Below are 459,678 nucleotides of genomic sequence, written 5' to 3'. Positions count from 1 at the left end.
TCGAGTCCCACGTCGCCGAGCAGCGGAGGTTCGCCGCGAACGCCTCCCACGAACTGCGTACCCCGCTGGCGATCTCGCGGACGCTCCTCGACGTCGCGCGCAAGGACCCCACGCGGGACCGGGGCGAACTCATCGAGCGCCTGTACGCGGTCAACACGCGGGCGATCGACCTCACCGAGGCCCTTCTGGTGCTCAGCCGAGGCGACCGCGGACACTTCGCCCGCGCCGGCGTCGACCTCTCCCTCCTCGCCGAGGAAGCCGCCGAAACGCTGCTTCCCTTCGCCGAACGGCGCCGGATCACCATCGACGTCACCGGCGGGGCGGCCGGGACCAGCGGCTCCGCGGAGCTTCTGCTGCGGATGGTGACGAACCTGGTCCAGAACGCCGTCGTCCACAACCTCCCCGACGGCGGCACCGTGACGGTCCACACCGAAGCGCGGCACGACGCGAGCGTGCTGCGGGTCGAGAACACGGGCCATCCGGTACCACCGGAACTGGTGCCGACGCTCACCGAGCCCTTCCAGCGCGGATCGGAACGCGTACGCACCGACGAGCACGCCGGCGTCGGCCTCGGCCTGGCCATCGTGCACAGCATCGTCCGCGCCCACGACGGAACCCTCGACCTCGTCCCCCGCGCCGCCGGCGGTCTCCTCGTCACGGTCAGGCTTCCCGGCACGCCGTAGGCATCGTCACCGAGCGGGGCACACCGGGTCGTTCGACTCGAGAGGCTCGCCCTCGCGGTGCGCCCCGGTGCTTCAGCCCAGCCGCCGTACGACCTTGAACCGCTCCGCGACCGCCGTCGTCGCGTCGGTCACCGTGAAGTCCGGGTCCCCGAGGAACTCCCGCATCTCGGCGCCGTGCCAGAACCTGTCATGGGAGGCCCGCCACTCGGCGACCGTCGTGTACCCCTCGCCCTCGTCGATCGCGAACGGCAGGTCGATCTCCCCGACGGGCAGCACCCGTACCTCCGTGGTCTCCACCACGGCCACCGGCCGCTCCTCCGAGTCGAGGAGGGCCCAGCGCTCGCCCACGCGCGGCAGTTCCTCGCCCTCCACCTCGAACTCCACCATGAGACCGGTCGTCGAGGTCTTCTCACCCGACAGGACCGCGGCCACCAGCTGGTCGCGCAGCGGCCCGGGGAAGGCCAGCGCCAAGGGCTTGAGGGACTCGGGGTTCTCCACCACCGGCTCGGCGTTCTCCGCCTGTTCGGCGCTCTCGGTCTGCTCCATGCCCCGAAGTGTGGCACGCGGCGTTACGCACGAGACCGGGCCGGGACGCCTGGGCGGCGTCCGGACCCGGCCCATGTGCGGGGGGAGTCGGGGGCCGCGGCTACAACACCAGCGACAGCAGCAGGACGAAGCCGATGCCGACGACCGAGATGATCGTCTCCATCACCGACCAGGTCTTGATCGTCTGGCCGACGTTCATCCCGAAGTACTCCTTCACCAGCCAGAAACCGGCGTCGTTGACGTGGCTGAAGAAGAGCGAACCGGCACCGATCGCCAGCACCAGGAGCGCCGTCTCGCTCGTGCCCATGCCCTCGGCGAGCGGGGCCACCAGGCCGGCCGCCGAGATCGTCGCCACGGTCGCCGAGCCGGTCGCGAGCCGGATCGCCACGGCGATCAGCCAGGCGAGCAGCAGGGCCGGGATCGACCAGTTCTTGGAGAAGTCCAGGATCATCTGGCCCACGCCGACGTCGATCAGCGTCTGCTTGAAGCCGCCGCCCGCGCCGACGATCAGCAGCACGCCCGCGATCGGGGCGAGGGACTTCTCGACGGTCGTGGAGAGCCGCTGCTTGGTGAAGCCGGCCGCGCGGCCCAGCGTGAACATGCCGACGATGACGGCCGCGAGCAGCGCGATCAGCGGCGAGCCGATGACGTCGGTGACCTTCTGCAGACCGTTGTCCGGGTTGTCCACGACGATGTCGACCAGTGCCTTGGCCAGCATCAGGACGACGGGCAGCAGGACGGTCGCGACGGTGGCGCCGAAGCCGGGGCGCTTCTCCAGGTCCTCCGAGGGACGCGTCGGAATCATGTTCTCGGGGGCCGGGATGTCCACCCAGCGGGCGGCGTACTTGGAGAACAGCGGACCGGCGATGATCACGGTCGGGATGGCGACCAGGACACCCAGGGCGAGCGTGACACCGAGGTTGGCGCCCAGCGCGTCGATGGCGACCAGCGGGCCGGGGTGCGGCGGGATCAGTCCGTGCATGACCGACAGACCGGCCAGGGCCGGGATGCCGATCCGCATCAGCGAGTAGTTGCCGCGCTTGGCGACGAGCAGCACCACCGGGATCAGCAGCACGATGCCGACCTCGAAGAAGAGCGGCAGACCGATCACGGAGGCGATGAGAACCATCGCCCAGGGCATGGACCGGCCGCTCGCCTTGGCGAGGATCGTGTCGACGATCTGGTCAGCGCCCCCGGAGTCGGCGAGCAGCTTGCCCAGGATCGCGCCGAGCGCGATCAGCACACCCACTCCCGCGACGGTCTTGCCGAGGCCGGAGGTGAAGGAGTCGATGGTCGCCGCGAGCGGGGCTCCGGCGAACGCGCCGAGGGCCAGCGACCCGATGGTCAGCGCCAGGAAGGCGTGCAGCTTGAACTTGGTGATGAGCAGGACGATGACGGCTATGCCGGCGAGCACGGCGATGCCGAGCTGGGCGTTGCCGGCCGAGGTGATCGGCTCGACGGCATCCGCTGCCAGCATCTCGACGCTGAGACTGGTCACGCTGATTCCTTAGGGGACGGGTGGGGGCAGGAGGGCGACGGGGGTACGGCGGCGGTCGTACGACCGGGGTGCGGCCGGCGTTCGGAGATCAGCCGGCGAGCCGGCGCAGCGCGGCGACCGCCCGGGCGGCGATCTCCTCGGGGGAGCCGGAGACGTCGACGGCGACACCCGCCTCGTCCTGCAGCGGCTGCAGGGCGGCGAACTGGGAATCGAGCAGCGCGGTCGGCATGAAGTGCCCCTTGCGCTCGCTCATCCGCTTCTCGATCAGCTCGCGGTCGCCGGTGAGATGGAGGAAGACCACGCCCGGGGCGGCTGCCCGCAGCCGGTCCCGGTAGATCCGCTTCAGGGCGGAACTGCTCACCACCCCGCCGTGGCCTTCACGGCCGTGCGCCCACTCGCCGATCGCGTCGAGCCAAGGGCCACGGTCCGCGTCGTCCAGCGGGATGCCGGCCGACATCTTGGCGACGTTCGCCGCCGGGTGGAAGTCGTCGCCCTCGGCATAGGGGACTCCAAGGGCGTCCGCGACCAGCGGACCGATGGTCGTCTTGCCGGTGCCGGCGACGCCCATCACGACGACGACCTGAGGGACCGTCGGGGAGGTGGTGCTCATGGGGTGGTGCCTCGCTGTCTTCTGCGACATCGATTCCGTCGCGCTCATGAAACCCATTGGGTACGACGTATTCAAGAGTCTGTGACTTTAAAGTCATACTTTTTGTTCCCGATCTTGGTGCCCGCGTAGGCTGACCCCCATGACGACACCGGCCCAGGGGCTCCATCCGCACGTCCTCGCCACCCTGGGTCTCGCGATCACCGCGGGGGAGTACCCGCCCGGCAGCGTGCTGCGCACCGACGAACTCGCCCAGCGCTTCGACGTCTCCCGCACGGTCGTGCGCGAGGTCGTCCGCGTCCTGGAATCCATGCACCTGGTCGAGTCCCGCCGCCGCGTCGGCGTGATCGTCCTCCCGACGGCGCAGTGGAACGTGTACGACCCCCAGGTCATCCGCTGGCGCCTGGCCGGCGCCGACCGGCCCCGGCAGCTGCGCTCGCTCACCGTGCTGCGCTCCGCCGTCGAACCGGTCGCCGCCGGGCTCGCCGCCGTCCACGCCACCCCCGAGCAGTGCCGCGAGCTGACCGAGCAGGCGCTCGGCATGGTCGCCACCTCGCGCGGCCGGCAGCTGGAGGCGTACCTCGTCCACGACATCGCCTTCCACCGGGTCGTCCTCAACGCCTCCGGCAACGAGATGTTCGCCCGCCTCGGCGACGTGGTCGCCGAAGTGCTCACCGGCCGCACCCACCACCAGGTGATGTTCGAGGACCCCGACCCGGCCGCCGTCACCCTCCACGTCCAGGTCGCCGAGGCGGTACGGGAGAGGGACGCGGCCCGCGCCGAGGAGCTGACCCGGCAGATCGCGGTCGGCGCGCTCAAGGAACTGGACGTTCTCGCGCCGTAAAACCTTCCGATCCAAGGTGTTCACCTTGGAGGAACCTCAGAAGTAGCTCAAATAAGGGCGTTCAGTGACATTGGCCACTGCTGAAACGGCCGCCTTGCCGTGACGATGTGCGCTGGCCGTGAGAGCCGTGGACGACCTCCACGCGCGCGGCCGGGTACCGCACAGACCCTCCCCCTCACGAAGGCGAACAACTCCATGAGTGACCGCACCCTCCCTGCGGCCGACACGCTGTCCGCCACGCCACCGGCGACGGCATCCGGAGCGTCCCCCCACGTCGACGCCGGTGACGCCGGGTACCGCAAGGACCTGAAGTCCCGGCACATCAACATGATCGCCATCGGCGGCGCGATCGGAACCGGCCTCTTCCTCGGTGCCGGTGGCCGCATGGCCAACGCCGGACCGTCCCTCTTCATCGCGTACGCGGTCTGCGGCGTCTTCGCCTTCTTCGTGGTGCGGGCCCTCGGCGAGCTGGTCCTCTACCGCCCCTCCTCCGGAGCCTTCGTCTCCTACGCCCGTGAGTTCATGGGCGAGAAGGGCGCCTACACGGCCGGCTGGCTCTACTTTCTCAACTGGTCGACCACCGCCATCGCGGACATCACCGCGGCCGCGACCTACGCCCACTTCTGGGCCATGTTCAGCGACGTCCCGCAGTGGATCCTCGCCCTGATCGCCCTCGCGGTCGTCCTCGCCGCCAACCTCATCTCGGTGAAGTACTTCGGCGAGATGGAGTTCTGGTTCGCGATCATCAAGGTCGGCGCGCTCGTCGCCTTCATGCTGATCGGCATCTTCCTGATCGTGACCTCGCACGACGTCGGCGGCCACACCCCGGGCTTCTCCACCATCACCGACAACGGCGGCATCTTCCCCAGCGGTGTCATGCCGATGCTGCTGCTGATCCAGGGTGTCGTCTTCGCGTACGCCTCCGTCGAGCTGTGCGGCGTCGCCGCCGGTGAGACCGAGAACCCCGAGAAGATCATGCCCAAGGCGATCAACTCGATCATGTGGCGCGTGGGCCTCTTCTACGTCGGCTCCGTCGTGCTCCTCGCCCTGCTCCTGCCGTACACCGCGTACTCCGGAGACCAGAGCCCCTTCGTCACGGTCTTCGACAAGCTGGGCATCCCCGGCGCCGCCGGCGTGATGAACCTGGTCGTCCTCACCGCCGCGCTCTCCAGCCTGAACTCGGGTCTCTACTCCACCGGCCGCATCCTGCGCTCCATGTCGCTCGCGGGCTCCGCGCCCAAGTTCACCGGCGTCATGAACAAGGGCGGCGTGCCCTACGGCGGCATCCTGCTGACCGCCGCCTTCGGTGTCCTCGGTGTCGGCCTGAACTACCTCATGCCCGGCGAGGCCTTCGAGCTCGTCCTGAACTTCGCCTCCATCGGCATCATCGGCACCTGGGCCATGATCATGGTCTGCTCGCTGCTCTTCGTGAACCGCTCCAAGGAAGGCCGGGTCACCCGCCCCGGCTACCGGCTGCCCTGGGCCCCGTACACCCAGATCGTCACGCTGGTCTTCCTCGGCTCGGTCCTCGTCCTGATGTGGATGGACGGTGGGATCAGCCGCACCACCGTGAACTGTCTCCCGCTGATCGGGCTCCTGCTCGTCGGCGGCTGGTTCCTGGTGCGCAAGCGGGTCCGCGCGACCGCCGCCACGTACAAGGACTGACGGCTCCCACCGCGTACACCCCCCACGACACCCCCCACGGGTGAAGAGACCCCCGCAGGCAGAACCTGCGGGGGTCTCGCCCTTTGTCAGGAGATAGTGGTACCCAAGAGCCTTACCGAGGAAGGGAAGTACCCGATGGCGCAGCAGGTCCAGGGGGTCGTCGCCCCCGGCAGGAACGAACCCGTGCGGGTGGAGACGATCGTGATTCCCGACCCCGGCCCGGGCGAGGCCGTGGTGAAGATCCAGGCGTGCGGGGTCTGCCATACCGACCTCCACTACAAGCAGGGTGCCATCAACGACGAGTTCCCCTTCCTCCTCGGCCACGAGGCGGCGGGCATCGTCGAGTCGGTCGGCGCGGGCGTCACCGACGTGGCCCCCGGGGACTTCGTCATCCTCAACTGGCGTGCCGTGTGCGGTGCCTGCCGGGCCTGTCTGCGCGGTCGCCCCCAGTACTGCTTCGCCACCCACAACGCCAAGCAGAAGATGACGCTGGCCTCCACCGGCCAGGAACTCTCCCCGGCCTTGGGGATCGGCGCGTTCGCCGAGAAGACCCTGGTCGCCGCCGGCCAGTGCACCAAGGTCGACCCGTCCGTCGCCCCCGAGGTCGCCGGGCTCCTCGGCTGCGGCGTCATGGCCGGCATCGGCGCCGCCATCAACACCGGCAACGTCGGCCGCGGCGACACCGTCGCCGTCATCGGCTGCGGTGGGGTCGGCGACGCGGCGGTCGTCGGCTCCCGCCTCGCCGGCGCGGCGAGGATCATCGCCGTCGACATCGACGACCGCAAGCTGGAGACCGCGCGGGCGATGGGCGCCACCCACACCGTCAACTCCCGCTCCACCGACCCCGTCGAAGCGATCCGCGAGCTCACCAGCGGCTTCGGCGCCGACGTCGTCATCGAGGCCGTCGGCCGCCCCGAGACGTACAAGCAGGCGTTCTACGCCCGCGACCTCGCCGGAACCGTCGTCCTCGTCGGCGTCCCCACCCCCGAGATGCGGCTCGAACTCCCGCTCCTGGACGTCTTCGGCCGCGGCGGCGCGCTCAAGTCCTCCTGGTACGGCGACTGTCTGCCCTCCCGCGACTTCCCGATGCTCGTCGACCTGCACCAGCAGGGCCGCATCGACCTCGCCGCCTTCGTCACCGAGACCATCGGCCTCGGCGACATCGAGAAGGCCTTCGCCCGGATGCACGAGGGTGACGTCCTGCGCTCGGTGGTGGTCCTCTGATGGCGGCACGCATCGACCACCTGGTCACCTCCGGCACCTTCAGCCTCGACGGCGGCACCTGGGACGTCGACAACAACGTCTGGATCGTGGGTGACGACACGGAGGCGATCGTCATCGACGCCGCTCACGACGCCGCCGCCATCCTCGCCGCGCTCGACGGCCGCACCCTGCGCGCGATCGTCTGCACCCATGCCCACAACGACCACATCGACGCGGCCCCGGCCCTGGCCGCCGCCACCGGCGCCCGGATCCTGCTCCACCCCGACGACCAGCCGCTCTGGAAGCAGACCCACCCCGACCACACCCCCGACGGCGAACTCGCCGACGGCCAGACCCTCACCATCGCCGGCACGGACCTCAAGGTCCTGCACACGCCCGGTCACGCCCCCGGAGCGGTCTGCCTCCACGCCCCCGACCTGGGCACCGTCTTCACCGGCGACACGCTGTTCCAGGGCGGCCCCGGTGCGACGGGCCGCTCCTTCTCCCACTTCCCCACGATCGTCGACTCGATCCGCGACCGGCTGCTGACCCTCCCGCCGGAGACGGTCGTCCGCACCGGCCACGGCGACACCACCACGATCGGCGCCGAGGCGCCGCATCTGGAGGAGTGGATCAGCCGAGGCCACTGAGCCGCAGCCGGCTCTCGAACCTCAACGGCGTGCCCGAGAACGGGTCGGTGAACTCCAGCGTCCGCGCGAGCAGTTGCAGCGGACGCCCGAAGTCCTCCGGCCCGTCCTCGCGCACCACGGGATAGACCGGATCGTGCAGGATCGGCAGCCCCAGCGCGTTCATGTGCACCCGCAGCTGATGGGTGCGCCCGGTCGTCGGCAGCAGTCGGTAGCGCCCGAGCCCCTCCCGATGCTCGACCAGTTCGATCCGGCTCTCGGCGTTCGGCTCGCCCGGCTCCTCCCGGGCGGCCATCACCCCGCGCTCCTTCACGATCCGGCTCCGCACCGTCACGGGCAGCGCGACCGCCGGGTCGTACGGCGCCACCGCCTCGTACTCTTTGCCGACCGACCGGTCCCGGAACAGCGTCTGGTACGCCCCCCGGTCCCCGGGCCGCACCACGAACAGCACCAGACCGGCCGTCAGCCGGTCGAGCCGGTGCGCGGGCTGCAACGTGGGCAGCCCCAGCTCCCTCCGCAGCCGGGCGAGCGCCGTCTCGGTCACATGCCGCCCGCGCGGCATCGTCGCCAGGAAGTGCGGCTTGTCGACGACCAGGATCCGCTCGTCCCGATGCACGATCCCGATCTCGAAGGGCACCCGCTGCTCCGCCGGAAAGTCCCGGTGGAACCAGAGACGCAGCCCGGCGGTGTACGGCTCCTCCCCGTCCAAGGGCCCGTCCGTGGTCACGAATCGCCCGCCCGCGAGCATCTCCTCGACCCGCGCGATCCCGACGGCACCCCCGAAGCGTTCCCGCAGATGATCCCCGACGGTCGCCCAGGCGCCGTCGGGATCCTCCGGCAGCCGTACGCGTGCCGGATCGATGCCGTCGCGCTGGGGGAGCGGCGCCGCCGGAGCCTTCGTTCTGCGTCTCACCGCACCACGGTAACCACCCCTCTACGCCTCTCTACGCCCACAGCCGCGCACCCACCTCGGCCGAACTGCGTAGAGCGAGCACGCCTTCACGCCGCGTAGCGGCCTCCACGCGGGGGAAGGAGCACACTGCCGCTGACACCTAGGGGGCCCCGCATGGAACCGCTCGCCGTGGGCGCAGTCGTCACACTGATCGCCCGCTACGCCGATCACCTCGCCGGCGCCACGGTCGACTCCGCCGTCAACGACCGGCTCAGCCGCCTCTGGGACACCGTCACGGCCCGCTTCAGCGGCGACCCGGTCGCCGAGGGCGCCCTGCGCCGCCTCCAGGACCAGCCCGACAACACCAACCGGCGCGGCGCGGTGGAGGACCACCTCCAGGAACTGGCGGAGAACGACCCCGAGTTCGCCCGCTCTCTCGACGCACTCCTGCGCGAGGCGGCCGAGGCGGACGGCGACTCCGGCACCGTACGGAGTGACAACGCGGGCGCTGTCACCGTGGACGCCTCCGTCGTCGAGATCCGCGGCGGCTCCCTCACGGCGGGCCGGGACGTGAAGGTCGACGGACCGCTCATCCCGGCGGCCCGACCCTCCATCGAGAACGGCTGACCGAGGCCGGCCGGGAACGCCGAAGCCCCGTCGAGAAGATCTCGACGGGGCTTCGTGTGGTGTCCGAGGGGGGACTTGAACCCCCACGCCCGATAAAGGGCACTAGCACCTCAAGCTAGCGCGTCTGCCATTCCGCCACCCGGACAAGGTGTCTGTCTTTCCGGCCGCTCGGCCGTTCCGACGTGGAAAACCATAGCAAACATTCGGAGTGGCCGATCACCACCCCTGTTCCGGCCGGAACCGTGTGACAGCCGCATGTCGGTCGAGGGCCGCCCTTGGGTCCCGGGCCGCCGCGCGGGAGGATGGGGGCGACCACCAGCAAGCACGTGGGGCACGTAGTGGGAGGAAGCAGCGTGAGCGAGTCGAACACGGCCCGGAGCGTCACCGGCGAGGATGAGGTCGTCGACCTCTGTCGCGACCTCATCCGCATCGACACCAGCAACTACGGCGACCACTCCGGCCCCGGCGAGCGGGCGGCGGCGGAGTACGTCGCCGAGAAGCTCGCGGAGGTCGGTCTCGAGCCCAAGATCATCGAGTCGCACAAGGGGCGGGCCTCCACCGTCGCCCGTATCGAGGGCGAGGACCCCTCCCGGCCCGCCCTGCTCATCCACGGCCACACCGATGTCGTACCGGCCAACGCCGAGGACTGGACGCACCACCCCTTCTCCGGCGAGGTCGCCGACGGCTGCGTCTGGGGCCGGGGTGCGGTCGACATGAAGGACATGGACGCGATGACCCTCGCGGTCGTCCGCGACCGGATGCGCAGTGGCCGCAAGCCCCCGCGCGACATCGTCCTCGCCTTCCTCGCCGACGAGGAGGCGGGCGGCACCTACGGCGCCCGGCACCTCGTCGACCACCACCGGGACCTCTTCGACGGGGTGACGGAGGCGATCGGTGAGGTCGGCGGTTTCTCCTTCACCGTCAACGAGAACCTGCGCCTCTACCTGGTCGAGACGGCCCAGAAGGGCATGCACTGGATGCGGCTGACCGTCGAGGGCACCGCCGGCCACGGCTCGATGACCAACAACGACAACGCGATCACCGAGCTCTGCGAGGCCGTCGGCCGGCTCGGGCGCCACCAGTGGCCGGTCAGGGTCACGAAGACCGTTCGGTCCTTCCTCGACGAGCTCTCGGACGCCCTGGGCACCCCGCTCGACCCCGAGGACATGGAGGCCACGCTCGCCAAGCTCGGCGGCATCGCCAAGATGGTCGGCGCGACGCTGCGCAACTCCGCCGCCCCGACCATGCTCGGCGCCGGCTACAAGGTCAACGTCATCCCGGGCCAGGCCACGGCACACGTCGACGGACGGTTCCTGCCGGGTTACGAGGAGGAGTTCCTGGCCGATCTCGACCGGATCCTCGGGCCGCGGGTCAAGCGCGAGGACGTGCACGGCGACAAGGCCCTGGAGACCAGCTTCGACGGCGACCTCGTCGACGCGATGCAGCTGGCCCTCAAGGCGGAGGACCCGATCGCCCGTGCCGTGCCGTACATGCTCTCCGGTGGCACCGACGCCAAGTCCTTCGACGACCTCGGTATCCGCTGCTTCGGATTCGCGCCGCTCAAGCTGCCGCCGGAGCTGGACTTCGCCGGCATGTTCCACGGCGTGGACGAGCGCGTTCCGGTCGACGGACTGAAGTTCGGCGTCCGCGTCCTCGACCGGTTCATCGACGCCTCCTGAGTCGCCCGGCAGGCTTTCCGCGGCGCCTTCCGATATTCGGCCGCGCGTACGCCTGTGACCGGAAAGAGTGAATGCGCTCATACGCTCGTAGCCCCAATACCTCCTCCTCGTTACAGGTGGTGCGGCCCGCGGCATGGGGCCGCATTGCCAACAAGGAGGAATAATGATCAAGAAGGTCGTCGCTGCTGCGGCTGCCACCGGCGGTCTCGTTCTCGCGGGTGCGGGCATGGCCGTTGCCGACTCGGGTGCCCAGGGTGCCGCCATCGGTTCCCCCGGCGTGCTCTCGGGCAATGTTGTCCAGGTGCCGGTTCACGTCCCGGTGAACGTGTGCGGCAACACGATCTCCGTGATCGGGCTGCTGAACCCCACCTTCGGCAACACCTGCATCAACGCCTGACGTTGTGTCTCGACCCGTGAGGGTCTGAGCCGGTCCGGCCCCGGAGTGCGTGCCATGCACTCCGGGGCCGGTGGGCATTTCCGCCCCGGGCGCCGTGCCCGGTGGCCCTCTTCTTTCACAACTCGGCGGCTCCGAAGCTCGGAAGGCAGAAGCCGAGAAGGCAGGGAACAACTATGCGACAGGTCACACGCAAAGGCCTGATCACCATTGCGGCCGCGGGCGGCGTCATCGCCCTCGGCGGTGGTTATGCGAATGCCGATTCGGGTGCGAACGGCAAGGCCTCGAATTCCCCGGGCGTCGCGTCCGGAAACAACGTCCAGGTGCCGGTTCACGTTCCGGTGAACGCCTGCGGAAACACCATCAGTGTCATCGGGTTGATCAACCCGGCCTTCGGCAACACGTGCGCCAACGTCTCGAAGCCGGGACGTGGCGGCTCCTCGGCCGAGGGGGGCACCAGCAACTCGCCGGGTGTCGGTTCCGGCAACACCGTGCAGGTGCCGATCGACGTCCCGGTCAATGCCTGCGGCAACAGCGTCACGGTCATCGGCGGCCTCAACCCGACGTTCGGCAACGGGTGCGGCAACGGCGTCGAGCCCACGCACCCGGGCCACCCCGGCAACCCGGGGAACCCTGGCAACCCCGGGAACCCGGGCAACCCTGGAAACCCGGGCAACCCTGGGAATCCCGGAAACCCTGGTAACCCGGGTACGCCCGGCAACCCCGGGACCCCTGGCAACCCCGGTGACTCGGGCGAGTCCGGCACGCCGAACGGGCCGAACACGCCGGGTGCGCACACCATCACGCAGCCTCAGGCCACCGAGGAGCTCGCAGAGACCGGTTCGGGTCCGCTCGGGATGATCGTCCCGGCCGGCGCCGGTCTGCTGCTCGCCGGCTCGCTGCTCTACCGCCGCGCCCGCCGCTCCGCCTAGGGCGCCCGCGCGACGCAAACAGGGGCCCCGCACGGCGGGGCCCCTTCTCATGTCACCAGGTGGCGCGGACCTGACGGATGATGCGCCGGCGCAGCCGCACCCTGCGGCTGCCGTCCCGGTGCAGGCTCAGTCGGTCCAACTCCCAGTGCCCGTACTCGGCATGGTCGGTCAGAAGCCGCGTCGCCTCCTTGCGGGAGACGCCGCGGGGCACATACACGTCGACAAATTCGTATTCCGGCATCGCATCTATTGTGCGGGCACGGGCCCGGTACGGATAGCGTGCGTCTCATGTCTGATGCTGCGCAGCCCACCGCTGCCGAGGTACGTGCCGCCGCCGAGGCGGTCAAAGCCGCACTGGACCGTCACCTCGAGGCGGTCGAGCGCCGCTCCGGAGACGACGACCCGGCCGTCTACGAAGCCTTCAACGCCCTCGCCGCGGCGGCCGAGGCGTACGACGAGCGGCTCTACGACCGGTACGACGAGGTCACCCCCTTCGAGATCCCGGGCGCCGAGGACTCGCTGCCGCCGTACGCGGGTCCCGAGGAGCCGCACGCCCTCAGCGTGCTGATCCGTCGCGACTACGCGGTGGTGGAGCCGAAGCGTCTGCTCGCCCAGGCCCAGCGCATCGCCGATCTGGAGAGCGACGAGGAGGGGGCCGACGCCGCCCCCGTCGTCGGCGTCAGCACGCACGCCGCCCTCGGCGTGCTCTTCGGGGAGTACGAACCGGACGAAATCGCATCACGGCACAAGGAGTTCGGCCTGGAGGAGGGCGACTCCACCCTCTGGGTCTCGGCCGCGGAGGAGCTGCCGGATCCGGGGGAGTGGCTGAACGCCCCCTTCGAGCACGCCGATCCCGAGCAGATCGTCTGCCGCTTCGACGTCAGCGCGGTCTTCGACGACGACCCCGACGACGGCATGGAGCAGCAGGACGCCTGAGGCCCGACAGCCGCGCGCATGAGTACGGCGGAGGGCGGGACACCCACAGGGTGTCCCGCCCTCCGCCGTACTGCGGCCGCTCGCCGGGTCATTCCTCCCCGACGGCCAGCAGAGCCTCCAGGAGCGGCCGCAGCCGGGTCGTACGGTCCTGGGCCACCCCCTCGGCCACGGCGCGGGGCAGTGCCTGGTCCACGCCGTGGACGACCGACAGATGGCGCTCGCCGCGGCCGAAGGCCGTGTAGACCCAGGGCCGGTCCAGGCTGTGGGCGGCGTCGCCGGGCAGCACCACGACGGCGGCCGGCCAGCGCATCCCGGCAGCCTGGTGCGCGGTGAGCGCCCAGCCGTGCCGCAGCGCCGAATCCACCCGCTCCTTCGGTACGACGAGCTTCTCGCCCTCGCACTCCAGCCGCAGGCCGTCGGCGTCGGCCGAGACGACCGTCCCGGTCACCGTGTGCCCCGGGGCCGTGACATACGCCACCCGGTCGCCCGGGTCGAAGCCGCCGAAGCGCCCCGGACCGGGGTTGAGCCGCTGCTTCAACGCGGCGTTCAGCGCGCGGGTGCCGGCCGATCCGCCGTGGCCGACCGTGATCACCTGCGTCTGTTCGGCCGGCACGCCGATCGCCCGTGGAACGGAGTCGGCGACCAGCTGCACCGTCCGGTGGACAGCCTCGCCCGCATCCCGGACCGGGACGATCACGACCTCCTTGCCGGGGGCCTCCACCTGGTTCAGCTCGCCGATGCCGATGCCCGAGACGAGCTCGCCGATCGGGCCGGGATCCGGGACACGGGACGCGACCTGCGGGCAGACCCGGGCCGCCAGCACATCGCCGAACACCCTGCCGGCACCCGCCGAACCGAGGACACCGGGGTCACCGCTCAACACCAGACGGCAGCCGTCCGGCAGGGACTCCACGAGCATCGCCGCCGTCTCGACGTCCAACTGCGGCGCGTCGAGCACGACCAGCAGGTCCAGGGCGAGAGCGCCCTCCTCGTCCCGGCCGGGTCCGGCCGCGCCCGACAGCAGGGCTGCGACAGTCATCACCACGTCCGCGCCGGGGTGCCCCCCGGCCGATCCGGCCGCAGCCGCAGTCCCCGACGCCTCCGACGGATCTGTGGCGGCCGCGGGTACCGCCCCCGGTCCGGCCGGAGCGAGAGACCTCAGGCGGCGGACCCCGTTCTCGCTGTGTGCCGCCACCGCGACGCGCAGACCGCGCGCCCGGGCGGCCTCGGCGAGCGCGACCGGCTCGCCGCGGGCCGCCTCGCCGCCGGTGTGCGCCACGAGCCCGTGCGCCCCGGTGGCGCGGACCAGCTCCGGCCCCTCCCAGTCGTCGGCGGTGACGGTCTTGGCCAGCCGGGCGAGACCGTCGGCGAGGCTCTCCTCGGCAAGGGCGTACCGGTCGAGCCCGAGCAGGACGGGGATGTCCGCTTCTTCCGGCGCGGCTTCCTCGTCGTCCTCGGAGTCCTCCTCGGCGACCTGGACTTCCTCCTCCTGGAACACCAGCACCGCGCCCTCGGAGATCGCCTGCTGGACGGCCTCCTCCGGGTCCGGCACCGACAGCTTGGCAAGACCGGCCCGCACGTCCGTGTCCTCCAGGGCCGTATGCCCCTTCAGCGCGGCCCGTTCGAGCAGCCAGGCCACCAGGGCGACGGCGCGGCGGGGGTCGCCGGGACCGCACTCCGCGCCGAGCAGGGTCCGCGCGAAGCCGTCCGCGTGCTCGGGCTGGACCCCGGGCACCGAGAGCAGCTGCCAGGGGTCCTCGCGCAGCGTCTCGGCGGCGCCCTCGCCGAGCACCGTGGCGACCTGGCCGGTCAGCGACTCCGGCGCCCCACCGCGCGCCAGCACCTCCCGCACGGCCGCCAGCGTCTCCGCGGAGGCCACCGCCCTCTCGACCGGGGCGGGGCGCACGGTCGTGGCCGGAGCCGCCGCGGGGGCAGGGCGCCGGGATTCGGGCTCCGGCGTGTCCAGGAGCGCGCCGACCGACTTCGTACCGCTCTCCACGGCCCGTACCGCGGCGAGCAGATCGGCCGCCTTGCCACTGAGCTTGGTGCCCGCGGCCACGGGCCCTTCCTTCTCCGCCTTGCGTCGCTCGATCCGGGCCCGCAACTCCCGCTGCGCGGCGAGCTCGGCCTGAGCCTCCGAGAGCTCGGCGGCCTTCGCCTCCCCGCCCTCGGCGGCGGCCTCACCATCGGCGCCGGAGCCGGCATCGGCCGGCTCGTCCTGCGTCGACGCCGCGCCCATGGCCGACGCGGCGTCGTCGGCGTCGGCCTCCGTCGGCGCGTCGACGGCACCCGCACGGGCCTCGCCGCCGGCGCCCTCCACGGGGCGCTCGGTCGTGGCCTCGTCCTCGCCCGGCACGGGCTCGGCTGCCTCGGGAGGGGTCTCCCGGGAAGGCTCGGTCACAGGGTGCTCCAGTCCTGGTCCGGATAGCGGTGCACGGGCGCAGACACGTCGTCGAGCGCCCGGCAGATCTCGTCAGGAAGACTAAGGCTCTCCACTGACAACGCGGCCGTGAGCTGCCGCGCGTTGCGCGCGCCGACGATCGGGGCGGTCACCCCGGGGCGGTCGCGCACCCAGGCGAGCGCCACCTGGAGCGGCGTCGTGGCGAGGCCGTCCGCCGCCGTCGCGACGGCGTCCACGATCCGGCTCGCCGCGTCGTCCAGGTACGGCTCCACGAACGGCGCCATGGTCTCCGAGCCGCCCCGGGAGTCCGTCGGGGTGCCCTGCCGGTACTTGCCCGTCAGCACCCCACGCCCCAGCGGCGAGGACGGCAGCAGACCTATCCCCAGGTCGAGGGCGGCCGGCAGCACCTCCCGCTCCACGCCCCGCTGCAGCAGTGAGTACTCCATCTGCGTCGCCGCCAGCCGTGTCCGCGCCGCGCCCGTGGCGCCGAGCTGCCAGGTCCCGGCCTTCGCCAGCTGCCACCCGCAGAAGTTCGACACCCCCACATACCGCGCCCGTCCACTGCTCACGGCGATGTCCAGCGCCTGGAGGGACTCCTCGAGCGGGGTGTACGGATCGAAGGCGTGGAGCTGCCACAGATCCACATGGTCGGTGCCGAGGCGGGCCAGGGAGGCGTCGAGCGCGGCCAGGAGATGCCCGCGCGAACCGTCCGTCCGGCGGTCGGGATCCGGCACGCTGCCCGCCTTCGTGGAGATGACGAGATCCCGCCGGGGCACCAGCCGCTCCATGAGCTGCCCGAGCGTGTACTCCGCCTCGCCGCCGCCGTACACGTCCGCGGTGTCGACCAGCGTGCCGCCCGCGTCCCAGAACGCCTTCAACTGGTCGGCGGCGTCGTGCTCGTCGGTGTCCCGGCCCCAGGTGAGGGTGCCGAGTCCGATCCGGGACACGCGCAGGCCGGTACGTCCGAGATGCCTCTGCTCCATGGGCGCGAGATTACTGGCCAAGACCCCACGCGGAGAGAGGCTGTGGACAACCTCCCCCTGACGGATCCCGTACCCGCGCGCTAGAGTCCGGGCCAAGAGACGTTACTGATCAGTAAAGAGGGTGTGGTCATGAGGCTCGGCATCAACCTCGGCTACTGGGGCGCCGGAATGGACGGCGACAATCTCGCCGTCGCGCAGGAGGCGGACCGCCTCGGCTACGACGTGTGCTGGGCCGCCGAGGCGTACGGCTCCGACGCGCCGACCGTGCTCTCCTGGGTGGCCGCCAAGACCGAGCGGATCGACATCGGCTCCGCGATCATGCAGATCCCGGCGCGCCAGCCCGCGATGACGGCGATGACCGCCGCCACCCTCGACTCGCTCTCCGGCGGCCGGTTCCGTCTCGGCCTCGGCGTCTCGGGACCGCAGGTCTCCGAGGGCTGGTACGGCGTCAAGTTCGACAAGCCGCTGGCCCGCACGCGCGAGTACGTCGAGATCGTCCGCAAGGCCATGTCGCGCGAGCGGCTCACGTACGAGGGCGAGCACTGGACGCTCCCGCTGCCGGACGGCCCGGGCAAGCCCATCAAGCTCACCGTCCACCCGCAGCGCGAGCACATCCCGCTCTACATCGCCGCGATCGGCCCGAAGAACCTGGAGCAGACCGGCGAGATCGCCGACGGCGCGCTGCTGATCTTCCCCTCCGCCGAGCACCTGGAGGAGACCGCGCTGCGTCACCTCCGCGCGGGCCGCGAGAAGGCCGGGCTGACCATGGACGGCTTCGACGTCCACCCCACGCTGCCTCTCGCCCTCGGCGACGACATCGACGCCCTCGCCGACATCTTCCGCCCCTACACCGCCCTGTACGTGGGCGGCATGGGCAGCCGCAAGCAGAACTTCTACAACCAGCTCGCGCAGCGCATGGGCTACGAGAAGCAGGCCGCCGAGATCCAGGACAAGTACTTGGCGGGTGACAAGACCGGCGCGGCCGCCGCCGTACCGCGGCAGCTGATCGACCAGACCACCCTGCTCGGTTCCGTCGAGCGGATCGCCGACCGGATGAAGGCCTACGCGGAGGCCGGTGTCACCACCCTCACCCTCGCCCCGGCCGGCTTCACCCTCGACGAGCGGGTGGCGGCGCTGCGGGCGGGCACCGAGGCCCTGGAACTGGCGGGCCTCGCCTAGCGGGAAAGTCTGCGGCCGTGGTGGGGGCTCGGGGGGTCTTCCCCGCCACGGCCGTCATGCAGCACAACGCGCCACAGAGCTCCTGGTTACGAGCGCGGCGTTCCTTCTTTCGGCCGAGTCCCCCGCCGCTCGTGTTGCCCACTCGCCGGTACCGCATTTGACTCGTTCTCTGCGGACGTGCGGCGTGCGGACGCCCGCATGGGAGGTGGCAGCAATGCTCACGGCCAAGGGCCTGTTCCAGGAAATCATCGACGACGACGAGTCCTTCCGGCTCTTCTGCTCCATCGCCGCCAGCGGCGAGTCCCAGGGCGGCTGGGAGAACGCCCGGATCGCGGCCCTGGTCGCGCCGGGGATGCGGGATCTCGCCCCCAAGATCACCCGGCACGGGGCCGACGAGGACAAGCACGGCCGGATCTTCAGCGCCCTGCTGAAGAAGCGCGGCCTCGAGCCCGTGCCGGTGCCGCCCGAGACCGACTACACGATGCTCCTCGAACAGCGCGGCATCGGCCTCGCCCACGACAAGCTCCGCCGCGACGAGCCGCTGACCGAGCAGGACATCGTCGTCTACCTCGCGCACAGCCGGGTCACCGAGCAACGGGCCGCGGACCAGATGGACATGCTGGTCAAGTACTTCGGGGACCACCCCGAGCTGGGCAAGGCCATCCACATGATCGACAACGACGAGGCGAACCACCTCGCCTACTGCCACGAGGAGCTGCTGCGCCTCGCCCACGCGGGGCACGGCCGGCTCATCCAGCACACCCTGCGGGAGTCCGCGCTCGCCGAGATCAAGGTCTACCGTGACGTGAGCCTCGCCGTGATGAGCCACATGGGCCGCATCCTGGCCTGGCCCAGGGCCAAGTCGGCCGCCCTCGCCGCCGGGATCCACGGCATGTACGCGTGGGAACGGGCCGCCGGCTGGCACAAGATGGTCGGCCTCGAGATGCCCGAACGGCGCAACGCGCTGGGAGGCCCCATGACCCCCGCTCCGGCGTTCTGAACCACCGGGCCCGTGGCGCCGTGGCTACATCCAGCCGCGGCGCTTGAACAGCCGGTAGAGACCGATCTCGATGGCGACCATCACAAGGATCACGGCCGGATACGCCCAGGTCCATGTGAGCTCCGGCATGTGCTCGAAGTTCATGCCGTAGATCCCCGCGACCATCGTGGGGACGGCGGCCATGGCCGCCCACGCCGAGATCTTCCGCACGTCGTCGTTCTGCCGCACGCCCATCTGCGCCAGATGTGCCGCCAACACGTCCGAGAGCAGCTGGTTCAGGCCCTCCACCTGCTCGTTGACGCGGAGAAGATGGTCGCTGACATCCCGGAAGAAGGGCTTCGCGTGCTGGTTCACGAACGGCACGGCCCCGGTCGCGAGCTTCTCCACCGGCGCCGCCAGCGGGCCCGCGGCCCGGCGGAACTCGAGGACCTGGCGCTTGGCGGTGTAGATCCGCTCCGCCGTGCTCCCCGGGTTCCCGCCGGTCGGCGCGAACACATCGGCCTCCAGCTCCTCCAGGTCCACCTGGAGCTCGCCGACCACCTCGATGTAGTGGTCGACGACCGCGTCGCTGATCGCGTACAGGACGGCCGTCGGGCCGTGCCGAAGCACCTCGGGGTCGGCCTCCAGACGTCGGCGTACGGCGGCCAGGGGCGCGCCCTCGCCGTGCCGGACCGTCACCACGAACGAGTCGCCGACGAAGACCATCAGCTCGCCCGTGGAAACCCGGTCGCTCTCCGGCTCGTACAGCACCGGCTTGAGGACCATGAAGAGCGAGTCGTCGTAGACCTCCAGCTTGGGCCGCTGATGGGCCTTCAATGCGTCCTCGACGGCCAGCGGATGGAGCGCGAACTCGGCCGAGACGTGATCGAACTCGGCTTCCGTCGGCTCGTACAGCCCCACCCACAGGAACGCGTCGCCGGTCGCCCTCGCCTCCTCCAGGGCGTCGGACAGGTCGGCGGGGCCGTCCTTGCGGCGCCCGTCGCGATAAATGGCGGAGTCCACGATCACGCGCCGTATTCTTCCCCGCCCGCCCCCGTCCCGCACACGCGCGTGCACCCGGATCGTCCACAGGCTCGCCCACGCGCGCGTGGGCGAGCCTGTCGGGGGTGTCCTGCGGGTCGGGCGGTCGCACACTCCGGACGCCGCTCCCTGTTCCGACCCCACCCGCACGACACCCCCTACCCTTGCCGCCATGGCCACGCTGATCCTCGTCCGCCACGGACGCTCCACCGCCAACACCTCAGGGGTCCTCGCCGGACGGCTGCCCGGGGTCGCCCTCGACGAGCGGGGGGCCGCGCAGGCCGCCGCGCTGCCCGGGCGACTCGCCGGCGTGCCGCTGGCCGCCGTCGTCTCCAGCCCGCTGCAGCGCTGCCGCGAGACAGTGCGACCGCTCCTCGACGCCCGCCCGGCGCTGCCGTTCCACACCGACGAGCGCATCAACGAGTGCGACTACGGCGACTGGTCCGGTCGCAAGCTCGCCGAACTGGGCGACGAGCCGCTGATGGAGGTCGTCCAGGCCCATGCCTCCGCCGCGACCTTCCCCGGCGGCGAGTCGATGCGCGCCATGCAGGCGCGCGCCGTCGACGCCGTACGGGACTGGAACGCCCGGATCGAGGCCGAGCACGGCGAGGACGCCGTCTACGCGATGTGCTCGCACGGAGACGTCATCAAGTCGATCGTCGCCGATGCCCTCGGGATACACCTCGACCTCTTCCAGCGCATCCATGTCGACCCCTGTTCCGTCACCGCCATCCGCTACACGCGGCTGCGCCCGTTCCTCGTACGCCTCGGCGACACCGGCGACTTCACCGCGCTCGCCCCACGCGAGAGCGGCGACACGGGCGGGGCCGCGGAGGTCGGGGGCGGTGCGGGCGCACCGTGATCCATCCGCGCAGTAGGGTGGACGGGCCGCTGTAGCGCGGGCCTCCACCACTGTCGAGACTCAAGGGAGTCAGGGACGTGTCCCGTCAGGTGTTCCTCTACGACCCACCGGAGCGTTTCGTGGCCGGCACGGTCGGGCTGCCTGGCCGCCGTACGTTCTTCCTGCAGGCGTCCGCGGCGGGCCGGGTCACCAGCGTGGCCCTGGAGAAGACCCAGGTCGCCGCGCTCGCCGAACGCATCGACGAACTCCTCGACGAGGTCGTGCGGCGCACCGGCGGCAACGCCCCGGTCCCGGCCGTCGCCCCCGCCGACATCGCCGACACCGCCCCCCTCGACATCCCCGTCGAGGAGGAGTTCCGGGTCGGCACGATGGCGCTCGCCTGGGACGGCGAGGAGCAGCGCATGATCGTCGAGGCCCAGGCGTTGGTCGAACTCGACGCCGAGACCGACGAGGACCTCGCCGAGGCCGAGGAGCGGATGCTCCAGGACGAGGAGAACGGCCCGCCGATGCTGCGCGTCCGTCTCACCGGCGCCCAGGCGAGGGCCTTCGCCAAGCGCGCCCTCGATGTGGTCAACGCCGGCCGGCCGCCGTGCCCCCTGTGCAGCCTCCCGCTCGACCCCGAGGGTCATGTGTGCCCGCGCCAGAACGGATACCGACGCGGCGCATGAGCGGCCCCGACAACCGGGCGGTCATCGACCTGCTCACCAAGGGGGAGCTGACCGTCCGCGGCCAGGTCCGCGAGGCCTCCAACGCGGTGCTCTTCTGCTCCGTCGCCCTCGCCGGCGAGGAGGCCTCCTGCGTCTACAAGCCCGTGGCGGGCGAACGCCCGCTCTGGGACTTCCCCGACGGCACCCTTGCCCAGCGCGAGGTCGCCGCCTACGAGCTCTCCGAGGCCACCGGCTGGGGACTCGTACCGCCCACCGTGCTGCGCGACGGCCCGTACGGCGAGGGCATGGTCCAGCTGTGGATCGAGGCCGACCCCGCCGCGAGCCTGCTCGCGCTCACCGAGGACGAGCAGGCGGGGGAGGGCTGGAAGGCCGTCGGCCCCGCCCAGGTCGGCGAGGACCGCACCGCGCTCCTCGTCCATGCCGACCGCCCCGAACTGCGCCGACTCGCCGTCCTGGACGCGGTCATCAACAACGGCGACCGTAAGGGCGGGCATCTGCTGCCCGCCCCGGACGGGCGTCTGTACGCCATCGACCACGGTGTGACCTTCAACGTGGACGACAAGCTGCGCACCCTGCTGTGGGGCTGGGCGGGCGAGGAGCTGCCCGCCGACGCCACCGAGGTGCTCGAGCGACTGGGCGACTCCCTGGCCCCCGGCACGCCGCTCACCACCCGGCTGGCGGAGCTGCTCACCGCGGCCGAGGTGGACGCCCTGCGCGGCCGGGTGAGCGCTCTGCGCGCCACCGGTCGGCACCCCGAGCCGTCCGGGCAGTGGCCGGCGATCCCCTGGCCACCGGTCTGACCGATCGGATCAGGCCAACTCCACGACGTATGGCCCGTACCCCTGGGGGGTATGCATGAACGGCTGCGAGCTGCAAGAGCGTCTTGTCGGCCAAGATCCCGGATCCGGTTCGTATCCGGAACAGGTGTCCGGTTACGCTCAGGTCATGCATGCCTGGCCCGCCTCTGAGGTCCCCGCCCTGCCCGGCAAGGGCCGCGACCTCCGGATCCACGACACCGCGACCGGCGGGCGAGTGACCCTCGCCCCCGGCCCCGTCGCCCGTATCTACGTCTGCGGCATCACGCCGTACGACGCGACCCACATGGGTCACGCGGCGACCTACAACGCGTTCGACCTCGTTCAGCGCGTGTGGCTCGACACCAAGCGGCAGGTCCACTACGTCCAGAACGTCACCGACGTGGACGATCCGCTCCTGGAGCGGGCGCTGCGCGACGGCATCGACTGGGTCGGCCTGGCCGAGCGCGAGACCGCCCTGTTCCGCGAGGACATGACCGCCCTGCGGATGCTGCCGCCGCAGCACTACATCGGCGCCGTCGAGGCCATACCGGGCATCGTGCCGCTCGTGGAGCGGCTGCGGGACTCCGGTGCCGCGTACGAGCTCGAGGGCGACATCTACTTCTCCGTGGAGGCCGACCCGCACTTCGGTCAGGTGTCGAACTACGACACCGAGCTGATGCGCCACCTCTCCGCCGAACGCGGCGGCGACCCGGACCGCCCGGGCAAGAAGAACCCGCTCGACCCGATGCTGTGGATGGCCGCCCGCGAGGGTGAGCCGAGCTGGGACGGCGGCAGCCTCGGCCCCGGCCGCCCCGGCTGGCACATCGAGTGCGTCGCCATCGCCCTCGACCACCTGGGCATGGGCTTCGACGTACAGGGCGGCGGATCGGACCTGATCTTCCCGCACCACGAGATGGGCGCCTCCCACGCGCAGTCGCTGACCGGCGAGTTCCCCATGGCCAAGGCGTACGTGCACGCCGGCATGGTCGCCCTGCACGGCGAGAAGATGTCCAAGTCCAAGGGCAACCTCGTCTTCGTCTCCACGCTCCGCCGTGACGGCGTCGACCCGGCCGCCATCCGCCTCGCGCTGCTCTCGCACCACTACCGCGCCGACTGGGAGTGGACCGACCAGGTCCTCCAGGACGCGGTGGACCGGCTCGACCGCTGGCGCGCCGCCGTCTCACGCCCGGACGGCCCGTCCGCCGACGCGCTCGTGGAGGAGCTCCGCGAGGCCCTCGCCGACGACCTCGACACGCCTACCGCGCTCGCGGCCGTCGACCGCTGGGCGGAGCGTCAGAGCGCCGAGGGCGGTACGGACGAGTCCGCGCCCGGCCTCGCCTCCCGCGCCGTCGACGCTCTGCTCGGTGTCGCCCTGTAGAAAGCGCTCCCGTGCAACTCTCTTCCAGGCAACCGCCCTTGGACTTCTCACGAAGTCCAAGGGCGGTTCCGTTTTGTCCTGGCTCCATGCTCGTTTCTGCGCTAAATACGCTCCATGCAATCAATATTGCGCATGAAAGCTGCACTCTCCGGTGCCGTGCTCGGGCTCCTCGCCGTACTCGCGGGGCCGGGCAGCGCCCAGTCCGCCGAGCCGTCGCCCACCACCGTCGGCGACGTCACCGGCTTCGCCGCCGACGGAGCCGTCTACCGACTGACCGCCGGTCAGGCACAGGCCCGCGTCAGCTTCGTCACCGCCGAGACCTTCCGCATCGAACTGGCCCCCGACGGACAGTTCGCCGACCCCACCGGACAGGACATCGTCCTGCCCCAGGGCCCACCGCCGGCCACCCGCTGGTACGACCGGGGCGACCGATACGAACTCACCTCAGCGAAGGTGACCCTGCGCGCCTACAAGGCACCGCTCCGCTTCGCGGCCTTCCGCGCCGACGGCACGCCCCTGTGGTCCGAGACCACGGGCCTGACCTGGAGCCAGGACCGCACCACCCAGTCCCTGACCCGGGGCGCCGACGAGCAGTTCTACGGTGCAGGGATGCAGAACGGCCGCGGCAACACCTCGCACCGCGGCAAGACCGTCGAAGTCGGCGTCGACTACAACTGGAACGACGGCGGACACCCCAACTCCGTCCCGTTCTACCTCTCCTCGGCCGGCTACGGCGTCTACCGCAACACCTACGCCCCCAACACGTACGCGTTCGGTGAGCCCGTCACCACCACCGCCCGCGAACAGCGCTTCGACGCCTACTACTTCGCCGGCTCCGGCTCCGACGCCCTCAAGGACGTCATCGGCCAGTACACGAACCTCACCGGCAAGCCCTTCCTGCCGCCCGTCTACGGCCTGGAGATCGGCGACGCCGACTGCTACCTCCACAACGTCAACCGCGGCGAGCGCCACACCCTCGACGCGCTGAAGGTCGCCGACGGCTACGTCGCCAACGACATGCCCAACGGCTGGATGCTCGTCAACGACGGCTACGGCTGCGGCTACGAGAACCTCGCCGAGACCGCGACCGGCCTCCAGCAGCGCAAGATGCAGCTCGGCCTGTGGACCGAGGACGGCATCGACAAGCTCGGCGAGCAGGTGAAGGCCGGCCAGCGGGTCGCCAAGCTCGACGTCGCCTGGGTCGGCGAGGGCTACAAGTTCGCCCTCGACGGCTGCAAGGACGCCTACGCCGGCATCGAGGCCCACAGCGACGCCCGCGGCTTCACCTGGGCCCCCGAGAGCTGGTCCGGCGCACAGCGCTGCGGCGTCCAGTGGTCCGGCGACCAGTCCGGCACCTGGGAGTACATCCGCTGGCAGATCCCCACCTACGCCGGCGCCTCCATGTCCGGCCTGGCCTACACCACCGGCGACGTCGACGGCATCTTCGGCGGCAGCGCCAAGACGTACACCCGCGACCTCCAGTGGAAGATGTTCCTCCCGGTCACCATGACCATGGACGGCTGGGCCGCCAACGACAAGCAGCCCTTCCGCTACGGGGAGCCGTACACCTCGATCAACCGCGACTACCTCAAGCTCCATGAGTCGCTGCTGCCGTACATCTACTCGCACGCCCACCGGGCCACCACGACCGGCGTCGGCCTGGCCCGGCCCCTCATCCTCGAGTACCCCGACGACCCGAAGGCCGCGAGCGAGACGGCGAAGTACGAGTTCCTGAGCGGCGAGGACTTCCTCGTCGCCCCCGTCTACCAGGACGCCGTCGAGCGCGACGGCATCTACCTCCCCAAGGGCACCTGGATCGACTACTGGAGCGGGCGCACCTACGAGGGCCCCGTCACCGTCGACGACTACAGCGCCCCGCTCGACACCCTGCCCCTGTTCGTACGGGCCGGGGCCACCGTCCCGATGTGGCCCGGCGGCATCCGCTCGTACGCCGACCGCACCGCCGGCTCCCCGCTCGCCTGGGACATCTACCCGCAGGGCAACTCCTCCTTCGAGCTGTACGAGGACGACGGAGTCACCCGCGCCCACCGCACCGGCGAGTACGCCACCCAGACCGCCGAGGTCCGCGCGCCGAAGCGCGGCGCGGGTGACGTGACCGTACGGATCGGCGCGAGCAAGGGCTCCTTCGCCGGTAAGTCGGCTTCCCGGCCGTACCAGTTCACCGTCCACACCGGCGACGCGCCGAGCGAGGTCACGCTCGGTGGACGCGAGCTGCCGCGCCTCACCTCCAAGGCCGCCTACGAGGCAGCGGGGCAGGGCTGGTGGTACGACCGCGACGACCGCGGGGGAGTGGTGAAGGTCAAGACGGCGGTCCAGCGCACCGACCGGGCCTTCACCCTGGAACTGGAGGACACCAGCGCGGTCGGCGGAGCCGTACCGGGCGCCGCCGCCACCGTCGCCGTTCCCGCCGGGCAGGAGCTGGGCGCCGGCGCCCCCGGCACCGTGGCCGTCGACGTCACGGCGGGCACGAAGGACGCCACCGGGGTCGAGGTCTCTCTGACCGCCCCCGCGGGCTGGCAGGTCACCCCGGCCGCGCCGATCACGCGCGTCCCGGCGGGCACCACGCAGCGGGTCCAGGTCTCCGTGACCCCGGCCAAGGACGCCAAGCCGGGAGAGGCCACGCTCACCGCGACCGCCCGCCACCGCTCCGCCGGCCAGGACCGCACCGCCGTCCAGCGCTTCGCCGTCGGAGTGATGCCCGAGCCGCCGTCCACCGGCGCCTGGGCGAGCGATCTGGTCTGGCTGAAGGCCACCAACGGCTGGGGCCCGCCCGAACGCGACCGCTCCAACGGCGAGTCGGGCGCGAGCGACGGCCGGCCTCTCACGCTGGCCGGCAAGACCTACGAGAAGGGCATCGGCGCCCACGCCGACTCCGACATCGAGGTCTACCTCGGCGGCCGGTGCACGGCCTTCACCGCCGAGGTCGGCATCGACGACGAGATCAACGGCTACGGGGAGGTCGCGTTCTCGGTCGAGGCCGACGGCAAGGTGCTGTGGACCTCACCGAAGCTGACCGGCGCCTCGGCGACCGTGCCGTCCGACGTCGATGTCACCGGCGCCCGCCATGTCCGTCTCCGGATCACCGACACCAACGGCTCCAAGAGCGGTGACCACGGGGACTGGGCGGCCGCGCGCTTCGCCTGTGCCTGAGTGAGGGAGGGGGCCGCACCGGAATCGGCGCGGCCCCCTCGTACAGCTCACTCCTCGGCGTCGCCTTCGGACCCTTCGGGGCTCTCGCCCCGGGAACCTTCGGAGTCCTCGGAGGGCGTCTCCGGCCCGGAGCTCTCCGGCGCCGCTTCCGGCGCCGCTTCCGGACCCGGCCGCTCCGGCTTCGGTGGCCGTGTCCGGCCGCTGCCGGGGTCCCTCAGATACGAGGTGTCGCCGCCGTCCGTCGCGAGTCCAGGGCCCGGTCCGGGACCGCCGTCCCGCCGTCGCAGATACCGCTCGAACTCCCGGGCGATCGCCTCGCCCGACGCCTCCGGGAGCTCCGCGGTGTCCCGCGCCTCCTCCAGCGTCTGGACGTACTCCGCCACTTCGCTGTCCTCGGAGGCCAGTTGGTCCACGCCCAGCTGCCAGGCCCGCGCGTCCTCGGCCAGCTCGCCCAGCGGGATCCGCAGGTCGATCAGATCCTCGAGACGGTTCAGGAGCGCCAGCGTCGCCTTGGGGTTGGGCGGCTGCGACACATAGTGCGGTACCGCTGCCCACAGGCTCACCGCGGGCACGCCCGCGTGCGTGCACGCCTCCTGGAGGATGCCGACGATGCCCGTGGGGCCTTCGTAGCGGGTCTCCTCCAGATCCATCGTGCGCGCCAGATCCGGGTCCGAGGTGACCCCGCTGACCGGCACGGGCCGGGTGTGCGGGGTGTCGCCGAGCAGCGCGCCCAGGATCACCACCATCTCCACGCCCAGCTCATGGGCGAAGCCCAGGATCTCGTTGCAGAACGAGCGCCAGCGCATCGACGGCTCGATCCCGCGCACCAGGACCAGGTCGCGCGGCTTGTCGCCGCCGACCCGGACCACGGAGAGCCGCGTCGTCGGCCAGGTGATCTTCCGGACGCCGCCGTCCAGCCACACCGTGGGCCGGTTGACCTGGAAGTCGTAGTAGTCCTCGGCGTCGAGCGCCGCGAACACCTCGCCCTTCCATTCCCGGTCCAGATGGGCGACCGCGGTGGAGGCGGCGTCGCCGGCGTCGTTCCAGCCCTCGAACGCGGCCACCATGACCGGGTCGATCAGCTCGGGAACCCCCTCGAGCTCGATCACCCAGTGCCTCCTTTTCGAAGTTCCTGTCGTACGGACCAACCTTACGGCTTTCCCACGGCCCGTCCGCAGCCCTCGTGCACCACCGGGAGCCGAAGCGGCCTTGATCGACTACCCAGGAACCCCGCCCCGCACACGGCCCGGCTCAGGCCTCCCAGAGGGTGCTCGGCGCCTCCCGCCGTACGACCGGCGCGATCTCCTCGGCGAAACGACGCAGCGTCTCGATCTGCTCGGCGGTCGAAAGGCCGAAGCCGTCGACCGTGACCGACTGCAGGTCGTGGCCGTAGACCCGGTGCCAGCCGAGGATCTTGTCGATGATCTGCCGCGGCGATCCGATCAGCTGCGGGCCGTCGGCGATCGCGTCCTCGATCGCCCGGAACGGGGTGTTGTAGCCGGCCTTCCCCTCCAGATGTGGCTTGAAGTTCTGCCGCACCCGCGCCTCGTACAGCTCCTTGTACCGCGCAACGGCCTGCTCGGCCGTGTCGGCGATCAGCAGGCCGCCCGAACCCGCCGCCACGCGCGCGTGGGCCGGGTCGTGGCCGTACTCCTCGAACTTCTCGCGGTAGTGGGCGATGAGCTTCGCGTACGCCTCACGCGGCTGGATCGCGTTGGCCGTGAAGAGCGGATCGCCGTGCCTGGCGGCGAGTTCGGGGGAGGTGAGGCTGGTGGCCGAGCCGTGCCAGACACGAGGGACTCCGGCGTACGGCCGCGGGACCGTGGTCACGTCCTTCAGCGGAGACCGGAACTCGCCCTCCCAGTCCACGCCTTCCTCGCTCCACAGCCGGCGCAGCAGCTCGTACTTCTCCCTCTGCAGATCCCACTGCCGCTCCTCGTCCAGGCCGAAGAGGTCGAAATGGCCGGCCTCCGCGCCCTTGCCGATGACCAACTCGACCCGGCCCCGGGAGATCTGGTCGAGCGTGGCGTAGTCCTCGGCGACCCTGACCGGGTCGAGGATCGCGACGACGGTGACGCCGGTCAGCAGCCTGATACGGGAGGTACGGGCGGCCAGCGCGCCCAGCAGCACCGTGGGGGCGGAGGAGAGGAACGCCCCCGCGTGCCGTTCGCCCAGCGCGTAGGCGTCGAAGCCGAGCCGCTCGGCGGCCTCGCCGACCGCGAGGACCTCCTCCAGCCGGTCGGCGGCGGACAGGAGTTCGCCGGTGAGAGGGTGCGGGGCGTGGCCGATGATGGAGAGCACCTGAAACTTCATGCCGGCAACTCTTCCCGCCCAGTATTGCGGCGGTATGGCGGCCGTATGGCACGGTTCCGGGCATGCGTAAGGGGCGGCCTCCCCTGGAGACCGCCCCTTACAAGGCGCTACTCGCCGAGCATGTCCTCGACCTTGCCGCGGATCTCGTCCGTCGCCAGACCGCGGATCGTCAGCGTCGTACGGCGGCGCAGCACGTCGTCCGCCGTCTCGGCCCACTCGTGGTCACGGGCGTAGGCGACCTGCGCCCAGATCTCCGGCGCGTCCGGGTGGATGCGCTCACCGAGCTCGGGGTTCTCGTTCGCCATCCGGGCGATGTCGAAGGAGAGCGAACCGTAGTGCGTCGCCAGGTGCTTGGCGGTGTCGGCGGCCATCCGGGGGCCGGGGGCCGGACCGTCGACGAGCAGCCGGTGCGCGACCGCGTTCGGATTGGCGATACCGGGCAGCGGGAGCCGCTTCGGCAGCGTCGACACCGACTCGTAGTCCTCGCCCAGGGGGTGGCCCGGCAGGGACTCCAGCTTCTTCATCACCGTACGGCCGATGTGGCGGAAGGTCGTCCACTTGCCGCCGGCCACCGACAGCATCCCGCCGCGGCCCTCGGTGACGACCGTCTCGCGCTTGGCCTTGGAGGTGTCGCCGGGACCGCCCGGGAGCACCCGCAGACCCGCGAAGGCGTAGGTGATCAGATCACGCGACAGCTGCTGGTCGCGGATGGAGAAGGCGGCCTCGTCCAGGATCTGGGCGGTGTCCTTCTCGGTGACCTCGACCTTGCCGGGGTCACCCTCGTACTCCTCGTCGGTCGTGCCGAGCAGCAGCATGTCCTCCCAGGGGAGGGCGAAGGTGATGCGGTACTTGTCTATCGGGGTCGCCAGCGCGGCCTTCCACGGCGAGGTCCGCTTCAGGACCAGGTGCGCGCCCTTGGAGAGACGGATGGAGGGGGCCGCGTTCGGGTCCTCCATCTTGCGCAGGTGGTCGACCCAGGGGCCGGTCGCGTTCAGCACCAGACGGGCCGAGACCCCGAACTCGTCGCCGCTGGTGCGGTCCTTCAGCTCCGCGCCCGTGACCCGGCCGCGGGTGAACCGCAGCCCGGTGACCTCGGCGTGGTTGAGCACCGTGGCACCGGCGTCGACGGCCGCGCGGACCGTCATCAGCGCCATGCGGGCGTCGTTCATCTGGTCGTCGCCGTACACGGCCACGGCCTTCAGGTTGTCCGTGCGCAGCTCCGGCACGTCCTGCGCGGCCTTCGCCGGGCCGAGCAGGTGCCCGACACCGTCGCCGAACGCCGACAGGGCGGAGTACGCGAAGACACCGGCGCCGAGCTTGGCCGCGCCGTGCGGGCCGCCCTTGTAGACGGGCAGGTAGAAGGTGAGGGGGTTGGCGAGGTGCGGTGCCACCTGACGCGAGACCGCACGCCGCTCGAAGTGGTTCTCCGCCACCAGCTTCACCGCGCCGGTCTGCAGGTACCGCAGACCGCCGTGGAGAAGCTTGGAGGAGGCGGAGGAGGTGGCGCCGGCGAAGTCGCCGGCGTCCACCAGGGCCACCCGCAGGCCCGACTGCGCGGCGTGCCAGGCGGTGGAGATGCCCAGGATGCCGCCGCCGATGACCAGGAGGTCGTACGTCGCCTTGGAAAGCTGCTCCCGGGTCTCGGCGCGGCTCGGCAGGGAACCGGCAGCCGGTCGCGTCCCAAGGGCAGGGACGCTCTGCAGGGTGGTCATGTCGATCTACTCCTCGTCCTCGATCCAGCCCATGGTCCGCTCGACGGCCTTGAGCCAGCTCTTGTACTCGCTGTCACGCCTGTCGGCGTCCATGCGAGGGGTCCATTCCGCCGCGCGGCGCCAGTTGGCGCGCAGGGCGTCGGTGTCCGGCCAGAAGCCGACGGCCAGGCCGGCGGCGTAGGCGGCACCGAGGCAGGTGGTCTCGGCGACCATCGGGCGCACGACCGGCGCGTCGAGGAAGTCCGAGAGGGTTTGCATCAGCAGGTTGTTGGAGGTCATGCCGCCGTCGACCTTGAGCGCGGTCAGCTCGACGCCGGAGTCCTTCGTCATGGCGTCGGTGATCTCGCGGGTCTGCCAGGCGGTGGCCTCCAGGACGGCGCGGGCGATGTGCGCCTTGGTGACGTACCGGGTGAGGCCGGCGATCACACCGCGGGCGTCGGAGCGCCAGTACGGGGCGAACAGGCCGGAGAAGGCCGGTACGAAGTAGGCGCCGCCGTTGTCCTCGACCGAGGACGCGAGGGTCTCGATCTCGGCGGCGGACTTGATCAGGCCCATCTGGTCGCGCATCCACTGCACCAGCGAACCGGTGACGGCGATCGAGCCCTCCAGGGCGTAGACCGGCTTCTCGTCGCCGATCTGGTAGCCGACCGTGGTCAGCAGGCCGCTGTAGGAGTTGATGATCTTGTCACCGGTGTTCATCAGCATGAAGGTGCCGGTGCCGTACGTGGACTTGGCCTCGCCCTCGGCGAAACACGTCTGGCCGAACAGGGCGGCCTGCTGGTCGCCGAGCGCGGAGGCGACCGGGACGCCGTCCAGAACACCGCCCTTGACGGTGCCGTACACCTCGGCGGAGGAGCGGATCTCCGGCAGCACCTCCGCCGGGATCTCCATGGACTGCAGGATCTTGTCGTCCCAGGCCATGGTGTGCAGGTTCATCAGCATGGTGCGCGAGGCGTTGGTGACGTCGGTGACGTGGTGACCGCCCTCGACACCGCCGGTGAGGTTCCAGATGACCCAGGAGTCCATCGTGCCGAAGAGGATGTCGCCGCGCTCGGCGCGCTCACGCAGGCCCTCGACGTTGTCGAGCAGCCAGCGGACCTTCGGGCCGGAGAAGTACGAGGCCAGGGGCAGACCGGTCTCTCGGCGGAAGCGGTCCTGGCCGACGTTGCGGCCGAGCTCCTTGCAGAGGGCGTCGGTGCGGGTGTCCTGCCAGACGAGGGCGTTGTGGACGGGCTCACCGGTGTTCTTGTCCCAGAGCAGCGTGGTCTCGCGCTGGTTGGTGATGCCGATGGCCTTGACGTCGGCGGAGGTGATGCCGGCCTTGTCGATGGCGCCCGCCACGACTTCCTGGACGTTGGTCCAGATCTCGGCGGCGTCGTGCTCGACCCAGCCCGGCTTCGGGAAGATCTGCTCGTGCTCCTTCTGGTCGACCGCGACGATCCGGCCGTCCTTGTCGAAGACGATGCAGCGGGAGGAGGTGGTGCCCTGGTCGATGGCGGCGATGAACGGGCCGGCGGTGTGTGCGTCGGTCACGGTGTGCTCCAAGGAAGTCTGGATGGAAGGACGTCTCAGGCGAACGCGATGTTGTAGATACCCGCGGCGATGGCGCCACCCACCAGGGGGCCGACGACCGGGATCCATGCGTAGCCCCAGTCGGAGCCGCCCTTGTTCGGCAGCGGCAGAAGCGCGTGCACGATGCGCGGACCGAGGTCACGGGCCGGGTTGATGGCGTAACCGGTCGGGCCGCCCAGCGAGAGGCCGATGGAGACCACGACGAACGCGGTGATCAGGGCGCCGATGACGCCGAGGCCCTTGCCGCTGTCGTTGAGGCCCTGGGTCAGCACCGCGAGGACCAGCACGACCGTGCCGATGATCTCGGTGGCCAGGTTCTGCCACACCACGCGGACCTCGGGCCCGGTGGAGAAGACACCGAGCACCGGACCGGCGTTCGGGGCGGCCTTCTGGTCGACCATGCCCTCCTCGTGCGGAGGCGCGGAGACGATCTCCGGGTCCGTGAGGTGGGCCTGGAACTGTCCGTAGTAAGCGACCCACACCAGGAACGCGCCGAGCATGGCGCCGAGCATCTGGCCCGCGAAGTAGACCGGAACGTTGCTCCAGTCCCCGTCCTTGAGGGCGATGCCGACGGTGACGGCCGGGTTCAGGTGGGCGCCCGAGAGGGTACCCGTCATGTACACGGCGGTCATGACCGCGAAGCCCCATCCGAACGTGATGGCGAGCCATCCGGCGTTCTGAGCCTTCGAGCGCTTGAGCACCACGGCGGCGACGACGCCGCCGCCGAGCAGAATGAGTACGGCGGTACCAATGATCTCGCCGATGAAGATGTCGGAGCTGGACACCCGCGACTCCTTTGTCCTTCGTCCAGGGGAAGGCGAACCCCGGGTCCCTCCGGTGGTCCGCGCCCTCGTATGAGGGCGTTGCCGGCCCTTGGCACTGCCACACTCTAGCGCGTATTGCCGGTAGGTGTTCGGCAATGCCGACCGATGAACGGAAGTTTTGCCCCCTCGTGAAGAGCCCGTCAAGGGTTCGGTGGTCGATTGCTTCCCGCATGACCCGATCGTTACCGACGGGTTGCCGGGGTGCGAAGGCGGACACGCGAAGGCCCGGCCGCCACCAGGCGCCGGGCCGGTCGTCGTGTGCGGGGCAAGCTCCGTGTGCGGACCGGGTGCGGCCCTGGGGGTGCCCCGCGCCGGGCGCTAGAAGCGCCCCGCGCCGAGGTCGCGGGAGACCGCGCGGGCGCAGTCCCGCACCGCCGCGATCAGCTCCGAGCGCAGCTCGCCGTCGTCGCAGACCCGCTCCACGGCGCCGGTGATCGCCACCGCGCCCACCGGCATCCGGCGCCGGTCGTGGATCGGGGCGGCGACCGAGGCCACGCCCTCCCACGTCTCCTCCACGTCGGCGGCCCAGCCCTTCGCGCGGGTCATGTCGAGCAGGGACTCGAACTCCTTGAGGTCCGTGACCGTGCGGGGCGTGAAGCCCTCGCGCGGCACCTCCAGGACCTCGCTGTGTGCCACCGGGTCGTAGGCCGACAGCACCTTGCCCAGGGCCGTGGAGTGCAGCGGCTGCATCGCCCCCACCTCCAGGACCTGCCGGCTGTCGTCCGGCCGGAAGACGTGGTGCACGATCAGCACGCCCTGCTGGTGCAGGACGCCCAGATGGACGCTCTCGCCGCTGGAGCGTGCCAGGTCGTCCGTCCAGACCAGCGCCCGCGCCCGCAGCTCGTGCACGTCCAGATAGCTGTTGCCCAGGCGCAGCAGCTCGGCGCCGAGCTGATAGCGGCCCGAGGGGGCGTCCTGTTCCACGAAGCCCTCGGCCTGCAGCGTGCGCAGAATGCCGTGCGCCGTGCCCTTGGCCAGACCGAGTGACGAGGCGATGTCGGACAGGCCGAGCCGGCGCTCGCCGCCCGCGAGCAGTCGCAGCATCGCCGCCGCTCGTTCAAGCGACTGGATGTTCTTCGCCATCGCCCCGGCCCTTCTCCCTGTCCACATCCCGGCGGTCCCACGATCCCGGCGGTCCCGTGGATCTTACGGACAGGATTCCGTGGATCATGCTGTTCGGCAATGCTGAACACTATCGGTCGATGTCGACCAGTAGTTACTCAGACAGTGTCGTTCACGAACGGGTGTGACCGGGAGTCCCCGGACATAAGGATGCCGTCCGGCACGTGGGACACAATGTCCACCCCGGCGTGCGCACGGTTAGTCTGGCCCCGTGCACCCTCCACCGAGAGTGCAAAGCCGACAGCCGTCGCACCCCAGGGAGCTCATCCATGGCCTCGTCGCCAACCCCTTCCGCCGACAGCCGGACCCGCGCCGCAACCCTCCGCGAGGCACTCGCGACCCGAGTGGTGGTGGCCGACGGAGCCATGGGCACCATGCTCCAGGCACAGGACCCCACCCTCGAGGACTTCGAGAACCTCGAAGGCTGCAACGAGATCCTGAACGTGACCCGGCCGGACATCGTCCGCTCCGTGCACCAGGAGTACTTCTCCGCGGGCGTCGACTGCGTCGAGACCAACACCTTCGGCGCGAACCTCGCCGCGCTCGGCGAGTACGACATCCCCGAGCGGGTGTACGAGCTCTCCGAATCCGGCGCCCGGATCGCCCGCGAGGTCGCCGACGAGTTCACCGCCTCCACCGGACAGCAGCGCTGGGTCCTCGGCTCCATGGGCCCCGGCACCAAGCTGCCGACCCTCGGCCACGCCCCGTACACCGCCCTGCGCGACGCCTACCAGCAGAACGCCGAGGGCCTGATCGCCGGCGGCTCCGACGCGCTCCTCGTGGAGACCACCCAGGACCTGCTCCAGACCAAGGCGTCCGTCATCGGCGCCCGCCGCGCCCTGGACTCCCTCGGCATCGACGTGCCGCTGATCGTCTCCGTCACCGTCGAGACCACCGGCACCATGCTGCTCGGCTCCGAGATCGGCGCCGCGCTGACCGCGCTCGAGCCCCTCGGCATCGACATGATCGGCCTGAACTGCGCCACCGGCCCCGCCGAGATGAGCGAGCACCTGCGCTACCTCGCCCGGCACTCCCGTATCCCGCTGTCCTGCATGCCCAATGCCGGACTCCCCGTCCTCGGCAAGAACGGCGCGCACTACCCGCTGACCCCGGTCGAGCTGGCCGACGCGCAGGAGACCTTCGTCCGCGAGTACGGCCTCTCCCTGATCGGCGGCTGCTGCGGTACGACCCCGGAGCACCTGCGCCAGGTCGTCGAGCGCGTCCGCGACCTCACCCCCACCGTGCGCGAACCGCGGCCCGAGCCCGGCGCCGCCTCGCTCTACCAGACGGTCCCGTTCCGCCAGGACACCTCGTACATGGCGATCGGCGAGCGCACCAACGCCAACGGCTCCAAGAAGTTCCGCGAGGCCATGCTGGACGGCCGCTGGGACGACTGCGTGGAGATGGCGCGCGACCAGATCCGCGAGGGCGCGCACATGCTCGACCTCTGTGTCGACTACGTCGGCCGCGACGGCGTCGCCGACATGGAGGAGCTGGCCGGCCGCTTCGCCACCGCCTCCACCCTGCCGATCGTCCTCGACTCCACCGAGGTCGACGTCATCCAGGCCGGTCTGGAGAAGCTCGGCGGCCGCGCCGTCATCAACTCCGTCAACTACGAGGACGGCGACGGACCCGAGTCCCGCTTCGCCAAGGTCACCCGTCTGGCCCAGGAGCACGGCGCCGCGCTCATCGCGCTCACCATCGACGAGGAGGGCCAGGCCCGCACCGTCGAGAACAAGGTCGCCATCGCCGAGCGGCTCATCGACGACCTGACCGGCAACTGGGGCATCCACGAGTCGGACATCCTCATCGACACCCTCACCTTCACCATCTGCACCGGGCAGGAGGAGTCCCGCAAGGACGGCATCGCCACGATCGAGGCCATCCGCGAGCTCAAGCGGCGCCACCCGGACGTCCAGACCACACTGGGCCTGTCCAACATCTCCTTCGGCCTCAACCCGGCCGCCCGCATCCTGCTCAACTCCGTCTTCCTCGACGAGTGCGTCAAGGCAGGCCTGGACTCCGCCATCGTGCACGCGTCCAAGATCCTGCCGATCGCTCGCTTCGACGACGAGCAGGTCACCACCGCCCTCGACCTGATCTACGACCGGCGACGCCCCCAGCAGGGGGACGAACCGGCCTACGACCCGCTGCAGAAGCTGATGGCCCTCTTCGAGGGCGCCACGACCAAGTCCATGAAGGCCGGCAAGACCGAGGAACTCCTCGCCCTGCCGCTGGAGGAGCGCCTCAAGCGCCGCATCATCGACGGCGAGAAGAACGGCCTGGAGGCCGACCTCGCCGAGGCCCTGCAGGAGCGCCCCGCCCTCGACATCGTCAACGAGACGCTGCTCGACGGGATGAAGGTCGTCGGCGAGCTCTTCGGCTCGGGTCAGATGCAGCTGCCGTTCGTGCTCCAGTCCGCCGAGGTCATGAAGACGGCCGTCGCCTACCTCGAACCGCACATGGAGAAGTCGGACGCCGAGGGCAAGGGCACGATCGTGCTGGCCACCGTGCGCGGAGACGTCCACGACATCGGCAAGAACCTCGTCGACATCATCCTGTCGAACAACGGCTACAACGTGGTGAATCTCGGCATCAAGCAGCCGGTCTCCGCGATCCTGGACGCCGCCGAGGAGCACCGCGCCGACGTCATCGGCATGTCCGGCCTGCTGGTCAAGTCGACCGTGATCATGAAGGAGAACCTGGAGGAGCTGAACCAGCGCGGCCTGGCCGCTGACTTCCCGGTCATCCTGGGCGGCGCCGCCCTCACCCGGGCGTACGTCGAGCAGGACCTCCACGAGATCTACCAGGGCGAAGTCCGTTACGCCCGCGACGCCTTCGAGGGCCTGCGCCTCATGGACGCCCTCATCGCCGTCAAGCGGGGCGTGCCCGGAGCGGCCCTGCCCGAGCTCAAGCAGCGCCGCGTCGCCCAGCGCGCCACGGCGCTCGAGGTCAACGAGCCCGAGGAGGGCGGCCGTTCGGACGTCGCCGTCGACAACCCGGTTCCGACACCGCCGTTCTGGGGCACCCGAGTCGTCAAGGGCATCCAGCTCAAGGAGTACGCGAGCTGGCTCGACGAAGGCGCCCTGTTCAAGGGCCAGTGGGGCCTCAAGCAGAACCGGGCCGGTGACGGACCGTCGTACGAGGAGCTGGTGGAGACCGAGGGCCGTCCCCGGCTGCGCGGCTGGCTGGAGCGCCTCCACACGGAGAACCTCCTGGAGGCGGCCGTCGTCCACGGCTACTTCCCGTGCGTCTCCAAGGGCGACGACCTGATCATCCTCGACGAGCAGGGCAACGAGCGGACCCGCTTCACCTTCCCGCGCCAGCGGCGCGGCCGCCGGCTGTGCCTCGCGGACTTCTTCCGCCCGGAGGAGTCCGGCGAGACCGATGTCGTCGGCCTCCAGGTCGTCACCGTCGGTTCCCGGATCGGCGAGGCCACCGCCAAGCTCTTCGAGTCCGACTCCTACCGCGACTACCTGGAGCTGCACGGCCTCTCCGTCCAGCTGGCCGAGGCCCTCGCCGAGTACTGGCACGCCCGGGTCCGCGCCGAGCTCGGCTTCGCGGGCGAGGACCCGGCCGAGGTCGAGGACATGTTCGCGCTCAAGTACCGCGGCGCGCGGTTCTCGCTCGGCTACGGGGCCTGCCCCGACCTGGAGGACCGGGCGAAGATCGCCGAGCTGCTGCGGCCCGAGCGGATCGGCGTCCAGCTCTCGGAGGAGTTCCAGCTCCACCCCGAGCAGTCCACCGACGCGATCGTCATCCACCACCCCGAGGCGAAGTACTTCAACGCGCGCTGACACCGTTCGGCGCACGTCAGGGCGTATATACCTGCGTTCTCGGTGATCGAGACGTACACTGGTCGGTCCAGTGCAGGCCGGTCACCCTCCCCGTACCGGGGAGGGAGGCCGGCCTTCTCGTCCCTCCATGGAGGTGTGCCGGATGACCAGTACGGTCCCCGCGTCCTTGTCCCGTGCCAACGGAAGTTCCGCCCTGCAGGCGGTCTTCCTCGACATGGACGGCACCCTCGTCGACACCGAGGGGTTCTGGTGGGACGCGGAGGTGGAGGTCTTCGCCGACCTCGGCCATCGGCTGGACCGGGCATGGCGCGACATCGTCGTCGGCGGCCCCATGACCCGCAGCGCGGGCTATCTGATCGAGGCCACCGGCGCCGACATCACGATCGCCGAGCTCACCGTCCTGCTCAACCAGAAGTTCGAGCAGCGCATCGACCGGGGTGTACCGATGATGCCGGGCGCCGAACGGCTCCTGGCCGAGCTGGCCCAGCACAACATCCCGACCGCCCTGGTCTCCGCCTCGCACCGGCGCATCATCGACCGGATCCTCACCTCCCTGGGCCGCGACCGCTTCACCCTCACCGTCGCCGGTGACGAGGTGCTGCGCACCAAGCCGCACCCCGAGCCGTATCTGACCGCCGCGAGCGGGGTCGGCGCCGAACCGGCGCTCTGTGCCGTCATCGAGGACACGGCGACCGGTGTGGCGGCCGCCGAGGCCGCCGGCTGCCGGGTGGTCGCCGTGCCGTCCGTCGCCCCCATCGCGCCCTCCGTCGGCCGGGTCGTGGTCCGCTCTCTCGAGGACGTGAACGTCCCCTTCCTGCGTACGCTCATCGCGAGCCGGTGAAGGCTTTGAGCTTTTCCTGAGCTTGCCGCGGCATTTCTCGTCGAAAGCCCTTCGCGGAAACAGAGGGCGTCCGGTCGTGCATTTTCCGTGACCGCGCTCTCGAAATGAATCGGCCACCCGCCGAAAAGGAACGCACGTGACCTTGGTCACTCAGCGTGCCGGTCGACGGGTGGCCGCCCTGCGTCAGGTGTCCGGAACGCGGTGATTCCGCCATTCCCCTGTGTCCCGATTCGCGCACTCCCAGGCGAATCATGCCTCCGCATGACTATCGAGCTTGTCGTATTCATGATCACTATCCGCATCCGTTGCCGACCGCCCGCGGTCCTGGCAATAGGGCCTCGCCCACTAATCTTTCGCGAGTACTTCGCCGCACTTCCGCGTGCGTCGGCGACCCACCCAAGTCGCCGCGAGCACAGGACCGATCGCACACCAATCCCGGCCCGATCCCCGCCCCGACCGGGCGCAGCGGCGGAGTGTCCGTACCCGCTGTACCCCAGTGCCGGATGAGGAGAACGTCCAGGATGAACCGCAAGACCTTGGCACTGCCGGCCATCGCCGGCCTGCTCGCCCCGCTGCTCGTCGCCTGCGGCGGATCGGACGAGTCCGGAGCCATCGTCGTCGGCACCACGGACCAGTTCCTCGCCACCGCCGAAGCCCCCGCGCCCCTCGACCCGGCCTTCGCCTACGACACCGGCGCCTGGAACATCCTGCGGCAGACCGTACAGACCCTGATGCACGTGCCCCGCGGAGGCGGCGAGCCGGTCCCCGAGGCCGCCGAGAGCTGCCGCTTCAGTGACCGCCTCAGCGAGAGCTACCGGTGCAAGCTGCGCGAGGGGCTGACCTTCGCCGACGGCACCCCCGTCACCGCCGCGGACGTGAAGTTCTCCGTCGAACGCGTGCTGGCGATCAAGTCCGACAACGGCACGGCCGCCCTCCTCGCCAACATCGACACCGTCGAGACCAACGGTGACCGCGAGATCGCCTTCCACCTGAAGACCCCCGACGCCACGTTCCCGTACAAGCTCTCCACCCCGGTCGCCGGCATCCTCAGCAAGGACAAGTACAGCGCCAAGGAGCTCCGCCCGGGCTTCGAGGTCGACGGCTCCGGCCCGTACACCATGAAGACCGAACTCCAGGGCGAGAAGATCGTCAAGGCCGTCTTCACCAAGAACCCGAACTACAAGGGCGACATCACCCTGCGCAACGACAAGGTCGAACTGCGCTCCTTCGCCGACGCGGACGCCATGGGCAAGGCCCTCGAGAACCGCGACATCGACATGATGACCCGCTCCATGTCGCTCGACCAGGTCAAGGAACTCACCGAGAAGCCCCAGGAGGGCATCGACCTCACCGAGGTCCCCGGCCTGGAGATCCGCTACCTCGCCTTCAACACCGCCGACCCCTCCGTCAAGGACAAGGCCGTCCGGCAGGCCATGGCCGCCGTCGTCGACCGCGGCGCGCTCATCAACACGGTCTACGGCACCACCGCCCAGCCGCTCTACTCGCTGATCCCCTCCAGCGTCACGGGCCACTCCACCGCCTTCTTCGACAGCTACGGGGAGCCCAGCACCAAGAAGGCCGCGGGCATCCTGAGCAAGGCCGGCATCAAGAAGCCGGTCAAGGTCACCCTCCACTACACGACCGACCACTACGGCACCGGCACCCAGAAGGAGTTCGAGGCGCTGCGCGACCAGCTCAACGCCACCGGCCTCTTCGACGCCACCGTCCAGGGCGCCGAGTGGTCCACCTTCCGGCCCGCGCAGAAGCGCGGCGACTACGCCGTCTACGGTCTCGGCTGGTTCCCCGACTTCCCCGACCCGGACAACTACGTCGCCCCCTTCCTCGACGCCGACAACTTCCTCAACACCCCCTACGTCAACGCGTCCGTCCGCGACCAGTTGATCCCGCAGTCGCGCCGCTCGGCCGACCGCACCGCCGCAAGCTCCGTCTTCGGTCAGATCCAGAAGATCGTCGCCAAGGACGTTCCCGTCCTGCCGCTCTGGCAGGGCAAGCAGTACGTCGCCGCGCGCGACGATCTGACCGGCGTCGAATGGGCGCTGAACACCTCCTCGGACCTGCTCCTCTGGGAGCTCGGCCGTGGCAACGCCTGACCCCGCAACCAGCTCGGTAACACCGGCCGCGCACGGGCGCGCGCCGGTCTGGCAAGAGATCAAGAGGCACGTTCTGTGAAGCACAACAAGTGGCTGACGGCTCCCCTCGCCGCGGGGCTGTCCGCCGCCCTGCTCAGCGGCTGCGGCACCGAGCAGGGCGACGGCGCCGCGAGCTCCGGTGACAACGTCCGCGTCGGCATGTCCGACGAGGTCCTGGCCACCGACCCCGCCGCCGGCTACGACCCCGGCTCATGGCTGCTGTTCAACAACGTCTTCCAGTCCCTGCTGAGCTTCCCCAAGGGCAACACCGAGCCCGAGCCGGAAGCCGCCGAGAAGTGCAACTTCGAAGGGGGCAGCAAGGTCTACCGCTGCACCCTCCGCGAAGGCCTGAAGTTCTCCAACGGCAACCCGCTGACCTCGAAGGACGTCAAGTTCTCCTTCGACCGCGCGCTGAAGATCGACGACCCCGCCGGCCCGGCGCCGCTGCTGTCCTCGATCGACTCCATCGAGACCCCGGACGACCTGACCGTCGTCTTCCGGCTCAAGACCCCCGACGCCACCTTCCCGAGCAAGATCGCCTCCGGCGCCGGCTCGATCGTCGACCACCGGGAGTACAGCGAGGACGCGCTGCGCACCGACGGGAAGGCCGTCGGCTCCGGCCCGTACAAGCTGGACTCGATCAGCGACACCGAGGCCGTCTTCTCCGTCAACGGCGAGTACCGGGGCAACGCCAAGCCGCAGAACGGCGGAGTCACCCTCAAGCTCTACGGCGGCGACCGCGCCGGCCTCTCCAAGGCCCTCACGGACAACGACATCGACGTCGCCTACCGTGGCCTCTCCGCCGACGACATCGCCGCCCTCGAAGCGTCCGCCACCACGGCCGACCAGAGCGTCGAGGTCGTCCAGGGCTCCAGCGCCGAGGTCCAGCACCTGGTCTTCAACGTCAAGGACCCGGTCGCCGGCAAGCTCGGCGTCCGCCAGGCCATCGCCCACCTCGTCGACCGCGAGGCGCTCGTCCAGAACGTCTACAAGTCGACCGCCACACCGCTGTACTCGATCGTCCCGGCCGGAATCGCGGGCCACAACACGGCCTTCTTCGACACCTACGGCAGCCCCGACAAGGCCAAGGCCAAGAAGGCGCTGCGCAAGGCGGGCATCACCGGCAAGGTGAAGCTCACCCTCTGGTCCACGCCGAGCCGCTACGGCCCCTCCACCGACCAGGAGCTCAAGGCGATAGCCGAACAGCTCAACAGCAGCGGTCTGTTCGACGCCGACATGAAGTCCGTCGAGTTCGAGCAGTACGAGAAGGACATCGCCGACGGCAAGTACGGCGTCTACGTCAAGGGCTGGGTCCCCGACTACCCCGACGCCGACAACTTCACCGCCCCCTTCTTCGGCCCGGGCAACGTCCTCGGCAACAACTACGACAACGGCACCATCACCGGCAGCCTCCTCCCCAAGACCTCCGCCGCCGCCGACCGCTCCGGCACGACCGGGGACTTCGGGAAGCTCCAGGACCTGGTCGCCGAGGAACTGCCCCTGCTCCCGCTCTGGCAGGGCAAGCAGTACGCGGTCGCCCGCGACGGCATCAACGGCCTCGAGTGGACCCTGGACGCCTCGACCGTCTTCCGCTTCTGGGAGATCAAGAAGGGCTGACCGGCCACCCGGCGGAGCCCGGCGCCACGGTGCACCGTCCCGTGGCGCCGCGCGAAGGGGCCCGGCACGCGTCTCGCGTGCCGGGCCCCTCTCCGTAGGTCTCGTGCCGTCCGCTACTGCGCGCCCGGCCGCACCAGGCCGCTCTCGTACGCGTACACGGCCGCCTGCACACGGTCTCGCAGCCCCAGCTTGGTCAGCACATGGCCCACATGCGTCTTCACCGTCGTCTCGCTGACGAACAGATCCGCCGCGATCTCCGCGTTCGACAGACCGCGCGCCACCAGCTTCAACACCTCGACCTCACGCTCGGTCAACGTGTTCAGCGTGTCCGGCACCTGCTCGTCGCCCGACGGCAGATGCGCCGAGTACTTGTCGAGCAGACGCCGCGTGATCGACGGGGCCAGCATCGCCTCACCCGCCGCGACCACCCGGATCGCCTGCACCAGCTCATTGGCCGGCGCGTCCTTCAGCAGGAAGCCACTGGCCCCCGCCCGCAACGCCTCGACGACGTACTCGTCCAGATCGAAGGTCGTCAGAACCAGCACCTTCGCCGGCCCGTCCCGGCCAGGACCCGTGATCTGACGGGTCGCCTCCACCCCGTCCATCCGCGGCATCCGGATGTCCATCAGCACCACATCCGGCTGCAGCGCCCGCACCTGGTCCAGAGCCTGAAGACCGTCCCCGGCCTCGCCGACGACCGCGATGTCCTGCTCCGCCTCCAGAATCATCCGGAAACCGGTACGCAGCAGCGGCTGGTCGTCGACCAACAGGACGCGGATAGCCACAGGAACTCCTTCACGGCGCGGGCGGGACAGGCCCCATTCTGCCCTGCCCCGAATCGTCCGACTCCGGCGGGCGCGCGGAAACGATCTCCCGCCGGATCTCCAGCGGATACACCGGGGGAGTGCCCCCGAACTCGGGGCACACCGCCTGGTGGTCGCACCAACCGCACAGCTTCGTCGGACGCGGACGCCACTCACCCGTCTCCGTCGCCAGCCGGATCGCCTCCCACAGGGCGAGCAGCTTCCGCTCCACCCGCAGCAGATCCGCCTCGACCGGGTCGTACGTCAGCACATCACCACTGCCCAGATACACCAGCTGCAGCCGACGCGGGACGACCAGCTTCAGCCGCCAGATCACCAACGCGTAGAACTTCATCTGGAACAGCGCGCCCTCGCTGTACTCCGGCCGCGGCGCCTTGCCCGTCTTGTAGTCGACGATCCGCACCTCGCCCGTCGGCGCCACGTCGATCCGGTCGATCACCCCACGCAGCCGCAGCCCCGACTCCAGCTCCGTCTCCACGAACAGCTCACGCTCCGCCGGCTCCAGCCGCGTCGGATCCTCCAGCGTGAACCACCGCTCCACCAGCCGCTCCGCCTCGCCCAGCCAGCGCGCCAGACGCTCGCCCTCCGAGTCCTCCGCGAACAGCTCGCCCAGCTCCGGCTTCGACTCCAGCAGCCGGTCCCACTGCCCCGGAATCAGCGCCTTCGCCCGCGGCGCCGTCCGGTCCACCGCCGGAGCGTCGAAGAGCCGCTCGAGCACCGCGTGCACCAGCGTGCCCCGCGTCGCCGCCTCGCTCGGCTTCTCCGGCAGCCTGTCGATCACCCGGAACCGGTACAGCAGGGGACACTGCATGAAGTCGCTCGCCCGCGAGGGCGACAACGACATGGGTGTCCTGGCCCCCACGGGCGGCTGCTCGCTCGTACTCATGACTCAGACCCTACGACCCGCCACTGACAGCGAGCCGAATACCATCGACGACAGACCCCGTCACGCTGCATGATCGAAGAGTGACGCACGACGGGGGTCGCGCGGAAGGCTACGAGAGGAACCCGTGAACCAGGACGACCAGCGCGGCGAGAACGAGCGGCCGCGGTCCGGCGACGCGGAACCGCCGTCCACCGGGGACTCCCGGAACCGGCGCAGCGAGGAACCCGGCGGAGGGATCCTCATGGGCCGTCCCTTCGGTGTGCCCGTGTACGTCGCCCCCAGCTGGTTCCTCGTCGCCGCCCTCATCACCTGGGTCTTCGGCGACCAGATCGAACGCGTCCTGCCCGAGCTGGGCGCCGCCCGCTATCTTGTCTCCCTCTTCTTCGCCATTGCCTTCTACGCCTCGGTCCTCGTCCACGAACTGGCCCACACCATCGCCGCGCTCCGCTTCAAGCTCCCGGTGCGCCGCATCCAGCTCCAGTTCTTCGGCGGTGTGTCCGAGATCGAGAAGGAGAGCGAGACCCCCGGCCGCGAGTTCGTCCTCGCCTTCGTCGGCCCCCTGCTCTCCCTGGTCCTCGCCGGCGTCTTCTACCTCACGCTGTACGCCGTCGAGCCCGGCACCGTCCCCGGCGTCCTGCTCGCCGGACTCATGATCTCCAACCTGATCGTCGCGATCTTCAACCTCCTGCCCGGCCTCCCGCTCGACGGCGGCCGGATGCTCCGCGCCGTCGTCTGGAAGATCACCGGCAAGCCCATGGCAGGCACCGTCGCCGCCGCCTGGGTCGGCCGCGTCCTCGCCGTCGCCGTCCTCATCGGCCTCCCCCTCCTCACCCGCACCGGCGCCCTCGGCAACTCCACCGAGGACATCAGCGGTATGGACACCGTCACCGACGCCCTGCTCGCCGCGATCCTCGCCGCCATCATCTGGACCGGCGCCGGCAACAGCCTCCGCATGGCCCGGCTCCGCGAGCACCTCCCCGAACTCCGCGCCCGCACCCTCACCCGGCGCGCCATCCCCGTCGAACCCACCACCCCGCTCTCCGAGGCCCTGCGCCGCGCCAACGAGGCCGGAGCCCGCGCCCTGGTCGTCGTCGACGGACAGGGCAGCCCCACCGGCCTGGTCCGCGAGAGCGCCATCGCCGGCGTCCCCCAGCACCGCCGCCCCTGGGTCGCCGTCAGCACCCTCGCCCAGGACCTCACCGACGGCATGAAGGTCCCCGCCGAACTCACCGGCCAGCCCCTCCTCGACCACCTCCGCACCAGCCCGGCCACCGAGTACCTGGTCGTCGAGGAGACCGGAGAGATCTACGGAGTGCTCTCCACCAACGACGTGGAACGCGCCTTCGTCAAGGCCATGGCACGACCCTCCGCGTAACCCCGGTACTCTGGTCACATGTCCGAACCGACCGGTGCCGCCCGCCGTCGCGGGCCCTTCAAGGTCGGGGACCAGGTCCAGCTCACCGACCCCAAGGGACGCCACTACACGTTCACGCTCGAGGCCGGGAAGAATTTCCACACCCACAAGGGTTCCTTCCCCCACGACGAGCTGATCGGTGCTCCCGAGGGCAGTGTTGTCCGTACCACGGGAAACGTCGCCTACCTCGCGCTGCGCCCCCTGCTCCCCGACTACGTCCTGTCCATGCCCCGCGGCGCCGCCGTGGTCTACCCCAAGGACGCGGGGCAGATCCTGGCCTTCGCCGACATCTTCCCCGGCGCCCGCGTCGTGGAAGCCGGGGTGGGCTCGGGCTCGCTCAGCAGCTTCCTCCTGCGCGCCATCGGCGACAGCGGAATGCTGCACTCCTACGAGCGCCGCGAGGACTTCGCCGAGATCGCCAAGGGGAACGTCGAGCGCTACTTCGGCGGCCCGCACCCCGCCTGGCAGCTCACCGTCGGCGACCTCCAGGACAACCTGTCCGACACCGACGTGGACCGCGTCATCCTGGACATGCTCGCTCCCTGGGAATGCCTGGAGGCCGTCTCCAAGGCCCTCGTCCCCGGTGGCATCCTCTGCTGCTACGTGGCGACCACCACCCAGCTCGCCCGCACCGTGGAGTCCATCCGTGAGTTCGGCTGCTACGCCGAGCCGCAGCCCTGGGAATCCATGATCCGGAACTGGCACGTGGAGGGCCTGGCCGTCCGCCCGGACCACCGCATGATCGGCCACACCGGCTTCCTGGTCACCGCCCGCCGCCTCGCGGACGGCGTCGAGCCGCCCATGCGCCGCCGCCGCCCCGCCAAGGGCGCGTACGGCGAGGACTACGAAGGCCCCAACAAGGGCTGACGCCCCGACAACGAAGGCGCGCCGCCGCCGAGTTCCCGCCCCAGAGCAGGGAACTCGACGGCGGCACCTTCACGTTCGGCATCTTTGCGGACAGCCCGCACCCCACCTGTTCCACCCGCCTGTGACGTGTGGCACGATGCCCGCAACTCCTTCCGCACCACCGTCACAGGAGACATCCCGCGTGCAGCCCCCCGCCGTCCCGGACCTCGCGCACACCCACGCCCGGCCGGTGCACTGGCTGGCCACCGCGACCGCGATGGCCGCCGTCGTAGCCGCCGCCGGCCTGCTGCAGCCCGGCGCCGCCACCGCCACCACGACCACCGAGGGCAGCGGGACGACCGCCCCACGGCCCGCCCCCGACGCCGCGACGGCCGACTACCCCCTGCAGTGCGGCGGAGCCCCCGTCAAGATCGCCCAGCGGGCCACAGGGGACCTCGACGGAGACGGAAGCCCGGAAACCGTCGCAGTCGTACATTGCGAAGCCGGATCGGGAACGCCTCCCCACGCCGTCTACGTCCTGACCCACGCCAAGACCGGCCCCGACGCGCGCGTGGTCGCCACCCTCGTCGAATCCTCGGAGCAGAAGAGCGTCTCAGGACTCGCCGTACGCGACCGGGCGGTCACCGCCACCCTGCTCGGCTACTCGTCCCCGGACGTACCCAGTTGCTGCCCCGACGAGCAGGAACGCGTCAGCTGGCGCTGGCGGGGCGGAAGCTTCGTCCGCGCCGCTCAGGCCGACGCGAGGAGTGTGTGACGAGTCACTCCGCGTCAGGGCCGTAGACCTCGACCCTGTCCGAAACCCGGCGTACATGGATGCAGTCGCCCGGGCACTCCTTCGCGGAGTCCACGACGTCCTGGAGCAGCGGCAACGGCACGGGCGTCGTCGCCCCGGCATCCTGCAGCAGCTCGTCGTCCGCGCTCTTCACATAGGCGAGCCCGTCGATGTCCAGCTCGAAGACCTCGGGAGCGTACTGCACGCAGATCCCGTCCCCGGTGCAGAGATCCTGGTCGATCCAGACCTCCAGCGCCTCGCCGGCGCCCGTCGTCGGGGCCTCGTGCTGCACGGTCATGTCTCCTGCCGTTCCTGAGCGTCGAAAGAGATCGTTCTTCTAAGTCCGGCCAAGCCTGACGGGTGTTGACCACTCACGACGATACAACCGCCCGCTTTCCGATGTTGATGGGTGGGTATTCCACTGGCGTGAGGGGAAGCGCAAGGGTGAAGATCGGACACGCCTCGACAGTCTTTGTGATCTAGGGGTTTCAATCACCACCCACGCAGGTAGGGTCAGGAAGCGTCCAGCTCCCCTTGGAGGAGGTGAGGACCGTGGCAGCCCACGACGACGACATCAACCGCGGCATCCGGCCGGGGCGGGGGTCTGAAGACCCCGCCGGCCAGGTTGCCTATCTCGAGCAGGAAATCGCCGTCCTGCGCCGCAAGCTCGCCGACTCTCCGCGTCATACGAGGATTCTCGAAGAGCGGATCGTCGAGCTGCAGACAAACCTGGCCGGCGTGTCCGCGCAGAACGAGCGGCTCGCCAACACACTCCGTGAGGCCCGCGACCAGATCGTGGCCCTCAAGGAGGAGGTCGACCGGCTCGCACAGCCACCGGCAGGCTTCGGTGTCTTCCTGCAGGCCAACGAGGACGGCACCTGCGACATCTTCACCGGAGGCCGAAAGCTCCGCGTGAACGTCAGCCCCAGCGTCGAGCTCGACGAGCTCCGGCGCGGCCAGGAAGTCATGCTCAACGAAGCGCTCAACGTGGTCGAGGCCATGGAATTCGAGCGCGCCGGGGACATCGTCACCCTCAAGGAGATCCTCGAGGACGGCGAGCGCGCCCTGGTGATCGGGCACACGGACGAGGAACGGGTGGTCAGGCTCGCCGAGCCGCTGCTGGACATCACCATCCGCCCCGGCGACGCCCTCCTGCTCGAACCCAGGTCCGGCTACGTCTACGAAGTGGTCCCCAAGAGCGAGGTCGAAGAACTCGTCCTCGAAGAGGTCCCCGACGTCGACTACACCAAGATCGGCGGCCTCGGCGGCCAGATCGAAATGATCCGGGACGCGGTCGAGCTTCCGTACCTCTACCCGGACCTCTTCAAGGAACACGAACTGCGGCCCCCGAAGGGCATCCTGCTCTACGGCCCGCCCGGCTGCGGCAAGACGCTGATCGCGAAAGCCGTCGCCAACTCCCTTGCCAAGAAGGTCGCCGAGGTCACCGGCCAGCCCGCCGGAAAGTCCTACTTCCTCAACATCAAGGGCCCGGAACTCCTCAACAAGTACGTCGGCGAGACCGAGCGGCACATCCGCCTCGTCTTCCAGCGTGCCCGCGAGAAGGCGAGCGAAGGCACCCCCGTCATCGTCTTCTTCGACGAGATGGAGTCCCTCTTCCGCACCCGCGGATCCGGAGTCAGCTCGGACGTCGAGAACACGATCGTTCCTCAGCTGCTCGCCGAGATCGACGGCGTGGAAGGCCTGGAGAACGTCATCGTCATCGGCGCCTCCAACCGCGAGGACATGATCGACCCCGCGATCCTGCGGCCCGGCCGGCTCGACGTCAAGATCAAGATCGAGCGTCCGGACGCGGAAGCCGCGAAGGACATCTTCGCGAAGTACCTCACGTCCTCGCTGCCCCTGCACGCCGACGACCTCTCCGAGCACCAGGGCTCCAAGGAGGCCGCCGCCCACGGAATGATCCAGTCCGTGGTCGAGCAGATGTACGCGGAATCCGAGGAGAACCGCTTCCTCGAGGTCACCTACGCCAACGGCGACAAGGAAGTCCTCTACTTCAAGGACTTCAACTCCGGAGCGATGATCCAGAACATCGTGGACCGGGCCAAGAAGATGGCCATCAAGGCCTTCCTCGACCACAACCAGAAGGGCATCCGCGTCTCCCACCTCCTCCAGGCCTGCGTGGACGAGTTCAAGGAGAACGAGGACCTGCCCAACACCACCAACCCCGACGACTGGGCCCGAATCTCCGGAAAGAAGGGCGAGCGGATCGTCTTCATCCGCACCCTTGTCACCGGAAAGCAGGGCGCGGACACCGGACGCTCCATCGACACGGTGGCCAACACCGGTCAGTACCTGTAGTTCGCACACCGGCTGCGGATGTCCGGAACCTCGGACATCCGCAGCCGTCGTATTCCACCTCAGCAAAACAGTGAATCGATCTCCCCACCGGCGCGGAGTCGCTCTAGGCTCGTCGGTACTTGTTGCGCCGCACCCGAAGGGGAGCGCCGCCGGGCAAGGAGGGCCGCATGACCGTACGGCGAGTAATGGGCATCGAAACGGAGTACGGGATCTCCGTTCCGGGCCACCCGAACGCCAATGCCATGCTCACCTCGTCCCAGATCGTCAACGCCTACGCGGCGGCGATGCACCGGGCGCGCCGCGCCCGCTGGGATTTCGAGGAGGAGAATCCGCTGCGGGACGCCCGCGGCTTCGACCTCGCCCGCGAGGCCGCCGACTCCAGCCAGCTCACCGACGAGGACATCGGCCTGGCCAACGTGATCCTCACCAACGGAGCCCGGCTCTACGTGGACCACGCCCACCCGGAATACAGCGCCCCCGAAGTCACCAACCCCCGCGACGCCGTCCTCTGGGACAAGGCCGGCGAACGGATCATGGGAGAGGCCGCCGAACGAGCCGCCCAGCTCCCCGGCGCCCAGCCCATCCACCTCTACAAGAACAACACCGACAACAAGGGCGCCTCCTACGGCACGCACGAGAACTACCTCATGAAGCGGGAAACCCCCTTCTCGGACATCGTGCGCCACCTCACGCCCTTCTTCGTCTCCCGCCAGGTCGTCACCGGCGCAGGCCGCGTCGGCATCGGGCAGGACGGCCGCGAGCACGGCTTCCAGATCAGCCAGCGCGCCGACTACTTCGAGGTCGAGGTAGGCCTGGAGACCACCCTCAAGCGCCCCATCATCAACACGCGCGACGAGCCGCACGCGGACGCCGAGAAGTACCGCCGACTCCACGTGATCATCGGCGACGCGAACCTCTCGGAGATCTCCACCTACCTCAAGCTGGGCACCACGGCCCTGGTCCTCTCCATGATCGAGGACTCCTTCATCAACGTGGACCTCGCCGTCGACCAGCCCGTACGCACCCTCCACCAGGTCTCCCACGACCCGACGCTCCAGCACCTGATCACACTGCGCAGCGGCCGGACACTCACCGCGGTCCAGCTCCAGATGGAGTACTTCGAGCTGGCCAGGAAGTACGTCGAGGAGCGGTTCGGCGCCGACGCCGACGAACAGACCAAGGACGTCCTGATCCGCTGGGAGGACACGCTCAACCGGCTCGAGCACGATCCGATGAGCCTGGCCGGCGAACTGGACTGGATCGCCAAGCGGGAGCTCATGGAGGGCTACCGGCGCCGCGACAACCTGGAGTGGGACGCCGCCCGGCTGCACCTCGTCGACCTGCAGTACGCCGACGTACGCCCCGAGAAGGGCCTGTACAACCGCCTGGTGGCCCGTGGGCGCATGAAGCGGCTCCTGGACGAGACCGAGGTCGAAAGGGCCGAGACGAAGCCTCCGGAGGACACCAGGGCCTACTTCCGCGGTCGCTGCCTGGAGCAGTACGCGGACGATGTCGCGGCCGCCTCCTGGGATTCGGTGATCTTCGACCTCCCGGGCCGCGACTCGCTCCAGCGGGTGCCGACCCTGGAACCCCTACGGGGTACGAGGAACCACGTGAAGGAGCTGCTGGACCGGTGCAGGACCGCGGAGGAACTGGTCCGCGTCCTCTCGGGCGGCTGAGAGCGTGGCGCCCGGCGCGGCTGAAATGGCCGACCGCTGGGAATCATGGGACTAGTGCCCGGACGTTGTACCAAAACTGCGGGGCCGAAGTCAGACCTGGCTTGTAGGGTCTGATCTTGAGAGACCCAACCGAGCGGGCCGATTCGAGCGGGGTGAGGGATATGGCGACCAAGGACACCGGCGGCGGACAGCAGAAGGCGACGCGTTCCACGGAGGAGGTCGAGGAGACGACCGCGGAGGAGACCTCCGACCTCAAGGAGCGCCAGGAGAAGCTGAGCGACGACGTGGACTCCGTTCTGGACGAAATTGATGATGTCCTGGAGGAGAACGCGGAGGATTTCGTGCGCTCCTTCGTTCAGAAAGGCGGCCAGTGAGGTCGCTTTGCCTTTGAATCGAAGGTAGAGGTGGGGGCGGGTGGCTGAACGGGTGGAGCTGAAGAGTTGCGTGCGGTGCGGTGAGAGCAAACCGCGCGCAGCCTTCGCCATCAGGCGATCGAATCTTGACGGCCTGCAGCGACACTGCAGGGATTGTGCCTCGGACTACCACCGCGAGGCGCAAATAGCGGCAGGCAAGAAGGTTCGTCCCCGCGTCGAAGTGCCCGAAGGGCACAAACTGTGCCAGCGTTGCGGGGAGGTCAAGCCGCATTCGGACTGGCATCGAAACGCGACCGCGTCAGATGGTCTCTCCACCCGTTGCAAGGCGTGCCGCAAAGCGGAGGGGCGGGCTGGGCATCTGAAGCGGTCATACGGCATCACCGAAGCCCAACGCGACGAGATGATCGCCTCCCAGATGGGTATCTGCACGATCTGCCTGGCTGCCCCGGCAGTCCACGTTGATCATTGTCACGAGACGGGTAGGGTCCGTGGCGTACTGTGCTTCAACTGCAATTCGGCCATCGGCAAGTTGGGAGACGATCCCGACACTCTGCGGCGGGCCGTCTCATACTTGGAGGGACACGCGTGGAAGCCAACACTCGTAGCACCGGGCGTCTACCAGCTGCCTTCCTGACGCCGGGGTCGTCCTCGTTCATGGACTTCCTGTCCGACCACTCGCCGGAGATGCTGCCGGGCAACCGGAAGCTGCCCGACGGGGTCGTCGAGGCGCCGCACGGCACCACGATCGTCGCCGCGACCTTCCCCGGTGGCGTGGTGCTCGCCGGTGACCGGCGGGCGACCATGGGCAACATGATCGCGCAGCGCGACATCGAGAAGGTGTTCCCGGCCGACGAGTTCTCGGCCGTGGGCATCGCCGGCACCGCCGGTCTCGCCGTGGAGATGGTCAAGTTGTTCCAGCTGGAACTGGAGCACTTCGAGAAGGTGGAGGGGGCGACTCTCTCCCTGGAGGGCAAGGCGAACCGCCTGTCCACCATGATCCGCGGGAATCTGGGGATGGCCATGCAGGGCCTCGCCGTCGTGCCGCTCTTCGCCGGCTGGGACGAGGGCAAGGAGAAGGGCCGGATCTTCTCCTACGACGTGACCGGCGGCCGATCCGAGGAGCACGGCTTCGCCGCCACCGGTTCCGGTTCGATCTTCGCCCGCGGCTCGATGAAGAAGCTCTACCGTCCCGACCTGACGGAGGAGCAGGCCACCACGCTGGTCGTGCAGGCCCTGTACGACGCCGCCGACGACGACTCGGCGACCGGTGGCCCGGACCTGTACCGCCACATCTACCCCATCGTCACCGTCATCACCGACGAGGGATTCCGCAGGCTCAGCGAGGAAGAGTCCCAGGAGCTGGCTCGCTCGGTCACCGATCGGCGCCTGGAGCAGCCCGACGGTCCTCGCGCGGCCCTGCTCTGATCACTCGTCGTCCGTTGAACCCAGAAGAAAGGGACGGGTAGCCGGTGTCGACTCCGTTCTACGTCTCACCCCAGCAGGCCATGGCCGACCGGGCGGAGTACGCCCGCAAGGGCATCGCCCGTGGCCGCAGTCTGGTCGTCCTTCAGTACACCGACGGCATCGTGTTCGTCGGCGAGAACCCTTCCCGTGCGCTGCACAAGTTCAGCGAGATCTACGACCGGATCGGGTTCGCCGCGGCGGGCAAGTACAACGAGTACGAGAACCTGCGGATCGGCGGTGTCCGTTACGCCGATCTGCGGGGTTACACCTACGACCGGGACGATGTGACGGCCCGGGGCCTGGCGAACGTATACGCCCAGACGCTGGGCACGATCTTCTCGAGCGCGGGGGAGAAGCCGTACGAGGTGGAGCTGGTCGTCGCCGAGGTCGGTGCGGAGCCCGAGGGTGACCAGATCTACCGGCTGCCGCACGACGGGTCGATCGTGGACGAGCACGGTTCGGTCGCTGTGGGCGGCAATGCGGAGCAGATCAGCAGCTTCCTCGACCAGCGGCACCGCGACGGGATGTCGCTCGCCGAGGCGCTGAAGCTGGCTGTGCAGGCGTTGTCGCGGGACACCAACGGCAGTGAGCGGGAGATTCCCGCGGAGCGGCTCGAGGTGGCGGTTCTGGACCGTACGCGCCCGCAGCAGCGTAAGTTCAAGCGGATCCTCGGGCGTCAGCTGGTGCGTCTGCTGGAGGCGGACAACGCGGCGATCGCGAAGACGGACGAGCCGTCGGACGACATTCTGGATGATTTGGACGACATGGAGGACTAGGGCCCTCCTCGCTCGTTCGTCGGCCCCGGTCCGCTTCGGCGGGCCGGGGCTTCGTCGTGTTCAGGACGGAGGGGGTCCGGAGGAGCCGCGGGGCATCAGGGTGACCGGGAGTTGGCCGGGTTCGGGGGTTTCGCCCGCGAGGACGGCGAGGAGGGCGGCCATGCCGCGTTCGCCGACGTGTTCGGCGGGGAGTCGGATGGTGGTGAGTTCCGGTTCGACGGCGGTGGCGAGTGCCAGGTCGTCGAAGCCGGTGACGGAGACGTCTTCGGGGACGCGCAGGCCGAGTCGGCGGACGGCTTTGCAGGCGCCGGCGGCGAGGATGTCGTCGTCGCAGATGAGGGCGGTGGGTCGTGGGCCGGGGCTGGTGAGGGCGTGTTCGGCGGCGATGCGGGCGCCGTCCACGTCGAGGGGTGCGTGCACGGTGCGTACCGAGGTGTCGCGCAGTGCGTCGGCGAGGGCGGCTGCCCGTACGTCGAAGGTCCAGGACGGTACGGCCGAGGCGAGATGGACGAAGCGGCGGTGGCCGAGGGTCAGGAGGTGTCTGGTGACCTGGCGCATTCCGTCGGCGATGTCGAGGTTGACGTGGGCGGCGGCGCCGGTGTCGGAGGGGTCGCTGTCGAGCATGACCAGCGGCAGGTCGGTGCCGTGGAAGGCTTTGAGGGCGTCGGCGGCCATGGAGGAGGCGATGACGCCGTCGAGTGCGGCGCGGGCGGAGGCGAAGGGGTCCTTGGCCGGGCCGACGCCGTCGGGGGAGGGGTAGAGGACGACGCCGAAGCCGTGGCGGGCGGCGACGGTGGCTGCGCCGGTGTAGACGCGGGCGAAGAATTCGTTGGTGAGTGCGGGGACGACGAGGAGTGCGGTCCTGGTGTGTCCGAGGCGGAGGTTGCGGGCGGCGAGGTTGGGTCGGTAGCCGAGGCCTCGGGCGGCTTCCCGTACGGCCTGTGCGGTGCGTTCGGAGACGCGGCCGCGCCATTTGTCGCCGAGTACGAGTGAGACGGTGGCCTGGGACACTCCGGCGGCCCTGGCGACGTCCCGGCTGGTGGGCCGTGCTGCGCTGGGGGGTTCCGGGGTCTGCACTCGTTGCCTCCGCGGGGGTGGTTGCCGTGCGCGGGTGGACCCGCGGGATGTCGCCATGGTACGTATGATCCAGGCAGTTATACGTAAAACCTCAGGGCGGGGCGCTGGGGGAGAGGAGACGGACATGGCCGGCGAGGCCAAGGAGAGCAGCGGCTATCTCGACATCCTCGGGGCGCCGCACGCCCTGAGGCTGCTCACCGGCACCCTGGTCGGCCGGCTCCCGAACGGCACGGGGCCCATCGCCATCGTGCTCTTCACCCGGGCGGAGGGCGGCAGCTACAGCCTGGCCGGCGGGCTCACCGCGGCGTACGGCGTCGCCACGGCCGTGGGCCAGCCCCTGCTCGGCCGGGCCGTCGACCTGAGGGGCCAGCCGCGCGTCCAGCTGCCCGCCGCGATCGTCTCCGCGCTCGGCATGATCGTCCTGGCCGTGGCCGGAATCAGCCCCCTCGTCCTCGCCTACGCGGCCGTCGTCGTCGCCGGGCTCTTCACGCCGCCCCTCGAAGGCGGACTGCGTGCCCTGTGGCCGAGCGTGCTCGGGCGGGAGGACCGGGTCCACCGGGCCTACGCCATGGACGCCGTGGCCCAGGAAGTCATGTTCACCGTCGGACCGTTGCTGGTGACCCTGCTGGTCGCCCTCTGGTCGCCGGCCGCCGCGCTTCTCGTCATCAACGTCCTCGGCATCCTCGGCGCGCTCTCCGTCGTCCTGTCCGAGCCCTCGCGCGCGTGGCGCTCTGAGCCCCGCGAGGCCCACTGGCTGGGCGCCCTGCGCTCGCCCGGTCTGCTGGCCCTCCTCGGTTCGTTCTTCTTCGTCGGGCTCGCCCTCGGCTCCATCACCGTCGCGGGCCTCGCCTACGCCGACGACCAGGGCAACGAATCGGCCTACGGCTGGCTGATGGCCGCTCTCGGCCTTGGCGCGCTGATCGGCGGAGTCCTCTACGGGGCACGGCGCTGGGCAGGCGCCCCCGAGCGGCGGCTGCGGGTCATCATCGGACTGCTCGCCCTCGGCTATCTGCCCCTCATGCTGACGCCCGGTGTGGTGCCGATGACGGCCCTCGCCGCGCTCTCCGGCGTCTTTCTCGCCCCTGCCCTGGCGTGTGGCTTCATCGTCGTCGACCGGCACGCGCCCAGCGGCACGGTCACCGAGGCCTTCTCCTGGCTCGTCACCACCTTCGGTGTGGGGGCGGCCCTCGGCTCGGCGGTCGCCGGGCCCGCCGTCGAACTCGCCGGAACCACTGCGGGCTTCGGTGTCGCCGGAGCCGGTGGCTTCGTGGCTCTCCTTGTCCTTCTGGCCACCGGGCGGGTGCTCGCCGCCCCCGGCCGCAGTGTGCGACACGCCGTCAGCGGGGGTGCCGGGAGCAGCGGACACGCCGATAAGAACGCGCACTCATCGGAAAATGATCGAAACGGGGCTGTCGAACCCGGTTTCAGCTCAGGCCATCAGGCGTAATGTTCAGACATGGACCGCCGCATTTTCGGGCTGGAGAACGAGTACGGCGTCACGTGCACGTTCAGGGGACAGCGCCGACTGTCTCCTGACGAAGTGGCGCGCTACCTCTTCCGCCGTGTTGTGTCATGGGGCCGCAGCAGCAATGTCTTCCTGCGGAACGGCGCCCGCCTGTACCTCGACGTGGGTTCGCATCCGGAATACGCAACACCCGAATGCGACAACGTGACCGAACTGGTCACGCACGACAAGGCGGGCGAACGCATTCTCGAAGGCCTGCTCGTCGACGCCGAACGCCGCCTGCACGAGGAGGGAATCGCCGGCGACGTCTATCTTTTCAAGAACAACACCGACTCGGCGGGAAACTCCTACGGCTGCCACGAGAACTATCTCGTCGCCCGCCACGGAGAGTTCTCCCGGCTCGCGGACATCCTCATTCCCTTCCTCGTCACCCGACAGCTCATCTGCGGCGCCGGAAAGGTGCTTCAGACCCCGCGTGGCGCGGTCTACTGCGTCTCCCAGCGGGCCGAGCACATCTGGGAGGGCGTCAGTTCCGCGACGACCCGTTCCCGACCCATCATCAACACCCGTGACGAGCCGCACGCGGACGCCGAGCGCTACCGCCGGCTGCACGTCATCGTCGGCGACTCGAACATGTCCGAGACGACCATGCTGCTCAAGGTCGGCGCCACCGACCTCGTGCTCCGCATGATCGAGGCGGGCACCGTGATGCGCGACCTGACCCTGGAGAACCCGATCCGGGCCATCCGTGAGGTCAGCCACGACATCACAGGCCAGCGCAAGGTCCGCCTCGCCAGCGGCCGCGAGGCCTCCGCCCTGGAGGTCCAGCGGGAGTACTACGAGAAGGCCGCGGACTTCGTCGACCGCCGGGGCATCCGTACGGGCACGGTCGCCCAGGTCCTGGAGCTGTGGGGCCGTACGCTGGACGCCATCGAGGCCGAGGACCTCGACCGCATCGGGACCGAGATCGACTGGGTCATGAAGTACAAGCTCATCGAGCGGTACCGGGCGAAGAACAACATGACCATGTCGCACCCCCGGGTCGCGCAGATAGACCTCGCGTACCACGACATCCACCGCCGCCGTGGGCTCTACTACCTCCTGGAGAGGAAGGGCCAGGCGGCCCGGATCTGCAATGACCTGAAGATCTTCGAGGGCAAGTCGGTGCCCCCGCAGACCACCAGGGCGCGGCTGCGCGGCGATTTCATCCGCCGTGCGCAGGAGCAGCGGCGGGACTTCACCGTCGACTGGGTCCACCTCAAGCTCAACGATCAGGCGCAGCGCACCGTGTTGTGCAAGGACCCCTTCCGGTCGGTCGACGACCGGGTGGAAAAGCTGATCGCCGGAATGTAGGACAGCGCTGTACGAAGTGCCAGGGCCCCGTGCGTTTCGCGTGCGGGGCCCTTGGCCTGCCCGGAGGGTCCCCTAGAGTGTCGGACAACTACTGTGCCGTCTGAGATCTGAGGAACACGTGCGCCGACTTGCCGGCCTACTGGTCGTCCCGCTGCTGCTGCTCTCGACAGCGGCCTGCGGCAGCGACGACAAGGGCTCCGATAACGCCTCGATGAAGAACGGGCTGCCCGCCATCACCGCGGGTGAGAAGTTCGGGGAGAAGCCCACGCTCGCGAAGGGGGAGGGCGAGCCGCCGAAGGAGCTCAAGGTCAATGTGATCAGCGAGGGTGACGGCGCGGTCACGAAGAAGGGTGACGCGCTCCAGGTGAACTACCTGGGGCAGGCCTGGGACTCCACCACGCCCTTCGACAACAGCTTCGACCGCGGTCAGCCGTTCGAGCTGACCCTGGGCGCCGGTCAGGTCATCAAGGGCTGGGACCAGGGCCTGGAGGGCCAGAAGGTCGGCAGCCGTGTCGAGATCGGCATCCCGCCGGAGCTCGGTTACGGTGCGCAGGGGCAGGGCGACATCAAGCCCAACGCCACTCTCGTCTTCGTCGTGGACATCCTGAAGGCCACCACGGTCCCCAAGTCCGCCGAGGGCACCGAGGTCGCCCAGGAGAACAAGGACCTGCCGAAGGTCGGTACGAACACCGACGGCAAGGCGCCCTCGCTGACCGTCCCGAAGGTCGACCCGCCGACCGAGCTCGTCTCCAACTATGTGCTGGAGTCCAAGGGCGAGGTCGTCAAGGCCACCGACACGGTCGTCGTGAACTACGTCGCGGCGCTGTGGAAGGACGGCAAGGTCTTCGACTCGACGTACGCGACGGGCAAGACCGCGAACTTCCCGCTCGAGCAGCTGACCCTCAAGGGCCTGAAGAACGGCATCGTCGGCAAGAAGGTCGGCAGCCGCATCCTGATCGTCGCCCCGCCGGCGGAGGCCTTCGGGGACCAGGAGCAGCAGGGGATCCCGAAGGGCTCCACGCTGGTGTTCGCACTCGACATCCTGGCCAAGATGTAAGACTGTCCCGGTCGCGTAGTTCATCGTTTGCGCGGTTCATCAGTTTGAGGAGCACACTGCAGTGAGCATCGAGAAGCCCGAGGTCGACTTCCCGGGCGGCGAGCCGCCGGCCGACCTGGAGATCAAGGACATCTGGGAGGGCGACGGCCCCGAGGCCAAGGCAGGCGCCATGGTCTCCGTCCACTACGTGGGCGTCTCCTTCTCCACCGGCGAGGAGTTCGATTCCTCGTGGAACCGTGGCACCCCGCTGCAGTTCCAGCTCGGTGCCGGCCAGGTCATCGCCGGTTGGGACCAGGGCGTGCAGGGCATGAAGGTCGGCGGCCGCCGCCAGCTGATCATCCCCGCCCACCTCGCCTACGGCGACCGCGGCGCCGGCGGCAAGATCGCCCCGGGCGAGACCCTGATCTTCGTCTGCGACCTGGTCGCCGTCTGATCGGTCACGTCACGACCTGAAACGGTCACTCGAGGGTCCCCGTCGTACGGCGGGGACCCTCGGCTTTTGCCACGACACCCCGGGGCGGTACGGTCGGATGTCCGAGAAGTCAATCCGGCAGAAGAGGTGCAGGGCGTCGATGGCGATTGCCAAGGCCGAGCGGCTGATGAATCTGGCCCTCTGTCTGCTCGGGACACGCCGGCCGCTCTCCAAGCGTGAGCTGCGGGACTCAATCGAGGCATATGTCGAAGCCGTCAGGCCGGGCAACGGCGGTGCCGGTGGCGACGACGCCTTCAACCGGATGTTCGAGCGCGACAAGGACGATCTGCGCGAGCTCGGTCTGGTCATCGAGACCGTCGAGAACCTCGAGGGCGAGATCGGTTATCTGGCCCGCCGCGACTCCAACCGGCTCCCGCCGATCACGCTCGACGCCGAGGAGGCCGCTGCGCTCGGTCTCGCCGCCAAGGTGTGGCAGCAGGCCCGCCTCGCCGGAGCGGCCAGCGGGGCCCTGCAGAAGCTGCGTGCCGCCGGGATGCCCGAGGCCGAGGACTCGTACGACGCGCAGCACAGCGCGCTCGAGCCCCGCATCCCCGTCCACGAGACCGCGTTCGAGCCCCTGATGCTGGCGTGCCGCGACCGGCGCCCGGTCGTCTTCGACTACCGCAAGGCGACGGCCGCGCGCCCCGAGACCCGCCAGGTCGAGCCGTGGACCCTGGAGTGCTGGCGAGGCCACTGGTACCTGGCCGGCTGGGACCGCGACCGCGGCGCCGAGCGCGTCTTCCGCCTCTCGCGTATCACCGGCAGGGTCCGTTCGCGGGCCGGCGCCTTCACCGCGCCGGTGCCCGACGTCGTCACCGTCCGTGAGACCGTCGAGAGCTGGGCGGGCGAAATCGCGACCCGCTCCGCCCGGATCCGGCTGCGCACCGGCTGTGGCTATCCGCTGCGGGCCCGGGCCCAGTCCGTGCAGGAAGGTACGGACGGCTGGGACGAGCTGGAGATCCCGTACGGACACGGTCTGGACGCCTGGCTGGTGGAGTTCGGTCCCGATGTCGTCGTGCTCGAGCCCGCGGACCTGCGGGCCGATGTGGTGGACCGGCTGCGTGCCGTGGCCAAGGGCTGAAGGGGGAGACGTACAGCATGGCTGCGAACGCGATCGACCAGACGAGGCGGATGCTCTCCCTCGTGACCTACCTCCGGGAACGGCCCGGCGCGCATGTCGCCGATGTCGCCCGTGCCTTCGGGATCACCGAGGACGAGCTGATCTCCGACCTCGATGTGCTGCCCATGTGCGGCACGAGCTTCCGTGGCGGCGATCTCCTGGACATCGACACCGACGGCGACCGTATCTGGTGGCACAACCCGGACGATGTCGCCGAGCCGTTGCGGCTCGCCGCCGACGAGGCGACGGCCCTGCTGGTCGCGGCGCGTGCCGTGGCCACGCTGCCCGGTCTGCGCGAGAGCGACCGCGAGGCGCTGCTGCGTGCCACCGCCAAGCTGGAGACGGCGGCCGGTGAGGCGGCGGGGGCCAGTTCCCGGCTCTCGGTCACCTTCGAGTCCGAGGGTGGTGTCTTCGCCGAGGTGGACCGGGCGATCTCGGAGCGCCGTCGGCTCTGGGTGCGGTACTACTCGCCGGCCCGCGACGAGCTGACCGAGCGCGAGGTGGATCCGATCCGGCTGTTCGCCGTCGGCCACACCTATATGGAGGCGTGGTGCCGGCTCTCCGAGGCGCGCCGCACCTTCCGGCTCGACCGGGTCGCCGAGATCCGGATCCTCGACGAGCAGTCGGCGCCGCCCGAGATCGAGCTGCGGGATCTGTCGGAGGGGCTGGTCCAGCCGTCCGCCGAGGACCCGGAGGTCGTGGTCGAGGTGGGCCCCGGCGGCCGCTGGGTCGCCGAGTACTACCCGCACGACCGGGCCGACGAGCTGCCCGACGGGGGACTGCGCATCACCCTGCGGACGCCCGCCCCCGCCTCGCTGCGGCGCCTCGCGCTGCGGCTCGGCAGCGACGGACGGATCGTCTCGCCCCAGGACCTCGCCGACAGTGCCCGGGAGGCCGCCACGGCCGCCCTCGCCGCGTACGACGGCCGGGAGTGACTCGGCGGGGCGGGCGCGACTCAAGGGGAAGGTGACATTCCCCGCCGAGTCGACGCTGTTGCCTGTGGAGCCGATGGATTCGCGCGAGCGCGGGAACCGAAAGGGATGAGGGAAATGTCCGTGATGCACGGAATGACGGCGTCAATCGCACCGGTCCTCTTCAAGGCGGCCTGCCCCGACTGCCGCGCCCGTTGCGAACTCTCCGCGAGCGCGCTGCGCCTCGCGATCGGCGCCAGCCGCCGCACCACCTTCTACTCCTTCACCTGCCCCGAGTGCGGCAGCTCCGTCCGCAAGCCCGCCGGTGAACGGATCATCGAACTCCTCACCGGCGGCGGCGTCCGCACCCTGCGCCTGCACTCCACCGTCTGACGCCCCGTCCGGCGATCCCTCCGCCCCGCAACGTCTAGGCTCGGCACATGTTCTGGCCCATGCTCGCCATCGCACTCGGATTCCTCGGCATCGCCGTCCTCGGCATCCTCGGTATCAAGGTCTTCCTCGAGGCCCAGCGGCTCGGCCGTCAAGTGGCCCGGACCACCGAACGCATCACCCGTGCCGCCGAAGACCTCGAAAGCGCCGCGGGACAGCTGGCCCGAACCGGCGAGTCGCTGCGCTGAGCCCGTGCCGTACGCTGCTCAGGACGGCCCGGAAGGGGATGCGCGGGCCGCAATCGCGAGTATGCACAGGCATTGCCCTGCGTTTACTCCTGCGGGTTACGATCGCAGACAGCGCGGTGGCCGGACGCATGTCCGACCCGCCGGGCATGCACACCCTGTCGCCTCGGTGAAGAAGGTAAACAGCTATGGGTAGGCTCGGCCCCACCGAGATCATTCTCATCCTCGTCGTCATCATCCTGCTGTTCGGCGCCAAGAAGCTCCCCGACATGGCCCGTTCGCTGGGCAAGTCCGCCCGCATCCTCAAGAGCGAGGCCAAGGCGATGAAGTCGGACGACCAGCAGAGCGCCCCTGCCGACCCGCCGACCCCCGGCACCCCGGACCAGGCCGCCCCGCGTACCATCCAGGCCGCGCCCGGCGACGTGACCAGCTCGCGTCCCGTCACCGAGCCCTCGGACACCACCAAGCGCTGACCCGGTCCGCCGCGGCCGCCGCACCGAGCGGCGGCCTGCCGCACGAGATGAGGACGTGGGTTGCTCAAGTCTGCCCGCAAGCAGGAGAAGGACCCCGAGGGCCGGATGCCCCTCGTGGAGCACCTGCGTGAACTTCGCAACCGCATGGCGAAGGGCCTCCTGGCCATCGCCGCGGTCACCGTCGTGGCCCTCGTGTACAGCGAGGAGCTCATGCAGTTCCTGACGAAGTCCGTGCCCAAGTGCCCGCAGGGCACGATGGGCGACGGCGGTAACTGTGCGGTCGTCTCCTTCAACACGCTGATCGCCCCCTTCAGCACGACGATCCAGGTCAGTCTCGTGACCGGTCTCGTCGTCGCGAGCCCGGTGTGGCTGTACCAGCTCTGGGCCTTCATCGCGCCCGGCCTGCACAAGACCGAGAAGAAGTACACCTACGCCTTCGTCGGCGCCGCGGTCCCGCTGTTCGCCGCCGGCGCCTACCTCGCGTACCTCATCCTGCCCATCAGCGTGAAGGTCCTCATCAGCCTCACGCCCGGCGGTTCTGCGAACATCCTCTCCCTCGGTGACGTCCTCGACTTCACCCTGCGCATGGTGCTCGTCTTCGGCCTCGCCTTCGAGCTCCCGCTCGTCCTCGTGATGCTGAACCTCACCGGAGTCCTCACCGGTCGCCGCATGGCCGGCTGGTGGCGTGGCGTGATCATGGGCGTCTTCGTCTTCGGCGCCGTCATCACCCCCACCACCGACCCCGTCGGAATGATCGCGCTGGCCGGACCGATCACCGTCCTGTACTTCGGGGCCGTCGGCTTCTCGCTCATCAACGACCGACGCCGGGCCCGCAACAACCCCGACGCCGAACTCGACGACGACGAGGCATCCAGCCTCGACCTCACCCCGGCGGGCGTCGAAGCCGTCGAGCCCGTCGGCGCGGCCCGTGCCCTGCCCGAGCAGTCCAGTGGCGAGGCCGACGGCGGCAGATCGTCCCGGCCGGGTAGTTACGACGACATCACCTGATCTTGTAGGGTCCTCCCCCCAGACTCCGTCCGGGGGGACACCCATGACCAGCGAGATCACCCTTCTCGTCAATCCCACCGCGGGACACGGCCGGGGCGCGCACGCCGCGCAGCCGGCCGCCGGCGCGCTCAGGGACGCCGGATTCGCCGTCCGTACCGTCGTCGGCGCCGACGCCGACGACGCCCTGCGGCGCGCCCGCGACGCCGTCGCCGACGGAACCGGCGCACTCGTCGCCGTCGGCGGCGACGGCATGATCTCGCTCGCCCTCCAGGCCCTCGCCGGCACGCGGACCCCGCTCGGCGTGGTCGCGGTCGGCACCGGAAACGACTTCGCCCGCAGCCTCGGCCTGCCCGTACGCCACCCCGAGGCCGCCGGACGGCTCGTCGCCGAGCTGCTCAAGGGCGGAAGCGGACGCGACATCGACCTCGGCAGGGTCGGCGACCGCTGGTTCGGCACCGTCCTCGCCTCCGGCTTCGACTCCCGCGTCAACGATCGCGGCAACCGTATGAAACTGCCGCTCGGCCGCTTCAAGTACGACCTCGCCATCCTCGCCGAGCTCGCCTCGTTCCGGCCCGTCCCGTACCGGCTCACCTTCGACGACGGCACCGAGCGGCAGGTCGACGCCACCCTCGTCGCCGTCGGGAACGGCACCTCGTACGGCGGGGGGATGCGGATCTGCGCCGACGCACGCATGGACGACGGCCTCTTCGACGTCACGGTTGTCGGCGACTGCTCCCGTACGACCCTGATCAAGGTCTTCCCGCGGGTCTACCGCGGCACCCACCTCGACCACCCCAAGGTCACCGTCCACCGAGTCCGCGCCGTCACCCTGGACGCCCCCGACGTCACCGGCTACGCGGACGGCGAGCCGCTCGGACCACTGCCGCTGACCGCCGAATGCGTCCCCGGAGCGCTGCGCGTCCTGGCGCTCCAGGGGGTGTCCGGCGGACCCGATCGGCCGGCGCCGGACGATGCGCCGGGGCGGTGAATCGGTCCGTCATTAAAGATCGCGTCAGTGTCAGGGGTGACGGGTAGGCTCGACAGCAAGATGACAGAGGACCTCACACCAGCCGAAGCGTACGCAGCTGCCCGGGCCCGCAATGCCGAGCAGGCCACGGCGCTGGCCCCCTTCCGCGAGATGTACGAGTTCGGTCTGGACCCCTTCCAGATCGAGGCCTGCCAGGCCCTCGAGGCGGGCAAGGGCGTGCTCGTCGCCGCCCCCACGGGCTCGGGCAAGACCATCGTCGGCGAATTCGCCGTCCACCTCGCCCTGCTCCAAGGGCGCAAGTGCTTCTACACGACACCCATCAAGGCGCTGTCGAACCAGAAGTACGCCGACCTCGTCAAGCGGTACGGACCCGACAAGGTCGGCCTGCTCACCGGCGACAACAGTGTCAACGGCGACGCCCCGATCATCGTCATGACCACCGAGGTCCTCCGCAACATGCTGTACGCGGGATCCCAGGCCCTCAGCGGCCTCGGCTACGTGGTCATGGACGAGGTGCACTACCTCTCCGACCGCTTCCGCGGCGCCGTCTGGGAGGAAGTGATCATCCACCTCCCCGAGTCGGTGACCCTGGTCTCACTCTCCGCGACCGTCTCCAACGCGGAGGAGTTCGGCGACTGGCTCGACACCGTCCGCGGCGACACCGAGGTCATCGTCTCCGAGAGCCGCCCCGTGCCGCTCTGGCAGCACGTGCTCGCCGGACGGCGGATGTACGACCTCTTCGAGGAGGAGACCGACCACGGCGGCCGCGGCGCGTCCCGTCGCGAGGTCAACCCCGATCTGCTGCGCCTGGCCCGGACCGAGAACTCCCGCACGTACAACCCGCGCGAGCGCCGCCGCGGCAAGATGATCCGCGAGGCCGACCGGGAGCGCGAGCGTCGTCAGCGCTCCCGCATCTGGACGCCCGGCCGCCCCGAGGTCATCGAACGGCTCGACGCCGAAGGGCTCCTGCCCGCCATCACCTTCATCTTCAGCCGGGCGGGCTGCGAGGCCGCCGTCCAGCAGTGCCTGTACGCGGGCCTCCGGCTCAACGACGACGATGCCCGCCAGCGGGTCCGCGAGATCGTCGAGGCGCGCACCGCCTCCATCCCGTCCGAAGACCTCCACGTCCTCGGGTACTACGAGTGGCTGGAAGGCCTGGAGCGCGGCATCGCCGCCCACCACGCCGGAATGCTCCCCACCTTCAAGGAAGTCGTCGAGGAACTCTTCGTGCGCGGCCTGGTCAAGGCCGTCTTCGCCACCGAGACCCTCGCGCTGGGCATCAACATGCCCGCCCGTTCGGTGGTCCTGGAGAAGCTCGTCAAGTGGAACGGCGAGCAGCACGCGGACATCACCCCCGGCGAGTACACGCAGCTCACCGGACGTGCCGGGCGCCGTGGCATCGACGTCGAGGGCCACGCCGTCGTCCTGTGGCAGCGCGGCCTCGACCCCGGCCACCTCGCCGGACTCGCCGGCACGCGTACGTACCCGCTGCGCTCCAGCTTCAAGCCGTCGTACAACATGGCCGTCAACCTGGTCGACCAGTTCGGGCGCCACCGCTCCCGCGAGCTGCTCGAGACCTCCTTCGCGCAGTTCCAGGCGGACCGGTCCGTCGTCGGCATCTCCCGCCAGGTCCAGAAGAACGAAGAGGGCCTGGAAGGCTACCGGGAGGGCATGACCTGCCACCTCGGAGACTTCGAGGAGTACGCGCGGCTGCGCCGCGACCTCAAGGACCGCGAGACGGAACTGGCCAAGCAGGGCGCGGCACAGCGCCGTGCGCAGGCCGCCGCCTCCCTGGAGAAGCTCAAGCCCGGCGACATCATCCACGTTCCCACGGGCAAGTTCGCCGGTCTCGCCCTCGTCCTCGACCCCGGGGTTCCCGCCGGGCGGACCAACGGTCACCGCGGCTTCGAGCACCACGACGGGCCCCGCCCGCTCGTCCTCACCGCCGAACGGCAGGTCAAGCGGCTCGCCTCGATCGACTTCCCGATCCCGGTCGAGGCCATGGAGCGCATGAGGATCCCCAAGTCCTTCAACCCGCGCTCCCCGCAGTCCCGGCGGGACCTCGCCTCCGCGCTGCGCACCAAGGCCGGGCACCTCAACCCGGAGCGGCACCGCAGGGAGCGCTCGGCGGCTGCCGACGACCGCGAGATCAACCGGCTGCGCACCGAGCTGCGCGCCCACCCCTGCCACGGCTGCGACGAGCGCGAGGACCACGCCCGCTGGGCCGAGCGCTACCACCGGCTCCAGCGCGACACCCGGCAGCTGGAGCGGCGCATCGAGGGCCGCACCAACACCATCGCCCGCACCTTCGACCGGATCGTCGCGCTCCTCACCGAGCTCGACTACCTCCGTGGCGACGATGTCACCGACAACGGCAAGCGGCTCGCCCGGCTCTACGGCGAACTCGACCTGCTGGCCAGCGAATGCCTGCGCGACGGCGTCTGGGAGGGCCTGACACCGCCCGAACTGGCCGCCTGTGTCTCCGCGTTGGTCTACGAGGCGCGGCAGGCAGACGACGCCGTGCCGCCGAAGGTCCCCGCGGGGAAGGCGAAGGCCGCCCTCGGCGAGATGGTGCGGATCTGGGGGCGGCTCGACGCCCTGGAGGAAGAGTTCAAGATCAACCAGGCGGAAGGGGTCGGTCAGCGCGAACCCGACCTCGGCTTCGCCTGGGCCGCCTACCAGTGGGCCTCTGACAAGGGGCTCGACGAGGTCCTGCGCGAGGCCGAGATGCCCGCGGGCGACTTCGTCCGCTGGTGCAAGCAGGTCATCGACGTCCTCGGACAGATCGCCGCGGCAGCGCCCAAGGAGAACAGCACCGTCTCCAAGAACGCGCGCAAGGCGGTGGAGTCGCTGCTGAGGGGCGTCGTCGCCTACAGCTCGGTGGGCTGACCCTCGTCCGAAGTTGCTTGTAGGGGCCCGTGGTTGATGCCACGGGCCCTTGGCGTTCGCGGACTTCTTCCTCGATGTCGCGGTGTTTCGTCCGGCAGGGGCCGGGTTGTCCACAGGGCGTCCCGAGGGCGTTGTCCACAGGGGTGGCGGAGTGTCAGGCCTCTCCGATTCCATGGACTCACACACCGGGCAACATCGCTGGGAGGGGACCCACGTGACCACGCAAGCCGGTTCGGCCGCCGTCGAGGAGACGGCCGGCGGACAGAAGATCGTGCCGGGGCCACGGGGCGTGCCGCTGCTCGGAAACCTGCCGGAGTTCGGCAAGGATCCGCTCGCCTTCTTCGAGCGGCTGCGCGAGCGCGGAGACTTCGTCAGCTGGCGCTTCGGGCCGGGCCCCGCCCTCTTCATCGCCCACCCCGACACCATCGGCGAACTCCTCACCGAAGTCGAGCGGACCTTCGACCAGCCCGACCTCGGCATCGCCTTCCGCACCCTGCTCGGCAACGGAGTGGTCGTCGCCAAGGGCGCCGACTGGCGCCGCAAGCGCTCCCTCGTTCAGCCCTCCGTCCGGCCCAAACAGGTGCGGTCCTACGCCGCCACCATGGCCGAGTGCGCGATCGCCCTCGCCGACCGGTGGAGCGACGGACAGCGCATCGACATCAAGAAGGAGATGGCCGCCCTCACCCAACTCATCGCCGTCCGCACCATCTTCGGCGTCGACACCGCCGCCGACGCCGAAGCCATCGGCCGCGCCATGGACGTCGCACAGAAGGAGATAGGCGCCGAGTTCAGCGGCCTCGGCGCCCTGCTGCCCGACTGGGTACCCACCCCGGGACGCGCACGCATCAAACGCGCCACCGCCGTCATCGACGCCGAGGTCTCCCGCGTCGTCGCCCGCCATCGCGACGGCGACACCGAACGGCCCGATCTGCTCAGCCGGCTCCTCGCCGCCCAGGACGAGACCGGCGCACACCTCTCCGACCAGGAGATCCGCGACGAGACCGTCACGCTCTACATCGGCGGACACGAGACCACCAGCTCGACCCTCGTCTGGGCCTGGCATCTGCTCTCCCACAACCCCCGCGTGCGCGAGGCGCTCGCCGAGGAACTCGACCGGGTCCTCGGCGATCACGAGCCCGGCTTCGACGACTACGCCCGGCTGACCTACACCCAGGCTGTCGTGAAGGAGACCCTGCGGCTCTACCCGACCATCTGGCTCCTCACCGGCATCGCCAAGGAGGGCGCGACCCTCGGCGGAATGGCGATACCTCCCGGGACGCGGGTATGGAGCAGCCAATGGGCCACGCACCGGGACGTCCGCTGGTACGGCGACCCCGAGGAGTTCCGCCCCGAGCGATGGGGAGCGGTGGAGGGCGCTCCCGCCGAGGAGATACCCGAGTACGCCTGGTTCCCGTTCGGCGGCGGGCCGCGCGTCTGCCTCGGAACGCGGTTCGCGATGGTCGAGGCCGTGCTCGTCCTCGCCGTCCTCGCCCGGCGGTTCCGTATCGACCTCGATCCCGGGGCGATACGCCCCGTGCCGAGCCTGACGCTCCAGCCGGACCGGGAGGTCCTCGTCACGGTCCGCGCCCGCGGCTGAGGAATGATTCCGGTATGAAGATCACGGCTCGGGGACTCAACCGATCTACTTTGGCACGGCAGTTGCTGCTGCGGCGCGAGAGGCTCGGCGCGGCCGAAGCGGTGCGACGGGTGGTCGCCCTCCAGGCCCAGCAGCCGGCGTCGCCGTATGTCGCGCTGTGGAACAGGACCGCCGCGTTCGACCCGTCCGACCTCGACGGCGCCTTCGCCGACGGGACGGTCGTCAAGTCGACACTCATGCGGATCACCCTTCACGCGGTGCACACCGACGACTACCGGCCCTTCCGGGAGGCGGTGCATCCGCTGCTGAGGTCCGGGAGGCTCGGCGACCGCTTCACGGCGTCGGGTCTGAGCCCGGCGGACGCAGACGCGCTCGTTCCGGAACTGCTGGCCTTCGCCGACCGGCCCCGGTCCAACGCGGAGTACGAGGCGTGGCTCGAACAACGGGTGGGGGCCGCGCCGAAGTCGGGGGCCTGGTGGGGGCTGCGGCACTACACACCGCTGCTGCACGCGCCCACGACGGCACCGTGGTCGTTCGGGGAGCGCCCCGCGTATGTCGCTCCCCCCGACCCGCCGGCGCCGCCGGAGCCGGAGGTGTCGGACGCGGCACTGCGGACCTTGGTCCTGCGCTATCTCGAAGGGTTCGGGCCGGCGTCGGTGGCGGACGTGGCGCAGTTCGGGCTGGTTCAGCGGGCCAGGGTCAGGAAGGCGATGGGCGTGCTGTCCGACGAGCTCGAGCGCTGCCAAGGGCCGGACGGCGAGGAACTGTTCGACGTGCCGGGCGCATGCCGCCCGGACGAGGACACGCCCGCGCCGGCGCGGCTGATGGCCATGTGGGACAGCACCCTGCTGGCCTACGCCGACCGTGGGCGGGTCATCCCGCCCGAGTACCGCACGGAGGTGATCCGCAGAAACGGGGACGTGCTGCCGACCCTGCTGGTCGACGGATACGTGGCCGGGGTGTGGCGCCCGATGGAGGGAGGGATCGAGGCGACCGCGTTCCAGGACCTGCCGGACCAGGTCTGGGAGGAACTGGCGGAGGAGGCCCGCTCGCTGGTGGCCTTCCTCTCCGACCGCGAGCCGGAGGTGTACCGCCGCTACGGCCACTGGTGGAGCAAGCTGCCGCATGCGGAGACCCGGCTGCTGCCTGGGCAGTGAAGTGTGGGGGAGTCGGTCAGCTCCGGGGCGTGGGGCGGTGCGGGGTGCTCAGGCGGATTGCCAGGGCCCGCAGCTCCTCGGCGCGTAGGACCCGGTTGTCGAAGCCGGGGAGGGGGACGTGGAGGGGGGAAGTCCAGCGGGCGGGGATGGCCGAGGGGCCGTACACCGCGCCGGCGAGGGTGCCCGTGACGGCTGCCACGGTGTCCGTGTCGCCGCCCAGGTCGATCGCCGCGGCGACGGCCGCCTCGAACGAGTCCGTCGTCCGCAGGGCCCAGACCGCGGAGCCCAGGCAGGGCCAGACTGCGCCGTTGAACTCGGTGGCGTCGTCCGGGTGCCAGTCGGGGGCGAGGACCGTCGACCAGCGGTCCCGGTGCGGCGCGGCGACGGAGGCGAGCGTGGCGGGCAGGGCCGCGAGCGGGTCCTCGCCGTCGAGGGCGACGCGGACGAGGTCGTGGAGGATCGCCGTACCCTCCCAGGCGGCGCCGTCGCCGTGGGTGAGGGCCGTGATGCGGCGGGCGGCGTCCATGGTGGCCTCGTGACCCGCCGCCGCGAAGTGGACCGCCGACGTCGACGCGCGCATCAAGGAACCGTTGCCCGCCGCGCGGCCGTTGACCTGGAAGTGAAGCGCGGCGGCGGTGTCCCACGGGTCGCCGCCGGTGAGGACGGACTCGGTCTGGAGGCCGATGTCCTTCGGTTCGGCGGCCGCCCAGCGGCGGAACCGGTCGAAGACGTCCGGCAGGTCGAGCCCGCCCCGGTCGAGGAGCGACTCCCCGACCAGGACGGCCATCTGCGTGTCGTCGGTGGCCTCGCCCGGGTCCCAGCCGCCGCCCCCGCACATCTCCCCGACGCCGTCGGGGAAGTGTTCCCGGAAGATGCCCGGCAGTCTGAACTCGAAGGGGGCGCCCAGCGCGTCCCCCACCACGGAGCCGAGTACGGCGCCGACGGCGCGTTCAGTCGTTCGCATCCCGGCAGCCTAGGCGGCATCTCGCGCGGGACGTGGGCTCTTTCGCTGCCGGAGTGCCAGGAAGAGCAGCAGCCCGAAGGGGGACAGCAGGATCGTCAGGATCAGCAACGGGCCCATCAGCAGGGGAGAGAGACCCAGCCTGCGAGCCTCGCGGTACATCCACTGGCCGAGCAGCAGGTCCCAGGCGATGACCTGTGCCCAGATCGCTCCGGCACCGTTCGCCAGCGCTGTGAGGTCCCGGAAGGTGTCGAGGTCGGGGCTGCTGACGGCCGCCCACAGTTCCGGGAGGACCGGGAGCGCCAGAGCAAGGTAGACCGCCAGGATCGGCACGACAGTCAGCGGCGAGGCCGCGAGCCGGTCCGTGCCACGCCACGCCGGCGCGAAGATCATCAGCAGCCAGACGGGCGCCGCGAGGAGGAAGGAGAGCTCGAAGAGGAAGCCGGTCATGACGTGAACTCCTTGGCGGTGAGCGCGGTTTCGGCGCGGGCCGGGGTCCGCAGAGCGGCCCCTGTCGCCACGGCGCCGACGAGCGCCAGAGCGCCGGTCGCGGCGAGCGTCGTGCCGTCGGGATCCAGCAGCGCCTGACCGCGCAGCGCCTGCCAGGTGGCGAGGGCGAACACCGCCGCGTACGTCCCCGACACGACCAGCGTCAGACGCAGCCGCACCCGTTCGTCGCGCAGCCGGGCGAACCGCGGGGCAAGCGCGACAAGGGCGAGCAGCAGGAGCGGGATCACCTGCAGGGCGTGCATCCCGAAGAAGTGGGCGATACGCAGATCGCCGCCGGTCGTGGACCAGCCGGTCACGGGCATGGAGGGCCCGCCGTCCGGGACGCCGACGCTGTGCGCGCCGACGATCGCCGCGTCGTCCCCGGCCGCGAGCTGTTCCGGGGTCGGTTGCACCATCAGGAAGCCGACCGCGGCTCCCAGGAGGGCGATCAGGGAGCCGAGGCGTACGGCCCAGGCGGTGGCGCGGTCCAGGATCCGGGCGCGCAACAGCAGGATCGCGATGACCAGGGCGGCCAGCCACAGGACGACGACCGTGAGGCCCATCGCCTGGAAGACCGCGGAGTCGAAGGCGGTCTCCTGGTTGAAGTGGCTCTGCTTGCCGCGGACGACCTGCGTCGTGATCAGCACCATCTCGCCGGCGCTGGCGACGGCCAGGACGGTGCCGGCCCACCAGCCGACGCGTCGGCCGCGGGGGAGCAGGGTGAGCATCCAGGCGAGCGTCATGCAGTACGCGACGAACGAGACCGCGAACTTGAACGGCTTGGTCCAGATCGGTACGCCGACCAGGATCCGGTCGTCGAGGACCAGGCCGCCGACCGAGACCAGGGCGAGTAATGCCATGGAGGCGGAGAACCAGACAAGTGGGCGATGCAGGTCGCGGACCTGCGGCAACGATGAGGACATGGGTACCCCCGTGAGCTATGGATAGTGGCACTTGCCGCTATCTGATAGCGCCACTATCTATGATGGGGGGATCGGCTGGCAAGGCCGGGGCAGGATCGGGAAGGTGAACGCAGAGTGCGCATCGGAGAGTTGAGCCGAAGGACCGGGGTGTCCGTGCCGACGATCAAGTACTACGTACGGGAAGGGCTGTTGCCGGCCGGGCAGTTGACGAGCCCGAACCAGGCCTCGTACGACGAGACGCACGAGCGGCGCCTTCGGCTGGTCCGGGCGCTGCTGGACGTCGGGGGGCTCTCGGTCGCGGCGATCCGCGACGTGATCGCGGCGGTCGAGGACCCGGATCGTTCGGTGCACAAGCTGCTCGGCGCGGCCGCGGACCGGGTGGTGCCGCGCTACACGGAGGAGCCGGGAGAGGGCGTCGTCGATGCCCGGAAGGCGGTGGCGGAGCTGATCGCGAGGCGCGGCTGGCGTGTGCACGCGGGCAACCCGGCGGCGGACGCGCTGGCGGTGGCCCTGGCAGCGCTGGACGCGGTGGGGCACGCGGACTTCGCGGAGGTGCTCGAGGCGTACGCGGAGGCGGCGGAGCAGGTGGCGCGGGCTGACCTGGAGTACGTGGCGCGGAACGTGGAGCGCGAGGACCTGGTGGAGAGCGTGGTGGTGGGGACGGTACTGGGGGACGCGGTGTTCGGGGCGATGCGTCGGCTGGCGCATGTGGACGCGTCGGTGCGGGTCTTCGGCGACGGGGAGTGACCGGGGGCCTGTGGTGCGCGCGCCTCGGGGTGGCCCTGGCCCCGGCCGTGCGCGCCCCTCGGGGGTGGCGCTGGCCCTGGCGTGCGCGCCCCTCGGGGTGGCCCTGGCCCCGGCGTGCCCGGGCCCTTGCGGGTGCGGGCCGCCGGCCCATGGGCTGAACGGCCCTTGAACGGGTGCCGCCCCCCGTGGGTTGTGCCCACCCGTCCCGCCCTGCGGGACGATTGGCCACAACGGTGGGTGCGAGTGGGTGGCGCCCTGCGGGACGATTGCCCACAACGGTGGGTTCGAGTGGGAGGCGCCCTGCGGGACGGCTGCCCGCAACGGTGGGTGGGGGTGGGTGGCGCCCTGCGGGACGGCTGCCCGCAACGGTGGGTGGGGGTGGGAGGCGCCCGGTGGGCCCCGGGTCAGTTCTCCTGTTCGCGTTCCACCTGGTCGTTCCAGTCGCGCTTGATCGCGCGCCAGGCCTCGTCCGTCTTGCCCAGGCGCCAGTAACCGGAGATCGACAGGCGTTCGCGCGGCACCTCGCGCTCCAGGCGCAGGTGGCGGCGGAGGTCCTTCACGAAGCCCGCTTCGCCGTGGACGAACGCGTGCACGTCGCCCGCCGGGAATTCCAGGCCCTTCACGGCCTCCAGCAGGGCCTCGCCCGTCGGGCGGTCGCCCCGGTGGAGCCAGGTCACCTCGACACCCGCGGCCGTCGCGAACTTCTGCTCCTCCGTCGCGTCCGCGACCTCCAGGAACGCGTGCACCGTCGAACCCTCCGGCAGCCGCTCCAGAGCCACCGCGATCGCCGGCAGCGCGCTCTCGTCGCCCACCAGCAGGTGCCAGTCCGCCGCCGGGTCCGGCGCGTAACCGCCACCGGGACCCAGGAAGCGCATCGTCTCGCCCGCCTGCGCCCGCGCCGCCCACGGCCCCGCCAGGCCCTCGTCGCCATGGACCACGAAGTCGACGGTCAGCTCGCGGTGGTCCGGGTCCCAGCTCCGTACCGTGTACGTCCGCGTGGTGGGCCACTGCTCGCGCGGGAACTCCTCGCGGATCCGCTCCATGTCGAACGGCTCCGGATAGCTCACGCCCTCCGGCGCGAACAGCAGCTTCACGTAGTGATCGGTGTGCTCACCCAGCTCGAACGCGTCGAGGCCGTTCCCACCGAGCACCACCCGCACCATGTGCGGCGTGATCCGCTCCGTGTGCAACACCTCTGCCTCGTGGGCCTTCGGTGCCCTGCGCGCCGGCTGCTCTGCCACGACGGTCTCCCCTGATTCTGCGAACTTAGGTATGCCTAAGCTAGCATCCCGGCGATCCGGGGCCTAGAAGGCCTCAGCGCTCCAGCACCGGCAGCAGCCTGCCGACGGCCCCGCCCAGACCCCACCGCGTCACCAGCGCCGCCAGTGCCTCCGGGTCCCTCGGCACGCCCGGCAGGGCCGGGTCGAAGTCCGGCAGGGGTACGTCGCCAGCCACCTCGACGACCTTCGGGGCCACGTCCAGATACGAGGCCGCCTCCACGATCCCGCGCCGCTTGGCCGGGGTCAGCTTCGACGTGCGGTCCACGGCCGCCGCGCGAACGCCCGCCAGATCGCCGTACTCCGTGATCAGCTGCGCGGCCGTCTTCTCGCCGATGCCCTTCACCCCGGGCAGCCCGTCGCTGGCGTCACCGCGCAGCGCCGCGAAGTCGGCGTACTGGTCGGCCCGCACCCCGTACTTCGTACGGATGAGTTCGCCGTCGACCAGGTCGCAGTCGCCGACGCCCTTGCGCGGGTACAGCACCCGCACGCCGCGCTCGTCGTCCACCAGCTGGAAGAGGTCCCGGTCGCCCGTGACGATGTCCACCGGCCCCTTGGCCTGCCCGGCCAGCGTTCCGATGACGTCGTCCGCCTCGTAGCCCGCCACTCCGACCCGTGCGATGCCGAGGGCGTCCAGGACGGCCTCGATCACCGGCACCTGCGGGGCGAGCGTGTCCGGGACCTCCTCCTCGTCCGGCCCCGTCTCGGTCTCCACGGCGACACGGTGGGCCTTGTACGAGGGGATCAGGTCCACCCGCCACTGGGGCCGCCAGTCGGCGTCCATGCAGGCGACGAGGTCGTCGGGGTGATGGTCCTGGACGAGCCGGGTGATGAAGTCGAGGAGGCCGCGCACGGCGTTGACCGGCGTGCCGTCCGGGGCCCGGACCGAGTCCGGCACACCGAAGTACGCACGGAAGTAGAGAGAGGCGGTGTCGAGGAGCATCAGGCGTCGCGTCACACCCCGATCATGCCGCACCCCACCGACACCGACCCCGAATGACCTCAACCGGCCGTCACCGGCACCGGCCCGGGCGACAGTCACCGGCCCCACCGACACCGGCCCCGAGCGACCTCAGCCGGCCGTCACCGGCACCGGCCCGGAGCACGGTCACCGGCCTTCACCGACACCGATCCCGAGCCACCGCCAGCACTGTCACCGGCCCCACCGACACCGGCCCGGGCGACAGTCACCGGCCCCACCGACACCGGCCCCGAGCGACCTCAGCCGGCCGTCACCGGCACCGGCCCGAAGCACCGTCACCGGCCGTCACCGGCACCGGCCCGAAGCACCGTCACCGGCCTTCGCCGACACCGATCCCGAGCGACCGCCACCGGCCCCCCTAACGACCCCGCCCTATGCGCCGAACCCCCCGGTTCCAGTGACCCCCGTCACCTTTGCGTTTGCCCCGTGGGGGCCAGGGCAGGCGCGGGCCCGGAGCGGACCCGGTACGGGATTCAACAACGGATCTTCGTACGTCACGGGAGGCGCGGGCCGAAACCGCCCCGCTCCACGGCCCGGCTGCGGGGTGGGGTCTCCCCAGGACGGAGTCCTGGGGGAGGGCCGTTTTCGTTTCAACGCGTGAGGTATATGTGTCCAGGCTCCAGGCCGATCACCTGTACAAGGTGTTCGGCAGACGACCCGACGAAGCCGTCAAGAAACTCAGCGGAGGCGCCGACCGCGACGAACTCCGCGCCGACGGTACGACCGCAGCCGTGATCGACGCGTCCTTCGTCGTCGAGCCCGGCCAGATCTTCGTCGTGATGGGTCTGTCGGGATCCGGCAAGTCCACCCTGCTGCGGATGCTCAACGGCCTGCTGGAGCCCACCGCAGGCCGCGTGCTCCACGACGGCAAGGACCTCACCGCGCTCAGCCCCCGCGATCTGCGCACCGTGCGGTCCACGAAGATCAGCATGGTCTTCCAGCACTTCGCCCTCTTCCCGCACCGCAGCGTCCTCGAGAACGCCGCGTACGGCCTGGAGGTCCAGGGCGTCCCGCGCGCCGAGCGCGAGACCCGGGCCACCGAGGCCCTGGAGATGTGCGGCCTCGCCGGCTGGGAGAAGTCCTGGCCCGACGAGCTCTCCGGCGGAATGCAGCAGCGCGTGGGCCTCGCCCGTGCGCTGGCCACCGACGCCGACCTGCTGCTCATGGACGAGTCGTTCAGCGCGCTCGACCCGCTGATCCGCCGCGACATGCAGGACCAGCTCCTCGAACTGCAGAAGCGACTGAAGAAGACCATCGTCTTCATCACCCACGACCTCAACGAGGCCATGCGTCTCGGTGACCGCATCGCGGTGATGCGCGACGGCCGGATCGTCCAGCTCGGCGACGCCGAGGACATCCTGGTCCGCCCCGCCAACGACTACGTCGCCTCCTTCATCCAGGACGTCGACCGCTCCCGCGTCCTCACGGCCTCCGCCGTGATGACCGAACCCGAGCACCCCACGCCGGACGGCTGCGACTGCGAGACCGTCGGCCCCGACACCCTGGTCGCCGACCTGTGTGCCGTCAGCGCCCGCGTCCCGCACGCGGTGGCCGTCAAGGACACCGACGGCACCGTCCTCGGAGTCGTCCCGCAGTCCCGTCTGATCGGCTTCATCGGAGACGAGCAGCGCCCGCCCCTTGCCTGCACCACCGGCGAGAAGGAGGTGGCCACCCATGCCTAGGCTCCCTCTCGGCCAGTGGGTCGACAGCTCCGTCGACTGGCTCCAGGCACAACTGTCCTGGCTCTTCGACGCCATCACCGCCGCCGTCACCGGTCTCTACGACGGCATCGACGCGGTCCTCTCCGCACCCGAGCCCCTGCTCTTCGCGGGCATCCTCGCCGTCGTCGCCTGGTGGCTGCGCGGGCTGACCGCCGGTGTGCTCGCCTTCGCGGGCTTCGCGCTCGTCGACTCCATCGAGCTGTGGGACGACGCCATGTCGACCCTCTCGCTGGTGCTCGTGGCGACCCTCGTCACCCTGGTGATCGCGGTCCCGCTCGGTATCTGGGCGGCCCGCTCCAAGACCGTCAGCGCCGTGCTGCGCCCGGTCCTGGACTTCATGCAGACCATGCCCGCCATGGTCTACCTGATCCCCGGCATCATCTTCTTCGGCGTCGGCGTGGTGCCCGGCATCATCGCCACCATCGTCTTCGCCCTGCCGCCCGGCGTGCGGATGACCGAGCTCGGCATCCGCCAGGTCGACGGCGAGCTGGTCGAGGCGGCCGAGGCGTTCGGCACCACCCCGCGCAACACCCTGCTGCGCGTCCAGCTGCCGCTCGCCCTGCCCACGATCATGGCCGGCATCAACCAGGTCATCATGCTGGGCCTGTCCATGGTCGTCATCGCCGGCATGGTCGGTGGCGGCGGGCTCGGCGGCGCCGTCTACCGCGCCATCGGCAACGTCGACATCGGCCTCGGCTTCGAGGCCGGCATCTCCATCGTCATCCTCGCCATGTACCTGGACCGGATGACCGGCGCGCTCGGCCGTCAGGTCTCGCCGCTCGGCCGCCGGGCCCTCGCCAAGGCGCGGGCCGCGAGCGCGGCGCGCGCCGGGGCGAAGCTCTGGAACCACCGCCCGCAGCCCGTCACCGCCCTCGTCGGCGTCGTGATCCTCGCGCTCGTCGCGGGAGGCATGGGCTTCCTCGGCGGCGGCGCGGCCTCGACGACCGCCGGCGGCAAGGACATCGGCCACGGCAAGAAGATCAACCTCGGCTACATCCCCTGGGACGAGGGCATCGCCTCCACCTTCCTCTGGAAGGAACTGCTCGAACGGCGCGGCTACGAGGTCGACGCCAAGCAGCTGGAGGCCGGCGCGCTCTACACCGGTCTCGCCGGTGGCCAGATCGACTTCCAGACCGACTCCTGGCTGCCGGTCACCCACGCCCAGTACTGGGAGAAGTACCAGAACAAGCTGGAGGACCTCGGCTCCTGGTACGGCCCGACCTCGCTCGAGCTGTCCGTGCCCTCCTACATGAAGGGCATCGACTCGCTCGAGGACCTCAAGGGCAAGGGCGACCAGTTCAAGGGCCGGATCATCGGCATCGAGCCGAGCGCCGGAATGATGGGCATCCTCAAGGACAAGGTCCTGAACGACTACGGCCTGAAGGGCGAGTACAAGGTCGTCGACGGCTCCACGCCCGGCATGCTCGCCGAGCTGAAGCGCGCCTACGACAAGAAGGAACCGGTCGTCGTCACACTCTGGTCGCCGCACTGGGCCTACTCCAGCTACGACCTGAAGAAGCTCAAGGACCCCAAGGGCACGTGGGGCAAGGGCGACGGCGTTCACACCCTCGCCCGCAAGGGCTTCACCGCCGACAACCCCGAGGTCGGGTCCTGGCTGAAGAACTTCGAGCTGACCGAGAAGCAGCTCACGGATCTCGAAGCCGCCATCCAGGAGACCGGCAAGGGCAAGGAGCAGGAGGCGGTCCGCGGCTGGCTGGAGAAGAACCCCGGCCTCGCCGAGAAGCTGGCTCCGCAGTAGGTCCGAGGACGGATTCCCGACTCCTGTCCGAATAAGGGTGGTCGCCGAGCGTGTTCGGCGGCCACCCCTTTTCGTCACGACGCGAAACCCTGCCCGAAAGCTGCGTAAGGTTCAGGTAACCGACCAGTACGCAGGCGCGAGGGAAGAGGGAGGGAGCCGTCATGGACGAGAAGGAATCACTGCGCGTGGGCGCGGCCGTCAAGAGGCGCCGCCGGGCTCTCAAGCTCACGCTGGCCGTCGTCGCCTCGCGCAGCGGCCTGTCCGTGCCCTTCCTCAGCCAGATCGAGAACGAGCGGGCCCGCCCCAGCACGCGATCCCTCCAGCTGGTCGCCGGAGCCCTGGAGACCACGGCCGCCGAGCTGCTGGCCGCCGCGGAGTCCGCCCGTACGGTCGATGTCGTACGCGCCGCCGAGCAGGCCCGCCACGACCTGCCCGAGGGGGTACGGTCCCTGGTCCGCGGCCGGCACCAGCTCCACGCGCTCGAGTTCACCGGCGAGCGGGACGCGGGACGCGAATTCCAGCACCGCAACGACGAGTTGCTGTTCGTCGCCGACGGCGCCGCCGAAGTGGAGGCCGAGGGGCGGGCGTACCGGCTGGAACGCGGGGACACGCTGTATCTCTCCGGAGGCGTGCGGCACCGCTGGCGCGCCACGGAGTCCGGCACCCGCCTGCTCGTCGTGGCCGTCGCCGAGCACATCGAGGTCGACGACGCGTCATGAGGGCCCGTGTCGTGTCCCTCGTCCCCTCGCTGACCGAGGCGGTCGCCGTGACCGCGCCCGGCCTGCTCGTCGGTGCCACCGACTGGTGCAGCCACCCGGCCGATCTCGACGTCGTACGGATCGGGGGCACGAAGAACCCCGACGTCGCGGCGATCACCGCTCTCGCACCCGACCTGGTGATCGCCAACGAGGAGGAGAACCGCGCCCCCGACCTGGCCGCGCTGCGCGCCGCCGGGGTCGACGTCCTGGTCACCGAGGTGCGCACGCTCGACCAGGCGTTCCGTGAGCTGGAGCGGACGTTGCGGGCCTGTGGCGTCCCCGGCCGGCCGCGCTGGCTGGACGAGGCGGAGGAGGCATGGGCCGCGGTGGACCTGCCGGGCGAGCAGCTGACCGCTGTAGCGACGGGCGGGCCCCTGACCGCCCTAGCCCCGCCGGGCGAGCCCCTGACCGCCTTCGTCCCGATCTGGCGCCGGCCCTGGATGGTCCTCGGCCGCGACACCTTCGCCGGTGACCTGCTGGCCCGCCTCGGTATCCGGCAGCTGTACGCCGATCACGCCGAGCGCTATCCGCGCGTCCCCCTCGACGAACTCCGGGCCACCGGCGCCGACCTGGTCGTCCTGCCCGACGAGCCGTACCGCTTCACGGCCGACGACGGCCCCGAGGCGTTCCCCGGGACCGCCGCCGCACTCGTCAGCGGGCGTCATCTCACCTGGTACGGGCCGTCGCTGACCGAGGCCCCGCAGGTGCTGTCCCGGGCCCTGCGAGCAGCGCTCCGCTGAACAGCCCGCGCAGGGTGTGGAATCCGGCCACCAGCCAGGCCGCGACGAGGAACACGTACAGCGCGATCGCGAGCCAGCGGAAGACGGCGAGACCCGTGTGGTGGGCGAGCCCCTCCGCGCCCGTCACGCAGGTGCCGACCGGGAAGGTGAAGGCCCACCAGGTCATGGCGAACCCCATGCCCCGACGGCGGGCCCGCACCACCATCGCCCCGGCCAGCGCCAGCCACAGCAGGGCGAAGCCCATCACCGGCACGCCGTAGAGGACGGCGAAGGCGGCGAATCCGTGCGCGTACGGGGCGGGCAGCACGCCGTTCGCGACGTCGGCGAACTTGTTCGCGGCGGTGGTCGACTGGCCCAGCGGCCCGAGGACCAGGAAGAGGGTGGGGGTGAGCGCGAGGGGCAGCGGTCCGCCGGTGACGAGGCGGCCGAAGACCAGCGGCAGCATCACGAGGGTGGCGAGCAGGCTGATGCCGAACATCGCGTAACAGGCGATCAGCAGCGTCTGCTGGGCCTGCCCGGCCGGCAGATGGGGCAGGAGCAGGGGGCCGAGGGCGGCGGAGACCATCGGGGCGACGACCGGGAGGAGCCACACCGGGGACGCGCTCTCGATCTTGTGGTGCACCACCATCAGATACGGGACGGCGACCGCGGCGGCCAGGCCGATGGCCGATCCGGCGGTGAACAGGACGGTGTCGATCGCGACGGCGGCCGGGAGCCCGATCCAGTCCTGGCCGACGATCAGGGTGCCGCCGCCGACCGCGAGAAGGGCCATCGACAGACAGCCGTAGAACGGGGCCATGGCCGGGTCCATGAGGTGCTCCCTGGCCCGGTCGCGGTGGTGGATCCAGTGCGCGGAGCGAGCGGCGACCAGGGCGAGGAGCATCCCGAACGAGAGGGCCCAGACGGCGGTGCACGCGGTGCGCAGACCGGGCACATGCACCGGGAGGGCCGCTCCCGCGTTGGCGACGATGGCGGTGCCCATCACCGAGGCGTACCAGTTGGGACCGAGGTGACGGACTGAGGTCGCCCGCGCGCCGGGGGTGGTGGCGCGGGGGACCGGACGGGAAGCTGCGAGGGTTGCCATGGCTTCACCCTCGCGCGGCCGCGCGGGACCGACCAGGGATCTTGGCGCTATGACGTCATAAGCTGACTTTATGAGCAGCGAGCCTATCGAGACCGCACCCCTGTCCCACCGGGTCCCCGACCTCGGCGCGCTCGAACTGCTCCTGGCCGTCGCCCGGCACGGCAGCCTGGGGCGGGCCGCCCGCGAGGTGGGCATCACGCAGCCCGCCGCGAGCAGTCGGATCCGGTCCATGGAGAGGCAGCTCGGCGTTGCCCTGGTGGACCGTTCGCCGCGCGGCTCGCGGCTCACGGACGCGGGGGCGCTCGTGACCGACTGGGCGCGGCGGATCGTGGAGGCGGCGGAGGCGTTCGACGCCGGGGCGCAGGCGCTGCGCGGGCGCCGGGACTCGCGGCTGCGGGTGGCCGCGTCGATGACGATCGCCGAGTATCTGCTGCCGGGCTGGCTGATCGCGCTGCGCGCGGAGCGACCGGACACGGCCGTCTCGCTGATGGCGGGGAACTCCGCGGCGGTCGCGGAGCGGCTGCTCGCGGACGAGGCGGACCTGGGGTTCGTGGAGGGGCTCGCCGTGCCCGACGGCCTGGACGGGGCCGTCGTCGCCCGCGACCGGCTCGTCGTGGTCGCCGCGCCGTCCCATGCGTGGACCCGCCGTCGCAAGCCGCTGGACCCCGGGGAACTGGCCGCGACCCCGCTGATTCTGCGGGAGCGCGGCTCGGGGACCCGGCAGGTCCTCGACTCCGCGCTCTCCGCGCATGGCGGTCTGGCCCAGCCGCTGCTCGAACTCGCCTCCACCACGGCGGTGAAGGCGGCGGCGGTCAGCTCCGCGGGGCCTGCCGTTCTGAGCGAGCTCGCGGTCGCGGAGGAGCTGACCTCGCGGCGCCTGGTCGAGATCCCGGTCGCGGGCGTGCTGCTCCGCCGCGACCTCCGCGCGGTCTGGCCGACCGGCCACCGGCCGACGGGACCGGCGCGCGACCTGCTGTCGCTGACCAGGGCGAGGCCGACGGGGTGAGGGCGGGGTGCCGGTGCCGGTGCCGTGACCGTTGCCGTTTGCGGGTGCGTGGTGGCTGTTCGCGCGGTTCCCCGCGCCCCTGGGGTCCGGCGGCACCGGTGCCTTGGCCGGTGCCGTCTGTGGGTGCGTGGTGGTTGTGCGCGTAGTTCCCCGCGCGCCTGGGGTCCGGCGGCACCGGTGGCGTGGGGTGTCTGCGGGTGCGTCGTGGTTGTAAGGCGGTTCCCCGCGCCCCTGGGGTATGCGGTGTCGGTGCCGTGGGGTGTCTGCGGGTGCGTGGTGGCTGTTCGCGCGGTTCCCGGCGCCCGTGAGGTGGGCGCGGCATGGCCGGCCGTGCCCACCTCAAGGGTCCGTCAGCTCGCCGCCTTGATCAGGCCCCGCATCACCCGTAGGTCCTCGCCCATTTCCGGGTGCCATTGGACGCCCAGGGCCCAGGCCGGGGTGGCCAGTTCGATGGCCTCGGGTGTGCTGTCCTCCGCGTACGCCGAGGGCGCCAGGCCCTCGCCCAGGCGGTCCACGGCCTGGTGGTGGTAGGTCGGCACCGAGGTCAGCTCCGGGACCAGGGAGGCGTACAGCGTGCCGGGGACCGGCTTCACCGCGTGGCGGCCGATCACGCCGACCGCCTCCACATGCCCCTCCAGGTGCTGGACCAGGGTGCCGCCGAGCGCCACATTGAGCAGCTGCATGCCCCGGCAGATGCCGAGCACCGGAGTGCCCGAGGCCAGCGCCGCCTCGACCAGGGCCAGCTCCCACGCGTCCCTGGCCCGGGCGGGCGGGCCGGTACGGGGATCGGGCTCCGCCCCGTACCGCACCGGCTCGACGTCCGCGCCGCCCGCGACGACCAGACCGTCGAGCCGGGCCACCATCGCCGCCGCGGCCGACGGGTCGTCCGGCGGGAGCATCGTCGCGAGGCCACCGCTCGCCTGGACCAGCCGTGGGTACTGCGCGGGCAGCAGGGCCGCGGGCATGTCCCACACCCCCCAGCGGGCCTGGTCCAGATAGGTCGTCACGCCGATGAGCGGCTTGGACACGGAAGACTCCTCCGTCGGTCGGTGGTGGTCAGTCGCGTTCGAGTTCGGCCTCGGCCGCCGCCAGCGCCGCGAACTCCTCCTCCGGCGCCTTGGCCACCAGATGCTTCCGACTGTAGAACGCGAAGTAGGCGAGGGCGATCACATAGACCCCGAGCGCGATGAACGCCGCGTCCTTGTCGACCAGGAAGGTCGCCACCAGCGCCGACAGGGCGAGGACGAAGGCCACGGACGAGGTCACCACCCCGCCCGGCGTCCGGTACGGGCGGTGCAGCTCCGGCTCGCGGCGGCGCAGCACGATGTGGGAGAGCGCCATCAGCGCGTACGAGATGGTCGCGCCGAACACCGCGATGTTCAGCATCCGCGCGCCGTTCCCGGTCCCCGCGGCGAGCGCGAAGCCGATCGCGCCCGGGATGAGCAGCCCCAGGTACGGCGACTTGCGGCGGCTGGTGAGGGAGAGGAACCGGGGCAGGTACCCGGCCCTGGACAGGGCGAAGAGCTGGCGCGAACCGGCGTAGATGAGGGAGAAGAACGAGGCCACGAGGCCGGCGAGGCCCGCGTAGTTCACGAACCGGCTGAGCAGTGTCGGGTCCCCGTCGCCCTGCAGCGCCACGACCAGCGGGTTGCCCGCCTCCTGGATGGCGGCCGAGCCGCGCGCCCCGGTGGAGGCGAAGAAGGTCATCACGGCGAGCAGCACGAGGATGCCCATCGAGATCGCGAGCGCCTTCGGCATCGAGCGGACCGGATCCTTCGCCTCCTCGGCCGCGAGCGGCACACCCTCGACCCCGAGGAAGAACCACATGCCGAAGGGGAACGCGGCCCAGATGCCGAGGAGGCCGTACGGGAGCCAGGAGTTGGAGCCGAGCGCGTCGGTGTCGACGGGGATGTCGTTCAGCCCGTCGACGTGGAAGTCGCTGAGCGCGCCGAGCGCGAAGATGACCAGGGCCGCGACCGCGATCGCCGTCACGATCAGGCTGAAACGCAGCGCCTCGCCCACGCCCCACAGATGGATCCCGATGAAGATCACGAAGCAGGCGAGATAGACGGGCCAGCCGGACTCGAGGCCGAACAGGCCGAGCGATTCGACGTAGTCGCCGATGAAGATGGAGATCGCGGCGGGGGCGAGGATGTACTCGATGAGGATCGCGGTGCCGGTGAGGAAGCCGCCCCAGGTGCCCAGCGCCCGGCGCGCGAAGCCGTAGCCGCCGCCCGCGGTGGGCAGGATCGCGGACAGCTCGGCGAGCGCGAAGACGAGACAGGCGTACATCGCGCCCATCAGCACGGTGGCGACGGCGAGTCCGCCGAACCCGCCCTTCGACAGGCCGATGTTCCAGCCGGAGAAGTCGCCGGAGACGACGTAGGCGACGCCGAGTCCGGTGAGCAGCAGCCAGCCGGCGCTGCCGCGGCGCAGGGCGCGGCGTTCGAGGTAGTCGTCAGGTGCTGTCTTGTCCCCGGAGGTGTCTTCGAGCGTCATGGCAGCGTCAGCTCCCGCGTCGGGCCCAATGGAATGGGACCATACCTTTGCGCCGGGTCGGCTGGAACGCAACCCCCGTGCGTTACTTTCGCGTTACGGCGAATCCGGCGGTGTCACGTCAGGAAGCCCCGCAGCAGCGCCGCCGTGCCCCCGCAGTGCTCGCGCATGACCTCGCGGGCCGCGTCGGCGTCGCCGTCGAGGACGGCCTCGATCAGCGCCGTGTGCTGGTGCTGGGAGTGCTCCAGGTTGCGTACGAGCAGGGGGATGCAGTCCAGGAGGTCGTTGACCGTGGCCCGGACGGCCGCGTACTGGGCGGTGAGCGTCGGGGAGCCCGAGAGTTCGGCCAGCGTGAGATGGAGCAGTGTGTCCTGGCGCCGGTAGTCCGCCAGCGGGGCGTCGTGCGTGGCCGTCAGGGCCGCCCGCAGCCGCTCCGTGCCCTCGCTCGTCAGTCCGTGCGTCGCGCAGAGCCCCGCCGCGCCGACCTCCAGGACCTCGCGGAAGCGCAGGGTGTCCTCGACGTCGATCGAGGCGATCCGGCGCCGCAGCTCGTCCTCGTCGGCCGTCTGCGGCCGGCGCAGCACGAACGTTCCGCCGTACCGTCCGCGTCGGCTCTCCACGAGCCCCTGCTCCTGGAGGACCTTCAGGACCTCGCGCAGGGTGACCCGGCTGATCCCCATCCGGTCGGCCAGCTCACGCTCGGCGGGCAGCCGCTCCCCGCCCGGCACCAGGCCGAGCCGTACGACCTGAAGGATCTGCTCCAGCGCCTCCTCGAAGCCGTTGCCCGCCCGCACCGGCCGCAGCACGGGCGTCAGCCGGTCCGGCATGCCCGCTGCGCCGGCCGTCGCCGCGTCCGTCTCCCCACCGATCTTCGCCACGTTGCGGTTTCCCCTTCCCAAGCAATGGTCTTCAGCAATACCTTATGACTCCCGGCTGGCCGAAGGAGGAGTAATCCCGTGGCAGACCGTAAAGCCCCGCTCTCCGTCGAGGAGCTCCGTGCCCTCGTCGCGAGCGGTGAGATCGACACAGTCGTCCTGGCCTTCCCTGACATGCAGGGACGGCTTCAGGGCAAGCGGTTCGCCGCACCGTTCTTCCTCGACGACGTCCTCGACCACGGCACCGAGGGCTGCAACTATCTCCTGGCCGTCGACACCGAGATGAACACGGTCGACGGATACGAGATGTCCTCCTGGGACCGCGGCTACGGCGACTTCGCCATGCACCCCGACCTCTCCACCCTGCGCCGCGTCCCGTGGAACGAGGGTACGGCGATGCTGATCGCCGACCTCGCCTGGAACGACGGCTCACCCGTCGTCGCCGCACCCCGCCAGATCCTCCGCCGCCAGCTGGAACGGCTCGCCGAACACGGCTACACCGCCCACGTCGGCACGGAGCTGGAGTTCATCGTCTTCAAGGACACCTACGAGCAGGCCTGGGACGCGAACTACCGGAACCTGACCCCCGTCAATCAGTACAACATCGACTACTCCGTCCTCGGCACCGGCCGCATCGAGCCCCTCCTGCGGCGGATCCGCAACGAGATGGCCGGCGCGGGACTGACCGTCGAGTCCGCCAAGGGCGAGTGCAACCCGGGCCAGCACGAGATCGCCTTCAAGTACGACGAGGCCCTCGTCACCTGCGACCAGCACGCCGTCTACAAGACGGGCGCCAAGGAGATCGCCGCCCAGGAAGGCGTCTCGCTCACCTTCATGGCGAAGTACAACGAGCGTGAGGGCAACTCCTGCCACATCCACCTCTCGCTCCAGGACGCCGACGGCACCAACGTCATGGCCGGCGACGGACCCGGGGGAATGTCGGACGTCATGCGGCACTTCCTCGCCGGACAGCTCGCCGCGCTGCGCGACTTCTCCCTCCTCTACGCCCCCAACATCAACTCCTACAAGCGCTTCCAGCCCGGCTCCTTCGCCCCCACCGCCGTCGCCTGGGGCGTCGACAACCGGACCTGTTCCCTGCGCGTCGTCGGCCACGGCCGCTCGATGCGCTTCGAGAACCGTCTGCCGGGCGGAGACGTCAACCCCCACCTCGCCGTCGCGGGCCTGGTCGCCGCCGGTCTGTACGGCATCGAGCAGCGGCTCGAACTGCCCGCGGCCTGTGACGGAAACGCCTACACCGGCGAGTACGCCCACGTCCCCACCACCCTGCGCGAGGCCGCCGAACTCTGGGAGACCAGCCCGATCGCCAAGGCCGCCTTCGGGGACGAGGTCGTCGCGCACTACCGCAACATGGCCCGCGTCGAGCTCGACGCGTACGACGCCGCGGTGACCGACTGGGAGCTGCGCCGCTCCTTCGAACGCATGTGAGGAAAGAGTTGCTCCAGGAACTCCAGGTACTCAACCCGGCGACCGAAGAGGTCGTCGCGACCGTCCCCGCCGCCACACCGGCCGACGTCGACGCCGCGGTCGTACGGGCGACCCGAGCGCAGCGCGGCTGGGCCGCCGCCGCCCCCGCCGACCGGGCCCGGCTGCTACGCCGCTTCGCCGCCGTCGTCGACGCCCACACCGAGGAGCTGGCCCTCCTCGAAGTGCGCGAGGCCGGCCACACCCTCGGCAACGCCCGCTGGGAGGCGGGCAACGTCCGGGACCTGCTCGACTACGCGGCCGGGGGAGTGGAGCGGCTCAACGGCCGCCAGATCCCCGTCGCCGGCGGTCTCGACGTCACGATCCTCGAACCCCTCGGCGTCGTCGGCGTGATCGCGCCCTGGAACTTCCCCATGCCGATCGCCGCCTGGGCCACCGCCCCGGCCCTCGCCGCCGGCAACGCAGTGATCCTCAAGCCCGCCGAGACCACCCCGCTCACCGCGCTCCGACTCGCCGAACTCGCCCTGGAGGCGGGACTTCCCGAGGACCTCTTCCAGGTCCTCCCGGGCGAGGGAGCCGTCGCGGGCAACGCGCTGGTCGAACACCCCGGCATCGCCAAGATCGTCTTCACCGGCTCGACGCGGGTGGGGAAGAGCATCATGGCCAAGTGCGCCGACCAGGTGAAACGGGTGACGCTCGAACTCGGCGGCAAGAGCCCGAACATCGTCTTCGCCGACGCGGACATCGAGGCCGCGGCCGCCGCGGCGCCGATGTCGTTCCTCGACAACAGCGGCCAGGACTGCTGCGCCCGCACCCGCATCCTGGTCCAGCGCTCCGTCCACGACCGCTTCCTGGAACTGCTCACCGCCGCCGTCGAGGGGATCGTCGTCGGCGACCCGGCCGACGAGAACACTCAGATGGGCCCGCTCATCTCCCGGGCCCAGCTGGAGCGTGTACGGGCGTACGTCCCCGACTCGCTCCCCGGCATCCGGGGCAAGGCCCCCGAGGGCCCCGGCTTCTGGTTCCCGCCGACCGTCCTCACCGGCCTCGCCGAGGACGCGCCCTGCGCCGTCGAGGAGGTCTTCGGACCGGTCGCCGTCGTCCTGCCCTTCGAGGACGAGGCCGACGCCGTCCGCCTCGCCAACGCCACCGAGTACGGCCTGGCCGGCTCGATCTGGACCCGCGACGTGGGCCGCGCGCTGCGCGTCTCGCGCGCCGTCCGGGCGGGCAACCTCTCCGTCAACTCCCACTCCAGCGTCCGCTACTGGACCCCGTTCGGCGGCTATCAGCAGTCCGGCCTCGGCCGGGAGCTCGGCCCCGACGCCCTCACCGCCTTCACCGAGACCAAGAACGTCTTCATCAGCACGGAAAGCACGGAGGCCTGAACCGCATGAGCACCGAAGAGATCGTCTGCCGCCGTCTGGTCGGCCGTACCGCCGTCATCACCGGGGCCGGCAGCGGCATCGGCCTCGCCACCGCCCGCCGCCTCGCCTCCGAAGGCGCGAACGTCGTCTGCGGCGACATCGACGAGACCGCCGGCAAGGCAGCCGCGGAGGAGGTCGGCGGCACGTTCGTCAAGGTGAACGTCACCGACCCCGAAGAGGTCGAGAACCTCTTCAAGGTCGCCTTCGACACCTACGGCTCCGTGGACATCGCCTTCAACAACGCGGGCATCTCCCCGCCCGACGACGACTCCATCCTCACCACCGGCCTGGAGGCCTGGAAGCGCGTCCAGGACGTCAACCTCACCTCGGTCTACCTGTGCTGCAAGGCCGCCCTGCCCTACATGCAGCGACAGGGCCGCGGCTCCATCATCAACACCGCCTCCTTCGTCGCCATCATGGGCGCGGCCACCAGCCAGATCTCGTACACCGCCTCCAAGGGCGGCGTGCTCGCCATGTCCCGCGAACTGGGCGTCCAGTTCGCCCGCGAGGGCATCCGCGTCAACGCCCTCTGCCCCGGGCCGGTCAACACCCCGCTCCTCCAGGAGCTGTTCGCCAAGGACCCGGAGCGGGCCGCCCGCCGACTCGTGCACATCCCCCTCGGACGCTTCGCCGAGGCCGAGGAGATCGCCGCCGCCGTCGCCTTCCTCGCCAGCGACGACTCCTCCTTCATCAACGCCACCGACTTCCTCGTCGACGGCGGCATCTCGGGCGCGTACGTGACTCCGCTCTAGACCCTCCACCCTCCCTCCACCCCCCACCCGGCAGCCGGGCGTCGCAAGGCGCCCGGCTGTCGTGCATCCGGACACCACGACAGGAGCGCGCCCATGAACCCCCGATTCCGCCGGATCACCGCCACGGCCGCCACGGTTCTCGCCCTCGCCGGCATGGTCACCGCCGCACCCGCCCACGCGAAGCCCGGGAAGTGCCCCACGCTGAAGGTCTCCGAGGGCTGGTACGGCGACAACCGCGAGAGACTGCAGGAGCTCATCGACGCGCACTGCGCGGACAGCGGCTCCGACCGGCCCGTCGCCGTCTTCGACTGGGACAACACTGTCATCAGGAACGACGTCGGCGACGCCACGATGTACTGGCTCCTTCGCAACAGCCGCATCCGCCCGCCCGTGAACGACGACTGGACCACGACCAGCCGCTATCTGACCCCCGACGCGGCCGCCGCCCTGCGCGACGCCTGCCCCACCGGTGTCCGCACCCTGCCCACGGCCACCGACACCGGCTGCGCCGACGAGATCCTCTCCGTCTACGCGGTGGGCGCCACGACCACCGGCAGCGAGGCCTTCGCGGGCTTCGACCACCGTCGGATGGAACCGCAGTACGCCTGGCTCGCCCAGCTCCTGCGCGGCTGGACCACCCGTCAGGTCGAGTCCTTCGCCGCGGCCGCCCGCGCCGAGAGCCTCGCCGCCCCGATCGGCGCCACCCAGCAGGTCGGCACCGGCGACGTCACCGCCTGGGTCCGCTACTACGAGCAGCAGCGCGACCTCGTCCGCACCCTCCGCACGGCGGGCTTCGACGTCTGGATCGTCTCGGCCTCGCCGGAACCGGTCGTCGACGTCTGGGCCCGGGGCGTCGGCATCGCTCCCTCGCACGCCATAGGCATCCGCAACACCGTCGAGCACGGCCGGCTCGGCGCCCGGCTGAAGGGCTGCGGCGGCGTACGCGACGGCGAGGACTCGATGATCACGTACATCGACGGCAAGCGCTGCTGGATCAACCAGGAGATCTTCGGCGTGCGCGGCCCCGCCGCCGAGCGGGTCCAACCGGCCTCCCGGCGCCAGGTGTTCGCCGCCGGCGACTCCGACACCGACATCTCCTTCCTGCGCGATGCGACCGGACTGCGCCTGGTCCTCAACCGCAACAAGAACGAGCTGATGTGCCGCGCGTACGACAACAGCGACGGCCGCTGGATCGTGAACCCGATGTTCATCGAGCCGAAGAAGGAGAAGACGAGCCCCTATCCCTGCGCCACCACCGCCTACACCGCCGCCGACGGCACGGCAGAGCCCGTGCGGCGCGCCGACGGCAGTGTCGTGCCCGACCAGTGGGACTCCGTGTTCGGTTCCTGAACCCGCCCTCTAGGCTTGCGGGATGAGCATGACGACCCCTCCCGGCTGGTACCCGGACCCGGCCACGCCCACCGTCGAACGCTGGTGGGACGGTACGACCTGGACCGCGCACACCCGACAGGCGACGGCGCCCACGACGGCCGTCGCCGCTCTGCCCGCGCCCGGCCGCGGGCGGGGCCGTGCCGTCGCGCTCGGTGCCGGCGCGGTGGTCGTCGTCGCTGCGGTCGTCGCCGGTGTCGTCGTCCTCGTCGGCGGTGACGAGGAGAAGGACCCGGGCACCGCGGGTCCCACCTCGGCGACCACGACCACCTCGGCACCGACCTCCAGCTCCTCCAGCAGCCCTCCCGACGAGGACCCCACGAAGGTCTTCGACCAGATCAACGGGATCACGCTCCCGGTCATCAAGGGCTGGGAGAAGCCGGAGTTCACCTCGGGCGGCGCGCCGACGATGACGACCGTCGGCGAGTACCCCTGCCCCGGCGCCACCAACAAGCAGTGCCGGCATGGCACCGTGTCCTCCCTTTCGGCGTCGGGCACCGACGCCGCCACCCCCGAGGCCATGGCCAAGGAGGACATCGCCCTGGCCGCCGACGCCTTCTTCGGGGACGACGTCTTCGGGAACTGGCTGTACGGCGACATCCAGTCCCACAAGCAGGTCGCCGCCCGCCCGGCCGTCGTCGCCGGACGTACCGGCTATCTGGTCCGGTGGCAGGTCACGACCGGCAAGGGCCCCGGCGGCTACGTCCAGTCGCTGGTCTTCCCGTCCCCCACGGGCAGCGAGTCGCCGGTCGTCGTGCGCTTCGCCTTCGACGCGGGGGCCGACGGACCGCCGCTCGCCGCGATGGACGAGATCACCAAGGGGATCCTGCCCATCGGCAGCGCGACGGGCGGAGGAGTGGGCAGCTCGATCACCCCGGGCTCCTGACCGCCGGTCAGAGGAAGGTGCGGCCCTCGCCCCGGTACGTGGGGACGGTCGCCGTGATCCGGTCGCCCTCGATCAGCTGGAGGCTGTCGAACCGCTCGCACAGCTCCCCGGCCTTCGCGTGCCGGAACCACACCTTGTCCCCGATGAGGAGATCGTCGGCGGGGGACCCGAGCAGCGGCGTCTGCACCTCGCCGGGACCCTCCTGGGGGTCGTAACGCAGCCCCTCCGGGAGGTACGGGACGGGCAGCCGGTCCACGCCCGCCGCACCGGACGCGGGGTAGCCGCCGCCCAGCACGGTCACCACGCCGACGCCGGGACGGCGCACGACCGGCTGCGCGAACAGAGCCGCCGGCCGGCCGGTGAAGGACGTGTAGTTGTCGAAGAGACGCGGCACATAGAGACCCGAACCGGCGGCGATCTCGGTCACCGCTTCCTCGGCCGCCGTGTGCTGCACGCTGCCCGTGCCGCCGCCGTTGACGAACTCCAGGTCCGGCGCCACCGCGCGCACCGCACGGACCACGGCCGCGCGCCGGGACGCCAGCTCCTTGCGGGCGGCCGACTGCATGAGACGGATCGCCCGGGAGCGCAGCGGCCGTCCGGCGACCGCGTCCCCCACGCCCGCGACATGCCCCTCGTACGCCATGATCCCGACGAGCCGGAAGCCCGGCCGACGGGCGACGGAACGGGCCAGTTCGGCGAGCTGGGCGGGCTCGCGCAGCGGGGAGCGCAGCGCGCCGACCCGCACCCGGCCCCCGAGCAGCCGGAGCGAGGTGTCCAGCTCCAGACAGACCCGGATCTCCTCGCCGCCACCCGCGCGTGCCGCGTCGATCAGGTCCAGCTGGGCCGGGTCGTCGACCATCACGGTCACGGCGGCGGCCAGCTTGGGGTCGTCCGCCAGTTCGCCGAACGCGGTGCGGTCGGCGGACGGATAGGCGAGCAGGACGTCCTCGAACCCGGCCCGGGCCAGCCACAGCGACTCGTCGAGTGTGAACGACATGATCCCCGCGAAGCCCTCACGTGCCAGCACCCGCTCCAGGAGCGCGCGGCATCGCACGGACTTGCTCGCCACCCGGATCGGCTTGCCGCCGGCGCGCCGCACGAGGTCGTCGGCGTTGGCGTCGAACGCCTCCAGATCGACGATGGCGACAGGCGCGTCGAGATGGGCGGTGGCCCGGTCGTACCGGGCCCGGTCGGCGGCGCGGGGAGTCATGGCCTGAGCTTGCCAGACCGGTTTACGGGTGGGTAGCCCCCGGGGTTCCCGTGCCGCGGGGAACAGCCCGTAGAGTGGCGGGCATTGCCGGGGCAGGCATCACAACGGGACGACCAGGGGGACGGGGATGAGCACCGACGCGCACCACCCCACGTCGTCCCGCATCACCGACGCCCTGCTCCCACCCACGACGACCGGCCCGAGCCCCGACGCCGGAAGCACCCCCGTGACGCCCGGCATCCCGGGCCGGCCCGCCGCCGCGCCGGCCGCGAGCGCACCCCACCCGCACACCGCCCCGCCGCGGCCGGACCGGCCGCCGACCGCCCCGACCGCCCCGGCCGCCCCGGCCGGCTCGGCCGGCTCGGCTCCGGTGGCGCCCGGCGCCGGGCGGTCCACCCCGGCCCCGCCGACGGGTGCCTCCGCCGTGCCTCCGCGTACCGCGCCCGTGGCGGCTGCCACGGCTCCGGCGACGCCGGGCGCCGGACACGCAGCCCGTACCGTCCCGCCGCGGCCGGCGACGGCCCCGCCAGCGGTCCCGGTGGGCCCGAGCACGCCGATGGACGGCTCCGGCGCGCCTCGGCGTACGTCGTCCATGCCGGCCGCCCCGGGCGCTGGACACACCGCCGCTGCCCCGCCGCGGCCGGCGGCCGCCCCGCCTGCGGTCCCGGTGGGCCCGAGTACGCCGATGGACGGCTCCGGCGCGCCTCGGCGTACGTCGTCCATGCCGGCCGCCCCGGGCGCCGGACACGCAGCCCGTACCGTCCCGCCGCGGCCGGCGGCCGCCCCGCCTGCGGTCCCGGTGGGCCCGAGCACGCCGATGGACGGCTCCGGCGCGTCTCGGCGTACGTCGTCCATGCCGGCCGCCCCGGGCGCTGGACACACCGCCGCTGCCCCGCCGCGGCCGGCGGCCGCCCCGCCCATAGCGCCCGTGGGCCGTCCCACCCCCGCCGGCGGCGCCCCCGGTGTGCCTCCGCAGCAGCCCATGGCCGTTCCGCGTACCGCGCCCACCGCCGGTAGCGGCCACCGACCGCCCGGCGCCGTCCCCTCCCCGCGCCCCGTGGGCCCCGCGCCCGCCTCCGATCTGCCCGCGGTCGAGACGACCACCCGCCTCCGGCCCATCCGCGCCACCGAGCCCTCACGCCCCGTGCCTCCCCGGTCCGCGTCCGCGCACCCCGTGCCTCCCCGGTCCGCGTCCGCGCACCCCGTGCCTCCCCGGTCCGCGTCCGCGCACGCCGTGCCTTCCAGGCCCGAGCCCCTGCGCTCAGAGCCCCCGCGCCACCACCACGCCGCGTACCGCCCCTTCACGGTGCCGCCCGAGACGCCCGTCGAGACCACCACCCGGCTGCGGCCCATCCGTGAGCGGCGGACCGGGCCGGTCGTCGCCGCCGGGGTCTGTCTCGTCCTCGGGGTCGGGCTCATCGGCGGGGCCGTCGCCGGAGCCGTGCTCGCCGCCACCGACGCCGGAACAGCCGCCGAACCCGCGGGGTACGAGCAGGCCAAGGGCCTGTGGCACGACGTCCCCGTCGACACCCTCTTCCCCCGTACCCTCGCCGGCCCCGGCGCCGGCCCCGGCGCCGCCGACCGCACCTGGACACGGGTCGTCGTCGCGGCCGACGCGCCCTGCTCGGCCGCCGTCCTGCAGAAGAGCCTGCTCACGGCCGTGCAGGCGGTCGGCTGCGACCGCGTCCTGCGGGCCACCTACACCGACGCCACCGCCAGCAGCGTCGTCACCGTCGGACTCGTCTTCACCCAGGCCGAGCCCGAAGCCACCCGTTCCCTCGCCGACGAGGGAGCCGCGCGGATCGCCGCCGACGTCCCCCCGGCGCTCGCCGCCCCCGGTACCGTCGCCGCCCGCTTCGGCGCCGCGCAGCGCGCCAGTTGGTTCACGCGCCCCCTCGCCGACCTCCCCGTCGTCGTCACCGCCGTCTCCGGCTTCGCCGACGGCCGCCCCGTCGCCGCCCCCGAGCCCGCCGGACGCGCCATGGCCGCCGAACAGAGCAGCGCCCCCGCCCAGGCCGGCCTCGGCCACGAGGCCAAGGGCGTCGCCGACCGCGTCGAACGCGGACTGCGCGCCGCACTCGCCGCGGCAGCGAAGAAGGACGACGACCAGTGAACCGTCGCCGTGCCCTCGCGGCCGTCCTCGCCACCGCCTTCGCCGTCCTCCCCGCCACCACCACCCCCGCGTACGCCGACACCATCCGCGCGCGCCAGTGGGGCCTCGAAGCCATGCACACCACCGAGGCGTGGCGAACCACCAAGGGCGAGGGCATCACCGTCGCCGTCCTCGACACCGGTGTCGACGCCGACCACCCCGACCTCGCCGGCTCGGTCCTCGACGGCAAGGACCTCGTCGGTTTCGGCGCCGAGCGGGGCGAGAGCACCTGGGCCGTTCACGGCACAGCCATGGCCGGCATCATCGCCGGACACGGCCACGGCCCGGGCCGCCAGGACGGCGTCCTCGGCATCGCGCCGAAGGTCGAGATCCTGCCCGTCCGGGTCATCCTCGAAGGCACCGACAAGGCGCGTGACAAGGCGCGCAAGACCCGGGGCACCGCACTCGCCGAAGGCATCCGCTGGGCCACGGACCACGGCGCCGACGTCATCAACCTCTCCCTCGGCGACGACTCCAAGTCCGCCCATGCCGACGCCGGCGAGGACGCGGCCGTCCAGTACGCCCTCTCCAAGGGCGTCTCCGTGGTCGCCTCGGCCGGCAACGGGGGCGAGAAGGGCGACCACATCTCGTACCCGGCCGCCTACCCCGGCGTCATCGCCGTCACCGCCGTCGACCGCTTCGGCACTCGCGCATCCTTCTCCACCCGCCGGTGGTACGCCACCGTCAGCGCCCCCGGCGTCGACATCGTCATGGCCAACCCCGACCGCCGCTACTACGAGGGCTGGGGCACCAGCGCCGCCGCCGCCTTCGTCTCCGGCGCCGTGGCGCTGGTCCGCGCAGCCCACCCGGAGCTGACCCCCGCCCAGGTCAAGCAGCTCCTCATCGACACCGCCCGCAACCGGCCCAAGGACGGCCGCAGCGACGCCAAGGGGTACGGCACCGTCGACCCGGCAGCCGCGATCGAGGCCGGTCTCAAGCTCAAGGGCGGCGACCCCAAGAGCGCCACCTCCGGCTACGCCGGCCGGTACTTCGGCCCCGGACCGCAGGCCGCCCCCGACGACGGCAGGCCGATCGGCCTGCTCGCCCCCACCGCCGGCGGCCTCGGCGCGCTGCTGCTCGCCGCCGCGGTCGTCCTCTGGCGCGGAAGCCGCGCTACAGGACCGCGCCCACCGCGCTGACCGCCGCACGGGCCGCGTCCTCCACGAGCCCGATCCCGGCCTCCTTCGTGGAGTGCCCGTCGGACACCACCGCCACCAGGTAGACCCGTCCGTCGGCCGTCACCCGTCCCACGCTGTTGATGTCCCACCTGCCGGTCGTCTCCCGCGGCAGCCACCCGTTCTTCAGCGCCGGCCCGTCGCCTGCCGCGGACACTCCCCAGTCCTGCCCGGCGACCACGGACTCCATCAGCTCCGTGGCGTACGCGCGGGACTCCGCTTCCAGCGGCGAATCCGTTCCGAACACGGCAGCCAGCAGGGTCAGTCGGTCGGCCGCCGTGGTCTGGGTCAGCCCCCATGCCGCGGCCCCGGTCGTCTCCGAGAGCCCGAGCCGCGCGTTCGCCGCGTCGAGCCCCTCGGCCCCGCCGATGGTCTGCCAGAGAGTGGTCGCCGACGCGTTGTCACTGCGCCCGATCATCGCGGCGGCGGCCGTCCGCTCCGCCGCGGTCGGCTCCCGTCCCTCGTCCTGCGCGCGAAGCAGCAGGGCCGCGAGGATGTCGAGCTTCACGACGCTGGCGGTGTCGTACGTCCGTCCCGCACCGCCGTACGCGGCCGAGCGCCCGGTCTCGAGATCGAGCACCCCGACCGACAAGGACGCGTCGCTCGTGGCGACGACGGGGCCGACCGCCTCCATGAGGACGGCGTCGAGATCCACTTCCACGGTCACGGTGGCCTTCTCCTCCATGGTGGGCCGCGAGGCGGTCGGAACGGGATCGGCCGGGCGCACGGCGGGCGCGCACAGGGCGGCCGCCGCGAGCACGACGGCCGGCAGGGCGAGACGTGGACGGGGCATGGGCGGGACGCTGGGAACGCCGCCTGGGTGTGGCCTGTGCGTGAGCCGTCGACCCGCTGGGAAAGCGGCCCGGGAGCGGCGGTTAGGCTCGGTACGTGGCGCTCAAGAACATCCCTGACCCAGGTTTCTCCGACGACGACGGTACCGCCGACCCGCGGCTCGCCGCGGCCCTCGCGGCCTGGGCGGAGGACAGAACCGCCCACGGCCCCGTCCTGGAGGCCCTGCGGGACGCGCGCCTGCTCGTCCCCATCGTGGCCGTCCTCGGCGAGGTCGAGGAAGACCCCGAGACGGGTCTTCGCCGCGAGAAGACCAGCGACATGGCCGTGCCCACGCTCACCGCGGGCGACCGGCGGGCGCTGCCCGCGTTCACCTCGATCGCCTCGCTCGCGCTGTGGGACCCGGCCGCCCGGCCCGTCGCCGTTCCCCTGCACCAGGCGCTGCAGGCCGCCGCGCACGAGAAGGCCGACACCGTCGTCCTCGACCTGGCGGGACCCGTTCCGTACCAGCTGAGCGGCCCCGTGCTGCTGGCCCTCGCGGAGGGCCGCACCAGCGCGGACCCGCTGGACGACCCGGCGGTACGGGAGGCGGTGCGGAACGCGGTCGCCGCCGAGCCCGCGGTCCTGCGCGCCCATCTCGGCCCCGGCAGCGCGGACGGCACCCTCGCGCTCGTCCTGGCCGACGCCGCCGCCCCCGCGGAGGCCGCGCAGCGGGTTGCCCGTTCCCTGGCCGCCGACGAAACACTGAGGGCCCGCCTGGTGCGCGGCCTCGACCTGGCACTCCTGCCGGCCACGGCCACGCCTCCGGGCGAGCCCTTCTACGTACGAGAGAACGCGTCGTAGCGTCGTCCCGGTGCCACGGTCTCGACGGCCTGGCCGTACACCGGCCCGGTGGCTGCGTTCGTCCGGGGGGCGACCCCCGTACCCCCGCGGGCCGGTCGTCCCGGCGCCGTCTCGACGTTCTAGCCGTACACCGGCCCCGTGTACTTCTCGCCCGGTCCCTGGCCCGGCTCGTCCGGGATGAGGGAGGCCTCGCGGAAGGCCAGCTGCAGGGACTTCAGGCCGTCCCGCAGCGGCGCCGCGTGGAAGGAGCTGATCTCCGTCGCGCCGGCGTCGAGGAGGCCCGCCAGGGCGTGGACCAGCTTCCGCGCCTCGTCGAGGTCCTTGTGCTTCTCGCCGTCCTCGGTGAGGCCCAGCTTCACCGCGGCGGCGCTCATCAGGTTCACCGCGACGGTCACGATGACCTCGACCGCGGGGACCTCCGCGATGTCACGGGTCATGTCGTCGAAGTCGGGGGACTCGGGGGAGTGGGGCGTCTCGCTCATGCCCACACGATAAGCCGGGCGGCCCTTCCTCCCACCCGTCGGCCTCGGTTAGCGAACCCGGGCAGTCGGTGCTAACCTTGTGTAACGACCGGCCGGACACGTGTGTGCCCGGCCCACAAGTGGAGGCTCCGATCTCCCACCTGGCCGCCCTCGCGGGCGGCGGGTCACCGGTCAGGTGGCGCCCATCGTTCCGTACGGACGATGGAGCCACCCGATGTGCGCCCCGCGGTTCACCGCGGCGGTGCTCCGGTATTTCCGTGGAGCCCCGCCTGTGTCCCGTCCGGGGCGTTTTTCATATCCCGGCGCGGTTGGTCTCACTGAAACAGACATACGCGTCCGTCCGCCAGGCGGTCGCGTGGTGCTACCGAGGAGGATCCATCAGCGCCGAGCCCCGCATCAACGACCGGATTCGCGTTCCCGAGGTGCGACTTGTCGGTCCCAGCGGCGAGCAGGTCGGGATTGTTCCGCTTGCCAAGGCCCTGGAGCTCGCACAGGAGTACGACCTCGACCTGGTCGAGGTCGCGGCGAACGCCCGTCCGCCCGTGTGCAAGCTCATGGACTACGGGAAGTTCAAGTACGAGTCGGCCATGAAGGCCCGTGAGGCGCGCAAGAACCAGGCGCACACGGTCATCAAGGAGATGAAGCTCCGGCCGAAGATCGACCCGCACGACTACGACACCAAGAAGGGTCACGTCGTCCGGTTCCTCAAGCAGGGCGACAAGGTCAAGATCACGATCATGTTCCGTGGTCGTGAGCAGTCCCGCCCCGAGCTTGGTTTCCGGCTGCTGCAGCGGCTGGCTTCGGACGTCGAGGAGCTTGGCTTCATCGAGTCCAACCCGAAGCAGGACGGCCGGAACATGATCATGGTTCTTGGCCCGCACAAGAAGAAGACCGAGGCCATGGCCGAGGCGCGTGAGGCCCAGGCCGCGCGCAAGGCGGAGCGTCAGGGCGTTTCGTCCGACGAGACCGCCGAGGCTCCGGTCGAGGAGGCTTCGGCCGAGGCTTCCGCCGAGGCCGAGAACCCCGAGGCGTGACCCGAGGGGCTGTCACCCAGACAGCCCCGGGCCTCGCCCGGAACCACCAAACGAAGAACTGACGCTCCCGTATGTCCGGTGTTCGCACCGGGAGGGAGCGCCACTGACGAGGAGAGAACGGCGCGATGCCGAAGAACAAGACGCACTCCGGTGCCAAGAAGCGCTTCAAGATCACCGGCTCCGGCAAGGTGCTGCGCGAGCGCGCCGGCAAGCGCCACCTGCTCGAGCACAAGTCGTCCAAGCTGACGCGTCGCCTCACCGGCAACGCCGAGATGGCCCCGGGCGACGCGGCCAAGATCAAGAAGATGCTGGGCATCTGAGCTTGATCTCCCGCCCTCGGCGACGAGGGCATCCGGCCAAGTCCGGGACCCATCCGTTTTCCGGGTCGTGTGAGTACCACCGCGACCCCGCTACAAGGAGTTAAGAAGTGGCACGCGTCAAGCGGGCAGTCAACGCCCACAAGAAGCGCCGGGCGATCCTCGAGGCGGCCTCCGGCTACCGCGGTCAGCGTTCGCGCCTGTACCGCAAGGCCAAGGAGCAGGTCACCCACTCCCTGGTCTACAACTACAACGACCGCAAGAAGCGCAAGGGCGACTTCCGTCAGCTGTGGATCCAGCGCATCAACGCCGCTGCCCGCCAGAACGGCATGACGTACAACCGCCTCATCCAGGGTCTGAAGGCCGCCAACATCGAGGTGGACCGCAAGATCCTCGCCGAGCTGGCCGTCAACGACTCCAACGCGTTCGCCGCGCTGGTCGAGGTCGCGCAGAAGGCCCTTCCGGCCGACGTCAACGCCCCGAAGGCCGCTGCCTGATCTCCAGGCCGCAGATCTTCTGCACCGGACCCGCAGGCCTTCGGGCCTGCGGGTCCGGTCGTGTTCGGAGCACACCAGCCCCTTCACCCGCCCGGACCCCCGAAAAGAGCCACCGACCCCATGGGTACCCCCGAGCTGATCTCCCCGCGTTCCCCGCGCGTCGTCGCCGCCAGGCGGCTCGCCAAGCGCAACTTCCGGGGCAAGGACCGCCTCTTCATCGCCGAGGGCCCGCAGGCCGTCCGCGAGGCCGTCGAGCACCGCAGCGGCACGGGTGAGCCCACCCTCGTCGAGCTCTTCACCACCGTCGAGGCCGCCGAGCGGTACGCCACGATCGTCGACGCCGCCCGCGCGGCCGGGGCCCGGGTCCACTTCGCCCCCGACGCCGTCCTCGCCGAGGTCTCCCAGACCGTCACCCCGCAGGGCCTCGTCGGCGTCTGCCGCTTCCTCGACTCGCCCTTCGAGGAGATCCTCGCCGCCAAGCCCAAGCTGGTCGCCGTCCTCGCGCACGTACGCGACCCGGGGAACGCCGGCACCGTGCTGCGCTGCGCCGACGCGGCCGGCGCCGACGCCGTCGTCCTCACCGACGCCTCCGTCGACCTGTACAACCCCAAGTCCGTCCGCGCCTCCGTAGGTTCCCTCTTCCATCTCCCGGTCGTCGTCGGCGTCCCGGTCGAGCAGGCCGTCGCCGGCCTGAAGAGCGCGGGCGTACGGATCCTCGCCGCCGACGGGGCCGGGGAGGACGACCTCGACGACGAGCTGGACGCCGGCACCATGGGCGGGCCCACCGCCTGGGTCTTCGGCAACGAGGCCTGGGGGCTCCCGGAGGAGACCCGCGCGCTCGCCGACGCGGTGGTGCGCGTACCGATCCACGGCAAGGCCGAGAGCCTCAACCTCGCGACGGCCGCCGCCGTGTGCCTGTACGCCTCCGCGCGTGCCCAGCGCCCCCGAACCTCCGCCTGAGGGGGTCCACTCGGCCACGTCCACCTAGTAGGGTGACGGGCTCGGGGGCCCACTGCGCTACACGGAGGGGTGGGGAACGGGGATGACGGTCGGCACGGACAGTCCCACACACGCACGGAGTGCCGAGCCGCCTGCCCCGGAGGACCCGGACGGGTCCTCCGGAACGGCACCCGACAGCCCCGGCATCGACCCCGACGACCTGCCCGACGGGCTCGTCGTCGCCGACGCCACGGGCCGGGTCGTCTGCTTCAACGCCGCCGCCAGCCGCATCACCTCCGTTCCCGGCGGTCAGGCCCTCGGCCTCCCGCTGGAGCAGGCGCTGCCCTTGGAGGACCTCAAGGGCCGCCGCTGGTGGAGCCTCACCGACCCGTACGGCGGGCTCGCCACCCGCCGCGGCCAGCCCGAGCGCAATCTGCTGCTGCCCGGCGGCCGTGAGGTCCTGGTCTCCGCCCGCTACATCCGCGAGCACCCCACCGGACCCGTCCGCCGCGTCGTCGTCTCGCTGCGCGGCACCGAGGCCCGGCGCCGTACGGAACGCAGCCACGCCGAGCTCATCGCCACCGTCGCCCACGAGCTGCGCTCGCCCCTGACCTCCGTCAAGGGCTTCACGGCGACCCTGCTCGCCAAGTGGGAGCGGTTCACCGACGACCAGAAGCGGCTGATGCTGGAGACCGTCGACGCCGACGCCAACCGCGTCACCCGGCTCATCGCCGAGCTCCTCGACATCTCCCGGATCGACTCCGGACGGCTCGAGGTCCGCCGCCAGCCCGTCGACATCGCCGCCGCCGTCGGCCGTCACATCCAGGCCCACACCACCGGCGGCCAGTCCCCGGACCGCTTCTTCGTACGGGTCCAGCCGCAGCTGCCCGATCTGTGGGCCGACCCCGACAAGGTCGACCAGGTCCTCGGCAACCTGCTGGAAAATGCGGTGCGCCACGGCGAGGGAACCGTCACCATCGAGGTGGCACCCACCTGCGCCACCACCGACGGAGAGAAGGGAACGGCGGTCACCGTGAGCGACGAAGGCCCCGGCATCCCCGAGGAGTCGATGGGCCGTGTCTTCACCCGTTTCTGGCGGGGGAGCAAGCGCGGTGGCACCGGACTCGGCCTCTACATCGTCAAGGGCATCGTCGAGGCCCACGGCGGCACGATCACCGTCGGCCGCGGTCCCCGCGGCGGCGCCGAGTTCCGATTTATCCTGCCCGTCGGCGCCCCGGCCTATCTCGCCTGACGAGATCACCAGCCGCCCCGGCCGCCCACGGGCTCATTCGCGTCCTCGCACCCCGTTAGACTCGACCTTTGGCACGTTTGCGCCCTTGTCGTCGAGCGGGGCCGCCCAGCCAGCCAAACGGAAGCACGGGAAGAGATGTCCGCACCCAATAAGTCGTACGACCCGGTCGAGGTCGAGGCCTTGAAACCGGAAGAGATCGAGCGCATGCGGGACGAGGCGCTCGCCGCCTTCGCCGCCGCGGGTGACCTCGACGCGCTCGCGCACGCGAAGGTCGCGCACACCGGTGGCACCTCGCCGCTCGCGCTGGCCAACCGCGAGATCGGCGCGCTGCCGCCGCAGGCCAAGGCCGCCGCCGGCAAGCTCGTGGGCCAGGCCCGCGGCGCCGTCTCCAAGGCCCTCGCCGCCCGCCAGGTCGAGCTCGAGGCCGAGCGCGACGCCCGCGTCCTGGTCGAGGAGGCGGTGGACGTCACCCTGCCGTACGACCGCGTACCGGCCGGCGCCCGCCACCCGCTGACCACGCTCATGGAGCGGGTCGCCGACGTCTTCGTCTCCATGGGGTACGAGGTCGCCGAGGGTCCCGAGGTCGAGGCGGAGTGGTTCAACTTCGACGCCCTCAACTTCGTCCCGGACCACCCGGCGCGCCAGATGCAGGACACCTTCTTCGTCCAGGGCCCCGAGGGCACCACCGGCGACGAGTCCGGTGTCGTGCTCCGGACGCACACCTCCCCGGTGCAGGCCCGCACGCTCATCGACCGGGAGCCCCCGGTCTACGTGGTGTGCCCCGGCCGCGTCTACCGGACCGACGAGCTCGACGCCACGCACACCCCGGTCTTCCACCAGATCGAGCTGCTCGCCGTCGACGAGGGCCTGACCATGGCGGACCTCAAGGGCACGCTGGACCACATGGTCCAGGCGCTCTTCGGGCCCGACATGAAGACCCGTCTCCGCCCGAACTTCTTCCCGTTCACCGAGCCGTCCGCCGAGATGGACATGCTCTGCTACGTCTGCCGCGGCGAGTCCGTCGGCAACCCGGACCGTCCCTGCCGCACCTGCGGCAGCGAGGGCTGGATCGAGCTCGGCGGCTGCGGCATGGTCAACCCCAAGGTGCTCGTCGCCTGCGGCGTCGACCCGGAGAAGTACAGCGGATTCGCCTTCGGGTTCGGCATCGAGCGGATGCTGATGTTCCGCCACAACGTCGAAGACATGCGAGACATGGTCGAGGGTGACGTCCGATTCACCCGGCCGTTCGGGATGGAGATCTGATGCGGGTCCCGCTTTCTTGGCTGCGGGAGTACGTCGACCTGCCGGCGACGGAGACCGGACGCGACGTCCAGGCCAAGCTCATTCCGGCAGGACTCGAGGTCGAGACCGTCGAGCAGCTCGGCGCCGGCCTGACCGGCCCGCTGGTCGTCGGCAAGGTCCTCACCATCGAGGAGCTGACGGAGTTCAAGAAGCCCATCCGCTTCTGCACCGTCGACGTCGGCCAGGCCAACGGCACCGGTGAGCCCCAGGAGATCATCTGCGGCGCCCGGAACTTCGCCGAGGGCGACAAGGTCGTCGTGGCGCTGCCCGGCGCCGTGCTCCCCGGTGACTTCCGGATCGCCGAGCGCAAGACGTACGGCCGGGTCTCCCGCGGCATGATCTGCTCCGGCGACGAGCTGGGCATGGGCGACGACGGCTCGCACGGCATCATCGTGCTGCCGCCCGAGCTCGAGATCGGTATCGACGCCACGAAGCTCCTGGAGCTGTACGACGAGGTCCTCGACATCGCCGTCACGCCCGACCGTGGCTACTGCCTCTCGATGCGCGGCATCGCCCGTGAGACCGCCATCGCGTACGGCCTGCCGCTGCGCGACCCGGCGCTCCTCGACGTGCCCGTGCCGAACTCCTACGGCTACCCGATCCAGGTCGCCGACCCGATCGGCTGCGACCGCTTCACGGCCCGTACGGTCGTCGGGGTCACCCCCGAGGCGCGCACCCCCATCTGGATGCAGCGCAGGCTCCAGAAGGCCGGCATGCGCACGGTCTCGCTCGCCGTGGACATCACCAACTACGTGATGCTGGAGCTCGGTCAGCCGCTGCACGCCTACGACCGCACCCGGCTCGACGGCCCCATCGGGGTCCGCCGTGCCGCCGCCGGAGAGACGATCACCACGCTCGACGGTGTCAAGCGCGTCCTCGACTCCGGGGACCTGCTGATCACCGACAACAGCGGCCCCATCGGCCTTGCCGGTGTGATGGGCGGCGCCCACACGGAGATCGCCGACCCGGTGATCGACCCCGAGACGGGCATCGTCACGGGCACCACCGAGGTCGTCATCGAGGCCGCGCACTTCGACGCGATCTCGATCGCCCGCACGGCCCGCCGGCACAGGCTGGCCTCCGAGGCGTCCAAGCGCTTCGAGCGCGGGGTCGACCCGCAGGCCGCGGCCGCCGCCGCGCAGCGCTGCGTCGACCTGCTCGTGCTGCTCGCGGGCGGCACGGCCGAGGCCGGTGTCACCGAGATCGTCGCCCCGTCCGCGCCCCGCACGGTCACCATGCCGGCGAACCACCCGGACAAGGTCGCGGGCGTCCACTACGGACGCGAGACCGTCGTCCGCCGCCTCCAGGAGATCGGCTGCGACGTCTACGGGCAGGACGAGCTCGTCGTCACCGTTCCGTCGTGGCGCCCCGACCTGTTCGTGCCGAACGACCTGGCCGAAGAGGTCATCCGCCTGGAGGGCTACGAGAACCTGCCCTCGACGCTGCCCAAGCCGCCCGCCGGGCGTGGCCTCACCGAGCGCCAGCGCACCCACCGCCGGGTCGGCCGCGCGCTGGCCGGCGCCGGTTACGTGGAGGCGCTGAACTACCCGTTCATCGGGGCTCAGGTCTTCGACCAGCTCGGCCTGGACGCGGACGACGCCCGCCGCCGCGTGGTCACGCTCGTCAACCCGCTCTCCGACGAGGAGCCCGCGCTCCGTACGACGCTGCTGCCGGGCCTGCTCGGCGCGCTGCGCCGCAACGACGGACGCGGCAGCCACGACCTGGCGCTCTTCGAGACCGGTCTGGTCTTCCGTCCGGGCGACCAGCCGGGTGTCGCGGTGCGACTGCCCGTCGACCGTCGCCCCACCGACGAGGAGATCGCCACGGTCAACGCCGCGCTGCCCGCGCAGCCGCGTCGTGTCGCCGTCGTCCTCGCCGGCGCCCGCGAGCAGGCCGGCTGGTGGGGCAAGGGCCGCCCGTCCGACTGGGCCGACGCCATCCAGGCGGCGCGCACGGTGGCCGCCGAGGCCGGTGTCGAGCTGATCGTCGGCGCCGACCAGCACGCCCCGTGGCACCCCGGCCGCTGCGCCGCGTTCCACGTGGTCGTGGACGGCGAGCAGGTCCTCGTCGGCCACGGCGGCGAGCTGCACCCGCGCGTCGTGAAGGCGCTCGGCCTGCCGGACCGCACCTGCGCGATGGAGCTGGACCTGGACCTGGTGGAGAAGGCGAGCGAGGGACCGCTGAAGGCCCCGAGCATCTCCTCCTTCCCGGTGGCCACCCAGGACGTCGCCCTGGTCGTCGACGCGGCGGTCCCCACCGCCACGGTCGAGGCCGCGCTGCGCGACGGCGCCGGTGAACTCCTCGAGTCCATCCGGCTGTTCGACGTGTACACGAGCGACCAGCTCGGCGAGGGCAAGAAGTCCCTGGCCTATGCGCTGAAGTTCCGTGCCACGGACCGCACCCTCACGGTCGACGAGGCCAGCGCCGCGCGCGACGCGGCCGTGGCCCTCGCGGCCGACCGCACGGGCGCGGTGCTGCGCGGCGCCTGAACGCGCTGACCCCAGGAGGGGGCCGGACCGGTGACCACCGGGCCGGCCCCCTTCGGCGTTCGCCCTCGATGCCCTTGCGCGTTCCCCCGGGTGCCTCGGCCTGACAAGCCCGCGCTCGGATCAAGCGGGCCGACCTCTCCCGCGCCGGCGTCGAGATGGTCCCGGAACGGACCCTCGGTGTGCGCGACGGGCTGCCGGTCCTCGACGGGGGCCGTGTGCTCGACGTCGCCAACGTCGTCTGGTGCACCGGCTTCCGGCAGGACCTCTCCTGGATCGACATCCCGGTCACGGACGACGACGGCCGGCCGCTCGAGGAACGCGGCGTGGTGTCCTCGTCGCCCGGGCTGTACTTCGTCGGCCTGGCCTTCCAGTACGCCTTCGCGTCGATGCTCATCGGTGGCGCCGGCAGGGACGCGGAGTACGTCGTCCGGCACCTCGCGGGAAACGCCGTGCACCACAGGCCGAAGGCGAAGGTCCTTGCGTAGGGGTGCTTCGTGGACACGACGACGGACACGACGGCACCCCGGCGCCGGGTGCGCGAGCACCTGGCGCGGGCGCGGTGGCACCGGGCCGGGGGCCGCTACGCGGAGGCCGTGCGCCGTACGACGACCTGAGGCCGAGGGGGCGCACCCGTGCGGGACTGCGCCTTCTGTGCGGGTGGCGGACGGGTGGCGCGCCACGGCGCGCCGGGGCGCTCACTCCTTCGGGTGAGATGTCCGGTCGCTGTTCCCCCGCCCCCCGTGCGGTCGGCAGAATCGACGCGGCCACAGGGGCGGGCCTGTGTGCCGCAGGGCCTTCGGGCGCTGCAGGGCCTCAGGAAGGGCCGTGCATGATCCGTACCAGGACGTTGCTCTCCTACGACTCCCGGCTGCGCCGGCTGCGACCACTCGCCCTTCCCACCCTCTGGGGTGCCGTGGCCGTGACCTGGAAACTCGGCTGTCCACTGGCCCAGCAACCGGGCCTGCCCATGCGCATCGCGACCAGCGTGGTCTTCTTCACCGTCGGCACCGGGCTGATCCTCGGCATCCGCCGCGGACTCTCGCGCGAACTGGAGCGGATGCGGGCCATCGCCCATGCCACCCAGCGTGTGCTGCTGCGCCCTCCGGCGCCCCGGCTCGACGGTCTGTCCGTCGCCGCCGGCCAGCTCTCCGCCTCACGGGGCGCGACCGTCGGCGGGGATCTGTACGAGGCGGTGGCCACCCCCTACGGCGTACGGGTCGTCATCGGGGACGTCCGGGGCCATGGGCTCGCCGCCCTCGGCGCCGTGGTCGCCGTGCTCGGCAGCTTCCGCGAGGCCGCCCACGACGAGCCCGAACTCGGAGGCGTGCTGCGCCGACTCGACCGGGCACTCGGCAGACATCTGCGCGAGCGGGCCCGCGACGAGCACCCAGCGTCCTGTGCCGGACGTGAGCCGGAGCATCCCGCGTCCGAGGAGTTCGTCACCGTGCTGCTCCTGGAGATCCGTCCGGACGGGGAGGTGTACGCGCTCAACTGCGGGCACCCCGGCCCGTACCGCATCGGACACCGGGTGGAGCCCGTCCCCGTCGCCGACCCGCTCCCGCCGCTCGGCGCCTTCCCGTTGCCCGCCGATCTCTCCCCCTACCCCTGCACCCGGCTCCTGCCGGGCGAGGCGTTGTTCCTGCACACCGACGGTGCCGAGGACGCCCGTGACGGGGCCGGCCGCTTCTTCGCCCTCGAAGCGGTCCTGGCCGAGGCCGCCCGTGACGCGTCCGTCTCGCCCGCCGCGCTCGTCCACCGGGTGCACACCGCCCTCCTGCGGCACACCCGCGGCCGGCTCGCCGACGACGTCGCCCTGTTGGTCGTCCGCAACGACCGGATGCGGGTCCCGGCGCAGCCCGCCGAACCCGGGCTGCGCCGTACCCGACCTGCGCCCTCCCCTCACTAGTGAGCGATGGGACATGAGGCCGGCGCCACCCGCACTGCCACGGAGTGTCGGGCAGATCGGCAGGGCGGGTGGCGCGGAGGGGCCGCCGCACTGTACGAGGGGGAGCCGGCGGCCCGGTCGCCTTGCGGCGAGGCGCTCAGTCAACCGGTCCGGACGGAACGGCGGCAGAGTGCACGGACCAGGAAAACAAGTACTTCGTTCACACCCCGTGTGAAACCACCCGCGGCTACGCTGGGCGTGCCCGCGGACCGAGCTACTCGGAGGGGCCCATGCAGCCCAACACCCTGCTCGACGCCCTGCTCGACGAGGCGGGCATCTCCCACGCGGGACTGGCCGCCCATGTGAACCAGGCGGGCCGCTCGCGGGGCCTCGCCCTGCGGTACGAACACACGGCCGTCGCCCGCTGGTTGAAGGGGCAGCGGCCGCGCGGACAGGTCCCCGACCTGATCTGCGAGGTGCTGGCCACGCGGCTGCACCGGGCGGTCACCCTCGACGACATCGGCCTGGGCGTGCCGGGCGGCGGCGCCTTCGCGCACGGTTCGCCGCTGTCGGGGTTCGTCGAGCGGGCCACCGCGCTCTGGCGCTCCGACGAGCAGCAGCGGCCGCACATACTCGGCGCGCAGGCCGTCACGGGCACTCCGGCCGTGATGCCGGTCTGGGAGTGGGAGAACCCGCCGGAGGACGCCGATGTGTCCCGTGACGGCCGGACCCGGGTGTCGATGGCCGACATCACGATGCTCAGCGCCGCCCGGGCGCACTACGAGCAGATGTACCGCAAGGCCGGCGGCATCGCGACCCGCATGCGGATCGTGGGTTTCCTCAACGCCGAGACCGCGCCGCTGCTTCGGGGCGCGTACAGCGACGGTCTGGGCCGCCGGCTGCACCGCGCCACGGGCGGTCTTGTGGCGGTGGCCGGCATCTGCGCGTACGACTCCGACGCGCACGGACTCGCGCAGCGCTACTTCCACCAGGCGCTGCGGCTGGCGAAGGCGAGCGGGGACCGCGGCCTCGGCGCCTATGTGATCGCGCTGCTCGTCAACCAGTCGCTGTTCATGGGGGAGTACCGGCAGGCGGTGGCGTTCGCCGAGGCGGCGCTGCGGGCGGCCGGGCGGCAGATCACCCCCGCACTCGCCGCGGATCTCTCCGCGATGCAGGCGAAGGCGTACGCCCATCTCGGCGACGGTGCGGCCGCGTTGACCTGCATCAGACGGGCGGAGGCGGAGGCCGAGCGGATCTCCTTCGGGCACGAGCCGGCGGAGACGGGCTATGTGCAGCCGGGGCTCGTCAATGTGCAGGTCGCCGAGGCGCTGCTCAGTCTGGGTGATCTTCCGGGGGCGCGGGAGCACGCGCGGGCGGCGGTGGAGACGCCGGCGCACGACCGGGGCAGGGTGCACCGGTTGGCGATGTTGTGCCAGATCGAGCTGCGGCAGGGCGAGGCCGACGAGGCGGCGCGGACGGCCGTGGAGATGACCGAGCGGGCGCGCGGGATGGAGTCGCAGCGGCTGCGTGACCGGCTGCGGCTCGTACGGGAACACCTGCTGGCGAGCGACTGCGGGGACGCGCGTGAGGCGGCCGAACTCATCGACGGAGCGCTGCGCGTTCCCCTGTGAGCCCAGGACTGCTGCCATATTGCCACCGACCAATCGGAAGGTGGCAGAAACGTGCAGTGGACGAAACTGAGCGAACAACCTGTCTATGAGAACCGCTGGTTCCGGGTGAACCTCGCGGACGTCGAACTCCCGGACGGCCGCCACCTCGACCACTATCTGATCCGGCTACGCCCGGTCGCCGTCGCGACCGCCGTCAACGAGGCCAACGAAGTCCTCATGCTCTGGCGGCACCGCTTCATCACGGACAGCTGGGGCTGGGAGCTGGCCGCCGGTGTCGTGGAGGACGGCGAGGACCTGGTGACGGCCGCGGCCCGCGAGATGGAGGAGGAGACGGGCTGGCGCCCGGGGCCCCTCCGTCATCTCCTCACCGTCGAGCCGTCCAACGGCCTCACCGATGCCCGGCACCACCTCTACTGGACCGAGGAGGCCACATACATCGGCCCGCCCGAGGACGACTTCGAGTCCTCCCGACGTGAGTGGATACCGCTCAAACTGGTCCCCGACATGATCGGACGGGGCGAGATCCCGGCCGCCAACATGGCCGCGGGGCTGCTGATGCTGCACCATCTGCGGCTCGGCTGACCACGCAGGCCCGGTCGACGGTGGTGTGGAACGCCGAACGGCCCGTACCTGTGCGGGTGTACGGGCCGAACGGTGATCGTGGGGCTCAGGGGTACGGGTAGAAGCCCGAGCCGCTCTTGCGGCCGAGCCGGCCCGCGTCCACCATCCGCTGGAGCAGCGGGGGAGCGGCGTACAGCGGCTCCTTGTACTCGGTGTACATGGAATCGGCGATCGACACGATGGTGTCCAGGCCGATCAGGTCGGCGAGCTTCAGCGGGCCCATCGGGTGGGCGCAGCCGAACTCCATGCCGTTGTCGATGTCCTCGCGGCTCGCGATGCCCGACTCGAACATCCGGATCGCCGAGAGCAGGTACGGGACGAGCAGCGCGTTGACCACGAACCCGGACCGGTCCTGGGCGCGGATGGCGTGCTTGCCGAGCACCTTCTCGGCGAAGACCTGCGCACGGCTGATCGTGCCCTCGGAGGTGGTGAGGGCCGGGATCAGCTCGACGAGCTTCTGCACCGGGGCCGGGTTGAAGAAGTGGATGCCGATGACCTGGTCGGGGCGCGAGGTCGCCACGGCGAGCTTCACCAGGGGGATCGAGGAGGTGTTGGAGGCGAGGATCGCGTCCTGCCGGGTCACCACCTGGTCGAGCACCTGGAAGATCTCGGTCTTGACCTGCTCGTTCTCGACGACGGCCTCGATGACGAGGTCGCGGTCGGCGAATTCGCCCAGGTCGGTGGTGAAGCTGAGTCGCGCCAGCGTCGCGTCGCGCTCCTCCTCGCTGATCTTGCCGCGTTCGGCGGCCTTCGCGAGTGAGTTGTAGAGCCGCGTGCGACCGATCTCCAGCGCTTCGCCGGTGGTCTCGGCGACCTTCACCTCGAGGCCGCTGCGGGCACACACCTCCGCGATGCCTGCGCCCATCTGGCCGCAGCCCACCACTCCGACGCGCTCAATGTCGGCCATGGAGTCCGTCACCTCGTGCCTTTCGCTCTTCTCTGGCGGCGGGCCCGTGTGATTCCGGTGCGTCCGCCTCGACCCCACGACGTTACCGCTCATTAACCGATGATCGATCGTCCGGGGCGGGCATGATCTGCTCGTGCGTGTGACGTATCCAACACCTGAGGGGTGACAAATGGGACCCATCGGCAGAAGAGGGTTTGTGGCGGGCACGGCTCTGGCGGCAATTTCCGCCGCCGGTGGCGTGGGTGCGCCGGGTGCCGCCGGCCAGGAGCGTGCCGACATGACCGCATCGGTACGAAAAAAGCGGAAAGCGGCGAGTGAGTTTCGCGGCATGTGGCTGGCGACGATCGCCAACGTCGACTGGCCGTCCAGCCCGGGCCTCACTCCCGACCGGCAACGGGCCGAACTCCGCGCCCATCTGGACATGGCCGTCGAGCGCAGGCTGAACTCCGTCATCCTCCAGGTGCGGCCGAGCGCGGACGCCCTGTGGCCCTCGCCGCACGAGCCATGGGCGGAGTGCCTCACCGGGGTGCAGGGCCGCGATCCGGGCTGGGACCCTCTGGGGACGGCCGTCGACGAGGCCCACAAGCGGGGCCTCGAGCTGCACGCCTGGTTCAACCCGTACCGCGTGGCGAATCACACGGATCTCAGCCGGCTGACCACCACCCACCCGGCCCGGCGCAACCCGCGGTGGATCGTGACGTACGGCGGGAAGCTCTACTACAACCCCGGCCTGCCCGAGGTGCGTCGCTTCGTCCAGGACGCGATGCTCGACGCCGTCCGCCGGTACGACATCGACGCCGTGCACTGGGACGACTACTTCTATCCGTACCCGGTCGCCGGCGAGACCTTCGACGACGACGAGGCCTACGAGCAGCACGGAGGGGGTTTCGCGAGCCGGGCGGCCTGGCGGCGGAACAACGTCGACCTCCTGGTCTCCGAGACGGCCGCCCGGATCAAGGGGATCGACGCGAAGCAGATCTTCGGGATCAGCCCCTTCGGGATCTGGCGCAACCTCTCCAACGACCCGGCGGGTTCGGACACCCCGATGGGGTTCCAGAGCTACGACGACCTGTACGCGGACTCGAGGAAGTGGATCAGGGAGCGGTGGATCGACTACGTGATCCCGCAGCTGTACTGGAACATCGGCTTCGCCACCGCCGACTACGCCACGCTCGTGCCCTGGTGGGACGCGGTGGTCCGGGGCACCGGCGTCGACCTCTACATCGGCGAGGCCCTGTACAAGTGCGGCGACCTCACCCAGACGACCGCCTGGCAGGACCCCCGGGAACTCTCCCGCCACCTGACGCTCGCCGACGACTACGCGGGGGTGGGCGGGCACTGCTTCTTCTCGGCGTCGCAGGTCACGTCGGACCGGATCGGGGCGATGGCCGCCGTGGTGGCCGATCACTACCCGACCGCGGTCCTCCCGCCGCGCTAGGCGCCTCGCCTCACGTCTTCTCGTGGTGACGCACGACGGTGTCGGGGCCCGGTGCCATCAGGGCCTCGTGGCCGTCGTCGTCGAAACGCACCCGGTACGGAGGGGTGCCGTTCTCTCCCAGTACCTGAAGGACCTCGGCCGTACGGTCGTGCTGACCGACGGTCCGGCCGTGCACCAGCAGTTTGTCGCCCACTGTCGCTTGCATCGGGGTGACCTCCTCGCGGCCGTGCCTGCCCTATTTCGGAGTCTACGTCCGCCATTGTGACCCGCATCACCCCCATGCGCGCGTTCAGCTCTTCGCGCGCTGGGTCACCGCGATACAGACCAGGACCGCGACGGCGGCGAGCGGCGCGGCGAGGGGCAGGGACTCGCCGAGCAGCGAGACCGACCAGACCAGGGTCAGCAGTGGCTGCGCGAGCTGGAGCTGGCTCGCCCTGGGGATGCCGATCGCCGCCATGCCCCCGTACCAGACGTACATGCCGAAGAAGGTGGAGCCGGCCGCGACCCAGACCAGCCCGATGACGCCGTGGGCGCTCAGTCGGACGGGCTCGAGGGAGATCCCGACGACCGAGCCGACGACCATCAGCGGCAGGCAGAGGATCAGCGCCCAGCCGATGACCTGCCAGCCCGGCATGAGCCGGGCGAGCCTGCCGCCCTCGGTGTATCCGGCCGCGCAGACCAGAAGCGCGCCGAAGAGGTACAGATCGCCCGTGGACAGGGCGCCACCGCTCTGCTGGACCGTGAAGGCGATGACCACCGCCGCGCCGGCGAGGGCCGCGATCCAGAACGTGCGCGACGGGCGGCGGCCCGTACGGATCGCGGCGAAGGTCGCCGTGGTGAGCGGCAGCAGACCGACGACCACGGCGGCGTGCGAGGTCGTGGAGGTCTGCAGCGCGAGCGTCGTCAGGAGCGGGAAGCCCACCACGACACCTCCGGCGACGACGGCCAGCCCCGCCCAGTGGCGCCGCTCGGGCAGCGGGACCCTCATCGCGAGCAGGAACGCGCCCGCGACGATCGCGGCGAGCGTCGAGCGCAGGGCCACCAGGGACCAGGGACCGAAGCTCTCCAGGCCCCAGGCGGTGGAGGGGAAGGTGAGGGAGAACGAGACCACTCCCAGCGCGGCGAGGAGCGTGCCGCGGGTCTGCGGAGAGGCGGTGGTGGTGCTGCCGACCGCTATCGCCGTAGTGGGAGTAGCGCTATTCTGTGCTGTCATGCATGAGCGTAGCAGTGTGGGTGACCTGGCCAACTCCCTGAGGGCGGAACTGGACCGCTACTCACCCGGAGGAAAGCTGCCATCGAGTCGTGCCCTCGTCGAGCGCTTCCGCGTCTCCCCGGTGACGGTCACCAGGGCCCTCGCCCAGCTCGCCGCCGAGGGCCTCGTCGTCACCCGGCCGGGAGCCGGGGCGTTCCGGGCCGAGCCCCGCACGCGGACGCCCGTCGTGGGGGACACCTCCTGGCAGGAGGTGGCGCTGAGCGCCGACACGGCGACCGAGCTGGTCCCCCGGGCCGTCGACGCGTCCGGCGTGCTCGTGACGTTGTCGGCGCCGCCGCCGGGCGTCGTCGAGTTCAACGGCGGCTATCTGCACCCCTCGCTGCAGCCCGAACGGGCCATGGCCGCCGCACTGGCCCGCGCGGGCCGCCGCCCCGGCGCCTGGGGCCGGCCGCCCACCGACGGCCTGCCCGAGCTGCGCGAGTGGTTCGCCCGCGAGATCGGCGGCACCGTCACCGCCGCCGACGTCCTCATCACCGCGGGTGGCCAGTCCGCCATCACCACCGCGCTGAGGGCCCTCGCCCCACCCGGCACGCACGTCCTCGTCGAGTCGCCGACCTACCCCGGGATGCTCGCCATCGCCCGCGCGGCCGGCCTGCGTCCCGTCCCCGTCCCGGCCGACACCGCCGGCGTCCGCCCCGACCTGCTGGAAGCCGCCTTCCGCGCGACCGGAGCCCGGGTCTTCGTCGGCCAGCCGCTCTTCCAGAACCCGACCGGCGCCGTCCTCGGCGCCGAGCGCCGGCGCGAGGTCGTCCGGATCGCCCGCGCGGCCGGCGCCTTCGTCGTCGAGGACGACTTCGCCCGCCGACTGGTCCACGAGGACGCCGCCCCGCTGCCCGCGCCCCTCGCCGCCGAGGACCCGGACGGCGTCGTCGTCCATGTCTGCTCCCTGACCAAGCCCACCTCGCCGAGCCTGCGCGTCGGCGCGCTCGCCGCCCGCGGCCCCGTACTGGAACGGCTGCGCGCCATCCAGGTCGTCGACAGCTTCTTCGTCGCCCGCCCGCTCCAGGAGGCCGCCCTCGAACTGGTCGGCTCGCCCGCCTGGAGCCGCCATCTGCGCGCCGTCTCCCAGGAGCTGAGGAACCGTCGCGACACCATGACCGCGGCCCTCACCCTCCACCTCCCGGAGCTGGCACTCCCGCACATTCCCTCCGGCGGTTACCAGCTCTGGCTCCGGCTGCCCGACACGCTCCCCGAAACCGCCCTGGTCGCAGGCGCCCTCCGCGCGGGTGTCGCCGTCGCCCCCGGCCGCCCCTACTTCTGCGCCGAACCCCCCGCCGGCCACATCCGCCTGAGCTTCGCGGGCGTGGCGGGACGCGCCGAGATCGCCGAGGGCGTGCGGCGGCTCCGGACGGCGGTCGACGAGCTCACGCCGTGAGACACACGGGCGGTCGATGCGTTCACGCCGTGAGACACACACGGGCGGTAGCGGTGTTCACGTCGTGAGACGGGCGCCCGAAATCGAGTGACAGTCGCCGCGACGGACTGGAAGCCTTCCGTCCATGACCAATCCGACCACCCCACCGGCCCTCACGCACGGCGCGTACGAGATCTCCACCCACCCCGGGCGGCTCGACCGGGCCCGGATCCACCACTGGCTCTCCACCGACGCCTACTGGGCGCTCGACCGCCCCCGCGACACCCAGGACCGGGCCATCGACGGCTCCCTCAACTTCGCCGCGTACCACCGCGGGACGGGCGAGATCGCCGCCTACGCCCGAGTCGTCACCGACCACGCCACCTTCGCCTGGCTCTGCGACGTCTACGTCGACCGGCCCGCCCGCGGTACGGGGCTCGGCACCGCTCTGGTCACGGCGGTCCGGGACCACCTGGAGCCGTACGGGCTGCGCCGCATCATGCTCGCCACTGCCGACGCGCACGGTGTGTACGAGAAGGTCGGCTTCGAGTCCCTGGGCAACCCGGACAAGTGGATGGTTCTCGGAGCCCACTGACCGCCCGGCCCACGGCCCCGGTCGGAGTCCGCGCATATGCCCTCTTGACCTGCCGGGCTTCCGGCCTCACGATCGCGGCCATGGGTCTTCGGGTCACGCTCGTCGCAGCGGCGCGCAGCTCCTCGCTGCTCGCCGAGCGGTTCGACGACGACCGGCCGCTCGACGAGGCCGGCTGGTACGAGGTGCAGCTCGCCGCGCACACACTGGTCCCGCTCGGCGCGGCCGAGCTGCGCTACTGCTCCCCGACGCCCCGCAGCCGCGCCACCGGCACGGCCCTCGGTTTCGCCCCGCTGGCCCAGCCCGCGCTGCGCGACTGCGACATGGGCCGCTGGCGCGGACTGACCCTCGCCGAGGTCGCCGCCCTCGAACCGGCCGCCGTCGATGCCTGGCTGGCCGACCCGTGGACCGCCCCGCACGGGGGCGAGACCCTCCTCGCCTTCATCTCGCGCATAGGGGGCTGGCTCGACACCAGGCCGACCGACGACGGCTCCATCGTGGCCGTCGCCGAACCCGCCGTCGTACGGGCGGCGCTGGTGTACGCGCTCAAGGCGCCGCCCGCCACGTTCTGGAACGTCGACGTCCGCCCGCTGTCCACGGTCACCCTCACCGGCCGCCCGGGTCTGTGGCACCTCCACCTCCAGGCGACCGTCGGACAGTAGCGGGCCGTCGGTGCCTACGATCCCGGCATGACCGAGAACCCCGCGCCGGCCTGCACCGATACCGCGTCCGCCCGCACCGCCGCCAGGGACGCCTTTACCGCCGCCTGGGAAGCCCTGGATCCCGCACCCCGGCGCTCCCTCGAACTCGCCCACCGGGCACTGCGCTCCGGGGGCCTCGCCGTGGGCTCCGTCCTCACCGACGCCGACGGCACGATCGTCGCCGAGGGCCGCAACCGCGCGTACGACGCCGAGGCGGAGGGAGCGGAGATCCTTCGGGGCACCCCGCTCGCGCACGCCGAGATGAACGCCCTCGCCCGGGCCCGTACGGGATGGGATCTCGCCGGCCACACCCTCTGGTCCACCCAGGAGCCCTGTTCCATGTGCGCGGCGGCCGCCGAGTTCACCGGCGTCGGCACCGTGCGCTTCCTGGCCGCCGATCCCTGGGCCACCGCCACCGGGCGCCCCGCCGCCTCGGCCCGTGCCCGGCTCACCGCCGAGCCCGTGTGGCGGACGGCGGCCACCGTCCTGTTCCTGCGCAGCGTCGTCGAGGCGGCCGGGCCCGAGGCGGAGACCGTGCGCAGGATGGCCGAGATCGACCCCGTCACGACCGCGATCGCCACAGACGACGGCTTTCCCGGCGCCCCGACGCCCGAGCTCCTCCTCGGCGCGCTGTGGGGCAGCATCGCCGAGGCGGCCGACCGGCTAGCCTGAGACCACGATGAACCGTTTGACCACGTCATGGGGCGAGTTTCCGCTCACCCGCTTCCCCGAGGACCCGCGCGACTCCCTGCGAGCCTGGGACGCGTCCGACGAGTACCTGCTGCGGCACCTGGCCGAGACGGACACCGATCTGTCCGGCGCGGTCGCCGTCGTCGGTGACCGCTGGGGCGCGCTGACCACCGCCCTCGCCGCACGGCGCCCCGCGGCCCTCACGCAGATCTCCGACTCCTACCTCGGCCGCAGGGCCACCGAGGAGAACCTGGCCCGCTCAGGAGCCGTGCCGGCCGGGATCGCGCTGCTCACCACCCAGGACCCGCCACCCGAGCGCGTCGACGTCCTGCTGGTGCGCGTCCCCAAGAATCTCGCGCTCCTGGAGGACCAGCTCCACCGGCTCGCGCCCGCCGTGCACGAGGGGACCGTGATCGTCGGGACCGGCATGGTCAAGGACATCCACACCTCCACGCTCCAGCTCTTCGAGAAGATCCTCGGCCCCACCCGCACCTCGCTCGCCGCGAAGAAGGCCCGGCTGATCTTCTGCACTCCGGATCCGGGACTCGAGCGGGCGGCCAACCCCTGGCCGTACCGGTACGAACTCCCCGCCGACGCCGCGATCGTCGCCGGCCGTACCGTCACCAACCAGGCCGGGATCTTCTGCGCCGACCGCCTCGACATCGGCACCCGCTTCTTCCTCCAGCACCTGCCGAAGGGCCTCGGCCGCGCCCGGGTCGCCGACCTGGGGTGCGGGAACGGGGTCGTCGGCCTGGCCGTCGCGCTCACCGAGCCCGAGGCCGAGCTGGTCTTCGCCGACGAGTCCTACCAGGCCGTCGCCTCCGCCGAGGAGAACTTCCGTTCCCACGTCGAGCCCGGCCGCCCGGCCGAGTTCGTGGTCGGGGACGGGCTGACGGACCTCGCGCCCGGCTCGGTCGACGTCGTGCTCAACAACCCGCCGTTCCACAGTCACCAGGCCACCACCGACCGCACCGCGCGCCGGATGTTCACCGACGCGCGGCGCGCGCTGCGGCCGGGCGGCGAACTGTGGGTCGTCGGCAACCGCCACCTCGGCTACCACGTCACACTGCGCCGCATCTTCGGCTCCTGCGAACTGGTCGCGAGCGACCCGAAGTTCGTGGTGCTGCGGGCCGTCAAGCAGACAGGAGGGCGGCCCGGCCGGAAGGCAGCCGGGGGAGCGGCTGCCACCGCACCGGCACATCACGCATGACGAGCACCGAGTCCAGCGCGGTGCTCCCCTGCGGGAAGCGGTCCGGGTCCTCGAAGTAGCTGGACCGGGCGGAGGTGATCCGGCCGGGCTCGATGCGCCAGGCGTCCGTGTCCAGCCGCATCCCGTCGAGCTGTGGTCCGGCACCGGTGGGTGAGTAGCCCTTGCTGCCGCCGCGGAAGAACGCCGACGCCTCGTCGAGGCCGGCGAACAGCTCGCTGCCCTCCAGGCTCTCGGCGATCTCGGCGGTGACATCCACCCGGGTGTCCCCGTCGTGGGTCGTGAAGGCCACCCTTACGGTGTCCTCGCTCTCGCACACCTCGAACTCCGCGTGGCCGTGCTCCCCAGGGAAGACCCGGCCACCGGCCCAGCGGTTGATACGGGAGGCGGTGTCGCGGCGCGGGATGTACACCCCGGTCTCGGTGCCGTCCGGGCCGTCCCACTCGACGGCGAACCGGTGCGCCGCGTTCTCGCTGCGCAGGCCCACCGCGGCAGGTGCCCAGACGGGGCGCACCGAGCCGAGCCGCAGCAGGCAGATGCCGGCGACGGCGTGCCCCCGGATCAGCTGCGGGCGCAGTCCGTCGGGGAGGTGCCGGGCCGCGACCTCGGGCTCGACGCGGTAGTTGACGAGCAGCCGTCGCTCGATGACGCTGGCGAGCCGGGGCGGTCTCATGAAGCGGCTCCCTTGTCACGCCACTTGGTGTGGCGCAGAACGATCTGCTCAGGACAGACGGCACTCAGGAACCGCCCCACACACGCGGCGAGCCGTTCCTCCACGAGCGAGTACAGGATCCGATTGCCGTCACGCCGCTCGGTGACGAGTCCCGCCCCCTTGAGTACCCCCAGATGCCGGGAGATGGAGGGCGCGCTGATCGCGAACCGCGCCGCGATCTCCCCGGCGGCGAGCTCGCCGCCCCGTAGATCCTCCAGGATCTGACGCCGCGTCGGATCGGCGAGCGCGCGAAAGACGCTCGCGTCGTCGTACGTGCCTTCTTCGGTCACGCGCAATATTTAGCACATGAGCTAATTAGCTAACAATGAAGGCTTGTCCGCGCGTGAACGCCGGTGACTCCACGGGGCCGAGCGTTGGCGATCACACCGTGCGTCCGGCGGAGCGCCGGACGCACGGCGCTCCGCCGGAAGGAGCTACGCCAGGGCCACCAGTTCCCGGTACTCCTCGTTCCAGAGGTCGTCGTCCGCGTCCGGCAGCAGCAGCACCCGCTCAGGGCGCAGCGCGTCGATCGCTCCCTCGTCGTGCGTGACCATCACGATCGCGCCCGGGTACGTGCCCACGGCGGCCAGGACCTCGTCGCGCGAGGCCGGGTCCAGGTTGTTCGTGGGCTCGTCCAGGAGCAGCACGTTCGCGCCCGAGTGGACGAGGCCGGCCAGTGCGAGCCGGGTCTTCTCCCCGCCCGACAGAACCCCGGCCGGCTTCTCGGCGTCGTCGCCCCGGAACAGGAACGCCCCGAGGACCCCTCGTACCTCCGTGTCCGTCAGCTGCGGTGCCGCGACGGCGAGGTTCTCCCGGACCGAGCGACCCGGGTCGAGGGTCTCGTGCTCCTGGGCGAAGTACCCGACACGCAGGCCGGGACCGCGCACCACGCGCCCCGAGTCGGGCGACTCCCGCCCGGCGAGCAGCCGCAGCAGCGTCGTCTTGCCCGCCCCGTTGAGGCCGAGCACCACGAGCCGACTGCCCCGGTCCACGGCGAGGTCGACGCCCTCCAGGACCGGGCGGCCGGTCCCGTACGCCTTGGTCAGGGAGACCGCGCCCAGCGGCATCCGGCCGCAGGGCGCGGGCTCCGGAAGCCGGATACGGGCCACCCGGTCCGCCCGGCGTGCCGGTTCGAGTCCCGACAGCAGCCGGTCGGCGCGGCGGGCCATGCTCCTGGCCGTCGTCGCGGTCGCGACCCGGGACTTCATCCGCTCCGCCTGCGCGTGCAGTGACGCCGCCTTGCGCTCGGCGTTGGCCCGCTCGCGGGTCCGGCGGCGCTCGTCGGCGTCCCGCTGGGCCAGGTACGCGGCCCAGCCGGTGTTGTGGATGTCGATCGTGGCGCGCTGCGGATCGAGGTGGAACACCCGGTTGACCGTGTCGGCCAGGAGGGCGACGTCATGGCTGATCAACACCAGACCGCCCTGGTGCGCGGAGAGGAACCCGCGCAGCCAGCCGATCGAGTCGGCGTCGAGGTGGTTGGTCGGCTCGTCGAGCAGCAGCGTGCCCTCGCGGCCGTGTCCCGCGAACAGAATCCTGGCCAGCTCGACCCTGCGCTTCTGGCCGCCGGAGAGCGTGCCGACGGCCCGCCCCAGCACCTCGGCGGGCAGCCCGAGGCCGGCGGCGACCCGCGCCGCCTCGGCCTCGGCGGCGTATCCGCCGCGTGCCTCGAACTCCGCCTCCGCACGGGCGTACGCGGCCATCGACCGCGCGCCGTCGGCCTCGGTGCCGGCTTCGCCGAGGGCGACCGCCGCCGCCTGCAGGGTATGCGCGGCCCGGTCGAGTCCGCGCGCGGAGAGGATCCGGTCCGAGACGGTGACGGTCGGATCGGCGGCGCGGGAGTCCTGCGGGAGGTGAGCGATCTCGCCGCTACGGGTGACGGACCCCGCGCCCGGGCGACGCAGCCCGGCCAGGGTGTCGAGGAGGGTGGTCTTCCCGGCGCCGTTACGGCCGACCAGGCCGATCCGGTCACCGGGGCCGATGTGGAAGGAGATGTCGGACAGGAGCAGACGGGCGCCGACGCGCACGTCGGCACCGCGAACGGTGATCATGGGGTAACGCTCCGAGTAAGCAGAAGGACACACGGGTGGCGTGGAAGCGGGTCCTTGAGCTAGGAGATTCGGGGCGTAGACATGCCGTCGAGGCTAACGGAGGGCGCGCGGACGCGCATCGGAGTTTCGCCCGGGTGGTGGGGCGCACCCGCTCGCCACCACCCGGAAGGCCGGGTCGGGCCGGAGATTCGCCCGGGTGCCGCCCCACCGCACGCGCGGAGGCACCCACTCACCACCCCGGGAGGACCAGATCGAGCCTCCGCAACCGCTCCTCGTCCGTCGTGATGTCGAGGGCCGTGATCCGCTCGCCCCGGATCGTGAACGCCACCGCGCGGACCGGGCGTCCTTCGCTGAACGCGACGACCCCCGGCGCCCCGTTCACCAGCGCCGGTCTCGCCACCGCGGCGAGTGGGGCGAACGCGGCGGCTCCCTCGGCGACGGCGGGCGCGCCGTGGACCGGGCCGTTCTCGGAGTACGCCACGACATCGGGGTCCAGGACGGCGGCGAGGGCACGCGCGTCCCGCGCGTGGGCGGCGGCGAGGAACACCTCGACGACCGTGTGCCGCGGGCCCGGCTCGGCCTCCGGCTCCGCCCCGCCCGAGCCCCGTACCCGGAGCCGCGCCCGTCCGGCGAGCCGCCCCGCCTCCTCGTGGGTACGGCCTGTGATCCGCGCGACCTCGCGCAGCGGCAGCCCGAACAGGTCGTGCAGGGCGTACGCGAGCCGCTCTTCCGGTGCCAGCGAGTCCAGTACGACGAGCAGCGCCAGCCACACGGAGTCGACACCGTCCTCCGGCCCCGGGAGCGCCTCGCCCCGCCCGTACCCGTCCGCCATCCGTGTCCGGAGCCTGCCTACGCATACCCGCCCGACGGCGACCTCCAGCCAGCGTTCCACTTCGCCTGGCCGAACCCGCGCCTCGCGCAGTGCCTCCTCCGCCTCGCCGTGCGATCCGAGCATCCGGAGGGCAATGGCCCGCAGCCGGTCCTGGTGGGCGTCGAACCGCCGGGCGAGAAACTCGTGGTCGTCCATGGTCGTCATCACTCCTCGTCGCTTCCGTCAGTGCGATGACGTGCGCGAGAGGCGGCGTGTGACACACGGCAGCCCGCCATGAACGACGGACCGTCAGGCTCCGGAGCCCTTCCGGTTCGTGAGCGGGTTGGGCACGGGGACGTAGCGGGGCTCGGTACCGTCCGCGTCGATCCAGCGGGAGAGCAGATTGGCCTTGCCGGGGACGGTCGGCGAGTCGAGGAGGCCGTGGATGTCGGGGAGATCCCGCTGCCGCCCACCTCGCCCGAACTCGTCGCGGGCCACGGCCCACAGAGCGGTGGCGGATCCCGGGAAGCGGTGGGCGAGGGCGCCGGCGATCTCGGAGAGGTTGTTGACGACGAGGCAGTACACGAGCCTCCGCCAGGCCGCCGCGCGGGGCATCCGCGGGATCGTCTTGGCCCCTTCCGCGTCGCGGAAGACGGCCTGGACGGGGGTGCCCTGGGCGTCCACCGCGATCAGTGTGTTCTGCAGGTGACACTCCACGACGACGTCGAAGCGGGCGAACGCTTCGAGGACGGGCGGTACGACACACCGCAGATACGCCGACCACCAGGGCAGGGGGTCGTCGATCCGGTCGAGGGGGTTGCCGCGGAAGCCCTCGGCGAGCGCGGCGGCCAGCACGGCGGTCGAACCGGGGACCAGGTGCCGGTCCAGGCCGTCCCGTACGAGGACGGCACACGTCTCGACGAGGCCGTCCACCGTGCGATGGCCGCGGTCGCTGAGCCAGGCCGCCGGGCCGTCCATGGCGGCGAAGGCGGTTGCGACCAGCGGGTCGGTGCGGCGCACATGGAGCAGCTCGTGACGCCGCATCCGGCGGATGTCGTTGGTGATCCGGACGTCGAGGCTGAACTTCAGGAACAGGTCCCCGCCGCCCCAGGGGCCGTCCCCGGGGATGTGCAGCGTGCGCACCGAAGCCGTCGGTCGTGCCGACCCGGGCGTGATGCCCAGCCGGACGAGGCGGCCCTCGGCGAAGGCGGCGCGTATCCGCGGTGTCCGTCCGGAGAGTTCGAGCTGCCAGGGATGGGCGGGAAGCAGACGGTAGCCGGGGGGTGCCTCGCCGAGGGCGTCCAGGGCCCTCGTGTCTCCGCCCTCGACCACCGCGTCCTCGCGAACGCCCAACAACACCAGGGGAAACCGGGCGTACGCCTCGGGCGCGTATCGCAGCCAGGCGGTGGGGGAGCCGTCACAGGTACGTGCCTTGGGGGCCGGGTGGTAGGGGTGCCCCATCACCAGCGACTGCTCGGACCGTAGCCAGAGGTTCTCGGGTGGTACGGCACGGGCGCGAGCCGCGAGCGCGGCCTTCACCGCGGTGCGGCTGGCGGCCATCTCGGCGGCCAGAGCGGGGTTGGACCGGCCGGTGGAGGCGTGCATCTCCCGGACGGCGAGGTCGACGAGCCCGGCGTGGCGCAGGATCCGCCACGTACGACCGTTCCACAGCTCCGGCGCGGAGGGGCGGTGGCCGGGGCGCACCCGCAGGAGCCGCCCGCTGACCCGAAGCCGGTGGACGGCGTATCCGTCGGTCGCCGTTCCGGCCCGGTCCCCGGTCGGCCCGCCGATCGGCTCCGCGGCCTCGCGGAGCAGGCAGTTGAGCAGAGGCGTCACGGCCAGTGCGTCAGCGGCCCGGCTGAGTCTCTTCATCGACATCAGTATGTGTGGATTGAGCGACCCTGCGATAGAACATCCGCATGTGTCGAACGGTCGCGGAACGCACCCTCCTGTCCGAGCTGGACGCAGTCCGCCCCACGTCGACGGCCGCGTACGCCATGGCGCTTCCGGACGCCCGGGCGGCGGTACTGACCCGACTCTGGCGCGGGTTGGTCCACGAGCCGCTTCCTTGGATCGCGGCGCGTACGACCGACCGCGAAGGCGTCACCCTGCGCCTGGCCGACGGGCGGTCTCTGCGCGGCCCGCTCTCGGATCCGTGGGCGACGGCGTCGTCGGTCACCGGGCTCGGCCTGGACGGAGCACTGTTCGATCACCCGGCTGAACTGATGGCGGCCCTGACCGTGCCGCAGGGCGGACGGTTCGCTGCCGAGCTCGACCACAGCGTCGCTTCCCTGGCGCTCTCCCGCACGGCGCCCCGGCCACCGATTCCGCCCGCGAGCCGCCCGTGGGAGTGGGAGCAGGGGGTGACCGACGGGCACCCGTACCACCCCGGCTGCCGCTCCCGGCCCGGCTTCTCCGCGGCGGAGCAGCTGGCGTACGCGCCGGAGCACCGGCCCGTGGTCTCCCTGCGGCTGGCCGTCGTCGAGGGCGCGGCGGTGTCGGGCACCTGGCCCCGCGAACTCCGCGACGGCCGCTCGGTACTGATTCCCGTCCACCCCTGGCAGGCCCAGCACGTCCTGTCCGGTCTCCCCCTCCGCCCCGGTCCGGCCGCGCACCCCCTGCTGTCGCTGCGTACGCTCGACTTCGGCGGGGACACGCACGTCAAGACGGCCTTGAGTACGCGACTCACCTCGACCGTGCGGGACATCTCCGCGTACAGCGTCACCCACGCCGTCGCCACGTCCGACTTCGTCGAGCGCCTCGCCCGCCGGCTCGACGGCCGTCTGCACATCGCCCGTACACGGGCGGCGGCGGGAGCGGGAACCGCCGACCTGGCGGCCATCCTGCGCGAGTCACCGCACATCCACGCCGACTCGGCAGCCGGGGAGCAGGTCGTTCCGGTGGCGGCTCTGCCGGCGGTCCTCGACTCCCGCGCACCGGGTGAACGGTTCGACCGGGTCGTCGAGTTCGCGCGACTGGCCCTCGGCGTCTGCCTGGACCTGCTCGACCTCGGGGTGGCCCTCGAGGCGCACGGCCAGAACCTTCTCGTCGTCATCGACGCCGAGGGCCGGGCCCTGCGCCTCGTCTACCGGGATCTCGCCGACATCCGCATCAGCCCCGCCCGTCTGGCCCGACACGGCATCCCGCCCCCGCCCGTGAGCGGCCGGCTTCTGAACGACGACCCGGCCACCCTCCGCCGCAAGGTCCTCGGCAGCCTGGTCACCGGCGCGCTCGGCCCGCCGGCAGGCGACGCGGCGACGCTCGGCGCGATTTTGCAAGCAGCGACCCGGGACCTCGCACCGACCCCCGCCCTTCACGTCCTGCGGACGGAACCGCTCCCCGCGAAGGCGCTCACCCTGATGCGGCTGGATCCGAAGGGTGGCAGGGACCTCTGGACGCGGCTCCCCAACCCCCTGAAGGACGGGTAGAGCCCGTCGGCGCGTGGCTCTCGCGGCCGGGCAGCGGCCCGAAGAACGAAGCGGCACCAGCCTCGCGTTCGTCCGCGACGCCCGGCACGCCGGACCGCCGCTCGCCGAGATCCGTTCCGTCCTCGCGCTCCGCGACAGCGGCGAAGCCCTCCGCGACCACGTCACCGACCCCGTCCGTCGGCACCTCGAAGAGACCGACCGACGCTTCTCCGGGCTCCACCGGGCCGGCATCCCTCTCGGCGACCTCGCCCGGCACGCCGCCGGCACCGATCCGGCCACCCGCGCCGAGAACGACATCTGCACCGTCCTCTCGGCCCGGTGGCCGGCGGCGAGGCGAGGGCGCACCGAGGGGGATGCCAAGGGGCCACATCCCCCTGCTCAACCGGTCGCGGGGCCGAACCACTCGGGCAGCCGCCCTTGCAGTTCCTTCTGATCCTCGCCGACCCATGCCACGTGACCGTCGGGCCGCAGCAGTACCGCGGGCACGTCGAGTTCGTCGCTGACGTCGACGACGTGGTCGATCCGGTCCTCCCAGCCGGCCGCCGAGAGCCGGCCGGTCTGGTCGAGCAGAAGACCGCGGCCGGTGTGCATCCGCTCGTAGAGGCGGCCGTGCTTCAGCCGCACGTCGCGCATCCGCCGGCCGAGCAGGTCATGGCCCTCGCCGAAGTCGTAGCGGACCGAGATCGCGGTGATCTTCTCGATCAGATACCGGTTCACCTCCTCGATCTCCACCAGCTCGGTCAGCAGGCGGCGCACCGACTGCGGACCGGGCTCGGTCGACATCAGCTGGATCTGCGCGCGGGTGTTGTCCAGCACGTCGGCGGCCACCGGGTGCCGTTCGGCGTGGTAGCTGTCGAGCAGCCCCTCCGGTGCCCAGCCGGCGACCGCGGCGGCCAGCTTCCAGCCGAGGTTGAACGCGTCCTGGATGCCCAGGTTGAGCCCCTGCCCGCCGGTCGGCGGGTGGATGTGCGCCGCGTCACCGGCCAGGAACACCCGGTCGACGCGGTAGCGCTCGGCCTGCCGGGTGGCATCGCCGAAGCGTGAGAGCCAGCGCGGCGAATGCGCGCCGAAGTCGGTGCCGGCGAACGCCCGCAGCTGCACCTTGAACTCGTCCAGGGTCGGCGCGGTCGTACGGTCCTCGGCCACCCCCTCGGCGGGCACCACGACCCGGTACACCCCGTCCCCCAGCGGCATGGTGCCGAACCGCTGCTGGGTCTTGCGGATCTCGGCCACCACGGCGGCCATCTCCTCCTGCGGTGTGGTCAGCTCCATCTCGCCCAGCAGCGTCTCCACCCTGGAGGGCTCACCGGGGAAGCCGACACCGAGCAGCTTGCGCACCGTGCTGCGGCCACCGTCGCACCCGACGACGAAGCGCGAACGCAGCTCCGTCCCTCCCTCGCCGGTTACGCCCCCACCGGCCAGCTCGACGGTCACCCCCTGGTCGTCCTGGCGCAGTCCGACCACCTCGCAGCCACGCCGGATCTCGACGCCGACCTCGGTGGCGTGCTCGGCCAACAGGCCCTCGGTGACCTGCTGCGGGATGGCGAGGACGTACGAATGGGCCGTGTCCAGGTGCGCCGGCCACGTCTTGCTGAGACCGGCGAAGAAACCGCCGGCCGTGATCTGCTGCCCGAGCGAGAGGAAGCGCTCCAGCAGACCGCGCTGGTCCATGACCTCGATGCTGCGCACATGCAGACCCTGCGCGCGGGACTGCCGGGTCGGCTCCGTCTCCTTGTCCAGCACGAGCACCTGCACCCCGTGCAGCCGCAGCTCGGCGGCCAGCATCAAGCCGGTCGGTCCGCCGCCGACCACGATCACGTCCATCATGAGAACCGCCCCGTTCGAAGAAAGCTCACGTACGCCGCGAACACCGCGTTCCCGCAGGTCCCGGCGTTGACTCGGAGAGTCTGCGCCACGAGGGGGGCCTTGCCGCAAGGCCCCCCTCGTGCTATATGTTGAGAGTGGCAAGGAGTGGGTGAACCTCCTTGCCTTTGTCATTTCTCCGTCATGTGTCGTCCGCTGTGGACGGACGGGCTCCTCCCGAAGCGGTGCCGCGCAGCGTGCGGCGATGCCGGTGGTCCGGGAGGTTTCCCATGGGCCTGCGGATGCGGCCACGAATCGGATTCTTCGCTTCCGCAGATCAGCGGATCTTGCTTTGCATAAAACTGCGGGTCTGCGTATAGTCATGCCATCCAGGAGGAGGGTTTCGATGACGGTACGAGCAGCAGTGGCAGGCGCGAGCGGATACGCGGGTGGAGAACTCCTGCGTCTCCTCCTCACCCACCCCCAGGTGGAGATCGGTACCCTGACCGGCCACTCCAACGCCGGGCAGAAGCTCGGGGCCCTCCAGCCCCACCTCCTCCCGCTCGCCGACCGCGTCCTCGCGCCGACCATCGCCGAGGAGCTGGCCGGGCACGATGTCGTCTTCCTCGCCCTGCCGCACGGCCAATCCGCCGCCGTCGCCGAGCAGCTCGGCCCCGACGTCCTCGTCGTCGACATGGGCGCCGACTTCCGGCTGAACGACGCCGCCGACTGGGAGAAGTTCTACGGGTCCCCGCACGCCGGGACCTGGCCCTACGGCCTTCCCGAACTGCCGGGTGCCCGTGCCGCGCTGGAGGGGTCCAAGCGCATCGCGGTCCCCGGCTGCTTCCCCACCGCCGTCTCGCTCGCGCTCTTCCCCGCGTACGAGAACGGTCTCGCCGAACCCGACGCCGTGATCGTGGCCGCCAGCGGCACCTCCGGTGCGGGCAAGGCCCTCAAGCCGCACCTGCTCGGCAGCGAGGTCATGGGCTCCGTGACCCCCTACGGCGTCGGCGGTGGCCACCGGCACACCCCCGAGATGAGCCAGAACCTCAGCCCCCTGGCCGGCGAGCGGGTCACCGTCTCCTTCACGCCGACGCTCGTCCCGATGCCGCGCGGCATCCTCGCCACCTGCTCCGCGCCGGCGAAGCCCGGGGCGACGGCAGAGACGGTACGGGCCGCGTACGAGAAGGCCTTCGCGGACGAGCCGTTCGTCCACCTGCTCCCCGAGGGCCGGTGGCCGTCGACGGCGTCCGTGCAGGGTTCCAACGCCGTTCAGATCCAGGTCACGTACGACGAGACCGCGAACCGCATCATCGCGATCAGCGCCATCGACAACCTCACCAAGGGCACCGCCGGCGGCGCGGTGCAGAGCATGAACATCGCCCTCGGGCTCCCTGAGGACACCGGACTTTCCACGATTGGAGTCGCTCCATGAGCGTCACCGCAGCGAAGGGATTCACGGCAGCGGGCATCGCCGCCGGGATCAAGGAGAACGGCAACCCGGACCTGGCCCTCGTGGTCAACAACGGGCCCCGCCGCGCCGCCGCCGGCGTCTTCACCTCCAACCGCGTCAAGGCCGCGCCCGTCCTGTGGTCCCAGCAGGTGCTGACCACCGGCGAGCTGGCGGCCGTCGTCCTCAACTCCGGTGGCGCCAACGCCTGTACGGGCCCGCAGGGCTTCCAGGACACCCACGCCACCGCCGAGAAGGTGGCCGAGCTCCTCGAGGTCGGCGCCGGCGAGGTCGCCGTCGCCTCCACCGGCCTCATCGGCCTGCTGCTCCCCATGGACAAGGTCCTGAGCGGCGTCGAGAAGGCCGTCGGCGAGCTCTCCGAGCACGGCGGCGAGAAGGCCGCCATCGCCATCAAGACCACCGACACCGTCCACAAGACCTCCGTGGTCACCAAGGAGGGCTGGACCGTCGGCGGCATGGCCAAGGGCGCGGGCATGCTCGCCCCCGGCCTCGCCACCATGCTCGTCGTGCTCACGACCGACGCCGACGTCGCCGCCAAGGACCTCGACACGGCCCTGCGGCAGTCCACCAAGGTCACCTTCGACCGGGTCGACTCCGACGGCTGCATGTCCACGAACGACACCGTCCTCCTCCTCGCCTCCGGCGCCTCCGGCATCACCCCGGCGCACGAGGAGTTCGCCGAGGCCGTGACGACCGTCTGCCAGGACCTCGCGCGTCAGCTCATCGGCGACGCCGAGGGCGCCAGCAAGGACATCCGTATCGAGGTGATCAACGCCGCGACCGAGGACGACGCCGTCGAGGTGGGCCGCTCCATCGCCCGTAACAACCTCCTCAAGTGCGCCATCCACGGCGAGGACCCCAACTGGGGCCGGGTGCTCTCCGCCATCGGCACCACGCAGGCCGCCTTCGACCCCGACCAGCTCAATGTCGCCATCAACGGCGTGTGGGTCTGCAAGAACGGCTCGGTCGGCGAGGACCGCGACCTCGTCGACATGCGCTTCCGGGAGGTCACCATCACCGCCGACCTCGCCGCCGGTGCCGAGTCCGCCGTCATCTGGGCCAACGACCTCACCGCCGACTACGTCCACGAGAACAGCGCGTACTCGTCATGAGCGATTCCACGAACCCCACCCGTAAGCACACGGCGCTCCCGAAGGCCCAGATCCTCATCGAAGCGCTGCCCTGGCTGACCCGCCACAACGGCAAGACGGTCGTCATCAAGTTCGGCGGCAACGCCATGATCGACGAGGAACTCAAGGCCGCCTTCGCCCAGGACGTCGTCTTCCTGCGGCACGCCGGGCTCAAGCCGGTCGTCGTGCACGGCGGCGGGCCCCAGATCAGCGCCGCGCTCGACCGGCACGGCATCGTCAGCGAGTTCAAGGCCGGCCTGCGCGTCACCACCGAGGACGCCATGGACGTCGTACGGATGGTCCTCGCCGGCCAGGTCCAGCGCGAACTCGTCGGCCTGCTCAACCAGCACGGTCCCTTCGCCATCGGCATGACCGGCGAGGACGCGCACACCATCACCGCCACCAAGCACCAGCCGGTCATCGCGGGCGAACAGGTCGACATCGGCCGGGTCGGCGAGATCACCGGCATCGACACCGGCGCCATCGAGGCGCTCCTGGAGGACGGCCGGATCCCGGTCATCTCCTCCATCGCCCGCTCCGAGGACGACGGACATGTCTACAACGTCAATGCTGATACGGCGGCTGCGGCTCTCGCTGCGGCGCTGGGCGCCGAGACCCTGATGGTCCTGACCGACGTCGAGGGCCTCTACGAGGACTGGCCGCACAGCGACGAGGTCATCAGCAGGCTCACCGCGAGCCAGCTGGAGAAGCTGCTGCCCGACCTCTCCAGCGGCATGGTCCCCAAGATGGAGGGCTGCCTGCACGCCGTACGCAACGGGGTCACCACGGCCCGCGTGATCGACGGCCGCGTCCAGCACTCGATCCTGCTGGAGATCTTCACCGATTCGGGCATCGGCACGATGGTCGTGCCCGACGAGACGACGGGGGACGGGGAATGAGCAACGCGGAACTGACCCAGCGGTGGCAGGGCTCGCTGATGGACAACTACGGCACGCCCCGGCTGCCGCTCGTCCGCGGTGAGGGCGCCAAGGTCTGGGACGCCGACGGCACCGAGTACCTCGACTTCGTGGGCGGTATCGCCGTCAACGCCCTCGGCCACGCCCACCCGGCGATCGTCGAGGCCGTCTCGCGCCAGGTCGCCTCGCTCGGCCATGTCTCCAACCTCTTCGTCGCCGAGCCGCCGGTCGCCCTCGCCGAGCGGCTGCTGCAGCTCTTCGGCCGGCCCGGGCGGGTCTTCTTCTGCAATTCCGGGGCCGAGGCCAACGAAGGTGCGTTCAAGATCGGCCGGCTGACCGGCCGGACCCATATGGTCGCCACCCAGGGCGGCTTCCACGGCCGGACCATGGGCGCGCTCGCGCTCACCGGCCAGCCCGGCAAGCAGACCCCCTTCCTGCCGCTGCCGGGCGACGTCACGCACGTCCCGTACGGAGACGTCGACGCCCTGCGCGCCGCGGTCACCGAGGACACCGCGCTCGTGATCATCGAGCCGATGCAGGGGGAGAACGGCGTCGTCGTCCCGCCCGTCGGCTATCTCCAGGCCGCCCGCGAGATCACCCGCGCCACCGGCACGCTCCTCGTCCTCGACGAGGTCCAGACGGGTGTCGGCCGGACCGGCCACTGGTTCGAGTACCAGGGCCACGACGGCGTCGACCCCGACATCGTGACCCTGGCCAAGGGCCTCGGCGGCGGGCTGCCGCTCGGTGCGACCGTCGCCTTCGGCGAGGCGGCCGAGCTGTTCAAGCCCGGCCATCACGGCACGACCTTCGGCGGAAACCCGGTCGCCTGCGCCGCCGGCCTGGCCGTGCTCGACACTCTTGCGACCGGCGGAACGCTGGACGAGGTCAAGCGGCTCGGCGAGAAGCTGCGCGGTGGAATCGAGGGTCTGAACCACCCGCTGGTCTCCCATGTCCGTGGTGCGGGCCTCCTGCTGGGTATCGTGCTCACCGAGTCCCTCGCACCCCAGGTGCAGCAGGCGGCTCAGGACGCCGGTCTCCTGGTGAACGCGCCCGCCCCCGATGTCGTACGGCTGATGCCGGCACTGATCATCGGAGACGCCGAGGTGGACGCGTTCCTGGCAGCGCTGCCCGGTGTCCTCGACGAAGCGGTGAACGGGGAAGGACGAACCGGAGAATGAGACGACGATGACCGACGCGCAGGAATCCGAGCACGGCGGGCCGTCCGTTCCGCAGACCCGCACCGCACGCCACCGCAGGATCGTCGACATCCTCAACCGGCAGCCGGTGCGCTCGCAGAGCCAGCTGGCCAAGCTCCTCGCGGACGACGGGCTGAGCGTCACCCAGGCGACCCTCTCCCGCGACCTCGACGAGCTCGGCGCGGTGAAGATCCGCAACACGGGCGGCGAGTTGATCTACGCGGTGCCCAGCGAGGGCGGCTTCCGCACCCCGCAGGCGCCGCTCGGCGAGTCCGCCAAGGAGGAGCGGATGCGGCGGCTCTCCGGCGAACTGCTGATCTCCGCCGAGGCCTCCGCGAACCTGGTGGTGCTGCGGACCCCGCCGGGGGCGGCCCAGTTCCTCGCGTCGGCCATCGACCAGGCCGAACTCCACGCGATCCTCGGCACGATCGCGGGTGACGACACGCTGCTGCTGATCTCCCGCGACCCGGCGGGCGGCCAGGCGCTCGCCGACCACCTGCTGCGGCTCGCGCAGAACGACCGCTGAGGTCACGCCGGCGGGGCGCGTACCGACCGATGTCGAATCGGTCGGTACGCGCCCCGCCGGTCTTCAACGCCCCGGCCGGGTGAGCGGCGGCAGGGGCAGCGGAAGCCCCGGGAGCCCGTCGATGCTGGACGCGATGTGCTCCTTCTTCGCGAAGTACTCGCTGAGCGAGGTGTCGTCCTCGCGCGCGAACCGCCTCCCGTGCAGATCGCGGTCCTCGTCGTACGCCATGAACGGCACCCCGTACCCACAGCTGTCCCGGACCAGTTCGGCGGTGACCACGACGATCGCACGCAGCCCGTGCAGGGTGACATCGATGCCCGGGAAGTGCGCCAGAAGCCCCTCCCACCGCGGGTCGTCCCGGAACACGGGCTCGCCGCGTCCATGGACGCGCACGATGTTCGGCGGCCCCTGGAACGCGCACCACATGAGGGTGATGCGACCGTTCTCCCGCAGATGCGCGACGGTCTCGGCGGTGCTGCCGGCGAAATCGAGGTAGGCGACGGTCAGTTCGTCGATCACGGCGAAGGAGCCGGTCAGCCCCTTGGGAGAGAGATTGACGGTGCCGTCGCCGTCGAGCGGCGCGGTGGCGGTGAAGAAGATGGGCTGGGCCTCGATGAAGGCGCGGAGCCGTCCGTCTATTCGTTCATATGTCTTTCCCATGCCTCCGATTCTTCCGTGCCGGGAGGCGTACGGCAGCCCGCGTCACCTGGTGGTGCGTCAATACCCCACCACCGCCAGCGCGTTGGCCCGCAGTTTCGCGTCCGGGTCCCGGCTCAGCCGCCGCGCCGCCTCCCCGTACCCCTTCCCACCCTGCGCGGCCAGCAGCCGGAAGGCCGCGACGCGCACGTGCCGGGGCCGGTCCGGGTCCAGGCGCTCCGTCAGCTCCGCCGGGGACAGCCGGTGCGCCCACGGTACGAGTGCGCTCGCCGCCTCCCGCACGACGCCGGGCGCGGGGTCGTCGAGAAGTACCTTCAGCCGCGCCACGTCCACCGTCTCCAGGAGCCGCAGCCCGGCCACGGCACGGGCGCGCACACCGTCGCGCGGGTGGAGGGTCAGCGGCCACAGGAGGTCCGCGTCGTCCCGCGAACCGCACTCGGCGAGCCCGAGCGGCGCGCCGGGCGGCACGTCCGTGCCCGCGCACAGCGCTCGGTAGAGGGGAGCGGCTTCGGTCCCGGCCTGCCGCAGTACGTAGCGGGCGCAGGCCCGCACCAGTGCGGACCGGTCCGTGAGGAAGGGCGCGGCCTCCCCGTGCCGCTCCGTCCGGCGCAACGCCGTCACGCCGGCCGACCGCACCCGCGGGAACGGGGACCGCAGCAGGGGCTGCAGTACGTCGTCGCCGGTGGTGACGTCGACAGCCGCGAGCGCGCCGCTCGCGCAGAGGTCCTGGACGACCACGTCCCCGTCCGTGGCGGCGATCACGGCCAGCCGGACGGGGGAGAAGAGCTGGCGTTCGACCGCGAGCCGGTGTCCGAGCCTTCGCACGGCCCGTTCCTCGCTCGCGAGGAGGGCGTCGAGCGCGGGTGCGGGGCCCGCTCGCAGGGCGGTCTCCACCAGGTCGAGGGCGACGTCTCCGCGCTGTCGGCCCGAGATCCGCAGGACGACGGCGGCCAGGACCCCGATCCCGTCCGGGTCGACGCCGGGCAGCGCGGTCCGCAGCAGGCTCCGTGCCTCCGTGCGGACCGGCTCCGCCCAGTCCGCGCAACGGATCGCGATCAGCGGCAGCAGGGCGGGCAGCCCCTCCGCCCGTCGCAGCGCGGCCTGCCGTATCCGGCCGTCGGGGTGGCACAGGGCGAGGGCGACCTCGGATTCGGCGGGTTCAGGATGCGAACGATTCCGCGACAGGTTCACCGACGGCAGGGGCGCGTCCCACTCCCAGGTCGCCCGGCGCACGGGGCCGGCGGCCGCCCATGCGAAGGAGGGGAAGCTCGACCGCCGATACCCCGCGATCTCCCGCACCGCGCGGTCCAGCCCGGTCCACTCCGCCGCGTCCGAGACATCGATCGCCTCGGCGACCGGTACCCCTTGTGCCAGTCGCACGGCGTGTTCGATGTCTTCGCAGCTCGGCATGGGGGGAGCGTAGGCGTCGCCTCCGGCGACCGCCCCTGAATTTCCCGCGCCCCAGGGACCGCGTTGACAGAACATACGGAGGACTGCATAGTTATGCCTATCGCATCGTCGAGCTCTCCGCGGCGACCGCCGCCCGGCGTGACCTCGCGCAACCCCTAGTCGTTCCACAGCCGCCTCCCCGGTCGTCCACCCGCCGTGGGGAAGGCGGTCGCACATCTCCACCCTTGTCCTGAGGAGCACAGCAGTGAGCAGCAACAACGGTGACGTCCGGCTCTGGGGCGGCCGCTTCGCCGACGGCCCCGCCGAGGCCCTCGCGAAGCTCTCCGCGTCGGTCCACTTCGACTGGCGCCTCGCGCCGTACGACATCGCCGGTTCCCGTGCCCACGCGCGCGTGCTCCACAAGGCCGGGCTGCTCACCGAGGACGAGCTGACGCGGATGCTCGCGGGCCTCGACCAGCTGGAAACGGACGTGGCCTCGGGCGAGTTCGTCGGCACCATCGCCGACGAGGACGTCCACACCGCCCTGGAGCGTGGCCTCCTGGAGCGTCTCGGTCCCGACCTCGGCGGCAAGCTGCGCGCCGGCCGGTCCCGCAACGACCAGGTCGCCACCCTGTTCCGGATGTACCTGCGCGACCACGCCCGCATCATCGGCGGTCTCGTCGCCGACCTCCAGGACGCCCTGGTCGGCCTCGCCGAGGCGCACCCGGACGTCGCCATGCCCGGCCGGACCCACCTCCAGCACGCCCAGCCGGTGCTCTTCGCCCACCACGTCCTCGCCCATGTCCAGTCCCTCTCCCGGGACGCGGAGCGGCTGCGGCAGTGGGACACCCGGACCGCCGTCTCCCCGTACGGCTCCGGCGCCCTGGCCGGTTCCTCCCTCGGGCTCGACCCGGAGGCGGTCGCCAAGGACCTCGGCTTCGAGCGGGGCTCGGCGGGCAACTCCATCGACGGCACGGCCTCGCGCGACTTCGTCGCCGAATTCGCCTTCATCACCGCGATGATCGGGGTCAACCTCTCCCGTATCGCGGAGGAGATCATCATCTGGAACACGAAGGAGTTCTCCTTCGTGACCCTGCACGACGCCTTCTCCACCGGCTCGTCGATCATGCCGCAGAAGAAGAACCCGGACATCGCCGAGCTTGCGCGCGGCAAGTCGGGTCGCCTCATCGGCAACCTCAGCGGTCTGATGGCCACCCTCAAGGCCCTGCCGCTCGCCTACAACCGTGACCTCCAGGAGGACAAGGAGCCCGTCTTCGACTCCTGCGACCAGCTGGAGGTCCTGCTGCCCGCCTTCACCGGCATGATGGCCACGCTGACCGTCAACCGGGAGCGCATGGAGGAGCTGGCCCCGGCCGGCTTCTCGCTCGCCACCGACATCGCCGAGTGGCTGGTCAAGCAGGGTGTGCCGTTCCGGGTGGCGCACGAGGTCGCGGGTGAGTGCGTGAAGGTGGCCGAGGCCGACGGCGTCGAGCTCGACGGGCTCACCGACGACCAGTTCGCCAAGATCTCCGAGCATCTGACCCCCGAGGTCCGCACGGTCCTCAACGTGCCGGGTGCGCTGGCCTCCCGTGACGGCCGCGGCGGCACCGCTCCCTCGGCCGTCGCCGTGCAGCTCCTGGAGGTCAAGGCGGACCTGGTGATCCAGCACGCCTGGGCCACCGCCAAGCTGTAACACCCAGCGTCACAGCGCCGCCGCCCAGTCCGCGAGCGCGTCGAAGTCCGGCCGGATCAGTCCGATACGGGGGTCGACGTGCAGCAACAGGGCGGCGGCGAGGTGGTTCCGGTCCACGTACTCGTGGTCGTACGACGTGATGTCGTCATCCACCCAGGCGAACGGCCGCCCGGCGGCGTACTCCAGGATGTACTGCGTCTTCCAGAAGGTCCCGCGAGGGGCCTTTCCGTGCATCTGGGGCCAGTCGATGAAGGGCAGCTCGGGCAGTCCGAGGTGCGGCCCTATCCAGTCGTTCGCCTCGTCCTTCCAGGTCGTCGCCCACACCAGCTCGTACGCGTCGGCCAGCGCGAGCAACTCGGCCCCGTGGGCGGGATTCAGCCATACCCGCAGCGGCTTCGTGTCGAACCAGCCGGTCGGCCGCATGCGATGCGTGGTGTACCCCTCAGGTCGGCGTTCGCGCTGAGCCGCATAGGGATTCAGCGGTCCGTCCACGTCGATCAGCAGCAGCGGCTTCGTCATGTCCACAGCATTCCCTCCCGCGCCATCGTGAGGCGTTGATTTATCGAATGAGACATTGGTGTCTCATTCGGTGTATGGTCGTCTCATGTCAGTCGACCGCACCCAGGTGCTCCGCACCGCAGCCGCTCTGCTCTCCCGGAAATCGACCGCCACCATGGACGAGGTCGCCCGGGCCGCGGGCATCGGCCGCGCCACCCTGCACCGGCACTTCGCCGGACGGGACGCGCTGGTCAGGGCGCTGGAGGCGATGGGCCTGACGGAGTTCGAGGCCGCGTGCGACGCCGCACGCCTCGACGACGGTCCTGCGGACGAGGCGCTACGGCGGCTCGTCGTCGAAACCGAGCCCAACGCGCCGCTGCTGGCCTTCCTCGTCACCGAGAACCAGCTCTTCGAGGGCGACGACGTGGACGAGGGCTGGGCCCGGCTCGACGCGAGGGTCAGCGCCCTCTTCAGACGCGGTCAGGAGGAAGGCACCTTCCGGATCGACCTGAGCCCCGCCTGGCTCACCGAGGCCCTCTACGGCCTCGTCTCGGCCTGTGCCTGGTCCGTGATGGACGGCCGGGTCGCCCCCAATGACTTTCAGTACATGATCACCGAGCTGCTGCTCGGTGGCGCACGACGGAGCGTGGAGAAATGAGCACCACCCAGCAGCTGAACCTCACGAAGGGGACGGAGGTGAAGAGCCCCGGGCGATGGCTCGCGCTCGCGGTGCTCGTCCTGGCGGTCCTGCTGGTCGCGGTCGACGCCACGGTGCTCGGTCTGGCCACGCCCTCGCTCAGCGAGGACCTCGAGCCGTCCGGCACGCAGCTTCTCTGGATCGGCGACATCTACTCGTTCGTCATCGCCGGCCTGCTCGTCTCCATGGGTTCGCTCGGCGACCGGATCGGCCGCAAGAAGCTGCTCCTGATCGGTGCGACGGCCTTCGGCGCCGTCTCCGTACTCAACGCGTACGCCACCAGCCCCGAGATGATGATCGTCGCCCGTGCGCTCCTCGGCGTCGCCGGCGCGACGCTGATGCCGTCGACGCTTGCGCTGATCCGGAACATCTTCCACGACCCCAAGGAGCGCAGCCTCGCCATCGGCATCTGGGGAGCCACCGCATCGGCCGGCGCGGCGGTCGGCCCGGTCGTCGGCGGAGCGCTGCTCCAGCACTTCTGGTGGGGCTCGGTCTTCCTCATCAATCTGCCCGTCATGGCAGCCCTGGTCCTCGTCGGCATCAAGCTGCTGCCCGAGTCCAGGAACCCGGTCGCCGGCCCCTGGGACCTGATCAGCGTCGGGCTCTCGCTCGTCGGTGTCATCGGAGTCGTCTACGCCATCAAGGAAGTCGCCTCGCACGGCCTGACGTGGGAGGTCGTCGCGGCCGCCGTCATCGGCGCGGCCACCCTGTACGCCTTCGTCAGGCGCCAGCACACGCTGGCGTCGCCCCTGCTCGACATGCGGCTGTTCAAGCACCGTGGCTTCTCGGGCGCTGTCCTGGCCGACCTGCTCACCGTCTTCGGGCTCTCCGGACTGGTCTTCTTCCTCTCCCAGTTCCTGCAGCTGGTCCAGGGGCGCGAGCCGCTGGAGGCCGGTCTGGCCGAACTGCCCGCCGCCATCGGCGCGGTGGTCACCGGTCTGATCGCCGGCCGGTACGCCCGGCGGTTCTCGGTGCGCGCCGTCGTCGCCGGCGGTCTCGGCGCAATCGGCCTCGCGCTCGCCGTCGTCACCCTGGTCCACAAGGAGACCGGTTATCCGCTGCTCGGCGCGGCGCTGCTCGTCGTCGGCCTCGGCGCCGGATTCTCGTTCACCGTCACCGCCGACGTGATCCTCTCCAGTGTGCCCAAGGAGCAGGCGGGTTCGGCCTCCGCGGTCTCCGAGACCGCATACGAGCTGGGCGCGGCGCTCGGCATCGCGCTCCTCGGCTCGATCGTCACCGGCGTCTACCAGGGCTTCGCGACCCCGGCCGGAGTCCCCTCGGACGCGGCCGCGGCGGCGCACGAATCGCTCGGCGGCGCGGTCGAGGCCACCGCCGGCCTCGCGCCGGACGCGGCGACCGCCCTGGTCTCCGCGGCCCAGGTGGCCTTCGTCGACGGCCTGCGCATCGCGGCGGGCGTCGGCGCGGCGGTGCTTCTCGCGACGGCGGTCGCGGCCTGGTTCCTGCTGAAGGGCCAGAAGCTGGAGGACGGCGTCGAGCACTGACGCGCAGGCGTCGCAGAAGAAGGGGCCCCGCACGGCAGTCGCCGTGCGGGGCCCCTTCGTTCACTCCGTAACCGCTACGCGGCCTTCGCCTTGGTGGCGTACATGTCCACATACTCCTGGCCGGACAGCCGCATCACCTCGGACATCACCGAGTCCGTCACCGCCCGCAGTACGTAGCGGTCGCGGTCCATGCCCTCGTACCGCGAGAACTCCATCGGCTCGCCGAAGCGCACCGTCACCCGGCCCGGCCGGGGCAGCCCCGCCCCGCCCGGCTGGATCTTGTCGGTGCCGATCATCGCGAACGGCACCACCGGCGCGCCCGTCATCAGCGTGAGGCGAGCGATGCCGGTACGGCCCCGGTACAGCCGGCCGTCGGGGGAGCGGGTGCCCTCCGGGTAGATGGAGAAGATTTTGCCTTCCTCGAGCACTCGGCGGCCCGTCATCAGCGCCGCGACACCGCCGCGGCCGCCGTCGCGGTCCACCGGGATCATGCCGACGCTGGTGAAGAACCAGGCCATCAGCCGGCCCTTGAACCCCTTGCCGGTCACGTACTCGTCCTTGCCGATGAAGAAGACCGGGCGGTCCGTGCAGATCGGCATGATCATCGAGTCGATGAAGGTCAGGTGGTTGCCCGCCAGGATCACCGGACCCGTCCCCGGGATGTTCTCGGCGCCCTCCACACGTGGGCGGAACATCAGGCGCAGGATCGGTCCGAGCACTGCCTTGATGAGTGCGAGACGGGACAACGGTTCCTCCGGTATCGGGGCGGTCGGCGTCGATGTGTGTGGGGGACTGTGCAGGTGAGGACGATACTCGCGGGTCACCCCCCTGCGCACATCGGGTTCACCGAGTGGATACACAGTGTTGACGTGTGTTTCCGCCATGTTCGGCCAGGATCTGCCGCAGGTAGGGGGTGACTGCCTAGGGTCGGAGCAGCTGTTGACAGGTGCGGGACATCACCATGCAAAGGAGCCTTCATGACACAGGGTGAGCACCGGAGCCCGGGCCGGCGGACGGTCCTCGGGGTGGCGGGCGCGGCCGTACTGGGCGCATCGACGGTCCTGCCCGCGGGCACCGCGCAGGCGGCGGAGAGTCGGGGCCGGGGACACGGTCACGGCTTCCGCTCCCTCCCCGTCCCCACCGTCATCGCTCACCGCGGCGCCAGCGGTTACCGCCCCGAGCACACCCTCGGCTCCTACCAGCTCGCCCTCGACCTCGGCGCCCATGTGATCGAGCAGGACCTCGTCCCCACCAAGGACGGCCACCTGGTCTGCCGCCACGAGAACGACATCACCGGCACCACCGATGTCGCCGACCACCCGGAGTTCGTCTCCCGCCGCACCACCAAGTCCGTCGACGGCGTCTCCCTGACGGGATGGTTCACCGAGGACTTCACCCCCGCCGAGCTCAAGACGCTGCGCGCCAAGGAGCGCATTCCCGGCACCCGCCAGGAGAACACCCTCTACGACGGCCGCTGGGAGATACCCACCTTCGAGGAGGTGCTGCGCTGGGCCGAGCGGGAGGGGCGCTGCCGGGGCCGCGAGGTCTGGCTGCACGTCGAGACCAAGCACCCCACGTACTTCCGCGGCCTCGGCCTCGGGCTTGAGGAGCGCCTCGCCAAGTTGCTGCGCCGGTACGGTCGTCACCGCGCCGACTCCGCGGTCTTCCTGCAGTCCTTCGAGCCGAGCAGTATCCAGCGCCTCGCCAAGCTGGTGAACTCCCCGCGCGTGGTCCTGCTGTCGGCCGCGAGCAGCCGCCCCTGGGACTTCGTCCAGGCGGGTGACCCGCGCACGGTCGCCGACCTGGTGACGCCCGCGGGGCTGCGCTGGATCGCCTCGTACGCCCAGGGCATCGGCCCCACCCTCGATCTGGTCATCCCACGCGACGCGAGCGGTCGGCTCGGTACCCCGACGACGCTGGTGGCCGACGCACACGCGGCGGGCCTGATCCTCCACCCGTACACCCAGCGCAACGAGAACAGCTTCCTGCCCGCGGACTTCCGCCGCGGCACGGACCCGAACGCCTACGGAGACGTCTTCGGCGCGCTGAAGACCTATCTGGCGACGGGTATCGACGGCATCTTCTCCGACAATCCGGACACGGCACTCCTGGCGGCGGCGGACTTCACGAGGAGCTGAGCCCCGCGCCACCCGGTCGGAACGCCCGACCGGGTGGTTTACGCCCCTTTCCGCAACCGCCCCGGCCCGGGCCCGCATCGTGCCGGGCATGACCCACCTCCTGCGCACCCTCGCCCCCCTCCTCGCGGCGGAATCGAAGGCCGAGGCCCCGGCCGCCGGCGTCGATGCCGGGGACCTCGAACAAGCGGTCTGGCTGAGGCTCCTGGAGCGCCTCGAGAAGGACGACGCGCCCACCCGCCCCGCCGACTGGCTGCGCCGGGCCGTCCGTGCCGAGGCCCGCCGCGCCCGCCGCGCCGCCCTGCGGGAACGCCCCTACCAGGGCGAGGAGGCCGCGGAACCGCACGACTCGCCCGAGAGCTCCGCCCTCGTGGCCGAACGCCGCCGTGTCGTGCGCGCCGCCGTCCGCCGTACCCCCGGCCACTGCCCGCGGCTGCTCACCGCGATGCTCGACCCGGCCGACCCCACCTACCGGGAAATCGCAGGGGAGTTGGGTATCTCACAAGGCAGTCTGGGGCCGATGCGTTCCCGTTGCCTGGGATGCCTGCGCAGAATGCTGGCTGCAGAGGTTCCCGCATCGACCTCGAGGGGAAGGGTGCGGTAGACCGACCGGTTGACCAGGTGAGCGGGAGGCATGCGCACATGGGCATGAGCGTGACCATCTCAGCGGCAGACGCGCAGGACGCGGAGCACATACTGAAGCTGCAGTACCTCTGTTACCAGAGCGAGGCCGAGCTCTACGGCGACTACTCCATCGAGCCGCTCACCCAGACCCTGGACGCCCTGCGGGCCGAACTGGCCCAGGGGTACGGCCTCGTGGCACGCCTCGGGGACGAGGTCGTCGCCTCCGTGCGCGGACGGGTCGACGAGACCGGCACCGTACGGATCGCCAAGCTCATCGTCCACCCGCGGATGCAGCGCCACGGCCTCGGCGGCCGGCTGCTCGACGCCATCGAGAGCCACTTCGCCGGCGACCCGGTCCCCGTCGCCAAGCGGTTCCAGCTGTTCACCGGCCACCGCAGCGAGGGCAACCTCCGGCTGTACCGCAGCAAGGGCTACGAGCCGGTCGCCACCCGCGAGATCGGACCGCGGCTCACCCTCGTGACCCTGGAGAAAGCCGCCTAGGCGCTCGCCCGAGGAGACCGCGTACGCCTACGCGGTCGCCCGGGAGCGGCGAAGCCACCAGATCCCGGTCACCGGCAGCAGCACCGGGATGAAGATGTAGCCGTAGCCGTAGTCCGACCAGACCGTGGCATCGGGGAACGCGGACGGGTCCGCGAGCGTCCACGTCCCCACGGTCAGTACGCCCACCAGCTCGGCGGCGCAGCACACCAGCGCCGCCCTGCGGGCCGTCTCCCCGCCCCTGACCAGCGTGTACGTGATGAAGGCGTACACCACGGCCGCCACCGCCGACAGCGTGTACGCCAGCGGCGCCCGGTCGAACTCGGTGGCGATCTGGTAGATCGAGCGCGAGACCGCGCCGACCGACATCACTCCGTACAGCCAGACCAGCAGCATGCCCGGCCCCGTGACCAGGCGGCCCGCTCCCTCGGTCGCACTCATCTCAGCCCACCGTCCAGATGTCGAAGAGACGCACCTCGAGCACCGCGAGCACGACCGCGCCGGCCGCCACCGTCGCCGAGCCCCAGCGGCTCCGCTCCGCGAGCGACATGAACCCGGCCGCCGGGACCGCGCAGAGCGAGCCCAGCAGATACGCGACGAAGATCGTCGTGCCCTCCTCGGCCTTCTCGCCGCGCGAGAGCTGAACGATGCCGACGATCAGCTGGACCAGTGCGAGGAAGGTCACCACGGCCATGCCGATGAAGTGCCAGTCCTTGGTGGGCTGGTCACGGGTGAAGGCGAAGCCGCACCAGGCGGCGAGGGCGAGCGCGGCCACCGAGACCGCGACCGTCAGGGCGTCAAGCATGGGCCCGAGGGTATTACGGGCCAAAAGGCCCGATGCGCTCGCCCCCCACCCGCCCCGTAGGGTCGAGACCCATGAGGCCGCTCGGTGAGGCACCGCCGCGCGGCGGGCAGGAGAGTCGTGGTCTTGACCACAACCCACGACCGTTCCGAGCTCGACGCCGATGTCGCCCTGACCGACCTGCTGGAGGCATCCGCGCAGGCCACGGACGGGGGACCGGAGATCACCGCCGGGGCCTGACGGTCGAGCGAGGTGTCCGCATGATGTCTCGGCCATGTCCGCTATTCGGACACCCCCGATTCGGCCTGACAGGTGCGTGCTTTACTTGCAGACATGACCACGACGAGCAGCCGCACCCTTGCGACCGAGGCGATCAGCACGCCCGGTGCTCGTTGTATGTGTCGAATGTGCGCCTTCTGAGGGCCCCCGCCTGAGCCTCGCGCCCCGAAGCGAGACCCCGACGGCCGAGCCGATCCGCCCGCCCTTCCGGCGCCGGACCGTGCCCGCCCCGCGCACACGCTGCCTTCCGGCCACCCGCTGGACCAGCCCACTTCGCGCCTGACTGTCCGAACGACGAATGCCCCGTGCCCGGCGGACCCCGCGCCGCGCACTCGACAGTGACGGAAACCCCTGTGATCACCACTTCGGGCCTGACCAAGGTCTACGAGTCGCGAGGCCGCCAGGTCACCGCTCTGGACGGCGTCGACCTCCACGTCCGCGAGGGCGAGGTGTTCGGCGTGATCGGCCAGAGCGGCGCCGGCAAGTCCTCGCTCATCCGCTGCGTCAACCTCCTGGAGCGCCCCACCTCCGGCACCGTGACCGTCGACGGCGTCGACCTCACCGCGCTGGCGGCGAACGGCCGCCGCGCCGGCAAGGACCTGCGCCGCGCCCGCTCCAGCATCGGCATGGTCTTCCAGCACTTCAACCTGCTGTCCTCGCGCACCGTCAAGGACAACATCGAGCTGCCGCTGGAGATCCTCGGCGTCTCCGGCGCCGAGCGCGCCAGCCGCGCCCTGGAACTCCTCGACCTCGTCGGCCTCGCCGACAAGGCCAAGGCCTACCCCGGCCAGCTCTCCGGCGGTCAGAAGCAGCGCGTCGGCATCGCCCGCGCCCTCGCCGGCAACCCCAAGGTCCTGCTCTCCGACGAGGCCACCAGCGCCCTCGACCCGGAGACCACCCGCTCCATCCTGCAGCTGCTGCGCGACCTCAACCGGCAGCTGGGCCTCACCGTCCTGCTCATTACGCACGAGATGGACGTCGTCAAGACGATCTGCGACTCGGCAGCGCTGATGCAGAAGGGCCGGATCGTCGAGTCCGGAACCGTGAGCGAACTGCTCGCCACCCCCGGCTCCGAGCTGGCGGCCGAGCTCTTCCCCGTCAGCGGCGCCGCCACCGGCCCCGACCGCACGGTCGTCGACGTCACCTTCCACGGCGAGGCCGCGACGCAGCCGGTGATCTCCCAGCTCTCCCGTACGTACAACATCGACATCTCGATCCTCGGCGCCGCGATGGACACCGTCGGCGGCAAGCAGATCGGCCGCATGCGGATCGAACTGCCCGGACGGTACGAGGAGAACGTCGTGCCCGTCGGCTTCCTCCGTGAACAGGGCCTTCAGGTCGACGTCGTCGACGAGGACGCGACGCCCGCGCAGGCCCAGAGCGCCGTGCTTGTCAAGGAAGGTGCCAAGTGACCTGGTCGGAGATGCAGCCCCTGCTGGAGCAGGGCACGGTCGACACCCTCTACATGGTCCTGTGGGCCACGGTCGTCACCGTCCTCGGCGGACTTCCGCTCGGCATCCTCCTCGTCCTCACGGACAAGGGCGGCCTGCTGCAGAACACCGTGGTCAACAAGGTCGTCGGCGTGATCGTGAACATAGGCCGCTCGCTGCCGTTCATCATCCTGCTGATCGCCCTGATCCCCTTCACGACCTTCGTGGTCGGCACCTTCATCGGCCCCACCGCGATGATCGTGCCGCTCGCCATCGGCGCCATCCCGTTCTTCGCGCGCCTCGTCGAGACCGCGATCCGCGAGGTCGACCACGGGCTGGTCGAGGCCGTCCAGTCCATGGGCGGCTCCGTACCGACGATCGTCCGCAAGGTGCTGTTGCCCCAGGCGCTGCCCTCGCTGGTCTCCGCGATCACCACCACCGTCATCGTGCTCATCGGCTACTCCGCGATGGCCGGCGCGGTCGGCGGCGAGGGCCTCGGCTCCAAGGCGATCACCTACGGATACCAGCGCTTCGACACCCAGTTCATGCTGGTCACCGTCGTCGTCCTGATCGCGATCGTCACCGTCGTCCAGCTCATCGGCGACCTCGCCGTCCGTCTCCTCGCCCGCCGAGGACGCACCGCCTGACCGCGGCGCCGCCCCACAGACTTCGTCTTTTCGAAGAAGAGCCCGGACTTGTTGTCCAGGCGTCCACCGCACCACCAGAAAGAGGCACTTTTCGTGCGTAAGAACATCAAGCTCACCGCCGGTATCGCCGCCACCGCCGCACTCGCCCTGGGCCTCTCCGCCTGCGGCACGTCGTCGGACCCGTCCTCCTCGAAGGACTCGGCCGGCTCCGCCGACAAGGCGCTCGTCGTCGCCGCGTCCCCGACGCCGCACGCCGACATCCTCAACTACGTCAAGGACAACCTCGCCGCGAAGGAGGGCCTGAAGCTGGAGGTGAAGGAGTTCACGGACTACGTCCTGCCGAACACCGCCACCGAGTCCGGCCAGGTCGACGCCAACTTCTTCCAGCACAAGCCGTACCTCGACGACTTCAACCTGAAGAACAAGACCCACATCGTCCCGGTGGTCAACGTCCACCTGGAGCCCCTCGGCCTCTACTCCAAGAAGGTCAAGGACCTCAAGGACATCAAGGCCGGCCAGACCGTCGCCGTCCCCAACGACACCACCAACGGCGGCCGCGCGCTCAAGCTGCTCGCCGACAACGGGCTCATCACCCTCAAGGACGGCGTCGGCTCCAACGCCAAGCTCTCCGACATCACGGACAAGAAGGGCCTGGAGTTCAAGGAGTTGGAGGCCGCCACCGTGCCCCGCGCCCTGAACGACGTGGACGCCGCGGTCGTCAACGGTAACTACGCCATCGAGGCCAAGCTCAACCCGGCCACCGACGCCCTGGTCCTGGAGAAGGCGGAGGGCAACCCCTACGCCAACTTCCTCGCCGTCAAGGAGGGCAACGAGAAGGACGCGCGCGTGCAGAAGCTCGTCAAGCTCCTCAACTCGCCCGAGGTGAAGAAGTACATCGAGGACACCTACAAGAACGGGTCGGTCATCCCGGCCTTCGGTGCCGTCGCCAAGTAAGGCCCGCAGTACAGTTCTTGTGACGAAGGCCCCCGCATCCCGTCCGATGCGCGGGGTCTTCGTCGCTCCCCGCCCCATCTGACGCCACATCGGACCCGGCCATGCACACCCACGGCTTCATACTGCATGCTGTGCGTTCACGGTCGATTCGGACGGTCCTCGGCATGGAGCTGCGCATGACTACCACCTTTCCGGACATCTCCATCAACACGGATCGGTTGGTGCTGCGCGCGCTCGAAGAGGTCGACGCCCCCGCGCTCGCCGAGATGATGAACGACGAGATGGTCGCGGCATGGACCGCCGTCCCCCAGCCGTTCACCGAAGAGGCCGCGCACCGTTGGATCACGGAGTACGCGCCCACCGAGCGCACCGCCGGCCGCGGGCTCGACCTCGCCGTGACCGAGTTCCTCACCCAGCGGCTCGTGGGCATCATCCAGCTGGGCAAGACCAATTGGCGGGTGAGGTCCACCGAGATGTCGTACATCGTCGCCCCCTGGGCCCGCGGCGAGGGTTACGCCTCCGAAGCCGCCCTCGCCACCGCCCAGTGGCTCTTCGGCGACCAGGGCTTCGAGCGCATCGAGCTGCGCACCGCCGCCGACAACACCGCCTCCCAGCAGGTCGCGCAGAAGATCGGCTGCATCAGCGAAGGCATCCTGCGCGGCGCCTGCATAGCCCGCACCCGCACCGAGAACGGTGACTGGGCCGACCTGCGCACCGACTACATCCTGTGGGGCCTGCTCCCCGAGGACCTCGAGGGCGTCGCCGATCAGATGGCGGAGGCCGGATACTCCTCGTTCACCGACTGGAGCTGAGCGGGCCACCCACGCCGGGGTACCCTCGACACCCCCCGACCTGCGACAAAGACCTCAGGAGACAGACGACGATGGCCGACCGGGTCACGGTGATCGGCTGGGACGGCTCGCCCCTCACCGCAGCGGCCCGGTCCGCGCTCTCCGCCGCCACCCTCGTGGCCGGGGCACCGCACCACCTCGCCCTGCCCGAGGTACCGCCAGGGGCCGAGCGCATCCGCCTCGGCAGTGTCGACCTCGCCGCCCGCCGTATCGCCGGCCACCGCGGCACCGCCGTGGTCCTCGCCGACGGCGACCCCGGCTTCTTCGGCGTCGTCCGCACCCTGCGCGCCCCCGAGCACGGCCTCGAGGTCGAGGTCGTCCCCGCGGTCTCCTCCGTCGCCGCCGCCTTCGCCCGCGCCGGGATGCCCTGGGACGACGCCCGGATCGTCGTCGCGCACCAGCGCACCCTGCGGCGCGCCGTGAACGTCTGCCGCGCCCACCCCAAGGTCGCCGTCCTCACCTCGCCCGGCGCCGGCCCCGCCGAACTCGCCCTCCTCCTCGACGGCGTGCACCGGACCTTCGTCATCTGCGAGGAGCTCGGCACCGACCGCGAGCAGGTCACCGTCCTCACCTCGGACAAGGCCGCCGACCACGCCTGGCGCGACCCGAACGTCGTGATCGTCATCGGCGGATCCGCCGGCGGACAGGGCGGGGGCTGGCTGATGGGGCACGAGACACCGAAGGTACGGGGCTGGGCACTGTCGCCGGAGGAGACGGGCGGCGGAATCGGCACCGGCTCGCGTACCGGCACCGGCAGCGGGGAGACATCCGTCCTGCGCGCCGCCCAACTGGCTCGCCTCGGCCCGCGCGTCGGCGACCTCGTCTGGGACATCGGCTGCGGCAGCGGCGCCCTCTCGGTCGAGGCCGCCCGCTTCGGCGCGGCCGTCATCGCCGTGGACGCCGACCCGGACGCCTGCGCCCGCACCGAGGCCGCCGCCCGCCGCGACGGCGTCCAGCTGCAGGCCGTGCGCGGCCGCGCCCCCCACGTACTGGAACGGCTCCCCGAACCCGATGTCGTACGGATCGGCGGCGGCGGCGTCCCCGTCGTCACCGCCTGCACCGACCGCAGGCCGGAACGGATCGTCACCCACGCCTCCACCCGCGACGAGGCGGAGGCCGTCGGCGCGGCGCTCACCGACGGCGGCTACACCGTCGAATGCGCCCTGCTGCAGAGCGTCGGCCTCGACCCGGCCGACTGGTCGGAACGTGACCGCACCGTCGTCTTCCTGATCTCCGGGCGCCGGTCGACCTCCTCCTAGCTCCGCCGGGGAACCCCCACCCGTGACCCTGCCGCGCCGCAGGGCCAGGTAGGCTGGCGGATTGTTGTACCGCAGCCGGACCTTCAATACTTTGTTCGTCAATGTCCGGAAGTAGGGGCCCCATTGGGTCGCTGATGTGGTACGGAGCAACCGGGGGACGCGCGACGTGGCGCAGTCCACAGCAAACCGTGGCGGATCCGCCTGTCATGACGGCCGATGGCCGCGACAATGCTGGGGTGTCCGCGCGTCATTCGTGCCGCACGGCGCGCACGCTCGTTCTTGTTGACGGGTGAAGGTCTGAAGGAGCACAACCGATGGGCGAGGGGTACGCATGACGGACACCGGCCAGGTCCCGGGCGAGGGGCTGCCGGAGAACGCAGGCATGGTCGAGCAGCCGGGCATCCCCGCTCCGGGCGCGTACACCTTCCTGGACCCCTCCGAGAACGCAGCCGAGGACGACGACCTGCTCCTGATGCCGGGCGCGCAGGGCGCGTGGAGCGAGCACCAGCCGGGCGCCGTGCCCGCGCCGCCCGTCGCCGTACCGGTGCCCGGGATGATGCCGGGGCAGCCGCAGCACGCGGGCGACCCGCTCACCGACCCGCTGGCAGGTCCGATCGCCGAAGCCCTCGCCGCGCAGACGCCGGTGGCAACGGCTCCCGTCGTCCACGAGGCCGTCGCCACACCGGCGCACGGAGTGCCCGTGGCCCCTCAGGAGCCGGTCCTCACCGACCACGGCTACGAGCCCGGCATCCTGGACACCGGCGCCCACGAGGCTGCCGGCCGCGACTCCGGCTCGGTCGACCTCAGCGCGGTGCGCGTTCCGCAGCCCGCCGCTGCTCCGACCCCACCGCCCGCCCGCCGTCCGCTGCACATGGGCCCGCCCGTGCCCGAGGCCGGTGGAGGGGTCGTGCGCTCGCTCGCCGACCGCGGACCCGCCGGCGTACCGGCAGCCGCGTCCGTTCCCATGCCCGTCCCGGCGCCCGCACCGGTCGGTGCCTCCGTCGCCGCCCCGATGCCCGCCCGTATGCAGGGCCCGCCGACGACCGGTCCCGAGTACCTCGACAGCCCGCAGGAGCAGCCGGTCGCGCCGGTCGCCCCCCAGTTCGGCGAGATCCCGCCGCAGGGCGCCGTGCCGTGGGACCCGCAGCCCCAGGGACCCGTCGCGGCACCCGAGCCGGCGCCGCAGGCGGTACCCGCAGAAACGGTCGGCCAGTTCGTCCAGGTCGAGGGCACGGTCCCGACCACTCCGCACCTGGCGCCGACGCCGGTGGTCGAGGTCGTCGAGGCAGCGGCGGAGCCGGTCCCGGCACCGGAGCCCCTGCCCGAGTCCGAGCCGCAGCCCGAGCCGGTACGGGTGCAGGCCGTCGAGCCGGTCGCCGAGGAGCCTGCGGCCGAGGTCGTGGCCGAGGTCCCGGCCGAGGTCACCCCGGTGGACGTTCCCGTCGCGGCCGAGGTGCCGGTGGAGGAGGTCCCCGCGGCCGTCCCCGCGCCGCGTGACGGTGGTCCGTCGACCGCCGTTCCCGTGCCGCCGGTCGAGGTCACGGTCGAGGCCGCGGCCGAGCCCGTGGCCGAGGTCCAGCCGGAGCCGGTCCCTGAGGTTGTCGCCGAGACCGTCGCCGAGCCGGCCGTCGAGCCCGTCGCCGAGGTGGCGCCCGAGCCCGAGGGGGAGCCGGTCGCCGAGGTTCCCGTCGTCGAGCAGCCCGCCGTGGACGAGGCAGCCGTGGACGAGCCCGCCGTCGTGGAGGCGGACGCCGAGGTCGGCGAGCAGGACCAGACCGAGCCGTCGCCCGAGGCGGAGGTCCGGACCGAGGCCGTGGAGCCCGTCGCGGTAGAGGCCGTGGAGCCCGTCGAGGCCGTGGAGCCTCTTGAGGCCGGAGAGGCCGTCGAGGAGTCCGCCGTCGAGGAGCCCGCCGCCGAAGAGCCGTCGGCGGACGAGCCGGTCGCCGAGGAGCCCTCGGCCGAGGACGCCGAGGACGCCGGGGGGGCCGAGGAGGCCCAGGAGCCGGAGGCGCCCGGCGCCCCCGCGCCCGGGTACGGCGAGGCCGAGCGCGAGGCCGTGCTGCGCGTGATGCGCGAGCGCCGCGACATCCGCAACGGCTTCCGGTCCGACCCGATCCCGCACGAGGTGCTGCTCCGCGTTCTGGAGGCCGCCCACACGGCCCCCAGCGTCGGCCACTCCCAGCCCTGGGACTTCGTCGTCATCCGCTCCGCCGAGACCCGCCGGAGCATGCACGAGCTCGCCCAGCGTCAGCGTGAGGCCTACGCCCAGTCGCTGCCCAAGGCCCGGGCGAAGCAGTTCAGGCAACTGAAGATCGAGGCCATCCTCGACACTCCGGTCAACATCGTCGTCACCGCCGACCCCACGCGGGGCGGCCGGCACACCCTGGGCCGCTACACGCAGCCGCAGATGGCGCCGTACTCCTCCGCGCTCGCCGTCGAGAACCTGTGGCTCGCCGCCCGTGCCGAAGGCCTCGGCGTCGGCTGGGTCAGCTTCTTCGACGAGCGCGAGATGGTCCGCGCGCTCGGCCTCCCCGAGCACCTGGAGGTCGTCGCGTACCTGTGCGTCGGGTACGTCGACGAGTTCCCCGAGGAGCCCGAGCTGATGCAGGCGGGCTGGTCCAAGCGCCGGCCGCTGTCCTGGGTCGTCCACGAGGAGACGTACGGCCGCCGCGCGCTGCCCGGCGAGGAGCCGCACGACCTGCTCCAGGAGACCATCGCCAACATCCGCCCGCTGGACGCCAAGGCGCTCGGCGAGGCGTGGGAACGGCAGAAGCGCATGACGAAGCCCGCGGGGGCGCTCGGCATGCTGGAGATCATCTCCGCGCAGCTCTCCGGGCTCTCCCGGATGTGCCCGCCGCCGATCCCGGAGCCCGCGGCCGTCGCGATCTTCGCCGGAGACCACGGCGTGCACGCCCAGGGCGTCACCGCCTGGCCCCAGGAGGTGACCGGCCAGATGGTCGCCAACTTCCTCGGTGGCGGTGCGGTCTGCAACGCCTTCGCGAACCAGGTCGGCGCCGAGGTGTGCGTCATCGACGTCGGCGTCGCCTCCGACCTGCCGTCCACGCCGGGGCTGCTGCCCCGCAAGGTCCGCGCCGGCACGGGCGACTTCACGACCGGCCTCGCGATGACCCGCGAGGAGGTGCTCGCCGCGATCGAGGTGGGCATCGAGACCGCGCGGGACCTGGTGGCGGCGGGCAACAAGGCGCTGCTGACCGGTGAGATGGGCATCGCGAACACGACCGCGTCCGCGGCCCTGATCTCCGTGTACACGGGGGTCGACCCGGTCGAGGTCACCGGTCGCGGCACCGGCATCAACGACGAGATGCACGCGCGGAAGGTGGACGTGGTCCGCCGGGCCCTCGACCTCCACAAGCCGGACCCGGCGGACCCGATCGGTGTCCTGTCGGCGATCGGCGGCCTGGAGCACGCGGCGCTCGTCGGCCTGATCCTGGGCGCGGCCTCGCTGCGTACACCGGTGGTCCTGGACGGCGTCTCGACGGGCGCGGCGGCCCTGCTGGCCCGGGCGATCGCGCCCGAGTCCCTGGCGGCCTGCATCGCGGGCCACCGCAGCGCGGAGCCCGGCCATGTCGCGGCCCTCAACAAGCTGGGCCTGCGCCCGCTGGTCGACCTCGACCTCCGCCTCGGCGAGGGCACCGGCGCCCTCCTGGCCCTCCCGATCGTCCAGAGCGCGGCCCGCGCGATGCACGAGGTGGCGACGTTCGACTCGGCGGGCGTGACGGAGAAGTAGCACGACGAACCCGAGGGCGGCGCCCCCTCCTGTCGTTCAGGACGGGGGCCTCGCCTCGCACCGGGGCCGTGCGCACTGCAAGGCCCCGGGGAACGGCACCGGGGCCGTGGGGCTGTACCCACCCCTTCCTCCCCCCCATCACTTCGTCCTGGGGACCCCGCCGCGGAACAGTTGCTCACCGCTCGGTAGGGACATCCGTCACAGGTCACCCACCCCCGGTGACCGATATCGTTGGCACCGGTCAATGAACCGCGCCCCACCAGCCGCTTCACCGCCGCAGCGGCCCCGCACACGCTTCGCCCCTCCGAGGAGCCGCACACCCATGGCCGAGCACGCCGCGCACCCCGCCTACCCCGTAGGACTCCGCCTCTCCGGCCGTCGCGTCGTCGTCTTCGGCGGCGGCCAGGTCGCCCAGCGCCGGCTCCCCGCCCTGATCGCCGCCGGCGCCGACATCACCCTCGTCTCCCCGTCCGCCACCCCCTCCGTCGAGGCGATGGCCGAGGCCGGCGAGATCACCTGGGTCAGGCGTCGTTACGAGGACGGGGACATCGCCGACGCCTGGTACGCGCTCGTCGCCACCAGCGACCCCGTCGCCAACGCCGCCGCGTCCGCCGAGGCCGAGCGCACCAAGACCTGGTGCGTGCGTTCCGACGACGCCGACGCGGCCACCGCCTGGACCCCGGCCACCGGCCGCAGCGAGGGCGTGACCGTCGCCGTGCTCACCGGCCACGACCCGCGGCGTTCCGCCGCCGTGCGCGACGCGATCGTCGAAGGTCTGCGGGACGGTTCGATCGCGGCCCCGCAGCACCGCTCCCGTACCCCCTTCGTGGCGCTGGTCGGCGGCGGCCCCGGCGACCCGGACCTGATCACGGTCCGCGGCCGCCGACTGCTCGCCGAGGCCGACGTCGTCATCGCCGACCGCCTGGGCCCCCGCGACCTGCTCGACGAGCTGCCCCCGCACGTCGAGGTGATCGACGCGGCGAAGATCCCGTACGGCCGGTTCATGGCCCAGGAGGCCATCAACAACGCGCTGATCGAGCACGCCAAGGCCGGCAAGTCCGTCGTACGACTCAAGGGCGGCGACCCGTTCGTCTTCGGTCGCGGCATGGAGGAGGCCCAGGCGCTGGCGGCGGAGGGCATCACCTGCACCGTCGTCCCCGGCATCTCCAGCTCGATCTCGGTCCCCGGCGCGGCCGGCATCCCGGTCACCCATCGCGGTGTGGCGCACGAGTTCACCGTGGTCAGCGGCCATGTCGCCCCCGACGACCCACGGTCGCTGGTCGACTGGGCCTCGCTCGCCAAGCTCACCGGCACGCTCGTGATCCTGATGGGCGTCGACAAGATCGGGAAGATCGCCGAGGCGCTGATCGCCCACGGCAAGGCCCCCGAGACCCCGCTCGCCCTCGTCCAGGAGGGCACCACGGCCGCTCAGCGCCGTGTGGACGCCACCCTGGCCACGGTCGCGGAGACGGTCACGGCGCAGGAGGTCCGCCCGCCGGCCGTCATCGTCATCGGAGAGGTCGTCGGCGAGGGCCCCGACAAGCTCGTGAAGTAACCAGGGGTGATCGAAGCCCCGCCGCACACATTGGCACCGCACCCCGGACAAGGCAGTATCACCTCGTGGCCGAACTCATCACCATCGACGATCCCGACGACCCGCGCCTGCGCGACTACATCGGGCTGACCGACGTCGAGCTGCGCCGCCGACGCGAGCCCGCGGAGGGCCTGTTCATCGCCGAGGGCGAGAAGGTCATCCGCCGGGCCCGTCAGGCCGGGTACGAGATGCGGTCGATGCTGCTGTCCGCGAAGTGGGTCGACGTCATGCGTGACGTCATCGACGAGGTTCCGGCGCCCGTGTACGCGGTGCAGCCGGAGCTCGCCGAACGCGTCACCGGCTACCACGTGCACCGCGGCGCCCTCGCCTCCATGCAGCGCAAGCCACTGCCGAGCGCCGAGGACCTGCTCCGGACCACCCGCCGGGTCGCCGTCATGGAGTCGGTGAACGACCACACCAACATCGGCGCCATCTTCCGCAGTGCCGCCGCCCTCGGGATGGACGCGGTCCTGCTCTCCCCGGACTGCGCGGACCCGCTGTACCGCCGGTCGGTGAAGGTCTCCATGGGCGCGGTCTTCTCCGTCCCGTACGCCCGTCTGGACACCTGGCCGCGTGGCCTGGAGGCGGTACGGGAGGCGGGCTTCAAGCTCCTCGCCCTCACCCCGGACGAGAAGGCCTCCCCGATCGACGTGGCGGCCCCGCACAGACTGGAGCGGGCGGCCCTGATGCTCGGCGCGGAGGGCGACGGCCTGTCCACGCAGGCGCTGCGCGCCGCGGACGAATGGGTCCGGATCCCGATGGCCCACGGCGTCGACTCGCTCAACGTGGGCGCGGCCGCCGCCGTCGCCTTCTACGCGGTCGCCTCGGGCCGGCCCCAGGACTAGGGACCCACCAGGCGCCCACGGCCCGGGGGTAACGGCCAGGTGCCGTCGGCTCAGGGGTGCATCCGGGCGCCCTTGAGGACCTTGTCCACCGCGTTGCGCGGCCCGTACACGGCCATCCCCACCAGATCCAGCGCGTCCCTGCCCACGGCCCGGACCGCCGCCCGGTTGTCCCGGTCGTTTCCCGTGCCGAAGAGGTCCGAAGTGAACACCGCCGCCGGCAGCCCACGGGACAGCGCCCGGCCGTGGGCGGCGGTGAGCACCTCCTTCGTCCCCTCGAACACGAGCACCGGCTGACGGAACATCGGCAGGTACGCCGTGCCATCGGCGTCCTCGTACGGCTCCCCGATCACCTCGGGCGCCGTCGTACCGAGGCCGCTGACCAGGAAGGCCGTCACGTTCAGCCGCTGCCACGGCTCCAGGTCGGAGCGCAGCAGCACGGCGATCTTCGTGTCGAAGCGCACCGGTGAGCTCGCGTCCACCGTGCCGTTCCCGGCCTCGGCCGGCGTGCCGATCTCGTCGTTCGTTCTCATACGTCGAGACTGCGGGATCCGCACGGTCGCCGTCTTGTACGTTCTTTGCATGACGTCCCGGCAGGAGATCTCCGCATGGCGCCCGTCGGTGCCGGGGGTCACGGAGGTCTTCCACGCACGCTTCACCGAGCACGCGTACCCGATGCACGTCCACGACGACTGGACGCTGCTGATCGTCGACGACGGCGCGGTCCGCTACGACCTGGACCGCCATGAGCGCGGCACCCCGAACGGAACCGTCAGCCTGCTTCCGCCCCACGTCCCGCACAACGGCTCACCCGCCACCGCCCACGGCTTCCGCAAGCGCGTGCTCTACCTCGACCTGACGCAGCTGGACGAGGGCCTCATCGGGGCGGCGGTCGACCGACCTGACCTCGCCGACCCCGTGCTGCGCCGCCGTGTCGAGCAGCTGCACACCGCTCTCGCGCGGCCGGGCGACGAGCTGGAGGCGGAGAGCCGTCTGGCGCTCATCGGCCGGCGGTTGCGTACCCACCTGAGCACAGCTGCGGCCGCCGACCTCGCGACAGGACCCGATCGGGCCGTGCGCCACCCCGGAATCGCCCAGGACTTCCGGGACCTCCTCGACACGCGGCTGCGCAAAGGGACGACGCTCCAGGAGGCCGCGTCCGTCCTCCACGCCCATCCCGCGCATCTCGTCCGTGCCTTCAGCGCCGCGTTCGGCATCGCGCCCCACCAGTACGTGATGTCCCGCCGCGTGAGCCTCGCCCGACGGCTGCTCCTCGACGGCCGGCCGCCCGCCGAGGTGGCCGGCGCCAGCGGCTTCTACGACCAGTCCCACCTCACCCGGCACTTCAAGCGGGTCTGGGGCGTCACCCCGGGCAGGTACGCCCGCACCGGACGCGCGGACCGCGACTGATCCGCCGCCCGGTCCGGGACTCTCAGCTCTGGAGCGCCTGGGCGGCCGCGATGCCCAGGGCCACGACCAGCGTCACCACGACGAAGACGAAGAGCCGCTGGCGCAGCAGACGCGGATTGGCGGGGCGCCGGCCCGTCGAGGTCGTGCGCGCGCCCCCGGGCCGGGAGGGCGCGGGACGCCCGTTGGGCCGGGACTGCGAGGCGCGCGAAGAGCCGCCGCCCGTGCGGGGAGCCGACGGCCGCGAGGCCGGACCCTGGGCCCGGCCCTGCGTGGTGCGCTCGGTGTACCGCTCCGTCGGCCGGCTGTCGGCCGACTGCTCCGTGCGGTCCCGCTGCACCGGCGGGCGGGCGGCGGGCAGTCCCTGAGCCTCGCGGGCGGCGATCTCCTTGAGCCGCATGGAGAGCTGCAGGGTGCTGGGGCGCTCCTCGGGATCCTTCGCCAGACAGGCCCGGACGAGGGGGGCCAGCGCGTCCGGTACGCCGTTCAGCTGAGGCTCCTCGTGCACCACCCGGTAGAGCATGACCTCCGAACTGCCGTGCCCGAAGGGCGAGTCCGCCATGGCGGCGTACGCCAGGGTGGCGCCGAGCGAGAACACGTCCGTGGCCGGGGTGACGGCCGCGCCCCGCACCTGCTCGGGTGCGAGGAAGCCGGGGGATCCGACGGCCGTGCCCACATGGGTGAGGGTGCTGGCGCCGGTGGCCCAGGCGATGCCGAAGTCGATGATCCGCGGTCCCTTGGGGGAGAGCAGGATGTTCGAGGGCTTGAGGTCCCGGTGGACGACCCCGGCCTCGTGGACGGCGACCAGGCCCTCCGAGAGCGCCGCCCCGATCGCGGCCACGTCGGCGGCCCGCAGCGGGCCCTCCTCGGCGACGCGATCGTGCAGGGAGGGGCCGGGAACGTACTGGGTGGCGAACCAGGGGCGGTCGGCCTCCAGGTCCGCTGCGACCAGCCGGGCGGTGCAGCCGCCCCGGATCCGCCGGGCCGCGGAGACCTCGCGGGCGAAGCGCGACCGGAACTCCTGGTCCTCGGCCAGATCGGGCCGGATCACCTTCAGCGCCACGCGCTGACCGCGGCGGTCGGACCCCAGGTACACGACCCCCATACCGCCGGCGCCGAGTCGCCGGTGGAGCCGGAACGACCCGACGATCCGCGGATCCTCGCGCCGGAGCCGCATCATCGCCATGTCCGTCCCCTCGTCCGTTCGACGTGGCACAGCTTACGTATTGCCGCCCCGGTGTGCTCATAGGCCGCGCCCTCGCGCAGGCATCGATTGTCAGTGCTGGGGAGGACACTTGAGGGGTGGTCAGGACGGCGTGGTGGACGGCCGCCCGAGCCGCGGGATTCTCCAACATCCAATCGCAGAAGGGGGATTCGGTCGATGAAGGGTGATCGTGTGGAGATAGTCGTGGATGCGGGGGACACGACTCGGACGTACGAAGTGGTGGCAAGCCGGGCGGGCCGCAGGGTGGAGACGGCGGTACGGCGAGGGGTGGTCGAAGTGAGCGAAGTCACGCGGACCGGGGTGGTCGTGCGGACGGCCCGCTTCATGGCGAGCCGGGTCCTCGCACTGGTCGAGCAGCCGGTACCCCTCAGGGAAGACCCTCAGTCCTAGGGCGGTCTCTCCACCCAGGGGAGTACGCCGTGAGGGTACTCGTCATCCTCATGGAGGCCCGGAGATCGGTACGCGGGCATGACGTCCGGGCGGCATCGGATCCCTAGTGTTGAAGTCAAGCGGCGGGTGCAGCACTCGTCCCCCGAGGTCAGACACCCGCCGCTGCCAGACGAGACAGGAGAGGACCCATGGCTTACTCGGCACCGCGGATCAGCACCCGGCCTTCGGGCCGCCGCCACCCCCTGGTGGCGACCGCCATGGTCCTCCCTCTCGCGACCCTGCTGGTCGTCGTCTTCGGCGGCTGGGAGGCAGTGGTCACACAGGCGTCGTCCGTGGGCGTGATGCTGGGGCGCTGAGCGGCGCCCCGGACCCGGGAGAGCGGCCCGGGTCGGGGACATCCGGCCAACAACCCCGTGGGGACGGGGGTGCGGCGGACGGCAGCGTGCGGCCGGTCAGCTGGGGAGCTGACCGGCCCTCGCGCTTTCCTGGACCGGCAGCCCGATGCCGTGAGCGCGGCAGGCCAACCGCCTAGCCCGGCGCGCACGGACCCTGAGCAGGCCACGCCCCTGGACCGGCAGCCCGATGCCGTGAGCGCGGCAGGCCAACCGCCGAGCCCGGCGCGCACGGACCCTGGGCAGGCCACGCCCCTGGACCGGCAGCCCGATGCCGTGAGCGCGGCAGGCCAACCGCCTAGCCCGGCCCGCACGGACCCTGGGCAGGCCACGTTGGCGCCTCTCGCCATCCCCCGGGCGCGAGCGCGGCCCGCCCCGGGTGTCGCCCGGGCGGCGGGAAGCTGCTTGCTGCGGCCCCGGCATGGCGCACACGCGGCCTCCCGCGGCACGAAGCTTCCGCAACGGGGGCGTGGGGGCCCCGGGAGTTCAGCGCACCATCACCCCGGCAGGGTTCAGGGGTGGAGTGGGGGAGCCCCCTCCGTTGGCAGCGCAGCGCGTACGCTCCCCGCGTGGAGCACGCCCAACTCGAACAGCTCAGCGCCCTCGCGCGCGACGCCGCGCACCGCGCCGACCCGGCCTGCGTGTGCGCCCCGCGCACCACCGGCGTTCTCGCCGACCGTGACGACGGCACCGTCGTCCGCCACGGCGCCGTCGTCGTCAAGGCCCACGCGCCCGGCATCGACCCCGACCAGCACGCCGCCCGCATCGCCGTGGCCGCGCTCGACGCGCTCGACGGGATCCTGCTGCCGCCCCAGGCCCCACCGACCGCCACCCACGACGCCCGCCCCCTCACCGCCTGGCCCTACGGCACCCCCGTCGACCCCGCCGATCCCGATGCCGCCCCCTGGGAGGACGCGGCGCGGCTCCTCGCACGGCTCCACCGCACCCCGCCGCCCCCCGCACTCCCGGCCATGCGCGCCCCCGCCAAGGCCGCCCTGGCCGTCGAGCGGATGCGCCGGGCCGACGGCGCGCCCCGCACCGCTGTCGATGCCGTGCTGAGCGCCTGGCGCACCCTCCCGGACGAGCCCGCCGACCGCCGTCTCCTCTGCCATGGCGACTTCCACCTCGGCCAGCTCGTCCGCGATCCACGGACATCCGAAGGCCCCTGGCTCCTCATCGACGTGGACGACCTCGGACTCGGCGACCCCGCCTGGGACCTCGCCCGCCCCGCCGCCTGGTTCGCCGCCGGCATCCTGCCCCCGGACATCTGGTCCCGCTTCCTCGACGCGTACCACCGGGCCGACGGCCCCGCCGTCACCGCCCACGACCCCTGGGCCCAACTCGACGTCCCCGCCCGCGCCCTGACCGTCCAGACCGCGGCGCTCGCCCTCGCCAAGTCCACCGCCGAAAAGCGCCCCCTCGACGAGGTGGAGGAAGTGATGATCGACACCTGCGGCCGAATAGGTTCGCTCCGAACCGAGTTGACCCCGCCTGCGTCCTCCTAAGCTGAGAGCACCATCCGAACGGCAGGGAGTTGAGCCGAACATGCAGTGTCCCAAGTGTCATGCGGCCATGCACACGTACAACCGCAACGGCGTCCAGATCGAGCAGTGCAGCGGTTGCCGCGGGATATTCCTGGACTACGGCGAGCTGGAGGCCCTGACCCGGCTCGAGTCCCAGTGGGTGCAGCAGGCGCCGCCCGCCCCGCCGGCCTACCCGGCGCAGGCCGCCCCCGCCGCCCCCGCCTGGGGTGCCCCGCACCACGGCGGCCACCACGGCGGTCACCACCACCAGCGCGGCTTCGGCCGGATGCTCTTCTCCTCCTGAGCGGGAGCGGGCACGACGAAGCCCCCGGTCGCGAGATGCGGCCGGGGGCTTCGGGGTGGTGCGCGATACTGGGATTGAACCAGTGACCTCTTCCGTGTCAGGGAAGCGCTCTCCCGCTGAGCTAATCGCGCGGGACGGTCCCAAACCATACAGGACCAGCTGTTACTGCGTGCGCGATACTGGGATTGAACCAGTGACCTCTTCCGTGTCAGGGAAGCGCTCTCCCGCTGAGCTAATCGCGCGGGACGGTCCATGCGGACCGGATCTTCGGTTGTTCTGCGTGCGCGATACTGGGATTGAACCAGTGACCTCTTCCGTGTCAGGGAAGCGCTCTCCCGCTGAGCTAATCGCGCTTGGAGGTGGAGACGGGATTTGAACCCGTGTAGACGGCTTTGCAGGCCGTTGCCTCGCCTCTCGGCCACTCCACCAGGAGTGAATACAGGGGTTCGGGAAGATCCCCCACATCGAGCGGACGACGAGATTCGAACTCGCGACCCTCACCTTGGCAAGGTGATGCTCTACCAACTGAGCCACGTCCGCTTGTCGTTTCCGTTCCGCTTGCGCGTCCCGGCGACGTGTTGAACTCTAGCGGATTCCTGGGCCAGCACAAAAACGCGTTTCCGCAGCGTGCTGAGCTGCGTACCCAGCCGGGCGGCCAGGAGCGTTCGTGCGGCGTTCACTCCTCGTGTTCCCGACGTGGCTCGCAGCCGCCCCCACGTGAGCGTCCCGGCGTACGCCCGCCGTCCCTCACCCACCCGCCTAGACTCGATCCGTGCACGACCTTGCTCCCCTGGCCCGCTTCGGCGGCCTCGTCGCGACCGACCTGCGGGATGTCACCAGTGACCCCGAGGCCCTGGACTCCGCCGGCTTCTGGGCCGTCTCCGCGGACTTCGAGGGCCGTCTGACCTGCGCCCGCTTCGGCGACGTACGCCCGGACCCCGTCCGCGCGCCCGACCCCGGAGCCTGGCGGGGGCCCGCCGTGGGTGACTGGACGTCCTCGCTCGACCGCGCCGCGTACGTCGCCGGCGTCCGCGCCATCCGCGCGCACATCGCACGAGGCGAGGTCTACCAGGCCAACCTCTGCCGTGTGATGACCGCGCCGCTGCCCGACCCGCACGCCGCCGACGTCGACGCCCTCACCGCCGTCCTGGCCCGCGGCAACCCCGCCCCGTACGCGGGAACGATTCGGCTGCCCGCCCACGGGGTGGAGATCGCCACCGCCTCCCCCGAGCTCTATCTGCGTCGCGCGGGGCGCACCGTCGAGTCCGGCCCCATCAAGGGCACCGCGCGGACCGCCGACGGTCTCCTGGAGAAGGACCACGCCGAGAACGTGATGATCGTGGACCTCGTGCGGAACGACCTCGGCCGGGTCTGCGCGAGCGGCTCGGTCACCGTCCCCGAGCTGTGCGCCGTCGAACCCCACCCCGGCCTCGTCCATCTCGTCTCCACCGTCCGCGGCGACCTCGACGAGGGCGCCGGCTGGCGGGAACTGCTCGACGCGACCTTCCCGCCCGGCTCCGTCACCGGCGCTCCCAAGTCCAGCGCCCTGCGGATCATCAAGGCCCTGGAGACCGCGCCCCGCGGCCCGTACTGCGGAGGCATCGGCTGGGTCGATGCCGACCGCCGCACCGCGGAGCTCGCCGTCGGCATACGCACCTTCTGGATCGACCGCGCCGAGGGCGTACTCCGCTTCGGCACCGGGGCCGGCATCACCTGGGGCTCCGACCCCGAGCGCGAGTGGGCGGAGACCGAATTGAAGGCGTCCCGTCTGCTGGCGGTAGCGTCGGGCACGTACGAGGCGAGTGGAAAGGCCATATCTCGATGAAACTCTGGGTCAACGGCGGGCTGTACGACGCGGCGGAAGCCCGGGTCTCCGTACTGGACCACGGTCTGACCGTCGGCGACGGCGTCTTCGAGACGGTCAAGGCCGAGCGCGGCGAGACCTTCGCCCTCACCCTGCACCTGGAGCGCCTCACCCGCTCCGCACGCGGGCTCGGCCTGCCCGACCCCGACCTCGACGAGGTCCGCCGCGCCTGCGCCGCCGTCCTCGAGGCCAACCCGATGGAGCTGGGCCGGCTCCGGATCACGTACACCGGCGGAGTCTCCCCGCTCGGCTCCGAGCGCGGCGACGAGGGCGCCGGTCTGGTCGTGGCGCTCGGCGAGACGGGCCGTCGCGCGGACTCGACCGCGGTGATCACGGTCCCCTGGACCCGCAACGAGCGCGGCGCGGTCACCGGCCTGAAGACCACCTCGTACGCCGAGAACGTCGTCGCCCTGGCCAGGGCACGTGAACAGGGCGCCTCCGAAGCGCTGTTCGCCAACACCGTCGGCCGGCTCTGTGAGGGCACCGGATCCAATGTGTTCGTCGTGATCGACGGCCGGATCCACACCCCGCCCGTCTCGTCCGGCTGCCTGGCGGGCATCACCCGCGCCCTCGCGGTGCAGTGGACCGGCGCGGAGGAGACCGACCTTCCGTTCGACGTCCTGGAGAGTGCCGAGGAGATCTTCCTGACCTCGACCCTCCGCGACATCCAGGCCGTCCACCGGGTCGACGGGCGCGAGCTGACCGGCGCCCCGGGCCCGGTGACCGCCAAGGCGATGCGGATCTTCGACGAGCGCGCGGCGGCCCGCAGGGACCCGCACCTCTGAACGACCCGGCCCCCAAAACCGGATGACGGACGGCCGCCGGCTGGGTAGAACACCGGTGATGACCACCACCCTGCGGCCGACCGGGCCGCTTCAGCAGACCCCCGGCGGCGACCGATCACGCACCTACGACGTCTGTGTGAACAGCCGTCGCGTCGGCTCCGTGCATCTCGCCACCGCCCCAGGATTCGGTGCCGCGGCCGGCGTGATCGAGGCCCTGGGCATCGACGAGAAGGACCGCCGCCGCGGCCGTGGCACGGTCGCCGCGCTCGCCGCCGAGGAGGTGCTGCGCGGCTGGGGCTGCGGCGAGGTCCAGATCTCCGTACCGGCGGACGCCCGGGCGGCGCTGCGGATGGCCGATGCCCTCGGGTACACCGAACGCAGCCGGAACATGGTCAAGGAGCTGCCGGGCGAGCCGCCCGAGCTGCCCCAGGGCGTCACCGTCCGCCCCATGACCGAGGCGGAGTACGGGGACTGGGAGGCGACGGCCAGGGACACCTTCGCGCAGAGCTGGATCGACCGGGGTGTGGCGCCGGACCAGGCGCGCGCCAAGGCCGAGGCCAGCCACCGGGAGCTGCTTCCGCAGGGACTGGCCACGCCCGGCACGGCGATCAACCTGGCGCTGCGGGACGACGAGGTCGTCGGTCGGGTGTGGACCGCCGCCCGTGAGCTGGAGCCCGGGGTCGCGGGCGGCTACGTCTACGACATCGAGGTCGCGGAGGGAGCTCGGGGCCATGGCTACGGCCGCGCCCTGATGCTGCTCGCCGAGCGGGTCGCGATCGACGCCGGCGAGCGCCTGCTGGGACTCCATGTCTTCACGGGCAACACGCCGGCGATCCGGCTCTACGAGTCGCTCGGCTACCGGACGACGCACGTCAACAGCTACAAGCGACTGCTCTAGGCCGTGACGGGCTAGCCGGCGAGGAGGCGGTCGACGATCGCCTCGACGCGCTCGCGCAGGCCGTCCTGGCTCTTGCCGCCGTCCAGGCGCTCGCCGCCCACGACATAGGTCGGCGTCCCGGTGACCTTGATCGCCTTGCCCTCGGCCTGGTCGGCGTCGACGGTCAGCAGATGCCGGCCGTCGATCAGAGCGGTGTCGAACTCCTCCGCGTCCAGGCCCAGTTCGCTCGCGACGTCCAGGAGGACCGGCTCGCCCCGGTCTCCCAGCTCCGTCGTCCTGGCGAGCAGCGCCTCCGCGTACGGCCAGCCCTTGCCCTGCTCGGCCGCCTCCTCCGCGGCCTGGGCGGCGGCGTAGGCGTGCTTGTGCTTCTCCAGCGGGAAGTGCCGCAGCTGTACGTCGATCCGCTCGCCGTACTTCTCGCGCAGCGCGCGCACGTCGTCGAGCGCGCGGAAGCAGTCGGAGCACTGGAGGTCGAACCAGGCCTCCACGGCGACGGGGGAGGTGGACGGGGTGGTGGAGTCACTCATGGGAGCAGTCTTCCAGCCGCCGGAGACCGGTCCCAACCGGGACCTGGGGAGGAGATCCGGCGGGGGTGACCCGGAGATCTCCCTGAGGTCGGCCCGGAACATGGCCGCGAGCGGCCTCAGCGGTGCAGGATGGAAGGGACGTATCGCCCTGGCCCAGGAGGATCGCATGCTCGCCGAGACCATCTTTTCCGCGGTGTCCGTGGCGGGACTGGGCATTGCCGCGATCACGGCGTACCGCAAGCGTTTCCTCGCCGCGACGCGGATCGCCGCCTACTCCCTCGTGCCCATCGGCCTGGTCATGACCGGGGCGGTGGAGTGGGCCTTCGACACGGCCTTCAGCCCGACAGCCTGGGCCGGCTTCGGTGTGCTCGGCGTGGCCTGGCTGCTCTTCATGTCCACGCGCGCCGTCGAGCGGCGCAGGAAGGGGCGCACGGAGGCGACCGAGGGCGCCCGGCCCGATGCCGTCGCCGCACCGGCCGCTTCGGCCCCCGCGCTGGGGCAGGGGCAGCGCGGGGCGACCCCGAAGCCGCAGGCGAAGCAGGCCGGGGACGACTTCAGCGACATCGAGGCGATCCTGAAGAAGCACGGGATCTGACGGGCTCGGTATCCACGGGATGGGATGAACTGCCCTCCCCGAGGGGCGTGTTGCGGGCGGTCAGGGGTGTCGCTGCGCCATGATCGCCCCCGAGATGCTGGATACCTCGCGGGATCACGCCCCCGCCCCCACCGAAGAGCCGCGCGGTTGCCTGTTCGCGCTCTCGCAGCCGCCGCTGATGATCTTCCTCGCGGTGATCGGCTGTCTGCTCCTGATGGCCGCCGTGCACGATCTGTTCCTGCTGTGAGGGGCCGGATCGGCTCGGATCAGCCGGCGGCTTCCTTGCGGCGCGCCCGGTACGCGGCCACATGGAGCCGGTTACCGCAGGTGCGGCTGTCGCAGTACCGGCGGGAACGGTTGCGGGAGAGGTCGACGAAGGCCCGGCCGCAGTCCGGGGCCTCACAGCGCCGCAGGCGCTCCTGCTCTCCCGCCACCACGATGAACGCCAGTGCCATGCCGCAGTCCGCGGCGAGGTGGTCGGTGATCGACGCGCCCGGGGCGAAGTAGTGCACATGCCAGTCGTAGCCGTCGTGGTCGGTGAGCTGGGGCGTCGTGCCCGCGGCCGCCACCAGCTGGTTGATCAGCGTCGCCGCGATCCGGGCGTCCGGTGCCGCGAAGACGGCCGTGAACCTGGCGCGCACCTCGCGTACGCCCCGCAGGTCGTTCTCGTCGAGCTCGCCGACGCCGCTGATGTCATGAGCCCGCACGAAGGTGTGCAGCGACTGGAGGTCCCCGAGCTCGTCGTCACGGTCGCCCTGGGGGGCGGTGTTCATCAGATCGACGACGGTGTCGAGGGCGATCCGGGTGTCGTGAGGGATCAGCACGATTCGCTCCATGGCCGGCTGCGGGCGGGCGCCCGCGAATTGCGCTGACTCTAGCGGCTTCGCCGGGTGTCGCCCGGAGCGGTCCGAAAGCGGGCCGGAACGGGGCCGAAACCATGCTTCGACCTGCCGCCCGCGACCCGGAAACGGGCATCGGCGTCCTCCTCGCGCCGGCTGCGCGGTGAGGACGCCGATGTCTGCCGTATGGGTTTGTCCGCGCGGCGCCGTCTCCCCGAGTCGGACGGCGCCGTGCGGCTCTCGGCCTGGCTCAGCTGTCGGCCAGGATGTGGGAGAGCTCCGTATCGAGGTCGAAGTGGCGGTGCTCGGTGCCCGGTGGCACGGCGGCGTCGGTCCGCTTCAGGAACGACTCCAGGGCCCTCGCCGGGGCCTCGAGCAGGGCTTCGCCCTCGGGGGAACTCAACGCGATGCAGACGACGCCCTGACCGTGACTGCGGGACGGCCAGACTCTGACGTCGCCGGTGCCGGTGGGCCGGTGCAGCCCCTCGGCGAGAAGGTCGCGGGCGAAGACCCACTCGACCGTCTCCTCGGCTCCGGTGTGGAAGGTGGCGTGCACGGCATACGGATCGGCCGTGTCATACCGCAGGCCCGCGGGTACAGGCAGTGAGGACTCGCTCGACACAACGAGGCGCAGGTGCAGCTCGCAGCTGACCGTGGTGTTCATAAGCGCCAGGGCCTTTCGCTCAGTGTGCGCTCGGGGATTCGCACGTCGGCGAAATCGACATGCCACCTACGGTGCCGTTGTAAACCCCTCTGTCTGTTTTGTGATCGTTCAGGTAGCTCGTTCGGGGGTGTGTGACTTCGGGTAATACCGCCATTCCGGTGATGGTCTTGAATCCGGTAGGTTGGGGCCCATGAATGCGGAGAGTGACGAGCGCACCGGGGAGTCCGCGGCCGACGGGGAATCCGAGCTGGGATCCCGGGCCCCCGAGTTCATCAAGGCCCGCCGGACCCTGCACCTGAGCTGGCAGGTCGGCGTCTTCATCGTGGGGCTGGCGGTCGTGGGGGCGGGCGTCGTCATGCTGCCGTTGCCCGGTCCCGGCTGGCTGGTGATCTTCGGCGGTATGGCCATCTGGGCCACCGAGTTCGTCTGGGCGCAGCTCGTGCTCCGCTGGACGAAGCGGAAGGTCACCGAGGCCGCTCAGCGGGCGCTCGATCCGAAGGTCCGGCGCCGCAACATCATCCTGACCACGATCGGTCTGGTGATCATCGCGGTGCTGCTCGGTTTCTATCTGTGGAAGTACGGCTTCGTCATGCCGTGGAAGATCAACGACTGACCTGAAGGCGGTCGGGCGCCCCTCTGACATGGGGTAATGTTTGCGGTGCGCCCGGGCGATTAGCTCAGTGGGAGAGCGCTTCGTTCACACCGAAGAGGTCACTGGTTCGAACCCAGTATCGCCCACCACCCGGACCGAAGGCCCGGAGACTGGATCCAGTCTCCGGGCCTTCGGCGTTCCCCCGTCACGTCAGCTCATGCGGCCGAGCCGCTCCCGGAGCCGGCGGGCGTCCCGCAGCCGCTGTTCGTAGGTCGCGCCCACCGCGAGGAGCAGCAGTCCGGCCAGGGCCGGGGGCAGCCAGCGGGGGAGGGCGCCCACGACCTGGACCACGTACGGGGCCAGCTCGTGGAGCCCGTCGAGGGCGAGCACCGAGCCGCCGAGCACGAGCAGCGCCTGCAGCCTGAACCGGGCGCCCAGCAGGGTCACCGCGAGCGCGGCGAGGCCGAGGAGCAGCGGGCGCGGCCAGTCGGGGTCCGCCCAGGCGGCGAAGAGGCTCGGCACCAGCGTCGCCGCGAGTCCGGGGCCGTACGCCACCCAGGACGAGGCCCCGGGGTCGCGGCGCCGACGCAGCACGCCGACCACGAGCGCGGGCACGGTCACCGGCAGTGTGTACGCCTCCGGGGTCTCCACGTCCCACACGGCGAGCCGCACCCAGGTCGCGACGAGGAACAGTGCCGCGGCCGTCCACGAGGCGAACGGGCGCCGCTCGGGGCGGACGGCCGTCGCCGCCGCGACCACCCCGCACAGGGCGAGGGCGAGCGCGAGCACGGCCGGCCGCGAGACGGCCAGGGCGAGCGCGAGGACCGCCACGGCCGCACCGCTGATCTCCAGGGGCAGGGCGACCGGATGGCGCCGCAGCCGGGCTCCCGCCGCGGCGGTGACCGCCGGGACCACGAGCAGGGCGAGACCCGTGTGGTGGTCCTGGAGCTCCGTGGCGGCCGCCACGGCGCACACGAGGCCCGCCGCCGTACCGACCGCGACACAGGCCGCCACGGCCCGCCGCGCGCCCTCGGCGAGGAACGCGACCGCGACGAAGAGCCCGAGCAGGACGCCCAGCACGGTGAACGTCGCCGCTCGCGTGTCCAGGGCCGCCGCGACCGCGCTCGCCGCCGTCGCGAGCCCGCAGCCGAGCGCGACCCATCCGAGAACCTCCCGCGGCGACGCGGGTACACCGACGCCCCCCGGGCCCGCCCCGGGTCCCCAACCGACCCACTGGCCCTGCGGAGCGGGACCGGAGGCCTCGGCGGCGCCGGAAGCGGGAGCTGTGGCCTGTGCAGCCGGCCCGGCGTCCTCGCCGGTCTCGGCACCCGTGTCCGCGTCGCCGGTCTCGGCTGTCGCAGCCTGAACCGGGATGCCCCGTGTCAGCGTTCCCGGGCGGCACGCCAGGAACAGGGCCGCCGCGGTCGTCAGGAGTTGGAGTCCGAGGGTGGGTGCGTGGGGGAGGTCCAGGGAGAGCGGGAGGGCCGTCAGGAGCGCCCATGCGAGCAGGAGCGCGCCGCAGCGGGTCCAGAGGCGCGGCACCGCCGACAGGACCGCCGCCGCCACGAGCAGGACCAGCGGGGCCGTCGACGGGTACCAGGTCAGCACGTCGCCCGCGTGCGCGCCCGACCACACCGGGGTCGTCCGCGCCAGGGGAGCGAGCAGCGCCGCCGCCACCGGCGGCAGCGCCCAGGCCACGCCCAGCGCCAGCAGGCCCGCCCCCGCGCCCGCCAGGCCCCGCTTCACCGCACGCGGCGCCGAGGAGCGCAGGACCGCCGCCAGGGTCACCGCGCACAGCACGTACCCCGGCACCTCCCAGTCGCCCGGCAGCACCACCCGCAGCACACCGCCCACCGCCGCGATCACCGCGAGCCCCGCGACCACGGACACGGCCTCCGCGGCCTCGGCCACCCTTGCCCGGCTGCCGCCGGCAGGTGCCCCCATCACCAGGAACAGCGCCACCCCCGCGCAGGCCAGCAGCAGCGCACCCGCCGGAATCGCCGAGGACAGCGACAGGACGCCGCCCGTCACCAGGGCCCAGCCGCCCATCACCCCGGCGCCGATGCCCCCCGTCACCCGTACCGCCGCCGGCTTCACCCACAGCACCACGGCCAGATCCGCCACCGCCGTCGCGAGCGCCGCCCAGCCCAGCGCGAGCGCGCCGCCGTCCGCCGCCAGCACGCCCAGCGGCAGCGGCAGTTGCGCCGTCACCACCGCCACCGGCAGCGGAACCCTCAGCCGTCCCAGCGCCGAGCCGTACGCCGTCCAGGCGCCGGCGAGGACCGCCGAGGCCACCGCGGTGTACCCGAGGGCGTCGGTGCCGGGCAGCGCGACGCGGTGCAGCGCGTACGCGTCGAGCACCATCAGCACCAGGCCGAGCGCCGCCACCGACTCCGCCGCGGAGCCGAGGCCCCGGCGCAGCAGCAGCACCGGCGCGGCCAGCGCGGCCGACGTCACCACACCCAGGACGGCCGCACGGCCGCCGATCCCCATCGAACCCCAGCTCACCAGCGTGAAGGCGAGCGCCGCGATCGTCAGCAGCACCCCGCCCAGGGTGAGCAGTACGTTCTGCGCACTGCGCGGGGTCGAGTCCGCCACCGGTCCGGAGGCGGTCCGCGGCGGGGACGGGATCGTCACGGGCGGCTGCAGTACGTGCAGCAGCCAGCTCCGGCGGGCCAGCAACTGGGACCGGCGAGCGTCGAGTTGGGCCAGCTCGCGGTCGACGAGCCGCAGCTCGTCCGCGGGTGGCAGGGCGTTGTCCATGTGCGGAGTGTGGCCCCGGACACACGGAACGGGTATGCGCGCGGGTACTCATATCCCCGCCTGAGTACGTACACACTGGGGACATGGACTGGTGCCGCTACCGCTTCCGCAGCGTCTGGCAGTTGGCCGCCCCGCCCGACGCGGTCTACGCCGTGCTCGAACGCGCCGAGGAGTACCCCCGGTGGTGGCCGCAGGTCCGCGAGGTCGTCCCCGTCGACGAGCTCACCGGCACGGCCCGGTTCCGCTCCCTGCTCCCGTACGACCTCGTGGTCACCGCGGAGGCCCGGCGCCGGGACCCCGTCGCCCGCGTCCTGGAGGTCGCGCTGCGCGGCGATCTGGAGGGCTGGGCCCGCTGGACCCTGACCTCCCGCGGCCCGGGCACCCGCGCGGTCTACGAGCAGGAGGTCGAGGTGACCAGCCCCCTCATGCGCCGCCTCGCGGTCCCCGGCCGGCCCGTCTTCCGCGCCAACCACGCCCTGATGATGCGCGCCGGCCGGCGCGGCCTGGCGGCCAGGCTGGCGGGGCCCGGTGACGGCGGCGCGTCCCGGCCGGCGACGGGGGACAGCGGGCCGGTTTGAAGGAAGCCCGCGGAAACCTGTATGGTTCAACCCGTTCCCGGGCGATTAGCTCAGCGGGAGAGCACTTCGTTCACACCGAAGGGGTCACTGGTTCGATCCCAGTATCGCCCACCGGGACAGGCCGGTCCGTCGAAAGACGGACCGGCCTTCCGCATTTCCCGGCCCTTCCGCAGCCGTCGCTCACGCCGCCGTCCGCATCTCCGGACGGAGCGGCCACGCCGGATCCACCGTCTCCGGCGTCCCGTTGCGCGTGAACCACGCCTGCAGCCCGCGCGCCTGCGCCGCGTGCCACACCGCCTGCAAGGTATGCAGCTCCGCCGGCGACAGCCGCTCGAGCCGGGACGTGAAACGCCGCGCCACCGCCCGTACGACATCCAGCGCCGCCGTCGCGTCGGCCGCCGCGTCGTGGGCGCCGTCCAGCTCCACGCCGTACTGCGCACACAGATCCGTCAGTGTCCGGCGGCCCTTGCGGTAGCGGTCCAGATGCTTGTCGAGCACCCGCGGATCCAGCACGCACAGCGACGCGTTCTCCAGATAGCGACCCAGCGAGGAGGCGCGATGGCGCCGCAGCTCGCGGTCCAGGATCGTCAGATCGAACGGCGCGTTCATCACCACCAACGGCCTGCCCGCCGCACACTGTTCGGCGAGTGCCCGCCCCAACTCCTCCATCACGGGCGCGGGCCAGCGCCCGTGCCGCTGCAGATGTTCATCCGTCAGGCCATGGACCTCCGTGGCCGCAGCGGGCACCGGAATCCCGGGATTGACCAGCCAGCGCGTCACCCGCGGACGCCCCCCGGCCGTGTCCTGGACGACGAGGGCGGCCGAGACGATCCGGTCCTCCTCGACGTCGACTCCTGTGGTTTCCGTGTCGAATGCGGCCAGGGGCCCGTCGTACCAGTGCGTCGTCATCCCCGAACTCCTCGCACCTCTGCGGCAGATGGCGATCCCCCTGCCCGAATCGGTGATACCCGGGCTGTTTGCGCCGTACGCGGGCCGGTGACAACACAGATGACGGGGAAGGGAATTGACATGGCGCTCGCCCAGCCCGAATCGGGAGGGCTGCCGCCCCAGCGGGCAGCACCGCTGCGCGGCTCACTCGCCACCACCGCCTGCATGGAGACCCTCCAGGTCGGATATCTCCACGCGGTCGCGGCGGCGGCGGGCTGCTCGCTGTCGCAGCCCTTTCCGGACAACGGAATCGACTGGCACGTGAGCCACAGCGCTCCCGGCCACACCGTCGACGACGAAGTGACCATCAAGGTGCAGCTCAAGTGCACCTACCAGTTGGCGCCCCGGCCGCCCGGGCCCGCGTTCTCCTTCACCCTCGACAACGACCACCTGGTGAAGCTGGCACGGACCCCCGTCTCGGTGCACAAGATCCTGGTCGTGATGATCGTGCCGCGCTCCCAGGACGACTGGCTGCGGGCCGGCCACGACCGGCTCGACCTGCGGCACTGCTGCTACTGGATCAACCTGGCCGGCCACCCGGTCACGGGACGGCGCCGGACGACCGTGCGCATACCGACGGCACGGATCTTCGACGACCGGGCGCTCTGCGAGATCATGACCCGGGTCGGCGTGGGAGGGAGACCTTGATGCACCGACCGATCGAGGAACCAGGAGGCGGGTCCGGATTCGGGCCCGCTCTGCCACCGTTCCGCCCTCATCCCACGCCCGGCGACATCCCCGGCGGCCCCTGGGCCGAGACCGGGGGCGCGCCGGACCCCGGACGGGTCGACCCGCTCGTCCTCGGCGCGCTCCTCGCCCGCCACGGCTGGCGGCGACGCGGCGGGGCCGCGGGCCGCTACAGCCGCTGGACCCCTCCGCCGTCGGGCGGCTCGACCGGTGCCACGAGCCTGCTCGTGCCCGAGAGCCGCGCCTTCCCCGACTGCGAGGACCTGCTCGGCGAGGCGCTCACCGCCCTCCAGCACAGCGCGGCGCCCTCCGCCCGGGAGGTCCTGGTCGGACTGACCGTGCCCAGCGACGAGATCCGCTGGTGGCGCGACGTGCCGCCCGGACCGGCGGGCACCGTCCCGTGGACCGTCCAGGAACAGCTCAGGTCCGCCGCACGCCAGCTCCTCCTCGCCGGCGCGCTCGCCGTCCGCGGCCGCGCCGGGTACTACGGCGCCAGGCACCGCCGCCAGGCCCAGGCGTCCCTGCAGGCCGTCGTCGTGGGGGCGGCGCCGGGCGGCCGGGGTCTGACCGCCTTCGTCCCCGTCGATCCCGGCCGGGCGATCGCCGTACGGCTCTACCACGCGCTCTACGCGGCGCGGGAGGCCACCGACTACCAGCGGGCGACCGGTGGCATGGAGGCCTTCGACGCGGCGGTGGAGGCCGGGGTGAGCCGCGAGCTGACCGAGGCCCTCGTGGCACTGGTGCGGGGTACCGAGGGCGCGCGGATCGCGCTGGAGTGGGCCCCCGCGGCCGGGACCCCTGCGGGCTGCGCGGCGCGGCCCGAGCCCGTGGAGTTCTCGGCGGGCGATCTGCCCGCGCTGCGCGAGGCCGGCGCACGCTATCTGACCGACGAGCCGTCCGTACCGGTGCGGATCACCGGTGCCGTCGTCCGGCTGCGCCGCTCCGGCCCGCGCGGCGAGGGAACCGTCCGCTTGCGGGTCCTGGGCGGCGCGGAGGTGCCGCATGTGCGGGTCACCCTGGACGAGGAGTCGTACCGCACGGCGGGCCACGCCCATCTCGTGGGGCTGCCGATCCGGGTCGTGGGACGGCTGGAGAGCCGGGGAGGGTTCCGGCGGCTGACCGATGCCTCCGGAGTCGTACCGGTGCAGGTCGACGAGGCGGAGCGGGACCGGCTGATGAAGTCCCTGCACGAGAACCTCGACTTCTTCGAGGAGGCCTGCGGGCCGGGCGAGTGACCCGCGGGACCGGTGCCGCCGGGGCGCCGCGTGGCAGCGGTGCCCTCATGGGCCCGGCGAACGCGTCGAAGGGCGCCGGGCGAACAGCGGCGAACGCGCGCGTTCTCCGAGGTACGGGGCGGGCACGTACGGCGCTGTGAGCCCGGCTCTCCGCGCCCCGCGGCGAACCGAGCCCTTAGGATTGCTGGGACGCGGCACCTCGTCTCTGCCGCGCACCGTCGACGCCGGCACGTCGTGTCTGCCTGCGCCCTTATGGAAAGAGCATCCGTGTCTGATGTCCGTGTGACCGTCCAGTCCGCCTCAGGAGCCGAGGATCGGGCGGTGAGCGCGGGCACCACGGCCGGCGCGCTGTTCGCCGACGACCGGTCCGTGATCGCCGCCCGTGTCGGCGGTGAGCTGAAGGACCTCACCTACGTCGTCGCCGAGGGCGATGCCGTCGAGCCCGTCGAGATCTCCTCCCCGGACGGCCTCGACATCCTGCGCCACTCCACCGCGCACGTCATGGCCCAGGCCGTGCAGGAGCTCTTCCCCGAGGCCAAGCTGGGCATCGGCCCGCCGGTCCGTGACGGCTTCTACTACGACTTCGACGTCGAGAAGCCGTTCACCCCCGAGGATCTCAAGGCCATCGAGAAGAAGATGCAGGAGATCCAGAAGCGGGGGCAGCGCTTCTCCCGCCGCGTGGTGACCGACGAGGCCGCCCGCGAGGAGCTCGCCGACGAGCCGTACAAGCTGGAACTCATCGGCATCAAGGGCTCCGCCTCGACCGACGACGGTGCCAACGTCGAGGTCGGCGGCGGCGAACTCACCATCTACGACAACCTGGACGCCAAGACCGGCGACCTGTGCTGGAAGGACCTCTGCCGAGGCCCCCACCTGCCCACCACCCGGAACATCCCGGCGTTCAAGCTGATGCGCAATGCCGCCGCCTACTGGCGCGGCAGCGAGAAGAACCCGATGCTCCAGCGCATCTACGGCACCGCCTGGCCGTCGAAGGACGAGCTGAAGGCCCACCTCGACTTCCTCGCCGAGGCCGAGAAGCGTGACCACCGCAAGCTCGGCAACGAGCTCGACCTCTTCTCCATCCCGGACGAGATCGGCTCCGGCCTCGCCGTCTTCCACCCCAAGGGCGGCATCATCCGCCGGGTCATGGAGGACTACTCGCGCAAGCGCCACGAGGAGGAGGGCTACGAGTTCGTCTACTCGCCGCACGCCACCAAGGGCAAGCTGTTCGAGAAGTCGGGCCACCTCGACTGGTACGCCGAGGGCATGTACCCCCCCATGCAGCTCGACGAGGGCGTGGACTACTACCTCAAGCCCATGAACTGCCCGATGCACAACCTGATCTTCGACGCGCGTGGGCGCTCCTACCGTGAGCTGCCGCTGCGCCTCTTCGAGTTCGGCACCGTGTACCGGTACGAGAAGTCCGGCGTCGTGCACGGCCTGACCCGGGCCCGCGGCTTCACCCAGGACGACGCGCACATCTACTGCACCAAGGAGCAGATGGCGGAGGAGCTCGACAAGACCCTCACCTTCGTCCTGAACCTGCTGCGCGACTACGGTCTGACCGACTTCTACCTGGAGCTGTCCACCAAGGACCCGGAGAAGTTCGTCGGCTCGGACGAGATCTGGGAGGAGGCCACCGCGGTCCTCCAGCAGGTCGCCGAGAAGCAGGGCCTCCCGCTCACCCCCGACCCGGGCGGCGCCGCCTTCTACGGCCCGAAGATCTCCGTGCAGGCGCGCGACGCCATCGGCCGCACTTGGCAGATGTCGACCGTGCAGCTCGACTTCAACCTGCCGGAGCGCTTCGACCTCGAGTACACCGGCCCCGACGGCACCAAGCAGCGTCCGGTCATGATCCACCGCGCGCTGTTCGGCTCCATCGAGCGCTTCTTCGCGGTGCTGCTCGAGCACTACGCGGGCGCCATGCCGCCGTGGCTGGCCCCGGTGCAGGCGACCGGCATCCCGATCGGCGACGCGCACATCCCGTACCTGCAGGAGTTCGCCGCCAAGGCGAAGAAGCAGGGGCTGCGGGTCGAGGTCGACGCCTCCTCGGACCGGATGCAGAAGAAGATCCGCAACGCGCAGAAGCAGAAGGTCCCGTTCATGATCATCGCGGGTGACGAGGACATGGCCAACGGCGCCGTCTCCTTCCGTTACCGCGACGGTTCGCAGGAGAACGGCATCCCGGTCGACGAGGCCATCGCCAAGATCGCCAAGATCGTCGAGGACCGCGTCCAGGTCTGATACACCGCGGACACGACGTCAGGAGGCCCCCGGGGAATCCCCCGGGGGCCTCTTCTCGTCCTCCCGCTTGAACGACTGGATCAGCCAGGACGAGAACGAACCCGTCACGGCTCCGATCAGCGCGACCCCGCACGCCATCATGCCCACCGCGATGACCCTCCCGGTCGGGGTCACCGGGGTCACGTCCCCGTACCCGACCGTCGTCAGCGTCTCCGCCGCCCACCAGAGCGAGTCGCCGAAGGTGCGGATCGTGGCGCCCGGGGCCCCGCGCTCGTGCTGGAGGACGGCGAGCGCGCCCGCGAAGCCCAGCAGGGAGACCGTGAGACTGGAGTAGGCCATGACCCGGGCGTAAAGGGTCAGACGCGGCTGGTCGCGGCGGCGCTGGATTCGCTCGTAGATCTTCACCATCTGCAAGGGCCGCAGCAGCGGCAGCACCAGGATCACCGTGCCCAGGAGATGCGCGCGGACGAAGCGCAGCGGGCCGAGGCCGCTGAGCCGGAACCGTACCGCGTAGTCGACGATGAAGACGGTCCAGGCCATGAGCGTGACGGTGAGGCAGAGGTCCAGCCAGGCCTGGTCGAGGCCGTTGGCGAGGACCCGTACCGCGTACCCGAGGAGGAAGAGCAGGGAGGCCACCGCGAGCGGTGTCTCCATGCGCCGGTCCCAGCGCTCTTGCCTGTCCAGCCTCTCGTTCATCGGATCAGCATCTCCGAGGCGGGGTGATCAACGCCCCGGCGACACGTTCCGAACGGGCGAAGCAATATGCTGCACAGCATGACGATTGAGCCGGAGCAGCAGATCGGAGTGGGGACGCAGGACGCGTTCCAGCGCCTGTGGACCCCTCACCGGATGGCGTACATCCAGGGCGAGAACAAGCCGACCGGGCCAGGGGCCGAGGACGGCTGTCCCTTCTGCTCGATCCCGGCGAAGTCGGACGAGGACGGGCTGGTGATCGCGCGCGGCGAGAAGGTGTACGCCGTGCTCAATCTCTACCCGTACAACGGCGGGCATCTGATGGTCGTGCCGTACCGACACGTCGCCGACTACACGGACCTGGACACGGCGGAGACCGCCGAGCTGGGCGAGTTCACCAAGCGGGCGATGATCGCGCTGCGGTCCGCGTCCGGCGCGCACGGCTTCAACATCGGCATGAACCAGGGCTCGGTCGCGGGCGCCGGCATCGCCGCCCATCTGCACCAGCACGTGGTGCCCCGCTGGGGCGGCGACACCAACTTCATGCCGGTCGTCGGCCACACCAAGGTGCTGCCGCAGCTCCTCGCCGACACCCGTACCATGCTCGCCGCCGCCTGGCCGGCCTCGTCCGAGCTCGCCTGAGGCGAGCACGGCACTCCCGGCTGCCGGCGGCTGCGGGCGTCCGGGGCCTACGCGTCGTAGGCGTCGGCCTTCCGCGGGCTGGGCTCCTGGACGAGGCCGCTCAGGATCAGCGAGCGGTTGGTGAAGCGCTCGGTGTCCACGCCGTGCTCGTCGAGCACCTTGATCGTCGCGGCGTGGACGGCGCGCATCACGGGCGTCGCGGTGCGGATGGCGTCGTCGGCCATGAAGCGGTGCCGCCAGGGCTGCGCGGCCCAGGCGTGCCGCAGCCCGAAGGGCTCGGGCAGGACGAGCTTGCCGCCGAGGAAGTCCAGGATCGCCGGGAACCAGGTCAGCGGGGCGCGGACGGCGAGGCGGACCACCTCGTCGGTGTCGACCAGCGGCAGCTGGATCTCCCTGGTCTCCCAGAACCGGACGGTCTTGGAGACCTCCTTGGTCTTCGCCTTGGGCTTGGTGGTGAAGAGGGAGTGGACGGGGCCCAGGGCGTGGCCGGTGACCTCCACGCGCAGCGTGTGCAGCAGTGAGGTGACCGTGATCATCATGGTGAGGACCAGCTGGCCGTCCCAGAGCGTGAACTGCACCCCGAGGTAGTGGCGGTTGCCGCTGCCGAACTGCTGGTCGTTGCAGATGCGCTGTATCTCGTGCGGCTTCACCTGGAAGTGGACGATGTTCTCGCCGTCGGGGCGGGCGACCTCGTCGGCACCCTCGCCGACCGGGGAGACGATCCAGTGCTTGACGGTCGGCTTGGGGAAACCGGTCTTGAGGGAGCCGCGCTCCAGAAGCGTGAGCTGGTCGTGGATCTTCCGAACGACGTCCCAGGCGCGGAAGTCGTGGATCTCCGTGCCCTCCTTGGGGACCAGCTCCTCGGCGAGCGTCCAGCTGCCCCAGCGCGTGCCCATGCCCAGTATTCCCTTGGGGCCTGCGTAGAAGACGACGTTGGACTGCTGCTCGGCGGTGAGCTTCTCCAGGTTCTGGCGGAGGGCCTCGGCCGCCTTCTCGGTGGGGTCCTGGGGTACGGCCTCGGGGACCTTGGCGCCGATGCCGCCGCCGCTCAGCAGGGCGGACCAGCGCTCGCGCAGATCCTTGGCCGTGGACTCGCAGACCCGCTTGGCGAGGAACCAGCCGATGATCGGGGCCACGACCATGGCCCGGAGGTAGAGCGACAGCACCCCGTCGACGGGCAGCTTGATCATGACGATGGCGGCGAGCAGGCCGGCGCCGACCAGAAGCCCCGTGCCGACGGCGCTGGTGCGCTTGTTCTCCGTGCCGGCGACCATGCGGCGCAGTTGGATGACGCCGAGCCAGAGCAGCAGGCCGGGCAGGAAGAGGATGCCGAAGACCAGGGTGATCAGCGTCAGCCTGGTGTCCCGCTGCTTGCGGATCCCGGTGGCGGCCAGGCAGTGCTCGACCACGGGCTGCGGTTCGGTGCCGAAGGACTGGATCAGCGGCTTGCGGGCTCCGCCGAGCGTCCGTACCTGCACCGCCCGCGAGAAGGCCTCACCGAGATCCGGGCGGAAGAGCTTCTTCCACTTCCCTTCCTTGACCGTCGACTTGTGCCAGTCGTTGTTGGCGTTGAGGATCTCCTCGACCGGGCCGTCACGGTACGCGGCGGAGGCGAGGGCGTGCGTGGCCGCCGTCTGTCCGTCGGAGCCCTGGAGGGGAATCTGCGCCCCGGGTCCGAAACTGCCCATCGTCACCTGATGCCCCCATCGCCGCGTGCCCGCGTGGTCGACCGCGTACCCTCTGCGGCCTGTTCCCAACTACCGCGCCCCGCACACCTGCTGAGCTGGGCACCACAGCGTAACCGGGTACCGGCGGATGCGTCACGGGTCGGCCGGATGCCGCCCGTCGGAGGGAAGTTGGACGGGCGACATCCGGCCGTGGGGGAGGGGGCGCGAGTGACGGAAGGTGACTAGGATCCCTTCTCCGCCTGCCCGCGGATCTTGTCCGCGAGATGCGGCGGCATGGCCTCGTGACGGGCGTACGCGCGGTCGAAGCGGCCGGTGCCGTGCGAGACGGACCGGAGGTCGACCGCGTACCGGCCGATCTCGATCTCAGGGACCTCGGCCCGGACCAACGTCCGCCCGGGACCAGCCTGTTCGGTCCCGACGACCCGCCCGCGCCGCCCCGACAGATCGCTCATCACCGGACCCACGTACTCGTCGGGGACGAGGACCTGGACCTCGGCCACCGGCTCCAGCAGCTGGATGCTGGCCTCGGCCGCCGCCTCGCGCAGCGCGAGCGCGCCCGCCGTCTGGAAGGCGGCGTCGGAGGAGTCGACCGAGTGGGCCTTGCCGTCGCGCAACGTGATCCGCACGTCGACCAGCGGATATCCGGCGGCGACCCCGCGCGCGGCCTGGGCGCGTACCCCCTTCTCGACGGAGGGGATGAACTGGCGCGGCACCGCCCCGCCCACCACCTTGTCGACGAACTCGATGCCGCTGCCCGGAGGAAGCGGCTCGACGTCGATCTCGCAGATCGCGTACTGGCCGTGTCCGCCGGACTGCTTCACATGCCGGCCCCGGCCGGCCGACGGCCCGCCGAAGGTCTCTCGGAGCGACACCTTGTGCGGCACGGCGTCGACCTGCACCCCGTACCGGTTGCGCAGCCGTTCCAGGGCCACGTCCATATGGGCCTCACCGAGACACCACAGGACGACCTGGTGGGTGTCCTGATTCTGCTCCAGGCGCATGGTGGGGTCCTCGGCGACGAGCCGGGACAGCCCCTGGGAGAGCCGGTCCTCGTCGGCCTTGCTGTGCGCCTCGATCGCGAGCGGCAACAGTGGATCGGGCATCGTCCAGGGCTCCATCAGGAGCGGATCGTCCTTGGCGGAGAGGGTGTCACCGGTCTCCGCGCGGCCGAGCTTGGCGACACAGGCGAGATCGCCCGCGATGACCCGGTTGAGCGTGCGCTGCTGCTTGCCGAAGGGCGAGGTCAGCGCGCCGACCCGCTCGTCGACATCGTGGTCCTCGTGACCCCGGTCGGTCAGCCCGTGCCCCGAGACATGGACGGTCTCGTCGGGGCGCAGGGTGCCGGAGAAGACCCGGACCAGCGAGATCCGGCCGACATACGGATCGGAGGCGGTCTTCACGACCTCCGCGACGAGCGGACCGTCGGGGTCGCAGGTGACCGCCGGCCGCGGGACGCCGTCGGGAGTGGTGACGGCCGGCGCCTCGCGCTCCAACGGGGTGGGGAAGCCGCCGGTGATCAGTTCGAGCAGCTCGACGGTGCCGAGCCCCTGCTTCCCGCCGTCCGCGGCGGGCGCCGCGGCCAGCACCGGATGGAAGGTGCCACGGGCGACGGCCTTCTCGAGGTCGTCGATGAGCGACTTGATGTCGATGTCCTCGCCGCCGAGATAGCGGTCCATGAGGGTCTCGTCCTCGCTCTCCGCGATGATCCCCTCGATCAGCCGGTTTCGGGCCTCGGCGATCAGCTCCTGCTGGCCGTCGTCCGGCGGATTCTCCTGCCGTACGCCCGTGGAGTAGTCGAAGATCCGCTCCGAGAGCAGTCCGACCAGGCCGGTGGTCGGGGCGTGGCCGTCCGGCGCCTCGGCGCCGTGGACGGGCAGATAGAGCGGGAGTACGGCATCGGGGTCGTCGCCGCCGAAGATCGAGGAGCAGACGGCGGTCAGCTCGTCGAAGCCGGTGCGGGCCGTGTCCAGGTGGGTGACGACGATGGCGCGGGGCATTCCGACCGCCGCGCACTCCTCCCACACCATGCGGGTCGACCCGGCGATCGCGTCGGCCTCCTGGGCGGCCGAGACGACGAAGAGGGCCGCGTCCGCCGCGCGCAGACCGGCCCTCAGCTCCCCGACGAAGTCGGCGTATCCCGGGGTGTCGAGGAGATTGATCTTGCACCCGTCCCATTCGAGGGGGACGAGGGAGAGCTGTACGGAACGTTGCTGGCGGTGCTCGATCTCGTCGTAGTCGGAGACCGTTCCGCCGTCCTCGACGCGCCCTGCCCGGTTGACCGCCCCCGCGGTCAGCGCGAGCGCCTCGACGAGCGTCGTCTTTCCCGATCCGCTGTGGCCGACCAGCACCACGTTCCGTACGGCCGAGGGCCGGTCGGCCGTTGGAGCCCTGCCGGCGGCTCCGGAGTGTGCGTTCGCCTTGTCGCCCATGGTTCGTTCCTCCCGATCGCTTGCACCAGTCGCGCGGCGTGGGCCGGCTGTACGGTGCGGCGGGGCGCGGGCGCGAGGGAGTCGGCGCGGGAGGGGATCGCGTGCAGCTCCAGCGATGCCCGCGGTGGTCCTTCGAGCTTTGCACCGACGTCAGGGCGCGTCCATACGTCGTACACGACGCGACAGGGCGGGTGGCCGACGGAATGGCAAGGTGGTCCTGGCTACGATGGGCGGGCCGGTGGTCGTAGGGGCCGCGCGGCCCACCGAACCTCGGGAAGGCCATGCTGAACAAGTACGCGCGTGCATTTTTTACGCGTGTCCTCACACCGTTCGCCGCGTTTCTGCTTCGCCGGGGCGTCAGCCCCGACGCGGTCACGCTCATCGGCACGGCCGGAGTGATGGCGGGTGCACTGGTCTTCTTCCCCAGGGGAGAGTTCTTCTGGGGCACGATCGTCATCACGCTCTTCGTCTTCTCCGACCTCGTCGACGGCAACATGGCCCGGCAGGCCGGGATCTCCAGCCGGTGGGGCGCGTTCCTCGACTCGACCCTCGACCGGGTCGCCGACGGGGCCATCTTCGGTGGCTTCGCGCTCTGGTACGCGGGTACGGGCAACGACAACGTGCTGTGCGCGGTCTCCATCTTCTGCCTGGCCAGCGGCCAGGTCGTCTCGTACACCAAGGCGCGTGGTGAATCGATTGGCCTGCCGGTCGCCGTCAACGGCCTGGTGGAGCGGGCCGAGCGGCTGGTGATCTCACTGGTCGCCGCGGGTCTCGCCGGACTGCACGCCTTCGGCGTGCCCGGCATCGACGTGCTCCTCCCGATCGCGCTGTGGATCGTCGCCGTGGGCTCCGCGGTGACCCTGGGGCAGCGCGTGGTGACGGTACGACGGGAGTCGGCGGAGGCGGACGCGGCCGCGTCCGCCGCAGGGGGGAACGAGGCGACGTCATGAGTGGCGCGAGTGGCATGAAGGACCGGCTGACCGACGGGCTGTACGGGCTCGGCTGGTCGACCGTGAAGAAACTGCCGGAGCCCGTCGCGACCGGGCTCGGCCGGCGGATCGCCGACTACGCCTGGAAGCGGCGCGGCAAGAGCGTGCTGCGCCTGGAGTCCAACCTCGCGCGCGTGGTCCCCGACGCGACACCCGAGCGGCTCGCCGAGCTGTCGAAGGCCGGGATGCGCTCCTACATGCGGTACTGGATGGAGTCCTTCCGGCTGCCGACCTGGACCAGGGAACGCGTCGACGACTCCTTCGACATCAAGGACGTCCACCACCTGAAGGACGGCCTCGCCTCGGGGCGCGGCGTCATCCTCGCGCTGCCGCACCTGGCCAACTGGGACCTCGCGGGTGTCTGGGTGACCCGCTCGCTCGGCGTGCCGTTCACCACGGTCGCGGAGCGGCTCAAGCCGGAGACGCTGTACGACCGCTTCGTCGCCTACCGCGAGTCGCTGGGCATGGAGGTCCTGCCGCACACCGGCGGATCCGCCTTCGGCACGCTGGCGCGGCGGCTGCGGGCCGGTGGTCTGATCTGTCTGGTCGCCGACCGCGATCTCTCCGCCACCGGCATCGAGGTCAAGTTCTTCGGCGAGACGGCGCGGATGCCGGCCGGTCCCGCGATGCTCGCCCAGCAGACGGGTGCGCTGCTGCTGCCCGTGACCCTCTGGTACGACGACACCTCGGTCATGAAGGGGCGGGTGCACGCACCCATCGACGTACCCGAGACAGGTACCCGGGCCGAAAAGACGTCCCTGATGACACAGGCGCTGGCCGATGCCTTCGCCGGCGGTATCGCGGACCACCCGGAGGACTGGCACATGCTGCAACGACTGTGGCTCGTGGACCTGGAGGAGCGCGGGGAGGAAGGACGGACGTGAAGATCGGCATCGTCTGCCCGTACTCCTGGGACGTACCGGGCGGCGTCCAGTTCCACATCCGCGACCTGGCGGAGCACCTGATCCGGCTGGGTCACGAGGTCTCCGTCCTCGCGCCCGCCGACGACGAGACGCCGCTGCCGCCGTATGTCGTCTCGGCGGGGCGCGCCGTGCCGGTGCCGTACAACGGCTCGGTGGCGCGGCTCAACTTCGGCTTCCTGTCGGCGGCGCGCGTGCGGCGCTGGCTGCACGACGGCACCTTCGACGTCATCCACATCCACGAGCCGGCCTCCCCCTCGCTCGGGCTGCTGAGCTGCTGGGCGGCGCAGGGGCCGATCGTGGCCACCTTCCACACGTCGAACCCGCGCTCGCGGGCGATGATCGCGGCCTATCCGATCCTGCAACCCGCCCTGGAGAAGATCAGCGCGCGGATCGCGGTGAGCGAGTACGCGCGCCGCACCCTGGTCGAGCATCTGGGCGGCGACGCCGTCGTCATTCCCAACGGCGTCGACGTGGACTTCTTTGCGCGGGCCGAGCCGAAGAAGGAGTGGCAGACGGAAGGGGCGCGAAGCTCCGGCGAGGGTGGGGGACGGGGGGGCACGCTGGGGTTCATCGGCCGGATCGACGAACCGCGCAAGGGCCTCCCGGTCCTGATGAAGGCCCTGCCGAAGATCCTCGCCGAGCGGCCGGAGACCCGTCTCCTGGTCGCCGGGCGCGGCGACGAGGAGGAGGCGGTGGCCTCGCTGCCGCGCGAGATGCGGTCGCGCGTCGAGTTCCTCGGGATGGTCAGCGACGAGGACAAGGCCCGGCTGCTGCGCAGCGTCGACGTCTACGTGGCGCCGAACACGGGCGGCGAGAGCTTCGGGATCATCCTGGTCGAGGCGCTGTCGGCGGGAGCGCCGGTCCTCGCCTCGGACCTGGACGCGTTCGCCCAGGTCCTGGACCAGGGAGCGGCGGGCGAGCTGTTCGCCAACGAGGACGCGGACGCGCTGGCCGACGCGGCGATCCGGCTGCTCGGGGACGACGTACGCCGCGACGAGCTGCGCAAGCGCGGCAGTGCGCACGTACGGCGCTTCGACTGGTCGACGGTGGGCGCGGACATCCTCGCGGTCTACGAGACGGTGACGGACGGCGCGGCCTCGGTGGCGACGGACGAGCGCACGGGGCTGCGGGCCAGGTTCGGTCTGGCGTCGCGGGACTGAACTGCCTTCGGGGCCTGGGGTCCGGCAGACCCGGGGCCCCGGCCGACCTGGGACCGGCCTGGGGCCCCGGCCGACCTGGGACCGGCCCGGGACCGCGGTCGGCTGGGATCCCAGCCCGGGATCCCAGCCCCGTCCTGAACCGGCCGGACTGCCGCTGCTTCAAGTCCGCTTCGGCCGGTTCGGCACGACGGCCTGGCACGCGTGGCACGCTGGGGCGATGACCTCACCGAGCGTGGAAACACTGGACCTGGGGTACTTCGTGCGGCCGGCCGAAGAGTGGGGCGGGCCCCACGCGCGCGTGGAGCCCGTGCTCGCGTACCTGGTACGCCACGAGCACGGCACCCTCCTCTTCGACACCGGCATGGGGGAGGGCTCCCCGGAGACGGACGCGCACTACCGGCCCACCCGCCACCCCCTCCCCGCCGTGGCCAGGGACGTCGACCTCGTCGTGAACTGCCATCTCCACTTCGACCACATCGGTGGTAACCCGCTCTTCCCCGACACCCCCGTGCTCGTCCAGCGCAAGGAACTGGCCACCGCACGGGCCGGCGACTACACACTGGACTGGTTGCTCGACGGTGTCCGCTACGAGGAGATCGACGGCGAACACACGATCGCGCCGGGAATCACCGTCGTACCCACACCCGGGCACACCGAGGGGCACCAGTCCCTGGTCCTCGACCAGGGCGACCACGTCACCGTCCTCGCCGGGCAGGCGTACGACTTCGCGGCCGAGTTCGGCGTGCCCCACCACCCCTGGCTCGATCGGCTCGCGGAGCTCTCCGACGGGCGGACGGCGAAGGTCCGGTTCGCCCACGACCGTGACCTGTGGGAAGGGGTCCTGCCGCCGCGACGGTAGCCTGTGCGCCCGTGACCGAAACCCTGATCTGGACCGTCGTCGCGCTCATCGCGATCGGCCTGTACCTCAGCTGGACCGCCGGCCGCCTCGACCGGCTGCACGCGCGGATCGACGCGGCCCGCGCCGCCCTCGACGCCCAGCTGCTCCGCCGGGCCTCGGTCGCCCAGGAACTGGCCACGTCCGGCGTCCTCGACCCGGCCGCCTCGATCGTGCTGTACGAGGCCGCGCACGCCGCCCGGCAGGCCGAGGAGGATCAGCGCGAGGTCGCCGAGAGCGAGCTGAGCCAGGCCCTGCGCGCCGTGTTCGGGGAGCCCGAGCAGGTCGAGGCGGTACGGGCGGCCCCCGGCGGAGAGGAGGCCGCCAACGAGCTCGCGGCAGCCGTCCGCCGCGTGCCGATGGCGCGCAGGTTCCACAACGACGCCGTGCGCGCCGCCCGTGCCCTGCGCCGCCACCGCAAGGTGCGCTGGTTCCGGCTGGCCGGTCACGCTCCGTTCCCGCTGGCCTTCGAAATGGACGACGAACCGCCCGTCGCCCTTGCCGATCGCCCGGCCTGACCTCCGGTAACCTGCGAAAACAGCGAAAACGATCCACCGCCTGCACATTGGCCCTTGATGTGGACTGGTGCTGGCCTGTTTCCTCACTCTTGTCTCAACACCGCTTTCCCGAGTGAGGTCCCCGTGTCCACCACGCTTCCCAACAGCACCCAGTCTCCCGAGACCGGCACCGCGCGCGTCAAGCGCGGCATGGCCGAGCAGCTCAAGGGCGGCGTGATCATGGACGTGGTCAACGCCGAGCAGGCGAAGATCGCCGAGGACGCCGGTGCCGTGGCCGTCATGGCCCTGGAGCGGGTCCCCGCCGACATCCGCAAGGACGGCGGTGTCGCCCGCATGTCCGACCCGAACATGATCGAAGAGATCATCGGCGCGGTCTCCATCCCGGTCATGGCCAAGTCCCGCATCGGCCACTTCGTCGAGGCCCAGGTCCTGCAGTCCCTTGGCGTCGACTACATCGACGAGTCCGAGGTCCTCACCCCGGCCGACGAGGTCAACCACTCCGACAAGTGGGCCTTCACCACCCCCTTCGTCTGTGGCGCCACCAACCTGGGCGAGGCCCTGCGCCGCATCGCCGAGGGCGCGGCCATGATCCGCTCCAAGGGCGAGGCCGGCACCGGCAACGTCGTCGAGGCCGTCCGCCACCTGCGCCAGATCAAGAACGAGATCGCCAAGCTGCGCGGCTTCGACAACAACGAGCTGTTCGCCGCCGCCAAGGACCTGCGCGCCCCGTACGAGCTCGTCAAGGAGGTCGCCGAGCTCGGCAAGCTGCCGGTCGTGCTGTTCTCCGCCGGTGGTGTCGCCACCCCCGCCGACGCCGCGCTGATGCGCCAGCTCGGCGCCGAGGGCGTCTTCGTCGGCTCCGGCATCTTCAAGTCGGGCGACCCGGCCAAGCGCGCCGCCGCCATCGTGAAGGCCACCACCTTCTACGACGACCCGAAGATCATCGCGGACGCCTCCCGCAACCTGGGCGAGGCCATGGTCGGCATCAACTGCGACACGCTCTCCGAGTCCGAGCGCTACGCCAACCGCGGCTGGTAACCACCCATGAGCACACCCGTGATCGGTGTCCTGGCCCTCCAGGGCGACGTACGGGAGCACCTGATCGCCCTGGCCGCGGCTGACGCCGTGGCCAGGCCGGTCCGGCGCCCCGAGGAGCTCGCCGAGGTCGACGGTCTCGTCATACCCGGCGGCGAGTCCACCACCATCTCCAAGCTGGCCGAGCTCTTCGGCCTCATGGAGCCGCTGCGCGAACGCATCGCCGCCGGACTGCCGGTGTACGGCACCTGCGCCGGTCTGATCATGCTCGCCGACAAGATCCTCGACCCGCGCTCGGGCCAGGAGACCTTCGGCGGCATAGACATGATCGTCCGCCGCAACGCGTTCGGACGGCAGAACGAGTCCTTCGAGGCCGGCGTCACCGTCACCGGTATCGAGGACGGCCCCGTCGAGGGCGTCTTCATCCGCGCCCCGTGGGTCGAGTCCGTCGGTGCCCAGGTCGAGGTCCTCGCGGAGCACGAGGGTCACATCGTGGCCGTACGGCAGGGCCTGGCCCTGGCGACCTCGTTCCACCCCGAGCTCACCGGCGATCACCGCATTCACGCCCTGTTCGTCGACATGGTGCGCGCCGCGGTGTGACGAGGTCCCGGTAGGATCTCTGGGGTTCGTTCAGAAATGGGTTACGCGAAGGAGACAGGCAGATGTCCGGCCACTCTAAATGGGCTACGACGAAGCACAAGAAGGCCGTGATCGATGCCAAGCGCGGCAAGCTCTTCGCGAAGCTGATCAAGAACATCGAGGTCGCCGCCCGGACCGGCGGTGCCGATCTGGACGGTAACCCGACGCTGTTCGACGCCGTACAGAAGGCGAAGAAGAGCTCCGTCCCGAACAAGAACATCGACTCGGCGATCAAGCGCGGCGGCGGCCTCGAGGCCGGCGGCGTCGACTACGAGACGATCATGTACGAGGGTTACGGCCCGAACGGTGTCGCGGTGCTCATCGAGTGCCTCACCGACAACCGCAACCGTGCCGCCTCCGACGTCCGCGTCGCCATGACCCGCAACGGCGGTTCGATGGCCGACCCCGGCTCGGTCTCGTACCTGTTCAACCGCAAGGGCGTCATCGTGCTGCCCAAGGGCGAGCTGACCGAGGACGACGTCCTCGGCGCTGTGCTCGACGCGGGCGCCGAGGAGGTCAACGACCTCGGTGAGAGCTTCGAGGTCATCAGCGAGGCCACCGACATGGTCGCGGTCCGCACCGCCCTCCAGGAGGCAGGCATCGACTACGACTCCGCCGACTCCAACTTCGTCCCGACCATGCAGGTCGAGCTCGACGAAGAGGGCGCGCGCAAGATCTTCAAGCTGATCGACGCGCTCGAGGACAGCGACGACGTGCAGAACGTCTTCGCCAACTTCGACGTCAGCGACGAGGTCATGGAGAAGGTCGACGCCTGAGCGCGGTCGCTTTCTCGCAGCGGGCCGACGGGGACACACCCCCGTCGGCCCGCTGTCGTTCGTGCGGCGTTGTCAGTGGCAGCGGATAGCCTGCACAAACAGATTTACGAAGACGGTCCAGGGAGGGGCTCAGGTGCGCGTGCTCGGGGTGGACCCGGGGCTGACCCGGTGCGGTGTCGGCGTCGTCGAAGGCGTGGCCGGGCGCCCCCTGACCATGCTCGGCGTCGGCGTCGTGCGGACGGCCGCCGCCGACGACATCGGCATACGCCTCGTCGGCATCGAGCGCGGGATCGAGGAGTGGCTCGACCGCTTCTCGCCCGAACTGGTCGCCGTGGAGCGGGTGTTCAGCCAGCACAATGTGCGTACGGTCATGGGCACCGCCCAGGCCAGCGCAGTCGCCATGCTCTGCGCCTCGCGCCGCGGCATCCCGGTCGCCCTGCACACCCCCAGCGAGGTCAAGGCCGCCGTCACCGGCAGCGGACGTGCCGACAAGGCCCAGGTCGGAGCCATGGTGACCCGGCTGCTCCGGCTCTCCGCCCCGCCCAAGCCGGCCGACGCCGCCGACGCCCTCGCCCTGGCCATCTGTCACATCTGGCGAGCCCCGGCCCAGAACCGGCTCCAGCAGGCCGTCGCCGCCCATCACGCAACGAAAGGCCGTTCCGCATGATCGCCTTTGTCAGCGGCCCGGTCGCCGCGCTCGCCCCCACCACCGCGGTCATCGAGGTCGGCGGCGTCGGCATGGCCGTCCAGTGCACGCCGAACACCATCGCCGGCCTGAGGATCGGTCAGGAGGCGCGGCTGGCCACGTCCTTGGTGGTCCGTGAGGACTCCCTGACGCTGTACGGCTTCGCGGACGACGACGAGCGGCAGGTCTTCGAACTGCTCCAGACAGCGAGCGGTGTCGGACCCCGACTCGCCCAGGCCATGCTCGGCGTGCACAGCCCCGACGCGCTGCGCCTCGCCGTCTCCACCGGGGACGAGAAGACGCTCACCGCCGTCCCCGGCATCGGCAAGAAGGGGGCGCAGAAGCTCCTCCTCGAACTGAAGGACAAGCTGGGGCAGCCGCTCGGCACCGGCCTCGTCGGCGCGCAGCGCGCGGCGGCCTCCGGCCCGGCGCCGTGGACGGAGCAGCTGGCCGCCGCCCTCATCGGCCTCGGCTACGCGTCACGCGAGGCGGAGGAGGCGGTCGCCGCGGTGACGCCACAGGCCGAGGCTGCGATCGCCGCGGGCGGCTCGGCCCCGGTCCCGCAGCTCCTGCGGGCGGCCCTCCAGTCACTGAACCGCGCCCGCTGACATGACCGCTGCGCGGGGTGGGGACGGAGCTCGCCGCAGGCGCCCCGCACGTACAGACGACCGCACCATCACCACGAAGGCAGACCACGTGAACTGGGACGACGACACCGCACCGCCCACCGACGAACGCATCGTCGCCGCGGCCGCCGAGGGTGACGACCAGGCCGTCGAGGCGGCCCTGCGGCCCAAGGACCTCAGCGAGTTCGTCGGCCAGGAGAAGGTCCGCCAGCAGCTCGACCTGGTCCTCAAGGCCGCCCGCCAGCGCGGAGCCACCGCCGATCACGTCCTGCTCTCCGGCGCTCCCGGCCTCGGCAAGACCACCCTGTCGATGATCATCGCGGCGGAGATGAAGGCCCCGATCCGGATCACCTCCGGCCCGGCCATCCAGCACGCCGGAGACCTCGCCGCGATCCTCTCCTCCCTCCAGGAGGGAGAGATCCTCTTCCTCGACGAGATCCACCGCATGTCCCGCCCCGCCGAGGAGATGCTCTACATGGCGATGGAGGACTTCCGCGTCGACGTGATCGTCGGCAAGGGCCCCGGCGCCACCGCCATCCCGCTGGAGCTCCCGCCCTTCACCCTGGTCGGCGCCACCACCAGGGCCGGACTCCTGCCGCCCCCGCTCCGGGACCGCTTCGGCTTCACCGCCCACATGGAGTTCTACGACGCCTCCGAGCTCGAGCGCGTCATCCACCGCTCCGCCGGACTCCTCGACGTCGAGATCGACACGGCCGGAGCCGCCGAGATCGCCGGCCGCTCCCGGGGCACCCCCCGCATCGCCAACCGTCTCCTGCGCCGCGTCCGCGACTACGCCCAGGTCAGGGCCGACGGCGTGATCAACCGCGAGATCTCCGCCGCCGCACTCGCGGTGTACGAGGTGGACAGCCGCGGTCTCGACCGTCTGGACCGCGCCGTCCTGGAGGCCCTGCTCAAGCTCTTCGGCGGCGGTCCGGTCGGTCTGTCGACCCTCGCGGTCGCGGTCGGGGAGGAGCGCGAGACCGTCGAGGAGGTCGCCGAACCCTTCCTCGTACGGGAAGGACTCCTGGCGCGCACGCCCCGTGGTCGGGTCGCCACTCCCGCCGCATGGACCCATCTCGGACTCGTTCCGCCGCAGGCAGCGGGCCCGGGCGCGCCAGGAAGCGGACAACAGGGGCTCTTCGGGGCGTGACCATGCCGTGACGGCGCGGAGACTCGTCGGACGAGGAACCAGGGTGCGATGCTGGACGTTGTTCCAATGATGCGGACTCGCCTAGACTCCGCCGATGCCGACCTTTCTGGTCGGCACGCCCACCCCCGAAGATCAGGCCGCGGGATCTCCGCGTCCGTGCGAAGGAAACCCGTCCCGTGAGTATCGTGACCCTCCTCCCCTTCATCGTCCTCATCGGGGCCATGTTCCTGATGACCCGCTCTGCGAAGAAGAAGCAGCAGGCGGCCGCGCAGATGCGCGACGAGATGCAGCCCGGCACCGGTGTGCGGACGATCGGGGGGATGTACGCCACCGTCAAGGAGATCGGCGACGAGACCGTCCTCCTCGAGGTCGCTCCCGGCGTGCACGCCGTCTACGCGAAGAACGCCATCGGCGCGGTCCTCGCGGACGACGAGTACAACCGCATCGTCCACGGCGACGAGCCGGACACCGAGACGGTCGTCCCGGACGACGCCTCCTCGCTGACCGAGTCGGCCGACGCCGACGCGTCGGACGAGGCCGCCGAGGACGCCAAGCCCGACCTGACCAAGAAGGTCGAGGCCGTCGAGGCCGACGCCGAGGTCAAGAAGGACGACAAGGCCGGCGGCGAGGCCGAGGCGAAGTAGTCGCGACCGGGGACCGCGGACGCCCACCGGCGTCCGCGGTCCCCGGCACGGTTCCACGTCTGCGGGGGCAGGTCCCCACACACACTTCGTGGCCGCACCGCGCACACCCGGCGCAGGGCGGTTGGACAGGGAGAAACGACAAGGTGGCAGCACCGAAGAAGGGCCGACGGCCGGCGGGGGGCCAGAGCAGGCCGGGGCGTGCCCTGGCTCTGATCCTGATCGCCATGGTCGCGCTCACGGGCGGAATGTTCTGGTCGGGGCACACCACTCCGCGGCTGGGCATCGACCTCGCGGGCGGTACGTCGATCACGCTCAAGGCGAAGGCCGAGCCGGGCAAGGAAGACGCCGTCAACGAGACCAACATGAACACCGCGGTCGGAATCATCGACCGCCGTGTCAATGGTCTGGGTGTCTCCGAGGCCGAGGTTCAGACGCAGGGCAAAGAGAACATCATCGTCAACATCCCCCGGGGTGTGAACGAGAAGCAGGCCCGTGAGCAGGTCGGCACCACCGCCCAGCTCTACTTCCGGCCCGTTCTGACCTACGCGCCCTCGCAGCAGCCCGCGCCGGACGCGAGCTCCTCCGCCTCTCCGAAGCCCTCGGCCTCCGGAGCGACCGCCGACAGTGGCAAGAAGGACGAGAAGTCCGCCACACCGTCGTCGAGCGCCTCCACCCAGGGCCGCGCGGTCTCCGAGGCCCTGAAGGCCCCGAGCCCCACGCCGACCGCGAGCGGTTCCGCCACCCCGAAGAGCTCGGACAGCCCCAAGCCCTCGGCCACGCCGAGCGCCGACCCCGCGGCCTCCGCCCTTGAGCAGAAGTTCGCGGCCCTGAACTGCCTCGACCCGAAGCAGCGCGCCGCCGCCGGTCAGGGCGTCAAGCCCGAGGACTCCACCGTCGCCTGTGGCAAGAACGCCATCGGCCAGTGGGAGAAGTACCTTCTCGGCCCGGCCGAGGTCGACGGCAAGGACGTCGACAACGCCAAGGGCGTCCTCGACCAGCAGCGCGGCATGTGGATCGTGAACATGGAGTTCACGGAGGCGGGCGCCAAGAAGTTCTCGCAGATCACCAGCAAGCTGTCGCAGCAGCAGGAGCCGCAGAACCAGTTCGCGATCGTGCTGGACGGCGAGGTCGTCTCGGCCCCGTCGGTGCGCACCACGCTGAGCGCCAACGCGGAGATCTCCGGCAGCTTCACCCAGCAGTCGGCCCAGGACCTCGGCAACATCCTGTCCTACGGTGCCCTGCCGCTCTCCTTCGACACCCAGAGCGTCGACACCGTCACCGCCGCCCTCGGCGGCGAGCAGCTGCAGGCGGGTCTGATCGCCGGTGCGATCGGTCTGGCCCTGGTCGTCCTCTACCTGGTGGTCTACTACCGCGGCCTGTCCTTCGTGGCGCTGCTCAGCCTTCTGGCCTCGGCGATCCTGACGTACGTGATCATGTCGCTGCTCGGCCCGGCCATCGGCTTCGCGCTGAACCTGCCGGCCGTCTGTGGTGCCATCGTCGCCATCGGTATCACCGCAGACTCGTTCATCGTCTACTTCGAACGCATCCGCGACGAGATCCGCGAGGGGCGCACGCTCCGCCCGGCCGTCGAGCGCGCGTGGCCCCGTGCCCGCCGCACGATCCTCGTCTCCGACTTCGTGTCGTTCCTCGCCGCCGCCGTGCTCTTCGTCGTCACCGTCGGCAAGGTCCAGGGCTTCGCGTTCACGCTCGGTCTGACCACCCTGCTCGACGTGGTCGTGGTGTTCCTCTTCACCAAGCCGCTGATGACGCTGCTCGCACGGACCAAGTTCTACGGCGAGGGTCACGCCTGGTCCGGGCTGGACCCGAAGCGTCTCGGCGCCAAGCCGCCGCTGCGCCGCTCCCGTCGTGTCTCCGCCCCCGTCGACTCCCCGAAGGAGGCGTGAGATGGCGAACAAGCGCGACAGCCTCGGCGCCCGGCTCAACCGCGGTGAGGTCGCCTACGACTTCATCGGCAACCGCAAGCTCTGGTACGGCCTGTCCATCCTGATCACCATCACGGCGATCGTGGCTCTGGCCGTCCGAGGCCTGAACATGGGCATCGAGTTCCAGGGCGGTGCGGTCTTCACCACCCCGAAGTCGGAAGTCTCGGTCTCCCAGGCCCAGGAGTACGCCGAAGAGGCCTCCGGCCACACCGCGGTCGTACAGAAGCTCGGCAGCGGCGCGCTGCGCATCCAGGTCGGCGGCCTCGACACGTCGCAGTCCGACCAGGTCCGCACCGAGCTCGCCAAGGACCTGAACATCGCCGAGGACAAGATCGCGGCGGAGCTGGTCGGCCCCAGCTGGGGTGAGCAGATCGCCAACAAGGCATGGACCGGTCTCGCGGTCTTCATGATCCTCGTGGTGATCTATCTGGCCATCGCCTTCGAGTGGAGAATGGCGGTAGCGGCGCTCATCGCCCTGATCCACGACCTGACCATCACCGTCGGCATCTATTCGCTCGTCGGGTTCGAGGTCACGGTCGGTACGGTCATCGGTCTGCTGACGATCCTCGGCTACTCGCTGTACGACACGGTCGTCGTCTTCGACTCCCTCAAGGAGGGAACGAAGGACATCACCAAGCAGACCCGCTACACGTACAGCGATCTGGCCAACAGGTCGATCAACGGAACCCTGATCCGTTCGATCAACACCACCGTCGTGGCCCTGCTGCCGGTCGCCGGACTGCTCTTCATCGGTGGCGGTGTCCTCGGCGCCGGCATGCTGAACGACATCTCGCTGTCGCTGTTCGTCGGCCTCGCCGCCGGTGCGTACTCCTCGATCTTCATCGCCACCCCGCTCGTCGCCGACCTCAAGGAGCGCGAGCCGGCGATCAAGGCGCTCAAGAAGCGGGTGCTCGCCAAGCGGGCGTCGGCTGCCGCCAAGGGCGAGAGCCTGGACGAATCCGACGAGCACCGTGACAGCTTCGAGGACGAGGACCACGCCGCCGTCGTCGGCCAGCGCGGTCGTCGGGGTCGGGCGTCGGAGAACCGCGGATGACCGCCGGGACCCAGGACACCACCGCGCTGCTGCTCAGCCGGATCCGTGACGTCCCCGACTACCCGAAGCCGGGCGTGCTGTTCAAGGACATCACCCCGCTGCTCGCGGACCCGGAGGCGTTCACGTCCCTGACCGACACCCTCGCCACGCTGTGCGCCACGCACGGTGCGACGAAGATCGTCGGGCTCGAGGCGCGCGGCTTCATCCTCGCCGCCCCGGTGGCCGTCCGCGCGGGCCTGGGATTCATCCCGGTCCGCAAGGCCGGCAAGCTGCCCGGAGCGACGCTGAAGCAGGCGTACGAGCTGGAGTACGGCACCGCCGAGATCGAGGTGCACGCCGAGGACCTGGCCGCGGGCGACCGCGTCATGGTCATCGACGACGTCCTCGCGACCGGCGGCACCGCCGAGGCCTCGCTGGAGCTCATCCGGCGGGCCGGCGCCGAGGTCGCGGGTGTCGCGGTCCTCATGGAGCTCGGCTTCCTCGCCGGGCGGGCCCGGCTGGAGCCCGCGCTGCGCGGCGCCCCGCTGGAGGCGCTGATCACGGTCTGACACCGCACCACGTGCGGTGAGGGGGCGCCCCGGGGAATCCCCGGGGCGCCCCCGCCGTTCTCCCGGTATGTCCCGGAACGTAACCGTTCCGGCGCGTGGTGCCCGTCTCACCCCCCGCACGCGTGAGCACGGTGGCTCCCGGATCGATACCATGACCTTTCCGGGCCTGACCGGGGGACCCGGAACCTCCCCCAGACTCCGTCCGGGGGGACCCCCAAGGAGCGCTCTTGCCAGACGAGGCCCAGCCACTCTCCGCCGCGCAGCCCGACCCGCAGGCCGAGAAGGCCGCGGCGGAACCCGCGACGCCCAAGAACAAGCCCGCGGAGAGCAGGCCCGCGCCCGTGGCCCCCGCCCCGGCACCGGCCTCCACGCCCAAGCCCGCGCCCGCCCCCGTGGCCCGTTCCGGCGGCGGCTCGTCCAACCGTGTGCGGGCCCGCCTCGCCCGCCTCGGCGTCCAGCGCTCCTCCCCGTACAACCCGGTCCTCGAACCGCTGCTTCGGATCGTCCGCTCCAACGACCCGAAGATCGAGACCGCGACGCTCCGCCAGGTCGAGCGCGCCTACCAGGTCGCCGAGCGCTGGCACCGCGGACAGAAGCGAAAGAGCGGCGACCCGTACATCACGCACCCGCTCGCCGTCACCACCATCCTCGCCGAGCTCGGCATGGACCCCGCCACGCTCATGGCCGGTCTGCTGCACGACACCGTCGAGGACACCGAATACGGCCTGGACACGCTGCGCCGCGACTTCGGCGACCAGGTCGCCCTGCTCGTCGACGGCGTCACCAAGCTCGACAAGGTCAAGTTCGGCGAGGCCGCGCAGGCCGAGACGGTCCGCAAGATGGTCGTCGCCATGGCCAAGGACCCGCGCGTCCTGGTCATCAAGCTCGCCGACCGGCTGCACAACATGCGCACGATGCGCTATCTCAAGCGGGAGAAGCAGGAGAAGAAGGCCCGCGAGACCCTCGAGATCTACGCGCCCCTGGCCCACCGCCTGGGCATGAACACCATCAAGTGGGAGCTGGAGGACCTCGCCTTCGCGATCCTCTACCCCAAGATGTACGACGAGATCGTCCGGCTCGTCGCCGAGCGCGCGCCCAAGCGCGACGAGTACCTCGCCATAGTGACCGACGAGGTCCAGTCCGACCTGCGCGCCGCCCGTATCAAGGCCACCGTCACCGGACGGCCCAAGCACTACTACAGCGTCTACCAGAAGATGATCGTCCGCGGCCGTGACTTCGCGGAGATCTACGACCTGGTCGGCATCCGCGTCCTCGTGGACACCGTCCGCGACTGCTACGCGGCCCTCGGCACCGTCCACGCGCGATGGAACCCGGTCCCCGGCCGGTTCAAGGACTACATCGCGATGCCGAAGTTCAACATGTACCAGTCGCTGCACACGACGGTCATCGGCCCCAACGGCAAGCCCGTCGAGCTGCAGATCCGTACGTTCGACATGCACCGCCGGGCCGAGTACGGCATCGCCGCCCATTGGAAGTACAAGCAGGACCCCTCCGCCGGGGCCTCCAAGGTGCGGACCGACGTGCCGAAGAGCGCCGGCAAGGACGACCACCTCAACGACATGGCGTGGCTGCGCCAGCTGCTCGACTGGCAGAAGGAGACCGAGGACCCCGGCGAGTTCCTGGAGTCCCTCCGCTTCGACCTGTCGCGCAACGAGGTCTTCGTCTTCACCCCCAAGGGCGACGTCATAGCGCTGCCCGCCGGGGCCACCCCCGTCGACTTCTCCTACGCCGTCCACACCGAGGTCGGCCACCGCACCATAGGGGCCCGGGTCAACGGGCGGCTCGTTCCGCTCGAGTCGACCCTCGACAACGGCGACCTGGTCGAGGTCTTCACCTCCAAGGCCGCCGGCGCCGGGCCTTCCCGCGACTGGCTGGGCTTCGTCAAGTCCCCGCGAGCCCGCAACAAGATCCGCGCATGGTTCTCCAAGGAGCGCCGCGAGGAGGCGATCGAGCAGGGCAAGGACGCCATCGCGCGGGCCATGCGCAAGCAGAACCTGCCGATCCAGCGCATCCTGACCGGCGACTCGCTCGTCACGCTCGCCCACGAGATGCGCTACAGCGACATCTCCTCGCTGTACGCGGCGATCGGCGAGGGCCATGTCACGGCCCAGTCCATCGTCCAGAAGCTGGTGCAGGCCCTCGGCGGCGAAGAGGCCGCCAACGAGGACCTCGTCGAGACCGCCCCGCCCACGCGCGGCCGCGCCAAGCGCCGCTCCAGCGCCGACCCCGGTGTCGTCGTCAAGGGCGTCGAGGACGTCTGGGTCAAGCTGGCCCGGTGCTGTACGCCCGTACCCGGCGACCCGATCATCGGCTTCGTCACCCGCGGCAGTGGCGTATCGGTTCACCGCAGCGACTGCGTCAACGTCGAGTCGCTCTCCCGTGAACCCGAGCGCATCCTCGAGGTCGAGTGGGCGCCCACCCAGTCCTCGGTGTTCCTGGTCGCCATCCAGGTCGAGGCACTCGACCGCTCCAGGCTGCTGTCGGACGTCACACGGGTCCTGTCGGACCAGCACGTCAACATCCTGTCGGCGGCCGTCCAGACCTCCCGCGACCGGGTCGCCACCTCGCGCTTCACCTTCGAGATGGGCGACCCGAAGCACCTCGGACATGTCCTGAAGGCCGTCCGCGGCGTGGAGGGCGTCTACGACGTCTACCGCGTCACCTCGGCCCGCAGGCCGTGACGCGGACGCACGAGACAAGAGAAGGGCCCCGGCACCTGTCACAGGTACCGGGGCCCTTCCCGTACGACCGCTGTCAGCCGCCGAACTCCTGCAGACCCTTGAGCGCCTGGTCCAGGAGCGCCTGGCGGCCCTCCAGCTCACGGCCCAGCTTGTCCGCCTTGGCGTCGTTGCCCGCCGCGCGAGCCGCGTCGATCTGCTTCTGCAGCTTGTCGACCGCGTCCTGCAGCTGGCCCGTCAGACCCGCGGCACGCGCGCGTGCCTCCGGGTTGGTCCGGCGCCACTCCGACTCCTCGGCCTCCTGCAGCGCCCGCTCCACCGCGTGCATCCGGCCCTCGACCTTCGGGCGGGCGTCGCGCGGCACGTGGCCGATGGCCTCCCAGCGCTCGTTGAGGGAACGGAAGGCCGCACGGGCCGCCTTCAGATCCCCCACGGGCACCAGCTTCTCGGCCTCGACCGCGAGCTCCTCCTTCAGCTTGAGGTTCTCGGTCTGCTCCGCGTCCCGCTCGGCGAAGACCTCGCCGCGCGCCGCGAAGAACACGTCCTGGGCGCCGCGGAAGCGGTTCCACAGGTCGTCCTCGTGCTCGCGCTGGGCGCGGCCCACCGCCTTCCACTCCGCCATCAGCTCGCGGTAGCGGGCGGCCGTGCCACCCCAGTCCGTGGAGTTGGAGAGCGACTCGGCCTCCGCGACCAGCTTCTCCTTGGCCTTGCGGGCCTCCTCGCGCTGCGCGTCCAGCGAGGCGAAGTGCGCCTTGCGGCGCTTGGAGAACGCCGAGCGGGCGTGCGAGAAGCGGTGCCACAACTCGTCGTCCGACTTCCGGTCGAGCCGCGGCAGGCCCTTCCAGGTGTCCACGAGCGCGCGCAGCCGCTCACCGGCGGCCCGCCACTGCTCGCTCTGCGCCAGCTCCTCGGCCTCCTTGACCAGAGCCTCCTTGGCGCCCCGCGCCTCGTCGGTCTGCTTGGCCTTCTGGACCTTGCGCTCCTCGCGGCGCGACTCCACCGTCTCGACCAGCTTGTCGAGACGCGTGGTCAGCGCGGCGAGGTCACCCACGGCGTGATGCTCGTCGACCTGCTGCCGGATGTGGTCGATCGCGGCAGTGGCGTCCTTCGCCGAGAGGTCGGTGGTCTTCACCCTCTTCTCGAGGAGGCCGATCTCGACAACCAAGCCCTCGTACTTGCGCTCGAAGTAGGCCAGTGCCTCCTCGGGAGTGCCGGCCTGCCACGATCCGACGACCTTCTCGCCCTCGGCAGTACGCACGTACACGGTGCCCGTCTCGTCGACGCGGCCCCACGGGTCGCTGCTCACAGCGCCTCCTCCACATGATGCCGCTGAGGGGGTTGTGCCCCCTGGGCATCGTCCACAGTTTCCCGGCGGGCCTCGCCCGCCCTCAACAACGCGGATACAGGACCGCGCTGCACAACGCCAATCTAGGCGACCGGCCGCCCGGCTGTCCGCACTCAGCGCGACCGAAATTCAACGGTCACGCCGTGCGTCACTTCTTGGCGACCGTGGCCTTCTCGATGGTGACGGGCTTCTTCGGCGCGCCGTCCTTGGCGCCACCCTCGACCCCGGCCTTCGCGACCTCCTGGACCGCCTTCAGGCCCGCCGCGTCGATCTTCCCGAAGGGCGTGTAGCTCGGGGGCAGCTTCGTGTCCTTGTAGACGAGGAAGAACTGGCTGCCGCCCGTGCCCGGCTGACCGGTGTTGGCCATCGCCACCGTTCCGGCCGGGAACGTCACCGAACCGTCCGCGCCGGCCTTGCCGAGGGAGTCCAGGTTCTCGTCCGGGATGGTGTAGCCCGGCCCGCCGGTGCCGTCGCCCTTCGGGTCGCCGCACTGGAGGACGAAGATGCCGTCGGTGGTGAGCCGGTGGCACTTCGTTCCGTCGAAGTACTTCTTGTCGGCCAGGTGCTTGAAGGAGTTCACCGTCCGCGGGGTCTTCGCCGCGTCCATGGCGATGGAGATGTCGCCCTCGTTGGTCTTGAGGGCCATCGTGTACGTGGCCTTCTTGTCGACGGTCATCGCCGGCTCGGGCGTCGTCGACTCGCTCGCAGTGGGCGTCGGGGCGTCGCTCGCGGCGTCGTCGGAGCCCTTCTTGCCACCGTCGGACAGCGCCACCGAGGCGTACACGGCACCACCCGCGGCCAGGACCACGGCCAGCGAGGCTGCGATGACGGTGTAACGGCGCCTGGCCTTCAGTCGCGCCTCCTGCCGTCGCTGCTGCTGCCGTACGTACTTCTCCCTGGCGAGCTGCCGCCGCCGCTGATCGCTGCTGACCACCGGGTCTGCTCCTTGTCGCTCGTGCGTTCCTGCCCTGGCCGGGTGTGCCCGTACCGTATACGGGTTGGCTGTGGAATACGCAGCGCCGGTAGGCTCTGATCTGCCGCTTCCGCTCCGCCGCACCTCTGTGCCGGACGACATTTAAGGACGATCGTGCTGATTGCCGGGTTCCCCGCCGGGGCCTGGGGGACCAACTGCTATCTGGTCGCCCCCGCCGCAGGCGAGGAGTGCGTGATCATCGACCCGGGCCACCAGGCCGCCCAGGGAGTCGAGGAGACGCTCAAGAAGCATCGGCTCAAGCCCGTCGCGGTGGTCCTCACCCATGGCCACATCGACCACGTCGCCTCCGTCGTCCCGGTCTGTGGCGCCCATGACGTACCCGCGTGGATCCACCCCTCCGACCGGTACATGATGAGCGACCCGGAGAAGGCCCTCGGCCGCTCCATCGGGATGCCGCTCATGGGCGAACTGACCGTGGGCGAGCCGGACGACGTGCACGAGCTCACCGACGGCGCGAAGCTGGACCTCGCCGGACTGGAGTTCTCCGTCGCGCATGCGCCCGGTCATACCAAGGGGTCGGTGACCTTCCAGATGCCGCAGACCACGGAGATCCCCTCCGTGTTCTTCTCCGGTGATCTGCTCTTCGCCGGCTCCATCGGACGCACCGACCTGCCCGGCGGTGACATGGACGAGATGCTCGAATCGCTGGCCCGCGTGTGCCTGCCGCTCGACAACTCGACCGTGGTGCTGTCGGGTCACGGTCCCCAGACGACCATCGGCCAGGAGCGCGCCACCAACCCGTATCTGCGGGACGTGGCCGCCGGCCTCGGGAGCGCGAAGGCTCCCCGACGAGGAATGTGACGAGACTTTCGTGAGCACCTTTCAGGCCCCCAAGGGCACGTACGACCTGATCCCGCCCCGCTCCGCCACGTTCCTGGCGGTCCGGGACGCGATCTCCACGCCGCTGAAGAACGCCGGCTACGGCTACATCGAGACGCCCGGTTTCGAGAACGTCGAGCTGTTCTCGCGCGGTGTCGGCGAGTCCACGGACATCGTGACCAAGGAGATGTACACCCTCACGACGAAGGGCAACGACAACCTCGCCCTGCGTCCGGAGGGCACCGCGTCCGTGCTGCGCGCGGCGCTCCAGGCCAACCTGCACAAGCAGGGCAACCTGCCGGTGAAGCTCTGGTACTCGGGCTCGTACTACCGCTACGAGCGCCAGCAGGCGGGCCGCTACCGCCACTTCTCCCAGGTCGGTGCCGAGGCGATCGGCGCCGAGGACCCGGCGCTCGACGCCGAGCTGATCATCCTGGCCGACCAGGCGTACCGCTCGCTGGGCCTGCGGAACTTCCGCATCCTGCTGAACTCGCTCGGCGACAAGGAGTGCCGTCCCGTCTACCGCGAGGCGCTCCAGGGCTTCCTGCGCGGTCTCGACCTCGACGAGGACACGCTCCGCCGGGCCGAGATCAACCCGCTGCGCGTGCTCGACGACAAGCGGGCCGACGTCCAGAAGCAACTGGTCGGCGCTCCGGCGCTGACCGACTACCTGTGCGACGCGTGCAAGGCGTACCACGCCGAGGTGCGCGAGCTGCTCACGGCGGCCGGGGTGGCCTTCGAGGACGACGTGAAGCTGGTGCGCGGGCTGGACTACTACACCCGCACGACCTTCGAGTTCGTCCACGGCGGCCTGGGCTCGCAGTCCGCGGTCGGCGGCGGCGGTCGCTACGACGGCCTCTCCGAGATGATCGGCGGCCCGGCGCTCCCGTCGGTTGGCTGGGCGCTCGGCGTGGACCGTACCGTGCTGGCCCTGGAGGCCGAGGGCATCGAGCTCGACATCCCGTCCTCGACCAGCGTCTTCGCGGTCCCGCTGGGCGAGGAGGCGCGCCGGGTGCTCTTCGGCGTGGTCACCGAGCTGCGCCGGGAGGGCGTCGCGACGGACTTCTCGTACGGCGGGAAGGGCCTGAAGGGCGCGATGAAGGACGCCAACCGCTCGGGCGCCCGGTACGCGGTCGTCGCCGGCGAGCGCGACCTGGCCGAGGGCGTGGTCCAGCTCAAGGACATGGAGTCCGGCGAGCAGGAGCCGGTGGCCCTGGACAAGCTGGTCGACACCCTCCGGGCGAAGACCGCCTGAATCGAGTCGTCGTGACGACGGGCCCGGACCGCTTCTCGCGGCCCGGGCCCGCCGCGTTCCCGGCCGTCCTTATGTCCACCGAACGGTGGAACGGGTCCCTCGTGCGGCAGAATGACCCTGCCCAGAAGCTCGCGAGTGATGGATCGGGGATATGACAGACGCAGCCGTTGACGACGCGACGCGCGGCACGATCGGCGCGAGCCGCGCCTTGGCCTGGCTGCTGGTGATCACCGGAGCCGCGGGCCTGCTCGCCGCCTGGGTGATCACGATCGACAAGTTCAAGCTCCTCGAGGACCCGAACTTCACCCCGGGCTGCAGCCTCAACCCGATCGTCTCCTGCGGCAACATCATGAAGAGCGAGCAGGCGTCGGTCTTCGGCTTCCCGAATCCGATGCTGGGCCTCGTCACGTACGCGATGGTCATCGCGATCGGCGTCGCCCTCCTCGCGGGCGCCCGCTACCGCCGCTGGTACTGGCTCGGGCTGAACGCGGGCACGTTGTTCGGCGTCGGGTTCTGCACCTGGCTGATGCACCAGTCGCTGTACGAGATCAACGCGCTCTGCCTCTGGTGCTGCCTGGCCTGGGTCGCCACGATCGTCATGTTCTGGTACGTGACCTCGCACAACGTCCGCAACGGTGTGATTCCCGCCCCCCGGGGCCTGCGGACCTTCTTCGACGAGTTCACCTGGGTGCTGCCCGTCCTGCACGTCGGGATCATCGGGATGCTGATCCTGACGCGCTGGTGGGACTTCTGGACCTCCTGACCGGCCGGGAGGGACTGTCGGTGGCGTGACCTAGGCTTCATGACGTGGAGCCCGACCTCTTTACCGCAGCCGCCGAAGAACGCCAGGAGAAGGACCCGTCCGCCAGCCCCCTGGCCGTACGGATGCGTCCGCGCACCCTGGACGAAGTCCTCGGGCAGCAGCATCTGCTCAAGCCGGGATCTCCTCTGCGGCGGCTGGTGGGGGAGGGGAGCGGAGGCCCGGCGGGTGCCTCGTCCGTGATCCTGTGGGGGCCGCCCGGCATCGGGAAGACCACCCTCGCGTACGTGGTCTCCAAGGCGACCAACAAGCGCTTCGTGGAGCTGTCCGCGATCACCGCGGGCGTCAAGGAGGTCCGTGCCGTCATCGAGGGGGCCCGGCGGGCCGCCGGCGGCTTCGGCAAGGAGACCGTCCTCTTCCTCGACGAGATCCACCGCTTCTCCAAGGCCCAGCAGGACTCGCTCCTCCCGGCGGTGGAGAATCGCTGGGTGACGCTGATCGCGGCGACGACGGAGAACCCGTACTTCTCGATCATCTCCCCGCTGCTCTCCCGCTCTCTGCTGCTCACGCTCGAGCCGCTCACCGACGGCGACCTGCGCGACCTGCTGAAGCGGGCCCTCACCGAGGACCGCGGGCTCGGCGGGGCCGTCACCCTGCCCGAGGACGCCGAGGCGCATCTGCTGCGGATCGCCGGCGGCGACGCCCGGCGCGCACTGACCGCGCTGGAGGCGGCCGCGGGCTCCGCCATCGCCAAGGGCGAGCCGGAGATCACGCTCCAGACGGTCGAGGAGACCGTCGACCGGGCGGCGGTGAAGTACGACCGGGACGGCGACCAGCACTACGACGTGGCCAGCGCGCTGATCAAGTCCATCCGGGGCTCGGACGTGGACGCGGCGCTGCACTATCTGGCCCGGATGATCGAGGCGGGGGAGGACCCCCGGTTCATCGCCCGCCGTCTGATGATCTCCGCGAGCGAGGACATCGGCCTGGCCGACCCGACGGCGCTGCCGACGGCGGTCGCGGCCGCGCAGGCGGTCGCCATGATCGGATTCCCCGAGGCGGCGCTGACCCTGAGCCACGCCACGATCGCCCTGGCCCTGGCCCCGAAGTCGAACGCGGCGACGACCGCGATCTTCGCGGCCCAGGCGGACGTACGGAACGGTCTGGCGGGCCCGGTCCCCGCGCATCTGCGCGACGGCCACTACAAGGGCGCGGCCAAGCTGGGCCACGCCCAGGGGTACGTCTACCCGCACGACGTCCCGGGCGGAATCGCGGCCCAGCAGTACGCACCGGACGAGGTCCACGGCAGGCGCTACTACGAGCCGACCCGCTACGGCGCGGAGGCACGGTACGCGGATGTGGTGGAGAAGGTACGGGAGAGGCTGCGGGGCGACGGCTGACGGCGGGACCCGGGCGCGTGCACGGGCCCCCGCGCGACCCGGTACACTCGTGCGGAGTGCTGCGTCCCGTGTCCGGCTTCGGTCGGCGCCACCAGAACGGGACAGGCAGCCGGAGGCCCGCCTCAGGCGGGATCTCCAGGAGTGTCGCGCACCTTCGAAGGTGTCGCGGGCAACCCATCACCTCCCCGGATTCCCGGGACCAGGCGATGGGCCGTTCGCGTGCTGCACGTATGTGCCCAGACCAGGGAGCGGCTGCCCGACAGGTCCTCACGGACCACAAGGGTTTCCCCGGCTGCGGATGCGACCTCCTCTAACCCTGGTGAAGCCGTATTCGTACAGATAGAGAGGTTGGTTCATGCCGAACCAGTCCCGTCCCAAGGTCAAGAAGTCGCGTGCCCTCGGCATTGCGCTGACCCCGAAGGCCGTCAAGTACTTCGAGGCCCGCCCCTACCCGCCGGGCGAGCACGGCCGTGGCCGCAAGCAGAACTCGGACTACAAGGTCCGTCTGCTCGAGAAGCAGCGTCTGCGCGCCCAGTACGACATCTCTGAGCGTCAGATGGCCCGCGCGTACGACCGCGCCAAGAAGGCCGAGGGCAAGACGGGCGAGGCGCTGGTCGTCGAGCTCGAGCGTCGCCTCGACGCCCTGGTCCTGCGTTCGGGCATCGCCCGCACCATCTACCAGGCCCGCCAGATGGTCGTGCACGGTCACATCCAGGTCAACGGTGGCAAGGTCGACAAGCCGTCGTTCCGTGTCCGTCCCGACGACGTCGTGATGGTCCGCGAGCGCTCCCGCGAGAAGCCGCTGTTCCAGGTGGCCCGTGAGGGTGGCTTCGCCGCCGACGGTGAGACCCCGCGCTACCTGCAGGTCAACCTGAAGGCCCTGGCCTTCCGCCTCGACCGCGACCCGAACCGCAAGGAAATCCCGGTCATCTGCGACGAGCAGCTGGTCGTCGAGTACTACGCCCGCTGATCCAGCTGCCGTAGTACCACCCCCGCGGTGTTCAGCCCGCCGCTTCCCCGCCCTTACGGGTGGGGAAGCGGCGGGCTTCCGCTTGTCCGGCACTGCTCGTACGGAACGGCCGGGGCGCCCGCGGACCGGCGATGCGGCTGGCCGGATTTCGACGCTCGCTGAGCGCCCGGTCCACCGCCGCGTCCAAGGAGAGCCGCCGGCCCTCCCGCACCGACGCCCCGTAACGCTCCGCGCCCAGCACCTCGCCGGCCTGCCGCTCGCACAGCGTCCGCGCTCCGTTGAAGTGGCCCGAGCCGAACAGCTGCAGACCCACCGAGTCCCACACCGGCAGCGCCGCACCCTGCAGCACCGCCGCCTCCGCCGGGTCACCCTCGCTCGCCGTCACCAGCGCGAGCAGCTCGATCCCCAGGACCAGACCCACCAGATCGTGGAACGTGTGGTTGATGGTCACGCACTCGATGAGCAGCTTTCGCGCCTCGTCGTGATCGCTCCCGCACCATGCCGCGTACGCCAGCACATACAGCGCGTACGCCCTGGTCCAACGCTCGCCGCGCTCCTCGCAGATCTCCCGCACCTCCGTGCACAGCGCGACCGCACCCTCCAGATCCCCCTGGAAGACCCGGGCCATCGCCAGCTCGACCTGCCCCATCAGCACATTGCTGTTCAGCTCGCCGAGCTCCCGGTACGCCTCGAGCGCGCTGCCGATCAGCTCCTCCGCGCGGGGCATGTCGTCCGACAGCAGCGCCAGGCAGCCCATCCGATGCGTCGCGTACGCCTCCGCCACCGGATTCCCCACCGAGCGGGCGCGCTCGCCGCACTCGTGGAGCGCCGCGACCGCCGCCGTACTGTCCCCCTGCAGAATCGCCACGTAGCCGAGCACCCACAGCGCCTTCAGCCGGGCGTCCTCGTGCTCCGAGCCGAGCGCCAGCGCCCGGTCCAGCCAGTGCCTGCCCTCCGAGAGCCGCCCGCACCCCGCCCAGTAGAACCAGAGCGTCCCGGCGAGATGCTGCGCCAGATGGGCCTCGTCCGGCTGCTCCAGACAGAGCTCCATCGCCGCCCGCAGATTGGGCAGTGCCGCGTCCGTCCAGGCCGCGACCTCGGCCTGGCGCGGGCTGAACCACTCCAGCTCGCACCAGGTGGCCAGACCCATGTACCAGTCGCGGTGCCGCCGGCGCATCCGCTCCGTGTCGCCCAGCGCCGCCAGCCAGTCCGCCCCGTACGCGGACACCGTGTCCAGAATCCGGTAGCGCGGACCCGCGGCGGTGTCCTCCCGCGTCACCAGCGACTGGGCGAGCAGGCCGCCGAGCACCTCGAGCACCTCGTTCGCCGGCAGGTCCGGGCCGCCGCAGACGTACTCGGCCGCCTCCAGGTCGAACGGCCCGGCGAAGACCGAGAGGCGCGCCCACAACAGGCGCTCCTCCGGGGTGCACAGTTCGTGGCTCCAGCCGATCGCCGTCCGAAGCGTCTGATGGCGCGGCAGCCCGCCGCGTGCCCCGTCCGTCAGCAGCCGGAACCTGTCGTCGAGCCGGTGCAGCACCTGCTCGACCGTGAGCAGCGGCATCCGGGCGGCCGCCAGCTCCAGGGCCAGCGGGATTCCGTCGAGCCGTCGGCACAGCTCGTGCACCGCGGCGGGGTCCCGGTCGTCCGGCCCACCGGGCGCCCCGGCGGTGCGCGCCCGTTCCTCGAAGAGGCTCACACCGTCCGCCTCGTCCATCGGCGCCAGCGTGAAGACCGCCTCGCCGTCCACCCGCAGCGGACGGCGGCCCATCGCCAGCACGGTCAGGCCGGGAGAGTGCCGCAGCAACTCCCGTACAAGTGGGGCGCACTCCGCCACCAGGTGCTCGAAGCCGTCGAGGACCAGCAGCAGCCGGCGCTCCGCGAGATGCTCGGTCAGGATCTCGCGCGGGGTGCGCAGGGTGTGGTCGGTCAGGTCCAGCGCCTCGGCCAGGGCCAGGGCCACCAGATCCGGGTCGCGCAGCACCGAGAGATCCGCGAGCCACACCCCGTCGGCGTAGCGTTTCTGCGTGGCCGAGGCGACTCTCAGACCCAGCCGGGTCTTGCCGACACCGCCCACCCCGACGATCGTGACCAGACGGAATTCCCCCAGAAGCCGGGCCAGTTCGGCCCGCTCGTCGGCTCGTCCGATGAACCGGTTCAGCTCCGCCGGGAGGTTGCTCCTTCGCATGGGACACGGAGCGTACCCATCCGCACGCACTCCGTACAATCGGATCGGGTGAGTCCCCTCCCCGGAGCCGCGATACGACCCCTAATGCGGTACGGGGGAAGACCCCGGGCGCGATAGGGTCGGAGGACGACTTTTGGCAAGGGGCCAACGACAAGCAGAGAGCGGTGCGGAGTGACCGGTGGAGAGGTTGCCGGGATTCTGGTGGCCGTGTTCTGGGCGATTCTCGTCTCCTTCCTCGCCGTGGTGCTGGTGAGGCTGGCGCAGACGCTCAAGGCGACCACCAAGCTGGTGGCGGACGTGACCGAGCAGGCCGTGCCGCTGCTCAGCGACGCCTCCGCCACCGTGCGGTCGGCGCAGACCCAGCTCGACCGGGTCGACGCGATCGCCTCGGACGTCCAGGAGGTCACCTCCAACGCCTCCGCGCTCTCCTCCACCGTCGCCTCCACCTTCGGCGGCCCGCTCGTCAAGGTCGCGGCCTTCGGTTACGGGGTGCGCAAGGCCCTCGGCCGCGGCCGTGACGAGGCGCCGCCGGCGCCCTCGCGACGTACCGTCGTCGTCGGTCGCACCGTGCCGGCCGCGCGACGCCGGAAGCAGAAGGGCTGACGCGCGATGTTCCGCCGTACGTTCTGGTTCACCGCAGGTGCCGCAGCGGGCGTCTGGGCCACCACCAAGGTCAACCGGAAGCTCAAGCAGCTGACCCCGGAGAGCCTCGCCGCGCAGGCGGCGAACAAGGCGATCGAGACCGGCCACCGGCTCAAGGACTTCGCCCTCGACGTCAGGTCGGGCATGGTCCAGCGCGAGGCCGAACTGGGCGAGGCCCTCGGCCTGGAGGCACCGGTCGACGCACCTGCGGAGCGCGAGCTCCCGGGTCCGCGCCGCAGGGCATCGCTCGATGCCACCCCGAACACCACCACGCATTCGTACCGAACGATCTCGTACAACCGGAATGAGGACCACTGATGGAGTCGGCTGAAATCCGCCGCCGCTGGCTGAGCTTCTTCGAGGAGCGCGGGCACACCGTCGTCCCTTCGGCGTCGCTCATCGCGGACGACCCGACTCTGCTTCTGGTCCCCGCGGGCATGGTTCCGTTCAAGCCGTACTTCCTCGGCGAGGTGAAGCCGCCGTTCTCGCGCGCCTCCAGCGTGCAGAAGTGTGTGCGTACGCCGGACATCGAAGAGGTCGGCAAGACCACCCGCCACGGCACGTTCTTCCAGATGTGCGGCAACTTCTCCTTCGGCGACTACTTCAAGGAAGGCGCCATCAAGCTCGCCTGGGAGCTGCTGACCACCTCGGTGGAGCACGGCGGCTACGGGCTCGAGCCGGAGAAGCTCTGGATCACGGTCTACCAGGAGGACGACGAGGCCGAGCAGATCTGGCGCGACGTCGTCGGCGTCCCGGCCGAGCGCATCCAGCGCCTCGGGAAGAAGGACAACTACTGGTCGATGGGCGTCCCCGGCCCCTGCGGACCGTGCTCCGAGATCAACTACGACCGCGGCCCCGAGTTCGGTGTCGAGGGCGGCCCGGCCGTCAACGACGAGCGGTACGTGGAGATCTGGAACCTGGTCTTCATGCAGTACGAGCGCGGCGAGGGCTCCGGCAAGGAGGACTTCCCGATCCTCGGCGAGCTGCCGTCCAAGAACATCGACACCGGCCTCGGCCTCGAGCGCCTGGCGATGATCCTGCAGGGCGTACAGAACATGTACGAGACCGACACCCTCCAGGTCGTCATCGACAAGGCCACCGAGCTCACCGGCGTCGCCTACGGCAAGGCCCACGAGAGCGACGTCTCGCTGCGTGTCGTGGCCGACCACATGCGCACGTCCGTGATGCTCATCGGCGACGGTGTCACCCCCGGCAACGAGGGCCGTGGATACGTGCTGCGCCGCATCATGCGCCGCGCCATCCGCAACATGCGCCTGCTCGGCGCCGCGGGCCTGGTCGTCGGCGAGCTCGTGGACACCGTGATCAACACGATGGGCGAGCAGTACCCCGAGCTGATCAGCGACCGCAAGCGCATCGAGACCGTCGCGCTCGCCGAGGAGGCCCGCTTCCTCAAGACGCTCAACGCCGGCTCGAACGTCCTCGACGGCGCCGTCACCGAGACCAAGGCCGCCGGCAGCACGGTCCTCCCGGGCGACAAGGCGTTCCTGCTCCACGACACCTGGGGCTTCCCGATCGACCTCACCCTGGAGATCGCCGCCGAGCAGGGGCTCTCCGTGGACGAGGCCGGCTTCCGCCGCCTCATGCAGGAGCAGCGGGACAAGGCCAAGGCCGACGCCAAGGCCAAGAAGACCGGCCACGCCGACGTCGCCGCCTACCGCGAGATCGCGGACGGCAACGGCGCCACCGAGTTCACCGGCTACACCAACACCGAGGGCGAGACCACGGTCGTCGGTCTGCTGGTCAACGGTGTTCCGTCGCCGGCCGCCTCCGAGGGCGACGAGGTCGAGGTCGTCCTCGACCGCACCCCGTTCTACGCCGAGGGCGGCGGCCAGCTCGCCGACCAGGGCCGCATCAAGCTGCACAGCGGTGCCGTCATCGAGGTCCGCGACGTCCAGCAGCCGGTCCCCGGCGTCTCCGTGCACAAGGGCTCCGTCCAGGTCGGCGAGGTGACGGTCGGCTCCACCGCCTACGCCGCCATCGACATCCGCCGCCGCCGGGCCATCGCCCGCGCCCACTCCGCCACGCACCTGACGCACCAGGCCCTTCGTGACGCCCTCGGCCCGACGGCCGCCCAGGCCGGTTCGGAGAACTCGCCCGGCCGCTTCCGCTTCGACTTCGGCTCGCCGAACGCCGTCCCCGGCACGGTCCTCATGGACGTCGAGCAGAAGATCAACGAGGTTCTCGCCCGCGAGCTCGACGTGCACGCCGAGGTCATGCCGATCGACGAGGCCAAGCGCCAGGGCGCCATCGCCGAGTTCGGCGAGAAGTACGGCGAGAAGGTCCGCGTCGTCACCATCGGCGACTTCTCCAAGGAGCTGTGCGGCGGTACGCACGTCAAGAACACCGCCGCGCTCGGCCTGGTCAAGCTGCTCGGCGAGTCGTCGATCGGCAGTGGTGTGCGCCGGGTCGAGGCCCTCGTCGGTGTCGACGCGTACAACTTCCTCGCCCGTGAGCACACGGTCGTCGCCCAGCTCCAGGAGCTGGTCAAGGGCCGCCCCGAGGAGCTTCCGGAGAAGATCTCCTCCATGCTCGGCAAGCTGAAGGACGCCGAGAAGGAGATCGAGAAGTTCCGCGCCGAGAAGGTGCTGCAGGCCGCCGCCGGTCTCGTCGAGGGCGCCAAGGACATCCGCGGTGTCGCGCTCGTCACCGGCCAGGTCGCCGACGGCACCTCCGCCGACGACCTGCGCAAGCTGGTTCTCGATGTCCGCGGCCGCATCTCCTCGGACCGCCCGGCCGTCGTGGCTCTCTTCACCACGGCCAACGGTCGCCCGCTGACGGTCATCGCCACCAACGAGGCCGCCCGCGAGCGTGGTCTCAAGGCCGGTGAGCTCGTCCGTACGGCCGCCAAGACCCTCGGTGGCGGCGGTGGCGGCAAGCCGGACGTCGCCCAGGGCGGCGGTCAGAACCCCGAGGCCGTCGGCGACGCCATCGACGCCGTCGAGCGCCTCGTGGTGGAGACGGCGTGACGATGCGTCGCGGCCGTCGACTCGCGATCGACGTCGGGGACGCCCGGATCGGGGTCGCCTCGTGCGACCCCGACGGGGTCCTCGCCACTCCGGTGGAGACCGTGCCGGGACGTGACGTCCCGGCCGCCCACCGGCGGCTGAGGCAGATCGTCGAGGAGTACGAACCGATCGAGGTCGTCGTGGGCCTGCCCCGCTCGCTCAGCGGGCGGGAGGGCCCAGCGGCCACCAAGGTCCGCGCCTTCGCGCAGGAGATGGCGAAGGGCATCGCGCCGATCCCGGTCCGCCTGGTCGACGAGCGGATGACGACGGTGACGGCCACACAGGGCCTGCGGGCCTCGGGGGTGAAGTCGAAGAAGGGCCGGTCCGTCATCGATCAGGCCGCCGCTGTGATCATCCTTCAGAACGCTCTTGAGTCCGAACGGGTATCAGGTAATCCGCCCGGCGAGGGCGTCGAAGTGGTCATCTGATCGCGATACGGTAACGTTCCGCGCGATGCGGTGGTGTTCGAACAGCTACCGCACAACGTAGAGGCGGATCGTCCGGAAGCCTCGCGGCTGTTTGGGGATCGATGACTGAGTATGGCCGGGGCTCCAGCTCCGAACCGTGGCATCCCGCGGACCCGTTGTACGGGGACCAGGGATGGGGAGGCCAGCAGCAGCCGTACCCGCAGCAGGCGCAGTACGGCCAGGATCAGTACGGCCAGGGGCAGCTCGGTCAGGACCAGTACGCCCAGGACCAGTACGGCCAGGGCTCGTACGCTCAGGACCCCTACGCTCAGGGTGGGCAGCAGGGGTACGACCCGCAGTACCAGCAGCAGCCTCAGCAGTACCAGCAGGGTCAGCAGCAGCAGGGTCAGCGGCCTCAGCAGTACAGCGATCCGCAGTACGGTAATCAGTCCTACGGCGGGCAGCAGGGGTATCCCGGGCAGGGTTACGACACGCCCGGGTACCCCGCACAGCAGTACGACACGGGCTGGGAGACGGGTCAGGCGGCGATGCCGTACGGCGCGACTCCCGCCGAACCGTACGGCGGCCAGAACCCCGATCTCTACAACACTCCCGAGGCGTACCCGCCGCCGCAGCCTCCGAGCCGACGGCAGGGCCCGCCGGAGCCGGTGGTCGACTGGGACGCGGAGCCCGAGGAAGAGGAGCGGCACCCCTTCTTCACCGGCGACGACGGCGCCGATGACGACTACGACGACGACCCCTCCGACGACGGCTCGTCGCGGGGTGGTCGCGACCGGCGTGGCGGCAAGGGCCAGAAGAGCAAGAAGGGCAAGAACGGCATCGCGTGCCTGGTCGTCGCCCTCGTCCTCGCGGGCGGCGTCGGTGGCATCGGCTACTTCGGCTACCAGTTCTGGCAGGGCCAGTTCGGCGCGGCGCCCGACTACGCGGGCGACGGCAGCGGCGAGGTCCAGGTCGAGATCCCCAAGGACTCCGGCGGCTACCAGATCGGCAACATCCTCAAGAAGGCCGGCGTCGTCAAGAGCGTGGACGCCTTCGTCGCCGCGCAGGGGAAGAACCCCAAGGGCCTCTCGATCCAGGCGGGCGTCTACACGCTGAAGAAGGAGATGTCGGCGGAGAGCGCCGTCACGCTGATGCTCGACCCGGCGAGCCAGGCGAACTTCGTGATCGCCGAAGGCCGGCGGAACGTCTGGATCTACGAGCAGATCGACAAGAAGCTCGAGCTCAAGGCCGGCACGACGCAGGACATCGCCAAGGCGAAGGCCAACGACCTGGGCCTCCCGGACTGGGCGAAGAACCGCAAGGGCGTGAAGGACCCGCTGGAGGGCTTCCTCTTCCCGGCGAGCTACCCGGTGGCCAAGGGCAACAAGCCCGACGACGTGCTGCGCAAGATGGTCTCCCGCTCCAACGCGGAGTTCGCGAAGTACGACCTGGAGGCCAAGGCGAAGCAGCTCGGGGTGGACAGCCCGTGGGAGCTCGTCTCCATCGCGAGCCTCGTCCAGGCGGAAGGCACCTCGCACGACGACTTCCGCAAGATGGCCGAGGTCGTCTACAACCGGCTCAAGCCCAGCAACCCGCAGACCTACGGCAAGCTCGAGTTCGACTCGACGTACAACTACATCAAGAACCAGAGCAAGATCGACCTCTCGCTCGAAGAGCTGCGGAAGTACGACAACGTCTACAACACGTACTACTACAAGGGCCTGCCGCCCGGTCCGATCGGAAACCCGGGCAACGAGGCACTGAAGGGCGTGGTGAACCCGACGAACGAGGGCTGGTACTACTTCATCTCGCTCGACGGCAAGACGTCCAAGTTCACCAAGACGAACGCCGACCACCAGAAGCTCGTCAACGAGTTCAACAAGTCGAGGAAGAACTGATGTCGTCGATGCGCCGCGCCGCTGTCCTCGGCTCGCCCATCGCCCACTCGCTCTCCCCGGTCCTGCACCGGGCGGCGTACGCCGCGCTCGGCCTCGACAACTGGTCGTACGACCGGTTCGAGGTCGACGAGGCCGGGCTGCCCGAATTCGTCGCCGGGCTGGACGACTCCTGGGCCGGCCTGTCGCTGACCATGCCGCTGAAGCGGGCGATCATCCCGCTGCTCGACGAGATCAGCGACACGGCCGCCTCGGTGGAGGCCGTGAACACGGTCGTCCTCACGGAGGACGGCCGTCGCGTCGGCGACAACACCGACATCCCCGGCCTGGTCGCCGCCCTGCGCGAGCGGGGTGTCGTGAAGGTGGAGTCCGCCGCCGTCCTCGGCGCCGGTGCCACCGCCTCCTCGGCGCTCGCCGCGCTGGCACGCATCTGCGCGGGCCCCGTCACCGCCTACGTACGGAGCGAGGCGCGGGCCGACGAGATGCGCGGCTGGGGCGAGCGGCTCGGTGTGGACGTCCGTACCGCGGACTGGGGGAGCGCGGCGGAGGCGTTCGCGTCCCCGCTCGTGATCGCGACCACCCCCGCCGGGACGACGGACTCCCTGGCACCCGAGGTCTCCGGCGCTCCGGGCACCCTCTTCGACGTGCTCTACCACCCCTGGCCGACCCCGCTCGCCGCGGCCTGGTCCGCGCGGGGCGGCACGGTCCTCGGCGGCCTGGACCTCCTGGTCCACCAGGCCGTCCTCCAGGTCGAACAGATGACCGGTCGCGCCCCGGCGCCGCTCGAGGCGATGCGGCAGGCGGGAACCGAGGCCCTCGCGTCCACCGCGTAGCCCATGGCGTGACAGCGTGCCCGGCGCCCGCCAGCTGACATATTCGTCCCGTGCATCGTCCGATAACTGGACCTGAACCGGGATCGGTCGCCGAACGTGGGAGGATCGATGACGGCGGGCCAGGGCCGCGCACCTGGTCGCGCCAAGCAGTTCTGGGCGCGAGCATGAGGAGCATCGTTGAGCAGGTTGCGCTGGCTGACAGCCGGAGAGTCCCACGGACCCGCGCTGGTCGCGACGCTGGAGGGCCTTCCCGCCGGCGTCCCGGTCACCACGGAGCTCGTGGCGGACCACCTCGCGCGGCGGCGCCTCGGCTATGGGCGCGGCGCGCGCATGAAGTTCGAGCAGGACGAGATCACCTTCCTGGGTGGTGTCCGCCACGGGCTCTCCCTCGGCTCGCCGATCGCCGTGATGGTCGGCAACACCGAGTGGCCCAAGTGGGAGAAGGTCATGGCGGCCGACCCGGTCGACCCCGCCGAACTCAAGGAGACGGGCCGTAACGCGCCCCTGACCCGGCCCCGCCCCGGGCACGCCGATCTCGCCGGTATGCAGAAGTACGGCTTCGACGAGGCCCGGCCGATCCTGGAGCGCGCCAGCGCCCGTGAGACCGCCGCCCGCGTCGCCCTCGGAGCCGTCGCCCGGTCCTTCATCAAGGAGGCCGCGGGCATCGAGATCGTCTCCCACGTCGTGGAGCTGGCGGCCGCCAAGGCCCCGTACGGCGTCTACCCGACCCCCGCCGACGTCGAGAAGCTCGACGCCGACCCCGTGCGCTGCCTCGACGCGGACGCGTCGAAGGCGATGGTCGCGGAGATCGACCAGGCCCACAAGGACGGCGACACCCTCGGCGGCGTCGTCGAGGTCCTCGCGTACGGCGTGCCCGTCGGCCTCGGCTCCCACGTCCACTGGGACCGCCGCCTCGACGCGCGGCTCGCCGCCGCGCTCATGGGCATCCAGGCCATCAAGGGAGTCGAGGTCGGCGACGGCTTCGAGCTCGCCCGTGTGCCCGGCTCGAAGGCGCACGACGAGATCGTGCGGACCGACGACGGCATCAAGCGCACCACCGGCCGCTCCGGCGGTACCGAGGGCGGTCTGACCACCGGTGAGCTGCTCCGTGTCCGCGCCGCGATGAAGCCGATTGCGACCGTCCCGCGCGCGCTCGCCACCGTCGACGTCGCCACCGGCGAGGCCGCCCAGGCCCACCACCAGCGTTCCGACGTCTGCGCCGTCCCCGCTGCCGGCATCGTCGCCGAAGCCATGGTCGCGCTCGTCCTCGCGGACGCCGTCGTCGAGAAGTTCGGCGGCGACAGCGTCCCGGAGACCCGCCGCAACGTCCAGTCGTACCTCGACAACCTCCAGATCCGGTGACCGGACCCCTGGTCGTCCTGGTCGGGCCCATGGGGTCCGGCAAGTCCACGGTGGGCGCGCTCGTCGCCGAGCTGCTCGGCGCGCCCTACCGGGACACCGACGCCGACATCGTCGCCGCCCAGGGCCGTGAGATCTCGGACATCTTCATCGAGGACGGCGAGGAGCACTTCCGCGCGCTGGAGCGTGACGCCGTACGGACCGCGGTCGCCGAGCACGAGGGCGTCCTCGCGCTGGGCGGCGGCGCGGTCCTCGACGCCGGCACCCGCGCACTCCTCACCGGACTGCCGGTCGCCTATCTCTCGATGGACGTCGAGGAGGCCGTACGCCGTGTCGGGCTCAACACCGCGCGGCCGCTGCTCGCCGTCAACCCGCGCCGCCAGTGGCGCGAGCTGATGGAGGCACGCCGCCACCTCTACACCGAAGTCGCCCGGGTCGTCGTCGCCACCGACGACCGCACCCCCGAAGAGGTCGCGGACGCGGTCCTCGACGCACTGGAGCTGAAGAAGGACGTATGACGGACCAGGAAGTGACCCGAATCCAGGTCGGCGGTTCGGCGGGCACGGATCCGTACGAGGTGCTGGTCGGGCGGCAGCTGCTCGGTGAGCTGCCCGCCCTGATCGGGCAGAAGGCCAAGCGCGTCGCCGTGATCCACCCCGAGGCGCTGGCGGAGACGGGCGAGGCCCTGCGGGCCGACCTCGCCGACCAGGGCTTCGAGGCCGTCGCCATCCAGGTGCCCAACGCCGAGGAGGCCAAGACCGCCGAGGTCGCGCAGTACTGCTGGAAGGCGCTCGGCCAGACCGGCTTCACCCGCACCGATGTCATCGTCGGTGTCGGCGGCGGTTCGACGACCGACCTCGCCGGCTTCGTGGCAGCCACCTGGCTGCGCGGCGTGCGCTGGATCGCCGTACCGACCACCGTCCTCGGCATGGTCGACGCGGCCGTCGGCGGCAAGACCGGCATCAACACCGCCGAGGGCAAGAACCTCGTCGGCGCCTTCCACCCGCCCGCCGGCGTCCTCTGCGACCTGGCCGCGCTGGACTCGCTGCCGGTCAACGACTACGTCAGCGGCATGGCGGAGATCATCAAGGCCGGCTTCATCGCCGACCCGGTGATCCTGGACCTGGTGGAGGCGGACCCGCAGGCGGCCCGTACGCCGGCCGGACCGCACACCGCGGAGCTGATCGTCCGCTCGATCAAGGTCAAGGCGGAGGTCGTATCCGGCGACCTCAAGGAGTCGGGGCTGCGCGAGATCCTGAACTACGGTCACACGCTCGCCCACGCCATCGAGAAGAACGAGCGGTACAAGTGGCGGCACGGCGCGGCCGTCTCCGTCGGCATGGTCTTCGCCGCCGAACTCGGCAGGCTCGCCGGCCGGCTCGACGACGCCACGGCCGACCGCCACCGCTCGGTCCTGGAGTCGGTCGGACTGCCGCTCACCTACCGCGGCGACCAGTGGCCCAAGCTGCTGGAGACCATGAAGGTCGACAAGAAGTCCCGCGGCGACCTGCTGCGCTTCATCGTCCTCGACGGGCTCGGCAAGCCGACCGTGCTCGAAGGCCCGGACCCGGCCGTGCTGATCGCGGCCTACGGCGAGGTGTCCGCGTGAGCGACCTCCGTCCCGTCCTCGTGCTGAACGGCCCGAACCTCGGCCGGCTCGGCTCCCGCGAGCCCGACATCTACGGCGCCACGTCGTACAAGGGCCTTGTGGAGTCCTGCCGGGCCCTCGGGACCGAACTCGGCTTCGACGTCGACGTGCGGGAGACCAACGACGAGGGCGAGATGATCCGCTGGCTGCACGAGGCCGCGGACGGCTCGATTCCGGTCGTTCTCAACCCGGGTGCGTTCACGCACTACTCGTACGGGATGCGCGACGCGGCCGCCCAGCGGACCGCTCCGCTGATCGAGGTGCACATCTCGAACCCGTACACCCGCGAGGAATTCCGGCACACCTCGGTCGTCGCCGCGGTCGCGACCGGGACCGTTGCCGGATTCGGGATCGGCTCCTACCGGCTCGCCCTGCGGGCGCTGGCGGAGGAACTGACCGACTGACAGCGAGCGTCCCCGGAGGCGAACTCGCCTCGCAGGGCACTTCGTACCGCCCCCGGCCGTTCCCCCTGTGGAGGCCGGGGGCGGTAACGTTCCTGGAAGTATCGGCCGTACGAGACGGAGTGGCACCGGATGCAGCACGCAGTGGGGGCTCCGTTGCCACCGCCCGAATCCTCGGGATGGGCGCAGGGCGCCGGGCGACCGCCGATGGCGCAGGGCGGACACCAGGCACCGCATCCGCACCCCCACCCCGTTCCCCCCGGCCCACCACAGGCGCCCCACCCCACCGCGCCGCCCGCCCCCGGCTGGACGGCCGGCGGTGTGCCGCCGCATCCTGCACAGCCGGCCCCGGCGCCGCGCGACACCACCGGGCACGTCCAGTTGCCGCCCGTCGCCATACCCCCGCCGCACCCCGCCGAGCCCGGCACCGGCACGGCGACCCTCGCCGTCCTCCTGATCGGCCCCGCGGGTGCCGGCAAGACGACCGTCGCCCGTCACTGGGCCGCCCGCCGCCGTGTGCCCACCGCGCACATCAGCCTCGACGACGTCCGCGAGTGGGTCTGCTCCGGCTTCGCCGACCCCCAGTCCGGCTGGAACGAGCACTCCGAGGCCCAGTACCGCCTCGCCCGTCGCACCTGCGGCTTCGCCGCCCGCAACTTCCTCGCCAACGGCATCTCGTGCATCCTCGACGACGCCGTCTTCCCCGACCGTCCGGTCGTCGGCCTCGGCGGCTGGAAGCGGCACGTCGGCCCCGGACTGCTTCCGGTCGTCCTCCTGCCGGGCCTGGAGATCGTCCTGGAGCGCAACGCCGAGCGCAGCGGCAACCGGCGCCTGTCGGACGAGGAGGTCGCCTCCATCCACGGGCGGATGGCCGGCTGGTACGGCTCAGGCCTGCCGATCATCGACAACTCCAAGTACGACGTCGAGACCACCGCCCGCGTCCTCGACGAGGTCCTGGCCCGGTCCATAGCGAGCCCGCCCGCCTGGTGACGGCCCGATGCGGCGCCTGATGGCCCGGTCGGCCGCGCTGAGCAGGCCGGGGCGGCCCGTCCCTCGTAGGCTCGGAACATGTCAGAGGTGTATGCGGACCGCCGGGTGCGGCTGCGCGACCGGTGCGCGGCGGCCGGCGCCCCGGCGGCCCTGGTCTCCCGCCCCGCCAACGTCCGCTATCTCGCGGGCGGTTCACCCCTCGGCGCCGTGCTGCTGATCGGCCCGGACGAGGACGTACTGCTCTGCCCCACCACGCCCGGCGCCGATCCGGCCGACGGGCGGCTCGACGAGCTGCTCCGACAGGCCGTGCTGCCCGCGGCCGGCGGTGATCCGGCCGTCGCGGCCGTCGACTTCGCCCGCAAGGCGGGCGCGGACGCTCTCGCCGTCGAGGAGCATCATCTGACCGTGGCTCGCCACCGGGCCATGGGCTCGGTCGCGCCGCAGCTCCAGCTCGCCGACCTCGGCGGAGCCGTGGAGCAGCTGAGGATCGTCAAGGACGAGGACGAGATCGCCTGTCTGCGGATCGCGGCCGAGATCGCCGACCAGGCCCTGGGAGAGCTGCTGGAATCCATCCTGGTCGGGCGGACCGAGCGGCATCTCGCCCTGGAGCTGGAACGCCGGCTCGTCGACCACGGCGCGGACGGCGCCGCCTTCCCGACCTCTGTGGCCACCGGACCGAACTCCGGCCGTGGCGGCCACCGGCCCTCCGATCGCCGGGTCGAGGAAGGGGATTTCCTCTCCGTCTGTCTCGGCGCCAACTATCGCGGCTACCGCTGCGAGATCGGCCGTACGTTCGTCATCGGGACGACCCCCGCCGACTGGCAGATCGAGCTGTACGACCTCGTCTTCGCCGCTCAGCGGGCGGGCCGGGAGTCCCTGGCACCCGGCGCCGAGTACCGCGACGTGGACCGCGCGGCCCGCCAGATCCTGGACGCCGCGGGCCACGGAGAGGCCGCTCCGTCCCTCACCGGGCACGGTGTCGGTCTGGAAATCGACGAGGACCCGCAGCTCGCACCCTCGGCCATGGGTAAACTGGACGCTTGTGTGCCGGTCACCGTCGAACCGGGGGTCCACCTCCCGGGCCGGGGCGGTGTCCGGATCGATGACACGCTCGTCGTGCGCCAGGAGGCGGACGGCGGACCCGAGCTACTCACCATTACGACCAAGGAGCTGCTCGCGCTGTAGGGCGCGTACGCCTCCCTGGTCCCGCGTCAGTCCAGGAGATTCCGCAACCGTGGCTTCCACGAACGACCTCAAGAACGGCATGGTGCTCAAGCTCGACGGGGACCAGCTCTGGTCCGTCGTCGAGTTCCAGCACGTCAAGCCCGGCAAGGGCCCGGCCTTCGTGCGCACCAAGCTCAAGAACGTGCTCTCCGGCAAGGTGGTCGACAAGACCTTCAACGCCGGCGTGAAGGTCGAGACGGCCACCATCGACCGCCGCGACATGCAGTTCTCGTACATGGACGGCGACTACTTCGTCTTCATGGACATGCAGACCTACGACCAGCTGCACGTCGACCGCAAGGCCGTCGGCGACGCCGCCAACTTCCTGATCGAGGGCTTCACCGCCTCGGTCGCGCAGCACGAGGGCTCGGTGCTCTACGTCGAGCTCCCCGCCGCCGTCGAGCTGACCATCCAGCACACCGACCCGGGCGTCCAGGGCGACCGCTCCACCGGCGGCACCAAGCCGGCCACGCTGGAGACCGGCCACGAGATCCAGGTCCCGCTCTTCATCACCACCGGTGAGAAGATCAAGGTCGACACCCGCAGCAGCGACTACCTCGGCCGGGTGAACAGCTAACCGTGGCTGCCCGCAGCAAGGCCCGTAAGCGCGCCTTCCAGATCCTCTTCGAGGCCGACCAGCGCGGTGCGTCCGTGCAGCAGGTCCTCGCGGACTGGGTACGGCACGCGCGGTCCGACGACCGTCAGCCGCCGGTCAACGAGTTCACGATGCAGCTGGTCGAGGGGTACGCGGACCACGCGAACCGGATCGACGAGCTCATCGCCACCTACGCGGTGGACTGGGACCTGGACCGGATGCCGGTCGCCGACCGGAACATCGTGCGCCTCGGCGCGTACGAGCTGATCTGGGCCGACGAGACGCCGGACGCCGTGGCGATCGACGAGGCGGTGCAGCTCGCCAAGGAGTTCTCCACCGACGAGTCCCCGACGTTCGTCAACGGCCTTCTGGCCCGCTTCAAGGACCTGAAGCCGCGCCTTCGCCGGGACGCCTGAACCGGCGGTCCCCGGCAGTCGAAGGGGCCCGCAGCACACATCGTGCTGCGGGCCCCTTCGGCGTGTCTCCAGGCGTTCTCCGGGCCTCCCCGGGCCTCCCGGGGCTTCTCCGGTCTCTCCGGGCCCTCTCCGGGTCTCTCCGGGCACAGAGAAACCGCCGGGGCGGGGAAGGCCCTCAGGCCCTTCCCCGCCCCGGCGGCAACGTTTCTGCTCAGTTGTCCTCGTGGGCGACGGCGCGGCGCGCGTCCGCGTCCAGGACGCCCCAGCTGATCAGCTGCTCGGTCAGCACCGAGGGCGACTGGTCGTAGATGACGGCGAGCGTGCGCAGGTCGTCCTGGCGGATCGACAGCACCTTTCCGTTGTAGTCGCCGCGCTGCGACTGGATCGTCGCCGCGTAGCGCTGCAGGGGGCCGGCCTTCTCCTGCGGGACGTGGGCAAGTCGCTCGAGGTCGAGAACGAGCTTCGGCGGCGGCTCGGCGGCCCCGCCCGGGGTCGTGCCGGGCAGGAGCTCCTGCACCGGAACGCCGTAGAAGTCCGCAAGCTCGGCGAGTCGCTGCACCGTCACGGCGCGGTCACCGCGCTCGTACGAGCCGACGACGACGGCCTTCCAGCGGCCCTGGGACTTCCCTTCCACACCGTGGAGGGAAAGGCCCTGCTGGGTGCGGATGGCACGGAGCTTGGCCCCGAGCTGCTTTGCGTATTCGCTGGACATATAGCTCCCCGGACGCTGGACGCTGTAGACAACGTGCGGCTCCGCCGCCTGGCTGGTAACTCACTGTGAGGTTACGCAGCGTTACTCTTTCCCGTCAAGCCGAATGGTCCATACCGCCCCCTCCCGGGGGACGGCGCCCGGAGTGGCGGCAGGGTGGTGAGCTGGGGAGTCGCCCGCCCCTGGTAGAGTCGGTGGCGCAATTTCGACGTCCTTTAAGGTCCGTCCCGTGAGGCGGAGAAGGAGGTCCGTTTCATATGGACGCACAGCAGCAGACCGATGCCGCACGGCCCGTTCTCGAGGGCCCCGACATCGCGCGGGTACTGACCCGCATCGCCCACGAGATCGTCGAGCGCGCCAAGGGCGCGGACGACGTGGTTCTCCTCGGCATCCCCACGCGTGGCGTCTTCCTCGCCCGCCGGCTGGCCGACAAGCTCGCCGAGATCACCGGACGCACCATCCCGGTCGGCTCGCTCGACATCACCATGTACCGCGACGACCTGCGGATGAAGCCCGCGCGCGCCATCGGCCGCACCGAGATCCCCGGTGACGGCATCGACGGCCGCCTGGTCGTCCTCGTCGACGACGTGCTCTTCTCCGGCCGGACGATCCGCGCCGCGCTCGACGCGCTCGGCGACATCGGCCGCCCTCGCGCCGTCCAGCTCGCGGTCCTCGTCGACCGAGGCCACCGCGAACTCCCGATCCGCGCCGACTATGTCGGCAAGAACCTCCCCACGTCGCTGCGGGAGACGGTCAAGGTCCAGCTCGCCGAAGAGGACGGTCGCGACACCGTCCTGCTCGGCAGCAAGTCCTCCTCCTAGCCGTACCGGCACCCCGACGGGTCCAGGGCACACCCCTGCGTGCCCGCACGCCCTCACACCTCGCCACCACGGAGCGAAACCCGATGATGCGTCACCTCATCTCGGCCGCCGACCTCACCCGCGACGACGCCGTCCTCATCCTCGACACCGCCGAGGAGATGGCCCGGGTGGCCGACCGGCCGATCAAGAAGCTGCCCACCCTGCGCGGCCGAACGATCTGCAACCTGTTCTTCGAGGACTCCACCCGCACCCGGATCTCCTTCGAGGCCGCCGAGAAGCGCCTCTCCGCCGACGTGATCAACTTCGCGGCCAAGGGCTCCAGCGTCTCCAAGGGCGAGTCCCTGAAGGACACCGCCCAGACCCTGGAGGCGATGGGCGTCGACGCCGTCGTCATCCGCCACAGCGCCTCCGGAGCGCCCTACCGGCTCGCCACCTCCGGCTGGATCGACGCCCCCGTCATCAACGCCGGCGACGGCACCCACCAGCACCCCACCCAGGCCCTGCTGGACGCCTTCACCATGCGCCGCCGCCTCGTCGGCCGCGACGCCGGCCTCGGCCAGGACCTCGCGGGCAAGCGCATCACCCTGGTGGGCGACGTCCTGCACAGCCGGGTCGCCCGCTCGAACGTCGACCTGCTCCACACCCTCGGCGCCGAGGTCACCCTGGTGGCCCCGCCCACGCTGGTCCCGGTCGGCGTCGAGACCTGGCCCTGCGCCGTCAGCTACGACCTCGACAGCGTGCTGCCGAAGTCCGACGCGGTGATGATGCTGCGTGTGCAGCGTGAGCGGATGAACGCGGCCTTCTTCCCGACCGAGCGCGAGTACTCGCGGCGGTACGGGCTCGACGGCGAGCGGATGGCGAAGATGCCCGAGCACGCCATCGTCATGCACCCCGGCCCCATGGTCCGCGGCATGGAGATCACCGCCGAGGTCGCCGACTCCGACCGCTGCACGGTCGTCGAGCAGGTCGCCAACGGCGTCTCCATCCGCATGGCCGTTCTCTACCTGCTGCTCGGCGGTTCCGAGCCCGCCGCCACCGTCACTCGTACCGAGGAGAGCAAGTAATCATGAGCAAGATCCTGATCCGCGGTGCGAAGGTCCTCGGCGGCGAGGCCCAGGACGTCCTGATCGACGGCGAGACCATCGCCCAGGTCGGGTCCGACCTGCCGGCCGAGGGCGCGACGGTCGTCGAGGCCGAGGGGCAGATCCTCCTGCCCGGTCTCGTCGACCTCCACACCCACCTGCGCGAGCCCGGCCGCGAGGACTCCGAGACCGTCCTCACCGGCACCCGCGCCGCAGCCTCCGGCGGCTTCACGGCGGTCTTCGCCATGGCCAACACCTTCCCGGTCGCCGACACCGCCGGAGTCGTCGAGCAGGTCTACCGGCTCGGCAAGGAGTCCGGCTACTGCGACGTGCAGCCCATCGGCGCCGTCACCGTCGGCCTCGAGGGCAAGAAGCTCGCCGAGCTCGGCGCCATGCACGACTCCGCCGCCGGCGTCACCGTCTTCTCCGACGACGGCAAGTGCGTCGACGACGCCGTGATCATGCGCCGCGCCCTCGAGTACGTGAAGGCCTTCGGCGGAGTCGTCGCCCAGCACGCCCAGGAGCCCCGCCTCACCGAGGGCGCCCAGATGAACGAGGGCATCGTCTCCGCCGAGCTCGGTCTCGGCGGCTGGCCCGCCGTCGCCGAGGAGTCGATCATCGCCCGCGACGTCCTCCTCGCCGAGCACGTCGGCTCCCGCGTCCACATCTGCCACCTCTCCACCGCCGGCTCGGTCGAGATCGTCCGCTGGGCCAAGTCCCGCGGCATCGACGTCACCGCCGAGGTCACCCCGCACCACCTCCTCCTCACCGACGAGATGGTCCGGAGCTACAACCCGGTCTACAAGGTCAACCCGCCGCTGCGCACCGAGCGTGATGTCATGGCGCTCCGCGAGGCCCTCGCCGACGGCACCATCGACATCGTCGCCACCGACCACGCCCCGCACCCGCACGAGGACAAGGACTGCGAGTGGGCCGCGGCCGCCATGGGCATGGTCGGCCTGGAGACCGCGCTCTCCGTCGTCCAGGAGACGATGGTCGAGACCGGACTGCTCGACTGGGCCGGCGTCGCCGACCGCATGTCCGTCAAGCCCGCCCGGATCGGGCAGGCCACGGGCCACGGACGCCCCGTCTCGGCAGGTGAGCCCGCGAACCTGACGCTGGTCGATCCGGCATACCGTGGACCCGTGGACCCCGCGGGCTTCGCCTCCCGCAGCCGCAACACCCCCTACGAGGGCCGCGAGCTGCCGGGACGTGTCACCCACACCTTCCTGCGGGGCCGTGCGACGGTCGTGGACGGGAAGCTGGCGTGACATCACTCATCGAATTCGCAGCCGAGGCTGAGAAGAAGTCGGCCGAGGTGACCGACTGGGCCGGACGGCTCGGCTGGGTCGCCGGGCTCCTGCTCTTCATCGCGTTCGTCTACTGGCTGATGCGCCAGGGATGGAAGTGGCGCGGCAGCCTCCAGTCGGACCTCCCCGAGCTCCCCAGCGCGCCGGACGCGCCCGGCGAGGCGAAACTGACCCTCAGCGGGCGCTACCACGGCTCGACGACCGCCGGGCAGTGGCTCGACCGGATCGTCGCCCACGGTCTGGGCACCCGCAGCCGCGTCGAGCTCACGCTCACCGACGCCGGGATCGAGGCCGTACGCCCCGGAGCGAACGACTTCTTCGTCCCCGCCGCCGCGCTGCGCGAGGCCCGCCTCGACAAGGGCATCGCCGGCAAGGTCCTCGCCGAGGGCGGGCTGCTGATCGTCACCTGGGCGCACGGCGAGAAGCTCCTCGACTCCGGCTTCCGGTCCGACCGCGCCGCCGAGCACACCGCCTGGGTCGAGGCCATCAACTCCATGAACCACGTAAGCACGACGGAAGGCACCGCACGATGACGACCTCCACAAGGGGAGCCGACAAGGTTCCCGCCGTACTCGTCCTGGAGGACGGCCGCATCTTCCGCGGCCGCGCCTACGGGGCCGTGGGGGAGACCTTCGGCGAGGCCGTGTTCTCCACCGGCATGACCGGCTACCAGGAGACCCTCACCGACCCGTCGTACCACCGCCAGGTCGTCGTGATGACGGCCCCGCACGTCGGCAACACCGGCGTCAACGACGAGGACCCCGAGTCCTCCCGTATCTGGGTCTCCGGCTACGTCGTCCGCGACCCCGCCCGCGTCTCCTCCAACTGGCGTGCCCAGCGCTCCCTGGACGAGGAGCTGGCCGCCCAGGGCGTCGTCGGCATCTCCGGCATCGACACCCGCGCCCTCACCCGCCACCTGCGCGAGAGCGGCGCCATGCGCGTCGGCATCTTCTCGGGCAACGCGCTGCCCGACGAGGGCACCATGCTCGCCGAGGTCCGCCAGGCCCCCGAGATGAAGGGCGCGGACCTCTCCGCCGAGGTCGCCACCAAGGAGACGTACGTCGTCCCCGCGATCGGCACCAAGAAGTTCACCGTCGCCGCGATCGACCTCGGCATCAAGGGCATGACCCCGCACCGGATGGCCGAGCGCGGCATCGAGGTCCACGTGCTGCCCGCCACCGCCACCGTCGAGGACGTGTACGCGGTCGCCCCGGACGGCGTGTTCTTCTCCAACGGCCCGGGCGACCCGGCCACCGCCGACCACCCGGTCTCCGTCATGCAGGCGGTCCTGGAGCGGAAGACGCCGCTCTTCGGCATCTGCTTCGGCAACCAGATCCTCGGCCGCGCGCTCGGCTTCGGCACGTACAAGCTGAAGTACGGCCACCGAGGCATCAACCAGCCGGTGCAGGACCGCACCACCGGCAAGGTCGAGGTCACCGCGCACAACCACGGTTTCGCCGTCGACGCGCCCCTCGACAAGGTCTCCGAGACCCCCTACGGGCGTGCCGAGGTCTCGCACGTCTGCCTGAACGACGACGTCGTGGAGGGCCTGCAGCTGCTCGACCAGCCGGCCTTCTCCGTCCAGTACCACCCCGAGGCGGCCGCGGGCCCGCACGACGCCGCGTACCTCTTCGACCGCTTCGTATCCCTGATGGAGGCCGAGCGTGCCTAAGCGCACCGATATCCAGTCCGTCCTGGTCATCGGCTCCGGCCCGATCGTCATCGGCCAGGCCGCCGAGTTCGACTACTCCGGCACCCAGGCCTGCCGCATCCTCAAGGCCGAGGGCCTGCGGGTGATCCTGGTCAACTCCAACCCGGCGACGATCATGACCGACCCGGAGATCGCCGACGCCACGTACGTCGAGCCGATCACCCCCGAGTTCGTCGAGAAGATCATCGCCAAGGAGCGCCCCGACGCGCTCCTGCCCACCCTCGGCGGCCAGACCGCGCTCAACACCGCGATCTCCATGCACGAGCAGGGCGTCCTCGAGAAGTACGGCGTCGAGCTCATCGGCGCCAACGTCGAGGCCATCAACAAGGGCGAGGACCGCGACCTCTTCAAGGGTGTCGTCGAGGCCGTCAAGGCCAAGATCGGTTACGGCGAGTCCGCCCGCTCCGTGATCTGCCACTCCATGGACGACGTCCTCCAGGGCGTCGAGACGCTCGGCGGCTACCCCGTCGTCGTCCGCCCCTCCTTCACCATGGGCGGCGCCGGCTCCGGCTTCGCCCACGACGAGGACGAGCTCCGCCGCATCGCCGGCCAGGGCCTCACGCTCTCTCCCACCACCGAGGTGCTCCTGGAGGAGTCCATCCTCGGCTGGAAGGAGTACGAGCTGGAGCTGATGCGCGACAAGAACGACAACGTCGTGGTCGTCTGCTCCATCGAGAACTTCGACCCGATGGGCGTCCACACCGGTGACTCCATCACGGTCGCCCCGGCGATGACCCTCACCGACCGCGAGTACCAGCGGCTGCGCGACATCGGCATCGCGATCATCCGAGAGGTCGGCGTCGACACCGGCGGCTGCAACATCCAGTTCGCGGTCAACCCGGACGACGGCCGGATCATCGTCATCGAGATGAACCCGCGCGTCTCCCGCTCCTCCGCCCTCGCCTCCAAGGCGACCGGCTTCCCGATCGCCAAGATCGCGGCCCGTCTCGCCGTCGGCTACACGCTGGACGAGATCCCGAACGACATCACGGAGAAGACCCCGGCGTCCTTCGAGCCCACGCTCGACTACGTCGTCGTCAAGGCCCCGCGCTTCGCCTTCGAGAAGTTCCCCTCCGCCGACTCCACGCTGACAACGACCATGAAGTCGGTCGGCGAGGCCATGGCCATCGGCCGGAACTTCACCGAGGCGCTCCAGAAGGCCCTCCGCTCGCTGGAGAAGAAGGGCTCGCAGTTCACCTTCGTCGGCGAGCCCGGCGACAAGGACGAGCTGCTGCGCGAGTCGGTCCGCCCGACCGACGGCCGCATCAACACCGTCATGCAGGCCATCCGCGCCGGCGCCACCCCCCAGGAGGTCTTCGACGCCACGAAGATCGACCCCTGGTTCGTCGACCAGCTCTTCCTGATCAAGGAGATCGCCGACGAGCTGGCAGCCGTCGAGAAGCTGCACCCGGAGATCCTGGCCGAGGCCAAGCGCCACGGCTTCTCCGACGCCCAGATCGCCGAGATCCGCGGCCTGCGCGAGGACGTCGTCCGCGAGGTCCGGCACGCGCTCGGCGTCCGCCCGGTCTACAAGACGGTCGACACCTGCGCCGCCGAGTTCGCCGCCAAGACCCCGTACTTCTACTCGTCCTACGACGAGGAGAGCGAGGTCGCCCCGCGCGAGAAGCCCGCGGTGATCATCCTGGGCTCCGGCCCGAACCGCATCGGCCAGGGCATCGAGTTCGACTACTCCTGCGTCCACGCCTCCTTCGCGCTCAGCGACGCGGGCTACGAGACCGTGATGGTCAACTGCAACCCGGAGACCGTCTCGACGGACTACGACACCTCCGACCGCCTGTACTTCGAGCCGCTGACGCTCGAGGACGTGCTGGAGATCGTCCACGCCGAGACGCTGGCCGGCCCCGTCGCCGGTGTCGTCGTCCAGCTCGGCGGCCAGACCCCGCTGGGTCTGGCCCAGGCGCTCAAGGACAACGGCGTGCCGGTCGTCGGCACCTCCCCGGAGGCCATCCACGCCGCCGAGGACCGCGGCGCCTTCGGCCAGGTCCTCGCCGATGCCGGCCTCCCGGCCCCCAAGCACGGCACCGCGACCACCTTCGCCGGCGCCAAGGCCATCGCCGACGAGATCGGCTACCCCGTCCTCGTACGCCCCTCGTACGTGCTCGGCGGCCGCGGCATGGAGATCGTCTACGACGAGACCCGCCTGGAGTCGTACATCGCCGAGTCCACCGAGATCAGCCCCACCCGGCCGGTCCTGGTCGACCGCTTCCTCGACGACGCCATCGAGATCGACGTCGACGCGCTCTACGACGGCCACGAGCTCTACCTCGGCGGCGTCATGGAGCACATCGAGGAGGCCGGCATCCACTCCGGCGACTCGGCCTGCGCCCTGCCCCCGATCACCCTCGGCGGCTTCGACATCAAGCGCCTGCGCGCCTCCACCGAGGCCATCGCCAAGGGCGTCGGGGTCCGCGGACTGATCAACATCCAGTTCGCCATGGCCGGTGACATCCTCTACGTCCTGGAGGCCAACCCGCGCGCCTCCCGGACCGTCCCCTTCACCTCGAAGGCGACCGCCGTCCCGCTCGCGAAGGCCGCCGCCCGCATCTCGCTCGGCGCCACCATCGCCGAGCTGCGCGAGGAGGGCCTGCTGCCGAAGACCGGCGACGGCGGCACCCTGCCGCTCGACGCGCCGATCTCCGTCAAGGAGGCCGTGATGCCGTGGAGCCGCTTCCGCGACGTGCACGGCCGCGGTGTGGACACCGTCCTCGGCCCGGAGATGCGCTCGACCGGCGAGGTCATGGGCATCGACGCGGTCTTCGGCACGGCCTACGCCAAGTCGCAGGCCGGCGCCTACGGCCCGTTGCCCACCAAGGGCCGCGCGTTCATCTCCGTCGCCAACCGCGACAAGCGCTCGATGATCTTCCCGGCGCGCGAGCTGGTCGCCCACGGCTTCGAGCTGATGGCCACCTCGGGCACGGCGGAGGTGCTCAAGCGCAACGGCATCAACGCCACGATCGTGCGCAAGCAGTCCGAGGGCGAGGGCCCGAACGGCGAGAAGACGATCGTCCAGCTGATCCACGACGGCCAGGTCGACCTGATCGTCAACACCCCGTACGGCACCGGCGGCCGCCTCGACGGCTACGACATCCGTACGGCGGCGGTGGCCCGCTCCGTCCCGTGCCTCACCACGGTCCAGGCGCTCGCCGCGGCCGTCCAGGGCATCGACGCGCTCAACCACGGCGATGTCGGCGTCCGCTCGCTCCAGGAACACGCCGAACACCTGATCGCGGCCCGCGACTAGCAACCCACGAGGGGGACACCGGAAACGGTGTCCCCCTCTTGCTGAGGACACCCACATGTACAAGTTCTTCTTCAACCTCGTCTTCAAGCGCATGGACCCCGAGAAGGCCCACTACCTGGCCTTCCGCTGGATCCGCCTCGCCGCCCGCGTCCCCGTCCTGCGCACCTTCGTCGCCGCGGTCCTCGCGCCCCGCCACAAGGAGCTGCGCACCGAGGCCCTCGGCCTGCGGATGCACGGCCCCTTCGGCCTCGCCGCCGGCTTCGACAAGAACGCCGTCGCGATCGACGGCATGTCGATGCTCGGCTTCGACCACGTCGAGATCGGCACGGTCACCGGCGAGGCCCAGCCCGGCAACCCCAAGAAGCGCCTCTTCCGGCTGGTTCCGGACCGCGCCCTGATCAACCGCATGGGCTTCAACAACGAGGGCTCCGCCGCCGTCGCCGCCCGCCTCCACGCGCGCGTGCCGGTCTTCAGGACCGTCGTGGGCGTCAACATCGGCAAGACCAAGGTCGTGCCGGAGGCCGAGGCGGCCGCCGACTACGTGAAGTCCACCGAGCGCCTCGCCGCGCACGCCGACTACCTGGTCGTGAACGTCTCCTCGCCGAACACGCCCGGCCTGCGCAACCTCCAGGCCACCGAGTCGCTCCGCCCACTGCTCACCGCGGTACGCGAAGCGGCCGACCGCACCGTCACCGACCGCCGCGTCCCGCTCCTGGTCAAGATCGCCCCCGACCTCGCGGACGAGGACGTCGACGCCGTCGCCGACCTGGCCCTGGAGCTCGGCCTCGACGGCATCATCGCCACCAACACCACCATCGCCCGCGAGGGCCTGGGTCTGAAGTCCGACCCGGCGTTGATCAAGGAGACCGGCGGCCTGTCCGGCGCGCCCGTCAAGGAGCGCTCCCTCGCGGTCCTCAGGCGCCTCCACGCGCGCGTGGGGGACCGGCTGGTCCTCGTGGGCGTGGGCGGCATCGAGAACGCCGAGGACGCCTGGCAGCGCATCCTGGCCGGCGCCACCCTGATCCAGGGCTACAGCGCCTTCATCTACGAGGGCCCGTTCTACGCCCGCGCCATCCACAAGGGCCTCGCGGCGCGCCTCGCCGCCTCCCCGTACGCCACCCTCGCCGAGGCCGTCGGCGCCGACAACCGAAAGGCCGCCGCCAAGTGACTCTCTCCTTCGGAACCCGGCTGCGCTCCGCCATGGACGAGCGCGGCCCGCTCTGCGTCGGCATCGACCCGCACGCCGCGCTCCTCGACTCCTGGGGCCTCGGCGACGACATCGCCGGCCTGGAACGCTTCACGTACACCGTGGTGGAGGCTCTCGCCGAGACCGTGGCCGTCTTCAAGCCGCAGTCGGCGTTCTTCGAACGCTTCGGCTCGCGCGGTGTCGCCGTCCTGGAGCGCGCCGTCGCCGAGCTGCGGGCGGCGGGCGGCCTGGTCGTGATGGACGCCAAGCGCGGCGACATCGGCTCCACGATGGCCGCCTACGCCGAGACCTTCCTCCGGAAGGACTCCCCGCTCTTCTCGGACGCCCTCACGGTCTCCCCGTACCTCGGCTACGGCTCGCTCAAGCCGGCCGTCGACCTGGCGAGGGAGTCCGGCGCGGGCCTCTTCGTCCTGGCCCTCACCTCCAACCCGGAGGGCGCGGAGGTTCAGCGGGCGGTCCGCGAGGACGGCCGTACGATCGGCGCGACCATGCTGGCCCACCTCGCGGAGGAGAACGCGGGGGAGACCCCGATGGGCTCCTTCGGCGCGGTCGTCGGCGCGACGCTCGGCGACCTGTCCTCCTTCGACCTGGACATCAACGGCCCGCTCCTGGCTCCCGGCATCGGCGCCCAGGGTGCCACCCCGGCCGATCTCCCGGCCGTCTTCGGTGCCGCGGTCCGGAACGTGGTCCCGAACGTCAGCCGGGGCGTCCTGAAGCACGGCCCGGACGCCGCGGCCCTGCGGGCCTCCGCCGAGCAGTACGCGACCGAAATCCGCGAGGCCGTCGGCTCCTGACCGCCCACCGGGCCAATCCGCAGGTCGGGGCCGTCTCACTCTGTGACAAGAACTTGGCTCAAAACCCGGTCGTTATGCCCGAAAAGTCCTGGTCGGTCGATGCTGACCAGGACTTTTCGCTTGTTCTCGCTGACTGGAGAGACATTGGCCGCTAGTCTCCGGGGCAGAGTCAGCGTTCAGCGGTCACCCCGTTGATCGTTGCTCCACTGGTGTGGGGCGACTAGGTTCCTCACCGGTCCGTATCCGACAGTTCGACATCCGAGGTGACGTAGGCGTGGCTCTTCCGCCCCTTACCCCTGAACAGCGCGCAGCCGCGCTCGAAAAGGCCGCCGCGGCTCGCCGGGAGCGGGCCGAGGTCAAGAATCGACTCAAGCACTCCGGCGCCTCCCTCCACGAGGTGATCAAGACCGGCCAGGAGAACGACGTCATCGGCAAGATGAAGGTCTCCGCGCTGCTGGAGTCGCTCCCGGGCGTGGGCAAGGTCCGCGCCAAGCAGATCATGGAGCGGCTCGGCATCTCCGAGAGCCGTCGTGTGCGCGGGCTCGGTTCCAACCAGATCGCCTCCCTGGAGCGCGAGTTCGGCAGCACCGGCGCCTGAGACGGGACTGCCGTCCCAGGCACCCCCGTAAAGCTGGAATAATCGCTGCATGGCAGCAGAGGTACGTCCGCGGCTGACCGTGCTCTCCGGCCCCTCCGGGGTGGGCAAGAGCACGGTCGTCGCTCATATGCGCAAGGTCCACCCCGAGGTCTGGCTCTCGGTGTCGGCCACGACACGAAAGCCGCGACCCGGCGAGAAGCACGGCGTCCAGTACTTCTTCGTCACGGACGACGAATTCGACAAGCTGGTCGCCAACGGGGAACTCCTCGAGTGGGCCGAGTTCGCGGGCAACCGCTACGGCACTCCGCGTGCGGCGGTCCTGGAGCGCCTGGAGGCCGGCGAGCCGGTCCTCCTGGAGATCGACCTCCAGGGCGCCCGGCAGGTCAAGGAGTCCATGCCGGATTCGCAGCTGGTCTTCCTGGCCCCGCCGAGCTGGGACGAGCTGGTCCGCCGGCTCACCGGCCGCGGCACCGAGTCGCCCGAGGTCATCGAGCGTCGGCTGGAGGCCGCCAAGATCGAACTGGCCGCCGAGACGGAGTTCGACACCACCCTGGTCAACACCTCCGTCGAGGACGTGGCGCGTGAGCTGCTAGCCTTGATGAACGTTGTTTGATCTTTTTCTGATCACCTGGATCTGATCATCCCGATCAGCTCACCCAGAAGTTTCTTCGGAAGGCTAGAGCGTGTCCTCTTCCATCACCGCGCCCGAGGGCATCATCAACCCGCCGATCGACGAGCTGCTCGAGGCCACCGACTCGAAGTACAGCCTCGTGATCTACGCGGCCAAGCGCGCGCGTCAGATCAACGCGTACTACTCGCAGCTCGGCGAGGGCCTGCTCGAGTACGTCGGTCCGCTCGTCGACACCCACGTCCACGAGAAGCCGCTCTCGATCGCCCTGCGCGAGATCAACGCGGGTCTGCTGACCTCCGAGGCCATCGAGGGCCCGGCGCAGTAAGCACGTAACGTTCATCACCTCAGGCCCGGCGGAACAACCGCCGGGCCTGTGGTGTCTCATGGAGACGTACGCATCCGAGTACGCATCCGAGCGCGGGGAGTGGCAGTGGTGACCAAGCCGAAGGTCGTTCTGGGGGTCAGCGGCGGCATCGCCGCGTACAAGGCCTGTGAGCTGCTCCGGCGGCTGACCGAGTCCGGCCACGACGTACGCGTCGTGCCGACCGCCTCGGCCCTGAACTTCGTCGGCGCGGCCACCTGGTCGGCCCTCTCCGGCAACCCCGTCTCCACCGAGGTGTGGGAGTCCGTCCACGAGGTCCCGCACGTACGGATCGGGCAGGCCGCCGACCTCGTCGTCGTGGCCCCCGCAACGGCCGACATGCTCGCCAAGGCCGCCCACGGCCTCGCCGACGACCTCCTGACGAACACGCTGCTCACCGCCCGCTGTCCGGTCGTCTTCGCGCCGGCGATGCACACCGAGATGTGGGAGCACCCGGCCACCCAGGAGAACGTGGCCACGCTGCGCCGCCGCGGCGCCGTCGTCATCGAGCCCGCCGTCGGCCGGCTGACCGGCGTCGACACCGGCAAGGGCCGGCTGCCCGACCCCGCCGAGATCTTCGAGGTCTGCCGTCGGATCCTCGCCCGCGGCACCGCAGCTCCCGACCTCGTCGGCCGCCATGTCGTGGTCAGCGCGGGCGGCACCCGTGAGCCCCTGGACCCGGTCCGCTACCTGGGCAACCGCTCCTCCGGCAAGCAGGGCTACGCCCTGGCCAAGGCCGCCGCCGCCCGTGGCGCCCGGGTCACCCTCGTCGAGGCCAACACCGGCATCCCGCACCCGGCCGGCGTCGACGTGGTCCACGTGGGCACCGCGATCCAACTGCGCGAGGCCGTCCTCAAGGCGGCGGCCGACGCCGACGCCGTGGTCATGGCGGCCGCCGTCGCGGACTTCCGCCCGGCGGTCTACGCATCGGGGAAGATCAAGAAGCGGGACGGCGTCGAGGCGCCGACCGTCGAACTGGTCCGCAACCCCGACATCCTCGCCGAGATCTCCGCCGACCGGGCCTTTCCCGGTCAGCTGATCGTCGGCTTCGCCGCCGAGACCGACGACGTCCTCGCCAACGGCCGGGAGAAGCTCCGCCGCAAGGGCTGTGACCTGCTCGTGGTCAACGAGGTGGGAGAGCGCAAGACCTTCGGATCCGAGGAGAACGAGGCCGTGGTGCTCAGCGCCGACGGCACCGACACGCCCGTACCCTACGGACCGAAGGAAGCCCTCGCGGAAACGGTCTGGGACCTGGTCGCACCACGCCTGCGGACCATGCCCGCGGGGAATTCCGGGGAATCCTCCGATCGTCCGGAATTCACCGACCCGGCGGAGTGAAATCCCGGGAATCCGGTCCCCTCGGGGGATCGGAGCGGGTGTTCGTCAAGCGTGTGAGGCCGGATTTCATGAGCCTCCGGCTCCCACCTTGCGAGACACCTGGCCCAATGTCCGAGCACGCCCGATAGACTGGTCGCGGTACGTCGCGGGGCGCAGCCCCCTGCCGTCCGACATTGTTCAGCCAGCAGCCGCTGCAACCCCAGGGAGCATTGTGTCCCGTCGTCTGTTCACTTCGGAGTCCGTGACCGAAGGTCACCCCGACAAGATCGCTGACCAGATCAGCGACACCATTCTCGACGCGCTCCTCCGCGAGGACCCCACCTCCCGCGTCGCCGTCGAGACGCTGATCACCACCGGCCTCGTGCACGTCGCCGGTGAGGTGACCACGAAGGCGTGGGCCGACATCCCCACCCTCGTACGGAACAAGATCCTCGAGATCGGGTACGACTCCTCGAAGAAGGGCTTCGACGGCGCGTCCTGCGGCGTCTCGGTCTCCATCGGGTCGCAGTCCCCGGACATCGCGCAGGGCGTCGACACGGCGTACGAGAAGCGCGTCGAGGGCGACGAGGACGAGCTGGACAAGCAGGGCGCCGGCGACCAGGGCCTGATGTTCGGCTACGCGTCGGACGAGACCCCCGAGCTGATGCCCCTCCCGATCTACCTCGCGCACCGGCTCTCCCGCCGGCTGACCGAGGTCCGCAAGAACGGGACCATCCCGTACCTGCGCCCCGACGGCAAGACCCAGGTCACCATCGAGTACGACGGTGACAAGGCCGTCCGCCTCGACACGGTCGTGGTCTCCTCGCAGCACGCCTCCGACATCGACCTCGAGTCGCTGCTCGCGCCCGACATCCGCGAGTTCGTCGTCGAGCACGTCATCAAGCAGCTCCTGGAAGACGGCATCAAGCTCGACACCGAGGGCTACCGCCTGCTGGTCAACCCGACCGGACGCTTCGAGATCGGCGGCCCGATGGGCGACGCCGGCCTCACCGGCCGCAAGATCATCATCGACACCTACGGCGGCATGGCCCGCCACGGCGGCGGTGCCTTCTCCGGCAAGGACCCGTCCAAGGTCGACCGCTCGGCCGCCTACGCCATGCGCTGGGTCGCCAAGAACGTCGTGGCCGCGGGCCTCGCCTCGCGCTGCGAGGTCCAGGTCGCGTACGCGATCGGCAAGGCGGAGCCCGTGGGCCTCTTCGTCGAGACCTTCGGCACCAACACGATCGAGACCGAGAAGATCGAGAACGCCATCGGCGAGGTCTTCGACCTCCGCCCGGCCGCGATCATCCGCGACCTCGACCTGCTCCGCCCGATCTACGCCCAGACCGCGGCGTACGGCCACTTCGGCCGCGAGCTCCCCGACTTCACCTGGGAGCGCACGGACCGCGTGGAGGCGCTGCGCAAGGCCGCGGGCCTCTAGGCGCCGACAAGGCACGATGCGGAAGCCCGGCACCCTTGTGGGGGAGCCGGGCTTCCGCGCGTCCGGTCCCGGGCCGGGTGTCGGTGGGGTCTGGTAGGTATGTGGCTGTGAGCAGCGAGAACGAGACGCCCGAGGGTGCGGCCGGTGAGTCGCACGAGCAGCTCGCGCTCATTCGGGAGTCCGTGCGGAAGGCGAAGGTGCCGCGGGCCAAGCCGCGGACGTGGCGAGGGGCCGCGTTGGCCAAGGAGCTGCCCGTCGCGCGGGTGGTGGTCAACAAGGGGGTGCTCCACCTCGACCAGTTCTTCGACTACGCCGTGCCCGAGGAGCTGGACGCCGTAGCCCAGCCCGGGGTGCGGGTGCGGGTGCGGTTCGGGGCCGGGTCGCACCAGGTCAGGGACGGGCGGCGCGAGGGCGGGAGGCTGATCGACGGCTTCCTGATCGAGCGGCGGGCCGAGTCCGACTACAAGGGCGCGCTGGCCGCGCTCGCCGACGTCGTGTCGCCCGAGCCGGTGCTGAGCGCAGACCTCCTCGGGCTCGCGCGGGCCGTCGCCGACCGGTACGCGGGGAGCCTCGCGGACGTGCTCCAGCTGGCGATCCCGCCCCGCAGCGCCCGCGCCGAGGGCAAGGCGTCCCCGGAGCCACTGCCGCCGCCCGCCGCGCCCGAGGCGGGCACCTGGGCGCGGTACGAGCGCGGCACGGCCTTCCTGGACGCCCTGGCCCGGGGCGGGGCCCCGCGGGCGGTCTGGAACGCGCTGCCGGGGCCGTACTGGGCCGAGGAGCTGGCCCGCGCCGTGGGCGCGACGCTCGCCTCCGGGCGGGGCGCGCTCGTCGTCGTACCCGACGGACGGGCCGCCGGGCGCGTGGACGCCGCGCTGACGACGCTCCTGGGGCCGGGACGGCACGCGCTGCTCACCGCCGAGACCGGACCCGAGAAGCGGTACGCGCAGTGGCTCGCGGTACGGCGGGGCTCCGTGCGCGCGGCCGTCGGCACCCGGGCGGCGATGTTCGCGCCCATACGTGACCTCGGGCTCGTCGCCATCTGGGACGACGGGGACGGCAGCCACAGCGAGCCGCACGCGCCGCAGCCCCACGCGCGTGACGTGTTGCTGCTGCGCGCCGCCCACGACAAGTGCGCCTTCCTGCTCGGTTCGACGAGCTGCACGGTCGAGGCCGCGCAGCTCGTCGAGTCCGGCTGGGCCGCGCCGCTGATCGCCGGCCGCGACCATGTGCGGGCGGCCGCCCCGCTCGTACGGACCGTGGGAGACACCGATCTCGCCCGCGACGAGGCCGCGCGCGCCGCGCGGCTGCCGTCGCTGGCCTGGCAGGCGGTACGGGAGGGCCTGAAGACCGGTCCGGTACTCGTCCAGGTTCCGCGCCGCGGCTACGTACCGAGGCTGTCGTGCGAGCGCTGCCGGACCCCCGCGCGCTGCCGGCACTGCGCCGGGCCGCTGGAGGCGCCCGAGCAGCAGGAACTGCGGTGCGGTTGGTGCGGGCGGGGAGCGCCGGAGTGGCACTGCGTGGAGTGCGGTGCGACACGGCTGCGCGCCCAGGTCGTGGGCGCGCGGCGGACGGCGGAGGAGCTGGGCCGGGCGTTCCCCGCGGTGCCGGTGCGGACGTCGGGGCGTGACCACGTCCTGGACACCGTGCCCGGGCGGCCCGCGCTCGTGGTGTCCACGCCGGGCGCGGAGCCGGTCGCAGAGGGCGGCTACGCGGCCGCGCTGCTCCTCGACGGCTGGGCGATGCTCGGCCGGCCCGACCTGCGCGCGGGAGAGGAGGCGCTACGGCGCTGGATCGACGCGGCCTCGCTGGTGCGCGGGCAGGGTGAGGGCGGCACGGTGGTGGTGGTCGCGGAACCCACGCTGCGGCCCGTGCAGGCGCTCGTGAGGTGGGACCCCGTCGGACACGCCCAGCGCGAGCTGGCGGAGCGGGCCGAGCTGGGCTTCCCGCCGGTCTCCCGGATGGCGGCGGTGTCCGGCCCGCCGGAGGCGGTCGTGTCGTTCCTCGAGGCGGCCGAACTGCCGGACGACTCCGAGGTGTTGGGCCCGGTCCCGCTCCCGGTCGTCCGCGCGGGCGGCCCCCGCCGACCGGGGGACACCCCGCCGGGGGAGCAGTGGGAACGCGCCCTGGTCCGCGTCCCGCCGGGCAACGGGGCGGCGCTGGCGGCGGCCCTGAAGAAGGCGCGGGCGGGACGGTTGGCACGGGGTGGGGGCGATCCGGTGAGGGTCCGGGTGGACCCTCCGGACATCGGCTGACGCGCGCCGCGTCGGGAGGCTCCCACCCGCGATCCAGGAGTGGCGGCCACTCGCCCAGCCCGTGCGGGTTGCGGGCAGCGGACCCGCCGGGGCGGTGCCCACCTCCGTGGGGGCATTTGCCGCTGGGCCGCCGCCCGCACGCTGTCGTGGGCGCCCGTGCCGCAGGGGCGGTGCCCACCCTCCCCGTCGCGGTGACCCGTGCCGCGGGCGCGGTGCCCACCCGCGCATCTCCCTCGCTACCCCCGGCGTGGGCGGGGTCGAGGGATGGGCACCGTCCTGCGCAACGCGCAACCCCGGGTGGGGGGTGCCGGTGGGCACTGTGCTGCGGAGGCCTGCCCACAACCCGGCGGGGTGGGGGATGAGGGTGGGCCCGCCCTGGCAGAACGGGTCCCCGCGACGGGGGAGGGCGTGCACCGTGCCGAAGGGCCCTGTGCACAACCCGCGCAGGCGGCCGGCGTCAGCCGTTGCGGGGGCCCGGGAAGGCTGGGGGGCGGGGGTCTTCGCGCAGCGTCGCGGAGGTCGGCTGCGGAGGCATCGTGCGGGCCGGCGGCACCACCGGCAGCGTGCGGGTCGTGCCCGGCTCCGCGGCGCGGTCCGACTCCACGACCGCCCCCGGCTGAGGCGCGCGCCGCGCCCCGTAGCGGCGGTGGACCGCCTGCTTCGTCACCCCGAGCGCGGAGCCCACCGCGTCCCACGAGAACCCGAGGGAGCGGTCGAAGTCGACCGCCGCCGTCACCAAGGTCTCGACACTGTCCCGTAGTTCCTGGGCGAGCCGGACGGTCGGGGCGGGCGCCCGCCCGTAGACGACGAAGCCCGTCGACGGGCCGGAGCGGCGCGGGCGGTAGACATTGCCCAGCTGGGCCGTGAGTGTGCGCAGCGCGTCCACCTGCCGCCGGACCCGCTCGATGTCTCGCACCAACAGGTGCAGACTCGCCCGGGCTTGGGCGTCGTGGGTGGCGTGGTCGGCCATGTGAAAGCCTCTCGAACCGGCGTGTAAAGGGTGGGGCCGCGAAGAGGACAGCGGCCCGTTTCGGTCAATCTCTCTTGACCAACGCGCCACCCGTGGATTGGGTCACGGTGCGGGGGCGTACACGCATATGCGCAGGGCGCTCAGGCTCACGTACGCCCCCTCGCGCCCCGCCCTCTAGACTGGTGCGCTGCCCTCCCCCAAGCTCTCGGCTCCGCTCGAGCAGGGAGGTACCCCACCGCCCCGAGATGCGAGGTTTCCCCGAGTGAAGCTGGTCTTCGCAGGCACCCCCGAGGTCGCCGTGCCCGCCCTGGACGCCCTGCTCGCCTCCGGTCGGCACGAGGTGGCCGCCGTCGTCACCCGTCCCGACGCCCCCGCGGGCCGCGGTCGGCACCTGGTCGCGAGCCCGGTCGCCCAGCGTGCGGAGGAGGCCGGGATCGAGGTGCTCAAGCCGGCGCGGCCGCGTGACGAGGCGTTCCTCGCGCGGCTCCGCGAGATCGCCCCCGACTGCTGCCCGGTCGTGGCCTACGGCGCGCTGCTGCCCAAGGTCGCCCTCGACATCCCGGCCCGCGGTTGGGTCAACCTCCACTTCTCGCTGCTGCCGGCCTGGCGCGGCGCCGCGCCGGTGCAGCACGCCGTGATGGCGGGCGACGAGGTCACGGGCGCGTCGACGTTCCAGATCGAGGAAGGGCTCGACTCCGGTCCGGTCTACGGCGTGATCACCGAGGACGTCCGCCCGACCGACACCAGCGGCGACCTGCTGACCCGGCTCGCCTTCGCCGGCGCCGGGCTGCTCGCCGCCACGATGGACGGCATCGAGGACGGCAGCCTGAAGGCCGTCCCGCAGCCCGCCGAGGGGATCACGCTGGCCCCCAAGATCCAGGTCGAGGACGCCCACGTGGACTGGAAGGCCCCGGCGCTGCGCGTGGACCGCGTCGTGCGCGGCTGCACGCCCGCCCCGGGCGCCTGGACCCTGTTCCGCGGCGAGCGCCTCAAGCTGATCCAGGCGGCGCTCGTCCCGGACCGTACCGATCTGACGCCGGGCGAGCTCGCGGTCGGCAAGAACAACGTGTACGTCGGCACCGGCTCGTACGCCGTGGAACTGCTCTGGGTCCAGCCCCAGGGCAAGAAGCCCATGCGGGCGGCGGACTGGGCCCGTGGCGTCCGTATCGCCGCAGGGGAAGCGGTCGGCGCGTAGCACCGGCGAGCAGGGCGGTGGTGGCCGACGGATGGGCGAGCGGGTGGCCGGCACGGACGTAGGCTGGGAGGGTTCGACCGTCTCACTTCGTCAGCGGAGCACCTTTTGAGCGAGCAGGCCAATCGCCGTCCCCCCAAGCCGTACCGGCGTCCCAAGAAGGATCCCGTCAGGATCCTGGCCTTCGAGGCGCTCAGGGCGGTCGACGAGCGGGACGCGTACGCGAACCTCGTGCTGCCGCCGCTGCTGAAGAAGGCCCGGGAGAAGGGTGACTTCGACGGGCGCGACGCCGCGCTCGCGACCGAGCTGGTCTACGGGACACTGCGGCGCCAGGGGACGTACGACGCGATCGTCTCGGCGTGCATCGACCGGCCGCTGCGGGAGGTCGATCCGCCGGTGCTCGACGTGCTGTCGCTCGGCGCGCACCAGCTGCTCGGTACACGCATTCCGAGCCACGCGGCCGTCTCGGCGAGCGTGGAGCTGGCGCGGGTGGTGCTCGGGGACGGGCGGGCCAAGTTCGTGAACGCCGTTCTGCGGAAGATCGCGCAGAACGACCTCGACACCTGGGTCGCGCAGGTGGCCCCGCCGTACGAGGACGACGCCGAGGACCATCTCGCGGTCGTCCACTCCCACCCCCGCTGGGTCGTCTCCGCGCTCTGGGACGCCCTCGGCGGCGGGCGGGCCGGCATCGAGGACCTGCTGGAGGCCGACAACGAGAGGCCCGAGGTCACGCTCGTGGCCAGGCCGGGACGCGCCACCACCGAGGAGCTCACCGGCGAGGACACGCTGCCCGGCCGCTGGTCCCCGTACGCGGTCCGGCTGGCCGAGGGCGGCGAGCCCGGCGCCATCGAGGCCGTGAAGGAGGGGCGGGCGGGCGTCCAGGACGAGGGCAGCCAGTTGGTCGCCATCGCGCTGGCCAACGCGCCTCTGGAGGGCCGCGACGAGCGCTGGCTCGACGGCTGCGCGGGCCCCGGTGGCAAGGCCGCGCTGCTCGGCGCCCTTGCCGCGCAGCGAGGTGCCGCCCTGCTCGCCTCCGAGAAGCAGCCCCACCGCGCCCGCCTCGTCGAGCGCGCGCTGGCCGGCAACCCCGGCCCGTACCAGGTCATCGCCGCCGACGGCACGCGCCCGCCGTGGCGTCCGGGCTCCTTCGACCGGGTCCTCATGGACGTCCCGTGCTCCGGTCTCGGCGCGCTGCGCCGCCGCCCCGAGGCACGCTGGCGCCGCCGCCCCGAGGACATGGACGGCTTCGCCCCGCTCCAGCGCGGTCTGCTGCGCGAGGCGCTGTCGGCGGTCCGCGTCGGGGGAGTCGTCGGGTACGCGACCTGCTCGCCGCACCTGGCGGAGACCCGTGTGGTCGTCGAGGACGTCCTCAAGGGCCGCGGCGGCCCGGCCGTCGAGGCGGAGTGGATCGACGTCCGCCCGCTGATGGCCGGCGTTCCGGGGCTCGGCGACGGCCCGGATGTCCAACTGTGGCCGCACCTCCACGGCACGGACGCGATGTACCTCGCGCTGCTCCGCCGTACGGCCTGACGCCCCGGGAGACGCGGGCCGATCGGGCCCGCGTCCGGCATGTGGACGGTCGGGATCGGCGGAGCGCGCGGGGAATCCGGGCCGAATCCGGGCCGAATCCGTACCGAACCCGCGCGGATCCCGGTCCGAAACCGCTCCGCGGCAAAGAAGTGCCCAAGAACATGGCAGGCTTGGCACATGGCGCAGATCAACCCCAGCATCCTGTCCGCAGACTTCGCCCGCCTCGCCGAGGAGGCGAAGGCCGTCGAGGGTGCCGACTGGCTGCATGTCGATGTCATGGACAACCACTTCGTGCCCAATCTGACGCTCGGCGTGCCGATCGTCGAGTCGCTCAGCCGCGCGACGGGCACGCCGCTGGACTGCCACCTCATGATCGAGGACCCGGACCGCTGGGCCCCGCAGTACGTGGAGGCGGGTGCCGGGTCCGTCACCTTCCACGTCGAGGCGGCGGCCGCGCCCGTGCGTCTCGCGCGGGAGATCCGGGCGAAGGGCGCGCGGGCGTCGATGGCTCTGAAGCCCGCGACGCCCATCGAGCCGTACGAGGACCTGCTCCCCGAGCTCGACATGTTGCTGATCATGACCGTCGAGCCCGGCTTCGGCGGGCAGGCCTTCCTCGACATCATGCTCCCCAAGATCCGTCGTACCCGTGAGCTGATCTCCAAGCACGGCCTCGAGCTGTGGCTGCAGGTCGACGGCGGGGTCGCCGAATCCACCATCGAGCGCTGCGCCGAGGCGGGCGCGGACGTCTTCGTCGCCGGCTCTGCGGTCTACGGCGCCGCCGACCCCGCCGAGGCGGTTCGCTCGCTCCGCGCGAAGGCCGAGTCCACCATCGCCTCGGCGGCGTGGGCGTGTGGCCACTGAGCCTCGGCCAGATGAACGCGGTCCGTCGGAGCGTCGACAGGACCGATCAGGGCCCGCCGGATCTGACAGGATGAACGGCGAGTCCAGAGTGTGAACGACAAGCAGCACAGCAGGACCGCACGACCAGCACAGCAGCAGCACGGCAGCAGCACTGAGCAGCGGTACGAGAACAGAGCTAAGGAGATCGCGGTGGCGGGAATCTCGGCGGGACGGTCAGCCCTGCGGATGGGACCCGCGGAGCTGGTGCAGGCGGCGGCCATGGCCCGCCGCTTCTACCTCGAGGGCAAGTCCAAGATCCAGATCGCCGAGGAGTTCGGCGTCAGCCGCTTCAAGGTGGCCCGGGTCCTGGAGACCGCCCTCGAACGCGACCTCGTACGGATCGAGATCCGCGTACCCGCGGAGCTGGACGCCGAGCGCTCCGACGCGCTCCGTGCCCGCTACGGGCTCCGGCACGCCGTCGTCGTCGAGTCCCCGGCCGAGGGCGAGGACGAGTCGCCCGACCCGGAGAACCTCGGCGAGGTCGCGGCCGACCTGCTCGGCGAGCTGGTCAACGAGGGCGATGTCCTCGGCCTGGCGTGGGGCCGCTCCACCATCCACATGGCGGCGGCCCTCGACCGGCTGCCCCCGTGCACGGTCGTGCAGCTCACGGGCGTGTACGACGCCGGGACCGCCGAGCGCGGCTCGGTCGAGGCGGTACGGCGTGCCGCCCAGGTCTCCGGCGGCGAGGCGCACCCCATCTACGCGCCGATGCTGCTGCCCGACCCCGCGACGGCGGCCGCACTGCGGAACCAGACCGGTATCGCCCGGGCGTTCGAGTACTTCGACAAGGTCACCGTCGCCTGTGTGTCCATCGGCTCCTGGGAGCCGGGCATCTCGACCGTGCACGACATGCTCTCGGACGAGGAGCGCGCCCATTACGCCTCCCTCGGCGTCGCCGCCGAGATGTCCGCGCACCTCTTCGACACCGAAGGGCGCCGGGTCGGGCGTGACCTGGGCGAGCGCTGCATCACGGTCGAGGCCGACCGGCTGCGCCGGATCCCCGAGGTCGTGGCGATCGCGGGCGGTCAGCGCAAGGCGGCGGCGATCGGCGCGGTGCTCCGCTCCGGGCTGGTCACCAGCCTGGTGACCGACCGCGCGGCGGCGGACTACCTCCTCACCGAGTCGGCCCCCGGCTCGCGCCCGGCGCTCGAGCGCGCGGACCCGGACGGGGTCTGACCGGACCTGACGGCCGGCGGGCGCCGACCGTCGGTCCCGTCGGTACTCACGGCCCCTCGTTCATGGCGCCGTTCATGACGCCCCGGACCTCGGCGGCGGTACGCCTCTGACAGGCGTACCGCCGCTTTCTGCGTTGCGCAGCGCGCAATCCGATGCAATGTGACGGGCCTCACAGTGGACTGCCCAACATCCTCAGGTCATCATATGACCCGATCACCTTCTGAGTTCGCGCTCCGGAGGCACAGCGAGACGAGGTAGGGGCATGAACGACCAGGACAGGCCGACACGTCCGCGTGTTGGCGTGGTGGGACTCGGGGCCATGGGCCTGGGGATGGCCCGCAGTCTGCGGGCTGCCGGGCATGACGTCGCGGTCCACGACCTGCGGCCGGACGTGGCCGAAGACTTCGCCCGGGACGGTGGGACGGCCTACGCCACCACCGGCGAGCTGGCGGCCGCCGTGGACGTCCTGGTCGGCGTCGTCGTCAACGCGGCGCAGGTCGAGTCCGTGCTGTTCGGCGCCGACGGGGCGGCCGACCGGCTGCGCCCGGGCGCCGTCTTCGTGATGTGCTCCACCGTCGACCCCGGCTGGTCCGAGGAGCTCGAGGGGCGCCTCGCCGAGCAGGGCGTGCTCTACCTGGACGCCCCCATCTCCGGCGGCGCCGCCCGTGCCGCCGTCGGCGAACTCACCATGATGACCTCCGGCTCGGCCGCGGCGTACGAGCTCGCCGACCCGTTCCTGGACGCCATGAGCGGCACCGTCTACCGCCTGGGCGACCGCGCCGGACTCGGCTCGAAGGTCAAGATCGTGAACCAGCTCCTGGCCGGTGTGCACATCGCCGCCGCGGCCGAAGCGATGGCCCTCGGCATCAAGGCCGGCGTCCCGGCCGAGGCACTCTACGAGGTCATCACGCACAGCGCGGGCAACTCGTGGATGTTCGAGAACCGCATGGCCCACGTCCTCGCCGGCGACTACACGCCGCTGTCTGCGGTCGACATCTTCGTCAAGGACCTCGGGCTCGTCCTCGACGCCGCCCGTCCCGAGCGGTTCCCGCTCCCGCTCGCCGCCACGGCGCACCAGATGTTCCTGCAGGCGTCGGCGGCCGGGTTCGGCCGCGAGGACGACAGCGCGGTCATCAAGATCTTCCCGGGTGTCGACCTGCCGAAGGCCGAGGGCTGACATGAGCATCCGACTCGGCTGCATCGCCGACGACTTCACCGGCGCCACGGACCTGGCCAACAACCTGGTGCGCGCGGGGATGCGCGTCGTCCAGCTGATCGACGTACCGCCCGCCGGAACCGGCCTCGACATGGACGCCGACGCCGTCGTCATCGCCCTCAAGTCGCGGACCGTCCCGGCCGCCGAGGCCGTCGACGCCTCGCTGCGGGCGCTCGCCTGGCTCCGCTCCGCCGGCGCCGAGCAGATCTACTTCAAGTACTGCTCCACCTTCGACTCGACGCCGGCCGGCAACATCGGGCCGGTCACCGAGGCTCTGATGAAAGCGCTCGGCACCGACTTCACCATCGCCACCCCGGCCTTCCCCGACAACGGACGCACGGTCTTCAAGGGGCATCTCTTCGTCGGAGACGTCCTGCTCGCCGAGAGCGGCATGCGGAACCACCCGCTCACGCCGATGACCGACTCCAACCTGGTCTCCGTACTCGGCGCCCAGACGACCCGGCCGGTCGGCCTCATCGACCACACGGTCGTCGCCGACGGTGCCGAGGCGATCCGGTCCCGCATCGCCGAGCTGCGTGCGAACGGCGTCGCCATGGCGATCGTCGACGCCGTCTCCAACGACGACCTCGTGCGCATGGGTGCGGCGGTCCAGGGGCTGCCGCTGGTCACCGCCGGGTCCGGGCTCGCGATCGGCCTGCCCGCGAATTGGGGCTTCCTGCCGTCGCCCGCCGCCGCCCAGCTCCCGCCGGCGGCCGGACATCGGGCCATCGTCTCCGGATCGGTCTCCGAGGCCACCAATGGCCAGGTCCTGGAGTTCCTGAAGAGCGGCCGCCCCGCGTTCAGCGTGGACCCCCTGCGGATCGCGGCCGGGGAGGACGTCGCCGGGCAGGCGCTGGCCTTCGCCGAGGCGCACCTGGCCGACGGACCGGTCCTCGTCTACTCGACCGAGGCCCCCGACACAGTCCGTACCGTGCAGGGCCGCCTCGGCGCCGCCGAGGCGGGGGAGCTCGTCGAGCGCACGCTGGCCCGGGTCGCCCGGGGGCTCGTGGAGCGCGGTGTCCGCCGCCTCGTCGTCGCGGGCGGCGAGACCTCCGGAGCGGTCGTCCAGGCGCTCGGTCTCACCGGGCTGCGCATCGGACCGCAGATCGACCCCGGCGTGCCGTGGTGCGCGGCGGCCCTCCCCGCCGGGGACACGCTCCACATCACCCTGAAGTCCGGCAACTTCGGCGGCCCGGGCTTCTTCACCGACGCCTTCGCCCTCCTGGACGCGGAGGCCGCCGCGTGACCGGGCTCCGTAACGGCGCCGCGGACCTCCGCAAGAGCGCCGCGGACCACGCGAACAGCGCCGCGGGCAACATGAACAGCGCTGCGGGCCTCCCGGACGGCGCCGCGGGCCTCCCGGACGGCGCCGCGGACGACGCGAACAGCGCCGCGGGCCTCCCGGACGGCGCCGTGGGCGCGGCGCGTGCCGAGATCGTCCGAGTGGGCACGAGCCTGTTCGCCCGCGGCTACGTCCACGCCAGCGCCGGCAACATCAGCGCCCGGGTCGGCGAGGGCCATCTGATCACCCCCACCGACGCCGCCCTCGGATTCCTCGAACCCGACCGGCTCGCCCTGGTCGACGCCGACGGCGAGCAGGTAGCGGGTGACCGCGCCAGCAAGACGCTGACGCTCCACCGGCGCATCTACGAGGCCGACCCCACGGCCCGCTTCGTCCTCCACACCCACTCCACGCATCTGGTCGGGCTCACCCTGGCCGGCGTGTGGAGCCAGGACGACGTGCTCCCGCCTCTCACCCCGTACTACGTGATGAAGGTCGGGCACGTTCCGCTCATCCCCTACCACCGGCCCGGCGACCCGCGCGTGGCCGACCTGGTGGCGGCCGCGATCGCCGACCGCGCCGCTCGCGCCACCCCGATCAGGGCCGTGCTCCTCGACCGACTGGGCCCCGTGGTCTGGGGTCCGGACGCCGCCACCGCCCTCGCCGTCCTCGAAGAACTCGAGGAGACGGCACGCCTCTGGCTCCTGACCGACCGTCGCCCTGAGCCACTCCCCGATCACGCGATCGACGAACTGAGGTCCACGTTCCGAGCAGCGTGGTGACCAGCGCTCCACCCCGTCAGAGAATCCCCTGAGCCGCTTACGAAGGATTCCGTCATGTCCACATCCGCGACGACGGCAGAGGCCCCCGACCTCGCCCGCGAGAACGCCGTCTTCCGCAAGGTCGTGCGCCGCATCGTCCCCTTCCTCATCCTCTGCTACGTCTTCTCCTATCTGGACCGCGTCAACGTCGGCTTCGCGAAGCTGCAGATGTCCGAGGACCTCGGGTTCAGTGAGGCGGCCTACGGCCTCGGCGCCGGCCTGTTCTTCATCGGCTACTTCCTCTTCGAGGTGCCGTCGAACCTGATGCTGCAGCGCATCGGTGCCCGCACCTGGATCGCCCGCATCATGATCACCTGGGGCGTGGTCTCCGCGGGGTTCATGTTCGTCTCGAACGAGACGACGTTCTACGTGCTCCGCTTCCTGCTCGGCGCCGCCGAGGCAGGGTTCTACCCCGGCGTGATCCTCTACTGCACGTACTGGTTCCCCTCGCACCGCCGTGCCCGGGTCATCGCCCTGTTCATGTCGGCCATCCCCGTCGCCGGCATCTTCGGCAACCCGCTGTCCGGCTGGATCATGGACCGCTTCCAGGGTGTCAACGGCTGGCAGGGCTGGCAGTGGATGTTCCTCCTGGAGGCCCTCCCCGCGCTCGCCATCGGTGTGGCCTGCCTGTTCTACCTCGACAACGGCGTCCGCGACGCCAAGTGGCTCAGCGAGGAGGAGAAGGACATCGTCGAGCGGGCGATAGCCGAGGACTCCGCCCGGAAGTCGGTGCACGGCCGGGTCCTCGACGCCTTCAGTGAGCCCAAGGTGTGGCTGATGTGCCTCATCTACTTCTGCTTCGTGATGGGCCAGTACGCGCTGACCTTCTGGATGCCCACCTTCGTCCAGTCGACCGGCATCAAGGGCAACCTCGCGATCGGCGTGCTCAGTGCGGTGCCGTTCCTCGCCGCGCTCGTCGCGATGAACCTCTTCGGCCGCTCGGCGGACAAGCGCCGCGAGCGCCGCTGGCACCTGGTGATCCCGAGCCTCATGGGCGCCGTCGGCTTCTCGCTCGCTGCCGGCTGGTCGGGGTCCACCGTGCTGTCCCTGGTGGCGCTCTCCTTCGCCGCGGCCGGTGTGCTGACCTGTGCCCCGCTCTTCTGGTCGCTTCCCACCGCGTTCCTCGGCGGCACCGCCGCCGCGGCCGGTCTCGCCGTGATCAACTCGGTGGGCAACCTCGCCGGCTTCGTCAGCCCGTACATGATCGGCGCGCTCAAGGACGCCACCGGCTCCACCTCGATCCCCATGTACGTCCTGGCGCTCAGCCTCGTCGTCGGCGCCGTCGCGGTGCTGACCACGAACAAGCAGGTCGTCAACCGCTGACGGGCCGCGCCCGTCCCACCGGCCGGATCCGGACCACCGCTCAGGACCGGATCCGGCCCTTCCCCCACAGGAGTCACCATGCCGAGGTTCGCCGCGAACCTGTCCATGATGTACACCGAGCACGACTTCCTCGACCGCTTCTCCGCGGCCTCGGCGGATGGCTTCCAGGCTGTCGAGTACCTCTTCCCGTATGCCTTCGACGCGACCGAACTCCGTCGCCGCCTCGACGACCACGGCCTGCGCCAGGTGCTCTTCAACGCGCCCCCGGGAGACTGGGACGGCGGCGAGCGCGGAACGGCCGCCCTCCCCGGCCGCGAGAAGGAGACGCTCGACGGGATCGACCGGGCGCTGGAGTACGCGGCGGCGTTGGACTGCCCCCGCGTCCACGTGATGGCCGGACTCGTCCGTCCCGACGCGCCCCCGGCCGAGCTCGCCGCACACCGCGACTCCTATCTGGCCACCCTCGCCCGCGCCGCGGAGCGGGCTGCCGCGGCGGGCGTCGACATCCTGATCGAGCCGATCAACAGCCGTGACATGCCGGGCTACTTCCTGAGCCGGCAGGCCGACGCGCACGCCGTGGTGCGGGAGGTCGGCGCGCCGAACCTCAAGGTCCAACTGGACCTCTACCACTGCCAGATCGTCGAGGGCGACCTCACCACCACCCTGCGCCGCGACCTGCCCACCGGCCGGGTCGGCCATCTGCAGATCGCCGGCGTCCCGGACCGCCACGAGCCCGACGAGGGCGAACTCGACATCCGCCATCTGTTCGGCGTCATCGACGAGTCGGGCTTCGACGGATGGATCGGCTGCGAGTACGTCCCGCGCGCCGGCACGAGCGAGGGGCTCGGCTGGCTGAAGAGGCACCACCACGACGAGAACCACCAGAACCACCAGAACCACCGAGGAGACAACGCATGAGGATCGTCATCACGGGTGGCTTCGGCTTCCTCGGTCGGCAGGTCGCCCGCGCCCTGCTCGACGCACGGACGTTCCGCGGTACGCCCCTCGAGCGGCTGGTGCTCGCCGACCGGTTCGTGCCCGACGCCTCGCCGGAGGCGGCCGACCCGCTCGTCGACGTCGTGCGGGGCGACCTGACCGACGGCCTCGACGAGCTGTTCGCCAAGCCGGTCGACGTGGTCGTGCACCTGGCCTCCGCCGTCTCCGCCGAGTGCGAGGCCGACTTCGACCTCGGCATGAGCGCCAACGTCGACACCACCCGCGCCCTGCTCGAAGCCGCCCGCGCCCAGTCGGCCGCCGGCGGCCCGACGGCCGTCGTGGTGTTCTCCAGCAGCGTCGCCGTCTACGGCTCCGATCCGGCATTGCCGCTGCCTCCGGTGGTCTCCGAGTCGACCCTGCCCACCCCCCGGTCCAGCTACGGCATCCAAAAGTTCGTCTGCGAGCAGCTGGTCGCGGAGTACACCCGTCGCGGCTACGTCGACGGCCGCGTCACCCGTCTGATGACCGTGTCCGTCCGGCCGGGCAAGCCGAACGCGGCCGCCTCGGGCTTTCTCTCCGGCATCGTCCGCGAGCCGCTCGCGGGCCTTCCGGCGATCTGCCCGGTCGACCCGGAGCTGCGGGTCGCCCTGGCCTCGCCGCGCCGCACGGTCGAGGGCATCCTCCGCGTCGCCCAGGCCGAGCGCGGTACGGGGCCGGGCCGACTCGAGGGCAACCTGCCGGTCAACCTGCCCGCGCTCACGGTCACGGTCGCCGAGATGCTGGCCACGCTGCGCCGGGAGGCCGGTGACGCCGTCGCCGACCTGGTGACGATCGCCCCCGACCCGGCCGTCCGGAGCATCGTGGGCTCGTGGCCCGCCGCCTTCGACAACACCCGCGCCGCGGCGCTCGGTCTGGAGCCCGACCCCGACTTCGCGGCCGTGGTACGGGACTACGTCGCCGACCACGCCGATGCGATCGCTCCCGCGGTACCGGCCGGACCGGGCGACGGGGCTCCGCGCCGATAGACTGATGACCATGTTTTCCAAGGTGAGCGGTCCGGTCCGGCTCGCGGACCGCGTAGCGGCGGTGCTCTCGGAAGAGATCGAGTCCGGGCGTATCGCCGAGGGCGACAAGCTGCCGACCGAGGTCGAGCTGGTCAAGCAGCTCGGCGTCAGCCGCACGGTGGTGCGCGAGGCCGTCTCCAGGCTCCGCAACGCCGGCCTCGTCGAACCGCGCCAGGGCCTCGGTGTGTTCGTCCTGCCGCGCCGCACCCGGCCGCTCGACCTGGAATCCGAGGCCGCCGCGACCAAGTCCAAGGTGCTCCAGATCGTGGAGGTGCGCCGCGCCATGGAGGGCGAGGCGGCCGCGCTCGCGGCCGCCCGGGCGACACCGGCCGACATCGCCCGCATGCGCGCGGCGCTCGACGCGATCGACGCCGCCGTCGCGGCCGGCGGCGACGGTGTGGACGAGGACCTCTCCTTCCACCAGTCCATCGCCGAGTCGACCGGCAACGCCGTGATGGTCTCCACGGTGCGGTACCTCGGCGAGGTGGCGCGCAGCGGCATCCGGATCACGCGGGCGAACGAGGCGCGCCGGGACGACTTCATCGAGGACGTCCGCCAGGAGCACCACGCGATCCTGGCCGCCGTCGAGTCCGGTGACGCCGAGGCGGCCCGGGACGCCGCGCTGCGCCACATGAAGCACGCGGCCACTCGACTGCAGGACGCGGACGACCGTTTCTGGACGGAGACCGAGGACGTCGACGTGGTGGCCCTGGACAGCACGGCGCCCTGACGGGACCGCCGCATTCGTGCGATCCCACAAGGTCGGCCCCGCAAGCCTCGGATGAAACGCCCGGGTCTGGTATTCGTACAGGCGTGGGACAATGAACTACGTGCTTTTTCCCCTGGCTGAAATGCCTAGGGGCCGATCCGAACGACTGGGATGTCAGCACGTGCGTTTCCTCAATGACGTCAAGCCGCCCTACGACCTGACGTATGACGATGTCTTCATGGTGCCGAGCCGCTCGGCCGTGGGTTCCCGCCAGGCCGTGGACCTCGCCTCGCCGGACGGTTCCGGTACGACGATCCCGCTGGTCGTCGCCAACATGACCGCGATCGCCGGCCGCCGTATGGCCGAGACCGTCGCCCGCCGCGGTGGCCTCGTCGTCATCCCCCAGGACATTCCGATCGAGGTCGTCACCGACGTCATCTCGTGGGTGAAGAGCCGCCACCACGTCCTGGACACCCCCATTGTCCTGGAGCCCCACCAGACCGTCGCCGACGCGCTCTCGCTGCTGCCCAAGCGGTCGCACGACGCCGGTGTCGTCGTCGACGCGGAGCGTCGTCCGGTCGGTGTCGTCACCGACGCGGACCTGTCCGGCGTGGACCGCTTCACCCAGCTCTCCGAGGTCATGTCGAAGGACCTGCTGCTCCTCGACGCCGACATCGAGCCGCGCGACGCCTTCAACACGCTCGACCACGCCAACCGCCGCTACGCCCCGGCCGTGGACAAGGACGGCCGTCTGGTCGGCATCCTGACCCGCAAGGGCGCGCTCCGCGCGACTCTGTACAGCCCGGCCACGGACGCGAACGGCAAGCTGCGCATCGCCGCCGCCGTCGGCATCAACGGCGACTTCGTGGGCAAGGCCAAGCTGCTCCTCGACGCGGGCGTCGACACGCTCGTCATCGACACGGCGCACGGCCACCAGGAGTCGATGATCTCCGCGATCAAGGCCGTCCGCGCCCTCGACCCGCAGGTTCCGATCGTGGCCGGCAACATCGTCGCGGCCGAGGGTGTGCGCGACCTCATCGAGGCCGGCGCGGACATCATCAAGGTCGGTGTGGGCCCCGGCGCCATGTGCACCACGCGCATGATGACCGGTGTCGGCCGGCCGCAGTTCTCCGCCGTCCTGGAGTGCGCCGCCGAGGCGAAGAAGTACGGCAAGCACGTCTGGGCCGACGGTGGCGTCCGGCACCCGCGCGACGTCGCCATGGCGCTCGCCGCCGGCGCGTCCAACGTCATGATCGGCTCGTGGTTCGCCGGGACGTACGAGTCCCCGGGCGACCTCCAGCACACCGCCGACGGGCGTCCGTACAAGGAGTCCTTCGGCATGGCCTCGGCCCGCGCCGTGCAGAACCGCACGAGCGAGGAGTCGGCCTACGACCGCGCCCGCAAGGGTCTCTTCGAGGAGGGCATCTCGACCTCCCGGATGTTCCTCGACCCGGCCCGCCCGGGCGTCGAGGACCTGATCGACTCGATCATCGCGGGCGTCCGCTCCTCCTGCACCTACGCGGGCGCGGCCTCGCTGGCCGAGTTCGAGGAGAAGGCCGTGGTCGGCATCCAGAGCGCCGCCGGTTACGCCGAGGGCAAGCCGCTGCACGCCAGCTGGAGCTAGTCGGTTCTCCGCAGCAGGGCCCCGCGAGACGTCTCGCGGGGCCCTGCTCCGTATCCGGGCCCGTCACGTGCCTCGGGTACGTACGTGAGGGCGCAGCGCGTCCGCGACCGCCGCCGCCATCCGCGCATGGCCCCGGTCGTTGGGGTGCAGCCCGTCCGCCAGGTCCTCGGGGTCGAGCAGGGAGCGCCCGGAGAGCACCAGGAGCCGCCTGTCGCCCTCCTCCGCCAGGTCGCGGCCCGCGTGCTCCATCGCCGTGCGCAGGTCCTCCAGCGTGGCGCCCAGGACGTTGGGAGTGGCCTCGGCCTCCGGGCGCAGCACGGGGGAGAGGATCAGCAGCGGGGCGTCGGGGTGGCCGCTGCGCACGAGACCGACGTAGGCGCGAACCGTCTCGTACAGCCAGCCCGCGGAACAGGGCGCTCTGGACCAGCAGTTGGTGCCGAAGGCAAGCGTGACGAACTCGCCCTGGAGGCTCGCGAGCTGCTCGGCGAGGGGCAGTTCGCCGCGCGCCCCGCCCGCGAAGCCGAGGTTGACCGTGTCCAGGCCGAGTGCCCGCCCTGCCGTCGCGGGCCAGGAGTGGGCGGGCCGGGTCGACCACCAGCCCTCGGTGATCGAGTCGCCGTGCACGAGCCAGCGCGGCTGCCGAGGGGCAGGGGAGAGGGAGCCGTCGCTCGCCCGGAGGCCGAGCACGACCGGCGCCTGGCTCTCCGGCAGATGGACCGCGAACGTCCCTCCGTCGGGCGGGAGTTCGAGCGTGACGGTGGCCTCCTCCGCGGGTGCGGTGAAGCTCTCGCCCACGCACCGGCCGTCCCGCCATAGCGCGAAGCAGTGCCGCAGGGCCCGCATCGCGTCCCCCGTGCCCGGAACAGCAGCGCGATAGCGCAGCTCGACCGCCCGGGTGCCGGGCTCGGCCGCGAACTCGACCCGTACACCGATGGGCAACGCGGCCCGCTCGGCGGTGTCCCAGGGCAGCCGGGCGAGGTCGGCGGGGTCGGCGCGGACCGCACGGCCGCCGTCCAGCCAGGCCGTGCCGCGCAGATAGGGAGTGGGGTCCAGCCAGCCCACCGAAGCCTCCGATCGAGGTGACGCAGCGGGCTCGCAGAGTCGGTCATCCGGCACAAGGAGTCAATGCGCATGCCGTGTGTGCTTCACACCCCGCTTATCGCCCCAATGTGCCGATTCATGCGAGGGGGCGCAATGTTTCCCCGTCCGGGCCCCAAGTGCGCAATGATCATCTGCCAGTGCGCAACAACCCTGCATTACGAGCGCGAAGCATGGGGGCTTAGGCTCATGCCTCGTACCAGGAGTGGCGGCGACCGCCTGCTCGGCGGTTCCCCCTTCCCTCGCGGGCTCTTTTGTCATGCCCGCGTACCGCCGTGGTCGTCGCATTTCGACAGGCAGCGATCAAGGAGCCTTCGCAGTGCTGGATCAAGGCACGGCCTCACCGGCCACCGAGCCGACCGTCCCCAAGAGCTCAGGGCTCTCCGCCCTGACGCGGCGCAAGCCGGTAGAACGCCTGGTCGCCGAGGGTGGCCAGGGCGAGGGCGGTTCGCTCCGGCGCTCACTCTCGATGTGGCAGCTGACCATGATCAGCATCGGTGCCACGCTCGGCACCGGCATCTTCGTCGTTCTCGGCGACGCCGTTCCGAAGGCTGGCCCGGCCGTCACGGTCGCCTTCGTCATCGCCGGTCTCACGGCTCTCTTCTCCGCGCTCTCGTACGCCGAGCTGGCGGGCTCCATACCGGTCGCCGGCTCCTCCTACTCGTATGCGTACGCAACGATGGGTGAACTCGTCGCCTGGATCTGCGGCTGGTGCCTGGTCCTCGAGTACGGCGTGTCCGTCGCCGCCGTCGCAGTCGGCTGGGGCGAGTACCTCAACGAGCTGCTCGACGGCACGATCGGTGTCACCATCCCCGACGTGCTCTCCTCGGCCCCCGGCGAGGGTGGCTTCGTCAACCTGCCGGGTCTGATCGTCGTCCTGCTCGCGATGGTCTTCCTGCTCGGCGGCGCCCGCGAGTCGGCGCTCGTCAACACCGTCATGGTGTTCGTGAAGATCGCCGCTCTGGTGCTCTTCTGCGCCATCGGCTTCATGGGCTTCAAGTCCGGCAACTACGCAGACTTCATGCCGCTCGGCATGGCCGGCGTCAGCGCCGCGGGCGCGAGCCTCTTCTTCTCGTACATCGGCTTCGACGCCGCCTCCACCGCCGGTGAGGAGGCGAAGGACCCGAAGCGCGACCTGCCCCGCGCGATCATGCTCTCGCTGCTCATCGTCACGGTCCTCTACGTCCTGGTCGCGGCCGTCGCCGTCGGCGCGTGGAACTGGAAGGAGTTCGAGGGCTCCGAGGCCTCGCTCGCCGCGATCATGAACGACGTCAGCGGCCAGAAGTTCTGGGGCACCCTGCTCGCCGCCGGCGCCGTCATCTCGATCGCCAGCGTTGTGCTGACCGTCCTCTACGGCCAGACCCGTGTGCTCTTCGCGATGTCCCGCGACGGCCTCGTGCCGAAGGTCTTCGGCAAGGTCAGCGGCAAGACCGGCACCCCGCGCGTGAACACCGTCATCGTGTCGCTGTTCTGCGCCGCCCTCGCCTCGGTCATCCCGCTGGGCAAGCTCGTCGACGCCACCAGCATCGGCACCCTGTTCGCCTTCGCCCTGGTCAACATCGCGGTGATCGTGCTGCGCCGCTCCCGCCCGACCATGGACCGCACCTTCCGTGTGCCGCTCGGCTGGACCTTCCCGATCCTGGGCTTCGTGTTCTGCGTGTACAACATGTTCAGCCTGGACTCGATCACCTGGGTGGTCTTCGGTTGCTGGATGGCCGCGGGCCTCGTGTTCTACTTCCTGTACGGCATGCGCCGCTCCCGCCTGGCCACCGACATCGTGGCCACCGACGCAGAGAAGTGATCCACCCGTAGTGCGACTCAACGACCTCGACGAACGCATCGTCCACGCCCTCGCGGAGGACGCCCGTCGCTCCTACGCCGACATCGGTTCCCTCGTCGGACTCTCCGCGCCCGCCGTCAAGCGGCGCGTGGACCGGCTGCGGGCCGAGGGCGCCATCACCGGCTTCACCGTACGGGTGGACCCGGCGGCGCTCGGCTGGGAGACCGAGGGGTTCGTCGAGATCTACTGTCGCCACAACACCTCGCCGGACGACATCCGGCGAGGTCTGGAGCGCTACCCCGAGGTGGTGTCCGCGTCGACCGTCACCGGCGACGCGGACGCCGTCGTCCAGGTCTTCGCCTCCGACATGCGCCACTTCGAGCGCGTCCTGGAGCGGATCGCGGGCGAGCCGTTCGTGGAGCGCACCAAGTCCGTCCTGGTCCTGTCGCCGCTGCTGCGGCGCTTCTCCTCGGGCTCGCCCGCGTAGCCCTGACGGGCGGCGGGTTCGAAGGGCGGTGCGGGCCGTGGTTCCCGCACCGCCCTTCGGGCTACTCGGTCGGATACTCCAGCTGCCAGGGCAGCACCTTGAAGTCGCCCGTGCCGGCCTTCGTCTTCTCGAACGGCGCCGGGCTGTGGCACGGGGGCACGTCGCCCCGCTCCGGATCCTGGGTCAGCCAGCTGTAGCCCAGGCGGTCGTGCTTGCCCAGGTCGTGCACGGAGACGCCGATGCGCCGGTCCTCGAACTCCTTCACATCGGTTTCGACGACCCTGCCCGTTACGGTGGCCACCTTCCCGCCCGTGGCCAGGCAGTCGACCTTCACCACGGCGTAGCCGCCCCAGTCCCCTTTGTAGTGGCTGAACCGGAAGGTGCCGGTCGCCGCCTCCGGGTTCATGTTGTCCTTCGCCGCGAGATGGGCGTCGAAGGAGAAGGTGATGTCGTCGCTCGCCACCCGGTAGATCTTGGCGCTGCCGGTCAGCGCGGCTGCCTCCCGGTTGCCACCCCGGCCGTCCCCCGAGGCGACGGCGGAGCCCGCGGCCCCCGCGGTGATCATCAGAGCGGCGGCGAAGGCGGCGATCTTCGTACGGCGGTTCATGACTTCTCGGTCCTTTCGGCAGGTCAACCGGACAGCCACCACTCTTCCGTCAGGCCCGCCCCAGGACGTCGCGCCACAGAACGGTCCTCCCCCCGCCGCGCGGCGGGGGAGCCGTACGACCCTCGTAGGAGCCCCGCGCAACGAATCGCCGCCCCGGCCGGAGATCGCGCAACGGTTCGACGGTCGGTCCGCAACGGTCGCGCCTTGTCCCGGTCGAGCCCGGAACCGTACCGTTTTTGACGTCTTCCCCTGTGCTTCGGACCCCTGAGGATCGCCCATGCCCGCGCTGCGCACCGCCCTGCTCCAGAGCTCCGGTGAGCTCGGTGACGTGGCCGCCAATCTGAAGATCCTCGACGAGGCCGCCGCCCGCGCGGCCGAGGCCGGAGCAGGGCTGCTGCTCGCCCCCGAGCTGTTCCTGACCGGCTACGCGATCGGCGCCGGCATGGCGCGCCTGGCCGAGCCGGCCGACGGCCCCTCCGCGCGCGCCGTCGCGGCCCTCGCCTCCCGACACGGCCTGGCCATCGGCTACGGGTACCCGGAGCGCGACACCGAGCAGCACGGCGTCCTCTACAACGCGGCCCAGCTCATCGGTGCCGACGGCGCCACGCTCGCGCGCTACCGCAAGACCCACCTCTTCGGTGACTTCGAGCACCACTGGTTCACCCCCGGCGAGGACGCCGTCGTCCAGGCGGAGCTCGGCGGCCTCACGGTCGGCCTGATGATCTGCTACGACGTCGAGTTCCCCGAGAACGTACGGGCGCAGGCCCTGGCCGGTACGGACCTCCTCCTCGTGCCGACCGCGTTGATGCACCCCGCCGAGGTCGTCCCCGAGTCCGTCGTCCCCGTGCGCGCCTTCGAGAACCAGATCTACATCGCGTACGCCAACCGGACGGGCCCCGAGGGCGACTTCGAGTTCGTCGGCCTCTCCACGCTCGCCGCCCCGGACGGCACCGCCCGGGTCCGCGCCGGCCGAGGCGAGGATCTCGTCATCGGCGATGTGGACCCCGCCCTGCTCGCCGCCTCCCGCAAGGACAACCCGTACCTCCGCGACCGGCGTCCTGGCCTATACGGCTCCCTTGTCTGAGCCGTCCTCTTCCTCCCGTACTTCCCCGCTTTCCCCGCTTTCCCCGCAAGGAGTCCGTACCCCATGACGTCCACGGTGCCCACGACCGCCGTCCCGCACAGCGACGGCCAGCCGCCGATCACCATGTTCGGTCCGGACTTCCCGTACGCCTACGACGACTTCCTGGCCCACCCGGCCGGTCTGGGGCAGATACCGGCGACCGAGCACGGCACCGAGGTCGCCGTCATCGGCGGCGGGCTCTCCGGCATCATCGCCGCCTACGAGCTGATGAAGATGGGCCTCAAGCCCGTCGTCTACGAGGCCGACAAGATCGGCGGCCGACTGCGCACCGTCGGCTTCGAGGGCACCGGTACCGAGGGTCTTACGGCGGAGATGGGTGCCATGCGCTTCCCGCCCTCCTCCACCGCGTTCCAGCACTACATCGACCTGGTGGGCCTGGAGACGCAGCCCTTCCCGAACCCGCTGGCCGAGTCCACCCCGTCGACCGTCGTCGACCTCAAGGGCGAGTCGCACTACGCGCAGACCGTCGACGACCTCCCGCAGGTCTACCGCGACGTGATGAACGCGTGGAATGCCTGCCTCGACGAGGGCGCCGACTTCTCCGACATGAACCAGGCCATGCGTGAGCGCGACGTCCCGCGCATCCGCGAGATCTGGTCCAAGCTCGTCGAGAAGCTCGACAACCAGACCTTCTACGGCTTCCTGTGCGAGTCGGAGTCCTTCAAGTCCTTCCGACACCGCGAGATCTTCGGCCAGGTCGGCTTCGGCACCGGCGGCTGGGACACCGACTTCCCCAACTCCATCCTGGAGATCCTCCGCGTCGTCTACACCGAGGCCGACGACCACCACCGTGGCATCGTGGGCGGCTCGCAGCAGCTCCCGCTGCGCCTGTGGGAGCGCGAGCCGGAGAAGATCGTCCACTGGGCGCAGGGCACCTCTCTGAAGTCCCTGCACGAGGGTGACCCGAAGCCGGCCGTGACCCGGCTGAACCGCACCGCAGGGAACCGGATCACCGTCACCGACGCCTCCGGCGACATCCGCACGTACCAGGCGGCGATCTTCACCGCCCAGTCCTGGATGCTGCTGTCCAAGATCGCCTGTGACGACTCGCTCTTCCCGATCGACCACTGGACGGCGATCGAGCGCACCCACTACATGGAGAGCTCCAAGCTCTTCGTGCCCGTGGACCGGCCGTTCTGGCTGGACAAGGACGAGGAGACCGGCCGCGACGTCATGTCGATGACGCTGACCGACCGGATGACCCGCGGCACCTACCTCCTGGACGACGGCCCGGACAAGCCCGCCACGATCTGCCTCTCGTACACCTGGTGCGACGACAGCCTGAAGTGGCTGCCGCTGTCCGCGAACGAGCGGATGGAGGTCATGCTGAAGTCGCTCGGGGAGATCTACCCGAAGGTCGACATCCGGAAGCACATCATCGGCAACCCGGTGACGGTCTCGTGGGAGAACGAGCCCTACTTCATGGGCGCGTTCAAGGCGAACCTGCCGGGCCACTACCGCTACCAGCGCCGCCTGTTCACCCACTTCATGCAGGACCGGCTGCCGGAGGACAAGCGGGGCATCTTCCTCGCGGGCGACGACATCTCCTGGACGGCCGGCTGGGCCGAGGGCGCCGTGCAGACCGCGCTCAACGCGGTGTGGGGCGTGATGCACCACTTCGGCGGCTCGACCGATGCCACCAACCCGGGCCCGGGCGACGTGTACGACGAGATCGCCCCGGTGGAGCTCCCGGAGGACTGATCCCGGCGTACCGACCCCTGAGCAGACGCAGACCGGCCCCCGTGGAACTTCCCGGGGGCCGCTGCCGTTGGGGGAGTGGGGCGGACAGCACCGGTGTGCGAGCGGCCGCGAGAGCGGTCAGCCGTGCCGTGCGAGCGGCGTCAGCAGCATCCGCCCCACCAGACCCACCGACCGGTCGAGGCGTTCCCGGAACTCCTCGGCCAGGTCGGGCAGCTCCCGCAGCTGCCAGAGCGAGCGGGCGGCGAGCCAGGCCCCGTCGCGGGCCCGGTCCAGGCTCCAGCAGCCCAGCAGATGCGTCAGCGGGTCCGTGATCTCCAGCAGGTCCGGGCCCGGCATGACCTCTTCGCGGATCCGCTCCTCCAGGAGCACGAGGATGTCGCCGACGCGGTCGAACTCGTCCTCCAGGTCCCGTGGCGCGCACTCCAGTTCCCGGCAGGTGTCGACCACGGCGAGGGCGAGGTCGTGCCCGATGTGCGCGTTGATCCCGGCCAGCGCGAACTGCAGCGGCCGTACGTCGGGGTGGCGCCGGTAGTGGAAGAGCGGCCGCCAGCAGGCCGGGGCGCGGGAGCCGGCGGAGACGGCGTCGACCACCGAGAGGTAGCGCTCCGCGAAGCGGACGTCGAGGGTCGCGGCCGCCCGCCGGTCGGCGAACGTGCCGGCATCGATCGCGTGGCCGATCTCCTCCGTCACCGTCAGATAGACGCGGTTGAAGACGGCGACCCCGTCGGTCGGGTGCCAGGCCGAGCGGATGCTGCGCATCCGCTCCACCACGGGGTCGACAGCGGTGAACTGCCCGATCCGGCCGGGGCCGTGCTGACCGGGGTCGTTCTGATCGGTGCCGTCCCGACCGGAGCCGGTCCGCCGGGTGCCGAGCTGCTGGGTCTGCGCCATGGGGGCAGCGTCGCAGCAGCCGGTCCCGCGAGGGAACTCCCGAGGCCCGGCTTCCCCAGAACGGGCGAATCGCCTACGACTTGGTGGCGGACCCGTCGTCCATGCTGCCCTCGTACGAGCTGGTGCCGGAGTCCAGCAGCGGCTCCTGCTGCTTCAGGTGCGCCGGGGCGAAGGCCCGCAGCACGTGGTAGCCGGTGATCACGACGATCGTGCCGAGCGCGATGCCGCCGAGCTCGAAGGTGTCGGTGAAGGTGAGCTTCACTCCACCGACCCCGATGATGATGCCCGCGGCGGCCGGCACCAGGTTGAGCGGGTTGCGCAGGTCGACCTCGGCGTTGATCCAGATCTGGGCGCCGAGCAGGCCGATCATGCCGTAGAGGATCACCGTGATGCCGCCGAGCACACCGCCGGGGATCGCCGCGACGATCGCGCCGAACTTGGGGCAGAGACCGAAGAGCAGCGCGAAGCCGGCCGCGGCCCAGTAGGCGGCGGTGGAGTAGACACGGGTGGCCGCCATGACGCCGATGTTCTCGGAGTACGTGGTGTTGGGCGGGCCGCCCACGGCGGTCGACAGCATCGAGGCGGCGCCGTCGGCCGCGATCGCGGTGCCGAGCTTGTCGTCCAGAGGGTCCCCGGTCATCTCGCCGACGGCCTTGACGTGACCGGCGTTCTCCGCGATGAGGGCGATCACGACAGGCAGCGCGACGAGGATCGCCGACCACTCGAAGCTGGGTCCGTGGAAGGACGGCAGGCCGATCCAGTCGGCCTGGGAGACGCCGGAGAGGTCGAGCCGCCAGTGGTCGGTGACCTCACCGCTCGGCGACATCGAGTGGATCTTGCCGAAGACCAGGTCGAAGACCCAGGAGATGCCGTAGCCGAAGATCAGGCCGAGGAAGATCGCGATGCGCGACCAGAAACCGCGCAGACAGACCACGGCCAGACCGGTGAACAGCATGACGAGCAGGGCCGTCCACTGGTCCTGCGGCCAGTAGGTGCTCGCGGTGACCGGGGCGAGGTTGAAGCCGATCAGCATCACGACGGCGCCGGTGACGATGGGGGGCATCGCCGCGTGGATGATCCGCGCCCCGAACCTCCGTACCGCGAGGCCCGCGAGGAACAGCACGCCACCGACGACGAACACCGCGCCGGTGACCGTCGCGCTGGTGCCGCCGGAGGCCCGGATGGCCGCGGCGACACCGACGAAGGAGAGCGAGCAGCCCAGGTAGCTGGGGACCGTGCCCCGCGTCGCGAGCAGGAAGATCACCGTCGCGACGCCGGACATCATGATGGCGAGGTTCGGGTCGAGACCCATGAGCACGGGCGCCACGAAGGAGGCGCCGAACATCGCGACCACGTGCTGGGCGCCGAGGCCGACCGTACGGGGCCAGGAGAGCCGCTCGTCCGGCCGGACCACGGCTCCCGGAGCGGGTGTCCTCCCGTCGCCGTGCAGGGTCCAGCGCACGCCGAGGTTCATGGGGTCGCTCCAGTTCTCCGGTTCCGGCGGCCGTGCCGAGGCCGCAAAAGATCAGCCACATGGTAATGGGCCGCTGGTCACCGGGGTTCCGACACCATGTCCGCGACGCTACGAGACCTTCCCCGAGGTCGCCGCACGGCTTCCGCTTCCGGCCGCGGCGGTACCGGTGGGCCGGGAGCCCTGGCGGAGCACCCCGGCGCCGAGCACCAGACCGAACGCGAGCAGGGTGACCAGCCCGAAGGAGAACATCAGCGAGGTCGCGTCGGCGATGCCGCCGATCGCCGACGGGGCGATGAGACCCGAGGTGTACGTGATGGTGGCGACGCCCGCGATGGCCTGGCTGGGGTTGGGGCCACTGCGGCCGGCCGCGGCGAAGGCGAGTGGAACGACGACGGCGACCCCGAGTCCGATGAGACCGAATCCGGCCATCGCGACGGCCGGGTGCGGTGCGAGGACCACCAGCAGCCCGCCGACGGTCGCGGCGACGCCTCCGACCCGTACCGTCCGAACGGCGCCGAACCGGTCGACCACACGGTCTCCGACCAGCCGGGCGATGGCCATGGTCAGCGCGAAGGCGGTGGTGGAGGCCGCGGCGACCCCGGCCGACGAGCCGAGCTCGTCCCGCAGGTAGACCGCCGACCAGTCCAGGCTCGCGCCCTCGGCGAACACCCCGCAGAAGCCGATGGCGCCGATGATCAGGGCGGACTTCGGCGGCAGCGAGAAGCGCGGCGGCGCCTCGTCCTCGGGCGCGCTCTGCAGATCGAGCACGCCCTGGCAGAAGACGAGGCCGAGCGCGGTCAGGACGAGGGCCGCGACGAGGTGGTGCAGCCGGGCGTCCGTGCCGAAGTGGGCGGCGAGGGTGCCGGCGGCGGAGCCGAGGAGCGCGCCCACGCTCCACATGCCGTGCAGGCTGGACATGATCGACTTGTCGAGACGGGTCTCGACCTCGACGCCGAGCGCGTTCATCGCCACGTCGGACATGCCGGCGGCGGCGCCGTAGAAGAAGAGCGCCGCGCAGAGCCCGTAGATGTTCGGGGCGAGCGACGGCAGGATCAGAGCCAGCGTCCAGAGCGCGAGCAGCCCGCGCAGCGCGGTGCGGGCGCCGAAGCGGTGGCTGATGGCACCGGCCAGGGGCATGGCGAGCGAGGCGCCGATGGCCGGGAAGGCGAGGGCGAGTCCGAGCTGGCCCGCGCTCACGTCGGCGTGGTCCTGGATCCACGGGATGCGGGTGGCGAAGCTGCCGGTGACCGCGCCGTGGACGCAGAAGACGGCGGCGACGGCGAATCGGGCCCGCCGCAGCCGCTCGGTACTGAAGACGGTCTCGCCCGTCATGTGCCCTCCCTGATTGACGTCCGCCGTAAACTATCAGGAACCCTGCCTGATAAATAGATCGGTGGGAGAGGTCCACGTACGAGAGTCTGAGAGGATCCCGGCATGCCCGCATCTCCGAGCACCGCCCGGGCCATCAACGACCGGCTCGCCCTGCGACTGCTCCAGGACGAAGGGCCGTTGACGGCGACTCAGCTGAAGGCGCTGACCGGCCTCTCCCGCCCCACCGTCGCCGACCTCGTCGAACGGCTCCAGAGCTCGGGACTCGTCCGGGTGGTGGGGGAGTCCGGCGCGGAGCGGCGCGGGCCGAACGCCAAGCTGTACGGGATCGTCGCCGACCGCGCGCACCTCGCCGCTCTCGACGTGCGGACCGACTCCCTCTCGCTCACCGTCTCCGACCTGCTCGGCAGGACGCTCGCGGAGGCCTCGGCGCCGATCGACGGGGCGGACGGGACAGGACCGGCGGTCGAGAAGGCCGTCTCCCTCCTCGAACGGACCGCGAAGTCGGCCGGAGTGGAGCGGCTGCACAGCGTCGCCGTCGGCGCGCCCGGACTGATCGACCCCGCCACCGGCGGGCTGCGCGACTCGGCGCAGCTTCCCGAGTGGCACCGCAGGCTGATCGACGCCCTCCAGGAGCGGCTGCCGGCGACCGTGCTGGTCGAGAACGAGACCAACCTCGCCGCCGTCGCGGAGCAGCGCGCAGGGGCCGCCCGTGACCGCGACACCTTCGTCCTGCTCTGGCTCGGCCAGGGCGTCGGCGCGGCCGTCGTGCTGGACGGCCGGCTGCGTCGCGGGGCCTCCGGGGGTGCCGGCGAGCTCGGCTTCCTGCCGGTGCCCGGCACGTCGGGGCTGCCCTCGGCGACCGGCTGCGAGGGCGGCTTCCACGAGCTGGCCTGCGCGGCCGCGGTGGAGGACCTCGCCGTCGAGCACGGCCTTGACCCGGCCGACGCGCTCACCTCGGGACACGGCCCCTTCCTCGACGCCCTCGCCCGTCGCCTCGCGGTCGGCGCCGCGGCCGTCGCCTCGGTCCTCGACCCGGGCTGTGTCGTCCTCGGGGGCGAGACCGGCCACCGTGGCGGCCGGGAGCTCGCCGCCCGCGTCGAGGCCGAACTCGCCGCGCTCTCGCCGTTGCGCACGGAGGTCCGCGCCACCGAGCTCGGCGACGCGGCGGTCCTCCGGGGCGCTCTCCTGGCCGCCCGCGACGCCGCGCAGGACGAGCTCTTCGGCCCGCCGGAGCACGGCAGCCACGGACGGCAGGGCTAGGGGGCTGACCAGCCGGCCGAGGCCGGCCCTGGACCGGACACCCCCTGGGCCCCGCGGGTCAGCTGATCGTCAGTGGGGTGCCCGGGGCCAGCTCGGCCGCGATGAGCTCGGCGACGTCCTCGGCCGTGTTGCCTTCGGGCGTGTTCGCGGTCTTGGTCGTGGAGACCGCGATGGCGAGGCGCTCGGAGGGGAGATACGCCTGGATCGCCGCGTAGCCGGAGAAGGACGGGTTCTGGACCAGCCAGGTGTTGACCACGATGATGCCCAGGCCGAAGTGGGCGGCCTCGGTCTGCTTCAGACAGATCGTGGCGGGACATGTGGAGGTTCCGCCGCCCAGGCCCACCGTGCCCGGGTCGAGGAAGGTGCGGTACGAGCGGGGCGAGAGGAGTTCGCCGCTGCCGATGGCCTGCGCCGATCGGGCCAGGTCACAGATGTTCGTGGTGATGACGGCGCCGGGCGCGGTGGTCCACGACGGGTTCCAGAAGGTCGACTCCTCGTAGATGCCGCGGTCGGACGTGAAGGCGTGGAGGACCGGACTCGGGATGTCCGGAGTGAAGTTGTTCTGCGTGTCGCGGAGCCCGAGGGGACCCCAGATCCGCTCCTTCAGGAGCTCGTCGATCCGGGTACCGGTGATCTTCTCCAGCGCCTGGCTCAGGAGCAGGTAGTTGGCGTGGGAGTAGCTCCAGTTGGTGCCCGGCTCGTACCAGAACGAGTGGCTGTACGGGAACGCCAGCAGCTCGTTCGGGGTCCACTGGCGGAACGGGTGGGGCACCAGCTCGGCCAGGAACGCCGGGTCCGTCACGTAGTCGTGGAGGCCGGAGGTGTTGGAGGCCAGCATCCGCAGGGTGATCTGCTCGGCCTTGGGGACGTCGGGCAGCCAGCGCTCCACGGTGTCGTCGAGCGAGACCTTCCCCTCCTCGACCAGCTGCAGGAGGGTGGTGCCGATGTGGGCGAAGGCCACGGAGCCGGCGCGGAAGTGCATGTCGGGCTGGGCCGGAACCCCGGTCATGGACTCGCCGAGCGCGTCGGTGAGGACCTCGCGGCCGTCGAGGGTGACCTTCAGCTCGACGGAGTTCAGCTTGAGGTCCTTCTTGGCCTTGCGGGTGATGTCCAGGACCTTGCGGGCCGTGCCGTCGAGGGGACGCTCGGTCCTCACACAGTCGCGGTCGCCGTGGTGGCCGGGTCCCTCCGCCAACGCGGGCGCGGCGGCCGAGGTCTGGACGGTCGCGGCGAGGAGGGCGGCGCAGAGCAGCGCGCCGCGGGCTCGGGTGCGCGGGCGCCTGGGGAAGCGGGTGCGTGTCATGCCCGCACTATGGCCGGAAGGTCGTGGGCAATTCGTCCGAAACTCCGCAAAGTGCCTGATACGCGCCCAAGTGGTGCAGGCCGCACTAGGGCGAGGGGCGGCCGGGAACGCCTCCGTCGTCGAACCGCGCCGCCAGGAACTCCTCGAACGTCACCCGCCCCACCGCCGACTCGGGTGCGAGATGACCTCCGTGGCGCAGTCCCCGGTAGACCTTGCCCGGCAGGGGGACTTCGACGATCCTCCGCTGCTTCCCGCCGGCCCGCAGATAGGCCGCGGCCAGCTCGGCGAACGTACGGATCTCGGGGCCGCCCATGTCCGCCACACGCCCGGCCGGCGGGCCCGCCGCGAGCTCCGCGAGGCGGTACGCGGCCTCGGTGACCTCCACCGGCTGGTCCCGTACGGCCTTCGGCACCAGCATCACCGGCGGCTTCGCCAACCCCTCCAGGAGTTTCAGGATCAGGTCGTGGAACTGGGTGGTCCGCAGGATCGTCCAGCCGAGCCCCGACTGCTGGATCCGCCGCTCGACCGCGTACTTCGCGCGGTAGTAGCCCAGCGGCACGCGGTCCACGCCGACGATCGAGATGTACACCAGATGCGGTACCCCGGCCCGGTGCGCGGCCTCGATCAGCAGCCGGGCCGCCTGCTCGTCGTGACGCGTGATGTTCGTGCAGTGGACGATCGCGTCCACGCCGTCCACGGCCCGGTCCAGGAGCGGGCCGCCCCGGCGCAGATCGACGGCGTACGGCGGCGAGTGCCGACTGAGCACCCGCACCTCGTGGCCCTCCGTGCGCAGCTTCTCGCAGACGGGACCGCCCAGTGTGCCCGTGCCGCCGGTCACCAGGATCGTGGTCATGTCTCCAGCGTGAACGCCTTCGCCGCGGCCCGCACACGCGGACCGCGGCGAGGACGCGGTGAGGACCCGGCGGCGGCAAGGGCCGTGAGTTCCGCCGCCGGGCGTTCATGCGGAGGTCAGGGCGTCAGCAGGTGCCGAGGTCCTTCCAGACGCCCCACTCGCCGGTCGTGCCCGGCTCCTCGTTCTGGGTCCACCACTGGGCCTTCCACTTGTGGCCCTTGTGGGACACCTCGTTGCCCGCGTTGTACACCGTGCCGGCCACGTACGCCGGGGCGGTGCAGGTGCCACCGGTCGGCGTCGGGGTCGGACCCGTCGGGGTCGGCGTCGGACCGGTCGGCGTGGGCGTCGGGGTCGGGGTCGGCGTGGAGCCGCCCGGCTCCACCACCGTCGTACCGCGCCCGAGGTCACCGGCGAGCGCGTACGTCGTACCGCTGATGTTCACCGTCCAGTTGGACGGCGTGGAGACCGGCAGGTAGTAGTTGAACGCCAGGTCCACTGTCGCGCCCGGGGCGAGCGACTGCCAGGCCGGAAGCTTCAGCGACACCCGGTGGAAGTCGCCCTTCAGGCCGCCCACGTTGTTGCCGGTGTGGTCGCTGCTGATCACCTTCGTGCCGAAACCGGACTGGTCGGAGGCGTTGCCCGGCGCGGCGGTCGCGTAGTCGAACTGGAACTCCGTGCCGCCCGGCAGCGCGGTGGCCGTGTTGTTGGTGATCTTGATCTTCGGGGTGATCGGGTAGTTGGAGTCGCCCAGCTTGAACTCGGTGAACTCCACGCCGACGTTCACGGCCTGCGTCGGCAGCGCGGTGTTCGACTTCTTCGCGCCGTACGGGGTGGCGGCCTTGAACTTGTCGTACATCAGAGCGGTGAGCGTGGAGCCCATCTCGTACTGGCCCTTGCCCGCGTTCCAGGCGTAGTCGCCGGCCATCTCCCAGACCATCGTGCCGCCGATGCCCTTGCTGATCACGTAGTCGGCCTTGGCGGCCACCGACTGCTCGTCCTCGGTGGAGAGGAAGACCTTCTTCTGTGCGTTCCACAGCCACGGCGCGACCAGGGTCGAGTCGTACTTGCGGGCGTAGGTGCCGGTCAGCGTGGTGTTCGCCGGGAAGCCGTACTGCGTGACGTAGTCGCCGACGATCCCCTTCTCCAGGTTCTTGGCGTGCCACATCGGGTTGGAGCCGGCCGGGGACTCGGCACCGTTGGTGTCCTTGTCGTGCCACAGGTTGTCGATGCCGACGGCGCCGTCACCGCACTTGGTCAGGCCCGCGCCGGCCGGGCAGGTGGTCGCGGACGCCTTGCCCCACAGGCCGTCGGTGCCGCCCTGCACGTTCTTGTGACCGCGGGTGTAGTACGGCAGACCGATGTTGATCCGGCCGGCCGGCATGGAGCCGCGGAAGTAGTGGTACGCCCAGTCGGTGTTGAGGTAGCCGATGCCGCCGTACTGCTGGGAGCCGTAGACCCCGGCGGCCGCGAGCTCGGCGTCCTTGCCGTCGTCGAAGAGCGAGGCGTTGGGGCCGACGTACTCGTTCCAGGCGCCGTGCAGGTCGTAGGACATGATGTTGACGTAGTCCAGATACTTCTGCATCTGGAAGGTCTCCATGCCGCGCAGCAGATAGCCGGAGGAGGGCGCGGCGACCGTCAGCATGTAGTGCTTGCCGTCGGCGGCACCGGCCCGGTCGAGCTTCTCGCGCAGCGTCTTCATCAGGGCCGCGTAGCCCTGGACGAGGCCCGCGCGGCGCGCGTTGGCGAGCTGCCAGTCGAGCGGGTTGCCGGCGTCCTTCATCGTCGTCGGGTACTCGTAGTCGATGTCGACGCCGTTGAATCCGTACTTCTTGATGAAGGAGACGGCCGAGTCCGCGAACGTGTCGATCCCGGCCTGGTTGACCGAACCGTCGGCGTTGGTGGCCATCGAGTAGAAGCCGCCGGAGTTCACGCGGGTTCCGTTGTCGTCGAAGAAGCCGCCGGTCTCGGCCCAGCCGCCGACCGAGATCAGCGTCTTGACGTCCGGGTGCTGCTTCTTGAACTTGTTGAGCAGATTGAAGTGGCCCTTGTAGGCGTACGCCGGGTCCATCTCCGCGCCGGCGACACCGGGCCAGGTCATCCCGGTGGCCGCGTTGTTCGGGCCGTCCGTGCCGACGGACAGCTTGTTGTCGGAACCGATGTGTCCGAAGGCGTAGTTGATGTGGGTGATCTTGTCCCACGGGATGTTGTTGGCGAGATAGGCGGGCTCGCCGTTCTTGCCGGTGCGCCAGCCGGTGAAATAGCCGATGACCCGGCGCTGGTGGTCCGCGCCCATCTTCTCGCGGCCTTCGGTGTCGTAGACCGAGCAGTACGGGACGTCGACACCGGGGGTCTTGTACAGCCCGTCGGGGCGACAGCTCTCGTTGTCGGCGGCATGCGAGACACCGCCGGCGAGGGAGCTGATCAGCAGCCCGGCGACGGCCGCGCCGGACGCGAGCAGCGAGGCTCTCGTCTTCGTGGGGGACAACACGATCGGTTCCTCCTGGGGAGGTGAAAGAACACAACGAACAAACGGGTGGGTCGTGTTGGGCCCGTGGAGTGCGCACGCCGGCGGGCCGTACCTCGGAGGTGACACGGAGATTAAGAGGACTAGACCAGTGCGTCAATAGGTCTGGACCATCGGAAGAGTTCATGGGGCGCTGTGAGCCAGCCCACAGGGCCTCACCCGCATGGGGGGCGATCGGCCGTGGCACACTGGCCCTGTATCAGCAGCAGCGCACTCCGGGGTCGGTGTAATTCCGAACCGGCGGTATAGTCCGCGACCCGTCCGCAGCCAGCGGTCGGTTGACCAGGTGAAATTCCTGGACCGACGGTGAAAGTCCGGATGGGAGGCAGTGCGCGGCGGGCGACCCTTCAAGGGGGCGCTTCGGCCGTATCGCCGCTGGTCGCCCTCGTCGGCGACCGGTATGTCCGGCCTTGGCATCCCCGTGCGTAGTGTCGTACCCGCTCTCTGTCGTCATCGACAGGCCCCGGAGTCCGTGCCCGAAGAGGCAGGAGGACCCGGTGGCAGAGCCGACCGACATCACCGCCATGCGACGCGCCATCGCGCTCGCCGCCCGTGGTCTCGGCTCCACCAGCCCCAACCCGATCGTCGGCTGCGTCATTCTCGACGCCTCCGGACACCAGGTCGGCGAGGGCTTCCACCAGCGCGCCGGCGGCCCGCACGCCGAGATCCACGCCCTGCGCGCGGCCGGCGTCCTCGCCCGCGGCGGCACCGCCTACGTCACCCTCGAACCCTGCAACCACACCGGCCGCACCGGCCCCTGCGCCCAGGCGCTCGTCGAGGCCGGGATCAGCCGGGTCGTGTACGCGGTCGGCGACCCGAACCCGCAGGCCACCGGGGGTGCCGACACCCTGCGCGCGGCCGGCGTCGAGGTCGAGCAGGGCCTTCTGGAGGACGAGGCCGAGGCGGGCAACATCGCCTGGCTCACCTCCGTACGCCTCGGCCGCCCCTTCGTCCGCTGGAAGTACGCCGCCACCCTCGACGGCCGGATCGCCGCCGCCGACGGGACCTCCCGCTGGATCACCTCCGCCGAGTCCCGCGCCGACGTCCACCGGCTGCGCGCCGAGTCCGACGCCGTCGTCGTCGGCTCCGGCACCGCCCGCACCGACGACCCCCACCTGGCCGTACGGGACATCGAAGGCGCCGACCAGCCGCTCCGGGTGGTCGTCGACACCGAGGCGAGCGCCGTGAAGCCCGGCGCCCGGGTCCTCGACGACGCGGCCCGCACCGTGATCGCCGTGGCCGAGGACGTCCTCCCGGAGGACACCGCCCACTTTCCCGAGACGTGGCGGCTGTCCCGCGCCCCCGGCGGCGGCCTCGACATCCCGGAGCTCCTCGCCATGCTCCACCAGCAGGGCGTGCGCTCCGTCCTCCTCGAAGGCGGGCCGACCCTGGCCGGCGCCTTCGTCGCCGCGGGAGCCGTCGACCAGGTCGTCGGCTATCTCGCCCCCGTCCTCCTCGGCGCGGGCCCGAACGCCCTCGCCGACGCCGGAATCACCACCATCACCGACGCGTTGCGGCTCGACGTCACCGAGACCGTGCGCATCGGACCCGATCTCCGTATCACCGCGACCCTCAAGGGAGCCTGACCGTGTTCACCGGAATCGTCGAAGAACTGGGCGAGGTCACCGCCGTCGAGAAGCTGACGGATGCCTCCCGCTTCCGCCTGCGTGGACCCCTGGTCACGGAAGGCGCCAAGCACGGGGACTCCATCGCGGTGAACGGTGTCTGTCTCACGGTCGTCGAGTTCGGCGGCGGCGAGTTCACCGCCGACGTGATGGAGGAGACGCTCAAGCGCTCCTCGCTCGGCGCCCTCGAGGTCGGCTCCCGCGTCAACCTGGAGCGTCCGATGGCGGTCGGCGACCGCCTCGGTGGACACATCGTCCAGGGACACGTCGACGGCACCGGCGCGATCCTCGACCGGACCCCGTCGGAGAACTGGGAGATCGTCAAGGTCGCCCTGCCCGCACACCTCTCGCGCTACGTCGTCGAGAAGGGCTCCATCACGGTCGACGGCGTCAGCCTCACCGTCGTCGAGGTCGCCGACGACTGGTTCACCATCAGCCTCATCCCCACCACCCTCGCGCTGACCACGCTCGGCATCAAGCAGAGCGGCGACCCGGTCAACCTCGAAGTGGACGTGATCGCCAAGTACGTCGAGCGGCTGCTCGGCCCGAACGCCAAGGACGACGTCAAGTGAACTGGCTCAACTCCGAGGCGTTCACGGTCCTCGACCAGCACATCATGTGGTCCGACATGATCGGCAACACGATCGGTCTGATCGCCCTCGCGCTCGGCTGGCGGCGCTCCATACTCACCTGGCCCGCGCAGCTGCTCTCCGGCGTCATCCTCGTCGGCGCCTACGCCTCCGCCCACCTCAGCGGCGGTGTCGGCAAGCAGCTGCTGGTCATCGGCGTCGCCGCCTGGGGCTGGTGGCAGTGGAACCGTGGCAGGCAGCAGGCCCAGGACGGCTCCATCGCCGTCCGCTTCGCGAGCTGGAAGGAGCGCGGACTGCTCCTCGCCGGCGCGGTCCTCGGCACCCTCGCCGTCGGCGGCCTGTTCACCCTCTACCCGTCGCTCTCCTGGAGCCCGTGGGCCGACGCGTACATCTTCGTCGGCACGCTCGTCGCGATGGTCGCCCAGGCCCGCGGCCTGGTCGAGTTCTGGTTCGCCTGGCTCCTCGTCGACCTGGTCGGCGTCCCCCTCGCCTTCAACAGCGGCCTCGCCTTCTCCGGCCTGGTCTACGTGATCTACTTCGCCCTCGTCATCTGGGGCATGCGCGACTGGTGGCTCCGGACGCGCACCGACGCCAAGCCCTCCCTGGAAGGAGCCATGCTGTGAGCGACGCGTGCGCGGCCACCGGGCCGCAGCCGACAGTCATGCCCGTACCTCTGCGCCGCGCAGGCGGAGAAGCGAACGAAAGGGGCGCGGCATGAGCGCGCTGCCGATCTGGGACATCACCGACCTGTCCCTCGACCCCGTCGAGCAGGCCATCCGCGACATCGCCGCCGGCAGGCCCGTCGTCGTCGTCGACGACGAGGACCGCGAGAACGAGGGCGACCTCGTCATCGCCGCCGAGAAGGCCACCCCCGAGGTCGTCGCCTTCATGATGAGCGAGTGCCGGGGCCTGATCTGCGCCCCCATGGAGAACGACGAGCTCGAGCGCCTCCAGCTCCCGCAGATGGTCGAGCACAACACCGAGTCGATGCGGACGGCCTTCACCGTCTCCGTCGACGCGGCCCCGGCCCACGGTGTCACCACCGGCATCTCCGCCGCCGACCGCGCCACCACGCTGCGGATGCTGGCGAGTGGCGAGCACGAGCCCGGTGACTTCGTCCGCCCCGGCCACATCTTCCCGCTGCGCGCCAAGCCCGGCGGTGTCCTGGCCCGCAACGGCCACACCGAGGCCGCCGTCGACCTCGCCCGCCTCGCCGGGCTGCGCCCGGCCGGCGCGATCGTCGAGATCGCCGGCGAGGACGGCGTGATGCTGCGCCTGCCCGAGCTGGTCCCGTTCGCCCGCAAGCACGGCCTCACGATCATCTCGATCGAGGACCTCATCGCCTACCGCCGCTCCGCCGAGCCGACGGTCCGCCGTGAGGCCGAGGTGCAGCTGCCGACCGCGCACGGCGAGTTCACCGCGTACGGCTACCGCTCCACCGTCGACGGCGTCGAGCACGTCGCCCTCGTCCACGGCGAGATCGGCGACGGCGAGGACGTCCTGGTCCGGGTCCACTCCGAGTGCCTGACCGGCGACATCTTCCACTCGCTGCGCTGCGACTGCGGCCCGCAGCTCCAGGCCTCCATGGAACGCATCACCGAGGCCGGCCGCGGAGTCGTCGTCTACCTGCGCGGCCACGAGGGACGCGGCATCGGCCTGCTGTCCAAGCTGCGCGCGTACGAGCTCCAGGAGCGCGGCCGCGACACCCTCGACGCCAACCTGGAGCTGGGCCTGCCCGCCGACGCCCGCGACTACGCGGCCGGCGCGCAGATCCTCGCCGACCTCGGGGTGCGCAGCCTGCGGCTGATGACCAACAACCCCGACAAGATCTCCGCCCTCACCCGGCACGGCCTGAAGGTCGAGGGCCGCGAGGCCATGGCGGTCCAGGCGGGCGAGCACAACCTCCGCTACCTGCGCACCAAGCGGGACCGGATGGGTCACGACCTGCCCTGGCTGGACGCGGAGACCGCGTCCACCTGCGGCAACCAGTAAGTCAGCGATCAGCACCGAGCTAGGAGAGACATGAGCGGCAAGGGCGCACCCGTCCTCAGCGTGAAGAACTGCGGCGACCTCCGGGTCGCGGTCGTCGCGGCGCAGTGGCACGAGAAGATCATGGACGGACTCGTCGACGGAGCCCTGCGGGCCCTGCACGAGCTCGGCATCGACGAGCCGACGCTGCTGCGCGTCCCCGGCAGCTTCGAGCTGCCCGTGGTGGCGAAGGTCCTCGCGGGTCGCGGCTACGATGCCGTCGTGGCCCTCGGCGTCGTCATCCGTGGCGGAACCCCGCACTTCGAGTACGTGTGCCAGGGCGTCACCCACGGCCTCACCCAGGTCTCGATCGACACCGGCGTACCCATCGGATTCGGCGTCCTGACCGTGGACAACGAGGAGCAGGCTCTCGACCGGGCCGGCCTCGAAGGCTCCCGTGAGGACAAGGGCCACGAGGCCGTCACCGCCGCCGTCGCCACCGCGACGACGCTGCGCACGGTCAGTGAACCCTGGCGCTAAGTCCCCGCAGGTCGCCCGACCACCACCCCTCGACGGAGGCGCTGCGCGCCCGCCTCCTTACACCCCGTACTCTTAGGACCATCATGGCGAACAAAACCTTCGAAGAGCTCTTCGCCGAGCTCAAGCTCAAGGCCGAGAACGGCGACCCGGCCACCTCCCGCACCGCGGAACTGGTGGACAAGGGCGTCCATGCCATCGGCAAGAAGGTCGTCGAGGAGGCCGCCGAGGTCTGGATGGCCGCCGAGTACGAGGGCAAGGAAGCCGCCGCCGAGGAGATCTCGCAGCTGCTGTACCACGTCCAGGTGATGATGGTCGCCCGCGGGATCTCCCTCGACGACGTCTACGCCCACCTCTGAGCGCATCCGTCACACACCCTCCCCAACACTCCCAGGCAAAGGAAGCTCATCCCATGCTGCGCATCGCCGTCCCCAACAAGGGTTCACTGTCCGGACCTGCGTCGGCGATGCTCCATGAGGCCGGCTACCGCCAGCGCAAGGAGTCCAAGGAGCTCGTGGTCATCGACCCCGAGAACGAGGTCGAGTTCTTCTACCTGCGGCCCAAGGACATCGCGATCTACGTGGCCTCGGGCAAGCTCGACATCGGCATCACCGGCCGTGACCTGCTGCTCGACTCCGGAGCCAACGCCGAGGAGATCCTCCCGTTGAACTTCGGCCGGTCGACCTTCCGCTACGCCACCCGGCCCGGCACCGCGAACGGCCCCGAGGACTTCCACGGAATGACGATCGCCACCTCCTACGAGGGCATCGTCGCCAAGCACCTCGCCGACCAGGGGATCGACGCCTCCGTCGTCCACCTCGACGGCGCCGTCGAGACCGCCATCCAGCTCGGTGTCGCGCAGATCATCGCCGACGTCGTCGAGACCGGCACCAGCCTGCGCAACGCCGGCCTCGAGGTCATCGGCGAGCCGATCCTCAGGTCCGAGGCCGTGGTCGTCCGGCGCAACGGCGCCGACGCCGACCAGCCGCAGGTCCAGCAGTTCCTGCGCCGCCTCCAGGGCGTCCTGGTCGCCCGGTCCTACGTGATGATGGACTACGACTGCCGCGCCGAGCACCTGGAGCAGGCCGTCGCCCTCACCCCGGGCCTGGAGTCGCCCACGATCTCCCCCCTGCACAACGAGGGCTGGGTCGCCGTCCGGGCCATGGTCCCGGCCAAGGAGTCGCAGCGGATCATGGACGACCTGTACGAGCTGGGTGCCCGCGCCATCCTGACGACGGCCATCCACGCCTGCCGCCTCTGACCCTCCCGCAGGCACGAAGGAACGACGAACCGATGTCCGATGCACCCCTCCCCACCCTTCCGGTCACCTTCCGGCCGGCCCGCACCCGAGCGGTCCTGCTGACGATCGGAACGGTGATGTTCGCCGTCATCACCGCCGTCGCGCTGATGCTGGAGAAGCTGGGGCCGGGGGAGCGCGCGAGCTTCATCGTCACCGCGGCCCTCTTCCTCGGAGTGCTGACGCTCCTCAGCCGCCCCAAGGTCGTCGCCGACGACAGCGGTGTCACCGTCGTCAACATCACCCGGACACGCCGACTCGCGTGGGCCGAGATCCTGCGGGTCAACCTGCGGCCCGGCGACGCCTGGGTCTTCCTGGACCTGAGCGACGGCACGAGCATGCCCGCGCTCGGCATCCAGCCCGGCATCGCCAAGGAGCAGGCCATCCGTGACGCCCGCGCCCTGCGCGCGCTGGCCGACAGCCGCGGCACCGGACCGGACGCGAGCTGAGCCCGACGGCCCCGGCGGGGGCCGAGGGTCCCCCATACGGGGGCCGACCCCCTGCCCTGCACGGGGTCGGCGTGATTACTCTGGAGGCGGTGGTGCCGAGCGGCACCACCGCCTCGCATGTGCAGGGCCGCTGCCGCGGCCCGCGGGGCCTCCCTGCGACCCGAGGAGTGACTCCCTCCGGCAATGGACGGATCGTCCGGTAGTACCTGCGCCGCCCCCTCCACGGAGGCGGCGGCATGATCACCCCCCTTCTGCTGCTCGCCGCAGCCTTCCTCCTGATCCTCGCCAACGGCTTCTTCGTGGCGGCCGAGTTCGGCCTCGTCACCGTGGAACGCCCCGACGCCGAACGGGCCGCGGCCGCCGGTGACCGGCGCGCCCGCACCGTCGTCAAGGCCCTCGGTGAGCTGTCCTTCCAGCTCTCCGGCACCCAGCTCGGCATCACGATCACCTCGCTCGTCGTCGGAATGCTCGCCGAGCCCGCCCTCGCCCAGCTCCTCGACGGGCCCCTCACCGCGACCGGACTGCCCGAGGGCGCCGTCTCCGGTGTCGCCGTCGTGATCGGCATGCTGCTCGCCTCGGCGGTGCAGATGGTGATCGGCGAACTCGTCCCCAAGAACTGGGCGGTCTCCCGCCCGCTCCAGGTGGCACGGTTCGTGGCAGGCCCCCAGCACCTCTTCTCGTCCGCCTTCCGGCCGGTGATCGCCCTGCTGAACAGGGTCGCCAACCGGCTGGTCCGGCTCCTGGGCGTCGAGCCCACCGACGAGCTCGACTCGGTCCGTACCCCCGGCGAGCTGGTCTCGCTGGCCCGGCACTCCGCCCGGGCGGGCGCGCTGGAACAGGACACCGCCGATCTCTTCGTACGGACCCTGTCCCTGGGCGGGCTCACGGCCGAGCAGGTCATGACACCGCGGGTGCGGATGAGCGCGCTCCAGTCGGACGCCACCGCGGCCGACGTCCTCAACCTCACCCGCGCCACCGGGCTCTCCCGCTTTCCCGTCTACCGCGAGCGCATCGACGAGATCGTCGGCATGGTCCACCTCAAGGACGCGCTCGCCGTGCCCCTGCACGAGCGGCTGCGCACGCCGGTCGGCCGTATCGCCGTGCCGCCGCTGCTCGTCCCCGAGACCCTGCCGGCCCAGACGCTCCTGGAGCGCCTGCGCCGGGAGCAGCCGATCGCCGTGGTCGTCGACGAGTACGGCGGCACGGCCGGGGTCGTCACCCTGGAGGACATCGTGGAGGAGCTCGTCGGCGAGGTCCGCGACGAGCACGACACCGCGGTCGACGAGCGGCCCGAGCTGGCCGCCGTGGCCGCCGAGGACGGCCGGCCCACCTGGGAGGCCGACGGTTCGTGCCGGGTCCACACCCTGCACCGGATAGGCCTCGATGTGCCCGACGGGCCGTACGAGACGGTCGCGGGGCTCGTCGCCGATCTCCTCGGCCGCATCCCGGCTCCCGGGGACCGGGCCGAACTCCCGGGCTGGCGGCTGTCTGTGCGGCAGGTGGACCGCTACCGCGCCGAGCGGGTGCGAATCGTCAGGACCGCCGAACTGCCCCTGGTGCCGGAGGCCGTCCGATGAGCATGGTCCAGCTGCTGTTCGCCGTCCTGCTGGTGGTGGCCAACGGCTTCTTCGTCGGCGCCGAGTTCGCGCTCGTCTCCGTACGCCGCAGCCAGATCGAGCCGCTCGGCGGCAAGCGGGCGCGCAAGGTCCTGTACGGCCTGGAGAACCTTCCGCAGATGATGGCCGCCGCCCAGTTCGGCATCACCGTCTGCTCGTTGACCCTGGGCGCGGTTGCCGAGCCGACCGTGGCGCACCTCCTCGAACCGCTCTTCCACGCGGTGCACGTGCCCGACGGGCTGATCCACCCGCTGGGGTACGTCCTGGCGCTCGCCGCGGTCGTCTCCCTCCACCTCGTCATCGGCGAGATGGTCCCGAAGAACCTCGCGATGGCGGCGCCGGAGAGGACCGCGCTGTGGCTCGGGCCCGGGCTGGTCGGATTCGCCCGGATCTGCCGGCCGGTGACCCGGGCGCTCGGAGCCTGCGCCCGAGTGGTGCTGCGGGCTTTCCACGTGGAGCCGAAGGACGAGGTCGAGGCGGTCTTCACCCGGGTGCAGCTCGGCCGGCTGGTCGAGGACGCGGGCCTGGCCGGACTGCTCGACCCGGCGGAGCAGGAGCGTCTCGAGGACGCCCTCGAACTGGGCAGCCGCCCGGTGACGGACGTCCTCATCGCCCCGGCGACCCTGGTGACGGTCACCCCGTCCGTCACCCCGAGGGAGATCGAGGAGCTCACCGTGCGCACCGGCTACTCGCGCTTCCCGGTGTGCGTCGAGGGGCGTGGGACGTTCATGGGCTTCGTGCACGTCAAGGACGTCCTCGACCTGGAGGAGCGGGAGCGGGCGGTGCCCCAGCACATCTGGCGCCCCATGGCGACGGTCCGCGCCGAGCTGCCGCTCGACGACGCCCTCACCGTGATGCGCCGCGCGGCCACCCACCTCGCACAGGTCGCGGACGGCTCCGGCCGCGTCCTCGGGCTGGTCACGCTGGAGGACGTCCTGGAGACGCTGGTCGGCGAGGTCCGTGACCCCGCGCACCGAACCGAGGTGATCACCGCCGTGCCGCTGGGCGAACAGCGCCCCGAGCGGTCGGCCCAGGCGCTGGCGGGCTGACGGCGGCCCGCCGGGCGTACGCGTCCGGCGGGCCACGGTCGTCACATGCCCGGTGGCTCCTGGGGGCCCCGGGCCGTCGGCCCGCGGCCCGAGAGGACCTCGCCGTAGGCCTGCATCAGATCGGCGAGGCGTAAGGTGGCCAGGTCGTCGCGCGTCGGGGTGCTCGGGTAGCCGGACAGCCGGAGGTCCCGGTAGGCGCAGGACTTCTCGTACAGCGTGCGCAGGAACCGGCCGTTGCCGAGTTCGTCGATCCAGCCCTGGTCGACGACATGGCCGCTGATCGAGCGGAGCTCGTCCAGGGCCTCCTCGTCCCAGCAGTCCCCGTTCCCCGCCGCCAGCACCTCGCCGATCGCGGTCAGTTCGAGCGGACGGTACGAGGGGAAGTCGACCCGGGTCGTGAACCGTGAGGAGAGCCCGGGGTTGGTGGCGAGCAGCCGGTCCATGCCCTCGGGATAGCCGGCCAGGATCACCACCAGGTGGTCCCGGTTGTCCTCGGCGCGCTTGAGGAGTACCTGAAGGGCCTCGTCGCCGTACGCGTCGCCCTTGCTGTATCCGGTGTTGGAGAGCGAGTACGCCTCGTCGACGAAGAGGACCCCGCCGATCGCCGAGTCGATCAGCTCGTTCGCCTTGACGGCGGTCTGACCGAGGAACTCGCCGACCAGATCGGCGCGTTGGGCCTCCACGAGGTGGTCGCCGCCGAGCAGGCCGAGGGCGTAGAAGACCCGCCCGAGGATCCGGGCGACGGTGGTCTTCCCGGTGCCGGAGGGGCCGGAGAAAACAAAGTGACGTTTCGGCGGTTGGACGGGGAGGCCCTGTCCGGCTCGCAGCCGGGCCATCTCCAGCTGCGCGGACAACGCCTTGACCTGCCGTTTCACCGGCTCCATCCCGACCATGCGCTCCAGTTCGGCGAGCGCCTCGGCGAGCAGGGCAGGGTCGGTGGGGCTGGCGGGGAAGCGGGGCGGGGCCGGCTGCAGGGGGACGACTGCCTTCTGCCGTACGCCGTCCGGGGGTTCGGGCGGCCCGCCGGCAGCGGGCGGGGGGCCGGGCTCCGTACCCAGCCGAAGCGCGTCGGGGGCCGTCCCCTCGGGATCGGTCTGTGTCGCGTCGGCCGTGTCCTGCCCCGCACCGCCGAGAGCGACCGTGGCGAGCCCCGCCGGGTCGTCCGGCCCCTCGAAGCCGTCGTACTCGGCGATCGCCGCCAGCCGGGCGGCCGTGTCCATGAACGCCGGGTCGATCCGGTGCACGGCCCGGTAGAGCGGCAGGGCGGCGGCGCTCCGCCCGGTGCCCTCGTGCGCCCGGGCCAGCCAGTAGCGCAGCTCCTTGCGCTGCGGCTGCTCGCTGCGACACCGCATCAGCGCCGACGAGAGCAGTGGCTCCGCCTGGCTGTACATCTCCAGGCGGACCCGGGCCATCCCGCCGAAGAGTCCCGCCTCGATGCCGAGCAGAGGGTCGTTCACGAGCGAGTCGGTGTGGCGAACCAACTGGTCCCAGTCCTTGACGAGATAGGACCGGCAGGCGTGCAGAAAGCGGACCTGGGGATCGGTGTCGACCGGTGGCAGTCCCGCCAACGCCCGGTCCAGTTCCGGCACGTGGCGTCCGTCCAGCCAGTGCGAGGCGTGCGCGAGCAGCAGATCGCGCGGGCTCTCCAGTACCGGCTGCACCCACCAGCCCAGCCAGTACCAGGAGTTCAGGGTCCGGCGGTGCCGGGCGCGCTGTTCTCCGAAGCGGTCGCGGTTGCGGTACATCCGCAGCAGCGCGGTGGTGGTGTCCACGCGCAGCGCGTGCAGCCCGAGCCAGGCGTCCGCCATGCCGGGATCGACGCGTACCGCCGATCGGAACTCTTCCTCCGCCTGCGGATAGGCGCCCATCGTGTAGGCGTCGACTCCCCGCAGCCAGGCGAGCTCGGCCGGGGCCTGTCCGCCCTGCGTGCCGATGTCCATCGGGTCCCCCACAAAACGTGCCCCCGTTGCTGTCCCGGCGGGCGGGCGCCCGCCGGAAGCCGTACAGAACCGCCTTCTCGTGGACGGGATATGACCCCACCGAGGGGCATCGTACCTGCACAGAGCGTGCGCGACGAAGGAGAAGCGCATGATCCGGTAGCCGTGACCCTGGGTAAGCATCAAGGTCGGCAACGGGCCGGAGAAAGGGATGATCAGGGCAGAACGAAGCCCCCGATCACGGGGGAACAACCGGGGGCTTCGTGTCCGCGGCGACTTCGAAAAGCCGCACATTCAGAACGTAAGACCTGTACGCCCCTTGGGTCAAGGTGAGTTGAGGCACTTGCGGAAGTGGGCTTCCGGCTGCTCATTTCCGAAGGCGGGATCCATCACGCTCCGTGAGGATGTGGTTCGGGCTCGCTGCCACAGAAGGCCCAGGAAGCCACTCGTAACCCTCAGGACACTCCCGTACCAGCGCGTCGGCGAAGGGCCGAGAAGGGTCCGCGGCGAAATGGCGAGTCTCCGCCACCGTCCAGCCGTCCCAGAACGCGGACTGCGCCGGTCCGTCGCGGTCCCGGCCGCGTACCCACGACTCCTCGGAGCCCCTTTCCATCCAGAGCAGCGCGGCGAGATACGGCCGCAGGGCGCGCCGTCCCGCGCCGACACCCTCCACGAGGACGACAGGAGCAGGGGGCAGCTCCCGAGGCGGGCCGAAGGTCCGCAGATTCCAGTCGTACGGGTGATAGAGCGCGGTCTCGCCCCGCGAGAGGGGAGCGAGCACCTGGTCCCGCATCCGCTCCGTCCACGCGAACAGTTCCTCGTGGGTGGCGAGGTCGTCGAGATGGAGGACGGGCGCGACCAGCCGGGCGGCGAGGCGGGCGGCGAAGGTGGACTTGCCCGAGCCGGCGTGGCCGTCGACCGCGACCAGCCGCACCGGCCCGCAGGAGGGCGGCAGGCTGCGCAGCGCGTCGGCGGCGCGGTCGGTATCGGTCATGGAGGCAAGCGTAGGCGAAGGCCGTTCGCCGCAGGTCAGGGGCGTGGCGCCGCCAGTGGACGAGACCAATATTGGTGCGGCGACGCGAGTCGAATCGCTGGCAGAAGCCCTCGGCGAGCCGCGATAGTGGTCCACGCCCGGCACCGCCTTCGACCCACCTCGCTGCACCACGCGCACCCGCAGCCCCGTCCGTTCGCCTCAACCGTTCTCGACTGGGGGTCACCGCCCATGACCAGCTCCACCCCGCGCAGAACCGTCCTCGCCGCGGCGCTCGCGGCCGCCGCGGGAACGGCCGCGGCCTCCGCCGCACCGGCGACCGCGCTGGCCCGCGACGACGTCGGCGACCGGTCGGCCGCAGCCGCGCCCGGCCTCGTCGACAACCGCTTCTGGACCTCGTACACCGACTGGCGCTGCGGCAGCTCCGTCGGCACCCGGGCCGTCGCCGGCCACCGCCCCGGCCTCGCGATCGCCACCCCCGCCGGCCGTCTCGACTACACCGACCCGCACACCGACACCACCTCCACCTGGGAGTATGCGAGCTGGACCTCCCCGGTCCACACCTCCACCGTCCCCGCGACCGAGGTCATCGCCTCCTGGAACGCCGACACCCCGCCCGGCACCTGGATCCAGATCGAGCTGCGCGGCACCTACAACGACGCCGGCACCACCCCCTGGTTCGTGATGGGCCGGTGGGCGGCCGGGGACGGCGACATCAAGCGGACGTCGGTCGACGACCAGAGCGACGGCAGAAGCTCCATCTGGACCGACACCTTCTCCGTCGACGACGCGTCGAGCGGACTGCGCCTGGTCTCGTACCAGCTGCGCCTGACCCTCCACCGGGCCCCCGGCACGGCTCTGACCCCCACGGTATGGCGGCTCGGCGCGATGGCCTCCGACATCCCCGACCGCTTCACCGTCCCCGCCTCCGCGCCAGGACTCGACCGCGAGCTCGCCGTCCCGCGCTACTCGCAGAACACCCACGTCGGCCAGTACCCCGAGTACGACAACGGAGGCGAGGCCTGGTGCAGCCCCACCTCCTCGCAGATGATCGTCGAGTACTGGGGCCGCAGGCCGAGCGACGAGGACCTGGCCTGGGTGAACCCGGACTTCGCCGACCCGCAGGTCTGCCACGCGGCCCGGTTCACCTTCGACCACCAGTACGAGGGCTGCGGCAACTGGCCCTTCAACGCCGCCTACGCCGGCACCTACCGGGACATGAACGCCGTCGTGACCCGGCTGCTCTCGCTCACGGAGCTGGAGACCCTGATCCGGGCGGGGATCCCGGCCATAACGTCACAGTCCTTCCTCAAGGAGGAGCTGACCGGCGCCGGCTACGGCACCTCCGGCCATCTGATGACCGTCATCGGCTTCACGGCGGACGGCGACGTGATCGCCAACGACCCGGCATCGCCCAGCAACGAGGCCGTCCGCAGGGTCTACCGGCGCCGTGAGTGGGAGAACATCTGGCTGCGGACCAAGCGTTATGACGCAAACGGCAAGGTCAGAGGCGGTACGGGGGGTGTCTGCTACCTCTTCTGGCCGGTCAAGTCAGCACCAAGTCAGCACCGCGCGCTGCAGGCTCTCGGCCTGGTGTGAGCATGTGCGGTCCGACGGCCGTCTCGACGACCTGACGGCAGCGCTCCTGGCCGTCCTGCGTGAGATGGCCGTACCGGTCCACCGTGACCTTGATCGAACGATGTCCGAGCCAGCGAGACACCTCGTGAATGGACACTCCGTTGGTCAGGGCCACGGTGGCCCATTTATGCCGCAAGTTATGCGGGTTGTACGCGGGAAGCTCGAGCCGCTTGATGGCCCGGTCCCACGACTTGCGTAGAAGATCGGGATACGGCATTCCGCCGCTCGCATTGCGGATCGGAAGCCGGTCGATGAACGGCTCAAGGGAAGCAGGCACGGGTATGTCGCGCCACTCGCCTTCTTTCCGGTGCTTCAACGGGGCGTATTTCGGCGTGTACTTTCCGGAGGTGTCCTTGTAGCGAATCACCTGCCGCCGGATTCGCAAGGTGCCATCGCGCATGTCCTCCGGGAAGACTCCCAGAGATTCCCCTATACGAAGTCCGCAACACGTCATGAGCCATATCGCCGGAGACAGGCGAGGCCCGATCTCCTTGGCGATGGCGGTTATCTCGTCGAAGCTGGGAAGTTTCCTGTCGTCGACAGGAATGACAGGGTTCTCCAGCTTCTCGGCCTGCGTCATGGGATTCACGGGAATCCGCCTGTGGCGCACAGCGTGGGAGAACAGCGCCGAGAGGGCTATGTGCCGGGACTCGATGGTGTTGAGGGCCGCCCCATCCCGGCGCCAACGTGCGTACAGGCCCTCGATGTCCGCTGCGGTGACCTGTGAGATCATCTTGCTCCCCAGGTGGGGGACCACGTGGAGGCGGACGATGCGCTCGTACGACTCGAGGGTGCCGGCGGAGGCTGACTTCTTCGCGAGCCAGTCGTCCGAGTACCGGCGGAGCGACACCTTGCCGGCGTCGGGGTCGACGTAGATGTTCTCGCGCTTGTCGCCTTCCATCTTGGTGGCGAAGTCGACCGCGTCCTTCTTCCGGGAGAACGACTTCTCCCGCTGACGCCCGGTGCGTCCGCCCGGCTCCCTGTAGCGGACGGTCCACCGCTTGCCGGACGCGGCGGAACCGTTGTCGATGATTTGAGCCAACCTGTTCACCCATCTCTGCTTCCACGGCCGGTGGTCGTGTTTTTTGGTGTAGGTGGTGTTGTAGTCGATGTTTTCGGCCGCGCCAAATCCCTGGGCACAGGAAGATTTGACGAACCATGTCTCTGCGGTCCGTAGGTGCGCGCTGCTGCAGCGGGGTGGTGACGAGGCAGGGCCCCTCATCCTTGGCGTGGTGATTCCACTCAACACGCTGGCGGCCGAAGGGGCCCTGTTGGTTCCGTTTCCTGCATGCTCGATGTCCCGCATGAGCTCGTCGAGCGTGTGGCCTGGCTGCTGATGAGCATCGACTGGCCCGCAACATCCATTGGCGCACGCTTGGTTGCTTCCAGCAGGCGTTGCTCACCCTGGTGCATCTACGGAAGAACGAGACGTTCTCCCAGCTCGAAGGCAGTTTCGGGATACCCAAGGCCACCGCTTGGCGGTACGTCGACGAGACCTTGGACGTCCTTGCGGCCCGGGCCCTCGGGCTGCACGAAGCCCTCACCGGCCTCGGTGAAGGCGACCACGTCATCGTTGACGGCACCCTGATTCCCAGCGACCGAAGCCGCGCGGATGAGCCGTACTACTCGATGAAGCACCGCAAGCACGGCATGAACGTGCAGGTCATCGCCCGCCCCGACGGCACACCGCTGTGGTTCTCCCGCGCGACACCCGGCCGAACCCACGACCTGACCGCGGCCCACTCTCACGGCATCGCCCAGGCCTGCCTCACCAGACAGATCCTCGTCCTCGCGGACCGGGCCTACCAGGGCTCCGACGCCACCTTCCGCACCCCGTGCTATCACCACCGCGAACAACCCGAGCACTAGCAGCAGTTCAGTCGCGACCATGCCCACCTCAGAGCGCCCAGCGAACGCGCCTTCGCTCAACTGAAGTCCTGGCGACTACTCCGACGGGCCAGATGCTCCACCCGCCGCAGCGGCACCATCGTCCAGGCCATCCACACGCTGCTGACCTGCAACTATTCAGGATGGAACAGGCTCACTGAGCAGGAGGGGCAGAATGGTGACGCAACCAGTTGGCTACCCTCTGCCCACACCCGAAGAGCCAACGGCGTCGCTACGCAGTACAGTTACGCGCTGGCATCGGTCTGACATGGGGGCAACATGGAGGGGATCGCAGCGGCCTTGAACGCCGCTATGCGTGTCGTCCGATCGCCGTGGGACGTCGCACTCAAGGCGGTCATTCGGTACATGAATTGGGGATTCGGGCGGCGTGCACGACCCACCGTATTGAATCCGGCCCTCAGAAGTACGCTGGCTGACCCGGTTGCGGCACTGTCGGCTGAGGCTCTAATCGATAGCCTCCAGAGGGGCGCTGCGTCTGGAGAGTCGCCGCTTGAAGCCCTAAACGAACCGGACGCCCTTGAGGGTGAAATCGGCGTTCAGGTCCGAAGGCTCCACAACATGTACCTGGAGGAGCTCGAAGGTGGGGTCGAGCATTCAGCGCAAAACGGCTTCCCGATGTGGTTCATGGCTCTAGCGATGAGTCATGCCACCCCGGCTCCGGAGCACATGTGGCGAGACCACCAGCAACAGGTAGCGTCAACGCCGCCCCCGCCGCTCGCTTTGGATGATTGGTCGGATCTGACGGACGACACGTTGGGCGACGCGTTGGATGTCAACAACCTGAACGTGGCGGAGCGGCAGGCCCTGGCATTTGAGACGGCTTCAGTGATCAATACAACCTTGGCGCGCCTCTTCCTGCAACTGGGCCCGCCCCCGCCAGGCTTGAGGCGCGAAACAGTGCCAGCACCCAGCGGCGGAGGGGGCGCGCAACCGTGAGCACAACACCCCGCCTTCCCGTCGAGTGGTCGCCCGAGGAAGACCCTGCGCTGGCTGCGGCTGCCCTGGTAGCCAAACAGTGGCAGAGCCTTGATCCGGAGCATCTGGCGGCCGCGATGGCTGCCATGGAGCCGTCGCTACAGCGCGGGCATCGCGAGCGTATGGCCCGTATGAAGATTCTTCACCAACAGGCGGAACACGAATACCGTGAGCGCCAGGCGGCCAGAGCGGATAAGACAGCCCGAATTGAGTACATCGTGGGCGCGGTGATTGCGCTCTCGATGATGGGGGGCGGAATCTATGCCGCGCAGGCTCATTGGTGGCTGTCCCTTCTTCTCTGTGGGCCAAGTCTGATTGCCCTCGCCAAAATCTTCGTACTCCGTCGGAGCGACCCGAGCGACATGAAGTACGTGACGGCCATGTCCCGGACGGCTGCGAACGCAGCAGGTCAAGCACCACCACCGCAGCCACCCCCGGTCTAATACGCTGACCGGAAAGGATCACCAGAGTGAGCGCTCATGCGGCGGGCCGCGTCCAGACGTTCGGTGTAGTCCGTCGCGAAGATCCCGGGCAGCGACTTGTCGAGTGTTCCGGCGATGCGATGAAGGGGCGCCCAGACCGCAGCATCGTCGACGAGACGGCTGAGGTCCGTCATCTGCACCTGCTCCAGCCAGTCCGACAGGACCAGCGCCTCGTCCGGGGTGAGCTTGATGATGATCTCCGGATTCTCCACCGCTCGAACATAGTGCGTGGACCGTCTGTTGTCAGAGGCGCCTGGCACAGTGCAGCCGTGGACATCGATTCATTCTGGGATCTCATCGAAGAGTGCCCGCGGCAGGAGCGGGGACCGGACGAACGGCTTGCGTGGCTGCGTGGCGAACTGTCGCGAAGGTCGCCGGCAGAGGTCGTGCGGTTCCAGGTGCGCTTGGACGAGGTGACGCACGAAGCGTTCACGTGGGACCTGTGGGCAGCCGCGGACCGGATCTTCGGCGGCTGGTGTTCGGACGACGGACTCTGCCATTTCGGCCTGTGGATGGTGAGTCTCGGCCGGGAATCGTTCTCCCAAGCGGTGGCAGACCCCGATGCCCTGGCCGACACCCCGGAGGTCCAGCGCCTGGTGGGCTGTCCGGGGGAGATGTGGAACGACGACTGGCCGGATTTGGAGTCGCTTGACTATGTCGCCATGGAGGCGTACGGGTTCCTGACCGGCGTCGATGACGAGTGCGGCGAAGCGTTCTACGAGGCCGTCGACGCCGAGCAGAGCGACGAAGAGGGAAGCTCCGGGCCGCTTGGTGAGCGGTGGGACGTGCGCTGCGAGGACGAGGCAGCGCGCAGGCTGCCGAGACTGAGCATGATGTTTCCCCTGCGATCACTCACTCAGAAGGGCAGCTCGTCGGTTTCGGGGAGCGGGGAGTAACCGCATGCCCATTGCCCGGGGACGGTCGCGTAGATCGACTCCAGGTCGGCGGCTGTCCTTCCCCGAACGTGTAGCCAGCTGTGGTGACCCTGCCCGTCCAACCGCAGGAGCTTTCCTGGCGCAGAGAACCAGCGCACGGGTGCTTCCTCGCCCCCTGTCCACATCGGGTAGTCGGGCAGCTCGGTGTGCGTGAACAGCAGCGATAGCTCACGGATCAGCTCCGCGGGCAGTTCACACGCGTTGTAGAGCTGGCCGTTGCTGAACAGCGTCTCGCTGAGGACAAGTTCGACCCAGGCGAGAGAGATCCGCTCCAGGAAGGGGATCCAGCCGTCTCGCGACTGCACGAAGACCGGCGGATCGTCGTGATCGAGGTCTCGAAGACGAACGCCCCAGAAGGCACATCCTTGGTTCTCGCTACGGAAGACAAGGACTCCTCCGAATTCGTCGTGCACGAAGAGCTCGGAGGGTGGCAGCAGCGGATCCTGGTTGCCCGTGAGGTCGTGCCGTGTCGCACCGAGAAGTGAGTAGCCCTCGCGCAGCGCCACTGGCAAGCGGAGCCCGAGGGCTGCCTCGGCCTGCTCCAACTCCGGTCCTTGAGTGCCGGAGTCGTCACCCAGCGGCGCCGACCAAGCTGCAGCGAAGTTGCGGACAAAATCCCAGGCCTGCCGTCTGTCGCGTATCCCGCCACGCAGAGCCTGAGCTACGTCCAAAGAGCCGACCATGTCGCTGAACTCGCCTTCCTCGTCGTCGTGATCGCTGCCGTGTTGCGTTTCAGGAGGCAGACCCAGACGTCATTGACCTGGCGGTAGGACGGTGGGCTCCCCGGCAAGGAAGTGCCGGACATCGGATGCGAGGGATGACATCTGCTCGCCGGCCTCCAGCCACGTGGTGACCGAAGCGCTCCAGTCGCCCGCCGCGCTCCGCCAGGGGCGAATGGTCCAGGTCAGGCCGATGTATCCGCCGGAGCGGAAGACGGCCGAGACAGCGAGGTCGCGGTCCATGGTGTGCCAGGTCCGTTCGCCATCCCAGCCCCGGTAGCCCACTGCCAGCTCCTCCAGGAACGTGGTGAGGTCGTTGTCCCAGATCCAGGCGACCACCTCGTTGACACGGGCGGTCAGACCGGGCGCCCAGGCTTCGATGGCGAAGTGAACGGAGTCCTGGTCGAAGCTGAACCGGTCGCAGAACGTCACGCCCACGGACGAGTTGTCCTGGCAGCGGATGGTCACGCAGGGCTTGCCGTCGATGTCGCCGTCGGGGGATGTCATGCACGGAACGCTAGGTCAGCGCTGCCTCGGCCGTCATCCGGATTCGTGGCCGGTGCCGTGCAACAGGCCTTCGGCGATTTCACGGACGCGGTCGAGGGTGATGCCGGTGCGCTGTTCGACAGCGAGCGGGTGGTCGGTGGGTTCGAGCTCGACTAGGGGCCGCTCGCCGATTGGGCGGGTGTGGACGTTGGTCTTGAGGTTGATGGTGCTGGGGGCGTAGATCGGCAGCTCGGTGGTGAGCCAGCCGAAGTACGGCTTCTCCGACTCGCGCCCGGGCGTGTCCCACAGGTCGGCCGCCCGGGAGAAGCTCTCTCGGCTGAGGGAGACCCAGACACCCCAGGAGAAGACTTCGTCGCTGCCGATGACCGGTATCTCGATCAGACCCTTGACGAAGTAGTGCTGCGCCTTGATGACGCACTGGTCCGAGGAGAGCAGGCAGTCGGGGGCGTCGGCGAAACTCGGGTCCCAGACGTAGGGGGCGGCGGCGGAGTAGTTCATCGGCAGCTCGCCGTGGTGGCTGCCGCAGCACGTACACGTGAATCCGAGATCGCTGGTCATGGCGGGGAGCCTAGCGATGCACTCGGACAGTCACACTCTGCAGCCAAGACGCACGCCGGGGCGGCGCTGGCCAGCCGACCGGGGTGGGAAGCCACAGGGGCGCGAGGCGGAGGCGTTCATCACAGCGCGATGATGTCTTGATCACCTTGTGCTCTGGAATCACGTGCCTCGCTGCTGTCACTTGGTGCGGTGAACGGCCCTGGGGCAAGGAATCGATGACTGATGTGGGAGGTGGAAGGAAGCGCACGAATAGGAGGCGAGGAAGGCTGGAAAACGATGGTGCGAGGGCGGGCGGGGTGGTCCAGAGGGGGTGTCCAGCGTCGGTACTCTGGAGCGCATGTCTACTGCTCCGGTTCGCGTTCGTTTCGCCCCGTCCCCGACCGGCATGTTCCATGTCGGTGGTGCACGGTCCGCTCTCTACAACTGGGCTGTGGCGCGACAGTCCGGCGGCACGTTTGTCCTCCGGATCGAGGACACCGACGCGGCCCGGAACCAGCCGGAGTGGATCGACGGGATCATCAACGCGCTCGCGGCGATCGGCATCCACGGCGAGGACGCGGCCTTCGAGGGGCCGTACTTCCAGTCGCACAATGCCGACCGCCACCGGGAAGCGGCCCAGCAGCTCTTCGCGGCCGACCGTGCGTACTACTGCGACTGCACCCGGGAGCAGCTGAAGGAGCGAACGGGCTCGGATCACCTCGGGTACGACGGGTTCTGTCGGGACCGGGGGCTTGCCTTCGAGGAAGGCCGGGCGCTGCGGTTCCGGACGCCGGACGAGGGCGAGACCGTCGTGGTCGACCTCATTCGCGGGGAGCCGGCGTTCCCGAACAGCGCGATCGAGGACTTCGTGATCGCTCGCGGTGACGGGTCCCCGGTCTTCCTGATCGCGAACGTGGTCGACGACCTGGACGAGGGCATCACCCAGGTCATCCGGGGCGAGGAGCATCTGTCGAACACGCCGAAGCAGCAGCTGCTGTGGGAGGCGCTCGGCTCGAAGCCGCCGGTGTGGGCCCACCTGCCGGTGATCGTGAACGAGAAGCGCCAGAAGCTCTCGAAGCGCCGCGACAAGGTCGCGCTGGAGGACTACCTCGCCGAGGGCTTCCTCCCCGAGGCGATGGTGAACTACCTCATGCTTCTCGGCTGGGGTCCCGGCGACGACCGGGAGATCATGCCGCACGAGGAGCTGGAGCAGCTCTTCCGGATCGAGGACGTCAACACCGCGCCGGCCTTCTTCGACGTGAAGAAGCTGACGGCGTTCAACGGCGACTACATCCGCGCCCTGGCGCCGGAGCAGTTCGCCGCCGCCTGCGCCCCGTGGCTCGTCGCCCCGTACGCGCCGTGGCAGCCGGAGGCGTTCGACAAGGACGTGTTCGAGACTGTGGCTCCGCTGGCCCAGACGCGGATCGCGCTGCTGTCGGAGATCACCAGCTACGTGGACTTCCTGTTCCTCGACGAGCCGGTCGAGGACGAGGCGTCGTGGAACAAGGCGATGAAGGCGGGCGCCGGCGACATCCTGTCGGACGTCCGCACCGAGCTGGCCACCGTCGCGGACTGGAAGGCGGACGACCTCAAGGCCGTCCTCCTCGCCGTCGGCGAGAAGCACGGCCTCAAGCTGGGCAAGGCCCAGGCACCCATTCGGGTCGCGGTCACCGGCCGGACGATCGGACTTCCGCTGTTCGAGTCCATGGAGCTGCTCGGCCGGGACCGCGTGCTCGCCCGTCTGGACGCCGCAGCCAAGAAGCTGGCCGCTCAGGCGTAGCCGCTGGTCAGGCGACCTTCGCGAGGAGGTCGCCCCAGGCGTTGCCGAAGTAGTTCAGATCGAACCTGGCCAGGGCCTCGTACGCGGCCTTGGTCTCGGTCTGGCGCGCCGTCGCGCGCTCCCGGACCTGCGCCGGCAGGCGGCCGAGGTCCGGGGTCGGCTGGCCGGTCAGCGCGGCGAGGTCGCCCAGGCCGGCCACCGGGCGGATGAGGCAGGGCAGGCCGAGCAGTAGGGCCTCGGCCGCGCAGCGGCTCCAGCCCTCCCGCATCCGGGGGACGAAAACACCGACGTCGCAGGCGCAGAGCAGCCGCAGGTACCGCTCGCGCTCCACATCGTAGTGCGTGCCGTCGAAGCCGATGGTGTTGCTGCCGCTGGTGATCACCCGCAGTCCCGGAGCGTCAGCCAGGGCTGCCGAGACCTTCTCGATGCCCTTCCAGTGCACGGCCTTGCCTGCGTAGACGCCGATCACGTCCGAGGGCAGTCCGAACTCCGCACGGCACTCGGCGCGGTCGAAGCCACGTGCTCGCTCGACCTCGGTCATGTCGAAGGCGTTGTAGTTCACCCGTACGTCGGGGACGCCTCGGGCCCGGAGGAAGTCGGCCCAGTACGGGGCGACGCACACTACGGCGGCGCACTGCGGCAGCACCTGGAACAGCCGATCCCAGAGCATGGCCTCGACGGGGGCCGAGTCATGCTGCAACGGCTCGTAGTGGTGCAGGAGGAAGACTGTGCGGGCCCGCATCTCGGGCGTGAAGAGCAGCAGGCTCAGGTCGTCCCACACGAAGGTGCCGCAGGCGTTGTCCAGCGCCCGGACCGTTGGGGCAAGGCGGGCGAGGTGGCGGAGCTTGCGCCAGCGGCGGACGCGGTAGGTGCGCTTGTGGTCCGGGACCGTGCGCCACTCCACGTCGTCGGCCGTCGCCTCGTGGAGCATCCGCAGGTAGACCCGGCCGCCGGTCCGGCCGACCGGCTCCATCGTTAGACGACCCGCTTCACGGACTTACCTCCTGTTGTTGTTGGACGTACTCGGCGTGGAGCAGCGTGTGCATGGCCTCCAACTGGGGGCTGAGGCCACGGGCGGCTTCGGCGAGCGGGAGGTAGAAGTCCTCCAGGCTCTGGAGGAAGCGTCGGCGCCGGTCGAGGTTGGGCGAGGCGGCGAGATCGCGCAGGTTGTGGAGGCGGTCGGCGAGCCGGACGAGGAGGTCCTCGGGCGGGAGCGCGGCCTGCTTGAAGCGCCAGCGGGTCTCGTCGCCGACGGCCTTCGGGCGCTGTTCGAGGCGGTGGTCGGCCGTCATCGCACGCAGGCGACTGGTGAACGGGGCGCCGACGTGCTGGACGAGCAGCGCCTCCGATTCGGGGGCCACCTCCAGGGCGTCGTGGAGGAGGGCGAGGAGGAGGGTCTCGGGGTGGCTGACCCTGTTCTCGGCGCGCAAGAGCGTGACGACGGCCAGCGGGTGTTCCAGGTACGGGGTCCCCTGGTCGCGGGTGCGGCCGTCGTAGACGGTGAGGGCGAGGGCGCCGGCGACGCGGGCGCGGGACTGCTCGTCCGTGCCCCACGCGGCGGCGCCGAGCACGGTCAGGACGTGGTCCAGGGCGACGGGGTTCATGCGCCTCACCTCGTACGGAGGGTCGTGGCACGGGGGTCGGGCACGCGATCGGCAAGCAGCAGGGTGTCGCCGATCGCCAGGGCGTCGAGGCTCAGGTCCGCCGCCGCTGCCACGGCCTGCTCGGCGGTTCGCAGGATTGGGGTGCCCTTGCGGTTGAAGGAGGTGTTCAGCAGCAGCGGCAGTCCGGTGCTCTCGTGGAACCGGTCCAGGAGTTCGTGCAGGCCCTGGTGGTCGGGGGGGACGGACTGGACGCGGGCGGTGCCGTCGTGGTGGGTGACCGCGGCGATGCGGTCCGCTCGGCATCGGCGGACGCGGGCGACACGGTTCATGAAGGGGTCGCCCTCCGACATGAACCACTCCGTGGCGTGCTCGGCGAGGACCGCCGGCGCGAAGGGGCGGTATGAGGCTCGCTTCTTGATCGCGTTGAGCCGGTCGCGCGTGGTGGCGTGGCCGGGGTGGGCGAGGATCGAGCGATGGCCGAGGGCTCGCGGGCCGAATTCGAGCTGTCCCTGCACCCAGCCGACGATGTGGTGATCGGCGAGGAGCGTGGCCACCGTGGGCGCCAGACCCGGGCCGAGGTCGGTCAGCGCGCGGTACCCGGTCGGCACCGCAGTGGCCGGCAGGGCGCCCGGGTGCGGGCCCCAGGCCGCGTCGGTCGGCACCGGAAGGCGCTCCCGCCCGAGCTGGTAGTGCCAGCCGTACAGCGCGGCGCCCACGGCGGTGCCCGCGTCGTGTGGCGCCGGCGCCACGAAGAGGGTGTCGAAGCCGCTGTCGGCGGCCAGCTGGCCGTTGAGGTGGGAGTTCAGGGCGCACCCGCCCGAGAACACCAACGTCGAGGCTTTGGTGAGCCGTTGCAGGTGGCGGGCGGTGTGGACGACCGACTCGGCGAAGACCTCCTGGACGGCGGCGGCCAGGTCGGCCCGCTCGTGGTCCGGCTGCTCGGCGACGTTGTCGGCGGTCCAGGCCCGGCCCGCGAGCAGCAGCGGTGTACTGCTGTCCGCCGAGCCCCAGGGGTGATCGATGCGGACCTCGCCGTCGTCGCCGAGCCGGACCAGCTCGCGGATCTGCGCTCCGTAGCGCTGGGGATCGCCGAAGGCCGCGAGCGCCATCATGCTGCCCTCGGGCTCGTCGCCGGGCGGGATCACCCGCCGCGCGAGGTTCCGATAGAAGTGCCCGAGGGAGGAGTGAACGCGCCGGGGTCCGGCCGGGCTGGGCACGACGGTCGGAATGCCCTGGTGGAGGCGGTCGATGCGATCGGGTCGCAGGTCGTACCCGGTGATGCGCTCCCGGCCAGGGCCGAAGTCGGAGCCGAGGGAGGAGCCGCCGGCGTCGATGACGAGGCCAGCCGCGTGGTCGTGGCCGGAGAGCAGGTAGCCGGAGAGCACGTGGGCCGTGTGGTGGGAGAGGAGGCGGAGGTGTTCGCCGAGCGGGGCGGGCAGGAGGGCGGCGAGTTCGTCTCGCTCCTCGGCCAGCCACCAGCCGGCGGCGGGGTTGGGGCGCATGGAAGCGGCCCAGACGGCGTCGATGTCCTGCGGTTCGAGGCCGGCGGCCTCCAGGCACCACTGGAGCGCGCGGGTCGGGGCGGTGAGCATGCCCTTGCGGGTGGGGTGGTTGTGTTTGACGCCGCTCCAGCGTTCCTCCTCGGCCGCGTAGAGGCGACCGTCGACGACTAAGGCGGCGCTGGTGTCGTGGTGGAAGTTCAGTCCGAGGACTGCGGGCATGGTGGTGTACCTCCGGTCTGAGGTCAGACGGTGAGGGCCGGGACGGGGAGGAGGGCGGTGCCGGAGTCGGTGTACTCGTGGCAGCGCAGGCAGAACCGGAAGTGGTGGCCGCGGGGCGCGAACACCTTGGCCGCGAAGTCCTCGTCCCAGATGCTGAATTCGCTGTCGTCCTTCGCCATGGCGTTGAAGCAGCGGTAGCAGGACCCATCCATCTCGATCATCAGGTGCTGGTCGAGGTAGCGGTCGCAGATGCCGCGCAGCTCGTTCGCCGGCTGGCCGACGTCGACGTGGTGCACGTGGTTGGTGACGTGGATGGCTCCGTACCTGTCGCACAGCCTCGCGACCTGCGTGAGGCGGGAGGAACTGATGCCTTCCAGGACGCTGTTGATGACCACGGTCTTGCCGGCCTCGCGAAGGCGGGGCACGACGGCGTGGACCTCGTCGTAGTTCTCGTGCTCGTCGTCGCAGCCGATGAGGATTTGGTCGTACGAGCGGAGGGTGGCCTCCATGATCCGCTTGTTGCGGGCCAGGGTGATGGCGTTCGTGCCCAGAACCATGACCTTGTCGGGCAGGCGGGTGCGGGCCGCGTCGCTGAGGGCGGGGAAGTCCCGGTGCACGGTGGGCTCGCCGCCGTTGATGTGCAGCTGCTGGAAGGGGATGGTCTCCAGCCGGGCCAGGATGATGGAGAACAGCTCCATGGACATGTTCTCGCCCTGGGCGCCGTCGGCGAAGATGCAGAAGTCGCATGACCGGTTGCACTTCGTCGTGATCTTGATCTTGGCCGTCTTCAAGGCGCGGGGCAGGGGCGCACGCGCGTGCATGGCGGGACTCCTTGTGTCAGGGATGGACGTCAGCGGGGGTGAGGCTGAGGAAGTCCTGCACGGTGGACTTCTGCCGGTGCCAGAGCGCGAGGGTCGCGCGCAGGGTGCCGGCGGTGGTCGGTCGGGTGGGGATCAGCGTCGCCATCTGGGCGGCCAGCCGCTGGGCGGAGGTGGCCTCGTCCGCCGCGAGCGCGTTCAGGGTTTGCGCGGCGGCTCGGAGTTCCTTCGCCTCGCGCCGGATCAGGTAGTCGGTTGCCACGCCGGGCGGCGGGTCGAGGTAGTACAGCCAGCGGGCGACGCGTACGCGAAGCATTCCGGCGGCCATGACCCAGTCGGTACGGGCGTGCTCCTCGCTCTGGCCCGCAGGGCGGTTCGCGTCGGGCACGCGACGCATGGCCGCCTCCAATGCGACATGGGCCGTGCGGAGGAGGTGACGCGGGCTGCGGGGAGGGGCGTCGGGTCGGTCTTCGGCGTGCCCGAGGAACAGCTCGGCGTACCCGTCCAGCCCATCCGGACGCCACTGCGTGAGGGCGGCCGTCTTGCCGGGGCAGCGGGTCCGTGTCGCGAGCGCGGCTGCGGCGAACCAGCACGGGGCGAGGTAGTGCCAGGCTACGCAGTGGCGCCGGTAGGCGGCGATGTCCTCAAACACGTTGTCGATGCTGTCCGCCGCCAGCTGGTACCGGCCGCCCAGCCGTCCCTGGAGGATTCCCCGGTGGAACCGCTCGTCGACCTCGCACCACGGCGCCATCTGCGCCCGGGACTTCCAGCGCTGGAAGTCCCGGGCGCTCCCGCTGATCAGCGACCAGGTCGCGAGCTCGGGTGCGGAGACGAGCCGTTCGTCCGCCTCGGCCATGGTGAAAGCGAAGCCAGGCGGGTGCTCCAGGAGACGCCGATGGGAGACCTCCCGGCCGACCACGGAGGTGTGCGCGGCGGCTAGGCGGTGGTTCCACTCCTCCCAGTCGGCCGGGGCTTGGGGGAGGAGGACCCGTACGTCGATGTCGGAGTGGGGAGCCAGCATGTCGGCCGGCTGCCACTTGTGGGTCAGCATCACCGCCCCGACGCCGTGGGCGTCCAGCTCGCGTTCGTACAGCGCTCCGAGCCCCGGGTACAGGGGCGGCGCCTCGACCATGACCATCACCGCTCTCCGCTGGAGGCGCGGGAGCAAGCGGGCTCGGCCGCGTTCCTGGTGAGCAGGGGGAGCAGGGGCAGGACTGGGGTGCCTTCGGGGCGCTCCATCCGGTCCCAGCGCAGGTCGTAGTCGACGTAGTGGAAGCCCTGCCACGCGTCGTTGGTATTGCGGTCGAGCATTGCCTGGAAGAGGTGCGCGAAGGCGTCGCCGAGGGTGCCGTCGACGAGATGGGGCTTCAGGGGGATGTCGCGGTTGTGGAGGATGCAGGGGCGGGCCACGCCCGTGGGCGTGATCTTGATGCGGTTGGCGTCGGAGCAGGTGGCACAGCTGGAGTTCGAGATGAAGCCGATCGAGCCCGCCCAGCCGTCCGGGCGGAGGTACCGCCCGGGGCTGCGCACCCCGAGCTCGTCCCTGCCGACCTCGCCGGCGTTCGCGAACCACTCGTGGAGGCGGTCGCGGACCTCCGCCTCGCTGATGAACTCGGCCTCGAACAGCGCCTGCGCGGGGCCGATGTTCTGGAGCTCGATCAGGCGGACGGCGATGGGCAGGTCGCGGGCGAGCTCGGCCACGGCGAAGGCATCGTCCAGGTAGGTGCGCTGGAGAACACAGTTGATCTTCACGCGCAGGCCGAGGGCGAGGGCGGTGTCGAGGGTGCGCCGGGTGATGCGTGGGTCGCCGCCGCCCATGATCTCGGCGGATCGGTCGGGGTCGAGGCTGTGGAGGCTGAGGTTGAGGTACGTCAGGCCGGCGTGGTGGAGCTTCTCGACGCTCAGGCCGGGGCGCAGGTTGCCGTGGCTGGTCATGCCGATCGCGGCGTCGGGCCCGAGGCCGTCGGCGAGGCCCGCGATCACGTCGAGGATGTCCGCCCGGAGGGTCGGCTCGCCGCCGGAGCAGTGTGCCTTCCTGATCTTCCAGGCGCCGGCCTCGGCGGCGATGGCCGCATAGTCGGAGGCGGTCAGGGGACGGTCCTTGTGCCCGTAGTCCGGCATGCAGCGTGGCTTGCAGAACACGCAGTCCAGGTTGCAGAGCGAGTTCAGGGTGAAGGCCAGGTAGGGGTGATTGCGGCCGGTCGTGGCGAAGGCGGCGGCGAGGTCGTGGTGGCGCGTGGTGGGCATCGGTCAGCCTCCTACGAAGGGAGAGCGGGCAACTGGTACCTCGGCCAGGCCGTTAAGCGGCTGGTCGGTGAGGTAGCGGCGCAGGTTGTCGGCGAAGAACGCGACCGCCTCGTTCATGTACGTGCGGCTGAGCGTGGAGCTCTTCGGCGTGAGGACGACCCGGGGGTGGAGCCGCAGCGGATGGCGGGCAGGCAGCGGTTTCGGGTCGAAGACATCCAGGGCGGCGCCGCGAAGGCGGCCGGCGTTGAGGGCGGCCAGGAGGGCCGCCTGGTCGACGGTCGCCGCGCGGCCGAGGTTGAGGAAGACGGACTTCGGCTTGAAGGCCGTGAAGAGGTCGTGTTCGAAGAAGCGGTCGGTGGCCCGGGTGGCGGGCAGTAGATCGACCACCACGTCGGCGACGGCGACCGCCTGGTGCACCGCCGACGTGTGCATCCACGTGATCCCACCCTCGGCGGTCACCGGCGGCGTCCGCCGTACGCCGATGACGTCCATGCCGAAGGAGCGGGCCGCACGAGCGAGGTGTCCGCCGATGCTGCCGCAGCCGACGATGGTCATCGTCGCCCCCGCCAGGTCGAAGAACTCCTCGGCCAGGTCGTCCTTCCACCAGGCCCGGTTCCGCTGGGCGAGCTGGCTCATGAACAACCCGCGTGAGAAACCCAGGACCAGGCCCATGGTGTGCTCGGCCATGGGCCTGCCGTGGAACCCGTACGAGCGGGTCAGAGCCACCCCGACGGAGTGGGCCTCGGCGACGGGCAGATGGTCGGTGCCGGCGGCCGGGGACGCGATCCACCTCAGATGAGGCGCGCCGAACAGCCACGACGGTTTGAACGTCCAGCCGAAGTAGACGTGCGCCTCGGCGAGCTGGTGCGGCACGGCCTCCTCGGTCGCCGTACGGAACTCGACACCGGGGAAGGCGGCGGACAGCGCCCGCTCGTGCTCGGCGGACAGCCGCCAGAAGGAGTGCGGGGACTTCAGACTGATCAACACCACCGGCCGGTTCATCGCGCTCGGCCCTCCGCGCTGGACGCTGGCGCGAGAGCCCAAGGAGCGATGCGTTCGACGACGGAACCGATGCTCGCCTCGTAGTCGTGGCGCGAGCGCACCAGGGCCGCCCCGGCGCTCCGGAGCCGGTCGCGCTCTCGGGGCAGGACGGTCAGGGCGCGGTGCAGTGCGGAGGCCAGAGACCTGGCGTCCCGCGGTGCGGCGGTGAAGCCGGTCTCACCCTCGACGACGGTCTGGGCCAGCCCGCCGGCCGTGGTCGCCACCACCGGGCCCGCTCCGGCCGCGAACGCCTCCAGAGGGATGCGACCGAAGGGCTCCTCCCGCGAGGGAACGACGACCGCACGCAGGGCCGGGTTGTGCAGCCAGGCGCGGATCGCGGGGGTGAAGCGCGTGATCAGCGTCGCGTCCACGCCGTATGCGCGGATGCTCGCCTTCAGGTCCTCCTGGTACGAGGTCGGGCGCTCGTATTCGTCCGAGGTCACCGCCGCCAGGACCAGGTGCGGGGCGCGGAACCCGCGTTCCTTTAGTAGGTGCAACGCCTCCAGGAGATCGTCGAAGCCCTTCGTCGGCACGGCACGGCCCATGGCGAAAAGGAACCCGGCGCGGGCCTTGAAGGGCAGGGGCGGCGCGCTCGTCGGTCGGGCCATCTCCTCCCGGATCAGCCCGTTCGGGACGCTCACGATGCTTCCCCGGGGGACGGCGTAACTGACGACGAGGTGGCCCCGCATGTGGGAGGAGATGGCGCCGATCCGCCCGCCTCGGACGGTCGCCGCCCGCAGGGCGTCCCGCTCCCAGCGGACTCGGGACATGTCCTTGGGCCTCGTCAGCGCCGTCGTGGAGCGGGGAACGAGCAGCAGGTCCGTGGTCGGCGACGTGTAGGGGGCCAGCCCGAGGAAGGGGATGTCGAGGCCGATGAGAAGGCACCGGCTCGCGCGGTCGGCGATACGTACGGCCGCCTCGCCTGCCAGGTCGCACAGCTGCATGGAGCCGTGGATCGAGTCCGGCGCCGCCTGGACCTCCGGGATCGTGATGACGTCGGCCCTGGCCTGCCGCAGCATCTGCTGGACTTCGCCGGCCCACCGCCGGTCGTGCGCTCCCGCTGTCTCCGACATATGCGGGGTGATGACGGAGAGGTGGCCAGGCGGCAGTAGGCGGGTGAGGGCCGTGAGGAAGGCGCGGTTGCTGAAGCCGGTGCCCGACGCCGCGCCATAGAAGCCCTCGTGGAGGGCGACGACGACACGGGGCTGGCGCACCGCCTCCGGTACGGCGGCCGTCGGCGGGGGAGGTGGAGTGGCATGGTCGATGCGTACCGTGTGGTGCCTCCTTCGAGGAAGGGGTGTCGTGGGCGTGGCCATCAATGGGTGCCGTCGCGCGAGTGGTGGGACCCGCGCCTGAGTCGGCACCAGGCACGGGTGCCGTGATTACCGGTCGTCAGCGACCAGGCATCGGCCAATGCCTCGACGATGACCAGCCCTCGTCCCGATTCGGCCTCCTCCTCAAAAGCTGGAGGAGAGCAGGGCGCGGGGTCAGAACAGCCGCCGTCGGTGACCGTGATCTCGACCTCCAGGTCACCGGCGGTCTGACTCCTGCGGTCGACGCACAGGACCAGAGGCGGCCTGCCCGAGGCGAACGCGTTCGTCGCGAGCTCCGACGTGATCAGGCGGGCGTCATCAAGCAGGTCCGCCTCGGCGTCGTGGAGGGCGACCGCCACAGCCTCCCGCGCGACTTCGGCCGCCTTCGGCCCGTACGGCAGATCCGTGATCAGCGTGGTCGCGTCGGCGCCGTCGGCGTGCCCGGACGCCGGGACGCGGGCCGGACGCTCCGGTGTCGTGGTCCAGCACACTGCCGAGACGGCTTCGGGAGGTGCTCGTGCGGTGTCTCAAGGCCCACCTCTTTCTCCGTCGGCACCGGGGGCGGCGTCTTCCGCCGGGATCCAAGAACACCGGAGGAGCGGGGTGGCGCAGGACCCGATCAACGGGTCAACTCGGTCAACTTCCTTGAGAAGGAGGTGAATCAGCCGTCCGAGGGCGTCACCATGAGGGAGCGCGAGAAGTGATGGATGAACCACTGGGGCAAGAGGTGGTCGCACGTGGCACCGCAGGCAGGGCAACCCAACGACGTACTGGCGGGGTGCCTGGATGAACTCGGATGGAGCCCCAAGGCGCTTGCTCGCAAGCTGAACAGGGTGTTCGGAGCGGGGACGGTGGCCGAGTCAGCGCCGTACCACTGGCGGGACGCTGGCTCACTGCCGCGCTCGCCGTTACCGATGATGGCCGCCTACGTGCTCTCCCAGGAACTGGGTAGACCTGTCTCGGTGGCCGAACTCTGGCAGGGCCGCGTGGGCGATTCCTCGGCGCTCGTCCCTGCGGACACGGATCTCGCACGGCCCTGGACCGTGCAGGGTATGGAGGCGATCGTGGAGGACTGGGTGATGGGAGGGCTCGTAGACCGACGCCGGTTCCTCGCGATCTCGGGCGCGGGACTCCTGGCGATCGTCGCCCAGTACCTCGACGGCACCGCGGGGCGCGGCCAATATGCACCTCGGATCACGCCGTCCGTGGGTGCCGATCCGCTCGTGGACCAGGTCGAACAGCACCTGCCCATGCTTTCCGCGCTCGACGACGAACACGGTGGGGCACGTCACCTCCCTTACGTGGGTGCCCAGTTCCGTGCGGTCGGGCTGCTGATCCGCGAAGGCGGTCATGCTCCCGCCGTCGCGAGCCGCCTCATCCGTGCGCTCGCCGAGATCGGCCAGCTGGCTGGCTGGATGGCCTTCGACGCCGCCGACCACGGCCTGGCACAGCGCTACTTCGCCACCGCGCTGCGGGCAGCGCACCAGGTGAACGACCTGCCCCTGTGCGCCCACATCCTCGGCGACCTCTCCTTCCAGGCGGCCAGCCGCGGCCACCCCGCGGATGCCATCGCCCTCGGCGAGGCCGCCCGCCGAGCCAGCGACGCCGCCCCGCCAGTCGTCCGGGCATCCGTCCTGTCGCGGCTCGCCTACGCGTACGCCGCTGCCGGCCGGGACAACGACTTCGCCCACACCCGCGGGGCCGCCCGCGAGCTGATCGCCGGCCGGGACGGTAGCCAGGAGGAGCCTCGCTGGATGTACTTCCTCACCGACAACCACCTGGACTGCCAGGCGGGGTACGGCCTCATTCAGATGGGCCGCGCGCAACTGAAGGCCGACGGCGGAACGAGAGGACGGAGGTTCCTCGCCCAAGGGGCGGAGATGCTTCGCTCTGGAGCGTACGACGTCCCGCGAGGCGACCCCAGTCAGCGCAGGGCCATGTTCGAAGGGGCCTGGCTGGCCCTGGGGCACAGCGCCCACGGTGACCTGGAGGCCGCGTGCGAGATCGGTCAGATCGCCGCCGACCGCCTCGATGCCGTGCGCTCGCCTCGCAGTGCGGCCCTGCTCCACCAGCTCGCCGCAGACCTGCGGCGCCGACAGCGTAACTCCCACGTGCGCAGCTTCCTGCCGGCCCTGGAGCACGCCCTCGCCGAACACGCCCCGTCGACGCCACCTGGCCGTTAGGGTCGGGATCATGACCGCAGGGGAGCGCGTTGTCGTTGTCGGGGCTGGGGTGGCAGGGCTCACCACCGCCGTCGTTCTCGCCGAGGCCGGAGCCTCAGTACATGTGATCGCTGAGCAGGTGCCCGGCGTCACGTCGCTGGCGGCTGGGGCGATGTGGGGGCCGTACTTGGTCGAACCGAAGGACAAGGTCGACCAGTGGGGGCAGCGGTCCCTGGAGACCTTCCGCGAGCTGGCCGAGGACCCGTCGACGGGCGTCCGGCTCACCAGCGGCATTGAGGCGTCCCGCACCGCCGAGGCACCGCCGGACTGGGCCACCACCCTGCCTGGCTTCCGACCGTGCGAGCCGGCCGAACTGCCGACTGGCTTCACTGCGGGCTACCGGTTCACCGTGCCACTCATCGACATGCCCACGTACCTCGACCACCTCCTGCGTCGGCTCGACGCCGCTGGAGGCACGGTCGAGCAGCGACGCCTGGCCTCGCTCGCGGATGTCGGCCCGGCCCCTGTGATCGTCAACTGCGCCGGACTGGGTGCCAAGGATCTGGTCCCGGACTCCGACCTGCGGCCCATCCGCGGCCAGCACGTCGTCGTCACCAACCCAGGACTGACCGAGTTCTTCTCCGAGGACACCGGCTTTTCCCCAGATCTGCTGTGCTTCTATCCCCACGGCGACACCGTCGTACTGGGCGGCACTGCCGTCGACGGCGAGGGCGCCCTTGCCCCCGATGACAAGGCGGAGGCTGACATCCTGGCCCGCTGTGCCGAGGTCGAACCTCGTCTTGCCGGGTCACGTGTCTTGGAGCACCGAATCGGCGCCAGGCCAACGCGTGCCACGGTCCGCGTGGAGGCAGAGCGGCAGGAAGACGGCACCCTGGTCGTACACAACTACGGACACGGAGGCGCTGGCGTCACGCTCTCGTGGGGATGCGCTGAGGAGATTGGTGAGTTGTTGACCGCTTAATGACGGAGTATCCGAATGGATACGACCCATTACACCCTGCGCTGAAGGCGACTGTCCCTCGTCTTTGCCAGCACCGATGTGGGTGACCAGGAGTAGCCACCTCCTCAGCGCCGAGGCTCAGTTCCTCCGCGAACTGCTGATCGTGGAGGTCATGTCGCCCACGGTGACGCGGCCTCGGGGCCCCGACCTCTACGACGTCCCTCTGCTCAGGTTCGACTGACAGGCGGGAGCCGCCGAAGCCAGGGGTGGTCGGGCACGAGCACGTTGATCGCGTCCGCCAACCAGGCGCGTGCCGGAGTGCTGAGCAGCGGCAGTACCGCTTCGAAGTCCGCCTCGTCCTTGTCTCGGGTCGACCTCGCCTTGTAGAAGAGCTGCACCTCGGGCGCGAGATAGGGGATGCCGGTCTGGCTCGTCCGCCCGAGTTGGTCGATTGGCAGCCGGATCGCTGGGGCTCGCCGCGAGACCCACTGGCTGCCGTCGGCCTCGTCCAGCATGAGCTGCACCGACCAGGGCGCCTCCGGCTTTCGTCGGCACCAGATGTCGTGGAGCGGCGGCCGAAGGACCTCTCCAGGACGCCACGGTCGTAACCGCCCTTGGCCAGGTGGGTCCGCCACGTGCAGGTCCCAGCCAGCTAGGAGATTCCGTAGGCGGCCCTGATCACGCCGGAGGACCAGGACATCGAGATCGCCGTGTGCGCGCAGCTCGCGGCCGACCGCGAGTTCGATTGCGTAGCCACCGGCGATCCACCACGGGAAGTCCGCCTTGGCGAAGACCACGGCCACATCCTCGGGACGATCCGGTACCCAGCGTCCCAACACCTCAGCACTCACTTGCACATACTCCCAGGGCCCAGACGGGCGGAGGTGACGGTCGGCGACGGGCCGGCGTCACCGCCGATCGGTCGCCTACCGCCCCTACTTGCATCGAGCTACTGACAACAGCTCTGGGTGGCCTCGACGGTCCGAACCGCCTCGCGGTGCTTGTTGAGGATGTCGCCGACGAGCTCCAGGGCCTCATTCGAGACGTTGTTGTCGTTGGACCCCACGAGTTGATGGATGAGCGTGCCGAGGCCGTCGCTCCCGTTGGGAGCGTAGAAGAGCACCTTGGCGTTCTCATCGCGCGGGATGCGGCGAGGGATGTGATGGATGCCGCGGTCGGCGAGTTCCTGCTCCATACGCTCGACCTTGCGTGCGCCGAGCCGCTTGTCCCCGGTGATCAGCTTGAGACCCCGAGCCTCCCAAACGAAGAAGCCGTTCGTCTCGACGATGGTGGCGACGGCGTCGAAGGCGCCCTCGGTCGTTTCGGGGGCCACGGTACTCATGGGGCAGTCCTCGTCATCCGGGTGGGTCAGCGAGCAGCAACATACGGCGGCGCTGCCACCCATGCGGGAGAAGTTGACGAATTTGGGGTCCATGGTATAGAGGTCACTGGCCGGCCACGCTCGTGCGGAGCGCGGGGACTCCGCCGATCGAAACTCCGTGGTTCTGATCAATAGTCAGGGAGGGTGTGCCAGAACCCGTTCCGGTGGACAGAACCCAGGCAGCGAGGGTTCCGCGTTACGGAACGTGGCGCCAAGGCCACCCGCGTTCTACTGTCCAACGGCATCGCCTGACCCGCCCAACAGGAAGAACGCTGACGGCACTCGGGGCATCCTGTGTCGAGCACGGGCCGAAGTCCCCGGGGGCATGACAACACATCAGACTTATGCGATGACAGCCGCCGAGCCTGTCTTCGACAGGAATCGGCCACAGATGCTCCACGTGTCCGGTGTGGCGGAGCTCCTTTCCTCGCCAACGTGTACGGTCCATCGAACAGCCTGGTGGTCGAGGGCGCGGGGGAGTCTTGAATCTTCAACACAAGGCCGGGAACTACGTCAACGCCTCGTGGTCCATGGTGCGGCTGCGGGACCTGATCTACGACTTGGTGGGTCTGCTGTTCACGGAGCTCGGCGCTCATGGCGGGATGGCGGGTGACGACAACGCCGGCAGGGCCTTCGCCGCCGTCTACAAGCCGGCGGTGAAGACCGTCTTCGAGGCGGCCGGCCTCGCTCACCAGGTGATGGCGAACGGTGCGGGCGCCATACTCAAGGCCACCGAGGACTTCCTCAAGCAGGAGAGCGCGATTGCCGCCTCCCTGCTCGGCCAGAGCGTGGCACCCGACATCGGCGCCCAGCCCTCGAGGCCTGACTGCAACCCTCGTGGCCGCCACAACGCCGAGGAGCTGCCCGAGGTCGTCGGCGAGACCAGTTGGACCGACCAGTACCTGCTCAGCTCCCGCTTCCACGGCCAGCGGGACAAGCTCCGCAAGACGGCCAACGCCTGGCGTTCGGCGGCGGGCATCCTGGACGACGCCTACTGGGACTCCGAGAGCGCCTGGCGTACCGCGACCGCCCAACAGCTCGGCGAGACCGCCGCAGCCGTCCAGACCTTCTTCACCGTGTTCGTCGGCAAGACCCCGCCTCCATCCGAGGTCGGCGAGGACGAGACCCTGATGGCGAACCTGCCGTCCCCCTGCCGGATGATCGCCCACGCCTGCGACGCATACGCGGATCACATCGACACAGCGCTGAAGAGGATCCCGGACGAGGAAAGCCCCCTCTTCGGCGCTCCACTTGCCATCTGGGAACGACCGCAGTTCGGCGGCGAAGGACACGACGGCGGCCTGCACGAGCTCCTCAACGGCGACATGCGCACAGCGCGCCTGGGGAACATCCCTCCGGCGCTCGACAGCTCGCAGGCCAAGGTCCCCATGCCGCAGCCCGACGGGGGCGGATTCCTGCCCCTTCCATCCCTGCCACCCTTCCTCGCCCCGCTGATCCGGGTACCCCTCCTGGTCCCCGTGGGCTACCGACCACCGAACGGACCTCGCGTACAGCCTTAGCCCCACCGACACCTCCGGACCCGCGCTTCCCACCCCTCACCGCCCCTGAGCAGCAGAACTTCCAGACATGGCTGAACTCCCTGCGCGCCGGAGACGTGTCCGGCGGGAAGCCAGCCGAGGTCGCCTACCAGAAGCGGGTCGCCGGATACCCCGAGTACGAGGTCCCCATCCCACCCAGCATCAGCCCCAACAGCACCCTGATGGTCGACGGCTTCCGGAACCGCGACGGCATGGCGATCGAGGCCAAGTACGTCAACAACCCGAACAAGCCGTGCTACCGCTCGCTCGACGAACTCCGCGCGAACCACCAGTCCGGCAAGAAGGACTTCCTGTACGACAAGGACCGCAAGGAGCTCACGAAGTACAACGCCGCTCTCAACGACCCGCGCAACAAGGAGATGCGGGGCGTGGAGACCGTCACCAACAACCCGGATTCCGTGGCCTACTGGCGCGTGATGATGGCCGCCTACGGCGTCAAGGGCTACGCCCGATACGTACCCTGACCAACGGCAGCACACGAAGAGGGAGCGAGCGCGTGGACGCGTCCGAACTGGCCGAACTCCGCACCATGTACGTCTTCGGCCCCGCCGAGGGTTCCACATGGGGCCTGACCTACGAGGGGATCGAGGCCAAACTGCGCGAACGGAATACGGACACGTTCATCCGTATCGACGAGGGGGACGAAGGCCCCGTTCGCGGGTCCGTCATGCACTTCGGCATCACGGTCGGCGAGGAGAAGCTGGAGAGCATGGCCAAGCTGTCCCCCGAAGGCATCGCCATCGAGGACTGCACGGCCCATGCCGCAGCGGAGTTCGTCAAGTGGCTATGGGGCAGCATCGTCCCGGACGGCAGCAGCATCACCTTCAACACGGGGTGGGGCCTGGAAGCCGACCTGCCCGACGCACTCGTCCCCCACGTCCCCCGCCCACGCCTCGTGGCCACCTTCCTCGCTCATCTCGAATCTACTGGCGGACTGGACTGAGCCGGCAACGGGACGCAGACCGGCGGCTTCCCGAAAGGTCAGTCTCACTGGCACAGCGACGCGAGGTGTACCGTCGGCCTTCGGCGTGGCCACACCTTGCGCTTACGTGCTCAGGCCCACCGATGAGCTATTAGAACTACCGGTACTCCACCAACCACCAGGTCGTCATAGATGCAGACACGCGGCTCGTCGTCGTGGTCGGCCAGCCACTGCCGGGCAACCGCAATGACTGCAAGGCGTGGCAGCTGTCCGGGGCGAAGGATGCGTGGGCAAGACGACCGTGATCGCGGACGGCGGCTACCGGGGAACCGGCCTGGTCATCCCACACCGCCGCGAACCGCGCTAGCGAGCTCGTGCACGGTAAGCGGTGAGACGTCGAGGGGTGTGCTCGGACTCTGGTTTTCACATCTGCTGTGCCGATGTCAGGTCCGCGCTCTGCTGGTGGCTCAGCAGGCCGGCGATGGCTTGGATGGTGTCGCTCAGGTGTTCGCGGCGGCCGAGGTGGCGGGCCAGGGCCCACCAGTTCTTCAGATGTGCGATGCCGTGCTCGACCTGGATACGGCGTGAGGAATGTGCCTTGCGCTGGCGCTCGTGCATCTCCTCGTACCAGTCGGGGGCGTTCTTCTTGAACTTGCGGTGTGGCGGTGTCACCACGCGTCCGCCGGTCTGCGCGCCCAGTCCCTGGTAGCCGGCATCGGCGAGAACTTCGACTGCGGGCCCGTCGGCCAGGAGCTTGACCAGCCCTAACTGACGGGCGTGGGTGATGTCCGCGCAGCTTGCGGGACGGGCCGGGCTGCACCACAGCACATGGCCTTCGCCGTCCGTGACCACCATGGATTTGACGGCGTTCTGCTTGTTCTTGCCGGAGATGAACTTGTCCCTGTCCTTGCGTCCGGCGGCGGGCCGCCGGACCCGGATCTCCGTGCCGTCAACAATGCCGGTCTTCCCGCTCGCGCCGAGATGCTCGACGACCTCGGCCAGGGTCCGCAGCCGCACGTCGGGGCTGACAATGCACCCTCGCTCGGCAAGCAGGGGCCTCACCTTGTTGATGGCCCGGGTGATGGTGGAGCGGTCCACGCCGAACCAGCAGGCAAGCACGTCGTGGGTAGCCCCATGACGAAGATGGACGAGGGTGGCCAGCAGACGGTCGACGAACACCAGGCGGTGCTTCGAGCCGGCCCCGACGGCCCGCTTCCGCGGACGGGACGCAAGCCTGGCCTGGTGACGCTCATGCCACAACGGCCCGACCTCGCTGACGAGTTCGGCAATCACTCCGGCCGTCAGGCCCGTGATCCGCCGGTTACCGATGATCGCCGCACGAGACGTGTTCCCCACCACACCACCATGATCGACGATCGGAAGCTCGTCGTCTCACCGCTTACCGTGCACGAGCTCGCTAGCCGGGAAGCAAGCCCGACGATCAACGGGCAGGTCGGCCGGATTCACTGTCACTCGACAGTGCGACGTCCGCATCCGTCCGTGAACCGCAGCGGCCCTGCCCGAGCAGGGCAGGGCCGCCGGCCGCCTACGTCAGCTGTAGGACTTGATCATGTGCATGTCGTTCCGCTCCCAGCCGGCGGGGTTGGGATTGAGCCAGCCTCTCTGTGCCCCCGTGAGCGTTCCATCGGGTCGGCTCAGCCATGTGAAGAGGGATTCGTTGCCATCGGTGTACGAGTACATGGCTCCCATGTCGTCGAGTCCGTCACCGTTGTAGTCCCCAGGGACGATGTGCATGTTCTCCCGGTACCAGTTCCCCGCCGCCGACTGCCACATGACGGTGGAGGAGGTGTCAAAGGCGCCGTTGGCGTTGCCACCCAGGATGCGGAACTGAGCGTCACTTCCGTTGGCGTAGTCGTACCAGAAGGTGATGTCATCGATGCCGTCGCCGTTGAAGTCGCCGGCCTCGACGAACGTTCGGCTCCAAGCCCCCCACGTGGTGGCTGTACCGGCCCAGGAGGTGATGCTTCCCGTGAACGCGCCGGTGGGTGTGGTGAGGAAGGTGTGCATCTTCAAGTCGCCGTTGGAGTATCCGTAGAGCGCGGCGATGTCGTCGCGGCCATCGCGGTTGAAGTCACCTGTGGTGAGCTTGCTCTCCTTGATGTTCCACCAACCGGCCTTCTGCGTGTAGGAGGGGAAGGGCGAGTTGAACCCGCCATCGGGCCGACTGGTGTAGGTGAACAGGGTGTCGTGTCCGTCGTAGTAGGCGTACCAGACCGCCACGTCGTCACGGCCGTCGCCGTTGAAGTCCCCGGATTCCAAAGTCATGTTGGCCGCGTAGAACCCCTGCGGACCCGAGCTCCAGGACGCGATCGGACTACCGAAGCCGCCGGTCGGCGTGGCCAGGGCGGTATAGAACCGTGCGACGCCATTGCCGTAGTCGTAGAGCATGGCTGCGTCTGTTCGTCCGTCGCCGTTGTAGTCACCGCTGGTGAACTTCATCCGGTCGACGTTCCACGTGCCCACGAGGGACGTATAGGAACGGAACGGCTCAGTCAGCCTGCCGTCCGTCCCTGCCTTCATGGTGAACATGGCTGAATGTCCGTCAGGGTAGCGGTACCAGGCAGCCATGTCGCTGCGCCCGTCGCCGTCGTGGTCGCGCCGGGTCCGTGTGCCCGTGGTCCACGTCGACTCACCGGCGGCGTTGTAGACCGTCAGGTTTCCGTAGTCCTGCAACACCGCGTAGCCGCCAGGAGAAGAAGTCTTCGACTCCCAAAGGAGTGCGGTCCCGTCGGCCTTGGAGACGACGAGGTTCCCGTCCTTGCGCATCTCCATGAAGGCACCTGGGTTACCTTCGGTCTTCGTCCTCCAGACAGGGATGTTCGCCTTGGAGAACAGCACGGCGTCTCCGTCGGCCTGCATGTCGAGGCGAATCGTGCCACCTGGCGCGCTCACCGAGTGACCGCTCTCTATCTTCGCTCCGGGCGCCAGTTGGAGGCCGCGGGTACCGTTGACCGTCAGACGGGGACCGAAGGCGACGTTGTTGACGCGATCCTTGCCGGGCCACGCCACGAGCTCGTTGGCGGCTGTACGCGCCCACAGGTCCGGCGTGGCGTCACTCACCATGTCGCCGTTGGAGGCGACCACCGGGTAGGTGTTGGGCCAGATGCCGGAGAAGATCTCGACACCCTGCGTTTCGGCCCAGGACGCCACGTCGAGCTTGCCGTGCGAGTTGTTGCGTCCGGCGTACTGGTAGATCTTGCCGTTGGTGCGATCCCGCGCCCAGAGGTCCGCCACTCCATCGCCGGTGGCATCGCCAGGCGCGATGAGGTCGAGATCCTTCCACCCCTTGCCGCCGACGAGGACGGGAAGGAACTCATCCTGGACGTCGAGTTCACCACTCTCTGCTCCGTAGTAGAGCCACAACTCGTCGTCGTTCTTGATCAGCAGGTCCGCGGTCGGGTGGGTACCGTCGAGGCTGCCGGGTCCGGCACCGACGTCGTCGATGGCAAGAATCTGACTGTTCTCGCTCTGCCAATGATCGAAGCCTGGCTCTTGGAAGCACCCCTCGTCCGGGTTGAACTTTGGGCAGGCGACCTTCAGTTCGATCCGTGCGGTGGCGTCGATGCTGCCGAGGCCACTGTTGGGATACAGCCACAACCTGTACTTCTTCTCAACGGGGTCCCACACCCGGGTCAGCAGATCCTCGGTACCGTCGTTGGACCAGTCACCGCGATGCGTGGTCTGGCTCTGGGTGAAGTCGCCGTTGTTGGCGATGGTCGAGAAGGTGCCGTCACCGTTGTTGCTGTACGTCACCAGGTTTCCGGCGTTGTCGAGGTTCCAGAGATCACTCAGACCGTCGCCGTTGAGATCGCCGGGACCGTCCTTGACGCCGGTGCCGTTGGCGTAGAACAGGTACGCCTTCTCGTCGGAGCGGTTGCCCGCGGCGTCCACGCTGTACACGTAGAGCCGGTGCGGCCCGAGTGTGCGGGGGGTGAGGTTGGCCAGCGCAGTGCCTCCTGCGCCTGAGGCGCGTGCGATGCGCAGCTTGGGGTCCCAGTCGGTGTAGAAGCCGTACTCGACGACGTCGCTCACCCCGTTCGCGCCCAGGGTGAACGTACCCTCGCTACGAGCCTGGGACGTGTTGGAGGGCCAGCCTGCCGTGCCGTCAGGGAACTGCGTGGAGACCACAGTAGGCGGGGACGAGGGGCGGGTTCTGTCGACGGTGAACCGGCAGGTCCTGGACCAGGCAGAGGTGTCGTTCGCAGCGTCCTTCGCACGCACCTTCCACTCGTAGGAGCCAGTCGGCAGGGTCGCCGCATCCTTGATCAGGAGTGTCGTGATGCGGTTGCGCTGCGCGCTCACAGTGGTGTCGACGACCGGTGCCTTGCCCGTGGGGGAGATCTGGAACTGGGCCGAGAGATTGCCGGCGTCAGCGTCCTTGATCTTGGCGAAGACGCTGATCGCGGTGTTTCCGATCAGGCCACCCCCGCATGGGACATTGGGGTCCGTGCCGAGGCCGCTGGGAGTCTCCGGCGGGGTGTTGTACTTGGTCTCGAGAACTGCGGTCTTGGGGTCGAAGCGCTTCCACTCAAGAGTGTCGTTCTCGTCCTTGGCCTGAAGACCGACCGTGAGGGTGGCCGAGCCCTTGCTCGCAACCGACTTCACCGCCGCCGTGGCATCGAACTCAAGGTTGCCGGAAGGGCAGTCGCTGCCCCAGCCCTTGGACTCGTGAACCTCGTCGATCAGCGCCAGATTCTTCGGCTTGGTGTTCCAGCTCGTCTTGTTGTTGATGGGACCGGTCTGGTGGAGCTGCACCCAACTGGGCTCGCACGACCACGACCACTTGTTCTTGATGCGGAACGTGGACTGCTTGACGACCTTGCCGCTCAGTTCCGACGTCGCCATCTGGAAGTAGGAGCGCGAGGTGCCGCCCGTCTCGTCCTCGTGGCCGACCCGTGCGTCGCCCTTGTAGTTCCAGTAGATGTTTCGAGGCCACGCCTCGTAGGCCCACGCCCAGTTCTGCTTCTTTCCCTCGGCAGTGGACGGGTCCAGGTAGACAGGGTAGACGGTTGACGCGGCAGAGAGCATCTGCTGGTCAGGAGTGAGCTGGAGGGTCTCACCGTCGGCGCTCACCTCGGTGGCCATGACCGCGTCGTGAGCACCTGGTGCGGGCTCGAAAGCACCATCCTCCGATGAGGAGCTCATGAGGGCCATGGCCCGTTGCGGAGCGGGGGCCGTGGTCTTGGAGTCCCACATCATGGGAGCCGACGAAGTGAACGCGGTCTCGCCGGCGGGATTGCGTGCCTCGATGTTTCCCGCCTCGTCCGCACTGACCGTGAGACCCACCGTCTGGATACGCAACGAGATCGTCGCCAGCTCGGGGTTCCTTGCCGCCTCTGGTGTCTTGACGACCAGGACCTCGGAGGACCCCTCTGCATCCGCCTTCAGCAGCAGGTCGACGCCGGGAAGAACCTCGCCGTAGGTGGCGACGTCACCGTTCAGGGTTGGCTTCGGCAGCTCCTTGGGCCAGCTGTAGGAAAGCGTGCGGCCGTCCTTGACGTTGGTGACCATGGGGCCCGCCCCACCGCCGGAGAACGACACGTCCACCGAAGTCGCCCTGGGCACAACTCGCCCATCGGCAGCGAAGGTGAGGGTCGGGTCAATGTTCACCCACTCCTGCTGGCTGCGGATGCGCACCGGGGAAGCGTGGCGAATCTCGGAGAAGGTCCCATCCGGGTTGGCCCAGTAGTCGGAGCTTTCGGTACGCCGCGAGATCACCTCCACCTGGGTACCGTCAGCAACGGCCTTGGCCTGGGCTGCTTCTTCCTCTGTCGGCTCAGCCCCGGTCGGGACGGGGTCGGTGGCCACAGCGGGCGCAGTGGCCGGCGCGCCCCCCAGAAGATCAGGGGCGAACACACCGGTGAGGGCAAGACTCAAAGCGATGGCGCCGGAAGCCGCTTTGACACGAGGTCTACGTCTGCGTGGGTGCATAGAAAGTGCGGACAATTCTCAAATTCGCTTTCTTTGACACGTCGGGAAGCGGCGCCACTCTAGTGCCGACAGGGCTATCATGCGACCCGTGATCAATCGGTGATGTGATCCACATCACCCCTATTTGATCTTGACCCGGAAAGCCGACACCTCCTTCTGACCTGCAGAAAGTGGAATCGGCCCCTCCGAATGCCCGTTTCACTCCGGTTGAAGCGACAATCAACCAGCCCCTTTTTTCGAGCCTCAGAAAGCACCCTCAATTTCACGGCTCAGTGGCCAGTTCTCTCTCTGCCGGAACACCTTCTGCCGACCACCTGACTGCTATGTTTTGCCGGTTATTTTTGGATAGCCTGCAGGGGGTTTCGTGCCGTGGTACAAGAAGGGCGACAGCGTAAAGACGCAGTCGCTCGGAAGCCGAAGCGGGGCGGGGGTGGCTGCTCTCGCGGTCCTCGTCGGCCTGCTTCCCGGGTCGGTGGCGGTGGCGGCCACCACAGGCGCCGGCAACCGTCTACCGTCTCTCGAGCAGCCGGATGCGGTCGCGGTGAAGAGGACCGCTTTCGAAGACGGTTCAGCCTGGAACAGAGTCGACGAGGCGAGCGCCGATGCGCGCACGCGCATACCCACCGTGAACTGGCCTTCGGCCGGGAACGCACGGGTGGATCTCTCGCTCTTCAGCCCGCTCAGCACTCACGCGTTGACCGCTCCGAGGCAGGCCCGACAGGCCTTCCGACGTGCCGGGGACCTGCCTGTCAGCGTCCTGGCATCGGCGAAGGAAGCCCCGTCGGCGTCGGCCCCAAAGGCCACGCCGACGAAGGTCGACGTGATGGTCTCGGACCGGAACGCCACTCGTGTCGCGGGCGTTGAAGGCATCCTGGCCTCCGTCTCACGAGCCGACGGCCGCGCTGAGAAGGCGACCGTTCAGGTTCGGGTGGACTACGGCGGCATTCGAGGTGCTTACGGGGGAGGCTGGTCCTCCAGACTCCGCCTGGTTCAGCTGCCCTCGTGCGCCCTGACCACACCACACATTCCGAGATGTCTCGTGCGCACTCCGGTTGCGACGAACAATGACTCCGAAGCCGGCACGCTCACCGCGAAGGTGGTCACGAACGCACCGAGTACCGGCTCGCGGACGTCGATGGCGGTCTTCGCGGCCGAGGCTGACTCCGGCGGCGCGGCGGGCGACTACAAGGCCACATCGCTGAGCAACTCCGCGTCCTGGAGCGGCGGCGGTTCCCCAGGTGCCTTCAGCTGGTCCTACGGGATCGGCGTGCCCGAAGTGCCCGGCGGGCTCAAGCCCTCCTTCTCGCTGAACTACTCCTCCCAGGCCGTCGACGGCCGCACCGCGTCGACCAACAACCAGCCCGGCTGGGTCGGTGATGGCTGGGGCTTGGAGCCCGGCTTCATCGAACGGCGCTACCTGAGCTGCAACGACGACATGCAAGGGGGGACGAACACCGCCAAGAACGGCGACCTGTGCTGGGGCCCCGACAACGCCACGCTCTCATTGGGTGGCAAGACCACTGAACTCGTCTACGAGAAGAACAAGGGCTGGCACGCCGTCACCGACAACGGCGAGAAGATCGAGCGCCTGACCGGAGCGGTCAACGGCGACGACAATGGCGAGTACTGGAAGGTCACCACAACCGACGGCACCCAGTACTTCTACGGTCTGGGGCGCCTGCCCGGCTGGACCCAGGGCAAGGAGGAAACCGAGTCGACGTGGACCGTTCCCGTCTTCGGCAACCACGCGGGCGAGGAATGCCACAACGCCACATATTCCGCCGGCTGGTGCCAGCAGGCGTGGCGGTGGCAGCTCGACCATGTAGTCGACAGTCACGGCAACGCCATGTCCTACTACTGGGACAAAGAGGGCAATCACTACAACCGCAACGTCTCCTGGACCACCGGCAAGGGAACAGCGACCCCGTACATCCGCGGTGGATCCCTCGACCGTGTCGAGTACGGGCTGCGTGAAGGTGCCGTATATACAAGCAAAGCCATGGCCGTGGTGGACTTCACCGTTGCCGAGCGCTGCCTCCAGGAGTGCGGCACATTCGACGCGGCCCATGCCAAGAACTGGCCGGACGTTCCGTTCGATCAGGACTGCAAGGCCGACACCGACTGCAAGGATCGCAACTCACCGACCTTCTGGTCCCGTAAGCGCCTGATTGACATCACGACCCGCGTGCTGACCGGCGGCGCCTTCAAGGAGGTCGACACCTGGACACTGGAACAGACGTTCCCTGTCTCCGGTGACGGCACACCCCCCGCCCTGTGGCTCGCGTCCATCACCCGCGCCGGAAAGGTCGGCGGCACGGCTGCCCTGCCGAAGGTCAGCTTTCTCGGCGAGCAGATGGACAACCGTGTTGACAAACTTGGCGACGGCCTGGCCCCGTTCATTCGCTACCGCATCTACCAGATCAACACCGAGTCAGGGGGCAGCATCGGCGTCTACTACAGCGCCCCCGACTGCAAGGTCGGCGACATGCCGACCCCGGATTCCAGCAACACTCGGCGTTGCTACCCCGCCAAGTGGGCCTACGAGGGGGATACCCCGAAGCAGGACTGGTTCCACAGATACGTGGTCACGAAGGTACTCGAAGGCGACAACATCGCCTCGACACCGGATACCCAGACCGAGTACGACTATCTCGGCGGCGCGGCCTGGGCCAAGAGTGAGGACGAGTTCACCAAGCCCGAACACCGCACCTTCTCCGACTACCGGGGCTACGGCACCGTCCAGACCCGGTCCGGCACCGGTCTCGAACCGCGCACGCTGGCAGAGACCCGGTACTTCCGAGGCATGGACGGCGCCGAAGTGAGGGACAGTGCCGGCGGAGTCGTCACCGACCGCCCGCAGTTCGCGGGCATGCTCCGCGAGACGGCCGTCTACGACGGCGACGGAGGCCCCCTGGTCTCCGCCGTCTCCAGCACACCTTGGCGATCTGATCCCACAGCCACACGGCTGCGGGACGGACTGCCCGCACTCGAGGCCCGCAGGAGTGGGGTTGCTTCGGAGACCACCCGCACCGCGGTGGCAGGCGGTTCCGATCGCAAGGTGACCGTCACCCACTCGTACGACGAACTCGGCATGGAGGTGGCCTCTTTCTCCAGCGGGGATGAAAGCCGGACCGGCGACGAGTCGTGCACGACCACGACCTACGCTCGCAACACCGACAAGCACATACTCAACAGAGTCTCCCGTCAGGAATCCGTCGCTGTCCCGTGTGGTCAGACCGTCGACCGACCGGCCGACGTCATATCCGACAAGCGCTACTTCTTCGACGGCAGCACCACCTTCGGTGCGGCTCCCACCATCGGCAACGTCACACGAGCCGAGCAGATCAATGGCGACGGTACCGGCTACGACCTCAAGAGCACCGCGGAATTCGACCCCTACGGACGGACCACCGAGACCGGGGACGCCTTCGGGAAGGTCACGAAAACGGCGGTCACCCCGGCCACGGGCGAGGTCCCCACGAGCTCAACGGTCACCAATCCACTGGGCCACACGTCCAAGACCACGCTCGACCCACTGCGCAGCCAGACGCTGGCAATGACCGACGCCAACAACAAGACGACTACAACGGCTTACGATCCCCTCGGCCGTGTCACGAAGATGTGGCTTCCTGGCCGGGCAGCCGCGTCCTTCAGTGAGTCGCCGAACTACGCTTTCGCCTATACCGTAAGAACCGACGGACCGACAGTGGTTGCGACCACGACACTCCAGCACGACGGGACCTTCCGTACGTCGTACGACCTCTACGACGGTCTCCTGCGTCAGTTGGAGACCCAGGAGCCGGCCCCTGACCTGAGCGACGGCAGGCTCATCTCGGAAACCTCCTACGACAGCCGTGGCATGGCATGGCGCACCTCCGGCAAGTACTACGCGACGGGTAAGGCGGAGCCCGTGCTGGTACGCGGCGACAGCTCCAAGTACCCGGCATCCACGGAGGTCACCTTCGACGGAGCCGGACGCCCGGTCATCGAGATCTCCAAGTCGTTCGGCGACGAGAAGTCCCGCACCACGACGTCGTACGGCGGTGATCGCACCACAGTGGTTCCTCCCACCGGTGGGACCGCGACCACGACGCTGACGGACGCGCTCGGCCGGACCACGGAACTGCGCAGCTACACCAATGCGGAGCGCACGACGTACCAGGCGACGAAATACTCGTACGACAAGCGCGGCTACAAGATCAAGACCGTGGACCCGCAGGGAAGCACCTGGACGTACACCTACGACAGTCGCGGACGTCAGACCGAGACCGACGACCCGGACAAGGGCGTCAGCAAGAACGACTACGACGCCGGCGACCGTGTTACCGACACCGAGGATGCTCTCGGCGACGTACTGCACACGGACTACGACGCGCTCGGCCGCAAGACGGCTGTGAAGAACGGCGCGACCACTCTGGCCACGTGGACCTACGACACCGTGGCCAAGGGACACCCCACCAGCTCCACTCGCTACGTAGACGGCCAGGCATACACGTCGCAGGTCAACTGGTACGACAACCGCTACAACGCCAACTCCTGGCAGCTGACCGTCCCCGCCGCCGAGGGCGCGCTGGCAGGCACCTACAAATGGACTGCGGGCTTCAACGCACATACCGGCAAGAACGAATGGACCGAGCATCCAGCGATCGGCGGTCTCCCCAAGGAGAAGGTCAGCACGGCCTACACCCCCACTGAGGGCCTGCCGATGAACACCAGCATCGCCGGATCGATGCTCGCGGGTGCCACCGAGTACAACCGCTACGGCCGGCCGATCCGCTGGGAGACCGGCGAATTCGGAGGCAAGGTCATCCAGACCTTCGAGTACGACGAGCACACCCAGTCCATGACCCGCTCAGTCACGGACCTGGCCAAGACGTCGCAGCGCATCGACGACACCGTCTACGGGCGGGACAGTTTCGGCAACGTCACCAGCATCACCACCACATCAGGTCAGGACGCGACCGCGGTCGTCGACACGCAGTGCCTCACTTATGACGCGCTGCGCCGAGTCACGGACGTCTGGACCGCCACCTCCGGCTGCGACAGAGCCCCGAGCAGCCAGAACGTCGGTGGGCCCGATGCCTACTGGACTTCCTACACCTACAACGCCAGTGGCGGGCGTACCAAGGAGGTTCAGCACTCCACGTCGTCCGGACCGGTACAGGACATCACCCGGACGTACTCCTACCAGACGGCGACAAATCACCGTCTCGCATCCGTCGAGACTCAGGGGGGCGCCCGCGACGGCACTGTGGACAGCTACTCCTACGACGCAGTCGGGAACACCACCCGGCGTCCAGGCCCCAACGGCCCGCAGACCCTCGACTGGGACGTGGACGGGCATCTCGGCAGCGTCGGAACGGCGGGCGGGAACGTCAGCTCGTACGTCTACTCGCCGAACGGAGAGCGCCTGATCCGCAAGGACGCGTCTGGGACTACCCTCTATCTGCCAGGCGGCACCGAGGCCCGACTCGACAAGGCGGGCACCGTCACCGGAACTCGCTACTACACCCACGCCGGAACCACCGTCGCCATGAAGTCGGCAGGGAAGTACACCTTCCTCCTCGGCGATGCCCAAGGCACCCAAACCGTCCAGGTCGACGCGTCCACGGGCGCGCTGAGTCGCCGCAAGACCACGATCTTCGGCGACACTCGGGGCCCCCAGCCGACGAGCTGGGTGGGTGACAAGGGCTTCGTCGGCGGCGTGAAGGACGCGACTGGCCTGACACACCTCGGCGCCCGCGAATACGACCCGTCCATCGGACGCTTCGTTTCTGTCGATCCAGTCATCGACGACCAAGACGCCCAGCAGATGGGCGGCTACACCTACGCTCACAACAACCCGGCGACGCGCAGCGATCCCTCAGGGCAGTACGACCCCGACGAGGCTGGCCATTGCCGCAAGTTTCGTGCGCAGTGCGACGGCAATCGGGTGAAGCCCCTACCCGAGCGCACGGCGAACCCCAACCCTGGAAAGGATAAGCCAAAGGCTACTGTCCCGACCGTCAAGAACAAGGACCTGCAGAATTTCCTCGATGCTATCTACGCCCGCCCGCAGGCGAAGAAGGTTCTCGGGGACGGAAAGTCTACGACCGCGATCCTCGAAGAATTGAACACCGGCAAGAAGGTGGGCCCCGAGGGTAAACCAGGAGAAGAAACGGGATTCCACATCGAGAAGGGTTACAACTATCTTGCCAACGTCTCCAGCATTCTCCAGAAGAATCGCGACGCGAAACAAAAGGGGAAGCCGGCACTTTTGACCGAGGCGGAGGAAGCTCTAGCAATGAAGGAAGCAAAGGAGCTTTTCGACGCCCTCAACAGTGAGGACGTGGCAGGGACCTTCACCTCTGAACTGGAAGCCAATCCGGACAGAAAAAAGACGCTCCTGAGCAATCGTGCTTCCGTCCTTGGCCGCGAAGCGATGTCATCCATCACCGGACAGTCCTTCGAGAATCACCCCGACACAGACCCACGGCGCCCCAACCCGGAAAGGGTCCAGGTGGGCGAGCCGACCAAGGTACGTGGTGCGATGCGGGGTCTCGGCCCTCTCAGCGTGGCCGTGGCGGTGCTGGGTTACGGCGTTACGGTACAGGATGAGGGCTTGGTGGAAGGCACGAAGTCAACACTGTGGAGCCTTATCGACCCCTGGGGGATCGGCACAGATGACATATGCGCCAACCATGGGTGTGAAGCATAGGTAGGGCGTAGCCATCGCAGGTGCCCGGCCGGACGATCCGGCCGGGCACCCTCCATGCATTCGAGCAGAGCGACGAGAGAAATGATCGACAGAGCAAACTTCCTCCCCCGGCTACTCCGTGATTTCCCGGACATCTCCCAGGAGGTGGCCCGCTACCGTGACGCAGAGGACGCATCCCAGGAGCCGGCCACATGGGACAACATGGAGCTCGATTCATTCTATGGCCAGTTCGCGATGCAGGTGCTCAGCGAGCTCCTGACTCGCTCCACTGACCCTTCCACGAGGACTCCAGAAGGGCTGGGGCGATTCTTTGACTTCCTCGAAGAGCTCGTAGACAGCCCTAGCAAAGTGATCTCCGAGGGCACGTTCTCCTACGTCATCGAGGGGTTTCTGCAGTCGAGAGATCTCGTCGATCTCGCCCTCGAATGGTCCGGGCCTGTCACACATGATCTTTTCGTCAACGTGCTCACCTACTACGAAGCCGAATTCGATCCGAACCATCCCCGCCGGACGAAGAACTCCTAACCTCGATCTTTCGTGACGGTCCGTCGGTTTCTTCGGCGGGCCGTTTCGGTTGTTCGGGTCGGTGGCGGGCAGGTTGATGGCCCGGCTGTCGCGTCGGGCGGGCGCCGGGTTCCACGGCTCCGGTCGGGTGGTGCTGCTCGCAGGGACGGGGACGTGCTGGTCAGCCGGGGTTCGGGAGTGTGTTGAGTCGTGCAGGGCGGCGGTGATCACGTTGGTCCAGGGCCAGTGGCGCGCGAAGCGGAGGTGCCGGCGGTGGGCGGTGGTGACGAGCTGGGCGGCGGCGGAGAAGAGGCGGAGCCTCAGACGGCGGGACTCCCACCTGTGGGTTTCGCCGGTCAGAGCGAGCATGGGCATCCAGGCCGGCAAGTCGAGGGCGATCTGAACGATCTTCAGCCAGATCTGTTTCTGCGCGGTGTCGTGCAGGGGCAGGTTGCGCAGCCGGTGGCGCGAGCGGCCCGGATGTGGTCCTCGGTCCGTGCCCGCTGGCGGTGCCGCAGCTCCAGTGCCGCGATCGGTTTGTCGGTGGTGTTGGTGGCGAAGCAGGTCAGCCGCAGCCCGTCGGAGTCTGTGATCCGCAACTGGGCGCCGGGGTGCGGTCGTTCCTTGCGGAGGATCAGGCGCATTCCCTTCGGCCAGCCCTTGAGGGCATCGCCGTCGAGTTCGGCGACCCGGGCGCCGTCGCGGATCTCGCCGCCCGGCTCGAGGGCCACAGTCCACGCGGCGGGCGGGACCTTGAGGACGGCTTGGTGGATGGCGTCGGTGATGGTCATGCCGACCGAGTACGACAGCCACCTTCCCCTTTGGGCGAGCCAGGCGATGAACTCGTGGGTGCCGGCTCCGGAGTCGGTACGGATCAGCGTCTGGCGTCCGCGCCGGTACTTCTTCGGCAGTTGGGCCAGGGCGAGCTGGCCAGTGGTGATGTGGTCGGCAGCGGTGTTGCTGCCCGCGTTGCCCGGCCTGAGCAGGCCGGCCACTGGCTCCCCGCTGCCACCGCTTCCGTGATCGATGAAGGCCATCAGGGGATGGTGTCCGAAGGTCTTCTTCCACGTCGCGGTGGCGTCCTGCTTCTCGGAGTGGGACAGCACGAGCGCCCCGTCCAGGTCCACGATCACCTGCCCCGTGACATCCGGGGCCGCGTTCCTGGCCTCGTTCCAGACACGCTCGCGGGCTTCGGCCCGCGCGGCCCTTATGGCGGAGAGCGCCTTTGGCCCGGCGGAGGCGAGGCTGTCGACGAGCCGGGAGACCGTCGGGTCGGAGGCCACCAGGCCGAACACGGCCGGCTCGGCCCGCAGCATCCCGACATCCGCAAGGCAGTCCCCGCCCAGCGCGACCGCCAGGGCGACATCCAGCAGGATCTTTCCCGGATCGTGCACCGCCCGCGGACGTCGCCACGGAATCAGTGCCGTCGATATCGCCCGGTCCAGCCCTGCCTTGCGGACGATCTCGACCAGCAGCACGGCCCCGGCCTGGGACACCACCGCATGGCCGCCGCCCTCGATGCGGACACGTGGATAGGACCCGATACGCTTTTTCACCTGAGAAGTGCCTCCGGCGGCGGCAGGAACGAGGACCTCGACAATCCTCATTCTTGCTGGTCAGAGGCGCTTTTCGCTTACCTGACCATCCGTCGGACAGCCCGCTTCATGAAAGCGCGAGGCTAGGCTGCGGCGTCCGGGACCTTGGGCTTGGGTACATCGACATGCCCCATGGCTCGGTCGATCGTGATCTCGATGACCACGCGCTCCGGGTCCGGAGCCGGCGTGCGCCGGTACCGCTTTCCGTAGCGCGTCACAGCGTCGTCCACTGCGGCTGCGTCCGTGCGCACTTCAGCCGTGCCTTCCAGCGTCGCCCAGCGACCTCCGTCCACCTGGCAGACGGCGACGCGCGCTTGGCCGGGAAGCGCCGCCTGTACGTTGGCGACTTTCCTACTCGATTTGCGGGTGATAACCCGCGCGATGCCGGCGGCGGCGTCCACGGTGACCCCAACAGGCACGACATGTGGACGGCCATCTGGGCGGAGTGTGGTCAGAGTGCACAGGTGGTACTCATTCCAGAACTCCAGGTAGTCAGTTCCTCTGCGGTGTATTTCGGCATGCATGCCTGGAAGCCTAATCGCGAGTGATGTCCTGACTGTCCACACCCCTCCTCCCGTCGCGAGAGGCAGGGCTTTTCGGTGCTGGATGTGTCTATTCGGTGCATTTGCAAGCAATGAAAGCGTCTCGGGTCGGTAACGAAGGCAACCTCTCTTGAGGTGCTTGGCATGGCCACATCGTTCGTGAGAACTGCCAGCTCAAAAGCATGATCTACAAGTAGGTGTGCCGATTTAGTGCGATTTGGTGCGTCGATGCTGCTGCGACCCGGTAGGCGCTTTCCAGCCGGATCTTGATGCGGCTTCGCGTAGTGTCCGATGAAGTCCCCAGAGCCTGCCCGGGGTGCTTTGCGTCGTGTCATTGCTCGTTCGCGTCAGTGACTTCGGTGTCTGAGGAGTCTTGGGCGCGCGCCCGCTGTGGTTCACGGATTAGGCCCTTCGCGGCCTGGATCGACGTACTGCCCTCGATACCCGTGATCACTTTCGGCTGCGCTGTGCGGCGGGACTGGACATGGTCGAAAAGGGTGCGGCCGTCGCCCTACTTCGTGTCGGAGCAAATCCACGGCTGGTGCGAAGGGGATTACTGATGTGGCCGGGAAGAACTGACCGCGAGGCGACTGAACACAAGGTGCCTGCGCAGGGCGGGTTGAGCCGTCGGCGCTTGGGGCGGTGGCGTACCGCTCAGAAGCGGACGGTGGAGCGGGACCTGCACCGTCGGCTGCGTCGCGAGCTTCGGGACCTCGGCGTCCAGCCGCCGCTGGACGTGAAGGAGCTGTGCCGGGCGCTCGGCGAGAGGCGAGGACGGCCGATCGTCCTGCGGCCATTCCCGCTGGAGAAGCCCGGACCGTCGGGGCTGTGGGTCGACACGCCTCAGATGGACGTGGTGCTCTACCAGCAGGAAACGACCCCCCTGCATCAGGATCACATCATCCTGCACGAGGTGTTCCACATCATCGTGGCCGAGGACGAGCAGGCCGAGGAGGAGCAGGAAGCTCCGGACGACTTCGTCGAGGGCTGGGCCACGATGATCCCGGTGCTCGATCCCGCGCTGATCCGGCGTGTGGCCCGCCGATGCTCGTACGACGACGGGGAAGAGTGCGCCGTCGAGCTGGCAGCCACGATCGTCCTGGAGTGGTCGTCGGTGCTTGACCATGTTGCCCCGATGCCGGAGGACCCCACGGTGCAGCGGGTACAGGCGGCTCTCGGCGACCGACGAGGGTGGCTGTAACCCATGACCGAACTGGATCCTCCTGTGCCTCGCCGCTGCCGTGGCGTGGAAGCTCTATCAGTGGTCACGAGCCCCGCAGGACGCGCCGCTGCGTTCCGTCACTCTGTGCCTGCTCACCGCCCTGCTGTCCTACCCCCTGGCCATGCCGGGTGGCGGTTCGGGCGTCGACACCGTGGCCGGGCATGGCACGGCGAAGCTCATACAGAACGTGCTGCTCCTGCTGACGGTCTACTTCCTGATGTGCTTTTACCTGTACTCCGCCGACGGGCCGACCGCCCGTCGACGGGCCCGACGAGAGGCCGTCGTCGTCGCGTTGGTGGCCGTGGCTATCGTCGTGGCCGCGGATGCGGTCCCCCATGATGTCTTCGCCGGCTCCTTCAGCACGGCGGACATGACGATCCCGCAGATCGCCTTCTTCTACGGTGTCACCGGCCTGTACCTCATGTACGCCCTCGGCGTCACTGGTCGGTGGACCCGCCAGTACGCCCGCATGTCGCAGCGCCCGCACGCGACGGGATTGTGGATGGCCGCTGTGGGCCTGAGCGCGATGGCGGTGGCCTGCGCCGTCCGCGCGGTCTTCGTGGCCGTCCGTTGGAGCGGCGGGACCGTACCGCAGCCGCTCATGGCGGGCGTCGCGGTGTTCCTCGTCGTGTCCATCCTGCTCTTCGTCTCCGGTGTCACGTATGCGGGGGCCCGCGCGAGGGTCACCTCCGCGCGGCTCTGGCTGCGGCGACGCCGTGACCACCGCCGCCTGGCCCCGCTGTGGCTGCTGCTCACCGACGCGTACCCCGAGAACGTGCTGCGGCCGGCTTCTCCGGCGCTTTGGGATCGTTGGAGGGCGCATGGCGTGCACCGGCGCTACCACCGGCGGATAGTGGAATGCCGGGACGGGTTGGTTGATATCAGCCCGTATCTGGCTCGCGAGGGTGAGGGCGCCGAAGTCCTCGCCCTCCCCCCTGCCGTGCTGGCGGACCGCCTCCGCCGAGCCGTCACCACGATCGGGAAGGACGCCCGTCCAGCGCGTCAGGCCATAGCCCTGGCAGTGCCCCAGGCGGATGACCGGGACGCGGACGTACGTCAGCTGATCGCGGTATCGGACGCGCTGCGTCTGCCCGCCTGACCATCGACGATCAAGGAGGCCGAGATGCTGATCACCGCCCGCCGAGTCCTCGTGGGTCCCGGAACGTATCTGGACGATGGCGCAGTCCTCGTCGAAGGCGACTCGATCACGGCGGTGGGGCCGCGCGCGCAGATCGCGGCGCGGGTCGGTTCGGACGACACGCACCTCGCGTTTCCCGAGGGCACGGTGGTGCCGGGTCTCATCGACGCCCACGTGCACCTGGTGTTCGACGGCGGCGCGGACCCCGTGGCCACGCTCCACGAGTCGAGCGACGAAACCCTGCTGAAGGACATGCGCCGACGCGCGGAACAACTCCTCTCCAGCGGCGTGACGACGGCACGTGACCTGGGAGACCGCAACGGCCTCGCCCTCCAGCTGGACGCAGAGATCGCCAGCGGCAGCACTCCCGGTCCCCGGATCGTCTCCGCGGGCACACCTGCGACCCCGCCTGGAGGCCACTGCCACTTCCTCGGCGGTGAGGTTTCCGGGGAAGCCGAGGCCCGCGATCTCGTACGGCGCAACATCGCGGCGGGCGCCACCGTGATCAAGGCGATGGTGACCGGAGGCGGTCTGACCAAGGGCGGGCCGAAGAGCTGGCAGAGCCAGTTCTCCCCAGAGGAACTCCAGGCCCTAGTGGACGAGGCCCACCAGGCCGGCCTGCCAGTGGCCGCCCACGCACACGGTACGGACGGCATCACCGCGGCCGTCGAGGTCGGGGTGGACACACTTGAGCACTGCACGTGGATGACGAGCGACGGCTTCGACCTGCGGCAGGACGTCCTGAAGCAGATCATTGACCGGGGCATCGCGGTCTGCCCGGCTGTGAGCCCCCACTGGCAGATGCTCCCCCGCTTCTTCGGCGAGGAGCGGGCGGCGGCCATGTTCGACCTCGTACGGCAGATGGCGGAGGCCGGCACCAAGCTCATCGCAGGAACCGACGCTGGAGTCCAGCGCACCGGGTTCGACGGACTGGTGCCCGCCTTGTCGTTCTACGCGCACTTGGGCCTGCCGAACGACAGGATCCTCGGGATGGCAACCGCCGACGCGGCCGACGCGCTCGGACTGGGCGAGGCGACAGGCCGGATCGCTCCGGGGTTCCGCGCGGACCTGCTGGTGGTCGACGGAGACCCCCTCGAAGACCTCGGCGCCCTGAAGGCGGTCCGGGCCGCGGTCGCCGAGGGCCGCCTGCACGAGCCGGGCAAGACGTCAGAGCAGCAGTAGCCGCGCCGCCCGTCCACGGCCCAGGAGCTGCGGACGGGCGCTACTCGCCGGCGTCCGCTTCCTTCTCCTCCAGCTCCGCCACCAACTCGTTTACGAGCGCCATCGCCTTCGGTGACAGCCCCTGCGAGCCCAGCCCACGAGCCCTCACCCGGCCCACGGCCCCCTTCTTCGCGGCTGCGAGGAGCTGAAGACCCTCATAGACCTGAGCAGCCACGGCGGCGTCTGGCTCGAAGTACATCCGCGAGACGCCGACGACGGCTGAAAGCGCGTCCAGAACCGCAGGCGACGCGGTCCCGGTGATGCCCGTACGGAGATCCCGGAAGCCCTCCTCGGTGATGACCTGCGCCCCGGCATGAGCGTTCACCGCGTTCGCCATCTCCGCATCCGAGGGGGGGCCCTGTGGGCCGGGATACGAGCTGTCCAGGAGCAGGGTGATCTTCTCGGCCAGCGATTCGGGAGGGGTGCCAAGAGCCGAGGCGCTCCCGGTTCCCGACGGCGCAGGTTCGTCAACCGGCACACCCTGCGCCTTGGCGATCGACCGGGCCTCCGCTCGCCGCAGCTCCTCGGGGCTGACCCCATACGCCGCCGCCAAGGCCGGGACGTACTTGTCCTTGAGGCGTCGCTCTCCGCGTTCGGCCGCCGCTACTGGTCCGGCGCTTTTGGTTCCGATCAGCTCAGCCGTCTCGTACTGGTAGTAGCCAGCATCGCAGCGCAGGTCAGTCAGATCGGGTGGCCCAGACCGTGGGAACAGGTCGTTTACGTCCCGTCCGAGCGCGCGCGCCAGCGCGGGCAGTTTCTCCGGATCGGGAGTCTGTGCGCCGGTCTCCCAGCCGGCGACCGCCGAGTCGGACACTCCCAGCGCCTCGCCAACGGCAGCCTGGTAGATCTCGGCGGCTCGCCGTACCGCACGTAGACGGCTTCGGTCGAAGTGACGGGCAGGCATCGGACCTCGTTTTTATGCAAACTGGAGTCGATCCAGTGCGTTGACTTTTTCTTCGGTCGGGAATAGTTTCAGCTTAGCGAAGAGCGAGCGGCGTTGCACGCTTGCTCGATCTTCGTCTTCGAACCCTTCCAAGGCTCTGGGTCGCGGGAGGGAGAGATCGGAGTCCCCTGCGACATCCAGTGCGCGGAGAGCTCTCAGAACAGATCGGCGCCGGGACTCGTCTCTCGGGCGTTGAGAAGTGTGCGGCTTCGGCCCGGAGGGGCACGGAGCCCTCTTCAACAGCTTGGACGCCGAGCGGGGGTGCAGTGTCCGGCGGACCGTGAGTCACGACCGCCCACTGACCTAGCGACATATGTCGAGTTGGCGTCGAATCCGCTCAGTACCCGCTGCCAGCTGGAGTGTTGGCCGCCGTCTGCATATGTTGCTGGTCCCTCGGCGGGAAACGCCGACGTCAGGTCAGTACATGGGAGGGAAGTAGGAGCTATCCCAAGCGCCACGGACGCGCTCCCCTCAGGGGAAAAGAAACCGGCGCCCAGAAGTTAGCCGCTTCCGGACGCCGAGCCCGCCACCCGAAGGAGGCGGATCCATAACTGGAGCGGGTCGGCTGACCTTTTCGACGAGAACGGCCGTCCCACCCCACCTACGAGTGAGGAATTCTCGCATGCCCGAGTCCCGGCACGGAAGGGCGCACGCCGCCCAGCATGTCCAGGTCGCCGACCCCGCCACCAAGTCCCGCTGGCGCCGTTTGGCCACCCTCCTCGCGGACATGGTGCCCAGTGCTCGCACCATCCGCGTCTCGCAGCGTGAACCCGAGCGAACCTGGCCCAGCCCCCACGCCCGCGCCTACGACGCGCAGGGCAACCCCGTAGCCCTCAACCGGGCCCAGGGCCTGACGGCCGCACGCTGGGTGATGCGCACTCACCCCGAGGCGAACTGGAACGAGGTATACGACCTCGACCTCGCCACCGGTGTCCTGCGCACCGCCGCCGAGGCGTACGCGGTCGCGGATGGGAGGCGCTGACCGTGGCCAGGATCCGAACCTTCAAGCCCGAAGCCTTCACCTCCGAGTCCCTGGCGCAGGTGAGCGTCTGCGCCGAGCGGACCTTCTTCGGCCTGATCAGCCGTGCCGATGACCACGGCCGCGTCCGCGACCAGCCCGCCGCTCTCTGCGGAGAGCTCTGGGCCGTCCGAGGCGGGCGTACGCCGGTCGACGTCGAGGACGACCTGATCCAGCTCGCCGCCGCCGAACTGGTCTGCCGGTACGAGGACGAGGAGGGTAAGCGGTACCTGCACATCGTCACCTGGCACCGCCACCAGAAGATCAACCGAGCCAGCCGCAGCCGGCTCCCCGAGTGTCCGAAGCACGACGCCGCGAAGCCGAAGGCGGACCCGTCGCAGACTCACGGCGACGTTCCGGAGTCCTCCGTGAAGGCTCACGGAGCACTCACTGAGGACGCACGAATCCCCGCCGAAACCTCCGAAGCGCACGAAATCGCAGGTCGCGAGGCATTCAGTGAGTCCTCAGTGAACACTCACGGAGGGCTCACCGAGCCCGCGGTGAGCCCTCACGCCCTGGATCTTGGACCTAGGAACCTGGATCAAGGATCTTCCCCTTCGGGGGGCGCGAGCGCTCGCGCGCCGGAGATCGCCTCGGCCCAGCAGCTCATCGCCGAGTACGCCGCTGCCTGCGCGCACCGCCCGCCCAGTGGCGTCCTCGGCCACCTCGGCCGCGAGACGGCCAAGCTCCTCGCGGAGGGCATCGACCCCGGCCACATCCGCGCCGGGCTGGCCCTTCACCGCGCCAAGGGCCTGCACCCCAGCACCCTGCCGAGCCTCGTCCACGAGGCCATGAACGCCACCCGCGCCGGTTTGGTCCGGCCGGAATCTGGGCCTAGCGTGCCCGGTCACCGGGCCTGGTCCAACCCCGCCGACCCTGCCGCCGCCTACGCCGAGGAGCTGTGATGCGCGACTACGACGCCCAGCCCGTCGGCGGCATCGCCCGCCGCCTGGCCGGCATCCTCAAATCCCGGGGCATCGACCAAAGCTCCAAGCTCACGGACCCGGCCGAGCCCATCCCCGCCCTCCAGGCGGCACAGGCCCGTATCCCGGCCCGCTACCGAGCCGCCGTCGCCGACCACCCTGCGGTCGCCGCCTGGGTCCACGAGGTCGCCGAGCGTGGACGCCCCGGCCCGGAGGGCGCCCCGGGACTTGCCGAGGGCCGCTCCCTGCTGATCGTCGGCACGACCGGGACCGGCAAGACATACCAGGCGTACGGAGCGGTCCGCTCGCTCCTGATCGCCGGGGTCCGGCTGCGCTGGAAGGCAATCACGGCCGCTGACCTGTACGCGGAACTGCGGCCGCGTCCCGGCCACGACGGCGAACGTGAGCTGATGGACCTGGCCCGCTGCCCCCTGCTGATCATCGACGACCTCGGCGCGGCGAAGAACAGCGAGTGGACCGAGGAGATCACGATGCGGCTCATCAACCGCCGTTACAACGCGATGCTCCCGACCCTGATCACCACCAACCTCGGCATGTCCGACCTGCGGACCCACATCGGCGACCGCGTCGCCTCCCGGCTCACCGAGATGACCGATCGGGTCATCCTCGACGGCCCCGACCGCAGACGAGCCCTCGCGGCCGAGCGACGCGTTCTCGCCGCGGCCCGCGCCTGACCTGCCCTTGGCGTGGCCGACACCGGCCCGCCTCCTTCACGTACCAACCCCCTGACCGCTCCTGCCCGAACGCGCCAGGGGGACACGGAGACACCCCCATGCACCGCACCACGAACCAGCAGCCCCGTGCCCTTGGCGACCACACCTGGCGCGACCAGGCCGCCTGCAACTCGACGCCCCACCACCGGGTCGACCCCGAGCTCTTCTTCCCCGAGCCCGACGAGGTCGATCGCATCCGGGAGGCCAAGGCCATGTGCACTCAGTGCCCCGTCCGCAAGGTCTGCCTCGATGTCGCCCTCGAGAACGGCGACAGCGCCGGCATCCGAGGCGGGATGACCGAAGAGGAGCGCGAGCCCCTGCACAAGAAGTTGGAGCGCCGCCTCGAATACGCCCGCGTCAACGAGACCCTGGCTGGACGCGACATCCACCTCACCAAAGCCGAGCGCCGCGCCGTCGCCCGCGCGGCCTACCAGGCAGAGCTGCCCGCCTCGCGGCTCGCCTGGCTACTGAAGATCACCGAGGAGCACGCCGAGAAGCTCTACCGGCGAACCCGTCGCCAGATCCGGAACCGGGCCGTGGAACAGCAGAAGGAGGCCAGCGAGGCGACCAAGAGCCAGCCGCACGCACTGAACAAGCCCAAGCCCCAGCTCCCCGGCCGCGATGACCTCGGGAAGGCGGCGTGAGCCATGTCGCGCCGATACAGGCGCGGATCAACGGCTGGGACCGGGCCGCCGTCGTCGCCCTCGGGGGCGCGGGATGCGCACTCTCGTACGACGCGCTGCAGCAGATGGCCACCGCGATCCACGTCCGAGGACTCCTGACCTTCGTCTTCCCCCTGGTCATTGACGGATTCATCGCCTACGGGGTACGGGCTCTCCTCGTCCTGCGCACCGCCCCACTGGCCGCCCGATGTTATGTGTGGACGCTGTTCGGTACCGCGACCGCCGCCAGCATCTGGGCCAACGCCCTGCACGCTGTGCGCCTCAACCAGCAGCACGACGGCGCCGGCCTCCGGCTCGGTGACCTCACCGTCGGTGTCCTGTCCACCCTGGCCCCGCTCGCGCTGGCCGGAGCCGTCCACCTGTACATCCTGATCGCCCGGCGGGCCACCGAGGCCGGGCTGTCCGGACATCAGGAGACCTCCGGCATCCGGACGGAGCAGGTCACCGGTGACCGTCCCGACACCCACTTCGGCTGGGGCGGACGAGGCTCAGCCCCGGTCACGTCCGGACACCCGGCCGAGTTGCCCAGCCCGGACACCGGCCGCACGGCGGTCACCCAGCGGCCGGACAGCTCGGAGACGCACACCCCGGACACCGTGTCCGGAGCACGGGAGAAGCTGGTCGAACCGGAGCCCGAGCACGGTGGCCGCGACGCTGACCAGGGCGGACACCTCGCTCCTAGACCCCGCCCGGTCACTCACCCCGCCGATCCGGCCAAGCGTCCGGACACTACTTCGGGCGCGGCCTCGGAGGCCGGGCCCGCCGCCCGTCCGGACAACGGCGACCGCAAGTCGGCCCCGGTCACCGACGAACAACTCCTCGCGATCGCCCGCCAGGCGGTCACCGAGGCAGGCGACCTGACCCGGAAGGTCGTCGCGGACGCCATCCGCGGTCACGGACACGGCCTCGGGAACGACCGGCTGACCGTCCTGATGCAGCACCTCCGCAAGGAAGCGGAACAGGCTGCGGACACCCGGACCGCCTGACCGGACCGCCTGCTCGGCGGGTGCGCCGGCGCCCGTCCACCGGACTGGCGCACCCGCCGAGCACACGACTCCCTCCCGCCCCACGCATGCACTGGAGCCGCCACCATGCGCACCACCTCGGCCACCCGAGCCGAAGCCGACGCCTGGATCACCGTGCTCAGCCGGTACGGACACCTCCACCACGCCGAACCCGGCCCCGACGGAGCCTGGACCGTCCAGCGCACACCCACGAGCACACCCCGCACCCTCCACCACCCCGTCCTCGCGCTGGACTTCGTCGCCGAGGTCCTGCGCGACGTACGCCGCGACCCCTCCGGACTGCCCCGATGACGCCCACCGATCCGACCTCCGCCCCCGCTGACCTGGGGGAAGGTCACTGCCCGGCACGAGGCCGAGCAAGCTGTACCTTCCGAAACTCCTCCGCAGCCACGGGCCGCGGAGGAGTTTCGGAAGGGCTTGCCCCCACCCCCCAGGGGGCGGGGGAGGCCCGGCACCAGGGGGAGCCAGGCCGTGGGGCCGCGACCGAGGGCGGATCGCAGCCGGAGGGTGAAGAAGCCGCGCGTTCCGCGCCGCGTACGCGCCCCCGCCTGCGCCAGAGCGTGCACCGCGACCAAGTCCGCAGCGTCCGCCTGACCCGCGACGAACTCGACATCGTCAAGCGCGCCGCCGAAGCCGCCGGCCTGAAGACCGCCGGGTTCCTCGCCGACGCCGCGGTCGCGGTCGCCCAGGCCCAAGGCGGCTCCAGGGCATGGCTGTTGGACCAGCGCGGACGCCTCGAGGAGCTGATGTCCGCCAGCGCCCAGCTCGGCCGTGCCGGCAACAACCTCAACCAGGTGGCCCGCGTCCTCAACTCCGGCGGCCGGCCGGAGTACGCCGACGACGCGGTCGCCCGCGTCCTGCGCGCCGCCGCACGGGTCGAGGCCGCCGCCATCGAGATGGCGAGGCGCTGACACCGTGGTCCCAGACATCTCCACCGGCAGCCGCACGTACGGACTCCTCGCCTACCTCTACGGACCCGGCCGCCGGGACGAACACACCGACCCGCACCTCGTCGCCGCCTGGATGCCGGGACTCGCGCCCGACCCCGGACGTGACCCGGCCGCCACCCTCAAGCAGCTCACCGACCGGCTCGACCTCCCCGTCCTCGCTCTCCCCAAGGACCGCCGCCCCGCCCAGCACGTCTGGCACTGCCCCGTCCGCACCGCCCCAGGCGACCGGCACCTCACCGACGCCGAATGGGCCGAGGTCGCCCGCCGCATCGTCCACGCCACCGGCATCGCCGAGGAAGGCGACGACAAGGCGTGCCGCTGGGTCGCCGTACGCCACGCCGAGGACCACATCCACATCGTCGCCACGCTCAAACGCGAAGACGGACGAAGCCCCCGCCGGCACCAGGACGGCATCCGAGCCCAGGCCGAATGCCGCAAGATCGAAAAGGAGTGGGGCCTGCAGATCCTCAACGAAGGCGACCGCACCGCCGCCCAACGCCCCACCAGCGCCGAACGCGCCAAGGCGGAGCGCACAGGCCGCAGCGAACCGCCCCGTGAAACGCTGCGTGAGCATGTCCGCCGGGCGCTGGCCGGCGCCGCCGACGAGGACGAGTTCTTCCGCCGTCTCACCGAAGCCGGCCTTCGCCTCGAAAAGCGTGTAGCCCCCTCCGGCGACATCCTCGGCTACAAGGTCGCCCTGCCCGGCGACCGTAACCGTGACGGCGAGCCCATCTGGTTCCCCGGCTCCCGGCTGGCCCCCGACCTCTCTCTCCCCAGGATTCGCCAACGCCTTGCGGACGGACCGCCCGAGGACGAGCCGACGACCGTCACGGGCCCCGTCCCACGGGCCGCTCGCCCAGCCGGTGCTCGCCGAGACGCCACTCACGTCGCCGAGCAGGCCGTCACCGTGCTCGCCGGGGACGACGGCGCGGCAGGCGCCGCTCAGCTCATCGGCGTCGGCGAACTCCTCGACGCCGTCGCCCAGACCTCCCCGGCCTCCACCCGCAAGGAACTCGCCGAGGCCGCCCGCGCCTTCGAACGCGCCACCCGCTCCCACACCCGCGCCGAGCACGCCGACCACCGCGCCCTCCGCTCCGCCGCGCGCGGCATCGTCCGGGCCGGCAACGCCCTCGGCAAGGGCGAGGACGGCGGCGCGACAGCGATGCTCCTGTCCACGATGGTCCTCGTCACCATCGCCGCCATTCGCTGGCACTCCGCCCGCGGTCACGCCCAGCAGGCCGCCGCCGCACGACAAGCCGCGCAGCACCTGCGCGCCGCCTACCAGACCGCGTCCGCCACGCCCATGAAGGCGATGCGCGAACAGGGACGCCGACTCCCCGCCCCCGTACGCGATCGGTACGCCGACACCGTGGAAGCCGCCCTGCCCGGGCAGTCCGACCACGTCCTGCGCGAGCCCGGCTGGGACGCGCTCGCCGCCACCCTCGCCCAAGCCGAACGAGTGGGACACGACCCCGACGCACTGCTCCAGCAGGCGATCGAATGGCGCGAGTTGGAGACCGCCAACAACGCCACCGACGTACTCGTCTGGCGCCTGCGCCGCATCGGGAAACTGCCAGCCACCGCCGACGCCCCCCGCACCCGAGCGCCCCGACGGACGCCCCCGCCGCAGCCCCGCGCACCGAAGCCGAAGGCAGCCGAGACGGCCGCTCGGCACGACACGAACAGCCCCCGCAGGCCGGGCCCACGGCGCTGACCAGCACTTCAAACGGCTGGACACCAGCAGCCCCCAGCGGTTAGGGCTGGTAAAGAACAGGACGAGGAGACGATGTAGATGCTCAGCGAAGACCTCCGGACCCGTAGAGCCGTGCTGCCGGAGACGGCAGCCGACGACCCCTTGCTGAGGCTCCAGAACGAGACGCGGCTCGGCGACGGCATCATCCGTCTCCGCGCCACCACCCACCCCGAGGGAATCCGCATCGGCGGCATCCTGGTGATGTGCCCAGCGTGCGGAGCGCGGCGCGACTGGATGGTGATCTGTGACCGCAGCGAAATCAGCATCCGCTGCCGGTGCGCGCACCAATGGGTTGAGCCCGAGCTGACGCGCGGGGACTACGAAGCGATGATCGACATCGGCGGCCAGGACTATCCGAGCCTGGAGGCCGCCGCCGAGGCCGTGGGGTACGACGGCACGCTTGCCGGCACGTATCTGTCGGAGCCGAGGCCCGCGTAGGAGGTTGGGCTGGCCGATCCGGACAAGAGAACCATCGCGAACCAGAACGCCGAGATCGAAGAGCCCCGCCGGCTGGTGACCACCTGGCCCCTCGCCAGTGCTGTTCTCACCCAGGGGCAAGGGACTTCAACAGAACCCGGTCTGGCCGCTGACAACTTGGTCCCATTCCGCCCCGCCCCGGCTGAGAGGGCCAGCCTGCAGGGTCGTCCCTCCTCGAACAGGCGGCTGAGCTCAGACACCCGTACGCGATGGTGCGAGCGGGTGGGCGGTCAGACGACGGCCCGCCGGCCCGCTCGCGCACCTATGTCAACTTTGCGACATTAGGAGTGGGCAGGCACTCGCATGGGAGTGATCATGAACCCTCCAAACGGAACGGCCTGCATGGACTGCGGGACAGACCTCGCTGCCGTCGAGCCTGACCGTCCATGTCCGGAGTGCGGAAGCAATGTGCGGGCCGTCTCAGCTCTCGCCGGCCCGGCAGAGGTTACAGCTACAGCAAACTCAGTGGGTGTCAGGCTCGGCCACGGCCAAGTGCGCCCCTGGCAGGAGCGGTGGCAGGCCGTGCTTAAGGCCCTGGAGGACCTAGAACGGGCCTACTCGGGCTGGCCAGACGGGCCAGGCGACAGCGAGGGCTGGAAGAAGATCCCCATCGACTTCTGCAACGTTTGCTTCCACCTGAGGGACTGGATCAACAAAGATCCGGCCGTGTTGGCAACAGTCCAGAGCGCAGTCCTGGGGATCACGGATCAGCACCACCCCGCGATCAAGCTCGCGAGCGACGTCTTCAACACGGACAAACACCACACTCGTAAGTCCGGGAAGACAACAGCGCGAATCGCCGAGGTTTACGTCGCCCCCGGCCCGCCCCGGCGAGCGGAGCTCACAGTGGAGTCGCGCGACCCCAATGGAACCGTGGGACAGATGGGCGCCTTGGTCCTCGCGCGCCAAGCCGTCGCTGAGTGGCGTGCATTCTTCAAACAGCATCACCTGAGCGAGACCCAGTAACCCCTCATGCGACGGCTCTGACCGCACCGTGTCTCTGGCGGAGGACTCCCTCACACATGGCCTCCGGTGGCCACTACACCACCGCCCTGCCTCGAGCGGTCATGCCTGAACACGCTGACTTGACAGGGAAAGTGCCGCCGCGCCTTCCCCCGGTTTTCAGTGGCTACCGAGCCTTGTGATCAGGTTCAGATCCCGCTCCTCCCTGCTGACCACACGTACCCGAGGGGCTGCCCGGTTGGGCAGCCCCTCCGAGACGCGTGGCGTCAGACGTCAGCAAGGTGGTTGGCGAGGTGCAGGGCGTCGATGGCGACGGACAGCGCGCTGTGCAGACCGATGATCTCCAGCAGTGTGGGGTGGACGACTGGGGTCCAGTCCCCGTGGAGGCCCGGCCATGTGGCCAGAGTGACGTCCGTCGAGGCCAGGCCGAGGCGGGCGGTGACGTCCATCCGGTCGGGAGGGCCGGGTTCCCAGTACAGCAGAACCGAGCCAGGACGAAGGGATGCGCGGTGTTCCACGGACACCCAGGTCGTGGGGATCGGCTCGGTGGCGCACCGTGGTACGGAGCGGATGAGAGCACCATGTACGCCTGGGGGCATGGGACGTTGGGCCAGATTACTGAGGAGCAAGGGCGGGCGAGGAGAGACTCTCGTGCCCCCCGCGAGCTGCGGGTGTGACCGGCGGTTCACACGTCGGCCCAGTCGAGCTGAGCGCGGACCTCAGGCGGCAGGACGCCTTCCTGGCCGTTCTCGGCGAGATAGACGGCGCCGTTCGAGCCGCTGATCTCAACGACGCGACCGATACGGTGGGCCTGCGGCCAGTCCGGGTTGATGGCGAAGTACGCGGGGAGATCCGGGTCGACCGCCTGGAGCTGGTGGATCAACTGACGAACGGTGATCTCGTGAGACAAGAGAGACTCCTGAGTTGGTGAGGCCGAGGGGTCGGCGTAGGTCAGACGCAGGCGCAGCAGCGGCTGGGGAAGGCGATGAGCGCCGCGAGGAATCCGGCCACAGACTGGGCCGGAACGTTTGGCCCGAAGGTCTGGGTCCACGCCACCTCGCCGTCGGTGTCCTTGACCTGGATGTGCCACAGCTCGCCGCGCGCGGCCTCCCTGGTCTCGGGGAGGAAGCCGACGTACACGCGCTGATCGGGGCTGGTGGAGTGGACGTTGGAGTAGGGGTCGGAGATGAACTCGCGGTCGCCGAGCTCGGCGTGCGGAAGGGCTGCGGGGGCATAGGACGGGGTGGTCGCGGTGAGCGTCACGAACAACGAACCCTTCGTTGACCTGTGGTTTTTCGAGGCGGTCGTACGTTGACATGGTCGAAGCGCAGGTCTCCACTCCTTCGCCCGGGTGGGGCGTCTGCCGTGGGCGAACTGGTAGTTGGGGCGCCCGCTGTCCACGTGGGGGAATGAACCGCTCGCCCCGGGAGCTGTCCCCGGGACGACCGATGACAGGAGGAGAGCGCTGTGCTGGACGGGGAACTGCGTACGTCGGCGAGACCGTTGACGACGTCGTGGCGGCGTCACTCGGGCGATCCCGCATGGCGGACGGTAGACGCGTCGAGCTGAGCGTCGAGGAGCTTGCGCAGGCGGCCCGCGCAGCCGACAACGAGTTCCTGCGGGAGCGCCGTGGCGACGGCCCGAGCTAACGGCGGTTCGCGCGATCGACCGCGTTGATGCGGCTGGGGCGTCACTGCTCGGCCGGCGTCTTGGGCGCGGCATCTGGTCTTACCTGGCCATCGGTGTCCGCGGTGGGTGAGAGCTCGCCGTTCATCAGCGTGCTGCCGCGACCCGCCGGTGGTGGGTGGGGTGGGCTGGCAGGACGGCACTGGGGCTGCCCGTGGTTGCGGACGCCGCCAGGGCCCGGGCCACGAGGCGACCTCTGTGAGAGCGGGCGCGGGCGGCGGCGGCACGCCGGACGTCCAGCGGTGTCGGGACCGGAGGTGGCACGGGGCGTATCTGGGCGGCACCGCGGTTTCGCTTGGGAACCTCGATCTCGTAGCGGAGTACGGGGGCTGGGTCGGCCAGGCGGGTGGTGGTCGCCGCGATCAGATCTACGGGGACGCCGGAGGTGAACGTGGCGTACCAGCGCGAGCTGAAGCCGTCCCGGCCGCCCCAGAGCAGCCAGCGGTCCTGGTCGCCGCGGAGTTCGGCGTGTCGATCCAGGACCCCGTCCCTGTAGGTGAGGCCGGCGAGTTCGTCCGGCGCGGTGAACAGGGTGGCGAGCTGCCAGCTCCCTCCCTTCCATCCGGCTTCTTTCAGGGGCCGAAAGCCTTCCTCGGCCGGTCGCCGCGGACCGGTCAAGGCGGCGTCCGGATCCTTGGCGTAGCTGGTGGCGAGGGAGGACGTGAAGGCGGTCACCAACTCCGTCGGCGTGTTGGGCCCGACTGGCCAGCCAGTCGGGCGGCCCGAACGGGTCGCTGTGGGCGCCGACCTTCCACAAGGTGCTGTCCGTGCCCTCCGCAGGAATCCGAGCCGGACGTGCTGGTCGGGGGAGGAGACGTAGACGTTCGCCATTATGTGGAATCCGAGATGTCAAGCGGTCCCGCCCAGCCGGGGCGGTTCTACGGGGCAAGGTGTCGCGTCAACAGCCTCGTAGGTTCTCGTGGCCCAGCCGCATGGGCGGCACCCCGGCAAACATCAGACCAAGTGGGCGTCCGCTCCGACCAGGTCGCCGGGTGTTCATGGGCTGAGAAGTCGCACATGGGGACCCTGGGCGGCCGACCTGACACTATGCGTTACCCAACCTCATTAGGGAATATGGCGCTATCTTGGAAGAGGGTTCCTCGGTGCATGGTTAGCAGGTGCGGGTCTCAACGAAGAGTAATCGCAGTGCCGTTATTTGGGGGCATGCAATGGCGGTAACTAACGAGCGGCTTGGCGTCGTATTCGTTCATGGGTTTCGATCCTCACCTGACATGTGGGACGACTACCTGCGCCTGATCGCGACTGACCGAGAGCTCTCATTTGTTCATCCGTTGCCCTTCAAGTACGGCACGACGTTGGTATCTCTTAACCCTCTTCGTCGGATCCCAAGCTTCAATGACGCTGCTGACGCTCTCGGACGATTCCTCGAGGAAGGTCCAGGTAGAGACTTTGAAGACCTGGTCTTGGTGTCCCATAGTCAGGGAGGCCTTGTTGTCCAATGCTATCTGGCGCGAATGCTCAGTTGGGGCCGCGGGGAGGAACTGAAGCGCATACGCCGGGTGGTCTTGTTTGCTTGCCCGAACACCGGTTCAAGTGTCGGTATGCTCCTGCGCAGGCTGCTGCCATCGAATCCGCAGGAACGTCAACTCCGCCCGTTCGATGATGCAGTAGCCGATGCCCATCGCATCGTTATGAACCAGGTTGTAAATGCCGACGAGACCGATGCCAGAGCGTGCCGAATCCCGTTTGCCGTATATTATGGCGATGAGGATGAAATTGTACCGGCGGCTTCAGCGCGCAGCGTCTTTCCCAATAGTTTTCCTCTCTCTGGAGACCATTTCGGAATCGTTCGCCCTAGCTCAATCGAGCACGACTCGTATATCGCATTGAAGCGCCACCTTGATCTTGTTAGGGGTGGCCAGCTTAGGGAAACCCTGGAAACGCTTAACGCGGCTACGCTGAACGTCCACACCGCCGGATTTCCTAGTGACAATTCGACGCGCTTTCCAACTCCCACGCCGTATCTGGCCCGTGACCACGACACCAAGTTGCGCCAGACCCTTGCTCCAGCGTTGGCCGGCGGACCCTCCGTCATAGCGGTATTGACCGGCGGGTCTTCCACGGGTAAGACCCGGGCTCTATACGAAGCCCTCCTTGACCTTGCCCCTACGCGCCTGTTGCTGCGCCCACCCACTATCCGGGAATTGGTCAGGCTTATCGAGCGCGATCAGATTAAGAGTGGGAAGGTGCTGTGGCTAGATGAGACGCAACAGTTCCTTGAACGGTCGGGAGGTGAGGAAGTTGCCGCTGGCCTGCGCACCGTGTTGGAGCGGCGTCAGGGAGTGGTGGTGGTGGGAACGCTCTGGACGCAATCTTGGGACGAATTGACTGGTAATCGGGCGCGAGGGGATCCGCACGGTCAGGCTCGTGCTCTGCTGACTGGGCCGTTTACTGAGCGTATCCACGTCCCGTCCGAACTAACAATGAAGTACCACGAAGCCTGGAGGAACCTGGCTCTCGGAGACCGTCGAATGGCCTACGCATTCGAGGCCGGGTTGACCGACGGGCGAGTAGTGCAGCACCTCAGCGGCGGCCCTGAACTTCTGGCTGCCTTTCTCCGTGGCCCGGAAGAGCACTTCACTCGCACAGAGCATGCCCTGATCATTGCAGCAGTGGATGCACGCCGGCTTGGCCACCGTTCGCCCCTTCCCCTCAGGCTGCTGGCGGAGGCCGCCGAGGGGGCCCTAACCGATCGCCATCAGAGTGCGGATCTGGCCTGGGCGGAGCAGGACCTGCGCGCATTGACCACCGGGAAGCGCCGGAATGGCACTCGCACCGACATTCGACATACTCTGACCGCGATCCTTGCGCGGCGCTCCCGTCCCGGTGACCCGGCCATGTATGAGCCAGCGGACTACCTCGACCAACAAATGCGCATTCGGCGCGCCGACCAACTGGGAAGCCCCTCATTGTGGGAATCCCTCACCAGACACACTGACGACCCCAGCGATCTGGCCCGCCTGGCCTATGCGGCGTGGAAACGAGACTTGTACAAGCAAGCAGTGCTCCTGGGGCGAAGAGCCACACTTGCAGGCCATCACCAAGCTCCTAGTGAACTAGTCAGGTGCCTTCGCGGCCAACTGGATCCCAATCGCGAGGGCGCGGACTGGGTCGCCGCTCATGCCGACCTAACTCGGCCGCAAGGCGTCGCTATGTTGTTGAACGCTTTCCGAAAGGCAGGCGCGAGCCAGGCGGTGCAGCGGTTGTTGGACCGTGACCCAGCCGCCCACGTCAACCTCACTCAGCCTCAGGGCGTGGCCATGCTGTTGGACGCTCTCCGAAAGGTTGGCGCAGAAGAGGCGGTGAGGCGAGTGCTGGAGCGTGACCCAGCCGCCCACGCCAACCTCACTCAGCCCCAGGATGCTGCTGTGTTGCTGGGAGCACTCGGAAGGGCCGACGCGCACGAGGTCCTCAGCCAGGCAGCGCACCAGGCGGCCGCCCACGCCAATCTTGCTGACCCTCACGGCGTCGCAGTGCTGTTGGACGCTTTCCGAAAGGCAGGCGCGAGCCAGGCGGTGCAGCGGTTGTTGGACCGTGACCCAGCCGCCCACGTCAACCTCACTCAGCCCCAGGGCGTGGCCATGCTGTTGGACGCTCTCCGAAAGGTTGGCGCAGAAGAGGCGGTGAGGCGAATGCTGGAGCGTGACCCAGCTGCCCACAGCAACCTCACTCAGCCCCAGGGCGTGGCCATGCTGTTGGACGCTTACCGGAGGGTTGGCGCAGAGGAGGCGGTACGGCGATTGTTGGACCGTGACCCAGCCAGTCAGGTCAACCTCACTGGCCCGAAGGGGGTGGCCATGCTGTTGGACGCTCTCCGAAAGGTTGGCGCAGAGGAGGCGGTGAGGAGAGTGCTGGAGCGTGACCCAGCCGCCCACGCCAACCTGAGTCGTGGGGAAGGAGTCGCGTCTCTGCTGGATAGTCTCCGAGAAGCAGGCGGAGATCAAGCGGTGAGGAGATTGCTGGACCACGATCCGGCTGCCCACGTCAACCTTGCGTACGGGCAGGATATCGCCTGCATGCTATACGCGCTCCATAGAGCAGGTGGAGACCCGGCGGTGAGGAGATTGCTGGACCGCGATCCAGGCGCCCACGTCAACCTCACCCGTGCGCGGGACATTGCCTATCTCTTGCAGGCCCTAAACAACGTTGGAGCGGATGATCAGGTGGTGAATGCGCTACTTCACCGCGAGCCAGAGACTCACGTGCACCTTACCAACCCTGAGGATGTTGGCCATCTGTCAGCGGCACTGCGGAAGGTCCATGCAGACATCGCTGCTGATTCCCTAGCCCGCCGAGCTGCGGATGAATGCAAGGTTGTCGCACCCCACCCGGTACTCCCTTACGGGCGGGAAAGCGATGGTCGTCCATCTACCCAATGGATGTGGAGTGACATTCCGTCCCCGTGAGGGCGGGCAAGTCCCCCGTTGTCCCAGCCAGTTCGATCCGTCCGCCCATTACAGTGTGGCTTCGGGATGGCCATGGGATTCGGATCAAGCCATCAGGTGATTGCATGAGTGGTTACGTAGAGCCCACGTGCATTTGGTGGATTCAGATTGTTCAGGTTCAGGCATTTTTGCCTTGCCGCACCTCCACGATGGGCAGCATGGTGGAGGTGGCGGGGAGGCCGAGTTCCCGTGGTGTGGGGCCTGCTGGTGTGGAGATGTCGCTGAGCCGGGCGAGGAGCGCGTTGAGGGCGGTTTGGTCGTCGTCGACCGCGGCGCGTTCGTCCTCGGTCAGCGGGATGGAGGTGAGCATGTGCTGCAGGTTCTCCTTGGCTTCGAGGAGTTGCGCCCTGCTGGAGTCCTTGGGGGTGTAGAAGTCGCAACGGGCGCAGGCCATCCGGTGCTGGCACTGGTCGAAGAAGGTGTAGGTGCACCAGCCGTGGCCGAGGTCGTAGTACTGCCAGGGCTCGCTGGTGGCCGCCGCGCCGGAGGCGACGGCGTCGCGGCCGACGAGGACCTCGATGGTGCGCACGTTCCGCGCGAAGTAGCCGGCCTCGCTGTATGCCTTGGCCAGCGTCTTGGGGGAGATCTTCGCTTAGAACTGGGTGGAGCTGGGCGATCGGTGTCCGAGCCATGCCTGCAGCTCGAACAGGGTCATCGGTTCCTTGGCGTTGTAGAGCTGGCTGGCGATGGTGCTGCGGGCCCGGTGGCTGGTGGTGGAGCCGGCGAGGTACAGCGGGGTTACGTGGACGTCGCCGTCGAGCGGTTGGGAGGGCATGCGGGATCTCCGGGTGTGAGCGGCGAGCCGTCAGCGCTGACGGCGTGAACGACCGTGCGCGGCAGCTGATGCGGGTGAGGTTGCGGCCTCCGCCCCGGGCGCGGCTGCGTGGACGGCGTACGGCCGACGGGCCAGGGCCGCCTGAGCCCGCGGCACGGCGGTCATCGGCTCGGCGAGGCGCACGTGCACCAGGTCGCGGTGGCGTTCGGGGATGTCGCCAGCGAAACGCGGCACAGCGTCCGGGCTGGTGAGAGTGGTGGCGGCAGCGGTGCGCAGGTGCTGTGGGGTACTACTGCTGAAGAAGGCCCTCCAGGTCGGCACATGGACGGGATCGACGCCGCCGGACAGGCGCCACATGGACTTCTCCGGGGTCAGCAGCTCGGTGTACTCGTCGAGCCACCCGCTGCGCGTGCGCAGGGCCGCGCGGCTGTCGGGCGAGACGATCCAGTACGGCCCACTTCCATGAACCGGCTCCCAGTTGCTCCGGCGCAGTACGTCCTCCTGGCCGAGGCCGGTGTAGTGCTTGCCATCGCTGAAGTAGTCCCTGAAGTGGTTGGGCAGGCTGTCGACGAGCGTCTTGGTGAAGGCGACGACGATCTCGCGGGGCGTGTTGCGGTCGAAGGTGGTGATCCAGTCCGGAACGCCGAGCGGGTCCTCGGAGTAGGTGATCGTCCAACCGCCATAGGCGCTCTCCACGGGGGTTGGCGATACGGACTCGCTGACACGGGCTGGTGTAGTACGTGTCCGTCTCGAAGGCGACGGTCTTCGTCCAGCCGACGGCGTTGTCGAGGACGCTGAAGACGGGCTCCCTCGTCCCGGGACCCGCGAGGTGGACCGGTGCGACGAGGACCTTGGTATCCGGGGCGAGACCGCCGAGGTCGCGAGGCGACATGGGGAGGTACCTCCGGTCGGTGGCGGATGAGGGGCTGGGCGTCATGACCGGCGGCGAGCCCGCGGCTGAGCCGTGGAAGCGGCTGGGGCCGGCGAACCGACGTGTGCCGGACCTGCGCTCCCGTGCGGGGATCGGGACTGTGCCGCTTGGGCGCGGCGGCCATGGAGGGGCGCGGTCCCGGCGGATGCCTCACGTTCGCGCTCCAGCCGGTGAGCCGCGGTGCGGTACGCGGCCTGGTCCTGGCGCTCGCCGACCGCGAGGAGGTAGATCTCCCGGCGGTGCTGCGAGGTCGCCGGGGCGTCTCGGTACTGGACGACCATGCGCCAGCGGGTCTCCGGATCGACGTAGATCTTGTGGCAGCCCGCGAGCTCGCGGGTCAGCGCCGCTCCGCGTTCGTTGCCGTGGACCAGGTGCTGCAGCTCCAGCAGGGCCAGGTCGCGGATGCTCTCAGGAACGGAGCGCAGATCGGCCAGGGCTTCGGGGTGCGCCGCGAAGGCGTACCGCGCCCGGCTCACCGCGCACCCCGGTGAGAGCGCGGTACGGAAGGAGACACGGGGCGAGGAGTCGCGACGGGCGCCGGGGGGACGGCGATGCCGGCGGTTCCGGCGAGCGGGGAGCGGGTGCGGGCAGCCTGGGCCCTGTGGACGACGGTGGCCTCCGGGGCCGGTGCCAGTGGGAGAGGAGTGCTGCGGTCCATGGCCCAGGCGTCCGCTGCCTCCACGCTGGTGAAGGCGCCTTCGCGCACCGTGTAGGAGCGGAAGTCCTTGGCCGTCTCCTCGAGGAAGAGGCGGTAGGGGGCGTGCGCGGAGGCCGGGTGGCTGTCGTGGACGAGAGTGCGCACCTCGGTGCCGAAGTCGAAGGAGCCCGGGTTGTCGGTGTGGTGGTCGATCACCTCGTACCGGCCGCCGGGGTTGCTCCGGAGTAGGTCCTCCAGCCGCGAGGTGAGCGCGTCGGCCGGGCGTGGCCCATGGTTGCTGGTCGGCGCGGCGGCCTCCGGCGGACAGCCCCGGCGGGTGAGCCAGTTCTGCGCGAGCGGCACGACGGGAACACGCTCGTAGTCGAAGGCGAACGTTCGCTGCTCGACGTCACGGGTGAGGTGGAGCGCGACGTACTCCGCCGTGCCGGGCGCGTCCCAGATGGCCGCCCGGTCGTAGAACAGCAGGTAGCTGTCACGTCCGTTGGCGCTGTGGTGCTCGGCGAGGGGGACGAACATGTCGTTCGAGAGCGTGACCGAGAAGAAGTCCTCTTCGATTCGCTCGGTGGCTGCTTCGAAGCCGTCGATCCGGTAGTCCGGCGCCTGGGTTTCGTATGTGTCGGTCACGTCAGGCTCCCGCAGGCTCGGGCGAGGCCAGGAGCCGGTGGTTGGGGCGGGTCGGGCTGGTGGTGCACGCACCGAACGGGCCGTCGGGCGTGCGGAGTTGGAGCAGAGTTGGGTCGAGGTGGTCGCGGTGCCACGTCGAGGGGCCGGTGAGGCCGGCCTCGACGTCGGTGAGCTGCTGCCAGGCGAGCCACAGGGCGTGCAGCCGGGCGACGGCCTCGGGATGCTCCTGCCACTGCTGGCACCACGGGCGGCCGGTGGTGATCTCCCGCCCATAGACCGGCAGCAGCAGGTCGTGCACGCAGCTCGTCAGCGCCGCGAGCTCCTCGACGTACGCCTTGCCATCGAGCGCCAAGATGAAGATGGACGCCGGGCCCTCCTGCGAGCTGCCCGGCTCGGCCGCCGCCGACGCGGCGACCGAGCCCTCTCCGCCACCGTGCTCGGCTCCGCCGCCCTCGTCGTCCGAAGGCGGGACGTCGTCGGTGAGCCGGGCGAGTGTCTCGCCTTGCTTACGGCTCTCCGTGACCAGCCTCGCGACCGTGGAGACCAGGTCGTCCAGGTCGCGGTCCGGCACGCGTATCGGCTCGCTTTCCTGAGCGGGTTCGGCCATCGCTACCCCTCCGCAAGATCGGGTGGTTGGGGTGGCGAGGATCCGGAGAAATCCGGGTTTGGCCCGGCCGGAGATCCGGTGTAGAAGCCGTCCTTCACCGCGAGCCGTGACGGCCACAGAGCGGGACCGGCGGAGTGAGGATCTCCAGCGCGCGAGATGCCTGTTGCGGCACGACTCCGTTGCCCAGAGCGGCCAGTTGGGCGGGGCGTCCCAGTCCCGGAGTGGCCGTCACCCAGCCTGGTTCAAGTCCTTGCATCCACTCCACGAACAGTGGGCTGAGGGCGTCCCGCCTCGTCGGTGGGCCGGGGTGCCGGGCGCGTTGCCCTCTCCCATCGGGCGATGGCGGCGGCGTATGGTCCCCACGCCCCTCGTCCGTCGGTGTCGGAGGGGTGAACAAGGGGAGTACCACTGCCGAGAGCGGGGGCCGGAAGCCCGCGCCCGGTCGGCGTCCGGGAGTGCCGGTGTCGCTTGCCCGTGGGGTCGGCAGCAGACGGGCTGCCGCCGAGGGGAGTGTCAGGTCCCCGTTCCCGTGACGGTGGTTCGGTGATCCTTTTGTGCCGTCCGACGCCTTCGGCGTCGGCAGCAGCCACTCGACCTCGTCCGCCAGATTCGGACCGTGCCCGCCCCGCTTCCTCTTCGTCGGGTGCTGGCTCCCTCCGTTCGTGGCCAGGTTGCTCGTTGGTGTCTTGAGCAGGGCTGAGCCGCCGGGACTGCCAGGCGACGAGGAAGATCCGCTCGCGACGGTGCGGAGCTCCGACATCAGAGGCGCGAAGCACGCACCAGCGCGCATCGAACCCGAGGTCGGCCAAGGAGCCGAGTACGGCACCGAGTGCGCGCACAGCAGGCTGGCCTGCGGTGTCTCCCAGACACCACGGGCAGGGTTCCACGTCGCCAGGGGAACCGGCGGGGGAGGTGAGGAGTCCTCGGACATTCTCGATGACCACCAGGCACGGGTTGAGGGCTTCGATGGCACGGACGATGTGCAACCACAGACCGGACCGGGTGCCATCAGCCAGTCCGGCGCGACGGCCGGCGACCGAGACGTCTTTGACAGGGGAACCCGGCCGTCAGGACGCACACCTCCGGGACATCGGCCCAATTCACGGCCGTGAGGTCGCCGAGGTTCGGCACGGCCGGCCAGTGTCGGGACAGGATCCGGGCCGGGCCCGGATCGACCTCGGCATGCCAGGCGACCGTGCCGCCGAGGACGGCCTGCACGCCGAGATCCAGACCGCCGTACCCGGAGCACAGACTCCCGATCGACGGCTGGTGCGGCGCCACCTGAAGGTCAGCGCACACGGCGGGACACCGGCATGTAGGCGAGACGGATCGGCTCGGTGGCGGGGAGCTTGGTCGGTAGGCGGTAGATCGAGTTCTCTGGGCGTGCCGAGCGGCTCAGCGCGGCGAGGATACGAGGCGGCGTGCCATCGATCCGGTCGGCAGCGTGCCGCAGAGTGACGAAGGCTTCTTGCAGCGAGTCCACGGTGAGGTCCAGCCGGTCCTGCGCGACGTTGAAAGCGGCCCGGCGGGCGTCATGAAGGTCCGCCGTCGCTGGGGCCTCCGCGTACTTACGTAGGAATCCGAGCTGCTCGAAGGCTTCTGCGTAGTTGGTCACGGCGCGTCCCGCGGGGGCGGACGCGCTGGTGTACGCGGCGATGACCGGGCCGAAGTCGAGCCCCGGGTCGTTGTCGCTGGCGCGGAAGAGGACCTCGTCGGACAGGTCCTTCACCAGCCCCGTCAGCGCGGCGAGGTGGTGGGACGCGGTGACGAGGTCCGGCAGGGAGCTCGTTGTGTACGACCCGACAATCTCGTGGCGGGCCTCCTCGAACTCCCGTGCCACTGGGTACAGTTCGTCCTTCTCCAGGCCGGCGCGGCCAGTGTGGTCGGTCATGACGGACTCCGAAGGTTGTGGCGGGAGGGAAGCGCGGCGCAGGAGGCCGCGACCGGCGCCGCGGGGGCCGCCGCATCCGCGAGGCGGCTGCGAGCACGGGCGGCGTCGATACGGGCGGCAGGAGGCGGCGCACCGGGACGGCTTGCCGGCCGCCGCTGCTCGGGTTCGGCTTCGCTCGCGAGGCGCATTCGGCGGCGCACGTCGTCCAGCGGGCCGAGCGCGTGCAGGGCGTAGCCGATGAGCTGCCCAGGCGCGAGCGCGTCGCGGTTGGCCAGGGCGCCGACCTGCCGGGCCGCGAGGGCGGCGGTGCGGACGAGGGAGGCGTGGACGACCTGCTCGCCGAAGTGCTCGGCGGCCCCACTCACGAGCGGATCGCAGATCCGCATCACACGCTCGGTGTCGAGCGCCCCGTCTGCGAGGGTGCCGCGACGCTGGGTCTCCCACAGCACGGTCAGCTGGTCGATGGGTTCGCCGCGATGGTGCAGGGCCCCCAGCGCGCGGTAGAGCTGCTGATGGCCCGGGTCGGCGAAGTCGCCGGGGCGGAGCCACCGCACCAGGCCGAGCAACTGCTCGGGGCGGGCGGCGAGGCAGCCGAGGAGGAGCTCCTCGTCGGCGAGAACCTGCTCGCCCACCGGCTGCGGGCGCTCGGCCTGGGGTGCGTACGGGGCGGGCGGCTGCACGGGACGTGCCTCGGTGCCCCAGCCGTGCGCCAGGTCGGCGAGTACGTCGGTCAGGACCTGGGCGTGGTGCAGCGTCTCCTCCACAATGCCGCCCCGGCCGTCGGCGAGCGCGGCCTGGTGGAGGCGGGCGGCGTGCTGGGCCACGCTGCGACGGATGGCCCCCTCCAGGACCATCCGCCCGTACACCGGGGCGTGGTCGGGGCGCGGGCACGCCGACGCGAGGGAGTGCAGATACGAGGCGGTGAGCCCGCGGGTCCGTGTGCTCGCCTCCCGTAGCGTGTCTGTCACCCAGGCCAGCGGGACGGGGAAGCCGGCCGTTGTGGCTGCCGCCGGGTGACCGTCGGTCCTGAGCTGGAGCATCGCGGCGTAGATCGCCGTGTGCGCGGGGCGGGAGAAGTGTTCCGGGCGCAGCCAGGGCGAGAGCCTGTCGAGGTGGCCGGGCTCCAGGAAGATCGCGCCCAGCACGGCCTGCTCGGCGTGGACGAGCGGGGTCACGGCCGTGCCTTGCGCGGGGGCTTGCCCTGGGCTCGGATCTCCGCGACTGCACGGTCGGCCGCGGCCGTGTCGGCGGCGAAGCGGTCCAGTTCACCGGTGAACGCGGGGTCCGAGGCGAGCAGGGAGCCGGAGGGTGACACAAGCCACCAGTCGGCGCCGCGCCGTACGACGGGTGTGCCGGCGAGGCGCTCGGACCGGCGGATCGAAGCCCAGGACGGGGCGAGGTGGGACATGGGAGTACCTCAAGGAGATGGGGGCGAAGGCCCAGGGACGCGACGGTTGGGGGCGTGCACCGTTGCGTCTCGCCAGCCGGGCACCTGGCAGCACCTGGGTCATGCGGCCGGACCGAAGTCGTCTCGGCGCAGGTTCTTGGCCAGCGCGCGCTCGGTGATCGCCGCGGTCGCCGTGGCGGACGCGGCGCCGAGCCGGTCGGCGTCCGGCTCCCGGTACCAGGGCTTGAGGTCGAGGAGCGCGGGGCGGATGCCGGTGGCCAGCAGCAGGGCGGAACCCTTGCGCAGGGCGCGGATGGCGTCCGGCGGCAGCACGCGCTCCTGGCGCATGGAGACCGATGTGGACTTGCCCGACTCACTGGTGGAGACCGAGACCGTACGGACGTCGTGATCGCCCACCAGGCGGCTGAGTTTGTCCGCGAAGTCGGCGTCGTCGATGCCCGAGCCGACGAGTTTGATCGTCGCGGCGGACCACAGGGCGTCCATCCCTGCCTCGCCCCAGACCCGGACGCCCTGACGGTAGGACTGCAGGATCGTGATCGGGATGACGCCGCGTGAGCCGAGGTGCGAGTACAGGTCCGGCAGGTCGGCGATCTTGCACACGTTGGCGGCCTCGTCGAGGATCGCGAGCAGCGGGGCGTCGAGCCGCCCGCCGTCGCGCTCGGCCTGGATGACGGCCGCGCGCATCACCGCGTCGGCAGCGGCGGCGATGATCGCCGAGGCGGAGCCGCCGCCGTCCTTCGACAGCAGGAACAGGGTGTCCTTGCTGGTGGCGAACGCCTCCGGCTTGAACTCGCGGATCTTGCCGAGGCCGCTGGGCGGCGTGACCCAGGCGGCGATGGTCGGGTCGAGCAGGCAGCTCGCGTACTGCCGCGCGGTCTCGAAGATGCCGTCGCGGGTCTCGACGGCGCCGGCCACGGTGCCCTGGAGCTGGGCGGCGACCGCGTCGAGTCCGGCGTCCTGGAGCAGGTCGATGGGGGTGCGGTCTGCCGGCGAGGCGAGCCAGGCCAGGACGTCGGTGATCGGCCGCCGGTCGCGGGCGGCGGCGAGGAACAGCGCGGTGAGCGTGTTCGCGGCGGCGGTGGACCAGAAGTCGCCTGCGTTCGACTCGTCCACGGAGGCGGTCACGAAGTGCCCGGCCAGACGGCGGGCTCCGGCGAGATCGCGGGCGTCGGCGAGGATGTCCCACCACATCGTCCGGGGCGCGTGGGCGATCTGCTGCGGATCGAGCGTCCACACCGTGCCCGCTTCGGCGCGGGCCGCGAGCGTGGCGGTGTAGGCGTCGCGGGCCGCCTTGTTGGAGGTCAGCAGCACTGGTCCGGGAGCGCGCAGGATCGCCGGGATCGCCAGGCCGGAGGTTTTTCCGGACCGGGGTGCCATGATCGCCAGGATCACGTCCTCCCACGAGGAACGGACCTCGCGCGCGCCGGGCGCGAGCGTGCCGAGCAGAACGCCGCGGTCGTCGGGTACGACGTCCTTGGGCTTGGTGCCCTTGAGGCTCGCACGAAGGTCGATCGCCTTGGCCGCGATCTTCTTGGGCATCAGGTCGGCCAGGTCACGCTGGTCGGCCAACCCCTTGGGGTTGCCGCGCAGCCGCAGCCACACCTTCGCGCCGAGCAGCGCGGCGGCCAAGAGTATGAGTGCGGGCAGGACGTAGCAGGCGCCGACGAGGACCGGCTGCGGAAGGTGCGGCCAGAGCTCGTGGGGGTGGAGCAACGCTTCGGTCGGCTCGTACGGGGCCCAAGGGCCGGACACGGTGAGGGCGTTGGCGACGTTGCCGAATAGCCAGGCCAGCGTCCCGGCCCCTATGCCGAGGGCAGCGACGGACAGCATCAGGTGCAGCAGGAAGTCGGTGCCGGTGGTGGCCGAGGGCGTGCTGGTGCGTGCAGGAGACAAAGCGCGGTCCCGTTACGTGGTGCGAGAGGGGCGATGGGCTGGGGCCTGCGGGTTCTTCTGGTGATCACGAGGGGCTCCTAACGGCTGCGGTGGGCGGAGGTGGAGGGAGCCGCGGGGCGGCCGGGACCGTGGTGTCCGGGGGTGCCGGTGGTGCGACCGGGCCGGCGGTCGGCGAGGACGACGAGGCCGCGCCGCTGATCCGGTGCCGCAGGATCTCGTCGCGTACGGCGGCAACGGCTTCCTCGGAGACCAAGTCCTCGGCGACGTTCGTGTCGAAGCCCTGGGCCCGGAGCAGACACGCGGCACGCGTGGCCCGCCGCTTCTGTTCCTCCTCCGACGGTCCCTCGGGCAGCTGGTGCCAGACGTAGTGCGGCGGGACGGTCTTCTTCACGAAGCCGCACGCGGCAAGCACCTCGTGGGCGCGCGGGTCACCGCAGTCGGCGATCACCTCGGTGCTGAACGGCTTGCGGTAGATCTCGGCATCGGTTCCGTACTCTTCGTGTAGGAAGGACACGCAACGGCCGCTCTGATGAAGGGGATTGGTCAGCGCGTTCGGTTCGACCTGGACGCGGGCGGTGGAGCGGCAGCGGACGCCTCGGGTGTGACGGTGGGTGTTCCGGTGCGCTGGGTGGCCGGGGCAGTGGCGTAGTAGTTGGCGACACGTGCCTGCCAGCTCGGCTTCGCCAGCCGATCGAGTGCCCGCAGCTGGTCGGCGGCGACGTGCAGGTCCTCGCCGAGCGCAGTGAGCGTCGCTGCGGCTTCAGCGAAGTCGTACGACAGATCCCAACCGGCATCGGTCTCGGATGCCTTGGCCTGCTCGGCGGTGGCCTCGAAGAACTCACCGAGGCGGACGAGCACACCATCGTGGGGGTCCAGGACGTGCTCCGCGAGATCAGCGGCAGTCTCGTACGTCTCGGCGCCGTTGAGTTCGTCGGTCAGCCGCAGGACCTGGTGGCCGTGGACGTGTTTGCCCTGGGGGGTCGGAGGGCGTGGTGAGGGGGCCCACGTGCAGATCGGGACCGAGGTCGACGCGGTAGCCGACGGCGCTGAGCATGCAGGCCGCGTGGCTGGCCATCTGGTTCTCGCGGGCTTCGCCCATGTCCCAGGGCAGGCGGTACCAGAAGGACCGGGGCGTCGTCTCGATGACGAAGCCCGCGCGCTTGAGGAGTGTGGTGGCGAGTTCGTCTCCGCCTTCGGCGGTGACATTGCCGGTCGGATGGCGTGTGATGACGACGTCGGGCGGGGTGGGCATCGTGGAGGTGGTCCGTTCAGAAGTGGGGGTTCTCGGTCGGCCGGTCGCTCGTGGAGGCGGCGTCCACCAGCTCGGGCAGGTCCGCGGGGTCGGCATCGCGCTGGTCGAGCCACCAGCCGGCGCGGGTCAGCGGCCGTACGGCGTTCTCGATGGCCTCCCACTCCGCCTCGCTCGTGGTTCCTTCGACGACGAGCGCGGTGTACGCGGAGGAGACGAGCTGGTGGCGACAGCGGGTGGCCCAGGCGACCGCGCGGTCGGTGCCGTCCAGCGGGGGCATGCGGTACTGCTCGGACCACGCCTCGGCCTCGGCCTGCTCGGTCACCCTCTGCTTCGCGAGCCACTCGGCCGTGGCCTCGGTGTCCTCCTGGCGGGAGGCTCGCCAGCAGTCGGCGCAGTCCCGGCCGGCGAGCCAGCGGGCGTATCCGCCACGGCGGTCGGCCGGACGGTCGGAGAGATCGGCCTCGGCGGTGTGACCGCAGGCGTGGTCGATGGTCCAGAACTTCTTCGACCGCGGGGAATTGCGTTGGATGCGTGATACGGAGTTGGTTGAGCTGGTGTTCTGCGGCTTCATGCCGAGTACCTCTCTTCGAAGTTGAGGCCAGTGGCCTGGGGTGTTGCGCGCATGAGTGCATCTGATGCATGATTCGCGCGGCTAATGGAGGGGGTGGATGGATGCCCGGAGCGGAATTGCGGGAGGCTTCAGCGCAGCTCGTGCTGCTCCAGGGCGTGTCTCTGCTGCATCCCGAGGACGCGGTCTTCGAGGCGATGCTTGAGGGCTGGGGGCGGCAGCAGCGTGGTGGGCGCCGGCTGCAGCCAGACACGATCAGCGACCGGCAGAGCGCGGTGCGGCGCTTCGCCGAGTACACCAACGCCTATCCGTGGCAGTGGTCGGCGTCCGATCTTGATGAGTGGATGACGTACCTGATCGCCGAGTTGAAGCGGGCGGAGTCGACGATCCGCGGGTACCAGGGCGCGATCCGGATGTTCTGTGACTACGTCACCTCGCCGCACTACCAGTGGCCGGCCGAGTGTGAGACCCGCTTCGGGGTGCATCCGGTGCAGATCTGCCACGAGTGGAACACCGTCGCGCACCTGGTCGACTACGAGGGCGGCGCCCAGCGGCGGCCGATGACGCGGGAGGAGATCCAAATCTTCCTCGACCATGCGGACGCCCAGGTCGACCGGGCGATCCGGCTGGGGCGCAAGGGTGCGCTCGCCGCCTACCGGGACGCCACCGTGTTCAAGCTGATGTACGGCTGGGGTACGCGCTGCACCGAGACCTCCCGGCTGGACGTCACCGACTTCTACCGCAACCCGAAAGCCACGGAGCTGGGCAACTTCGGTTCCCTGCACGTGCGTTACGGCAAGCGGACCAAGGGGTCGCCGCCGCGCCGACGCACGACGCTCAGCGTCATGCCCTGGGCGGTGGAAGCGGTCGAGGACTACGTGATCAACGCCCGGCCCCGCTACGCGGCGGCCCCGGAGCAGTCGGCGCTGTGGCTGACCGAGCGAGGCGGGCGCCTTCAGGCCCGCGAGATCGAGGACCGGTTCGCTGCCTATCGTGACGCGTTGGGCCTGGACAAGGCGCTGGTCCCGCACTGCCTTCGGCACAGTCACGTGACCCACCAGATCGAGGACGGCGCGGACCCGGCCTTTGTCCAGCGGCAGGTCGGTCACCGCTACGCCTCCACGACCGCGCTCTATACCGGGGTGAGCGGGGACTTCATGAACACGATGATGCGCAAGGTCTTGGACCGCGCCCTTCAGGGCGGACAGTAGGGAGACGATGTGACGTCGAAGCTGGACTACCGCTGGCATCTGCGGGAGGTGATGGCCACCCGCGGCATGTTCTCCACCACCGACCTGCGCCCTCTGCTGGCCGAGCGCGGCATCGACCTGTCGCCCAGCCAGACCTACCGCCTGGTGGTGGAACGGCCCGAGCGGCTGAGCCTGAAGACACTCATGGCGTTGCTCGACATCCTGGGCTGCACCATGGACGAGCTCATCGAGCCCGTCGCGGCGGCCGGTTCGCGGCGCCGTCACAGCGCTGCGGCCGGCGGCGGACCGGCGCCCGGGAAGGACACCGGGCTCGGCGATCTGCGGCCCAAGCGGGCCCGGATCGTGCCCGAGTAGGCGCCGGTCGTGCCCGACCCTGAGCTGCCGCGCTCCGCTACGGAGCCCGAGGCCGTGATCAGCGAGATCGTCCGGTCGGCCGACCCCGCGTGCGAGCGAATCGACGTTGCCGCCGTGCTCCAGGCGGTCTTCCGCCAGCGACCCCAGCTGCGGACGCTCGCCGAGATCCTCCAGGCCAGGCCGGGCCTGCTGACGTCCGGTCGTCCCGAGGGGCCACGCGCGATCGAACGGCTCGTGCGGGCGCTGCGCGAGGCCGGCGCCGAAAAGCTGGTGCTGCCCCGCTGCGGCGACTGCGGGCGCGAGCGTCCGCTGACCGGCCTCGGCGACGGCGCACGTATCTGCAGCGCCTGCAGTAACCGCCGCAATGCGCGCGCCAACCCCTGCGTGATCTGCGGCAGCACCACCCTTGCCGGACGCGATCGCGCCGGTCGGCCCCGCTGCCGGGCCCATCCGCCCTGGGGTGCCACAGACCCGGCCGAGGAACTGGCCAAGCTGATCGCCGCGAGCCCCTTCGGCGTCTCGGCCGCGACCGCGCAGCAGGCCGTCTGCTCGGTCGAACCCACCCGCCCCGGACAGCTCCGGCTGCTGTGGGCGCTGGAAGACACCCCTGGCCTGCTGACTGGACGGGGCGCCGAGGGGCCGCCCAAGATCTCCGCCCTGGCCCAAGCGCTGATCGATCGCGGCGCCTGCGGCGTCGTCGTCCCCTCGTGTCCGTTCTGCCAGCGCACCACCGACCTCAAACAGCGCCGTGACGGCCTGCGTTGCTGTGAGCAGTGCCGACGGGAAAGCAAGATCGCGACCTGTGCAACCTGCCGACGCGCGCGACCGATCGGCGGGCGCCGGTTCGACGGCCAGCCCGTGTGCGGCACCTGTCGCCAGCACGACCCTTCAACCACAGGCCGTGCAGTGTCTGCGGCGAGATGCGGTTCAGGAAGTCGCGCACCGACGACGGCGGAGTCTGCGCCGCCTGCCGCGAGCCCCCCACCGCCATCTGCGCGACCTGCGGTGAACGCGGGCCCTGCTACTTCGCCGCCACCGACGCCCCCAAGTGCCTGCCCTGCAGCGCCAAGGAGCGCGAGGAGGCCGTGTGCGTCAGCTGCGGCAAGCACCGGCGCGTCAACAACCGCACCGCCGCCGGCGAGCCGCTGTGCGGAAACTGCGGCAACAAGCCCAAACCGTGCGCCGGCTGCGGCGGGATCTTCCGCATCAGCGGCCGAACCCCGGAGGGTGAGCCTCTGTGCCAGACCTGCTGGGCCAAGCATCCCTCCGCTCACCGCCCCTGCACCCAGTGCGGGTCCGTCGAACGGCTCTACCGGCACGGACGGTGCGCCGCCTGCGCACGCGCCGCTGACCTGCGCGAAGTGCTCAGCCCGCCGGGCGGCCTCGTGCGCCCGGAACTGGAACCGGTCGTCCAGGCGCTGCTGAAGCCGCCGCCCCGCACCGTGTTGCACTGGATCCACAAGGTTCCCGCACGCCGTGCCGTCCTCCAGGCCCTGGCGACGGAGCAGGGGCCGGTCACTCACGAGATCCTCGACCGCTTCGCCGCCGCGCCGACCGTCGAGTACCTGCGGGCCGCGCTGGTCGCTGCGGGAGCCCTGCCCGCCCGGGACGAGCAACTGGCCCGGCTGGAACGCTGGTTGGCCAAGACGATCGACCGCGTCTCGTCCGCCGAGGAGCGCAGGATTCTGCGCAACTACACGAACTGGCAGCTCCTGCGAAGACTCCGCAGCCTGCCCGCCGGACAACTGGTCACCCACGGCCGGGTCGAGACCGTCCGGGTCGAGATCCGTAACGTGGCCCGCCTGCTGGAATGGCTCCACGACGGCGGCACCACCCTGGCCACCTGCACCCAGGACCAGGTGGACGCCTGGCTCAGCGAGGGCCCCACCACTCGCGCCACGGTCCGCGGATTCCTGCTCTGGACCAGCAGACGCGGCCACAGTCGACCACTGACCGCACCGGTCATCAGCACCTACTTCGCCGCGCGCACCATCGGCAAAGACCAACGCTGGGCCCTGGTCCGCCACCTCGTCCACGACGAGCAACTCCAGGTCGCCGACCGGGCCGCCGGCCTGCTCCTGCTGCTGTTCGCCCAGCCCGTGGGCCGCATCAGCCGCCTCACCACCGAGCACATCGTCGACCGTGGCGACACGCTCACTCTGAAGCTCGGGCGCGTCCCCGTCGAGATCCCCGCGCCCCTGGACGACCTGATCCGCCAGCTCGTCGAGCGACGGAACGTTCGCGCGGCCACCGTCCCGCTCGAGGAACCCAAGTGGCTGTTTCACAGCATCTACCCCGGACAGCCGATCGACCCGCACACCCTGGGGCGGCGCCTGAAGGCGATCGGCGTCCCGCCACAGCTCGCGCGTCACGCGTCGCTGATGGACATCGCCTCGGAGCTGCCCGCCTTCGTCATCAGCCGGCTGCTCGGCTTCCACCAGTCCACCGGAGACAACTGGACCCGCGAAAGCCAGGGCTTCGGCGCCGACTACGCCGCCGAGATCAGCCGACGCTGAGGCCGAGCCAGCCACGCCCCCAACACCCGCGATATCGAGATGCCGGCGCTCGGCCGGACCGGTAACTTCACCGGGATGGCGCGCGAGGAAGTAATGCAGGACAGGGCTCATCGGCGGGTCGTGCGGATCGGTGACACCGTCCGCAGGCCCGCCCAACCATGGACGCCCACCATCCACGCGCTTCTGCAGCACCTGGAGGAGGTCGGCTTCCGCTACGCGCCCCGCCCGCTGGGATTCGACGACGAGGGCCGCGAGGTCCTCACCTACATCGACGGCGATGCCGGGCCGCTGGCCTGGGAGAAAGTCGTGTCCGACGACGGCCTGCGCGCTTTCGCCCGGCTGCTGCGTGACTACCACGACGCGTGCGCGGACTTCTCGCCCCCGTCCGGGGCGACGTGGTCCGGGGGCAGGGTCGGCCTGGGCGACGAAGACGTCGTCTGCCATGGAGACTTCGGCCCCTGGAACGTCGTCTGGCAGGGCGACCGGCCGGTGGGAATCATCGACTGGGACTTTGCCCGCCCCGCGCCGCGGCTGCACGACGTGGCCTACGCGCTGGAATACGTTGCCCCGTTCCGCGACGACGCCGAGTGCCTGCGCTGGCTGCACTACCCCGTACCGCCGGACCGCCGCCGACGGCTGCAACTCTTCTGCACCGTCTACGGGATCAACTCGACCGAGGGGATCGTCGACGCCGTCATCACCCGACAGCGCGACAACGCCGACCTCGTGCGCCGCCTTGCCGAGCAAGGACACGAGCCCCAGGCCACCTGGGCATCCAACGGCCTGCTGAGCCAACTCGGCGACAGAATCACCTGGAGCCTGACCCGCCGGGACCTGTTCGAGTAGCGGGTCGCCCGTCACGAACCGTACTTCCGGCCCTTCAGCCCAGAATTTCCATTGCGCTTGAAGAGCCCAGGAGTTGAGAGTCGGCCCATGCATGATCTGACGTGGACAGACGGCGACATCACGCTGTCCCCCCTGAACCTGGACGACGTCGATGACCACCTGGCAGGCGAGGACGAACTCCTGGTGCGCTGGCTCAACGGAGGGCCGGGAACCAGGGCCGACACCGAGGCATACATCCGCCACTGCCTCGAACAGTGGGCAGCCAGTGGACCGTTGCGGGCCTTCGGAGTCCGCACAGGCACCCCGCCCAGCCTCGCCGGCACAATCGACCTCCGCTTCCAGGCGCAGGACCTGGCCCCCGGGCAGGTCAACATCGCCTACGGGCTCTACCCCAGTTGGCGAGGGCAAGGGCTGGCGACACGTGCGGTCCGTCTGGTCTGCCGGTACGCGGCAGCCGAAGGAGCGGTCGAAGGGGTGATCCAAGTGGACCCGGAGAACCCCGGGTCGGCGGCCGTCGCACGACGGGCGGGCTTCACCTACGTCAAGCGAGCTCGGGAAGCGGAAGGCAACCGACTCGACTGGTACGTCCGCGACCTGACCATCGGCACTGTCCCAAGGCGCTGACCGCAGCGCGGGGTCGGTCGTCTTGGATCCCACTGCAAGGCCGTCCTGAGACGCCCATCCCCGCAGGGCATTCCGCAGGCTGCGATAGCCGGGCTTACCGATAACGGCCATGAGCCGGACTCCTTGAACGTCGGAAAGGGCGGATCAGCGCGTACGAATCGGGGCGGTCGGCGTGGCCTGGAGGCGCGGCGCCGGCTCGTCCTGCGGCTTCGGTGCGTTGGCCGGGCGGTTGGGGGACGACGCCATGGCGGCGCGCGCTCGCGCGGTGTGCGTGACCCGGAGCCACTCCTGCCGCTCGGGCAGCGGCACCTCGGCCAGGGGTGGGGCGTTCTCGGGGGTCACGTCGGGCATGACAGCCAGTTCGAGCTGGGCGCCGACGAGCTGGTCGCCGAGGAAGGCGACGTGATGGGCGATGTTGCGCAGATGAAGGCCCAGCTCGTGACCATGCGGAGTGTCGAGCCGCTCGCACCAGGCGGCGGCCGTGTCGATGAACTCCTCCAGGTCGAGCACGACGCCGTGGTGTTCGTCGAGGATCTCTCCCAGGACCTCGGAGACGTCCGCCGCGCGACGCAGCTCGTGCAGTTCGCCGGTCAGCGCGGTCAGGGACTGGCCGGGCCGTGGCGCCCGCGCCGGCACTCCGTCCGGAGTCGGGACCGGCGGCGGGATCATGATCCTGGGATCGGCTGCGACGGACAGACCGGCGTCCTGGAATTCGCGGGTCGCCCTGGCCACGGTCCGCACCGCCGTGTTGTGGGGCGTGTTGTCCGCCAGCAGGTAGACGTCGAGGTACTCGCTGTAACGGAAGTGGTGCTTGCGCAGGACCTCGTCGAGGAACGGTCGAGCGTCCGCGACGGCGGCGGCCACCCCGTAGTCCGGGTGCATTCCGAACGCGACGTCCGGTTCGAGTTGCAGAGTCATCGCGCGGGCTCCTTGGTGGGGGCGGTCCAGCGGGTGCGGACCGGCTGCGGGGTGGAGGGGGCGGGGCGGTACTCGACTGCGGCGGCGGGCGGCGTCGGGGGCGCGCCCGCACGGGCCGGGGACATGGCGGTGGCGGCCTGGGACCTGCGCTGGTGGGCCGCAGGCGCCACCGCTGAGGCGGAAGGTTTCTCCAGCCGCTCCAGGAGGCCCCGGCCCGTGCCGAGCCGGGTATGGGGCTGGAGGTCGTATGCGACATCGGCGTTGACCCTGTACTGCGCGGCCCGCAGGGACTGGACCGCCTGTGCCCCGCGCCGTACTGGGTCACGCTGCGGATCGGTCAGCCCGTACAGAGTGCTGCCGGGCAGCCGCTCGAAGCCGACGAGCCGCAGGATGTGCTCGGCGACGTGGTTGTCGTGCGACGTCGCCGCCACGACGCCGTACTGGTCGTGATGGCCGACGGTGATGTGCGGACGTGTTTCCGCCACGAAGATGCACCTCGCAGAGGTCGGGGCCGTGCGGAGGACGAGGATGTGGCCGGAAGGCGGATTTGGTGTGGCCGTGGATTCGCGCTAGTTCCGTACTTCGCAGGTGACTGAATCGGCTGGTTCGGGGGCCTGTGGAAGTCTTTCCCGTCCCCCGCAGCCACGGACGGTGCGTCCGCGCATGGAATGCATGGTCAGCGCCGTTGCGGAAAAGCGTCTGGGCGCTCTGTCTGTCGCTGCTGATCGAGCGCCCGGTCCGCCGGGCCCTCGGGAGCGACCAGAAGTTGCCCGGGCTCTATCCCGGCAACCAGCAGGTCCGGCCCACCGGCCGGATGATCCTCTACCGTCTCTCGGCCCTCCTGGGAGCGTTGACGGCATAGCCCACAACTAGCGGGCGCGCACGCCCGTGTAGGTGCGCGTCCTTCCCTCAGCGCTGGTGGACGTAAAGAGGAAGACCAAGTGGTCACCGGAGGCACGTGACCTGTGGCAAGCTCATCTCCCTGGGGGAGAGGAACGACTGATGACCCATTACCAATGCGGATCGTGCTCGTACCAGAGCGACCATCTCGGCGAGGCTCAACAGCACTCGCACCAGACGGGCCACGTTTGCATCGGCAAGGACGGTGCCGGGCGAGCCGGAGGTAAGTTCGGCAAAGCCGGGGTCGTGGTTAAGGCCGGCGCCAGCGTTCTGGCGGCCACCACCATCGGGGTCCTCGCCTGGAAGTACAAGGGGCTTCAGGAAGAGCACGAGCAGCTCCAGACGAAGCACGAGGGGCTCCTGTCCATGGCTGCCGGACTGGTCGTGCAGTTGGCGGAGAAGACGGCGGAGAACGAGAGCCTGAAGTCGGAGAACGACTACCTGAAGTCGGCCACCGGTGCCTCGAAGACGCTCAAGAGCTACGACTGCTGAGTGAGGGCGTACTGCGGGTAGTGCCACTGGTGGACGGGTGCCCCGGCGCTAGATCCGTTCTCTGCAGGTCACCCATTCGGGAAGATCAACTGATCCCAGCGGGTCAGTCACCGATCAGCGCAGCGGTCCGAGTTGCAGAACCCGCCGAAGCACGATCACCTGAGGACCGTGATCAAGCTCGGGGGTTGTGCAAAAAAGTGACCCGCGAAGTGCGGAGTTAGTCAGCGTGAGCGCGGCGGCCTGCTGGAGTTGAAGAAGCGGATGGCCGGCGGACCGGCGCTCTTCTCGATCGCCGCGCTGATCTGGCGAGCGGCGTGTGGTGACCAGGAACGGGCAGCCTCGGCGCATGTCGACCGGACCTGCTGCGCACGGTGCGGTCGGGTCGGTGGCGCGGGCGGTGCCTTGTCGGCGCGCGCGATGTCGACGAGGACGCCGGCGTTGTCCATCCAGGTCAGGGAGTAGTGCCAGCCCTCGGCGTTGCGCATGGCCACGGCGTCCGCGAACACCGCCTTCGAGCGAGGATGGTCGGGCAGGAGTGCCTCGGCGACTACCTGGAACTCGGCCTGCACCCGGGCGCCGCCGTCCAGTGCCTCGCGCAAGGCACGGAGCCGGTAAGCCCAGCGCCCGGCCACACGCTCCGCGGGATCAAGGAGAGGAAGCGTTTCCTCGGCGTGCGCGACCAGGGTGGGACCGTGCTCGAGGAAGGGCACGAACTGCGCCCACATCTCCGCGTCCCGTACCTGTTGGCGCAGGCCGTACCGCTCGTCGAGCGGCCAGTGATCGGCATCGCACAGGCTGTCCGAGACCGCGTCCCATTCGGCCAGAACGCGCTGGCCGGCAGCCACGGACTTGGCGACTTCGCTGAGCCGGACCTCGCGGACGGCCTCCTGGTACCGGGGCAGCAGGCGGGTTGTCACTCGGGAGGCCGCTCGCACCGGGTCGGTGCTCACGACGATGCCGTTGGGTGTCCTGGTGGCCGTGTCGAACCCGCTGCCTCGTGGCTCGAACGCGGCGACCAGGAACTCGTGCTTGCGCAGGGGGCGGTCGGTGACCAGGAGCTCGATGCCAGACTCACTGGTGAGTACGGCGCTTCGATGTGGGGTGAATTCGGAGAGGGCCCAGCTCACGTGGCCGTAATCCCATACCCGTTCGCTGAGCGGGAGCTGGCCTTCCTCCGCCGCGTGTTCGTGGACGGCGGCAGTCCAGGAGCCGGGGAGCCGGCCCGACAGTTCCTCGGCGAACTCCGCGAGATCGGCCCGCAAGTCCGGCTGGCGCGGTGACGGGGTCGGCGGGTGCGCGGGCTCTGAACCACGGGGCGGCGCCGGGCTGATGGGCATGGGGCCGTCGAGCGAGGCGTCGTCGATGGCGACGTAGTGGCTGGCCACAGTGCTGTAGAGCTGCTGAAGCGTCGCCCGGACCTCGTCCGGACGGCTCTCGCCGAGGACATAGGCGAAGTCGGGATGGAGCCGAAGTCGTCGTGGAGGGTGGCGGCGGTGAGGCCGAGCTGCGGGTGCTTGCCCAGCGTGATCCATGCCAGCTCAGCCATGGCGGGTCTCGCCCTCGTCGTGCGCGTCAGGGCGCCGGTCGGCCCCTCGCCGTGTCGCGTACACGGGATCGCACGGGCTGGGGGTTACGGAGGCATGGCCGTGTGCGGTGTGGGCGTGGGCGGCGTCGGCGTAGAGCTGGACGAGGCGGCGCAGGCCGCGACGGATCGTGCGCTTCAGGTGCATGGCGGGGCGACTTCCTGTGCGGAGGGCGTGATGTGACGACGGGCGTGGGGGAGCCGGGGCGGCGCGGGCCGGCTCCCCCGGGGCATGAACGGGAGCGGACGGCTCAGGTATGCATCCGGGCATCCGTGTCGAACAGCTCGCGCTCGTGCGGGTGGAGCAGATGTTGAGTAATGAACGACCGGCCTGCGACCTTCCACAGGCCGCGTCCCTTGGTGAGGGCGGCGACGGCCTGGGTCTCGACGCCGGTGAGGCCCAGCAGGGCGGCGGCGGAACCGAGTTGGTCGGCTTCCTGGCGGTAGATGATCCGGGTGGAGCAGTCGGTGAGCAGGCCCTCGGCGAGCGCGCGGCCCCGGGAGCCGGCGTCGCCCGCGGTGAGCAGGTCGCTGAGGCGGTGGATGACCATCATGTTGGCGATGCCGAGCCCTCGGCTGAGCTTCCACTGGCTCTGCATGCGCTCCAGCAGGGCGACGTGCCGCATCACGCGCCATGCCTCGTCGTAGATCACCCAGCGCCGTCCGCCGGTGGGGTCGGCGAGCGCGGATTCCATCCATGCGGAGGCACAGGTCATCGCCAGCACGAGCGCGGTGTCGTCGCCGGCACCGCCGAGCCGGGAGAGGTCGATCGACAGCATCGGCGCGGCCGGATCGAACGCGACGGTGCTCGGCGCGTCGAACATGCCGGCCAGGTCGCCGTGCACCAGGCGCCGCAGCGCGTGCGCCAGGTCCTCGGCCGCCCGCCCGAGACGTCCGGACAGGTCACCGAGCGCGGCGTCGAGCCGCTCGGGCGCGCCGAGTATGTACGCCACGTCACCGAGCAGCGGGGTGGTTCCGGCCGCTTCGGCGCGTACGACGGCCTGGTCGAGTGCCACGTCCAGGGCGGTGTGCTCCATCGGCTGCAGGTCGCGCCGCAGGACCGTCTTCGCGAGCGAGCCGAGGAGCAGCAGACGTCGCTTGCGGACCTCGCCCGCCCAGTCGTCCTCGCTGACGCCGAACGGCCGGGCGGGGGCGTCCAGCGGATTCAACCGGCCGGGAAGGCCGGGGCCGAGGGCGATGGTCTGCCCGCCCAGCGCCTGGGCGACCACGGTCCATTCGCCCTTCGGGTCGCAGGGCGCGTAGATGCGGTAGCCGAAGGCGACGGCGCGTAGGGCGAGCGACTTGGCCAGCGCGGACTTGCCCATGCCGATGATCCCGGCGAGGAGGATGTTCGGGTTCGTGAAGCCGTCGAGCCGTCCGTACAGCGCGAACGGGTCGTAGGTGAAGGCGGCCTCCGCGTGCACGTCGCGACCGACGTAGATGCCCTGGGCGCCCAGGCCGCCCTCGGCGAGGAAGGGGTAGGCGCCGGACGCGGTGGCGGTGGTCATCCGGTGGGCGGGGAGCTTGAGCCGGCCGCCGCGGGCGGAGGCGGTACCGGGGCGTCCGGCGGCCGGGTAGGTGGCGCGCAGCTCGGGATCGATGCCGGTCGTGGTGCGGCGGGTCTCGGGCCGGGCGGCGTGGCGGGCCTTGTCGCGGGCGGCGGCGAACTGGTCGCGGGCGGTGCGGGCCGTGCGGCGGTCGGTCTTGCGGGGGACGAACAGCGGACTGGCGCTGGCGCGGGTGGTTCGGGTGGGCATGGCGGTGGTGCTCCGGTGGTCAGTGGCGGATCAGGCCGGTGAAGGGGTCGCGCAGGTCGGCCGGGGTGTGGTCGCGGCGGACGAGGGCGGCGGTGGCCAGGTGGCGCTGGCACACGGTGAGGTCGGGGGCGCCCTCGGGAAGGCGGGCCCGGCACGCCTTTCGCGTGGGGAGGCGGCCGGTGACTCGCTGCGGGGCCGCGTGATAGGCGGCGTGGAGGTGTTCGGCCGCCTGCCACAGCCGGATGCGGCAGGCCCGCAGGTGATCGCCTTCGGCGGTGGCCACCGGGGTGGTCCGGGCGGTGTGCGCGTCCAGCAGCCCGTACAGGGCGACCAGGTGGGCGTGCAGGGAGTCCAGTTCGGTGCGGCTGGCGGCGACAGGGGCGACGGGCATGTTGATGGCCCGGTGGAAGTCGAGCGAGGCGGTGGCGAACGGGACGAAGTCCGAGGCCAGTTCTGGCAGAGGCTCGGTCGGCATGGGGTGCCCTTCGGTAGAGCGCGGTCGGTGGTGCTGGGCCGCGCTACGGGCGGGCGAGCGGCAGAGCGGCGTTGGTGAAGGCTTCGGCCTGCTGCCAGGTCAGCAGGCGCAGGTCGACGAGGGCGGCGACGGCCGCGGTCTCGACGGCGGCGCAGGCGGCGTTGAGCTCCTCGTGGGTGTCCGCGCTCACGGTGAGCAGGCCGGTGAGGGCGACGTCGGCGTGTCCGGCGATGAGCTGGCGCTCGCGCTGTTTGATGTCGGCGTACTCGACCGAGTCCTCCTCGGAGTCGACCTGGCCCTTGCGGGCCCGCTCGGCGGCGTCCGCGATCACGGTGGCCTTCTTGCGCTGTACGTCCTTCAGCGCGGCGTCCAGTCCCTTGGGCTCGTAGGTCAGCGAAAGGGTGCGGCGCACGCCGGTGGTGAACAGGAGCTGGTGCAGGAAACCGGGGCTGGTCTCGATGCGCGGCCAGTTCTCGATCCAGAACGTGGCGTGGTGCGCCGTGTCGGTCTGGATACGGTCGGCCTTCTCGACCAGGACGACCGGCCCGGCGGCAGCGGGGTCGGCCTGCGGACGGCCCGAGTCGGACCACCGGTCGAGGCCAGCCGACGCCTTGGGGTCGTACGCGGTACGGATCACGGCGGCGATCTCGCGCCCGGGCAGCCAACCACTCGGCGTGAGCCCAGACGTGCGGGCGGACTGGTCGAAGGTGGAGGCGAGCTGGGCCAGTACGGCGACGGCCCCGGTGAGTCCGCCGCCGGCCTGGTTGATCAGGCGGCGGGCGGCCTTGAGGTCGAGGGCGAGGGCGACGTACGCCTCGTGCGGGGCGGCGGCGGGGCCTGCGGCGGCCAGCAGGTCGCCGTAGATCGGACCGGCGAGCGGGGTCTGGGCGTTGCCGTGCTCCTGCCAGTAGCGGTTGAGTGCGTCTCCGGAGTCGGGGACCGTGCGCTCAAGCACCTGGACGCGGGCGATGTGCCCGCTGCGCGAGAGCGCGGCCAGCGTGCGGCCCCAGCCGGAGACGTTGCCGGCCTGGGCGGCCGGGTCCAGCAGGGCGAAGGCGCGGGAGGAGACCTTCACCACGGCCGTGAGGGTGGCCTGGTGCGGATCGTGCACCGCGCCGAGGCGGCCGTCCGGCGAGGAGACCACCCGCAGGGACGCGGCCGTGCCGGGCAGGTGGAGCAGACCCTCTCGCCGCGGCCGGGTTGAGGGCCGGGCGAGCCAGACCAGCTGCCCCCGGAAGCGCCGCAGTGCGTATCGGATCGCGATCGGCGCCCAGTCGGCGAGCGCCCGTCCGCGGTGGCGGATGAAGACCGCCGCGAGAACGACGGCCCACAGCGGTACGAGCTGGAGCGCTCCGGTCACACCGGAGGTGAGCAGCACCCCGAGAAGGAGCAGCCCGCAGACCGCGACGACGATCAGCTGAGGGGCCGACAGGCCGAGCAGCACGCCCCGCCGCGAGCGGTGAGGGAACTTGACGGTGGGCGGACCGTCGGGGTGAGAAGCGTCAGAGAGCATGGCGAAGCCGTCCTTGGAACATGAGGAGAAAGAAGAAGAGGAAGATGGGGTGGGCCGGGCGGGCCTCGGCCCACCCCGTCAGCTCCGGGCTACGAGCCCGAGCGGTCCGCTGGCCCGGGATAGATCCACCGCTGCGGGGTGGCGCCACCCTGCGGAGGAGGACCGCTGCGCCGCGGTGCCGGCGGGTCCAGGTGCGTGACCTGCGGCGCCGAGACCGAGGCGCCCTGTGGCGTAGGCCCGGAGAGCGCCGGTGCCGAGTCGGCTGCCTGGCTCTCACCCGGGCGCTGGATGAGCGGGACTCCGCGGTCGCCGTCCGTGGGAGGACGGCGGATCAGCGCCCGGCCCTTGTCGCCGGGCGCGTTCGGATCCTCACCGAAGCGGAAGTGGGTCTGCTTCGGCTTGGCCTCACCACCGGATCCGCCCGTCGGGTCGATCCCGGAGGCGACGCCACCGGAGCCCTGGCCCGGCACCTTCTCCGGCCCTTGCGGAGCCCGCATTCCCGTGCCGGCCTGGACCGCGAGCTGCCCCGCGGTCTTCGCCGCGCCAGCCGCGACCGCCATGCCGGCGACACCGGTGCGGTGCAGATCGTCGTGGCCGCCGCCGTCGGCAGCCCAGTGCACGAACTTGTACGTGGCGTAGGGGCAGAGCAGCACCAGGACCATCACGACGATGCCCGCGATCGCGTCCGACAGGGCGCTCAGCCCGTCGCTCGCATCCGTCTTGCCCATGGCGGAGACGCCCAGCAGGAACACGATGGTCATCAGGAGCTTGGAGACGATCAGGGTGCTGGTCGCCTCGATCCAGCCGCGCCGCCAGCGCCGCGCGACCTCCCAGCCGCCGCCGGCCCCGGCGAACACGGCCAGGGTGACCAGGACCAGGATGCCGACCTTGCGGGCGACCATCACCGCCCAGTAGAGGAAGGCGCCCACCGCGCAGCCGAGCGCGACGATCGCGGGGACGCCCCAGCCCAGGCCGTACATCGCCCCCAACTCGTTGACCTTGATGATGCGGCGTACCGCGTCGTCCACGGAGCTGTTGGCCGCCTTGAACAGGCCGGCGCTGAGCGCGTCGACCACAGTGATCGCGACGGTGGTGCAGGCGATCGCGGCGAACGCGAACAGGACGCCGGCCACTGTTCCGTACACCGCCTGAGCGAGGGCGCGTTCGTCCCGGCGCCAGGCGGCGCGCGTGAGCTGGAGGCAGAACGTGCCGACGGTGAGGATGAGGCCGATGGGCAGGATCAGCTCGTAGTTGCTCCTGAACCACTCGGCGTTGAGATCGATGGCGGTGGTCTTGTCGACGGCCTTCGAGGCCAGGTCCGCCGCGGCCTGGGCCATCTCGCCCATCGACTTGGCGATCCAGGCACCGATGCCGTCCGTGACGGCTTCGCCGGTCGCGCCGACGACACCGCCTACGGTGTCGCAGACCGTACTCATCAGAGGAAGGTCGCAAGCCCCCATGAGGGCACCTCCTTACACAGGTTGAGGGCGATCACGGCGCGACGTTCGGCAGGACGCCGACGAGGGCGCAGTCGCGGTCCGGTCGGCACTGGACGGCGAGGGTCGTCGAGCGGGACTCGGCTCCGGCACCGGAGCCCTTCCAGGCGATGGACTGCTTGCCGGTGACCGTGACGGCGTAGACGTACGCCTCGGTGATCGCGCCGGGGTCCTGGGCCAGGGCGGTCTTGAACGCCTGCGGGAAGTGACCCTCGCCGACCGTGGCGCCGGCGTGCTGCCCGTTGTCGCGCATCCGCGACCACAACACCAGGCTGGGCACCTGGTCCGAGACCGACTTCCAGTCCGCGTACTTCTTCTCGCTGGTCATCCACTGCTTGAGACCGGCCAGGTGCTCGGCCTGCGAGAACGACCGGGTGTCGTACGTCCACAGGACCTTGGTGGCGGCCTTGGCGAACTCGATCGGATCCGTCGTCCTGGGCGGCGCGACCACCGCCACCCCGGCGTGCGTGGTGGCGGCAGGGGAGGGCGACGTCGAAGAGGACGCCGGCGCGGGGGTGGCCTTCGGCGCGGCCGGGCTCTCCGCACGGGTGACGTACGCGACCAGACCGGCGACGGCCAGCAGGACAGCGAGGACGATGCCGCCGATCGAGGCGCGGCGCAGAACCGAGGACGGGGCTCCGTGCCTCCGCCCCCTGGCGGAAGGGAAACGATTCTTCGGCATCAGTGAACCTGCGTCCCCATCGCTGAGAAGAACGCGACGACACCGTTGGCCGCGCCGAGCAGGAGGGCGCAGCCGGCGGCGACGACCGTGCCCTTCTTGCCGTTGGCCTCGGCCTGGTGGCCTCCGCTGTGGTGGCCCCAGGCCCAGACGATGGCGGAGATGGCGAGGGCGCCGACCGTGGCGATGATGCCGAAGAGGTTGATGCTGCCCATGACCTTCTTGAGGACGTCGAGGCCGGGCAGGCCGCCCTCGCTCGGTGTGACGCCAGGGTTGTACGCCAGGAACTGGGCGTGCTGAATGAGCTTCATTGGAACTCCAGTACGAATATGGGCATGCGAAGGTGCCCGGAAGGGGAGGAGCGGGAGGAGATGGGGAAGGTCGGTCAGACGATCCGGCGGGCGGCGAGGACGTCCGGCCGCCACTCGGCGAAGGTCGAGAGCTTGACCACGTCACCAGTGCGCGGTGCGTGCAGGATCAGGCCGTCGCCGATGAACATCCCGACGTGTTCCGGGACTTGGGCCGTGCCGCGGGTGAAGAGGAGATCGCCCGGCTTGAGGATGTCGACGCTGACCGCCTTGCCCTCCTTGACTTGCGTGTACGTGGTCCGGGAGATCGAGACGCCCCCGGCCTTGTACGACATCTGCATCAGGGACGAGCAGTCGCAGCGGCCCATCGGGTCCTGGCCGCGCGGATCGGTGCACGCGCCGCCCCACTGATACGGAGTGCCGAGCTGACCGAGACCCCAGCGGATGGCGGTGCGGACCGACTTGGGCGCATCAGCCGGGATCTTGTAGTCCTTGGGGACAGAACCTGCGGGGATCGGACCGAATTTGGCCCCGTCCTCACCGGTGCCGCACCCGCCGGGAGCCGCATCCGTCTGCTCGCCCTCGTCGCCTCCGTCGGAACTCGACTCCTCCGACAGCGACGTGGCGATGGCCTTCTGTAGAGCCGTGCCCAGCGGCTCCCACTTGGCGTAGGCGTCAGGAAAGCCGCTCTTTTGGACCGCCTGTGCCGCCTGCGTGACGGTCATGGACTGCCAGCCTGGGACCTTGAGTAGAGCCTCGTAGAACCTCGTCGAGGCGTGCACCGGATCGCGGACCTGCTGGGCCGTTCCCCAGCCCTGGCTTGGGCGCTGCTGGAACAGGCCGAGCGAATCCCGGTCGCCGTAGTCCAGATTCCGCAGCCCCGACTCCTGCAGGGCCGTGGCGAGGGCCACGACCTGTCCTCGCGCCGGCACCTTCATAGCGACGCCGGTGGCCTGGATCGTCTTGGCGTTCGGGATCTGCTCTGCGGGATCGTCCAGCCCCGGGACCAACACCGCGGCCTTGCCGCCGCCTTTGAGGATCGAATCCACCTGCTTGGCGACCGCTGCGGAATCCACAGCTTGCGCATCGCCGCTCGCACAGGCGGCCTGGGCACTGCTCGCGCCGGCCAGAGCCATCGCGAGCGGGGCGATCAGCAGCAGTGGCCCAAGAGCCACGGACCCGACTATTGCCGCGCCCGCCTTCACGGTCGCGGGCCGCCCGCCGAGCGGAGGTCGCAGGAGTCGGACGTCGGGGAAGGGCGTGCCTGGGCATGCTGCATCAGCAGCTCCTTACTCGTAGGCAGCGCGGCACCAGCGTTCTCGTCGAAAAGGTCACCGGCACCGCACCGGTCGGAAATTCACAACCCTGAGATCAGGGAATAGAGATTCCAAGGGTCGGGAGCGGCTAACTCCCGACTCCTGGGAACCCCGTTACTGGAGCGCGGCAGCCAGCCGCGCTCTTAATCTCACACGCCACACGGAGAATCCCCTCGCCGAAATGCCAGGCCGTTTCGTGAGTGCCTCCGGGCCGCCGCTTGGACGAGGCGACACACATCAGCACAGGTCAACAGGGCGGGAGCTGAGCCCCGTCCGTCGAACACGGCGAGACTGTAGAGACGAATTCCGGCCGCACCAAACGATGCCTCGTCTGGCAGTCGGCGCCCGTGATGTGGTGGCAGAGCGTCATTAGGTGCGGCCGGGAATGGTGGTTACTCTCCAGCCCATCGCTCTCCTCAGGCGGCTGCTTCTGTGGCATCCGGGAGCGAATCACGCCGACGTGCGCGGTATTCCGGGAACGCGGAATCCCGCACGACCGTCCCCGCGGAAAGAGAGAACCGCACAATGTCGTACACCCTGCACCGAGGCGACGCGCTGATCGTCCTCGCCGGCATCCCCGACAACAGCGTCGATGCCGTGATCACGGATCCGCCCTACAACAGCGGTGGCCGAACCAGCGGCGAACGAACCGGCCGCAGTGCCCGCGCGAAGTACACCTCGGGCGACGCCGAGCACGACCTCGCCAACTTCCCCGGCGAGAACCGCGACCAGCGTTCGTACGACTTCTGGCTCACCCTCCTGCTCACCGAGTCCTACCGGGCCACCGCTGAGTCGGGCGCCGCGCTCGTCTTCACCGACTGGAGGCAACTGCCCACCACCACCGACGCGCTCCAGGCCGCCGGCTGGACCTGGCGCGGCATCGCCTCGTGGCACAAGCCGGTCTCCCGACCGCAGAAGGGCCGGCTCAAGCAGTCCTGCGAGTACATCGTCTGGGGCACCAAGGGCCCGGTCGACCCTGACCGGAACCCCGTCTACCTGCCCGGCCTCTACACCGCGAGCCAGCCCCGGAAGGATCGCGTGCACATCACGCAGAAGCCCGTGGAGGTGATGCAGGAGCTGGTGAGGATCTGCCCGCCGGGCGGAACGGTCCTCGACCCCTTCACCGGCTCAGGAACGACCGGCGTCGCCGCCCTGCGCGAGGGCCGCAAGTTCATCGGCGTCGAGCTCTCCGAGCACTACGCGGACATCGCCAATGAGCGGCTCCGCGCCGAGCTGACCAAGGACGACTTCGACCTGGCCGGGCCGGAGGCGTGATCATGAGAGCGGAGAGAGTCCGGGGCCGGCGGGCCGCAGACGCCGAAGGGCGGCTGGAGCATCGAATGACCGATGTACCAGCCGCCCTTCTCATTGCGTCACGCCGCCTCGAAAGCCCGCCGGATCAACGGCGCGGCCTTCTCCAGGTCCGCCGCCGAGACGAGGCGCACCTCCAGGTCCCCCGTCCCGAGATGCCCGATACCGCGCATGTCCCGGGTGAAGCCCTCCTCCAGCGCGACCGTGTCCGGGTCGAGTCTGAGATAGACCAGGATCGCCGGGTGCTTCGGACGGAAGATCACCGATGCCACGTTCACGAGCCGTCGGTAGGCGATGTAGTGCCGCAGCGGCGCCACCTCGACCTCGCCCCAAGCCGTGAGCGCCTCGTCCAGCTCCGCGTACAGGTCCCGCAAGGACTCCGGCACGAGGCCGGCAGCCGCAGGTGAAGGCGTCGCCGGTGCCGCCGGCGCGCTGCCGACCACCGCGTCCTGCTCCCGGCTCCGCCGAGACGAAGCGGAGCTCGGTGAGCCGGGCGAGGAATCGACGAGCAGCAGGCTCAGCAGGCTGCCCTCGAAGACCCGGTAGCGCACCAGGTCGATCCGCTCGGGCAGCCACTGCACGGCCACACGGTCATGGTGGGAGAAGCCGGCCGCGATGCAGACCATCCGCGGACGCCGCCAGTCGATCGACTCGGCCGCCTCCGCACCCAGCACCTTCCGGACCAGCGCCTCGAACTCGTGCTGCGCCGAACGCAACCACGAAAGGTACGAGACAGCCTGCGACAGCACCCCGCTGTCGGAGCCCCTCTTGAACTCGATCACCACCGGGCTGCCGTTCTCATCCAGCCCCAGCGTGTCGATCCGCCCCCGATGCCACGGACCAGTCGCATACTCCGACGCCACGAACCGGATACCGAGCATCTGCTCCAGCCCGGCCTCGACCCGCCGCTGCAGCTCCACCTCCAGCGCCACCGTCGAACCGGACAGCTCGACATCCCGACCGTCCGCGTCCCGCCGGAACAACATCAGCTCGGCCACCAGCGCCCCCTCCTGCGATCTCTGCAAAGGCCAATCAAAGGGAGGCACTGGGTATTCCGCCGTTGCCACGGACAACAACACTCGTCCACGCCGTAGAGTCCGAACATGCCGACCGAAGACAGCCCGGGCCTCACTGCCAAGCACTGGCAGGACTGCACGGACGTGTACGACTTCCTGGATCAGATCCGTCTCCGGCCTGGTCCATGGCTGTCCGGCGGCTCACTTCGCGATCTGCAGGGCATGCTGATCGGCTACCAGGTAGCCCTCGGCGTGCACTCCATCAATGAGCCCTGCGACTTCTGGCACGGCGGAGCCTTCAGCCAGTGGCTCGGAACACGCCTTGGCGGCACCAGCCCGCTCGGTTGGGCAGCAGACATCGAGCGCAACACCCCTGAGGGCTCAACTCCCGTCGACGAGTTCTTCCGTCTCCTCGACGCTTACCGAAGCGACGCGTCACACGCTTCGGCACAGGCCACCGCGACGACTCGGCTTCCCGGCATCGAGTACATGATTAACACCTTCGTCACCCTCTTCTGGCGCAAGCGTCTCCTCACACAGGCGACCGAACGTCTCGAAGACCGCGGCTTCCGCGTGATCCGCCTGGAAGCCGGCCAATGGAACACGGAGCGAGACATGCACCGTGCCTTGGCCGCCGCCCTGGACTTCCCCGACTACTACGGGGACAACCTGGATGCGCTCAACGACTGCCTCGGCGACGTGGCCTGCTACGGCGGCTACGACGATGCTCCCGAGGGCGCCGGGCTGGTCCTCGTCTTCACTGACTACGACCGGTTCGCTACGACCTGCCCCAGGGCGGCGCAGATCGTCCTGGACATCATCGCCGACCAGGCCAGGCGGGCAGCCGTACTTCGCCGCAGTCTGATCGGCCTGGTCCAGAGCAACGACCCGCAGATCCGGTTCGAGCCCGTCGGCGCCATGCCCGTCCTGTGGAACAACGACGAAGCGCTCGACGCCCGCCGCTGCTGAGCAGGCGACCCTTGTCAGTGCACCCGGTTAGGGTGCCCACCATGGACGTGGGACACCTGAGCGGATTGCTCGCCGATTCCGACGAAAGTCGCCTTCCGCCCGGTCGGATGGTCACGTCCGATGAAGGTGACGGAGACGTACAGCCTCTGTGGCTCAGTGATGGGCCGGCCACGATCGAGCTGTGGACGCGGATGCACGCCGAACACACACGTTCCGACCTGTGGCCGCTGCTGCTCGACTCGCTGGATCCGAACGACGGCGAATTCCGCCCGTGGGGATCCGGAGAGGTCTTTCCCGAGCAGATGTCCTCCCCGGCGAGCCACGAGTCCGCCGCCCTCCTCGCCCGGTGGTGGGATACCTACACAGCGGTCGACGAAGACGACATGCTCGACGAAGACAGGCGCCTCGCCGTCACGGCTCCCTTCGGACAGACCTGGCCCGGTCTCGCGCCCAGTCGGGAGATGACGACGAATCCCGATCAACTGGCCGCCGAGTTCGCGCAGGCGTTCCTCGCCGACCGCCCCCAGACGCGTCTGGGGCTCGTCGTCGCAGCATCCGGTGCCGAGGCGCTGACGGCCGCGGGCTGGGCCGGACCCTGCAACTACGACTACGACACCGCGAAGTTCTCTGCAATTCTCCGTGACTGGGAACACCGCTTCGGTGCCCGTGTCGTCGCGGTCGGGTTCTCCACGCTGCACCTCAGCATCGCCGCGCCACCTGTCGACAAGCACGAGGCTCTCCCAATCGCAGCCGAGCACTTTGCCTTCTGCCCGGACAACATCTGGCAGGGCAACAGGCCACACACACTGGCCGCATACGCCGAGCGGATCACCGGTGCCCATCAGTGGGACTTCTGGTGGGACTGATCCACTTCCTAGGAACGCTCACCCATCCCGGGTGAAGCGTCCTTCAAAGCCCTGCGATCCGGCTGGCGTCAGCGAACAACCGAAGCCTTCTGGGCGCGGAGGGAGGCAGATAATCTGTGCTGCCTTGTAGGCGGCTCAGTGATCAGGGTGAGGCGGTGTGGAAGGTGGGCGTCTGGACGGTTGTCGACGAGGCTGACCGCGTTCAGTGGGAGATGCTCCCTGGCAAGGGCGTCGGGCCGCTGAAGTTCGGCATGCCGCACGACGAAGCGGCCGCAACGATCGCAGACGTATGGAGCCCTCTCACCACTCGCGACGGCTATGGCAGCCCTGTTGAGAGTTCGGAGTCCTCCCTCCTCGGTGCAGGAATCGCGCCGGCAGTGACGGCTTACTACGACGCCGGCCGCTTGGCGTGCGTCGCCGTGAACGCACTTCGCGGTCCACAAGTCACCTTGGACGGACTGCGGCTCGTCGGCCGCGTCCCATCTGAGCTCGAGGATGCCTTCACCGAGTAGACGTCCACGAACGGCCACGACCTGCGGTACTCCCAGCACGCAGACCCAGGCTCCGAGACGCTCGGCCTCGTCCTCCGCGCCCAGCGCGCCGGGGACGTTGTCCTGAGCAGGCCGGTGTTGGTCGCCTCCACCTGGGCCGAGCGCTGCTGTGACGTCACTGAAGGCTGCATCCCCACTGAGGAGTGGCGGGACCGCGTCTGGTGATCGGCCTGCCACCGGCTTCACCAGGGGACTGCACGCGCACGCAACGGCCTTGGCACTGCGCGATCTCTGCGTCGTAGGGTCACGAACGTGACCGAACCCCAGTTGAGCGAGGCATTGAAGAGCTTTCTGAACACGCTGCGGGCCGGCGAAGTCCGCACCGGCCGCGTCATCGGCGTCGAAGACCGGGAGGTGCTTGTCGAACTGGACGGGTTCTCCGGTCCCGGTGAAGCAGTGGGTCGTATCCCTCGTGGCGATCTGACCCGCAAGGCGATCGGGCATCCGTCCGAAGTCGTGAGCATGGGGCAGCGGCTCACCTTCGAAGTGATAGCCGTCGACCTGCAGCAGGAGTGCGTCTGGGCCTCCGCCTCAGCGTGTGAGGACCCGGCTCTGCGAGCGTTCCTTCTTGGCCTTACGCGTGGCGCAACACACCAAGGTCAGGTGCAGAGCGTCCACAACTTCGGTGTGTTCGTGAACCTCGACGGCGAACCCGCCGATCTGTGCACTGGGTTCATCAGAGGCCCTGAACTGAGCTGGCTGCGGATCGACCATCCCGCAGACGCCGTCACGGCTGGCCAACGAGTCATGGGCGAGATCATCGACGTCGACACCCGGCGTGGACAGGTCCAGCTATCACTGAAGGCATTCCAGGAGAACCCGCTCGCTCCCTTCGCCGACCAAGCAGGCTTTGTCACGACCGGCAGGGTCACCAAGCTGATCCCGTTCGGAGCCTTCGTCCGCATCGCCGACGGACTTGAGGGCCTCGTGCACAACACCGAGTTCGGTGACGAGCCCGTCGAGGACCCCGGCCAGATCGTGAGCGAGGGCGACGAGATCACCGTACGGATCCTCGAAGTCGACCTCACACGCCACCGCCTCACCCTGTCCGCCAGAAACATGCCACAGGACGGGAAGCGATCTTCCTGAGGGAGGAAGCAGGCTGTGAGCAGTCATTCAGCGGCAGACAGGTGGTGCCACCAGTGACCGCAGCCGCCGGAGCAGTAAAGCTCGCGGCGTCGCGCGTCGGCGACCGTGAGCACCGCGATCAGCAGCCTGAATGCCTTGCGGCGTTCGTCGCGGGGCCTGAGACCGGCGATCTTTCCCAGTTGCTCGTCGATCCGGCCCCGTGAGATCAGCACCGCGGGTGTATGCGTCGGGCGCAGCCCAGCACGGCGGATGCTCTCTGGCGCATCCCCAGCGACAGCGCGCGCCTGGACACAGTGATGACGCAGGAATAGCAGCGCCACGGACTGTTCTTCCGGGCCGAGGCCGTCGAACCACTCGCTGCCCTCGGACATGGGGCGCAGCCCCTGCGCGAGTTCATTGAGCAAGACGTCCCGTTCGTTCACCATGCCCCCGGAAGATCAGGCGGCACTCGGCCGCGGCGCCGGCGTGGATCCATCCGCCCTCGTCAGGATGCATGTCCACAGTCCACTGACCACGCCACTCTGCCGTGCGCAGCCGCTCGAACACCAACCCATTACGAGCGGCATCGGTGCAGTGCCGGGGGAAACGATCTCCAGTCAGCCGGGAAGCGTGTTCTCCCGCCTCGGGAGCGCCTGGTCAGGGACGCTCGTGAACACCCCGGAGGCCTTCCAGCTCGACCACGGGATCGGCCAACCGCAGGATCCGGGCATCACCTCGGGGCGGAATCCGACGCTGCGGAGGTGGCAATGGCATGAGCTCCGGTGTCTGTGCTGCCGCCAGCGATGTCCGTCTGCGGAGTGGCATGGATAGCAGGGCTCCTAGTGATCTTGTCAGTGTTTGTCCGTATGATTGACCTCTCTGGAGTTACTGGGGGCTGCTTTCGGTCACAGGAGGGGTGGGTGCCGCGTAATATTCTCGGGGCGCCTGAGGCGTCCGATCGATCTTGTTCTCCGAGGTAGACGCCGGATTCTTGATCTTGCCAGAGGTTGTGTGATCTCCTGGTGCTCGTTCTTCTCGTCCGATGGAGGTTGGCGCAGTGCGCAGGCAGCACTATGGGGTGCCTCTGGAGCGAAGCGACTACCTGGAGCTCAAGCGTCACAGGAACAGCTGCAAGCCCGAGAACTTCGACAGGTGGCTCGGTGGCTTCGGTGCTGGTAAGCGCTTGGCCGTCGACCTCTTCTCCGGAGCTGGGGGACTGAGCCTCGGACTGGAGCGAGCCGGGTGGACGGTCGCAGCCGCGGTCGACTTCGACGAGCGGGCGCTCCAGACGCACGCCGCGAACTTCCCGGGCATGAGCCTCCATATGGACCTGGGCGATCCTGACGAGCGCGACAGGCTCGTCGAGATGCTGGCGCCGGCCAAGATCGATCTGGTGGCCGGCGGCCCGCCGTGCCAGCCGTTCAGCAGGGCTGGCCGGAGCAAGATCCGCAGCCTCGTGGAGCATCACGGCCGCGATCCTCATGATCGCCGCAAGGAACTGTGGAGCGCCTACCTCGACGTCGTGAAGCGTCTCCGGCCGCGTGCGGTCCTCATGGAGAACGTGCCGGACATGGGTCTCGGCGACGACTTCTTCGTGGTACGCACCATCGAGGAGCAGCTGGAGGACCTCGGCTACGCGACGCAGGTCCGTCTCGTCGACGCGTGGAAGTACGGCGTTCCGCAGCACAGGAAGCGACTGATCCTGCTGGCGAGGAACGACGTGGAGCGCTTCTCGTGGCGGCAGGAGCTGGAGCACGATCAGCGGACCACGCTGCGTGACGCCATCGGTGACCTGCCGGTGCTGCCTGTCGTGCCCACCGAACGTGTCGGGCAGCGTGAACTCCCGTACGACGAGCCGTCCGAGCTCTCCAAGTTCGCTCAGGACATGCGCAAGTGGGCGCGCAAGGACCGGGTATGGGACCACATGACCCGACGGGTCCGGAAGGACGATGCGGAGATCTTCTCCAGCATGGACTCCAAGACCCTGTACTCGGAGATCTCGCCGGAACTGCAGCGCTACAAGGCCGACCACTTCACGGACAAGTACAAGAAGCTCGACTGGGCGGACCTCAGCAGGTCGATCACCGCACACATCGCCAAGGACGGCTACTGGTACATCCACCCCGACCAGGATCAGCCGCGCACCCTCACCGTGCGCGAGGCCGCGCGGGTGCAGACCTTCCCGGACAAGTTCCGGTTCGCCGGCACACGCAGTGACGCCTTCCGTCAAATCGGTAACGCGGTGCCGCCCCTCCTTGGCGAGGCTGCGGCGGAGGCACTGTTGCCCGTGGGCGACGAGCGACCGAGCGAGGGTGGACTCCAGCCGCACTGGCGCACGGTGCGAAGGGATCTGACCGCCTGGGCCGAAGGACGGCGTGAGTCCGAGGACTGGTACCAGCTTCCGGGCGAGCAGATGTCCGGCTTGCAGGCCGCCGTCGTGGCCATACTGTCCGGGACCCGGATCCAGCCCGCGCAGCTGGCGGAGATGGTCGAGGTCGTGCGGGGGCGGACGTCCCTGAGTAAGGCTGCGCTCGAGGCACTCACTGCGGCGGCACCCTCCGAGGCAGCGAAGGCGCGGGTCGCCCGGCTAGCCGCGGTGATCGGTAAGTCGAGCGTCTGGGGCGACGAGGAGAAGGTCCGCGAGCAGCTGAAGTTGAAGCCGGCTGAGGCGACGGTCTACCGGCTGCTGGTCGGCGAGGATCTCCTGTGGATCGGGCAGGGGGCGCTGCGCGTCGCCGCCCGTCTACACGGTAGCGATTCGGATCGCACGAACAGGCTCAGCGACGGTCGAGTGGACTTGGTGAAGCTCGTCGGAGCCGGCGAGGATGCGCCTCTGCGCATGGCGGCGCTGCGGCTCATCGGAAGCAGCGTGTGCCGGGCCAAGGAGCCGCTCTGCGAGCTGTGCCCCCTGAGCAAGTACTGCGTCGCCAGGGAGAGCGTCTCGGGCGACCTGTTCACGGATGCGTTGACCGGGACCCACGGACGGGAGACGGTGCCGGCCCAGGCTCGCGAGCCTGGGCGCACTGCCGGGCGACGCTGAGCGCAGCGCGCTCGACGTCCGCCCGGATCTCGCACTCCCAGACACGGACGACGGTCCAGCCGGCAGCCTCGGCTGCTGCGGTGTTCCGGCGGTCGCGTTCCTTGTTGGTCTCGATCTTCGCTTCCCACAGGGAGGCGTTCGGGCCGCGGAACGTCTTCGGGCCGTGCACAGGACATCCGTGCCAGAAGCACCCGTCGACGAACACCGCCACGTTGTACCTGGGCAGGACGAAGTCCGCCGTGCACCGGGAAGCCACCTTGCGCTGCAGACGGAACCGGAGGCCGAGCCGGTGTACGGCATGCCGGAGGGTCACCTCCGGCTTGGTGTCGCGGACGCGCCGACCACGCAGATGGCCGCTCAGCTCGGTGCTGACCCACTCCGCGCCCGTGGTCTCGTCACGTGCTGCCATACCTCAGCCCCAGCCCGTCGTCGGCCTACGAGTGCGAGGGTGCCACACTCGTCCCATGCTTCGTGAACCTGCAGAACTCCGTGTCGACGACCACGGCCGGGTCGAGCTCCCCATGGGGCTGCTCGCGGAGGCGGGCATCGCCCCCGGTTCGCACCTGCTGGCCTTCAGTGACGGAGACGGGCGGATCGTGCTCCGCCGCGCCGAGGACGCCATGAGGGATCTGCTCGAGCGCGGGGAGCTCTGAGGGCTGACGAGGATCCGGGCCTACCGACCGGGGACGAACCCGAGGGACAGCGCCTCGTTGCGCGCGTGCAGTGCCTGTACCGCCTGTGGCTCGGGGATCTCCTGGTCGAGCTCGATTCGCCTGCCGATGTACTGCGCCAGCTGGCGCTGCGAGGGATCCAGGTTGTGCGTCTCCTTCGCCCACCGCTCGACGGCGTACCACTCGTCCGCCGGGATCGACGCCACCTCGTCGCGCGCCCCCTGGCCGCCCTCCGAGCCCCCTGCGAGAGCTTCCTCGTCCAGCGCGTGATCGAGGAGTTCCGCCTCCAGGTCACCAGGCACGGACCAGGACACGCGGGCGACGGCGTCCCAGCAGACGGCTTTCTTCGCCCACTCACCCACGTGGTTACCCTCGCGCGGCCGGGTCACCGCCCGCATCACCCTGGGACAGAGATCGTCGACCGCCGCCTCGACGGCAGGGGAGACTTGCTGCTCTCGCCAGATCCTGTCGAGGTCGATGCGCTGCTCCGTCGCGAGCGACAGGCGGGCCATGGTGTACGTCGTGATCATGCTCTTGTAGCTGCCGGCCTCGTGGTTCGCCGCGATGCGGTCGACCGCCTTGAAGAGGATGGCCATGGCGATCACACGTTGGCAGTACTGGACGTCGACACGCGGGGGCGCGTCGCCGATGCGGTCCATGAACACGGCGAAGTTCTTCTGTGCGCCACGGCTGACCTGGAACGGAAGGTGGTTCCAGGAGTTGGCGTACTTCGCGAGGTCCGCCTTGGTGAACTTCTGCTTCGTCGGGTTGAGCTTCTTGAACGTGCGCTGTTTCGCGGGCGTCCGGGCCTTGGCCACCTCGTCGGTGTACTGGCCGCGCGCCCGTTCGTAGAACCAGTGGGTCTCCTGACCACTGCCGTCCGTCGCCGGCGCCCACAGGGAGCGGGTGATCCGCTGTACGGCCACGTGGTACTCGTGGTTCGAGCTGAAGTCGACCAACGTCACGCGGTTCTGGGTGTTGGAGTACTCGGAGATCATCGGGACGATCTCCGAGAGCCGCTCCGGGGAGACCTCCGTCAGCTTCATCTGCACGGCCACGTGTGACAGGTCCGCCTTGTCGCGGCTGGAGGCGTAGTGCAGAGAGGCTGTCGTCTGACCGCCGTTCACGACTTGGAGCCCGTGCACGCGGGAGATGCCCGTGGGCCTCCCTTCCGGATCGTGGGCGAAGTCGACCTGCGAAGCGGTCGCCGTGATGCCGTTGTTGTACGCCAGGAACCTGCCGGGGGAGTTCAGCAGGGTCTCCCGGATGCCACGGTTGACCGACCCGCGGGCCTGCAGGAAGGAACGGACGTTCAGCTCGAGGAGCCTCGTCCCGTACTCCCCATAGAGCTCGGCGAGCCTCTGCCCGGGGATCACGGCCATGGTCACCGAGTGGTCGGGCTCGCTGCTGGGCGCCGCGACGCAGGGCAGCGGAGGGTCGAAGGAGACGACGATGGGTTCGCTGATACTGCCGGAGGTCGCGTGGCGGTGCAGCCGTGCCAGGTCCCACACCTCGTGGGTCACGGGGAGGCCGTCGAAGTCGGTGGGCGGGACTGCGGTGCTGGTGCCGACGCGGTTGCTGAGGAGGAAGAGTCGTACCCTGCGTACCTCGGTGAGTGCCTTCTCCACCGCCGCGCACATGTCGTAGACGTCGAAGGACTCGTCGATGTGCTGACGCAGACCGTCACGGCATCGACGGACGAACGTGAGGAGCCGCTTGAAGGCGGTCTCGGTCTGCCCCTTCGTGAGCTTGGACGCCAGCGGCTCCAGATCGAAGTCCGTGACGAAGAGGTCGAGGCACTCCCCGGAGTCCCCGATGCCGTAGCCGTGAACGAGGTGACCGTGCGCACCGTGAAACGCGGTGAACGTGTTGGACGCGATACCGGCCTGCTCCAGGTCCTCGAACACACGCCGCGTGAACGCCTCCGGAGTGGTGGTTCTCTCGGCGTCGGCTGTCGCCTGGACGTCCGCGACGAGGTCGCGGGCGTACTGGGACAGGTCGAGCTCAGGCATGGGTTCCCCCGATCAGTGCGGTCACCTCGTCGGTCGTGGCGCGGTGCTGGTCCAGCCCCGAAGTGCTCACGTTGTACGTGCAGTCACCCACACCCTCGGGGAGATCTGCCTCGACGATTCTCGGGAAATCCTCTCGTACGTGCCAGAAGCACAGGTCACGGAGGGTGTATCGAGGCTCTTCGTACAGGTCTCGCTGCGCCGGGAGGTAGCCGGCCTGTACGAGCCGGCCGTCGAATGCGGCGCGCACGAGAGGGCTGGTGAGCTGCTCGCGTATCCGGTCCACCAGGCGGTTCAGGCTCTCGCCCGAACCGCCTCGACGTTCGTCGAGCATGGCCAGGGACAACAGGAGCGCGGGCGTTCCCGTGTCGTCCAGCTGGCGTTCACTGGCGATCCGGATGCTGCGGGGACGCCTGGCGGTGCTGGCCTTCGTCTCGACGGCGACTCCCGGCAGCTGGAAGTCCTGGTTGGCTCCGCTCGGCCCGGCCCAGGAGTCGACGGCCTCGGCCGGCCCGACGACGGGCAGGATGCGGTCGCGCAGCAGCAGGAGCTCGCCGACGAGCCCGCGACGAGCCTCGGGACCGAGACCGTCCCTGCCCACGGCGCGCAGGAGGTCCTGCCACCGCTCGAACCTCTCCACGGCTGCGGTCAGAGCGGCTGCGGCTCCGGAGGCCTCCCTGACCGTGTCGGCAACGTCGGTGACGAGAGGGTTGAACACCTCGCGGAGCTCGTCCGCGGTGAGGACCACCTGGAGCTCGTACTCGAGACGCGACACGGCGCTCAGGTTCATCTCCAGGCCGGCCGCGCTGGGCAGCCGGGTCACGGACCGCACGATGTGGTCCGCGGAGCGGGCGTCCGTCCTGAGCACGAGCATCCGTCGCTGTGCCGGGTGGGAGACGGACAGGAAGACGTCCAACGGAGCGTCAGGATGCAGGCGGATGCGGGACCGTCCGGGGGCGCCCTGGGGTGCCTCCAGGTCGCGCCACTCGGCCTCGGTGACGGTCACTCGCCGTCCTCCTCGTCGTCGAAGGCGTCGTCAAGCCCTTCCTGCCTCCAGATGCTGTTGACGACGTACTCCGTGTCCGACTGGTGCTCGGAGAGAGGGAAGTTCACCTGGAACCCCACCAACGGAAGCTGCCTCTCGCTTTCCTCTCCCTTCGGTTCGATCACGTAGATCAGGAGCAGCGCTTGGTCCGGCCGACGCTTGAAGCGCAGCTGCTCACCGGAGGGCGATTCCGGGACCTTCTCCCTGCCCTTCTTCTTCGCGACCAGCCGTGTTGCCTCGCGGGCGGCATCTACTTGGGCCGGGTCCAGGCCGATCTGCTCGTCCCGAGGGCTTACCACTCGGCGGATGATGTACCGGCCATCAGTCTTGTACCCCGGGTCGTTCAGCGGAGTCCGGGTCACGGGCCCCACCCCATGGCCCGCGACGTCGTGGGGTTTCGCCGTCGACTTGCCGATCAGGCACACCGTCCACTCCGCCAGCTCGTCCACGCTCGCGCATTGATCGATGTACTTCGCGATGAACCGCGGGCGGACCCTCCGGGCCACCCCGTCCGTCACGTAGCCCGAAAGAAAGTCGGAGACCGCCTCGCGGGGCACACTGCTCCACTTCACTGTTCCGCCGGGAACCTCTGCCTTGCCCGCCGTGAAGCCGTCGAGACGCCGGACGAAGTCCTCGAGTGTCTTGAGGTTGTGTTCCCTCGCCCTCTGCGAGAAGTTGAAGAGCGTCGTCTCCGGCCCCTCCCCGGAGTAGCTGAGCTTTACAGGCGTCCCCTGCCTCATCTTGTTGGGGGCAGTGATCGTGAGTCCGAGCGAGGACGCGCGCACCTTCAACCCGAAGTCCCTCGGTGTGAGATTGAGCGCTGCCATCTCCTCGATCTCACGGCGCAGTTCGTCGGTGGCGGCAGTCACCTCGACGTACTTCGCCTGAAGGTCGGGCGTGGTGTACAGGCGGCACAGGTCCTCGTGGCCCGGTCGGTACCCGAACCACCGCCCCATCTGGAGGAGGGTGTCGTACGTGCTCGAAGTGCGCAGGTAGTAGCTGACGGTCAAGCCCTCCAGCGTCAGCCCTCGGGACAACTTCTGGCCCCCGATCGCGATGACCGAGAGACCGTTCCTGCGGTGATCGTAGTAGTCGAGTGCGTCGCGGGAGGCACCGTTCACCGTCTTGACGACGACCTTTCGCAGGGCCGGCAGGAGCTGGCTGGACACCTCGTCCCACGTGACGGGCTCGGTCTCGTCCACAGGGAAGTGGTCCGTCGTGGGGACGAAGTCGCGCTCCCAGAGAGCCTGGAACTCCGCCATACGCTCGGAAGCCTGTCCATAGCGGTCACGGAGCGAGTCCACGAGGAGGCGCAGGTGATCGTCCACCTGGTCACGCACGATCCCCTGGACTGCGGTGAAGCGGGTGACGTGCACGAGCATGGAGTTGTGCACCCGCACCTGCCCCCGCGCTCTCCGAGCAGCGGAGGCCAGAACGAACGAGGCGATCGACTCGCGCAGGGACTCCGGAAGGTTGTCGGAGGGAACGAATGAGGACTTGTGCTTGGTAGGGATCCAGCTCTCCGCATCGTCCACGGAGCGGACGAGTGGCAGCGGAGCGATGTCGTCCTCCTCGTCGCTGTCGACCTGGAGCCCGAAGACGCGTTCCGGACCGAGGTAGTTGGACGGTGAGGGAAGTGTGCGAATGAAGCTGTCGGGGAACAGGTCGGAGCCGAAGGTGGCGTGTTCGACGTCGGGATCGATGTAGATGTTGGCGAACGGCGTTGCGGTGTACCCGACGTACGCCGACTTCTCGAAGCTCCTCATCAGCTCGCGGATCGCACCATTGGTTTTGGTCGGGTCTGCCTCGGGGTCACGCTTGGTGTTGATCGTGGCGTTGTCGGCCTCGTCGTCGATGACGAACAGGGGGATGTCACGTACGACCTTGCGGCCCGTTTCGTCCTCCGTTCCTTGGACGTCCGTCACCCAGTTACGCAGGTACTCGAGGATCTTCCAGTGCTTCTTCACCACGAGCACGACCGGGAAGTGCCCAAGGTGAACCGAGTTGAATGCGCTCGCCGTCTGGCGCCCGAAATCACCTTTCTCGGAACTGTTAGTCGGTGACGCGATGACCAGCCTCTTACCAGGCATCCGCCCTGCGCCCATGCGGCTGGACTTCCCCGCCTCGTTGGAGCGCTGCTGATGCTGGGAGTCGAAACCGAGAAGGCCCTCGTCCACACGTAGTTGTGTCTGGCTTCGCAGATCGTTGTGGATGCCAGCGAGAATCACCACGAGCTGATACCCGGCATCCACTGCCTTCGAGGCCAGCCCGATGTACTGTCCCGTCTTGCCCGACTGGACCTGCCCGATCACCAGCCCCGTGCGGCGCCATGAGCCTTCTCGACGTGGGTCCTCGAGCTGGCTCAGAACCTCGTCAGTGCTCTGGTCCAAGCGGCGTACGACGAGCGGAGGCAGGTTCTTGACATCCTCGAGGTAGCGGCGGTAGCGCTCCCAGAAATCCCACTCGCGGTCGTTCTTGGCCTCCGGCAGCCAAGGCTTATGGTCCGTGTCGCTTTCCAATCCGGATGACCCCTCCTGGAAAACGGCCGTCATGGCCTCGATCTCCTTGGCCAACCGTTCCCGGTCCACTACCTCGCCCTGGCCGGCCAGCATTCCGAAGATGACCGTGACCGCGGTCTGCACTTCCTCGGGGGAAGGCTGGCGGTCCTGGGAGAACATCGCGAGCACCAGGCGACGTGCCCTGGACAGGGACTCGTCGGATTCCTCAGGGGTGATACTCACAGCGGACCTCCGGTTTGCGGGAGTGGTATCGGGCAGGCTAAAGGGGACCTCTGACAACGGGTCACCCGTTCCAGAAGCCCTGCATCTGGTCGAAGGGCGGCATGTGCCGCAGACGTTCACGGGCGGCGGAGGGCGAACGGCCATCGGAGACCATCGCCTCGTAGATCCGCTGCGCAACCTCTGTCGCTCCGGCATCGGCCGGCCCGGAGCCGCCGAAGGGCTCGGGGTCGTCGCTGGTGTCCGTCTCGTGCATGACGCGGAGGGCGGTGACCGGCACGGTCTCCTCGAGTAGACGGATCAGGGCACGCATGTCATCCGAGCTCGCACCACTAGGACGCAGAGCTGCCTTCACCAGGGGGTGCCCCCGGTTGACCCTGCAGGTGACCCGGTCGTCGACACGGCGGACGCTCCAGGCGTAGAGGAGAGGGTCCCCGTGCGTGCGCGCCGCGATCTGCCCGCGGTACCGCAGCACGTCGGCGGCCCTTCTCCTGGCCTGCAGGGCGATGCGGCGGAGGTGGGAACGCAGGGCGACGGGCGGGACGACGCTGGACTTCCGGACGTCGACCCCCCACTCGACGTCTGTCTCGGCGGGGATGTCCACGGCGATCCTTGCCAGGTTGTACTTCTCCTCGCGGCGTAGCCCGCGCTGTCCGAGCCAGTCCCCCGCCAGGATCAGACGGTCCCGGCGGTACACATAGAACCCCTGCTGGTCGAGCCAGCCACGGGGGCCGCCGGCCTTCTCGTACTCGTCCGGGGCGAGCCTCTGTGCGCTGGGGAGGACGAATGCCTCCACCCGTACGGAGCCCGATCCCAGAGGCAGGCGCTCCACGGGAAGCGGTTGTACGGACGGGTGGCGGGACAGGAACGGATCCCAGGGCTCGACGGGGCTGCCCGACACACGCAGATTGCGGCGCCGGCTTCCGGTGAGGAACCTGCCGAAGACCATGCCCAGGTGGGACTCCGTGCGGGAGGCCTCCGCGTAGAACTGCTTCTGGGTCCGCTCGTCCTCCACCGTCACCGCGTCGACGTGGTAGCCGTTAAGGCGCCGCCACAACACGACGGTGCCGTGGTCCGCCTCACCCCGGATCCTGTCGAGCAACTCGCTGGTCGTCTCGTCCGCGCCGCGTAGCAGTCGCCACTCGCCTGACCTCTCGACGACGTCGAGGTCCCACGTGCGCACGTGCCATTCGCCGGCGTTGGCGGTGGCGACGGTGAGCTGCCGGGCCTGTGAGAACGAGGCCGACTTGAGGCCGACGCCGAAGCGCCCCAGGTCCGTAGCGGTTCGGGGCGTCGCGGGGCCTCGCGCGGCCACGGTCATGGCGGTCACGAGCTCGCCGGCGGTCATCCCGGCACCGTCGTCGGCAACGGCGATCCAGGAGTCCGGCCCGGCCCAGGTGAACTCGACGTCGATCGTGGACGCCCCCGCGGAGATGCTGTTGTCCACGAGATCCGCGATGGCGGCAGGCAGGGAATACCCGAGCGAACTGAGCGAGGCGACCATGCCCGCCGGCTCCGGAGCTGCTATGTCGTACGTCACGCCGAATGTCCAGCCTGTTTCCGGTTTCTGATACTGGTTGCGATTATCCACGTATGCCGTTCGGGCCCTGGATGGGTAGTCGAGTTGGGGTGTGAACGTTCCATACGCCTTTCCGCGTGCTGCAGATGGGGCTTTCGGCTCATGAGGCGACAGGGCGGCGGCGCCGTCCTACCGGAACCGTGGGTGCCAACCGACCGGCGACACCTGGAGCGCGTCCATGTGCACTTGGCGCCGACCCACGGGAAACGTTCTCTTCACCACGTTGTAGTGCAGTCCCTCGGTGGGGAGGTCGGGTCGCGTCAGGGTTGTCACCAAGGTGTCGAGGTCAGGCGGGGTTCCCAGGGCCTGTACGTAGCGGAGAGAGGTGGCGTGCATGTCCGGCGCCGGGAGAGGGCGAAGACCGAGTTGTTGGGGTGTGCCGACACACCAGGTCCAGTCGATCGCGTCGAACGGTGGCCAGCCGGCCGGCAGCTCGGCCGTTGCCGTGCCCGCCCGCAGCTCTCCCCTCACACGGTCCAGCTGCTGGGCTGCGGAGGTGACCCAGTTCTCGACCTTCATGACCTCATGCAGGGAAAGTGCTTCGATCGGCCACTTGATCTCGAGGCACAGACCGAGATGCCTGCCCGGGTCCACGACGACCACGTCCAGATCACCAGCAGACCTGCCGTCGGTCCTGACCACCGGGACCCGTTCCGCGACGGAGGTGCCGGGCGTCGTGCGCAGCCAGGCAGCCCACGCTGCTGCACGCTCGCCCTGTTCCCTGCCTATGCGACCGAATCCCCGGGAGGCATGGGCGGCCGAGCGAAGCATGATCGGGTCCACGGCCCTCGGAGTTACGAGGGGCGGGCAGACGATGAGGACATCGCCGTGTCGGATCAGCGGGGAGGTCCTGCACGAGCGCCCGGTCCGGTAAGTGAGTCTTTCCACCACCAGAGCCTGGTGTGCCTCCGAGACGTCCGGGCACATCTCCGCGAGGACGGCCATCAGCCGGGTGTCTGTCAGGTGGAAGAGCGTCGTCTCCAGCCGGGAGAGCCTGTGCGCTGTCTGCTCGCACAGGGAGGCGAGCCCCATGATCACGGCCAGGACGCTGATCATGTCGCCGGCGGTCATCCCCTCACCCAGGGGAAAGGAATCAGGCACCTGTCCTTCGGGCACCGACTGCCGGTATGCCTCGATCGTCGTGGAGGCGCGCTGGACGGCAGCGCGCAGGACCTCTGGTGGCGGGCTGGTCCGGGAGTCGACAGGCCGAGTGGAGATCCATCGGCGCTCCGTCTCGGACAGCTCCGGTAGCCGTGTGGGACGTGCGTCGCGTTCGAGGAACGTGTCGGCTACCTCGGCGGATGCGTTCCAGCGGTGGCGCATCCGGAAGTTTCCCCTGGTCATCCGTACCTGATAGGCCCCGCTCCGCACGCCGGTCTCCACCAGGTCCAGCCGCTGGGCCGCCGCCGCGGCAAGGACGATCTCGGCTGCGTCCTTCTCCGAGCACGTCCCCGTGCCGACGGGATAGTCGTGGTGCCAGACGACGAGCTGGGCGAGGGCGCTTTCCCACGGCAGGTCCGTCATCATTCCAGCGCTGATCTCCATCGCGCGGAGTTTCGTCGCCGTCCGGAGAAGGTCGTAGATCCGCTCCGGTCCGGAGTTCCAGCCACGTAGTGAGCGGACCTGGTCACGAGCGCTGGCGATGGTGTCCAGCAGGTCCAGTTCGGGTTTCACGCAGGCTCCACTTGTGGACGATCGGTGTTCTACGGGCCCTGCGGCGTCTGGCGGGGCCGGTGGTGGGGAGGGCGTAGCGCGGGCCCTCCCCACCGGGTAGTCACAGGGTGGGGTCCCAGTACCCGACTTTCGAGCCGTCCGGGGAACCGAACAGGTGCCAGCGGGAGAGGTTCCGGTTCCAGGACTGACAGGCCGTCTCGGGGAGCTGGAGGCAACCGTGGTCTGCACCCTCGTTCGTGATCATGCAGTTGGGGTCGTACAGACAGGAGTCGTTGTCGACGGCCCGGCTCACGACCGCGTCGAGGTTCTGCTCGAGCACAGTCCGCATGGCTCCGAGGCTGAACTCGCTTCCGCCGTTGGGATAGATGGCGAAGGCCAGGTCGTACGGGAACAGGTACTCGGAGAGGCTGGTCTCGCTGTAGCCACTGTCGACTGCCAGCGCCCGCAGGAGCTGATGCGACAGGGAGTGGAGCAGACCGAACAGCTCGTGGACGGGCAGGTCGGGATGCCCCGGTGCCGGACGGGTCTCGTGGGAGAGGGCCTTGCCGTCGCTCGGACCGATCTGGTGTACCAGCCACTGGGCGACGCCGCCGGCGTCGTCGAGGGTGCGTCGACTCACGAGCTCGTTGCGGACCAGCCACCGGCTCACCCGTTCCCTGTCCACCGGGAAGAGCAGCGCCTCCGCCTGCGTGGGGTGCGCGTAGAGCAGGGTCTTCTCAGGGGTGCCCCGTGAGGCGCGCCCCCGGTAGGGCACGAGATCCGCCTCCTCGGGGCTGAAACCCGTCCGGCTGTAGCCGATCGCGAGGTAGGTGATCGGGAGATCACTCACCAGACAGGTGTCCCGGCCGAGGCCGGCAGCCGCAAGGACCTCGGGGTAGCGCTCGTAGAGAGCGCGGCGCTCGGCGTTGCGCGCCTCCCGCTGGAGGCGGGGGACGCCCAGGCGCTCCAGGTTGAGGACCCGACGGTAGGTGTGCAGCTCGGCTGCGAGCCCGCGGGCGTCGTCGCTCTCGGTGTCGAGTCCGAGAGCCTTGCCCACCCGCTCCCGGAGGTGGTCCACCTCGACGGGCATGAACCGCGCCCGCAGCGCACGTACATGGTCGTGCAGACCCGCCTCCTCCATTGCACGGATGCTCTCGACGACCTCGTCGGGGACGTCCACCGTGTGTCCGTCCGTGAGTCGCCGGAACTCCTCCTCGGTGATCTCACCGAGCCACCAGCCGAGCACGGCGGCCGTGTACAAGGGGTTTCCCTGGCGGGTGGCCTCTTCGGTCGTGGTCACGTTCACGAGCGTCAGACCCTGGCCGACATGCGCTGTCCCCGCCGTGTGGAGCAGGGGATGCATGAACTTGTCCGGGTAGCTGCACGAGGAGTTGCTGCAGCTCCACTGCACACCCAGCGGGAAGCCGCATGTCATGCACTCCCACCGGAAGTCGCGGAACCGACTCGCACGGTCGTCCAGCCTGAACCGGGTGTGTCCTCTCGGGCACTTGCTCGGCGGGTACATGGGCGACATCTCGCCGCACCTGTGTGCGAACACGAACTGGAGCTGCCGGTTGCCGACGGCGTTGCCGCACGCGGGGCAGGCCGGCGGCCAGTCGTCCGTTCCCGGCCGGGGGTCACTGGCCGACCAGACGTGTCCGCACCTGCCACTGGCACAGCGCACCACCCGAGGCCAGATACGGCAGAAGACCTTGCCGGGAACCACGACCTCGTAGTGGCGGTCGGCGAGCCGGTCCTCATCCCCGGGAAACTCCGGTGCCCGGTCGGAGCCGGCGGCGAACGCACGGCCGGCGGCCCGCCAACTGCGTACGAACCGCATGGCCTCCTGGACCAGGTGCTCGCGGTCGAGCGAGGGGCCGTCGAACTCCTCGTCCCGTCCGAACTGCACCACCTGGGCGGTGTAGCCGCCGCGGTGGTCGAAGGTCTGACCGGGGCGGTACCGGTAGAGGACCTGGCCCCGGTCGCGGGCCATGTCGTCGTTCCTCGGGTTGAACGCCATCACGACCTCCTGCCGTCGGACACGATGTGGAACGGGATGCCCTCGGATACATCCCGGAGACTCGTCATGGGCCGGTATTCGAGGCCCAGGTAGTCGCCTGTGGCGCGGTATCCGCGGTTGTTGCCACCGGAGAGGCCGGCAGAGGCCCCCGCGGAGCGGAGGCTGGCCAGTGCATGCTCCACCATGTCCTCGAGATCACTGTGGAGCTCCTGGCCCTCCGGGCGATCCGACTGGAAGACCGTGTGAAGTGCCTCCAGCAGTTCGGTGAGCTGTACGCCCTCGAGCCCTCCGATCGAAGGATCACGGAGCGCGGCCTGCATCTTCGAGAGGTCGTGCAGGTGCCCTGGCGCGTTGCCCGCCCGCCACCAGTCCCGGTTGGCGATCTGGAGAAGGTGGCCCATCAGTATCCCGGGGAGGGTCCTGCGTACGGCGAACCGGCTCCAGCGGTTGATGGCCACCGGCTCGACCATGCGGTCGAGGTATTCGTGGAACTTGCCGTGGTACCGGTAGTGCGACCGGTCCCGTTCCCTCACCGGGTTGAAGAGCATGAAAACGAGGCCGTGGTACGCACGGCCGACCCGTGACGACGCCTGGATGTACTCGGCCATGGATCGGGGCATCCCGTTGAACAGCATGAGGTTCAACCGGTCCACGTCGACCCCGTGGCTGACCATGCTCGTCGCGACGACCATGCCCGTGCTGCCGTTGGTGCTGCTCAGGTCGTCCAGGACACCACGGACCTGGTCCAGGCGCGTCTCGCCTTTCAGCTCGGCTACGCGGAGATCGGGGAACCCTTCCCTGCGCAGGGCCTCGTTGACCTGGGTGTCAAGCGAGCGCCGGATACGACCGAAGTCCACGAGGGTCGTCGCATACGTGAGACTCGTGCGGTACAGGTCGACGACTGCGCGGAGTTCCTCCTCCGGCCAGGCTTCGAGAGCCGGGGGAAGGTCCCGACGCTGGTCGAGCTTCCACAGAGCCCGGTGTGCGGACGTCAGGATCCTGACCAGCGTCATCTCCGCCGTACCCCGTGTGGGCATGACCCCGACGAAGCGACGCAGGGGAAGACCTCGGTCGAGGCGCCAGTAGAAGCTCTCGTCGAGGTTGGGGCCGGGAAGTGGCACTACCACCGACCGCAGGCCGAAGAGGTGTTCGCTCTGGCGGTCCTCCCCACGGATGGTCGCGGTGGTAGCGATCACCTTCATCCGGACACCCCGTCCGTCGGGGCGCTGCCGGGCTGTCAGCGTTCGCTGGACCTCCGCCAGGAGCCCCTCGTAGTGCCCCGAGAACGCACCGAGTTCCTCGTTGACCATGTGGAGTTCGTCGATGATCTCCAACGACGGGGAGGGGTCGTAGAGGGGAGCCCCCAATGGCTTGGGAGGCGACTTCGGATGGCCTGGGGCATGACGCTCGTGGCACTTGCCGCCCCGACCGAATCCGTGGGGAGTGCACCAGCAGTCGACGTCCCCGAAGAGCGCGCCGAACCGGTCCGACAGCCCGATGTTCGCGAGCTTGTCCAGAGTGCCGACCACGACGGTGGGGAGGTAGCGGTAGATCTCCGTGTCCACCACGACGATCGGGAGGACCTTGCCGCACCTTTCGTTGCCGCAGACGTGTTCCAACCTGAGGCGCTGGGGGTCGGGCGGCGGGATGTGCACCGACCGCTCACCGCAGTAGGGGCAGTCGTGCACCAGACGGAACGCGTGCCGCTCCGCCTCGCTCGACCGAAGGCGGTCGAGCGTGCGGTCGGCGGTCAGGGAGTTCGGCGTGTTGCCGCCGCCGGCGTAGAACCCGATGAAGAACGGCCACCCGGGGTCACCGCCGATCTCCTTCAGCCTATCGGCGTTCCGGTCGCGGACGATGTCCGCGGCAGCGACGACGTCGAGTTGCCGCTGTGTCTGCTGCAGGGTGAGCAACCTGAGGGGGAAACGGCACCAGGCCGAGACCCCGACCGTCTTGCCCCTGGCGCGGTCGTAGAACATGCACACCAGCACCAGTCCGAGGTACGCCTCGGTCTTGCCGCCGCCGGTCGGGTACCAGACGACAGTTGCCGCCTCGGTCGGGTCCACGCCCTTGTCGTCACCCCAGAGCCCGGGGGAGAAGAGGTGCTGCGGGTGCTCCCGCCAGGCCAGGGCGCCGAGCTGGCTGACGATCGCCACGAGCTGGAACAATCGCCATCCCCGACTCGGCCGCTTCCGACGCTGGTTGAGCTCCGTCATGGACTCGTTCGCGAGCTGGAACGCCACCAGTAGGCGCCTGTCCCGTCGCAACCAGGCGATGCCGTCGCGGAACCGCGAGACCTCAAGCGCGGCGGCCCGTCGGTCGGCCTCCTTGCGGTCGGCCAGTCCGGGCCTGTCCTGGAGGTCTGCTGTGCTCCAGGCCGGTGAGTCCAGGTACGCCTCCATCTCGTCGGCGAGGTCGTCGAGAACCGGAAGCGGGTCGGCCGCGAGTGCCGCGTATCCCCATCGCTCGTCGGTCCGGGCCACGGCGCGGTGGGTGTCGTGCTGTGGAACAGGCACACTGCGCACAGCCACGAGTCGACCGTCATGCCACCGCGGCTCGACACCGCAGTTGTTCGCGTACGCCCCGAGCTCCCCGGAGTAGCGATAGGCGTCGGCACCGAGGTCCATCGTGATCGGCAGCAGACGGTCGCCCTCGACTTCCAGGCCCGCGCGGAACAGGGCGTTGTCCCTGGCCTCGTCACGACGCGTACGGCCGGCGTTGCTGCCCCGGCCTTGGACGGTGATGACGGGGTCCTTGGCGAGGTTCTGCAGTGTCGCCGTCACGCGGAGCCGGCCGGAGGCAACGGGCCTCGACGTGACGACGACGTGGGCGGCGGGGGACGGCACCACGGGGTCACCGACGACCTCGCGTGCCAGCCACTGCTCGAACGCCCTGTCGTCCGCCGTGGCTGCGGGAGGGACCAGCCGCTCCCTGCGATCGTTGCCGACGCGGCGGTCGATCCTCGGATCCCGGAGAGCCTGCTCGACGGCCCGCTCGAAGGCATGCCGGAACTCGTGCTCCATGGTCTGACGTAGCCCGGCCTCGTGCCCGAGAACGATCTCGACCGGCCCGACGTTCACTTCGAGCCGCTTGAACAACGGTGCCAAGCGGTACGGCTCCTCGCGCTCACCGGCCCACTCCAGTTGCTGGGCTCGGGTCGGAAGAGCCGCGTAGTAGAAGGACGCCCGTGCCTTGACTGTGATGCAGCTGGCGTTCTCGGCCTCGAACTCGAACCCGAGGCTGTCGGGAGTTGTGCGCCCGTACCTTGGGGCGGCGCCGCCCGGCTCGACGGTGTGGGGGCCGAGGCTTTCCATGAAGTAGCGCGCGCTGGGAGGTTCGCCGAGGCAGACGTCGCCCTGGGCCTCCCCGGTCGCGTCGCTGACCACCGCGTTAACGAGATGCTCGACGAGTGCTGTCTGCTGGGCCACAGTCGGCTCGTACGGGGGAGTGGTCACAGCGTCCCCTCATGGGCCCGGGCGTATGCCGACGGCAGCGGGGAAGGACTGTGGGGCAACCTGTTGCGACAGGTGCGGTCGCTCGCTAACGAGCGACGCGGGAGCCGATGCGGCTCCGAGGCGCGTGCCGGGGAAGGGGCGCATGCCCAGCCGGCCCGCAGGACAAGGGTGTCCACGGGAACTCCAAGGTCCGTGAGTCAGAAGCCGCCATGGCACGACGCCACGGCCGGACACCTTCTGCTTCTTCGAACCCCAGCAGGATCGGACGGGAGCCCCTGAAGGCACAAGCGACTATGCCAAGCTGATCAAATCTGACCGAATTCAGACTGTTTGTTGCCTGAATCTGGAGCGGGTCGGGGGTGCCGGCATCGCTTGGTGGCGCGACCGTGTCCTTGGCAGGCGGCGAGGCAGGGCGAGGGCGCGGCATGCCGTGGGGTCCACGGCTCCGGCTGACCGCCGGCGCCCATCTCGTTAGCGCCGGTCGGACCGCACCCCCTCCTCGCCCGGCGCCAACCACGACCCGATCGCCGCGCCTGTCGCACTCCAAGTGCCGCTAAGCCAGGCAGGTCAGGCTTCGCGCCTTTGTGAGCACCACGGCGAACCGAGCTGTGAAACCCGGAGTTTCTAGAGGTCTGGGTAGTTGATCTCTTTCGAATGCTCTCTCAGGCTCCGCAGTGTCAGAATCCCTTGCTGAACTTTGTCGATCAGGAATAGCTCACGAGCGTTGCACTTGGAGCACACATCCACGGATGCGAGAGGCCAGAGGTCAAGCGGAGATTGTGTGCGGCCGTTTCGCGCGTAGATATGCTTGGGTTTCATTGGTTGCTGACTGGATTCCTCGAGGGGCTCCCATGCGGGATGGCTTCCACGGAGGCGTTGCTTGACGAGATTATAGGAGGCTTCGTCCAGATATTCGCAACGCTCAACCCAGTCCCAGTGTGTAGAGGAAAGCCAGGCTACTGATCTCAAGGTTGAGAGAATCAGCCGTTCGAGCTCGTCTGCCGCCTCGCCTATTTCATGAGTTTCGCGCACGCCATGTGCGTGAGCTGGGCCATTGTTCCGGAAATCCTTGATTCGGTTAAGTAGGGAGTGAGTCTGCCCGTGACCGTCGGGGTCTGCAATCGTTTGACCCGGGCGTTCGACTCCCTTGTTTAGGATCGTGGTCCATGTCCCGAAGGTCGCGCCCTTCCGAAACTGTTGCCGCAGAATCTTCGTGAACTCGTCCCGGTCCACGGTCGCCAATTCGGCCAGAGTGATGATTCCCAGGGTGCGTGCAATTCCCTCCCCCAGTTTCAGTAGCGAGTCCATCCGTTCGGCTGGGTGAGTGCTAGCAGTGATGCTGCTGATCCGATACCGTCGTGCAAGCGCTGCGACGTGGAACGGATAGCTCCACTCTGCTCGCGACACGGGATCTTCGAGCGCGTGTGATATTTCGCCGATCAATTGTGCTTCAGCGTCAGTGGCCTGCAGGGTCCTGCGGAGCTCTTGAATATTTGAATCTGATCCGGAGAATACGTTCGGCAGGATGCCTGATGTGATCGCCCTGAGCCTGTGGCGGGCAGACTGTACGTTCTCGAGGAGATCGTCGAAGTCTGCTTCATGGACCACGTCAGCGGGAACCGGGAGCTTCATCAAACTCGGTCCAGCTGGGAGCTCCGTAGTGCTTGCGGAATTCAACCACTCGCATATAGCTCTGCCAGTCCTCGGTTCCCGAGGATGCAGGACCGTCAGGTGCGTGACCGCCGGGCCGAAGGACGGCGGCAGGAGGCGCCAGTTTCCCGGTCGGCCCACGATGTCACCACTGCCACACGGTGTTAGTGCGGGCCCGTCCTCAGGCGGAGAGGGGAGATCGAGTGCAGAGTCCACCACGTGCAGGTCTTGTGTTCGCAGATGCGGCAGCCTTTCCTTCAAGTGCGAGTATCCGGCCTCGACGTTCTCCCCGTCGCTGTCGTCACGCTGGGGCCTGATTCGCTCGGTCTCAAGGCGGCAGAATGTTTCAAGCGGTTCGAACTTCGCCTTGAAGCGAGTCGCAAAGAACATTTCGAGCCGGATCTCGTAGCCGATCCTGGTCTTGGTGTGGTCGATCCATGCGTCCGGGGCCTGCGGCCGAATCTCGCGGTTGAGGTAGTCTTCCGCTTTTTCATGCAGCCGGACACTCTTGTATACACGCAGTTCGGTGTCCGGTTCGGGTGCGCCGTTGACCTTCTGGAGTTCTCCCTTTGGATCCCGTACGCCGATCGAATCACGTAGTGCTTTGTTGAACGGGGCGCCGACGGGCCAGTTGTGGTGGGCCGTTACCACGGCGGCCTTCAGTGCACTGAGAGCTTCGGCCTTCGTTCCCCACGTGGAACCGAGCAGCGTCCGTACCGCTGCTACGAACTCCTCTGCCTTCTCCAGTTTCTGCACCGGCTTTGTTGCAGCCAGTGCGGCCAAGGTCTCTGCGGTGAGCTCGAAGTGGAGCCTAAGTGGCCTCTCTACCGTGATCTGCTGGTATCCGAAGTCCTCGTTGTGGAAGACCTTTACCCTGGCGTGCAGAGGATTCTCTGGGTCCTTAGCAACTTCCAGTGCCTGCGCGTACAGTTCGGTGATCTCACGGATGTGCTCGTTGCCGAGTTCCTTGGTCTTGTCGCCCAGCGACTTGCGCATCTTCTGCCACTGGTCCCGAGCGTCCAGGAAGAGGACCCTACCTTTGTGGTGAGGGCTCTTACGGTTCGTGAGGATCCAGAAATACGTGGAGATGCCGGTGTTGTAGAAGAGGTGGTCAGGGAGGGCGATGATGCCTTCCAGCCAGTCGTTCTCCAGGATCCATCGGCGGATCTGTGATTCGCCTGAGCCCGCTGCACCTGTGAAGAGAGGCGAGCCGTTGAAGATGATCGCAAGACGCGAACCGCCCCCACCGCTTTCGTCCACCGGCTTCATCTTGGAGATCATGTGTTGGAGGAACAGGAGGGAGCCGTCATTGATGCGCGGCAGCCCGGCCCCGAAGCGGCCGGCCTCGCCGAGCGACCGGTGCTCGCGCTCGACCTCCTCCTTCACGCCCTTCCACTCCACACCGAACGGTGGATTGGCGAGCAGGTAGTCGAACCTCCGCTGCGCGTGCCCGTCGTCGGAGATGGAGTTACCGAACGCGATGTTCTCCGGATTCTGTCCCTTGACTAGGAGGTCCGACCGACAGATGGCCCATGACTCAGGGTTGAGCTCCTGTCCGAACACCTCGACCATCGCGTCCGGGTTCAGTGCCTTGATGTGCTCCTCGGCCACGCTGAGCATGCCGCCTGTGCCGCATGCAGGGTCCATGACCGTGCGGATGGACCCGGGGGAGGAGAGGACGTCGGTGTCTGGGGTCACAAGAAGATTGACCATCAGCCTGATGACCTCACGTGGAGTGAAGTGCTCACCGGCCGTTTCATTCGAGTACTCCGCAAACCGGCGAGTGAGCTCCTCGAAGATATGACCCATGCTGTCGTCAGACACAGCAATGGGGCGCAGGTCGAGGTCAGCGAACTTACCCGCGATCCGGTGAAGCAGGTTGGCGCTGTCAAGCCTTCGAATCTGCTGCATGAATCCGAAGCGATCCAGGATGCCGCGGACGTTGCCCGAGAACGCTCCTACGTAAGCTTCGAGGTCCTTCGCCGCGTTCTGCGGATCGGCAGCAATCTTCCGCAGTGTCAGGTCGCCCTTGTTGTAGAACGCATGGCCTGAAGCGCGTTGCAGGAAGCCATCCGGGGCGGTCTCGCTGCCCTCGTGCTGGGTGGTGGTGGCCAGGTGCGCGAGCTGCTCGCGAGTTGGCTCTAGTACGCACTCCAGCCGGCGCAGCACCGTGAACGGAAGGATCACCCTTCCGTAGTCGGATCGCTTGTAGTCCCCGCGCAGAATGTCAGTAACGGACCACACCAGTCCGGTCAGGTGCTGTGTACCGTCGCTCACTCGAGCCCCCCGAAGAGATCGCCGACAATCAGAGGAGATCGTCCCATGCGTGGGTGGTGCGCCGGGTGTGGTCCGGTCTCGTGACCGTCGCTTGTTTGAGCACCCAGGCCGGGATCCTCCCGGCGACCAAGGCCTTGGCACGGTTGTTGACGTGGACAGCAAGCCCTTACCTCGTTGGCTCGCACCGTTGACATGGACTACTCCGGGTGGCCCTGCCACAGACTGCGTGCCGATGCGTGGGGTCGGACGCAGCCTTAGGGTCGGCTGCACAGAGGGCGGGGCTGTTCCGATCTCTTGCGAGGTGGTGACCGTGTGGAGACGCGTCGCGCAGGCCGCTGCAGCCGGCTCGATCATCGCGCAGGCCATCGCCGCACCTGCAGGAGCCGTGTCTCTGGCAACGCCGTTCGATGTTCAAGCGCAGACGATCTGCGACACGGCGAGGGGGCACCTGCAAGCTGGAACACTTGATCGGGCGCAGGCGCTCTACACCACGGTGAAGGCAGGCGACGGGGAGGAGAACTGCGCCGTCGACGGCTTGAAGAACGTCGCAGTGCAACGCCAGCTGGCAGCGGAGTGGGTCACCGAGGGACAGAGACTGATCCGTACCGGTGACCTCGATGAGGCAAAGACCGCGTTCGAGGTCGGACTGGGGAAGGACCGGGGCAACGCCAGGGCCGCGGAGGGCATCGCACAGGTGGCCAGGCTGAAGGAACATCCGCACCCCACCGCATCGAGCAACTGGGATCGCTTCTACGAAGACTGGGCAAAACCCATCGGCCAGTTGGTGCTGTTCAGCGTGATCGCACTGGCTGTCCTGTACGCCCTCGCCGGCGTGGCCTCGCGTGCCCTCGTGAGAGTCAAGGCGGTCGCGTGGCCGACTCCTCTGAAATGGATCACGGGTGGCGTCGGCTCCTTCTTGATCCTCGGCGCGGGGGTGATGCTTCCGCTCTTCGCCATGTTCGAGCCGTTCACCCCCGGAGGGCCGTTGATCGGATGCGCTGCAGCTGTGGGTGTGGTGATCGCGCTGGGCTCCGCCGTGCTGCTCCTGGGGACGCTCCGCAAGCCCACGTACGACTGGAAGCACTGGCTGGGCCTGCTGATCTGCCTGGTCGTCGTAGCTGTTGCGGCCTGCGCCCTACTCGCTGTCCCCCTGGGCCATGAGACACGCCTCATGGCGGCCTACATCGTCCTCGCGTTCGTCGGCGTCCTGTTGACGGGGGCCGCGTTGGGGCAGAACCTGCGCCTTCAGGTCGAGGTGCAGAAGGCCGACGGTACGGTGAGCGCGGCCGCCACGGATTACCTGCTCGCGCGGATGAAGGGGCTCGGCACCGAGTCGCCGAAGGCGCTCGACCGTGCCACCTCGGCGCTGACCACCACGCCGCTGAGCAAGATCACCAGCGAGGAACTGAGCGCGTTGCCCGCCGGGAAGTTCGCGGGTGCGCTGTCCCGTCTCTTCTTCACGCTCAGACCGGACCTCACCTGGAGGGCACGGGTCACGCTCGTGGACGACGACCGCGTCGCCATCAGCTTGTCCCGCAACGGCCGTCATGCCCAGAGCGTGGTCTTCAGCAGACCCGATCTCGGCCTCGCGGCGATCCCTGCCGGGTCGGAGGAAGCCGAACGGGCCGTCGCACGGCATCGTGCCTGCGCCCAGCTTCTCACCGGCGCTGCCGCGTTCATCCTGCTACGGCTCAGCGAGGCGCATCGGGAGCTCCAGGACGATCTGTGTGGGGCACGGCACTGGAAGAGCGTCACGCTGCAGGTCATCGCCCGGAGCAAGTCACTCATCGACGCCGTCGAGGATCACGGTGCGGAACGCGTGAAGCTGCTGAGCAGGGCCATGGATCAAGACCCCGAGTACCTGCTGGCGCGCTTCGAGTACATGTGGGCGGCCTACGGCCGCGTTCTCCCGGAAGAGACGGACCACGCCGCGTTCGCGAAGTCGATCGATCAGCAGTACGTCACTTCAGGCCTGGCGGAGAAGGGGGACGCGGCCGAGGGTTGGGCTCCCTTGCGGATTCGGGTCATGTACAGCAGCGCCACTCAATGGCTCAACGGCTATGTGGCCGGCGGCAAGAGCGACAAGATCGCGCTGCGGGAAGCAGCGCGGTCCGCGGCGGAGCTCAACCGTCTGTGCACGTTCCCGTGGAAGAGAGAACAGTTGACCCGGCAATCCGAACAGATGCTTCCCTTCGCCGAGAACCTGAAGCACAGCGTCGAGGTGCTGTGCGGACGCGCGCCCCAGACGAACGCGGTATGGCTGCACCCCCATGACCAGGCGCCTCCCTCACCACGGCTGACCTACGACCACGCCTGCCTTGACTGCCTTCTGGCAGACCTCCCGGGCCAGGACCGGGAGCTGCGGCTGGACGAGGCGCTCGAAGACCTGGAGTTCGCGGTGGCCACCGACGACGACAAGAGCGACGCCGCCACCGACCCCTGCTTCAGCGACCTCCAGACCGAAGAGCAGTTCAGGCGCCTGGTGGGCACATCCCCACCCGTGCGCTTCCCGCGATGCTCGCCGCGCACAGGGAGCCGCTGACGGAGGTCGGCATCACATCTGCCTTTGAGCTCGTCCGCAGGACAGAGAGTGTCGAGCAGCAGGGCCAGCTGGCTGCCTATCTGAAGGTCTCCCGCGTGGTCGTCGTGCAGCTCCGGGAAATAGCGATGCTAGCTCGGATCCACCCGGACCTGAGCGAGCCGGGCATGCTCCACCTGCTCATCGCCGTAGATGCCACTTCCCCGGCAGCTCTTCGCGAAGCGGCCCGCGGCGATCGGAAGCAGTTGGTGAGGCGGATCCGCAGCCGTGCTTCCGACGACCTGCTGAGCCACCTGCGCGGAGTCCGAAGGCCACGGGGCTGGCTGGCTGCCGCACGAAGGCAACGCTCGGTTCGACAAGGCCAAATCCAGTTTGTCTCGGGCTCGTGCACACTCAGCCGCCAAGTAGGGTCGGCCGCCCAGTTCAGCCCTCGGCTGAGGGGCTTTCACGCCTGTCCCAGGGAGATCCACGGAATTTCCGCCGTCAGAGGGGCAGAGCTCGACGTTGCCGAGAGGAAGCCCTGACAGCACCGAAGGAGACCGCCGCGTGCCGACTCCTTGCACTTCACGTTCATGCGACCATTCGGCATCGTTCCTCCAGCCACTTCCGAACCTCCGCCGGAGAGAATCGAAGCTGTTGGCCTACGCGGAAGCTCGGCATTTCTTCCTTGAGGTGGTTGTCGTACACCCAAGAAGCCGGTTTCCCGAGATAAGCGGCGAGTGCCTTGACGTCCCACATCGGCTCACTCACAGACACTTCCTCTACGCTTGCTTCAGCTGCTCGCGAGGACGGTAGTGAGGAAAGACGGCCGCACCAAGCCGGTGGAGGTCTGCGTGGCGACGAGAGGGCACAGAGTCAGCACCGATCCAGCACGACGCACCCGAACGGACCGGAACGGACGCCAGCGGAAGTCAGCACCAGGTCAGCACCAGCGCGTCCGCGCTCGATTTGTCTCACGCGGTCCACGCCTCTGACCTGCATGTTTGCGCGAGAGGGAGCCGCGTGGTAAGCGGCGCCCTCTCATTTGGAGAACATCTGGCTCCGTACCAAGCGGTACAACGCGAGCGGGAAAGTGGTCTCCGGCACAGGCGGGGTCTGCTACCTGTACTTCCCCGACCGGCCCACACCCGCCCAGCGCAAGGCATTGGCGGCCGTCGGCGTCCGCTGACCGGGACCGGCGCACCCCCGGGGCGTGAGGAACGTCTCTACCCCGGGAGCCGCTCCCGCTGGCACCGTGGTGGCCATGAGCGCCACCACCCACTCCGCCGACTGCTCCCGCGCCCGCACCGGCGGGCCCAAGGACGACGGGCCGAAGATCCTCGAGCACGTCCTGGGCTGGACCCTGGTCGTCGTCCTCGCCATGTTCGTCACCCAGGCCGGGTTGATGTGACGCCGCCTCCCGGGGCGACGGCCCTGAGGTGCCGCCCCGTGTGACCTGAGGCCGCCGAACGGGCATACTCCCTGCGCCACGGGCGCCGGGCGCCTCCGAGTGCGATCCGCCGGGGGCAGCATCGGCGCAGCAGTGACCACCGGCGGCATCGCGCCACCCGCGCACGCCGTCGCAGCGCCCGAGAGGGAGGAGTGCGCCGCCATGCCCGACCGCGCCCCGCAGACCGTGGAACGCCGGCTGCCGACCGAGGAGGCCGGGGACCTGTTCGTTCTGGTCCGTGAGATCGCCGAGCGGGAGATCGCGCCCCGGGCCGCGGAGGAGGAGGACGCCGGCCACTTCCCCCGGGAGGTCTTCTCGCTGCTCTCCGCCTCCGGCCTGCTCGGACTCCCGTACGACTCCGATCACGGCGGCGGTGACCAGCCCTACGCCGTCTATCTCCAGGTGCTCGAAGAGCTCGCCGCCGCCCGCCTGACCGTCGGCCTCGGCGTCAGCGTCCACACCCTGTCCTGCCACGCGCTCGCCAACTTCGGCACCAAGGACCAGCGGGCAGCGCAGCTGCCGGCGATGCTGGGCGGCGGCCTGCTCGGCGCGTACTGCCTCTCGGAGCCGGCCTCCGGCTCCGACGCGGCCGCGCTGCGCACGAAGGCTGTCCGGGACGGCGACGACTGGGTTCTCACCGGTACGAAGGCGTGGATCACTCATGGCGGGATCGCCGACTTCTACACGGTCATGGCTCGCACGGGCGGCGAGGGCCCGAAGGGGATCACCGCGTTCCTGGTCTCCGGGGACGCGGCGGGACTGAGCGCGGCCGCGCCGGAGCGGAAGATGGGGATGAAGGGTTCGCCCACCGCACAGCTCCACCTGGACGGGGTACGGATCCCCGACACCCGCCGCATCGGGGAGGAGGGGCAGGGCTTCACGATCGCGCTCTCCGCCCTCGACTCCGGGCGGCTCGGGATCGCGGCCTGCGCGGTGGGGGTCGCGCAGGCGGCCCTGGACGAGGCCGTCGCGTACGCAGGCGAGCGGCGTCAGTTCGGCCGGCCGATCGCCGACTTCCAAGGGCTCCGCTTCCTGCTCGCGGACATGGCGACGCAGATCGAAGCGGGCCGCGCGCTGTATCTGGAGGCGGCGCGGCTGCGGGACGAGGGGCGGCCCTTCGGGCGGCAGGCGGCGATGGCGAAGCTCTTCTGCACGGACGCGGCCATGCGGATCACCACGGACGCGGTGCAGGTGCTCGGCGGCTACGGGTACACCGCGGACTTCCCCGTCGAGCGCTACATGCGCGAGGCGAAGGTGCTGCAGATCGTCGAGGGGACCAATCAGATCCAGCGGATGGTCATCGCGCGGCACCTTGTCGGACCAGAGACCCGCTGACAAGGGTGCCGCTCACCCCGCTCACCCGTACGGTCCGGTCCGCCCACACGGGGGCGGCCATCAGCCGGTTCCACTCCTGGTCGCTGCGGCCCGGCAGCGTCCGTCCGCTGCTGGCCCACTGGGTGAGCAGCGCCTTGTAGATGGGTGGGTCGGCGAGGTGCGTCCCCTGATGCGGAACCGATTCTTCAATGCGCGGCTCGGCGAGGCGACGCCGTCCGCTCCCGACCGGGGTGGTGTACAGCGAGGTCATGCCCGTCCCAACGCGCCCGGCATGCCGGTGGTCACCGCCGGACGGAATCGAGCGGGAGTTCGGGGGCTACCCGGGAATCATCCGGTGTCGCACGACTCTGGCCCTCGACAAGCTTTCTGACTTACCGTCAGATCCCGCTCGCCGACCAGGAGGTCAGCCATGTCCGAGGACCGGCACGCCGACGACCGGCCCGTCGCGCTCGACGAGTACCCGGTGCACCAGGCACCGCTCTCGATGAAGCACCACGTCAGCGGCGATCGCAACGCCTACGACCGGTGCATCTTCCACGTCTTCGACCACCAGGGCCGCGCCCTGCTCATCGCCGGGCTCGGCGTGTACCCCAACACCGGGGTGATCGACGCCTACGCCACCCTCCGTACCGGTGACCGGCTGCACGCCGTACGCGCCTCCGACGCCCTCGGCGACGACCGGATGAACCTCGCCGTCGGCCCGCTGCGCATCACCGTCGACGAACCCCTCAAGACGCTCACACTGCACTGCGAGCCGGACCCCGCCGACCCCGAGGGGCTCTCCTTCGACCTCACCTGGACCGGGGACTTCCCCACCGTCTGGGAGCCCCACCACACCCAGCGCCGGGGCGACCGGCTCACCCTCGAAGGGCGCCGCTTCGTCCAGGCCGGCCACTGCGCCGGCACCATCCGGGCCGGCGGCGAGGAGTTCGCCGTCGCCCCGGGGGAGTGGACCGGCACCCGTGACCGCAGCTGGGGCGTCCGCCCCATCCCCGGTGAGGAGCCGGGCCGCGCCGACGAGTTCCGGCCCGAGGGCTTCCACTGGCTCTGGATACCCATGCGCTTCGACGACCGCTTCGTCATGGTCATCGCGCAGGAGGACGCCGACGGCTACCGCACCCTCAACGAGGCCGTGGTCGTACGGAACGGGCAGCGCGACACCCAGCTCGGCTGGCCCCGTACGGACATCACCTACCGGCCGGGCACCCGCCACCCCGAGCGTGCCGTCGTCCACCTCACCGACCCGACGGGCAAGCCCCTGGAGGTCGAGGTGGAGATCCTGGCCTCCTCGCCGCTCGCTGTCGGCGCCGGCTACCCGCCCGCGAGCGACTGGCAGCACGGCACCTGGCAGGGCCGCGACTGGACCGACCGCAGGGTCTACGACCTCTCCGACCCCACCGCCCACCCCATGGCCGCCTTCGGCGTCACCGACCACGCGGCCCGCTTCACCCTGGACGGGCGCACCGGGTACGGGATCTTCGAGCACGGCTCCTTCGGCCGCCACGACCCGAGCGGCTTCGCCGACTACACCTCCACCGCCGGCTGACCCGAGCGCCGAAGAGAAGGAGCTTGTCCATGGCCACCGCGCCCCGCCCTCGCACCTCGACCCGCGACCCCGAGGAGCTCGGCCGTCGGCTCACCGACTGGCTCGAACCGGTCCTCCCCGGCGCCCGGGTCACCGACCTCGCCGTCCCCGGCTCCAACGGCATGTCCAGCGAGACCCTGCTCTTCGACATCGACCACCCCGACGCGCCGGTGCGCGGTTGCGCCCTGCGGCTGGCCGCCGACCCCGCCGCCTACACGATCTTTCCCGTCTACGACATGGAACGGCAGCACCGGGTGATGAGCCTGGTCGGCGAGCACACCGACATCCCCGTACCGCGCGTGCTGTGGCTGGAGCCCGAACCGGGGCCGCTCGGCGCCCCGTTCTTCGTGATGGCCCGGGCCGAGGGCCGCGTCCCACCGGACGTCATGCCCTATACGTACGAGGGGAACTGGCTGCACTCCGCCACCGACGACGAACGCGCCCACCTGGAGGCCGAGTCCGTCTCGGTGCTGGCCCGGCTCCACGACCAGTTCCCCGCGAAGGAGGCGGAGTTCCTCCTGCCCGAGGGGACGGGCAGCCCGCTGCGACGGCACGTCGACGCCCAACGCGCCTACTACGGCTGGGTGGTGGCGGGACTCGCACCTTCTCCGCTCATCGAGTCCGGTTTCGACTGGCTGGAGGCGCACTGGCCCGCCGACGAGGGCCCGGCCGTCCTGAACTGGGGCGACGCCCGGATCGGGAACATCGTCTACGACGGATTTCAGCCCGCGGCCGTGCTCGACTGGGAGATGGCCGCCTTCGCCCCGCGCGAGGTCGACCTCGGCTGGACCGTCTATCTGCACCGCTTCTTCCAGGACCTGACCGTGAGCTTCGGCCAGCCCGGGCTGCCCGGCTTCCTGCGCCGTGACGCGATCGAGCGGCGCTACGCCGCCCTCACCGGCCACACGGCGCGGGACATGGAGTTCCACACCCTCTACGCGGCGCTGCGGCACGCGATCGTGATGCTCAGAGTCGCGTACCGCCAGGCGCACTTCGGAGAGGTCGAGGTGCCGGAGAACCCGGACAGCCTGATCTTGCACCACGCCACGCTCGCGGCGATGGTGCGGGGAAGCTACTGGTAGGCGTCGCTACGCCGCGCGCCGCATCTGCGGCACCTTGATCGGACGCGAGCCCGGACCGCCGACGTGCGAGAAGGGCTGCGTCCGCCAGTCGAGACCCTGAGGGAGCGTCAGCAGGAGCGCGGTGTCCTGCTCCTGGACCTCCAGCGTCTCGTCCGCGGGGCGCGCGTCGGCCGCGGCCCGGCCGGTGCCGGGGCAGACCGTGAGCACGAACGGGTTCCACGGCGTCGGGCACAGCGCGTGCTCAGGCAGCACGTCCTCGTCCGCGAGCAGCGCGATCGGCTGGACACAGTCCGGGCAGATCACCCGGTACATCTCAAACGTGTCGTAGGCGTCGAGCTCGTCGGCCGTCTCGACCGAATCAACAGGCTCCTGCATGGAGAATCTCCCCCTCGGGTGGGTCGACCACGTTCGGATGGACTCGACCACAGCAAGCAATTCCCATACGGCCGGGCGCATAACCGTGAGGTCTCGAACGAGGTGGCCGCAAACCTGTGGTCTTCGTCACATGCCCCTCGCAGGTGCCCCGAGGATGCCCATAGATGCCTGTGTGGAAGGGCCCCGGCTGTGCCGATGGCGCCCCGGGGCAATAGGTTGACCGCATGGAGGAGCTGGATCGTCAGATCGTCGAGTTGCTCGTCAGGGACGGGCGCATGAGCTACACCGACCTGGGCAAGGCCACGGGCCTGTCCACCTCGGCCGTACATCAGCGCGTCCGCCGCCTCGAGCAGCGCGGGGTCATCCGCGGCTATGCCGCAGTCGTGGACCCGGAGGCCGTCGGGCTGCCGTTGACCGCCTTCATCTCGGTCAAACCCTTCGACCCGAGTGCCCCCGACGACACCCCGGACCGGCTCGCCGACATCCCGGAGATCGAGGCCTGCCACAGCGTCGCCGGCGACGAGAACTACATCCTCAAGGTGCGCGTCGCGACCCCGCTGGAGCTGGAACACCTGCTCAGCCGCATCCGCTCCCAGGCCGGCGTCTCCAGCCGCACGACGGTCGTCCTGTCGACCCCGTACGAAGCCAGGCCGCCGCGCATCTAGCCTGGTCGCATGAGCGAGACCCTTCCTGACATCGAGCACCGCACCGTCCTGCTGCGCGGAGGAGACGTCCACAGCCCCGCCGACCCCTTCGCCACCGCCATGGTGGTGGAGCGCGGTCATGTCGCCTGGGTGGGCTCGGAGGGCGCGGCCGACGCCTTCGCCTCCGGGGTGGACGAGGTGATCGACCTGGAAGGCGCGCTCGTCACCCCCGCGTTCGTCGACGCGCACGTGCACACCACGGCGACCGGTCTCGCGCTGACGGGCCTCGACCTGTCCTCCGCCGCGTCGCTCGCCGAGGCCACGGAGAAGATCCGCGCCTACGCCACCGCGCGCCCCGGCGACCGGATCCTGATCGGCCACGGCTGGGACGCCTCGCGCTGGCCCGAGCGCCGAGCGCCGCACCGCGACGAGTTGGACCGGCTCACCGGCGGCCGCCCGCTCTACCTCACCCGGATCGACGTCCACTCCGCCGTCGCCACCACCGCCCTGCTCGATCTTGTGCCCGGCATCCGCGAGCTCTCCGGCTTCCGCGACGGCGAACCGCTGACGGGCGACGCCCACCACGCCGTCCGCCGCGCCGCCTACGCCACCCTCTCGCCCGCGCAGCGCACCGAGGCCCAGCGCGCGGCCCGCGCGCACGCCGCCTCGCTCGGCATCGGCACCCTGCACGAGTGCGGTGGCCCCGAGATCTCCTCCGAGGACGACTTCACCGGACTCCTCGACCTCGCCCGCGAGGAAACCGGGCCGCGCGTCGTCGGCTACTGGGCCGACCTCGACATCGAGCGGGCCCGCGCACTCGGCGCCGTCGGTGCGGCCGGCGACCTCTTCGCCGACGGCTCGCTGGGCTCGCACACCGCCTGCCTCCACGACGCGTACACGGACGCGGGCCACACCGGCATCGCCCACCTCGACGCCGCCGCGGTCGCGGCCCATGTCGTCGGCTGCACCGAGGCCGGCCTCCAGGCGGGGTTCCACGCCATCGGCGACGCGGCCGTCACCGCCGTGGTCGAGGGCGTTCGGGCCGCCTCGGAGAAGCTCGGTCTCGCCCGGATCCGCGCAGCCCGCCACCGGGTCGAGCACGCCGAGATGCTCACCCCCGAGACGATCGCCGCCTTCGCCGAGCTCGGCCTCACCGCCTCCGTCCAGCCCGCGTTCGACGCGGCCTGGGGCGGCGACGAGGGCATGTACGCCGAACGCCTCGGTGTCGAGCGGGCCCGCACCCTCAATCCGTACGCAGCTCTGCTCCGCTCCGGGGTGCCGCTGGCCTTCGGCTCGGACAGCCCGGTCACCCCCCTCGACCCCTGGGGCACCGTCCGCGCGGCCGCCTTCCACCGCACCCCCGAGCACCGGATCTCCGTCCGTGCCGCCTTCACCGCCCACACCCGGGGCGGCTGGCGGGCCGTCGGCCGCGACGACGCCGGCACGCTCGTCCCCGGCGCCCCGGCCGACTACGCGATCTGGCGGGCCGACGAGCTCGTGGTCCAGGCGCCCGACGACAGGGTGGCCCGCTGGTCGACCGATCCGCGCTCCGGAACGCCCGGTCTGCCCGATCTGACCCCCGGCGGCGAACTCCCGGTCTGTCTGCGCACGGTGGTGTTCGGACAAACGGTCTTCGTCGGGCCGAACGAGTGACGTAGGGACATTTCGTACCGCCGATCGATGATCAACCGGCTTGTCCACGACCTGCGGATCTTCCCCACTGACCTGGCAGTATCGGTCATCTCCGCAGGTCAAACGAGTATTGACAGCGAGCGGCCACCGGCCGGTAGGTTCGGCGAGTCCACCACAGGACGTCCGACCGGGTTCACCTCCACGCAGTCGTCGAACGCCGCTGGGTCAAGGAATGGTGTGCCGCACCGGCTCACCATCGCCGGGAACCAGGTTCAGCGCCCGCGCCTCGGGGGCGAGGGAAGGTTTCTCCGGCGGAGGGTGGGACCCGGGTGGGGCCCGGACGTTCAGTAGACAACGGCTCTCGGTCGACCCGCAGCCAGCGGGTTCCAGGTCGGCCCGAAGGGCGCCGGGCCCCGATCCGCACACCGTGCGCCACGCCGGTACACGCCCATGGACACCCGCAACCAACCCGCCGCGCCCGAGTCGCGCCCGGGGCTCGCTATGGTGGGGGTTCGCGTATGTATCCGAAGGGGCAGCAGTGAACGACGGTGGCCAGAGGCGTTACGGCCCGCTCGGCAGAGCCTTGGTGATCATTCCGACCTACAACGAGGCGGAGAACATCAAGCCGATCGTCTCGCGCGTACGGGCGGCCGTACCGGAGGCGCACATCCTCGTCGCCGACGACAACAGCCCCGACGGCACGGGCAAGTTCGCCGACGAGATCGCGTCGGACGACGACCATGTCCACGTCCTGCACCGCAAGGGCAAGGAGGGGCTCGGCGCCGCCTACCTCGCGGGCTTCCGCTGGGGCATCGAGCACGGCTACGGCGTCCTCGTCGAGATGGACGCCGACGGCTCCCACCAGCCCGAGGAGCTGCCCCGGCTGCTGACCGCCCTCAAGGGCGCCGATCTGGTGCTCGGCTCCCGCTGGGTGCCCGGCGGCCGGATCGTGAACTGGCCCAAGTCCCGCGAGTTCATCTCCCGCGGCGGCAGCCTGTACTCCCGCGTCATGCTCGACGTCCCGATCCGCGACGTCACCGGCGGCTACCGGGCCTTCCGCAAGGAGACCCTGGAGGGCCTGGGCCTGGAGGACGTGGCCTCGGCCGGCTACTGCTTCCAGGTCGACCTGGCCCGCCGGGCCGTCGCCGCCGGCTTCCATGTCGTCGAGGTCCCGATCACCTTCGTGGAGCGCGAGATCGGCGACTCGAAGATGAGCCGCAACATCGTCGTCGAGGCCCTCTGGCGGGTCACCGGCTGGGGTCTGACGGCCCGTGCGAACAAGGTCGGCAAGATGCTCGGCCGCAAGTCCGCGAGCTGACCCCTCCCTGCCCGTACTGATCTCTCCTTTACGGCGTTCCTGCGACGGGCCAGGCACACTGGGGGGCATGACCAACGGCGCAACGCCTCCCCTGGCCCCCAAGCGCTCTCGCGCGCGTACGTACCTCCCGCTGGCCTTCGCCGCCTGGCTGGTCCTCGAGATCTGGCTGCTCACGGTGGTGGCGAACGCGGTCGGCGGGCTGACGGTCTTCGGTCTGCTGCTCGGCGGAGCCGTCCTCGGCGCCGTGGTGATCAAGCGGGCCGGACGCCGGGCCTTCCAGAACCTCACCGAGACCTTCCAGCAGGCGCAGGCGGCGGCGCAGTCCGGCGTCGCACCGCCCGTCGGCGACGGGTCCGGCTCGCGCGACCGCAACGGCTTCCTCATGCTCGGCGGTCTGCTGCTGATGATCCCCGGCCTGATCTCCGACGTGGCCGGTCTGCTGCTGCTCGTACCGCCCGTGCGCTCCTTCCTCGGCCGCTACGCGGACCGGGCCGCCGAGCGCAGGATGAACGCCGCCGCCGCTCCCGGCAGCCTTCAGGACGCCTTCCAGCAGGCCCGTATGCGCCGTCCCGACGGCAAGGTCGTGCAGGGCGAGGTCATTCGCGAGGAGGGACCGCAGGGGCCGCAGCGGCCCCAGGAGCCCCGCCCGCCCCTGAGGCAGTGAGGCGCGTGGCGCGTCCAACGCCGCGATCGGACGGTGATCCGGCTGCGGCGTCGGGCGCCCGCCGTCCGGACGTGACGGCCGTGATCCCGACGCGGCGCCCGACGCATCGCGACGGGCTCGCATGACGGACAAACGCCGCGGGGTCCGGTACACACAAGGTGTACCGGACCCCGCGGCGTCGCTTTGGGCCGTGCCGTCCGCTAGGCGGACTTGCGGCTGTCTCGCGGATGTACGGCGATGTTCATGGCGCCGGAACGAAGGACCGCCAGCCTCTCGGCCAGGACCTCCTCCAGCTCCTCGCGGGTGCGCCGCTCCATGAGCATGTCCCAGTGCGTACGCGCCGGCTTGCCCTTCTTCTCCTCGGGGCCGTCCCCGTCCACCAGGAGTGCCTGGCTGCCGCAGACCTTGCACTCCCACTCCGGCGGAATTTCCGCTTCCACCGAGAAGGGCATCTCAAAACGATGGCCCTTCTCGCATGCGTACTCCACGGCCTGGCGCGGGGCCAGATCGATGCCGCGGTCGGTCTCGTAGCTGGTCACCACGAGGCGCGTGCCGCGAAGAGCTCGCTCACTCATGAATCGTGCCTCCCGGGCTTGTCGCCCACAGGACAGGTGTCGCTGTCGTCGTCATCCGGTCAACGTCCGGTCGGCGGTAAAGATTCCCGTTCCGGGTCATGCGTCGCCCGTCGTGCCGCCCCTTGTTCTACCCACCAGTGCCCGGTTTGTCACATCTGGCAGCAGATGTCACCCAGCGTCTTCACCAAAGCAGCACGCAGTAACGGTCCGCCTGGCAGGCCAAAGGCGTACACTACCGGCCTTTCGCTGCCGCGTCTAAATCCGGTCCGGAACCGGGTTGCCCGCGGCGGCCACCGCACGCCGTACGGGTACCCGCGCGAGCAGTACGAAACCGGCCGCGAAGAAGATCACCAGAGAGATGATGGCATCCCGGTAGCTCCCGGTCAGCTGATACGCGAGACCGAACACCAGTGGGCCCAGCCAGCTGAGACCGCGGTCGCTCATCTCGTAGGCCGAGAAGTACTCCGCCTCCTTGCCACGCGGCACCAGATGGGAGAAGAGCGAGCGCGACAGCGCCTGGCTTCCGCCGAGGACGAGACCGATCGCCGCCGCGAGAAGGAAGAACGCCACCGGCGCGTCGGCCGGCAGGAAGTACCCGGCGGCCAGGATCAGCGTCCAGACCGCCAGCGAGCCGAGGATCACGCGCTTGGCGCCGTACGAACGCGCCATCCGCCCCATGCCGAGCGCTCCCACGATCGCGAGCACCTGGACCAGCAGTACCGCCGTGATCAGCGTCGTCTGCTCGAGCCCCAGCTCCTCGGAGCCGTAGATGGACGCCTGCGAGATCACGGTCTGCACGCCGTCGTTGTAGATGAGGTAGGCGAGCAGGAACGACAGCGTCAGCGGGTGACGGCGCATGTCCCGCAGCGTCGCCACCAGCTGCCGCCAGCCACCGCCGACCGCACCCTCGCCCTTCGGCTGGACGTGCCGGTCGCGCAGCCGCCGCAGCGGCACCAGTGTGAAGGCGCCCCACCACAGCCCGGCCGAGGCCAGGCAGATCCGCACCGCCATGCCCTCGGTGAGGCCGAACGACTCGTGACCGGAGTACAGGACCAGGTTGAGGACGAGGACCAGGGCGCCCGAGGTGTAGCCGAAGGCCCAGCCGCGCGAGGAGACCGCGTCCCGCTCGTCCGGTTCGGCGATCTGCGGCAGATAGGCGTTGTAGAGCACCATCGAGACGGCCAGTGAGGCGTTCGCCACGATGAGCAGGAAAGCACCGAGCAGATACCGGTCGCCGTCGAGGAAGAACATCCCCGCCGTCGCCGCCGCGCCGGTGTACGCGGCGACCGCGAGCAGCGGCTTCTTGCGTCCCGTACGGTCCGCCGCCGCGCCCACCAGCGGCATCACGAGGACCGCCACCACGAGCGAGGCCGAAACGGCGTACGCGAAGAGCGAGCCGGCCCGCACGGGTATGCCCAGGGGGTGGACGAAGCCGTCCGCGTCCGCCGCGGCCTTCGCGACCGAGGTCAGATAGGGGCCGAGGAACACCGTCACGACGCTCGTCGAGTACACGGAGCAGGCGAAATCGTAGAAGTACCAGCCGCGTTGCTCGCGCCTGCGTTCGGCCGGATCGGCGGTGTGCCCCTCCGGCTCGGTGGTGTCGGCAGTCACGGCCGCGGCCCCCCTCGTTGGTCCCCGTGGCGGGACGCGCGGTCAGACCCACACGCCCCGAACGGTCAGCACTGCGCGCAGCGCCTCCAGATGATCGGTCATGATGCCATCCACTCCCAGGTCGAGGAGAGAGTTCATCCGCTCCGGATCGTTGACGGTCCACACGTGCACCTGGAGGCCGCGGGCATGGGCCTCCCGCACGAAGCGGCGGTCGACGACCGGGATGCCGCCCTGGCTCGCCGGCACCTGCGCGGCGACCGCGCCCGCGCGCAGCGCCGCCGGGATGCCGAGCGAGCGCAGCCGCAGGCCGAGGATGCCCTTCACACCGTACGAAGTGGCGAGCCGCGGCCCCGCGAGGCGCTGCGCCCGGGCCACCCGTCCCTCGGTGAAGGAGCCCACGCAGATCCGGTCCCATGCCCCGGTCCTGCGGATCAGGTCGACCAGCGGGACGAGCGAGGACTCGGCCTTCAGGTCCACGTTCCAGCGCGCCTCTGGAAACTCCTCCAGGAGCTCCTCGAAGAGCGGCAGCGGCTCCTTGCCGGCCACCCGCGCCTCGCGGACGGCGTCCCAGGGAAGATCCCGGATACGGCCGGCGGCGTCCGTGACCCGGTCGAGCGTCGAGTCGTGGAAGGCGACCAGCGCACCGTCCGAGGTGGTGTGCACATCGGTCTCGAAGTAGCGGTAACCGGCCGCCGCGGCCCGCCGGAAGGCGGCCGCGGTGTTCTCCAGGCCGTCCGCCGTGCCGCCGCGGTGGGCGAACGGAATGGGCGACGGGTGGTCGAGGTAGGGGTGGCGTACGCGAGTCACCGCCGCAGTATCGCCTGTTCCGGTGTCCCGGAGGCGACCACGGTGCTGCTCACGTCCTTCTCGGGGATGGCGAACCTGCGCAGGAAGAACTGCGCGAGCGGGCCGATGCTCAGTGCGTAGAGGACGGTGCCGACGCCGACCGAGCCGCCCAGCAGGAAGCCGGTGGCGACCACCGCGACCTCGATGGCCGTGCGGACCAGGCGGATCGAGCGGCCGGTGAGCCGGTGCAGCCCGGTCATCAGGCCGTCGCGGGGGCCGGGGCCGAACCGCGCGGCGATGTAGAGGCCGGTCGCCATGCCGTTGAGCACGATGCCGAGGACCAGCAGGGCGATCCGGGCGGCGAGGCCATGGACCTCGGGCACCAGGGCGAGAGTGCCGTCCATCGCCACGCCGATGACGAAGACGTTCGAGACCGTGCCGAGCCCCGGCTTCTGCCGGATCGGGATCCACAGGAGCAGGACGATCGCCCCGACGAAGATCGAGACGACCCCGATGGTGAGTCCGGTCCGCTCGGCGAGACCCTGGTGGAGGACGCCCCAGGGCTCCAGACCGAGCCCGCCGCACACCAGAAGCGCCGAACTGATCCCGTACAGCGCCAGTCCGACATACAGCTGCGCGAGCCGACGGGTCAGATGACGACCGGTGAGCCGGCCGTGGAGGCCGGAGGCGATGGACAAAGTGGTGCCCCCTGTGGTGGTAGTGGACTGACTCATGACACTCTGTGGCGGGGGATTGCATCCCAACCATGGCCAATTCGAGGAAGGTGGACTGACTTCCATGGCTCAGTGGACCTCGGCCGTCGGGCCGGCCCAGCTGGCACGGCAGCTCCAGGCGCAGCAGCCGCGTCCCGCGGGACCCGGCGCGCGCAAGCCGCCCGCCTACCGCGCGCTGGCCGACGGCATCCGCCTCCTCGTGCTCGAGGGCCGCGTGCCCGTGGCCGCCCGGCTGCCCGCCGAGCGGGAACTCGCCGTGGCGCTCACCGTCAGCCGTACGACGGTCGCGGCCGCGTACGAGGCGCTGCGCGCCGAGGGCTTCCTGGAGTCGCGGCGCGGGGCCGGCAGCTGGACCGCCGTACCTGCCGGGAACCCGCTGCCCGCGCGCGGGCTCGAACCGCTGCCGCCGGAGTCGCTCGGGTCGATGATCGACCTCGGCTGCGCGGCGCTGCCCGCCCCCGAGCCCTGGCTGACCCGGAGCGTCCAGGGGGCCCTGGAGGAGCTGCCACCGTACGCCCACACGCACGGGGACTATCCGGCCGGCCTGCCCGCGCTGCGGCAGATGCTCGCCGACCGGTACACCGAGCGGGGCATCCCGACCATGCCCGAGCAGATCATGGTCACCACCGGCGCGATGGGCGCCATCGACGCCATCTGCCATCTCTTCGCCGGGCGCGGCGAGCGGATCGCCGTCGAGTCGCCCTCGTACGCCAACATCCTCCAGCTGATGCGCTCGGCGGGCGCCCGGCTCGTGCCCGTCGCGATGGCGGAGGGGCTCACCGGCTGGGATCTGAACCGCTGGCGGCAGGTGCTGCGGGACGCGGCGCCGCGGCTCGCGTACGTCGTCGCCGACTTCCACAACCCGACGGGCGCCCTGGCCGACGAGGACCAGCGTCGGCAGCTCGTGGACGCGGCCCGCTCGGCCGGCACGGTCCTGGTGGTCGACGAGACGATGTCCGAACTGTTCCTGGACGACGGCCTGGAGATGCCCCGGCCCGTCTGCGCCTTCGACCCGGCGGGCGCGACGGTGCTCACGGTCGGCTCGGCGAGCAAGGCGTTCTGGGCGGGCATGAGGATCGGCTGGGTGCGGGCCGCGCCCGACGTGATCCGCTCCCTGGTGGCGGCGCGCGCCTACGCGGACCTCGGCACCCCCGTCCTGGAACAGCTCGGGGTCAACTGGCTGATGCGCACCGGGGGCTGGGAGCAGGCCGTCGACATCCGACGCACCCAGGCGCGGGAGAACCGCGACGCGCTGGTGGCGGCCGTGCGGGCCGAGCTCCCGGAGTGGGAGTTCGAGGTCCCGCGCGGCGGCCTGACGCTCTGGGTCCGTACGGGAGGCCTCTCGGGCTCGCGGATCGCCGAGGTCGGCGAGCGGGTGGGGGTACGGGTCCCCTCGGGGCCGCGGTTCGGCGTGGACGGTGCCTTCGAGGGGTACGTCCGGCTGCCGTTCACGGTGGGCGGCCCGGTCGCGGAGGAGGCCGCGGCCCGGCTGGCGGCCGCGGCGCGGCTGGTGGAGTCGGGTGCGGGGGCGGGCGTGGAGCCTTCGCGGACGTTCGTCGCGTAGAGAAGAACCTCACGCCGGGAGGGCGGGTACGGACCGTGTGTCCGTACCCGCCCTCCCGGCGTTGTCGGGTGTCAGCCCTCCGCCGGGACCGGGGCGTGGAGCGGGGCCGGACCGGGGTCGGGCGCGGAAGGCCTGGTCACGACGGTGGGGCCGGGGTCCGGCGCCGAGCCCGGAGCCGCCTCGACCGCCGTCGCCGTGGCGGACTGCCGCTCCGGCAGGAGAGCCAGGACGGCCTGACGGTGCGTCTCGCTCGTCGCGTCGTCGAAGGGATCGGGCGTCGCCGGCACCTGGAGACGGAGGACCCGGCCGCTGCCGAGGCGGGCGTAGCCGCGGCCCGGCGGGACGACCGGGACCGGTGTGGTGTGCGGCCCGACGCCGAGGACAGACGCGATCTGGCCGGGGGAGGCGGGGCCGAGCACCACCCTGGCGCGGGTGTGCGTGCGTACCGTCTCGCCGAGCGTCTCCATGCTGTCGAACTGCTCCGCGACCACCACCGTCACGTGCGCGGCCCTGCCGTGCCGCAGCGGCACCTGGAGCACTTCCTGCGGATCGGGCCGGCCGTCCGCCGCCGCCAGGTGGCCGAGGACGCTCGGCCGGTCGAGCAGGATCCACAGCGGGCGCCTGGTGTCGTCGGGCGCGGGGTGGCCCGCCTGGCGGGCCCGGTTCGCGGCGATCAGCCGCCGCTCGGTCTCGTGCGCCGCCCACTCCAGGCTCGCCAGCGCGCCGGCGAGACCGCACTCGACGCCCAGGACTCCGCCGCGGCCGGTCAGACAGGCGTACTCACCGGTGCCGCCGCCCTCGACGATCAGTACGTCGCCGTGCGGCAGGGCCTGGAGCGCGATGGAGCGCAGCAGGGAGGTCGTACCGCTGCCGGGCTGGCCGACGGCGAGCAGATGCGGCTCCGTGGAGCGCGGACCGGTGCGCCAGACGACCGGGGGCGCGTCCTCCGCCCCGTCGGCGGCCTGCACCGGCACGGTCCGCTGGACGGCGTCGGCGTCGGTGAACCCGAGGACCGTCTCGCCCGGCACGGTGACGAAGCGCTGGGCGGCGATCGTGGTCGGAAGGGGCGGCAGCACGCTCATCACGAGCTGGTTGCCCTCCTCGTCCCAGTCGAAGAGGTACTCGCGTCCGCGGCCCGACTTGGCGTGCAGCAGCTGCTCGATCCGGGCTCGGGAGGCGGCCTCCCCGTCGGTGAAGTACGCGGGGTACCTGATCCGCAGGCGGGTGAGGCGCCCGCCGTCGTCGAAGGTGTACTCCCCGAACGGGCCGGTCCAGTCGCCGCCATGGGCGAAGAGCGGCGCCGGGTCCTCGGGGACGGAGAAGTACGGCACCAGTGCCTCGTAGAGGCCCTTGAGCCGCTCGATCTCGGCCTCGTCGGGTCCGGTCTTCACGACCGGGCGTTCGCGCCCCATCCAGGCGGCGGCGCCCATCACCGAGACGAGGGCGAGGAGCGGACCGTACGGGACGAGCGCGAGGACGAGGACGCAGGCCGCGACCAGGAGCAGCGTGGGACCGCGCCGCTCCTTCGGGGTCGCGGCCCACCTGGCACGCGCGGTCGCGGCCAGCTTCCGCAGACCACGCGTGATGGTGATCAGCGGATGGAGCACATCGGTGGCGCTGTCGGCGGCCGTGCGTGCGATCTCTCGACTGCGAGCGATCCGGTCGCTGCCGCTGCTCAGAATGCGGGGGAGTGGTCGCCGGGCCACGTCGTACTCCTGGAGTTGTGGAAGGGGTGGTAGGGCGTCAGAACTTGATCCCGCCCAAGAGGCTGGCGAGGCTCTGTCCGCCTGCCGTGATGCTCGGGGCGATGGCGGTGCCCGCGAGGTAGAAACCGAAGAGGGCGCTGACGAAGGCGTGGGACGCCTTCATGCCGTCCTTCTTGAAGAACAGGAAGCAGATGATGCCGAGCAGGACCACGCCTGAGATGGACAGGATCATGAGGGGTTCTCCTGGTTGAGGGGACAGTCACCATGAGTCCTTCCAGGTTTACGGGGAGTATCTATGCGATTAAAGGTTCAAATGGGTGAAAGATTGGCGATTTCACTTGACTGGCGGAGGCGGAGGGCGTGCTCGAGTGGCGAAATGCCCGGAGCGCGCTAGGTGATCTTTGCCGTGGACGCGCCCGGTCATGTCGCGGGACGGGCAGTACCCTGTCGATTCACTCGTACGGCCTCGGTCGCCGTGCGCAGGCCACCCGCACGGGAACCCACGTGCGCGACGGAACGGAAAGGCGGACACGTCCGATGAGCGAGACTCCGGACCCCGAGGTCATCGAGCTGGCGAGCAAGGTCTTCGACCTCGCGCGGACGGGCGACGCCGAGACCCTGGCCGCCTATGTCGACGCGGGCGTCCCGGCCGACCTCACCAACGACAGGGGTGACTCCCTCGTCATGCTCGCCGCCTACCACGGGCACGCGGAGGCGGTCACCGCCCTGCTGGCCCGGGGTGCCGACGGGGACCGCGCCAACGACCGCGGCCAGACCCCGCTCGCCGGTGCGGTCTTCAAGGGAGAGGACGCCGTCGTGCGCGCGCTGCTCGCCGGCGGCGCAAATCCGGAAGCGGGGACTCCGTCTGCCGTGGATACTGCTCGGATGTTTGGGAAGACAGAACTCCTGGAGCTGTTCGACGCCCGGTGAGATCCGGGTGAACGGGCGCTGAACCCCAGGTGAGAGCGGTGTCGTAAATGTGGTCGCGGTGGCGAAATGGCTGGGTCATCATGACGTCGGGCCCGCAACGGGCCACCGACGAGAGGCAGAGGAAGATGGTCAACACCAAGCGAAGGACGACGGGCGGCCGAACATGTTGCTGCGCGGCCTAGGCGATCACCAGTCCCCGGTACTCCCGGTCGTGTCGACAGCTTGATGTGAGGCATCTTCCATGTTCGAACCAGTCATAGCGCCGAGCGGCACCCTGCTCGGCCTGCTGCAGAGGGGCCGCGGCGACGGCACCCTGCACGCGCTCGCCGCGCCACGTGCCGAGGCCCTCGCGGCCCTCAACCACTGCGTTCTCAGCGACCCCCGCCAGGACTGGCAGGTCGAGAACCGCTCCCTCTACTACGCACGCCTGTACCTCGACCTGCACGGCGGGCTCACGGAGATCGAGACCCACCTCTTCGGTGCCGAGGACCACTTCGACACCGAGGAGAACAGGACCGGGCTCGCTCTCGCCGTCCTCGGACATCTCGCCTCCTACGGCCGCCAGGACGCCCTGGTACTGCTCCGGCGGTACGCCGCGACCGGCGTCAACTGGGCCTGGGCGCTCGACGAGCTCGCCCTGCGCGACGACGACGCAGGACTGCGCTCGCTCGCCGCCCCGGTCCTCGCCCGCTTCCCGGCCACCCCGGAGGGCGACGCCGAACTGGCGAGCGCCGTACGGGACGCCTTCGAGCCCCGGCCGTGGCGGCTGTGGGCCGAGGACCAGCGGGACGCCGTCGGCGCCCGCGTCAGGGCAGCCCAGGAACAGGGCTCCTTCGACCGCTGGCAGCGCCAGATGCGACCGAGCGGCCCCCGGCCCGGCTGGAGCGTCCAGGCGGTCTTCGACTGGGCCCAGGAGGGCCTGGAGCGCGGTGCGATGCTGCACGGCCCCGCCGCCCGCTGCCTGACAGCCGTCGCCGGCCCCGAGGACCGACCGGTCATCGTCGAGGCCGCCCGCAGCGGACCCGACGGCGCACGCTGCGCCGCCCTCCACTACCTCGCCGAGTCACGCGACCCCGCCGTCCTCGACCTCATCGAGGCCGCCGCCGGCAGTGGCTCCCGTACGGTCTCCGAAGCCGCCGTCTCCGCGTTCGAGCGCATGTGCGGCGAGCCCGCCGTCGACCGCGCCCGCGGCTGGGTCCACCGGCCCGACGCGCTCGGGGCGGCCGCCGCCGGAGTCCTCGCCTGCCGCGGCGGCGCCCAGGACGCCCTGCTCGTCCTCGGCGCCCTGCGCGAGACGGTCCGGGCCGAAGGCCCCGACGCGACCGCCCTCTACACGCTCGTCGACGGCGCCGGACGCCTCGGCATCGCCTGCGCCGCCCCTGTGCTGCGCCACGTCTACCGAGAGACGGCCTCCTCCCAGCTGCGCGGCCGCACGGCCCGCGCCCTCGCGGCCACCGACCCGACTTTCCCGACGGGTTTCGCCGTCGAATGCCTCTGGGACTGCGAGGAGACCACGCGCGAGGTCGCGGCGTTGCACGCCGAGACCGGTGACGTACGGGTCGCGGAGCGACTGCGCCGTCTGGCGGCCGACCCGGCCGAGGAGGCCGAGGTCCAGACGGCCGTCCGCAACCGGATAGGGCCCGACCTGCAGGTCTGAGCGGGGCCGCGCGCCGCTTGAGTGACGGCGGAGTGGGGTGCCCGGCCTGTCCGAGCGAGGGCGCCCGCTCCGTCGTATCCGAGGACGGGGCGGGGCCGGGGCCGTTGGGACCTGGGTGTGAGGTCCACGGCCGCCGTGGGACCTGGATGTGGGGCTGGGCCCGGGCGTTGGGGCTTGGGCCCGGGCCGTGGGACCTGGGTTCGCGGCGGGGCTCGGGGCGCGGGCCTGAGTGTGCGGCCAGGGCTCGGGGCGCCGGCGGCCCGGCGGGGCAAACGCTCATGGGACGTTCCCCGCGCGTCCAGATCAACGTCGGCGGGAACACGCCGGGCGCGACGACAACACCGGTATGCGTGTCGTCATCGTCACCGAATCCTTCCCACCCGACGTCAATGGTGTGGCGCACTGCGCCCTGCAGACCGCGCGCCACCTCGTCCGCCGCGGTCATTCCCCGCTCGTCATCGCCCCGGCCGTACCCGTGACCGGACCCGCCGACCCCGTGGACTCCGACGCGCCCTGCCCCGTGGTGCGCGTACCCTCCCTCCCTCTGCCCGGCTATCCGCAGGTGCGCGTCGCGCTGCCCAGCCGCCGCCTCACCGCCGCCATCGCCGCACACCGGGCCGACCTGGTGCACCTGGCGAGCCCCTTCGTCCTCGGCGTACGCGGCATGGCCGCCGCGAGTCGACTCGGACTGCCCGCCGTCGCCGTCTACCAGACCGACCTCGCCGGCTACGCCCGCACCTATGTGGGCGCGGGCGAGGGCGCCGCCTGGCGGCGGCTCCGTGCCGTCCACGGTGCCGCCGACCGCACGCTCGCGCCGTCCACCGCGGCCGCGCGCGACCTGGAGAGGCACGGCATCGCCCGCATACGGCTCTGGCGGCGCGGCGTCGACACCGTGCGCTTCCGTCCCGAGCTGCGCGACGAGGCCCTGCGCCGCGAGCTCGCCCCCGGGGGCGAGCTCCTCGTCGGCTACATCGGCCGCCTCGCCCCCGAGAAGCGGGTCGAACTGCTCTCCGGGGTGTGCGGACTGCCCGGCGTCCGGGTCGTGGTCGTCGGCGACGGCCCGAGCGGTCCCGGCCTGCGGAGCGCCCTCCCCGGCGCCGAGTTCCTCGGCCGCCGCACCGGGACGGACCTGGCGAGGATCTTCGCCTCGCTCGACGTGTTCGCGCACACCGGCCCGTACGAGACCTTCTGCCAGACCGTGCAGGAGGCGATGGCGAGCGGCGTCCCCGTGGTCGCCCCGGCCGCCGGCGGTCCGCTGGACCTCGTCGATCACCGGAGGACCGGACTCCTCGTCCCGCCGGACGACGCGACCGCGCTGCGGGAGGCCGTCGCCGCGCTCGCCGCGGCACCGGCGCTGCGGGCCGCGTACGGGCGCGCCGGGCGGGCGGCGGTCGAGGACCGGACCTGGGAGGCCGTCGGCGACGAGCTGATCGGCCACTACCTGGAGGTGCTGCGCGAGCGGACGGCGGTTGCGGCATGAGCGTCACCGGAAGGAGCGGCGCAGGCGTGGAGGGCACCGGTACGAACGTCCGGGGGAGGGGCGGCCTCGGCGCGTCCGCCCCGGGCGTGGGCAGTCTGGGCGCGGACGTCCACGGAACTCGTGCCGTCGGCACTGACGTTCCCGGGACGGCTGCCCTCGGGTGGGACGGCGCCGGTGCGGACGACGTCGGGGCCGGTGCCCTCGCCGAGGCCGCCCTTGGCACGGACGTCCTCAGTGGCGATCTCCCCGCTACGGGTGCCGTCGGCCGGCATGTCGTTCACGCGGACGCCCTCGGCACAGACGCTCATGGTGCGGACGCCCTTGGGGCAGAGGCGCGCGGCGGGCGCCGGCCGCTGCGGATCGTGCGGCTGGCCAACTTCGTCACCCCCACCTCCGGCGGCCTGCGCACCGCACTCGAACAGCTCGGCCGCGGCTACCTCGCGGCCGGGCACGAGCCCGTCCTGATCGTCCCCGGAGACGTAGGGAGCGATGAGATCACCGATCAGGGGCGGGTCATCACCCTGCCAGGCCCCGTGCTGCCCGGGACCGGCGGCTACCGCGTCCTCGCCGACCGGGGGCGCGTACGCCGACTTCTCGAAGAGCTCGCCCCGGACCGTCTGGAGGTCTCCGACCGGACGACCCTGCGGTGGACGGGGGAGTGGGCCAGGCGCGCCCGGGTGCCCTCGGTGATGGTCTCCCACGAGACCGCCGACGGAGTGCTGCGGACCTGGGGTGTGCCTTCGTCCGCCGCCGCACGGGCCGCCGACCGGCTCAATCGCCGTACGGCCTGGGCGTATTCACGGATCGTGTGCACGACGGAGTGGGCGGAGCGGGAGTTCGTACGGATCGGGGCCCGCAATGTCGTACGTGCGCCGCTCGGCGTGGACCTGGACCGCTGCAGGCCCGGGCGGCGCAGCACCGTCCTGCGGGCCAAGCACGCGGACGGCCAGCGGGTGTTGCTGTTGATGTGCTCACGGCTCTCCGTGGAGAAGCGGCCGGGAACGGCGCTGGACACGCTCGCCCATGTGCGCGCCGCAGGAGTCCGGGCCGCGCTCGTCGTGGCCGGCGACGGGCCGATGCGGGCCGCGCTGGAGCGCCGGGCGCGGGACGAACGGCTGCCGGTGCGGTTCCTGGGGCATGTCGCGGACCGCGAGACCCTGGCAGACCTCCAGGCCGCCGCCGACCTGTGCCTGGCCCCCGGGCCTGCCGAAACGTTCGGCCTGTCCGCGCTGGAGGCGCTCGCCTGCGGCACCCCGGTGGTGGCCAGCGCCTCCTCGGCACTTCCCGAGGTCCTCGGGGACGCGGGCGCCGGTGCGGCCGACGACCCGGCCGCCTTCGCAGCGAGCATCCGTGCGCTGCTCGCCCGCCCGGAACGGGAGCGCCGCGCGGCGGCACGCGCGCGTGCCGAACTCTTCGGCTGGGACCGCTCGATCGCCGCCTTCCTCCAGGCCCACGACGCGGCCCCGGCATCGATCCTCGTCCCGCCGCAAGGAGCCCGGCCATGACCACCACGTTCCCGCGGACCGCGGGCACCCCGGAGTCGTTGGACACCGTAGTGACGACTGACGCTTCCGAGACGCCGTGCGCCGCCCGGCCGGCGGGGCCGGTGGAGACCGGCGGCGGTGTGCGCGAGACGCTGGGCAGCGCTCGGATGTCCGGCCAGGCCGAGGCCGCCCATGCGTGCGTCGCCCGGCCGGCGGGGCCGGTGGAGACCGGCGCGGGTACACCGGTCACGCTGGGCAGCGCCCGGACGTTCGGCCAGGCCGAGGCCGCCCACGTGTGCGTCGCCCGGCCGGCGGGGCCGGTGGAGACCTGGCCGCCCGAATCGGTCGAGACCCTTCACGCGCGCGTGGGCCTGCTTCCCGCCCCACGCCGGGACCACGACGCCGCGTCCTCTTCCCCCGCAGCCGGCCGGGACGTGCCCCCGACGGTCGGAGCCGCGCCCGCCGCGGTTCTTCGCTTCGTGGTCCTCGGGGACTCCCTCAGCGAGGGCGTCGGGGACCGTGTCGACGGGGCCTGGCGCGGCTGGGCGGCGTTGCTCGCCCCGGGGCTCGCCGGGCCCGGGCAGGACGTCGAATTCCGGAACCTCGCCGTCAGCGGGGCCCAGAGTCAGGAGGTGGCCGAGCAGCAGGCCCCCGAGGCCGTGGCGTTCCGGCCGGACCTCGCCTCCGTCGTCGTCGGGGTCAACGACACCCTGCGCCACACCTTCGACATAGCCCGACTCGCCCACCGTCTCGACCGGGTCTGCGCGGACCTCACGGCGGGCGGAGCCGTACTCCTCACCGCGTGTCTGCCCGACCCCGGCCGGATGCTCGGCCTCCCCGCCCCGCTCGCCCGTCCGCTCGCCCGGCGCCAGAAGGCCGTCAACGCCCTCGTCCATGCGGTGTCCGACCGCTACGGCGCCGTCCATCTCCATCTCGCCGACGCGCAGTGGACCGACGACCGGTCGCTGTGGAGCGCCGACCGGCTCCACCCCGGCGAGCGGGGCCACCGGGCCATCGCCGCACGGTTCCACACCCTCCTCGCCGCCCGCGGCCTCGCCCTCGGCACGCCTCCCTCGCCCGAGCCCGAACAGCCCCCGCCGACCCGCGCGGAGGCGGTGCTCTGGCTCGCCACCGCCGGAACCGGCTGGGTCGCCCGGCGCTGCCACGACCTGCTGCCCCAGCTGCTGCACCTGGCGGGCTCCGAGCTGCGCCACTGGGCGGGCGGCACCGGCGCCAGGCTCGACCGGCGGGCCGAACACGCCCTGTCCGCCGCCCTCGCGGCGGTGTCGCTGGACGCCCCGGTGGCCACAATGGGGGAATGACCGGGCGCTGGGAGTTCTGGATCGACCGTGGCGGCACCTTCACCGATGTCGTGGGCCGACGGCCCGACGGGCGGCTCGTCACCCGCAAGCTCCTCTCCCACGACCCGGCCCGCCCCCACGACGCCGCCGTCGCGGGGATCCGACTCCTCCTCGGGCTCGGCCCCGACGAGCCGGTCCCCGCCGACCGGATCGACGTCGTCAAGATGGGCACGACCGTCGCCACCAACGCCCTCCTGGAGCGGCGCGGCGAGCCGACCGTCCTCCTCGTCACCGAGGGGTTCCGCGACGCCCTGCGCATCGCCTACCAGAACCGTCCCCGGCTCTTCGACCGCCACATCGTGCTCCCCGAGGCCGTGTACGAGCGGGTGATCGAGGTACCCGAACGGGTCGACGCCCACGGCCGTGTCGTCACGCCGCTCGACGAGCACGCCGTCGCCGAGGAGTTGCGCGCCGCCCACCGCGCCGGCTACCGCTCCGCCGCCGTCGTCCTCATGCACGGCTACCGGCACCCCGACCACGAGACCCGGATCGCCGCCCGCGCCCGTGCGCTCGGCTTCACCCAGATCAGCTGCTCCCACGAGGTCAGCCCGCTCATCAAGCTCGTGCCCCGTGGCGACACCACCGTCGTCGACGCCTACCTCTCCCCGATCCTGCGCCGGTACGTCGACGAGGTGGCCCGCGAACTCGCCGGGATCCGGCTGATGTTCATGCAGTCCAACGGCGGGCTGCGCGAGGCCGCCCACTTCCGCGGCAAGGACGCCGTCCTGTCCGGACCGGCCGGCGGCGTCGTCGGGATGGCCCGCACCTCGGAACAGGCGGGGTTCGACCGGGTGATCGGCTTCGACATGGGCGGCACGTCCACCGATGTGTCGCACTACGCGGGCGAGTTCGAGCGTGAACTCGGTACACAGGTCGCCGGCGTCCGGATGCGCGCCCCGATGATGAACATCCACACCGTCGCCGCGGGCGGCGGCTCCGTCCTCCACTACGACGGCCGGCGCTACCGTGTCGGCCCCGACTCCGCGGGCGCCGTCCCCGGCCCCGCCTGCTACCGCCGCGGCGGCCCGCTGACCGTGACCGACGCCAACGTGATGCTCGGCCGCGTCCAGCCCGACCACTTCCCGGCTGTCTTCGGGCCGGAAGGGGATCAGCCGCTCGACGCCGCCGTCGTACGCGAGAAGTTCACCGCCCTCGCCCGGGAGATGGGAGGCGGCCGCACCCCTGAGGAGGTCGCCGCCGGCTTCCTGGAGATCGCGGTCCTCAACATGGCCAACGCCGTCAAGAAGATCTCCGTCCAGCGCGGCCACGACATCACCCGCTACGCCCTCACCAGCTTCGGCGGCGCGGGCGGCCAGCACGCCTGCGCCGTCGCCGACGCCCTGGGCGTCGACACCGTCCTCGTACCGCCGCTGGCCGGTGTGCTCTCGGCGTACGGGATCGGCCTCGCCGACGCCACCGCCATGCGCGAGCAGTCGGTCGAGGCGGAGCTCCACGCCCCCGGGACGCACGCGGGCGTGACGGAGCTCTGCGCCGAACTCGCCGACAGGACCAGGGGAGAGCTGCGCGCCGACGGCCTGCCCGACTCCGCGATCACCACCCACGCGCGCGTGCTGCTGCGTTACGCCGGCACGGACGCGAGCCTCCAGGTCGACCTGGCCGCCGCCGAGGAGATGGCCGAGGCGTTCGAGGCCCTCCACCGCGCACGCTACGCCTTCACCATGGACCGGCCGCTGGTCGTCGAGGCCGTTTCCGTCGAGGCCGTCGGCACCGCCGGACCGCACGGCCCGGTGGCCGTCGAGACGGGCGTACGGGACGGGGATCCCACACCTCGGGCGACGGTACGGATGTACGGCGCGGGTACCGCCACGACGAGCGACACCCCGCTGTACCGGCGGGAGGACCTGCGCCCCGGGGACACCGTCGCAGGCCCCGCGATCCTCGCCGAGGCGGACGCGACGACCGTCGTCGACCCCGGCTGGCAGGTCACGGCGGGCGACGGCGGACACCTCGTCCTCACCCGGGCGCGGCCCCGCCCGGTACGTGTCGCGGTCGGCACGGATGTCGATCCGGTCCTCCTCGAGGTCTTCAACAACCTCTTCATGTCGATCGCCGAGCAGATGGGCGTACGCCTGGAGAACACCGCCCACTCCGTCAACATCAAGGAGCGACTCGACTTCTCCTGCGCCCTGTTCGACGCCGAGGGCAACCTGATCGCCAACGCGCCCCACATCCCCGTCCACCTCGGTTCCATGGGCGAATCCATCAAGGAGGTGCTGCGGAGGGGCGGGGACTCCCTGCGCCCCGGTGACGTCTACGCGATCAACGATCCCTACCACGGCGGCACCCACCTCCCGGACGTCACGGTGGTCACACCGGTCTTCGACGATGCCGGGGACGCGCTGCTCTTCCTCGTCGCCTCGCGCGGACACCACGCCGAGATCGGCGGCATCACCCCCGGCTCCATGCCCGCCTTCAGCCGGACCGTCCACGAGGAAGGCGTCCTCTTCGACAACTGGCTGCTCGTACGGGACGGGCGGCTGCGCGAGGACGAGACGCGGGCGCTGCTCGCCGGAGCGCGGTACCCCTCCCGCGACCCGGACACCAACCTCGCCGACCTGCGCGCCCAGATCGCCGCCAACGAGAAGGGCATCGAGGAACTGCGCACCATGGTGGGACAGTTCGGCCTTGATGTCGTGCACGCCTACATGCGGCACGTGCGCGCGAACGCGGAGGAGTCCGTACGGCGGATCGTGGCCGGGCTCGAGGACGGTTCGTACCGCTACGAGACGGACGGCGGCGCGGTCGTCCAGGTCGCGGTCCACGTCGACCGCGAAGGGCGCTCCGCGGTCCTCGACTTCGCCGGCACGTCCCCCGAGCAGCCGGGCAACGCCAACGCGCCGACCTCCGTCGTGATGGCCGCCGTCCTGTACGTCTTCCGCACCCTCGTCGACGACGACATCCCCCTCAACAGCGGCTGCCTGGAACCCCTGGACATCCGGGTGCCGCCCGGCTCGATGCTCGCGCCCGCCTACCCGGCGGCGACGGTCGCCGGGAACGTGGAGACCTCCCAGGCGGTCACCGGCGCCCTGTACGCGGCCCTCGGCGTCCAGGCGGAAGGCTCGGGCACGATGAACAACGTCACCTTCGGCAACGCGCGCGTGCAGTACTACGAGACGGTCGCGAGCGGCTCGGGCGCGGGGGACGGCTTCGACGGGGCCGACGCCGTCCAGACGCACATGACCAACTCCCGGCTCACCGACCCCGAGATCCTGGAGTGGCGCCACCCGGTCCGGGTGGACTCCTTCGCAGTGCGCCGGGACAGCGGCGGAACCGGCCGGTGGCACGGCGGCAACGGCGTCGAACGCCGTGTCCGCTTCCTGGAGCCGATGACCGTGACCCTGCTGACGGGCCACCGCAGGGTGCCGCCCTACGGCATGGCCGGCGGGGAGCCCGGTGCGCTCGGGGAGAACCTGGTCGAGCGCGCCGACGGCACCGTCGAGCACCTGGGTGGAGTCGACGCCACCGAGGTAGGCCCGGACGACGTCCTGGTCCTGCGGACCCCGGGCGGGGGAGGCTACGGCCCCGCCCGCTCGTGAGCGGCCTCCGGTACGAGATTCCGCAACCCCGGCGCTCAGCGCAGCGGCACGAACCGCACCGCCGTACCCGGAACCGCCTGCGCGGCCGCCGCCAGGTCGGACTCCCGTACCACCGCCACCACCGGATAGCCGCCGGTCGTCGGATGGTCCGTGAGAAAGACCACGGGTCGGCCGTCCGGCGGCACCTGGACCGCGCCCAGGACCATGCCCTCGCTGGGGAGTTCGCCGGTGCGGGCACGCGCCAACGGCGGCCCTTCCGTGCGCAGCCCTATCCGGTTGCTCGCCGAGGAGACCCGGTACGCGCGCGTGGCGAGGATGCGTAGCGCCGCGGGTGTGAACCAGTCGTGCCGCGGCCCGAGCCGGACCCGCAGGACGAGTTCGTCCGGCGGGCCCGGCCAGGGGGGAGTGTCGACCGACCCCCGTACGGCCGACTCCACTCCCAGCGGCAGCACGGTTCCGGTGGCCAGCGGCGCCGGGCCGAGCCCGGACAGCAGGTCGCTGGAGCGGCTGCCGAGGACGGGTTCGACGGCGACCCCGCCACCGAACCCCACGTACGAGCGCAGGCCGCGGGTGGCCGCGCCGACCTCGAGGAGCGCCCCGGCCGCAACCCGTACGGCCGCGCCCCAGGCGACCGGGCGCCCGTCGACGGTGACCGGGCACGGCGCGCCCCCCACCGCGACGGTCACCGCGCACCGGGGCCGTACCGCGCACCCGTCGACCGTGGTCTCCAGGACCGCCGCGGCCTCCGGATTGCCGACCAGGCGGTTCACCAGGCGGGCCGCGCCCGGATCCAGCGCCCCCGAGCGGGGCACGCCCAGATGCGCGTACCCGGTGCGCCCCAGGTCCTGCACCGTGGTCAGCGCTCCGGCCCGTACGACGGCGACCGCACGATCGGTCACCGGCTCTCCATCACGAAACGCACCCGCGCGCCGGGCGTGAGCAGTGCGGCCGGCTCACGGTCCGCGTCCCACAGCACTGTTTCCGTGGAGCCGATCACCTGCCAGCCACCGGGGGAGGAGCGGGGGTACACGCCCGTGTAGGGACCCGCGAGTGCGACCGATCCGGCCGGGACCGCCGTGCGCGGAGTGGCCCGGCGCGGCACCTGGTACTGCTCGCCGAGCCCGGTGAGATAGCCGAAGCCCGGCGCGAAGCCGCAGAACGCCACCCGGAACTCGGTGCCCGAGTGGATCCGTACCGCCGTCTCCACGGACACCCCCCACAGCGCGGCCACCTCGGCCAGATCAGGACCGTCGTAGCGGACCGGCACCTCGACGGCCCGCTCCACGCGCGCGTGGAGCGGCGGTATCGACCATTCCCGCAACTGGCCGGCCAGCAGGTCCGGCGCGTCGACCCCGTCGAGCAGCACCGTCCGCGCCGCCGGCACGATCTCCCGTACGGAGGGCAGCGAACCGCCCGCCCGCCGGCGCAGCAGCTCCGCGTGGAACGCCTCCGTCTCCGTGCCGCTCCCCAACTCGACCAGCAGGGCCCGCTCTCCCACCCGGTACACGCGCCGCGCCTTCACGCGAACGCCTCCACCCTGACTCCGGTGGCCTCCAGCTGAGCGCGCACCCGACGAGCGAGCCCGACCGCGCCCGGGGTGTCCCCGTGCAGACAGAGCGACCGGGCCCGGACGGCGACGGAACGCCCGCAGTGCGCGGTCACGACGCCGAACCGGGCCATGGACACCGACCGTTCGACGACCTCCGCCGGATCGGTGACGACGGCCCCCTCCTGACCCCGTGGCAGCAGGGAGCCGTCCGCCGTGTACGCCCGGTCGCCGAACGCCTCGGCGACGACGGGCAGGCCGGCCTTCTCGGCGGCCTCGTGCAGCCGCGAGCCGGGCAGACCGAGCACCGGCAGCCTGCCCCCGGCGAGGCGCACCCCGTCCACGACGGCGGCGGCCTGCTCCTCGTCGCGGACCACCCGGTTGTACAGCGCGCCGTGCGGCTTGACGTACGAGACCGCCGAACCGGCCGCCCTGGCGAAGACCTGGAGCGCGCCGATCTGGTACGCGACCTCGGCCGCCAGCTCCTCGGCCGGCACGTCCATGGAGCGCCGGCCGAAGCCGGCCAGATCGCGGTACGACACCTGGGCCCCGATCCGTACGCCCTTCGCGGCCGCCAGCTCGCAGACGCGCCGCATGGTGACCGCGTCCCCGGCATGGAATCCGCAGGCCACGTTGGCGCTGGTGACCACCGAGAGCAGCTCCTCGTCGTCGGTCAGCGTCCAGCGGCCGAAGCCCTCTCCGAGGTCGGCGTTGAGATCGATCGAAGCCCAGGTCATGGTGACGGTTCCTTCCTTCCCGGGGCGTGGTGGTGCGGGTCAGGCCGCGACGCGGTACTCGGCGTCGCGCACATCGGTGACGAGCATCCGCCCCGGCGCGTGGGTGATCGCGAACGGCGGACGCGAGGCCGTCACGGCGGCCTGTGGGGTGACCCCGCAGGCCCAGAACACGGGCACGTCCCCCGGCTCCGCCACGACCGCGTCCCCGAAGTCGGGGCGGTCGAGGTCGCGAATGCCGAGCACCGCGGGATCACCCGCGTGCACGGGCGCTCCGTGCACGGCGGGCAGGAGTCCGCTGAGCCGTCGCGCGGTGGGGACGAGGCCGGCCGGAACGGGGCGCATCGAGACGACCATCGGCCCGTGCAGCCGCCCGGCGGGCCGGCACGCCCGGTCGGTGACGTACATGGAGACGTTGCGGCCCTGGTCGACATGGCGCAGCGGTACCCCGGCCTCCGCGAGCGACCCCTCGAAGGTGAAGCTGCAGCCGATGAGGAAGGACACCAGGTCGCCGTGCCAGTACGAGGTCACCTCGGTCGGTTCGTCGACAAGTCGCCCGTGCTCCCAGACGCGGTAACGCGGGAGGTCCGTCCGCAGGTCCGCGCCGACGGCGAGCTCCGTGGTCCACGACCCGGGGTCGGTGACGTCCAGGACAGGGCACGGCTTGGGGTTGCGGGTGCAGAACAGGAGAACGTCGTACGCCCAGTCCGCAGGCACCGAGATGAGGTTGGCCTGCGCGTGGCCGGGGGCCCAGCCGGCCGTCGGGGCGGTCGATCCGGCACGGGCACGCGCGCGTGCCGCCCGCGGGTCGAGAACCGGCGTGGACGTCATACCAGTTCCTTTCCCCTGGTCTCCGGAAGCCCGAGCAGCGCGAGGACGGCGAGTCCGTAGCCGACGGCTCCGAAGATCAGCGCGCCGCCGACGCCCCAGCTCTCGGCGAGGAAACCCACCAGGGTCGGGAAGACGGCGCCCACCGCGCGCCCGGTGTTGTATGTGAAGCCCTGTCCCGTACCGCGAACCGCCGTCGGGTACAGCTCGGCGAGGAAGGAGCCGAAGCCGCTGAAGATGGCCGACATGCAGAAGCCGAGGGGGAATCCGAGCACCAGAAGGAGCGTGTTCGCCCCGGAGGGGATGTTGGTGTAGGCGAGGACGGACAGCGCCGACAGCGCGGCGAAGATCGCGATGTTCTTCTTCCGGCCGAGCCGGTCCGTGAGGTAGCCCCCGGTCAGATAGCCGATGAAGGCCCCGGAGATCAGGAAGGTCAGATAGCCGCCGGTACCGACCACCGTCAGACCGCGTTCGGTCTTCAGGAACGTGGGGACCCAGGTGGCGAGGGTGTAGTAGCCGCCCTGCACACCGGTCGACAGGAGCACCGCGAAGAGCGTGGTGCGCAGCAGCGGCCCCTTGAAGATGGCGGTGAACGAGCCGCGTTCGGCGGAGGCGCGCCGGATCTCGGCGGCCTGCGGGGCGTCCTCGACGTTCCGCCGGACGTAGACCACCAGGAGCGCGGGCAGGGCGCCCGTCCAGAACATGACCCGCCACGCGATGTCGGCGTCGACGAACTGGAAGACCAGGGTGTAGACGATCACCGCGAGCGCCCAGCCGGCCGCCCAGGCGCTCTGGATGCCGCCGAGGGTACGGCCCCGGTGCTTGGCGGAGGCGTACTCGGCGACCAGGATCGCGCCGACCGCCCACTCGCCGCCGAAACCCAGGCCCTGGAGGGCCCGGAAGACCAGCAGGGTCTCGTAGTTGGGTGCGAAGCCGCACAGCACGGTGAAGAGCGCGTAGGTGATGACCGTGATCATCAGCGCCTTCACGCGCCCGATGCGGTCGGCCAGGATGCCTGCCAGCGCGCCGCCGATCGCCGAGACGACGAGGGTGACCGTGGTCAGCAGGCCGGTCTGGCCCTTGTCGAGGGAGAAGTAGGCGGCGATGGCCACCATCGACAGCGGCAGCGTGAAGAAGTCGTAGGAATCCAGGGCGTATCCGCCGAACGCGCCGCCGAAGGCGCGGCGGCCGCGCGGCCCGAGGGCCCGCAGCCAGGCGAACGCGCCCGTGTCGTCGGGCCGTTCGCCCTGGGTCTGCTGCTGGGTCTGTGTCGTGCTCATCTGCACCTCGCAGAGGGGGAGGCGTGCCTGAGGACGTACTGAAGAACCGTGCGGTGCCGTCAACGTAGAGGATCGTTGAACGATCCGACAAGAGGTATGTCGTCACGTTCTTGTTTCCGCGAGGCACCTGCGATTGACTCGGCCACGGACGACGGAGGGAACGGACGCAGTGGGCGGAATCGACGAACTGGCGGACGACCGGGCGCTGCTCGGGCGGACCAGCACGGCGGAACGAGTGGCGGACATCCTGCGCACCCGCATCGCCGAGGGCTTCTTCCCGCCCGGCACCCGGCTCTCCGAGGACAGCATCGGCGGCGCGCTCGGCGTCTCGCGCAACACGCTGCGCGAGGCGTTCCGGCTGCTCACGCACGAACGGTTGCTCGTCCACCAGCTCAACCGGGGCGTCTTCGTGCGCGTCCTCGCGGTCGAGGACGTCGCCGACATCTACCGCACCCGCCGCCTCGTCGAATGCGCGGTCGTCCGCGAACTCGGGCAGCCGCCCTTCGCCGTCGACGGCCTCGCCGCCGCGGTCGAGGAGGGTGAGCGGGCCGCCCGCGCCGCGGACTGGAAGGGGGTCTCCACCGCCAACATCCACTTCCACCGCGAACTGGTCGCCCTGGCCGGCAGCGCGCGCACCGACGAGCTGATGCGGGGGGTCCTCGCCGAACTCCGGCTCGCCTTCCACATCGTCGACGACCCTCGCGGCCTCCATGAGCCTTATCTCGTACGAAACCGGGAGATTCTGGAAGCTCTGCTCGCCGGCGAACGCACGACGGCGGAACGCCTCCTGGCCCGCTACCTCGACGACTCCCGCACCCGCATCGTCGAGGTCTACGCCAAGGCGGTCGAGGAGCCGGAGACCCTGGAGGCCTGAGCGGGGCGGTTCGCACCCGGGCTACCACGTCCCGCTGCGCCGCGGGGGGCATCTGCGCCGTTTCGACCGTTGTCGGTGCGAGGACCTAATCTGTGCACCGTGACTTCGCCTGCCTCGACGGACCTCGTTCCGCCCCAGCTCAGCGCGGGGCCGCGGCCCGCGCAGGGCCCGGCCGCCGACGAAGGGCTCGCGCGGCGCCTCCGCGCGCTCGCTTGCACCGCGCCGCTGCATGACCTGGACACCCGCAAGGCGAACCTGGCCGGTGAGTACTCGGTCTACGCGATGGCCGAGGTCGCCCTCGCCGCCATCGACCTCGTCACGCTCAACATGGACTTCGACACCGGCGCCGACCACGAGCAGATCGTCGCCCGTCTCCTGCCCCGCGTCGCCGCCCAGGCCCCCGCCCGCGCCGCCGCCGAACACGAGCGGGTGGCCCGCTGGGTCCTGGAGAACCTGATCAACGTCGGCAGCGTCGACCGCGGCTTCCGCGCCGTCTACGGCACCTTCGGCGCCGACGGCGTCTACACCCGCCGCGACTACGACTTCAAGCTGATCGAAGAGGTCCCCGGCTACGGCGGCGGGGTCTACCTCCGTACGACCGACGAAGCGGTCAACGTCCTGGTCGGCGCCCTCGACACCGACGTCACCAGCGCCCAGATCGCGGCCGAGGTGAAGCTCGAGGTCCTCATCAGCCGCGGACGGCTCGCAGACGCCCAGCTCGCCGCCGAGCAGGCGCGGTACCGGACCGTGCAGTACGCCGAGACCCTCCGCAAGACCCTGGAGGCGACCCGGCGCAACGTCCGCGCCGTGGACTGGCTGCAGGCCGTGCCCGACATGATCGCCGAGGCGCTCGACCACGTCGCCGACCGCTACCGCCACGAGAACGCGATCCTCACCAACATCCGCAAGGCCCGCGACGAGGCCGAGGACGCCGAGCACAAGCGTCGCGCCGCCGAGCTCGTCGACATCGTCAAGGACTGCATCCGCCGCCACACCCAGCTCCAGTCCCGCCTCCTGGAGGCCGGCCCGCTCTTCCGCGCCGAGCAGGACCGGCAGGCCTTCGCCGCGCCCACCTCGTACACGGGGATAGATCTGTACGGGCAGCTCGTCGCACCGATCCTGCCGCTCCCCGTCGAACAGGCGACCAGGGTCACGGACGCCTTCTTCGCCCGCGGCACGGGACTGCGCACCCCCGCATCCGTACGCGTCGGGGACCTGGTCGAGATGTTGCTCACCCCGCCGGTCGAGCGCGAGCACCTCGGCGCGGAGATGCCCGAGCCGGACCTGATCGCCACCCCCGACGACAGCCGCTTCAGCGAGGAGCAGCTGGCGAGCGCGATGGAGCTGCTCGACCTGGAGCACGACGCCCCGCGGCGCCTCTCCGGCCTCCTCGCCGACGCCCGCCGTCGCGACCCCGACCTGCCGTACCTGGTCGCCCTCCTCGCCGTGCACGCGGCGAGCCCCCCGGTCGGCACCGCGTACCGCCAGGGCGAGGAGCGCCTGCTCTTCGCCGTCGACGACGGCACGCAGCTGGACGACCCGGAGTTCGGCGGTGCCGACCTGATAGTGGGTACGGCGCTCCTGGACGCACTGGGCATGGCGGCGGACCGCACGGAGGCCTCATGACCACGGACCAGGCGGCAACGGGAACGCTGCCCCAGCCGCCGTCCCCGCAGGATCACGCGCCATCGGGCGAGGCTCGGCCCCCGGCCGAGGGCGCTCTCGCAGCCGAGCCGTCGATCGTCGACGGGAAGCCGGTCGATGGGATCCGCCTTCCGGGCGAGTCCGTGGTCGTGGCTGCTTCTGCGGCGGGCGGGCGTGCGCCCCTGGTCGACGGTCTGCCGCTGGCTGAGGCTGCCCGCACGGCCGGGCCGTCGGTCGTCGACGGGAAGCCGGTCGATGGGATCCGCCTTCCGGGCGAGTCCGTGGTCGTGGCTGCTTCTGCGGCGGGCGGGCGTGCGCCCCTGGTCGACAATCCGCCTCCGGTCGGGAGTTCCCTCCCGGCGGGGCCCCGGCTCCCGGCCCAGGGCCCGCTCGTGCGGCCCCTCGCGGAGGAGGCCGACTCCGCCCCGCTCCCGAGCGGCGACGATCCGGCCGCCGCCGACGGGACACCCGCCGCGCCCGTCATGGCCATCGGGGTCGTGTCGGCGCCCGCGCCGGCGCGCCGCGGTCCGGCTCCCTCCGTGCGGGCCGTCCGGCTGAGCGCCCCCGCAGGCGCCTCCGGCGAGGTCCCGCCCCGGCGGAAGGCAGTGCGCGTCACCCCCGTCCGCCTGCCCCTGCCGCGCCCCGTCCCCACCGCACCGCCGACCACCCCCACCGAGGAGCCCCAGCCGTGAGCGAACACCACGCCGAGCACGCCGACGCGTGGAGCGAGCCGGAGCCCCCGCACACCCCGGCGGCGGCCGCCGCCGTCACCCCCGCGGACGCCGCCGACGCCGCACGGCTCGTCTCGTTCGGGCTCCAGCCCAAGCTGCTGCCCGCCCGCGACGCCGAGTACGCCGAGCTGCTCCGGCGCTACCGCGAGGACCCCGCCTTCGCGCGCCTCGCCGACGCCGTCGCCACCGGCCTCGGACTCGTCGTCCTCGAGGTCTCCCCGCGCGCGGGCATGGCCGTCACCGCCGGCGAGGACTCCGTCTTCGCCGTCCGCATGGGCGACTACGCCCGCCGCGCCTCGACCGACTCCGCCGACCGATTCCTGCACGGCCTCGCCCACCTCGCCGTCGCCGCCATGGCCTTCCCCCGCCCCGAGGACCTCGCCGACGACGGCTACATCGGCCGCCTCACCGTCAACGGCGTCGACTCCTTCGTACGCCAGGCCTGCCGCCGGCTCGAAGAGCGCGCCGAGGAACAGGGCGAGAACACCGACCCCGCCTCCGACGCCCCCGGCCTGGAGGCCGCCTGGCGGATCTACGCCCGCCGCAGCTCCACCGGCGCCACCAAGGACGCCCGCCGTCTCGCCGGCTCCACCACCGGCATCGTCGGCAAGGCCGTCGCCTTCCTCACCGACTCCGGGTTCCTCCAGCGCACCGGAGACGACGCCGGCGGCGCCTACCGCACCACCGCCCGCTACCAGCTGCAGGTGCGTGACATGGCGGGCAGCGCCGCCATGGCCGAGCTCCTCGACCTCGGCGTCGTCCCCGTCAGCGACGGCTCCGCGACCCTCCTCCCGCCGCCCGACGGCGACGACCTGGAGCTCGCCGCCGACGCCGGCCTGCCCTTCCACGCGTAACCGCCCGCGCCACCGCCCCGCGTCATCACCGAACCAGTCGACGAGAGTCCGCCGCCATGTACGAGCTGTCCCGGGTCCGCCTCTACTCCATCGGTCCCGCCGGTGCGCGCTACGCCGACACCGTCCTGGACCTGCGCGGAGTCGGCGCGCCCGTGCCCCACCCCGCCCCCACCCAGGCGGAGTTCTTCGAGGAGGAGCCGGTCGGCCCGCCGCGCCGCCCCGCGCCCGCCGGCGTGCTCTTCCTGGAGAACGGCGGCGGCAAGTCCGTCCTCCTGAAGCTGATCTTCTCGGTCATGCTCCCGGGTCACCGCAACACCCTCGGCGGCGCAAGCTCCGGCGTGCTCCGGAAGTTCCTGCTCGCCGACGACTGCGGCCATGTCGCCCTGGAGTGGCAGCACACCCTCACGGGCGAGCTCGTCGTCGTCGGCAAGGCCAGCGAGTGGCGCGGCCGCCAGGTCTCGAACGACCCGCGGAAGTTCGCCGAGGGCTGGTACTCCTTCCGCCCCGGACCCGGTCTGAGCCTGGACAACCTCCCGGTCGCCGAGTCCACCGCCGTCCGCGCACCCGTCGAGGGCGCCTCCGGCGCGCAGGGCCGCCGCCGCACCATGAAGGGCTTCCGCGACGCCCTCACGGAGGCGGGGAAGGCGTACCCGCACCTGGAGGTCTACTGGGAGGAGATCCACGACCGCTGGAACGAGCACCTCGGCGACCTCGGTCTCGACCCCGAACTCTTCCGCTACCAGCGGGAGATGAACGCCGACGAGGGTGAGGCCGCCGGCCTCTTCGCGGTCAAGAAGGACTCCGACTTCACCGACCTGCTCCTGCGGGCCGTCACCGACACCCGTGACACCGACGGCCTCGCCGACCTGGTCGGCGGCTTCGGCAACAAGCTCGGCCGGCGCGCCGAGCTCACCGCCGAGCGGGACTTCACCGCGGGCTCCGTCGACCTCCTCGGACGGATCGTCGAAGCCGCCGGGACCCGGGCACGCGCGCGCGACGTCCACGCGGCGTCCGAGCGCCGCACCCGTACGCTCGCCCGCCGCCTCTCCGCCCGCGCCACCGAGGAACGCGGCCGCACCGCCGAACTCGCCCAGCAGGTCACCTCCGCCGCGCACGCCGTCTCCGAGGCCGAGACCGCGCGCGGCCGCAGCTCCCTCATCGCCGCCGAACTGGCGTACCGGCACGCCTCCCTGGCGCTGACCGTCGCCGAGAAGGGCGCCGCCTCCCAGCGCCGCGAGCTCACCGACGCGCGCACGCTGCACGCCGCCTGGCAGGCCGCCGAGGCCGTGCTCCGCAACCGGGCGGCCGGCGACCGCTCAGCGCGCGTCGCCGCCGCGATCCGCGAGGCCGAGCGCGACGCCGCCCCCGCGCTCGCCGCGCGCGCCGAGGCCGCCGCCGATCTCGTACGCGCCCTGCACGCCGCCGCCGAGGAGGGTGAGCGGCACGCGGCCGAGGAGGAGGAGCGCTCCGCGGCTCTCCAGGACGCGGGCGAGACCGCCCACCGCGACGCCACCGCCGCCGCGACCGAGGCCCAGCGCGCCCGCAGCGAGGCCGGACACCTGCGGCAGCGCCTCGCCGAGGTCGAGCAGGAGACCGCCGAGGCGGTACGGGCGGGCTGGCTCGACGACACCGCCCCGGACGCCGACCCGGCGCGCGCGGCCCTCGCCGCGAGCGACGCCGAGAAGACCACCGTCGCCGCCTGGGACGCGGCCCGCGACGCGGCCCGCACCGCCGCCGACCACGCCCGCGAGGCCGCGGCGGCCGAGTCCCGCGCCGAACTCGCCGCGGCCCGCGCCACGGACGCCGCCGAGGCCGCAGAGCACGCCTACGACGCGGAACGCCGCGCCGCCGAGTCCCTCGCCACCGACGCACGCCTGGCCGAACTCCTGAGCCTGCCGACCGCCCGGCCGACCTCCCCGTTCCCGGGCCAGCGTGCGGCGGAGACCGACCCGGGAGCGGGCGCCGACGGCCCGAACGCCGTGCCGGGCGGCGCCGGACGGACGACGGGGTCGCACGGAGTCGCCGGTCCGGACGCGCGAGGCATCGCGTCCGGCGAGCCCGGCTCGGGCGCGCATGCCGCCCCCGGCGCCGCCCTCGGGCTCGCGGGCCCGCCGGACTCCGGTTCCGAAGGAACCCCCGGCCCGCTCACCGTCACCGAGTTCGACCGGTACGCCGACGAGCTCCGCCGACTGCTCGACCAGTCCATCGGCTCCGCCGAGCGTCAGCTCTTCGACCTGCGCACCGCCGCCGCCGACGACTCCCGCATCCTCGGCGCCCTCGGCGACGGCGGACTGCTGCCGCCGGGACCGGACGTGCTCGCCACCGTCGAGTACCTCGGTGAACAGGGCATCCCCGCACTCCCCGGCTGGCGCTATCTGGCCCAGGCCGTCGACCCCGCCGACCACGCCGCCGTCCTGGCCGCCCGCCCCGAGCTGGTCGACGGCGTGGTGATCACCGACCCCGTCTCGTACGCACGCGCCCGTGAGGTGCTGAGCACGGCGGCCCTGCTGCCGCGCTCCACCGTCGCCGTCGGCACCGCCGCCGCGCTCCTCGCGCCCGTCCCGAGCCCGGAGTCCGGCGATGACACGGGCGTCTTCCTCGTCCCGCCGAACCCGGCCATGCACGACGAGCACGCCGCCGACGAGGAGCGGCACGCCCTGCGCGCCCGCGCCGCCGCCCGCGACGAGGAGATCCGTACGCTCGCGGCCCGGCTCACCGGTGACCGTTCGCTCGCCGCCCGGATCGGCTCGTGGCGAGCCGACTGCCCGCCCGGCATGATCGCCGAACTGGCCGCCGTCGCCGCCGCCGCGCGCGAGACCGCGGAGGCGGCCGCGGCCACGCTCGCCGAGGCCCGGACGGTACGGGCGGAGGCCGACGAGGCCGCCGCCGACGCCGCCCGCGTACGGGACGAACGCCAGGAGGCCGCCCAGCGCGCCCGCCGTGTCGCCGACGCCCTCGCCGGCCTGGCGTTCCGGCTGCGCGAGCGGTCCGCCTGGCAGGCCAAGCTCCGTGAACTGGCCGACGACGCCGCCGAGTCCGAGGCCCGCGCCCAGACCTGCCTGGAGCGGGCCCGCGCCGCCGACGAGGACCGCCGCGCCGCCCAGCGGGCCGCCGACGACGCCCACCGCACCGCTCGCGCCCTGCGCGCCGAGCGGGCCGAGATCGCCGGCGCTCCCGACCAGCTTCCCGAAGAGGACGAGGCCGCGCCCCGTACCGCGCTCCCGACCCTCCGCGAGGCGTACCGCGCCGCGTCCCAGCTGTACGAGAAGGTCGGTGTCGGCGCCGACCTGCGCGCCGAACAGGCCCGTGCCGAGAGCGATGAATCGGCCGCCCTCGCCGAGCTCGACCGCCTCACCAACAAGGTCCGCACCCGCGCCGAGCAGCTCCTGGAATCCACGGACGGCGCCGACGGGCCGTCCCGCCAGGCCGCCGCCGCCCGCGCCGAGGCCCTGGTCCAGATGCTGGAGACCCGTGCGTCCGAGGCGAGCGAGAAGCTCGGCCGGCTCCGCGGCGAGGCCGAAAGGCTGGCCCCCGAGGACGGCGAGTCGCACACCGAGCTGCCCGAGGACCAGGTCCCCGCCGACGTCGAGCAGGCCCAGGCCCTGCTCCGTACCGCGACCACCGAACTCGCGGCCCGCAGCGATGCCCTGGAAGCCGCGCGCACCGCGCACGCGAGCCTCCTGCGGGCCCACCGCACCGCCGAGGACGCCGCGGGCGGCTTCGACGAGACCGCGGCGCTGCTGCGGGACCTGCTGCGCGACCACGGGGAGGACGAGGAGGACGGCCCGGAGACGTACCCCGGCACGCTGGAGGAGGCGCGGCACACCGCCGCCGAGGCCCGCCGCGCGCTGCGTGCCTGCGCCGCCGAGCTCTCCGCGGCCGACGCCGCGGTCCGCGAAGCCGGCGACATCCTCGTGAGGCACGCCAACTCCACCCGCTACGAGCAGGTCCGCACCCCGGCCCGGCAGCAGATCCGCGAACTGCCCGCCGCCGCGCTGCCCGAGCACGCCGCGAAGTGGGCCGAGGCGTTCGCGCCCCGCCTCCGGGTCCTCACCGACGAGCTGGAGCAACTGGAGCGCAACCGCGACTCCATCGTCGACCGGCTGCGCGGACTGGTGGAGTCGGCGCTGACCACGCTCCGCTCGGCGCAGCGCCTGTCGCGGCTGCCCGAGGGCCTCGGCGAGTGGTCGGGGCAGGAGTTCCTCCGGATCCGCTTCGAGGAGCCGGACCAGGCCACCCTCACCGAGCGGCTCGGTGAGGTCATCGACGAGGCGACCCGCGCCGCCGTGAAGAAGAACTCCGACATGCGCCGGGACGGAATGTCCCTGCTCCTGCGGGGCGTTCAGGCCGCGCTCGAGCCGCGGGGCATCGCGGTCGAGATCCTCAAGCCGGACGCCGTGCTGCGGGCCGAGCGCGTACCGGTCGGGCAGATGGGCGACGTCTTCTCCGGCGGCCAGCTCCTCACCGCCGCCATCGCGCTGTACTGCACGATGGCCGCGCTGCGCTCCAACGACCGGGGCCGGGACAAGCACCGGCACGCGGGCACGCTGTTCCTCGACAACCCGATCGGCCGCGCCAACGCCACGTACCTGCTGGAGCTCCAGCGGGCGGTATCGGACGCCCTCGGCGTCCAGCTGCTGTACACGACCGGTCTGTTCGACACGACCGCGCTCGCGGAGTTCCCGCTGGTCATCCGGTTGCGCAACGACGCCGACCTGCGGGCCGGGCTGAAGTACATCAGCGTGGAGGAGCACCTGCGCCCGGGGCTGCCGCAGCCGAGCGCGGAGGGCGAGGCGATTCACGGCGAGATCACCGCGACCCGGATGTTCCGCCGCTCGCAGGTCGAGGAGTCCGTCCCGCAGTAGCAGCGCGCGTACGAGAACGGCCCGGCCCCCGAGAGGGGACCCGGGCCGTTCACCCGTCCAAGTCGCGCGACCCAAGGCGGACCCAAGCCCGGAACGCCACGCTGGGTTCCAGCCCGGAGCTCAAGCCCGGAGCGCAACGCTGGGTTCCAGTCCGGGTCCAAGTCCGGAGCGCAGCGCTGGGTTCCAGTCCGGGTCCAAGTCCGGAGCGCAACGCCGGGTTCCAGTCCGGGCTCAAGCCCGGAGCGTAACGCTGGGTCCCAGTCCGGGGCCAAGCCCGGAGCGCAACGCCGGGTCCAAGCACGGAGCTCAAGTCCGGGGCCCAAGCCCCGTCTCAGCCCTTGCCCGAGGCCCACGTCCGAAGTGCCGAGGCCCTCGCCCGAGCCCACGCCCGAGGCTTCCGCCCTCAGGCGGCCTCGGACAGCGCGTGTGTCTCCGTCCGCGCCGGCCTCTCGCTCCGCGCGGTCTCCGCGTCGCGCACCAGCCCCGCTGTGCCCTGCCCCTGTTCGGCTTCCGGCACCTGCCCGGCCTTCCGCTCCCTGCGCCGCTCACGCCTCAGCCGGCGTGCCGTACTGCTCGGCTCCGACACCACGCCGTTCCGCTGCCGCCAGACCTGGCGCGTCACCCACACATCGAGCACGCTCCACGTCGCCACGACCGTACTGCCCACGGAGCTGAGCAGCATCGGAAACGCGAGCCAGGAGTCGGTGACCGCACAGAAGAAGGCGACCATGCCCTGTATGAGCGTCACCGACGTGAGCATCACGGCCCGCACGGCGGCGGTACGCACCGGGTCCGGCATCCGGCGCCGTCCCTTCCTGTCCTCCACCCACAACTGCCGTGCCGATTCCGCCTCGTGCACCATCGTCCTCGTCACTCCCCACCGCCGACCGTCCTCTGGGGTGGCTGCCCGTCATGAGCGGCTTTACACGGACACACCCCGCCCCGTACACAATGACGCTCGTCGAAGGGAAAAGGTTTCCCCTCGTTCGTACCGGAACGAACAGTTCCAGCCATCCGCCGTACCCCCACTCGCACCGTCCCGCCACGTGTCCTGCGCCACAGTGGCGAATGCCAACTCCCTGAATACCGGGACATCTCATGATCAACGCTCACTCGAGAGGCTGAAAAACGTCCGGACGTGCCTTCGAGTTGGCTGTGATGCAGTAGTAGGCTCGCGCCGCCGTTTGTTGAATCCGATGGTTGACGCCATGTGTTGACGCAGTGAGTTGACGCCACGCGTCGCAAAGGAGGACCTCCGCGACGGGTGGAGGCCGAACTGGGGGAGGCCATGCGCTTTCGCGGGAAGTCCATCCGCCGGAAGATCGTGGCGTTGTTGCTGGTGCCGCTCGTGTCCCTCACCGGCCTCTGGGGCTTCGCGACGGTACTCACCGGCCGCGAGGCCGACCAACTCCTCGACGTCGGCTACATCGTCGAGAAGGTCGGCTACCCCATCGAGGACACCGCGCGCGTCATCCAGAAGGAGCGCCGCCAGTCCCTGATCTATCTGGCCGATCCACGTGCCTCCGACTCTCTCACCACCCTGCGCGAGCAACGCGAGGCCACCGACCGTCAGATCGCCCTCATCCGGCGGAACGCAGCGGACTCCGGCGTACAGGAGGAGATGCGGCCCCTCGCCTCGCAGCGCCTCGAATCGCTCCTGACGGCGCTGGACGGCCTCGACGCGCTGCGCCGCTCCGTGGAGAACCGCAGCATCGGCCGTATGCAGGCCCTCGACTTCTACAACCGCCTGGTCGACCCCTGTTACAGCTTCCTCATGAGCCTCCACGCGCTCGAGAACGTGGAGATGGACAAGCAGGGCCGCGCCCTCGTCGGCGTCACTCGCGGCCGCGAAGCGCTCTCCCGCGAGGACGCGCTGATAGTCTCCGCACTCATCTCCGAGCGCGTCACGGCCCAGGAGCTCCGCGCGATCAGCGATCTCATCGCCCAGCGCAAGCAGTTCTACGAGGTGAACCTCGAACTCCTGCCCACGGTCGAGCGCGAGAAATTCGAGCGGTACTGGGGCAGTCCCGACACCGAGCCGCTGCGCCGCGCCGAAGAGGACCTGATCGCCGCCGGTCCCGCCAAGAACCCGCGCGCCATCACCGCGGAGCGCTGGGAGGAGCGGGCGAACCCGGTCCTCGAGGACCTGGCGCGGGAGAACACCGCCGCGGGCGACCGATACCAGGAACGTGTCCAGCCCGCCGCCTACAGCGTGCTGCTCAAGGCAGGCATCGCCGGTGTCCTCGGCTTCCTCGCCCTCCTCGTCTCCGTCGTCGTGTCCGTACGCATCGGCCGCGAACTCGTGCGCGACCTGCGCCGGCTGCGCAAGGAGGCCCAGGAGGTCTCGGGCGTACGCCTGCCCAGCGTCATGCGCCGCCTCGCCGCCGGCGAACACGTCGATGTCGAGACCGAGGTGCCGCAGCTGCGGTACGAGCAGGACGAGGTCGGCCAGGTCGGCCAGGCCCTCAACACTCTCCAGCGCGCCGCCGTCGAGGCCGCCGTGAAGCAGGCCGACATGCGCCGCGGCGTCGCCGAGGTCTTCGTCAACCTCGCGCGCCGCAACCAGGTGCTGCTGCACCGCCAGCTCACCCTGCTCGACACCATGGAACGGCGCACCGAGGACACCGAGGAACTGGCCGATCTGTTCCGGCTCGACCACATGACCACCCGCATGCGCCGTCACGCCGAGGGCCTGGTGATCCTCTCCGGCGCCGCCCCCTCCCGCCAGTGGCGCAAGCCCGTCCAACTGATGGACGTCGTCCGCGCGGCGGTCGCCGAGGTCGAGGACTACGAGCGCGTCGAGGTGCGCCGCCTGCCCCGCCTCGGCGTGGGCGGTCCTGCCGTTGCCGACCTCACCCACCTCATCGCGGAACTCCTGGAGAACGCCACGGTGTTCTCGCCCCCGCACACCGCCGTTCAGGTGCTGGGCGAACGGGTTGCCAACGGCTTCACCCTGGAGATCCACGACCGCGGCCTCGGCATGAACCCCGACGCCCTGCTCGACGCGAACCTCCGGCTTGCCGAGACCCCCGAGTTCGAGCTCTCCGACACCGACCGCCTCGGCCTCTTCGTGGTCAGCCGGCTCGCCCAGCGCCAGAACGTCCGCGTCTCGCTGCAGCCTTCGCCGTACGGGGGGACCACCGCGGTCGTCTTCATCCCGGCCGTGCTGCTCACCGACGCGCCCGAGACACAGGGCGCGGGCTTCCGCCTGGACCGCAAGAGCCTCGACCGTGGGCTCGCGGACCGCGAGAACGGCGAGCAGCCGGGGCGGCGTCCCGCCCTCACCAAGGTGCAGGGCGGCGCGCCACGGGCCACCGGGGCGACGCGCTCCGCGGCCTCCTCACTCCTGGACGGCCCGCTCGACGGGCCCGTCGAGCTCGAACCGCCCCTCGGAACCTCCGGCTTCGAGGAACTGCTCGACCCGTCCGCGGCGGACCTGGAGGACACCGAGAGCGAGCGCGGTGGCCTCTTCCGGCCGCGTGACCACCGTCGCGGCCTCACCTCGGCCCCGGGTGTTGAGCAGCATCAGCAGATCCCGGACCAGACGCCGGAGCCGTCGTACGACCGGACGTCCCAGCGCGGCCCCGTGCCGCTGCCCCGGCGCCGTCCGCCCACGCTCGTCGTCGACCACGGCCGCAGGATCGACGAGCCGGGCCGCGCCCACCCCGCTGCCGCCCAGGAGCCCACGGGCCCGAAGGGAACACCGCGCACGCTGGTACCCGTGCCCCCGGCCGGTCCCGTGCCCCCGGCCGGTCCCGTACCCCCGGCCGGTCCCGTGCGGCCGGTGGCTCCCGTGCCGCCGATCGGTCCCGGGGCGTCCGACGGCCAGGTACCGCCGAACGGTGCCGGACCGTCCGACGGCCCCGCGCCGTTCGGCGGACTGCCCCGCCGGGTCCGTCAGGCGAGCCTCGCGCGCCAGCTTCGCGAGACGGGCGGACGCGACGACGACAAGACCTCCACCGGCACCACCGCCTCCGCCGGCACGGACTTCGAGCGCGACGCCGAGGAAGTGCGCAGCCGCATGGCGTCCATGCAGCGCGGCTGGCAGCGCGGACGAGAGCAGAACGCCGAATCACCAGCACCAGGAACGACACCCGAGGGGGACGGTCGATGACCGCACCGAACGCCGCAGCAACCAACACCTCCGGAAACGCCAACGGCGAGCTGAACTGGCTCCTCGACGAGCTTGTCCAGCGGGTCGGATCCATCCGCAAGGCTCTGGTGCTCTCCAGCGACGGACTCTCCACCGGCGCCTCCGCGGGCCTGACCCGCGAGGACGGCGAGCATCTCGCCGCCGTCGCCTCCGGCTTCCACAGCCTCGCCAAGGGTGTCGGCCGCCACTTCGAGGCGGGCAAGGTCCGCCAGACCGTCGTGGAGCTGGAGGAGGCGTTCCTCTTCGTCACGGCGGCCGGCGACGGCAGCTGCCTCGCCGTTCTCGCGGACGCCGACTCGGACGTCGGCCAGGTCGCCTACGAGATGACACTGATGGTCAAGCGGGTCGGCGTCCACCTCGGGACGGCCCCGCGCTCCGGACCGTCCGCCGGAGGGTGAGTGGGGGACACCATGACTGACGGCACGACCGACGGCACGATCGACGCGGCACCGCAGGAGCGCGCGCAGGCCCCGGCCCACCACTGGTTCGACGACGAAGCCGGGCCGGTGGTCCGCCCGTACGCGATGACCCGCGGCCGGACCAGCGCCGCGACCCGCCACCGCCTCGACCTGATCGCCGTGGTCGTGCCCGAGCCCGCCGCGGACGATCCGGGCCGCGACCAGACGCTCTCCCCGGAACACGTGGAGATCGTCGAGCGCTGTTCGGACGCACCACAGTCGATCGCCGAACTCGCCGCCGGACTCGACCTCCCCGTCGGGGTCGTCCGGGTCCTCGTCGGCGATCTCGTCGAGGACGAACTCGTCCATGTGACCCGCCCCGTTCCGCCGGCCGAGCTGCCGGACGTGAGCATTCTCCGCGAGGTGATCAATGGCCTTCGGGCGCTCTAGCCACAAGAAGCCCCTTGTCGAACCGGTGACGCTGAAGATCCTGGTCGCGGGCGGCTTCGGGGTGGGCAAGACGACGCTGGTCGGCGCCGTCAGCGAGATCAGGCCGTTGCGGACCGAGGAGGTCCTGAGCGAGGCCGGCCGGCCCGTCGACGATCTCCACGGGGTCGAGAGCAAGTCGACCACCACGGTGGCGATGGACTTCGGGCGGATCACCCTCCGCGAGGACCTGGTCCTCTATCTCTTCGGCACGCCCGGCCAGGACCGCTTCTGGTTCCTCTGGGACGAGCTGGCGCAGGGTGCGCTCGGGGCGGTCGTCCTGGCGGACACCCGTCGCCTGGAGGACAGCTTCGCGGCGATCGACTACTTCGAGCGGCGCGGCATCCCGTTCACGGTGGCGGTCAACTGCTTCGAGGGCGCCCAGCGGTTCCCGGCCGAGAGCGTGCGCGGGGCGCTCGACCTCGACCCCGAGGTCGAGCTGCTGATGTGCGACGCGCGTGACCGGGAGTCCGTGAAGAACATCCTCGTGGCCGTCGTCGAGCACGCCCTGGTCCTGGCGGACCAGGGCGCCACGCCCGTCGCCACCTGACACGGGCCGGCGGTGGCCTCGACACACCGTGGCGTCGGCGCGCGCCCTTCCGCCAGCGTACGTCGGCTTCGGACCTGCCTGGCTTCGGAGCTGCTCGGCTTCGGCGCTGCTCGGCTTCGGCGTGCTCAGTCTCAGCGCGCCTCGCTTTCGCGCCTGCCGGGTTCGGCGCTGCTCGGCTTCGGTACAGCTTGACTCCAGCGCAGCTCGGCCTCGGCGCGCGTGGGCGTCAGCGCACCGCCACCACCGCCGACCCGTGCCCGAACAGCCCCTGGTTCGCGGTGATCCCGGCCCGCGCGCCCTCCACCTGACGGCTGCCGGCCGTGCCTCGCAGCTGCCAGGTGAGCTCACAGACCTGCGCGATGGCCTGGGCGGGCACGGCCTCGCCGAAGGACCCCAGGCCCCCGCTGGTGTTGACCGGGACGCGGCCACCGAGCGCCGTGACCCCCTCCCGTACCAGCTTCGCTCCCTCACCGGGCGCGCACAGACCGATGTCCTCGTACCACTCCAACTCCAGCGCGGTGGACAGGTCGTACACCTCCGCCAGCGACAGGTCCTCGGGCCCGATCCCCGCCTCCTCGTACGCGGCCCGAGCGATCGACGCCCGGAAGCTGTCCGGCGAGGGGGAGACGGCCACGGCCGAGTCGGTCGCGATGTCCGGCAGGTCGAGGACCGCCTTGGGGTACGTCGGTGTGACGGTGGAGACCGCCCGGATGCGGACGGGGTCCGCGTGCCCGTTCCGGCGGGCGAACTCCATGCTGGAGAGCACCAGGGCCGCGCCCCCGTCCGAGGTCGCGCAGATGTCGAGCAGCCGGAGCGGATCGGCGACGACGGCCGAGGCGGCCACCTCCTCTGCACTCACCGCCTTGCGGTAGCGGGCACGTGGGTTGAGCGCGCCCGCCGCCGCGTTCTTCACCTTGACCTGTGCGAAGTCGTCCACCGTGTCCCCGTACAGCGCCATGCGGCGCCGCGCGTAGAGCCCGAAGTACGCGGGGTTGGTCGCCCCGAGGACCCGGAAACGCAGCCAGTCGGGATCGTCGGGCCGCTCCCCGCCCGCCGGGGCGAAGAAGCCCTTGGGCGCCGAGTCCGCGCCGACGACCAGCACCACGTCCGCAAGTCCGGCGAGGATCTGGGCCCGCGCGGTGCCGACGGCCTGTGCCCCGGAGGCGCAGGCCGCGTACACGCTGGTGACGCGCGCCCCCTGCCAGCCCAGCGCCTGGGCGAAGGTCGCCCCCGCCACGTACCCGGGATACCCGCACCGCATGGTGTCGGCGCCGACCACCGAACCGACGTCCTGCCAGCCCAGCCCGGCGTCCGCGAGCGCGGCGCGGGCCGCCGCGGTCCCGTACTCGACGAAGCTGCGACCCCACTTGCCCCAGGGGTGCATCCCGGCCCCCAGGACGGCGATGTCGCTCATGACCGCTCCTCCGCCACGCGCGCGTGGACCGGCTTCCAGTGCCAGGTGGTCCAGGTGTGCGCGTCGTCCTCGTTGAGGACACCCGGCACCACCTCGACCTCCATGCCGACGGCGAGGTCCGCGGTTCGCACTCCGGGCGCCGCCTGCCCGAGCACCACCATCGCCTCGGCCTCCAGCTCCACCGCGACCAGGGTGTACGGGTCCCAGGGCGTGTCCGGATCGGAGACGTAGGGCGCGGGCGGGCGGTAGCGGCCGTCGGTGTACGACCAGACGCGGCCGTGTCGGGAGAGCGGGGTCTCGACGAGCTCGCCGCCGCCCGGACAGCCGGGATTGCGGCACCAGGAGTCCTCGCGGGGGAAGAAGACCGAGGAGCAGGCCGTACAACGGGTGCCGAGCAGCCGGAAGTCACCGCCCTCCCCGCCGCCGTCCGTGAACCATCCGGCCACCACCGGTCTGCGCGTCCGTGCCACGACGGCCCTCCCTGAGTCCGGGATCCACTGAATCTGACGAAGCGTCAGAATTCTGCCATGGATGCCGCGCGCTGAGAACCGTAAGGGCCCTTCTTGCGTCCCTACGTACGGAACGGGCGGCCGGGACCCACGGGGGTGGTCCCGACCGCCCGTCGTCCGCCGGAGATCAGTGACCGGCCACCGACCTCCGTGCCACGGGGAAGTCGAAGAACGTGCTGGGGAACGGCTCCGGCTTGAACGTGAAGTGCCACCACTCCTCGGGCAGGTTCACGAATCCCTGCTCCGCCAGCGTCCCCTTCAGGAGCTGCCGATTGGCCCGCTGCGCACCCTGTATCCGTGGATCATCGGTGTGCGACAGCGTGTCGAAGCAGTCGAAGCCCGTCCCCATGTCGACGGAGTTGTCCGGGAAGCGCCGGTCCTGCGGGGCGTAGCACTCGACCAGCTTCTCGCCCGGCTCATAGGGGCGGGTGGGCGCCGCCGGCAGCTTCACGATCGTCAGATCGACCGTCGAGCCGCGACTGTGCCCGGACTTCTCCGCGATGTAACCGTCCGCGAACAGCCTCGACTTGTCGACCAAGGGATAGAACTCCTTCTTCATCCCCTCGTCCTGGAGATCCTTCGCCCAGCGCACGAAGTGGTCGACCGCCCGCTGCGGTCGGTAGCAGTCGTAGACCTTCAGCGAGTAGCCCCGTGCGAGCAGCTTCACCTGGGCGCGGTGCAGCGCCTCGGCGGCCGGACGGGTCAGGATGCACAGGGGCTGGCGGTAGCCGTCGACCTTCTCGCCCACGAAGTTGTGCACCGTGGTGTAGCGCATCTCCTGAATGATCGTCCGGTCCACCGAACTCAGCGCCACGAACTCCTTCGGAGCCTTCGGCTCCGGCCTGGCCTGCGCGGACGGTACGGCGGCGGTGGCGGCGAGCAGACCGGCGGACGCCAGCACACCGGCGGTACGGAATACGGAAGCAAGTCCTCTCATGTGCACCGTCTATCAGTTCCGCGGGGCACGGGAAAGAGTGATCGCATACGGTCCTGTCGTGAAGGACTCCTACTGCTCCAGCTGCGGCGCCCGTTACGCCGATACCGCCGACTGGCCCCGCACCTGTGCCTCCTGCGGCTCGGTCGCCTACCGCAACCCGTTGCCCGTCGCCATCGCCCTCCTTCCCGCAACGGACGTGCGGGGAACGGGACTTGTCGTCATCACACGCACCATCGAACCCGCCAGGGGCGAAGTCGCGCTCCCCGGCGGCTTCATCGACCACGCCGAGGACTGGCGCGGCGCCGTCGTCCGCGAGCTGCGCGAGGAGACGGGGATCGAGGCGCCGACGGGGGACGTACGGCTCGCCGACGCCCTCAGCTCCCCGGCCGGACACCTCCTCCTCTTCGGCCTGCTCCCGCCCCGCCCGGCCGCCGAACTGCCGCTCTCCGCCCCCACCGACGAGACCACCGGATGGCACCTGCTCCACGCCCCGGCGGAACTCGCCTTCCCTCTCCACACGGAGGCGGTACGACGCTGGTTCGCGGGGAGGTACACCCACGGAGCCTGAGCTCGATCAGCGCGGGAGTCCCCGGGATCCCGAGGACTCCCGAGGACTCCCGAGGACTCCCGAGGCACGCAGCGGATCCCCGTCCGCCACTCCCGAGGAACCCCCGAGGAGCCCCCGAGGAACCCCCGAGGAACCCCGGGGCTCCCGAGGAAGTCACCCCTCCAGGCCCCGCACCCGCACCGGCAGCGCCACCTCCTCCGAACCCCCGTCCGTCACCCGCTCCACCACCACCCGGCCGTCCACGAGCCGCGACGCGTACCGCTCGATCTCGGCCTTCTCCCAGCCGTCCCCGGTGTCCCGTACGACGAGCCCACCGCCCGTACGTCCGGCCGCCGGCGCCCACACCTCCAGCTCGAGACCCCCGTCCGCACCCCGCACGGGAATCACCGCCCCCGCACGCGCGAGCACCGGGATACGGGACAGGGGCGCGTCGAGGAGGACCTGCCCCGGCCCCTCGTACGCGCGCCCCGTCGCCGTGTCGTACCAGCGCCCGCGCGGCAGCCGCACCGCGCGCCGGTCCGCGCCCCGGGCGAGGACCGGCGCCACCAGCAGCGCGTCGCCCACCAGGAACGCGTCCTCGCAGTCCCGCAGCGCACGGTCCTCCGGAGCGCCCCACCACACCGGCCTGACGTACGGCGCGCCGGTCAGCCGGGCGAGCTGGGCGAGGGTGACGAAGTACGGGCGCATCCGCTCCCGCTCGACGAGCGCCACGCGCGCGTGCTCCAGGACCTCGGCACCGAACTCCCACGGCTCGCGCCGCCCCGCGTCGATCGCCGCGTGCGTACGGAACAGCGGCAGCCACGCCCCCAGCTGGAACCAGCGCAGGAACAGCTCGGGCGACGGACTCCCGTCGAAGCCGCCGACGTCCGGCCCCGAGTACGGCACCCCGCACAGTCCGAGCCCCAGCACCAGCGACAGGGAGGCCCGCAGCCCCGGCCAGCCGGTCGACACGTCACCGGACCAGGTTCCGCCGTACCGCTGCATCCCGGCCCAGCCAGAACGCGAGAAGAGGAACGGCCGCTCGTCGGGGCGCAGCCGGCGCAGCCCGTCGTACCCGGCCCTCGCCATCGTCAGCCCGTACACGTTGTGCGCCTCGCGATGGTCGCCACCCCGCCCGTCGAGGGCGTGCCGGGACGAGCGCGGCAGCGTCTGGTCCCCGAAGGGGGAGAAGGAGACCGGCTCGTTCATGTCGTGCCAGATCCCGGAGAAGCCCTGCGCGAGCCGCTCCTCGTACAGGCCGCCCCACCACTCCCGTACCGCCGGATCGGTGAAGTCCGGATAGGCGCACTCACCCGGCCAGACCACCCCGTGCACCTCGTTCCCCCGCCCGTCGCGGACGAACGCGTCGGCCGCCGAGCCACTGTCGTAGACCGCGTTCCCCGGCTCCGCCTTCACCGCCGGGTCCACGATCGACACCAGCCGCACCCCCTGGTCCCGCAGCTCGCCCGCGAGCCCCGGCAGATCGGGGAACCGCTCGCGGTCCACCGTGAACACCTGGTGCGCGTCGTAGTGGTCGATGTCCAGATGCAGCACCGACAGCGGAAGCCCCCGCTCGCGGTAGCCGTCCACCACCCGCCGCACCTCCTTCTCGCTGCCGAACCCCCAGCGGGCGTGCTGGGGACCCAGCGCCCAGGACGGCGGCAGCGCCGGGGCGCCCGTCAGGGCCGCCCAGCCATGCAGCACGCGCGCGGGGGTGCCGACCACGACCCAGCAGCGCAGCGGCCCGCCGCCCATCCGGACCTCGCTCGTCCCGGGCCGGTCGTGGCCGGAGCCCGCGCCCTCCTCACCTTCGGTGAGGGTGACGCGGCCGTCCCAGGAGTTGTCGTGGAACGCCAGATGCGTGCCCGCGTCCGAGACGACGACCTGCACCGGCATCGTGATGTACAGCGGATCGTCGCCGGGGGAGAACCTCCCCTTGGGGTCGGTGTTCCACAGCCGGTACGAGCCGTCGCGCAGCCGTGGCCCCGACGCCCGCCCGCCGAGCCCGAAGAACCGGGCGTCCGCGGGCACCTCGCTGCGCTGCACCCAGCGCGCGGGCCCACCCGAGACCGGCTCCCACCAGCGCGGCGGAAGATCCCGGCGCAGCATCACACCACCGGGTGTGCGGATCTCCACCGCCCCGTGCCGGGACACCGCGACCGTCACCCGCTCCGACACCACCCTCCAGCCGCCGTCGGTGTCCGGTTCCAGCTCGGCCCGCGGGTCCGGCTCGGGCGGCTCACCGGCCAACGCGTACGACGGGAGAGGCTCCGCCCCGTCCCAGCCCCAGAAGACCGTGCCCCCGGCCGACACACTGATCCGCAGCTCGGAACGGGCGAACCGGACGATACCTCCCCCCGGCAGCGGCTCCGCCTCGCCCACCGGACCCGGCACCCGGGCCCGTTCCGTCCCTCTCGGCGGCAACCCCCACGCATCCGTACGACGCTGCCGCCACGCCGAACGCACCGCCCGCAACCCCTGCACCGATCCGAACACCCTCACCGAACGCACCAGCTCACTACCGTCCATGCAGCTCACCCTGCCATTCGGCGGGGCCCGGGCGCGGTTCGTTCAACTGCCGTTCACCCGTGGTGGGAGCACATATTCAGACGTCCGACCATGGGCGGGGAACCCTGGTGCGAAAGACGATCACATGGCATCGTCCCTGTCAGCCGCGTCACGCGCACACCCCAGCCCGTGCGCGCGACACACGCAGACCCGCGTACGCCCAGGGAGAGCCGCCGCATGACATCAGCGCACACCGAGCCGCTCTGGCAGCCGGACGAGGAACGCATCGCCGCAGCAGCGGTCACCCGCTTCCAGTCCTGGGCCGCCGAGCGCCACGGAGCCCCGGCCGAGGGTGGATACCCGGCCCTGCACCGCTGGTCGGTCGACGAGCTGGAGTCGTTCTGGCAGGCCGTCGCCGAGTGGTTCGATATCCGCTTCTCCACCCCGTACGAGCGCGTCCTCGGCGACCGCTCGATGCCCGGCGCCGAGTGGTTCCCCGGAGCCACCCTCAACTACGCCGAGCACGCCCTGCGCGCCGCCGCCGAGCGACCCCACGACCCGGCCCTGCTCCATGTGGACGAGACACATGAGCCGCGCCCGATCTCCTGGGCCGAGCTGCGCCGCCAGGTCGGCTCGCTCGCCGCCGAACTCCGCGCCCTGGGCGTCCGTCCCGGCGACCGCGTCAGCGGGTACCTCCCGAACATCCCGGAGGCCGTCACCGCCCTCCTCGCCACGGCCGCCGTCGGCGCGGTGTGGACCTCCTGCGCGCCCGACTTCGGCGCACGCAGCGTCCTGGACCGCTTCCAGCAGGTGGAGCCGGTCGTCCTGTTCACCGTCGACGGCTACCGCTACGGCGGCAAGGAGCACGATCGCCGCGAGACGGTCGCGGAGCTGCGCGCGGAACTGCCCACCCTCCGCGCCGTGATCCACATCCCGCTTCTCGGCACCGAGCCCCCCGAGGGTGCGCTCGCCTGGTCGGACCTGACCTCCGCCGACGTGGAGCCGGTTTTCGAGCAGGTGCCGTTCTCCCACCCGTTGTGGGTGCTGTACTCCTCCGGCACGACGGGCCTGCCCAAGGCGATCGTGCAGTCCCAGGGCGGCATCCTTGTCGAGCACTTCAAGCAGCTCGGCCTGCACTGCGACCTGGGCCCCGAGGACGTGTTCTTCTGGTACACCTCCACCGGCTGGATGATGTGGAACTTCCTCGTCTCCGGCCTGCTCACCGGCACCACCGTCGTCATCTACGACGGCAGCCCGGGCTACCCCGACACCGGCGCCCAGTGGCGCGTCGCCGAACGGACCGGTGCGACGCTGTACGGCACCTCCGCCGCGTACGTCATGGCCTGCGCCAAGGCGGACGTCCACCCGGCGCGGGACTTCGACCTCTCGGCGATCAAGTGCGTCGCGACCACCGGCTCCCCGCTCCCGCCCGACGGCTTCCGCTGGCTGCACGACGAGGTCGGGGAAGACCTGTGGATCGCCTCGGTCAGCGGCGGGACGGACGTCTGCTCATGCTTCGCGGGAGCGGTACCGACCCTCCCCGTCCACATCGGCGAGCTGCAGGCCGCCGGCCTCGGCACGGACCTGCAGGCCTGGGACCCCTCCGGCAAGCCGCTGATCGGCGAGGTCGGCGAACTGATCGTCACCAACCCGATGCCGTCCATGCCCATCCACTTCTGGAACGACCCGGACGGCAGCCGCTACCGCGACAGCTACTTCGAGATGTTCCCCGGCGTCTGGCGTCACGGCGACTGGATCACCATCACGGACCACGGCTCGGTCGTCATCCACGGACGCTCCGACTCCACCCTGAACCGCCAGGGCGTACGCATGGGCAGCGCGGACATCTACGAGGCCGTCGAACGGCTCCCGGAGATCCGCGAGTCCCTCGTCATCGGCCTCGAAGAGCCGGACGGCGGCTACTGGATGCCGCTCTTCGTCCACCTCACGGAGGGCGCGACCCTGGACGAGGCGCTGATCAAGCGCATCAAGCAGACGATCCGCACCGAACTCTCCCCGCGCCACGTCCCCGACGACATCATCGAGGTCCCCGGCGTCCCGCACACCCTCACGGGCAAGCGCATCGAGGTTCCCGTCAAGCGCCTCCTCCAGGGCACCCCGATGTCCAAGGCGGTCAACCCGGGCTCGGTCGACAACCTCGACCTGCTCGGCTTCTACGAGAAGCTGGCGCGCGACCGGGCGAAGTGAGTCATGCCGTAGGGGGTGGGAAGTTCCCGGGTGGTTTCAGGGAGTCCCACCCCCTGCGGGAGAGCGCCCCTACCCCCCGTACGTCGCTTGCGCCTCGCCGAGCACCTCGGCGAAGTCCGAGGCCAACCGCCCCGCCTCGGCCACCCCCAGCGCCGCCGTCGTGATCCGCACCGCCGTCGGCGTCGCGATACGGAACCGCGCCCCGGCCGCGACCCACCACCCCCGCGTCCGCAACCCGTTGACCACGGCCGACTCGTCCCGCACCGGCACCCACACGTTCAGCCCGCTCGACCCCATCGCCGCGATCCGGTGGTCCGCCAGCGCGTCGATCAGCGCCGTACGCCGCGACGCGTACGCCGCCTCGCCGGCCGCCACCAGCCGCGCCACCGCCCGGTCCGTGAGCAGCCCGGCCACGGTCTCCTGCAGGACGTGACTGACCCAGCCGGACGTCATCAGCATCCGCCCGTCGTGGCGCGCCAGCGTCGCCGCGTCACAGGCGAGCCCGGCCCACCTGAGGTCGATACCCAGGTGCTTGGACGCGGTCCGCACCTGCGCCCACCGCTCCAGACCGGCCGCGGCCAGCGTGAAGGCCGGCGCCCCCGCGATGTCGGCGTTGTGGTCGTCCTCGACGACGAGGACCGCCGGGAACTCCCTGAGCACCGCGATCAGTTCGTCCCGCCGCGCCTCGGTGAAGTACGCACCCGTCGGGCACTGCCCCCGTGGGCTGCACACCACGGCCCGGGCCCCGGCGCGCAGCGCGGTCCGCAGGGCGTCGGGCACCAGGCCCTCGCCGTCCACGGCGACCGGCACCATCCGCAGCCCCAAGGCCGGTACCAGGTCCAGCAGATGGTGGAACCCGGGATCTTCGACCGCCACCGCGTCCCCCGGCCGCAGCTCCGTGGAGAGCAGGCGGGCGATGCAGTCCAGCGCGCCGTGCGCGAATGTCACATGGTCCGTCGGCACCCCGTCCCGCTCGAACCAGGCTCGGGTGAGCTCCTCCAGGGCCGACAACCGTGGTGCCGCACGGTGGGATCCGTACACCGGTGGCACCACGGCGGGCGGCCGCAGTTCCGGCATGAACGCGGGGTCGGGATGGCCGCCCGCCAGTTCCACCAGACCGGCGGGAACCCGCGGCGGCCGCCGCGAGGCCACCGACGGCACCTCCGCGACCACGGTCCCGCCCCGCCCGCGCGTCATCACGACGCCCCGCTGCCGCAGTTCCTTGTAGGCGGTGGCGACCGTGCCCGGACTGACACCGAGCTCGTCCGCGAGCCGGCGCACCGGAGGCAGCGCGTCCCCCGGCCCGAGCCCGCCCTCGGCCACGGCCTGTTCAACGGACGCGGCAATCCCCTTGGCCGTCGTCCCGACAATCGAATATTGTGTTGCCACGTACTGAACTATGTATCAATACAAAGCTCAGGTCAAGGGGGAAACCGAGTGAACCACCGAACTCCGTGGCACAGCACCGTCCTCAACCGCATCCCCGGCGGCCGCGACGGCCGCCGGATGCTCCTCGTCAGCATCATCGACAAGACCGGCACCGGCCTGTGGGCCGGCTGCACCGTCCTCTACCTCACCTACGTCTCAGGCCTCGGCCTCGGCCAGGTCGGCCTCCTCATGACGATCTCCGGCGGCGTCGGCATCGCCGGCGCCCCGCTCGCCGGACGCCTCGCCGACCGCTTCCCCCTCGTCCGGATCATCGTCGGCGCCCAACTCATGCGCGCCGCCGCCCTCCTCGCCCTCCTGAGCACCGACAACTTCCTTCTGCTCACGCTCTACTCCGCCCTCGGCGCCATCCCCGACCGCGCCGGCAGCGTCCTCATCAAGCTGTACGCGGCCCGCCTCGCCGGACCCGACCGCGTCCGCTACCAGGCCATCCAGCGCACCACCGTCAACATCGGCTGGTCCATCGGCGGCCTCGGCGCCGCCGCCGCACTCGCCACCGGCAGCACCCACGCCTACGCCCTGCTCCTCGTCGGCAACGTCCTCACCTACCTCGTCATCGCCGTCCTCACCCTGCGCTGCGCCGAACCCCCCGCCCCGTCCCGCATCGCCGCCACCTCCGAGACGGCAGGCGACCGAACGGCCGCCACACCCAGCACCCCGTGGCGCGACCGCACCTTCCTCGCCTACACGGCCACCGACGCCGCCCTCTTCCTCGACGACACGATCCTCCAGGTCGCCATCCCCCTCTGGATCGTCCACGCCACCGCCGCACCCGTCGGCCTCGCCCCCCTGCTGCTGGTCCTCAACACCGTTCTGGTCGTCATCTTCCAAGTCCCGCTCGCCCGGTTCGGCGCCACCGCCGACGCCGCCCGACGGCTCCTCGTCCCGCTCACCGCCCTCTTCGTCGTCGGCACCCTCGCCCTCGCCGCCTCCGCGGCCGGCGGGCGCGCCCTCGCCATCACGGCCCTCGTCGTCGCCGTCATCGCCCTCACCTTCGCCGAGATCGTCCACGCGACCTCCTCCTGGGAACTCTCCGTCGCCCTGGCCCCCGCCGAAGCACAGGGCGCCTACCTCGGCGCCCACGGGCTCGCCCAATCCACCCAGCGATTCGCCGGCCCGCTCCTCGTCACCGGTGTCATGACCGCCGGCGCGCTCGCCTGGCCCCTCCTCGGGCTCGGCCTCGTCGCCGCGGGCGCGGCGCAGCACCGCCTGATCCGCGACCGGATCAGCAAGCCGTCACTGTCAGTGGCGCCGGTTACGGTGAGTGAGCAATGATCGACAGCGCTCAGGGGGAGACATGACACGACCCGGCACCACCACATCCCTGCGCCGCGCCCTGCGCCGCGAAGTCCCCAGTACCGTCGGCCTCCTCGCCGACGAGGACGACTTCACCGCCATGCGCCGGTACGACACCTTCGCCTTCGACGACCACCCGGCCTACCTCCGCCAGATCGAGGGCCTGCTCAAGGCCCTCGCCGGCCAGGGCGGGCACACCACCGTCGCCCTCTTCGACCCCGAGGAGTACGCCCAGTACTGCGACGACACCGGCCTCGACCCCGACCGCCCCGCCAGCCGCAGCCGCTTCACCGCCGAACTGGCCGCCACCGGAGCCCGCATCCCCTACACCGGCCAGCCCATGACGACCCTCGTCCCCACCCTCATCGACGCAGCCGTCCGCCGCGCCACCTGGGAGTACGCCGCCATGCTCCTCACCGACACCGGCGACTGCGCCGACTGCGGGCAGGACATCGGCCGCGCCGCCTTCGACCGGGCCTCCCACCTGCTCATGCGACTCCTCGAAGCCGCCGGACCCGGCACCCACAACCTCGTCTGCAGCGTCCCCGCCGCGGACGAACAACTCCTCGCGGTGCTCCACGCCACCCGTGACCACGACGGCCCCGCCCACCTCGACAGCGGCGCCGGAGCCGAATTCGCCACCGTCCTCGCCGCCGGCATCGCACACGACAGCCCCGGGGGAGTGGTCCTGCGCACCACAAGGCCAGGAGCACGCGACCGCCTCCACGGCTGGCGCCTCACCCGGGGCACCCTGCACCCCCTCACCGAAGCCGAGGTGTTCAGCGCCTACTGCACCGACGCCCACACCGGAGACCCACTCCCACCCGAACCCCACGTCGACTACCGCGCCGGCTTCCCCGTCACCCCCGAGGACGACGACTGGCCCACCCACCACTGACGCCGAAGGGGCTCCCCGCCACACATGTGACGGGAAGCCCCTTCAACAACCACGACGTACCGGGATCACTCCCCGGACAGCACCGCCTGCGCGGCCACCCGGGCCTCCTCGGCCGTGTCCGCCGCGCGAGCCGCAGCCGCGGCACGCTCACACTGCGCCAGCGTGTACTTCGCGAGCGTCGCCCGCACATACGGAATCGACGCGGCACCCATCGACAGAGAGGTGACACCCAGACCCGTCAGCACACAGGCCAGCAGCGGATCCGAAGCGGCCTCACCACAGACACCACAGCTCTTGCCCTCGGCCTTGGCCGCCTCGGCGGACAGCGCCACGAGGTCGAGCAGCGCCGGCTGCCACGGATCCTGCAGCCGCGACACGGCTCCGACCTGACGGTCGGCGGCGAAGGTGTACTGCGCCAGGTCGTTGGTGCCCAGCGACAGGAACTCCACCTCCTGCAGGATCGAACGCGCCCGCAGAGCGGCGGAGGGAATCTCCACCATCGCGCCGAACTTCGCCCGCAGCCCCGCCTCACGGCACGCGTCGGCGAAAGCCTTCGCGTCCGTACGGTCGGCCACCATCGGCGCCATGACCTCGAGGTACACCGGCAGACCCTCGACGGCCTTCGCCAGCGCCGTCAGCTGCGTCCGCAGCACCTCCGGGTGGTCGAGCAGCGAACGCAGACCCCGCACACCCAGCGCCGGGTTCGGTTCGTCCGCCGGCGTCAGGAAGTCGAGCGGCTTGTCCGCACCGGCATCCAGCACCCGCACGACCACACGACCCTCGGGGAACGCCTCGAGCACTTTGCGGTACGCCTCGATCTGCTTCTCCTCCGACGGAGCCTTCCTGCTGTCGTCCAGGAAGAGGAACTCCGTACGGAACAGACCGACGCCCTCGGCCCCCGCCTCCACCGCGGCCGGCACATCAGCCGGGCCACCGACATTGGCCAGCAGGGGCACCTTGTGCCCGTCGGAGGTGGCGCCCGGACCACTGGACGCGGCGAGCGCGGCCTTGCGCTCGGCGGCGGCCGCCGTCATCCGCTCCTGACGCTCCTCGGTCGGGTCCACGAAGATCTCGCCGGTGGAACCGTCCACCGCGATGACCGTGCCCTCGCCGATCTCACCGGCACCCGGCAGAGCCACCACCGCGGGCACACCCAGGGCCCGCGCGAGAATCGCGCTGTGGCTGGTCGGCCCGCCCTCCTCGGTCACGAACCCGAGGACGAGCGCCGGGTCGAGCAGCGCCGTGTCCGCGGGAGCCAGGTCCCGCGCGATCAGCACGTACGGCTCGTCACTGTCGGGCACGCCCGGCATCGGCACGCCCAGAAGGCGCGCGACGATACGGTTCCGCACGTCGTCGAGGTCCGCGACCCGTCCGGCCATGTACTCACCCGCGCCCGCGAGCAGCTCGCGGTAGTGGGAGAAGGCGTCGTAGATACCGCGCTCCGCCGTGCTGCCGACCGCGATCCGGCGGTCGACGTCGGCGATGAGCTCCGGGTCCTGGGCGATCATCGCCTGGGCTTCCAGCACATGCTGTGCCTCGCCCCCGGCCAGATTGCCGCGCGCAATGAGGTCGGCAGCCACAGCTTCCACGGCCTGGCGGGCGCGCCCCTGTTCGCGCTCCGCCTCCTCGGCGGGAATCTGCTTGGCCGGCGGCTCCAGAACCGCCGTACCCATGTGCCGGACCTCGCCGATCGCCACTCCGTGGCTGACGCCGACGCCTCGCAGCGTTGTCTCCATCTCACCCGTCTCCGATAGAGCGGCGGCATCGGGCCGCCGCGATGAATGTCGAACTCGTGGTCGTCACGAGGACGACGCCGGCCTCAGTTCCAGCTGAAGAGCTGGTCGTCGGCCTTCACGTCGCCGCTGTCGACGACATCGGAGAGAGAGTCGGCGGTGGCCTCCAGGGCCACCACGGGGCAGATGGGGGACTTGCCCGCGGCCTCGACCTCGGCCGGGTTCCAACGGACGACGGCCTGTCCCCGCGTCACGGTGTCCCCCTTGTTCACGAGCAGCTCGAAGCCCTGCCCATTGAGCTGAACGGTGTCGATCCCGAGGTGGGTCAGAACACCGTGGCCCTCGCCGTCGACGACGACGAACGCATGCGGGTGCAGAGACACGATGACGCCGTCGACCGGAGACACGGCCTCCGACGGCTCACGTACGGGGTCGATGGCGGTGCCGGGTCCGACCATCGCGCCGGAGAAGACCGGGTCGGGTACTGCGGCGAGACCGATGGCGCGTCCAGCAAGTGGCGACGTCACGGTTGTCATGGGAAGCCTCCCAGGGGCGGAGATTGTGTGGCGCCGTCACTACCTGTCCTGGACGGCGTACTGTTCAGCAGCGTATGTCATACGAAGTCCTAGTTCCGCATGGGACGTACCAGTTGGCGGACCTAGGGACTAGCCGGAAACGATTTGCCTCTACTGACGGTGGGATGTACTGTCGTACTCCTGCCTGACCCCAACGCGACTTTGAGTCGTGGGTCGGCAGCACCTATCAAGCCAGATCCTAACCCCAGTGGTCTACACCTCTGCATGTCCGCAGAGGGGTGGTCAGGGGGAGCGAAGAAGCCTGGTAGTGTTTGACCCCGCCGCAAGGGAAAGCGCGAGAAGCGAATTCCCGAAACGGCAAGCCCGCTCCAGCGGGTGGCAGAAACGGAAATCGGATCTGCTAAGCTGGAAACACGAAAGACCGAAGGGAAAAGCCCGGAGGAAAGCCCGAGAGGGTGAGTACAAAGGAAGCGTCCGTTCCTTGAGAACTCAACAGCGTGCCAAAAATCAACGCCAGATTAGTTGATACCCCGTCCATCTTCGGATGGCGAGGTTCCTT

At 70.6% G+C, this 459,678-nt stretch carries 413 protein-coding genes, 8 tRNA genes, 5 pseudogenes and 1 riboswitch (1 of these 427 only partly in view); of the genes and pseudogenes, 264 read left to right on the top strand and 162 right to left on the bottom strand.

Annotated features, from left to right (window positions below; genetic code table 11):
- Nucleotides 1-683, top strand: partial view of a sensor histidine kinase gene (locus ACZ561_RS20395; RefSeq protein ID WP_470996809.1) — the 3' portion only. Its footprint begins 397 nt before the window's first position; the window shows 683 of its 1,080 coding nt (coding positions 398-1,080); the start codon falls outside the window, past its left edge; it ends in the stop codon at nt 681-683.
- 72 nt (nt 684-755) lie between these two features.
- Here ACZ561_RS20395 and ACZ561_RS20390 read toward each other — a convergent pair whose 3' ends face one another.
- The 3 genes from ACZ561_RS20390 to ACZ561_RS20380 form a co-directional block, all read right to left on the bottom strand.
- Nucleotides 756-1,181 (bottom strand): ASCH domain-containing protein, encoded by a 426-nt coding sequence (locus ACZ561_RS20390; RefSeq protein WP_376434773.1) that lies wholly within the window; start codon nt 1,179-1,181, stop codon nt 756-758.
- Nucleotides 1,182-1,329: 148 nt separating this feature from the next.
- Nucleotides 1,330-2,727 carry a GntT/GntP/DsdX family permease gene (locus ACZ561_RS20385; protein WP_470996806.1) on the bottom strand — a complete coding sequence of 466 codons (1,398 nt, stop codon included), beginning with the start codon at nt 2,725-2,727 and terminating at the stop codon, nt 1,330-1,332.
- Between the two features lie 88 nt (nt 2,728-2,815).
- Nucleotides 2,816-3,337: a gluconokinase gene (locus tag ACZ561_RS20380; RefSeq protein ID WP_470996803.1), complete on the bottom strand. Its 522-nt coding sequence runs from the start codon at nt 3,335-3,337 to the stop codon at nt 2,816-2,818.
- Between the two features lie 139 nt (nt 3,338-3,476).
- On the opposite strand from ACZ561_RS20380, the gene ACZ561_RS20375 reads away from it, so the two are divergent.
- The 4 genes from ACZ561_RS20375 to ACZ561_RS20360 all read left to right on the top strand — a co-directional run bounded on the left by ACZ561_RS20375 (nt 3,477) and on the right by ACZ561_RS20360 (nt 7,696).
- Nucleotides 3,477-4,178: a FadR/GntR family transcriptional regulator gene (locus ACZ561_RS20375; RefSeq protein ID WP_137990333.1), complete on the top strand. Its 702-nt coding sequence runs from the start codon at nt 3,477-3,479 to the stop codon at nt 4,176-4,178.
- A gap of 195 nt (nt 4,179-4,373) precedes the next feature.
- The gene (locus ACZ561_RS20370) at nt 4,374-5,843 is read left to right on the top strand and encodes an amino acid permease (protein WP_470996800.1); all 1,470 of its coding nucleotides are present in this window, start codon (nt 4,374-4,376) and stop codon (nt 5,841-5,843) included.
- Nucleotides 5,844-5,978: 135 nt separating this feature from the next.
- Complete coding sequence (locus ACZ561_RS20365) at nt 5,979-7,067, top strand: S-(hydroxymethyl)mycothiol dehydrogenase (RefSeq protein ID WP_470996797.1); 1,089 nt, start codon at nt 5,979-5,981, stop codon at nt 7,065-7,067.
- On the top strand, nt 7,067-7,696 hold the full coding sequence (locus ACZ561_RS20360; RefSeq protein WP_376434613.1) for an MBL fold metallo-hydrolase: 630 nt from the start codon (nt 7,067-7,069) through the stop codon (nt 7,694-7,696). The genes ACZ561_RS20365 and ACZ561_RS20360 overlap by 1 nt, the downstream gene beginning before the upstream one ends.
- Here the strand turns inward: ACZ561_RS20360 and ACZ561_RS20355 are convergent.
- Nucleotides 7,680-8,606, bottom strand: a complete 927-nt coding sequence (locus ACZ561_RS20355) for an RluA family pseudouridine synthase (protein ID WP_470996793.1) — start codon at nt 8,604-8,606, stop codon at nt 7,680-7,682. The genes ACZ561_RS20360 and ACZ561_RS20355 overlap by 17 nt on opposite strands.
- A 153-nt stretch (nt 8,607-8,759) precedes the next feature.
- Here ACZ561_RS20355 and ACZ561_RS20350 point away from each other — a divergent pair, with 153 nt between their 5' ends.
- On the top strand, nt 8,760-9,212 hold the full coding sequence (locus ACZ561_RS20350) for a hypothetical protein (RefSeq protein WP_470996790.1): 453 nt from the start codon (nt 8,760-8,762) through the stop codon (nt 9,210-9,212).
- A 57-nt stretch (nt 9,213-9,269) separates the two neighbouring features.
- On the opposite strand, the gene ACZ561_RS20345 is transcribed toward ACZ561_RS20350, so the two are convergent.
- A tRNA-Leu gene (locus tag ACZ561_RS20345) sits at nt 9,270-9,357 on the bottom strand.
- Between the two features lie 208 nt (nt 9,358-9,565).
- Between ACZ561_RS20345 and ACZ561_RS20340 the strand changes: the two genes are divergently transcribed.
- The 3 genes from ACZ561_RS20340 (at nt 9,566) to ACZ561_RS20330 (ending at nt 12,217) form a co-directional block, all read left to right on the top strand.
- Nucleotides 9,566-10,891 carry a M20/M25/M40 family metallo-hydrolase gene (locus ACZ561_RS20340; protein ID WP_260230230.1) on the top strand — a complete coding sequence of 442 codons (1,326 nt, stop codon included), beginning with the start codon at nt 9,566-9,568 and terminating at the stop codon, nt 10,889-10,891.
- Between the two features lie 163 nt (nt 10,892-11,054).
- Complete coding sequence (chpH, locus tag ACZ561_RS20335; RefSeq protein WP_376434607.1) at nt 11,055-11,288, top strand: chaplin ChpH; 234 nt, start codon at nt 11,055-11,057, stop codon at nt 11,286-11,288.
- 173 nt (nt 11,289-11,461) lie between these two features.
- On the top strand, nt 11,462-12,217 hold the full coding sequence (locus ACZ561_RS20330) for a chaplin (protein WP_470996787.1): 756 nt from the start codon (nt 11,462-11,464) through the stop codon (nt 12,215-12,217).
- A 52-nt stretch (nt 12,218-12,269) separates the two neighbouring features.
- On the opposite strand, the gene ACZ561_RS20325 is transcribed toward ACZ561_RS20330, so the two are convergent.
- Entirely contained in the window at nt 12,270-12,458 is a 189-nt protein-coding gene (locus ACZ561_RS20325) for a DUF5703 family protein (RefSeq protein ID WP_005319466.1), read from the bottom strand.
- A 47-nt stretch (nt 12,459-12,505) separates the two neighbouring features.
- Here ACZ561_RS20325 and ACZ561_RS20320 point away from each other — a divergent pair, with 47 nt between their 5' ends.
- Nucleotides 12,506-13,153, top strand: coding sequence for a hypothetical protein (locus tag ACZ561_RS20320; RefSeq protein WP_470996784.1), 648 nt, complete (start codon nt 12,506-12,508; stop codon nt 13,151-13,153).
- Nucleotides 13,154-13,241: 88 nt separating this feature from the next.
- Here the strand turns inward: ACZ561_RS20320 and ACZ561_RS20315 are convergent, their stop codons facing one another.
- Together ACZ561_RS20315 and ACZ561_RS20310 are read right to left on the bottom strand one after the other, a co-directional pair.
- Nucleotides 13,242-15,554, bottom strand: a complete 2,313-nt coding sequence (locus ACZ561_RS20315; RefSeq protein WP_470996781.1) for a helix-hairpin-helix domain-containing protein — start codon at nt 15,552-15,554, stop codon at nt 13,242-13,244.
- Nucleotides 15,551-16,537, bottom strand: a complete 987-nt coding sequence (locus ACZ561_RS20310) for an aldo/keto reductase (RefSeq protein WP_470996778.1) — start codon at nt 16,535-16,537, stop codon at nt 15,551-15,553. The genes ACZ561_RS20315 and ACZ561_RS20310 overlap by 4 nt, the downstream gene beginning before the upstream one ends.
- 129 nt (nt 16,538-16,666) lie before the next feature.
- Between ACZ561_RS20310 and ACZ561_RS20305 the strand changes: the two genes are divergently transcribed.
- Both ACZ561_RS20305 and ACZ561_RS20300 read left to right on the top strand, forming a co-directional pair.
- Nucleotides 16,667-17,716, top strand: a complete 1,050-nt coding sequence (locus ACZ561_RS20305) for an LLM class F420-dependent oxidoreductase (protein ID WP_470996776.1) — start codon at nt 16,667-16,669, stop codon at nt 17,714-17,716.
- 214 nt (nt 17,717-17,930) lie between these two features.
- Nucleotides 17,931-18,716, top strand: coding sequence for a ferritin-like domain-containing protein (locus ACZ561_RS20300; protein ID WP_470996773.1), 786 nt, complete (start codon nt 17,931-17,933; stop codon nt 18,714-18,716).
- Between the two features lie 24 nt (nt 18,717-18,740).
- Here ACZ561_RS20300 and corA read toward each other — a convergent pair whose 3' ends face one another.
- A complete protein-coding gene (gene corA, locus ACZ561_RS20295) occupies nt 18,741-19,733 on the bottom strand; it encodes a magnesium/cobalt transporter CorA (protein ID WP_470997202.1) in 993 nt (330 codons plus the stop codon).
- Between the two features lie 175 nt (nt 19,734-19,908).
- On the opposite strand from corA, the gene ACZ561_RS20290 reads away from it, so the two are divergent.
- The 5 genes from ACZ561_RS20290 (at nt 19,909) to ACZ561_RS20270 (ending at nt 26,612) form a co-directional block, all read left to right on the top strand.
- Complete coding sequence (locus ACZ561_RS20290) at nt 19,909-20,598, top strand: histidine phosphatase family protein (RefSeq protein ID WP_470996770.1); 690 nt, start codon at nt 19,909-19,911, stop codon at nt 20,596-20,598.
- A 77-nt stretch (nt 20,599-20,675) separates the two neighbouring features.
- Complete coding sequence (locus ACZ561_RS20285) at nt 20,676-21,266, top strand: DUF3090 domain-containing protein (RefSeq protein ID WP_329122516.1); 591 nt, start codon at nt 20,676-20,678, stop codon at nt 21,264-21,266.
- Nucleotides 21,263-22,066, top strand: a complete 804-nt coding sequence (locus tag ACZ561_RS20280) for an SCO1664 family protein (protein WP_470996767.1) — start codon at nt 21,263-21,265, stop codon at nt 22,064-22,066. The genes ACZ561_RS20285 and ACZ561_RS20280 overlap by 4 nt, the downstream gene beginning before the upstream one ends.
- A 145-nt stretch (nt 22,067-22,211) precedes the next feature.
- Entirely contained in the window at nt 22,212-23,441 is a 1,230-nt protein-coding gene (gene mshC / locus ACZ561_RS20275; RefSeq protein WP_470996766.1) for a cysteine--1-D-myo-inosityl 2-amino-2-deoxy-alpha-D-glucopyranoside ligase, read from the top strand.
- Between the two features lie 132 nt (nt 23,442-23,573).
- The gene (locus ACZ561_RS20270; RefSeq protein ID WP_470996764.1) at nt 23,574-26,612 is read left to right on the top strand and encodes an NPCBM/NEW2 domain-containing protein; all 3,039 of its coding nucleotides are present in this window, start codon (nt 23,574-23,576) and stop codon (nt 26,610-26,612) included.
- A gap of 47 nt (nt 26,613-26,659) precedes the next feature.
- On the opposite strand, the gene ACZ561_RS20265 is transcribed toward ACZ561_RS20270, so the two are convergent.
- The 6 genes from ACZ561_RS20265 to ACZ561_RS20240 form a co-directional block, all read right to left on the bottom strand.
- The gene (locus tag ACZ561_RS20265; RefSeq protein ID WP_470996762.1) at nt 26,660-27,721 is read right to left on the bottom strand and encodes a PAC2 family protein; all 1,062 of its coding nucleotides are present in this window, start codon (nt 27,719-27,721) and stop codon (nt 26,660-26,662) included.
- A 142-nt stretch (nt 27,722-27,863) separates the two neighbouring features.
- Nucleotides 27,864-28,925, bottom strand: coding sequence for an LLM class flavin-dependent oxidoreductase (locus ACZ561_RS20260; protein WP_470996759.1), 1,062 nt, complete (start codon nt 28,923-28,925; stop codon nt 27,864-27,866).
- Nucleotides 28,926-29,032: 107 nt separating this feature from the next.
- Complete coding sequence (locus ACZ561_RS20255; RefSeq protein ID WP_470996756.1) at nt 29,033-30,637, bottom strand: glycerol-3-phosphate dehydrogenase/oxidase; 1,605 nt, start codon at nt 30,635-30,637, stop codon at nt 29,033-29,035.
- A gap of 6 nt (nt 30,638-30,643) precedes the next feature.
- A complete protein-coding gene (glpK, locus tag ACZ561_RS20250) occupies nt 30,644-32,170 on the bottom strand; it encodes a glycerol kinase GlpK (protein ID WP_470996753.1) in 1,527 nt (508 codons plus the stop codon).
- Between the two features lie 35 nt (nt 32,171-32,205).
- Nucleotides 32,206-32,994 (bottom strand): MIP/aquaporin family protein, encoded by a 789-nt coding sequence (locus tag ACZ561_RS20245; protein ID WP_470996750.1) that lies wholly within the window; start codon nt 32,992-32,994, stop codon nt 32,206-32,208.
- Nucleotides 32,995-33,351: 357 nt separating this feature from the next.
- A complete protein-coding gene (locus ACZ561_RS20240) occupies nt 33,352-34,116 on the bottom strand; it encodes an IclR family transcriptional regulator (RefSeq protein ID WP_376436191.1) in 765 nt (254 codons plus the stop codon).
- Between the two features lie 308 nt (nt 34,117-34,424).
- On the opposite strand from ACZ561_RS20240, the gene metH reads away from it, so the two are divergent.
- From metH to ACZ561_RS20220, 4 genes are all read left to right on the top strand, one after another.
- Entirely contained in the window at nt 34,425-37,952 is a 3,528-nt protein-coding gene (gene metH, locus ACZ561_RS20235) for a methionine synthase (RefSeq protein ID WP_470996747.1), read from the top strand.
- A gap of 142 nt (nt 37,953-38,094) precedes the next feature.
- Entirely contained in the window at nt 38,095-38,793 is a 699-nt protein-coding gene (locus ACZ561_RS20230; RefSeq protein ID WP_470996744.1) for an HAD family hydrolase, read from the top strand.
- 521 nt (nt 38,794-39,314) lie between these two features.
- Entirely contained in the window at nt 39,315-40,904 is a 1,590-nt protein-coding gene (locus ACZ561_RS20225; RefSeq protein WP_470996741.1) for an ABC transporter substrate-binding protein, read from the top strand.
- 75 nt (nt 40,905-40,979) lie between these two features.
- Complete coding sequence (locus ACZ561_RS20220) at nt 40,980-42,560, top strand: ABC transporter substrate-binding protein (protein ID WP_470996738.1); 1,581 nt, start codon at nt 40,980-40,982, stop codon at nt 42,558-42,560.
- Nucleotides 42,561-42,673: 113 nt separating this feature from the next.
- On the opposite strand, the gene ACZ561_RS20215 is transcribed toward ACZ561_RS20220, so the two are convergent.
- Nucleotides 42,674-43,345 carry a response regulator gene (locus ACZ561_RS20215; protein WP_137990365.1) on the bottom strand — a complete coding sequence of 224 codons (672 nt, stop codon included), beginning with the start codon at nt 43,343-43,345 and terminating at the stop codon, nt 42,674-42,676.
- Nucleotides 43,346-43,355: 10 nt separating this feature from the next.
- On the bottom strand, nt 43,356-44,270 hold the full coding sequence (locus ACZ561_RS20210; RefSeq protein WP_470996735.1) for a RecB family exonuclease: 915 nt from the start codon (nt 44,268-44,270) through the stop codon (nt 43,356-43,358).
- Between the two features lie 241 nt (nt 44,271-44,511).
- On the opposite strand from ACZ561_RS20210, the gene ACZ561_RS20205 reads away from it, so the two are divergent.
- The 3 genes from ACZ561_RS20205 to ACZ561_RS20195 all read left to right on the top strand — a co-directional run bounded on the left by ACZ561_RS20205 (nt 44,512) and on the right by ACZ561_RS20195 (nt 47,305).
- Entirely contained in the window at nt 44,512-45,645 is a 1,134-nt protein-coding gene (locus ACZ561_RS20205) for a site-2 protease family protein (protein WP_470997200.1), read from the top strand.
- Nucleotides 45,646-45,663: 18 nt separating this feature from the next.
- Nucleotides 45,664-46,551 carry a tRNA (adenine-N1)-methyltransferase gene (locus tag ACZ561_RS20200; protein WP_019884997.1) on the top strand — a complete coding sequence of 296 codons (888 nt, stop codon included), beginning with the start codon at nt 45,664-45,666 and terminating at the stop codon, nt 46,549-46,551.
- Nucleotides 46,552-46,732: 181 nt separating this feature from the next.
- Nucleotides 46,733-47,305 (top strand): hypothetical protein, encoded by a 573-nt coding sequence (locus ACZ561_RS20195; RefSeq protein WP_470996732.1) that lies wholly within the window; start codon nt 46,733-46,735, stop codon nt 47,303-47,305.
- 4 nt (nt 47,306-47,309) lie between these two features.
- On the opposite strand, the gene ACZ561_RS20190 is transcribed toward ACZ561_RS20195, so the two are convergent.
- Nucleotides 47,310-47,621 carry a ferredoxin gene (locus tag ACZ561_RS20190; protein WP_470996729.1) on the bottom strand — a complete coding sequence of 104 codons (312 nt, stop codon included), beginning with the start codon at nt 47,619-47,621 and terminating at the stop codon, nt 47,310-47,312.
- Between the two features lie 254 nt (nt 47,622-47,875).
- Here ACZ561_RS20190 and arc point away from each other — a divergent pair, with 254 nt between their 5' ends.
- The 6 genes from arc (at nt 47,876) to prcA (ending at nt 53,935) form a co-directional block, all read left to right on the top strand.
- The gene (gene arc, locus ACZ561_RS20185) at nt 47,876-49,642 is read left to right on the top strand and encodes a proteasome ATPase (RefSeq protein ID WP_376434445.1); all 1,767 of its coding nucleotides are present in this window, start codon (nt 47,876-47,878) and stop codon (nt 49,640-49,642) included.
- Nucleotides 49,643-49,809: 167 nt separating this feature from the next.
- Complete coding sequence (dop, locus tag ACZ561_RS20180; protein ID WP_470996725.1) at nt 49,810-51,321, top strand: depupylase/deamidase Dop; 1,512 nt, start codon at nt 49,810-49,812, stop codon at nt 51,319-51,321.
- Between the two features lie 161 nt (nt 51,322-51,482).
- Nucleotides 51,483-51,695 carry a ubiquitin-like protein Pup gene (locus ACZ561_RS20175; RefSeq protein ID WP_215071186.1) on the top strand — a complete coding sequence of 71 codons (213 nt, stop codon included), beginning with the start codon at nt 51,483-51,485 and terminating at the stop codon, nt 51,693-51,695.
- Between the two features lie 58 nt (nt 51,696-51,753).
- Nucleotides 51,754-52,329 carry an endonuclease VII domain-containing protein gene (locus ACZ561_RS20170; protein WP_470997197.1) on the top strand — a complete coding sequence of 192 codons (576 nt, stop codon included), beginning with the start codon at nt 51,754-51,756 and terminating at the stop codon, nt 52,327-52,329.
- Nucleotides 52,281-53,120 (top strand): proteasome subunit beta, encoded by an 840-nt coding sequence (prcB, locus tag ACZ561_RS20165; RefSeq protein ID WP_470996722.1) that lies wholly within the window; start codon nt 52,281-52,283, stop codon nt 53,118-53,120. The genes ACZ561_RS20170 and prcB overlap by 49 nt, the downstream gene beginning before the upstream one ends.
- A gap of 44 nt (nt 53,121-53,164) precedes the next feature.
- Nucleotides 53,165-53,935, top strand: a complete 771-nt coding sequence (gene prcA, locus ACZ561_RS20160) for a proteasome subunit alpha (protein WP_376434454.1) — start codon at nt 53,165-53,167, stop codon at nt 53,933-53,935.
- 60 nt (nt 53,936-53,995) lie between these two features.
- Here prcA and ACZ561_RS20155 read toward each other — a convergent pair whose 3' ends face one another.
- Nucleotides 53,996-55,012 carry a LacI family DNA-binding transcriptional regulator gene (locus tag ACZ561_RS20155; protein WP_470996719.1) on the bottom strand — a complete coding sequence of 339 codons (1,017 nt, stop codon included), beginning with the start codon at nt 55,010-55,012 and terminating at the stop codon, nt 53,996-53,998.
- 124 nt (nt 55,013-55,136) lie between these two features.
- Between ACZ561_RS20155 and ACZ561_RS20150 the strand changes: the two genes are divergently transcribed.
- The 14 genes from ACZ561_RS20150 (at nt 55,137) to ACZ561_RS20085 (ending at nt 70,137) form a co-directional block, all read left to right on the top strand.
- Nucleotides 55,137-56,459, top strand: a complete 1,323-nt coding sequence (locus tag ACZ561_RS20150) for an MFS transporter (protein WP_470996716.1) — start codon at nt 55,137-55,139, stop codon at nt 56,457-56,459.
- Nucleotides 56,460-56,468: 9 nt separating this feature from the next.
- Nucleotides 56,469-57,830, top strand: coding sequence for a Pup--protein ligase (pafA, locus tag ACZ561_RS20145; RefSeq protein ID WP_137990376.1), 1,362 nt, complete (start codon nt 56,469-56,471; stop codon nt 57,828-57,830).
- 118 nt (nt 57,831-57,948) lie between these two features.
- On the top strand, nt 57,949-58,887 hold the full coding sequence (locus tag ACZ561_RS20140) for an FKBP-type peptidyl-prolyl cis-trans isomerase (protein ID WP_376434461.1): 939 nt from the start codon (nt 57,949-57,951) through the stop codon (nt 58,885-58,887).
- 61 nt (nt 58,888-58,948) lie between these two features.
- A complete protein-coding gene (locus ACZ561_RS20135; RefSeq protein WP_376434463.1) occupies nt 58,949-59,320 on the top strand; it encodes an FKBP-type peptidyl-prolyl cis-trans isomerase in 372 nt (123 codons plus the stop codon).
- A 139-nt stretch (nt 59,321-59,459) separates the two neighbouring features.
- Nucleotides 59,460-60,440 carry a helix-turn-helix transcriptional regulator gene (locus ACZ561_RS20130; RefSeq protein ID WP_376434465.1) on the top strand — a complete coding sequence of 327 codons (981 nt, stop codon included), beginning with the start codon at nt 59,460-59,462 and terminating at the stop codon, nt 60,438-60,440.
- Nucleotides 60,441-60,457: 17 nt separating this feature from the next.
- Nucleotides 60,458-61,414 (top strand): helix-turn-helix transcriptional regulator, encoded by a 957-nt coding sequence (locus ACZ561_RS20125; protein ID WP_470996711.1) that lies wholly within the window; start codon nt 60,458-60,460, stop codon nt 61,412-61,414.
- Nucleotides 61,415-61,519: 105 nt separating this feature from the next.
- Nucleotides 61,520-61,783 (top strand): hypothetical protein, encoded by a 264-nt coding sequence (locus ACZ561_RS20120; protein ID WP_470996708.1) that lies wholly within the window; start codon nt 61,520-61,522, stop codon nt 61,781-61,783.
- A gap of 47 nt (nt 61,784-61,830) precedes the next feature.
- Nucleotides 61,831-62,028, top strand: a complete 198-nt coding sequence (locus ACZ561_RS20115; protein ID WP_470996705.1) for a hypothetical protein — start codon at nt 61,831-61,833, stop codon at nt 62,026-62,028.
- A 185-nt stretch (nt 62,029-62,213) separates the two neighbouring features.
- Nucleotides 62,214-62,498: a Sec-independent protein translocase subunit TatA gene (gene tatA / locus ACZ561_RS20110; RefSeq protein WP_137990383.1), complete on the top strand. Its 285-nt coding sequence runs from the start codon at nt 62,214-62,216 to the stop codon at nt 62,496-62,498.
- Between the two features lie 105 nt (nt 62,499-62,603).
- Nucleotides 62,604-63,506, top strand: a complete 903-nt coding sequence (tatC, locus tag ACZ561_RS20105; RefSeq protein WP_470997194.1) for a twin-arginine translocase subunit TatC — start codon at nt 62,604-62,606, stop codon at nt 63,504-63,506.
- 43 nt (nt 63,507-63,549) lie between these two features.
- Nucleotides 63,550-64,494 carry a diacylglycerol kinase gene (locus ACZ561_RS20100; RefSeq protein WP_470996703.1) on the top strand — a complete coding sequence of 315 codons (945 nt, stop codon included), beginning with the start codon at nt 63,550-63,552 and terminating at the stop codon, nt 64,492-64,494.
- A 60-nt stretch (nt 64,495-64,554) separates the two neighbouring features.
- A complete protein-coding gene (locus tag ACZ561_RS20095) occupies nt 64,555-67,383 on the top strand; it encodes a DEAD/DEAH box helicase (RefSeq protein ID WP_470996700.1) in 2,829 nt (942 codons plus the stop codon).
- 214 nt (nt 67,384-67,597) lie between these two features.
- On the top strand, nt 67,598-68,980 hold the full coding sequence (locus tag ACZ561_RS20090; protein ID WP_470996698.1) for a cytochrome P450: 1,383 nt from the start codon (nt 67,598-67,600) through the stop codon (nt 68,978-68,980).
- Between the two features lie 14 nt (nt 68,981-68,994).
- On the top strand, nt 68,995-70,137 hold the full coding sequence (locus tag ACZ561_RS20085) for a winged helix DNA-binding domain-containing protein (protein WP_470996695.1): 1,143 nt from the start codon (nt 68,995-68,997) through the stop codon (nt 70,135-70,137).
- 16 nt (nt 70,138-70,153) lie between these two features.
- On the opposite strand, the gene ACZ561_RS20080 is transcribed toward ACZ561_RS20085, so the two are convergent.
- Genes ACZ561_RS20080 through ACZ561_RS20070 form a run of 3 tightly spaced genes read right to left on the bottom strand, consistent with a single transcriptional unit; the run spans nt 70,154 to nt 72,447 of the window.
- Complete coding sequence (locus tag ACZ561_RS20080; RefSeq protein WP_470996692.1) at nt 70,154-71,101, bottom strand: ADP-ribosylglycohydrolase family protein; 948 nt, start codon at nt 71,099-71,101, stop codon at nt 70,154-70,156.
- A gap of 9 nt (nt 71,102-71,110) precedes the next feature.
- Nucleotides 71,111-71,548, bottom strand: coding sequence for an ABA4-like family protein (locus ACZ561_RS20075; protein WP_470996690.1), 438 nt, complete (start codon nt 71,546-71,548; stop codon nt 71,111-71,113).
- Nucleotides 71,545-72,447, bottom strand: coding sequence for a hypothetical protein (locus ACZ561_RS20070; protein ID WP_470996687.1), 903 nt, complete (start codon nt 72,445-72,447; stop codon nt 71,545-71,547). Before ACZ561_RS20070 ends, ACZ561_RS20075 begins: the two co-directional genes overlap by 4 nt.
- A 177-nt stretch (nt 72,448-72,624) precedes the next feature.
- On the opposite strand from ACZ561_RS20070, the gene ACZ561_RS20065 reads away from it, so the two are divergent.
- Entirely contained in the window at nt 72,625-73,257 is a 633-nt protein-coding gene (locus tag ACZ561_RS20065; protein ID WP_470996684.1) for a MerR family transcriptional regulator, read from the top strand.
- A 404-nt stretch (nt 73,258-73,661) separates the two neighbouring features.
- On the opposite strand, the gene ACZ561_RS20060 is transcribed toward ACZ561_RS20065, so the two are convergent.
- Both ACZ561_RS20060 and ACZ561_RS20055 read right to left on the bottom strand, forming a co-directional pair.
- A complete protein-coding gene (locus ACZ561_RS20060; protein WP_470996681.1) occupies nt 73,662-74,498 on the bottom strand; it encodes a siderophore-interacting protein in 837 nt (278 codons plus the stop codon).
- A gap of 73 nt (nt 74,499-74,571) precedes the next feature.
- Nucleotides 74,572-75,477: a 5'-3' exonuclease gene (locus tag ACZ561_RS20055; protein WP_470997191.1), complete on the bottom strand. Its 906-nt coding sequence runs from the start codon at nt 75,475-75,477 to the stop codon at nt 74,572-74,574.
- 647 nt (nt 75,478-76,124) lie between these two features.
- On the opposite strand from ACZ561_RS20055, the gene ACZ561_RS20050 reads away from it, so the two are divergent.
- From ACZ561_RS20050 to ACZ561_RS20035, 4 genes are all read left to right on the top strand, one after another.
- A complete protein-coding gene (locus ACZ561_RS20050; RefSeq protein WP_470996678.1) occupies nt 76,125-77,198 on the top strand; it encodes a quaternary amine ABC transporter ATP-binding protein in 1,074 nt (357 codons plus the stop codon).
- Nucleotides 77,191-78,996: an ABC transporter permease/substrate binding protein gene (locus ACZ561_RS20045; RefSeq protein ID WP_470996675.1), complete on the top strand. Its 1,806-nt coding sequence runs from the start codon at nt 77,191-77,193 to the stop codon at nt 78,994-78,996. The genes ACZ561_RS20050 and ACZ561_RS20045 overlap by 8 nt, the downstream gene beginning before the upstream one ends.
- Before the next feature lie 161 nt (nt 78,997-79,157).
- On the top strand, nt 79,158-79,715 hold the full coding sequence (locus ACZ561_RS20040; RefSeq protein WP_470996672.1) for a helix-turn-helix domain-containing protein: 558 nt from the start codon (nt 79,158-79,160) through the stop codon (nt 79,713-79,715).
- On the top strand, nt 79,712-80,494 hold the full coding sequence (locus tag ACZ561_RS20035; protein WP_470996669.1) for a helical backbone metal receptor: 783 nt from the start codon (nt 79,712-79,714) through the stop codon (nt 80,492-80,494). Before ACZ561_RS20040 ends, ACZ561_RS20035 begins: the two co-directional genes overlap by 4 nt.
- Here ACZ561_RS20035 and ACZ561_RS20030 read toward each other — a convergent pair.
- Complete coding sequence (locus ACZ561_RS20030) at nt 80,421-81,578, bottom strand: TDT family transporter (protein WP_470996666.1); 1,158 nt, start codon at nt 81,576-81,578, stop codon at nt 80,421-80,423. The genes ACZ561_RS20035 and ACZ561_RS20030 overlap by 74 nt on opposite strands.
- Before the next feature lie 70 nt (nt 81,579-81,648).
- Here ACZ561_RS20030 and ACZ561_RS20025 point away from each other — a divergent pair, with 70 nt between their 5' ends.
- On the top strand, nt 81,649-82,584 hold the full coding sequence (locus ACZ561_RS20025; protein WP_470996663.1) for a LysR family transcriptional regulator: 936 nt from the start codon (nt 81,649-81,651) through the stop codon (nt 82,582-82,584).
- Between the two features lie 350 nt (nt 82,585-82,934).
- Here ACZ561_RS20025 and ACZ561_RS20020 read toward each other — a convergent pair whose 3' ends face one another.
- The 3 genes from ACZ561_RS20020 to ACZ561_RS20010 form a co-directional block, all read right to left on the bottom strand.
- Nucleotides 82,935-83,612: a gamma-glutamyl-gamma-aminobutyrate hydrolase family protein gene (locus tag ACZ561_RS20020; protein ID WP_470996660.1), complete on the bottom strand. Its 678-nt coding sequence runs from the start codon at nt 83,610-83,612 to the stop codon at nt 82,935-82,937.
- 28 nt (nt 83,613-83,640) lie between these two features.
- Nucleotides 83,641-85,083 carry an ethanolamine permease gene (gene eat / locus ACZ561_RS20015; protein ID WP_470996658.1) on the bottom strand — a complete coding sequence of 481 codons (1,443 nt, stop codon included), beginning with the start codon at nt 85,081-85,083 and terminating at the stop codon, nt 83,641-83,643.
- Nucleotides 85,084-85,196: 113 nt separating this feature from the next.
- The gene (locus tag ACZ561_RS20010; RefSeq protein ID WP_470997188.1) at nt 85,197-85,907 is read right to left on the bottom strand and encodes a FadR/GntR family transcriptional regulator; all 711 of its coding nucleotides are present in this window, start codon (nt 85,905-85,907) and stop codon (nt 85,197-85,199) included.
- Between the two features lie 129 nt (nt 85,908-86,036).
- Between ACZ561_RS20010 and ACZ561_RS20005 the strand changes: the two genes are divergently transcribed.
- The 5 genes from ACZ561_RS20005 to ACZ561_RS19985 all read left to right on the top strand — a co-directional run bounded on the left by ACZ561_RS20005 (nt 86,037) and on the right by ACZ561_RS19985 (nt 91,849).
- The gene (locus tag ACZ561_RS20005) at nt 86,037-87,401 is read left to right on the top strand and encodes a glutamine synthetase family protein (RefSeq protein ID WP_470996655.1); all 1,365 of its coding nucleotides are present in this window, start codon (nt 86,037-86,039) and stop codon (nt 87,399-87,401) included.
- 8 nt (nt 87,402-87,409) lie between these two features.
- Complete coding sequence (locus tag ACZ561_RS20000) at nt 87,410-88,783, top strand: aldehyde dehydrogenase family protein (RefSeq protein WP_470996652.1); 1,374 nt, start codon at nt 87,410-87,412, stop codon at nt 88,781-88,783.
- Nucleotides 88,784-88,788: 5 nt separating this feature from the next.
- Nucleotides 88,789-89,574, top strand: coding sequence for a 3-oxoacyl-ACP reductase (locus ACZ561_RS19995; protein ID WP_329122620.1), 786 nt, complete (start codon nt 88,789-88,791; stop codon nt 89,572-89,574).
- A gap of 93 nt (nt 89,575-89,667) precedes the next feature.
- Entirely contained in the window at nt 89,668-90,924 is a 1,257-nt protein-coding gene (locus ACZ561_RS19990; RefSeq protein WP_470996649.1) for a haloacid dehalogenase-like hydrolase, read from the top strand.
- A 22-nt stretch (nt 90,925-90,946) separates the two neighbouring features.
- Nucleotides 90,947-91,849, top strand: coding sequence for a DUF2510 domain-containing protein (locus ACZ561_RS19985; RefSeq protein ID WP_470996646.1), 903 nt, complete (start codon nt 90,947-90,949; stop codon nt 91,847-91,849).
- Nucleotides 91,850-91,856: 7 nt separating this feature from the next.
- Here the strand turns inward: ACZ561_RS19985 and ACZ561_RS19980 are convergent, their stop codons facing one another.
- Both ACZ561_RS19980 and ACZ561_RS19975 read right to left on the bottom strand, forming a co-directional pair.
- Entirely contained in the window at nt 91,857-93,059 is a 1,203-nt protein-coding gene (locus ACZ561_RS19980; protein WP_470996643.1) for an amino acid deaminase/aldolase, read from the bottom strand.
- Between the two features lie 99 nt (nt 93,060-93,158).
- Nucleotides 93,159-93,914 carry a hypothetical protein gene (locus ACZ561_RS19975; protein ID WP_470996640.1) on the bottom strand — a complete coding sequence of 252 codons (756 nt, stop codon included), beginning with the start codon at nt 93,912-93,914 and terminating at the stop codon, nt 93,159-93,161.
- Between the two features lie 379 nt (nt 93,915-94,293).
- Between ACZ561_RS19975 and ACZ561_RS19970 the strand changes: the two genes are divergently transcribed.
- Together ACZ561_RS19970 and mycP are read left to right on the top strand one after the other, a co-directional pair.
- Complete coding sequence (locus ACZ561_RS19970; RefSeq protein ID WP_470996638.1) at nt 94,294-95,172, top strand: hypothetical protein; 879 nt, start codon at nt 94,294-94,296, stop codon at nt 95,170-95,172.
- On the top strand, nt 95,169-96,350 hold the full coding sequence (gene mycP, locus ACZ561_RS19965) for a type VII secretion-associated serine protease mycosin (protein WP_470996635.1): 1,182 nt from the start codon (nt 95,169-95,171) through the stop codon (nt 96,348-96,350). The genes ACZ561_RS19970 and mycP overlap by 4 nt, the downstream gene beginning before the upstream one ends.
- On the opposite strand, the gene ACZ561_RS19960 is transcribed toward mycP, so the two are convergent.
- On the bottom strand, nt 96,325-97,179 hold the full coding sequence (locus ACZ561_RS19960; RefSeq protein ID WP_470996632.1) for a serine hydrolase: 855 nt from the start codon (nt 97,177-97,179) through the stop codon (nt 96,325-96,327). The two genes, mycP and ACZ561_RS19960, sit on opposite strands and share 26 nt — an antisense overlap.
- Nucleotides 97,180-97,274: 95 nt before the next feature.
- On the opposite strand from ACZ561_RS19960, the gene ACZ561_RS19955 reads away from it, so the two are divergent.
- Entirely contained in the window at nt 97,275-98,018 is a 744-nt protein-coding gene (locus ACZ561_RS19955) for an SseB family protein (RefSeq protein WP_470996629.1), read from the top strand.
- A 119-nt stretch (nt 98,019-98,137) separates the two neighbouring features.
- Here ACZ561_RS19955 and ACZ561_RS19950 read toward each other — a convergent pair whose 3' ends face one another.
- A complete protein-coding gene (locus ACZ561_RS19950) occupies nt 98,138-98,500 on the bottom strand; it encodes a DUF1844 domain-containing protein (protein ID WP_329122634.1) in 363 nt (120 codons plus the stop codon).
- Between the two features lie 308 nt (nt 98,501-98,808).
- On the opposite strand from ACZ561_RS19950, the gene infC reads away from it, so the two are divergent.
- From infC to ACZ561_RS19895, 11 genes are all read left to right on the top strand, one after another.
- On the top strand, nt 98,809-99,534 hold the full coding sequence (gene infC, locus ACZ561_RS19945; protein WP_470996626.1) for a translation initiation factor IF-3: 726 nt from the start codon (nt 98,809-98,811) through the stop codon (nt 99,532-99,534).
- A 125-nt stretch (nt 99,535-99,659) separates the two neighbouring features.
- Nucleotides 99,660-99,854 (top strand): 50S ribosomal protein L35, encoded by a 195-nt coding sequence (gene rpmI, locus ACZ561_RS19940; RefSeq protein WP_019884943.1) that lies wholly within the window; start codon nt 99,660-99,662, stop codon nt 99,852-99,854.
- A 107-nt stretch (nt 99,855-99,961) separates the two neighbouring features.
- Nucleotides 99,962-100,348, top strand: a complete 387-nt coding sequence (gene rplT, locus ACZ561_RS19935; protein WP_043227974.1) for a 50S ribosomal protein L20 — start codon at nt 99,962-99,964, stop codon at nt 100,346-100,348.
- A 120-nt stretch (nt 100,349-100,468) separates the two neighbouring features.
- Nucleotides 100,469-101,308 (top strand): TrmH family RNA methyltransferase, encoded by an 840-nt coding sequence (locus tag ACZ561_RS19930; protein WP_376434532.1) that lies wholly within the window; start codon nt 100,469-100,471, stop codon nt 101,306-101,308.
- A gap of 82 nt (nt 101,309-101,390) precedes the next feature.
- Nucleotides 101,391-102,539, top strand: coding sequence for a sensor histidine kinase (locus tag ACZ561_RS19925; RefSeq protein WP_470996623.1), 1,149 nt, complete (start codon nt 101,391-101,393; stop codon nt 102,537-102,539).
- Between the two features lie 135 nt (nt 102,540-102,674).
- Nucleotides 102,675-103,802, top strand: coding sequence for a phenylalanine--tRNA ligase subunit alpha (pheS, locus tag ACZ561_RS19920; RefSeq protein WP_376434536.1), 1,128 nt, complete (start codon nt 102,675-102,677; stop codon nt 103,800-103,802).
- On the top strand, nt 103,802-106,330 hold the full coding sequence (pheT, locus tag ACZ561_RS19915; RefSeq protein WP_470996620.1) for a phenylalanine--tRNA ligase subunit beta: 2,529 nt from the start codon (nt 103,802-103,804) through the stop codon (nt 106,328-106,330). Before pheS ends, pheT begins: the two co-directional genes overlap by 1 nt.
- Before the next feature lie 155 nt (nt 106,331-106,485).
- Nucleotides 106,486-106,815: a hypothetical protein gene (locus ACZ561_RS19910; RefSeq protein ID WP_470996617.1), complete on the top strand. Its 330-nt coding sequence runs from the start codon at nt 106,486-106,488 to the stop codon at nt 106,813-106,815.
- A gap of 344 nt (nt 106,816-107,159) precedes the next feature.
- A complete protein-coding gene (locus ACZ561_RS19905; RefSeq protein WP_470996614.1) occupies nt 107,160-108,236 on the top strand; it encodes a PP2C family protein-serine/threonine phosphatase in 1,077 nt (358 codons plus the stop codon).
- 269 nt (nt 108,237-108,505) lie between these two features.
- On the top strand, nt 108,506-109,846 hold the full coding sequence (locus ACZ561_RS19900) for a transcriptional regulator (protein ID WP_470996611.1): 1,341 nt from the start codon (nt 108,506-108,508) through the stop codon (nt 109,844-109,846).
- A gap of 51 nt (nt 109,847-109,897) precedes the next feature.
- Entirely contained in the window at nt 109,898-110,428 is a 531-nt protein-coding gene (locus ACZ561_RS19895) for an NUDIX hydrolase (RefSeq protein WP_329122662.1), read from the top strand.
- A gap of 85 nt (nt 110,429-110,513) precedes the next feature.
- On the opposite strand, the gene ACZ561_RS19890 is transcribed toward ACZ561_RS19895, so the two are convergent.
- On the bottom strand, nt 110,514-111,374 hold the full coding sequence (locus ACZ561_RS19890) for a 3-hydroxybutyryl-CoA dehydrogenase (RefSeq protein ID WP_470996608.1): 861 nt from the start codon (nt 111,372-111,374) through the stop codon (nt 110,514-110,516).
- Nucleotides 111,375-111,543: 169 nt separating this feature from the next.
- Between ACZ561_RS19890 and ACZ561_RS19885 the strand changes: the two genes are divergently transcribed.
- Complete coding sequence (locus ACZ561_RS19885; RefSeq protein ID WP_470996606.1) at nt 111,544-112,812, top strand: glycoside hydrolase family 10-like protein; 1,269 nt, start codon at nt 111,544-111,546, stop codon at nt 112,810-112,812.
- Between the two features lie 10 nt (nt 112,813-112,822).
- Here ACZ561_RS19885 and ACZ561_RS19880 read toward each other — a convergent pair whose 3' ends face one another.
- The gene (locus ACZ561_RS19880) at nt 112,823-113,017 is read right to left on the bottom strand and encodes a DUF1918 domain-containing protein (protein ID WP_376434555.1); all 195 of its coding nucleotides are present in this window, start codon (nt 113,015-113,017) and stop codon (nt 112,823-112,825) included.
- 84 nt (nt 113,018-113,101) lie between these two features.
- The gene (locus tag ACZ561_RS19875; protein ID WP_470996603.1) at nt 113,102-114,025 is read right to left on the bottom strand and encodes a DMT family transporter; all 924 of its coding nucleotides are present in this window, start codon (nt 114,023-114,025) and stop codon (nt 113,102-113,104) included.
- On the opposite strand from ACZ561_RS19875, the gene ACZ561_RS19870 reads away from it, so the two are divergent.
- The 5 genes from ACZ561_RS19870 to ACZ561_RS19850 all read left to right on the top strand — a co-directional run bounded on the left by ACZ561_RS19870 (nt 114,024) and on the right by ACZ561_RS19850 (nt 118,632).
- Nucleotides 114,024-115,460 carry an aminotransferase-like domain-containing protein gene (locus ACZ561_RS19870; RefSeq protein ID WP_470996600.1) on the top strand — a complete coding sequence of 479 codons (1,437 nt, stop codon included), beginning with the start codon at nt 114,024-114,026 and terminating at the stop codon, nt 115,458-115,460. The two genes, ACZ561_RS19875 and ACZ561_RS19870, sit on opposite strands and share 2 nt — an antisense overlap.
- 124 nt (nt 115,461-115,584) lie before the next feature.
- Nucleotides 115,585-116,034, top strand: a complete 450-nt coding sequence (locus ACZ561_RS19865; RefSeq protein WP_470996597.1) for a GNAT family N-acetyltransferase — start codon at nt 115,585-115,587, stop codon at nt 116,032-116,034.
- A gap of 80 nt (nt 116,035-116,114) precedes the next feature.
- The gene (locus ACZ561_RS19860) at nt 116,115-116,693 is read left to right on the top strand and encodes a histidine phosphatase family protein (RefSeq protein WP_470996595.1); all 579 of its coding nucleotides are present in this window, start codon (nt 116,115-116,117) and stop codon (nt 116,691-116,693) included.
- A gap of 27 nt (nt 116,694-116,720) precedes the next feature.
- Entirely contained in the window at nt 116,721-117,404 is a 684-nt protein-coding gene (locus ACZ561_RS19855) for a nucleoside deaminase (RefSeq protein WP_470996592.1), read from the top strand.
- Between the two features lie 7 nt (nt 117,405-117,411).
- Complete coding sequence (locus ACZ561_RS19850) at nt 117,412-118,632, top strand: methyltransferase (RefSeq protein ID WP_470996589.1); 1,221 nt, start codon at nt 117,412-117,414, stop codon at nt 118,630-118,632.
- Here the strand turns inward: ACZ561_RS19850 and ACZ561_RS19845 are convergent.
- From ACZ561_RS19845 to ACZ561_RS19825, 5 genes are all read right to left on the bottom strand, one after another.
- Nucleotides 118,556-119,302 (bottom strand): DUF2071 domain-containing protein, encoded by a 747-nt coding sequence (locus ACZ561_RS19845; RefSeq protein ID WP_470996586.1) that lies wholly within the window; start codon nt 119,300-119,302, stop codon nt 118,556-118,558. The genes ACZ561_RS19850 and ACZ561_RS19845 overlap by 77 nt on opposite strands.
- Nucleotides 119,299-119,631 (bottom strand): metalloregulator ArsR/SmtB family transcription factor, encoded by a 333-nt coding sequence (locus tag ACZ561_RS19840; RefSeq protein WP_470996583.1) that lies wholly within the window; start codon nt 119,629-119,631, stop codon nt 119,299-119,301. The genes ACZ561_RS19845 and ACZ561_RS19840 overlap by 4 nt, the downstream gene beginning before the upstream one ends.
- A 144-nt stretch (nt 119,632-119,775) precedes the next feature.
- A complete protein-coding gene (locus ACZ561_RS19835; RefSeq protein ID WP_470996580.1) occupies nt 119,776-121,389 on the bottom strand; it encodes an ABC-F family ATP-binding cassette domain-containing protein in 1,614 nt (537 codons plus the stop codon).
- 229 nt (nt 121,390-121,618) lie between these two features.
- Complete coding sequence (locus ACZ561_RS19830; protein ID WP_470996577.1) at nt 121,619-122,416, bottom strand: sigma factor-like helix-turn-helix DNA-binding protein; 798 nt, start codon at nt 122,414-122,416, stop codon at nt 121,619-121,621.
- A 93-nt stretch (nt 122,417-122,509) separates the two neighbouring features.
- On the bottom strand, nt 122,510-124,078 hold the full coding sequence (locus ACZ561_RS19825) for an IucA/IucC family protein (protein WP_470996574.1): 1,569 nt from the start codon (nt 124,076-124,078) through the stop codon (nt 122,510-122,512).
- 41 nt (nt 124,079-124,119) lie between these two features.
- Between ACZ561_RS19825 and ACZ561_RS19820 the strand changes: the two genes are divergently transcribed.
- Together ACZ561_RS19820 and ACZ561_RS19815 are read left to right on the top strand one after the other, a co-directional pair.
- A complete protein-coding gene (locus tag ACZ561_RS19820; RefSeq protein ID WP_470996571.1) occupies nt 124,120-125,628 on the top strand; it encodes an IucA/IucC family protein in 1,509 nt (502 codons plus the stop codon).
- 13 nt (nt 125,629-125,641) lie between these two features.
- Nucleotides 125,642-126,061, top strand: coding sequence for a MerR family DNA-binding protein (locus ACZ561_RS19815; protein ID WP_470996569.1), 420 nt, complete (start codon nt 125,642-125,644; stop codon nt 126,059-126,061).
- Here the strand turns inward: ACZ561_RS19815 and rox are convergent.
- Nucleotides 126,007-127,455 (bottom strand): rifampin monooxygenase, encoded by a 1,449-nt coding sequence (gene rox, locus ACZ561_RS19810; protein ID WP_470996566.1) that lies wholly within the window; start codon nt 127,453-127,455, stop codon nt 126,007-126,009. The genes ACZ561_RS19815 and rox overlap by 55 nt on opposite strands.
- Before the next feature lie 382 nt (nt 127,456-127,837).
- On the opposite strand from rox, the gene argC reads away from it, so the two are divergent.
- Genes argC through ACZ561_RS19785 form a run of 5 tightly spaced genes read left to right on the top strand, consistent with a single transcriptional unit; the run spans nt 127,838 to nt 132,671 of the window.
- On the top strand, nt 127,838-128,866 hold the full coding sequence (argC, locus tag ACZ561_RS19805; protein WP_470996563.1) for an N-acetyl-gamma-glutamyl-phosphate reductase: 1,029 nt from the start codon (nt 127,838-127,840) through the stop codon (nt 128,864-128,866).
- Complete coding sequence (gene argJ / locus ACZ561_RS19800; protein WP_470996561.1) at nt 128,863-130,014, top strand: bifunctional glutamate N-acetyltransferase/amino-acid acetyltransferase ArgJ; 1,152 nt, start codon at nt 128,863-128,865, stop codon at nt 130,012-130,014. The genes argC and argJ overlap by 4 nt, the downstream gene beginning before the upstream one ends.
- Complete coding sequence (gene argB / locus ACZ561_RS19795) at nt 130,011-130,931, top strand: acetylglutamate kinase (RefSeq protein ID WP_470996558.1); 921 nt, start codon at nt 130,011-130,013, stop codon at nt 130,929-130,931. The genes argJ and argB overlap by 4 nt, the downstream gene beginning before the upstream one ends.
- Entirely contained in the window at nt 130,928-132,127 is a 1,200-nt protein-coding gene (locus tag ACZ561_RS19790) for an acetylornithine transaminase (RefSeq protein ID WP_470996555.1), read from the top strand. The genes argB and ACZ561_RS19790 overlap by 4 nt, the downstream gene beginning before the upstream one ends.
- A 7-nt stretch (nt 132,128-132,134) precedes the next feature.
- Nucleotides 132,135-132,671, top strand: coding sequence for an arginine repressor (locus ACZ561_RS19785; protein ID WP_361847393.1), 537 nt, complete (start codon nt 132,135-132,137; stop codon nt 132,669-132,671).
- Between the two features lie 63 nt (nt 132,672-132,734).
- Here the strand turns inward: ACZ561_RS19785 and ACZ561_RS19780 are convergent, their stop codons facing one another.
- Together ACZ561_RS19780 and ACZ561_RS19775 are read right to left on the bottom strand one after the other, a co-directional pair.
- Nucleotides 132,735-133,331: a pyridoxamine 5'-phosphate oxidase family protein gene (locus ACZ561_RS19780; protein ID WP_470996551.1), complete on the bottom strand. Its 597-nt coding sequence runs from the start codon at nt 133,329-133,331 to the stop codon at nt 132,735-132,737.
- 57 nt (nt 133,332-133,388) lie between these two features.
- Nucleotides 133,389-134,738, bottom strand: coding sequence for a hypothetical protein (locus ACZ561_RS19775; protein WP_470996548.1), 1,350 nt, complete (start codon nt 134,736-134,738; stop codon nt 133,389-133,391).
- Between the two features lie 244 nt (nt 134,739-134,982).
- Here ACZ561_RS19775 and argH point away from each other — a divergent pair, with 244 nt between their 5' ends.
- Nucleotides 134,983-136,410 (top strand): argininosuccinate lyase, encoded by a 1,428-nt coding sequence (gene argH / locus ACZ561_RS19770; protein WP_470996545.1) that lies wholly within the window; start codon nt 134,983-134,985, stop codon nt 136,408-136,410.
- 9 nt (nt 136,411-136,419) lie between these two features.
- Here argH and ACZ561_RS19765 read toward each other — a convergent pair whose 3' ends face one another.
- The gene (locus tag ACZ561_RS19765) at nt 136,420-136,929 is read right to left on the bottom strand and encodes an HAD domain-containing protein (protein WP_470996543.1); all 510 of its coding nucleotides are present in this window, start codon (nt 136,927-136,929) and stop codon (nt 136,420-136,422) included.
- A gap of 85 nt (nt 136,930-137,014) precedes the next feature.
- On the opposite strand from ACZ561_RS19765, the gene ACZ561_RS19760 reads away from it, so the two are divergent.
- Nucleotides 137,015-137,566 carry a TetR/AcrR family transcriptional regulator gene (locus ACZ561_RS19760; protein WP_384528426.1) on the top strand — a complete coding sequence of 184 codons (552 nt, stop codon included), beginning with the start codon at nt 137,015-137,017 and terminating at the stop codon, nt 137,564-137,566.
- Complete coding sequence (locus tag ACZ561_RS19755) at nt 137,563-139,107, top strand: MFS transporter (RefSeq protein WP_470996540.1); 1,545 nt, start codon at nt 137,563-137,565, stop codon at nt 139,105-139,107. The genes ACZ561_RS19760 and ACZ561_RS19755 overlap by 4 nt, the downstream gene beginning before the upstream one ends.
- 74 nt (nt 139,108-139,181) lie before the next feature.
- Here ACZ561_RS19755 and ACZ561_RS19750 read toward each other — a convergent pair whose 3' ends face one another.
- On the bottom strand, nt 139,182-139,853 hold the full coding sequence (locus ACZ561_RS19750) for a lysophospholipid acyltransferase family protein (RefSeq protein ID WP_329122715.1): 672 nt from the start codon (nt 139,851-139,853) through the stop codon (nt 139,182-139,184).
- A gap of 231 nt (nt 139,854-140,084) precedes the next feature.
- Here ACZ561_RS19750 and ACZ561_RS19745 point away from each other — a divergent pair, with 231 nt between their 5' ends.
- The 3 genes from ACZ561_RS19745 (at nt 140,085) to ACZ561_RS19735 (ending at nt 142,367) form a co-directional block, all read left to right on the top strand.
- The gene (locus ACZ561_RS19745) at nt 140,085-141,245 is read left to right on the top strand and encodes a glycerophosphodiester phosphodiesterase (protein WP_470996537.1); all 1,161 of its coding nucleotides are present in this window, start codon (nt 140,085-140,087) and stop codon (nt 141,243-141,245) included.
- A gap of 88 nt (nt 141,246-141,333) precedes the next feature.
- On the top strand, nt 141,334-141,846 hold the full coding sequence (locus tag ACZ561_RS19740) for a sigma-70 family RNA polymerase sigma factor (protein ID WP_470996535.1): 513 nt from the start codon (nt 141,334-141,336) through the stop codon (nt 141,844-141,846).
- 38 nt (nt 141,847-141,884) lie between these two features.
- Nucleotides 141,885-142,367, top strand: coding sequence for a GNAT family N-acetyltransferase (locus ACZ561_RS19735; protein WP_376443905.1), 483 nt, complete (start codon nt 141,885-141,887; stop codon nt 142,365-142,367).
- A 27-nt stretch (nt 142,368-142,394) separates the two neighbouring features.
- Here ACZ561_RS19735 and ACZ561_RS19730 read toward each other — a convergent pair whose 3' ends face one another.
- Together ACZ561_RS19730 and ACZ561_RS19725 are read right to left on the bottom strand one after the other, a co-directional pair.
- Entirely contained in the window at nt 142,395-142,805 is a 411-nt protein-coding gene (locus tag ACZ561_RS19730) for a hypothetical protein (RefSeq protein WP_470996533.1), read from the bottom strand.
- Nucleotide 142,806: 1 nt separating this feature from the next.
- Nucleotides 142,807-143,169 (bottom strand): hypothetical protein, encoded by a 363-nt coding sequence (locus ACZ561_RS19725; RefSeq protein ID WP_329122724.1) that lies wholly within the window; start codon nt 143,167-143,169, stop codon nt 142,807-142,809.
- Nucleotides 143,170-143,798: 629 nt separating this feature from the next.
- Between ACZ561_RS19725 and ACZ561_RS19720 the strand changes: the two genes are divergently transcribed.
- From ACZ561_RS19720 to ACZ561_RS19685, 8 genes are all read left to right on the top strand, one after another.
- The gene (locus tag ACZ561_RS19720) at nt 143,799-144,857 is read left to right on the top strand and encodes a methionine ABC transporter ATP-binding protein (RefSeq protein WP_470996531.1); all 1,059 of its coding nucleotides are present in this window, start codon (nt 143,799-143,801) and stop codon (nt 144,855-144,857) included.
- On the top strand, nt 144,854-145,522 hold the full coding sequence (locus ACZ561_RS19715) for a methionine ABC transporter permease (protein ID WP_376443892.1): 669 nt from the start codon (nt 144,854-144,856) through the stop codon (nt 145,520-145,522). The genes ACZ561_RS19720 and ACZ561_RS19715 overlap by 4 nt, the downstream gene beginning before the upstream one ends.
- 93 nt (nt 145,523-145,615) lie before the next feature.
- Nucleotides 145,616-146,476: a MetQ/NlpA family ABC transporter substrate-binding protein gene (locus ACZ561_RS19710; protein ID WP_470996527.1), complete on the top strand. Its 861-nt coding sequence runs from the start codon at nt 145,616-145,618 to the stop codon at nt 146,474-146,476.
- Nucleotides 146,477-146,652: 176 nt separating this feature from the next.
- A complete protein-coding gene (locus ACZ561_RS19705) occupies nt 146,653-147,288 on the top strand; it encodes a GNAT family N-acetyltransferase (RefSeq protein ID WP_470996524.1) in 636 nt (211 codons plus the stop codon).
- A gap of 71 nt (nt 147,289-147,359) precedes the next feature.
- Nucleotides 147,360-148,586, top strand: a complete 1,227-nt coding sequence (gene cbiE, locus ACZ561_RS19700; RefSeq protein WP_470996521.1) for a precorrin-6y C5,15-methyltransferase (decarboxylating) subunit CbiE — start codon at nt 147,360-147,362, stop codon at nt 148,584-148,586.
- Between the two features lie 331 nt (nt 148,587-148,917).
- Entirely contained in the window at nt 148,918-152,334 is a 3,417-nt protein-coding gene (gene cobT, locus ACZ561_RS19695; protein ID WP_470996518.1) for a nicotinate-nucleotide--dimethylbenzimidazole phosphoribosyltransferase, read from the top strand.
- Nucleotides 152,335-152,656: 322 nt separating this feature from the next.
- On the top strand, nt 152,657-153,889 hold the full coding sequence (gene cobA, locus ACZ561_RS19690) for a uroporphyrinogen-III C-methyltransferase (protein ID WP_470996515.1): 1,233 nt from the start codon (nt 152,657-152,659) through the stop codon (nt 153,887-153,889).
- A 65-nt stretch (nt 153,890-153,954) separates the two neighbouring features.
- A complete protein-coding gene (locus tag ACZ561_RS19685; RefSeq protein WP_376443875.1) occupies nt 153,955-154,773 on the top strand; it encodes a TrmH family RNA methyltransferase in 819 nt (272 codons plus the stop codon).
- A gap of 50 nt (nt 154,774-154,823) precedes the next feature.
- On the opposite strand, the gene ACZ561_RS19680 is transcribed toward ACZ561_RS19685, so the two are convergent.
- A complete protein-coding gene (locus tag ACZ561_RS19680) occupies nt 154,824-155,303 on the bottom strand; it encodes a DUF2000 family protein (RefSeq protein ID WP_470996512.1) in 480 nt (159 codons plus the stop codon).
- Nucleotides 155,304-155,352: 49 nt separating this feature from the next.
- On the opposite strand from ACZ561_RS19680, the gene ACZ561_RS19675 reads away from it, so the two are divergent.
- On the top strand, nt 155,353-156,180 hold the full coding sequence (locus ACZ561_RS19675) for a helix-turn-helix domain-containing protein (RefSeq protein WP_470996509.1): 828 nt from the start codon (nt 155,353-155,355) through the stop codon (nt 156,178-156,180).
- Between the two features lie 22 nt (nt 156,181-156,202).
- Here the strand turns inward: ACZ561_RS19675 and ACZ561_RS19670 are convergent, their stop codons facing one another.
- On the bottom strand, nt 156,203-157,363 hold the full coding sequence (locus tag ACZ561_RS19670) for a serine/threonine-protein kinase (RefSeq protein ID WP_470996506.1): 1,161 nt from the start codon (nt 157,361-157,363) through the stop codon (nt 156,203-156,205).
- A gap of 195 nt (nt 157,364-157,558) precedes the next feature.
- Here ACZ561_RS19670 and ACZ561_RS19665 point away from each other — a divergent pair, with 195 nt between their 5' ends.
- The 4 genes from ACZ561_RS19665 to ACZ561_RS19650 all read left to right on the top strand — a co-directional run bounded on the left by ACZ561_RS19665 (nt 157,559) and on the right by ACZ561_RS19650 (nt 160,011).
- Complete coding sequence (locus ACZ561_RS19665) at nt 157,559-157,792, top strand: hypothetical protein (RefSeq protein WP_137990476.1); 234 nt, start codon at nt 157,559-157,561, stop codon at nt 157,790-157,792.
- Nucleotides 157,793-157,980: 188 nt separating this feature from the next.
- Nucleotides 157,981-158,148 (top strand): hypothetical protein, encoded by a 168-nt coding sequence (locus ACZ561_RS19660; protein ID WP_376443864.1) that lies wholly within the window; start codon nt 157,981-157,983, stop codon nt 158,146-158,148.
- 605 nt (nt 158,149-158,753) lie between these two features.
- On the top strand, nt 158,754-159,689 hold the full coding sequence (locus tag ACZ561_RS19655; RefSeq protein WP_470996503.1) for a phosphotransferase family protein: 936 nt from the start codon (nt 158,754-158,756) through the stop codon (nt 159,687-159,689).
- Nucleotides 159,690-159,729: 40 nt separating this feature from the next.
- Nucleotides 159,730-160,011, top strand: coding sequence for a TFIIB-type zinc ribbon-containing protein (locus ACZ561_RS19650; RefSeq protein ID WP_329122752.1), 282 nt, complete (start codon nt 159,730-159,732; stop codon nt 160,009-160,011).
- Nucleotides 160,012-160,067: 56 nt separating this feature from the next.
- Here ACZ561_RS19650 and ACZ561_RS19645 read toward each other — a convergent pair.
- From ACZ561_RS19645 to ACZ561_RS19625, 5 genes are all read right to left on the bottom strand, one after another.
- Nucleotides 160,068-160,142: transfer RNA gene (locus tag ACZ561_RS19645), tRNA-Val, on the bottom strand.
- A gap of 39 nt (nt 160,143-160,181) precedes the next feature.
- Nucleotides 160,182-160,253, bottom strand: a tRNA-Val gene (locus tag ACZ561_RS19640).
- Between the two features lie 39 nt (nt 160,254-160,292).
- Nucleotides 160,293-160,364: transfer RNA gene (locus ACZ561_RS19635), tRNA-Val, on the bottom strand.
- A gap of 1 nt (nt 160,365) precedes the next feature.
- Nucleotides 160,366-160,439: transfer RNA gene (locus ACZ561_RS19630), tRNA-Cys, on the bottom strand.
- A 39-nt stretch (nt 160,440-160,478) separates the two neighbouring features.
- Nucleotides 160,479-160,551, bottom strand: a tRNA-Gly gene (locus tag ACZ561_RS19625).
- Between the two features lie 232 nt (nt 160,552-160,783).
- Between ACZ561_RS19625 and ACZ561_RS19620 the strand changes: the two genes are divergently transcribed.
- From ACZ561_RS19620 to ACZ561_RS19610, 3 genes are read left to right on the top strand one after another with little or no spacing between them, the layout of a single operon-like run.
- On the top strand, nt 160,784-161,836 hold the full coding sequence (locus ACZ561_RS19620; RefSeq protein WP_470996500.1) for a chorismate-binding protein: 1,053 nt from the start codon (nt 160,784-160,786) through the stop codon (nt 161,834-161,836).
- Entirely contained in the window at nt 161,833-162,660 is an 828-nt protein-coding gene (locus ACZ561_RS19615) for an aminotransferase class IV (protein ID WP_470996497.1), read from the top strand. The genes ACZ561_RS19620 and ACZ561_RS19615 overlap by 4 nt, the downstream gene beginning before the upstream one ends.
- 58 nt (nt 162,661-162,718) lie before the next feature.
- Nucleotides 162,719-163,558 carry a GNAT family N-acetyltransferase gene (locus ACZ561_RS19610; protein ID WP_470996495.1) on the top strand — a complete coding sequence of 280 codons (840 nt, stop codon included), beginning with the start codon at nt 162,719-162,721 and terminating at the stop codon, nt 163,556-163,558.
- A gap of 11 nt (nt 163,559-163,569) precedes the next feature.
- Here ACZ561_RS19610 and ACZ561_RS19605 read toward each other — a convergent pair whose 3' ends face one another.
- A complete protein-coding gene (locus tag ACZ561_RS19605) occupies nt 163,570-164,085 on the bottom strand; it encodes a DsbA family protein (RefSeq protein ID WP_470996492.1) in 516 nt (171 codons plus the stop codon).
- Nucleotides 164,086-164,251: 166 nt separating this feature from the next.
- Here ACZ561_RS19605 and ACZ561_RS19600 point away from each other — a divergent pair, with 166 nt between their 5' ends.
- Nucleotides 164,252-164,680, top strand: a complete 429-nt coding sequence (locus ACZ561_RS19600; RefSeq protein ID WP_470997185.1) for a hypothetical protein — start codon at nt 164,252-164,254, stop codon at nt 164,678-164,680.
- Nucleotides 164,681-164,759: 79 nt separating this feature from the next.
- The gene (locus tag ACZ561_RS19595) at nt 164,760-164,927 is read left to right on the top strand and encodes a hypothetical protein (RefSeq protein WP_329125923.1); all 168 of its coding nucleotides are present in this window, start codon (nt 164,760-164,762) and stop codon (nt 164,925-164,927) included.
- A 19-nt stretch (nt 164,928-164,946) separates the two neighbouring features.
- Here ACZ561_RS19595 and ACZ561_RS19590 read toward each other — a convergent pair whose 3' ends face one another.
- On the bottom strand, nt 164,947-165,504 hold the full coding sequence (locus ACZ561_RS19590) for a CGNR zinc finger domain-containing protein (protein ID WP_376442980.1): 558 nt from the start codon (nt 165,502-165,504) through the stop codon (nt 164,947-164,949).
- A 265-nt stretch (nt 165,505-165,769) separates the two neighbouring features.
- Complete coding sequence (locus ACZ561_RS19585; RefSeq protein WP_015032345.1) at nt 165,770-166,183, bottom strand: SsgA family sporulation/cell division regulator; 414 nt, start codon at nt 166,181-166,183, stop codon at nt 165,770-165,772.
- Nucleotides 166,184-166,373: 190 nt separating this feature from the next.
- On the opposite strand from ACZ561_RS19585, the gene ACZ561_RS19580 reads away from it, so the two are divergent.
- Nucleotides 166,374-166,796, top strand: a complete 423-nt coding sequence (locus ACZ561_RS19580) for a TIGR02611 family protein (RefSeq protein ID WP_376442983.1) — start codon at nt 166,374-166,376, stop codon at nt 166,794-166,796.
- Between the two features lie 53 nt (nt 166,797-166,849).
- Nucleotides 166,850-166,924: transfer RNA gene (locus ACZ561_RS19575), tRNA-Val, on the top strand.
- A gap of 61 nt (nt 166,925-166,985) precedes the next feature.
- Here the strand turns inward: ACZ561_RS19575 and ACZ561_RS19570 are convergent.
- Entirely contained in the window at nt 166,986-169,538 is a 2,553-nt protein-coding gene (locus ACZ561_RS19570; RefSeq protein ID WP_470996488.1) for an SCO7613 C-terminal domain-containing membrane protein, read from the bottom strand.
- 83 nt (nt 169,539-169,621) lie between these two features.
- On the opposite strand from ACZ561_RS19570, the gene ACZ561_RS19565 reads away from it, so the two are divergent.
- Nucleotides 169,622-170,116, top strand: a complete 495-nt coding sequence (locus ACZ561_RS19565) for an SRPBCC family protein (protein ID WP_470996485.1) — start codon at nt 169,622-169,624, stop codon at nt 170,114-170,116.
- A 39-nt stretch (nt 170,117-170,155) separates the two neighbouring features.
- Nucleotides 170,156-170,227 (top strand) — tRNA-Val (locus ACZ561_RS19560).
- A gap of 69 nt (nt 170,228-170,296) precedes the next feature.
- On the opposite strand, the gene ACZ561_RS19555 is transcribed toward ACZ561_RS19560, so the two are convergent.
- Nucleotides 170,297-171,025 carry a 3'-5' exonuclease gene (locus ACZ561_RS19555; RefSeq protein ID WP_376442991.1) on the bottom strand — a complete coding sequence of 243 codons (729 nt, stop codon included), beginning with the start codon at nt 171,023-171,025 and terminating at the stop codon, nt 170,297-170,299.
- A gap of 120 nt (nt 171,026-171,145) precedes the next feature.
- Between ACZ561_RS19555 and ACZ561_RS19550 the strand changes: the two genes are divergently transcribed.
- From ACZ561_RS19550 to thrS, 3 genes are all read left to right on the top strand, one after another.
- Complete coding sequence (locus ACZ561_RS19550) at nt 171,146-171,712, top strand: DUF4365 domain-containing protein (protein ID WP_376442994.1); 567 nt, start codon at nt 171,146-171,148, stop codon at nt 171,710-171,712.
- Nucleotides 171,712-172,986, top strand: a complete 1,275-nt coding sequence (locus ACZ561_RS19545; RefSeq protein WP_470996481.1) for a hypothetical protein — start codon at nt 171,712-171,714, stop codon at nt 172,984-172,986. Before ACZ561_RS19550 ends, ACZ561_RS19545 begins: the two co-directional genes overlap by 1 nt.
- A gap of 267 nt (nt 172,987-173,253) precedes the next feature.
- Nucleotides 173,254-175,230, top strand: coding sequence for a threonine--tRNA ligase (gene thrS / locus ACZ561_RS19540; RefSeq protein ID WP_470996478.1), 1,977 nt, complete (start codon nt 173,254-173,256; stop codon nt 175,228-175,230).
- Between the two features lie 18 nt (nt 175,231-175,248).
- Here the strand turns inward: thrS and ACZ561_RS19535 are convergent, their stop codons facing one another.
- Complete coding sequence (locus ACZ561_RS19535) at nt 175,249-175,926, bottom strand: potassium channel family protein (protein WP_470996474.1); 678 nt, start codon at nt 175,924-175,926, stop codon at nt 175,249-175,251.
- A gap of 66 nt (nt 175,927-175,992) precedes the next feature.
- Here ACZ561_RS19535 and ACZ561_RS19530 point away from each other — a divergent pair, with 66 nt between their 5' ends.
- Nucleotides 175,993-176,565, top strand: a complete 573-nt coding sequence (locus tag ACZ561_RS19530) for an HIT family protein (RefSeq protein WP_376443002.1) — start codon at nt 175,993-175,995, stop codon at nt 176,563-176,565.
- A 47-nt stretch (nt 176,566-176,612) separates the two neighbouring features.
- On the opposite strand, the gene ACZ561_RS19525 is transcribed toward ACZ561_RS19530, so the two are convergent.
- Together ACZ561_RS19525 and ACZ561_RS19520 are read right to left on the bottom strand one after the other, a co-directional pair.
- Nucleotides 176,613-178,253: a hypothetical protein gene (locus tag ACZ561_RS19525; protein ID WP_470997182.1), complete on the bottom strand. Its 1,641-nt coding sequence runs from the start codon at nt 178,251-178,253 to the stop codon at nt 176,613-176,615.
- Between the two features lie 221 nt (nt 178,254-178,474).
- On the bottom strand, nt 178,475-180,682 hold the full coding sequence (locus ACZ561_RS19520; RefSeq protein ID WP_470996470.1) for an elongation factor G-like protein EF-G2: 2,208 nt from the start codon (nt 180,680-180,682) through the stop codon (nt 178,475-178,477).
- A gap of 281 nt (nt 180,683-180,963) precedes the next feature.
- Here ACZ561_RS19520 and pgsA point away from each other — a divergent pair, with 281 nt between their 5' ends.
- From pgsA to ACZ561_RS19440, 16 genes are all read left to right on the top strand, one after another.
- Nucleotides 180,964-181,632, top strand: coding sequence for a phosphatidylinositol phosphate synthase (gene pgsA / locus ACZ561_RS19515; protein WP_329122787.1), 669 nt, complete (start codon nt 180,964-180,966; stop codon nt 181,630-181,632).
- A 14-nt stretch (nt 181,633-181,646) separates the two neighbouring features.
- Entirely contained in the window at nt 181,647-182,555 is a 909-nt protein-coding gene (locus ACZ561_RS19510) for a phosphatidylinositol mannoside acyltransferase (RefSeq protein ID WP_470997179.1), read from the top strand.
- Nucleotides 182,552-183,754, top strand: coding sequence for a glycosyltransferase family 4 protein (locus tag ACZ561_RS19505; protein WP_470996467.1), 1,203 nt, complete (start codon nt 182,552-182,554; stop codon nt 183,752-183,754). Before ACZ561_RS19510 ends, ACZ561_RS19505 begins: the two co-directional genes overlap by 4 nt.
- Nucleotides 183,755-183,971: 217 nt before the next feature.
- Complete coding sequence (locus tag ACZ561_RS19500) at nt 183,972-184,613, top strand: MBL fold metallo-hydrolase (protein ID WP_470996465.1); 642 nt, start codon at nt 183,972-183,974, stop codon at nt 184,611-184,613.
- Between the two features lie 11 nt (nt 184,614-184,624).
- A complete protein-coding gene (locus tag ACZ561_RS19495) occupies nt 184,625-185,167 on the top strand; it encodes a LemA family protein (protein ID WP_376443018.1) in 543 nt (180 codons plus the stop codon).
- Between the two features lie 189 nt (nt 185,168-185,356).
- Nucleotides 185,357-186,205: a pyridoxal 5'-phosphate synthase lyase subunit PdxS gene (pdxS, locus tag ACZ561_RS19490; RefSeq protein ID WP_376443043.1), complete on the top strand. Its 849-nt coding sequence runs from the start codon at nt 185,357-185,359 to the stop codon at nt 186,203-186,205.
- Nucleotides 186,206-186,211: 6 nt separating this feature from the next.
- Nucleotides 186,212-186,802 (top strand): pyridoxal 5'-phosphate synthase glutaminase subunit PdxT, encoded by a 591-nt coding sequence (gene pdxT, locus ACZ561_RS19485; protein ID WP_470996461.1) that lies wholly within the window; start codon nt 186,212-186,214, stop codon nt 186,800-186,802.
- 62 nt (nt 186,803-186,864) lie between these two features.
- The gene (locus ACZ561_RS19480; protein ID WP_158985482.1) at nt 186,865-187,617 is read left to right on the top strand and encodes a YebC/PmpR family DNA-binding transcriptional regulator; all 753 of its coding nucleotides are present in this window, start codon (nt 186,865-186,867) and stop codon (nt 187,615-187,617) included.
- Between the two features lie 133 nt (nt 187,618-187,750).
- A complete protein-coding gene (gene ruvC, locus ACZ561_RS19475) occupies nt 187,751-188,284 on the top strand; it encodes a crossover junction endodeoxyribonuclease RuvC (protein ID WP_470996458.1) in 534 nt (177 codons plus the stop codon).
- Nucleotides 188,281-188,910: a Holliday junction branch migration protein RuvA gene (gene ruvA / locus ACZ561_RS19470; RefSeq protein ID WP_470996455.1), complete on the top strand. Its 630-nt coding sequence runs from the start codon at nt 188,281-188,283 to the stop codon at nt 188,908-188,910. Before ruvC ends, ruvA begins: the two co-directional genes overlap by 4 nt.
- Before the next feature lie 88 nt (nt 188,911-188,998).
- A complete protein-coding gene (gene ruvB, locus ACZ561_RS19465; RefSeq protein WP_470996452.1) occupies nt 188,999-190,078 on the top strand; it encodes a Holliday junction branch migration DNA helicase RuvB in 1,080 nt (359 codons plus the stop codon).
- 176 nt (nt 190,079-190,254) lie between these two features.
- Entirely contained in the window at nt 190,255-190,722 is a 468-nt protein-coding gene (gene yajC, locus ACZ561_RS19460; RefSeq protein WP_376443033.1) for a preprotein translocase subunit YajC, read from the top strand.
- 143 nt (nt 190,723-190,865) lie between these two features.
- Nucleotides 190,866-192,626 carry a protein translocase subunit SecD gene (gene secD, locus ACZ561_RS19455; RefSeq protein WP_470996449.1) on the top strand — a complete coding sequence of 587 codons (1,761 nt, stop codon included), beginning with the start codon at nt 190,866-190,868 and terminating at the stop codon, nt 192,624-192,626.
- A gap of 1 nt (nt 192,627) precedes the next feature.
- Complete coding sequence (secF, locus tag ACZ561_RS19450) at nt 192,628-193,719, top strand: protein translocase subunit SecF (protein WP_470996447.1); 1,092 nt, start codon at nt 192,628-192,630, stop codon at nt 193,717-193,719.
- Complete coding sequence (locus ACZ561_RS19445) at nt 193,716-194,267, top strand: adenine phosphoribosyltransferase (protein ID WP_470996444.1); 552 nt, start codon at nt 193,716-193,718, stop codon at nt 194,265-194,267. The genes secF and ACZ561_RS19445 overlap by 4 nt, the downstream gene beginning before the upstream one ends.
- A gap of 227 nt (nt 194,268-194,494) precedes the next feature.
- Nucleotides 194,495-196,969, top strand: a complete 2,475-nt coding sequence (locus tag ACZ561_RS19440) for a RelA/SpoT family protein (RefSeq protein ID WP_470996441.1) — start codon at nt 194,495-194,497, stop codon at nt 196,967-196,969.
- A 73-nt stretch (nt 196,970-197,042) separates the two neighbouring features.
- Here ACZ561_RS19440 and ACZ561_RS19435 read toward each other — a convergent pair whose 3' ends face one another.
- The gene (locus ACZ561_RS19435; protein WP_470996438.1) at nt 197,043-198,272 is read right to left on the bottom strand and encodes a DUF349 domain-containing protein; all 1,230 of its coding nucleotides are present in this window, start codon (nt 198,270-198,272) and stop codon (nt 197,043-197,045) included.
- Between the two features lie 187 nt (nt 198,273-198,459).
- Entirely contained in the window at nt 198,460-199,245 is a 786-nt protein-coding gene (locus ACZ561_RS19430) for a peptidylprolyl isomerase (protein WP_470996435.1), read from the bottom strand.
- Between the two features lie 153 nt (nt 199,246-199,398).
- On the opposite strand from ACZ561_RS19430, the gene ACZ561_RS19425 reads away from it, so the two are divergent.
- From ACZ561_RS19425 to rpsD, 5 genes are all read left to right on the top strand, one after another.
- Nucleotides 199,399-200,106, top strand: a complete 708-nt coding sequence (locus ACZ561_RS19425; RefSeq protein ID WP_385157558.1) for an MBL fold metallo-hydrolase — start codon at nt 199,399-199,401, stop codon at nt 200,104-200,106.
- Between the two features lie 10 nt (nt 200,107-200,116).
- Nucleotides 200,117-201,379, top strand: a complete 1,263-nt coding sequence (gene hisS / locus ACZ561_RS19420; protein WP_470996432.1) for a histidine--tRNA ligase — start codon at nt 200,117-200,119, stop codon at nt 201,377-201,379.
- A 151-nt stretch (nt 201,380-201,530) separates the two neighbouring features.
- Nucleotides 201,531-202,142, top strand: a complete 612-nt coding sequence (locus tag ACZ561_RS19415) for a vitamin K epoxide reductase family protein (RefSeq protein WP_470996430.1) — start codon at nt 201,531-201,533, stop codon at nt 202,140-202,142.
- Nucleotides 202,143-202,186: 44 nt separating this feature from the next.
- A complete protein-coding gene (locus ACZ561_RS19410; protein WP_470996427.1) occupies nt 202,187-203,539 on the top strand; it encodes a replication-associated recombination protein A in 1,353 nt (450 codons plus the stop codon).
- Nucleotides 203,540-203,894: 355 nt separating this feature from the next.
- Nucleotides 203,895-204,509 (top strand): 30S ribosomal protein S4, encoded by a 615-nt coding sequence (gene rpsD, locus ACZ561_RS19405; protein WP_158985446.1) that lies wholly within the window; start codon nt 203,895-203,897, stop codon nt 204,507-204,509.
- 31 nt (nt 204,510-204,540) lie between these two features.
- Here rpsD and ACZ561_RS19400 read toward each other — a convergent pair whose 3' ends face one another.
- Complete coding sequence (locus ACZ561_RS19400; RefSeq protein WP_470996423.1) at nt 204,541-206,694, bottom strand: ATP-binding protein; 2,154 nt, start codon at nt 206,692-206,694, stop codon at nt 204,541-204,543.
- Nucleotides 206,695-206,865: 171 nt separating this feature from the next.
- On the opposite strand from ACZ561_RS19400, the gene ACZ561_RS19395 reads away from it, so the two are divergent.
- From ACZ561_RS19395 to nusB, 14 genes are all read left to right on the top strand, one after another.
- Nucleotides 206,866-207,297, top strand: a complete 432-nt coding sequence (locus ACZ561_RS19395) for a DUF948 domain-containing protein (protein WP_376444014.1) — start codon at nt 206,866-206,868, stop codon at nt 207,295-207,297.
- Between the two features lie 6 nt (nt 207,298-207,303).
- Nucleotides 207,304-207,654: a DUF6167 family protein gene (locus tag ACZ561_RS19390; RefSeq protein WP_376444017.1), complete on the top strand. Its 351-nt coding sequence runs from the start codon at nt 207,304-207,306 to the stop codon at nt 207,652-207,654.
- Entirely contained in the window at nt 207,654-210,323 is a 2,670-nt protein-coding gene (gene alaS, locus ACZ561_RS19385; protein WP_470996418.1) for an alanine--tRNA ligase, read from the top strand. The genes ACZ561_RS19390 and alaS overlap by 1 nt, the downstream gene beginning before the upstream one ends.
- Nucleotides 210,324-210,325: 2 nt before the next feature.
- Nucleotides 210,326-210,790: a Holliday junction resolvase RuvX gene (ruvX, locus tag ACZ561_RS19380; RefSeq protein ID WP_329125795.1), complete on the top strand. Its 465-nt coding sequence runs from the start codon at nt 210,326-210,328 to the stop codon at nt 210,788-210,790.
- A 101-nt stretch (nt 210,791-210,891) separates the two neighbouring features.
- Nucleotides 210,892-212,667 carry an endolytic transglycosylase MltG gene (mltG, locus tag ACZ561_RS19375; protein ID WP_470996415.1) on the top strand — a complete coding sequence of 592 codons (1,776 nt, stop codon included), beginning with the start codon at nt 210,892-210,894 and terminating at the stop codon, nt 212,665-212,667.
- Nucleotides 212,667-213,497, top strand: coding sequence for a shikimate dehydrogenase (locus ACZ561_RS19370; protein ID WP_470996413.1), 831 nt, complete (start codon nt 212,667-212,669; stop codon nt 213,495-213,497). The genes mltG and ACZ561_RS19370 overlap by 1 nt, the downstream gene beginning before the upstream one ends.
- A gap of 177 nt (nt 213,498-213,674) precedes the next feature.
- A complete protein-coding gene (aroC, locus tag ACZ561_RS19365; protein WP_470996410.1) occupies nt 213,675-214,859 on the top strand; it encodes a chorismate synthase in 1,185 nt (394 codons plus the stop codon).
- Nucleotides 214,860-214,888: 29 nt separating this feature from the next.
- The gene (locus ACZ561_RS19360) at nt 214,889-215,374 is read left to right on the top strand and encodes a shikimate kinase (RefSeq protein WP_376444046.1); all 486 of its coding nucleotides are present in this window, start codon (nt 214,889-214,891) and stop codon (nt 215,372-215,374) included.
- Nucleotides 215,371-216,465 carry a 3-dehydroquinate synthase gene (gene aroB / locus ACZ561_RS19355; RefSeq protein ID WP_470996407.1) on the top strand — a complete coding sequence of 365 codons (1,095 nt, stop codon included), beginning with the start codon at nt 215,371-215,373 and terminating at the stop codon, nt 216,463-216,465. Before ACZ561_RS19360 ends, aroB begins: the two co-directional genes overlap by 4 nt.
- Nucleotides 216,462-216,908: a type II 3-dehydroquinate dehydratase gene (locus tag ACZ561_RS19350; RefSeq protein WP_470996404.1), complete on the top strand. Its 447-nt coding sequence runs from the start codon at nt 216,462-216,464 to the stop codon at nt 216,906-216,908. Before aroB ends, ACZ561_RS19350 begins: the two co-directional genes overlap by 4 nt.
- A 129-nt stretch (nt 216,909-217,037) precedes the next feature.
- Nucleotides 217,038-217,895, top strand: a complete 858-nt coding sequence (locus ACZ561_RS19345; RefSeq protein ID WP_470996402.1) for an AAA family ATPase — start codon at nt 217,038-217,040, stop codon at nt 217,893-217,895.
- A 78-nt stretch (nt 217,896-217,973) separates the two neighbouring features.
- Nucleotides 217,974-219,080 (top strand): aminopeptidase P family protein, encoded by a 1,107-nt coding sequence (locus ACZ561_RS19340; RefSeq protein ID WP_470996399.1) that lies wholly within the window; start codon nt 217,974-217,976, stop codon nt 219,078-219,080.
- Between the two features lie 49 nt (nt 219,081-219,129).
- Entirely contained in the window at nt 219,130-219,696 is a 567-nt protein-coding gene (efp, locus tag ACZ561_RS19335) for an elongation factor P (RefSeq protein ID WP_318108096.1), read from the top strand.
- 2 nt (nt 219,697-219,698) lie between these two features.
- The gene (nusB, locus tag ACZ561_RS19330; protein WP_376444042.1) at nt 219,699-220,130 is read left to right on the top strand and encodes a transcription antitermination factor NusB; all 432 of its coding nucleotides are present in this window, start codon (nt 219,699-219,701) and stop codon (nt 220,128-220,130) included.
- Between the two features lie 211 nt (nt 220,131-220,341).
- Here the strand turns inward: nusB and bldD are convergent, their stop codons facing one another.
- On the bottom strand, nt 220,342-220,842 hold the full coding sequence (gene bldD / locus ACZ561_RS19325) for a transcriptional regulator BldD (RefSeq protein ID WP_470996395.1): 501 nt from the start codon (nt 220,840-220,842) through the stop codon (nt 220,342-220,344).
- A gap of 254 nt (nt 220,843-221,096) precedes the next feature.
- Here bldD and pyrR point away from each other — a divergent pair, with 254 nt between their 5' ends.
- The 14 genes from pyrR to ACZ561_RS19255 all read left to right on the top strand — a co-directional run bounded on the left by pyrR (nt 221,097) and on the right by ACZ561_RS19255 (nt 237,626).
- Nucleotides 221,097-221,660, top strand: coding sequence for a bifunctional pyr operon transcriptional regulator/uracil phosphoribosyltransferase PyrR (pyrR, locus tag ACZ561_RS19320; RefSeq protein ID WP_470996392.1), 564 nt, complete (start codon nt 221,097-221,099; stop codon nt 221,658-221,660).
- Between the two features lie 83 nt (nt 221,661-221,743).
- A complete protein-coding gene (locus ACZ561_RS19315) occupies nt 221,744-222,724 on the top strand; it encodes an aspartate carbamoyltransferase catalytic subunit (RefSeq protein ID WP_329122859.1) in 981 nt (326 codons plus the stop codon).
- 2 nt (nt 222,725-222,726) lie between these two features.
- On the top strand, nt 222,727-224,013 hold the full coding sequence (locus ACZ561_RS19310; protein ID WP_470996389.1) for a dihydroorotase: 1,287 nt from the start codon (nt 222,727-222,729) through the stop codon (nt 224,011-224,013).
- The gene (locus tag ACZ561_RS19305) at nt 224,010-224,585 is read left to right on the top strand and encodes a PH-like domain-containing protein (protein WP_470996388.1); all 576 of its coding nucleotides are present in this window, start codon (nt 224,010-224,012) and stop codon (nt 224,583-224,585) included. The genes ACZ561_RS19310 and ACZ561_RS19305 overlap by 4 nt, the downstream gene beginning before the upstream one ends.
- Complete coding sequence (gene carA / locus ACZ561_RS19300; protein WP_470996385.1) at nt 224,582-225,724, top strand: glutamine-hydrolyzing carbamoyl-phosphate synthase small subunit; 1,143 nt, start codon at nt 224,582-224,584, stop codon at nt 225,722-225,724. Before ACZ561_RS19305 ends, carA begins: the two co-directional genes overlap by 4 nt.
- A complete protein-coding gene (carB, locus tag ACZ561_RS19295; RefSeq protein WP_470996382.1) occupies nt 225,717-229,025 on the top strand; it encodes a carbamoyl-phosphate synthase large subunit in 3,309 nt (1,102 codons plus the stop codon). Before carA ends, carB begins: the two co-directional genes overlap by 8 nt.
- Nucleotides 229,026-229,080: 55 nt before the next feature.
- Nucleotides 229,081-230,193, top strand: coding sequence for a quinone-dependent dihydroorotate dehydrogenase (locus ACZ561_RS19290; protein ID WP_470996380.1), 1,113 nt, complete (start codon nt 229,081-229,083; stop codon nt 230,191-230,193).
- Nucleotides 230,190-231,026, top strand: a complete 837-nt coding sequence (pyrF, locus tag ACZ561_RS19285) for an orotidine-5'-phosphate decarboxylase (RefSeq protein ID WP_470996377.1) — start codon at nt 230,190-230,192, stop codon at nt 231,024-231,026. The genes ACZ561_RS19290 and pyrF overlap by 4 nt, the downstream gene beginning before the upstream one ends.
- Before the next feature lie 274 nt (nt 231,027-231,300).
- A complete protein-coding gene (locus ACZ561_RS19280) occupies nt 231,301-231,624 on the top strand; it encodes an integration host factor (RefSeq protein WP_030204477.1) in 324 nt (107 codons plus the stop codon).
- A 49-nt stretch (nt 231,625-231,673) separates the two neighbouring features.
- Complete coding sequence (gene gmk / locus ACZ561_RS19275) at nt 231,674-232,237, top strand: guanylate kinase (protein WP_260231124.1); 564 nt, start codon at nt 231,674-231,676, stop codon at nt 232,235-232,237.
- Between the two features lie 70 nt (nt 232,238-232,307).
- A complete protein-coding gene (gene rpoZ / locus ACZ561_RS19270; RefSeq protein ID WP_005319902.1) occupies nt 232,308-232,580 on the top strand; it encodes a DNA-directed RNA polymerase subunit omega in 273 nt (90 codons plus the stop codon).
- A 108-nt stretch (nt 232,581-232,688) separates the two neighbouring features.
- Complete coding sequence (coaBC, locus tag ACZ561_RS19265) at nt 232,689-233,954, top strand: bifunctional phosphopantothenoylcysteine decarboxylase/phosphopantothenate--cysteine ligase CoaBC (RefSeq protein WP_470996372.1); 1,266 nt, start codon at nt 232,689-232,691, stop codon at nt 233,952-233,954.
- A gap of 211 nt (nt 233,955-234,165) precedes the next feature.
- On the top strand, nt 234,166-235,374 hold the full coding sequence (gene metK / locus ACZ561_RS19260; RefSeq protein ID WP_362371761.1) for a methionine adenosyltransferase: 1,209 nt from the start codon (nt 234,166-234,168) through the stop codon (nt 235,372-235,374).
- A 107-nt stretch (nt 235,375-235,481) separates the two neighbouring features.
- Nucleotides 235,482-237,626 (top strand): primosomal protein N', encoded by a 2,145-nt coding sequence (locus ACZ561_RS19255; RefSeq protein WP_470996368.1) that lies wholly within the window; start codon nt 235,482-235,484, stop codon nt 237,624-237,626.
- A gap of 457 nt (nt 237,627-238,083) precedes the next feature.
- Here the strand turns inward: ACZ561_RS19255 and ACZ561_RS19250 are convergent, their stop codons facing one another.
- Nucleotides 238,084-238,596, bottom strand: a complete 513-nt coding sequence (locus ACZ561_RS19250) for a hypothetical protein (RefSeq protein WP_376443269.1) — start codon at nt 238,594-238,596, stop codon at nt 238,084-238,086.
- Between the two features lie 262 nt (nt 238,597-238,858).
- Between ACZ561_RS19250 and fmt the strand changes: the two genes are divergently transcribed.
- The 12 genes from fmt (at nt 238,859) to ACZ561_RS19190 (ending at nt 252,369) form a co-directional block, all read left to right on the top strand.
- Nucleotides 238,859-239,791, top strand: coding sequence for a methionyl-tRNA formyltransferase (gene fmt, locus ACZ561_RS19245; RefSeq protein WP_470996365.1), 933 nt, complete (start codon nt 238,859-238,861; stop codon nt 239,789-239,791).
- A 105-nt stretch (nt 239,792-239,896) separates the two neighbouring features.
- Nucleotides 239,897-241,318 carry an RsmB/NOP family class I SAM-dependent RNA methyltransferase gene (locus ACZ561_RS19240; protein ID WP_470996362.1) on the top strand — a complete coding sequence of 474 codons (1,422 nt, stop codon included), beginning with the start codon at nt 239,897-239,899 and terminating at the stop codon, nt 241,316-241,318.
- A gap of 177 nt (nt 241,319-241,495) precedes the next feature.
- Nucleotides 241,496-242,179 carry a ribulose-phosphate 3-epimerase gene (rpe, locus tag ACZ561_RS19235; RefSeq protein ID WP_329122888.1) on the top strand — a complete coding sequence of 228 codons (684 nt, stop codon included), beginning with the start codon at nt 241,496-241,498 and terminating at the stop codon, nt 242,177-242,179.
- Nucleotides 242,180-242,404: 225 nt separating this feature from the next.
- Nucleotides 242,405-243,394, top strand: a complete 990-nt coding sequence (locus ACZ561_RS19230; protein ID WP_470997176.1) for a sugar-binding transcriptional regulator — start codon at nt 242,405-242,407, stop codon at nt 243,392-243,394.
- A gap of 262 nt (nt 243,395-243,656) precedes the next feature.
- Nucleotides 243,657-244,571, top strand: a complete 915-nt coding sequence (gene ltnD, locus ACZ561_RS19225; RefSeq protein WP_470996359.1) for an L-threonate dehydrogenase — start codon at nt 243,657-243,659, stop codon at nt 244,569-244,571.
- A gap of 1 nt (nt 244,572) precedes the next feature.
- Nucleotides 244,573-245,856, top strand: a complete 1,284-nt coding sequence (otnK, locus tag ACZ561_RS19220) for a 3-oxo-tetronate kinase (protein WP_470996356.1) — start codon at nt 244,573-244,575, stop codon at nt 245,854-245,856.
- Complete coding sequence (locus ACZ561_RS19215) at nt 245,853-246,674, top strand: class II aldolase/adducin family protein (RefSeq protein ID WP_470996354.1); 822 nt, start codon at nt 245,853-245,855, stop codon at nt 246,672-246,674. The genes otnK and ACZ561_RS19215 overlap by 4 nt, the downstream gene beginning before the upstream one ends.
- Nucleotides 246,675-246,728: 54 nt before the next feature.
- On the top strand, nt 246,729-248,036 hold the full coding sequence (locus ACZ561_RS19210; RefSeq protein WP_470996351.1) for an MFS transporter: 1,308 nt from the start codon (nt 246,729-246,731) through the stop codon (nt 248,034-248,036).
- Between the two features lie 78 nt (nt 248,037-248,114).
- A complete protein-coding gene (otnI, locus tag ACZ561_RS19205; RefSeq protein ID WP_470996348.1) occupies nt 248,115-248,954 on the top strand; it encodes a 2-oxo-tetronate isomerase in 840 nt (279 codons plus the stop codon).
- Nucleotides 248,951-249,997 carry a D-erythronate dehydrogenase gene (gene denD, locus ACZ561_RS19200; RefSeq protein WP_470996346.1) on the top strand — a complete coding sequence of 349 codons (1,047 nt, stop codon included), beginning with the start codon at nt 248,951-248,953 and terminating at the stop codon, nt 249,995-249,997. The genes otnI and denD overlap by 4 nt, the downstream gene beginning before the upstream one ends.
- Before the next feature lie 10 nt (nt 249,998-250,007).
- Complete coding sequence (locus ACZ561_RS19195) at nt 250,008-250,766, top strand: FadR/GntR family transcriptional regulator (protein WP_470996345.1); 759 nt, start codon at nt 250,008-250,010, stop codon at nt 250,764-250,766.
- A 160-nt stretch (nt 250,767-250,926) separates the two neighbouring features.
- Nucleotides 250,927-252,369 carry a GuaB1 family IMP dehydrogenase-related protein gene (locus ACZ561_RS19190; RefSeq protein ID WP_470996342.1) on the top strand — a complete coding sequence of 481 codons (1,443 nt, stop codon included), beginning with the start codon at nt 250,927-250,929 and terminating at the stop codon, nt 252,367-252,369.
- Between the two features lie 63 nt (nt 252,370-252,432).
- On the opposite strand, the gene ACZ561_RS19185 is transcribed toward ACZ561_RS19190, so the two are convergent.
- Nucleotides 252,433-253,431, bottom strand: coding sequence for a GDSL-type esterase/lipase family protein (locus tag ACZ561_RS19185; protein WP_470996339.1), 999 nt, complete (start codon nt 253,429-253,431; stop codon nt 252,433-252,435).
- Between the two features lie 355 nt (nt 253,432-253,786).
- Here ACZ561_RS19185 and ACZ561_RS19180 point away from each other — a divergent pair, with 355 nt between their 5' ends.
- A complete protein-coding gene (locus tag ACZ561_RS19180; protein WP_470996336.1) occupies nt 253,787-255,268 on the top strand; it encodes an amino acid permease in 1,482 nt (493 codons plus the stop codon).
- Nucleotides 255,269-255,278: 10 nt separating this feature from the next.
- Nucleotides 255,279-255,734: an Lrp/AsnC family transcriptional regulator gene (locus ACZ561_RS19175; protein ID WP_015032260.1), complete on the top strand. Its 456-nt coding sequence runs from the start codon at nt 255,279-255,281 to the stop codon at nt 255,732-255,734.
- Between the two features lie 61 nt (nt 255,735-255,795).
- Here ACZ561_RS19175 and ACZ561_RS19170 read toward each other — a convergent pair whose 3' ends face one another.
- On the bottom strand, nt 255,796-256,341 hold the full coding sequence (locus tag ACZ561_RS19170; protein WP_470996333.1) for a Repetin: 546 nt from the start codon (nt 256,339-256,341) through the stop codon (nt 255,796-255,798).
- Between the two features lie 277 nt (nt 256,342-256,618).
- On the opposite strand from ACZ561_RS19170, the gene ACZ561_RS19165 reads away from it, so the two are divergent.
- Together ACZ561_RS19165 and ACZ561_RS19160 are read left to right on the top strand one after the other, a co-directional pair.
- On the top strand, nt 256,619-257,425 hold the full coding sequence (locus tag ACZ561_RS19165) for a carbon-nitrogen hydrolase family protein (protein ID WP_470996331.1): 807 nt from the start codon (nt 256,619-256,621) through the stop codon (nt 257,423-257,425).
- 63 nt (nt 257,426-257,488) lie between these two features.
- Nucleotides 257,489-259,186 (top strand): flavin monoamine oxidase family protein, encoded by a 1,698-nt coding sequence (locus ACZ561_RS19160; protein ID WP_470996329.1) that lies wholly within the window; start codon nt 257,489-257,491, stop codon nt 259,184-259,186.
- Nucleotides 259,187-259,303: 117 nt separating this feature from the next.
- On the opposite strand, the gene ACZ561_RS19155 is transcribed toward ACZ561_RS19160, so the two are convergent.
- From ACZ561_RS19155 to ACZ561_RS19145, 3 genes are all read right to left on the bottom strand, one after another.
- Nucleotides 259,304-260,077 carry a DUF5995 family protein gene (locus ACZ561_RS19155; RefSeq protein ID WP_470996326.1) on the bottom strand — a complete coding sequence of 258 codons (774 nt, stop codon included), beginning with the start codon at nt 260,075-260,077 and terminating at the stop codon, nt 259,304-259,306.
- A gap of 73 nt (nt 260,078-260,150) precedes the next feature.
- Nucleotides 260,151-261,551, bottom strand: a complete 1,401-nt coding sequence (locus tag ACZ561_RS19150; RefSeq protein WP_470996323.1) for a uracil-xanthine permease family protein — start codon at nt 261,549-261,551, stop codon at nt 260,151-260,153.
- Between the two features lie 108 nt (nt 261,552-261,659).
- Nucleotides 261,660-262,883 (bottom strand): MFS transporter, encoded by a 1,224-nt coding sequence (locus ACZ561_RS19145; RefSeq protein ID WP_470996321.1) that lies wholly within the window; start codon nt 262,881-262,883, stop codon nt 261,660-261,662.
- Between the two features lie 102 nt (nt 262,884-262,985).
- Between ACZ561_RS19145 and ACZ561_RS19140 the strand changes: the two genes are divergently transcribed.
- Entirely contained in the window at nt 262,986-264,143 is a 1,158-nt protein-coding gene (locus ACZ561_RS19140; protein WP_470996319.1) for an ROK family transcriptional regulator, read from the top strand.
- A gap of 58 nt (nt 264,144-264,201) precedes the next feature.
- On the opposite strand, the gene ACZ561_RS19135 is transcribed toward ACZ561_RS19140, so the two are convergent.
- The 3 genes from ACZ561_RS19135 to ACZ561_RS19125 all read right to left on the bottom strand — a co-directional run bounded on the left by ACZ561_RS19135 (nt 264,202) and on the right by ACZ561_RS19125 (nt 268,787).
- Nucleotides 264,202-265,446 (bottom strand): serine hydrolase domain-containing protein, encoded by a 1,245-nt coding sequence (locus ACZ561_RS19135; protein WP_470996316.1) that lies wholly within the window; start codon nt 265,444-265,446, stop codon nt 264,202-264,204.
- Nucleotides 265,447-265,531: 85 nt separating this feature from the next.
- Nucleotides 265,532-266,299 (bottom strand): SDR family oxidoreductase, encoded by a 768-nt coding sequence (locus ACZ561_RS19130; protein WP_470996313.1) that lies wholly within the window; start codon nt 266,297-266,299, stop codon nt 265,532-265,534.
- 124 nt (nt 266,300-266,423) lie between these two features.
- On the bottom strand, nt 266,424-268,787 hold the full coding sequence (locus ACZ561_RS19125; RefSeq protein WP_470996311.1) for a chitinase C-terminal domain-containing protein: 2,364 nt from the start codon (nt 268,785-268,787) through the stop codon (nt 266,424-266,426).
- A gap of 242 nt (nt 268,788-269,029) precedes the next feature.
- Nucleotides 269,030-269,159, top strand: a riboswitch (FMN riboswitch).
- A 188-nt stretch (nt 269,160-269,347) separates the two neighbouring features.
- Between ACZ561_RS19125 and ribD the strand changes: the two genes are divergently transcribed.
- The 10 genes from ribD to ACZ561_RS19075 all read left to right on the top strand — a co-directional run bounded on the left by ribD (nt 269,348) and on the right by ACZ561_RS19075 (nt 277,954).
- Nucleotides 269,348-270,409 carry a bifunctional diaminohydroxyphosphoribosylaminopyrimidine deaminase/5-amino-6-(5-phosphoribosylamino)uracil reductase RibD gene (gene ribD, locus ACZ561_RS19120; RefSeq protein WP_470997173.1) on the top strand — a complete coding sequence of 354 codons (1,062 nt, stop codon included), beginning with the start codon at nt 269,348-269,350 and terminating at the stop codon, nt 270,407-270,409.
- A gap of 2 nt (nt 270,410-270,411) precedes the next feature.
- Nucleotides 270,412-271,020: a riboflavin synthase gene (locus ACZ561_RS19115; RefSeq protein WP_470996308.1), complete on the top strand. Its 609-nt coding sequence runs from the start codon at nt 270,412-270,414 to the stop codon at nt 271,018-271,020.
- 44 nt (nt 271,021-271,064) lie between these two features.
- Nucleotides 271,065-271,661 carry a nicotinamide mononucleotide transporter family protein gene (locus ACZ561_RS19110; RefSeq protein ID WP_470997171.1) on the top strand — a complete coding sequence of 199 codons (597 nt, stop codon included), beginning with the start codon at nt 271,065-271,067 and terminating at the stop codon, nt 271,659-271,661.
- Nucleotides 271,662-271,752: 91 nt separating this feature from the next.
- On the top strand, nt 271,753-273,030 hold the full coding sequence (locus ACZ561_RS19105; RefSeq protein ID WP_470996305.1) for a bifunctional 3,4-dihydroxy-2-butanone-4-phosphate synthase/GTP cyclohydrolase II: 1,278 nt from the start codon (nt 271,753-271,755) through the stop codon (nt 273,028-273,030).
- 30 nt (nt 273,031-273,060) lie between these two features.
- Nucleotides 273,061-273,546 (top strand): 6,7-dimethyl-8-ribityllumazine synthase, encoded by a 486-nt coding sequence (ribH, locus tag ACZ561_RS19100; RefSeq protein ID WP_329122935.1) that lies wholly within the window; start codon nt 273,061-273,063, stop codon nt 273,544-273,546.
- A gap of 83 nt (nt 273,547-273,629) precedes the next feature.
- Nucleotides 273,630-273,902 (top strand): phosphoribosyl-ATP diphosphatase, encoded by a 273-nt coding sequence (locus ACZ561_RS19095; protein WP_053643769.1) that lies wholly within the window; start codon nt 273,630-273,632, stop codon nt 273,900-273,902.
- A gap of 53 nt (nt 273,903-273,955) precedes the next feature.
- Nucleotides 273,956-274,804: an ATP phosphoribosyltransferase gene (gene hisG, locus ACZ561_RS19090; RefSeq protein WP_470996303.1), complete on the top strand. Its 849-nt coding sequence runs from the start codon at nt 273,956-273,958 to the stop codon at nt 274,802-274,804.
- A gap of 32 nt (nt 274,805-274,836) precedes the next feature.
- A complete protein-coding gene (locus ACZ561_RS19085) occupies nt 274,837-275,289 on the top strand; it encodes a PH domain-containing protein (protein ID WP_470996300.1) in 453 nt (150 codons plus the stop codon).
- A 236-nt stretch (nt 275,290-275,525) separates the two neighbouring features.
- Nucleotides 275,526-276,866, top strand: a complete 1,341-nt coding sequence (locus ACZ561_RS19080) for a hemolysin family protein (protein ID WP_470996297.1) — start codon at nt 275,526-275,528, stop codon at nt 276,864-276,866.
- A complete protein-coding gene (locus tag ACZ561_RS19075) occupies nt 276,863-277,954 on the top strand; it encodes a hemolysin family protein (RefSeq protein WP_470996294.1) in 1,092 nt (363 codons plus the stop codon). Before ACZ561_RS19080 ends, ACZ561_RS19075 begins: the two co-directional genes overlap by 4 nt.
- Nucleotides 277,955-277,995: 41 nt before the next feature.
- Here ACZ561_RS19075 and ACZ561_RS19070 read toward each other — a convergent pair whose 3' ends face one another.
- Both ACZ561_RS19070 and ACZ561_RS19065 read right to left on the bottom strand, forming a co-directional pair.
- The gene (locus tag ACZ561_RS19070) at nt 277,996-279,894 is read right to left on the bottom strand and encodes an AAA family ATPase (RefSeq protein ID WP_470996291.1); all 1,899 of its coding nucleotides are present in this window, start codon (nt 279,892-279,894) and stop codon (nt 277,996-277,998) included.
- 364 nt (nt 279,895-280,258) lie between these two features.
- A complete protein-coding gene (locus ACZ561_RS19065) occupies nt 280,259-280,885 on the bottom strand; it encodes a uridine kinase family protein (protein WP_470996288.1) in 627 nt (208 codons plus the stop codon).
- Nucleotides 280,886-281,113: 228 nt separating this feature from the next.
- Here ACZ561_RS19065 and ACZ561_RS19060 point away from each other — a divergent pair, with 228 nt between their 5' ends.
- Nucleotides 281,114-282,481: a C39 family peptidase gene (locus ACZ561_RS19060; protein WP_470996285.1), complete on the top strand. Its 1,368-nt coding sequence runs from the start codon at nt 281,114-281,116 to the stop codon at nt 282,479-282,481.
- On the opposite strand, the gene ACZ561_RS19055 is transcribed toward ACZ561_RS19060, so the two are convergent.
- Nucleotides 282,429-282,737: a tyrosine-type recombinase/integrase gene (locus ACZ561_RS19055; protein WP_470997168.1), complete on the bottom strand. Its 309-nt coding sequence runs from the start codon at nt 282,735-282,737 to the stop codon at nt 282,429-282,431. The genes ACZ561_RS19060 and ACZ561_RS19055 overlap by 53 nt on opposite strands.
- Before the next feature lie 1,012 nt (nt 282,738-283,749).
- Here ACZ561_RS19055 and ACZ561_RS19050 point away from each other — a divergent pair.
- From ACZ561_RS19050 to ACZ561_RS19040, 3 genes and pseudogenes are all read left to right on the top strand, one after another.
- A pseudogene (locus ACZ561_RS19050) lies at nt 283,750-284,551 on the top strand (transposase family protein); the annotation flags it as partial.
- Between the two features lie 435 nt (nt 284,552-284,986).
- Nucleotides 284,987-285,364, top strand: a complete 378-nt coding sequence (locus tag ACZ561_RS19045) for a hypothetical protein (protein WP_470996283.1) — start codon at nt 284,987-284,989, stop codon at nt 285,362-285,364.
- Entirely contained in the window at nt 285,361-285,846 is a 486-nt protein-coding gene (locus ACZ561_RS19040; protein ID WP_470996281.1) for a hypothetical protein, read from the top strand. The genes ACZ561_RS19045 and ACZ561_RS19040 overlap by 4 nt, the downstream gene beginning before the upstream one ends.
- On the opposite strand, the gene ACZ561_RS19035 is transcribed toward ACZ561_RS19040, so the two are convergent.
- Nucleotides 285,843-286,097 carry a hypothetical protein gene (locus ACZ561_RS19035; protein ID WP_470996279.1) on the bottom strand — a complete coding sequence of 85 codons (255 nt, stop codon included), beginning with the start codon at nt 286,095-286,097 and terminating at the stop codon, nt 285,843-285,845. The two genes, ACZ561_RS19040 and ACZ561_RS19035, sit on opposite strands and share 4 nt — an antisense overlap.
- Nucleotides 286,098-286,154: 57 nt before the next feature.
- On the opposite strand from ACZ561_RS19035, the gene ACZ561_RS19030 reads away from it, so the two are divergent.
- On the top strand, nt 286,155-286,781 hold the full coding sequence (locus tag ACZ561_RS19030) for a DUF4240 domain-containing protein (RefSeq protein WP_470996276.1): 627 nt from the start codon (nt 286,155-286,157) through the stop codon (nt 286,779-286,781).
- Here the strand turns inward: ACZ561_RS19030 and ACZ561_RS19025 are convergent.
- From ACZ561_RS19025 to ACZ561_RS19015, 3 genes are all read right to left on the bottom strand, one after another.
- Nucleotides 286,742-287,365 carry an SMI1/KNR4 family protein gene (locus tag ACZ561_RS19025; protein ID WP_470996273.1) on the bottom strand — a complete coding sequence of 208 codons (624 nt, stop codon included), beginning with the start codon at nt 287,363-287,365 and terminating at the stop codon, nt 286,742-286,744. The genes ACZ561_RS19030 and ACZ561_RS19025 overlap by 40 nt on opposite strands.
- 207 nt (nt 287,366-287,572) lie before the next feature.
- Entirely contained in the window at nt 287,573-288,046 is a 474-nt protein-coding gene (locus tag ACZ561_RS19020; protein ID WP_470996270.1) for a DUF6228 family protein, read from the bottom strand.
- A gap of 33 nt (nt 288,047-288,079) precedes the next feature.
- On the bottom strand, nt 288,080-288,544 hold the full coding sequence (locus ACZ561_RS19015; protein WP_470997165.1) for a DUF2199 domain-containing protein: 465 nt from the start codon (nt 288,542-288,544) through the stop codon (nt 288,080-288,082).
- A gap of 445 nt (nt 288,545-288,989) precedes the next feature.
- Here ACZ561_RS19015 and gltX point away from each other — a divergent pair, with 445 nt between their 5' ends.
- Nucleotides 288,990-290,363, top strand: coding sequence for a glutamate--tRNA ligase (gltX, locus tag ACZ561_RS19010; RefSeq protein WP_470997162.1), 1,374 nt, complete (start codon nt 288,990-288,992; stop codon nt 290,361-290,363).
- A 7-nt stretch (nt 290,364-290,370) separates the two neighbouring features.
- Here the strand turns inward: gltX and ACZ561_RS19005 are convergent, their stop codons facing one another.
- From ACZ561_RS19005 to ACZ561_RS18965, 9 genes are read right to left on the bottom strand one after another with little or no spacing between them, the layout of a single operon-like run.
- Complete coding sequence (locus tag ACZ561_RS19005; RefSeq protein ID WP_470996267.1) at nt 290,371-291,336, bottom strand: glycosyltransferase; 966 nt, start codon at nt 291,334-291,336, stop codon at nt 290,371-290,373.
- 16 nt (nt 291,337-291,352) lie between these two features.
- Nucleotides 291,353-291,967: an HD domain-containing protein gene (locus ACZ561_RS19000; RefSeq protein ID WP_470996264.1), complete on the bottom strand. Its 615-nt coding sequence runs from the start codon at nt 291,965-291,967 to the stop codon at nt 291,353-291,355.
- Nucleotides 291,968-291,972: 5 nt separating this feature from the next.
- On the bottom strand, nt 291,973-293,688 hold the full coding sequence (locus ACZ561_RS18995; RefSeq protein ID WP_470996261.1) for a carbamoyltransferase C-terminal domain-containing protein: 1,716 nt from the start codon (nt 293,686-293,688) through the stop codon (nt 291,973-291,975).
- A gap of 23 nt (nt 293,689-293,711) precedes the next feature.
- On the bottom strand, nt 293,712-294,509 hold the full coding sequence (locus ACZ561_RS18990; RefSeq protein ID WP_470996258.1) for a radical SAM protein: 798 nt from the start codon (nt 294,507-294,509) through the stop codon (nt 293,712-293,714).
- 16 nt (nt 294,510-294,525) lie between these two features.
- On the bottom strand, nt 294,526-295,644 hold the full coding sequence (locus ACZ561_RS18985; protein WP_470996255.1) for a hypothetical protein: 1,119 nt from the start codon (nt 295,642-295,644) through the stop codon (nt 294,526-294,528).
- A complete protein-coding gene (locus ACZ561_RS18980; RefSeq protein ID WP_470996252.1) occupies nt 295,644-296,753 on the bottom strand; it encodes a radical SAM protein in 1,110 nt (369 codons plus the stop codon). Before ACZ561_RS18980 ends, ACZ561_RS18985 begins: the two co-directional genes overlap by 1 nt.
- Before the next feature lie 3 nt (nt 296,754-296,756).
- Nucleotides 296,757-297,755, bottom strand: a complete 999-nt coding sequence (locus tag ACZ561_RS18975) for a D-2-hydroxyacid dehydrogenase (protein ID WP_470996250.1) — start codon at nt 297,753-297,755, stop codon at nt 296,757-296,759.
- Complete coding sequence (locus tag ACZ561_RS18970) at nt 297,752-299,110, bottom strand: glycosyltransferase family 4 protein (protein ID WP_470996248.1); 1,359 nt, start codon at nt 299,108-299,110, stop codon at nt 297,752-297,754. Before ACZ561_RS18970 ends, ACZ561_RS18975 begins: the two co-directional genes overlap by 4 nt.
- A complete protein-coding gene (locus tag ACZ561_RS18965) occupies nt 299,110-299,598 on the bottom strand; it encodes an ATP-binding protein (protein ID WP_470996246.1) in 489 nt (162 codons plus the stop codon). Before ACZ561_RS18965 ends, ACZ561_RS18970 begins: the two co-directional genes overlap by 1 nt.
- A gap of 246 nt (nt 299,599-299,844) precedes the next feature.
- Here ACZ561_RS18965 and ACZ561_RS18960 point away from each other — a divergent pair, with 246 nt between their 5' ends.
- The 3 genes from ACZ561_RS18960 to ACZ561_RS18950 all read left to right on the top strand — a co-directional run bounded on the left by ACZ561_RS18960 (nt 299,845) and on the right by ACZ561_RS18950 (nt 302,471).
- Nucleotides 299,845-301,290 (top strand): carph-isopro domain-containing protein, encoded by a 1,446-nt coding sequence (locus ACZ561_RS18960; RefSeq protein ID WP_470996243.1) that lies wholly within the window; start codon nt 299,845-299,847, stop codon nt 301,288-301,290.
- Between the two features lie 10 nt (nt 301,291-301,300).
- Nucleotides 301,301-302,251 (top strand): FAD-dependent oxidoreductase, encoded by a 951-nt coding sequence (locus ACZ561_RS18955; protein WP_470996240.1) that lies wholly within the window; start codon nt 301,301-301,303, stop codon nt 302,249-302,251.
- A gap of 82 nt (nt 302,252-302,333) precedes the next feature.
- Complete coding sequence (locus tag ACZ561_RS18950) at nt 302,334-302,471, top strand: hypothetical protein (RefSeq protein WP_470996237.1); 138 nt, start codon at nt 302,334-302,336, stop codon at nt 302,469-302,471.
- On the opposite strand, the gene ACZ561_RS18945 is transcribed toward ACZ561_RS18950, so the two are convergent.
- Together ACZ561_RS18945 and ACZ561_RS18940 are read right to left on the bottom strand one after the other, a co-directional pair.
- The gene (locus ACZ561_RS18945; RefSeq protein ID WP_470996235.1) at nt 302,458-303,081 is read right to left on the bottom strand and encodes a nucleotidyltransferase domain-containing protein; all 624 of its coding nucleotides are present in this window, start codon (nt 303,079-303,081) and stop codon (nt 302,458-302,460) included. The genes ACZ561_RS18950 and ACZ561_RS18945 overlap by 14 nt on opposite strands.
- A gap of 98 nt (nt 303,082-303,179) precedes the next feature.
- Nucleotides 303,180-303,665: a hypothetical protein gene (locus ACZ561_RS18940; RefSeq protein WP_470996232.1), complete on the bottom strand. Its 486-nt coding sequence runs from the start codon at nt 303,663-303,665 to the stop codon at nt 303,180-303,182.
- A 428-nt stretch (nt 303,666-304,093) separates the two neighbouring features.
- On the opposite strand from ACZ561_RS18940, the gene ACZ561_RS18935 reads away from it, so the two are divergent.
- The 4 genes and pseudogenes from ACZ561_RS18935 to ACZ561_RS18920 all read left to right on the top strand — a co-directional run.
- On the top strand, nt 304,094-305,131 hold the full coding sequence (locus ACZ561_RS18935; protein WP_470996229.1) for a hypothetical protein: 1,038 nt from the start codon (nt 304,094-304,096) through the stop codon (nt 305,129-305,131).
- A gap of 95 nt (nt 305,132-305,226) precedes the next feature.
- On the top strand, nt 305,227-305,634 hold the full coding sequence (locus ACZ561_RS18930) for a restriction endonuclease fold toxin-2 domain-containing protein (RefSeq protein ID WP_470996227.1): 408 nt from the start codon (nt 305,227-305,229) through the stop codon (nt 305,632-305,634).
- 32 nt (nt 305,635-305,666) lie between these two features.
- Nucleotides 305,667-306,113 carry a hypothetical protein gene (locus ACZ561_RS18925; RefSeq protein ID WP_470996224.1) on the top strand — a complete coding sequence of 149 codons (447 nt, stop codon included), beginning with the start codon at nt 305,667-305,669 and terminating at the stop codon, nt 306,111-306,113.
- Nucleotides 306,114-306,247: 134 nt separating this feature from the next.
- A pseudogene (locus ACZ561_RS18920) lies at nt 306,248-306,450 on the top strand (transposase); the annotation flags it as partial.
- A gap of 65 nt (nt 306,451-306,515) precedes the next feature.
- On the opposite strand, the gene ACZ561_RS18915 reads toward ACZ561_RS18920, so the two are convergent.
- Together ACZ561_RS18915 and ACZ561_RS18910 are read right to left on the bottom strand one after the other, a co-directional pair.
- Nucleotides 306,516-307,451 (bottom strand): transposase, encoded by a 936-nt coding sequence (locus tag ACZ561_RS18915; protein ID WP_470996221.1) that lies wholly within the window; start codon nt 307,449-307,451, stop codon nt 306,516-306,518.
- Nucleotides 307,452-307,643: 192 nt separating this feature from the next.
- A complete protein-coding gene (locus tag ACZ561_RS18910) occupies nt 307,644-311,921 on the bottom strand; it encodes an FG-GAP-like repeat-containing protein (RefSeq protein WP_470996218.1) in 4,278 nt (1,425 codons plus the stop codon).
- A gap of 487 nt (nt 311,922-312,408) precedes the next feature.
- Here ACZ561_RS18910 and ACZ561_RS18905 point away from each other — a divergent pair, with 487 nt between their 5' ends.
- Both ACZ561_RS18905 and ACZ561_RS18900 read left to right on the top strand, forming a co-directional pair.
- Nucleotides 312,409-318,741 carry an RHS repeat domain-containing protein gene (locus ACZ561_RS18905; protein ID WP_470996215.1) on the top strand — a complete coding sequence of 2,111 codons (6,333 nt, stop codon included), beginning with the start codon at nt 312,409-312,411 and terminating at the stop codon, nt 318,739-318,741.
- A gap of 81 nt (nt 318,742-318,822) precedes the next feature.
- Entirely contained in the window at nt 318,823-319,266 is a 444-nt protein-coding gene (locus ACZ561_RS18900; RefSeq protein ID WP_470996213.1) for a hypothetical protein, read from the top strand.
- Nucleotides 319,267-319,426: 160 nt separating this feature from the next.
- Here ACZ561_RS18900 and ACZ561_RS18895 read toward each other — a convergent pair.
- Together ACZ561_RS18895 and ACZ561_RS18890 are read right to left on the bottom strand one after the other, a co-directional pair.
- A pseudogene (locus ACZ561_RS18895) lies at nt 319,427-320,801 on the bottom strand (IS1380 family transposase).
- Between the two features lie 122 nt (nt 320,802-320,923).
- Nucleotides 320,924-321,364 (bottom strand): pyridoxamine 5'-phosphate oxidase family protein, encoded by a 441-nt coding sequence (locus ACZ561_RS18890; RefSeq protein WP_470996209.1) that lies wholly within the window; start codon nt 321,362-321,364, stop codon nt 320,924-320,926.
- Nucleotides 321,365-322,049: 685 nt separating this feature from the next.
- Here ACZ561_RS18890 and ACZ561_RS18885 point away from each other — a divergent pair.
- From ACZ561_RS18885 to ACZ561_RS18875, 3 genes are read left to right on the top strand one after another with little or no spacing between them, the layout of a single operon-like run.
- The gene (locus tag ACZ561_RS18885; protein WP_387118809.1) at nt 322,050-322,583 is read left to right on the top strand and encodes a hypothetical protein; all 534 of its coding nucleotides are present in this window, start codon (nt 322,050-322,052) and stop codon (nt 322,581-322,583) included.
- A gap of 16 nt (nt 322,584-322,599) precedes the next feature.
- On the top strand, nt 322,600-323,703 hold the full coding sequence (locus tag ACZ561_RS18880; protein ID WP_470997159.1) for an MAB_1171c family putative transporter: 1,104 nt from the start codon (nt 322,600-322,602) through the stop codon (nt 323,701-323,703).
- A 24-nt stretch (nt 323,704-323,727) separates the two neighbouring features.
- Nucleotides 323,728-324,924, top strand: coding sequence for an amidohydrolase family protein (locus ACZ561_RS18875; protein WP_470996206.1), 1,197 nt, complete (start codon nt 323,728-323,730; stop codon nt 324,922-324,924).
- A 40-nt stretch (nt 324,925-324,964) separates the two neighbouring features.
- Here ACZ561_RS18875 and ACZ561_RS18870 read toward each other — a convergent pair whose 3' ends face one another.
- Complete coding sequence (locus ACZ561_RS18870; RefSeq protein WP_470996203.1) at nt 324,965-325,867, bottom strand: helix-turn-helix domain-containing protein; 903 nt, start codon at nt 325,865-325,867, stop codon at nt 324,965-324,967.
- Between the two features lie 661 nt (nt 325,868-326,528).
- Between ACZ561_RS18870 and ACZ561_RS18865 the strand changes: the two genes are divergently transcribed.
- The 10 genes from ACZ561_RS18865 to ACZ561_RS18820 all read left to right on the top strand — a co-directional run bounded on the left by ACZ561_RS18865 (nt 326,529) and on the right by ACZ561_RS18820 (nt 334,435).
- Complete coding sequence (locus ACZ561_RS18865; RefSeq protein ID WP_470996200.1) at nt 326,529-326,888, top strand: hypothetical protein; 360 nt, start codon at nt 326,529-326,531, stop codon at nt 326,886-326,888.
- A 2-nt stretch (nt 326,889-326,890) separates the two neighbouring features.
- Nucleotides 326,891-327,829 (top strand): hypothetical protein, encoded by a 939-nt coding sequence (locus tag ACZ561_RS18860; RefSeq protein ID WP_470996198.1) that lies wholly within the window; start codon nt 326,891-326,893, stop codon nt 327,827-327,829.
- The gene (locus ACZ561_RS18855; RefSeq protein WP_470996195.1) at nt 327,829-328,542 is read left to right on the top strand and encodes an ATP-binding protein; all 714 of its coding nucleotides are present in this window, start codon (nt 327,829-327,831) and stop codon (nt 328,540-328,542) included. The genes ACZ561_RS18860 and ACZ561_RS18855 overlap by 1 nt, the downstream gene beginning before the upstream one ends.
- A gap of 98 nt (nt 328,543-328,640) precedes the next feature.
- Nucleotides 328,641-329,225 carry a WhiB family transcriptional regulator gene (locus ACZ561_RS18850; protein WP_470996192.1) on the top strand — a complete coding sequence of 195 codons (585 nt, stop codon included), beginning with the start codon at nt 328,641-328,643 and terminating at the stop codon, nt 329,223-329,225.
- Nucleotides 329,222-330,250 (top strand): DUF2637 domain-containing protein, encoded by a 1,029-nt coding sequence (locus ACZ561_RS18845; RefSeq protein ID WP_470996190.1) that lies wholly within the window; start codon nt 329,222-329,224, stop codon nt 330,248-330,250. Before ACZ561_RS18850 ends, ACZ561_RS18845 begins: the two co-directional genes overlap by 4 nt.
- Nucleotides 330,251-330,355: 105 nt before the next feature.
- Nucleotides 330,356-330,580: a hypothetical protein gene (locus ACZ561_RS18840; protein ID WP_236241520.1), complete on the top strand. Its 225-nt coding sequence runs from the start codon at nt 330,356-330,358 to the stop codon at nt 330,578-330,580.
- 269 nt (nt 330,581-330,849) lie between these two features.
- The gene (locus ACZ561_RS18835; protein WP_470996188.1) at nt 330,850-331,200 is read left to right on the top strand and encodes a plasmid mobilization protein; all 351 of its coding nucleotides are present in this window, start codon (nt 330,850-330,852) and stop codon (nt 331,198-331,200) included.
- 4 nt (nt 331,201-331,204) lie between these two features.
- The gene (locus ACZ561_RS18830; RefSeq protein ID WP_470996186.1) at nt 331,205-332,953 is read left to right on the top strand and encodes a relaxase/mobilization nuclease domain-containing protein; all 1,749 of its coding nucleotides are present in this window, start codon (nt 331,205-331,207) and stop codon (nt 332,951-332,953) included.
- Nucleotides 332,954-333,031: 78 nt separating this feature from the next.
- A complete protein-coding gene (locus tag ACZ561_RS18825; RefSeq protein ID WP_470996184.1) occupies nt 333,032-333,430 on the top strand; it encodes a hypothetical protein in 399 nt (132 codons plus the stop codon).
- Nucleotides 333,431-333,772: 342 nt separating this feature from the next.
- A complete protein-coding gene (locus ACZ561_RS18820) occupies nt 333,773-334,435 on the top strand; it encodes a hypothetical protein (protein ID WP_470996181.1) in 663 nt (220 codons plus the stop codon).
- A 263-nt stretch (nt 334,436-334,698) separates the two neighbouring features.
- Here the strand turns inward: ACZ561_RS18820 and ACZ561_RS18815 are convergent, their stop codons facing one another.
- From ACZ561_RS18815 to ACZ561_RS18800, 4 genes are all read right to left on the bottom strand, one after another.
- Complete coding sequence (locus ACZ561_RS18815) at nt 334,699-334,881, bottom strand: hypothetical protein (RefSeq protein WP_470996178.1); 183 nt, start codon at nt 334,879-334,881, stop codon at nt 334,699-334,701.
- A gap of 236 nt (nt 334,882-335,117) precedes the next feature.
- On the bottom strand, nt 335,118-335,342 hold the full coding sequence (locus tag ACZ561_RS18810; protein ID WP_470996175.1) for a hypothetical protein: 225 nt from the start codon (nt 335,340-335,342) through the stop codon (nt 335,118-335,120).
- A 41-nt stretch (nt 335,343-335,383) separates the two neighbouring features.
- Nucleotides 335,384-335,695 carry an SPDY domain-containing protein gene (locus ACZ561_RS18805; RefSeq protein ID WP_470996172.1) on the bottom strand — a complete coding sequence of 104 codons (312 nt, stop codon included), beginning with the start codon at nt 335,693-335,695 and terminating at the stop codon, nt 335,384-335,386.
- A 510-nt stretch (nt 335,696-336,205) separates the two neighbouring features.
- Complete coding sequence (locus tag ACZ561_RS18800) at nt 336,206-336,949, bottom strand: SPDY domain-containing protein (RefSeq protein ID WP_470996170.1); 744 nt, start codon at nt 336,947-336,949, stop codon at nt 336,206-336,208.
- 287 nt (nt 336,950-337,236) lie between these two features.
- Here ACZ561_RS18800 and ACZ561_RS18795 point away from each other — a divergent pair, with 287 nt between their 5' ends.
- Nucleotides 337,237-340,545, top strand: coding sequence for an esterase/lipase family protein (locus tag ACZ561_RS18795; protein ID WP_470996167.1), 3,309 nt, complete (start codon nt 337,237-337,239; stop codon nt 340,543-340,545).
- A gap of 157 nt (nt 340,546-340,702) precedes the next feature.
- Here the strand turns inward: ACZ561_RS18795 and ACZ561_RS18790 are convergent, their stop codons facing one another.
- The 16 genes from ACZ561_RS18790 to ACZ561_RS18715 form a co-directional block, all read right to left on the bottom strand.
- The gene (locus tag ACZ561_RS18790; RefSeq protein ID WP_470996164.1) at nt 340,703-341,113 is read right to left on the bottom strand and encodes a hypothetical protein; all 411 of its coding nucleotides are present in this window, start codon (nt 341,111-341,113) and stop codon (nt 340,703-340,705) included.
- Nucleotides 341,114-341,176: 63 nt separating this feature from the next.
- Nucleotides 341,177-341,359 carry a hypothetical protein gene (locus ACZ561_RS18785; protein ID WP_470996161.1) on the bottom strand — a complete coding sequence of 61 codons (183 nt, stop codon included), beginning with the start codon at nt 341,357-341,359 and terminating at the stop codon, nt 341,177-341,179.
- A 30-nt stretch (nt 341,360-341,389) separates the two neighbouring features.
- Nucleotides 341,390-342,055 (bottom strand): SPDY domain-containing protein, encoded by a 666-nt coding sequence (locus tag ACZ561_RS18780; RefSeq protein ID WP_470996158.1) that lies wholly within the window; start codon nt 342,053-342,055, stop codon nt 341,390-341,392.
- A gap of 237 nt (nt 342,056-342,292) precedes the next feature.
- A complete protein-coding gene (locus ACZ561_RS18775) occupies nt 342,293-342,766 on the bottom strand; it encodes a type II toxin-antitoxin system RelE family toxin (RefSeq protein WP_470996157.1) in 474 nt (157 codons plus the stop codon).
- The gene (locus ACZ561_RS18770) at nt 342,763-343,572 is read right to left on the bottom strand and encodes a hypothetical protein (RefSeq protein ID WP_470996154.1); all 810 of its coding nucleotides are present in this window, start codon (nt 343,570-343,572) and stop codon (nt 342,763-342,765) included. The genes ACZ561_RS18775 and ACZ561_RS18770 overlap by 4 nt, the downstream gene beginning before the upstream one ends.
- 1 nt (nt 343,573) lies before the next feature.
- Nucleotides 343,574-344,179 (bottom strand): DUF4913 domain-containing protein, encoded by a 606-nt coding sequence (locus tag ACZ561_RS18765; protein WP_470996152.1) that lies wholly within the window; start codon nt 344,177-344,179, stop codon nt 343,574-343,576.
- A 242-nt stretch (nt 344,180-344,421) separates the two neighbouring features.
- Nucleotides 344,422-345,195 carry a DNA cytosine methyltransferase gene (locus ACZ561_RS18760; protein WP_470997156.1) on the bottom strand — a complete coding sequence of 258 codons (774 nt, stop codon included), beginning with the start codon at nt 345,193-345,195 and terminating at the stop codon, nt 344,422-344,424.
- Complete coding sequence (locus ACZ561_RS18755) at nt 345,188-345,397, bottom strand: hypothetical protein (RefSeq protein WP_470997153.1); 210 nt, start codon at nt 345,395-345,397, stop codon at nt 345,188-345,190. The genes ACZ561_RS18760 and ACZ561_RS18755 overlap by 8 nt, the downstream gene beginning before the upstream one ends.
- Before the next feature lie 70 nt (nt 345,398-345,467).
- A complete protein-coding gene (locus ACZ561_RS18750) occupies nt 345,468-346,070 on the bottom strand; it encodes a hypothetical protein (RefSeq protein WP_470996149.1) in 603 nt (200 codons plus the stop codon).
- Entirely contained in the window at nt 346,067-347,245 is a 1,179-nt protein-coding gene (locus ACZ561_RS18745; RefSeq protein ID WP_470996146.1) for a DnaB-like helicase N-terminal domain-containing protein, read from the bottom strand. Before ACZ561_RS18745 ends, ACZ561_RS18750 begins: the two co-directional genes overlap by 4 nt.
- Nucleotides 347,242-347,478 carry a hypothetical protein gene (locus ACZ561_RS18740; protein ID WP_470996143.1) on the bottom strand — a complete coding sequence of 79 codons (237 nt, stop codon included), beginning with the start codon at nt 347,476-347,478 and terminating at the stop codon, nt 347,242-347,244. Before ACZ561_RS18740 ends, ACZ561_RS18745 begins: the two co-directional genes overlap by 4 nt.
- A 99-nt stretch (nt 347,479-347,577) precedes the next feature.
- On the bottom strand, nt 347,578-349,371 hold the full coding sequence (locus tag ACZ561_RS18735) for a type IV secretory system conjugative DNA transfer family protein (protein ID WP_470996140.1): 1,794 nt from the start codon (nt 349,369-349,371) through the stop codon (nt 347,578-347,580).
- A 64-nt stretch (nt 349,372-349,435) separates the two neighbouring features.
- Nucleotides 349,436-349,885, bottom strand: a complete 450-nt coding sequence (locus ACZ561_RS18730) for a hypothetical protein (protein ID WP_470996137.1) — start codon at nt 349,883-349,885, stop codon at nt 349,436-349,438.
- Between the two features lie 29 nt (nt 349,886-349,914).
- A complete protein-coding gene (locus ACZ561_RS18725) occupies nt 349,915-350,229 on the bottom strand; it encodes a hypothetical protein (RefSeq protein WP_470996134.1) in 315 nt (104 codons plus the stop codon).
- Between the two features lie 34 nt (nt 350,230-350,263).
- Nucleotides 350,264-350,623: a hypothetical protein gene (locus ACZ561_RS18720; protein ID WP_470996131.1), complete on the bottom strand. Its 360-nt coding sequence runs from the start codon at nt 350,621-350,623 to the stop codon at nt 350,264-350,266.
- Between the two features lie 16 nt (nt 350,624-350,639).
- Nucleotides 350,640-351,194: a hypothetical protein gene (locus tag ACZ561_RS18715; RefSeq protein ID WP_470996128.1), complete on the bottom strand. Its 555-nt coding sequence runs from the start codon at nt 351,192-351,194 to the stop codon at nt 350,640-350,642.
- 101 nt (nt 351,195-351,295) lie between these two features.
- Here ACZ561_RS18715 and ACZ561_RS18710 point away from each other — a divergent pair, with 101 nt between their 5' ends.
- The 5 genes from ACZ561_RS18710 to ACZ561_RS18690 all read left to right on the top strand — a co-directional run bounded on the left by ACZ561_RS18710 (nt 351,296) and on the right by ACZ561_RS18690 (nt 356,742).
- Nucleotides 351,296-352,402: a tyrosine-type recombinase/integrase gene (locus ACZ561_RS18710; RefSeq protein ID WP_470996124.1), complete on the top strand. Its 1,107-nt coding sequence runs from the start codon at nt 351,296-351,298 to the stop codon at nt 352,400-352,402.
- Between the two features lie 9 nt (nt 352,403-352,411).
- Entirely contained in the window at nt 352,412-352,756 is a 345-nt protein-coding gene (locus ACZ561_RS18705; protein WP_470996121.1) for a helix-turn-helix domain-containing protein, read from the top strand.
- A gap of 920 nt (nt 352,757-353,676) precedes the next feature.
- The gene (locus tag ACZ561_RS18700; protein WP_470996118.1) at nt 353,677-355,272 is read left to right on the top strand and encodes a hypothetical protein; all 1,596 of its coding nucleotides are present in this window, start codon (nt 353,677-353,679) and stop codon (nt 355,270-355,272) included.
- Nucleotides 355,273-355,347: 75 nt separating this feature from the next.
- Nucleotides 355,348-356,118, top strand: coding sequence for an aminoglycoside phosphotransferase family protein (locus tag ACZ561_RS18695; RefSeq protein ID WP_470996115.1), 771 nt, complete (start codon nt 355,348-355,350; stop codon nt 356,116-356,118).
- Between the two features lie 87 nt (nt 356,119-356,205).
- Nucleotides 356,206-356,742 (top strand): GNAT family N-acetyltransferase, encoded by a 537-nt coding sequence (locus ACZ561_RS18690; RefSeq protein WP_470996112.1) that lies wholly within the window; start codon nt 356,206-356,208, stop codon nt 356,740-356,742.
- Nucleotides 356,743-356,886: 144 nt separating this feature from the next.
- Here the strand turns inward: ACZ561_RS18690 and ACZ561_RS18685 are convergent, their stop codons facing one another.
- Entirely contained in the window at nt 356,887-357,660 is a 774-nt protein-coding gene (locus tag ACZ561_RS18685) for a hypothetical protein (protein ID WP_470996110.1), read from the bottom strand.
- Nucleotides 357,657-358,145, bottom strand: coding sequence for a hypothetical protein (locus tag ACZ561_RS18680; protein WP_470996107.1), 489 nt, complete (start codon nt 358,143-358,145; stop codon nt 357,657-357,659). Before ACZ561_RS18680 ends, ACZ561_RS18685 begins: the two co-directional genes overlap by 4 nt.
- 200 nt (nt 358,146-358,345) lie before the next feature.
- On the opposite strand from ACZ561_RS18680, the gene ACZ561_RS18675 reads away from it, so the two are divergent.
- Nucleotides 358,346-358,522 carry a hypothetical protein gene (locus ACZ561_RS18675; protein WP_470996104.1) on the top strand — a complete coding sequence of 59 codons (177 nt, stop codon included), beginning with the start codon at nt 358,346-358,348 and terminating at the stop codon, nt 358,520-358,522.
- Between the two features lie 140 nt (nt 358,523-358,662).
- Nucleotides 358,663-359,052 carry a hypothetical protein gene (locus ACZ561_RS18670; protein ID WP_470996101.1) on the top strand — a complete coding sequence of 130 codons (390 nt, stop codon included), beginning with the start codon at nt 358,663-358,665 and terminating at the stop codon, nt 359,050-359,052.
- Between the two features lie 221 nt (nt 359,053-359,273).
- On the opposite strand, the gene ACZ561_RS18665 is transcribed toward ACZ561_RS18670, so the two are convergent.
- From ACZ561_RS18665 to ACZ561_RS18625, 9 genes are all read right to left on the bottom strand, one after another.
- A complete protein-coding gene (locus ACZ561_RS18665; protein WP_470996098.1) occupies nt 359,274-360,584 on the bottom strand; it encodes a hypothetical protein in 1,311 nt (436 codons plus the stop codon).
- A gap of 6 nt (nt 360,585-360,590) precedes the next feature.
- A complete protein-coding gene (locus tag ACZ561_RS18660; protein ID WP_470996095.1) occupies nt 360,591-360,782 on the bottom strand; it encodes a hypothetical protein in 192 nt (63 codons plus the stop codon).
- A gap of 103 nt (nt 360,783-360,885) precedes the next feature.
- Entirely contained in the window at nt 360,886-362,391 is a 1,506-nt protein-coding gene (locus ACZ561_RS18655) for an ATP-binding protein (protein WP_470996092.1), read from the bottom strand.
- A 19-nt stretch (nt 362,392-362,410) separates the two neighbouring features.
- Nucleotides 362,411-362,866 carry a DUF6238 family protein gene (locus ACZ561_RS18650; protein ID WP_470996089.1) on the bottom strand — a complete coding sequence of 152 codons (456 nt, stop codon included), beginning with the start codon at nt 362,864-362,866 and terminating at the stop codon, nt 362,411-362,413.
- A 43-nt stretch (nt 362,867-362,909) separates the two neighbouring features.
- A complete protein-coding gene (locus ACZ561_RS18645) occupies nt 362,910-364,379 on the bottom strand; it encodes an SCO6880 family protein (RefSeq protein WP_470996086.1) in 1,470 nt (489 codons plus the stop codon).
- Nucleotides 364,380-364,468: 89 nt separating this feature from the next.
- Nucleotides 364,469-365,839: an SCO6881 family protein gene (locus ACZ561_RS18640; RefSeq protein WP_470996084.1), complete on the bottom strand. Its 1,371-nt coding sequence runs from the start codon at nt 365,837-365,839 to the stop codon at nt 364,469-364,471.
- Nucleotides 365,840-365,870: 31 nt separating this feature from the next.
- Entirely contained in the window at nt 365,871-366,557 is a 687-nt protein-coding gene (locus tag ACZ561_RS18635; RefSeq protein WP_470996081.1) for a hypothetical protein, read from the bottom strand.
- A complete protein-coding gene (locus ACZ561_RS18630) occupies nt 366,557-366,865 on the bottom strand; it encodes a DUF6112 family protein (protein WP_470996078.1) in 309 nt (102 codons plus the stop codon). The genes ACZ561_RS18635 and ACZ561_RS18630 overlap by 1 nt, the downstream gene beginning before the upstream one ends.
- 74 nt (nt 366,866-366,939) lie before the next feature.
- Nucleotides 366,940-368,067 (bottom strand): C40 family peptidase, encoded by a 1,128-nt coding sequence (locus tag ACZ561_RS18625; protein ID WP_470996076.1) that lies wholly within the window; start codon nt 368,065-368,067, stop codon nt 366,940-366,942.
- Between the two features lie 636 nt (nt 368,068-368,703).
- On the opposite strand from ACZ561_RS18625, the gene ACZ561_RS18620 reads away from it, so the two are divergent.
- A complete protein-coding gene (locus tag ACZ561_RS18620) occupies nt 368,704-369,453 on the top strand; it encodes a DNA-methyltransferase (RefSeq protein WP_470996074.1) in 750 nt (249 codons plus the stop codon).
- A gap of 98 nt (nt 369,454-369,551) precedes the next feature.
- Here ACZ561_RS18620 and ACZ561_RS18615 read toward each other — a convergent pair whose 3' ends face one another.
- Nucleotides 369,552-370,487 (bottom strand): DUF5655 domain-containing protein, encoded by a 936-nt coding sequence (locus ACZ561_RS18615; RefSeq protein ID WP_470997150.1) that lies wholly within the window; start codon nt 370,485-370,487, stop codon nt 369,552-369,554.
- A gap of 105 nt (nt 370,488-370,592) precedes the next feature.
- Between ACZ561_RS18615 and ACZ561_RS18610 the strand changes: the two genes are divergently transcribed.
- From ACZ561_RS18610 to ACZ561_RS18595, 4 genes are all read left to right on the top strand, one after another.
- Complete coding sequence (locus tag ACZ561_RS18610; protein ID WP_470996071.1) at nt 370,593-371,474, top strand: barstar family protein; 882 nt, start codon at nt 370,593-370,595, stop codon at nt 371,472-371,474.
- Between the two features lie 41 nt (nt 371,475-371,515).
- Complete coding sequence (locus tag ACZ561_RS18605; RefSeq protein WP_470996068.1) at nt 371,516-372,340, top strand: DUF4253 domain-containing protein; 825 nt, start codon at nt 371,516-371,518, stop codon at nt 372,338-372,340.
- Between the two features lie 164 nt (nt 372,341-372,504).
- A complete protein-coding gene (locus ACZ561_RS18600; protein ID WP_470996067.1) occupies nt 372,505-372,852 on the top strand; it encodes a hypothetical protein in 348 nt (115 codons plus the stop codon).
- A gap of 291 nt (nt 372,853-373,143) precedes the next feature.
- Nucleotides 373,144-373,980: a S1 RNA-binding domain-containing protein gene (locus ACZ561_RS18595; RefSeq protein ID WP_470996064.1), complete on the top strand. Its 837-nt coding sequence runs from the start codon at nt 373,144-373,146 to the stop codon at nt 373,978-373,980.
- 23 nt (nt 373,981-374,003) lie between these two features.
- Here ACZ561_RS18595 and ACZ561_RS18590 read toward each other — a convergent pair whose 3' ends face one another.
- The gene (locus tag ACZ561_RS18590; RefSeq protein ID WP_470996061.1) at nt 374,004-374,405 is read right to left on the bottom strand and encodes a DUF5958 family protein; all 402 of its coding nucleotides are present in this window, start codon (nt 374,403-374,405) and stop codon (nt 374,004-374,006) included.
- A 611-nt stretch (nt 374,406-375,016) separates the two neighbouring features.
- Between ACZ561_RS18590 and dcm the strand changes: the two genes are divergently transcribed.
- A complete protein-coding gene (gene dcm, locus ACZ561_RS18585) occupies nt 375,017-376,999 on the top strand; it encodes a DNA (cytosine-5-)-methyltransferase (protein WP_470996058.1) in 1,983 nt (660 codons plus the stop codon).
- Here the strand turns inward: dcm and ACZ561_RS18580 are convergent.
- Nucleotides 376,914-377,408: a very short patch repair endonuclease gene (locus tag ACZ561_RS18580; protein ID WP_470996057.1), complete on the bottom strand. Its 495-nt coding sequence runs from the start codon at nt 377,406-377,408 to the stop codon at nt 376,914-376,916. The two genes, dcm and ACZ561_RS18580, sit on opposite strands and share 86 nt — an antisense overlap.
- Nucleotides 377,409-377,463: 55 nt before the next feature.
- Here ACZ561_RS18580 and ACZ561_RS18575 point away from each other — a divergent pair, with 55 nt between their 5' ends.
- Nucleotides 377,464-377,652 carry an AbrB/MazE/SpoVT family DNA-binding domain-containing protein gene (locus ACZ561_RS18575; protein WP_467523423.1) on the top strand — a complete coding sequence of 63 codons (189 nt, stop codon included), beginning with the start codon at nt 377,464-377,466 and terminating at the stop codon, nt 377,650-377,652.
- Nucleotides 377,653-377,672: 20 nt separating this feature from the next.
- Here the strand turns inward: ACZ561_RS18575 and ACZ561_RS18570 are convergent, their stop codons facing one another.
- From ACZ561_RS18570 to ACZ561_RS18535, 8 genes and pseudogenes are all read right to left on the bottom strand, one after another.
- Entirely contained in the window at nt 377,673-379,682 is a 2,010-nt protein-coding gene (locus ACZ561_RS18570) for an AIPR family protein (protein ID WP_470996054.1), read from the bottom strand.
- The gene (locus tag ACZ561_RS18565; protein ID WP_470996052.1) at nt 379,675-380,685 is read right to left on the bottom strand and encodes a PD-(D/E)XK motif protein; all 1,011 of its coding nucleotides are present in this window, start codon (nt 380,683-380,685) and stop codon (nt 379,675-379,677) included. Before ACZ561_RS18565 ends, ACZ561_RS18570 begins: the two co-directional genes overlap by 8 nt.
- Nucleotides 380,682-383,465, bottom strand: coding sequence for a Z1 domain-containing protein (locus ACZ561_RS18560; RefSeq protein WP_470996049.1), 2,784 nt, complete (start codon nt 383,463-383,465; stop codon nt 380,682-380,684). Before ACZ561_RS18560 ends, ACZ561_RS18565 begins: the two co-directional genes overlap by 4 nt.
- Nucleotides 383,466-383,526: 61 nt before the next feature.
- Entirely contained in the window at nt 383,527-385,002 is a 1,476-nt protein-coding gene (locus tag ACZ561_RS18555; RefSeq protein ID WP_470996048.1) for an ATP-binding protein, read from the bottom strand.
- A 168-nt stretch (nt 385,003-385,170) separates the two neighbouring features.
- Nucleotides 385,171-386,715: a hypothetical protein gene (locus ACZ561_RS18550; protein ID WP_470996046.1), complete on the bottom strand. Its 1,545-nt coding sequence runs from the start codon at nt 386,713-386,715 to the stop codon at nt 385,171-385,173.
- A 100-nt stretch (nt 386,716-386,815) separates the two neighbouring features.
- The gene (locus tag ACZ561_RS18545) at nt 386,816-388,714 is read right to left on the bottom strand and encodes a hypothetical protein (RefSeq protein WP_470996044.1); all 1,899 of its coding nucleotides are present in this window, start codon (nt 388,712-388,714) and stop codon (nt 386,816-386,818) included.
- Nucleotides 388,714-392,169 carry a helicase-related protein gene (locus tag ACZ561_RS18540; protein ID WP_470996042.1) on the bottom strand — a complete coding sequence of 1,152 codons (3,456 nt, stop codon included), beginning with the start codon at nt 392,167-392,169 and terminating at the stop codon, nt 388,714-388,716. Before ACZ561_RS18540 ends, ACZ561_RS18545 begins: the two co-directional genes overlap by 1 nt.
- A gap of 2,031 nt (nt 392,170-394,200) precedes the next feature.
- Nucleotides 394,201-396,096 (bottom strand): annotated as a pseudogene (locus ACZ561_RS18535) (type I restriction-modification system subunit M); the annotation flags it as partial.
- A 310-nt stretch (nt 396,097-396,406) separates the two neighbouring features.
- On the opposite strand from ACZ561_RS18535, the gene ACZ561_RS18530 reads away from it, so the two are divergent.
- Both ACZ561_RS18530 and ACZ561_RS18525 read left to right on the top strand, forming a co-directional pair.
- Nucleotides 396,407-398,638: a hypothetical protein gene (locus ACZ561_RS18530; RefSeq protein ID WP_470996040.1), complete on the top strand. Its 2,232-nt coding sequence runs from the start codon at nt 396,407-396,409 to the stop codon at nt 398,636-398,638.
- The gene (locus ACZ561_RS18525) at nt 398,611-399,159 is read left to right on the top strand and encodes a DUF4332 domain-containing protein (RefSeq protein ID WP_470996037.1); all 549 of its coding nucleotides are present in this window, start codon (nt 398,611-398,613) and stop codon (nt 399,157-399,159) included. The genes ACZ561_RS18530 and ACZ561_RS18525 overlap by 28 nt, the downstream gene beginning before the upstream one ends.
- 46 nt (nt 399,160-399,205) lie before the next feature.
- Here the strand turns inward: ACZ561_RS18525 and ACZ561_RS18520 are convergent, their stop codons facing one another.
- Nucleotides 399,206-399,373, bottom strand: coding sequence for a helix-turn-helix domain-containing protein (locus tag ACZ561_RS18520; protein ID WP_470997147.1), 168 nt, complete (start codon nt 399,371-399,373; stop codon nt 399,206-399,208).
- Between the two features lie 289 nt (nt 399,374-399,662).
- Here ACZ561_RS18520 and ACZ561_RS18515 point away from each other — a divergent pair.
- From ACZ561_RS18515 to ACZ561_RS18505, 3 genes and pseudogenes are all read left to right on the top strand, one after another.
- Nucleotides 399,663-399,803 (top strand): annotated as a pseudogene (locus ACZ561_RS18515) (peptidase C39 family protein); the annotation flags it as partial.
- Between the two features lie 75 nt (nt 399,804-399,878).
- The gene (locus ACZ561_RS18510; protein WP_470996034.1) at nt 399,879-400,025 is read left to right on the top strand and encodes an SCO1431 family membrane protein; all 147 of its coding nucleotides are present in this window, start codon (nt 399,879-399,881) and stop codon (nt 400,023-400,025) included.
- Nucleotides 400,026-400,226: 201 nt separating this feature from the next.
- The gene (locus ACZ561_RS18505; RefSeq protein WP_470996031.1) at nt 400,227-401,399 is read left to right on the top strand and encodes an acyl-CoA dehydrogenase family protein; all 1,173 of its coding nucleotides are present in this window, start codon (nt 400,227-400,229) and stop codon (nt 401,397-401,399) included.
- Here ACZ561_RS18505 and ACZ561_RS18500 read toward each other — a convergent pair.
- Entirely contained in the window at nt 401,362-401,649 is a 288-nt protein-coding gene (locus ACZ561_RS18500; RefSeq protein ID WP_470996029.1) for a hypothetical protein, read from the bottom strand. The two genes, ACZ561_RS18505 and ACZ561_RS18500, sit on opposite strands and share 38 nt — an antisense overlap.
- 159 nt (nt 401,650-401,808) lie before the next feature.
- On the opposite strand from ACZ561_RS18500, the gene ACZ561_RS18495 reads away from it, so the two are divergent.
- Nucleotides 401,809-402,945 (top strand): Rv3169 family protein, encoded by a 1,137-nt coding sequence (locus ACZ561_RS18495; protein WP_470996026.1) that lies wholly within the window; start codon nt 401,809-401,811, stop codon nt 402,943-402,945.
- 29 nt (nt 402,946-402,974) lie between these two features.
- The gene (locus tag ACZ561_RS18490) at nt 402,975-404,066 is read left to right on the top strand and encodes a phosphotransferase family protein (RefSeq protein WP_470996023.1); all 1,092 of its coding nucleotides are present in this window, start codon (nt 402,975-402,977) and stop codon (nt 404,064-404,066) included.
- Between the two features lie 6 nt (nt 404,067-404,072).
- Here the strand turns inward: ACZ561_RS18490 and ACZ561_RS18485 are convergent, their stop codons facing one another.
- Nucleotides 404,073-404,441, bottom strand: a complete 369-nt coding sequence (locus ACZ561_RS18485; RefSeq protein ID WP_376441336.1) for a hypothetical protein — start codon at nt 404,439-404,441, stop codon at nt 404,073-404,075.
- A gap of 224 nt (nt 404,442-404,665) precedes the next feature.
- Between ACZ561_RS18485 and ACZ561_RS18480 the strand changes: the two genes are divergently transcribed.
- From ACZ561_RS18480 to fxsA, 4 genes are all read left to right on the top strand, one after another.
- The gene (locus tag ACZ561_RS18480; protein WP_215071913.1) at nt 404,666-405,106 is read left to right on the top strand and encodes an Lrp/AsnC family transcriptional regulator; all 441 of its coding nucleotides are present in this window, start codon (nt 404,666-404,668) and stop codon (nt 405,104-405,106) included.
- A 9-nt stretch (nt 405,107-405,115) separates the two neighbouring features.
- A complete protein-coding gene (locus ACZ561_RS18475; protein ID WP_470996020.1) occupies nt 405,116-406,738 on the top strand; it encodes an amidohydrolase in 1,623 nt (540 codons plus the stop codon).
- A 517-nt stretch (nt 406,739-407,255) separates the two neighbouring features.
- Entirely contained in the window at nt 407,256-408,035 is a 780-nt protein-coding gene (locus tag ACZ561_RS18470; protein ID WP_329122969.1) for a polyprenol monophosphomannose synthase, read from the top strand.
- A 67-nt stretch (nt 408,036-408,102) separates the two neighbouring features.
- Nucleotides 408,103-408,699 (top strand): FxsA family membrane protein, encoded by a 597-nt coding sequence (gene fxsA / locus ACZ561_RS18465; protein ID WP_470996017.1) that lies wholly within the window; start codon nt 408,103-408,105, stop codon nt 408,697-408,699.
- A gap of 200 nt (nt 408,700-408,899) precedes the next feature.
- Here the strand turns inward: fxsA and ACZ561_RS18460 are convergent, their stop codons facing one another.
- The 4 genes from ACZ561_RS18460 to yczE form a co-directional block, all read right to left on the bottom strand.
- Nucleotides 408,900-409,274: an RNA polymerase-binding protein RbpA gene (locus ACZ561_RS18460; protein ID WP_026278069.1), complete on the bottom strand. Its 375-nt coding sequence runs from the start codon at nt 409,272-409,274 to the stop codon at nt 408,900-408,902.
- 255 nt (nt 409,275-409,529) lie between these two features.
- Nucleotides 409,530-410,885 (bottom strand): MFS transporter, encoded by a 1,356-nt coding sequence (locus ACZ561_RS18455; RefSeq protein WP_470996013.1) that lies wholly within the window; start codon nt 410,883-410,885, stop codon nt 409,530-409,532.
- A 42-nt stretch (nt 410,886-410,927) separates the two neighbouring features.
- Nucleotides 410,928-411,692: a glycerophosphodiester phosphodiesterase family protein gene (locus ACZ561_RS18450; RefSeq protein ID WP_470996011.1), complete on the bottom strand. Its 765-nt coding sequence runs from the start codon at nt 411,690-411,692 to the stop codon at nt 410,928-410,930.
- Complete coding sequence (yczE, locus tag ACZ561_RS18445; protein ID WP_470996008.1) at nt 411,689-412,405, bottom strand: membrane protein YczE; 717 nt, start codon at nt 412,403-412,405, stop codon at nt 411,689-411,691. Before yczE ends, ACZ561_RS18450 begins: the two co-directional genes overlap by 4 nt.
- Nucleotides 412,406-412,469: 64 nt before the next feature.
- Here yczE and ACZ561_RS18440 point away from each other — a divergent pair, with 64 nt between their 5' ends.
- Nucleotides 412,470-413,969 (top strand): SCO1417 family PLP biosynthesis transcription factor, encoded by a 1,500-nt coding sequence (locus tag ACZ561_RS18440; RefSeq protein WP_376439245.1) that lies wholly within the window; start codon nt 412,470-412,472, stop codon nt 413,967-413,969.
- 71 nt (nt 413,970-414,040) lie between these two features.
- Here ACZ561_RS18440 and ACZ561_RS18435 read toward each other — a convergent pair whose 3' ends face one another.
- Together ACZ561_RS18435 and ACZ561_RS18430 are read right to left on the bottom strand one after the other, a co-directional pair.
- Nucleotides 414,041-415,675, bottom strand: a complete 1,635-nt coding sequence (locus ACZ561_RS18435; RefSeq protein ID WP_470996005.1) for a hypothetical protein — start codon at nt 415,673-415,675, stop codon at nt 414,041-414,043.
- A gap of 37 nt (nt 415,676-415,712) precedes the next feature.
- Complete coding sequence (locus tag ACZ561_RS18430) at nt 415,713-415,907, bottom strand: hypothetical protein (protein ID WP_147976179.1); 195 nt, start codon at nt 415,905-415,907, stop codon at nt 415,713-415,715.
- 305 nt (nt 415,908-416,212) lie between these two features.
- On the opposite strand from ACZ561_RS18430, the gene ACZ561_RS18425 reads away from it, so the two are divergent.
- The 6 genes from ACZ561_RS18425 (at nt 416,213) to ACZ561_RS18400 (ending at nt 426,144) form a co-directional block, all read left to right on the top strand.
- Entirely contained in the window at nt 416,213-416,605 is a 393-nt protein-coding gene (locus tag ACZ561_RS18425; RefSeq protein WP_376439251.1) for an ankyrin repeat domain-containing protein, read from the top strand.
- 241 nt (nt 416,606-416,846) lie between these two features.
- A complete protein-coding gene (locus tag ACZ561_RS18420; protein ID WP_470996002.1) occupies nt 416,847-418,262 on the top strand; it encodes a HEAT repeat domain-containing protein in 1,416 nt (471 codons plus the stop codon).
- Nucleotides 418,263-418,608: 346 nt separating this feature from the next.
- Complete coding sequence (locus tag ACZ561_RS18415; protein ID WP_470996000.1) at nt 418,609-419,742, top strand: glycosyltransferase family 4 protein; 1,134 nt, start codon at nt 418,609-418,611, stop codon at nt 419,740-419,742.
- Nucleotides 419,743-420,095: 353 nt separating this feature from the next.
- Complete coding sequence (locus tag ACZ561_RS18410) at nt 420,096-421,247, top strand: glycosyltransferase (RefSeq protein ID WP_470997144.1); 1,152 nt, start codon at nt 420,096-420,098, stop codon at nt 421,245-421,247.
- Nucleotides 421,244-422,548 (top strand): SGNH/GDSL hydrolase family protein, encoded by a 1,305-nt coding sequence (locus ACZ561_RS18405; protein ID WP_470995998.1) that lies wholly within the window; start codon nt 421,244-421,246, stop codon nt 422,546-422,548. Before ACZ561_RS18410 ends, ACZ561_RS18405 begins: the two co-directional genes overlap by 4 nt.
- Nucleotides 422,545-426,144 (top strand): hydantoinase B/oxoprolinase family protein, encoded by a 3,600-nt coding sequence (locus ACZ561_RS18400; RefSeq protein WP_470995996.1) that lies wholly within the window; start codon nt 422,545-422,547, stop codon nt 426,142-426,144. The genes ACZ561_RS18405 and ACZ561_RS18400 overlap by 4 nt, the downstream gene beginning before the upstream one ends.
- A 35-nt stretch (nt 426,145-426,179) precedes the next feature.
- Here ACZ561_RS18400 and ACZ561_RS18395 read toward each other — a convergent pair whose 3' ends face one another.
- The 5 genes from ACZ561_RS18395 to ACZ561_RS18375 are packed head-to-tail and all read right to left on the bottom strand — an operon-like array spanning nt 426,180 to nt 430,532.
- A complete protein-coding gene (locus ACZ561_RS18395) occupies nt 426,180-427,043 on the bottom strand; it encodes a 5-oxoprolinase subunit C family protein (RefSeq protein WP_470995995.1) in 864 nt (287 codons plus the stop codon).
- The gene (pxpB, locus tag ACZ561_RS18390; protein WP_470995992.1) at nt 427,040-427,666 is read right to left on the bottom strand and encodes a 5-oxoprolinase subunit PxpB; all 627 of its coding nucleotides are present in this window, start codon (nt 427,664-427,666) and stop codon (nt 427,040-427,042) included. The genes ACZ561_RS18395 and pxpB overlap by 4 nt, the downstream gene beginning before the upstream one ends.
- Nucleotides 427,663-428,427, bottom strand: a complete 765-nt coding sequence (locus ACZ561_RS18385; RefSeq protein WP_470995989.1) for a LamB/YcsF family protein — start codon at nt 428,425-428,427, stop codon at nt 427,663-427,665. The genes pxpB and ACZ561_RS18385 overlap by 4 nt, the downstream gene beginning before the upstream one ends.
- Nucleotides 428,428-428,466: 39 nt before the next feature.
- Nucleotides 428,467-429,255: a putative hydro-lyase gene (locus ACZ561_RS18380; protein ID WP_470995986.1), complete on the bottom strand. Its 789-nt coding sequence runs from the start codon at nt 429,253-429,255 to the stop codon at nt 428,467-428,469.
- On the bottom strand, nt 429,252-430,532 hold the full coding sequence (locus ACZ561_RS18375; RefSeq protein ID WP_470995983.1) for an MFS transporter: 1,281 nt from the start codon (nt 430,530-430,532) through the stop codon (nt 429,252-429,254). The genes ACZ561_RS18380 and ACZ561_RS18375 overlap by 4 nt, the downstream gene beginning before the upstream one ends.
- Nucleotides 430,533-430,701: 169 nt before the next feature.
- Here ACZ561_RS18375 and ACZ561_RS18370 point away from each other — a divergent pair, with 169 nt between their 5' ends.
- The 5 genes from ACZ561_RS18370 to ACZ561_RS18350 all read left to right on the top strand — a co-directional run bounded on the left by ACZ561_RS18370 (nt 430,702) and on the right by ACZ561_RS18350 (nt 439,500).
- Nucleotides 430,702-431,406 carry a GntR family transcriptional regulator gene (locus tag ACZ561_RS18370; protein ID WP_470995981.1) on the top strand — a complete coding sequence of 235 codons (705 nt, stop codon included), beginning with the start codon at nt 430,702-430,704 and terminating at the stop codon, nt 431,404-431,406.
- Nucleotides 431,407-431,505: 99 nt separating this feature from the next.
- Nucleotides 431,506-433,032: a hypothetical protein gene (locus ACZ561_RS18365; protein WP_470995978.1), complete on the top strand. Its 1,527-nt coding sequence runs from the start codon at nt 431,506-431,508 to the stop codon at nt 433,030-433,032.
- Nucleotides 433,029-433,742 carry a hypothetical protein gene (locus tag ACZ561_RS18360; RefSeq protein ID WP_470995975.1) on the top strand — a complete coding sequence of 238 codons (714 nt, stop codon included), beginning with the start codon at nt 433,029-433,031 and terminating at the stop codon, nt 433,740-433,742. The genes ACZ561_RS18365 and ACZ561_RS18360 overlap by 4 nt, the downstream gene beginning before the upstream one ends.
- Entirely contained in the window at nt 433,739-434,635 is an 897-nt protein-coding gene (locus ACZ561_RS18355; RefSeq protein WP_470995972.1) for a hypothetical protein, read from the top strand. The genes ACZ561_RS18360 and ACZ561_RS18355 overlap by 4 nt, the downstream gene beginning before the upstream one ends.
- A gap of 56 nt (nt 434,636-434,691) precedes the next feature.
- Nucleotides 434,692-439,500 (top strand): hypothetical protein, encoded by a 4,809-nt coding sequence (locus tag ACZ561_RS18350; RefSeq protein WP_470995969.1) that lies wholly within the window; start codon nt 434,692-434,694, stop codon nt 439,498-439,500.
- Nucleotides 439,501-439,903: 403 nt separating this feature from the next.
- On the opposite strand, the gene ACZ561_RS18345 is transcribed toward ACZ561_RS18350, so the two are convergent.
- Entirely contained in the window at nt 439,904-440,362 is a 459-nt protein-coding gene (locus ACZ561_RS18345) for a hypothetical protein (protein WP_470995966.1), read from the bottom strand.
- Between the two features lie 426 nt (nt 440,363-440,788).
- On the opposite strand from ACZ561_RS18345, the gene ACZ561_RS18340 reads away from it, so the two are divergent.
- Genes ACZ561_RS18340 through ACZ561_RS18325 form a run of 4 tightly spaced genes read left to right on the top strand, consistent with a single transcriptional unit; the run spans nt 440,789 to nt 445,087 of the window.
- The gene (locus ACZ561_RS18340; RefSeq protein ID WP_470997141.1) at nt 440,789-443,614 is read left to right on the top strand and encodes a nitrate- and nitrite sensing domain-containing protein; all 2,826 of its coding nucleotides are present in this window, start codon (nt 440,789-440,791) and stop codon (nt 443,612-443,614) included.
- On the top strand, nt 443,611-444,051 hold the full coding sequence (locus ACZ561_RS18335) for a roadblock/LC7 domain-containing protein (RefSeq protein ID WP_470995963.1): 441 nt from the start codon (nt 443,611-443,613) through the stop codon (nt 444,049-444,051). Before ACZ561_RS18340 ends, ACZ561_RS18335 begins: the two co-directional genes overlap by 4 nt.
- Nucleotides 444,052-444,063: 12 nt before the next feature.
- Nucleotides 444,064-444,501, top strand: a complete 438-nt coding sequence (locus ACZ561_RS18330) for a DUF742 domain-containing protein (RefSeq protein WP_376439292.1) — start codon at nt 444,064-444,066, stop codon at nt 444,499-444,501.
- Nucleotides 444,482-445,087 (top strand): GTP-binding protein, encoded by a 606-nt coding sequence (locus ACZ561_RS18325; protein ID WP_470995960.1) that lies wholly within the window; start codon nt 444,482-444,484, stop codon nt 445,085-445,087. The genes ACZ561_RS18330 and ACZ561_RS18325 overlap by 20 nt, the downstream gene beginning before the upstream one ends.
- 226 nt (nt 445,088-445,313) lie before the next feature.
- Here the strand turns inward: ACZ561_RS18325 and ACZ561_RS18320 are convergent, their stop codons facing one another.
- The 3 genes from ACZ561_RS18320 to ACZ561_RS18310 form a co-directional block, all read right to left on the bottom strand.
- A complete protein-coding gene (locus ACZ561_RS18320) occupies nt 445,314-446,501 on the bottom strand; it encodes a lipid-transfer protein (protein WP_470995957.1) in 1,188 nt (395 codons plus the stop codon).
- Complete coding sequence (locus tag ACZ561_RS18315; RefSeq protein WP_470995955.1) at nt 446,498-446,971, bottom strand: Zn-ribbon domain-containing OB-fold protein; 474 nt, start codon at nt 446,969-446,971, stop codon at nt 446,498-446,500. The genes ACZ561_RS18320 and ACZ561_RS18315 overlap by 4 nt, the downstream gene beginning before the upstream one ends.
- A 166-nt stretch (nt 446,972-447,137) precedes the next feature.
- A complete protein-coding gene (locus ACZ561_RS18310) occupies nt 447,138-447,947 on the bottom strand; it encodes a M15 family metallopeptidase (RefSeq protein ID WP_470995952.1) in 810 nt (269 codons plus the stop codon).
- On the opposite strand from ACZ561_RS18310, the gene ACZ561_RS18305 reads away from it, so the two are divergent.
- Nucleotides 447,946-448,515, top strand: a complete 570-nt coding sequence (locus ACZ561_RS18305; RefSeq protein ID WP_470995950.1) for an NUDIX domain-containing protein — start codon at nt 447,946-447,948, stop codon at nt 448,513-448,515. The two genes, ACZ561_RS18310 and ACZ561_RS18305, sit on opposite strands and share 2 nt — an antisense overlap.
- 153 nt (nt 448,516-448,668) lie before the next feature.
- Here ACZ561_RS18305 and ACZ561_RS18300 read toward each other — a convergent pair whose 3' ends face one another.
- Entirely contained in the window at nt 448,669-451,023 is a 2,355-nt protein-coding gene (locus tag ACZ561_RS18300; RefSeq protein WP_470995947.1) for a glycoside hydrolase family 31 protein, read from the bottom strand.
- Nucleotides 451,024-451,239: 216 nt separating this feature from the next.
- Between ACZ561_RS18300 and ACZ561_RS18295 the strand changes: the two genes are divergently transcribed.
- Nucleotides 451,240-453,210 (top strand): acetoacetate--CoA ligase, encoded by a 1,971-nt coding sequence (locus ACZ561_RS18295; protein WP_470995944.1) that lies wholly within the window; start codon nt 451,240-451,242, stop codon nt 453,208-453,210.
- A 69-nt stretch (nt 453,211-453,279) separates the two neighbouring features.
- On the opposite strand, the gene ACZ561_RS18290 is transcribed toward ACZ561_RS18295, so the two are convergent.
- Nucleotides 453,280-454,599, bottom strand: coding sequence for an aminotransferase class I/II-fold pyridoxal phosphate-dependent enzyme (locus ACZ561_RS18290; RefSeq protein WP_470995941.1), 1,320 nt, complete (start codon nt 454,597-454,599; stop codon nt 453,280-453,282).
- Between the two features lie 48 nt (nt 454,600-454,647).
- On the opposite strand from ACZ561_RS18290, the gene ACZ561_RS18285 reads away from it, so the two are divergent.
- The gene (locus tag ACZ561_RS18285) at nt 454,648-455,931 is read left to right on the top strand and encodes an MFS transporter (RefSeq protein WP_470995938.1); all 1,284 of its coding nucleotides are present in this window, start codon (nt 454,648-454,650) and stop codon (nt 455,929-455,931) included.
- 22 nt (nt 455,932-455,953) lie between these two features.
- Nucleotides 455,954-456,850 carry a hypothetical protein gene (locus ACZ561_RS18280; protein ID WP_470995936.1) on the top strand — a complete coding sequence of 299 codons (897 nt, stop codon included), beginning with the start codon at nt 455,954-455,956 and terminating at the stop codon, nt 456,848-456,850.
- A 65-nt stretch (nt 456,851-456,915) separates the two neighbouring features.
- Here the strand turns inward: ACZ561_RS18280 and ptsP are convergent, their stop codons facing one another.
- Complete coding sequence (gene ptsP / locus ACZ561_RS18275) at nt 456,916-458,586, bottom strand: phosphoenolpyruvate--protein phosphotransferase (RefSeq protein ID WP_470995933.1); 1,671 nt, start codon at nt 458,584-458,586, stop codon at nt 456,916-456,918.
- Between the two features lie 83 nt (nt 458,587-458,669).
- A complete protein-coding gene (locus ACZ561_RS18270) occupies nt 458,670-459,119 on the bottom strand; it encodes a PTS sugar transporter subunit IIA (protein ID WP_362372008.1) in 450 nt (149 codons plus the stop codon).
- Between the last annotated feature and the right edge of the window lie 559 nt (nt 459,120-459,678).

The sequence above is a fragment of the Streptomyces sp. NPDC039609 genome, from assembly GCF_055596705.1.
Note: the sequence above shows the minus strand (reverse complement) of the source record. Positions and strands in the feature narration are given on the sequence as shown.

Coding starts and splice junctions, on each gene's coding strand:
- ACZ561_RS19340 (WP_470996399.1), top strand. CDS start 217,974: ATGTCAGAGGTGTATGCGGACCGCCGGGTGCGGCTGCGCGACCGGTGC.
- ACZ561_RS19790 (WP_470996555.1), top strand. CDS start 130,928: ATGAGCAACGCGGAACTGACCCAGCGGTGGCAGGGCTCGCTGATGGAC.
- ACZ561_RS18485 (WP_376441336.1), bottom strand. CDS start 404,441: ATGCAGGAGCCTGTTGATTCGGTCGAGACGGCCGACGAGCTCGACGCC.
- ACZ561_RS18720 (WP_470996131.1), bottom strand. CDS start 350,623: ATGCCCACCCCGCCCGACGTCGTCATCACACGCCATCCGACCGGCAAT.
- ACZ561_RS18475 (WP_470996020.1), top strand. CDS start 405,116: ATGAGCGAGACCCTTCCTGACATCGAGCACCGCACCGTCCTGCTGCGC.
- ACZ561_RS20120 (WP_470996708.1), top strand. CDS start 61,520: ATGAGGGAAATGTCCGTGATGCACGGAATGACGGCGTCAATCGCACCG.
- ACZ561_RS19910 (WP_470996617.1), top strand. CDS start 106,486: ATGGTCCCGGAACGGACCCTCGGTGTGCGCGACGGGCTGCCGGTCCTC.
- ACZ561_RS18970 (WP_470996248.1), bottom strand. CDS start 299,110: ATGGCCACGCCCACGACACCCCTTCCTCGAAGGAGGCACCACACGGTA.
- ACZ561_RS19990 (WP_470996649.1), top strand. CDS start 89,668: ATGAACCCCCGATTCCGCCGGATCACCGCCACGGCCGCCACGGTTCTC.
- ACZ561_RS19865 (WP_470996597.1), top strand. CDS start 115,585: ATGACCAATCCGACCACCCCACCGGCCCTCACGCACGGCGCGTACGAG.
- ACZ561_RS19520 (WP_470996470.1), bottom strand. CDS start 180,682: ATGGGCGACAAGGCGAACGCACACTCCGGAGCCGCCGGCAGGGCTCCA.
- ACZ561_RS18695 (WP_470996115.1), top strand. CDS start 355,348: ATGGCGCGCGAGGAAGTAATGCAGGACAGGGCTCATCGGCGGGTCGTG.
- ACZ561_RS19985 (WP_470996646.1), top strand. CDS start 90,947: ATGAGCATGACGACCCCTCCCGGCTGGTACCCGGACCCGGCCACGCCC.
- ACZ561_RS19755 (WP_470996540.1), top strand. CDS start 137,563: ATGAGCACCACCCAGCAGCTGAACCTCACGAAGGGGACGGAGGTGAAG.
- ACZ561_RS20380 (WP_470996803.1), bottom strand. CDS start 3,337: ATGAGCACCACCTCCCCGACGGTCCCTCAGGTCGTCGTCGTGATGGGC.
- ACZ561_RS18660 (WP_470996095.1), bottom strand. CDS start 360,782: ATGCACCTGAAGCGCACGATCCGTCGCGGCCTGCGCCGCCTCGTCCAG.
- ACZ561_RS20240 (WP_376436191.1), bottom strand. CDS start 34,116: ATGGCGAAGAACATCCAGTCGCTTGAACGAGCGGCGGCGATGCTGCGA.
- ACZ561_RS18505 (WP_470996031.1), top strand. CDS start 400,227: ATGCCCGACCGCGCCCCGCAGACCGTGGAACGCCGGCTGCCGACCGAG.
- ACZ561_RS19860 (WP_470996595.1), top strand. CDS start 116,115: ATGGGTCTTCGGGTCACGCTCGTCGCAGCGGCGCGCAGCTCCTCGCTG.
- pafA (WP_137990376.1), top strand. CDS start 56,469: ATGGACCGCCGCATTTTCGGGCTGGAGAACGAGTACGGCGTCACGTGC.
- ACZ561_RS18640 (WP_470996084.1), bottom strand. CDS start 365,839: ATGGGGGCTTGCGACCTTCCTCTGATGAGTACGGTCTGCGACACCGTA.
- ACZ561_RS18990 (WP_470996258.1), bottom strand. CDS start 294,509: ATGCACGCGCGTGCGCCCCTGCCCCGCGCCTTGAAGACGGCCAAGATC.
- ACZ561_RS19445 (WP_470996444.1), top strand. CDS start 193,716: ATGACCGCCGGGACCCAGGACACCACCGCGCTGCTGCTCAGCCGGATC.
- alaS (WP_470996418.1), top strand. CDS start 207,654: ATGGAGTCGGCTGAAATCCGCCGCCGCTGGCTGAGCTTCTTCGAGGAG.
- ACZ561_RS19610 (WP_470996495.1), top strand. CDS start 162,719: ATGACCACCACCCTGCGGCCGACCGGGCCGCTTCAGCAGACCCCCGGC.
- ACZ561_RS19600 (WP_470997185.1), top strand. CDS start 164,252: ATGCTCGCCGAGACCATCTTTTCCGCGGTGTCCGTGGCGGGACTGGGC.
- ACZ561_RS18820 (WP_470996181.1), top strand. CDS start 333,773: ATGGGAGTGATCATGAACCCTCCAAACGGAACGGCCTGCATGGACTGC.
- ACZ561_RS18645 (WP_470996086.1), bottom strand. CDS start 364,379: ATGCTCTCTGACGCTTCTCACCCCGACGGTCCGCCCACCGTCAAGTTC.
- ACZ561_RS19210 (WP_470996351.1), top strand. CDS start 246,729: ATGTCCACATCCGCGACGACGGCAGAGGCCCCCGACCTCGCCCGCGAG.
- carA (WP_470996385.1), top strand. CDS start 224,582: ATGACGACCTCCACAAGGGGAGCCGACAAGGTTCCCGCCGTACTCGTC.
- metH (WP_470996747.1), top strand. CDS start 34,425: ATGGCCTCGTCGCCAACCCCTTCCGCCGACAGCCGGACCCGCGCCGCA.
- ACZ561_RS18605 (WP_470996068.1), top strand. CDS start 371,516: ATGGACGTGGGACACCTGAGCGGATTGCTCGCCGATTCCGACGAAAGT.
- ACZ561_RS18700 (WP_470996118.1), top strand. CDS start 353,677: ATGCGGTTCAGGAAGTCGCGCACCGACGACGGCGGAGTCTGCGCCGCC.
- ACZ561_RS20375 (WP_137990333.1), top strand. CDS start 3,477: ATGACGACACCGGCCCAGGGGCTCCATCCGCACGTCCTCGCCACCCTG.
- cbiE (WP_470996521.1), top strand. CDS start 147,360: ATGGCCGACCGGGTCACGGTGATCGGCTGGGACGGCTCGCCCCTCACC.
- ACZ561_RS19060 (WP_470996285.1), top strand. CDS start 281,114: ATGACCAGCTCCACCCCGCGCAGAACCGTCCTCGCCGCGGCGCTCGCG.
- ACZ561_RS18510 (WP_470996034.1), top strand. CDS start 399,879: ATGAGCGCCACCACCCACTCCGCCGACTGCTCCCGCGCCCGCACCGGC.
- pheT (WP_470996620.1), top strand. CDS start 103,802: ATGCGGGTCCCGCTTTCTTGGCTGCGGGAGTACGTCGACCTGCCGGCG.
- ACZ561_RS19735 (WP_376443905.1), top strand. CDS start 141,885: ATGGGCATGAGCGTGACCATCTCAGCGGCAGACGCGCAGGACGCGGAG.
- ACZ561_RS19020 (WP_470996270.1), bottom strand. CDS start 288,046: ATGACATCCCCCGACGGCGACATCGACGGCAAGCCCTGCGTGACCATC.
- ACZ561_RS19875 (WP_470996603.1), bottom strand. CDS start 114,025: ATGACAGCACAGAATAGCGCTACTCCCACTACGGCGATAGCGGTCGGC.
- ruvA (WP_470996455.1), top strand. CDS start 188,281: ATGATCGCCTTTGTCAGCGGCCCGGTCGCCGCGCTCGCCCCCACCACC.
- ACZ561_RS18980 (WP_470996252.1), bottom strand. CDS start 296,753: ATGCCCACCACGCGCCACCACGACCTCGCCGCCGCCTTCGCCACGACC.
- ruvX (WP_329125795.1), top strand. CDS start 210,326: ATGCGTCGCGGCCGTCGACTCGCGATCGACGTCGGGGACGCCCGGATC.
- ACZ561_RS18500 (WP_470996029.1), bottom strand. CDS start 401,649: ATGACCTCGCTGTACACCACCCCGGTCGGGAGCGGACGGCGTCGCCTC.
- cobT (WP_470996518.1), top strand. CDS start 148,918: ATGACGGACACCGGCCAGGTCCCGGGCGAGGGGCTGCCGGAGAACGCA.
- ACZ561_RS20010 (WP_470997188.1), bottom strand. CDS start 85,907: ATGCCGGACCGGCTGACGCCCGTGCTGCGGCCGGTGCGGGCGGGCAAC.
- ACZ561_RS18825 (WP_470996184.1), top strand. CDS start 333,032: ATGCTCAGCGAAGACCTCCGGACCCGTAGAGCCGTGCTGCCGGAGACG.
- ACZ561_RS18665 (WP_470996098.1), bottom strand. CDS start 360,584: ATGGATCACGCTGGGCAAGCACCCGCAGCTCGGCCTCACCGCCGCCAC.
- ACZ561_RS19570 (WP_470996488.1), bottom strand. CDS start 169,538: ATGGACAACGCCCTGCCACCCGCGGACGAGCTGCGGCTCGTCGACCGC.
- ACZ561_RS19765 (WP_470996543.1), bottom strand. CDS start 136,929: ATGACGAAGCCGCTGCTGCTGATCGACGTGGACGGACCGCTGAATCCC.
- ACZ561_RS20305 (WP_470996776.1), top strand. CDS start 16,667: ATGAGGCTCGGCATCAACCTCGGCTACTGGGGCGCCGGAATGGACGGC.
- ACZ561_RS20100 (WP_470996703.1), top strand. CDS start 63,550: ATGACCAGCGAGATCACCCTTCTCGTCAATCCCACCGCGGGACACGGC.
- ACZ561_RS20360 (WP_376434613.1), top strand. CDS start 7,067: ATGGCGGCACGCATCGACCACCTGGTCACCTCCGGCACCTTCAGCCTC.
- ACZ561_RS20175 (WP_215071186.1), top strand. CDS start 51,483: ATGGCGACCAAGGACACCGGCGGCGGACAGCAGAAGGCGACGCGTTCC.
- ACZ561_RS19585 (WP_015032345.1), bottom strand. CDS start 166,183: ATGAACACCACGGTCAGCTGCGAGCTGCACCTGCGCCTCGTTGTGTCG.
- ACZ561_RS20370 (WP_470996800.1), top strand. CDS start 4,374: ATGAGTGACCGCACCCTCCCTGCGGCCGACACGCTGTCCGCCACGCCA.
- ACZ561_RS18890 (WP_470996209.1), bottom strand. CDS start 321,364: ATGCATGCCGAAATACACCGCAGAGGAACTGACTACCTGGAGTTCTGG.
- ACZ561_RS19150 (WP_470996323.1), bottom strand. CDS start 261,551: ATGAACCTCGGCGTGCGCTGGACCCTGCACGGCGACGGGAGGACACCC.
- ACZ561_RS20125 (WP_470996711.1), top strand. CDS start 60,458: ATGGCTGCGAACGCGATCGACCAGACGAGGCGGATGCTCTCCCTCGTG.
- ACZ561_RS20310 (WP_470996778.1), bottom strand. CDS start 16,537: ATGGAGCAGAGGCATCTCGGACGTACCGGCCTGCGCGTGTCCCGGATC.
- rox (WP_470996566.1), bottom strand. CDS start 127,455: ATGATGGACGTGATCGTGGTCGGCGGCGGACCGACCGGCTTGATGCTG.
- ACZ561_RS19080 (WP_470996297.1), top strand. CDS start 275,526: ATGATCACCCCCCTTCTGCTGCTCGCCGCAGCCTTCCTCCTGATCCTC.
- gmk (WP_260231124.1), top strand. CDS start 231,674: ATGGCAGCAGAGGTACGTCCGCGGCTGACCGTGCTCTCCGGCCCCTCC.
- ACZ561_RS19650 (WP_329122752.1), top strand. CDS start 159,730: ATGCAGTGTCCCAAGTGTCATGCGGCCATGCACACGTACAACCGCAAC.
- gltX (WP_470997162.1), top strand. CDS start 288,990: ATGTTCCATGTCGGTGGTGCACGGTCCGCTCTCTACAACTGGGCTGTG.
- ACZ561_RS19705 (WP_470996524.1), top strand. CDS start 146,653: ATGACTACCACCTTTCCGGACATCTCCATCAACACGGATCGGTTGGTG.
- fxsA (WP_470996017.1), top strand. CDS start 408,103: ATGACCAACGGCGCAACGCCTCCCCTGGCCCCCAAGCGCTCTCGCGCG.
- ACZ561_RS18330 (WP_376439292.1), top strand. CDS start 444,064: ATGACTGACGGCACGACCGACGGCACGATCGACGCGGCACCGCAGGAG.
- ACZ561_RS19370 (WP_470996413.1), top strand. CDS start 212,667: ATGTCGTCGATGCGCCGCGCCGCTGTCCTCGGCTCGCCCATCGCCCAC.
- ACZ561_RS20330 (WP_470996787.1), top strand. CDS start 11,462: ATGCGACAGGTCACACGCAAAGGCCTGATCACCATTGCGGCCGCGGGC.
- ACZ561_RS18580 (WP_470996057.1), bottom strand. CDS start 377,408: ATGGCAGCACGTGACGAGACCACGGGCGCGGAGTGGGTCAGCACCGAG.
- ACZ561_RS18900 (WP_470996213.1), top strand. CDS start 318,823: ATGATCGACAGAGCAAACTTCCTCCCCCGGCTACTCCGTGATTTCCCG.
- ACZ561_RS19595 (WP_329125923.1), top strand. CDS start 164,760: ATGATCGCCCCCGAGATGCTGGATACCTCGCGGGATCACGCCCCCGCC.
- ACZ561_RS19315 (WP_329122859.1), top strand. CDS start 221,744: ATGATGCGTCACCTCATCTCGGCCGCCGACCTCACCCGCGACGACGCC.
- ACZ561_RS20045 (WP_470996675.1), top strand. CDS start 77,191: ATGCCTAGGCTCCCTCTCGGCCAGTGGGTCGACAGCTCCGTCGACTGG.
- ACZ561_RS20280 (WP_470996767.1), top strand. CDS start 21,263: ATGAGCGGCCCCGACAACCGGGCGGTCATCGACCTGCTCACCAAGGGG.
- ACZ561_RS19390 (WP_376444017.1), top strand. CDS start 207,304: ATGTTCCGCCGTACGTTCTGGTTCACCGCAGGTGCCGCAGCGGGCGTC.
- ACZ561_RS19105 (WP_470996305.1), top strand. CDS start 271,753: ATGAGCGCGCTGCCGATCTGGGACATCACCGACCTGTCCCTCGACCCC.
- ACZ561_RS19525 (WP_470997182.1), bottom strand. CDS start 178,253: ATGGGCAGTTTCGGACCCGGGGCGCAGATTCCCCTCCAGGGCTCCGAC.
- mltG (WP_470996415.1), top strand. CDS start 210,892: ATGACTGAGTATGGCCGGGGCTCCAGCTCCGAACCGTGGCATCCCGCG.
- ACZ561_RS19145 (WP_470996321.1), bottom strand. CDS start 262,883: ATGACGGGCGAGACCGTCTTCAGTACCGAGCGGCTGCGGCGGGCCCGA.
- ACZ561_RS19480 (WP_158985482.1), top strand. CDS start 186,865: ATGTCCGGCCACTCTAAATGGGCTACGACGAAGCACAAGAAGGCCGTG.
- ACZ561_RS18610 (WP_470996071.1), top strand. CDS start 370,593: ATGCCGACCGAAGACAGCCCGGGCCTCACTGCCAAGCACTGGCAGGAC.
- ACZ561_RS19845 (WP_470996586.1), bottom strand. CDS start 119,302: ATGAGACCGCCCCGGCTCGCCAGCGTCATCGAGCGACGGCTGCTCGTC.
- ACZ561_RS19975 (WP_470996640.1), bottom strand. CDS start 93,914: ATGGACGACGTACGCCGAGACGCGCCGGAGCCGTCCATCGGCGTGCTC.
- ACZ561_RS20075 (WP_470996690.1), bottom strand. CDS start 71,548: ATGACCGGCTTCCTCTTCGAGCTCTCCTTCCTCCTCGCGGCGCCCGTC.
- ACZ561_RS18415 (WP_470996000.1), top strand. CDS start 418,609: ATGCGTGTCGTCATCGTCACCGAATCCTTCCCACCCGACGTCAATGGT.
- ACZ561_RS18630 (WP_470996078.1), bottom strand. CDS start 366,865: ATGAAGCTCATTCAGCACGCCCAGTTCCTGGCGTACAACCCTGGCGTC.
- ACZ561_RS19785 (WP_361847393.1), top strand. CDS start 132,135: ATGACCGACGCGCAGGAATCCGAGCACGGCGGGCCGTCCGTTCCGCAG.
- ACZ561_RS20030 (WP_470996666.1), bottom strand. CDS start 81,578: ATGGCAACCCTCGCAGCTTCCCGTCCGGTCCCCCGCGCCACCACCCCC.
- ACZ561_RS18765 (WP_470996152.1), bottom strand. CDS start 344,179: ATGGCCGAACCCGCTCAGGAAAGCGAGCCGATACGCGTGCCGGACCGC.
- ACZ561_RS19605 (WP_470996492.1), bottom strand. CDS start 164,085: ATGAGTGACTCCACCACCCCGTCCACCTCCCCCGTCGCCGTGGAGGCC.
- ACZ561_RS19880 (WP_376434555.1), bottom strand. CDS start 113,017: ATGCAAGCGACAGTGGGCGACAAACTGCTGGTGCACGGCCGGACCGTC.
- ACZ561_RS18480 (WP_215071913.1), top strand. CDS start 404,666: ATGGAGGAGCTGGATCGTCAGATCGTCGAGTTGCTCGTCAGGGACGGG.
- ACZ561_RS19665 (WP_137990476.1), top strand. CDS start 157,559: ATGAAGGGTGATCGTGTGGAGATAGTCGTGGATGCGGGGGACACGACT.
- ACZ561_RS19890 (WP_470996608.1), bottom strand. CDS start 111,374: ATGGCCGACATTGAGCGCGTCGGAGTGGTGGGCTGCGGCCAGATGGGC.
- ACZ561_RS19660 (WP_376443864.1), top strand. CDS start 157,981: ATGGCTTACTCGGCACCGCGGATCAGCACCCGGCCTTCGGGCCGCCGC.
- ACZ561_RS18440 (WP_376439245.1), top strand. CDS start 412,470: ATGGCTCAGTGGACCTCGGCCGTCGGGCCGGCCCAGCTGGCACGGCAG.
- ACZ561_RS19565 (WP_470996485.1), top strand. CDS start 169,622: ATGGACTGGTGCCGCTACCGCTTCCGCAGCGTCTGGCAGTTGGCCGCC.
- pyrR (WP_470996392.1), top strand. CDS start 221,097: ATGGACGCACAGCAGCAGACCGATGCCGCACGGCCCGTTCTCGAGGGC.
- ACZ561_RS18295 (WP_470995944.1), top strand. CDS start 451,240: ATGACATCAGCGCACACCGAGCCGCTCTGGCAGCCGGACGAGGAACGC.
- pdxT (WP_470996461.1), top strand. CDS start 186,212: ATGAGCACACCCGTGATCGGTGTCCTGGCCCTCCAGGGCGACGTACGG.
- ACZ561_RS20070 (WP_470996687.1), bottom strand. CDS start 72,447: ATGGCATTACTCGCCCTGGTCTCGGTCGGCGGCCTGGTCCTCGACGAC.
- ACZ561_RS19130 (WP_470996313.1), bottom strand. CDS start 266,299: ATGACCACGATCCTGGTGACCGGCGGCACGGGCACACTGGGCGGTCCC.
- ACZ561_RS18655 (WP_470996092.1), bottom strand. CDS start 362,391: ATGCCCACCCGAACCACCCGCGCCAGCGCCAGTCCGCTGTTCGTCCCC.
- ACZ561_RS19065 (WP_470996288.1), bottom strand. CDS start 280,885: ATGACCGATACCGACCGCGCCGCCGACGCGCTGCGCAGCCTGCCGCCC.
- argJ (WP_470996561.1), top strand. CDS start 128,863: ATGAGCGTCACCGCAGCGAAGGGATTCACGGCAGCGGGCATCGCCGCC.
- ACZ561_RS18985 (WP_470996255.1), bottom strand. CDS start 295,644: ATGGTCATGGTCGAGGCGCCGCCCCTGTACCCGGGGCTCGGAGCGCTG.
- ACZ561_RS19195 (WP_470996345.1), top strand. CDS start 250,008: ATGTTTTCCAAGGTGAGCGGTCCGGTCCGGCTCGCGGACCGCGTAGCG.
- ACZ561_RS18340 (WP_470997141.1), top strand. CDS start 440,789: ATGCGCTTTCGCGGGAAGTCCATCCGCCGGAAGATCGTGGCGTTGTTG.
- ACZ561_RS19550 (WP_376442994.1), top strand. CDS start 171,146: ATGGCGCTCGCCCAGCCCGAATCGGGAGGGCTGCCGCCCCAGCGGGCA.
- ACZ561_RS20320 (WP_470996784.1), top strand. CDS start 12,506: ATGTCTGATGCTGCGCAGCCCACCGCTGCCGAGGTACGTGCCGCCGCC.
- argC (WP_470996563.1), top strand. CDS start 127,838: ATGACGGTACGAGCAGCAGTGGCAGGCGCGAGCGGATACGCGGGTGGA.
- ACZ561_RS18280 (WP_470995936.1), top strand. CDS start 455,954: ATGACACGACCCGGCACCACCACATCCCTGCGCCGCGCCCTGCGCCGC.
- ACZ561_RS19555 (WP_376442991.1), bottom strand. CDS start 171,025: ATGACGACGCACTGGTACGACGGGCCCCTGGCCGCATTCGACACGGAA.
- ACZ561_RS19870 (WP_470996600.1), top strand. CDS start 114,024: ATGCATGAGCGTAGCAGTGTGGGTGACCTGGCCAACTCCCTGAGGGCG.
- ACZ561_RS20350 (WP_470996790.1), top strand. CDS start 8,760: ATGGAACCGCTCGCCGTGGGCGCAGTCGTCACACTGATCGCCCGCTAC.
- ACZ561_RS18855 (WP_470996195.1), top strand. CDS start 327,829: ATGCGCGACTACGACGCCCAGCCCGTCGGCGGCATCGCCCGCCGCCTG.
- ACZ561_RS20205 (WP_470997200.1), top strand. CDS start 44,512: ATGGGCCGTCCCTTCGGTGTGCCCGTGTACGTCGCCCCCAGCTGGTTC.
- ACZ561_RS20095 (WP_470996700.1), top strand. CDS start 64,555: ATGACAGAGGACCTCACACCAGCCGAAGCGTACGCAGCTGCCCGGGCC.
- ACZ561_RS18955 (WP_470996240.1), top strand. CDS start 301,301: ATGACCGCAGGGGAGCGCGTTGTCGTTGTCGGGGCTGGGGTGGCAGGG.
- ACZ561_RS20150 (WP_470996716.1), top strand. CDS start 55,137: ATGGCCGGCGAGGCCAAGGAGAGCAGCGGCTATCTCGACATCCTCGGG.
- ACZ561_RS19960 (WP_470996632.1), bottom strand. CDS start 97,179: ATGCCCCGTCCACGTCTCGCCCTGCCGGCCGTCGTGCTCGCGGCGGCC.
- ACZ561_RS18635 (WP_470996081.1), bottom strand. CDS start 366,557: ATGCCGAAGAATCGTTTCCCTTCCGCCAGGGGGCGGAGGCACGGAGCC.
- ACZ561_RS20255 (WP_470996756.1), bottom strand. CDS start 30,637: ATGACCACCCTGCAGAGCGTCCCTGCCCTTGGGACGCGACCGGCTGCC.
- ACZ561_RS19345 (WP_470996402.1), top strand. CDS start 217,038: ATGCAGCACGCAGTGGGGGCTCCGTTGCCACCGCCCGAATCCTCGGGA.
- ACZ561_RS18520 (WP_470997147.1), bottom strand. CDS start 399,373: ATGTGGGACGTCAAGGCACTCGCCGCTTATCTCGGGAAACCGGCTTCT.
- ACZ561_RS19745 (WP_470996537.1), top strand. CDS start 140,085: ATGACACAGGGTGAGCACCGGAGCCCGGGCCGGCGGACGGTCCTCGGG.
- ACZ561_RS18545 (WP_470996044.1), bottom strand. CDS start 388,714: ATGGCGTTCAACCCGAGGAACGACGACATGGCCCGCGACCGGGGCCAG.
- ACZ561_RS19850 (WP_470996589.1), top strand. CDS start 117,412: ATGAACCGTTTGACCACGTCATGGGGCGAGTTTCCGCTCACCCGCTTC.
- chpH (WP_376434607.1), top strand. CDS start 11,055: ATGATCAAGAAGGTCGTCGCTGCTGCGGCTGCCACCGGCGGTCTCGTT.
- ACZ561_RS19110 (WP_470997171.1), top strand. CDS start 271,065: ATGTGGTCCGACATGATCGGCAACACGATCGGTCTGATCGCCCTCGCG.
- ACZ561_RS18300 (WP_470995947.1), bottom strand. CDS start 451,023: ATGGACGGTAGTGAGCTGGTGCGTTCGGTGAGGGTGTTCGGATCGGTG.
- ACZ561_RS19360 (WP_376444046.1), top strand. CDS start 214,889: ATGGGGTCCGGCAAGTCCACGGTGGGCGCGCTCGTCGCCGAGCTGCTC.
- ACZ561_RS18380 (WP_470995986.1), bottom strand. CDS start 429,255: ATGACGTCCACGCCGGTTCTCGACCCGCGGGCGGCACGCGCGCGTGCC.
- ACZ561_RS18400 (WP_470995996.1), top strand. CDS start 422,545: ATGACCGGGCGCTGGGAGTTCTGGATCGACCGTGGCGGCACCTTCACC.
- ACZ561_RS18525 (WP_470996037.1), top strand. CDS start 398,611: ATGCTCGCCGCGCACAGGGAGCCGCTGACGGAGGTCGGCATCACATCT.
- ACZ561_RS19730 (WP_470996533.1), bottom strand. CDS start 142,805: ATGAGTGCGACCGAGGGAGCGGGCCGCCTGGTCACGGGGCCGGGCATG.
- mshC (WP_470996766.1), top strand. CDS start 22,212: ATGCATGCCTGGCCCGCCTCTGAGGTCCCCGCCCTGCCCGGCAAGGGC.
- ACZ561_RS19165 (WP_470996331.1), top strand. CDS start 256,619: ATGCCCGCGCTGCGCACCGCCCTGCTCCAGAGCTCCGGTGAGCTCGGT.
- ACZ561_RS20325 (WP_005319466.1), bottom strand. CDS start 12,458: ATGCCGGAATACGAATTTGTCGACGTGTATGTGCCCCGCGGCGTCTCC.
- ACZ561_RS18710 (WP_470996124.1), top strand. CDS start 351,296: ATGCCCGGAGCGGAATTGCGGGAGGCTTCAGCGCAGCTCGTGCTGCTC.
- rpsD (WP_158985446.1), top strand. CDS start 203,895: ATGCCGAACCAGTCCCGTCCCAAGGTCAAGAAGTCGCGTGCCCTCGGC.
- ACZ561_RS18620 (WP_470996074.1), top strand. CDS start 368,704: ATGTCGTACACCCTGCACCGAGGCGACGCGCTGATCGTCCTCGCCGGC.
- ACZ561_RS18995 (WP_470996261.1), bottom strand. CDS start 293,688: ATGCCCGCAGTCCTCGGACTGAACTTCCACCACGACACCAGCGCCGCC.
- ACZ561_RS19140 (WP_470996319.1), top strand. CDS start 262,986: ATGCCCGCATCTCCGAGCACCGCCCGGGCCATCAACGACCGGCTCGCC.
- otnI (WP_470996348.1), top strand. CDS start 248,115: ATGCCGAGGTTCGCCGCGAACCTGTCCATGATGTACACCGAGCACGAC.
- ACZ561_RS19980 (WP_470996643.1), bottom strand. CDS start 93,059: ATGACTCCCCGCGCCGCCGACCGGGCCCGGTACGACCGGGCCACCGCC.
- ACZ561_RS19855 (WP_470996592.1), top strand. CDS start 116,721: ATGACCGAGAACCCCGCGCCGGCCTGCACCGATACCGCGTCCGCCCGC.
- ACZ561_RS19545 (WP_470996481.1), top strand. CDS start 171,712: ATGCACCGACCGATCGAGGAACCAGGAGGCGGGTCCGGATTCGGGCCC.
- ACZ561_RS18690 (WP_470996112.1), top strand. CDS start 356,206: ATGCATGATCTGACGTGGACAGACGGCGACATCACGCTGTCCCCCCTG.
- ACZ561_RS18670 (WP_470996101.1), top strand. CDS start 358,663: ATGACCCATTACCAATGCGGATCGTGCTCGTACCAGAGCGACCATCTC.
- ACZ561_RS19675 (WP_470996509.1), top strand. CDS start 155,353: ATGACGTCCCGGCAGGAGATCTCCGCATGGCGCCCGTCGGTGCCGGGG.
- pgsA (WP_329122787.1), top strand. CDS start 180,964: ATGCTGAACAAGTACGCGCGTGCATTTTTTACGCGTGTCCTCACACCG.
- ACZ561_RS19075 (WP_470996294.1), top strand. CDS start 276,863: ATGAGCATGGTCCAGCTGCTGTTCGCCGTCCTGCTGGTGGTGGCCAAC.
- ACZ561_RS20025 (WP_470996663.1), top strand. CDS start 81,649: ATGAGCAGCGAGCCTATCGAGACCGCACCCCTGTCCCACCGGGTCCCC.
- ACZ561_RS18590 (WP_470996061.1), bottom strand. CDS start 374,405: ATGGTGAACGAACGGGACGTCTTGCTCAATGAACTCGCGCAGGGGCTG.
- ACZ561_RS19615 (WP_470996497.1), top strand. CDS start 161,833: ATGAAACTCTGGGTCAACGGCGGGCTGTACGACGCGGCGGAAGCCCGG.
- ACZ561_RS19290 (WP_470996380.1), top strand. CDS start 229,081: ATGTACAAGTTCTTCTTCAACCTCGTCTTCAAGCGCATGGACCCCGAG.
- tatC (WP_470997194.1), top strand. CDS start 62,604: ATGCCCCTCGTGGAGCACCTGCGTGAACTTCGCAACCGCATGGCGAAG.
- ACZ561_RS18425 (WP_376439251.1), top strand. CDS start 416,213: ATGAGCGAGACTCCGGACCCCGAGGTCATCGAGCTGGCGAGCAAGGTC.
- bldD (WP_470996395.1), bottom strand. CDS start 220,842: ATGTCCAGCGAATACGCAAAGCAGCTCGGGGCCAAGCTCCGTGCCATC.
- ACZ561_RS19000 (WP_470996264.1), bottom strand. CDS start 291,967: ATGAACCCCGTCGCCCTGGACCACGTCCTGACCGTGCTCGGCGCCGCC.
- ACZ561_RS18575 (WP_467523423.1), top strand. CDS start 377,464: ATGCTTCGTGAACCTGCAGAACTCCGTGTCGACGACCACGGCCGGGTC.
- ACZ561_RS19160 (WP_470996329.1), top strand. CDS start 257,489: ATGACGTCCACGGTGCCCACGACCGCCGTCCCGCACAGCGACGGCCAG.
- ACZ561_RS18335 (WP_470995963.1), top strand. CDS start 443,611: ATGACCGCACCGAACGCCGCAGCAACCAACACCTCCGGAAACGCCAAC.
- ACZ561_RS19670 (WP_470996506.1), bottom strand. CDS start 157,363: ATGGCGATGATGCGGCTCCGGCGCGAGGATCCGCGGATCGTCGGGTCG.
- ACZ561_RS19085 (WP_470996300.1), top strand. CDS start 274,837: ATGTCCGATGCACCCCTCCCCACCCTTCCGGTCACCTTCCGGCCGGCC.
- ACZ561_RS19780 (WP_470996551.1), bottom strand. CDS start 133,331: ATGGGAAAGACATATGAACGAATAGACGGACGGCTCCGCGCCTTCATC.
- ACZ561_RS19775 (WP_470996548.1), bottom strand. CDS start 134,738: ATGCCGAGCTGCGAAGACATCGAACACGCCGTGCGACTGGCACAAGGG.
- ACZ561_RS19530 (WP_376443002.1), top strand. CDS start 175,993: ATGCTGCACAGCATGACGATTGAGCCGGAGCAGCAGATCGGAGTGGGG.
- ACZ561_RS20365 (WP_470996797.1), top strand. CDS start 5,979: ATGGCGCAGCAGGTCCAGGGGGTCGTCGCCCCCGGCAGGAACGAACCC.
- ACZ561_RS18650 (WP_470996089.1), bottom strand. CDS start 362,866: ATGCCGACCGAGCCTCTGCCAGAACTGGCCTCGGACTTCGTCCCGTTC.
- ACZ561_RS19310 (WP_470996389.1), top strand. CDS start 222,727: ATGAGCAAGATCCTGATCCGCGGTGCGAAGGTCCTCGGCGGCGAGGCC.
- ACZ561_RS18715 (WP_470996128.1), bottom strand. CDS start 351,194: ATGAAGCCGCAGAACACCAGCTCAACCAACTCCGTATCACGCATCCAA.
- ACZ561_RS19740 (WP_470996535.1), top strand. CDS start 141,334: ATGACCCACCTCCTGCGCACCCTCGCCCCCCTCCTCGCGGCGGAATCG.
- ribD (WP_470997173.1), top strand. CDS start 269,348: ATGCGACGCGCCATCGCGCTCGCCGCCCGTGGTCTCGGCTCCACCAGC.
- ACZ561_RS19835 (WP_470996580.1), bottom strand. CDS start 121,389: ATGATCACCGTTCGCGGTGCCGACGTGCGCGTCGGCGCCCGTCTGCTC.
- ACZ561_RS20260 (WP_470996759.1), bottom strand. CDS start 28,925: ATGAAGTTTCAGGTGCTCTCCATCATCGGCCACGCCCCGCACCCTCTC.
- rpmI (WP_019884943.1), top strand. CDS start 99,660: ATGCCGAAGAACAAGACGCACTCCGGTGCCAAGAAGCGCTTCAAGATC.
- ACZ561_RS19725 (WP_329122724.1), bottom strand. CDS start 143,169: ATGCTTGACGCCCTGACGGTCGCGGTCTCGGTGGCCGCGCTCGCCCTC.
- ACZ561_RS19095 (WP_053643769.1), top strand. CDS start 273,630: ATGGCGAACAAAACCTTCGAAGAGCTCTTCGCCGAGCTCAAGCTCAAG.
- ACZ561_RS18375 (WP_470995983.1), bottom strand. CDS start 430,532: ATGAGCACGACACAGACCCAGCAGCAGACCCAGGGCGAACGGCCCGAC.
- ACZ561_RS18420 (WP_470996002.1), top strand. CDS start 416,847: ATGTTCGAACCAGTCATAGCGCCGAGCGGCACCCTGCTCGGCCTGCTG.
- ACZ561_RS19005 (WP_470996267.1), bottom strand. CDS start 291,336: ATGGAGCCGGTCGGCCGGACCGGCGGCCGGGTCTACCTGCGGATGCTC.
- ACZ561_RS19170 (WP_470996333.1), bottom strand. CDS start 256,341: ATGAACCGCCGTACGAAGATCGCCGCCTTCGCCGCCGCTCTGATGATC.
- ACZ561_RS18875 (WP_470996206.1), top strand. CDS start 323,728: ATGCTGATCACCGCCCGCCGAGTCCTCGTGGGTCCCGGAACGTATCTG.
- ACZ561_RS18345 (WP_470995966.1), bottom strand. CDS start 440,362: ATGGTGCACGAGGCGGAATCGGCACGGCAGTTGTGGGTGGAGGACAGG.
- ACZ561_RS18570 (WP_470996054.1), bottom strand. CDS start 379,682: ATGCCTGAGCTCGACCTGTCCCAGTACGCCCGCGACCTCGTCGCGGAC.
- ACZ561_RS18430 (WP_147976179.1), bottom strand. CDS start 415,907: ATGATCCTGTCCATCTCAGGCGTGGTCCTGCTCGGCATCATCTGCTTC.
- ACZ561_RS19905 (WP_470996614.1), top strand. CDS start 107,160: ATGATCCGTACCAGGACGTTGCTCTCCTACGACTCCCGGCTGCGCCGG.
- ACZ561_RS18325 (WP_470995960.1), top strand. CDS start 444,482: ATGGCCTTCGGGCGCTCTAGCCACAAGAAGCCCCTTGTCGAACCGGTG.
- pdxS (WP_376443043.1), top strand. CDS start 185,357: ATGGCCGAGCAGCTCAAGGGCGGCGTGATCATGGACGTGGTCAACGCC.
- ACZ561_RS19500 (WP_470996465.1), top strand. CDS start 183,972: ATGACCTCACCGAGCGTGGAAACACTGGACCTGGGGTACTTCGTGCGG.
- aroB (WP_470996407.1), top strand. CDS start 215,371: ATGACGGACCAGGAAGTGACCCGAATCCAGGTCGGCGGTTCGGCGGGC.
- ACZ561_RS19900 (WP_470996611.1), top strand. CDS start 108,506: ATGCAGCCCAACACCCTGCTCGACGCCCTGCTCGACGAGGCGGGCATC.
- ACZ561_RS19135 (WP_470996316.1), bottom strand. CDS start 265,446: ATGACACGCACCCGCTTCCCCAGGCGCCCGCGCACCCGAGCCCGCGGC.
- ACZ561_RS19925 (WP_470996623.1), top strand. CDS start 101,391: ATGACGGTCGGCACGGACAGTCCCACACACGCACGGAGTGCCGAGCCG.
- tatA (WP_137990383.1), top strand. CDS start 62,214: ATGGGTAGGCTCGGCCCCACCGAGATCATTCTCATCCTCGTCGTCATC.
- ACZ561_RS18975 (WP_470996250.1), bottom strand. CDS start 297,755: ATGAACCGGCCGGTGGTGTTGATCAGTCTGAAGTCCCCGCACTCCTTC.
- ACZ561_RS18940 (WP_470996232.1), bottom strand. CDS start 303,665: ATGGACCCCAAATTCGTCAACTTCTCCCGCATGGGTGGCAGCGCCGCC.
- otnK (WP_470996356.1), top strand. CDS start 244,573: ATGAGCATCCGACTCGGCTGCATCGCCGACGACTTCACCGGCGCCACG.
- ACZ561_RS19070 (WP_470996291.1), bottom strand. CDS start 279,894: ATGGACATCGGCACGCAGGGCGGACAGGCCCCGGCCGAGCTCGCCTGG.
- ACZ561_RS19045 (WP_470996283.1), top strand. CDS start 284,987: ATGTACCTGGAGGAGCTCGAAGGTGGGGTCGAGCATTCAGCGCAAAAC.
- ACZ561_RS18460 (WP_026278069.1), bottom strand. CDS start 409,274: ATGAGTGAGCGAGCTCTTCGCGGCACGCGCCTCGTGGTGACCAGCTAC.
- ACZ561_RS19230 (WP_470997176.1), top strand. CDS start 242,405: ATGGGACCCGCGGAGCTGGTGCAGGCGGCGGCCATGGCCCGCCGCTTC.
- ACZ561_RS19400 (WP_470996423.1), bottom strand. CDS start 206,694: ATGCGAAGGAGCAACCTCCCGGCGGAGCTGAACCGGTTCATCGGACGA.
- ACZ561_RS18840 (WP_236241520.1), top strand. CDS start 330,356: ATGCGCACCACCTCGGCCACCCGAGCCGAAGCCGACGCCTGGATCACC.
- ACZ561_RS19930 (WP_376434532.1), top strand. CDS start 100,469: ATGGGTACCCCCGAGCTGATCTCCCCGCGTTCCCCGCGCGTCGTCGCC.
- ACZ561_RS18785 (WP_470996161.1), bottom strand. CDS start 341,359: ATGCCCTCCCAACCGCTCGACGGCGACGTCCACGTAACCCCGCTGTAC.
- ACZ561_RS20130 (WP_376434465.1), top strand. CDS start 59,460: ATGGCGATTGCCAAGGCCGAGCGGCTGATGAATCTGGCCCTCTGTCTG.
- ACZ561_RS20115 (WP_470996705.1), top strand. CDS start 61,831: ATGTTCTGGCCCATGCTCGCCATCGCACTCGGATTCCTCGGCATCGCC.
- ACZ561_RS18800 (WP_470996170.1), bottom strand. CDS start 336,949: ATGGCGAACGTCTACGTCTCCTCCCCCGACCAGCACGTCCGGCTCGGA.
- ACZ561_RS19055 (WP_470997168.1), bottom strand. CDS start 282,737: ATGCCGTATCCCGATCTTCTACGCAAGTCGTGGGACCGGGCCATCAAG.
- ACZ561_RS18360 (WP_470995975.1), top strand. CDS start 433,029: ATGACCACGGACCAGGCGGCAACGGGAACGCTGCCCCAGCCGCCGTCC.
- ACZ561_RS18815 (WP_470996178.1), bottom strand. CDS start 334,881: ATGGACGTCACCGCCCGCCTCGGCCTGGCCTCGACGGACGTCACTCTG.
- ACZ561_RS20230 (WP_470996744.1), top strand. CDS start 38,095: ATGACCAGTACGGTCCCCGCGTCCTTGTCCCGTGCCAACGGAAGTTCC.
- ACZ561_RS18270 (WP_362372008.1), bottom strand. CDS start 459,119: ATGACAACCGTGACGTCGCCACTTGCTGGACGCGCCATCGGTCTCGCC.
- rpe (WP_329122888.1), top strand. CDS start 241,496: ATGGCGCAGATCAACCCCAGCATCCTGTCCGCAGACTTCGCCCGCCTC.
- ACZ561_RS18405 (WP_470995998.1), top strand. CDS start 421,244: ATGACCACCACGTTCCCGCGGACCGCGGGCACCCCGGAGTCGTTGGAC.
- ACZ561_RS18310 (WP_470995952.1), bottom strand. CDS start 447,947: ATGAGAGGACTTGCTTCCGTATTCCGTACCGCCGGTGTGCTGGCGTCC.
- ACZ561_RS19535 (WP_470996474.1), bottom strand. CDS start 175,926: ATGAACGAGAGGCTGGACAGGCAAGAGCGCTGGGACCGGCGCATGGAG.
- ACZ561_RS19820 (WP_470996571.1), top strand. CDS start 124,120: ATGTGTCGAACGGTCGCGGAACGCACCCTCCTGTCCGAGCTGGACGCA.
- ACZ561_RS18305 (WP_470995950.1), top strand. CDS start 447,946: ATGTGCACCGTCTATCAGTTCCGCGGGGCACGGGAAAGAGTGATCGCA.
- pheS (WP_376434536.1), top strand. CDS start 102,675: ATGTCCGCACCCAATAAGTCGTACGACCCGGTCGAGGTCGAGGCCTTG.
- ACZ561_RS20080 (WP_470996692.1), bottom strand. CDS start 71,101: ATGCGAACGACTGAACGCGCCGTCGGCGCCGTACTCGGCTCCGTGGTG.
- ACZ561_RS18385 (WP_470995989.1), bottom strand. CDS start 428,427: ATGACCTGGGCTTCGATCGATCTCAACGCCGACCTCGGAGAGGGCTTC.
- ACZ561_RS19680 (WP_470996512.1), bottom strand. CDS start 155,303: ATGAGAACGAACGACGAGATCGGCACGCCGGCCGAGGCCGGGAACGGC.
- hisG (WP_470996303.1), top strand. CDS start 273,956: ATGCTGCGCATCGCCGTCCCCAACAAGGGTTCACTGTCCGGACCTGCG.
- ACZ561_RS18350 (WP_470995969.1), top strand. CDS start 434,692: ATGTACGAGCTGTCCCGGGTCCGCCTCTACTCCATCGGTCCCGCCGGT.
- ACZ561_RS20190 (WP_470996729.1), bottom strand. CDS start 47,621: ATGACCGTGCAGCACGAGGCCCCGACGACGGGCGCCGGCGAGGCGCTG.
- secF (WP_470996447.1), top strand. CDS start 192,628: ATGGCGAACAAGCGCGACAGCCTCGGCGCCCGGCTCAACCGCGGTGAG.
- ACZ561_RS19760 (WP_384528426.1), top strand. CDS start 137,015: ATGTCAGTCGACCGCACCCAGGTGCTCCGCACCGCAGCCGCTCTGCTC.
- yczE (WP_470996008.1), bottom strand. CDS start 412,405: ATGAGTCAGTCCACTACCACCACAGGGGGCACCACTTTGTCCATCGCC.
- ACZ561_RS20055 (WP_470997191.1), bottom strand. CDS start 75,477: ATGCTCCTCGACACCGCCTCTCTCTACTTCCGTGCGTACTTCGGTGTG.
- ribH (WP_329122935.1), top strand. CDS start 273,061: ATGAGCGGCAAGGGCGCACCCGTCCTCAGCGTGAAGAACTGCGGCGAC.
- ACZ561_RS18865 (WP_470996200.1), top strand. CDS start 326,529: ATGCCCGAGTCCCGGCACGGAAGGGCGCACGCCGCCCAGCATGTCCAG.
- argB (WP_470996558.1), top strand. CDS start 130,011: ATGAGCGATTCCACGAACCCCACCCGTAAGCACACGGCGCTCCCGAAG.
- ACZ561_RS18490 (WP_470996023.1), top strand. CDS start 402,975: ATGGCCACCGCGCCCCGCCCTCGCACCTCGACCCGCGACCCCGAGGAG.
- ACZ561_RS19015 (WP_470997165.1), bottom strand. CDS start 288,544: ATGAACTACTCCGCCGCCGCCCCCTACGTCTGGGACCCGAGTTTCGCC.
- ACZ561_RS20035 (WP_470996669.1), top strand. CDS start 79,712: ATGAGGGCCCGTGTCGTGTCCCTCGTCCCCTCGCTGACCGAGGCGGTC.
- ACZ561_RS18850 (WP_470996192.1), top strand. CDS start 328,641: ATGCACCGCACCACGAACCAGCAGCCCCGTGCCCTTGGCGACCACACC.
- ACZ561_RS18870 (WP_470996203.1), bottom strand. CDS start 325,867: ATGCCTGCCCGTCACTTCGACCGAAGCCGTCTACGTGCGGTACGGCGA.
- ACZ561_RS18320 (WP_470995957.1), bottom strand. CDS start 446,501: ATGAGCGACATCGCCGTCCTGGGGGCCGGGATGCACCCCTGGGGCAAG.
- dop (WP_470996725.1), top strand. CDS start 49,810: ATGACCGTACGGCGAGTAATGGGCATCGAAACGGAGTACGGGATCTCC.
- ptsP (WP_470995933.1), bottom strand. CDS start 458,586: ATGGAGACAACGCTGCGAGGCGTCGGCGTCAGCCACGGAGTGGCGATC.
- ACZ561_RS19995 (WP_329122620.1), top strand. CDS start 88,789: ATGAGCACCGAAGAGATCGTCTGCCGCCGTCTGGTCGGCCGTACCGCC.
- ACZ561_RS19415 (WP_470996430.1), top strand. CDS start 201,531: ATGACAGACGCAGCCGTTGACGACGCGACGCGCGGCACGATCGGCGCG.
- ACZ561_RS20200 (WP_019884997.1), top strand. CDS start 45,664: ATGTCCGAACCGACCGGTGCCGCCCGCCGTCGCGGGCCCTTCAAGGTC.
- cobA (WP_470996515.1), top strand. CDS start 152,657: ATGGCCGAGCACGCCGCGCACCCCGCCTACCCCGTAGGACTCCGCCTC.
- ACZ561_RS18495 (WP_470996026.1), top strand. CDS start 401,809: ATGTCCGAGGACCGGCACGCCGACGACCGGCCCGTCGCGCTCGACGAG.
- ACZ561_RS20290 (WP_470996770.1), top strand. CDS start 19,909: ATGGCCACGCTGATCCTCGTCCGCCACGGACGCTCCACCGCCAACACC.
- ltnD (WP_470996359.1), top strand. CDS start 243,657: ATGAACGACCAGGACAGGCCGACACGTCCGCGTGTTGGCGTGGTGGGA.
- ACZ561_RS19885 (WP_470996606.1), top strand. CDS start 111,544: ATGGGACCCATCGGCAGAAGAGGGTTTGTGGCGGGCACGGCTCTGGCG.
- ACZ561_RS19825 (WP_470996574.1), bottom strand. CDS start 124,078: ATGTCGATGAAGAGACTCAGCCGGGCCGCTGACGCACTGGCCGTGACG.
- ACZ561_RS20040 (WP_470996672.1), top strand. CDS start 79,158: ATGGACGAGAAGGAATCACTGCGCGTGGGCGCGGCCGTCAAGAGGCGC.
- ACZ561_RS20300 (WP_470996773.1), top strand. CDS start 17,931: ATGCTCACGGCCAAGGGCCTGTTCCAGGAAATCATCGACGACGACGAG.
- ACZ561_RS20210 (WP_470996735.1), bottom strand. CDS start 44,270: ATGAGTACGAGCGAGCAGCCGCCCGTGGGGGCCAGGACACCCATGTCG.
- ACZ561_RS19510 (WP_470997179.1), top strand. CDS start 181,647: ATGAAGGACCGGCTGACCGACGGGCTGTACGGGCTCGGCTGGTCGACC.
- ACZ561_RS20270 (WP_470996764.1), top strand. CDS start 23,574: ATGAAAGCTGCACTCTCCGGTGCCGTGCTCGGGCTCCTCGCCGTACTC.
- ACZ561_RS18685 (WP_470996110.1), bottom strand. CDS start 357,660: ATGACTCTGCAACTCGAACCGGACGTCGCGTTCGGAATGCACCCGGAC.
- eat (WP_470996658.1), bottom strand. CDS start 85,083: ATGACGCTCGAAGACACCTCCGGGGACAAGACAGCACCTGACGACTAC.
- ACZ561_RS18750 (WP_470996149.1), bottom strand. CDS start 346,070: ATGACCGACCACACTGGCCGCGCCGGCCTGGAGAAGGACGAACTGTAC.
- ACZ561_RS19155 (WP_470996326.1), bottom strand. CDS start 260,077: ATGGCGCAGACCCAGCAGCTCGGCACCCGGCGGACCGGCTCCGGTCGG.
- ACZ561_RS19580 (WP_376442983.1), top strand. CDS start 166,374: ATGAATGCGGAGAGTGACGAGCGCACCGGGGAGTCCGCGGCCGACGGG.
- ACZ561_RS19950 (WP_329122634.1), bottom strand. CDS start 98,500: ATGAGCGAGACGCCCCACTCCCCCGAGTCCCCCGACTTCGACGACATG.
- ACZ561_RS19830 (WP_470996577.1), bottom strand. CDS start 122,416: ATGGACGACCACGAGTTTCTCGCCCGGCGGTTCGACGCCCACCAGGAC.
- ACZ561_RS19250 (WP_376443269.1), bottom strand. CDS start 238,596: ATGGCCGACCACGCCACCCACGACGCCCAAGCCCGGGCGAGTCTGCAC.
- denD (WP_470996346.1), top strand. CDS start 248,951: ATGAGGATCGTCATCACGGGTGGCTTCGGCTTCCTCGGTCGGCAGGTC.
- ACZ561_RS18740 (WP_470996143.1), bottom strand. CDS start 347,478: ATGTCCCACCTCGCCCCGTCCTGGGCTTCGATCCGCCGGTCCGAGCGC.
- ACZ561_RS20225 (WP_470996741.1), top strand. CDS start 39,315: ATGAACCGCAAGACCTTGGCACTGCCGGCCATCGCCGGCCTGCTCGCC.
- ACZ561_RS20085 (WP_470996695.1), top strand. CDS start 68,995: ATGAAGATCACGGCTCGGGGACTCAACCGATCTACTTTGGCACGGCAG.